We start from the raw sequence: 453,822 nt of genomic DNA on the forward strand, positions 1-453,822 counted from the left end.
GCAGTCTCGCCCTGCAGTTTCGCCGCCACTACGAGGTGCTGACCGAGAGTGACCCGTTGCGCGCCCTGCAGCGCCTGCGTGAGGAGCACATCCACGTGCTGGTCAGCGATCAACGCATGCCGCAGATGAGCGGAGCGCAACTGCTGGCCGAAGCGCGCGAGATCGCGCCGAATACCCTGCGTATCCTGCTGACCGGCTATTCCGATCTGGATGCCGCGGTTGAGGCGTTGAACAACGGCGGCATCTTCCGCTACCTGACCAAGCCTTGGGACCAGCAGGAAATGGCCTTCACCCTGCGTCAGGCGGCAGAGTTGGCGGTGCGCCAGGCACAGCCGCTGCAATCTGTCGCCAGCGAAGGGCTGAGTGCTCCGCTGTCGGTGCTGCTGTTGGACGACGATCCGGACACGCTCAGCGTCGTTGGCGAGTTCTGCGTCGCAGGCGGGCACCGCCTGCTGCGTGCTCGCAATCTGGCCGAGGCCATGCTGCAACTCAACAACGAAGGCGTGGACATTCTGGTCAGTGACCTCAAGCTGGCAGGCGAGGACACCGCGCCGTTGCTCAAGACCCTGGCGCAAGCGCACCCACGTCTGCTCAGCCTGGTGGTCACGCCGTTTCAGGACACCCAGGCGTTGCTGCGCCTGGTCAACGAGGCGCAGATCTTCCGCTATCTGCCCAAGCCGATTCGCCGTGGTCTGTTCGAGAAGGGCCTCAAGGCCGCTGCCGAGCAAGCCTTGATCTGGCGCGCGCAGCCGCAGCAGGTGGTCACTCGCCTGGCCGAGGTGCCGCGTGACGAGCGCGAGCAGGAGAAGGTCGGCAGTCTGCTGGGCATGCTCGGGCGCCTGCGTGAGCGGCTGATTGCCTGATAGCCGCTAGCCCGGATGCAGTCTGGGCTAGCGGACTGCATGTGGTAAGGGCTTTAGCCGCGACCAGTGAGAGGAAGCTTTGCGCTACAATGCGCGGCGTTTTTATCCTGTTCGAGACCCGCCCATGCCTGTCTGCCAAACCCCGATCATCGTCGCCCTCGACTTTCCCAGCCGTGATGCCGCTCTGGCGCTGGCCGATCAGCTCGATCCGGCGCTGTGTCGGGTCAAGGTCGGCAAGGAGCTGTTCACCCGTAGCGGCCCACAAGTGGTCGAGGCGTTGCAGGCCAAGGGTTTCGAGCTGTTCCTCGATCTGAAATTCCACGACATCCCCAACACCACGGCGATGGCGGTCAAGGCCGCGGCGGAGCTGGGCGTGTGGATGGTCAACGTGCACTGCTCCGGCGGCCTGCGCATGATGGCGGCCTGTCGTAATGAGCTGGACAAGCTGGCTGGCGCCAAGCCGCTGCTGATCGGCGTGACGGTGCTGACCAGCATGGAGCAGCAGGACCTGGCCGGCATCGGTCTGGACGTGCCGCCGCAGGAGCAGGTCCTGCGCCTGGCCGGCCTGGCCGCCGAGGCTGGGCTCGACGGCCTGGTCTGCTCGGCGCAGGAGGCCCGCGCACTGAAGGTCGCGCAGCCGCGTCTGCAACTGGTCACGCCGGGCATTCGTCCTGCCGGCAGCAGCGCCGATGATCAGAAGCGCATTCTTACCCCGCGCCAGGCGCTGGAGGCCGGCTCCGATTATCTGGTGATCGGCCGTCCGATCAGCCAGGCTGCCGATCCGGCGCAGGCCCTGGCTGCCATGGTTGCCGAACTGCAAGGCTGAGCATCGATTGGCGGGGCGCGCCATCAGCGCCCTGCATGACCCACCACTCCAGAGCCTGATAGTGCTGCTCACCGTCTGGCTTGCTGGCTAGACTCCTCGCCAATTCAACAAGAATCGCTGCGAGGAAGCAGACATGAGCATGACGTTCTCCGGCCAGGTCGCCCTGGTCACCGGTGCTGCAGCCGGTATTGGCCGTGCCACCGCCCAGGCCTTCGCTGCCGAAGGGCTCAAGGTGGTGGTTTCCGATGTCGACGTCGCCGCTGGCGAGGGCACTGTCGAGCTGATTCGTGCGGCCGGCGGCGAGGCCTGCTTCGTGCGTTGCGACGTGACCCGTGATGCCGAGGTCAAGGCGCTGATGGACGCCACGGTGGTGCAGTACGGCCGTCTGGACTACGCCTTCAACAACGCCGGTATCGAGATCGAACAGGGCAAGCTGGCCGACGGCAACGAAGCCGAGTTCGACGCCATCATGGGCGTCAACGTCAAGGGCGTGTGGCTGTGCATGAAGCACCAGATCCCCTTGTTGCTGGCCCAGGGCGGTGGTGCCATCGTCAACACCGCTTCGGTCGCCGGCCTGGGTGCCGCGCCGAAGATGAGCATCTACGCCGCCTCCAAGCATGCGGTGATCGGCCTGACCAAATCGGCGGCGATCGAGTATGCCAAGAAGAAGATCCGCGTCAACGCGGTCTGCCCGGCGGTGATCGACACCGACATGTTCCGCCGCGCCTATGAGGCCGACCCGAAGAAGGCCGAGTTCGCCGCCGCCATGCACCCGGTCGGGCGCATTGGCAAGGTCGAGGAGATCGCGGCTGCCGTGCTCTATCTGTGCAGCGACCACGCGGCATTCACCACTGGTCAGGCATTGGCCGTGGATGGCGGGGCCACAGCAATATAAAGGCTCTAGCCCGGTAGTCTGCAAGCAGGCTAAGGTTGGCTCGCAGGGCCACTGTCAGCAGTGGTCCTGACTCAGCACAATCCTGCCAGGTTCAACTGGAGCGATAACAATAATGACCGCCGATCCCTTGCTGACGTTTTTCCTTCCCGCTGCGCTGGGCATCATCATGCTCGGGCTTGGCCTGTCACTGAGCCTGGCCGATTTCGCCCGCGTGGCCAAATTCCCCAAACCGGTATTGATCGGCCTGGCCTGTCAGCTGCTGCTGTTGCCGCTGGCGTGCTTCTTCCTGGCCAAATTGTTCGGTCTGGCGCCGGCGCTGGCCGTCGGTCTGATGCTGTTGGCTGCCTCGCCGGGTGGCACCACCGCCAATCTCTACAGTCATCTGGCTCACGGCGACGTGGCGTTGAATATCACCCTCACCGCGGTCAATTCGGTGATCGCGATTCTGACCATGCCGTTGATCGTCAATCTGTCACTGGCCTACTTCATGTCGGCCGATCAGGCTATCCCGCTGCAGTTCGCCAAGGTGGTGCAGGTGTTCGTCATCGTCCTTGGTCCGGTGGCCATCGGCATGTGGCTGCGCAGCCGTTTTCCGGGCTTCGCCGAGCGCATGCAGAAGCCGGTGAAGATCATCTCGGCGCTGTTCCTGCTGCTGATCATCCTGCTGGCAGTGGCCAAGGACTGGCGCACCTTCGTCGATTACGCGCCTGCGGTGGGCGGCGCGGCGCTGGCCTTCAACCTGCTGAGCATGGCGGTGGGCTACTGCGTGCCCAGGCTGCTCAAGCTCAATCTGCGTCAGGCCATCGCCATTGCTATGGAAATCGGCATTCACAACGGCACCCTGGCCATTGCCCTGGCGCTGAGCCCGGCGCTGCTGAACAACCCGACCATGGCCATTCCTGCGGCCATCTACAGCCTGATCATGTTCATCACGGCGGCGCTGTTCGGCTTGTGGGTCAACCGTGTGCATGGCGCAGAGCTGGCCCACGACGCGGTGCCCGAGCAGTAGGGTGCGCTGCGCGCACCGCATGCATACGCTGTCAGTCGTTGGTGCGCATGGCGCACCCTACCGCTCGTAGCCCGGATGCAATCCGGGGCGGCCTTGTAGAGCCCCCCGGATTGCTTCAGAGCTATGGGGTGGCTACCGCTTGCCCCAGTTCAGCACGGCCAGGGTCAGCAGGCCAGCGACTATGCCCCAGAATGCCGATCCGACGCCCGCCAGGGTCATGCCGGAGGCGGTGACCAGGAAGGTTATCAGCGCCGCTTCGCGCTCGTTGGGCTCGCTCATGGCCTGGGTCAGGCCGCCGATGATCGAGGCAAACAGAGCCAGCGCGGCGATTGACAGGATCAATGCCGCCGGCAGCGCCGCGAATAGCGAGGCCAGGGTGGCGCCGAAGATGCCGGCGATGGCGTAGAACACCCCGCACCAGACTGCTGCGGTGTAGCGCTTGCGCGGGTCTTCATGAGCTTCCGGGCCGGCGCAGATGGCGGCGCTGATGGCGGCCATATGAATGCCATGGCTGCCGAACGGCGCCATCAGGATCGACACCAGGCCAGTGCTGGTCAGCAGCGGTGAGGCCGGCACGTCATAGCCATTGGCGCGCAGCACGGCCATGCCCGGCAGGTTCTGCGAGGCCATGGCGACGATGAACAGCGGAATGCCGATGCTGATGGCGGCGGCCAGCGAGAAGCTCGGCGTGGTCCATTCAGGCGTCGCCAGTTGCAACTGGAAATCGCTGAAATCCAGCAGGCCGAAGACCGCGGCCAGCACGCTGCCGACGATCAGCGCAGAGAGCACCGAGTAACGCGGCCACAGGCGCTTGCCGAGCAGGTAGGCAAGCAGCATGGCGATTACCAGAAAGGGTTGCTGCTCGGCGGCCACGCAGATTTCCAGGCCGATCTTGAACAGCACACCGGCCAGTAGCGCGGCGGCGATGGAGCCAGGTATACGGCGCATCAGGCGGTCGAAGGTGCCGGTCAGACCGATCAGAACGATCAGGCCCGAGGCGAGGATGTAGGCGCCAATGGCCTCGCCATAGGAGGCCTGCGGCAGGCTGGTGATAAGCAGCGCGGCGCCAGGGGTTGACCAGGCGATCATCACCGGCGCGCGATAGCGCAGCGAGAGCACGATGCAGCACAGTGCCATGCCGATCGACAGTGCCCAGATCCACGAGGAAATCTGTCCTGCGGTGAGGCCGGCAGCCTGGCCGGCCTGGAACATCAGCACCAGGGAGCTGGTGTAGCCGGTGAGCATGGCAATGAAGCCAGCGACCACGGCCGAGGTGGAGGTGTCCGCCAGTGGGCGCAGACGAGTGGGGGCGGCGTCTTGCATCAGAACATTCCAGTGTCGACGATGATGGGGTAGAGCGAGGCGACCAGCAGCAGCGCCATGCCGATGTTGAAGGCGCGCAGCGCGCGCGGGTTGTCCAACCACTTGCGCAGCAGGCTGCCGGCGACGGTCCACAATCCCACGCTGGGGCAGTTGACCAGGGCAAACAGAGCGGCGATCAACAGTACGTTGCTGAAGAAGCCATCCTGCGGCGTGTAGGTGGTGATGGCGCCGATGGCCATGATCCACGCCTTGGGGTTGACCCACTGAAAGGCCGCCGCCTGGATGAAGGTGAACGGCTTGGCCTCGGGGTTCTCGCGGCTCTGCGGTGCGCCGGACTGGGCGATTTTCCAGGCCAGATACAGCAGGTACGCGGCGCCGACATAGCGCAGTACGTCGTGCAGCACCGGCAGACGTTGGAACACCTGGCCAAGACCAAGGCCCACGGCGGCCACCAGCAGCATGAAACCGAGGCTGATGCCAAGCATGTGTGGAATGCTGCGGCGCACGCCGAAGTTCACCCCGGAGGCGAGCAGCATCATATTGTTGGGGCCGGGCGTCACCGAGGTGACGAAGGCGAAGGCGATGAAGGCGAGCAGCAGTTCGGTGGACATGGTCGTTCTCCGGTGACTGGCAAAGCCTATTGCGCGGTCGCCACGCCGTCGCGGTACAGCCACCGCTGGGTTGAACCGTACAGTCTGGTCAAGCGCTGTCTGGATGGTTAGCCTCGGTTTTTTGCCGAACAAGGATAAAGGCGATGCAACCAGACAATCCCTACAGTGCGCCACAGGTGGAGTTGCTCGACAGCGTGGGCGTACAGTCGTTGCCAGGTTGGAGCACCAGGCAGCTGCAGGTGCTGGGCTGCCTGGCACTGGTCTCGGTGGTGGCCAATGCCCTGGTGATCGCGCTTACATTTGCCGGAGCTCTGCTGGAGACGGATGAAGCTGAACTGCTGTTTACCTACACCGACTGGCTTAGCCTGGCGCTGGCGTTACTCGGCTGCTACCTGCTGCTGCGTTTCAAAGCCTTTGCCGAAGCCCGCTTTTTCGCGCGCAACCTAAGCGTACCGATCTGGTTGCTGCTCGCGGTGACGCTGCTGCTGGAGGCAGTGGACATGCTTTTCGCTGACCAACTGTTCGCCGGATTGGACTGGCAGACTATCGGCTATATGGCGCTGTTGTGTCTTATGGGCATATGCACCACCTGGCTGGGGATACGGTTGCTCAAGCTGCAAAATCCCTATCCGGCGCTGAAAGTGATGGCCTGGCTCGATATCGTCGGTGGGCTGATGCTGGCCAGCGTGCTGTTGATGCTGGTGGCGCTGCTGCCGTTGCTTGGGGCCGGCGTGGCGCTGATGCTGGTGTTCTTCAAGGGCGCTGCCGAGTTGCAGGGGATTGCGAGCTGACTGCAGCGTAATGACAGGAGCCGCCCATCGGGCGGCTCCTGTTTTTCAGCCTGTTACCACTTGTAGTCGAGGCTGGCTGTGACCCGGCGTGGGTCGCCGGCATAGCAGTAGAAACCATCGCAGGTGGCCAGGTATTCCTTGTCGAACAGGTTGTTGGCGTTGAGCGATACGCTGGCGCCACGCAGGCTTGCATCGAGCTGGCCGAGGTCGTAACGCACCGCGGCGTCGTAGACGGTATAGGCACTGCTGTGGCCGTCGGAAGGATCGCGTACAAAGCCCATGCTGCCGACGGCGATATTGTCGGTGGAGCCGACGAAGCGGGCGCCAAAACCGATGCCGAAACCCGCCAGCACACCCTGGTTCCAGTCATAGTCGGCCCAGATCGACGCCTGATGCTCGGGGATCAGCGGCAGGGCGCGGTTCTTGTCGCGCGGGTCACCGACCTCGGTCATCTTGCTGTTGGTGTAACTGTAGGAGGCGGTCAGGCTGAGGTTCTCGGTGACGTTACCGGTAGCCTCCAGCTCCAGGCCGCGTACCTCTACCTCGCTCACCGGCTCAGTGGCCCCGGCGATGTTGGTGGTCACGATGTTTTGCCGCGTCAGGTCATAGACGGCGGCGGTGAACAGCATATCGCTGCCCGGCGGTTGATACTTGATGCCCAGCTCGTACTGCTTGCCGGTGCTGGGTTTGAACGCCGCGCCGCCGTTGCCGCCTGCTTCGGCCTGGAAGGATTCGGCATAGGACACATAAGGCGTGAGGCCGGAATCGAACACGTAGCTCAGTGCCGCATTGCCGCTGAATTGGCTGTCGCGGCGGCTGTCCCTGGCATCGTTGGCGTTGTGGAACACCGAGTCGGTGTCCAAGCGATCCCAGCGGCCGCCTAGGGTCAGGCGCCAGGCGTCGAGTGCCATCTGGTCCTGCAGATAGAGGCCGGTGTTTCTGCGTTTCTGGTTGTAGTCCTGAAAGGCGCTGTAGGTGACGCCGCTGAAATCCTGGCCATAGATCGGGCGGATGATGTTGCTACTCGGCGCAGTACCGTACAGCCAGCGGTAATCGGTCTCGACGCGCAGGTAGTCGAGGCCCAGCAGCAGGGTGTGCGAGACCATGCCAGTGCTGAAGTCGGCTTGGGAGTTATTGTCCACGGCGAAATGGCTGATGTTCTCATCGTATATGTTGGCGCCGCGTTGAACGGTACCGTCAGGGCTGACTGCTTCATGGGGGCCGTTAGGCCAGTGCATACCACCAGCAGTAATGATCTGGTTATCCAGCTCAAGTTTGCTGTAGCGCAGGTTTTGGTTGAACTGCCAGGTATCGTTGATGCGGTGCTCGAAGGCGTAGCCCAGTGCATAGAAGGTCTTGTCGTAGAACTCCCAGTCAGGGTCGCCGAGGTTCTTGTTGTAGTCGACCTTGCCGGCCGGGGTGCTCAGCTTGGTGCCTTGCAGCGGCAGGAACTGGCTGGTGCCGCCGGTATCGTCACGGTTGAACTGGCCGAGGAAGGTCAGTTTGCTGTCGTCGGCAATGTTCCAGGTCAGGCTGGGCGCCAGGTTGAAACGCTGGTCGTCCATATGCTCGATAACGGTGCCACTGTCACGGCCGGTACCGCTGAAACGGTAGAGAAAGCGACCTTCATCGTCGATCTTGCCGGTGCTGTCGAAGCTGATCTGCTTGTGGTTGTAGTTACCAACTTGCACCTGCACTTCATGGCTGCTTTCGGCCTGCGGGCGGCGGCTGACGGCATCCACCAGGCCGCCTGGCGGGGTCTGGCCATACACTGCCGAGGCCGGGCCGCGCAGTACGGCGACGCGCTCCAGGTTCCAGGTTTCCAGTTTGGCCATGGTATAGCTGCCCTTGGGCAGTGGCAGGCCGTCGAGCATCTGGATCGGTTCGAAACCGCGAATTTTCATCCAGTCGGCGCGGCTGTCGCTGCCGTAGCTGCTGGCGATGACACCCGGCATATAGCGCACGGCGTCATCGAGGTTCTGCACCTTGCGGTCCTGCATCTGCTCGCGGGTGGCGACGGAGATTGAGCGTGGCGTTTCCAGCAACGGCGTGTCGGTCTTGGTGCCGGTCGCGGTGCGGTTGGCCAGATAACCACGGGTTGGGCCCCAGGCGGTCTCGGCGGCCTGTTCGCTGGCTGTCACGGTCACGTCCGGCAGTGCCATCGCTGCTTCTGCCGCAGGGGTTAGGCTGTAGGCGCCGCCACTGCCGCCTTGCAGTTGAAGGCCGGTGCCTCGCAGCGCCTGATTGAGGGCTTCGATGGCTTCGTAGTCGCCGCTGACCGGTGCCGAGTTCTTGCCCTCGGTCAGGGCCGGATCGATGCTCAGGGTCACGCCAGCCTGGCTGGCGATCTGATTGAGCGTGGCTGCCAGAGGACCGGAGGGCAGTTGGTAGACTTCAGCACGGGCCAGCCCGGCATGGCCGGCAAAGGCGATGGTCAGGGCCAACAGCGTGTGGCGGAAGGGGGCAGGGCGGAAGGACATTGCGAACGTCTCCTAAGAGTTAATGTATCTCAATGTCCTTTTGCCGAATCAGGAAAGAAAAATGACAGGGCCGGAGAAAATTATTTTTCTGCCGGCACCACACGAGTCCACCAAGGGCCCAATTGCTCGGTACGCACGGGCAGGCTCAGCGCCAAAGCGGCCAGCGCCTTGTCGCTGTCGTGCAGTGGGAAGCTGCCGCTGATACGCAGCCCGGCCAGGCTCGGATCGAGGCTCAGATAGCCACTGCGGTATTCGCCGAGCTGATCGATCAGACGCTGCAAGGGCAGGTCGTCCGCCACCAGCATGCCGCGACTCCAGGCGTCGGCACCGATGGGTGCTGGGTGGCTGTCGCTGAGGTGCTGGCGGTCCATGAGCACCTGTTCGCCGCTGTGGATGATGCGTTCCTGCGAGCCGGCCAGCGGCCTGGCAGCGACCGCTGACTGCAGCACGATCAGTTCGGTCGCAGTACCTTCGCGCCGGACCAGGAAGCGCGTCCCCAAGGCCCGCAGTCGTCCCTGCTCCGTTTCGACGATGAAGGGGCGGGTATCGCCCTTGGCGGTCTGAACCAGAATTTCGCCGCTGCGCAGGTGCAGGCGTCGTTCGTTGTCGTCGAATTCGATATCCAGCGCACTGCGGCTGTTGAGACGCACCTGGCTGCGGTCGGCGAGCAGCAGGTCGCGTTGTTCTCCGCTGGCGGTATGGTAGTCGGCGAGGTAGTCGCCAAGCGGGCGCTGCTGAGCCAGCAGCACCAGCGTTATGCCCGTGGCCAGAAGCAGACCCAGGGCGCTACCGCCAAGGCGGCGCAGGCTGCGGCGACGGCTGACGCTGCTCTGCAACAGGGCGCGTCGCGCCATCGGCGTGCTGGCGGCAGAAAGCTGCTGGTCGATACCGCCGAGGCGCCGCCAGGCCAGGTCATGCTCCGGGTGCGCGGCCAGCCAGTCGGCGAAGTCGTGGCGTTGCTGCTCGCTGGCTTCGCCTGAGTCCAGGCACAGCTGCCAGGCGATGGCCTCATCGAGCACGCGAGCCGAGACCTGGCTCATTGCGGCGCTCCGTACAGCGCGATGTAGCACTGGCGCAGGCCCTGGGCGAGGTATTGACGCACGCGTGACGGGGACACACCAAGGCGCTCGGCGATCTCGGCATGACCGAGGCCATCCAGACGGTTATAGAGGAACGCTGCGCGTGCCTTGCTCGACAGCTGGCCGAGCAGGCGATCGATCTCGGCCAGTTGCTCCAGGGCCAGGGCCTGTTCTTCCGGGCTGGGTTGCACGGCTTCAGGAGCCAGCGCGAGTTCTTCCAGATAGGCACGCTCCAGCGCATGGCGGCGAAACTGGTCGACCAACAGCCCCTTGGCGATGGTGGTGAGCAGGGCTCTGGGCTCGCGCGGACTGTGCAGGTCGGCGCGACCGAGCAGGCGGACGAAGGTGTCCTGGCTCAGGTCTTCGGCGCGCTGCGCGCAGTTCAGGCTTTTGCGCAGCCAGCCGAACAGCCAGTCACGGTGATCGCGATAAAGCACACCGACCAGCTGCTGATTGCTGAAATCCTGAACCGACACGCGCACCTCGCGAGATCTAAGTTAAGGTGATAATGATTCGCATATGATTGCAGAGGTCGTGTCAGGGTGCAATCACGCTTTGGCGTGGCATGACCGGTGGCGCGGGGAATGGAAAGGCAGGCTGAATCGGTAGGAGCGAGCTCTGCTCGCGAACAAGAGGGTTCGCGAGCAGAGCTCGCTCCTACGAGGGCTAGTGACGAGGACGCCTAGGTGCGTTCCTGGCGGCTACGTGCCAGGGCGTGATTGACTTCCAGCCAACCCTGCACGGCCTCTTCGCCCATCTCGCCGAACACGCGCTGTAGCAGGCGTGCTTGTTCGCGCCGCAGGGCCTGTTCCAGCTTGGCGCCTTCGGTGGTGAAGCCGAGCACACGCTTGCGCTTGTCGTCCGCGGCAGCCTCGCTCTGCACTAGATTCATCTCGATCAGCTGGCGCAACGGCATGTTCAGCGCCTGCTTGCTCACGCCCAGGTAACCCAGCAGCTCGGTCATGTTCAGGCCCGGGTACTTGGCGATGAAGAACAGAATGCGGTGATGCACGCGTGACAGGCCGCGCTTGGCGAGCATCTCGTCGGGCTTGGCAGTGAAGGCCTGGTAGCCGAAGAAGAAGGCTTCCATGGCGGCCTGCTGAGCGGCGGAATTCTTGATGACGTGCGCCCCATGACGGCCAGCCTGCGTGCCCTCGGCGGGCAACGTCAAAAACTTCTCGGAGAAATTTTTTAGGTCAGTCATATTGACGTATCTCTGGTCGGCGGCGTAGTTTCGGTCAAGCAGTTTGACTTAATTCCAATGACTTTTGCACCCCAGGACACCCCATGGCCTTCTCCGAACGCATCGCCCGCCTGAAAAGCTCCCTGATCCGTGAAATTCTTGCCGCGGCGCAGCGTCCGGAAGTGATGTCCTTTGCCGGTGGCCTGCCGGCCGAGCCGATGCTGCCGAAGGTGGACTGGGCCAAGATGCCGGCGAGCATGGGCCAGTACGGCATGAGCGAGGGCGAGCCGGCGTTGCGCGAGGCTATCGCTGCCGAAGCGCGCGCCCTGGGTGTGCCCTGCGATGCCAGCCAGGTGCTGATCGTCAGCGGCTCGCAGCAGACCCTGGACTTGGCGTCCAAGCTGTTCATCGATCCGGGCACCGAAGTGCTGCTCGAAGCGCCGACTTACCTGGCTGCCCTGCAGGCCTTTCAACTGTTCGGCGCCGACTGCATCAGCGTACCGCAAGAGGCCGACGGCCCTGAGCTGGCGGCTCTGCGTCAGCGTCTGGAGAATCACAAGCCGGCGTTCGCCTACCTGATCCCGACCTTCCAGAATCCGTCCGGCACCCGTTACAGCGAAGCCAAGCGTGAAGCCGTGGCGGCCCTGCTCGACGAGTTCGGCGTTACCCTGATCGAGGACGAGCCGTACCGCGAGCTGGTGTTCGATGCCGGTAGCGCCACCCCCATCGTCAGCCGCCTGCAGAAGGCCAGCTGGATCTACACCGGTACCGTTTCCAAGACGCTGCTGCCAGGCCTGCGTGTCGGCTACCTGATCGCCACCAAGGACCTGTACCCGCATCTGCTGCGCCTGAAACAGTCGGCCGACCTGCACACCAACCGCATCGGTCAGTGGCAGGCGCTGCAGTGGTTGGGCAGCGAGCAGTACCGCGGTCACCTGGCCGAGCTGCGTGACTTCTACCGCATTCGCCGCGACGCCATGCAGACGGCGCTGCTGGAGCACTTCGGCGATCTGGCCGAGTGGGAAATCCCTCAGGGTGGCCTGTTCTTCTGGCTGACCCTGAAGCAGCCGCTCGACACCCGCACGCTGCTCGACGCGGCGCTGGCGCAGAACGTCGCCTTCATGCCGGGCGAGCCGTTCTTCATCGATCCGGACGCTAACCCAGGCCACCTGCGACTGAATTTCAGCCATGTGGCGCCGGAGCGTCTGGGTGAGGGGCTGCGCCGGCTGGCGGCGGTTATCCGTGACGCGCAGGGTGCGTGATTGATTGGTTTCTGTGGGAGCGGCTTCAGCCGCGAATTTCCCGGGCGTAGTAGTTCCTACAGAAGCGGGGGCAATTGGCGGCGAGCATGCCGCGAGGATTGATAGGGAGGGCAACGCGATGTTCAAGGTCTACGGTGATTACCGCTCGGGCAACTGCTACAAGGTCAAGCTGATGCTGCATCTGCTCGGTAAACCCTACGAGTGGGTGCCGATCGACATTCTCAAGGGCGAGACGCAGAGCGAAGCCTTTCTGGTCAAGAACCCCAACGGCAAGATCCCGGTGCTGGAACTGGACGACGGCACGTGCCTGTGGGAGTCCAACGCCATCCTCAACTACCTCGCCGATGGCAGCGAGTTCCTGCCCAGCGAGCCGCGCTTGCGCACCCAGGTGCTGCAGTGGCAGTTCTTCGAGCAGTACAGCCATGAGCCCTACGTTGCGGTTGCGCGTTTCATCCAGCTCTATCAGGGCATGCCCGAGGAACGCCGCGAGGAGCACGCGCGCTGCCTGAAGCTCGGCTACAAGGCCCTGAAGGTGATGGAGAAGCAGCTCGAACGCACGCCCTATCTGGTCGGCGAGCATTACTCCATCGCCGATATCGCTCTGTATGCCTACACACACGTGGCTCACGAGGGCGGCTTCAGCCTCGAAGCCTTTCCGGCGGTTCGCGCCTGGCTCGATCGGGTCGCCAGTCATCCACGCCACGTGACCATGCTCGGCTGATCACGGCTCGGCGATGGCCTGCGTCCGAGAGGCGCAGCGCTGCCGCCATATCAAGGGGCTCAATCCGGTCTCGCGGCGAAAGGTGCGGGTGAAATGCGACTGGTCGCAGAAGCCGTGGGCGTGGGCGATCTGCGTCAATGGCTGGTCGGTGGCCAGCATCATCTCCCTGGCTGCTTCGATGCGTTTGCGTGCCACGTAGGCCAGTGGTGTGATGCCGAAGGTCTGTTTGAATACATGGGAAAAATGGCTGCTGCTCAGTTTGAGTTGGGCGGCCAGATCGCAGGTACGAATGGCAGCGGCCAGGTTGTCGCTGATGTACTGATCCAGGCGTCGCGTCTGCCAGCGTGTCAGACCGTTTGTGCAATGACGAATGCCACACTGCTTGCTGGCGTTGACTTGGCGTAGCAGCGTCATGGCCTGCTCGACATGCACGTAGGCGCTTTGCGTGTCCTCCAGCAGCTGCGTTTCAGCCTCCGCGAGCAAGGCAGCGATACGGTCCAGCAGCTGCGGGTCTGGCCTGGCCTGGTGCAAGCAGGGCGTAATTGCCTGAAGTTCGCCGAACGAGCCCATTGCCAGCCTCCTTATCTCATTGGTTGTAAAGCATGCGCGGCGCAGTCGGCGGCGCACAGCTCACAAGGAGGGGAAGGGTGACAACACTAAAGTGGGGTGCCGATCTCCAGCACGCCGCGCTGCACGGCGATGGCCACTGCATGGGTGCGATTGTTGGCGCGGAGTTTGTCCATGATCAGGCGCATATGGCCTTTGACCGTGTCTTCGGTGATACGCAGTTGCAGCGCAATATCGCGATTCGAGTAACCCAGAGCTGCTGCCTGCAGAACCTCCACTTCACGTGGGGTGAGGCACTGCTGGCCAATGTGCTGAGCCAGATCGGCGGCGATCTCGGGCGGAATATGGCGTTTACCAGCGGCCAGACTGCGAATGGTCTCCACCAGCTCCTTGCGCAGTGTGCTTTTCAGCAGATAGGCCTGCGCGCCAGCCTGGATAGCATGCAGCGCACGTACGTCACCGCGGTAGGTAGTGAGGATGGCGATGCGCGCATCCGGGCATTCGCCGCGAATCGCCAGGATGCTGTCGATGCCGTTCATATGGGGCATCTGCAGGTCCATCAGGGTGACGTCGGGCCGTAGCTGCCGAAAACATTCCAGTGCTTCGCGACCATCGCTGGCCTCGCCGACCAGATCGATATCCGCCTGCCCGGCGAGTACGGCAGCGATGCCCTCGCGCAGCAGAGGGTGGTCATCGGCGACCAGCACACGGATGGGGTTGGCAGCGGTCATGACTGCGAGCTCCTGATCAATCGTTTCCAGTTTAGCCAGCGCCGAGCGCGAGGGGGCGACTGGCGATAGGCCAACGGTCCGGCCAGGGTCAGCCTTACATGGCAGCCGTGGCCGGGGGCGCTGTCGATATTAAGTGTGCCGCCAATCTTGGTGGCGCGTTCATACATGCCTTTCAGACCCCAGTGATCGACCGGCTCTGCGCCCAGCAGGTACTCGGCCAGAAGGCCGCGGCCATCGTCGCTAACGTGCAGTGAAAACTGCCGGGGATGGTAATCCAGCTGTACGCGCACATGACGAGCCCTGGCATGACGAAAGGCATTGCTGACCGCCTCGCGGGCGAGTTGGCTGAGCTCGTCATGTACCACCGGGTGGAGGGAGCAGGGTGTGCCTGCGATCTCGACCCGATACTCGATATCGGCATGTTCGTGCAATTGATCGAGCTCGCGCAGCGTTTGCGGCAAGTCGTTCGACGCCTCCTGTGCGTGGCGCAGGTTGCGCACCCGCTCACGACCTTCGGCGATCACCTGATCGGCACGATCCAGGGCATTCTCCAGTTTGCCTCGCGCCGGTTGATCGCCTGGCAGACTGTCTGCAGCGGCCTGCACGTGGAGCATCAGCCCCTGCACCCCTTGCAGCAAGGTGTCGTGTAGCTCGCGGGCGATGCGCTCACGCTCGTCGTGGCGTTCTTCCAGGCGTGTGCGCAGGCGTTCGGCTGCGCGCTGCATGTTATTGCGATAGAGCAGATGCAGGATCAGCAGCATGACCAGCGCCACGCTCAGGATGAACAGCGGATGACGGTAGAACACCTGGTCGATGCTGAAGCTGAGTTCGGCATCCTGCTCGCTGGCCACGCCATTCTGATTGAGCGCGCGTACGCGAAAGCGATAGTCGCCGGCGGGCAGGCCGGTATAGGTCGCCTCACGCTGGCGTCCGGCGGAGTGCCATTCGCTGTCGAAACCATCGAGACGATAGAGAAAATGCAGTCCCTCCGGTGCGGACAGGCTCAGGGCACCGTAGTGGATGACCAGGCGTTTGCTGTCTGCGGGCAGGGTTGCTGGCGTTTGCAAGGAGATGGTCGCACCGTCAGCCAGTAACGAGTCGATACGCACCTTGGGCGGCTTGTAACTATGAATCTCCCGATCCGGACTCAAGCCGGCCACGCCGTTGCGGGTGACGAACCACAGGCGACCATCACTGCTGCGCACCGCTGTTGGCAGAGCGAGCACCTGGTGCGGGTCGTTGGCGAGCCCGCCTTGCAGATCGTAGGTACGGTAATGGATATGGTGCTTGGGATTGTTCAGCGCCTTTTCGATTTCTGCGGCCGGTAACTGAAAGACGCCACCTTTGCCGTGCAGCCAGAGATCTTCGCCCCGAGGACCGGTAACCGGGATGATCGCGTAGAGATTGTCGAACAGCCCACTCTCACTCAGCGGCAGGTGCTGGAAACGCTTGCCATCGAAGCGCGCCAGGCCGCGTTGGCCACCGAACCAGCTGTGCTCCTGCGAATGGGCCATCGCGGTCACGTGGCCAATATCCAGCCCATCAGCGCTCCCCCAATGGCGTTCGCCCTGGTCGTCATGACTGACGATCAGGTTGTTGCGATAGCCGAACCAGCGCCTGCCATCAGGGGCGAGGGCAGAGCTCACCGGCATCAGTTGCGCTGGATCGTCGCTAGGGGCGGGAAGCTGTTGCCAGTCGCCATCGCGCAGCACATAGAGGCCCTGTCGGTTGAGCGACAGCCAGAGCGCGCCCTGATCGTCGATCAGCAATGTGCGCACCGAGGAGTCCAGATCACGCTCGACCGGCAGGACGGAGACTTTTTCTACCTGTTCACCAGTGCTGCGCCAGATTCCCTCGGAGCCGGCCAGCCATACCGAGCCGCCAGGGTCTTTGCTGATCGCGCTGATCGGTGTACGCAGCGGCAGCTTGTGCAAACCCTGTGCATCCAGGCGCATGAGCGGCAGGTTGCTGCTGGCCGCCCAGAGATTGCCGGCGTCATCGGCTGCAATTGCCAGGTTATTCGCCTGGGGCGGAAAACCTGCAGGGCGCAGAGGGCGTTCGCGCAGTCGATCAAGCCCGTTCTGCGTGCCGATCCACAGACTACCTTCGCTGTCTTCCAGCAGCGGCCAGGCGAAGTTGGAGCTAAGACCATCACGTGACGAAAGCCGCTCGATATCATCGAAGCTGCCGCTGCCATGCTCGTTGGGTTTGGCCACGTGTAGCAGACCGCCGCCAGCGGTGCTCAGCCAGAGGCAACCATGCCGGTCAAACAGCATGGCGTTGGCTCCTTCTCCAAGGGCTATATGGGTCGCCTGCAGTTGCGGCTGATCGATCTTTACCCGCAGCAGACTCTCGCGGTCGCGCTCGATCAACCACAGTGCACCGTCGGCAGCTTGCGCGATCTGCCGAGTACGTTGGCTGCGTACGCCGGTGTCGTGCAGCTTCTGGGCGCCAGGGAGCAGCACGTAAAGCCTTTGTTCATCGGCCACCCAGAGACGGTCACTGCTGTCGACGAAGACGCTGTAGGCATTCTCGCCGACAAAACCGTCTGCGATACCCAGTTGCTGCCAGCGTTTGCCATCGAAACGCATCAGGCCGTCGTTGGCTGCAGCCCAGATGCTGCCGTCTGCCGTCTGCGCCAAGGCGTAGATCACGCCGCGGGCCAGATCGAAGCTGCTGGGGTGTTCCTCCACCGATGCGATCAGGTGAACGCCACCGTTGCGCAGGCCGACCCAAAGCCCGGCGTCGCTGGCCAGCAGGCTGGACACGATGCCCAGTTCATGACCAGCGGGCGTGCGATATCGGGTGAAATCGAAGCCGTCGAAGCGATACAGAGAGTCGTGAGTGCCCAGCCACAGGTAGCCGTCCCGGGCTTCGGCCAAAGCGCCGATCTGGCTGGGGCTGTCGTCGTTGAGCGTCCAGCGCCGATGTTCCAGTTGCTGCTCCAGAGCACTTCTGTCGGCCAGCGCGGCAGCGCTGAAAAGCACCAGGCATAACAGGCTTGCCAGGACGCCGAGGCGAGCTTGTGGGGTGTTTGATTTAAAAACGTCCAACTTGGTTCTGAACCCATTCGATGCTGTAGTCGGCAATTCTTTCCCAACCGGGTTCGGCGATCAGCCAGTGGCTGTAGCCGGGGAACTGCTTGAAGCTGGTGATGGCTGACGAGCCTCGGTGGCGACGATAAAGGACGGCCACTACGTTGGCGCGAACGATGTGGGAACTGCCTGCAGCCAGCAGCAGCAGAGGTGCACGTTCGCCGTTGGTGAAATCGACGGTGCTACCGATGCCCAGCGCAGCCTCGACGAACACCCGGCCAGGCGCCGGAACGATGTGGCGCGCATAGGCGGCGCTTTGCTCTGCAGGTGTCAGCGTTTGCGCCATATTGCGCGCGAAATACTGCGGTGTCATGTACAGAAGGTCACGCCAACCCACCCAGGGCAACAACCATGGCCAGGTGCTATACAAACCCAGCAAACCGGCGCGCGGTGGTAGTGGGTCGATGGCGATGCCGGCCTGACCCAGGCCGCGGTCGAGCAGCAACTGCACCAGCAGGCCTCCGAGGTCATGGCCAATCAGTAGCGGCGGCTGCTCCAGGCTGCGTACCAGTGTTTCGTAGTGGGCGAGGAGGGCGCTGATGCCGGGTTGGCGACCACCTTTGGCAACCGGCCAAGGCGGCGCCGTGCAGCAATAACCGCAGGCGCTGAAGCGTCTCTGAAATGGCTCCCAGATCGCTGGTGTGAGCCAGGTGCCGTGAATGAACAGGGCGTGACGAGGCATGTTGCACTCAACCTGTCACGCCCTGGTTCGGGCAGCTGCCGTCCTCAGGGGGTGGCATGGAGCACATCCTTGGCTGGCATCAGAAAATGCTCGATATGCACGGGCACGTCCGGGCTCTGGAAATGCCTGGCAGCAGCCTCGATGCGTTGCTCGGCGCGCGTTACCCGACCGTGATGACGCAGGTGTTCGAGCCAGGACTCATCGAAGAAGAACTCCTGCCAGTGCCGTGGATTCTCGCTGTTCTGTACCAGCCCCCAGGAGAACGCACCGTTGCGTCTGCGCATGCGGGCGACCTCGGCCATCGCCTGACGGAAGTCGGCCGCATGCTCCGGAGCGATGTCGTACTGCAGGGTGACCATCACCGGGCCGCGTTCCAGATCGGCTTCGTCAGCCAGGATCGGCGCTGGCCAATGCAGCGATGGGGCGAGATCTTCGCTTTCGGTTACCGGCAGTGGGAAGTGCAGCGTCAGCAGCAAGCCCAGCGCCAGGCAACCAGCCGCGGCCAACAGCGCGACGGAAATCGACGCCTGGCTGGCGACATAACCCCAGATTGCACCACCAGCGGCCATGCTGCCGAAGAACACCAGGATATACACCGACAGCGCGCGGGCTCTCACCCAATCCGGCACCGAGGTCTGCGCGCTGACTTGCAGGCTCGACAGTACGGCGATCCACGCCGCGCCGCTGAGCAGCATCACCGGTAGCAGCACGGCGAAGTCACGCACCCATGCCAGGGCCAGCAGCACCAGTGCGTAAAGCACGCTGGCAATGGCCACCAGTTTGTTGACGCTGATGCGCTCACGCAGTTTGGGCAGCAGCATGGCGCCAAGTACTGCGCCGATACCAACGCTACCCAGAAGCAGGCCAAAGTCGCTGGCGCTGCCCTGCAGCTCGCCGCGCACGATCAACGGCAGCAACGACATGCCGGCGCTGGCGCCGACGAAGAACGCCGCCGCGCGCACCAGCACCGCCTGCAGCGGTTTTGATGCGCGGCTATAGCGCCAGCCGGCGCGCATGGCACCCAGCAGGCGCTCGGCCGGGAAGGCCGCAACCTGGCGCTCGCGCTTCCAGGTCAGCAGCACCGCCATCACCGCGAAGAACGACAGGGCATTGAGGGCGAAGGTCGCCCAGGGACCGCTCAAGCTGACCAGTACCCCGGCGATTGCCGGGCCGAGTGCGCGGGCGACATTGATGCCGAGGCTCGACAGGGCGATGGCCGAGGGCAGGTCGCGCTTGCTTACCAGCTCCGGCGTCAGCGCCGACCAGGCCGGCATCATCAAGGCGGTACCGACGCCCATGGCCAGGGTCATACCCAGCAGCAGCCAGACCGTGGTCAGCCCGAGCAGGGTAAGCACGGCCAGCAGCGTCGCCACCGCCGCCATCCACAGCTGCACGCCGAGCAGATAGCGGCGCTTGTCGACGATATCGGCCATGGCCCCGGCCGGCAGCGCCAAAAGGAACATCGGCGCGGAGCCGGCGACCTGTACTAGTGCCACGTGCATGGGGTTGGCCGACAGGCTGGTCATCAGCCAGCCGGCACCAACTTCATGCATCCAGGTGCCGATGTTCGAGGCGATGCTGGCCAGCCACAGCCAGCGGAAGGTGACGTGGTTGAGTGCGCCCCAAGGAGATGGTTTTGCGGTGGGCATGATCAGAACAGGCCTTGTAATGGGTATTCGAGGGTGATGTAGAGCCGGTCGATGTCGGGCAAATTCTGGGAGTTGTTGCCGCGGTGGCTGACATGGGCCAGGCTCATTCGCAGGCCTTTAGCCGAGCCGTGCTGTACCGTGTAACGCAGATCGATGTCACGTTCCCAGTGGCGGCCACCTGAAGCTGTTCTGTTCGATGCGTAGGCACCATCGGCAGGAGCGCGTGAACTGTCGATGCCGTGCCCGCGGATGTAGCGTGCCATTAGGTTCAGCCCGGTAATGCCGAATGCAGCGAAGTCCAGATCGTAACGGGCCTGCCAGGAGCGTTCCTGGGCGCCATTGAAGTCGGCGTACTTGACCGAGTTCGCCAGGTAGATCGAGTCACCACCGACAAAGTCAAAGGGCGTGTCGCCATTGACTCGCTGATAGGCGACGGTGAACTTCTGCGCGCCAAGTTGATAGCGCGTCAGCAGGCTGTAGGCCAGGGTATCAATGGCGCCTGCACGGGCCGCACCCTGGTCGTGGGTACGGTACAGATTGGTGTCCAAGGTCCAGTGACCGCGCTGGACTTTCAGATTCAGATATCCCTGGCGCCAGGTGTCCTCCAACTGCGCTGCATAGAGTGCGGCGCTGATGTCCTGGCTATCGAGCAGGCGAACACCGGCAAGCGTCATGGCGGCCCCCTGAGTCGAGGCACCTACGCCGCTGAAGTCGTCATGGGAAGAGCTGCCGTTCTGGTTCTTGAATCGTGTGAAACGCCCTGCCTGGAGCAACAGGCTGGGTGACAGCGTGCTGTCGAGCATCACTCCAGTGGCGTATTCCGGTTGCAGGCGCTTGTCGCCGGTATCGAATACCGGTGTCTCGACCGTCATTTCGCCATAGCGCAGCAGGTGGTTGCCAGCGCGTAGTTTGAGGGCACCGCCGGCGGAGGCGTAGCCATGGCTGCGCCCCCGGGAGTCGACCGGCAACAAGCCGGTGCCGGCACGGCCGCGGCCACCGTCGAGCTTGATGCCGACGAAGCCATGCACATCGATGCCCAGCCCGACCGAACCTTCCGTGAAGCCAGAACGGAGGTTGCCGATGAAGCCTTGTGCCCATTCCTGCTGATAGCTTGGCCCTCCAGTGCCAGAGTTATCGCGCAGGTCGTTGTTCAGGAAGTAGTTGCGCAGCAGCAAGTCCCATCTACCGTTCTCGTCGGTGACGTTTGCAATGGCCTGACCGCCGCTGCCCACCAGGATTGCTCCCAGCAGCCAGCTCGTGGGAGCTGACCGCAGGCTGGCCAGGTTCAGAAGGCGAAGCACGAACATCCGAAGGCACCCCAAAAGCCCTGGTGGTCGCTCACCGGTATGCTGCTGCGACGTGCGCGGTCATGCTGGTGGGCATGCACCGCGCAGGCGCCGATGCACTGGTGGATGCTGGCAGCCATGGGCGCCGCTGCCGGCTTCCAGTGCCCTGGCACCATGGCCACCGGCGACCAGTCCGGCAGTACCGGCAGCGTCGGCGGGGCGAGCTTGTCGAACTCGCCGGTACCATGTACGACCTTGCCGCCGACGACCGTGAGTACCGATTCCAGCCACTTGATCTGCTCTTCCTCGATGCTGAAGAAGTCCGCGCTCAAGGCCACCAGGTCGGCCAGTTGCCCCACCTTGATCTGGCCCTTCTTGCCCTGTTCGCTGGAGAACCAGGCGCTGCCGTGGGTGAACAGTTGCAGTGCGGTGGCGCGTGACAGTCCCTGCGGAGTGAGCGTAGTACCGCCAACGGTTTTGCCGCTGACCAGCCAGTACAGCGCCGTCCAGGGGTTGTAGCTGGCCACGCGAGTGGCGTCGGTGCCGCCGCCGACTGGCACGCCTTCGGCCAGCATGCGCTGAATCGGCGGGGTAGCTTCTGCGGCTTTGGCGCCGTAGCGGTCGATGAAGTACTCACCCTGGAAGGCCATGCGGTGCTGGATGGCGATACCGCCGCCGAGCGCGCGTACGCGCTCGATATTGCGTGGGCTGATGGTCTCGGCGTGGTCGAACAGCCAGGGCAGGCCGTTGAACGGCATGTCGCGGTCGACCTTCTCGAACACGTCGAGCATGCGCGAGATGGACTCGTCATAGGTGGCGTGCAGGCGGAATGGCCAGCGCTGCTCGACCAGATGACGCACCACCGGCTCCAGATCGGCCTCCATGCTCGGTGCGAGGTCCGGGCGCGGCTGGACAAAGTCCTCGAAGTCGGCGGCAGAGAACACCAGCATTTCACCGGCGCCGTTATGGCGGAGGAAATCATCGCCCTGGTGCAGCTTGACGCTGCTGGTCCAGTTCTTGAAATCGGTCAGCTCTTCCTTGGGCTTCTGGGTGAACAGGTTGTAGGCGATGCGCACGGTGAGCTGATCCTTGTCGGCCAGCTCCTGGATCACCTGGTAGTCGTCCGGGTAGTTCTGGTAGCCGCCACCGGCGTCGATGGCGCTGGTCACGCCCAGGCGGTTGAGCTCGCGCATGAACTGGCGGGTGGAGTTGACCTGATACTCCAACGGCAGCTTCGGCCCCTTGGCCAGGGTGGCGTAGAGAATCAGTGCATTGGGTCGGGCGATCAGCATACCGGTGGGCTCGCCGCTGGCATCGCGCTGGATCTCGCCGCCGGGCGGGTTCGGTGTGTTCTTGTCGTAGCCCACGGCGCGCAATGCCGCGCGGTTGAGCAGGGCGCGGTCGTAGAGGTGGAGGACGAACACCGGGGTGTCGGGCGCTGCCTTGTTCAGCTCATCCAGGGTCGGTAGCCGTTTCTCGGCGAACTGGAACTCGGTCCAGCCACCGACCACGCGCACCCACTGCGGCGTCGGCGTGCGGTCGGCCTGGTCCTTGAGCATGCGCAGGGCGTCGGCCAGCGACGGCACGCCTTCCCAGCGCAGCTCCAGGTTGTAGTTGAGGCCGCCACGGATCAGGTGCAGGTGCGAGTCGTTGAGGCCGGGAATGACGGTGCGTTTCTGCAGGTCGATGACGCGGGTAGCATCGCCGCGCAGGGCCATGGCCTCGGCATCGCTGCCGACGGCGACGAAGCGCCCGTCCTTGATGGCTACGGCGCTGGCCTGGGGTTTTTCGCGGTCGACCGTGTGCAGGCGACCGTTGTAGAGAATGAGATCGGCGCTCATGTTGCCTCCTGATGAACTGACGGAAGAGTCGCTGGCCATGGCCGTGAAGGGCAGGGCTGACCACAATGCCCCGGCCGCGCCAAGGACGCTGCTGGTGGCGAGAAAGTGGCGGCGTTTCGGGTCGGAGGGGTCCTGGCTCATGATCGATCCTCGTCTACGGTTGGGTTCAGCCAGGCGGCGAACAGTCGCGTGGCCATGGGCATGAACAGGTACACCACGAGCAGGACGATGCTCAGGGTGATCACGACGTTGCTCGGCAGGTAACCGCCGAGCCAGGGAATACGGTGGAACAGCGGTTGCCAGAGCAACGGCACCAGCAGGCTCAGCGGCAGGATCACCAGGAAGGTGACGCAGGCCTGTTTCCAGCGGGGCGGTGGCGCCTGCGCGCTTTCCGGCATGAACCAGAATTCCTTGTTCTCGGCGATTTCCAGCTGATCGCCTGCGCGCAGCAGTGGCTCGACTTCGGCTATCAACTGACGTCGTTGTTCCGATTCGATCCAGTTCTGCAACTGTTGCAGACTGGCGAAGCGCAGCACGCAGGTGAATTGCGCCACGCAGGGCTGACGGCTGCGTACCACGTCCACGCCGAGGTGGCCGGGGCATTGGCTGGCGGTGGCGATGATGCGCCGCAACCAGGCCTCGTAATGTGGCACGTGGCTGGGGCGAACCTGATGGCGCACCACCAGGGTGACGGTTTCCGCTTGCGTCTCGCTCATGCTGGAGACTCTGCTCGAGGCCTTGGTCTTGTCGATCCAGCGGCGCGCACCGATGCGCGCCACTGGTCGAGTCGGGGGCGTTTCCGCCGTCATTGGCTCAGATGGGCGCCGCGACCGGGGCCAGGGTCGGGCCGTGCTCGACACGCTCAGGCGCCTTGTGGACCATGGTGTAGGCGTAGTCGACGCCCATGCCGTAGGCACCGGAGTGCTCCTTGACCAGCGCCATGACGGCGTCGTAGGTGTCGCGGTTCTTCCAGTCGCGTTGCCATTCCAGCAGCACCTGTTGCCAGGTCACCGGCACCACGCCGGCCTGGATCATGCGCTGCATGGAGTAGTCGTGGGCGGCCTGCGAGGTGCCGCCGGAGGCGTCGGCGACCATGTAGATCTCGTAGCCGGCGTCGTGCATGGCGGAGAGGGCGAAGGTGGTGTTGCACACCTCGGTCCACAGACCGGAGACGATGACCTTGTTGCGGCCGTTCTTCTTCAGCGCGTCGCGAACCTTCTGGTCATCCCAGGAGTTCATCGAGGTGCGCTCCAGCAGCGGCGCGTCGGGGAATACGGCGAGTAGTTCGGGATAGGTGTGGCCGGAGAAGCTCTCGGTCTCGACCGTGGTGATGATGGTCGGCACGTTGAAGATCTTGGCCGCCTTGGCCAGGCCCACGGTGTTGTTCTTCAGGGTTTGCCGATCGATGCTCTGCACGCCGAAGGCCATTTGCGGCTGTTGGTCGATGAAGATCAACTGGCTGTTGTGCGGGGTCAGGACTTCGGTTTTTGGATTGCTCATAGCGGTTACCTGTTGGTGGGGCGGTGGACGATGCACGCATCCCGTCGGCCGTTGCCGTCGAGAAGGCGAAAGGACTATTGCAGAGCGGCCGCCACCTGGATTGGATGTAACTGCGATTCTGGTATTGGGCTGTGGCGCTCAGGCCAGGTGTTCGCGTAACGCCGCACCAGCCTGCTGCATGGCAGTGCGCACCGCAGGCACCTCGGCGATCACGTTGAGCAGGCCATAGTCATGGATCATGCCGTTGTAGCGCACCGCGCTGACCGCGATTCCGGCCGCGCCCAGGCGGCGGGCGTAGGCTTCGCCTTCGTCGCGCAGCACGTCCATCTCGGCGGTCTGCACCAGTGCTGGCGGCAGGCCTTTGAGTTGTTCCAGGCTGGCGCGCAGTGGCGAGGCGTGGATCTCGTTACGCTGCTTCGGGTCGGTCGTGTAGTTGTCCCAGAACCACTCCATCATGCCGCGGGTGAGGAAGTGGCCTTCGGCGAACTGGTTGTAGGAGGCGTTGTTGAAGCTGGCGTCGGTCACCGGCCACAGCAGCAGCTGAAAACGCAGCTTCGGCGTGCCAGCCTCTTTCGCCTTGATGGCGACCACCGCCGCCATATTGCCGCCGACACTGTTGCCGGCCACTGCCAGGCGCGAGGCATCGACACCGATCTGGCTGCCATTGGCGGCCACCCATTGGGTTGCAGCAAAGGCCTGGTTGATCGCAGTCGGGTATTTCGCTTCGGGCGAGGGGGTGTAGTCGACGTAGACTGCCGCGGCGCCGGAATGCACCACCAGGTCGCGGATCAGCCGTGCGTGGGTGGGATAGTCGCCCAGCACCCAGCCACCACCGTGGAAGAATATGAAACCCGGCAGGTTGCCCTGGCTGCCCGCCGGACGCACCACCACCAGCTTGAGCGTCTGGCCGGCAGCCTCGATGCTGTGTTCACGGGTTTCCACGGCCGAAAGATCGACCTCGACCGAGGCTTGCGCGCCCACCAGCACGGCGCGGGCTTCCGCAGGCGATAGCCGTTCCAGGGGCGTGCCACCACCGGCGGCCAGGGCTTCGAGAAAGGATTGCGTGTTGCGTTCGACGCCGGGACTGCCGGCGCCCAGGTTGGGGGAAGGCTGCATGGCGATGTACCTCATGATGGCTGAAGGAGCTGTAGCGCTACTGCGTCGGGCATCTTCTGCCCTTGCGGTCGATCCGGCTTGTACCGGCCTGCCGTTTTGGCATCAGGCTGCTGCCGGGCTGCTAGAGTGAGAGCGGAGTCGCTGGCGTCCGCACGAGGTGGGCATGACAGGGAAAAGCCGAAAGTTGGGCCTGGGGGCGCTGACCGCACTGGTGGTGGGCTCGATGGTCGGCGGCGGGATCTTCTCGCTGCCGCAGAACATCGCCGCGCGGGCCGATGTCGGCGCGGTGCTGATCGGCTGGGGCATCACCGCTATGGGCATGCTGGCGCTGGCTTTCGTGTTCCAGAACCTGGCCAACCGCAAGCCGCAGCTCGATGGCGGGGTGTACGTCTACGCCAAGGCGGGCCTCGGCGATTACATGGGTTTTTCCTCGGCCTGGGGCTACTGGATCAGCGCCTGGCTGGGCAATGTCGGCTACTTCGTCCTGCTGTTCTCCACCCTCGGTTATTTCTTCCCGGCCTTCGGCCAGGGCAACACGCCGCTGGCCATCGCCTGCGCCTCGGGGTTGCTGTGGTGCGTGCACGCCCTGGTGCTGCGCGGCATCAAGGAAGCGGCGCTGATCAACCTGATCACCACCGTGGCCAAACTGGTGCCGATCCTGCTGTTCATCGTCATCGTCGGCCTGGCCTTCGACCGCGACATCTTCACCCGTGACATCTGGGGCCGCAGCAACCCGCAGTTCGGCGGCGTGCTGGAGCAGGTGCGCAACATGATGCTGGTCACCGTGTTCGTGTTTATCGGTATCGAAGGGGCGAGCGTGTACTCGTCGCGTGCCGAGCGCCGCCGCGATGTGGGCAAGGCCACGGTGATCGGTTTTCTCGGTGTGCTGGCGCTGCTGATGCTGGTCAACCTGCTGTCGCTGGGGGTGATGACCCAGCCCGAGCTGGCGGCGCTGCAGAACCCGTCCATGGCCGGAGTGCTGGAGCATGTGGTAGGGCGTTGGGGGGCGGTGCTGATCAGCATCGGCCTGGCGGTGTCGCTGCTTGGTGCGCTGCTGTCCTGGGCGCTGCTGTGCGCAGAAATCCTCTTCGTCTCCGCCAAGGACGGCACCATGCCGGTCTTCCTGCGCAAGGAGAACGCCAACCAGGTGCCGGTCAACGCGCTGTGGCTGACCAACGGCATGATCCAGCTGTTTCTGCTGATCACCCTGTTTTCCCAGGGCACCTATCTGTCGCTGATCTACCTGGCCTCGTCGATGATTCTGGTGCCCTACCTGTGGTCGGCGGTCTATGCGCTGTTGCTGGCGCTGCGCGGTGAAACCTACGAAGGCCAGGCCGGGCTGCGCCGCAAGGATCTAGCCGTCGGCCTGCTGGCGGTGGGCTACGCGATCTGGCTGCTGTATGCCGGCGGGGTCAAGTACCTGCTGCTATCGGCGCTGCTCTACGCGCCGGGCGCGCTGCTGTTTCGCCAGGCCAAGCGCGAGCAGGGGCACGTGCTGTTCACCCGCTACGAATGGCCGATCTTCGCCGCCGTGTTGCTGACCGCCGTGCTGGCCGGCTATGGCCTGTATGCCGGGCATCTGAGCTTGTAGCGCTGGACAAAGCGGCCAGCGCGCGGATAATCCGCCCCATCGCCCTCTGACTCTGGCTTCGCCACCCCATGCGCAAAACCCTGCGTACCGCCCTGATCTGGATGCTGATGCTGGCCCTGCCGGCACAGGCCATGGCGGCGCTCGGCATGCAGTTGTGCGAGCAGGTGCATCGCAGTGGCGCTCTGCAGATCAGCGCCAGTCAGCACGGCGAGCAAGGTATGCACCACGACATGGCGGCCGACAGCGCACATGGTGTACATCAGGACGCCGCCCCGGTGGCCAGCAGCGAGGCTCCCGCCGATGGCAGCCTCTGCACCCTGTGCGCCTTCTGCGTCGGTGTCGCCGCGCCCAGCCAGCCATTTCTGAATGACTCTGCCCTGCAAACCGTCGAGCCGGCTACAGCCTGGCCCGACCGCCTTATCGTCGGCGTGGCCGACACGCCCGAACGCCCCCCGCGTCTTTCTCTCGCCTGAGCCCCTTAGGTAGCGCCGTCCTGCGGCGCCTGTAGCTCACGCGGCCGCCTGGCCGCCGTACGCGAGAACACATCATGACTTTGCAATTCCCTGCCGGATGGCTGCTGGGCATCGCTACCCTGGCGCTGCCCGGCATCCTGATGGCGGCCCAGCCCGATCCGCTGGACCCCAACGCCGCCGTGCCGGCGCAGGATTACCGTTCCCCTCTGCAAGACTACCGCGCCCAGGCCGACGAGCCGTTGCAGGATTGGCGCGCGGCCAACGATCTGGTCGGCCGTATCGGCGGCTGGCGCACCTACAGCATGGAAGGCTGGGAGCAGCCGGCCGAGCAGGGCGCCGAGCCCGTCGAGGGAGGTGGCCATGACCACCATTAAACCCGCCGTACTGCTCTGCGCCGCGTTGCTGCTGGCCGGCTGCGCCGGCTTCAGCCAGGACGGCGGCTTCGACCCGGTGCAGCAAAGCGCCGAGCGCCAGCTGGACAAGCAACTGCTGTGGGCTCGCGACGAAGCAGGGCGCAGCCAAATCGAGGTGCGGGTCGCCGAGCTGCTGGCCGAACCCCTGAGCCTGGACGCCGCGGTGCAGCTGGCGCTGCTCAACAATCGCGGCCTGCAGGCGTCTTTCGACGAGTTGGGCATCGGCGAGGCCGAGCGCGTGCAGGCCGGGCGCCTGCCCAATCCCGGCTTCTCCTACGGGCGTCTGGAAAAGGGCAGCGAGGTCGAATACGAGCGCGGCCTGCACCTGAATCTGGCGCGGCTGATCGCCCTACCGCTGACCTCGCGCCTGGAAGGTCGGCGCTTCGAGCAGCTGCAGCGGCAGACCAGCCTGGCGGTGTTCGACCTGGCCAGCGAGACGCGCAAGGCCTGGTACCAGGCGGTCGCCGCCGAGGAGAGCCTGGTCTACGCGCGGCAGGTGCTGGACGCCGCCGAAGCCGGCGCCGAGCTGGCCCGGCGCATGGCCGCGGTGGGCAACTTCAGCAAGCTGCAGCAGGCCGAGCAGCAGAACTTCTACGCCGAGGCCGGCATCGGTCTGTTGCAGGCCGAACAGGCGCGGGTGCGCAGCCGCGAGCAGCTGACCCGTCTGCTCGGCCTGTGGGGCGAGCAGCTCGACTACCGCCTGCCCGAACGCCTGCCGGCGTTGCCGAAAACCGCGGACGAGTTGCCGGACGTAGAGCGCCTGGCCATGAACCAGCGCCAGGACATCCAGGCCGTGCGCCTGGATGCCGAGCGCCTGGCGCAGAACCTCGGCCTGACCCGCACCACGCGTTTCATCAACGTGCTGGAGCTGGGCGTGGTCAACAACCGCTCCAACGAGGAGCCGACCCAGCGCGGCTACGAGATCAGCGTCGAGCTGCCGCTGTTCGACTGGAGCGGTGCCAAGGTGGCGCGGGCCGAGGCGCAGTATCGTCAGGCGCTCAACCGCGCCGCCGAGACGGCGATCAACGCCCGCTCGCAGGTGCGCGAGGCCTACCACGCCTACCGCAACGCCTTCGAGCTGGCGCAGCACTACCGCACCGAGGTGCTGCCGCTACGTCAGCGCATCGCCGAGGAAAACCTGCTGCGCTACAACGGCATGTTCATCAGCACCTTCGACCTGCTCGCCGATGCGCGCCGCCAGGTGCAGGCGGTGGACGGCTACCTGCAGGCGCAACGTGCCTTCTGGCTGGCGCGCGCCGACCTCGACATGGCCCTGTTGGGCGCGCCCAATCCCTCGCTCGGCGCGGCGCCTGCCGCTGCTGCCGAGCCGGCCGCTGCCGGCCACTGAACAAGGAATTTCCCAGATGGTTTCACGACGCGATTTCTTTCTCGGGGCCAGCGCCATCGGCGCTGCGGTGGCCACTTCGGCGGTCAGCCGGGTGGCCATGGCGGCCCTGCCCGAGCCGGTGCTGCAGGCCAGCGCCGACACCCAACCGCCGCTGCAGCCGGGCAGCGGGCGGCCCTACAACCCGGTGGTCACCCTCAACGGCTGGACCTTGCCGTGGCGCATGAACAACGGCGTCAAGGAGTTCCACCTGGTCGCCGAGCCGGTGGTACGCGAGCTGGCGCCCGGCTACAAGGTCCACCTGTGGGGCTACAACGGCCAGTCGCCGGGGCCGACCATCGAGGTGGTGGAGGGCGACCGGGTGCGCATCTTCGTCACCAACAAGCTGCCCGAGCACACCAGCATCCATTGGCACGGCCAGCGCCTGCCCAACGGCATGGACGGCGTCGCGGGCCTGACCCAGCAGGCGATCCCAGTGGGTAAGACCTTCGTCTACGAGTTCGTCGCCCGCCGCCCCGGCACCTTCATGTACCACCCGCACGCCGACGAGATGGTGCAGATGGCCATGGGCATGATGGGGTTCTGGGTCACTCACCCCAGAGAGCATCACCCATTGATCGCCGAGGTGGACCGCGACTACTGCTTCCTGCTCAGCGCCTACGACATCGAGCCGGGCGCCTACACGCCGAAGATCATGCAGATGCTCGACTTCAACCTGTGGACCTTCAACAGCCGCGTGTTCCCCGGCATCGACCCGCTGGTGGCGCGCCAGGGCGAGCGGGTGCGCCTGCGCGTTGGCAACCTGACCATGACCAACCACCCGATCCACCTGCACGGTCACGAGTTCGAGGTCACCGGCACCGACGGTGGGCCGACCCCGCTCGGCTCGCGCTGGCCGGAGGTGACCACCGACGTGGCGGTGGGACAGATGCGCCAGCTCGAGTTCATTGCCGACGAGGAGGGCGACTGGGCACTGCACTGCCACAAGAGCCATCACACCATGAATGCCATGGGCCACGACGTCCCGACCCTGGTCGGCGTCGATCACCGCGACATGACGCGCAAGATCGCCAAGCTGGTACCCGACTACATGGTGATGGGCGAGCGCGGCATGGCTGACATGGCGGAGATGCAGATGCCGTTGCCGGACAACACCGTGCCGATGATGACCGGCGACGGCCCGTTCGGCTCGGTGGAGATGGGAGGCATGTTCACCATGCTCAAGGTGCGCAAGGAGCAGGCCGCCGGCGACTACCGCGACCCGGGCTGGTTCAAGCATCCGGCCGGCACGGTGGCCTATGAGTGGAAGGGCGCATTGGCCAACCCGAGCCGCTCGCACGACGGCGGTGGCCAGTCGATGCCGCTCAAGCAGCCGCTCGAGGCGCCGGTGGAAGTGCAGGTACGCAAGCCTGGTGGTCATGCCGGGCATTGACGGGGCGGGCTGCCACGCGGCTCGGTCCCCACAGCAAGCGAGGATTCACAGATGAAAACAGCACAGTTACTGGTTCTGACCCTGATCGGGCTGCTCGGCAGCTCGGCAGCGCTGGCCCACAGCGAGACGTACGGGGGCCATCAGGCCGCCGCAACGATCAGGGAGCAGAAACCCTGGGGCATCGCCGGTGATGCGGCGCAGGTCGGCCGCACCATCGAGATCCGCATGACCGACCGGATGCGCTTCACCCCGGATCGGCTGCAGGTCAGGCAGGGCGAGACCATTCGTTTCGTCCACCACAACGACGGCAAGATCCTCCACGAGTTCGTCATCGGTACCCGCGAAACCTTGGATGAACACGCCGAGGCGATGCTGCGTTTTCCCGGAATGCAGCACGACGAGCCCTATATGGCCCACGTTGCGCCGGGGCAGAGCGGCGAGATGATCTGGACCTTCAACCGCGCCGGCGAATTCGACTTCGCCTGCCTGATCGCCGGCCACTACCAGGCCGGTATGGTCGGCACCATCCAGGTGCAGGCCGATTGACCTACGAGAGGAAACACGCATGAAGAAGCCATTGCTGATCGCGGCGCTGGCCGCACTGTTCAGCCTGCCGTTGCAGGCCGCCGACCCCGCGCCGCTGAGCCAGGGCGAGATACGCAAGGTGGACGTCGCTGCGCAGAAGATCACCCTGCGTCACGGCCCCATCGCCAGTATCGGCATGCCGCCGATGACCATGGTGTTCGAGGTCGAGAAGCCGGAACTGCTGGAAGGGCTTTCAGCGGGGGAGAAGGTGCAGTTTCAAGCGCAGCAGCAGGGTAACCGTTACATCGTTACCGAACTGCAGGTAGTGGAGTAGTCAGGAGAACCGGCCCGGGCATTGCGCTCCGGGCCGGCGAACACTCAGTTCAGGCCGTCGGTCAGGGCCTTGGCAGGTACCAGCTTGACCACTTTCTTGGCAGCGATTTCGATGCTCTTGCCGGTCTGCGGGTTACGGCCAGTGCGCGCTGGGCGCTCACTCACTTTCAGCTTGCCGATGCCTGGCAGGGTGATCTCACCGTCGTTTTCCAGTGCGTCGCCGACAATTTCGCCCAGCTGATCGATCAGGGTGCGGACAGTGGCTTTGGGCAGGGATACGGCCTCGGCCAGGTCGCTGATCAGTTGGTCTTTGGTGATTGCCATGATGTAACTCCGTTTGCAGGTGAGAGGTTCGACGCTGCCGATATGGATCTGTGCAGTCGAAAACGTGGGAACGCTAACATAAAAGAGGTGATTCGGCAGTGCCGCAACGGGCACTGCCGATAGGGCTTAGTGTCGCATCAGTCCTGGTGGTTCCAGCGTGCAAGCAAAAAACGCAGCCTCCCACTGATGCCGGGTTCGCTGGCGCTGTCAAACGGCACCTCGATCTCCAGGCTTCCATCCCTCTGGAGGTTGCCATCGAGTTTATGGTCGGCGCTGTGCACCCCCTGGTTCTGCCAGGCATGGCTCACCTGCCAGCCGCTGTCGGCACTGGGCGGGGTTATTTCCAGCACCAGGCTGTTGCGGAACAGGTAGCTGCCCTCGAAATGCTGGTTGACCCATAGCTTGCGTTCCACCTCGTAGTCCGGTACCCGCACGTTGAAGGTCAAGGTATAGGCCAGCCCCTTGCGCCTGCTGTTCACACGCGCCCGATCGGCGAGAAACAGGCTGCCAAGGAATAGCTTGCCGTTCTCCTGCGGTGCCTTGAGCCAGTGCTGATGGGCGAGACAGGCCACCGAATCCTCTTCGGCGGTACGCCGGCTCAGGTACCAGAGCTTGCCACGGGGGGCGGCGAGCACTTCGAATTGGTATAGGGCGTTGACTGTTTGCCCCTGGCGCTCAGACTTGCGCAGCTCCTTGGGCAAAATGATGGTGTCGACTTCAGCCCAGATGTCCACACGTACGTCGCCGAACAGAAAGCGCGTGAGATTCTGGTAAGCCTCCTCGCTGTTGACGATGCCGAAGTAGCCGGAATGTGCTCGATAGGTAAAGGCCTTGGCGCAGGGCGCTGTCGGTTTGCCGCGAGCGTCCAGGCCGCAGAGGGTCGCGTTGTCGATGCGCACCAGGCCGTCGCTGCCATGGCCGGCGAAGGTGCGCGACAGGCCAAGGCCAGCTTCGTAGTCCATGCGGTTGGTGCCAACCATGCAGAAGAAGCGTTTGGATGCAAAGCGTGCCTCGGGCAGCCAGTCGACCCGTTCGGTGAGCTTGTAGGCAGCTTCCAGATCCAGAAAGGTCGCCAGACGCTGGCGGTTGAAATTGCTGATGTCGCTCAGGTTCAGCCAGCTCGGCGGGTTGATGCCGAGCAGGTCGATGCCGTTGTGCGGGGTAGCGTAGGTGAACACCTTGTCCACCAGCTGAGCCGCGCCGCCCGGATCCAGCTTGGGATTTTGCAGCAGGCCGCGGCAGACCAGGCCACCCATCGAATGGGCCACCAGGTAGCAGCGAAAGTCGGTCTTGGTAATGCCGTTCTTGGGGTTGGCGCAGATCAGCTCGCGCACCTTGAGTATCAGCTCGCCAAGCTTGCTGGCGAACACCTCCAGGCTCGGTGTGCTGCCGATACCCAGCAGCCGTGAGGCCTCGTCGTAGTAGCGATAGATGATGATCGAACGGCTGCCCAGGCGATTGTCGGTGTTGGCGGCCCATTCCGGGTCGAGAATGTCGTAGCCGTCCTCGTATACGTCTTGATAGTCGAATTCCGTGGCCAGGCGGATCACCGGCGACTCGAAGACGAATTTGCGTGGCTGGCGGGTCTTTTCCGCCACCGCGCGGTAGACGGTAGAACCGAGGTTGAAGCCGCAGAACGGGTCGGCACTGGTCTGGTCGATCTCCCCCGGGGTCATGGCGTAGCCACGCACGTAGATGATCGGATGGAACGGGCTATGCGAATTGGCCATGATTGCTCCTGAGGTGGCGTGCGCGTGCCTCGGGAATGCTCATCATGGCCGAACTGCGGGATGCGACGAGTGGCGCGGGTAATAGTGGAGAAGGTTAGCTGAGCGCCAGAGGTTTTCCGGATTTTTGCACCGTCAGACAGCGACTTGGCGAGGCTCGACTAAGCTACTGATACTTGCCTAATGCTGGAGTGCCATCATGTTGCGCGCATTTGCCGATCTGGGGTTCCGCTGGAAAATTGCCCTGCCCATTCTGTTACTGGCCGCCTTGCTGGTAGCGATGGGCACCTTGGGGGTGCGCGGTATCACTCAGGTCGCCGAATCCAGTACCACCCTGACCAATCGCCATCTGCCGGCCATCAGCCTGCTGCTCAACGCCGACCGCGATCTTTACCAGGCCTTCGTCGCTGAGCGCAGCCTGCTCGATGAGGACTCCGGTGCGCACGCGGCACAATTACGTGCCTCGCATGCGGAGAACCTGCAGCAGGCCTATGACCGTGTGCACAAGTTCGCTGCGATGCAGCCAGGCAGCGAAGCGCTGGCCTTGGTTGCTGAGTTCGACCGTGGCTTTGAACGCTGGAAGGCAACCTCGTCGCGTGTGCTGGAAATGGCCAGCAGCGATCCCAACGAGGCCAGCCGGCTGAGTTTCTCAGACAGCGAGGCGCAGTTCGAAGAGGCACGCACTGCCATCGACAAGCTCGGTGAATTGGAAGACAACGCCGCCAATGCCGTTGGCACTGATGCCATTGCCCGCGGCGAAGCGCTGGTCTGGCAGCAGGGACTGATCATCGCCATCGGCTTGCTGGTGTGCCTGGTCCTGGTGGTGGGCTTCCCGTTGTTGGTGACCCGTCCGCTGCATAACCTTCTTTATCGCATCGAACAGATCGCCGACGGTGATGGCGACCTGCGGGTGCGTCTGGACGTGCTCTCCAGGGACGAATTGGGCAAGCTCAGCCACGCCTTCAACCGCTTTCTCGACAAACTGCAGCCGTTGATCAAGGAAGTCGGACGGGTCACTGGTGAGGTGGCCGACTCGGCACAGAGTCTCGCAGGCATGGCGGCTGCCAATGATCGTTTGATCAGCAGCGAGCACGCGGCGGTCGATCAGGTCAGCACTGCGGCCACCGAAATGAGCGTGGCCGTGCATGAAGTGGCGCGCAATGCGCAGAATGCTGCCGATGCCGCGCGCCATGCCGAGGTCCAGTCGCGAGAAGGCGCCCAAGTGGTTGGTGCGACCATTCATTCGATTCGCCAACTGGCCCAGGAAGTGGAGAGCGCATCCGACACCATCCAGACCCTGGAGCAGGAAACCGCCAACATCGGTGCGGTACTGGCGGTGATCAAGGGCATCGCCGAACAGACCAACCTGCTGGCGCTCAACGCAGCCATCGAGGCGGCGCGGGCAGGGGAGCAGGGCCGCGGTTTTGCCGTGGTCGCCGATGAGGTGCGAGCGCTGGCAGCGCGTACCCAAGAGTCGACCAAGGACATCCAGCAGATGATCGAGCGTCTGCAGGCTGGAGTGCAGAATGCGGTCAAGGCCACGCATTCCGGTAGCGCGCGGGCGCGGCAGAGCGTGGAACAGGCGGCTGGTGTTGATCAGGCTTTGAGCGTGACCGGCGATTCGGTGCAGCGCATCAACGACATGGCTGCGCAGATCGCCACCGCCTGCGAGGAACAGAGCAGCGTCACCGAGGAAATCGCGCGCAATATCAGTGACATTCGCGACCTCTCCAACGAAGCGGCGCAGACCTCCGAACAGAGCACACGGGCCAGCCAGCACCTGTCCGAGCTGTCCCACGGGCTGGCCCAGTTGGTGGGACGTTTCCGGGTGTGACATCAGTGTCTCGCGTATCTAAGTGTTTGAAGCAGTTGTAAGTTTGCGTTTAGCCGTTACAATGGCGCGGCTCGTCGCAATGGCGAGCAGCGTTATGGTGGCCCTGCCGGTCCCCTCGCAACGATTACCCGTTAACCTGGTCAGGCCCGGAAGGGAGCAGCCACAGCGGGAACATCGTGTGCCGGGGTGTGGCTGGTGGGGTCCACCTCCAGTTTTCCAAGCCTTCGCATCCCTCTATCTCAATTTCTTCAGCGTCTATCTGGCGGTTTTTGCTGTGCGCAATAAAAAGCCCGCGCTATGGGCGCGGGCTTTTGGGTGTTTGCAGGTTCAGGCGATGCGGTAATTCAACACGCTGTCCTGTTCTTTGAGCGTCTTGCGCAGATCGGCCGGGATATTGCCGGCGCGTACGGCCAGTTCCAGGCGGATTTCTTCCAGGCTCTGGGCGAAGGCATTCTGGTCGTTGATCTGTGGCTTGGCCAGGACGCGGCTGTAGACAGTGCTGTCGCTCTCGTCGAGCAGGGCGAGGATGATGCTGCCGTCCGGGCGCGGCGAGCTGAAGCTGGCGCGCAACGGATTGAACAGGTGATCGACGAGCTGTTGGTTGGTGAGTTCCATGTCCTACTCCATCCTGAGGTTGGTCACCTTCGACCTCAGGATGACGACTTAGTTCACGCGGTCAGCGACTGGCGGGTACGCTCGATCACCTGTTGCAGCGATTCGTCGCTGTACTGGCCTGGGTAGAGACGCTGGCTGTACTGGGCGATACCGGTCTTATCAACCAGGGTAAAGCTGAAGCTGCCCTTGCGCGTTGCCTGGATGCGGCAGTCGAACGGCGCAAAGGCGTGAGTCAGGGTGCTGATGGCTTTCTGAATTTGATGTTGAGCATTCATTTTTCTGGGTATTCCTTAAAGCATGTGCGCTTCGTTGCGCGTGGTGTAGCTCCATGTGGTTGGCCGAAAAGCGGCCATAGCATGTCAACCGATCGGAGCTTGATTAGCACGATAAAGTTCCATTGTTACGGTTCTTCGGCGTGGTAGGTACGTCGGAGGCAGGCAGAGGAACTGCACCGATAAACGGCGAGTCGGCCTGATCAGTCAGCAGATGGGATCGGGGAGGGCGGCAGCGCAGAGATGCGCTAGACGTTGAACCGGGAAACCAGCGAGGGGGCGCAAAGGCCTTAATGACTTACAGCGTGGTACGAACGGCGCGGATGATAATGCTTTGTGCAAGAAATAACCAGCGCTATTTCTCAAGTCAGGGCGATGCTGCCCCACACATGCGGGTGGCGGATGCAATTTGCCGGTTGCTCCGCTAGGATTAGCCCACTTTTGCTTTCCTCATATGACGGTTTTCCATGAGTTATCAGGTTCTTGCACGTAAATGGCGTCCGCGCTCGTTCCGCGAAATGGTCGGCCAGACGCATGTGCTCAAGGCCCTGATCAACGCCCTGGACAGCCAGCGCCTGCACCATGCCTACCTGTTCACCGGCACCCGCGGTGTGGGCAAGACCACTATTGCGCGGATCATCGCCAAGTGCCTGAACTGCGAAACCGGCATCAGTTCCACCCCTTGCGGCACCTGTTCGGTATGTCGGGAAATCGATGAGGGGCGTTTCGTCGACCTGATCGAAGTGGACGCCGCCAGCCGCACCAAGGTCGAAGACACCCGTGAGCTGCTCGACAATGTGCAGTACTCGCCGAGTCGCGGTCGCTTCAAGGTCTACCTGATCGACGAAGTGCACATGCTCTCCACCAGTTCCTTCAACGCCCTGTTGAAGACCCTGGAGGAGCCGCCGCCCCACGTCAAATTCCTGCTCGCCACCACCGACCCGCAGAAGCTGCCGGTTACCGTGCTGTCGCGTTGCCTGCAGTTCTCGTTGAAGAACATGCCGCCGGAGCGGGTGGTCGAGCATCTGACCCATGTACTGACCGCCGAGAACGTCCCCTTCGAGGACGATGCCCTGTGGTTGCTCGGCCGTGCTGCCGATGGCTCGATGCGCGACGCCATGAGCCTGACCGACCAGGCGATTGCCTTCGGCGAGGGCAAGGTGCTGGCGGCCGACGTGCGCGCCATGCTCGGTACGCTCGACCATGGTCAGGTTTACGGCGTGCTGCATGCGCTGATCGAGGGCGATGCACGAGCTCTGATCGAGGCGGTACGTCATCTCGCCGAGCAGGGTCCGGACTGGAATGGTGTGCTGTCTGAGATGCTCAACGTTCTGCACCGTGTCGCGATTGCCCAGGCGCTGCCGGAGGCCGTCGACAACGGCCAGGGCGACCGCGAGCGTGTGCTGCAACTGGCTCAGGCGCTGCCAGCCGAGGATGTGCAGTTCTACTATCAGATGGGTTTGATCGGGCGTCGTGACTTGCCCCTGGCACCTGAACCGCGCGGCGGCTTCGAGATGGTGCTGCTGCGCATGTTGGCCTTCCGCCCGGCGGGAGCCGACGACGCGCCCAAGGTCACGCTAAAGCCCTTGGGGATCAGCCAGGCCACTGCTGATTCCCAACAAAACCCAGTGGCCGGCACCGCTATGCCGGCTCCTGTGGTTTCTGCTCCTGTTATTGCTCCCGTCGCACAGACTCCCGTTGTTACGGCGGCGGTCGAGCCTGGCCCTGTTGTGCCGGCCCCGAGTGTCACGCCTGTCGTGAGTGAGCCGGTTCAGCCTGTTGAGGTGCCTGTAGCACCGGCCGCTAATCTGCCCGTCGAGCCCGAGCCCGAGCCAGCTGCTCCTGTGGTTGATGTGCCGTGGGCAACTGCCAAGGCTGTCGAGCTTGTGGCTGAGCCCGTTCCGCCTGTTGCGCCGGTAGAGCCAGAGGTGAACACCGCAGAGCCGGTAGTTGCGCAAGTTGCATCGGTCGAAGTGCCCGCACTGAGTGAGGTCGCGCCACCGCTAGCCGATGTAGATGGTGGTGAAGACGAGCCACCGCTCGGCGACTACGACTATGTGGAAATGGACGCCGAAACCCTCGACTACGATTTCGGCCAAGCCGAAGCCGCGACGCCTGCGGTCGAAGAACCACTACCGGCCGCCAAGCCGGCTACCGGTCTGGCGGCAGAGTGGCTGTCACTGTTTCCGCAGCTTGGCCTGGGCGGCATGACTGGCAGCATCGCCGCCAACTGCACGCTGATCGAAGCCAATGGTGATGACTGGCTGCTGCACCTGGACCCGGCGCACAGTGCGCTGTTCAATCCGACTCAGCAGCGTCGTCTCAATGATGCGCTGAACCAGCAGCAGGGACGCAGCATCAAATTGCGCATCGAGTTGTGCAAGCCCGAGCAGGAAACTCCGGCGCAGGCCGCAGCCCGGCGCCGTGCCGACCGTCAGCGCAGCGCCGAGGCGTCGATCCATGCCGACCCGCTGGTGCAGCAGATGATTCAGCAGTTCGCGGCCAAGGTGCGCGACGACAGCATCGAACCTATCGATATTCCCAGCTAACCGGTCGTTTCAACGACTTGTTTAACCCCGAACACCGAGGATACCGACATGATGAAAGGTGGCATGGCAGGCCTGATGAAGCAGGCTCAGCAAATGCAGGAAAAAATGCAGAAGATGCAGGAAGAACTGGCCAACGCTGAAGTCACCGGCCAGTCTGGCGCCGGCCTGGTCAGCGTGGTGATGACCGGTCGTCACGACGTCAAGCGCATCACCCTGGATGACAGCCTGATGCAGGAAGACAAGGAAGTGCTCGAAGACCTGATCGCCGCTGCCGTCAACGACGCGGTGCGCAAGGTCGAGCAGAACAGCCAGGAGAAAATGTCCGGCATGACCGCAGGGATGCAGCTCCCCCCCGGCTTCAAAATGCCCTTCTGACGGGCCACGTGCCGTCCAGGCGACGCACATGGCGGCGTTGCCGGCGAACTCGGAATCCTCATGTGCTCCAGCACACTGCGGTTCCTCGCCCGCCGGCGCCTTGCCCTGTACGCCGCCTGATCGCCACTCTTACTTGTGTTGATCGCATGTGCAGGACGGCGACAGGCTTCAAATTTGTAGCCCGGATGCAATCCGGGAATGATCAGTGACTTGTGCTCCCGGATTGTATCCGGGCTACGAACCCTAGGAACGCCATGAGCTTCAGCCCCCTGATTCGCCAGTTGATCGACTCTCTGCGCATCCTGCCCGGTGTGGGGCAGAAGACCGCGCAACGCATGGCGTTGCAGCTGCTCGAGCGCGATCGCAGTGGTGGTCTGCGCCTGGCGCAGGCACTGAATGCAGCGATGGAGGGCGTGGGGCACTGCAAGCGCTGCCGTAGCCTGAGCGAGGACGAAATTTGCCAGCTGTGCCTGGACGAGCGTCGCGACGACAGCCTGCTGTGTGTGGTCGAAGGTCCGATGGACGTGCATGCAGTAGAGCAGACAGGCTTTCGCGGCCGTTACTTCGTGCTCAAGGGGCATCTGTCACCGCTCGATGGTCTGGGGCCAGAGGCCATCGGTATTCCTGCGCTGCTGGAGCGCATCGATGCCGGTGCTTTCAGTGAAGTGATCCTGGCCACCAACCCGACGGTGGAAGGCGAGGCCACGGCGCACTACATCGCTCAGATTCTCGCCGGCAAAGGCTTGGTCGCCTCGCGCATCGCCCATGGCATGCCGCTCGGTGGCGAGCTGGAACTGGTCGACGGCGGCACCCTGGCCCACGCCTTGGCAGGTCGGCGCCCGATCAGCCTGTAAGCAGTCAAATCCTCTCGATTCGGAGTGCCAGTGACCACCGACACTCTGCGCCGTATTGCGCTGGTGTTCCTGCTCGGGGCGCCTCTGGCCGCACAGGCTCAATGTCCGACCGGGCAGGTACAGGTGTGCCTGGGCGCTTGCCTATGCGTGCCCGATCCGGTACGGGTACGTGAAGATGGCCTGAATATGGCGGCGGCGCGTCTCGAAGCCTGGTTGCTGCAATCTCGCCAGGCAGCACTGCGGGCCGGCACCGAACCTATCCCTCTGATGATTCGTGCCCAGCTTGCGCCGTTCTACGACGATGCGTTGCTTGATGAAGTGCGCTTTCGCGTGGGCATCACCGACGAGATGGACGCCGCCACCGTCATGCTGCAGAACCCCGATGTGCAAGCCGTGACGCTGGTCGACGTGGTGGTGTTTCGCAACGCTGATGCTGCGGCAGAGGATGCAGCGCTGTGGGCGCATGAATTGTGGCATGTGCAGCAATACCGCGAGTGGGGCACCGATGGTTTCGCCCAGCGTTACACGCGCGATTTCCAGTCTGTGGAAGAGCCTGCGTACGAGATACAGGCGAGGGTCAGGCGGGCGCTGCGTTAGCGGAGCAGTCTGTTTCGCAGTGATACTCTGCCAGGGCAGTCATGGCGCTGTGATCCATCGTATAGGCGATCCACTTGGCATCCGGATGCCCGCCCAGGCGCTGGTAGAAACGCTCGGCTTTTTGGTTTCCCGCTAGTACATCCCATTTCAATCGACCTGCGCCGCGAGCCTTTGCCCAACGGGCCACAGCGGCCAACAACTGTTCGCCAAGTCTCTGGCAGCGTGCATCAGGGGCTACGTACAACTCCTTGAGCCGAACCGTCGGGCGCAGGTCGTAGGTGAAGGTGAGCTCCTGTGTTACGGCATATCCGAGCAGGCGGTCCGAGGCCTCTGCCACGAATATCCGGCACTGGGGTTCCGCGGCGAATGCGCGGGCCATCAGTTGCACCTCGTCCACCGCGAAATCCTCCAGGTAATCCTCGAAGCGGGCCAGCTCGCGCATCAGCGGGAGAAGGGCGGGCACATCCTCGGCCCGCGCCTCGCGTACATATGGGCTCAGCATGCGCAGGAAAAGGCCGGGCGGGCTTCCTGCGGGCTTTGCGCGCCGGTCAGACTCAGCCCCTCGTCCAGCCAACCCGTGACGCCACCGAGCATCTCCTTCACCGCGAAACCCAACCCGGCCAGGCGGACAGCTGCTCGGTGCACGCCATTGCAGTGTGGGCCGGCGCAGTAAACGACGAACAATGTGTCGCGTGGATATCCGGCCATGAACTCCGCGCTCATCAGGCGATGGGGGATGTTGATCGCGCCGGGTACATGGCCAGCGGCGTAGGCGGCTTCTCCACGCACGTCGACCAGCACGTAGTCGACCTCGCCTGCCTGCTGGCTGACATGCACGTCCGAGCAGTCGGTCTCGAAGGCCAGGCGCTGGGTAAAATGGGCAAATGCGATTTCCGGGCTGGCAGCAGGATGCTGACGAACGAGGCTGGGCATGGTGATTCTCCATCGGTTGAGTAATGGCGCCACTGTATCCAGCGCGCGTCCTGCTCTAAAGTGGCGGGCAAGACAGTAACTGGTAAGTTTCCGCCAAATGCACGACGCCCCCGGCCTGGTGGCCATCCTTGCCTACGATGGTCTCTGCACCTTCGAGTTCGGCATTGCCGTGGAGATCTTCGGTCTCCCCCGGCCCGAGTTCGATTTCCCCTGGTACCGCCATTGCATCGTCGGCCTGGACAGCGGCCCCATGCGCGCCATGGGCGGTATCCAGATACTCGCCGAGGCAGGACTGGAGCGCCTGGCCGAGGCGCGCACCATTGTCATTCCCGGCTGGCGTGACCGCACCGAGGTTCCCCCCGAGCGTTTGTTGACCGCCCTGCGCGACGCTCATGGACGTGGCGCTCGGCTGGTTTCCATCTGTTCCGGCGTTTTCATCCTTGCCGCCAGCGGCTTGCTGGACGGTCGACGCGCTACTACCCACTGGCGCTACGCCGAGGAGCTGGCGCGTCGTTTCCCCGCCGTCGAGGTGGATCCGGACGTGCTTTATGTCGATGCCGGCTCGCTCATCAGCTCGGCTGGCAGCGCCGCCGGCATCGATGCCTGCCTGCACCTGGTGGCGCGAGACTTCGGTACCCAGGTGGCCAACACCGTAGCGCGGCGATTGGTGATGTCGCCCCAGCGGGCCGGTGGCCAGGCCCAGTTCATTCCGGCCCCGGTGGCCCGGGCGCCGCGCAGCGACCTCTCCACCCTTATGCAGTGGGCGCGGCAGCATTTGCATGAGCCCTTGGAAGTGAGCCAGCTGGCACGTCGCGTTGCCATGAGCGAGCGCACCTTCCTGCGCCGTTTCAGTGAGGCCACAGGCATGACTCCCAAGGCCTGGTTGCAGCACGAGCGCCTGGCACGAGCCCGTGAGTTGCTGGAGAGCGGCACTGATGGCAGTGAGCGCATCGCTGAGCTGTGCGGTTTTCGCTCGGTGGAGAGTTTCCGTGTGGCCTTTCGCAACGCTGTCGGACTACCGCCTTCGGCTTACCGGGAGCGTTTCGGTATGACGCATACATCCTGATCGGCGGGCAGTGCTCAACTTGAAAACCAAGCAAGCGCTAGGTTAGGGTGGCCAAAACAATAACGGGAGTACCCGCATGGCCGCCCCACAATCGTATTTCGATGAGTCTCACCAACTGGTTCGCGATTCCGTTCGGCGCTTCGTCGAGCGTGAAATCCAGCCGCATATCGATGACTGGGAGGAGGCCGAGGAATTCCCTCGTGAGCTGTACCTCAAGGCCGGCGCCGCGGGCATTCTCGGTATTGGCTATCCGGAGCAGTTCGGCGGCAGTCACGAGGGGGATGTGTTCGCCAAGGTGGTGGCCAGCGAGGAACTGATGCGCAGCGGTTCCGGCGGCCTGGTGGCCGGGCTCGGTTCGCTGGATATCGGCTTGCCGCCCATCGTCAAGTGGGCCAAGCCCGCCGTGCGCGAACGTGTGGTACCGCAGGTGCTGGCTGGCGAGAAGATCATGGCGCTGGCGGTGACCGAGCCGTCCGGTGGCTCCGATGTGGCCAATCTCAGGACTCGCGCGGTGCGCGATGGCGATCATTACCGCATCAACGGCAGCAAGACCTTCATTACCAGTGGCGTGCGCGCCGATTACTACACGGTGGCGGTGCGCACCGGTGGCGAGGGCTTCGGTGGCGTCAGCCTGTTGCTGGTGGAGAAGGGCGTGCCAGGTTTCAGTGTCGGCCGCAAGCTGAAGAAGATGGGCTGGTGGGCGTCCGATACCGCCGAGCTGTTCTTCGACGACTGCAAGGTGCCGGTGGAGAACCTGATCGGCGTGGAGAACGCCGGTTTCGCCTGCATCATGGCCAACTTCCAGAGCGAGCGCCTGAGCCTGGCGATCATGGCCAACATGACCGCACAACTGGCGCTGGAGGAGTCCCTGAAATGGGCGCGCGAGCGCCAGGCGTTCGGCAAGCCGGTGGGCAAGTTCCAGGTGCTCAAACATCGCCTGGCCGAAATGGCGACGCAGCTCGAGGTTTCTCGCGAATTCACCTACCGCCAGGCGGCACAGATGGCCGCCGGCCGCAGCGTGATCAAGGAGATTTCCATGGCCAAGAACTTCGCCACCGATATCGCTGATCGCCTGACCTACGATGCGGTGCAGATCATGGGTGGCATGGGTTACATGCGCGAAAGCCTGGTCGAGCGCCTGTACCGCGACAACCGCATCCTCTCCATCGGTGGTGGCACGCGCGAGATCATGAACGAGATCATCGCGAAGCAGATGGGGCTGTAGAAAACGGCATCTGGGCCGTTATGGCGCGAAAGCCTGGTCGAGCGCCTGTACCGCGACAACCGCATCCTTTCCATTGGCGGCGGCACGCGCGAGATCATGAACGAGATCATCGCCAAGCAGATGGGGCTGTAGCAGATGTCGTGGGAGGGGCTTTAGCCGCGATCAGAGGCGCTGCTGAGCACCGTCGCCGCTAAAGCGCCTCCCACGGAAGGCGGCGTTCAGGATGCTTGCTGATTCTGCGCCGCCTGGCGCAGGCGGGCGATGTCGCGCTGCGGTGGATCGCCGAACAGACGGCTGTACTCGCGGCTGAACTGCGATGGGCTTTCGTAGCCGACGCGATAGCTGGCCGCTGCCGCTTCGAGGTTGTCGCACAGCATCAGCCGGCGAGCCTCCTGCAGGCGTAGCTGCTTCTGATACTGCAGCGGGCTGAACGCCGTGACTGCCTTGAATCTGTGGTGCAGGGTCGAGGGGCTCAGGTTCACCTCACGGGCCAGTTCCTCGATCCGCAGCGGCTGATCGAAATTCTTGCGCAGCCACTCGATGGCGCGGGAGATGCGCTGGCTCTGGCTGTCGGCGATCACCACTTCATGCAGGCGATGGCCCTGCGGGCTGAGCAGCATGCGGTAGAAAATCTCGCGCAATGCCAATGGCGCCAGCATGGCGATGTCGGATGGGGTTTCCAGCAGGCGCAGCAGGCGGATCACCGCATCCAGCAGGCGCGGGTCGAGACGATCAAGAAACAGCGCCCGTTGGGAGGCCGCGTCCGGGGCTGGAATCGCTGGCATTTCGGTGAGCAGGCTGCTGATCAGCGCGGGATCGATCTCCAGAGCGATGCTCAGATAGGGGTGATCCGGGCTGGCCTCGATCACCCGGCCGGTTACCGGCAGCACCACCGACGCCACCAGGTAATTCAGCGGATCATAGACGTAGAGTTCGTCACCCAGACGTATCTCTTTACGGCCCTGGGCGATGATGCACAGGCAGGGGTCGTAGACTGTCTGCATCGGCAGGCTGGGTGTCGTGGCGCGAGCCAGTTTCAGGCCAGGAATCGCCGTGAGATGCAAACCGTCCTCGGGGACGAAGCGATCGACCAGGCGTGCCATTTCGTGGCTCAGTTCGGCAAGGGGGGTGTCGAGAGTTGTGGCGGTGTGAATGGGTGACTGCATGGCGCGCCTCCGGAAAGTCAGCGAAGCCTATCCAGGTTTTTCAGGCAAGTCATGAGGGGCGGCAGGATTAGGCAAATATTTGCCAGTAATGGGCAAATTGCCAGTGATACAGAGTATTTCAAGGGTGGTCAGGGTGCGATGAACTCGGTGCGGCAATTTCATTGCTATGGAGTTTTAGGCAAGGATTTACCAGTAATCGACTAACGCTCTGATGACCTTCTGCCTGATCTTTGTAGCCATCGAGCGGTGCCTCTGCACCGGCTCGAACACGTGCAGTAGCCATATCACCCGCTAAGTGGTGCTCACATACGTCACGAAAGGAGCGAACCATGTCCAGCAAATGGCTGATCGCACCGCTGACTCTGTTATTGCTCGCCACGGCCTGGCTTGACTCAAGAGCCGTTGGTGAAGCGGCTTTTGCCGAGCCGGACGCAGCACCCCATGTTCTGCAGCGAAACGCTGCTGGTATGTATTGATTCAGTTCCAGGAGGTTGCCATGAGCATCATTCACCGTATGACCGTTCGCGCCCGCCACGACCGTTCAAATCGGTTGGGGCAGTGCTTGGCGCGATTGCATGAGGTTGGTCGAGATATCCCAGGTTGCGAACGCCTGCGTGTGTTCCCTCTACGTAGTGATCCTTTGATATGGCAGGTAGAAGGGCAGTGGCGTTCGGCAGCGGCACGCGATGCTTTCCTCGGCAGCGAAGGCCTGCGTCGGGTTTTGGCCCAGGCGATAAATGAAGGGCTGTTCACTCATCTCGAATGTGCCATGGAGTTGCAGCGGCAGGTTGCCTGAGGATGCCTCTAAGTCGCTCAGGCTTGCCTTTGTGAAATTATCTATATAGATTTTCATGAAATTAATTATTTTAAATTTCATGAGTCATCTATGTTTCGCCATGCCAGTGAGCACGTCGACAGCTATTACGCCCATAGCTGCAAGGATCGACTGACGCATCATCCCGTGCTGCGAGGTGATCTGCAGTGTGAGGTGCTGGTGATCGGTGCTGGTTTCAGTGGCCTGCATACGGCCCTGCGCCTGGCCGAGGCAGGCAAGCGGGTGATCCTGCTGGAAGCCAGTCGGGTGGCCTGGGCGGCTTCCGGTCGCAATGGCGGGCAGGCGATTCTGGGCTGGTCTTGCGACATGCCGCCGTTGGAGAAGACCGTTGGCCTCGAAGGCGCCCGCCGCCTGTGGGACGGTATGGCCTGGGCCGCGCAGGAATTGCGCGAGTTGCCGCAGCGCCATGGCTTCGATTGCGACTACCGCCGCGGTCATCTGTGGACGGCGGTGCTGCCAAGGCGGGTGGCATTGCTGCACGAATGGCAGGAACAGGCAGCCTACAAATGGGGGCACCGCGCACTGCAGTTCGTCTCCCGCGAGCAGATGCCGCAATGGGTCGCCAGCGAGCGTTACCAGGCCGGGCTTTACGACCCTGAGGCGGGGCATCTCAACCCGCTCAAACTGGCGCTCGGCCTGGCCGAGGCCTTCGTTCGCGCCGGTGGGCTGATCTTCGAGCAGAGCCGTGCGCTGAGCCAGAACAAGCAGGGTGCTGGCCACCGCGTGCGTACCGAGCAGGGCAGCGTGCAGGCCGAACGACTGGTGCTGGCCTGCAATACCTATATCGACGATCTGGAGCCGCGCCTGGCCCGCCGCATCCTGCCGGTGGGCACCTACCAGATCGCCACCGAACCGTTGGGCGTCGAGCGTGCCGAGGCGTTGCTGCCGCGCAACGCCTGCGTCACCGATAACCAGTTCGTGCTCGATTACTTCCGCCGCACCCCGGATCACCGCCTGCTGTTCGGTGGTGGCTGCACCTACCTGGGCGGTTTGCCCAAGGATATGGCAGCGGCCACGCGGCCTTTCCTCGAACGCGTATTCCCGCAGTTGTCAGGCGTGGCCATCGACTTTGCCTGGGGCGGGCATATCGACGTGACTCGCGCCCGGACGCCGGATATCGGCGGCGAGGATGGCCGCTACTGGCTGCAGGGCTTCTCCGGGCATGGTGTGCTGCCGACCCTGGCGGCTGCGAGGGCGGTCAGTGATGCCATTCTCGGTCATGACGAGGAGCTGGCGTTGTACCGGCAACTGCGCAATCCCGACTTCCCCTTCAGCGAACGCCTGGCTGCGCCTCTGGAGGCAATCGGCAAGGCCTGGTATCGACTGCGAGACGGTTTCTGACATGGACAGCGCCGAGATGAACCAGAACCTGGAGATGGCGGCCCTGGCCGTGCTCATCCACGACCTGCGCAAGCACAAGAAGGTCACCCTCAACGAGCTGGCCGAGCGCATCGGCCGTTCGGTGGGCTTTCTCTCGCAGGTCGAGCGTGGCTTGTCACGCCCGACGGTGGAGGATCTGACCGCCATCGCCGAGGCTCTCGACGTACCCACCACCTATTTCTACAGCCTGCCCAAGCCCAAGGCGCTGGACTGGGTGACCCGCCCGGACGAGCGCCGCACCCTGTACCTGGCCGGTGGCATCACCGACATCATGGCGTCGCCGACCTTGCAGGGCGCCTTCATGGTTGTCGACAGCCTGCTCGAACCGGGGGCCAGCAGTGGCGAGCGGCAGATGAGCGATCGTTCCGAGCAGGCCGGCTATGTGCTCGAAGGCCAATTGACGCTGTGGCTGGGTGAGGACGAAGAGAGTGCCACTCTCTATCCCGGCGATGTTTTCCAGGTGCCGAGCTATGCGCGCCTGCGTTATGCCAACCAGGGCGACACCCCCGCGCGGGTGTTATGGATCTACACCTGAACCTTCTCGTGAACCCGGAAATAACCACAATGAACGCCACCCGAGTCGAGCTACTCGACGAAGTCCGCCAATTCCGCCAGGCCCACCCCGAGGTGCGCTTCGTCGACCTGATCTGCCTGGATATCCCTGGGCATTTCTATGGCAAGCGCTACCCCATCGGGATGCTGGAAAAGGTCGCCGCCGGCAGCGCCCTCAAACTGCCGCAGAACTGCGTTCTGCTGGGGGCCCAGGGCGGGCTGTACGAGATCGGCGACTACTGCTTCCACGATGGCGACCCGGACGCACCTCGCCGCTTGATTCCCGGCACGCTCAAGCTGGTGAACTGGGAGCGCCAGCCACTGGGGCAGATGCTGATCAGCTCCGACGGCACCGAGGCGCCCATCGAGTTCGAGCCGCGCGAAGTGCTGGCGCGCGTGGTGCAGCGTCTGGCCGCACGCGGTATTCGTCCGGTGGTGGCCTTCGAGCTGGAGTTCTACCTGTTCGACAAGGCCCTCAAGGACGGTCTGCCGCAATACCCGCGCGACGACCTTAGCGGCGATGCCGACGATCAGCCGAACATGCATATCGAGCGCCTGTCGCGCTTTGCCGAGGTGCTCGACGACATCAGCGAAACCGCGCGGCTGCAGGGCATCGATACCACGGTGATCACCGCCGAGATCGGCCCGGGGCAGTTCGAGATCAACTTCAGCCATAACGCCGACCCGATGCAGGCCGCCGACTGGTCGGCGCTGTTCTGTCGGGTGACCCGAGGCGTGGCGCTCAAGCATGGCCATCGCGCCAGCTTCATGGCCAAGCCGTATCTGCAGTATCCAGGCAGCGGCATGCATATCCACGTCAGTCTGTACGACGAGGCCGGTGACAACCTGCTGGCCCGCGACGAGCAGCGCCCGCTGCGGCATGCCGTGGCCGGTTGCCTGGAACTGCTGCCGGAGCTGATGCCGATCTACGCGCCGAACCACAACAGCTACCGCCGCTTCGGCGCCCAAGTGAACTCGGCGAGCAAGGCCAGCTGGGGTTTTGAGGATCGCGACGCCTGTGTGCGCATTCCCGAGTCCGACGCGCGCAACCTGCGCCTGGAGTTCCGCCTGCCGGGCGCCGATGCCAACCCCTATCTGGTGCTGGTGGCATTGCTGACCAGTATCGAGCAGGGCCTCGACGCTCAGGTCGAGCCCATCGCACCACTGAATGATGACCGCGAAAGCGGCGTCGACTTTCCCAAGGACATGCTCGACGCCGTGCGACGCATGCAGGCCAGCGAGCGCGTCGCGGCTGGCCTCGGCAGCGAGTTCGTCATGGTCTATTGCGAGAACAAACGCCAGGATCACCTGGCCTTCATGCACGACATCAGCCCGCGCGAATATCGCTGGTACCTGTGATGTCTCGGATCGAAGGAGGCGACATGAACAACGCCCAGAACAACCCGAAAACCGCACACTGGCAGGCCCTGAGCCAGGCCCACCACCTGGCGCCGTTCAGTGATTACAAGCAGCTGGCCGAGAAGGGCCCGCGCATCATCACCGAGGCAAAAGGCGTGCACCTGTGGGACAGCGAGGGCAATAAGATCCTCGATGGCATGGCCGGTCTGTGGTGCGTGGCCGTCGGCTATGGCCGCGAGGAACTGGTCGAAGCGGCAGCTCAGCAGATGCGCCAGTTGCCGTTCTACAACACCTTCTTCCAGACCGCCCATCCGCCGGTGCTGGAGCTGGCCCATGCCATTTCCCAGCTGGCGCCGGCCGGAATGAACCACGTGTTCTTCACCGGTTCGGGCTCGGAAGGTAACGACACCATGTTGCGCCTGGTACGCCACTACTGGGCGTGCAAGGGCCAGCCGAGCAAGAAGATCATCATCGGCCGCGACAACGGTTACCACGGCTCCACCGTGGCCGGTGCCAGCCTCGGCGGCATGAAGTTCATGCACGAGCAGGGCGACCTGCCGATCCCGGGCATCGCGCACATTCCGCAGCCGTACTGGTTCGGTGAGGGCGGCGACCAGTCGCCTGAAGCATTCGGTATCTGGGCTGCCGACCAGTTGGAGAAGAAGATTCTCGAACTGGGCGAAGAAAACGTTGCAGCTTTTATTGCCGAGCCGATCCAGGGTGCTGGCGGCGTGATCATTCCGCCGGAGACCTACTGGCCGCGCATCAAGGAAATCCTGGCCAAGTACGACATTCTCTTCGTCGCCGATGAAGTGATCTGCGGTTTCGGCCGTACCGGCGAGTGGTTCGGCAGCCAGTACTACGACCTCAAGCCTGACCTGATGACCATCGCCAAGGGCCTTACCAGCGGTTACGTACCGATGGGCGGGTTGATCGTCAGCGACAAGGTGTTCGAGGTGATCGAAGCGCACGGCGATTTCAACCATGGCTTTACCTATTCCGGCCATCCAGTGGCGGCAGCGGTGGGCCTGGAGAACCTGCGCATTCTCAAGGAAGAAGGCATCGTCGAGCGGGTGAAGGCAGAAACGGCACCGTATTTGCAACGTCGTCTACGTGAGCTGGTGGATCACCCGCTGGTGGGCGAAGTGCGCGGCGTCGGCATGCTTGGCGCCATCGAGTTGGTGCAGGATAAAACTACGCGCAAGCGCTTCGCCGGTGATGTAGGCGTGGGCATGATCTGCCGCGGCCACTGCTTTAATAACGGTCTGATCATGCGCGCCGTGGGCGACACCATGATCATTGCGCCACCACTGGTGATCAGCCAGGCGGAAGTAGATGAGCTGGTGGAGAAAGCGCGCAAGTGCCTGGATCTGACCTGGGAGCAGGTGCGTAGCGCTGTATGACCAGCAATTCGCGGCTGAAGCCGCTTCTACGCAAAGGCAGTGTCTGTAGGAGCGGCTGGGCGGCATTCCGCTTCAGCCGCGAAGGACGATGATCAAAAGAAAACCCCGCGACCGGTACCGGTGGCGGGGTTTCGTTTTTCAGCCGCTTACTTGAGGCTGTTCTTCAGCGTCTGTGCTGCCTGATCCATGGCGGAGCGTACCGCCGGGACTTCGGACACCACATTGAGCAGGCCGTAGTCGTGGATCATGCCGTTGTAGCGCACGGCAGTCACTGGAACACCGGCGGCGTTCAGGCGGCGAGCGTAGGCTTCGCCTTCGTCGCGCAGCACGTCCATCTCGGCGGTCTGCACCAGTGCTGGCGGCAGGCCCTTGAGCTGTTCCAGGCTGGCGCGCAGGGGCGACGCATGGATCTCGTTACGCTGCTTCGGGTCGGTGGTGTAGTTGTCCCAGAACCATTCCATCATGCCGCGGGTCAGGAAGTGGCCTTCGGCGAACTGGTTGTAGGAGCCATTGTTGAAGTTGGCGTCGGTCACCGGCCACAGCAGCACCTGGGCGCGCAGTTTCGGCGTACCGGCTTCCTTGGCCTTGATGGCGACCACGGCTGCCATATTGCCGCCGACGCTGTTGCCGGCCACTGCCAGGCGCGATCCGTCGACACCGATCTGGCTGCCGTTGTCGGCCACCCACTTCGTGGCGGCATAGGCCTGGTTGATCGCGGTCGGGTACTTGGCTTCCGGCGACGGCGTGTAGTCGACGTAGATTGCAGCGGCGCCAGAGCCTACTACCAGGTCGCGGATCAGGCGTTCGTGGGTCGGATAATCACCCAGTACCCAGCCACCGCCATGGAAGAACATGAAGCCCGGCAGAATGCCGCGAGCGCCTTCAGGACGTACCACCTTGAGGGTGAGCGACTGGCCATTAACCTGGATCACCTTGGTGTCCACGATAATGCCGGACAGGTCCACCTTGACGTTGGCCTGAGCACCTACCAGTACGGCGCGGGCGTCTTTCGGCGAGAGGGTTTCCAGCGGCTGACCACCACCGGCTGCCAGGGCATCGAGGAAACCTTGGGTGTTGCGCTCCACGCCGGGGCTGCCGGCGGCGAAGCTGCTGTTGATGGCCAGGGCGAGCAGCCCGGCAGTCAGAGTGCGAGAAAATTTCATGGTCAAACTCCTGTCGATCAGTTGGGCGGCTGGTTGTCAGTTCTGGTTGGTGCAAACGCTGGAGAGTTGTTCGTAGTCGAGAACTTCCACGTCACCCGCGCTGTTGCGGTAGGTCATCGTTGCCGTGACCACTTCGCACTGCGAGCTGTTGGGCACGTCGATGGAAATCACCTTGGCGATATCCAGGTTCTGGCCGTAGCGGTAGGGCGTGGCCTCGGCGCTGTGGGCGAGGGTGGTGAGCGACGCGCTGAGTGCGAGGGCGGTCAGTGCGGTGGCGAACAGGGTGCGGGTTTTCATGGTGGTTCTCCTCTTGGGGCCACGCTCGGGCTCTGGCCGCGAGCGCTGGCTGCTATCTGTCAGACGATGGTCAAGGTGACGTCGATGTTGCCGCGGGTGGCGTTGGAGTACGGGCAAACGATGTGCGCGCGATCCACCAGGGTTTGTGCGGCTTCCGGGGTCAGGCCGGGCAGGCTGATGCGCAGTTCCACTTCGATGCCGAAGCCGGTGGGGATGGCGCCGATGCCGACGGTGCCTTCGATGAAGGTGTCAGCCGGGATGCTCAGCTTGTCGCGGGCGGCGACGAATTTCAGGGCGCCGAGGAAGCAGGCGGAATAACCGGCGGCGAACAGCTGCTCCGGGTTGGTGCCGTTACCGCCGGCGCCACCCAGTTCTTTCGGGGTGGACAGGGCGATGTCGAGGATGCCGTCGGAGGAGACAGCGCGGCCTTCACGGCCACCAAAGGCTTCAGCGGTTGCACGGTAGAGAACGTTTTCGATAGTCATGGCATTGATCCTTGTCGGTGGGGTAGTGATGGATTGGCTTGCTAATCTTTTGTGCGCTAACCGTTTCCATGGGGCGAAATATATTGCGCAAAACATTGGCGCGCAAGATAAATATATGGAAGATTTGGTTATAGCTTTTTGACTTTCAGGAATAAGCAGGCGCGATAGGGTATGTAGCCATGCTTTGCTGTAGATCCTGTAGGTGAATTGACAGAATCAGACTGAATAGAGGCGCAGGATGAGCCCGTGATGCGGGGAGATGGACGATGAGGCCGCTGAATACAGCGCGCACGAGACTTTGCCCGGCTAGGGGTGGCTACGGGTTAGCGGCAGCAGGCGATGGCTGGCATCGCCTGGGATCAGAGGGCGTCTTGCAGATGGCCGCGCAGTTCGATCAGGTCATCACGCAGCTTGCCTAGTTGCGCCATGTTCAACGCAGAAGCCTTGAGGATACAGGCAGGCAATGCTTTGGCCTGTTCGTGCAGGGCACGACCCTTGTCGGTCAGGTACAGCTGCACCACACGTTCGTCCTGGCTGCTGCGCTGGCGCTGCAGCAGGCCTTCGCTCTCCAGGCGCTTGAGCAGAGGCGTCAACGAGCCCGGGTCGGTCAGCATGCGTGCGCTGATCTCACTGACGGTGATGCCCTCGTTTTCCCACAGCACCAGCATGGCCAGATATTGCGGATAGGTGAGACCGAGCGCCTGCAGCAGGGGCTTGTAGGTCTTGGTCATCATCAGCGAGGTGGAATAGAGGGCGAAGCACAGCTGGTTGTCCAGCATCAGCTCGGCGCAGGGTTCCACTTGGGAGGTCATGGCATTGGCCTGTGCAAAGGTGGTTGGCGTTGTCGGCAATTGAGTGCAGGGCAACCCACACTCAATTGTGATTTCAGCCGCAGGATACGCGGGTGATCACGCGCTGATCATCGACATTGAGGTTAAGGCGTTGACCATTGTATTCCAAGGTCACCACGCTGTCGGGTGTGAGTATACGGGCTGTGCTGGCTCCGGCTTGCTGACGTGCCTGCTCGAGCAGCTCGGGCGTCACGGTCTTGCCTTTGAAGTGTTCGATGGCGGACGAGGTGCAGCTGTCCGGAGTCGGGCCACTCGGTGCGGCAACGGAGGTCGGTTTCTCGGCGGTGCTGCTGCAGCCGGCTGCGAGCAGGGTGGCGCCCAGGATGAGGCAGAGACGAGTTTTGAAATTCAATACATGAGCTCCTTGGGTTACTGCGCGCCTTCCAGGCGCGCCAAACGTTCTTCGAGGGCGGCGATGCGCGCTTCCAGTTCGACCAGTCGATCTTCGTTAGGTGCCGCAGCCTCCCCACGAGCAGCAGGGCGGCTGGTCAGCAAGCTTTCCATATCTGCAGATTCGCCCAGCAGATGCATATAGCGATCCTCGCGCTGACCACTCTGGCGCGGTAGCAGTAGCGCCAGACCGCGACCGATCAGACGCTCCAACTGATGCTGGACCTCGGCGACATCGTCGAAATCGTGCATGCGATTGCTGCGCGTGAGCAGCTCATTGAGCGTCTGCGGGCCACGCAACAGCAACAGACCGAGCAATACCGTCTGCGGCTTGACCAACTCCAACTGCTTGTCGCAACGCTGTTCCCAGCGGTCGGCGCGGCTGCCCATCACCAGATGTACCAGCTTGCGGCCTTCGAGGCTACGCAGATAGCGCCCGACTTCACCGGTTTCCAGGTTCATCAGCGGTTCGCGGCTGGTCTTCTGGTTACAGGCCAGTTGCACGGCATTGAGCGTCAGCGGGTAGGTTTCCGGCGTGGTCAGCTGCTTTTCGATCAGGCAACCGAGGATGCGCACCTCGACAGCGTGTAGAGGGGTTTCACCAACCAGCGGGGATGGGGTGTGCGACATGGATCGATCCTGGCAGGAATAACCCGCCTAGGTTAACGGCATCCGCGCTCAGCTGACAGGCTTCAATGTGTGTTCGAGCATGTCCAGGCTGGCGCCGAGCACCTGCTGGCGCGATTCCTGGCTGGCCATCATGCGCGCCAGCAGTAGGCTGCCGAGGCATTGCGCGAGAATCGTCCAGGCCAGTTGCGGGTCGCCGATGACCTCGGCCCAGGTGTTCTGCAACTGCAGGATCTGCTGCTCGGTACGCAGCCGAACGCGTTCATCGGCACGGGCGATCTCCGCGCCCAAGGCAGGCAGCACACAGCCTTTATCCGCTTGCTCGACATGCGCCAGGCTGAGATAGGCCGCCAGGCAGCGTTGCAGCTTGTCGCGACCGGCGTCGCCCGCTTCGCCGCCAAGGCGGCTCAGGCTGTTGTGCAGCTCGCGTTCGATCAGTTCAGCGAACAAATCGTCCTTGCTCGGGAAATGGCTGTAGAAGGCTGCGCCAGTCAGGCCTATGGTTTTCATCAGCGCGTCCACGCCGGTCACGGCAAACCCTTGCTGCTTGGCAATCGCGCCGCTGCTGGCGAGCAGGCGCTCGCGGGTTTCGGCCTTGTGTTCGGCGGAATAACGCATGGATGACTCCGTTCTATGCTGGGTTGACCTGCCCGAGATCGTAGCATAACGTTCGTTCAGCTAACGATCGTTAGTTAATGGAGAAAGCCATGAATGAGAACAAGAAGGTCGCTTTGATCATCGGCGCGGGTGATGCCACCGGCGGCGCCATTGCCCGGCGTTTTGCCCGCGAGGGGTATGTCGCCTGCGTCACCCGGCGCAGTCTCGATAAACTACAACCGTTGCTGGAAGAAATCCGTAGCGAGGGCGGCGAAGCGCATGGCTTTGCTTCCGATGCGCGACGTGAGGAGCAGGTGGCTGAACTGGTCGAGAGCATCGAGCGTGACATCGGGCCGATCGAGGTGATGGTGTTCAATATCGGCGCCAACGTGCCCTGCAGCATCCTCGATGAAACCGCACGCAAGTACTTCAAGATCTGGGAAATGGCCTGCTTCGCCGGCTTTCTCACCAGCCAGGCGGTGGCCAAGCGCATGGTCACCCGCGCACGCGGCACCATCCTGTTCACCGGCGCTACGGCCGGCCTGCGTGGCGCTGCCGGATTTGCCGCTTTCGCCGGGGCCAAGCACGGCATCCGCGCGCTGGCGCAGAGCATGGCGCGTGAACTGGGACCGTTGAATATCCATGTCGCCCATGTGGTGGTGGACGGCGCCATCGATACCGCCTTCATCCGCGACAGCTTTCCCGAGCTATACGCCAAGAAGGATCAGGATGGCATTCTCGATCCCGAGCATATCGCCGACAGCTACTGGTTCCTGCACGCTCAGCCCCGCGATGCCTGGACCTTCGAGCTGGATCTGCGCCCGTGGATCGAGCGCTGGTAACCTGCGCTGAACCCATAACCACAATAACGAGCGAGTGAAAGCCATGAGCAAGACGGTGGAGTTCTTCTTCGACCTGGGCAGCCCGGCCTCTTACCTGGCCCATACCCAGCTACCTGATCTGTGTCGCGACGCCGGCGCTGAATTGGTCTATCGGCCGATGCTGCTCGGCGGCGTGTTCCAGGCCACCGGCAATGCCTCGCCGGCGATGATTCCGGCCAAGGGGCGCTACATGATTCGCGACCTGGCGCGCTTTGCCGAGCGCTATGGCGTACCGATGCGCTTCAACCCGCACTTTCCGATCAATACCCTGACGCTGATGCGCTTGCTGGTGGCCGTTCAACTGCATCAGCCGGAGCGCTTCGACGATGCCTTGCCGGCGCTATTCCGGGCGATCTGGGTCGACGGGGTGAACATGGGGGATCCGGTCAAGGTGGCAGGCGTGCTGGTTGCCGCTGGTTTCGATGCAGCCGCCCTGCAGGCGCAGATCGCTGAACCGGCAGTGAAGGACGCGCTCAAGGTGACTACCGAGGAGGCGGTCAAACGCGGCGTATTTGGCGCGCCGACCTGCTTTGTTGGCGGCGAGATGTTCTTCGGCCAGGATCGCCTAGATTTCGTTCGCGAAGCACTTCGCGGCTAGGTGCTTTTCGTCCAGGGCCTGATGCCTGGCACAATGACCGGATCATTTTCCGGCCATTCGAGTAACCGATGAACCCCGAAGCGCTGAAACTCCTGGTAACCCGCCGCATGCCTTACGGCAAGTACAAGGACCGGCTGATCGCCGATCTGCCGGGCCACTACCTCAACTGGTTCGCCCGTACGGGTTTTCCCAAGGGCGAGCTGGGTCAGCTGCTCGCGCTGATGCAGGAGATCGATCACAACGGTCTCAAACCGTTGCTCGATCCGTTGCGCGACCGTTCCTAGCCCGCATGCAATCCGGGGATAATTTCCGATCTCTCCCGGATTTCATGCGGGCTAAGACCCTACGTCTGGGTTGCCCTCAGTGCCAATTGCGGCCGTGATCCAGCTTCTGATCTACCAGCCATTTGCCATGGGCGATGGACGCGTGCTGGGCCTTGCTCAGGTCATCCATGAAGGCGTAATCCACCGGCAAGGTCTGGCGTTTGCTGGTGTTGCCGTTGGGATCGGTAATCTGGCAACCGCCGGCCCAGGGTGTCGGCAGGCCGGGATGTTCCATGACGCTGGCGCGGATGGTGTGGTCGCGGTGGGTGCAGGTAAGCGCGCTCATGAGGCCACCTCGTGGATCAAGGCGCCGCCCTCGATGTCGACGCCACACCGAGGTTCCAGCCGGGAGCCGGTAGCGGCGCCGCGTGGATGAGTGATGCGTCTGTTTCCTCACCTTAGCGCAAATGCCGGCGAACCGAATGTTGGCCGACAAACGTGCCACGTTCTCTCGTATGGTCGCAAGCGCCCAGGGCCGCGTACCTCCCAGGGGCATGCAACCAATGTCGGCTTACCCTAGGAGATCTCGCGCACCCCGTCTGCGCTCCGTGCTTTGGATGCGAAGCGGGCAGCCGTACGCATCGACAGAGTGACCAGGCGTTGGTACAGCGCCGGCATGCTGCGTTGCATCCAGTCCAGGGCACGGGCATCGGTACCGATGAGGATGCGCCGCTTGTTGGCCAGCACTCCATTTACGATGACCTTCGCCGCCTGTTCCGGCGTGGTGCGCAGTAGCTGGTCGTTGAACTGCTGGCGCGCCTGTTCGGCTTCCTGGCCGGTGACCTTGGCCAGGCTGTCGTTCATCCGCGCGGTCTTGGCGATGTTGGTCTTGATGCCGCCCGGATGCACGCAGCTGGCGGAAACCCCGCAATCGGCCATGTCCAGCTCCTGGCGCAGCGATTCGGTAAAGCCGCGCACGGCGAACTTGCTGGCGTTATAGGCGCTCATGCCCGGCTGGGAGAACAGGCCGAACACGCTGGAGACGTTGATCACGTGACCCTGGCCGGCCGCCTTGAGGTAGGGCAGGAAGGCCTTGGTGCCGTTGACTACGCCCCAGAAGTTGATGTTCATGATCCATTCGTAGTCGTTGTAATCGTTGCCCTCCACCGTGCCGCCCTGAGCCACGCCGGCATTGTTGAAGATGGCGTTGACCCGGCCGAACTCGATGACGATCTGCTCGGCCCAGGCCTCGACGGCGGCGCGATCAGCAACGTCGACCCGCTGCTGGCTGACGGTGACGCCGAGCTTGCGTGCCTGCTCGACGGTTTCCTTGAGGCCCTCGACATTGACGTCGGACAGCGCCAGGTGGCAGCCCTGGCGCGCCAGGTGATAGGCGAGGGCGCGGCCGATACCGGAGCCGGCGCCGGTGATGGCGGCTACCTTGTTCTCGAAGGATTTCATGCGCTGACCTCCTGCACGTCGAGGCTGATGGCATTGCTCTGCGCCGGATGGGCGGCGTGTTGGCGACTGAAGTGATAGGCATGCGGATCGAAGTTGCGCGTCAGCATGCGAAAGCGCCAGGTGAAGCCGGGCCACACCGTGCAGTTGCGCCCGCTGACCGGGTGCAGATACCAGCTCATGCAGCCGCCGGCATTCCATACGGTGCTGCCGAGAGTGCCCTGGATCTTGCGATTGAAGGCGTCCTGCGCCTCGCGCTTGGGCTCCAGGCTCTGCAGCCGGCCCTCTTCGAGCTGCTTGAGAGCGCCGAGCACATAGGTGATCTGCGACTCGATCATGTAGACCATGGAGTTGTGGCCCAGACCGGTGTTCGGCCCCATGAGGAAGAACAGGTTGGGGAAGCCCGTGGTCATGGTGCCCTTGTAGGCTTCCGGGCCTTCGGGCCAGGTGTCGAGCAGATCGACGCCGCCACGGCCGAACACCGTGCCGCGCGGCAACGGATCGCTGGGAGTGAAGCCGGTGCCGAAGATGATGGCATCCACCTCGCGCTCCTGGCCGTCGACGCTGCGCACGCCGCCGGGCAGGATTTCGGCGATACCGTCGGTGATCACCTCGACGTTGGCCTGGGTCAGCGCCGGGTAGTAATCGTTGGAGATCAGCACGCGCTTGCAGCCCATGGTGTAGTCCGGGGTGACCTTGGCGCGCAGCACCGGGTCCTTGATCTGCTTCTTGATATACAGCTTGGCGATGCCCTGGGCCATGCGCAGCAAGCGCGGGGCGAAGGCGAAGGCGATCACCCGGCTTTCGAGGATGCCGTACAGCACGCCGCGCCAGAGTTTCTGCGCCAGCGGAAAGCGCTTGAAGCGCTGGCGTTCGCCATCGCGAATGGCGCGATCAGGCTTGGGCATGATCCACGGCGCGGTGCGCTGGTAGAGATCGAGGCGAGCCACCTGCTTCTGAATCTGCGGCACGAACTGGATGGCCGAAGCGCCGGTGCCAATCACCGCCACGCGTTTGCCGGTCAGGTCGTAGTCGTGATTCCACTGCTGTGAGTGGAACACCTCGCCGGTGAAGTGCTCCAGGCCCTTGAGCTTGGGAATCGACGGGGTAGAGAGCGCGCCCATGCCGGAGACCACGAACTGCGCACTGTAGCGGTTGCCGGCGCGGTCCTGCAGATGCCATAGCTCGGCGTGCTCGTCCCAGCGTATCTGCACCACTTCTGTGTCCAGCAGGGTCTTGTCCTGCAGCCGATACTTCTCCCAGCAACCTTCCAGGTAGGCCTTGATTTCCGGCTGCCTGGCGAACATCCGCGTCCAGTTCGGGTTCGGCTCGAAGGAGAACGAATACAGATGCGATTGCACGTCGCAGCCGCATCCTGGGTAGTTGTTCACCCGCCAGGTGCCGCCGACGCCGGCTTCCTTTTCGAACAGCAGGAAGTCCTGCTCGCCCTGTTGCTTGAGGCGAATGGCCATGCCGAGGCCGGAGAAACCGCTGCCAAGGATGGCGATCTTGCAATGGCGGCCAGCGATAGGGGGTGACACGGGCGCATTCATGACCGAACTCCTGCTTGTCGTTGTTGTTGGTGTCTAAATCCGTACGCCAAGAGGCCTCAGCTGCTGAAACCGAGGCGCTCGCGCCAGCGGTTTTCCAGTTTGTCGGTGTCGTGATCCTTGGGGTGGAAGCCGGGGCGGTAGTAGTCCAGATAGGGGCCGAGCAGCCTGGTGAAGAAGCCATTACGCGGGCCGAACAGCTTCTTCAGGCCGAAGCCCCAGCTGCGCCAGTTGAACAGTTGGCCGTCCTTGCGCAGCAGGTGAATCTGGAACCAGCCGATCACGCCGAGGAACATCAGGGTGGTCAGCATCATCACCAGCGTGCGGGTGAAGTAGCCGCCGTAGACCTTCTGGTAGACGTCGTAGCACACGGCCTTGTGCTCGTTTTCCTCGATGGCGTGCCACATCCACAGTTGATAGAGCTTCGGATCGTTCATCTGTGTGGTGAGATCTTCACGCTTGAGCAACTGCTCGGCCATGGTCGCGGTGAAGTGTTCCAGGGCGCAGGTGGCTGCCAGGCGTTGCTTCTTGGTACTGAAGCGGGTCGTCCATTCGAGCAGTACCTTGATGCGCCGCTCGAGGCGCTCCAGGTCGATACCGTGCTCATTGGCGTAGTCGTTGTAGGCCGCATGCTCCTTGGAGTGCATGGCCTCCTGACCGATGAAGGCGCTGATGTCCTTTTTCAGCTGCGGCTCGCTGACCTGATCGCGTACGGCGCGCACGCTGTCGACGAAGAACTTCTCGCCGTAGGGGAACAGCGACGACAGGTTGTTCATGAAGTGGCTCATGAACGGGTCGTCGTAGAACCAGTACTTCGGTGTCTCGCTGAAACTGAAGTCCATGCGACGCACCGGAAAGCTGGGTTTCGGCTGGGGTAGGGTGGTACTGGCGCTCATCGTTCGAGTCCTCTTCTGGGCGTTGGTACTCCCGATTGTCGTGCGGCTCTGGCTGGCAGCACTCGGGGTCGCAGATGGCTAATCTCGACAGACCAACTGTGTCATTGAACGATGTAACTATCGGGCGTGCGGGCGCTGAGCGCCGCCAACTTAAGGCGGGTCTGATGGGTAGATTTCAGGAAAGAAGGTAAGCAACCCGCCGCGGTAAATGCGGCGGATTGCGCTGACGGCGGGGTTTAGGGCGCGTTACGGCGCAGCTCGGCCACTTCACTGCGCAGTGCGCGCAGCTCGTCGAGAATTGCCTGTTCGCGAGTTGCTGCGGCCTGCTCCTCGGCATTGGGCTCGTGGGTGCTCTGCATCGCGTTGACGATAACGGCGATGAACAGGTTGAGCATCATGAATGTCGCGACGAGGATATAAGGCACGAAGAACAGCCAGGCCAGTGGATGCTCTTCCATCACCGGGCGCACAATGCCCATCGACCAGCTTTCCAGGGTCATCACCTGGAACAGGGTGTACAGACTGGCGCCGATGTTACCGAACCACTCTGGAAAGCTTTCACCAAACAGCTGGGTGGCCATCACTGCAGCGACGTAGAACACCAACCCCATCAGCATGACGATGCTGCCCATGCCAGGCAGCGAAGCGAGCAGCGCCTGCACCACCTTGCGCATGCTCGGATTGATCGACACCAGTCGCAGGACGCGCAGCACGCGCAAGGCACGCAGCACGGCGAAGGGGCCGCTTGCCGGTACCAGAGCGATGCCGACTACCAGGCAATCGAATACCGCCCAGGGATCGCGCAGCAGGCCGATGCCGCGGGCGGTGAAGCGCAGCGCCAGCTCGATGACGAAGCAGGTGAGGATGAAGGTATCGAGGATTAGTAGCGGCGTGCCCCAGTCGGTCATGATCGACGGTGACGTCTGCAGGCCGAGAATGACGGCATTGATGATGATCAGCAGGGTGATCAGGCGCTGCATGATGGCGCCGTCCATCAGCGCGCCCAGGCGCTGACGCCAGTCACTGGATGGATTCAGTTCGAGTTCGTGCATGGGAGTCTGGTCAAGGTAATCGGTGATGCCGGGCATTACCCGGCTGAATCATCAACCCACTTGCGGGTTGGCAGGCGCTTTGGCTCAGTGATCGTCGAGGGCGAAGGCCGTCAGTGTGAAGGTGGGGATGCCGGCGTCCTGCAGTTTCTGCGAGCCGCCCAGCTCAGGCAGGTCGATGATCGCTGCGGCCTCGAAGACCGTTGCACGCATGCGTCGAACCAGGTTGGCAGCAGCGATCAGGGTGCCGCCGGTGGCGATCAGGTCATCGAAGATTAGCACCGAATCGCCTTCGCAGAGACTGTCGCTGTGCACTTCGAGGAAAGCTTCGCCATATTCGGTCTGGTAGCCCTCGCTGAGCACGTCAGCCGGCAGTTTGCCCTGCTTGCGAAACAGCACCAGCGGTTTGTTCAGTTCGTAGGCGATGATCGAGCCGATCAGGAAGCCGCGCGCGTCCATGGCGCCGATGTGACTGAATTCGGCCTCCACGTAACGCTGGATGAAGCTGTCGGCGACCATGCGCAGGGCGCGCGGCGACTGGAACAGAGGGGTGATGTCGCGAAAGATGACGCCCGGCTTGGGGAAGTCCGGTACCGGGCGGATCAGGGTCTTGATGCTGAATTCGTCAAAGATCATCGTGGGGTCCTAATGCGTTGAGCCCGCGAAATCGTGCGAACTCAAACGTCGAGATTGCCGCCGGCCAGAGCACACAGCTCGATCGGGTCGAGAATGTGCACTTCCTTGCCTTCGGCTTCGAGCAGCTTGTTCTGTTGGAAGCGGGTAAATACGCGAGACACGGTCTCCACCGCAAGGCCCAAATAGTTACCAATTTCGTTGCGCGACATGGCCAGGCGGAACTGGTTGGCCGAGAAGCCGCGGGCGCGGAAGCGGGCGGAGAGATTGACCAGGAAGGTAGCGATGCGTTCGTCGGCGGTCTTCTTCGACAGCAACAGCATCATCTGCTGATCGTCGCGGATCTCGCGGCTCATGATACGCATCAGCTGGCGACGCAGTTGCGGCAGCTGCAGAGCCAGGTCGTCAAGGCGCTCGAAGGGAATCTCGCAGACCGAGGTGGTTTCCAGCGCCTGTGCCGAGACCGGGTAGCGCTCGCCGTCGACCCCGGACAGGCCGACCAGCTCGCTGGGCAGGTGGAAGCCGGTTATCTGCTCCTCACCGCCATCACTCAGGCTGAAGGTCTTCAGTGCACCGGAGCGCACGGCGAACACGGAGCCGAAGGTGTCGCCCTGGCGGAACAGGAATTCGCCCTTTTTCAGCGGACGGCCGCGTTTGACGATGTCGTCGAGCGCGTCCATGTCTTCCATGTTCAGCGAAATGGGCAGGCACAGAGCAGCCAGGCTGCAGTCCTTGCAATGGGCTTGGTGCTGCTTGTGCAGCTTGATGCTCTCGGACATCGTTGGGCTTCCCAGATATACACGCAATATTCGTAAGGGTACCGCAGGGCTCGGGTGGCGGCCAGCCATATAAGGACTGACCGAGCGCTCAAGTTTAGCCTCTGGGTGCCGATCCAGACTGTAGAACCATAGTCCAAAGCAGGGAGCAGCGCGATGCGCATACCATCCAGTGGGCCGCTGAATAATCTGGTGCAGGGCGTTCAGCGACAATTTACCGCAGTTGAGCGGAGCCCCGAGGAGGTGCGCGAGGGGCTGCGTGTGAGTCTGTCCGAGTTGGGCAAGAGCATGTCGGCCAAGTCCGACAAGAACGAGGACATCGACAACAGCGATCTGCCCAAGGCGATCAAGGACCTGCTCAAGATGATCCGCGAGTTGCGTGCGCAGATCGTCGAGAAGCAGGCGCAGATAGAGGCGATCATGAGCGATCAGAGCCTTGATGCGGAAACCAAGCGCCAGCAGCTTGAAGGACTGCAGACCGAGCTGGCGTCGCTCAACAGCGCATTGACTGCGGCCAATGCCAACCTGATCAAGCTCATGCGTGAGAACGGCCTGTCGAACGAACAGATGCAGACCGCCGCCACGCTGGCGATGGGGTGATACGCCGGCCAGTGACGGAGTCCGTCGCTGGCGCAGGCTGCTGGTGTTCAGATCACCCGAGAAAAACGCTGGCGTACCTGATCGTTGAGATAGCGGTCGAACAGCATGCAAAGCGAGCGCACCAGCAGACGCCCGGCCGGGCGCACCTGAATCCCTTCTCCACCCAGCTCGATCAAGCCGTCGCGGTCGAGCTGCTGAAGCTGTGGCCAAAGCGCCGCGAAGTAGTCGCGGAACACCACGCCGTGGGCCTGTTCGATGTCGGCGAAACGCAGCTCGAAGTGGCAGATCAGCTGCTGGATCACGGCGCGGCGCAGGCGGTCGTCGGCATTGCAATGCAAGCCGCGGCGCGTTGCCAGCTGGCCGTTGCCCAGGGTCTGCTGATAGCTGGCGATATCGCTGTCATTCTGGCTGTACAGATCGCCGATCTGGCTGATGGCAGAGACGCCCAGGCCGATCAGGTCACAGTGGCCGTGGGTGGTGTAGCCCTGGAAGTTGCGTTGCAGCGTGCCTTCCTCCTGGGCGATGGCCAGTTCGTCGTCGGGCAGGGCGAAGTGGTCCATGCCGATGTAACGATAGCCGGCGCGCGTCAGCTGCTCGATGCTGTTCTGCAACATGGCCAGCTTGTCTGCCGGGCTCGGCAGGTCTTCGGCGCTGATGCGCCGTTGCGGCATGAAGCGTTCCGGCAGGTGTGCGTAGTTGAACAGCGACAGGCGATCCGGCTGCAGCGCGATGACCTCGGCCACGGTGCGGGCGAAGCGCTCTGGCGTTTGTTTGGGCAGGCCGTAGATCAGGTCGATGTTCACCGAGCGGAACTGCAGGGTACGCGCCGCCTCGACGATGGCGCGGGTTTCCTCCAGGGTCTGCAGGCGATTGACCGCGCGTTGCACCTCGGGGTCGAGATCCTGCACGCCGAGGCTGACGCGATTGAAGCCCAGCTCACGCAGCAGGCCCATGGTCGACCAGTCAGCCTCGCGTGGGTCGATCTCGATGCTGTAGTCGCCGGAGTCATCATCGAGCAGGTTGAAGTGCTGACGCAGGTGCTGCATCAGCCGGCGCAGTTCGTCGTGGCTGAGGAAAGTCGGTGTACCGCCACCGAAATGCAGCTGTTCGATTGGCTGGTTGCGGTCGATGTAGCGGCTGATGATCTCGATTTCCCGCTCGAGCTTTTCCAGATAGGGCAGGGCGCGGCCGCGGTCCTTGGTGATGACCTTGTTGCAGGCGCAGTAGTAGCAGATGTGCGCGCAGAAGGGCACGTGCACGTATAGCGACAGCGGACGTTTGGCCTTGCGGCTGTCGCGCAGGGCATGCAGCAGGTCGAACGGGCCGATATCGTCGTGAAACTGTACGGCAGTCGGGTAGGAGGTGTAGCGCGGGCCGGCGAGATCGTAGCGGCGGATCAGGTCGGCATCCCACTGGATGGCGTCGAGCATGGGAAATAATCCTGGACAGGCTGTGCGGCCAGTCTAGGGATGCGCGTAGGGGGTGGCCTTGACCTGAATCAACGGGGCTACAAGAGGGGCGGCCACAGACCACAGGCCTCAGGCTGCAGGCGAGAGCGAAAAAAGCTTCACCGGAGCGATAGTGACGTAGCCCGGATGCAATCCGGGGCTTGTGGCAGGTTTCCCCGGATTGCATCCGGGCTACGCTAGCCTGAAGCCGCTCTAATGCCCCATCAGCCAGTGCTGGTGAGGGCCTGGCAGGGTCCAGATGCCGAACAGGATGACCAGCAGGCCGCCAGCCATGCGCACGCCGCGCTTGCGTAGCAGGGTGGTGATGCGTTCTGCTGCCAGCCCGGTGGCCAGCAGCACCGGCCAGGTGCCCAGGCCGAACGCCAGCATCAGCAGGGCACTGTTGACTGCATTACCCTGGCTGGAGGCCCACAGCAGGGTGCTGTAGACCAGCCCGCACGGCAGCCAGCCCCATAAACCACCCAGGACCAGGGCGCGCGGCAGATTGCTGACCGGCATGAAGCGCCGGGTCAGCGGCTGGATATGCCGCCACAGGCCGCGGCCCAGTGCTTCGATGCGTGTCAGCCCGCTCCACCAGCCGGCCAGATAAAGACCCATGGCAATCAGCAGCAAGGCAGCCATTGTGCGCATCGCCACTTCGGCTTTGCTGCCGGCAATGGCCCAGCCGGCCAAGCCCAGTAGCAAGCCTGCAAGGCTGTAGCTGAGAATGCGCCCGAGGTTGTAAGCCAGCAGCAGTTGTAGACGCCTGCCGCGTTGCTCGGGGGGAATCGCCAGAGTCAGCGCGCCCATCAGGCCGCCGCACATGCCGAGGCAATGGCCGCCACCGAGCAGGCCGAGAATCAGCGCCGACACCAGCAGCGGTGTCAGCTCAAGCATCAGGTTTACCCGGCTTGTTGTGGTCCTCGGCCTGCTCGACGCCAGCCTTGTGCAGTGGATCTTCGTCGTCGAACAGAATGCTGTGCGCGGGGCCGTCGAGATCGTCGTACTGACCGCTGTCCACCGCCCAGAAGAACAGCCAGATGGCGAAGCCGACCAGGCCGATGGCGACGGGGATCAGGATGTAGAGGGCGGACATGCGGTCTCCAGTGGGCATCTGAGTAGGAGCGAGCGTCGCGAGCGAACCGCTTCTTCGCGCGCAGAGCTCGCTCCTATGTGTTCGGGGTGCGGCTCAGGCGCAGGGCATTGAGCACCACCAGCAGCGAGCTCAGCGACATGCCTACAGCCGCCCAGATCGGCGTGATCCAGCCCAGGGCGGCGAAGGGCAGTACCAGGCCATTGTACAGCGTCGCCCAGGCCAGGTTCTCGATGATGATACGGCGCGTGCGCTTGGCCAGTTTCAGGCCGTCGACCAGGCTGCTCAGTCGGTTCGACAGCAACACGGCGTCGGCGCTGGTTTTCGCCAGGTCGGAGGCCGAGCCCATGGCCACGCTGATATCGGCGGCAGCCAATACCGGTACGTCGTTGACGCCATCGCCAAGCATCAGCACGCGCCGCCCTGCGCCGTGCAACTGCTTGAGCACGGCCAGCTTGGCATCCGGGGTCAGGCCGCCCCGAGCGTCATCGATGCCCAACTGACGGGCGACTTCACCCACCATCGGCGAGCTGTCGCCGGAGAGCAGGTGAATGTTCCAGCCCCGTGCGCGCGCAGCGGCGATCAGATCGGGAGCATCTTCGCGCAGGCGGTCGTCGAGGACGAACCAGGCCAGTGGGCCCTGTTCGTCGCCCAGCAGCAGCCATTGGCCGTGCTCGCTGGCAATCGCCGGTACGGCCTGGCCGCTCATGGCGCAGACGAAGCTGGCCTCGCCTATGCGTAACAGGCGGCCATCGACCAGGCCCTGCAGGCCTTGTCCGGGATGACTGTCGACGGATTGCGCCGCGCGGGGCGCTTGGCTGAACGCGCGGGCGATGGGGTGTTCCGAACGGTTTTCCAGTGCGGCCGCCAGCGCCAGGCAATCACCCTGGTCAAGATCGCGCAGCGGGTGGATAGCCTTGAGCGTCAGGCGGCCTTCGGTCAGCGTGCCGGTCTTGTCGAGCACCAGGGTGTCGATCTGGTTCAGGCCTTCGAGCACATGGCCGCGCGTCAGTAGCATGCCCAGCTTGTGCAGGGTGCCGGTGGCGGTGGTCAGTGCAGTCGGCGTGGCCAGGGCCAGGGCGCAGGGGCAGGTGGCCACGAGTAGGGCGAGCACGACCCAGAAGGCGCGGCTGGAGTCGATCTCCCACCAGGCGAAGCCGACCACGGCGGCAGCGATCAGGATGAACAGCAGGAACCATTGCGACACGCGGTCGGCGATTTCCGCCAGGCGTGGTTTTTCGCTCTGCGCTCGATCCAGCAAGCGCACGATGGCCGACAGGCGCGTGGCATCGCCCAGCGCCTGCACTTCGACGGTCAGTGGGCCTTCGACGTTCAGCGTGCCAGCGGTAACGCTGTCGCCGATGCCGCGTGGCAGCGGCAGGTACTCGCCGGTCAGCAGCGATTCGTCGACGCTGGACTGGCCGGCGAGGATGCGCCCGTCGGCGGGAATCAGCGAGCCGGGTTGCACCAGCACCTGCTCACCTTCGCGCAGCTCGCTGAGCAGGATGCGCTGGCTCTGGCCGTCGGCGTCCAGGCGCAGGCAGGAGGCCGGCAGCAGCTTGACCAACTGCGCCGTAGCGGCGGCTGTGCGTTCTCGTGCACGGCGCTCCAGGTAGCGCCCGGCGAGCAAGAACAGCGCGAACATACCCACGGCGTCGAAATACAGTTCGCCCTGGCCGGTGATGGTCGACCAGATGCCGGCCACGTAGGCACCGCCGATGGCCAGCGAGACCGAGACGTCCATGGTCAGATGGCGGGTACGCAGGTCGCGCAGGGCACCACGGAAGAACTGGCCGCAGCAGTAGAAGACGATGGGCGTGGTGAGAAACAGGCTGGTCCAGCGCAGGATCTTGTCCAGCTCCGGCGACAGGTCGATGTTGAATTCCGGCCAGGTGGCCATGGTCGCCATCATCACCTGCATCCACAGTAACCCGGCCACGCCCAGCTCGCGCATGCGTCGACGGTTTTCCGCGGCCATGCGCTCGGCGGCCTCGTCGGCGCGCCAGGGGTGGGCGGCGTAACCGATGCGGCGCAGTTCGGCAAGCAGCTTGCTCAGGGCGATCTGGCTGTCCTGCCAGCGCACCTGCAGGCGATGGTTGGACAGGTTCAGGTGCGCTTCGGCCACGCCCGGCACGCCGCGCAGGTGCTTCTCGATCAGCCAACCGCAGGCCGCGCAGCTGATACCTTCGATCAGCAACTGGGTTTCGCTCACTTCGCCCTCGTGCTGGACGAAGGGCTGCTGCACATCGCTGCGGTCATACAGCGCCAGTTCATCCGGCAGGGCGGCGGGCAGTGCCTGCGGGTTGGCCGCGTTCTCGCTGCGATGGCTGTAGTAATGCTCCAGGCCACCGGCGACGATGGCTTCGGCCACGGCCTGACAGCCGGGGCAGCACATTTCGCGGGTCTGGCCGAGCACGTCGGCACGGAACTGGCTGCCGGCGGGCACCGGCAGGCCACAGTGATAGCAGGGAGTGGGGGTGGGCATCGGCTGGGTCAGTAGGAGGGGTTGTCACCGATCATGATGGTCTGGCCGCCGGTGATGTTCTCTTCCTCGAACAGACGCCAGTTCTGGCTGCCTTCCTGGCCGAGCAACTCGACGAAGCGGCGACCGCTGATTTCATCGACCATCTGCCCACGGTACTGGCCGTCAGCCGTCGGTTGCAGGATCACGCGGCGGTCGCGCTCTGGCTGGGTCGGCGAGATCAGGTTGAGCACAATCTGCTGCGGTCTGCTGTTGCCCTCCAGCGACAGGGTGGCGACGCCGGTGGTGTTATCCAGCACCAGCTCGCCATGCAATTGCAGGCGCTCGGCCAGTTTCTCGCGCTCCAGCGACTGGTTGATGCCCTTGCCGACATCGTAATAGTCGTCGGAGATCAGCCCTGGCGGATTCTTTGTGGCGATGGTGAGCAGGGTCAGGCCCTGCACTACCGAGTAGCCCAGCAGGAACAGGATGAACCAGGGCCAGAACTGCTTGTACCAGGGTTTGACTGGCGATGGGGTTTGCTCGGTCATGCGTTTTCCGTTGTCAGCGGACGCTTGGGCCGATGAAGCGGCTGTCGGCGTCGTTCTTGATACTGGGGTCGTCCGCCGATTGTACGTGGAAGACGATGTTGTTGGCGCTCGACGGCAGCTTCTCCGGTGCGATGGACAGCTCGACCGGGAAGGAATACACCTCGCCAGCCAGGGCCCGCACTTCGCGCTTGCCCTCGTAGACCAGGCCGTCGAGGCCGTCGGCCGTGATCACGTAGGTCATGTCGCGCTGCGCCTTGTTCATGATCTTCAGGGTGTAGACGTTCTCGATATGGCCGCGCTCGTTCTCACGGAACAGCACGCGGTCCTTGAGTACATCCAGCTCCACCAATGGGCGATTGGCCACGGCCCAGGCGAACAGGCCGATCATGGCGACCAGCGCGACAGCGTACCCGATCAGGCGCGGGCGCAGCAGGTGGGTCTTGCGCCCGGACAGGTTGTGTTCAGTGGTGTAGCTGATCAGCCCCTTGGGATAGTTCATCTTGTCCATGATGTCGTCGCAGGCGTCGATACAGGCGGCGCAGCCGATACACTCGATCTGCAGGCCATCACGGATATCGATACCGGTCGGGCAGACCTGCACGCACATCTTGCAATCGATGCAGTCGCCGAGGCCCTGGGCCTTGTAGTCGGCGTCCTTCTTGCGCGGGCCGCGTGATTCGCCACGGCGCGGGTCGTAGGAGACGATCAGGGTGTCCTGGTCGAACATCACGCTCTGGAAGCGCGCGTAAGGGCACATGTAGATGCATACCTGTTCACGCAGGTAGCCGGCGTTGCCGTAGGTGGCGAGGGTGAAGAAGCCGATCCAGAAATAGGCCCAGCCGCTGGCCTGGCCGGTAAAGATCTCGATGACCAGTTCGCGAATCGGCGTGAAGTAACCGACGAAGGTGATGGCTGTGAGCAGCGAGACGCCCACCCAGATACCGTGCTTGGCCGCTTTACGCCCGAGTTTCGCGCTGCTCATGGGCTGCTTGTCCAGCTTCATACGCTGGTTGCGGTCACCTTCGGTGACCTTCTCGGCCCACATGAACACCCAGGTGAACACGCTCTGCGGGCAGGTGTAGCCACACCAGACGCGACCGGCGAAAACGGTGATGAAGAATAGGCCGAAGGCGCAGATGATCAGCAGCCAGGACAGCAGCATGAAGTCCTGCGGCCAGTAAGTGGCGCCGAAGATATGGAACTTGCGCTCCGGCAGGTTCCACCACACGGCCTGGCGACCTTCCCAGTTCAACCAGACGGTGCCGAAGAACAGCAGGAAGAGCAGGGCGCCGCCAGCGAGTCGCAGATTACGAAACAGGCCAGTGAACGCGCGGGTGTAGATCTTCTCGCGGCTGGCGTAGAGATCGACGCTGGCATTCTTGGCAGAAGGAGGGGTGACGTCCTGGACGGGAATCTGTTCGCTCATCAATGCATACCAAAGCGGTTGGTTGGCAGCCCGGGCCGATACGTGCCGGTCAGGGTCAGTTCACGGTAGCTATATGGTACGCCTGAAAGACAACGCCCGGGTGCGACCAGCGGTCGCGACCCGGGCGTTCATTGACCCTTGTCAAAAGAGTCGCCTGTGCTTACTGCTCTTGTGCCTTGTGCGACAGGCTGTACACGTAGGCAGCCAGCAGGTGCACCTTGTCATTGCCGAGGAATTCTTCCTGGGCCGGCATGTTGCCGTGACGGCCGTAGCGAATGCTCTGCTGCAGTTGCGCGTAGCTGCTGCCGTAGATGAACGCTGCCGGGTTGGTCAGGTTGGGCGCGCCCATGGCCGGGGTGCCCTTGCCGTCGGCACCGTGGCAGGCGAAGCAGGTACCGGCGAAGACCTTCTGGCCCGCTTCGATATCGGCTTCCACGCCTTCCGGCAGCTCACGACCGGCCAGCTCGGTGAGGACGTAGGCGGCGACGTTGCGTACACCGTCTTCGCCAATGGCCGGGCCTTGAGCCGGCATGGCACCCTGGCGACCCTTGAGGATGGTGGTCTTGATGGTTTCCGGCTCGCCGCCCCAGCGCCATTCGGTGTCGGTCAGGTTGGGGAAGCCGTAGCTGCCCTTGGCATCGGAACCGTGGCACACCGAGCAGTTGGAGGCGAACAGGCGGCCGCCCATTTTCAGGGCTTGCGGGTCCTGCGCGACTTCTTCGATCGGCATGGCGGCGTACTTGGCGAACAGCGGGCCGTATTGCTCATCGGCGCGCGCCATTTCCTTTTCCCACTGGTGCACACCGGTCCAGCCGGAGTGACGCATGGAGCCGTCAGCGATCTGCACGCCAGAAGCGAAAGGCGTTTCTTTTTCGCTGTCGACGTAGTCGTAGCCAGGCAGCAGGCCTTTGAAGTTACCCAGGCCTGGGTACAGGGCGAGGTAACCGAGGGCGAAGATGATGGTGGCGACGAACAGCATGAACCACCACTTCGGCAGCGGGTTGTCATACTCCTCGATGCCATCGAAGCTGTGGCCGACGGTTTCTTCGGTGGTTTCCTGGCGCTGGCCCTTGCGGGTGCCGAAGATCAGCCAGGTCAGGGCGAAGATGGTGCCCAGAGACAGAATGGTTACGTACCAACTCCAGAACGTGGTCATTGGTTATTGCTCCTGGAAGAGTCTTGATCGCGCTTGGACTCGGGCTTGGGATCGTCGGCGAAGGGCAGGTTGGCTGCTTCGTCGAAGCTCGATTTGCGTTTGTTGCTGTAGGCCCAGAGCACCACGCCGATGAAGGCGATGAAGACCACCGCCGTGCCGATGCCGCGAATCATCCCGATGTCCATAGCGTCTTACCGTTTGTTCTTGATGGAAGTGCCGAGAACCTGCAGGTACGCGATCAGCGCGTCCATTTCGGTATTGCCTTTCACGGCATCACGAGCACCGGCGATATCTTCGTCGGTGTAGGGAATGCCGAAGCCACGCATGACTTCCATCTTCTTGGCGGTGTCGCGACCGTCGAGCTTGTTCTCCACCAGCCATGGGTAAGCGGGCATCTTCGACTCAGGCACGACGTTGCGCGGGTTGTACAGGTGGGCGCGATGCCACTCGTCCGAGTAACGACCGCCGACGCGAGCCAGGTCCGGGCCGGTGCGCTTGGAGCCCCACAGGAAGGGGTGATCCCAGACGCTTTCACCAGCGACGGAGTAGTGGCCGTAACGCTCGGTCTCGGCGCGGAACGGACGGATCATCTGCGAGTGGCAGCCGACGCAGCCTTCACGGATGTAGATATCGCGACCTTCCAGTTGCATCGCGGTGTAGGGCTTGAGGCCTTCCACCGGCTCGTTGGTGACGTCCTGGAAGAACAGCGGGACGATCTGGGTCAGGCCACCGATGCTGACGGCAATCACCATCAGCAGCGCCATCAGGCCGATATTCTTCTCGATGATTTCGTGTTTCATCAGTGAGCTACTCCGGCGGGAATCTGCGCAGCCGCTTCGTATTCAGCCGGCTTGGCGGCACGCACGGTGCGGAAGGTGTTGTAGGCCATCAGCAGCATGCCTGCGACGAAGAAGGCGCCGCCGATCATGCGTACGACATAGCCCGCATGGCTGGCTTCCAGCGCTTCGACGAAGGAGTAGGTGAGGGTGCCATCTTCGTTCACCGCGCGCCACATCAGGCCCTGGGTGATGCCGTTGACCCACATCGAGGCGATGTACAGCACGGTACCGATGGTGGCCAGCCAGAAGTGGGTGTTGATCAGGGCGATGCTGTGCATCTGCTCGCGACCGAAGACTTTCGGGATCAGGTGATACAGCGAGCCGATGGAGATCATCGCTACCCAGCCGAGAGCGCCAGCGTGCACGTGGCCGATGGTCCAGTCGGTGTAGTGGGACAGGGCGTTGACGGTCTTGATGGCCATCATCGGACCTTCGAAGGTCGACATGCCGTAGAAAGCCAGGGACACCACCAGGAAACGCAGGATCGGGTCGGTGCGCAGCTTATGCCAGGCGCCGGACAGGCTCATCATGCCGTTGATCATGCCGCCCCAGCTTGGTGCCAGCAGGATGACCGACATGGCCATGCCCAGGGACTGTGCCCAGTCCGGCAGGGCGGTGTAGTGCAGGTGGTGCGGGCCGGCCCAGATGTACAGGGTGATCAGCGCCCAGAAGTGCACGATGGACAGACGATACGAATAGATCGGGCGCTCGGCCTGCTTGGGTACGAAGTAGTACATCATGCCCAGGAAGCCGGTGGTCAGGAAGAAACCTACTGCGTTGTGGCCGTACCACCACTGGATCATCGCGTCGGTCGCGCCGGCATAGGCCGAATACGACTTGAACAGGCTTACCGGCATGGCGGCGCTGTTGACGATGTGCAGCATCGCGGTCACGAGGATGAACGCACCGAAGAACCAGTTGCCCACATAGATGTGCTTGGTCTTGCGCTTGACGATGGTGCCGAAGAACACCAGCAGGTAGGTGATCCAGACGATCCCCAACAGGACGTCGACCGGCCACTCGAGCTCGGCGTATTCCTTGGAGCTGGTGTAGCCCATCGGCAGGGTGATCACCGCCAGGACGATGACCGCTTGCCAGCCCCAGAAGGTGAAGGCAGCCAGACCGTCGGAGATCAGGCGCGTCTGACAGGTGCGCTGGACCACGTAATACGAGGTCGCAAACAAGGCGCATCCGCCAAAGGCGAAGATCACCGCGTTGGTGTGCAGCGGGCGCAGACGGCCGAAGCTGGTCCACGGCAGGTTTAGGTTGAGTTCCGGCCACACGAGTTGTGCGGCGATGAACACGCCTAGACCCATGCCAATGACCCCCCAGATCACCGTCATAATGGCGAACTGGCGGACCACCTTATAGTTATAAGCAGTCTGACTGATTGCTGTGCTCATGCTAGGGGTTCCACGGTTAATGGAGTTTTATGGGGCAAAAATCGGCGGCAAGTATGGAGAAAGCAGGTAGCCATTGCAACGCAACGTGCCGACGCGAATAGGGTTTCAGGGCCTTCCGCGAGCCGTTCGCAACGGCCTCGGAAACAGCTCTGGCAGCTTTTTGCGCAACCAGTTTGCGCAGCGCTAAGAAAGGATCGCCTTAGAGTTGTGACGGATGGCGACTGAAAGGCAGCTTAGCCCAGTTCAAGGAAATTGCAGGGCTATTGGTCGGCAGGTGCGACACTGGGTCGCACACATATAAGGAGGGGCCGGCGACCGTGATTCAGTCGCCGGTAAAGCAGGGGGTTACTTGTTTTCGCCCTGGCTCAGCTTGAGCACGTAGGCGGCCAGCAGGTGAGCTTTGTCGTTACCGAGGAAGTCACCCTGCGCCGGCATGTTGCCGCTGCGACCATAGCGAATGGTCTGCTGCAGTTGGGCGAAGCTGCTGCCGTAGATGAAGGCGCTGGGCTGGGTCAGGTCCGGCGCGCCCATCACTGCCATGCCGGTGCCGGCAGGGGTGTGGCAGGCGGAGCAGAGGGTGGCGAAGATCTGCTTGCCGGCGGCGACGTCGGCCTGCGCATCTTCCGGAAGGTCGCGACCACCCAGTTCGGTGAGGACGTAGGCAGCGACGTTACGCACACCATCTTCGCCGATCATCGGGCCTTGTGCAGGCATCACGCCGACGCGGCCATGCATGATGGAGGTCTTGATGGTCTCCGGCTCGCCACCCCAGCGCCAGCTGTTGTCCGTCAGGTTGGGGAAGCCGTAGCTGCCCTTGGCGTCGGAGCCATGGCAGACCGAGCAGTTGGAGGCGAACAGGCGTCCGCCCATCTTCAGCGCGCGTTCGTCCTTGGCCACTTCCTCGATCGGCATGGCGGCGTATTTGGCGAAGATCGGGCCGTACAGCTCATCGGCACGGTCCATCTCGCGCTGCCACTGGTTGACCTGGGTCCAGCCATTCTCGTAGCCCGGCAGCAGGCCCTTGAAGTTGCCCAGGCCCGGGTAGAGCAGCAGGTAGCCAACGGAAAACACCAGGGTCCCGAGGAACAGCATGAACCACCACTTGGGCAGTGGGTTGTCATATTCCTCGATGCCATCGAAGGCGTGGCCCATGGTCTGCTCAGTCGGGTTCTTGTGCACTTCGCTCTTGCGGGTGGCGAAGATCAGCCAGAACAGCGCGACCAGCGAACCGACGGTCAGCAGGGTGATGTACCAGCTCCAGAAGGTGGTCATGCTTGGGTCCTCGAAACGGCGGGCTTGGGCTCATCGGCGAAGGGCAGGTTGGCCGCTTCGGCGAAGGCATCGCGGCGTTTGCCGCTGTAGGCCCAGAGGGTGACGGCGGTGAAGGCGATCAAAACCAGCGCAGTGCCTAGGCCGCGCAGGGTGCCGATATCGATAAGCTCGAACATGGCACTCACCTCTTGTTCTTCACGGCGGTGCCAAGCACCTGCAGGTAGGCGACCAGAGCATCCATCTCGCTCTTGCCCTTGACCGCATCGCTGGCCCCAGCGACGTCTTCTTCGCTGTAGGGCACGCCCAATGTGCGCAGGGCGCTCATCTTCTTGGCGGTGTCCTTGCCATCGAGGCTCTGCTCCACCAGCCAGGGGTAGGCGGGCATGATCGACTCCGGCACGACGTTGCGCGGGTTGTACAGGTGGGCGCGATGCCACTCGTCCGAGTAGCGGCCGCCGACGCGAGCCAGGTCCGGGCCGGTGCGCTTGGAGCCCCACAGGAAGGGGTGATCCCAGACGCTTTCACCAGCGACGGAGTAGTGGCCGTAGCGTTCGGTCTCGGCGCGGAACGGTCTGATCATCTGCGAGTGGCAGCCGACGCAGCCTTCACGGATATAGATGTCGCGGCCTTCCAGTTGCAACGCGGTGTAGGGCTTGAGGCCATCGACCGGTTCGTTGGTGACGTCCTGGAAGAACAGCGGGACGATCTGCGTCAGGCCACCGATGCTGACCGCCAGGATCATCACCAGGGCCATCAGGCCGATGTTCTTCTCGAGAATCTCGTGTTTCATCAGTGGGCTCCTTCTACCGAGAACTGCGCAGCGGCTTCCATCTCGATGGATTTCGCGCTGCGTACGGTCAGCCAGACGTTCCATGCCATCAGCAGCATGCCGGCGAAGAAGATGGCGCCACCGATCACCCGCACCACGAAGCCGACATGGCTGGCCTCCAGCGCTTCGACGAAGGAGTAGGTGAGGGTGCCGTCCTCGTTCACTGCGCGCCACATCAGGCCCTGAGTGATGCCGTTGACCCACATCGAGGCGATGTACAGCACGGTGCCGATGGTGGCCAGCCAGAAGTGGCTGTTGATCAGACCCAGGCTATGCATCTGCTCGCGGCCGAACACCTTGGGAATCAGGTGATACAGCGAGCCGATCGACACCATGGCGACCCAGCCGAGGGCGCCGGCGTGCACATGGCCGATGGTCCAGTCGGTGTAGTGGGACAGGGCGTTGACGGTCTTGATGGCCATCATCGGGCCTTCGAAGGTGCTCATGCCGTAGAAGGCCAGAGACACCACCAGAAAACGCAGGATCGGGTCGGTACGCAGTTTGTGCCAGGCACCGGAGAGGGTCATCATGCCGTTGATCATGCCGCCCCAGCTGGGTGCCAGGAGGATCAGCGACATCACCATGCCCAGGCTCTGCGCCCAGTCAGGCAGGGCGGTGTAGTGCAGGTGGTGCGGGCCGGCCCAGATGTACACCGCGATCAGCGCCCAGAAGTGGACGATGGACAGGCGGTAGGAATAGACCGGGCGACCGGCCTGCTTGGGCACGAAGTAATACATCATCCCCAGGAAACCAGCGGTGAGGAAGAAGCCCACGGCGTTATGGCCGTACCACCACTGAATCATCGCATCGGTGGCACCGGCATACAGCGAGTAGGACTTGGTCAGGGTGACCGGAATTTCCAGGTTGTTGACCACGTGCAGGATGGCCACGGTGAGGATGAACCCGCCGAAGAACCAGTTACCCACGTAGATGTGGCTGACCTTGCGCTGCATCACCGTACCGAAGAAGACGATGGCGTAGGACACCCAGACGATGGTGATCAGGATATCGATCGGCCATTCCAGTTCGGCGTATTCCTTGGAGCTGGTCCAGCCCAGGGGCAGGGTGATGGCCGCAAGCAGGATCACCAGTTGCCAGCCCCAGAAGGTGAAGGCCGCCAGCTTTGGCGCGAACAGCGTGGTCTGACTGGTGCGTTGCACCGCGTAGTAGCTGGTGGCGAACAGGGCGCAGCCACCGAAGGCGAAGATCACCGCATTGGTATGCAGCGGACGCAGACGGCCGAAGCTGGTCCACGGTAGGTTCAGGTTCAGTTCGGGCCAGGCCAGCTGGGCAGCGATGAATACGCCGAGTCCCATGCCGACGATGCCCCAAACCACCGTCATAATGGCGAACTGGCGAACCACCCTGTAGTTATAGGCGGAACGGGTTGTTGTGTTCATGTCTGGGCTTCCATCCACGGTTATGGCAGAGCGGCCGATAACCGTGGTGGACGCAGGCATGAGCAAGCCACGGACACCACGGATATCGACGCGAGGCAAGCATGAGCAAAGGGCCATCTGGGTTTATTGACGCCGGTCAATGTGAGCAGGGACTACCCTGGTTGTGGGACGAACCGCCGCAGGCTGCGTGGGGTACCTTGATCCTTGCCCATGGCGCCGGTGCGCCAATGGACAGCCCGTTAATGCAGACCATGGCTGAGGGCCTGGCGGTGTGCGGCGTGCGCGTGGTGCGCTTCGAGTTCGCCTATATGGCGCAGCGGCGGGCGGACGGGCGCAAGCGCCCGCCCAATCCTCAGGCGCAACTGCTGCAGCAATGGCGCGAGGTACATGCCCAGGTGCGCCAACGGGTCGCAGGGCCCGTGGCCGTCGGCGGTAAGTCCATGGGCGGGCGCATGGCCAGTCTGCTGGCTGACGAGTTCGGCGCCTCTGCGCTCGTTTGTCTCGGCTATCCCTTCTATGCCACCGGTAAGCCGGAAAAACCGCGCGTGGCCCATCTCGCCGAGCTGCGTACGCCGACGCTGATCATTCAGGGGGAGCGCGATGCATTGGGCAATAGGGAAACCGTTGAAGGTTACGAGCTTTCAGCGGCCATTGAGCTGCACTGGTTGCAGGCTGCCGATCATGACTTAAAGCCATTGAAGGCATCCGGCTTCAGCCATCAACAGCACCTCCAGGCGGCAGTCGGAGCGATCGCTGCTTATCTTGGTGCGGGCTGAGAAAGAGCTTCGTCCACTTGACCGCTGCGTCTCTTGATGCACATTCATTCCGATACTTGTTCGTCGTGTCGTCGCTGCAAAAGCGGTTGCGCTTGACCGGTCGGTCACGCAATGTGACAGCTAAGTGTCCGGGGCCACTGCAGGGCGGCGCTGCAGGCTTTTTGCCTTCACCGCGCGCTGCGATGGCCAGTGAGTTTTTGCTGTGCCACGCAATGGGGCGGCGTCTCATGACAGAAACATTGCGTCGCACCATTTCGGTGCTTTTTGTTTGGGTGTTGTTGGTATCTATTTGAAATTAAAGGATTAATTTCGCTGGCTCGGGCCTTGCAGAGGATGCTGCAAGTCCGGGTGACAAGGAGTACGGCATGGCCCGCACCTTTTATGACGAGATGTACGACGCGAGCGGCGCTGTCCGCCCGCACTACCGCGAATTTGCCCGCTGGTTGGCAGAAACGCCGGACGATCTGCTGGCCCAGCGCCGACGAGAAGCCGACCTTCTGTTCCACCGCGCCGGTATCACCTTCACTCTCTACGGGGATGATCAGGGCACCGAACGCCTGATTCCCTTCGACATCATCCCCCGCTCCATCCCTGCCAGCGAATGGCGCGTTGTCGAACGCGGCTGTATCCAGCGCGTACAGGCGCTCAACCTGTTTCTCGCCGACCTCTACCACGACCAGCGCATCATCAAGGCTGGCATCATTCCGGCTGAGCAGGTGCTGGCCAACGAGGGCTACCAGATGGCCATGCAGGGCCTCGACCTGCACCGCGACATCTACGCGCATATCGCCGGGGTCGATCTGGTACGTGACGGCGACGGCAGCTACTACGTACTGGAAGACAACCTGCGCACCCCCAGCGGCGTGAGCTACATGCTCGAAGACCGCAAGATGATGATGCGCCTGTTCCCCGAGCTGTTCGCCGCTCAGCGCGTGGCGCCGGTGGACCACTACCCGAACCTGTTGCTCGATGCGCTGAAGAGTTCCAGCCCGCTGGACAACCCCACGGTGGTGGTGCTGACGCCGGGCCGCTTCAACAGCGCCTACTTCGAACACGCCTTCCTCGCCCGCGAGATGGGCGTGGAGCTGGTGGAAGGCGCTGACCTGTTCGTGCGTGACGACAAGGTTTACATGCGCACCACCGCCGGGGCGCGGCAGGTGGACGTGATCTATCGCCGCCTCGATGACGCCTTCCTCGATCCACTGGCTTTCAATCCCGATTCGATGCTCGGCGTGGCGGGGCTGCTGTCGGCCTACCGCTCGCGCAACGTGGTGTTGGCCAACGCCATCGGCACCGGCGTGGCCGACGACAAGTCGATCTACCCCTATGTCGGCGACATGATCCGCTTCTATCTGGACGAGGAGCCGATCCTCAAGAACGTACCTACCTGGCAGTGTCGCAAGCCGGAGGAGCTGTCCCACGTGCTGGCCAACCTGTCCGAACTGGTGGTCAAGGAGACTCAAGGCTCGGGCGGCTACGGTATGCTGGTCGGCCCGGCGGCGAGCAAGGCCGAGATCGAGAACTTCCGCGCGCGGCTGATGGCCAAGCCGGAGGCCTATATCGCCCAGCCGACGCTGTGCCTGTCGACCTGTCCTACCTTCGTCGAACGCGGCATCGCCCCGCGCCATATCGATCTGCGCCCGTTCGTCCTGACCGGTCGCGAAACCCGCCTGGTGCCTGGCGGCCTCACGCGCGTGGCACTGCGCGAAGGCTCGCTGGTGGTCAACTCGTCGCAAGGCGGTGGCACCAAGGACACCTGGGTGGTAGAGGACTGAGTATGCTTTCAAGAACTGCCTCCGATCTGTACTGGATGTCGCGCTACCTGGAGCGTGCCGAGAACCTGGCGCGCATGCTCGACGTCAGCTATTCACTGTCACTGATGCCGCAGGACGGTCGTGGCGATGGCCTCGATGAGTTGGCCATGCCGCTGTTGATCACCGGCACCCTGGACGATTACCTGGAGCGCCACGGCCCGCTGCACGGCGAGCGTATGCTGCACTTCTTTGCTCTCGATGCGAGCAACCCCGGCAGCATCTACTGCTGCCTGCAAGCTGCGCGCAGCAACGCGCATGCGGTGCGCGGGCGTATCACCGCGGACATGTGGGAAAACATCAACGCCACCTGGCTGGAGATGCGCGGTATCGCCGAACAGGGCTTGGGCCGCTACGGCATCAGCCGCTTCTGCGAGTGGGTCAAGGAGCGCTCGCACCTGTTCCGTGGCGCCACCTTCGGTACCATCATGCGTGGCGAGGCCTATCGCTTTATCCGCCTGGGCACCTTCATCGAGCGTGCCGACAACACCCTGCGCCTGCTCGATGCGCGCTACGAAATGCTTGGCGAGGAGATCGACGAGCTGGAGGAGCGCACGGCGCGCAGTTACTACCAATGGAGTGCGTTGCTGCGCGCGCTGTCCTCGTTCGAGGCCTTCGCCGAGAGCTACCGCGGCTCGCCACGCACGCGCAAGGTCGCCGAACTGCTGTTGCTGCGTCCGGACGTACCACGCTCGCTGCGTGCCTGCATGGAAGAACTGAACCTGATGCTCGCGGGTCTACCCGGAGAGAACGGTCGTCCGGCACAGCGTCTGGCCGCCGAACTGGATGCGCGACTGCGCTACACCAGCATCGACGAAGTGCTCGACGAAGGCCTGCACGCCTGGCTCACCGACTTTATCCTGCTGGTACGCCAGCTGGGCAACACCATCCATACGTCCTATCTGGAGGTCGCATGAGACTCTCGATCAGTCACGCCACCACCTACCGTTACGATGATCAGGTACGCGCCAGCATCCAGTACCTGCGTCTGACCCCGCACGACAGCGAGCGCCAGCAGGTGCTCAGCTGGCAGCTTGACCTGCCGCGCCCGGTGCACGCCCAGCTCGACCCCTACGGCAACATCCTGCACGTGCTGACCCTGGACGAGCCGCACGAATCCATCGTCATCGGCGCCCGCGGCCAGGTTGAAATCGATGAGACCTGCGAAGCCGAGCACGAGCGTCATTCGGCGCTACCGTTTTTGCGTTTCACCCGACTGACTCAGGCCGACGACGCCATCCGCGAATTCGCCGCGCAGCAGAGCAAGGCACGCACGGATCGCAACGGCTTGATCGACCTGATGCATGCGCTCAACGCGCATATCGCCTACCAGCCAGGCATCACCGAGGTGGACACCAGTGCCGCCGAGGCCTTCGCCGGTCGTCGTGGCGTCTGCCAGGATCACACTCATGCCTTCCTCGCTTGCGCGCGCAGTCTCGGTGTGCCGGCGCGCTATGTGTCGGGCTATCTCTATACCGACGATGCCGAGCACCTGGCCAGCCACGCCTGGGCCGAGGCCTGGGTGGGGGACGCCTGGTACAGCTTCGACGTGACCAATTGCCTGGCGCGCCCGGAGCGCCACCTCAAGTTGGCAGTCGGCCTGGATTACCTCGATGCCTGCCCGGTGCGTGGTATGCGCCGAGGTGGTGGTTGCGAGCAGATGCACGCGCAGGTGCAGGTGGCGCCGCTGCTGCAGGTGCGTCAGCAGTGATGTACCGATAGGCGCCTGGTGCGCCATTTGCGCACCAGGCGCCTGGTGAAAGCGCCGGTGCGCACAGCGCGCCTTACCTGAGTCGTTCCTACAGGCTAGGTGCCGTCAGGCTCCGGGGGACTCTTGCGCTGCGCCATATGCTGCAGATAGTCGATCAGTTGCTCCAGTTCCATGACGTTGAGCACCTGCTCGCTAAACCCCGGCATGCGCCCCTGCGGCCAGCGTCGCAGGCTTTGTGGGTCACGGATGTACTGGCGCAGGAAGTCGCCGGTGAAATATTCGGTCGGGCTATGCGGAATGTTCAGGTCCGGGCCGAACTCGGAGTCGCCAGCGCCATTGAGTCGGTGGCAGGCCATGCAGTTCTTCTGATACAGGGCGAAGCCGGCATGGATTTCGGCGCTGGCGTCCACTGCCGGCAGCAAGGCAGGGAAGCGTTGTTCAACAGTGGCGAGCTGGCGAATCCGGGCGACCTGGAAGGGCCACTGCTCCGGGCCGATCTGGCTGGCGGCCGGATCGGTCCAGACCAGATAGAAGGGACCGGCGCTGGGCTTATGCTTGGCCAACGGTGGCCAGGGGCGTTGCGGATCCTCGATGGCCAGCCACGCTTTGGCACCCTCGCGAGCCAGCAGGGTGGCGGCCGGCAGTTCGGCAGCAAAGCCGTCGAGGGCCACGGCCTGCAGGTGGTCGCCAGCGGTTACGCCGTCCAGCAGGGCGCTTATGGGCACCGCTCGGTAACGCATGGGCTGCTTGTAACTCACGTCTTCGTCTATCTGGATGTCACGTGCCTGCGGATGACTGAGCAACTCGCTGCTGCTCCAATTGCGTTGTCCGCCGCTCAGATGTATTTCGAGCTGCGCAGCCTGCGCTGTGCCGCTCAGAACCAACAGTGCAAGCAGCAGAGCCCTCACTCCTTGGCCTCCAGCAGAGGTAGCAGATCGTCATAAGCGCCGGCATTGATCACCTGGCGGTAACCCAGGTTCTCCAGGCTTTGCTTGGCCAGTCCCGAGCGGCGGCCGCTGCGGCAATAGAGCACTAGGGGACTGTCCTTGTCCGGTGCGATGCTGGCGATCTGCGCAGCGATCTCGTCATGGCCGATACGAATAGCGCCAGGCAGGGCTCCAGCGGAAAATTCTTCGCTACTGCGTACGTCGATCAGCAGGCTGTCGGCCCGTTGCAGGGTGGCCAGAGCGGCAGCTTGATCGATTTCTTCAGCCTGGGCGCTAAGAAAGGTGAGCAGGCCGCTCAGCAAGATGAGAAAACGCATGTCCGGCTCCAGGGCAGGGGGCTTTTGCCTATCTTTGCCCGAAGTCAGCACGTCGTCCACAAGCAAGCGCCCGCTCTGCACTGAGCGCACCACGGCGTCGGCACAGCAGCGGGGAAGTATAAAGTCAGCTGACCAGACGGGTCAGATTGGGAAGGATCAGGATGATTGCCGTGGCGAAAAGTATTACGCCAGCCTGGCGATATTTCGGCTGTTTGAACATGGCCGCATGCCTTTTGTTGTTATGGGGGTGGCACCGGGAGCCTGCATCACCATGCGGCAGGCTGCTGCGTCACACCTGGGCGTTGCTTTGATTGCCCGCCCCGGCATGACCCGGCGACGGTTCCCTGCACCCGTTTTTTGATACAGGCACAGGAGTAACTCTAGGGCTGGCGTCACAGTTTCCTTAGATGGTTTGGTTGCTAACGAAGTGCTGTTAGGAAGCTGGGGCTATGTGCGACATCCTCCAGAACAACGCAGGCCTTGAAGCAGACAGCTTGCTCGCCCTTGCAGCTGTCAGTTCGAGCAAACGACCGTTCGTCTGAGCTCAGCGGTCAATGGTGCTGAGCGCTTAGGTCATTGAGCGCTGATGTACCAGCGCTATGGTAGTCAGGCTCAATAAGAACAGGCGCGGCCGGTCTGTGATGTTCCGCCAGCGCCGTATCAGTCACCGAGGACGCCATGACCGAAGCATATATTTTCGATGCGGTGCGCACACCGCGTGGCAAGGGCAAGAAGGACGGCGCGCTGTACAGCGTCAAGCCGGTTCAGCTGATTGCCGGCCTGCTCAATGCCCTGCAAACGCGCAACGATCTGGATACCAGCCAGGTGGACGACATCGTGCTGGGCTGCGTGACGCCCGTGGGCGATCAGGGCGCCGATATCGCCAAGACCGCCGCCATGGTCGCGGACTGGGACGTCAGTGTCGCCGGCGTGCAGCTCAACCGCTTTTGCGCCTCGGGCCTGGAGGCGGTGAACATGGGAGCGATGAAGGTGCGCTCCGGCTTCGAGGATCTGGTGGTGGTCGGTGGCGTGGAGTCCATGTCGCGCGTGCCCATGGGCTCGGACGGCGGCGCCTGGGTGATGGACCCGGAAACCAACATCCATACCAATTTCGTGCCGCAGGGTATCGGTGCCGACCTGATCGCTACTCTCGAGGGCTTCAGCCGCGCCGATGTCGATGCTTTCGCCCTGCGCTCGCAGCAGAAAGCGGCGCGCGCCAGCGCTGATGGCTCGTTCGGAAAATCCCTGATTCCGGTGGCTGACCAGAACGGCATCGTGCTGCTCGACCATGACGAATTCATCCGTGGCGACTCCACCCTCGAAGGCCTGGGCAAGCTCAAGCCCAGCTTCGAGATGATGGGGCAGATGGGCTTTGACTCCACCGCGCTGCGCGTCTACAGCCATGTCGAACGTATCGAGCATGTGCACACGCCCGGCAACAGCTCGGGCATCGTCGACGGCGCGGCGCTGATGTTGATCGGCTCCGCGGCCAAGGGCAAGGAGCTGGGCCTGAAGCCGCGCGCGCGCATCGTCGCCACGGCGGTGACCAGCACCGACCCGACCATCATGCTCACCGGCCCTGCGCCGGCCACGCGTAAGGCGCTGGCCAAGGCGGGGCTGTCCATCGATGACATCGATCTGTTCGAGGTCAACGAGGCCTTTGCCTCGGTGGTGATGAAGTTCATGAAGGACATGGGCGTCAGCGAGAGCAAGGTCAACGTCAACGGCGGCTCCATCGCCATGGGTCACCCGTTGGGCGCCACTGGCTGCGCCATCCTCGGCACGCTGCTCGACGAGCTGGAGAAGCGTCAGTTGCGCTACGGCCTGGCCACCTTGTGCGTCGGCGGTGGCATGGGTATCGCAACGATTATCGAAAGAGTTTGAGGCGGAGATAAGAAGAATGACTGACGCCATCCATTACGAAAAAGGCCAGGACGCTATCGTCGTCCTGACCATGGACATGCCCGGCCAGAGTGCCAACACCATGAACGCGGTGTACCGCGAGGCCATGGGCCAGATCGTCGATCGCCTGGAGGCGGAAAAGGATTCGATCGCCGGGGTGATCGTCACTTCGGCGAAGAAAACCTTCTTTGCCGGCGGCGATCTCAATGAGCTGATCAAGGTCACCCAGGCCGAGGCCAAGGGCTTCTACGAGATGATCCTGACGATCAAGGGCCAACTGCGCCGCCTGGAAACCCTCGGCAAGCCGGTGGTCGCCGCCATCAATGGCGCAGCGCTGGGCGGCGGCTGGGAAATCGCCCTGGCCTGTCACCACCGCATCGCGCTGAACGAGAGCCACGTGCAGCTCGGCTTGCCGGAAGTCACCCTCGGCCTGCTGCCGGGCGGTGGCGGAGTGGTGCGCATGGTGCGTCTGCTTGGCCTGGAAAAAGCGCTGCCGTACCTGGCCGAAGGCAAGAAGGTGCGCCCGGACGCGGCGCACAAGGCCGGCCTGATCCACGATCTGGCCAGCGACCGTGACGAGATGCTGGCCAAAGCGCGTGCCTGGATCGTCGCCAACCCGGCCGCTAAGCAGCCCTGGGACGTGCAGGGCTACAAGATCCCCGGCGGCACGCCCAGCTCGCCGAACGTGGCGCAGATGCTGGCCATCGCCCCGAGCGTGCTGCGCGACAAGACCAAGGGCTGCTTCCCGGCACCGGAGAAGATCATGTGCGCCGCCGTAGAAGGCGCGCAGGTCGACTTCGATACTGCTCAGATCATCGAGGCGCGCTACTTCACCGAACTGACCTGCGGTCAGGTGGCGAAGAACATGATCGGCACCTTCTGGTTCCAGCTGAACGAGATCAACGCCGGCGGCTCGCGCCCGCAGGGCCATCCGAAACCCCAGACGAAGAAGGTCGGCGTGCTCGGTGCCGGCATGATGGGTGCCGGCATCGCCTACGTATCGGCTGCTGCCGGTATCGAGGTGGTGCTCAAGGACGTGTCCCTCGACGCTGCTGAGAAGGGCAAGGGTTACTCGGCCAAGCTGCTGGAAAAGAAGGTTAGCAAGGGTCATATGAGCGCCGAGCAGCGCGAAGCCTTCCTGGCGCTGATCAAGGCCACCGAGAGCGAGGCGGACTTCGAGGGCTGCGACCTGATCATCGAAGCCGTGTTCGAGGATCGCGCACTCAAGGGCAGGGTCACGGCCGCTGCCGAGGCCGCTGCGTTGAGCGATGCGGTGATCGCTTCCAATACCTCGACCCTGCCGATCACCGGTCTGGCAGGCGCGGTTCAACGCCCCGAGAAATTCATCGGCCTGCATTTCTTCAGTCCAGTGGACAAGATGCCGCTGGTGGAGATCATCCTTGGCGAGAAGACCAGCGACGAGACCCTGGCACGTGGCTTCGACTACGTCATGCAGATCAAGAAAACGCCCATCGTGGTCAACGACAGCCGCGGCTTCTTCACCTCGCGAGTGTTCGGCACCTTCACCAACGAAGGCCTGGCCATGCTTGGTGAAGGCGTCAGCGCGGCGATGATCGAGAACGAAGCGCGCAAGGCCGGCATGCCGGTTGGCCCGCTGGCGATCAGCGATGAAGTGTCGATGAGCCTGATGAATCACATCCGCCAGCAGACCATCAAGGATCTGGCGGCCGAGGGCAAATCCATCCCCGAGCACCCGGCCTTCGCCGTGATCGATCTGATGCTCAATGAGTACAAGCGTCCGGGCAAGGCGGCCGGGAGTGGTTTCTACGATTACCCGGCGGGTGGCAAGAAGCACCTGTGGCCCGAGCTCAAGGCGCGTTTCGAAAAGGCCGATGCGCAGATCTCGCAGGAGGACGTGCGCGATCGCATTCTGTTCATCCAGGCCATCGAGACGGTGCGCTGCGTGGAGGAGGGCGTGCTGAAGTCGGTGGCCGACGCCAACATCGGCTCGATCTTCGGCATCGGCTTCGCCGCCTGGACTGGCGGTGCACTGCAATTCATCAACCAGTACGGGGTGAAGGACTTCGTCGCCCGTGCGCAGTACCTGGCCGAGCAGTACGGCGAGCGTTTCCTGCCGCCAGCGTTGTTGCTGGAGAAGGCGGCCAAGGGCGAAACCTTCTGAGGTGAAAAGTCAGGCGAGCTGCGTAGGGTGCGCCGTGCGCATCGAGAGCGCGCCTGCCGCACAAGCAGAAACGGCCCGCAAGGGCCGTTTCCATTTTGCTCAGTCTTCCAACTGGTCGCGGATCACCTGACCACTTTTGCCGTCGATGCGGAACTCGTAGAGGCGGCCATCCTGTTTCAGACCTTCGCCTTCCCAGTAGCCATCATTGTCGGCTTCGATCTTGTGCAGTTCGGTATAACCGGCTGCACGGGCTTTGCTCAGGGCGTCCTCGATGCTGATCCAGTCACTGCCGGGACGATCTGCCAAGGCGTTACCAGCCAACAGGAAACTGCCTGCGAGCAGGGCGATCAGGTTGCGTGTACGCATGGTCTGCTTCCTCTTTCCGTTGAAGATACCCGGAGGAGTCTAGACCATCGCGACTTCACGCCGCCTGGCACCAGCCCTGGCGAATGCACACGGCCTCGTGGATCGCCAGCATCTCGCTGTGCCGGGTCGGCATGCGCAGGGTCAGCATGCTGCCGTCATCGAGCTGCAGGGCGGCTTCGGTTTCGAACTGCAGGCTGCCGTCTTGCAGGTGGACATAGGTGACGCCGTAGGCGTCATGGCTGAGTTGGCTGTGCATGGCTGCTCTCCTGCGCTTGTATCAGCTCGGACGAACGTCGCGGGCTGCGGGGGCAACCTGCTCGGTACGGGCCGGGGCGGCGGTCTGGAAGGCGGATGCAGCGGCGAAACTGGCGAGTGCGGCGTAGATGCTCATGATCGATTTCCTTCTGTGCAAGTGGGCAGGGCCCGATGACGAAATCATCCGGCAGGCGCAGCCGCTTCAGAAGTGAAAGGTATTTATGATGACTATCGAGCGTGCTGATAAGACGCTACGCGGCAGCCTTTGGCGGGAAATCCAATGTTTGCGTGGTGAACGGTCATATGAGGGTTAAGTTATTGCCGGGGGTTATGAACATCCCTGTCCACGTTTTTATCTCAGCGAGTGGCTAGCGCGTAGTTGCTCTGCATCCAACTATGATGATGCCTTTCGCTGCGGTTCATCGACCAGTTGGTGAGTGCCAGCATAGCCACGGTGCCGCCGATAATCATGAGGGGATAGGCTGCTGTTAGTTCGGCCAGTGAATACTTCCAGGCCAGCGGGCGGCCAACACCGAGTAGGGCAGCATAGAACCAGGACACACCGGATAGTGCGCCGGTAAAAATAGCCAGGTGGCGCATGTTCGCTGATAGCGTGAGCAGAGACCCGGCTTTTTGCAGCGCTGGCAGTACGGCGTTGTGCAAGACCATGCCGTTGAGGGTCAAGAGTATGACAATACTGATCTTGGCTTGCAGTTTGGGGTTCATGAAATACTGCGTGCCAGCGCTGGAGGCGTCTAGCGCAATGATGGCGATGCCGCTGATCCACAGGGCGATAAGCGAGATGCCAACCACGCTTTTCAGGTGTGCCAAATGTTCGCGACACTGTTTGGCGCCTTCACCTTTGAGCAACTGTTTAATCATGGCGAAATCGCTGGTCAGTATCAGGCCAATGGCGACGCAGCAAGCGATAAGATGTATATAAATGATCCCTAGACGTAATAATTCCATTGCTTCTTTATTCTGGAGAACGGAAATGAGAAGGGTGTAAAGGTCCATGTAGATACCTCGGACTCTGCAAGAAATAAATAAAAATAGCCATGCGTCAGAGCATATTTAATTGGCACTGACTTTGTTTTTTGTGTGGTTACTGATCGCTAATCACTTTCTGGTAATTATGAACTGCAGAAAACCTCGTTTATCTGGGCAATAGCAAACCACCGACGCAATCTCTTGCAGTCAAGGAATCTTCCAGATTCGGGGGGCGATGGACAGGGGTCGTGCTCGAGCCGGGGGAGGGCCCACGACTATGAGAGCAATGGTAAGCGCTGTAGTTCATTTTTTGATCAGCCGTTCGTCGTTCATGGGGCCTTGGGCTGTGACCTGTTGAGCATTTTTTAATCAATTCGGTCGCTCGGTGGGGCCTGACGTCTTGGCTCGCTCATGCGCTAACGGCGCCTGCCGGGGCGCGTTCGGCAGGTTGTCAAATTTTATTGACGAGAACCTGGCTCCTCTCAGAGCCAGGCATGCGGCACTTCTGTCGGTGTCCAGGGTGATGGCGCTATTTCATTGGGCTGCATGATGTGTTAAGAAAAACGCACAAATCACCCGCCCGCGTGTTCACCACAGGAAACCTCATGTCACTGCGTATCTGCATCCTGGAAACTGACATCCTCCGCCCCGAACTGGTCGACCAGTACCAGGGTTATGGCCACATGTTCGAGCAGCTGTTCGCTCAGCAGCCGGTCACGGCAGAGTTCAGTGTCTATAACGTGGTGGAAGGGCATTATCCGCCCGATAGCGAGAAATTCGATGCCTATCTGGTGACTGGCAGCAAGGCGGATTCTTTTGGCAGCGATCCCTGGATTCAGACCCTCAAGGAGTATCTGCTCGAGCGCTACAAGCGCGGCGACAAGCTGCTGGGCATCTGTTTTGGCCATCAACTGCTGGCGCTGCTGCTTGGCGGCAAGGCCGAGCGTGCCGAACAGGGTTGGGGCGTTGGCGTGCACAGTTATCGTCTGGCAGGCAAGCCCGAGTGGATGAGCCCGGCTCTGGACGAACTGCAACTGTTGATCAGCCACCAGGATCAGGTCACCCGCCTGCCGGAGAAGGCCACGCTGCTGGCTTCCAGTGACTTCTGCCCGATTGGCGCCTACCACATCGAGGATCAGGTGCTGTGCTTCCAGGGGCATCCAGAGTTCGTTCACGACTACTCGCGGGCATTGCTCGATCTGCGCCAGCAGCATCTCGGTGAGCAGGTCTATCAGCAGGGCGTGGACAGCCTCAAGCATTCGCAACAGGGCAGTGCAGTGGCTGAGTGGATGATGCGCTTTGTCGCTCAAGGCAAGGAAAGCAAGGCCTGAGCCTGATTCGGTCCATGAAAAAGCCCGGTTTTCCGGGCTTTTTCATGCCTGCTGGGTGAGCACGAAGTAAGGCGAGAGCTTTTCGCTTCTGCTTGGCGGTGGGCTGCTACGTTGCCGCTTGAGACTCTCGGCCAGGTCCAGGTGGTGAGCCAGTTTGTGGCTGCATTCGATATTGCGCGCCACGGCACCGGCCGAGCTTTTGCCAATACCGCCGAGTGCGAGCAGCGTGGTCAGCAGGGACAGGCTGGCGAGCATCAGCAGGCGAGTGCGTTGGGTTCTGATCATGGCCGTTCCCTCATCCCTGCGAGAGCGCGCCGAGCAGGGCGGGCAAATAAGTGATCAGGCTTTGCAGTGGGCCTGGTTGTTCAAAGGTTGGAGTGCTTGGCTGCAAGGTGGCGTAACTGACGACCAGCACCGTCGAGGTGCTGACCAGGTACAGGCCGATGGCAGCGAGGGCGCCGTTGCGGGCAGCTTGAGAGAGGCGGGACATGTTCTGTGCTCCAGGTCAGGAGTGGGGGTGAGCACAGAATCGTCTAAGTCATTTCGATTGAATAATGGATGCTCTGCAGAGTAACTATCGATGGATTTGATAGCAGGCGCGGGTTGCCTGCTCGCTCCGGCACCCCGCGTCACGCTTCACGCAGATGCCAGCTCCTTGTCCATGCTGCTGATGCATTCGCTCATGGCCTGCTGACAACGCTCCATCAGCGCGGGCATGTCGTCCAGGCTCAGGCCGGCAGTAGGTATTGCCGGCAGCGAGCGAATCAGGATGCGGCCGCTGTTCCAGCGATTCAGGCGCATGGCTCTGCTGTAGTTGCTCACGCATACCGGGATGATCGGAACACCGGCCGTGATCGCCATCTGAAACGCGCCTTTCTTGAACGGCAGCAGGCCTCGGCCAAGATTGCGCGTACCTTCCGGGAAGACCCAGATCGAAGTGTCGCGATTTCGCAGGGTTTCGGTGGTGGTCAGCATTGCGCGTTTGGCGGCCACGGCATTGCTGCGATCGATCAGCACATTGCCGGCTAGCCAGTAGAGCTGACCGAAGAATGGCACCCACCTGAGGCTCTTCTTGCCGATGCTCACGGTGCGCTCCGGTACCACACGGCCAAGCACGTAGAGATCGAAGTTGGACTGGTGGTTGGCGATGATCACGCAGGAGCGCTGGTGTTCCAGCAGTGGGCGTACGTCGGTCTTCAACTTCAGGCGCAGCAGGCATAGGGCGGGCAGCGAATAAAGACGTGCGCAGAGGCGGCTGTTGTCGGGGTTGAACGGGCGGCACAGGCCGAGCAGCAGACCCAGCAGGCCGGCCAGGATGAAATGCACGCCCATCAGCAGCATGCGCAAGACGAAGAGCATTGGGGAGAACCGTCTGGGAAGGGGCGCGCAGTGTACGGGCGTTCACTCTGCCGGGCAATTGCCCGAAACTACCGCTTGGCGTGCGTAACGTCATGAATTGTCGCAGAACTTGTCGGTTTCCACGCCCATGCAGAAAGGGCGCCTCACGGCGCCCTTCAATGTTTACTCGGTCTCGGTTTTGGCCGGCTTACCCGGCAGTAGGCCGTCTGCTCGGAACATCGCCTTGATGCCGCGTAGTGCCTGGCGGCTACGGTCCTGGTTCTCGATCAGGGCGAAGCGCACATGGTCGTCGCCATAGTCGCCAAAACCCAATCCGGGCGAGACGCAGACCTTGGCTTCTGCCAGCAGCTTCTTGGCGAACTCCAGCGAGCCCAGGTGCGCGTAAGCGTCGGGAATCTTGGCCCAGATGTACATGGAGGCCTTGGGCTTTTCCACCATCCAGCCGATCTCGTGCAGGCCCTTGACCAGCAGGTTGCGCCGTTGGCGGTACTGTTCGGCGATGTCGCGCACGCACTGTTGGTCACCTTCCAGCGCAGCGATGGCCGCTACCTGCAGCGGCGTGAAGGTGCCGTAGTCGTGGTAGCTCTTGATCCGTGCCAGGGCGCTGACCAGCTCGGGGTTGCCGACCATGAAGCCGATGCGCCAGCCGGCCATGTTGTAGCTCTTGGACAGGGTGAAGAACTCCACCGCGATGTCCTTGGCACCGGGGACCTGCATGATCGATGGGGCTTTCCAGCCGTCGTAGACGATGTCGGCATAGGCGAGATCGTGAATCACCAGCACATCGTACTGCTTGGCCAGGGTTACCACGCGCTCGAAGAAGTCCAGCTCCACGCACTGTGCGGTGGGGTTGGAGGGGAAGCCGAGGATCATCATCTTCGGCTTGGGGATCGACTCGCGAATCGCTCGTTCCAGCTCGGCGAAGAAATCCACGCCCGGCACCAGCGGCACGGAACGCACCTGGGCGCCGGCGATCACCGCGCCGTAGATATGGATCGGGTAACTGGGGTTGGGTACCAGCACGGTATCGCCATGGTCCAGGGTGGCGAGCATCAGGTGCGCCAGGCCTTCCTTGGAGCCGATGGTGACGATGGCTTCGCTTTCCGGATCGATCTCCACCTCGTAACGGTCCTTGTACCAGCGCGAGATAGCGCGGCGCAGGCGCGGAATACCGCGGGAGGTGGAGTAGCCGTGGGTGTCTTCACGCTGGGCGACCTGCACGAGCTTCTCGACGATGTGCGGCGGGGTCGCACCGTCGGGGTTGCCCATGGAGAAGTCGATGATGTCCTCGCCGCGACGGCGCGCGGCCATCTTCAGTTCGGCGGTGATGTTGAAGACGTAGGGGGGGAGACGATCGATGCGCGCAAAGCGACGCTTGGCGTTATCAGCCATGGTTTCCTCGAAGTACGTAAGCGCCCGGAACCGTCCGAGCGACGTTGGCCACAGGTGTGGCCGACTAAAGATAAGGGCTGCCGAACTGCGCTGTCCAGCGCAGTTGCAGGCGAAAACAGCGAATCAGTCGCTTCAGCTCAACTCATCTTTCAAGCGCCGCAGCAAGGCGCCCAGTGCCTCCACATCGGCGTCTTCGGTGCGCCAGGAGCAAAGGCTCAGGCGAAAGGCGGGGCGACCCTGCCAGACAGTTGGTCCGAACCAGACTTCGCCGGACGCCTGGGCCGCTTGGCGAATGGCGATGGTCTGTTCGTCCGTATCGCCACGCACCAATACCTGGTTCAGTACAACCCGGTTCAGTACCTGATAGCCGGCGTTGCGCAGCGTGCTGGCTAGCTCTTCAGCCTGGCGGATGTGGCGATCGATCATCGCTTTCAGGCCAGTGCGGCCCAGGTGGGCCAGGGCCGCCCAGATGGCGATGCCTCGGGCGCGACGAGAGAACTCCAGTGTCAGGTTCTTCTGCGCATCCTTGCTCGCCGAGGCGTAGGCAGCATCGCTGTTCATCGCGGCGGCCAGTGCATCGGCGTCACGGCAGATCGCCATGGCACTGTCGTAAGGGGTGTTCAGCCACTTGTGTCCATCGGTCGTCCAGCTATCTGCCAGCTCGACGCCCTCAAGTAAATGTGCTGAGGATGAGGCTCGCGCCCATAGGCCAAATGCGCCATCGACATGCACCCAGGCGTTGGCCTCGCGGGCGATGGCAATCAGTTCGGCAAAACGGTCGAACTCGCCGGTGTTGACCTCGCCGGCCTGCAATATCAATAGCGTGCGTTCATCCAGTTCAGGGAGTCGGGCCGGGTCGATACGCCCGTACTGGTCCACGGGCGCATAGTGCAGGTGGTTCATGCCAAAGCCGAGCACGCGCAGGGCTTTCTTAACCGTGATGTGTGCCGTTTCTGCGAGTACGACGCGGATCTGCGGTGCGCCGAGGAATCCGTCACCGTCGAAATCCCAGCCCTGGCGTGCCAGCAACACGCGCCGTGCGGCGCAAATACAGGCTAGTGTGCAGGCGGTTGCACTGGTGCCAAAGCCCACGGCGCTCTGATCTGGTAGCCCTAGTGCTTGGCAGACCCAGCGTCCGGCAACCTTTTCCAGTCGATCAGCGACTGGAGAGTTGTCGAAAGACGAGGCGCATTGGTCCCATGCCAGCACCAGGCGTTCGGCAGCTGCTGCCACTGGCAGCGTCGCGCCAATGACGAAACCGAAGTAACGCGCGGCATTACTTGCCACGGTGGCCGGTGAGCCAATCTCGTCGAGCTGGCACAGCACCTGATCGGCATCGCTGCCGTCTTCCGGCAGTGCCTGCTCAAAAGCGGCCAGGGCAGCGATGGCCTTGTCGTCGGGAAAGACCCGTTGCATGGCAAGACCATCCAGATAGGCGAGGGCTCGTCGATCAGCTTCTGCCAGCAGATTGCGTTCATTCATGGGTTGTGCTCGGTAAAGGGCTGAGACCGTTTACCCTAGCCGAGACCATTGGAGCGCGGCATACACAGGCGCCAACGAAGGCGGCTGCTACAGTTGCCAGAGTGATACAGCCTGAACCGATACAGTGCACTGTATTGGCGGTACAGTTGCTCAGCCACCCAGCATGTCATGCATCGCAATGATCTGTTCGGCCACCTGAATCAGCTTCTGCTGGCGACTCATGGCCTGCCGGCGCATCAGCGTATAGGCCTCTTCCTCGTTGCAGCTCTTCATCTTCATCAGTAGGCCCTTGGCCAGTTCGACGCGCTTGCGCTCGGCCAGTTGGGCATCGCGCGCCTGGAGCTGGGCACGCAATGCCTGATCGCTCTCGAAGCGGGCCATGGCGACGTCGAGGATGGGTTGCAGGCGCTGGGCATGGATGCCTTCGACGATGTAGGCGCTGACGCCGCTCTGGATCGCCTGGCGCATCACGCCGGGGTCGTGTTCGTCGGTGAACATGACAATTGGACGCGGTTGGTCACGGCTGACCAGTACCACCTGTTCCATCACGTCGCGGCCAGGGGACTCGGTGTCGATCAGGATAACGTCGGGGCGCACGGCCTCGACCCGCTCCGGCAGGTCGATGGTCAGCCCGGATTCGTCGATGACCTCGAAGCCGGCCTCGATCAGCGCGCACTTGAGGCGGCCGACCTTCTTCGGGGTGTCGTTGATCAGAAGGATACGCAGCATCGATGGCTCTCCCGGCGATTACAGGGCGACAGCCGGGCTGTCGGCCAGGGCGTGGAGGCGGAAGCTGCGCGCATACGCGGCAGGGGCGCTGCCGTCCCAGCAGGTGCCGTCCTGCAGGATGGAGCTGCGCATCTCACCCGGCACGGCAATTCCCAGCGCCGTAGCGGCTTCGCGGTACAGGGCCAGTTGCTGCACCTGGCGGGCCACGGCCAGATAGTCGGGGTCGTTGCGTAGCAGGCCCCAACGGCGGAATTGGGTCATGAACCACATGGCATCGGACAGGTAGGGCTGGTTGACCAGGCCGCCGGCATGAAAGCGCAACGGATGCTCGTCCTGCCAGGCGTGGCCGAGGCCGTCCTGATACTGGCCGAGAAAACGTGGGGTGATCGCCGAGACCGGCGCGTTGACGTATTCGCTGCCGCTGAGCAGCAGAGCGGTGCTGCGCTTGTTTTCCTCGTTGTCATCGATGAAGCGTGCGGCGTCGAGCACCGCCATGATCAGCGCACGGGCGGTATTGGGGTTCTGTTCGGCGAAGGCGCGGGTGCAGCCAAGCACCTTCTCGGGGTGGTCCGGCCAGATTGCCTGGATGGTGGTGACGGTACAGCCGAGCTGTTCATCGACGGCCTTGGCGGTCCAGGGTTCGCCGACGCAGAAGCCGTCGATGCGCTTGGCCTCGAGGTGTTCGATCATCTGCGGCGGTGGCACCACCACGCTGTCGACATCGCGCAGCGGATGGATGTCCTGGCTGGCCAGCCAGTAGTAAAGCCACATGGCATGGGTGCCGGTGGGGAAGGTCTGAGCGAAGGTCAATTTTGCGCTGTTCTGGTGCACATGTTGATGCAGTGCTTCGCCACTGGTCACGCCAGCGCTTTGCAGCGTGTGCGACAGGTTGATGCTCTGGCCGTTCTGGTTCAGCCCCATGAGCACTGCCATGTCGGTTGCCGCTGCACCACCGAGGCCGAGCTGGACCCCATAGATCAAACCATACAGGCTATGGGCGGCGTCCAGTTCGCCGCTGAGCAGCCTGTCGCGCAGGCCGGCCCAAGAGGCCTGGCGCTGCAGTTTGAGGCTCAGCCCGTATTTTTCGGCAAAGCCCTGGGTGGCCGCGACTATCACCGAGGCGGAATCGCTCAGGGCCATGAAACCGATGTTCAGCACGCTCTTTTCCGGTGCATCGCTGCCGCCGACCCAGGCCAGGGCGTCGCCGCGAGGGATATGCTGTTCGCTCATGTCACTTCCTTCATCCACGCATTAGGTTCCGAGCTGCCGGCTGATGTTTGCAGGGCTGTGCGGGTGGCCCACAAAAAAGGCGTCGTACCGATCACCGCCGTAAAGGGCCGCGTTCGGATACGACGCCGTTGTCGTTCGGGCCTTGTCCGTCGCCGGAGAGGCTCACTGCATGTAGAGAAAGCAAGGCATATGCCAGTGCGCGGAGCATGCGCAGTTGGATTAGGCGTTCAGCGCTCCAGCATCTGCTTCACGCTGCTTTGCGGTATCTGCTGCTTGCGGCCCTCACTATCGGTGAATTCGAGCATGCCGGTGTCCTTGTCCAGTTCCGGCTTGCCGTCGCTGGTGAGCATCTGGCCATCGGTGGTGGTGATGATGTACTCGCTGCTGCAACCGGCTAGGCCGAACAGGCACAGGGCTGCGATGATCCATGGCTTCATGACGTGCTCCTGAATGATTATCTGGGGGCTCCCATTTCAGAAGGTAGACGGTGGCGCACTGGCTGCAAGCCGGGTGCGGCAAAAGGCCCATGTGTGCGTGCATAAAAAAGCCCCGCACTAGGCGGGGCTTTTTTTCTACGACGCGTTGATCAGGCCTGAACGACCGGGATCTTGGCGTTCGCCGCCGCTTCGCGGAAGTCGGCGATCTGGTCGAAGCTCAGGTAGCGGTAGATGTCGCCAGCCATGCTGTCGATATCCTTGGCATAGACCATGTACTCCTCGACGGTCGGCAGCTTGCCGAGAATCGAAGCGACCGCTGCCAGTTCGGCAGAGGCCAGGTACACGTTGGCGCCATCGCCCAGACGGTTCGGGAAGTTACGGGTGGAGGTCGACACCACGGTGGAGTTGGCAGCCACACGTGCCTGGTTACCCATGCACAGCGAGCAGCCTGGCATCTCCATACGTGCACCGGCCTTGCCGTAGATACCGTAGTAGCCTTCTTCGGTCAGCTGGTGAGCGTCCATCTTGGTCGGCGGCGACAGCCACAGACGGGTCGGGATACCGCCCTTGACCTTGTCCAGCAGCTTACCGGCAGCGCGGAAGTGGCCGATGTTGGTCATGCACGAGCCGATGAACACTTCGTCGATCTTGTCGCCAGCCACGGTGGACAGCAGGCGGGCGTCGTCCGGGTCGTTCGGGGCGCACAGTACCGGCTCGTTGAGCTGGGACAGGTCGATTTCGATGACTTCGGCGTACTCGGCGTCCTTGTCGGCCTCCATCAGCACCGGGTTGGCCAGCCAGGCTTCCATCGCCTGAGCACGACGCTCCAGGGTACGGGCATCGCCGTAGCCTTCGCTGATCATCCAGCGCAGCAGGGTGATGTTGGACTGCAGGTATTCGGCGATGGCCGATTCCGGCAGTTTGATGGTGCAGCCGGCAGCCGAGCGCTCGGCGGAGGCGTCAGACAGCTCGAACGCCTGCTCGACGGTCAGGTTGTCCAGGCCTTCGATCTCGAGGATGCGGCCGGAGAAGATGTTCTTCTTGCCTTTCTTCTCGACGGTCAGCAGGCCTTTCTGGATGGCGTAGTAGGGGATGGCATGGACCAGGTCACGCAGGGTGATACCCGGTTGCATCTTGCCCTTGAAGCGCACCAGAACCGATTCCGGCATGTCCAGCGGCATGACGCCGGTGGCGGCGGCGAAGGCCACCAGGCCGGAGCCGGCCGGGAAGCTGATACCGATCGGGAAGCGGGTGTGCGAGTCGCCACCGGTGCCGACGGTGTCAGGCAGCAGCATGCGGTTCAGCCAGCTGTGGATGATGCCGTCGCCCGGACGCAGGGACACGCCGCCACGGGTGCGGATGAAATCCGGCAGGGTGTGGTGAGTGGTGACGTCGATCGGCTTCGGATAGGCCGCGGTGTGGCAGAAGGACTGCATCACCAGGTCAGCCGAGAAGCCCAGGCACGCCAGGTCTTTCAGCTCGTCGCGGGTCATCGGGCCGGTGGTGTCCTGGGAACCGACGGTGGTCATCTTCGGTTCGCAGTAGGTGCCCGGACGCACGCCCTCGACGCCGCAGGCCTTGCCGACCATCTTCTGCGCCAGGGTGAAGCCCTTGGTGCTGGCAGCAGGCTGGTCCGGCTTCTTGAACAGGTCGGAGGAGCCAAGGCCCAGCTCGGCACGCGCCTTCTCGGTCAGGCCGCGGCCGACGATCAGCGGGATACGGCCGCCAGCGCGGACTTCGTCGAGCAGTACCGGGGTCTTCAGTTCGAAGGTGGTGATGACGTCATCGGTGCCGTGCTTGCAGACTTTGCCAGCGTACGGGTAGACATCGATCACGTCGCCCATGTTGATGTTCGACACGTCGAACTCGATCGGCAGGGCGCCGGCATCTTCCATGGTGTTGTAGAAGATCGGGGCGATCTTGGTGCCGAAGCAGAAGCCGCCAGCGCGCTTGTTCGGAACGTAGGGGATGTCGTCACCGAAGAACCACAGCACCGAGTTGGTGGCGGACTTACGCGAGGAACCGGTACCGACCACGTCACCGACGTAGGCAACCGGGAAACCCTTGGCCTTGATCTCTTCGATCTGCTTCAGCGGGCCGATGGCGCCTTGCTGCTCCGGCACAATGCCGTCGCGGGCCATTTTCAGCATGGCCAGGGCGTGCAGCGGGATGTCAGGGCGCGACCAGGCGTCCGGGGCAGGGGACAGGTCGTCGGTGTTGGTTTCGCCAGGGACCTTGAACACGGCCAGGCTGTATTTCTCGGCGATGGCCGGCTTGTTGGTGAACCACTCGCCATCGGCCCAGGACTGCAGCACTGCCTTGGCGTTGGCATTGCCAGCCTTGGCTTTTTCGGCGACGTCGTGGAAGGCGTCGAACATCAGCAGGGTGTGCTTGAGTTGTTCGGCGGCAACGGTGCCCAGGGTGGCATCGTCCAGCAGCTCGACCATGGTGGCGATGTTGTAGCCGCCCTGCATGGTGCCCAGCAGCTCGACAGCGCGTTGCTTGCTGATCAGCGGATAGCTGGCTTCGCCCTTGGCGACGGCAGAGAGGAAACCGGCCTTGACGTAGGCCGCTTCGTCCACGCCTGGCGGTACGCGGTTGGTGATCAGGTCTACGAGGAATTCTTCTTCGCCAGCCGGCGGGTTTTTCAGCAGCTCGACCAGGCCTGCGGTTTGTTCGGCGTTCAGCGGCTGGGGCACGATACCCTGAGCGGCACGCTCTGCTACGTGTTTGCGATAGGCTTCAAGCACAGTTATTACCCTCATCAGTGGTCCCAAAGGGTTGTCCGGGACGCGATCCAGATACTCATGACCAGGCGCTTTTCGACTTTTTGAGCCGATCAGCCGAGGTTTCATGAGTCTCTTGTAGAAGCTGCTTTCAAAGTTTTACGCCGGCAGGACGGTTTCTGATGAGGGCTGACGCAGACGCTTGGGGGGACTCCAAGTGGCTGCGTCGCCATCGTACCTGCAGGATCAACTGTGCTCGTGACGCTTTGAAAACAGCTTCCAACGGACATTGGCGCCGTAAAAGGCGGGCCGATTCTAATGGAAAGCGCAGATAAAGTTAAGCCGATGTCCCTGTATCGACAGGCTGCTGAAAAAGGATTGGCAGACAAGCCAAGACCGATGGTGGTCCCGCAAAAATGGTCGAAAAAGCGCAGTTTAGCTGTTCTAAACGAGCATTTTGAGGCCGTTTTTAACGCAGTAGTGCCAACGCAGGTAGTTTTCGGTGGCCTGTCGGCAGGGGTGATCTGGATTAGACAAAGGGCTAAGATGCCAGGCCATTCTGCTGTCTATTCTGTTTTGCCATGTCCAATCAGCGCATCAAGACGCCTTGTGTGGGGCTGTGTTCGACCGTTTACGGCGATGTCGTGTGCCGCGGTTGCAAGCGCTTCCACCATGAGGTGATCAACTGGAACAGCTACAACGATGACGAGAAGCGTGCGGTGTGGACGCGGCTGGAAGTGTTGCTGGTGCAGGTGATGACTGCCAAGGTGGAAGTGTTCGACGAGCAGCGTCTGCGCGGGCAACTGGAGCAGCGGCAGATCCGCTTCGTGCCGCAGCAGTCGCCTTATTGTTGGGCCTATCAGCTGATCGCGCGGGGCGCGCGGGTGATCAATCAGCTGGAAGCCTACGGCATGGTGTTGCTGCCCGAGTTTCGCAATTGGGCGCTGCCTGAGCTGCGCGATGCCATCGACAGGGAATTCTTCCTGCTCTCCGAGGCGCATTACGAGCGCTACATTGCGCCGAAGTTTTTGCGCGAAGGGCTGGAGCTCCGGGTATGAGAGGCTATGCCCCGTAGGGTGCGCTGCGCGCACCGCTTCGGGGGCGGCTTCAGCTTCAGTGCCTCGTCAAACCGCTGGTGCGCACGGCGCACCCTACGTCCTAGCGTTGGGCGACGAGTTCTTCGAGATGGGCGATGATTTCGTCCGGCTTGAGCACCAGTACGTCACTTTCCAGTGCGTCGAGTATGACTTCCGCCGTGTTGCCGATCAGCGCGCCGGAAAGCCCGGTGCGCGCGACGGTGCCGATCACCGTGACCGCCGCATCGAGTCGGTGGGCAACCTGTGGAATAACCACGTCGGCCGGGCCTTCGAGTACGTGCAGGCGCTCGTCACTGATGTCGTATTCGGCCTGGAAGCTGCGGCACTGCTCGCGGTAGCGTGCCTCGATGGTTTCCTTGAGCTGGAAGGTCGGGTCGGCTGCCGACAGCATGGGTGTCGGATGCGCGGTAGTCACGTGCAGGATACCTTTGGCCAGGCCGGCAATGTCATAGCCATGGCTGATGATCCCTGCATGCAGGGTGCGGTGCTCGCCATCGGCGTTGCCCACGTCCACGGCGGCGAGGATGTTGCCGCCCGTCCAGGGGCGCTCGGTCTTGACCATCAGCACCGGACCCGGGCAGTAGCGCAGCAGCTTCCAGTCCTCCGGGGTGAGCAGGGCCTTTTTCAGTGGGTTGTCCGGTAGATGTTGCTTGATCACCAATCCGCAGCCTTCGGCCTGCTGCACGGCAATGATGGTCTGGTGCGGGTTGTCATGCCAGGACTGCTGGGTGGAAACGCTGAAGCCTTCTTCGCCGAGGGTGCTGCTGAGATCGTTGAGCCAGGCGCTGTGGTCGCCTTTCTTGTCGCAGACCAGCAGGTGCAGATGCGACTGGGTGACTCCCGCTATCAGTTTTGCCCGCTTCAGTGCGAGGCCTTCGGGGTGCTGGGGCTCCATCACCACCAGAATGCTACGGATCGCTTGCATGGTCGTCTCCCTGAGAATGAATAGCGCTTATTCAACTATAGGTGCGTCGTTGCCAGCGGCTTGTTGACCTGCATCAACGGCGTGCTGGTCGTCCGACCTGCCACTCGTATAATGGCCCGCCATTTTCAACCTCGCCAGCACCTAGAGCGCTTCAAATATGATGTCAAATGCCGAGCAAATTCCGACTAACGGTGAGGAACCTGTATCGATTCTGCAGGAAATTCTAGAGTTTCTTGGTGGCGTCGCCACGCCTGATGCTTGGCTGGACGAGGCCCTGCGCCAGCAGGAAATCCTCCTGCTTGACCACCGCAATCTGGAATACAAGGCGGCACAGACGGCCCTGAGCCTGATGGGCCGCTACCTGACCAAGACCGAATTGACCGCGAGAATGTCGCGTTTGGCTCGTGAGGAGCTGGTGCACTTCGAGCAGGTCAGCAAGATCATCCGCGGGCGTGGCATCGAGGTTCGTCATGTTTCTGCCTCGCGCTACGCAGCCGGCCTGCGTGCGCTGCTGCGCGGTGGTGAAGTGGAGCGGCTGGTGGATGTGCTGGTGGTGGGCGCCTTCATCGAGGCGCGCTCCTGCGAACGCTTCGCTGCCCTGGTACCGCGTCTGGATGCCGAACTGGCCAAGTTCTACGCCGGGTTGCTGGAGAGCGAAGGGCGCCACTACCGCGGTTATCTCAAGCTTGCCTATCTGTATGGTGATGCTGCCGACGTGGATGCGCGTATCGAGGTGGTGCGCGCGGTGGAGCAGGAACTGATCACTACGCCAGATGAGCAGTTTCGTTTCCATAGTGGTGTGCCATTAGAAAGCAGCCACGAAGCGGCCATCTGATGACCCGAAGGGCGGGAGAGGGGGCTTCAGCCTACGCCGTTGCCCTCTCCCCCAGCCCCTCTCCCGCAACCGGGAGAGGGGAGCAAAGCCCTGCAGCGTCGTAGCCCGGATGAAATTGAGGGTTGCTTCCCCGGATTTCATTCGGGCTACGGTCAGGTTGGCGTCAGCTCGAAAGGCGCCTGGTTGAAGCCCGTCTCGTCGACCTGCAACGCCCAGCCCTGACGATCCCAGTCACCCAGGACGATGCGCCGTGCCGCTTGGCCGTTGACTTCCAGCTCATGCACCGCCGGCCTGTGGGTGTGACCATGGATTAGCGTGCGCACGTCATGCGCGGCCATCACCTTGACCACTTCCTCTGGCGTGACGTCGACAATTTCGCTGGCTTTCATTCGCGTCTGTGCACGGCTTTCGTTGCGCAGCTTGCGCGCCAGCTTCTGTCGCGTGCTCAGTGGCAGGCTGCGCAGGATCAGCAGCGATAGCGGATTGCGCAGCCAGCGGCGCAGCTTCATATAGCCGACATCGAGGGTGCACAGGCTGTCGCCGTGCATTAGCAGCACCGGCTCGCCATTTATCTGCACCTTGTGCGGGTCACTCAGCAGGGCGCAGCCGGCCTCACGACAGAAGCGCTTGCCGATGAGAAAGTCGCGATTACCGTGCATCAGATAGATGCGTGTGCCGGCATCACTCAGCTCGCGCAGGGCGCGGGCTATTTCGTGCTGGAAGGGCGTCATGCCATCGTCGCCGATCCAGACTTCGAAGAAGTCGCCGAGGATGTACAGCGCCTCGGCCTGGCGCGCGCGGGTGGCGAGAAAAAGCAGAAACGCCCGGGTGATATCCGGGCGTTTCTCTTCGAGGTGCAGATCGGAGATCAGCAGAATCATCGATTTACTCGGCTACGACTTCGGCCTTCTCGATGATCACGTCGTCCACCGGTACGTCCTGGTGGCCGGATTTCATGGTGGTGGCGACGCCCTTGATCTTCTCGACCACGTCCATGCCTTCGACCACTTCACCGAATACGGCGTAGCCCCAGCCCTGAACGGTCGGTGCGCTGTGGTTGAGGAAGGCGTTGTCGGCGACGTTGATGAAGAACTGCGCGCTTGCCGAATGCGGCTCCATGGTGCGGGCCATGGCGATGGTGCCGACCTTGTTGGCCACGCCGTTGTTGGCTTCGTTCTTGATCGGTGCGCGGGTCGGCTTCTGCTTCATGCCCGGTTCGAAACCGCCGCCCTGGATCATGAAATTGCCGATCACGCGGTGGAAAATGGTGCCGTCGTAATGGCCTTCCTTCACGTATTGCTCGAAGTTGGCCACGGTTTCCGGGGCCTTGTCGGCGAACAGGTTCAGGGTGATGACGCCGTGGTTGGTGTGCAGTTTGATCATGGTCGTATCCGTGATGAGGCAGGTTCGAGCCAGTGGCCCTGAGGTGAACAGCGCTTGTCAGGGTGTTGTGCACCCTGTCAGGGGCTTGACAGGTTGGTTATGATACGGACTTTGCCCGAAGCGGCCTACCCTGTGTCGCGCCAGTATTGTTAAGGACACCATGAGCAAGCCTACCGTCGAAAAAGCTGCCAACTTCCTGCGCCCCATCGTCCAGGCTGATCTGGACAGCGGCAAGCACGCCAAGATCGTGACCCGCTTTCCGCCGGAGCCCAACGGCTACCTGCACATCGGCCATGCCAAGAGCATCTGCCTGAACTTCGGCCTGGCCGAAGAGTTCGGCGGCCAGTGCAACCTGCGTTTCGACGACACCAACCCGGCCAAGGAAGACCAGGAATACATCGACGCGATCAAGGCCGACGTCGAGTGGCTGGGCTTCAAGTGGGCGGGCGAGGAGCGCTACGCCTCCAACTATTTCGATCAACTGCATGCCTGGGCCATCGAGCTGATCAAGGCTGGCAAGGCCTTCGTCTGTGACCTCAATGCCGAAGAGATGCGCGAATACCGTGGCAGCCTGAACGAGCCCGGTAAGAACAGCCCGTTCCGTGACCGCTCTGTCGACGAAAACCTCGACCTGTTCGCCCGCATGAAGGCCGGTGAGTTCCCCGATGGTGCCCGTTCGCTGCGCGCCAAGATCGACATGGCCTCGCCGAACATCAACCTGCGCGACCCGATCCTCTATCGCATTCGCCATGCCCATCACCACCAGACCGGTGACAAGTGGTGCATCTACCCGAGCTACGACTTTACCCACGGTCAGTCGGACGCCATCGAGGGCATCACCCACTCCATCTGCACTTTGGAGTTCGAGGATCACCGCCCGCTGTACGAGTGGTTCCTGGCCAACCTGTCGGTGCCGGCGCAGCCGCGTCAGTACGAATTCGCCCGCCTGAACCTGAACTACACCATTACCAGCAAGCGCAAGCTCAAGCAGTTGGTCGACGAAGGTCACGTCAATGGTTGGGACGATCCGCGCATGTCGACGCTGTCCGGCTACCGTCGTCGTGGCTATACGCCGGCCTCGATCCGCGCCTTCTGCGACATGATCGGCGTCAACCGCGCCGGAGGCCTGGTGGATATCGGCATGCTCGAGTTCGCCATCCGCGATGATCTGGATGCCAATGCCGCTCGCGCGATGTGCGTGCTCAAGCCGCTGAAAGTGGTGATCACCAATTATCCCGAGGGCCAGGTCGAGAATCTCGAACTGCCGCGTCATCCCAAGCAGGATATGGGCGTGCGCGTGCTGCCCTTCTCCCGCGAGATCTACATCGACGCCAGCGATTTCGAGGAAACCCCGCCGGACGGCTTCAAGCGCCTGATCCCTGGTGGCGAAGTGCGCCTGCGTGGCAGCTACGTGATTCGCGCCGACGAAGCCATCAAGGACGCCGCCGGTAACATCGTTGAGCTGCGCTGCTCCTATGACGAGAACACCCTGGGCAAGAACCCGGAAGGCCGCAAGGTCAAGGGCGTGATCCACTGGGTGCCGGTCGCCGAAAGCGTCGAATGCGAAGTGCGTCTGTACGACCGCCTGTTCCGCTCGGCCAACCCGGAGAAGAGCGAAGAGGGCGGCAGCTTCCTTGACAACATCAACCCCGAGTCGCTGGTGGTGCTCACCGGCTGCCGCGCCGAGCCATCGCTGGCCCAGGCGAGTGCTGATGACCGCTTCCAGTTCGAGCGCGAAGGCTATTTCTGCCTGGACAAGGATTCGACCGCCGGTGCCCTGGTGTTCAACCGCACCGTGACCCTGCGCGATTCCTGGGGGCAGTAATGGCACTGTCGATCTACAACACCCTGACCAAGACCAAGGACGCGTTCAAACCGCTGGAAGGCAATAACGTACGTATGTACGTGTGCGGCATGACTGTCTATGACTTCTGCCATATCGGTCATGCCCGTGTCATGGTCGCCTTCGACGTGGTCACCCGCTGGCTGCGCCAGCGCGGCTATGACGTGACCTACGTTCGTAACATTACCGACATCGACGACAAGATCATCAAGCGTGCCAACGAGAACGGCGAGCCGTTCGAGGCGCTGGTCGAGCGCATGATTGCGGCGATGCACGAGGACGAGGCGCGCCTGAACGTGCTGCGCCCGGACATCGAGCCGCGTGCCACCGGCCATATCGCCGGCATGCACCAGATGATCCAGACCCTGATCGACAAGGGCTTCGCCTACGCCCCGGGCAATGGCGACGTGTACTACCGCGTCACCAAGTTCGAGACCTACGGCAAGCTGTCGCGCCGCAAGATCGACGAGCTGAAGATCGGCGCACGCATCGAGGTCGACGAGATCAAGGAAGACCCGCTGGACTTCGTGCTGTGGAAAGCTGCCAAGCCGGGTGAACCGAGCTGGGATTCGCCCTGGGGCAAGGGCCGCCCGGGCTGGCATATCGAGTGCTCGGTGATGTCCACCTGCTGCCTCGGTGAGACCTTCGACATACACGGCGGCGGCCCGGATCTGGTGTTCCCGCACCACGAGAACGAGATCGCGCAGAGCGAGGCAGCCACCGGCAAGCAGTACGCCAATGCCTGGATGCATGCCGGCGCGGTGCGCGTGGATGGCGAGAAGATGTCCAAGAGCCTGGGCAACTTCTTCACCATCCGTGAGGTGTTGGAGAAGTACCACCCGGAGGTGGTGCGCTACCTGCTGGTGTCCAGCCACTACCGCAGCCCGATCAACTACTCGGAAGAGAGCCTCAAGGAAGCCAAGGGCGCTCTGGAGCGCTTCTACAATGGCCTGAAAGGCCTGCCGGAAGCCGCGCGAGCCGGTGGCGAGGACTTCGTCGAGCGTTTCGGCGCAGCGATGGACGACGATTTCAACTCGCCGGAAGCCTGCGCGGTGCTGTTCGAGATGATTCGTGAGGTCAATCGTCTGCGCGAATCTGATGTGCAGGCTGCTGCCGGCCTGGCTGCCCAGCTCAAGCAACTGGCCAGCGTGCTCGGTGTGCTGCAACTGGAGCCGGAAGCCTTCCTCCAGGCCGGTGCTGCCGGCAAGGTGGATGCCGCCGAGGTCGAAGCGTTGATCGCCGCGCGCCTGCAGGCCCGTGCCGACAAGAACTGGGCGGAAAGCGACCGTATCCGCGACCAGCTCACTGCCATGGGCGTGGTGCTGGAAGACGGCAAGGGCGGCACTACCTGGCGCCTGGCCGAATAAGGCTGATGCTCATCGACAAAGGCCGCTTTCGCGGCCTTTTTCATTTCTCGGTTTCTCTTGCGCTGCGAGCGAGCTGCCGAGTCCTGTAAGGGCGGGGGCGGTCCAGGTAGGGGACGGAAGTGTGGCGGTCAGATTTTCCATAACTTTTGCCGATGCGACAGTCAGTTACGCCAGTTCGACAGCTCGTCCGCCAACTGTGCTGCTGACGGGCGCTTTTCGTTAGTATGCGCGCCTTATCGTGTCCGTGGCGCCACAAGCGCCTGGCGATGCCTGCAGTGGTTCGAGCCAAACGCTCGGGCGACGTTTCCCGATCCCTCAAGGAAACCCCCGCAACTCTTCGATTTCCTGCTTGTGGTATTTCCCTTTATGACTCGTTTGAAAGGCTCGGACCTCCTGGCCCTCGGCTTCATGACATTTGCGTTATTTCTCGGCGCAGGCAATATCATCTTCCCGCCCAGTGCTGGTCTTGCCGCCGGGGAGAACCTGCTTCCCGCAGCGCTCGGCTTCCTGCTGACCGGTGTCGGCTTGCCGCTTTTGACGGTGGTGGCCCTGGCCCGAGTAGGCGGCGGTATGGATCTGCTCACCGCTCCCCTGGGTAAGGTGGCAGGTGCAATCCTCGCGGTAGCGGTTTACCTGGCTATCGGTCCGCTGTTCGCCACGCCGCGTACCGCCGTGGTGTCCTTTGAGATGGGCATTGCGCCGTTCACCGGTAACGAAGGTGCGCCACTGCTGATCTATACCCTGGTGTATTTCGCGGCCGTGCTGTTCCTCTCGCTCAATCCCGGCCAACTGGTCGACCGTATCGGTAAATTCATCACGCCGGTATTACTGGCAGCGCTGCTGGTGCTGGGCGGCGCTGCGTTGTTCGCGCCGGCTGGCGAGATTGGCGTGGTAGCCGAGAGCTACCGCGAGGCGCCGCTGGTGCAGGGCTTCCTGCAGGGCTACCTGACCATGGATACCCTTGGCGCGCTGGTGTTTGGCATCGTGATCGCCAGCGCCATTCGCGACCGCGGTGTCGGTGATGCAGGCCTGGTAACCCGTTATTCGGTAATCGCCGGCGTTATCGCGGCCATCGGTCTGTCGCTGGTGTATCTGGCGCTGTTCTATCTCGGCGCTACTAGCCAGGGGATTGCGGGTGATGCGCAAAATGGCGTGCAGGTGCTGACTACCTACGTGCAGCACACCTTCGGCACTACCGGCAGCCTGCTGCTGGCTGTTGTCATCACGCTGGCCTGTCTAACCACCGCGGTTGGCCTGTTGACGGCCTGTGGCGAGTTCTTCAGTAAATTGCTGCCGGTTTCCTACCGCAGCGTGGTGATTCTGTTCGGCATGTTCAGCCTGGTGGTGGCCAATCAGGGCCTGACTCAACTGATCAGCTTTTCGATTCCGGTTCTGGTGGGCCTGTATCCGCTGGCTATCGTGCTGGTCGCCCTGAGTCTGGCCAACCGGCTGTGGGTTTCCCAGGCGCTGGTGTTCGTGCCGGTGATGGCTGTTACGCTGATTTTCGGCGTTGCCGACGGTGTTGCCGCGACCCCCTGGGCCGACAAGGTTCCAGCCTGGTTCGGGCAACTGCCTCTGGCCGGTCAAAGCCTGGGCTGGCTGCTGCCGGTTGCGGTGACGCTGGTTCTGGTGGTGGCGCTCGACCGCCTTCTGGGTCTGCGTCAGAGCGCTACCACTGCGTAACAGACCCTCGAAACAAAACAAGGCTGCCCACGAGGCGGCCTTTTTTGTCGAACAAGAAAACAGGCAGCCTGGCTATAATCCGCAGCAGTCTTACAAGGAGTTGGCATGCTCAACAGCTATCCGTACCTGCCTCATTTTCTGGCCGCACTGTGGTTCGTTCTGTGCTGGGGCGGCTACACCCGCTATGCCTCCTCGAAGGCGCGAACCACCCCCTGTCTGGCCAGCGTCCTGCATCTGTACCGTGAAGACTGGATGCGCCGCATGCTGCTGCGTGACAACCGCATTGCCGACGCCAACGTGATCGGTAACCTCGAGCGCAATGCCTCGTTCTTCGCCTCCAGCACGCTGATTATCCTGGCCGGTATCCTCACCGTGCTAGGCGCCTCCGACCGCGCGCTGTCGCTGCTGGCCGACATACCTTTCGTGCAGCAGGCCAGTCGTGGGCTATCCGAGATCAAGTTGCTGTGCCTGGGCATCATCTTCGTCTATGCCTTCTTCACCTTCAGCTGGTGCATGCGCCAGTACAATTTTGCAGCGGTGCTGGTGGGGTCGGCGCCGATGGTGGGTGAGCGGCATGTCACCGAGCAGGAGCGCAAGGCTTTCGCAGAGCGCACAGCACGGGTTATCTCGATGGCGGCCAACCAGTTCAACTTCGGTTTGCGCGCCTACTATTTCGGTATGGCAACCCTGGCGTGGTTCATCAACCCCTGGTTCTTCATGCTGGTGACTGCCGGCGTGGTCGTGGTGCTGTATCGCCGCGAGTTCCATTCGGATGTGCTGGAAGTGATGGTGTATACCCCAACGCCGGCCGCCGAGGTGGCCAAGGAGAAGAGTGAATGAGCCTGCCGTTCTGGTGTGTCTTCATCAGCGCCTTGTTGATCTTCATCGCCAAGGCCCCGGTGGCCAAGGCCATGGCCGAGGAGGGCGGTGGTCGTTATGACAACCATCACCCGCGTGCCCAGCAGGCGCGTCTGACGGGGTTCGGCGCGCGTGCTCTGGCGGCGCATTTGAATAGTATCGAGGCCTTCCCGCTGTTCGCGGCAGGTGTGCTGATGGCGCACACTACGCAGACCTACGGCTTTCTGATCGATATGCTGGCCGTCACCTTCGTCGTCAGCCGGGTGCTGTATCTGCTGTTCTATTGGTGGGATCTGCACTGGCAGCGCAGTCTGGTATGGGTGGTGGGCCTGGCTTGTAGCCTGCTACTGATGATCAGCCCGGCGCTGTAAACGGCGCTGGCAGAAACGACAAGGCCCGCTTCGAGCGGGCCTTGTCATTCCAGCGAAGGGGCTTATCGGCCTTCGACCGCGTCACCGATCTCGTCACCGGCATTGTCGATCGCATCGGCAGCGTCGTCGGCCGCATCCTCGATCTTCTCACCTGTGGTGGGTTCGGTGCCCATCACTTCATCGGTTTTCTGTTCGATGGCTTCACCGGCTTGTTCGGCCGCTTCACCCATGGACTCGGCCGCTTCGGAAACGGACTCTTTGGCGGACTCCATCTTGTCTTCAGGGGATTGTTCACAGGCCGCCAGGCCTAGCATGGCCGCGAGCAGCAGGGCATAGGTAAATGGTTTTTGCACGGTTACATCTCCATGTGTGATGCGGATGATGGCGTGTGGCGTCATCCGTGCAACTTGGAGCGAACAAGCGAAGCGAAGTTCCGAAGCGCTGAAAAAACCAAGCCCGTGCAAGGGGCACGGGCTTGGCGGTGAAACAGGGCGGATTACTGATTGGCTGGTTCGGCCGGTGCGGTAGAGGGAGTAGCCGGCTGTTCCGATTCGTTTTCGGGGGCTGGCATCGGCTCCGGAGTTTGTTGGCGCTGCTCCTCGGCACGTTCCTGAGCCGCTTCGTTGCGCTCCTCGGCCGCTTCGTTCATCGACTCTTGCGCCTCGGACTGCGCTTCGCGGGCATCTTCGGCGGCATTCTCGGAGGGCTTGTCGCACGCGGCGAGACCCAGCGTGGCGGCCAGCATGACGGCATAAGCGAGTGTTTTCTGCATGTTGTTCTCCTTGGAAAAATGCCAGTACATTTTTTCGAAAGAGCAGCGCGTCATAAGTTCACTGTCATTGTGTTCGGCAAGCCGTGCCGCGTCTGCTGCCTGGCGCTACCATGCGCGACCTTGCATCGCCATCACGAGTTACGAGGATGATCAGTTCCCCAGTTCTGGAGCGCGCCCAGCGCTTTCTATCGGCCTTGCGCCACTGCCAGGTGCTTGGCATGCAGGTGCATGAGGCCAGCGCCGAGGGCCTGACCCTGCGCCTTCCCTACAGCCTGCACATCGTCGGTAACCCGGACACCGGTGTGATCCACGGTGGCGCCATTACCACGCTGATGGACACCACCTGCGGTATCTCCACGGTGTGCGTGCTGCCGGAGTTCGAAATATGCCCGACCCTGGATTTGCGCATCGATTACATGCACCCGGCCGAGCCCGGCAAGGACGTCTTTGGCTTCGCCGAGTGTTATCGGGTCACGCCCAACATTATCTTCACGCGCGGCTATGCCTATCAGGACGACCCCGAGCAGCCGATCGCCCACGTGGTCGGCGCCTTCATGCGCATGGGCAAGTCGATACAGGGCGGCGGTGAGCTGAAGCGCAACATCCAGCAAGGCGGTGGTGCATGAGCGAGCTGAGTCTGGAGCAACTGGTAGCGCGTGCGCACCAGCAGAACGATTATGACCCGCTGATCAATCTGATCCCCTACGCCAAGCTGCTGGGCATCGAATGCCTGCGTCTGGGCGACGACATGGTCTTTCGTCTGCCAGCCAACCGCGACTGTATCGGTAACCCGGTACTACCGGCGCTGCATGGCGGCGTAATCGCCGGTTTCATGGAGCATGCAGCCATGCTTCATCTATTGATGTTCATGGGCATTCCACATTTGCCCAAAATCATCGACTTCTCGATAGATTACCTGCGCGCCGGCCATTATCGTGACACCTATGCGCAGTGCCAGGTCTGGCGGCAGGGGCGTCGGGTGGCCAACGTGGCGATCACCGCCTGGCAGACCAAACAAACCGAACCGATTGCCACCGCCCGTGCCCACTTCAAGGTCGATGAGCCCTGAGTCGTTGAGACTTGCCCGGCAATTGGAGCGGATCGGCAGCGCAGCGAAATCATGACAAGGACCCTGTAGATGGATGCGTTGCTGATAATTGGTGGCCTGGTGCTGATGCTCGCCGGTCTGGTATGGCTGGTCATGCGGGCGTTCGCCACTAGCCTGTTGTGGGGCTGGGGCAGTCTGATCCCACCGATCACCTTGATCTACATCATGCGCCACTGGCGGCGAGCGCGTAGCGCGGTCACTCTCATCGGGCTTGGCGTCATCCCGCTGGTGGTGGGCTTGACCTTACTGGCCAGCAAGGATGCCGAGCGTCTGGCGGCGATCGTCCGTCTGGACTGGTTGAAGCCCGAGGTGCAGGTGCCGGCAGAGCTGGCCATCAATCTGGACGGTGAGCTAAACGGCCAGCCATTTCGCCCGCAGCAGGGTGAACTGATCGATGGTGTGTTGGTGCTGCGCGAGGGCCTGGATTTCTTCGCCCTGCGCGAACTGAGTATCCGCCTGCCGCAGCCAGTCGAGGGTCCTGTACGTATCGACGTGCTACCCCAGGACAGCGGTAACCTGCCAGAGGTCGAGCTCAGCTGGCTGTTACCGGAGCAGGACCTGCCCGAGGCGCGTCGCCTGAGCCGTGGCTACACCCTGCATCTGGACCTGCAACCGCAGGAACCGAATCGACTGGTCGGTGATTTCCATCTGGTCATGCCGCCACGCTTCAAGACCAGTCTGAGTGGTCGGGTCGAGCTATACCGTGATCGCCTGCGCTATGTGGATGGTAAAGTCGATACCCGGTACGACTCGAATGACACCATCGCCCATCTCCTGCAGGACTATCTGCAACGACGTTTCGCTACGCGCGACGTGCGCGAGTTGAAACTGCCGGTGTTCACCTTCGAGGGCGATACCCTGGAATTGCAGGTTGACGCGCAGATCGACGGGCGTAACGAGCGCTTGCCAATTCGTTTGCACAAGCGCTCTGAGCAAGGCTGGATGGTGGAGGGCGATCGCTTCCCGGCATTGCCCTCCGTTGCGGCCAAGCAACCGACACAACAAATTGAAGCGACTGCCGTCGAGGAGCGCCTGAGTCGTCCGGTCGACCGACGTCAGCGTTTCAGCCTGGCGCGCTTGCAGCGCAACCCGGAGCAGTACCGCAACCTCAGCATGCGCCTGAGCCGCGCCAGTGGCGGCACGGTGGAGGGGCGTTTCGTCGGTGTCGATGACGATGGCAGCATTCGCCTCAGTCAACAGATGGGCAGTGGCGGCGGCCAGGCCAGCTTCAGTTTCAAACCGGAAGAAATCGGTCGCCTGGAACTGCTGGAGCCGTAGCAACGGTTTTCTGCTAAGCCCTTGAAATCTATCTTGCTGGCCCCATCTGTAGGTCATCGCCGCATGGGGGCTTCTAAAAACGTAGGCGAGGCAGCCAGCGCAAGGCAAAAACAGGCGAAAAAGCGGAGCTTACGAGTTGTAAATGAGCATTTTGATCGGACTCGCGCACGAGCCTGTTTTTAACGCAGCGATGGCAACGCAGGTAGTTTTTAGAGGTACCCCATAGCGGTTCCTGTCCTACAGATGGAGTTAGCAGACCATGAGTGTGGAAACTCAAAAAGAAACCCTGGGCTTCCAGACCGAGGTGAAGCAACTGCTTCACCTGATGATCCATTCCCTGTACTCGAACAAGGAAATCTTCCTGCGCGAGTTGATCTCCAACGCTTCCGACGCCGCTGACAAGCTGCGTTTCGAAGCGCTGGCCAAGCCGGAGCTGCTCGAAGGTGGCGCCGAACTGAAGATCCGCCTGTCGTTCGACAAGGATGCCAAGACCGTCACCCTCGAAGACAACGGCATCGGTATGAGCCGCGAGGAGGTCATTGCGCACCTGGGCACCATCGCCAAGTCCGGCACTGCCGACTTCCTGAAAAATCTCTCCGGCGATCAGAAGAAGGATTCGCACCTGATCGGCCAGTTCGGTGTGGGCTTCTATTCGGCCTTCATCGTCGCCGACGAGGTCGAAGTGTTCAGCCGCCGTGCCGGTAGCCCGGCCAGCGAAGGCGTGCATTGGTCATCCAAAGGTGAAGGCGAGTTCGAAGTCGCCACCGTCGAGAAAGCCGAGCGTGGTACCCGCATCGTTCTGCATCTGAAGAGCGGTGAAGAGGAGTTCGCCGATGGCTGGCGCCTGCGCAACATCGTCAAGAAGTACTCCGACCATATCGCGCTGCCCATCGAGTTGCCGAAGGAGCATCACGGTGAAGACAAGCCGGCCGAAGTCGAGTGGGAAACCGTCAACCGCGCCAGCGCCCTGTGGACCCGTCCGCGTACCGAGATCAAGGACGAGGAGTACCAGGAGTTCTACAAGCACGTCGGCCATGACTTCGAGAACCCGCTGAGCTGGAGCCACAACAAGGTCGAAGGCAAGCTGGAGTACACCTCGCTGCTCTACGTACCGGGGCGTGCGCCGTTCGACCTGTACCACCGCGAAGCGCCCAAGGGCCTCAAGCTCTACGTGCAGCGCGTATTCATCATGGATCAGGCCGATCAGTTCCTGCCGTTGTACCTGCGCTTCATCAAAGGTGTGGTCGACTCCAACGACCTGTCGCTGAACGTTTCCCGCGAGATCCTGCAGTCCGGCCCGGTCATCGACTCGATGAAGTCGGCACTGACCAAGCGCGTGCTGGACATGCTGGAGAAGCTAGCCAAGGACAAGCCGGACGACTACAAGACCTTCTGGAAGGCCTTTGGCCAGGTGCTCAAGGAAGGCCCGGCAGAAGACTTCGCCAACAAGGAAAAGATCGCCGGCCTGTTGCGTTTCGCCTCCACCGCTGGCGAAGGCGACGAGCAATCGGTTTCGCTGGCTGACTACCTGGGCCGCATCAAGGAAGGTCAGGACAAGATCTACTTCCTCACTGGTGAAAGCTACGCGCAGATCAAGAACAGCCCGCACCTGGAAGTCTTCCGCAAGAAGGGCATCGAAGTGCTGCTGCTCACCGATCGTATCGATGAGTGGCTGATGAGCTACCTGACCGAGTTCGACGGCAAGCAGTTCGTCGACGTGGCCCGTGGTGACCTGGATCTGGGTGAGCTGGACTCGGAAGAGGACAAGAAGGCCCAGGAAGAAGTCGCCAAGGCCAAGGAGGGGTTGATCGAACGCCTCAAGGGTGCCCTGGGCGAGCAGGTCGCCGAGGTTCGCGTGTCTCATCGACTGACCGACTCGCCGGCGATTCTCGCCATCGGTGAGCAGGATCTCGGTCTGCAGATGCGCCAGATTCTCGAGGCCAGCGGGCAGAAGGTTCCGGATGCCAAGCCGATCTTCGAGTTCAACCCTGCGCATCCGCTGATCGAACGTCTGGATGCCGAGCCGGACGAGGACCGTTTCACCGATCTGTCGCACATTCTCTTCGATCAGGCCGCGTTGGCCGCTGGTGACAGCCTGAAAGATCCTGCCGCTTACGTGCAGCGTCTGAACAAGTTGTTGGTGGAACTTTCTGCCTGATAGGTCAGGTAGTGGAACAAGCCCGCTTCGGCGGGCTTTTCTATGCGTGCGATTGATCGGGTTTGATTGACAAGCGCGACCCCGTCGTTTCAGATGCTGGCAATTGGCTGGCTTTCTGCAGTGCCCTGGGGTGGTATGTCGATTTTCGAGCTGTTCTTCTTGATGGGCGCGGACCCGAGTGTCCTTGTGCTCAGTAGTTACGACACGTCCCTGGTGCTGCTGTCGCTGGCTATTGCTGTATTCGCCGCCGGCATGGCGCTGCAGCTGGCTGGCGAAGCACGCGACAGTTCGCATCCGGTCGCCAGGCAAATCACCATTCTCACCGGTTCGCTCGCTCTTGGCGGCGGCATCTGGTCCATGCATTTTCTCGGCATGCTCGCCTTCGAGCTGTGTGCGGCGGTGCGATTCGATCTGGGCATCACGCTACTGTCGATGCTGCCGAGCCTGGCTGCTTCGTGGGTCGCGCTGAGCCTGCTGGCGCGGCGTGACTTGAGCCTGTTGCAGCTGTGTGTGGGGGGCGTACTGGTCGGAGCCGGTATCGGAGCCATGCACTACAGCGGTATGGCGGCGATGCAGATGGCGCCGCTGCTGCGCTATGACCCCTGGATGTTCGCCCTGTCCATCGTCGTTGCCGTCGCCCTGGCCATTCTGGCGTTGTGGGTACGCTTCGGTCTGGAGGGGCGTTTGCCGACCCTCTGGGCGCTTCTGCTCAGCGCCCTGGTGATGGGCCTGGCGATCAGTGGCATGCACTACACCGGCATGGCTGCGGCGCGTTTCGTCGGTACGCCGGAGTCCGAAGCTCCGATGGCGGTGGTCGACAGTGGTTATATCGCCATTGCCATCACGCTGCTGACCGTCGCTCTGACAGTCTTCGTGGTGGCGGTCAATACGCTGCTGCGCTACCGCCGCATGAGTCTTCAACTCAAGGCCAGCGAGCAGCATTTGCGCTCGATCTTCGACACGGCTCTGGATGCCATCATCACCGTCGATCACACCGGCACGTTGCGCTCGGCCAATCGCGCGGTCTCGCGTCTGTTCGGCTGGACGCCGGAGGAGTTGGTGGGCATGCACATGCGCTCACTGATGCCTGCTCGCCATGTCGAGCAGGTGGAGGTGCTGCTGGCGAACTACCTCAGAACGGGTCGCCTGACGATGCCGGCCGGTGAGCAGGAACTGGTGTGTCTGACCCGTGACGGCGAAGAGAAATTGGTGCGCATCAGCGTTGGCATCACCCATTCAGGCAGCCGTCCGCTGTTCGTGGTATTCGTCGCCGATATCAGCGAAAGACAAGCCATGGAGAAGGCCCTGCGTGACAGCGAGCAGCAGTACCGTTCGTTGATCAGCAACATTCCTGGTGTGTCGTTCCGCTGCACGCTGGATCAGGACTGGACCATGATATTTATCAGCGATGCGGTGCAGCCCCTCACCGGTTGGAGTGCGGAGGATTTCATCAGTCGCCGCTGTTCGATTGCCGATATGTATCACCCGGACGACTATCAGCGAGTCGCCGCCGAGGTGATGCAGGCTATCGAGCAAGGCCGCAACTACGTTGTCGAATACCGCTTGTTCGACCGCGATGGCGCGGAACACTGGATCTGGGAAAGTGGTAGCGCAGTTTGCGACGAAAACGGTGTGCCGCGCTGGATCGATGGCGTATTGCTCGACCAGACCGAAACCAAGCGGCGCAATGCCGAATACGAAGGCAAGGTCACCGCGATCAGCAAGGCGATGGCACTGATCGAGTTCGACCTCGACGGCAATATCCTCGACATCAACGACAATGCACTGGCGTTGTTTGGTTATGACAAGGTGGAGGTGATAGGGCGCCACCACGGCATGTTCTGCGATCCTGAGCTGGTGGCAAGCGATGCTTATCGCCAGGGTTGGGTGGATCTGCGTGCAGGTCATTTTCGAGCAGGTGAATATCACCGCTTTGGTAAGGGCGGGCGGGAAGTCTGGATTCAGGCCAGCTACAACCCGATCCTCGATACCGACGGCAAGCCGTTCAAGGTCGTCAAGTTGGCGACCGACCTGACCCCGCGCCGCGTCATGGAACAGGATCTGCGGGCTGCCCGTGATCGCGCCGAAGCCGCCGCTGCCGCGCGCAGCAGCTTCCTGGCCAACATGAGCCATGAAATTCGTACGCCGATGAATGCCATCATCGGCTTTACCGACCTGCTGCTGGAAACGCCGCTTTCCAGCGAGCAACGTCGCCATCTGAGCACCGTGCAGCATTCGTCGCGTTCGTTGCTGGGCTTGCTCAATGACATCCTCGACACGGCGAAGCTCGACCGTGGTGCCATCGAGCTGGAACAACTGGATTTCTCCCTGCGTGAGCTGTGCGAGCAGGTACTCGCGACGCAGCGCCTGACGGCCGAAAGCAAAGGCCTGCAGCTGCATCTGGATTACCCGGCAACGACCAACGAGTTCTTCTGTGGTGACCCACTGCGTTTGCAACAGGTCCTGACCAACCTGCTCGGTAATGCGGTCAAGTTCACCCTGCACGGCGAGGTTCGCCTGAAAGTGACCGGTGAGCCGGGCGCGATGCGCCTGGCGGTGAAGGACACCGGCATCGGTATCGCAGCCGATCGCCTGGAGAAGATCTTCGAGCCTTTCGCTCAGGCTGATGCCTCGATGAGCCGACGCTTTGGCGGTACCGGCCTCGGCACCACCATCTCCCGGCAGTTGGTCGAGTTGATGGGGGGGCGTCTGCGGGTCGAAAGTACCGAAGGGCAGGGCAGCTGCTTCAGCGTCGAGTTGCCGCTGCGTGCCGGCAAGCGTCTGGCCTCGCAGCAACGTGCCGTGCTGCCTGAGCTGGGGCAGTTGAACATTCTTGCGGCCGATGACGTGCCGCAGAACCTCGAGCTGCTGCAACTGACCCTGGAGCATTTTGGCCATCGCGTACACTGCGTCGCTGATGGTGAAGGTGCACTGCAGGCATTCACCGAGCAACGTTTCGATCTGATCCTGATGGATGTGCAGATGCCGGGTGTCGACGGTCTGGAAGCGTCGCGGCGGATCCGCCAGCTGGAAGCCGCCGAGGCACGAGAGCCGATTCCGATCATTGCCCTGACCGCCAGCGTGCTTGATCAGGATCGTCAGGCAGCGCTGGACTCGGGTATGAATGGCTTTGCTTCGAAGCCACTGGATGTCAACGCGCTGCTCTGGGAAATCGCCCGCCTGCTCGGGCTGACCGATGTACCCAGCGCAGTGGTCAGTGCCACCCGGGTTGCCGAAGATGGCCTGTTCGACTGGGTCCGTGGCAGCAGCCTGTGGGGCGGGCCGCTGCGTATGGCGCAGGCGATCAATACCTTCATTGCCGAACAGCATGCTCTGGCGGCGCGTCTCAGCCATCTGCTGGCGGCGCGCGACTGGCGCGAGGGCGAGGCGCTCGCGCATCGTCTGCACGGCGCCGCCGGCAACCTGGCCATGAGCAGCCTTGCCAGCCTTGGACAGTCGATCGAGCGGGCCTTTCAGCGGCGAGACGAGCAGGCGTTGCCCGCACTTATCGTGGAGCTCGAGCAGGCCCTGCTGACGGTCAAGGAGGTGGTGCCGCAGGTGCCGGAGGCCGTATCTTCGGCTGAAGACGCGGCTGTCGACATGCGCTCGCTGCGTGAACAGGCAAGTCAGCTGCGCCAGGCGCTGCAGCGGGGCGGCCTGGATGATGAAACCCTTGCTGTCATGGAGCAGGCTGCCAGGGGCACAGCCTATGGCGCCGCGCTGAACGACATGCGTCAGGCGCTGGAAGATTTCGATTTCGATCAGGCTCTGCTGGTGCTCGATCGACTGTTGATGCAACTGCAAGACGAGGAAGCGACCCCATCATGACCCTGGCTGCCGATGCTCGTCCGCTGTTGCTGTTGGTCGATGACGAACCCACCAACCTGCAGGTGCTGCGCCATATCCTGCAAGAGGACTATCGCCTGCTATTCGCCAAGGAGGGCGCGCGCGCGCTGGAAATGGCCGAACGCGAACAGCCCGACCTGATTCTGCTCGATGTGATGATGCCGGGCATGACCGGCTACGAGGTCTGCGAGCGACTCAAGGCCAACCCTCTGCTAAAGACGATTCCGGTGATCTTCGTGACCGCTCTGGGCGATGTCGAGGATGAGGCACACGGCTTCGAGGTTGGTGCGGTGGACTACATCACCAAACCGATCAGCCCGCCCATCGTGCGTGCCCGGGTACGTACTCACCTGTCGCTGGTGCGTGTCGATGAGCTCAAGCAGACCCGCCTGCAGATCGTCCAGCGCCTGGGCATGGCCGCCGAGTACAAGGACAACGAGACCGGCCTGCACGTCATTCGCATGAGCCATTTCTCCAAGGTGCTGGCGCTGGCCGCCGGCTTCAGCGAAAGCGCGGCCGAGGAACTGCTCAACGCGGCGCCGATGCACGATGTCGGCAAGATCGGCATTCCCGACGCGGTGCTGCGCAAGCCGGGCAAGCTCGACGAGCAGGAGTGGCAGGTGATGCGCCAGCACGTGGAGATCGGTGCGCGGATCATCGGTGAGCACAGCTCGGGGCTGCTGCGCACGGCGCAACGCATTGCCCTGTCGCACCATGAGAAGTGGGATGGTAGCGGCTACCCCAACGGTCTGAGTGGCGAGGACATTCCCCTGGAGGGCCGCATCGTCGCCATTGCCGACGTGTTCGACGCGCTGACCAGTGTGCGCCCTTACAAACAGGCCTGGTCCGTGGACGATGCAGTCGGTTTCCTGCGTGAACAGAGTGGGCGCCACTTCGATCCGCGTCTGGTCGAGCTGTTCATCGCTTGTTTGCCCGAGATTCTGCAGATCAAGGAACGCTGGGCCGAACAACCTGCCGCTTGAAACCTCCTGTCTAAAACCCGCACCCTCTCGACTTGGTCATTGTCGACGGTGAGGCTATTGTTAGGGGCCTACCATTGCCAAGGGCAGGCCTCACCATGCAGAAGAAGACACTGGTTTCCCTGTTGTGCGCCGCATTCGCTGGTCTTGCCGATGCGGCGGTCGTGACCAAGACGGTTGCGTACGAAATCGATGGCGAAGACTTCGAAGGCGTCCTGGTTTACGACGATTCGGTCACCACGCCGCGCCCTGGGCTGCTCGCCGTTCCCAACTGGATGGGGGTGAATGAAGACACTGTGGCCAAGGCCGCCCGAGCGGCAGGCGACAAATACGTGGTGTTCGTCGCCGACATGTACGGCAAGGCCATTCGTCCCAGCAACGCTGAGGAGGCAGGCGCCGCGGCCAGCAAGGTACGCGCCGACCGCCCACTGATGCGCAAGCGCGCCCAGGCAGCGGTCGACGTGCTCAAGGCGCAGAGCAGCGAGGTGGCACTGGATCTGAGCAAGCTGGGTGCCATCGGCTTCTGCTTTGGTGGAGGCACGGTACTGGAACTCGCGCGTTCAGGGGCGCCGCTGAAAGGCTTCGTATCCTTCCACGGCAATCTGGATACGCCCAATCCGGCTGATGCCAAGAACATCAAGGCGCCGGTGCTGGTGCTGCATGGGGCTGATGATCCTGCTGTACCGCAGGCGCAGGTCGACGGTTTCATCGCCGAGATGAAGGCGGCCAAGACTGACTGGCAGTTAGTGAGCTACGGCGGTGCCGTGCACTCGTTCACCAATCCCAAGGCCAACGTGCCGGGTCGCAACGAATACCATCCGGTGGTCGCCGCGCGAGCATTCAAGGCGATGAACGATCTGTTCGATGAGGTATTCGCCGAGCAGTGATGTCAGGTTTGTGCATGCGTTGAACGAAAGGCTGCGCCCGATGGGCGCAGCCTTTTTGCATCTTACTTCGCGGGCAGCACGGCGATGTCGATGATGCCGTCCGGCAGATCGGCGACGTCGCCCAGGGTGGTGGGCTTGCCGCTAGCCAGATCCAGCTGGTGCAGGGTCTTGCCGGTCAATACGTAGGCGGTATTACCACCCTTGCCATCGCTGGCGATATCCAACGCAGCTGCCTTGAGGCCATCGGCGACCTTGCCGACCAGTTGCTGCACGCCATCGTTTGGCGGGTTCTGCAGCATCAGGCTGCTGCTGGCCAGGTCGATGTTGTACAGCGCCGTGCTCTGCGTACCGGCGTAGGCGTTGCTGTACGCACCGGCGACCACCTTGGGCTGCTTGCCGGCGTAGGGGCCGTCGGTGGCATAGGCGACCTTGCCGTCTACGGCCACTTCACCGGTATCGACGTTTACCCGCAGGCTGGTGCCGTCCGGGCCGAGCAGGCGCAGGCGGTCGGCCACCGGGTTGAAATCGACCACGGCCTGGCCGCTGCCGGACAGCGCAGTTTGCAGCTTGCTACCTGCAGTTGCTTTACCGCTTGCTGCGTCCAGGGTGTAGAGCTGATCGGTACCGCTGAGGGCGTAGAGCTGGCCGCTGGCCGGACGCACATCCAGGCCACGCAGATCGCTGGCGCCGCTGACCGCCATACTGGCGGTGACCTTGAGGCTGGCGACATCGACCTTGAACAGCTTGCCATCGGCGCCCAGTGCGAGCAGTTCGGTGGCGCTGGCGGCACCTGCGCTCAGGGACAGCAGGCTGGCGGTGCAAAGGATAGTGATGCGTTTCATGGTTATTCCTCATAAAGGTTTCAGCATCGAGACGAAGCCGGCTGGCCGGCTTCGCAGGTGCCTCGACGAAACACCTGTGAGCTATACCCGCGAGGAACGGAGTTGGATGTCGGCGGAGGAAAATATTTTTTCCGCAGGGTAATCGGAGGGGGGAAGGTTGCCGGCCATACGGCCGGCAACCCACTCAGTTGGCGTTGGCCAGCACGGCGCGACCGATATACAGCACCGGGCCACTGGGGCGGTTGTAGGGCGAGCCGCCGGCCGGTTCCAGGGTCAGCTCGAAGAGTTGCCCCGGCTGCACCGCGCCGATCTGTTCGGCAGGCAGGCGCAGCGGCTGACCAGCTTCAACCAGGCCGAGCGAGCGTGGGCCGTCGGCCGGATCGATCAGCGTCCAGAATTGCAAGGCGCGACCTTCGGGGACCTGATCGGCGACCAGCGGATCGAGCGAGAGCGTGCCATCGCTGCTGACCTGGATCACCCAACCGGGTTTGGCCGCTTCGCCTGGCTGCTGCAGCACCACGGTATAGCGTTCGCCGGCGATATCCGGGGTGCGCAACAGCGGCATCAGTACGGCGACCAGTAGCGCCATGGCCAGGGCCGCGGTAGTCAGACGCCAGGTCAGAAGGCTGTTCCACCAGTTGGCCAGCGGGCTCGAATGTGGCTCATCGTGCAGGCCCAGACTCTGCCGAATACGTGCCCAGAGTGCCGGGGAGGGTGCATGTGCCGGTAGCTGGTCGCTCAGTTCGAGAAAGTGTCGTTCCCACTCCAGGGCCATACGGGCGGCACTCTCATCCTCTTCGAGCAACTGGCGCACCTCGGCCGCTTCATGCTCATCGAGCAAGCCGAGCAGGTATTCGCCAATCAGGGCACGGCGTTCTTCGGGTTCGTGCGGAATCATGCTTGCAGACACTCCTGCAGCGCGCGCAGACCGGCGCGGATACGGCCTTTGATGGTGCCCAGCGGTGTGCTCAGGCGGCTGGCGATCTGCTCGTGGGTCAGGCCCCGGTAGAACGCCAGCAGGATCGGATGGCGGCGCGGCCTTTCCAGGCGCTGCAGGCAGCGACGCAGCAGGCGCTGCTCGGATTGCTCCAGCGCCTGTGCTTCGGCCTGCGGGCTGTCGTCGAGCACACGTTCGATGAAGTCATCGTCCACTTCGGCATGTCGGTTGCCACTGCGCAACGCATTCAGCACGCGGTAGCGCAGGATGCTGTGCACCCAGGCGCGACCGCTGCCCAGTTCGCGCCGATAGCGCGCGGCGTGCTGCCAGATACGTATGAAAGCGTCGTGCAGGCAGTCCTCGGCAATGTCACGGCGGCCCAGCATGCTGATGGCCAGACCGAGCAATTGCCCGGCCTCTTGCCGGTAGAGCGCCTGGAAGGCACGTTCGTCGCCGCGTGCGCAGGCTTCCAGGGTGCTTTCATAATCGAACTCGCGATCTGCCATGGGTCATCCGTTGGCCTGAGAAATCCGCATGCAGCTTATACCCGGCTACTGCGCTTCTGGATCACGCACAGGTAACAAAAAACTGCGAAGGCGTTGCAGTGCATTCAATGGGTGAGGTTTCAGGGCTGAGCCTGGGCGTAGGCCTCGTCGAGTGAAACCCAGCGCTGCAGCGGGCCTTTGCGCGAGACGTAGCGGATCAGCAGCCAGTTTCCCTGCTGATCCAGGACTTCGCAGACGTCCCCTTCGATCAGGTAGGCCTTGCTGCGGCTGGCTTCGGCCGGGCGGGTGTGGAGGTAAAGGCGTGAGGTGGGTACCGTCCAGGTCTGCGCTTGGTCATTGTCGTCGAGCGCGCGGCTGGCGATGACCTTGCCCTGAGGGTCGAGCGTCTTCTCGAATACCGGGAAAAATACAGGTGCTTGCGGATCGTAGTCGTGACGTACTTGCAGCGTCTTGTACAGCCAGGGGGCACCGGATTCAGCGAAGCGATAGGCGTCGTAGTACCAGCGTGGTCCGCTGCGGCAGTGGCTGTAGAGTGCTCGTTCCTCACTGTTGGGCCGCAGCTCCGACAGCCATGAGCAATTGACGCGTTCCATCAGCGCAGGCGGTATTTGCAGATGCTCGAAACGGCGCAGGGTCGGGCGGTAGAGGTAAACGTGGTAGGCGGAGTTGACCATCCCGGCCGGCACGCGGATCGCCAGATCCGGGTGGCCGTCGAAATCGTAGTCCTTGACGGCGAAGCTCGGCGGTTCTGCGTCGTTGCCTTCGGGGATGCTCAGTTCCAGACGGGTGCCGTCGGGTTGCTGCAGGAAATAGCCTTCGCCTTGCTGTTGTACCTGGGCATGCTGCCCGGGCTCAGGTTCGAAACGGGGCAGATCAGCCAGGGCCAACGTGGGCAATAACAGCAGGCCAGCGAGGGGGCGATACGAGTACAAGAGGGCAATCCTTTGCGAGCGGCAGGCGCCTTTGCACGCCTGTCGTTGATGGCGCTTTTCAGCGCGGCAGTTCGATGCGTGTGGTTTCGCCTGGTACTTGCGGCCAGTCGCCCGCGGCCCAGCGCTGGCGCGCCTGGTCGATCAGTTCCGGGGTTGTGGCGACGAAGTTCCAGTTGATCCGTCGTGGGCCGATGGGCTCACCGCCGATCAGGGCCAGGTGGCATTCACCGCAGGCGCTGAGCACGGGCGTTTCGCCTGCCGGGATCACCGCCATGGTATGCCGGGGCAGGGGCTCGCCATCCAGCTCCGCTTCACCATCGATCAGGTACAGGGCTCGTTCGCTGTGCTCGGTGGGTATCAGCAGGTTGGCACCGGCGGCCAGGCGCAGCTCGGCATACAGGGTCGGTGAGCGAACCGGTACTGGTGATTCGAGGCAGAAACCACTGCCGGCGATCAGGGTGATCTGCAGGCCCATGGCTTCGCTGCGGGGTAGCGAAGCGGCGGGGTGATGGCTGTAAGCCGGTTCGCACTGTTCCTCGGCTTCTGGTAAGGCCAGCCAGACCTGCAGGCCGTGGGCTCGCTTGTTCTGCCCAAGCTGCTCGGGCGGCGTACGTTCGACATGGGCGACGGAGCGCCCTGCGGTCATCCAGCTGACATCGCCAGGGCCCACCAGTTGGTCCGAACCCAGGCTGTCCTTGTGCTGCAGCTGTCCTTCGAACAGGTAGGTGAGGGTGGACAGGCCGATATGCGGATGCTGGGCAATATTAATGCCTTTGCCGGCTGGGTAATCATGCTCCAGCATGTGATCGAAGAAGACGAAGGGGCCGATGCTGCGAAAGCGTGCCGAGGGCAGGGGACGCAGAATCGGTTGGCCTGAAATGTCCTCGGCGCGCGGGCGGATCAGCTGCAACTCGCTCATGCCGGAGCCCCCGCCAGGCGGGTTTCGACCTGGATGTCGGTGGTGGTCATCAGCTTGTGGATCGGGCATTTGTCCGCCACGCGCAGCAGTTGCTGGCGTTGTGTCTCGTCCAGTGATCCCTTGAGCGCCAGGTCGACGATCAGGCGGTAGTTGCCCTGACGCTCCTCGCTGTCGTCACGCTCGACGTGCACGTCGATGCCTTCCAGCGGTAGGCCGCGTTGGCGCGCATAGAGCAGCAGGGTCATGGCCTTGCAGGTGCCGAGGGCCGCGTCGAACAGATCGTGCGGTTCCGGTCCGGCACCATCCCCGCCCTGCTCGGGCGAGACGTCGCCGATAAGCTGGTGCGAGCCGATTTCGATCTGCTGCTGCAGGCCCTTGTTGTTGTGAATGCGGATCATGGCGCTTCCCTTGAGGTGTGACGAATCGACAGTGGCCAGCCTAGCCCAGCCGGCACCGATCACACCAGCGCCGAGAGTCTCACGTCCGCTCCCAGCACGCGCAGCAGTTGGCCACGCTCATCGACAATGGGGACCGAAACGGTAAAGCAGAAGTCGTCTGTGGCCGAGGAGCGGTAGACCTGGGTGATATGACTCTCCATGCGCTCGGCCACGGCGCGGAACCAGGGGCGTTGGCTCCAGTCGCGGCCGCGACAGCTGGCATCCTCGCTGTGCGCCACATCGGCGGCGAAGATGTTCTCGGAAATCTGCACGCCGCGGCTGTCTACCAGGTAGAACAGCTCGAAACGGCTGTCACGCGTCAGCGTATCGGCAAGCAGTCGTTCGGCCGCTGTCACGTCGCTGGCCAGCTCGGGGCGTTTGGCCAGTTGTTCGACGCTGGCGCGCACGGCTGCGTGAATTTCCAGGCGGAAGTCGCCTAGCCCGGCGAGCAGGCGATCACCGTCTTCGCGCACGGCCTTGCTGTGATGCAGCACCTGACCAGCCTTGCCAAGCAGCTCGCCAGCGACCTGGGCGATGTTTTGCACATCGCCGTTGATCGAGCGCACCGCCTGGCCGATCTGTTCGGTGCCGGCGGCGATCTGGCCGACCTGAGCGTCCAGGCGATCCATGGCCTGGCGCGTGCTGTCCAGTCCGCCGCTGACGGCGAGAATGCCTGCGCGGCCGTCGGCCACCGCCTGGTTCATGTGCTGGCCGGCACTGCCGAGCTGCTGCATGCCTTCGCGGAAACGCTCGATGATGCCACTGACCTGGCCGGTGGCATCGGTGGTATGGCCAGCCAAACGCCTCACTTCCTCGGCGACCACGGCGAAGCCCCGACCATGTTCACCCGCGCGTGCGGCCTCGATGGCGGCGTTCAGGGCGAGCAGATTGGTCTGCTGGGAGATGCTGGCGATCACGCCGATGACCTTGCTCACTTCATCGAGCTGTCCGGCCAGTTGCTGGATCACCTGAGCCAGTTGCGCCTCGCTGGCGTCGATCACTTCGACCTGCCGTAGTACCGCCTGGCCGCTTTGCTGGCACTGGTTGAGGGTGGCGGAAACCTCGGCGGACAAGCGCGCGACTTCGCCGGCACCGGGCACCAGTTCGGCGTCCAGTGTGGTGGTGACCTGCTCGCTGGCGCTGGCGATCAACTCCGATGACTGTGCCAGCGTCTGCCCGCTTTGTTGGTTGGCAGCGGCGATGCGCGCCAGTTGTGGCGCATGCGCGGCGATACCGACGGCGGCGCCGAGGCTGGCGCGAATGCGTTGCTGGAGACCTGCGCTGAAGTCGTTAAGGCGTGTCATCCATTGATAGTGTTCCGGGAGGCGAATGGTGAGGTCGTGCTGTTGGAACAGAGCGTCCAATGCGGCCTCGTCCTGGGCCTTGCGGTCTGGCTTGCGCAGCAACTGCAACATGATGATTCCCCTGTCTGGTCTGCCTGAGCCACTGCAAGCCAGGTGCCATCATCGGGTGACGTACCCATGGCCATTTCAGGCCGTTAGCCAGCTATTAATGTTCCGGCTTGGTGCGGCCCCTGGTTGCCTGCTTCTTTTGAGGGCGCTGATGGGAATGGCGCGGGGTGATCTCCGAACTTGCCGGGCCGCTCGGCGGTCTATGCTGCTCGTACCGTCAGGAGGACTCGCCTTGCTCACATCTCGAACGATGCCATGGATACTCGCGCTCAGTGCCGCTATCGTCTGCAGCGCCCAGGCCCGCGAATACCGCTACAGCGACGCCCACCTGCACTACGTCGACTTCTTTCAGGAAAGTGCCGGCATGGACGAACTGCTGGAGAAGATGGCGGAAAACAACGTCGATCATGTGATGTTCTCGGGTATTCCGGTGGCCAAGAAGTGGGATGAGGACGAGCCCAAGCGTCCGCGTTATTACGCCGGTGATGACGCCAATGCCTATTGGTACAGCGCTACCGACGTGTTCATCGCGGCCGCCTACAAGCGTCTGCCCGCCGAGCAGCGCAAGCGCTTCCATCCGTTTCTTTCCGGCTTCAATCCCAACGACAAGAACGCCGACGCGCATATCCGCCGTATGCTCGAGCTAGACCCTGGCCTGTGGCAGGGCATCGGCGAGGTCTTCACCCGACATGACGATCTCACCGCGCTGATTCATGGCAGTGCGCCGCGTGCCAACAACGAAGCGCTGGCGCGGGTTTTTCATCTGGCCGCCGAGTACGACCTGCCGGTGATGCTGCATTCGAACATCACCTCCAAGCGTGAGCGTGAGCCGATCTATCTGCAGGAAATCGAGGCGCCGCTGCGCAACCATCCGCATGTGCGTTTCATCTGGGCGCATGCTGGCACCAGTGCCGAGATTCATCGTCATCAGGAGAAGCTCGACTTCCTCCTGGAGACGGTCGAACGCATGCTCGGTGAGTACCCGAACCTCTATATCGACCTGTCCTGGACCATGCTGCGTCCCTATCTGCTCGACGAGAACGGTACGCCTGATGCAAAGTGGGTGCACTTGGTCAGCAGTTATCCGGAGCGCTTCATGCTGGGCTCGGATGTGGTCGGCCGTTTCGGCAGCCTGGGCGAGTACATGAAGGGCTTCGACCCGTTTCTCGATGCCCTGCCAGAAGACGTCGCGCACAAGGTGGCGCGCGACAACTTCCTTTCCGTGTTACCGCGCAAGGTGCAGGCCGAGCTGGACCGCTAGCGCATTTGTCATCAGGCTGTCACTCGGGTGTCATAGGCTCGCGTTCATCTCAACGAGGAGCGCACCATGCATTACACCCGAGTGGCCATGATGGCCGGCCTATTCGCCTGGGCAGGTCTGAGCCAGGCTGACGTCCGTGTCGAAGGGCCTGTGGAATACGGCATTTTCAGCAGCCAGTATCAGGACTACCAGCCCGGCGAGCGGGTCCTGACTCGCAGCAACCAGGAAATCGAACGCACCGAGCAGATTCCCGCCAAGCTCGGTACCAAGTTCGGCATGCGCTACAGCCTGGCCGGTAAGCGCGAGGGGGATACGCCGCTGACGCTGCTGTATCTCACCCCTGGTGTGGTCACCCCGGATGGTCAGCGTCATGACAAGTTCGAAGTTCAGCAGAAGCTGGTAGTCGGCGCCCCGCAGGACGTGATGGCCTTCGAATTCACCGAACACCACGAAGTGGTGCCCGGTGAGTGGCATTTCATCGTCTATCAGGGGGATCGCAAGCTGGCTGAACAGCGCTTCATGGTGCGCTGATCAATCAGCAGGATGACCATTTTCGCCGCGCATGCTCCAGCCTATCAGGACCGCATATTCGGATTTGCGGTTGGTTGGTTGGTCCACCCCCTGGATCGGTCAGCGCATGCAGCTACGCCTGGCGCAGGAAACGCCAGTAAGCGTCGGGCGTAGCGCCAGGAAGCTGATTCAACTCTCATGGTGCGCTCGGTGAGCCGGGCGTCACAGCCATGTCGCTGGTTATTCGCCCTCTTGAGCAGGGCGGTGGCCTGGCTATTGTCTCGCCGGGCGTTAACGAGCTGACCCCAGCCGTACCCTCATTCACCTGAGTGCAGATGTGCCAAGGTCATCACCAGGTACTGCAGCATGCCCTGCTTGAGCAGCGGCACACGCATCTCGGCACATATCCGTTGTACGGCTGCACTTCGTTGTTGGTCGCGCCTGTCCATACCCTGTCTGTTTCCAAGCTGAGTCGTAGAGCACGCTCGGATCTATGGGCGTTCATCCTGGCGAGAGTCCTTAGCGTGGCTATGATTTTCGGAAATGACGGGATAAGAGCGGCGCGCTCAGCAGCGGCGCTAGCACGTCGACCAGGTGCCGGTCACGACAACTGAGGAGTTAGAAATTTCTCTTTCTTTTTCAAGAGCGCCTGAATGGCGTCGATAAGAAAGAAGGGATTAGCGCAATCTCTTAAGGTCCTTTGCCAGGTACGGCAAAGGATGTCTCGATTTAAGCGCGCAATGGGAGTTGCAAAAATGTCGCTGCGTAATTTTTCTATCGCCCCCCGGGCAGCTCTAGGGTTTGGGCTGGTCGCTCTGCTGGTGGTGTTGCTTGGAATATTTTCATTGACGCAGATGGGCGAAATGCGTGCACAGTCCGACGAGATCAACGAGAACTGGTTACCAAGCGTTTTGGCCATTGGCGATGTGTCCAAGGATGTCTTGCGTTTGCGTGCCATTACCCTGCGTTCGATGCTTAATCGAGATTCGGCCGAGGTGCAGGCCAATCTGCGTCTGGCTGAGGAGTTGCGTGCATCCCTTGCTAAGAATCAGGAGACTTATGAGCAGCTGATTTCCAGCTCTGAGGAGCGCAGCATATACGATGAGTTCAAGCGCTCCGAGGCGGCTTACTTGCAGGAGCAGAGTCGAATAATGGAGTCGGTTCGGCAGGGCAATTTCGATGCGGCCATCGAAATAGCTGGCGGTGTGCTCAATCAACACGCCGATGCCATGATGCAGGGCCTCGTCAAACTCACTGAGCTGAATCGTGTGAGCGCACTGGCAGCGGGCGAGTCGGCCAAGGAGGTGGCCGAGTCTTCACGTATCTGGGTCATCGCGATGATGGTTCTGGCGACTCTGGTTACCGTCGTACTAGCGATGCTGTTGACTCGCAGTATCGTCGCGCCGCTTAGCGAAGCCGTGCGGGTGGCGGAGGTGGTGGCATCTGGTGACCTGACCCAGGCCATTCATGCTGAAGGTAGCGATGAACCGGCGCGCTTGTTGGCAGCGTTGAAAAGCATGCAACAGAGCCTGCGTAACACCATTCAGAGCATCGCCGACTCGTCCAATCAACTGGCGTCTGCCTCCGAAGAATTGCACGCGGTGACCGAGGATTCGACTCGCGGTCTGCATCAGCAGAACACCGAGATCGAACAGGCCGCTACGGCAGTCAACGAGATGACTGCCGCGGTCGAAGAGGTCGCGCGTAATGCCGTGAGTACTTCCGAAGCGTCGCGCGAATCCAATGCTACGGCGCAGCAGGGGCGCGAGCAGGTGCGCCAGACCGTGAACTCGATCAGTCAGCTGGCCGATGATGTAAATGGTACCGCGGGTGAGGTCGAGAAGTTGGCCGAGCGGGTCCGTGAGATCAGCAAGGTGCTTGACGTGATCCGCTCCATCGCCGAGCAGACCAACCTGTTGGCGCTCAACGCTGCCATCGAGGCGGCGCGGGCCGGTGATGCGGGACGAGGCTTCGCGGTAGTGGCTGACGAGGTGCGTGCGCTGGCGCATCGCACTCAGCAATCCACCCAGGAGATCGAGCAGATGATCGGTGCCATTCAAAGCGGCACCGATCAGGCGGTCGGTTCGATGCAGAGCAGCAACAGTCGGGCCCGCTCCACCCTCGAGGTGGCCCAGGCTGCGGGCACGGCGCTGGAGTTGATCACTCAGGCGATTTCCTCGATCAACGAGCGCAATCTGGTGATTGCCAGCGCGTCGGAAGAGCAGGCTCAGGTGGCGAGGGAAGTGGATCGCAACCTAGTCAATATTCGCGATCTATCGCTGCAGAGTTCGGCGGGTGCCAACCAGACCAGTGCAGCGAGTCAGGAGCTGTCCCGTCTGGCGATCGACCTGAACAACCTGGTAGCGCGTTTCAAGGTCTGAGGCACGGCTCATTCTCCTTCCCGCCAGCGGGAGGGGGAGTAAAGCAGCACGAACGAAAACGGCGCCCGAAGGCGCCGTTTTCTTTACCGCGGCAGCTGTTACTTGCCGGCCCAGCGCTTGAGCACCAGGGTAGCGTTGGTGCCACCGAAGCCGAAGCTGTTGCTCATCACGGTGTCGAGCTTGGCGTTCTCGACAGTGGTGAGCTGGATCGGCATGTCGGCCACTTCCGGGTCGAGCTCGTCGATGTTGGCCGACGCGGCGATGAAGTTGCCTTCCATCATCAGCATGCAGTAGATCGCTTCCTGCACGCCCGCAGCGCCCAGGCTGTGGCCGGACAGGCTCTTGGTCGAGCTGATGGCCGGTGCCTTGTCGCCGAATACGGCACGCACGCCTTTGATTTCCGCAACGTCGCCAACCGGAGTCGAGGTGCCGTGGGTGTTGAGGTAATCGATGGGGGTGTCGACAGTAGCCAGCGCCTGCTGCATGCAGCGGATCGCGCCTTCGCCGCTCGGAGCGACCATGTCGTAGCCATCGCTGGTGGCGCCGTAACCGACGATTTCTGCGTAGATCTTGGCGCCGCGAGCCAGAGCGTGTTCCAGCTCCTCGACCACCACCATGCCGCCGCCACCGGCGATGACGAAACCGTCACGCTTGGCGTCGTAGGCGCGCGAGGCCTTTTCCGGGGTTTCGTTGTACTGGGTGGAGAGGGCACCCATGGCGTCGAACAGGCAGCTCTGGCTCCAGTGCTCTTCTTCGCCGCCACCGGCGAAGACCACGTCCTGTTTGCCCAGCTGGATCTGCTCCATGGCCTGGCCGATGCAATGCGCACTGGTGGCGCAGGCCGAGGAGATTGAGAAGTTGACGCCCTTGATCTTGAACGGAGTCGCCAGGCACGCCGATACGGTGCTGCCCATGGTGCGGGTCACGCGGTATGGGCCGATGCGCTTGACGCCTTTTTCGCGCAGGGTATCGATGGCTTCCATCTGGTTGACGGTGGAAGCGCCACCGGAACCGGCGATCAGGCCGGTGCGCGGATTGGAAATCTGCTCTTCGCTGAGGCCGGAATCCTTGATCGCCTGTTCCATCGACAGATAGGCATAGGCCGCAGCGTCGCCCATGAAGCGCAGCAGTTTGCGGTCGATCAGCTCTTCCAGGTTCAGGTTGACCGAACCGGAGACATGACTACGCAGGCCCATTTCGGCGTAGGAGGGGTTGAAACGGATGCCTGATTTGCCCGCGCGAAGGCTGCCGGCAACGGCTTCTTTGTCATTGCCCAGGCAGGAAACGATGCCCAGACCGGTGATCACTACACGACGCATGTGCAAGTCCTTCAGAAACTGTCGGTGGAGGTGAACAGGCCGACGCGCAGGCCTTCGGCGCTATAAATTTCGCGACCGTCGACGGCTACGGTGCCATCGGCGATGCCGAGGATCAGCGAGCGGCTGATGGTGCGCTTGATGTGAATGTTGTAGGTGACCTTCTTGGCGGTCGGCAGTACCTGACCGAAGAATTTCACTTCGCCGCTACCCAGTGCACGGCCGCGGCCCGGGTTGCCTTGCCAGCCGAGGTAGAAGCCGACCAGCTGCCACATGGCGTCGAGACCGAGGCAGCCCGGCATGACCGGGTCGCCCTCGAAGTGGCAGCCGAAGAACCACAGGTCCGGATTGATATCGAGCTCAGCGACGATTTCGCCCTTGCCGTACTTGCCGCCGGTTTCGCTGATGTGAGCGATGCGATCGATCATCAGCATGTTTGGGGCGGGCAGTTGCGCGTTCCCCGGGCCGAACAGTTCGCCGCGGCTGCAGGCGAGCAGATCTTCCCGGGTGTAGGCGTTTTGTCTTGTCATGCGAGCTCCTCAATTGTCCCCACGCTTCTAAGGCTGGGCGAATCGTCCTGGCCGGCGACGTCTGGATAGGCGTCTGCCGGCAGCCTAGTCATAGACTGTTGCGTTGTGGTGAAAGTCACAGCGCAGTGAGTACAGTTGTACTCTGCTGTACTGACGTTGTCACAGGCACAGCAGTTTCTCCTTGTAACCCTGCACTGTCACGGGCGCTACTCGCCTATGGTCGGGCTGGCAGCCAGCGCAGCAGAATGCGTTGCAAATCTGCACGTTTGAACGGTTTTGCCAGGTAATCGTTCATTCCTGCTTCCAGGCAGGCTTCGCGGTCGCCCTGCAGGGCATTGGCGGTCAGGGCTATTATCGGCACCTGCTGGCATTGCTGGAGCTGGCGGATCTGCCGCGTCGCCTCGTAACCGTCCATCAGGGGCAGCCTGCAGTCCATCAGGATAGCGGCGTAATCGTGTCGGCTGCAGTTCTGTACGGCCTGCTGACCATCGCCGACCAGGCTGACCTGATAGCCCAGGCTGCGCAACATGGCCTCGATGACCGTCTGGTTGACCGGATTGTCCTCCACCAGCAACACCGACTGACCCTCGCCGCTACCCAGGTTCTGAGTGTCGCCGCTTTGTACGGGTTCGTTGCGGGCCAGAAAGGGCAGCGGTATTTCCAGGGTAAACACCGAGCCAGTGCCCAGTTGGCTTTCCGCGCGCAGGGTGCCGCCCATGCGCTCGGCCAGGGTGCGGGCGATCGGCAGGCCCAGGCCGGTGCCGCCGTAACGGCGGGAAATCGACGTGTCCGCCTGCTGGAAAGCATCGAACATATGCTCCAGGCGCTCGTCGTCGATGCCGATGCCGCTGTCGCGCACGGCGCAGGTGAACCACAGCACCTGGTCGTCCAGCTTCTGCCAGCGGGTTTCCACGCGAATCTGGCCTTCTTCGGTGAACTTCAGAGCGTTGCCGATCAGGTTGACCAGAATCTGCCGGATGCGCGTGGGGTCGCCGCGAACTTCCAATTGGTCCAGACCTGGCTGGGTTTCCAGCAGCAGTTGCAGGCCACGTTGCTGAGCGCTGTGCTGGAATACCTGCACCGAGCCTTGCAGCAGCTCCAGCAGGCTGAAGTGAATGGCTTCGAGCTCCAGGGCGCCGCGCTCGATCCGTGAGAAGTCGAGAATGTCGTTGATCACCTTGAGCAGGTGCTCGGTGGACTCGGTGGCCAGGGCGGCGTACTCGTTCTGCTCGTCGTTCAGGCTGGTGGTTTCCAGCAGTTGCAGCATGCCCAACACGCCATTCATGGGCGTGCGCAGTTCGTGGCTCATCATCGCCAGGAAGTCGGACTTGGCCCGGTTGGCCTGCTCGGATTCCTCGCGCGCCTGGATCAATTCGGCAATCGCCTGCTGCTGCTCGCGACCGCTCTGCTCGAGGGCGCAGGCGAGGTTGTTGATATGCCGGGCGAGGTCGGTCAGTTCGTCATTGCCGCGCTCGACCAGGGACGGGCGGTAGTCACCACTCTGGATGCGTTCCAGGGCCTGGCCCATGGCACTGAGCGGTTGCGCCAGGCGCCTGGCCAGGCGACGGGCGAGCAGGAAGGTCAGCAGCAGCGCCAGCAGCGACAGAATACCGGCCTTGAACAGTATTTCCTGCTGGCGCGTATTGAAGGTGTCGTTGGACATGCCCACCACTACCCGGCCCAGGTAGCCGTCGCCGAGTGCCTTGCCCAAGGGGGGCAGCGCTTGCGCACGGGCAGGTTGGCCCTGCAGGCGGATGGGTGCCTGGAACACCTCGACCTGCGGCGTGCTATGGCCTTGTTCCTTGGGCCGCTCGACATACACCAGAATGTTGTCGTCGCGGTCACGCACTTCAGCGAAACGCACGTCAGGGGTGCCTAGGGTGGCACGCAGCAGGCTTTCCAGCGTGTCGAGGTTGTCGTTGAGCACGCCGTACTCGGTGGCTGGCGCCAACTGGTTGGCGATCAGCTGGCCAATATGACCCTGCTCCAGGCGCAGATCCTGCAGGCGGGTGAAGGTGAGAAAACCGGTCAGCAGCAGGGTCAGCAGCAGGGCAGGGCCAACACTGATCAGCTGAGTGCGGGTGTGAATGTTCCAGCCGCGACGCTGGTTCATGGCTCTACCGTCCCTGGAAAGCGGCGCTGCTGCCTGACGAGAGGCGCAGGGCGGGGGCAAGGGGCTGCCTGTGGGCACGAATCGTCCTTGGCAATTGGGGTCAATCCCGCATGTTAACCGACCCGACGCGCTTTGCCAGCGTCAGGCGCCTGCACTCTGCGGTAATTCTCGTTTGCCCGGCGCTGCAGATGGTCTGCACTGAACTTTTGCCCTGGCCGGGTACTCTCGGCTCCGTATAATGCCCGCAGACCGCCATTACGCATGGCCTCATTCGGAAGACCTATGACACAGCTCCAACCCATTGCTGTACTCGGCGGCGGCAGCTTCGGCACCGCCCTGGCCAACTTGCTGGCGGAGAACGGCCAGCGCGTCCTGCAGTGGATGCGTGACCCCGAGCAGGCCGAGCAGATGCGTCAGAGCGGCGAGAATCCGCGCTATCTGAAGGGCGTCAAGCTGCATGGCGGTATCGAGCCGACCAGTGACCTGAGCGGTGTGCTGCAGCAGGCCGAGCTGGTGCTGGTCGCATTGCCTTCCAGCGCCCTGCGCGACGCCCTGCAACCGGTGGCGGCGCAGTTGGCAGGCAAGATGCTGATCAGCACCACCAAGGGCATCGAGGCCAAGACCTTCAAGCTGATGAGCCAGATTCTCGAAGAGATTGCCCCCGGCGCGCGTATCGGGGTGCTGTCCGGGCCGAATCTGGCCAAGGAAGTGGCCGATCACGCCCTGACCGCCACGGTGATCGCCAGTGAAGATGAAGAACTGTGCCTGCGCGTGCAGCAGGCTCTGCATGGCAGAACCTTCCGCGTCTACGCCAGCGCCGATCGTTTCGGTGTCGAGCTCGGCGGCGCGTTGAAGAACGTCTATGCCATCATGTCCGGCATGGCGGCGGCGCTGGGCATGGGTGAGAACACCAAAAGCATGCTGATCACCCGCGCCCTGGCGGAAATGACCCGGTTCGCGGTCAAGCTCGGCGCCAATCCGATGACCTTCCTCGGCCTCGCTGGTGTCGGCGACCTGATCGTCACCTGTTCGTCACCGAAAAGTCGCAACTATCAGGTCGGCTTCGCCCTGGGCGAAGGCCTCAGCCTGGAAGACGCGGTGCAGCGCCTTGGCGAAGTTGCCGAAGGGGTCAATACGCTCAAGGTACTCAAGGCTCGTGCCGAAGAGCTGGACGTGTACATGCCGCTGGTCGCCGGTCTGCATGCCATCCTCTTCGAGGGGCGTACGCTGGCTCAGGTCATCGAATTGCTGATGCTCGGTGAACCCAAGACCGACGTCGATTTCATCCCCACTGCAGGTTTCTGAACCCGGCAGCCAATCAAGGAGCGTGAGACATGAGTGATGAAAAGCAGGAGTTGGAGCGCGAGTCGATTCTGCTGCGCATTCTGTGGATGGTGATCTTTCTCATCGTCTGGCAACTGGCCGAACTGCTGCTCGGCGCCGTGGTGCTGCTGCAACTGGGTTACCGCCTGTTCTATGGCGCGCCGAACGCCAGCCTGCTGAGCTTTGGCGACAGTCTCAGTCAGTATCTGGCGCAGATCGGTCGTTTCGGCACCTTCAACACCGATGAAAAACCCTGGCCGTTCGCCGACTGGCCGACGCCGCGGGCGTCTGAAGGCGAGACCGCGCACAGTATCCCGCCGGCGCCGCACCCTGTGCGCGACGAGGAGCCCAAGCTGTGAGGTTATGGCTGCTGCGCCATGGTGAGGCCGTGCCGCAGGCGGCCACTGATGCTGCCCGCGAGCTGACCGCCCACGGTCGCCAGGAAGTGCAGCAGGCCGCCGCTCAGCTCGCCGGTCGGCCCCTGACCGCCATCGTCGCCAGCCCCTACGTGCGTGCCCAGCAGACGGCCGAGCTGGTACGCAGCGAGCTGGGGTTCGGCGGCAAGATAAACACCGTGACCTGGCTGACGCCGGACAGTGATCCGCGTGATGCCCTGAAGTATCTCGATGAGCGTGAGCGTGCCGAGGTGCTGCTGGTCAGCCATCAACCGCTTATCGGCGCGCTGGGCGGGCTGCTGGTGCACGGTCATCGCCAGGAGCCGCTGCCCATGCGCACCGCCAGCCTGGCTGAGCTGGAAGGCGATATCCCGGCCGCCGGGCTGATGGAGCTGTTGGCGCTTATCCACCCTCGCTGACTCATCACGCTGTGGCGCCCTGGCGGCGTCACAGGCGTTCCGTCCGATGTAGCGCCGGCATGTGCAAAATGTTCCAGGCGAGAAACATTTCTTAACTTGCGCCTCTTTTGTCTGCGTGGAATATTCAACCAAGCAAGTGCTTGGTCGATTCCTACAAAAACAACAAAGGAGGAAGCCCTGTGGCTGATGCAATCCGTTTGCCGCTCGAGCTGTTTTACGAACGTGAAGCAAGGCACCCGAACAAACGCTACATGGTGCAACCTCTAGGGGGCGGCCAGCTGCTGGAGCTGAGCTGGGCCGACGTGGGCGAGCAGGCGCGCCGCGCAGCCAGCTGGTTGCGTAGCCGTGAACTGCCGCAGGGCAGCCGCATCGCCATCATCTCCAAGAACTGCGCGCACTGGATCGTTGCCGATCTGGCGATCTGGATGGCGGGCCACGTTTCGGTACCGCTGTATCCCAACCTCACCGCCGACTCCATGGGGCAGGTGCTGGAGCATTCCGAAGCAGCCCTGGCCTTTGTCGGCAAGCTCGATGACTGGGCCTCGATGGCACCGGGCCTGCCGCCGGGCTTGCCGACCGTCAGCCTGCCGCTGCATCCGCAGGGCAGCTTCGACTACAGTTGGGATGACCTGCAGCGCAGCGCGCCGATTCAGGATGATCCCAAGCCAGTAGCCAACCAGTTGGCCACCATCATCTACACCTCCGGCACTACCGGCACGCCCAAGGGCGTGATGCACAACTTCTCCAATTTCGGTTTCGCCGCCAGCAACGCCATCAAGCTGTTTGGCGTGGGCGAGGATGATCGACTGATCTCCTACCTGCCGCTGTGCCACGTGGCCGAGCGCATGTTCGTCGAGCTGGCTTCCATCTATGCCGGGCAGACGATCTTCTTCGCCGAGAGCCTGGATACCTTCCTGGAAGACCTCAAGCGTGCGCGGCCGACCGTGATGTTCGGCGTGCCGCGCATCTGGACCAAGTTCCAGATGGGGGTGTACAGCAAGATGCCGGCGCAGAAGCTCGACCGTCTGCTGCGGCTGCCGATCATCGGCCGCTTCATCGGTCGCAAGGTACTCGCCGGCCTCGGCCTGGACGCCATTCGCTATGCGCTGTCCGGCGCCGCGCCAGTGCCCGAGGCGCTGCTCAACTGGTATCGCCGCCTGGGCATGGAGATCCAGGAGGTCTATGGCATGACCGAGAACTGTGGTTATTCGCACGTGTGTCTGCCGGGCAAGTTCAAGCAGGGCTGGATCGGCCAGAACAACCCGGGCGTCGAGGTGCGCATCGGCGAGGATGGCGAAGTCCTGGTGCGCAGCGGCGCGACCATGCAGGGTTACTACAAGGACCCGATCAAGACCGCCGAGACGCTGACTGACGATGGCTTCCTGCGCACTGGCGACAAGGGCGAGCAGGACGCCGAAGGCAACCTGCGTCTTACCGGCCGCATCAAGGAAATCTTCAAGACCAGCAAGGGCAAGTATGTCGCGCCTGCGCCAATCGAGAACCGCATCGGCGAGCACTCGCGTATCGAGCAGGTGTGCGTGGTCGGCGACGGCCTGCCGCAGCCCATAGCCCTGTGTGTGCTATCCGATGTGGGGCGTCAGGAAGCGGCCAATGACAGTCGCGATGAGCTGGAGAACAGCCTCAAGGCCCTGCTCGCCGAGGTCAATGGTCGTCTCGATCACCATGAGCGGCTGCAAGGCCTGGTACTGGTCAAGGAGGTCTGGGCGGTGGAGAACGGTTTCCTGACGCCGACTCTGAAAATCAAACGCGCGGTGATCGAGGGCACTTATGGCGAGCGTTTCGCCGAGTGGCAACAGCGCAGCGAAGCCGTGCTCTGGCACGATTGAGCCTGAATGGGCCGGGTTGACCGGCCCTGTGTTCAACGCACAAGGAACGCCTCCATGGGACTGTGGCAACGAACGCCCGATATCGATGCACTCAACGCGACCTTGAAAAACAGCATCGGTGAGGTGCTGGACATCCGTTTCGAAGCCTTCGACGACGAATCGCTCAGCGCCAGCATGGTGATCGACTCGCGTACCCACCAGCCCTATGGCTTGCTGCACGGTGGCGCCTCGGTGGTGTTGGCGGAAACCCTAGGCTCCACTGCCAGCTACCTGTGCATCGACAGCAGCCGCTTCTACTGCGTCGGTCTGGAGGTCAATGCCAACCATCTGCGCGGTTTGCGCAGCGGGCGTGTGCATGCGGTGGCGCGGCCGGTGCATCTGGGCCGTACCACCCACGTCTGGGACATTCGCCTCAGTGACGACGACGGCAAGGCCAGCTGTATCTCGCGGCTGACCATGGCCATCGTTCCCCTGGGGGATCAGCCCCCGAAACTTTAAGCTTCTGCCTGCAATTTCATCCAAGATTTGCCCGATCCGTGGCGCTACAGTACGCGCCATGGACCAGATCACTCATATCCAAAGCAGCTTGCCCGGCGTGCGCCTGATCGATGCCGAGTACCGTCGCTTCGCCTTTCCCCGGCACTTTCACCTGGAATATCACGTCGGCCTGCTGATACAGGGACAGCATCGCTACGCCTATGGTGGTGAGCGCCGGCATGTCGGGGCGGGGGACGTACTGCTGATGGCGCCGGAAGGTATTCATGACGGCGCCTGTCTGGAGGGCCAGAGTTACCGCATCCGGGTGTTGGCGTTCGATCCCTGCTGGCTGGATGAAGCCAGTCGTACCCTGAGTGACGGGCGTCAGGGCGCGCCACGCTTGACCACCAGCAGTTTGCGTCACCCTCTGCTGGCGCAGCACCTGCAGCGCTTTCATGCGGCGATGCTGGAAGGCTCCAGGCTGGCCCAGGAGGAGGCGCTCTGGCTGGCGCTGGCCCACCTGCTGGAGATGGGCTCGACATTGCGTGTCAGTGAGCCGCAACGCGTCTTCGATCAGCGAACCTGGCAGCAGTTGCGCGACTGGCTGGAGAGCCGCCTGGACGATCCACCCTCGCTGGAGGAAATCGCTGCGTTTTGCGCCATGAGCCCCTGGCAGGCGCTGCGTCGTTTTCGCCAGCACAGCGGTTTGCCGCCGCATCAGTGGCTGACCCAGTTGCGTCTGCAACGAGCGTTGCCCCTGGTGCTGGCGGGTGAGCCCTTGAGCGAGATCGCCTTGCGTCTGGGCTTCTATGATCAGGCGCATTTCTCGCGACTGTTCCGCCGCACTTACGGTCTGCCGCCGGCGCGTCTGCGTCAGGGCTGATTCACCCGCATATCTCACCTTTTTCATTTCCTGGAGATCGCCATGCAGGAGACGTCCGTCTTGCTGTCGCTGGCTGCCGTGTTCGCGGTGGCCCTCATCAGCCCTGGTCCCGATGTGGCACTGGTGGTGCGTACCGCTGTGCATCAGGGGCAGCGTGCAGGTTTGCTCAGTGCGCTAGGCCTGGCCTGCGGCATTCTCCTGCATGGCACCCTGGTGCTCAGCGGTGTGGCCTTGCTGCTCAGTCGTACCGAGTGGCTGTTCGAGCTGGTGCAGGTCGGCGGCGCACTCTATCTGGGTTGGCTGGGTAGCGGCGCGGTGCGTGCCTGGTGGCGTGGCAGTGCCGGCCCGAGGCGGCTGGATGGCGAGCTGACGCCTTCGCTGTTCGGCCCCTGGTTGCGCGGCGTGTTCACCAATCTGGGCAATCCCAAGGCGCTGGTATTCTTCCTGGCGTTGCTCAGTAGCCTGGTACCCGCCGACATGTCGCTGGCCGGCAAGGTGGCCTGTGCCGCGCTGCTGTTCGGCCTGAGCCTGTTCTGGTTCAGCCTGTTGGGGCTGACCCTGAGCCGCCCGCTGATGCGTCAGCGACTGCTACAGGTGGCGCCAACCATCGACTTCGTCTGCGGCCTGGTATTTCTGCTGGTGGCGGGGAGTATCGTCGGACGTCTGCTGCTATAGCCCTGACCATTGCGCCGCCATCAATGGCGGTTACGGTCATTGCCGCGCGTCGGCGACTGCCGGAGAATCCGGGCATATTTGCTTTCTTGAGTTTGATGCATGCCGCAGTCGATCTTCTTCGCTCATGCCAACGGCTTTCCGTCGGCCACCTACGGCAAGCTGTTCGCCGCACTGGTCCCGGATTTTCAGGTGCAACACCTGGAACAGCACGGTCACGATCCGCGCTTTCCGGTCAATGACAACTGGTCGAATCTGGTCGATGAGCTGATCCATCACCTCGAAGGCGGCGACGAGCCGGTCTGGGGCGTCGGCCATTCGCTTGGCGGCGTGCTGCATTATCACGCCGCCTTGCTTCGCCCCGAGCTTTACCGCGGCGTGGTGATGCTCGATTCGCCGGTGCTGACCCTGGCCGACCGCATGGTGATTCGCGCCGCCAAGCGCTTCGGTTTCATCGACCGCATCACCCCGGCCGGCCGCACGCTTGGGCGTCGTGAAGCCTTTGCCAATCTCGTCGAGGCGCGAGACTACTTCGCGGGTAAGAGCCTGTTCAGGCGTTTCGATCCCGAGTGTCTGGACGCCTATATCAGCCATGGCCTGCAACGGGGCGAGCAGGGGCTGCGCCTGAAATTCGATCCGGCCACCGAGATCAGCATCTACCGCAGCGTGCCGCACACCTCACCAGGACTCCCACAACAGTTGGCGGTGCCGCTGGCCATGGTGCGCGGCCGCCATAGCCGGGTGGTGCTACCGCATCATGCGTATCTGCTGCGGCGTATGCCGCGCGCGGAATATCACAATCTGCCTGGCGGCCATATGTTCCCGCTGGAGCGACCACAGGCTACGGCCGAATTGCTGCGTCAGCTGTTCACTCGCTGGGCGGGCAGCCAGGAGCAAACTGCATGAGCGTGGGTTTCGAGGAGGTTCGTCTGAGTCTGCCGCATATCGAGTTGGCAGCTCATCTCTATGGCCCCGAGGATGGTGTGCCGGTTCTGGCCCTGCACGGCTGGCTGGACAACGCTGCCAGCTTCGCGCGCCTGGCACCCAAACTCGAGGGGTTGCGCATCGTCGCTCTGGATTTTGCCGGTCATGGGCATTCCGAGCATCGTTGCGCTGGAGCCGGTTACGCGCTGTGGGATTATGCCTTTGACGTGCTGCAGGTCGCCGAGCAGTTTGGCTGGGAGCGTTTTTCCATTCTCGGCCACTCCATGGGCGCGATCACTGCGGTGTTGCTGGCGGGGGCAATGCCGGAGCGGATTGCGCGCCTGGCCCTGATCGACGGTCTGGTGCCCTATACCGGTGAAGCCGAGCAGGCGCCTGAAAAACTCGGTGAAGCCTTACGCGCCAGGCAGAAGCTCAATGACAAGCGCAAACCGGTGTACGCCGAGATGGCGCGCGCGGTCGAGGCGCGTATGAAGGGTGTCGGCGCGGTCAGCCGCGAAGCTGCGGAGCTACTGGCTCAGCGCGGGCTGATGCCGGTGCCGGGCGGCTACACCTGGCGTACCGACAGCCGCCTGACCCTGCCGTCGCCGCTGCGTCTGAGCTGGGCGCATGCCCAGGCGTTCGTTCGCGCGCTGCAATGTCCGGTCAGTCTGGTGCTGGCGGAGCAGGGCATGATGGGGGCGCAGGCGGCCGTGCGGACCTTGCTGCAGGAGCTGCCGTTCGAGGTACACCGTCTGCCCGGTGGGCATCACCTGCATCTGGATGATGAGGCCGGTGCACAGCTCGTAGCGGATTGTTTCAATCCATTCCTGCGCTTGCCTTGACTTGCCTGCGGCCGTGGGGAAAGGTGTGGCGGTCTGCCATGGAGGATCGCATGATCGACCCGTTAAAAGTCGCCACTCGCTGTACAGCAAGCTCACCCGTCGCGTTTTTTCAGTGGACCGCCACCTTATGAAAGGGGCTGTGCAGTTTTTTTCTGCGGTGCTTGCCACGGTCTGCAGCGGGGCCGTACTGGCGGCCGATGTGCCTGGCAGTCGCGATCTCGAGGTACTGCCGCGGTTTCCTGCCAGTCACATCGTCGCGTTCAAGGAAGCGCCCGATGTCGAGCGTATCTATCCGCAAGGCTCCATTCGCCGCATCAGCGGGCGGTTGCGCTATGAGCGGGAGATTCTCGTGCAGGGCAAGCACAGTGCGGTGACCTACGAGCTGCCACGCACCCACAGCGCCGATCAGGTGTTCACCGCGGCGCGCGAAGCGCTGCTGGAAAAGGACGCCGAGCTGCTCTACTGGTGCCAGGGCCGTGAGTGTGGTGCGAGTAGCCTGTGGGCCAACTCGGTATTCGGCAATGCCACGCTATATGGCTCTGACGACCAGCAGGCCTATGCCTTGTTACGCCTGGCCGAGCCGAATCACGAGAGTCTGCTGGTGCTATACAGCATCACTCGTGGTAATCGCCGTGCTTACCTGCATGTCGAGCAACTGGATGCCGAAGCCCCTCTAGGCGTGTTGCTGCCGACGCCGGCGACCTTGCTGCGTCAGTTGCGCGCCGATGGGCAACTGAAACTGCCCGATGAAGCCAAGGCCGACAGCGCCTGGGTCGAGGTGCTGGCGCGCAGCCTGAACCTCGACAGCACCCTGCGCGTCAGCCTCGCCGGCAGCCAGGCCGAGGCCTGGCGCGAGGCGTTGATCGAGCAGCGCGTGCGCGAAGCGCGCCTGGAGTTGGGTGAGAGCTCGGATGAAACACTGAGCGTGCGTTTGTTGCGTTAAGCTATCGTTGGCAATCGTCTGTGACAAAGCGCCCGTAAGGGCGCTTTGTCGTTTCGTCGAAGGGAGTCTCGCTTGATGGCCACTAATGATCGTCTGCTGGTGCAGATTCTTCTGCTCGGCCTGCTGGCTGCCAGCCTATGGGTGCTTGCGCCATTCTGGTCGGCGCTGTTCTGGGCCGCCGTGTTGGCCTTTGCCAGTTGGCCGCTGATGCGTCTGCTGACGCAATTGCTCAGAGGGCGGCTGTCACTGGCGGCGGGTATTCTCACCTGTGGCTGGGTGATCCTGGTGGCGGGGCCGCTGATCTGGCTGGGCTTCAACCTGGCCGATCACATCAAGGATGCCAATGCGCTGATCAAGGGGCTGCAGGTCGAGGGGTTGCCGCCACCGCCGGCATGGCTGGCAGGCCTGCCGCTCGTGGGGGAGCGTCTGGCTGCCTTGTGGCTGACCATCGATCAGCAGGGCGCGGCCTTCTTCGCTTCCCTGCGGCCTTATCTCGGTCAGGTCGGCAACTGGTTGCTGGCACGCAGTGCGCAGCTCGGCGGCGGCATGCTGGAGCTGGGTCTGAGCCTGGTGCTGGTGTTCTTCTTCTACCGCGACGGGCCTCGCCTGGCAGTGTTCGTTCATGGCCTGTTGGAGCGTCTGATCGGCGAGCGAGCCGATCATTACCTGGAGCTGGTCGCTGGCACCGTGCAGCGGGTGGTCAATGGCGTGATCGGCACTGCTGCGGCCCAGGGCCTGCTGGCGCTGATCGGCTTCTGGATCGCTGGCGTGCCGGGGGCGATCGTGCTGGGTATTCTTACCTTCGTTCTCAGCCTGGTGCCGATGGGACCGCCGCTGGTGTGGATTCCCGCCACTGCCTGGTTGGTATGGCAGGGCGACTACGGTTTTGCCCTGTTCCTCGGCGTCTGGGGCATGTTCGTCATCAGCGGCGTGGACAACATTCTCAAACCCTACCTGATCAGCCGTGGCGGCAACCTGCCGCTGGTGGTGGTACTGCTTGGCGTGTTCGGCGGCTTGCTGGCGTTCGGCTTCATGGGCCTGTTCCTCGGCCCGACTCTGCTGGCGGTGGCCTACAGCCTGCTCAGCGATTGGGTGGCGGACAAGACACCACCGGCCGAAGCCGTGGTCGACAAACCACTGCCGGGCGAGGAACCACGCGGCTGATCAGCCGCGTTCGCTTTCGTACTTGTCGAGGGTGTCGCGAGCGATCTGCCGACCCAGCATGATCAGCTCCGGCGCCTTGTAGAACTCGAAGAAGCGGCAGGCGCGCTTGGGTACGTTGATCAGGATGTCCGGTGGGTAGCCGGCGATCTTGTATTGCGCCAGCGAAGTCTGCATCACCTCGAAGCTCTGGTTGACCAGCTCCAGCAATGATGCCGGCCCGCTGAATTCGGCTACCCGCGAGCCGCTGGCGGATTTCGGCGCAGGTTCATCATCTTCTTTGCGGCTAGGCGCCGCGGCCGGGCCGATGTCATCGGCGAGCCGCTGCTGCTCGGCGAGCAACAGGGTTTCGTCCTCGCTCTTGCGGCGAAAACTGGGCAGACGCGAGCCGAGTGACGTCATCAACTGGTCGATGCGCCCCTTGAGGGCCGCGGGGCGTTCGATCACCGGCAACTGGTAGTGATTCTGGTTGGTGGCGTTGAGGTTGACCGCGATGATCAGGTCGCAGTGGCTGGAGACCACCGGGACGATTGGCAGCGGGTTGAGCAGGCCACCGTCGACCAGCATGCGCTTGCCTTGGATGACCGGCGTGAACAGGCTGGGAATCGCTGCCGAAGCGCGCATCGCCTGGTGCAGGCAGCCTTCCTGGAACCAGATTTCCTGCTGGTTGGTCAGGTCGGTGGCGACGGCGGTGAAAGGGATGGCGAGGTTTTCGATGTCCACCTCGCCAACGATCTCCTGAATGCGCCCGAATACCCGTTCACCGCGAATGGCGCCGAGGCGGAAGCTGACGTCGAGCAGGCGCAATACATCGAGATAATCCAGGCTTTCCGTCCATTCACGGTATTCGCGCAGCTTGCCGGCAGCGAAAATACCGCCTACCACCGCGCCCATCGAGCAGCCGGCGATGCAGCCGATTTCGTAACCGCGCTCCTGCAACTCCTCGATCACACCGATGTGCGCATAGCCGCGCGCACCTCCCGAGCCCAGTACCAGCGCCACTTTCTTGCTCATTGACCGATTCCCCCTGTGAAGCTCCGACCTTACTCGCGCTAGAGGGCTGAGCCAAGGCAGTCTTTGCTAGAATCCGCCGCCAGTTATCGCGGTGAGAGAAAAACCATGAGCGAACCCATTCGTTTGACCCAGTACAGCCACGGCGCCGGCTGCGGCTGCAAGATTTCGCCGAAGGTGCTTGAGGTGATTCTCGCTGGCAGCGGCGCGCAGAATCTCGATCCCAGACTCTGGGTGGGCAATGCCTCGCGCGATGATGCGGCGGTATACGCCATCGACGAAGAGCGTGGCGTGGTCTCTACGACCGACTTCTTCATGCCGATCGTCGACGATCCCTACGACTTCGGCCGTATCGCCGCGACCAATGCGATCAGCGACATCTACGCCATGGGCGGTGAACCGCTGATGGCCATCGCCATCCTCGGCTGGCCGGTCAACGTGCTGGCCCCGGAAGTGGCGCGCGAAGTGATCCGCGGTGGCCGCGCCGTGTGTGATGAAGCCGGCATCCCGCTGGCGGGCGGTCACTCGATCGATGCGCCGGAACCGATTTTCGGCCTGGCCGTGACCGGCCTGGTGAGCAAGGCCAACATGAAGCGCAACGATACCGCCACGGCTGGTTGCAAGCTGTACCTGACCAAGCCCCTGGGCATCGGTATCCTCACCACGGCGGAGAAGAAGACCAAGCTGCGCGATGCGGACGTTGGCCTGGCGCGTGACTGGATGTGCACCCTGAACAAGCCCGGCAGCCGCTTTGGCAAGCTCGCCGGCGTGCGCGCGATGACCGACGTCACCGGCTTCGGCCTGCTTGGCCACCTGGTGGAAATGGCCGATGGCAGTGGCCTGAGTGCCCGTGTCGAGTTCGCCCGAGTGCCGCGTCTGGAGAGTGTCGAACACTATCTGGAGCAGGGCTGCATACCCGGTGGCACCTTGCGCAATTTCGACAGTTACGGCGACAAGATCGCGCCGCTGCCTGAGCTGGCCAAGCTGCTGCTGTGTGACCCGCAGACCAGCGGTGGCTTGCTGATTGCCGTGGCGCCGGAGGGCGAGGCCGAGTTCCTTGCCGTGGCCGCCGAGCTGGGGCTGGATCTGACGGCCATCGGTGAGATGGTCGAGCGACAGCGTTACGCGGTCGAGGTGTTCTGATGCGCGACAACTGCACCGACTACCGCGATCTGTTCCTGCATGACCGGGCGATGATGGATACCCGTGCGCCGGTCGAATTCCACAAAGGCGCCTTTCCCGGCGTGATCAATTTGCCGCTGATGACCGACATCGAGCGGCAAAAGGTTGGCACCTGCTACAAGCAGCAAGGCCAGCAGCCTGCAATCGAGCTGGGCCATCAACTGGTCAGCGGCCAGACCAAGGCCGAGCGCATCGAGGCTTGGGCCGCCTTTGCCAAGGCCAACCCTGACGGTTACCTGTACTGCTTTCGCGGTGGCCTGCGCTCGCAGATCGTCCAGCAATGGCTGAAAAGCGAGGCGGGCATCGACTATCCGCGCGTGGTTGGTGGCTACAAGGCCATGCGCACCTTCCTGTTGCAGACCACCGAAGAGGCCGTGCAAGCGTGCGATTTCGTGCTGGTGGGCGGGATGACCGGCACCGGCAAGACCGAGGTGATCAGCCAGCTGAACAACAGCCTGGACCTGGAAGCGCACGCCAATCACCGAGGCTCCAGCTTCGGCAAGCGCGCCACTGGCCAACCCGAGCAGATCGATTTCGAGAATGCTCTGGCCATCGATATGCTCAAGCGCCGTGCCGCGGGACAGCAGCAGTTCGTGCTGGAAGATGAGGCGCGTCTGATCGGCCGCTGCTCCTTGCCATTACCGCTGTATCAGGCGATGCAGCACCACCCGCTGGTGTGGCTGGAGGACAGTGTGGCCAACCGTGTGGAGCGGATTCTGCAGGCCTACGTGGTCGAGTTGTGTGCCGAGTTCGTTGCAGCCCAGGGTGCCGAGGCAGGCTTCACCGCCTTCGCCGCGCGCTTGCGTGAGAGCCTGGCCAATATCACTCGTCGCCTGGGTGGCGAGCGGTACCAGCGCCTGGCTGCGATCATGGAGCAAGCGCTGCAGGAGCAGCAGGTCGATGGCCGGGTAGATACGCACCGCGGCTGGATCGAGGCTTTGCTGGTCGAGTACTACGATCCTATGTACGTGTTCCAGCGCGAGAGCAAATCCGGGCGGATTGAATTCGCCGGGGAGCAGCAGGCTGTGGTGGAATACCTGCGTAAGCGAAACGGCGGGTGAGGTGGCACTTTCCTTCTGCCGTAGCGTCATAGACTGGGCCAACCCGTAGTCATATCCGTTCGAGGAGTGTGGTCGATGAAACACTGGATCTGTTTACCGCTGCTTGCGGTGGTGCTCACCGGCTGCGCCGGCAAGACCGTCTACCGTGAGACCTGTGCCAATCAACTGGATGCCGCCTGGAAAGAGCTGAGCATTGCCGAGGCCGAGGGTTTCGCTGGTACGGTGAGCTATTCCAAGGCGCTTTCGCTGCTTACCGCTGCCAAGACCCAGCAGCAGTTCGAAGCCTACGAAGGCTGCACCAGCAAGGCCGAGCGTGCGCGCTTTTACATCCGCGAATCGCGAGCGGGGCGTTGATGCAGCTCGATTTCTCCGATCTGAGCCCGCTCGAGGCTTATCGCTGGCTGGCTTCCACTGTCACGCCGCGGCCTATCGCCTGGGTCTCGACCCGTTCCGCCGAGGGCGTGGCCAATCTGGCGCCGTTCAGCTTCTTTCAGGTGATCAGTGACAACCCGCCGACCTTGCTGGTCAATGTCAACACCCGCGACGATGGCAGCCTCAAGGACAGCCTGCGCAATGCCCAGGCCAGCGGCGAGTTGGCGATTCAACTGGTCAGCTTCGCTCAGGCCGAGGCGATGAATGCCAGTGCCGCGATCCTGCCTCATGAGGTCAGCGAATTTGCCCATTGCGCCATTGCCAGCCAGCCGTGCGAGCGCATCGACGTGCCGCGAGTCGTCGGCGCCCCGGTGACCTTCGAATGCCGTGTGACGCAAATCCAGCCCTATCCGGCGCAGCAACCCAATTGTCATCTGATCTTCGCCGAAGTGTTGCTGGCGCATATCGATGACGCAGTGCTCACCGAGCAGGGGCGCATCGACCCGCTCAAACTCGATCTGGTGGGTCGCCTCGGTGGCAGTGCCTATTGCCGCACACGGGACCTTTTCCAGATGCAGCGACCCTGAACCCGTTCTGAAAACGACGTCCAGTTAGCTCTCCCGGCCATCTTGCTGTCTGCTGGCTTGTCGCCAGTAGCGCTGCGCTCCTATGTTCCAGAATTCGGGGCTGGCTGCAGTAGGCAGGGGGATGTCATGGGTGGCTCATTGAGCAAGCGGCTGGCCAGTCTGAGCACGGCCAGCAAGTTGATGCTGGGTTTTGCTCTGGTCTTGATTCTGACCGCTCTGGTGGCTGTTACCGGTTTGCTGGCGTTGCGTGAAGTCAGTGCTGGCGCTGAGCTGCAGCAGCGCATGAGCGTGCTCGGCGAGCAGGTGCTGCGCATGCGTCAGAGCGAGCAGGCGTTCGCGCTGAGTGGCGATAGTCAGCACGCCGAGCATCTGGCCGAACAGGCCGAGGCGATTCTGCAGGCCGGGCAGACACTGCAAGGTGAGCTCGACAGCGATACGGCCGCGATTCTGGCGCAGGTCGAGCCTGCACTGGCCGACTACCGCAGCGCTTTTGCCCGCTACGTTGAACTCACCGACAACATGCAGCTGTCCCTGCAAGCCGCCGACTGGCTGGTGGTCAGCGCGGCCAACAGCCTGGATCTGCTGCAGGAGGGGCTGGCCGAGGATGGTGTGGACCTGCTCAAGAGCTCCCAAGGCGAGCAGGGCGGTGATTCGGTCCTGCAGGCCGGTAAGGTCGGCAAGATTCATCAACTGCTGTTGCAGGCGTTGGATCAGGCACGCCAGCGCCTGGAGGCCAGCCGGCGCAGCGATAGCAATGAACAGGCGGAAATTGCCCAGGCAGGCGAGGCGCAAGCCCTGGCGGCCGAGTTGCGCGATGCGCTGGACGATCCCGGCTATGCCGCGGTGCTCGGCGAGGTGGTGGTCAACGTCGATTCCTTCAATGAGCGCCTGAAGGAATACGCCGCCCAGTTGCAGCAACAAAAACAGGTATACGGGCAGCTGGTCGCTCAGGTCGAGCAGTTGCTGCAGCGGGTCGAGCTGGCCCTGGACACGCAACGCCAGGCCATGCATGCCGAGCGTCAGGCCAGCAGCGGTCTGATCATCCTGGCGGCGGCGCTGGCGCTGCTTTTCGGTCTTGGCGCGGCGATCATGATCAGCCTGGCCATCGTGCGTCCGCTCAAGCGCGTGATCGGCCTCGCCGAATCCATTGCCAGTGGCGACCTCAGCGTACGTATCGAACAGGATCGGCGCGATGAAATCGGTCAACTGCTCGCTGCCATGCAAGGGATGTCCGCCAACCTGCGCGATATGGTCGGCCGCCTGCAGGGTGGTGTGGCGCAGATTTCCAGCTCCGCCCAGACCCTCTCGGCAACTGCCGAGCAGACGCGCCAGGGCGTCAATGGTCAGAAGCTGGAGACCGATCAGGTCGCCACCGCCATGAGTCAGATGACGGCCACGGTGCACGAGGTGGCACGCAATGCCGAGGCCGCAGCAGCTTCCACCGAACAGGCTGACCAGCGTGTCGGTGCCGGAAGCCAGGTGGTGCGCCAGACCCTGCAGCGCATCGAGCAATTGGCTCGCGCCATGGATGCCACTACCGAGAGCATTCAGCGCCTGAGCCAGGACACTCAGCGTATCGATGCCGTACTCGACGTGATCAAGAGCGTAGCCGAGCAGACCAATTTGCTGGCGCTCAACGCGGCCATCGAAGCGGCGCGCGCCGGAGAGCAGGGGCGTGGTTTTGCGGTGGTCGCCGATGAGGTGCGGGCGTTGGCAAAACGCACTCAGCAATCCACGGCGGAAATCGAGTCGCTGATCGCGGCCTTGCGCGAGGGTAGTCGCCGCGCGGTGACGGACATGGAGCAGAGCGCCAGCCTGGTGAACCTCACGGTTGGCGACGCCAACCAGACCGAAGGCGCCCTGGCGGCCATTGCCGAGGCGGTGAGCCTGATCTCGGAGATGAATCAGCAGATCGCTGCTGCGGCTGAGCAGCAGACCGCCGTGGCCGAGGAAATCAACCGCAGCGTCACCTCGATCCGCGATATTGCCGATCAGTCAGCCACGGCCATGGACGAAACTGCCGCGTCGAGCATTCAGCTGGCTGAGCTGGGGCGTGAGCTGCAGGGTATGGCGGGGCACTTTCGCCTGACATAGCGTCTGCCCTCACAGTTTCGTGAGCAAACTTTGCATAGCGCTATGCCACGCCCCGGCGCCCCAGTAGCATCGACGTTCTGCATAAGGAGCGAATGATGCGAAGTAAACTGGATACCTGTCTCGACTCGGTCAATCAGGTGTTGCTGGGCAAAGAGGCGCAGGTACGCCTGGCGCTGACCTGCCTGCTGGCGCGCGGTCACCTGTTGATCGAAGACCTTCCGGGCATGGGCAAGACGACCCTCAGTCATGCCCTGGCACGGGTGCTGGGGTTGAGCTTTCAACGCATCCAGTTCACCTCCGACCTGTTGCCCGGAGATATTCTCGGCACCTCGGTGTTCGACAAGGACAGCGGGCAGTTCGTCTTTCATCCGGGGCCGATCTTCGCCGAGCTGGTGCTGGCCGATGAAATCAACCGCGCCACGCCGAAGAGTCAGAGCGCGCTGCTGGAAGCCATGGAAGAAGGCCAGGTGACCATCGAGGGCGCGACGCGGCCGCTGCCCGAGCCATTTTTCGTCATCGCCACGCAGAACCCGGTCAGCAGTGGCGGCACCTTCGCCTTGCCCGAATCCCAACTCGATCGTTTTCTCATGCGTCTGTCGCTGGGCTATCCGGCGCAGGCTGCGGAACGGGCGTTGCTGCTGGGCGATGCCCGGCGTGATCTGTTGCCGCGCATGGAATCCGTTCTCGACCATGCCGAACTGGCCCGCTTGCAGGCGCAAGTGCCCAAGGTGCGTGCCAGTGATGCGCTGATCGACTACGTGCTGCGCCTGGTCGAGGCGACGCGCAGTCAGCCGCAATTCGCCTGGGGCTTGTCGCCACGTGCCAGTCTGGCGTTGCTGGCCGCTGCACGGGCCTGGGCTTTGCTGGCCGAACGTGACTACGTCATTCCCGAAGATGTGCAAGCGGTGCTGCCATCAGTGGTGGGGCATCGTCTGCGCGAGCGCGCTGACCCCACCGGTCACGGTGGCGGCAGTCTGGTGCAATGGCTGCTGCGCGAAGTGCCGGCACTCTGATGCGTGCAGCGCTGAAGCCGCTCTGGCGGCGTTGGTTGGCCAGGCGTATTCCTCCAGCGGCCAGCGTGCGCCTGAATCAGCGGCGCATTTTCATTCTGCCCAGCCGGGTGGGGGCGGTTTTTGCCGTGGCTCTGCTGCTGATGCTGCTGGTGGGCATCAATTACCAGAACAGCCTGGCCTATGGCCTGACCTTCCTGCTGGTATCGGTGTTTGTCGTCACCATCCTGCATACCTACCGCAACCTGGCCGGGTTGGTGCTCAAGGCGGGTGGCGGTGGTGCGGTGTTCGTCGGCGAGCATGCGCGTTTTCGCGTGCGCCTGGAGAGCCCTGAGCGTGAGCGCCAGGCCGTGGCGCTGGGCTGGCCACCGTCTGATCTGGTGGTGCGCGACGTACCGCGCCAGGGACAGACCGAAGTGGATCTGAGCCAGCCAGCCGTGCGACGTGGCTGGCTGCGACCCGAGCGTCTACGGGTGGAAAGCCGTTTTCCGCTGGGCTTGCTGGTGGCCTGGAGCTGGGTCGATCTGGATCAGGCGGTGCTGGTCTACCCGCGGCCGCTGGAGGGGGAGCTGCCGATGTCGGCGGGCCTGGGCGACGAGGAGGAGGAAGAGGGCATGCGTGCCCGCGGCCAGGGCGCCGATGATTTCCAGGGCCTGCGCGAGTATCAACCAGGCGACTCGAAACGGCGCCTGGACTGGAAGGCCTATTCACGTGGCCAGGGCTTGCTGGTCAAGGATTTCGCCATGCTCAGCGGCCGCGATCTATGGCTGGACTTCGACAGCCTGGGTGGCGACAGCGAAATGCGTTTGTCGCTGCTCTGCCACTGGGTGCTGCAATTTACCGAGCGGCAACAGGCGTTCGGCCTGCAACTGCCCGGGCAGGTAATCGCTCCGGATTATGGTGAGGGTCATCGCGATGCCTGCCTGCGCGCCCTGGCGTTGTTCGGAGCGCGCGCATGAGCAGCCTGCCGGGTATCCCGAGGATCGCCCTGACCTGGTTGTTGGTCGCCCAGGTGCTGGTGATCGTGCCGCACCTGGTGCATCTGCCGCTGTGGATGATCGCCCTATGGCTGGGCGCTGCCGGTTGGCGTGTACAGATCTTTCGCATGCGGGCGCGCTATCCCAATGGCTGGGCCAAGGGCGGTCTGGTGCTGCTGGTGCTGGCGGGCATCCTGCTTTCGCGCGGCACGCTGGTGGGGCTGGATGCCGCGTCGGTGCTGCTGATCGCCACCTTCACTCTCAAGCTGCTGGAGATGCGCACGCGGCGTGATGCGCTGGTGCTGATCTTCCTCGGTTTCTTCTGCGTGGTGACCGCGTATCTGTTCGAGGACGGCATTCTTGCCGCGCTCTACAGCCTGCTGCCGGTCACGGCGCTGCTGACCGCGTTGGTCGGCCTGCAGCACAGTGGATTTGCCGAACGGCCCTGGCCGCCCCTGCGCCTGGCAGGTGGCCTGGTGCTGCAAGCGGTGCCGCTGATGCTTCTGCTGTTCGTGTTCTTTCCGCGCATGGGGCCGTTGTGGTCGCTGCCACTGCCCAGCGACAAGGGCGTCACCGGCCTGTCGGACAGCATGGAGCCGGCTGATATCGCCGAACTCAGTCGCTCCTCGGCACTGGCCTTTCGCGCCAGTTTCGAGAGTGAAGTGCCGCCCAGAGGGCAGCTGTACTGGCGTGCTCTGACGCTGGAGCGCTTCGATGGCAGGCGCTGGTCGCAGTCCGGTTATGCTGATGTTCCGCTGGCTCCGCAGTGGAGCAAGGCCGGCGAGCCGCTCGATTACAGCATCATCATGCAGCCCAGCGGCAAGCGCTGGTTGTACGCCCTGGATGTCGGCGAGATGGCGCAGGGCAGTGGGCGGATGATGAACGACTTCCGTTGGCAGAGGCTGCGTCCGGTGGATCGACCCCTGCTGTACCAGGTGCGCTCCTGGCCCGAGGCCATGCGGGAGGCGCAGGCCGAACCGCCAGGTATCCGACAAGCGCTGCAATTGCCCCAGCAGGGTGATCCGCGCAGTCGCGCCTGGGCGGCTGAACTGAAGGAGCAGCATCCGCAGAGCGACGCATTGGTGGCGGCAGTGCTGCAGCATTTCAACCGTGAACCCTACGTGTACACACTGCGTCCGCAGCCTCTGGGCAGCGACAGCATCGACGATTTCCTGTTCAACACCCGGCGTGGTTTCTGCGCACACTATGCCGGCGCCATGACCTTCGTGCTGCGTGCTGCGGGTATTCCCGCGCGGGTGGTCGCCGGTTATCAGGGCGGCGAGCTCAATCCCAATGGCAACTACATCCAGGTACGTCAGTTCGACGCCCACGCCTGGGTCGAGTACTGGCAGGCGGGCCACGGCTGGCGCAGCGTCGATCCGACTTTTCAGGTAGCGCCGGAGCGTATCGAGCAAGGGCTGGAAGAGGCCTTGGCCGAAGAGGATGGTTTTCTCGACGATCAACCCTTCTCGCCACTGCGCTACCGCGAACTGGCCTGGCTCAATCAGCTGCGCATGAGTTGGGAAAATCTCAATTACGGTTGGCAGCGCTGGGTGCTGGGGTACCAGGGTGAGCAGCAGCTGAAACTGCTGCAGAACTGGTTCGGCAGTCTCGATTGGCAGCGTCTGGCGCTCGTTCTGGTGGGCACTGGAGTGCTTGTGATTGGCTTGCTGGCGCTGTGGTTGCTCAAGCCCTGGCAGCAACGGCCTGATTCGCAACGCCAGGCGTTTCGCAAGTTCGAGCGGCTGCTGGCGCGCCATGACGTGCGCCGAGAAGCGGGTGAGGGCGCACGCTCCTTCGCGTTGCGTGCTGCGCAGCAGTTGCCTGAGCAGGCGGCGCAGATCGAGACATTTGCCCGTTGTTTCGAGCAGCAGCGTTATGCCGGTGGGCCAGCTTCGCGTGATGCCCTGCGGCAGGCATTGAGTGATTTGCGCAGAGCATTACCCTGGCGCCTGTCGCGTTAGCGACCATTGGTCACTTGTTTGAGTGGAGATCGAACATGAGCGATTTCATCGAACATTGTTTGGCGCGTGTCCTGGCTTTGCAGGTGCGACTGTATGCCTGCCAGGCGCGGCTGGCCGACTGCACTGACACCGAGGCCTTGCACGACCTGCGCATCGCCCTGCGGCAATTGCGCAGCCTGTTGCGTCCGCTGCGCGGTCTGCCGGCTGTGGATGCTCTGGAGCAGGGAGCCGCAGTGCTGGGCCGCCTCAGTGGGCCGCTGCGTGATCGTGAGGTGTTGGTGGCCGAGCTGACGCGTCTGGGCCTGGTGCATCTGGCGCCTGCCGATGAAGCGCAGCGCGCCGCAGGTTACGTTGCCATTGCCAGCAGTCGCGAGTTGGCCGACCTGATGCTGTTGCTCGACGGCTGGCCGGCGAATTGGCGTGAAGCGGCCAGGCAAGGCCAATTGAACGATGTGGACAAGCGCATCCGGCGCCGCCTGCGGCGTCAGCAACGACAACTGGCCCGCGCGTTACGCGATCCGGCGCATGACCGCCATCGCCTGCGCCTGCTGATCAAACGTGTGCGCTACGCTGCTGAAACCTACCCGGCACAAAGTCGTTTGAGCAAGGCGGCGCAGCTCAGGCTCAAACGTGCGCAAAGTGCCCTTGGCGACTGGCACGATCACCTGCAATGGCTGGCGCAGGCCGATGCGCTGGCGTCGCTGGGCCCTTGCCGGGCAATCTGGCTGCAGGCTCAGCAGGCGGCCGAGCAACGTGCTGATGGAGCTTTGCTGGCGCTGTATGGCGATTTTCCCAGCGTGGGATAAGGTGACATTTTCGCCGCAAATATGACCGAATAGCCGTTGTTGCGGGCTATCGTTCAGTTACTGCCATCCCCTAAGATCATCGCCATCGATGAATGCCGAGGTGCGTATGATCTTTTCCGAAATGCTCGAAGCGGTGCGCCGCGATGCCGATGCCGTGGTGATCCCGGCCGAATGGGGGCAGGGGCGCGCCAGTTTCGGCGGTCTGGTGGCGGCTCTGGCGTTCGAGGCGATGCGTGCCAAGGTGCCGCAGGACCGACCGGTGCGCTCGTTGGCCATCACCTTCGTCGGGCCGGTGGCGCCGGATGTTCCTGTCAGTTTTCAGGCCGAGGTGCTGCGCGAGGGCAAGGCGGTCAGCCAGATGTCCCTGCGTGCAGTTCAGGATGGCCAGGTGGTGACCGTGGTGCAGGGCAGCTTTGGCGCATCGCGTCCTTCGACGATTGCCGTAGAGGCACTTGCCGCGCCGCAGATCACGCCGGTCGAGCAATGCCAGGAGTTGCCCTACGTACGCAATGTCACGCCGGAGTTCACCCGCTTCCTGGCCATGCGTTGGGGGATTGGCGGCATGCCTTTCAGCAACACGCCGTCGCGGCAGATGGGCGGCTGGGTGCGCTTGCGCGGTGAGCACGAGCCGCAGGCGCTCAGCGAGGCGCATGTGCTGGCACTGGTCGACGCCTGGCCACCTGCGGTGCTGCCGTATCTGAAAAGCCCGGCGCCGGGCAGCTCGCTGACCTGGACCATCGAGTTCGTCCAGCCGCTACACACCCTCAACAGCGAAGACTGGTGCCTGTATCGCGCGGATATCGAACATGCCCGCGATGGTTACGGGCACGTGGCGGCGGCGATGTGGACACCTGCAGGTGAGCTGATTGCCTTGAGTCGGCAGACCGTGACCGTATTTGCCTGATTCAATGGCGCCGGCGTTGGCGCCAGGCGCGCCACCACGCGCCGCTGAATAGAAAGCGCGGAAACGTCACGCACTGCTCCAACAGCAGACGCTTCAGCGCATCGCTCTTGCTGGCGAAGGGTTCCGCAGGCTGTTGTTCCAGTCTGTGGCCGTGAGCTTGCAGCGCCACGGAGGCGATCAGGCCGATGCTGCCCAGTGCCAACGGCACGAACCGCAGATGCCAGAGGCCGGTCAGCAGCAGTATCAGCGACAGCAGGAACAGCGGCACGGCGATCAGGTGCAGCAGCAGATTCGTAGGATGCCGATGCTGGCTGGCGTAATGGCGCCATTGCCAGGCCAGCAGGTTGGGGTGGCGTTTGCTCATGGAACGATCCTCGGCTCAATGAGACGAGTCTAGGATCGCCGCCCATGCAGAGCGAATTGCTCCTGGCTATGGCGCAGATAGGCTTATGCCTAAAGGGCCACCTTCACAGGCGCAACTGGCCGATGGCCTTGTTCAGCTCGCCTGCCAGCTGGGCGAGTTGCTGACTGGTGGCGGCCGATTCGAGGGTCTGGCCAACGGTCTGTTCGGTGACGTCGCGAATGCCCACCACCGAGCGGCTCATTTCTTCGGCCACCTGGCTCTGCTGTGTGGCGGCCACGGCGATCTGTGTATTGCTGTCGCGCATCAGCGCCACGGCGGCGGTGATCGCCGCCAGCGACTCGCCGGCTTCTTGCGCCAGTTGTACGCAATGGTTGGCGTTCTCCGAGCTTTCGCGCATGAACTCTACGGCGTCGCGGGTGCCGCCTTGCAGGTTGCCGATCATCTGGGTGATTTCGTCGGTGGACTCCTGCACGCGCTTGGCCAGGTTGCGTACCTCGTCGGCGACCACGGCGAAACCGCGGCCCATTTCACCGGCGCGGGCGGCCTCGATGGCCGCATTGAGGGCGAGCAGGTTGGTCTGTTCGGCGATGCCGTGAATCACACCGACCACGCGGCTGATGTGCTGGCTGTCTTCGGCCAGGCGCTCGATGCTGGCGGCGCTCTGGCCCACACCTTGCGACAGGGCCGCGATGGATTGCTCGACCCGTTCGACCACCTGCTGGCCTGCGCGCGCTAGCTGATCGGCATTGAGCGACTGATCGCGGGTGGTGCCAGCGTGATCGGCGATATGCTGCACGGTCGCCGACATCTCGTTGATCGCGGTGGCGGCCTGGTCGGTTTCACTTTGCTGGCTGAGCATGCCCTGGCGCACGGCCCCCATGCGCTCGGCCATATCGCGGGTGCCACTGTTCAGCTCGCCAGCCACCTGGCCGACGGTGCCGACCACGCGCTGATAGCCGGCTTGCATGGCGTTGAAGGCGGCAGCCATCTGACCGACCTCATCACGGCTGCTCAGCGGTACGCGCAGGGACAGGTCGCCGCTGCGCTCGGCTTGCAGTATCACGTCCTTGAGGGTGTTGAGGTGGCTCAAGAGAAAGCGGATCAACAGCTGCGAGGCAGCCAGCAGCAACAGCATCAACACGGCGACTGCGATGGCGTAGGTCAGTGCGTGCTGGGCGAACAGGTCGAGCAGGCTGGGCGCGCGCGCCATGATTGCCAGAGTGCGCCCATCGCTGAGGGTGACACGCTGCGCGCCGATCACCGGCGAGTCGCCGAACCGGGCGTCATGCTTCACTGCCTGCCAACCACTGGCGTCGGGGCCACCTTGAGCGCCTGGCAGGCTGCCGTTGCCCATCTGGATGTTGCTCGAATTGGGCAGTGCTGCCTGCTGCGGCCACTGCTGGAGTAGGCGCGCCTGCGCGATTGCAGCCTTCCTGGCATCGGCGCTGCGTGCCTGTTGCTCGGTATGCAGGGCGAACAGCACCAGCATCAGGCTGATGACGAAGGCGACGGCGTTGACCGCCCAGAATTTGTATTTGAGAGAAAGATCGCTGATCCAGGCGCCCATGCTGTTGTTATCCGTCTCGCTGCGTTCGCTATTGGCTAGCAGGCCGTTGAAAAACGTAGGCGAGGCAGCCAGTGCAATACCGATGGCGGCCCCGCAAAAACAGGCGAAAAACGACCGGGGTCGCGCCCGACTTTACGAGTTGTAAATGAGCACTTGATTCGCTTCGCTCACCCCTTCGGGGCCGCGCTAAAGCGCGTTCAGTCTGCGACTGTGAGGCTGTTTTTAACGCAGCAATGGCAACGTAGGTAGTTTTTCAACTGCCGGCTAAGTGCCAGCAGTATGCCTCGATGAATGGCCAGAGTCTTGACGTCAATCAATACTCTGGTGTCGAGCCCTGCAGTATGGCTGGTAGATCGAAGAACGCTCGCGCACAGGCTGTGGTCTGTGCTGCCAGGGTTTCCTCGCTTTGCCCGCGGTGCAACGCCACCTCCCGCAGCACCTCGCCGAGAAAGGCGGGCTCGTTACGCCCGCTCTTGGGCTTTGGCCGCAGGCTGCGCGGTAGCAGAAAGGGCGCATCGGTCTCCAGCATCAGGCGCTCGCCGGGGATGTCCTTGAGCAGCGGATGCAGGTGCGTGCCGCGACGCTCATCGCAGACCCAACCGGTGATGCCGATATGCAGGTCGAGATCGAGATAGGCATAGAGCGCGCGCCGCTCGCCAGTGAAACAGTGCACCACCGCTGCGGGCAACTGATCGCGGTAGTTGCGCAGGATTTCCAGCAGGCGCTGGCTGGCTTCACGCTCATGTAGAAATACCGGCATCTGCAGTTCGACGGCTAGGGCTAGCTGTTCTTCCAGGGCTTTTTCCTGTGCCGGGCGTGGCGAGAAGTCGCGATCAAAATCCAGTCCGCATTCGCCTACGGCGCGCACTTGTGGCTCTGCTAGTAACGCCTTGAGCGCGCGGCTGCTGGCACCGTTCCACGAGCTGGCGTCGTGCGGATGAACCCCGGCGGTGCTGAACAAGCGTTCACCGCTGCTATCCAGCTGTCGGCAAAGTGCGAGGCTGGCTTCGCTTTCATTCAGACTGGTGCCGGTCAGCACCAACTGACACACGCCGGCTGCATAAGCGCGTTCGAGTAGCGCCTCGGCCTGCACCGCGAGGCTGGGGTGGGTGAGATTGACGGCAATATCGATGAGTTGCATGGTGCCACCTGTTGAACGCGAAGGGGCAGAATAGCAGATGGTGTCCGTTCGTCAGGAAGTCGATTTAAAACAATAAGTTGGTCGCTGTTTTTAAGGTTGATGCAAGGTTGTGGGGTGGCGCTGCAGCGTCTGGCTGTGCCAATCTCCGCGCCCCGCCAGCCTTGGGAACCTGTTTGGCGGGTTTACGGCTGGTGCGGTCTGTCGTGCAAGGGCATGCAGCAGGTTGCCAACCGGATCAAGGTTTCGGCGGCCAACCGCCTTCTCTGGAGAGTCGATGTCGCGATTGCTGCTGATCCTGTGCCTGTTGGCCGCGCTGCCGTTGTCGGTCAGTGCGCGCGTGGCCGGCCCGCCGGAGGTAGGCAGCCAGGCTCGCAGTGCGCGTGATCTGCCGACCATTCGCAGCAGCGGTGAGCTGCGCGTGCTGGTCAACCAGAGCCGTAACAGCTCGGGCTCGGTCAAGGGCCAGAGCATTGGCGTCGAATACCATCGCCTGCGGGCATTCGAGCAGTACCTCAACCGCAATTCTCGAGATGGTCGCAGCCTCAGATTGAAGATCATCCCCAAAGCCAAGGATCAGTTGCTAGGCGCATTGCAGCGCGGCGAGGGCGACCTGGTCGCCCCCGGCGAACTGCTCAATGTGCGCACCGGGCACGATGTCAGTGCCAGTACGGCGATTCGCCGCGAAGTACCGCTGGTGCTGGTATCGAAGCAAGGCGACCGGCATTACCGCAGCCTCGAACAGCTGGCCGGGCGTAGTCTTTCATTGCCAGCGGGTAGCGCCGTGGGTGACGCGCTACGGTTGATCAACCAGCAGCTGGCTGATCGCAAGCTGCCACCCATCGTGGTCGAGTGGGTCGACCCCAGCCTGGCCGTCGAAGATGTACTGGAAATGGTTCAGGCCGGCATCTTCGAACGTACTGCGGTGGAGTTGCCGATCGCCGAGCGTTGGGCCAAGGTGATGCCCAAGTTGCGCGTCGACAAGCATCTGATCCTGGCGCGCGATGGCGACATGAAGTGGTTCGTGCGCCCCGATGCGCCAATGCTGCGTGCCAGCATCGACCGATTCTTCAGCAGCTATCAGAGCCCGGCCGACCAGGATGCGGCGTTCCAGCGTGTCTATCGTCGCTTATACAAGGTGCATTCGCCGCTGGGGCGCACTGAACGACAGCGTCTGGAGAAGGTGCGACCGGTGCTGCAGCAGCATGCCGAGCAGCAGGGTTTCGATTGGCTGATGCTGGCTGCGCTGGCATTCAAGGAGTCGACGTTGAACCCATCGGCGCGTGGCGCCAGCGGCGCGACCGGGCTGATGCAGATCACCCCGGCGGCAGCGCGTAGCGTCGGGGTGAGCAACATCCAGAACCTCGACGGTAACGTCCAGGCCAGCAGCAAGTACCTGGCGATGATCCGCCGCAACTTCTTCAACAGCCCGCAGCTCAACGAGCGCGAGCGCATGGCCTTCGTCCTGGCTGGCTACAACCTGGGGCCGCAGCGGGTGCAGAGCCTGCGCGCCGAGGCTCGCAGGCGTGGCCTCAATCCCAATCAGTGGTTCTTCCAGGTCGAGCGTGTGGCCATGGAGCAGATGGGCATGGGCGTGGTGAGTTATGTGAATGCGGTGAATAAGTACTACCTTGCTTATGACCGTGAGCGCTATCTGCTCGAACCGCAAAGGCAGCGTCTGACGGCCAACTAAATATTTATTTATTCGATATTAATTACCGGTATTTTGCTGTTTTTTAATCGAATAAATTGGCTATTCTGTGCGCCATCAACTCCCACACACGAAGGAAGCGCTGTAATGAACAACCTGATCAAGAACATCACCGCCACCCAGGCCAGCTTCGGCATCACCATCCTGCGTATCGTCGCCGGCATTACCTTCGCCGCCCATGGCGCGCAGAAACTGTTCGGCTGGTTCGGTGGTTATGGTCTGGCTGGCGTGGCACAGTGGATGGAGAGCATCGGTCTGGCCCCGGGCTACCTGATGGCGCTGGCGGCTGGTAGCGCCGAGTTCTTCGGCGGCGTGGCGCTGATCATCGGTCTGCTGGTGCGTCCGGCTGCGGCGGTACTGGCCGTGACCATGCTGGTGGCGATCTTCACTGTGCACTTCGCCAACGGTTTCTTCATGAGCAACAATGGCTACGAGTTCGCCCTGGCTCTGCTGGCCATCAGCGTAGCGCTGGTGTTCGAAGGCGCCGGCAAGCTGTCGGTGGATGGCAAGATCGCTCGCTGATCGAACCCTGCAATAACGAGAAGGCCCGCAAATGCGGGCCTTTTTGCGTTCAACGCCGAGCGGTCAGTTATTAGCGGCTTGCTCGGCCTTTTTCTCCTGCGCGGCGACCTGCTGCGCCAGCTCGATCATCTGCTCGCGCATCCAGCGGTTGGCCGGGTCCTGATCGGTGCTTTCGTGCCAGTAAAGGTGAGTTTCCAGGGCCGGCACATCACCGACCGGCAGGGCCACATGATGCAGGTTGTGGCGGCGGGCGAAGCGCTCCGGCACGGTCATCACCATGTCGGTCTGCTGCAGCACGCTGCCGGCCATCAGGTAGTGCTGCGAGCGCAGGGCAATCTTGCGCTGGATGCCCATCTTGCCCAGGGCCAGATCCACATAGCCGAGGCCACTACGGCGGCTGGAGATGTGGATGTGGCTCAGTGACAGGTATTCGTCGAGGCTGATCTTTTCCTTGGCCAGCGGGTGCCCCTGGCGCATGGCGCAGACATAACGATCATCCAGCAACTTGACGTGACGAACCTGCGGGTCGGTATTGAGTGGCGCGTCGACGGCAAAATCGAGACGGCCGGCGGCCAGTTCCTTGGTGGTTTCGCGGCGCTTGGCCAGGAAACTCTCGATGCACACGCTCGGCGCCAGGCGACGCAGGCGTTGGAACAGCGGTGGCAGGAGGATCTGCTCCGACAGGTCGGTCATGCTGATGCGGTAGGTCTTGCCGGCCTGCTGCGGGTTGAAGGTGCGGCTTTCCTGCACGGAAACGCGCAACAACTGCAGGGCATTGCGCACCGGGCCGATGATGTTCTGCGCCATCGGCGTCGGCACCATGCCCTGGGCGGTACGCACGAACAGCGGGTCGTTGAAGGTTTCGCGCAGACGGGCGAGGGCGTTGGAAACCGCGGGTTGGGTGATGCCGACGATCTGCCCGGCACGGGTCAGGTTGGCCTCGGTGTAGATGGCGTCGAAGACGATGAAGAGGTTCAGATCCACCTTGGTCAGGTTCATGCCGGCAGTGCTCCAGGGGGCGTCGATATCAATCGATCATATATCGGTTATGAATGTTCATACACGCTGAAAATAGGTTAGATAAATCTTAAGCGCTGTTCTAGCATCATTTCCACAACCTCTCACCCTTTATCAAAACAGGTAATTCCATGGATTTCGCCTATTCCCCGAAGGTTCAAGAGCTGCGTGAGCGCGTCAGCGCATTCATGGAGGCGCACGTCTACCCGGCTGAAGCGGTGTTCGAGCAGCAGGTGGCCGAAGGTGATCGTTGGCAGCCGACCGCGATCATGGAGGAGCTGAAGAACAATGCCAAAGCCGAAGGTCTGTGGAACCTGTTTCTGCCCGAGTCGGACTACGGTGCCGGCCTGACGAACACCGAATACGCACCGCTGGCGGAGATCATGGGGCGTTCGCTGATCGGCCCCGAGCCGTTCAACTGCGCCGCGCCGGATACCGGCAACATGGAAGTGCTGGTGCGCTACGGCAACGAGGCGCAAAAGCAGCAATGGCTGGAGCCGCTGCTGTCCGGCGAGATTCGTTCCGCGTTCGCCATGACCGAGCCAGGCGTGGCTTCGAGCGACGCCACCAACATGCAGGCCAATGCTCGTCGCGAGGGCGATGAGTGGGTCATCAATGGCCGCAAGTGGTGGACCTCCGGTGCCTGCGACCCGCGTTGCAAGGTGATGATCTTCATGGGCCTGACCAACCCGGACGCGCCGCGCCACCAGCAGCACTCGATGATCCTGGTGCCGATGGATGCGCCAGGCGTCACCGTACTGCGCCCGCTGCCGGTGTTCGGTTATGACGACGCGCCACATGGCCATGCCGAAGTGCTGTTCGAGAACGTGCGCGTGCCCTACGAGAGTGTATTGCTTGGTGAAGGGCGTGGCTTCGAGATCGCCCAGGGGCGCCTCGGCCCGGGCCGTATCCACCACTGCATGCGTTCGATCGGCATGGCCGAGCGCGCCCTGGAACTCATGTGCAAGCGCGCCGTTTCGCGGACCGCCTTTGGCAAGCCGCTGGCGCGCCTGGGTGGCAATATCGATCACATCGCCGATTCGCGCATGGAGATCAACCAGGCGCGTCTGCTGACCCTGAACGCGGCCTACATGATGGATACCGTGGGCAACAAGATCGCCGCCAGCGAAATCGCCCAGATCAAGGTGGTGGCGCCCAACGTGGCGCTCAAGGTGATCGACCGGGCGATCCAGATGCACGGCGGCGCGGGCGTCTCCAACGACTTCCCGCTGGCCTACTGGTACGCCATGCAGCGCACCCTGCGCCTGGCCGATGGCCCGGACGAGGTGCACCGCGCAGCCATTGGCAAGTTCGAGATTGGCAAGTACGTGCCGCGCGACGTGATGAAAGCCAGCCGCTGATCCCGCAAGCCAAAGCAAAGAGGCTCGCATCTGCGGGCCTCTTTGTTCGTGAACCGTCGACGCTGCTGCTCGGTCGTCCGGCTACGCCGTTTCTCAGTGTTGCGGGGCTTTCTGGTCCCGGGTATTGAGCAGCGACAGGATCACCCCGCCTGCCAGCAGCCCCAGGGTGACGCCAAGCGAGAGCAGGGCGGGAACCTTGATCAGGTCGTGCAGGAAGATCTTGCCGCCGATATACATCAGCACCAGCGCCAGGGCGTACTTCAGGTAGATGAAGCGGTGCATCAGTGCAGCCAGGGCGAAATACAGCGCGCGCAGGCCGAGAATGGCGAAGATGTTCGAGGTGTAGACGATGAACGGGTCCTGCGAAATGGCCAGTACCGCCGGCACGCTGTCCACTGCGAACACCAGGTCGGCCAGTTCGATCAGCACCAGCGCCAGCAGCAGCGGGGTGGCATAGAGCAGCGGCTTGCCACTGACCTGATCCTTCAGGCGCACCAGGAACTTGCCTTCGTGCAGCTCATCGGTGACGCGAATGTGCTTGCGCACGAAGCGGATCACCGGATTCTGCGCAAGGTCCGGGTGCGATTCTTCGTCACCACCGCTGCGCAGCATCTTGACGCCGCTGAACAGCAGGAAGGCGCCGAAGAGATAGAGAATCCAGTCGAACTGCTGCACCAGGGCCGTGCCCAGACCGATCATGATCGCGCGCAGCACGATCACCCCGAGAATGCCCCAGAACAGCACGCGGTGCTGGTACTTACGCGGGATGTTGAAGTAGCCGAGGATCATCGCCATGACGAAGACGTTGTCCATCGACAGCGATTGCTCCACCAGGAAGCCGGTGTAGTACTCCATCGCCTTGGTACCGCCGAGCTGCCACCAGATCCAGCCGCCGAAGGCAACGCCGACACTGAAATAGCCGGAATACAGCAGCAGGCTCTCGCGCATCTCGATTTCATGCTGATCGCGATGCAGTACGCCGAGGTCGAGTACCAGTAGGGTGATGATCAGTACCAGAAAGGCCAGCCAGAACCAGCCGGGGGTACCGAAGATGGGGGATGTCAAAAAGGCAAGTAGAGCGTCCATGAGCCCTCCCTTATGTCTGCCTGAGTTGAAAGAAATCGACTCAGTGACTCCGACATCACGGTGAGAAAACTCACCGCCAGAGGGGCCCGGCGTCACGCGCTGCAAAGACTAGCGCCGAGCCTTTACTCTGCCAAGCCCTTTGTAAGGAAATATTTTCAGGCGTCAGTAGACCCAGACTTCGACACGGCGATTACGGATGCGGCCATTGTTCTGATCATTGGCCGCCACCGGTAGCTCGCTGCCCATACCGGTGATTTCACGAAACAGTACGCCTTGTTTGGCCAGCTCGCGGCGCACGGCCATGGCGCGCAGTTTCGACAGCAGTTCGGCGCGCTCGGGGTCGCTCTTCGGATCGCCGAAACCCACCAGCACCACCTTGTCCTGCAGCTTGTCGTGCTGCTTGAGATAGTCCAGCACCCGCTGCAAATCACGATGTGCCTTGTTATCCAGCGTTGCGCTGCCTTCCTGGAAGCGGAAGTTCACCGACAGGCGCTGCGCCTGCTTTGCCAGTTGCTGGTACTCCGCTGGCATCTGCGCATCCGCGGCGACCTTGACCGCCTGGACGGTCTGGGCGATGAAACCGCTGTTGTCGACAATGGCCTGGCCGCGTGGGCTGTGGGCGAAGTCGATCAGCGCGCGCGCCCAGGGATTGGCCAGTTGCGGGTCGTTGTAGAGAAACAGGCGGCGTGCCAGGGGATAGTCCTCGGTGGCGATCAGCGTGGTGCTCGGTGGCATCGGCTGAGAATTGCCCGCAGCGACGGCGACAGCCTTGGCCTGGCGGATGTAGGGCAGGCCAATGAAACCGATGCCATTGGCATCGCTGCTCACCGCATCGGACAGTTGGGCGCTGGATTCGAAGCGTTGCGCGCCGGCGGCGAGTGTGCGCCCGCCTGGAGCCAGCACCAGCTCCTTGAAGGTATCGTAGGTGCCGGAATTGTCATCGCGTGCGTAGGGGCGAACCTTGCCGGGTTTGCCGCCCAGCGCAGCCCAGTCTCCGATCTCGCCGGAAAACAGCTGCGCGATCTGCTCCACACTCAGCGTTCCAATCGGGTTCGATGGATGGACGATGATCGCCAGACCATCGATGGCGATGACCTGTTCACTCTGCGGACTGCGCAGATCGCCAAGGGTCGCCAGGGTAGCGGCTTCGCCATCCTTGATCGGCCGCGACGAGGCGGCCAGATCGGCGCTGCCGTCCTTGAGCGAGGTAAAACCGGTGCCAGAGCCGTGAGCGGCGACTTCGACTATCACCTGGCGGCCGTCGGCCCGTCGCGCGAGCAGGCGCTGCTCGTTTTCCCGGGCACCTTCTTCGCTGTGGATATCGTGCAGGCCCTGAGCTTCGAACAGCCCTTTGACCAGCTCCGGGCCGAGCTTGGCACCAATGGTGTTGGAGCCCTGGATGCGCAGTACCGGTTGGTTGCCCTCGGAGGCTGGTAGTGCGGCGAAGACGGAAAGAGGCAGGGCGTAGCAGATGAAACCGATCAGCAGCAGGGACAGAGTACGACCCCAGAGGTCGCGGTCGGCGGACAGGGCGCGCGGCATGCGGCAGGCACCTTCTAGTGGGTGAGAGAAAGTGCCGCGCAGATTAAGTCAGTCAGATTGCAGTCATGTGACGGGGCGCGTCATCTCACGCGCCCAGCCTCACTCCAGTTCCAGCCAGATCGGCGCATGGTCCGATGGCTTGTCCATTCCACGCAGGTCGTAATCGATGCCGGCATCCTTGAAGCGCGCCTGCAGCGGCTGGCTGGCGAGGATCACGTCGATGCGCAGGCCGCGCTTTGGCTCGTCTTCGAAGCCGCGACTGCGGTAGTCGAACCAACTGAAACGGTCATTCACCTCGGGGTTGAGGTGGCGGAAGCTGTCCACCAGGCCCCAGCTCTTCAGCGTCGCCAGCCACTCGCGTTCCTCCGGCAGGAAGCTGCACTTGCCGGTTTTCAGCCAGCGCAGGCGATTGGGCTCGCCGATGCCGATGTCGCAATCTTCCGGGCTGATGTTGATGTCGCCCATCACTACCAGCGCCTGCTGCGGATCGAAGTGCTCCACCAGCATTTGCTGCAGGTCGGCGTAGAAGCGCTGCTTGGCCGGGAATTTCACCGGGTGGTCACGGCTTTCGCCCTGCGGGAAATAGCCGTTCATGACAGTGACCGGGTTGCCATTGGCATCGGCGAAGGTGCCGTAGATGAAGCGGCGTTGAGAGTCTTCTCCATCGCCGGGAAACCCCTTGTGCAGGCTCAGTGGCTCCTGACGCGAGAGCAGGGCGACGCCATAGTGGCCTTTCTGGCCGTGGTAATGCACGTGGTAGCCGAGCTGACGGATCTCGGCTTCGGGGAACTGCTCATCGGCCACCTTGGTTTCCTGCAGGCCTATCACGTCCGGCTGGTGTTTTTCGATCAAGGCTTGCAACTGATGAGGGCGCGCACGCAGGCCATTGATATTGAAAGAGACGATTTTCATGGGCAGCGGGTCCTGGGCTAACGGGCATGCCACGAGAGGCATCCCGGATGATGAAAGCCTTCGCGGCATGCCCTCCCTCATCCGGCGCTTTGCGCCATCTTCTCCCGGAGGGAGAAGGGTATGAGGAAGGTGTCGCTGCGCGACTTTCAGATTAAACGGCGATGCTAGCCGATCCTCGGCGCTCGCGGCCAGCGCCTGGCGGGCGTGATGAGGTGGTGCTAAGTTGGCTGGGACGCGCCTGACCCACAACGCATAACAACAGAGGTCTGCCATGCCCAACAACGCTCCAGCAGAAGTGCGCATGCTCGATGGTGGTTACGCCCGCGAGGTCCGTTCGCTGCTCTACCACGCCTATCGCCACGAGCCGACCTTCGCCTACCTGTTCGAAGCGCAGCGACCGGGTTTTGATCAGCGTGTGCGCGCGACGATTCGCGAACTTGTGCAGCAGCACTTCGCCGAGGATCTGCCGGCCATTGGCCTGCTGATCGATGACCGCCTGATCGGCGCAGCGCTGATCGCGCCACCGCAGCGCCGTCTGGATATCACCGAAAGCTGGGGGTGGCGTCTGCGCATGCTGCTGAGCACCGGTTTCAGCTGCACCAAGCGCTATCTCGAGTACCACGATGCGGTGCTTACCAGTCTGCCGCCCGGGCCTTACCACGTGCTGCCGCTACTGGGCATTCACCCCGAGTTTCAGGGGCAGCATCGCGGCGAGCAGTTGCTCGAGGCGCTGCACGACTGGTGTGCCCAGGACAGCGGCTCGCAAGGCGTGGTGCTGGATACCGGCAATGCGCGCTATCTGGATTTCTACCGGCGCCAGGGCTACGAGGAAATCGGCGAGCTGGCCATAGGCCCGGTGGTCGAACACGTGTTCTTTCATCCCAACCCACAACCGGTGGTCAGAGCCAGCGCCTGAACTGCGGCTGTCTGGCGCGCGTTCAACGGCTCTGGCGTGGGCTCCGCTCCGTGGTAGCATCCTCCGCCATGAGCGTATATGGACATTTTCAGCGTAGCCTGGCGCTGCTGCTGATCAGTACGGGTGCTTTCGCAGCGAGCGAACTCGACGTACGAATCACCCCGAGCAATTCGGCTCTCAAGGCCAATATCGAAGGTTATGTCGGCAGCCTCGATGGGCGTGATGCGCAGTCGTTGCGGCGCTTGCGGCGTATCGCCGAGAACGAGGCCGACAAGGCGGCTCAGGCCCTGGGTTATTACCAGGCGCGCATTCGTAGCCGTATCGAAGAGGGCGCAACGCCGCGCCTTGTGATCGAGGTCGAGCCCGGCGAGCGCATTCGCCTGCGCAACGTGGACATTCGTATCGAAGGGCCTGCCAGCGAGCTGTCTGCCTTTCGTGTACCCAGTGCCGGTCGTTTGCAGCCAGGCTCGGTGCTCAACCATGGGCGCTATGAGGATGCCAAGCGACTGATCCAGAATCAGGCCTCGCGCTACGGCTTCTTCGACGGCCGATTCTCCCGGCAGCGCCTGGAAATCGATCCGGCTGCCGGGGTGGCCGATATCGAGCTGGTGTTCGTCAGCGGGCCGCGTTACAGCCTGGGCGATATCGCCTTCAGCGGTGACTTCCCGTTCGATGAAGAGCTGCTGCTGCGCATGGTGCCGTTCGATCCGGACACACCCTACGACTCCGAATTGATCGCCGAGCTGTATCAGGCGCTGCAGTCGAGTGGCTATTTCGAATCGGTGCGGGTCGACGCCATCCCGACCCAGGCCGACCAGTTGCGTATTCCAGTGGCGGTGGCGCTGCAGGTGCGTGAGCCGCGCACCATGGGCCTGGGACTGGGCTTTTCCACCGACGTCGGGCCGCGCCTGCGCGCCAACTGGACGCGCCACTGGCGCAATCCGCAGGGGCACAGCTACGGGGTGGAAACCGAATTGTCCGTTCCCAGACAGAACGTTGGCCTGTGGTACGACATTCCCGGTGACCCGCCACTGACCGACAAACTGCGCCTGGCCGGCGGTTATCAGTATGAGGAGCTGGCCAGCAAGGACAGCTTGAGCCGGCTACTTACCCTCGGTCCGGAATGGCACAGCCAGCGTTCCGGTGGCTGGCAGCGCGTGCTGTCGGTGAAATGGCAGCGTGAGGAATATCGCCTGGGCGACGATTCCGGGCTGAGCACCCTGTTGATGCCGGGCGTCAGCTACTCGCTGCTGCGCAGCGACAACCGCCTCGACCCGAACCAGGGCTACCGCGTGCAGTTCGACTTGCGCGGCGCTGTCGATGGCGTGCTGTCCGACGCCAACGTGCTGCACGGTAACGTCATGCTCAAGGGTCTGACTACCGTATTCGACAATCACCGTCTGCTCGGGCGGGTACAGTTTGGCGGTACCGAAACCAATGGTTTTTCTGCCGTGCCGCCGTCGCTGCGCTTCTTCGCCGGTGGCGATCAGAGCGTGCGTGGCTACGACTACCAGAGTCTGTCGCCGGAGAACAATCGCGGCGACAAGATTGGCGGCCGTTACCTGTTCGCTGCCAGTGCCGAGTACCAGTACAGCCTCACCGACAAGTGGCGCCTGGCGACCTTCATCGATCAGGGTAACGCTTTCAATTCGCTGGACATTCCCACCTTGAAGACCGGCGTCGGCTTCGGCGTGCGCTGGGTATCGCCGGTTGGCCCGCTGCGCCTGGACCTCGCTCATGCGCTGGACGACGACGGTGGCGTGCGCCTGCATTTCTCCATGGGGCCTGAGCTATGAGTCGGCGCCTGCTGAAATGGCTGGCAGGCGGTCTGCTCGGTCTGGTGTTGCTGCTCGTAGCAGCTTTGTGGACGCTGCTCGGTACCCAGGGTGGTAGCCGTTGGCTGCTGGCCCAGGTGCCAGGCTTGCAGGTCGACAACTTCGCAGGACGCCTGGGCGGTGCCTGGCAGGCCGATGCGCTGATCTGGCAGCAAGATGATATGCGGGTTGAGCTGCAGCAGCTGGACATGGTCTGGTCGCCGTCCTGCCTGCCGCGCCTGACGCTGTGCCTGGATCGTCTGCATCTGCAGCAGATTGCCGTGACCCTGCCCGACAGTGGGGAGGGCAGCGATGAGCCGTTGAGCCTGCCTAACCTCAAACTGCCACTGCGCTTGCAATTGGGCGATATCCAGCTGGGCGAACTGCGCCTGGACGGCCAGACGCAACTGAGCGATCTCGAACTGATCGCCAGTTGGAACGAGCAGGGTGTGGAGCTGCAGCGCCTGGCCTTGCAACGTGATGACCTGAGCCTGGACCTCAGTGGCCAGCTGACGCCGCAGGGCGATTGGCCCTTGGCCCTGAGCGGCCGCCTGCAGTTACCGGAAGTCGATGGCAAGGCCTGGCAGGTGGCGCTGCAGGTAGCTGGCGAATTGCAGCGCAGCCTGAAGATCGAGGCTGACAGCAGCGGCTATCTCGACGCCCGTCTCGAAGGACAGGTGCAGGCGCTGGCCGAGCACCTGCCCGCCGAACTGCGCCTGACCAGCCAGGATTTTCAGGCCAGCAGCGCCTTGCCGCAGACGCTGCACCTGCAGGCGCTGACGTTGTCGGCAAAGGGTGACCTGAGCAGCGGTTATCGCATCGACGGCAGCGCCACTCTGCCCGCCGAGCAGACACCGATGCCGCTGACCTTGCGCGGCAGGGTCGATGCCAGGGGGGCGGATATCGAATTGCTGCGCATCGAGGCCGAGGATCAGCAGCATCTGCAGCTCAGCGGTACGCTCGCCTGGAGCGAAGCGTTTCAGGCCGATACCAAGCTCGATTGGCTGAGTTTCCCCTGGCAGCGTCTGTACCCGCTGGACGAGCCGCCACCCGTGGCACTGCAACAACTGCAGGCCGAAGTCAGCTATAGCGAAGGCAATTACCTGGGTAACTTCGCTGCGCAGTTGCAGGGGCCTGCGGGTGCCTTCAGCCTGAGCAGTCCGGTCAGTGGCGATCTCGGCCAGGTCAGCCTGCCGCAATTGCAGCTGGTTGCTGGCCAGGGCCGCGCCGAAGGGGTGGTCAAGGTCGGTTTTGCCGACGGCGTCGACTGGCAGGCCATGCTGCAGCTCAGCGCCCTCGACCCGGGCTACTGGCTGGCGGAAATGCCGGGTAATCTGGCAGGGCCGCTGAATACCTCGGGCAGCTTCAATGCCGGTGCGCTGCAGGCCAAGGCCGATATCGACCTCAATGGCCGTATGCGTGGACAGCCAGCGCAATTGCAGGTACAGGGTGCCGGTCGCGGCGAGCAGTGGCAGCTCGAGCGGTTGCTGGTACGTCTGGGTGATAACCGGATCAGCGGCCAGGGCGCTCTGGATCAGCGTTTGCGTGGTCAGCTGGAGTTGGTGTTACCGCGTCTGGGGCAACTCTGGCCCGGTCTGCAAGGGCAGGTACAGGGCCAGTTGTCCGTGGCGGGCACCTTGCAGGCGCCGCAAGGCCAGCTTGCGCTGAGTGGGGAGCGTCTTGCGTTTGGTGACCCCAGTCTGCGTCGCCTGCAGCTGGACGCGACGCTGGATGCCCGCCAGCAGGCGCGCATCGGTTTGAATCTGCGTGGTATCCGCATCGGCGATACCTACCTTGGGCGCTTGCAGGCCGATGGTCGTGGCGATCAGCGTCGCCAGGCGCTGGACATCGATCTGCAAGGTCCGCTGCTGCAGCTGGCTTTGGCCCTGGACGGTAGCTTGAACGAGCAGGGCGACTGGCGCGGTCGTATTGCCAGTGGCCGTGTACAGAGCGGCGGGCAGGATTGGCAATTGCAGCAGGCGGCGACCTTGGAGCGCTTAGCCAGCGGCCGCATGAACCTAGGCGCGCATTGCTGGCAGTCCGGCGATGCCAGCCTGTGCGGCGGGCAGCAGCGGCTGATGCCGCAGCCCAGCCTGGACTGGCGCCTGGAGAATTTCCCCCTGGCCAGCCTGCAGCCCTGGCTGCCCGAGGATTTCGCCTGGCAGGGTCGTCTCGATGGACAGCTGAAAGTCGAGCTACCCGACAGCGGTCCCAACGGCCAGATCAGGCTCGATGCTGGCGCTGGCAATCTGCGTATTCGTCAGCCGGATGAAGAGCAGTGGCTGGACTTTCCCTACGACAGCCTGCGTCTGGACAGCACGCTGCGACCACAGCGTGTAGTCAGCGAGCTGCGTTTCGTCAGTGGCCGCCTGGGTGAGTTGCTGCTGCAGGCGCAGATCGATCCACGCCCGGCGAGCAAGCCGGTCAGCGGTGAGTTTCGATTGAGCGGTTTCGATCTCGCCGTGCTGCGTCCCTTCGTACCCATGGCGGAAAGGCTCGAAGGTAAGCTGCAGGGCAGCGGCAATATAAGTGGCCAACTGCTGGCGCCGCAGATCAACGGCCAGCTACGTCTGGATGACGGCGAGCTGTCCGGCAGCGAACTGCCGATCAGCCTGGAGAACCTGCAATTGCTGGCGTTGATCGCGGGCGAGCAGGTGCAGCTCTCCGGCGACTGGCGCAGCGGTGAGCGAGGGCGTGGCAATCTGCGTGGCGAACTGACCTGGGCCGAGGGGCTGAGCGGCGATCTGGCATTGCAGGGACAGCGTTTGCCGGTGAAGGTCGAGCCCTATGCTGAGCTGGAAGTCGAGCCTGATTTGCAATTGCAGCTGCGTGCCCAGCGTCTGGCCGTCAGCGGCAGAGTTGGCGTGCCGCGTGGCTTGATCAGCGTACGTGAACTACCGCCATCGACGGTCAAGGTTTCCGGTGATGCACGGGTGGTCGGTCGTGAAACCCCGGAAGCTGAGCAGGGCATGGGCGTCGCCATGGATGTCGATGTCGAGGTGGGGCAGGACAAACTGGCCTTCAGCGGTTTCGGCCTGACTGCCGACCTGCGTGGACGCGTGCACATCGGCGATAACCTCGATACCCGCGGTGAACTGGATCTGGTCAATGGCCGCTATCGCGCCTACGGCCAGCGCCTGACCATTCGCCGCGCGCGCCTGCTGTTCACCGGGCCCATCGATCAGCCGTTCCTCGATGTGGAAGCGATTCGCCGGGTCGACACGGTCGTCGCCGGTATCCGTCTGTCTGGCAGCGCCGAGCAGCCGAGCACCACGGTCTTCGCCGAGCCGGCCATGAGCCAGGAACAGGCGCTGTCCTATCTGGTACTGGGTCGGCCTTTGGGGCAAAGCACGGGGGACAACAACATGCTTGGCCAGGCAGCGCTGGCGCTTGGCCTGGCCGGCAGCAGTTCGCTCACCACCAGCCTGGCCACCAGTCTGGGCATTCAGGATTTTCAGCTCGACACCGAGGGCAGTGGCGTGACCACCAGTGTGGTGGCCAGCGGCAATATCACCGAGCGCCTGAGTCTGCGTTACGGCGTGGGCGTGTTCGAGCCGGCCAACACCATCGCGCTGCGTTACGAGCTGAGCCGGCGCCTGTATCTTGAGGCCGCCAGCGGTCTGGCCAGCTCGCTCGACCTGTTCTATCGCCGGGACTTCTGATGGTCGCGCCACCTTTTGCTAAATCCCTACATGGCTGCGGGTGTATCGGCGGCGCTTCTGCGCTAGTCTGGACGCATGGTCGGGCCGTGACCTGCCATTCGATGGAGCATTCGCCACGGCGAACCCCATGTCACACATTTGCCCTTCAACTCCCTGAACGATAAGGAAACTCCCATGGCGCAAGTCACTCTCAAAGGCAACCCGGTGCAGGTCGAGGGTCAACTGCCGCAGGTTGGCCAACAGGCACCAGCGTTCAGCCTGGTCGCTGGCGACCTGAGCGACGTCACCCTGGCCAGCCTGGCTGGCAAGCGCAAGGTGTTGAACATCTTCCCCAGCGTCGACACCCCGACCTGCGCTACTTCTGTGCGCAAGTTCAACGCCGAAGCCGGTCAACTGAACAACACCGTGGTGCTGTGTATCTCCGCTGATCTGCCGTTCGCCCAGGCACGTTTCTGTGGTGCCGAAGGTCTGGAAAGCGTGGTCAACCTGTCCAGCCTGCGTGGCGCCGACTTCCTCAAGAACTACGGTGTGGCCATTGCCAGCGGCCCGCTGACCGGCCTGGCCGCGCGCGCCGTGGTAGTGCTGGATGAAAACGACAAGGTGCTGCACAGCGAGCTGGTTGGCGAAATCGCTGATGAGCCGAATTACGCAGCTGCCCTGGCCGCGCTCAAGTAATTGGCAAGTAAAACCAGACGGCCTGCTCTGCAGGCCGTTTTTATTTGTGCACCAAGCCGAACGTTCTGAGCACGTCGACAGTCCTTGCCCGATCCAGATTTTTTCGCGGACTCAAACAGTTAGTAACGTAAGGGCAGCGTAAAAAGCGGGTAAATGGGCTTTGCTTGACGCGGGCCAGTGCTTATCGTGCCGACTCCCCTTAAAAGTGATATTGCGCCTGCCATGTCGAATGCTTCCCCGTCTCCATCGAATTCCTCCCGTCAGTGGCTGATTGGCCTGACGTTGCTCGCCGTGCTGCTTCTGCTGCTGTGGTGGTTCTGGCCGAGCGAGCCAGAAAGCCAGCAGATGGGCCGTGGCCGTTTCGGAGACATGGGGCCGGTGCCGGTGCGCGTGGCCGAGGTCAAGCAGGGTGAGTTCGCCATCGAGCTCAAGGCGCTTGGCACGGTAACTTCCTACAACACGGTCAACGTACGCTCGCGGGTCGACGGTGAGCTGGTCAAGGTGCTGTTCGAGGAGGGCCAGCAGGTCAAGGCTGGCGACCTGTTGGCGGTAATCGATCCACGTCCTTATCAGGTGGCCTTGCAGCAGGCGCAGGGGGCGCTGCAGGAAAACCAGGCGCAACTGAAGAACGCCGAACTGGACCTGCAGCGCTACAAGGGGCTGTACGATGAAGACAGCATCGCCAAACAGACCCTGGACACCCAGCAGGCGCTGGTCAATCAGTACCGTGGCAGTCTGCAGAGCAACCAGGCCGATGTCGCCACGGCCAAGCTCAACCTCGACTTCACCCAGATTCGCGCGCCCATCGACGGTCGCCTCGGCCTACGTCAGCTGGATATCGGCAACCTGGTCAGCAGCGGCGATACCACGCCTTTGGTGGTAATCACCCAGGCCGATCCGATTGCGGTGATCTTTACCATCCCCGAGGGCGATCTGCCTGCCGTGCTGCAGCGCCGCCGCGACGGCACGACCCTGGCCGTCGAGGCCTGGGACCGTGGTGAGCGTCTCAAACTGGCCGAGGGTGTGCTGGAAAGCCTGGATAACCAGATCGACACCACCACCGGTACGGTCAAGCTCAAGGCGCGCTTCGACAACGCCGAGCAGATGCTCTTCCCCAATCAGTTCGTCAACGTGCGTCTGCGCGTTGAAACCCGTGAGGCCGCCATCATCATTCCGTCCGCTGCGGTGCAGTTCGGCACCCAGGGTACCTTCGTCTACGTCGTGGGTGACGATAACAAGGTGAGCATCCGTCAGGTCACCATCGCCGCCAGCGACGCCGAGCGCAGCCTGGTGGCCGGTGGAGTGCAGCCTGGCGAACGGCTGGTGCTGGAGGGCACCGACCGCCTGCGCGACGGCAGCGAGGTGGAAGTGGTCGACCCGAACCTGGTGCAGAGCCCCGACGGCGCAGCCAACGAGCCTGGAGATCGCCAGGGCAAGCGCAATGGCTCCGCACGTCCGGGCGCAGCACGGAACGACGCATGAATATTTCCCGCCCCTTCATCCTGCGGCCGGTCGCCACCACGCTGTTGATGGTGGCGATCTTCCTCAGCGGTCTGATCGCCTATCGCCTGCTACCGGTGTCGGCGCTGCCGGAAGTGGATTACCCGACCATCCGTGTGCTGACCTTATATCCAGGCGCCAGTCCGGATGTGATGACCAGTGCCGTGACGGCGCCGCTGGAGCGCCAGTTCGGGCAGATGGCCGGGCTCAAACAGATGTCCTCGACCAGTTCGGGCGGCGCCTCGGTGATCACCCTGCGCTTCAATCTGGATGTCTCCCTGGCGGTGGCCGAGCAGGAAGTGCAGGCGGCGATCAACGCGGCGAGCAATCTGCTGCCTGGCGATCTACCGGCGCCGCCGGTGTACAACAAGGTCAACCCGGCCGATACGCCAGTGCTGACTCTGGCGGTGAGTTCAAAGACGATGCCGCTGCCGCAGGTCAACGACCTGGTCGATACCCGCCTGGCGCAGAAGCTCGCGCAAACCAGCGGTGTCGGCCTGGTGACCCTGGCCGGCGGGCAACGTCCGGCGGTGCGTATTCGCGTCAATCCGGAGGCGCTGGCGTCCTACGGCCTGAGCCTGGCCGACGTGCGCAGCCTGATCACGGCCAGCAACGTCAACCAGCCCAAGGGTAACTTCGACGGCCCGACCCGTGTCTCGCAGCTCGACGCCAATGACCAGCTGAAGTCGGTCGAGGAATACCGCGAGCTGATCCTCAGCTATCAGAATGGTGCCGCGCTGCGCCTGAAGGATGTCGCCGAGATCATCGATGGCGCCGAGAACGAGCGCCTGGCCGCCTGGGCCAACCGCAATCAGGCGGTACTGGTCAACGTGCAGCGTCAGCCTGGTGCCAACGTCATCGATGTGGTCGACCGCATCCAGACCCTGCTGCCACACCTGACCGAGGGCCTGCCGGCCAGTGTCGAGGTCAAGGTGCTCACCGACCGTACGCAGACCATCCGCGCTGCCGTGCGCGATGTGCAGCACGAACTGCTGCTGGCCATCGCCCTGGTGGTGATGGTGACCTTCCTGTTCCTGCGCAAGCTGTCGGCGACCATCATCCCGTCCATCGTCGTGCCGCTGTCGCTGATCGGCACCTTCGGTGTGATGTACCTGGCCGGTTTCACCATCAACAACCTGACGCTGATGGCGCTGACCATCGCCACCGGTTTCGTGGTCGACGACGCCATCGTCATGCTGGAGAACATCGCCCGCCATCTGGAGGAGGGCGAGACGCCGCTCAACGCCGCACTCAAGGGGGCCCGGCAGATCGGCTTCACCCTCGTTTCGCTGACCCTGTCGCTGATTGCCGTACTGATCCCGCTGCTGTTCATGGCCGATGTGGTGGGCCGGCTGTTCCGCGAGTTCGCCATCACCCTGGCCGTGGCCATCCTGATTTCCCTGGTGGTGTCGCTGACCCTCACGCCGATGATGTGCGCGCGCTTGCTCAAGGCCGAGAAACCCGAGCAGGAAGGGCGCTTCTATCGGGCCGCCGGTGGCGCCATCGACGCCATGATCGAACGCTATGGCGTCTGGCTGCAGTGGGTGCTCAGGCATCAGCCGCTGACCCTGCTGGTGGCCGTGGCGACCCTGGGCCTGACCGTGCTGCTGTACTTGGCCGTGCCCAAGGGCTTCTTCCCGGTGCAGGACACCGGCGTGATCCAGGGTATTTCCGAGGCGCCGCAGTCGATTTCCTTTGCTGCCATGAGCGAACGTCAGCAGCGTCTGGCGGATGTCATCCTGCGTGATCCGGCGGTGGCCAGTCTGTCCTCGTCGATTGGCGTGGATGGCGACAATCCGACGCTCAACAGCGGCCGTCTGCTGATCAACCTGAAAACCCACGCTGAACGCGACGTCACCGCCAGTGAGGTAATCGAGCGTCTGCGTCCTGAGCTGGCGAAGGTTCCCGGTATCGAACTGTTCATGCAGCCGGTGCAGGACCTGACCATCGAAGATCGCATCAGCCGCACGCAGTTCCAGTTCACCCTGGAGTCGCCCGACAGCGCGCTGCTGGAGACCTGGACGCCGCGTCTGGTCGAGGCGCTGCGCGAGCAGCCGGAGCTGACCGACGTGGCCAGCGACCTGCAGAACCGCGGCTTGCAGGTGTTCTTGGATATCGACCGTGACGCCGCGGCGCGCCTGGGTATCAACGTCGGCACCATCGACGATGCCTTGTACGACGCCTTCGGCCAACGGCAGATCAGCACCATCTACACCCAGGCCAGCCAGTACCGCGTGGTGCTGGAGAGCCGCGATGGCGGGCGTATCGGCCTGGCCGCGCTGCGTCAGATTCATGTAGCCACCGGTGACGGCCAGCAGGTGCCATTGTCGTCCCTGGCGCATGTCGAGGAGCGGCCAGCCAGCCTGCTGGTCAACCATATCGGCCAGTTCCCGGCGGTGACCCTGTCGTTCAACCTGGCGCCTGGCGTGTCGCTGGGCGAGGCAGTGGCGGTAATCGAGCGCGTCGAGCAGGAAATCGGCCTGCCGGGCGGCATCAACACTCAGTTTCAGGGGGCCGCCGAGGCGTTCCGTGCGTCGTTGTCGTCGACCTTGCTGCTGATTCTGGCCGCCATCGTCACCATGTATATCGTGCTGGGCGTGCTCTACGAGAGTTACATCCACCCGATCACCATTCTTTCCACGCTGCCGTCGGCGGGCGTCGGTGCGCTGCTGGCATTGCTGCTGACCGGTAACGACCTGGGGCTGATCGCCATCATCGGCATCATCCTGCTGATCGGTATCGTCAAGAAGAACGCGATCATGATGATCGACTTCGCCCTCGAGGCTGAACGGCATCAGGGCATGGTGCCCGAGGCGGCGATCTACCAGGCGGCGCTGCTGCGTTTCCGCCCGATCCTGATGACCACCCTGGCCGCGCTGTTTGGCGCCATCCCGCTGATGCTCGCCTCGGGCTCCGGCGCCGAGCTGCGCCAGCCGCTGGGGCTGGTGATGGTCGGCGGCCTGCTGGTCAGCCAGGTGCTGACGCTGTTCACCACGCCTGTGATCTACCTCTACTTCGATCGCCTGTCGCGGCGCGTCAGCGGGCGTAGCGCTGCCGGAGTCGCGGTATGAACCCCCGTCGTGGGAGCGGCTTCAGCCGCGAACAGTTCACTGCAGGGGATTCGCGGCTGAAGCCGCACCTACAGGACTGGCGAAGCCTTGGGGCCAATCGCGCATGAACCTCTCCGCCCCCTTTATCCGCCGTCCGGTGGCGACCTTGCTGCTGAGCCTGGCGATCATGCTGCTCGGCGGCGTCAGCTTTGGCCTGCTGCCGGTGGCGCCGCTGCCACAGATGGATTTCCCCACCATCACCGTGCAGGCCAACCTGCCTGGTGCCAGCCCGCAGATCATGGCCTCGACCGTGGCCACGCCGCTGGAGCGCTCGCTCGGCTCGATCGCCGGGGTCAGCCAGATGAACAGCCGCAGCAGCCAGGGCAGCACGCGGATCATGATCCAGTTCGACCTGGACAAGGACATCAACACCGCCGCGCGTGAGGTGCAGGCAGCGATCAATGCGGCGCGCGAACTGCTGCCCAGCGGCATGCGCACCATGCCCAGCTACCGCAAGATCAATCCCTCGCAGGCACCGATCATGGTGCTGTCGCTGACCAGTGCCACGCTGAACAAGGGCCAGCTGTACGACGTGGCCTCGACTATTCTGGCGCAGAAACTGGCCCAGGTTGGTGGCGTGGGTGAGGTGCAGGTCGGGGGTAGTTCGCTGCCGGCGGTACGGGTTTCCCTCGAGCCGCGCCTGCTCGATCACTATGGTATTGCGCTGGACGAAGTGCGCCAGACCATCGCTGCGAGCAATGCCCTGCGGCCCAAGGGCGCGGTCGAGGACGAGCAGCGCCGCTGGCAGGTGCAGGCCAGCGACCAGTTGGCCAAGGCCGCCGATTACCTGCCGATGATCATCCGCTACCAGGACGGCGCCGCCGTGCGCCTGGGCGACGTAGCCACGGTCACCGATGGCGTCGAAGACCGCTACAACAGCGGCTTCTACAACGACAAGGAAGCGGTGCTGCTGGTGATCAATCGGCAGAGCGGGGCGAATATCCTGCAGACCATCAGCGACATCCGCGCCGAGCTGCCGGCGCTACGCGAGGTGATTCCAGCCAGCGTCGAGCTGGAAGTGGCGATGGATCGCTCGCCGGTAATCCGCGCCACCCTGCACGAGGCCGAGCAGACCCTGCTGATCGCCGTGGGCCTGGTGATCCTGGTGGTGCTGGCGTTTCTCGGGCGTTGGCGCGCAGCGCTGATTCCGGCACTGGCGGTGCCGGTGTCGCTGATCGGCAGTTTCGCCGCCATGTACTTGCTGGGGTTCTCGCTGAACAACCTGTCGCTGATGGCGCTGATCATCGCCACCGGGCTGGTGGTGGACGATGCCATCGTGGTGCTGGAGAACATCGCCCGACACATCCATAACGGCGAGAAGCCGATGGCGGCGGCGTTCAAAGGCACGCGCGAGGTGGGCTTTACCTTGCTGTCGATGAACCTGTCGCTGGTGGCGGTGTTCATCTCCATCCTGTTCATGGGCGGTATCGTCGAGCGGCTGTTTCGCGAGTTCTCTATCACCCTGGCCGTGGCGGTAGTGATTTCCCTGCTGGTATCGTTGACCTTGACGCCGATGCTTTGCGCGCGCTGGCTGAAGGCTGAGGACGAGCAGTCGCGCAGTCACCTGCAGCAGTGGGGCGACCGCCTGCAGGCACGGGTTCTGGTCGTCTACGGGCGTTCGTTGGACTGGGCGCTGCGCCATTCGTTGCTGATGGTGATCAGCCTGCTGGCCACCATCGCGCTGAACGTCTACCTGTTCGTCAGCATCCCCAAGACCTTCATGCCGCAGCAGGATACTGGCCAACTGATCGGTTTTATCCGCGGTGATGATGGACTGTCATTTCAGGTCATGCAGCCAAAGATGGAGATCTTCCGCAATGCCGTATTGGCCGATCCTGCAGTGGACAGTGTGGCCGGCTTTATCGGTGGTTCGGGGGGGATCAACAACGCCTTCATGATCGTGCGGCTAAAGCCGGTGAATGAGCGTGGCGTGTCGTCGCAGCAGGTCATCAATCGCCTGCGTGCCACTGTGCCGAAGGTGCCCGGTGGGCGCATGTTCCTCATGCCGGATCAGGATCTGCAGATCGGTGGGCGCGAAGGGCGTAGCTCGGAGAACGAGTACATGCTGCTTTCGGGTGATCTCGATGCCCTGCGTGAGTGGCTGCCGAAGGTGCGTGAGGCGCTGCGCGCGCTGCCCGAACTGACCGATATCGACGCGAACGAGAACGAGGGCGCCCAGCAGATTCGCCTGGTCGTCGACCGCGAGGCTGCGCAGCGCCTTGGCGTTGAGATGAGTATGATCACCGCAGTGCTCAACAACGCCTTCAGTCAGCGTCAGGTTTCCACCATCTACGAGGCGCTGAACCAGTACAGCGTGGTGATGGAGATCAACCCGCGCTACGCTCAGCATCCCGAGGCACTGGACCAGATTCAGCTGATCACCGCCGATGGCGCACGGGTGCCGCTGTCCACCTTCGCCCGTTGGGAGCGCAGCCTGGAAGAGGACCGGGTCAACCACCAGGGCCAGTTCGCCGCCGAGAACATCGGCTTCTCCCTGGCCGAAGGGGTCAGCCTGGATCAGGCCAGCCGCGCCATCGACAATGCCGTGGCGCGGGTCGGCCTGCCCACCGAAGTGCAGGGCATGCTGGGCGGTACTGGCGCGGCCTTCCAGCAGACCCAGGGCAATCAGCCGCTGATGATCCTGCTGGCACTGGTGGTGGTGTATATCGTGTTGGGCGTGCTCTACGAGAGCTACGTGCATCCGCTGACCATCCTCTCGACCTTGCCGTCGGCCGGCGTTGGCGCCTTGCTCGCGCTGCAACTGGTAGGCATGGAGTTCAGCCTGATCTCCTTGCTGGGTCTGTTCCTGCTGATCGGTATCGTCAAGAAGAACGCCATTCTGATGGTCGATCTGGCCCTGCAACTGGAGCGCGGTGAGCGCCTGAGCCCGCAGGAGTCCATCCGCCAGGCGTGCCTGCTGCGTTTCCGACCGATCATGATGACCACCCTGGCTGCCATCCTTGGCGCCTTGCCGCTGGTGCTGGGCAGTGCCGAAGGTTCGGAGATGCGTCAGCCGCTGGGTATCACCATCGTCGGTGGTCTGGTGCTGAGCCAGATGCTTACCCTCTACACCACTCCGGTGGTCTACCTCTACTTCGACCGCCTGCGCCATCGCGTCAACCGCTGGCGTGGCGTGCGCACCGATGCTTCGTTGGAAAATCCGTTATGAATCGAGCTCCTTTCGCCCGAACTCTTGTCTCCTTGCTGCTGGCCGGCGTGCTGGGCGGCTGCGCCCTGGGGCCTGACTATCAGCGCCCCGAACTGGCGGCACCTGCACAGTTCAAACAGGTCGAGGGCTGGAAAGCCGCCGCGCCGGCAGATGTTCTGGAGCGTGGCAACTGGTGGGCGCTGTACGGCGACGCCGAGCTCGATGCACTGGCCGAGCGCCTGCAGCTGTCCAACCAGAACCTGGCCGCTGCCGAGGCCCAGTACCGCCAGGCAAGGGCACTGGTGCGCGGTGCACGGGCCAGCTTCTATCCAACGCTGTCCGGCAGCGCCGGGGTGACGCGGGCCGGGCAGGGTGGCGGTGACAGCACCATCCGTACCGCCGATGGCGTCACCGTCAGCGGTTCTGGAGCGTCAAGCATTTCCAAGAGTTATGACCTCAGCCTCAATGCAGCCTGGGAGCTGGATCTCTGGGGCAAGCTGCGCCGGGGCCTGGAGGCCAGCCGCGCCGAATTCGAGGCCAGCGCCGCCGATCTTGCCGCTGCGCGCCTGAGCCTGCAGAGCGAACTGGTGCAGAACTACCTGCAACTGCGCATCCTCGACGAACAGAAGCGCCTGCTCGACGCGACAGTGGCCGCTTACGCGCGCTCGCTGCGCCTGACCGAGAACCAGTATCGAGCCGGCATCGTGCCCAAGTCCGACGTGACCCAGGCCACCACTCAGCTCAAGAGCACGCAGGCGCAGGCAATCGATCTCGAGTGGCAGCGCGCGCAGCTCGAACATGCCATTGCCGTGCTGGTCGGCGTCAGCCCAGCCGAGCTGTCCATCGCACCGCGCGAGAGCCTGCCAGCGCTGCCCGAGGTACCCGTGGCGCTGCCGTCGCAGTTACTCGAACGTCGCCCTGACGTCGCCGCGGCCGAGCGCCGGGTGATGGCAGCCAATGCGCAAATCGGTGTGGCGGAAGCGGCCTGGTTCCCGGACCTGAGCATTTCGGCGACCGGTGGCTATCGCGGCAGCAGCTTCGCCGACTGGATCGAGGTACCCAATCGCTTCTGGTCGCTCGGCCCGCAACTGGCACTGACCCTGTTCGACGGCGGCGCGCGGCGTGCGGAGCTGGAACGTAGCGAAGCCGTCTATGACCAGACCGTGGCGCAATACCGCCAGGCCGTGCTGGACAGCTTTCGTGAAGTGGAGGATTACCTGGTGCAGCTGCGCGTGCTGGAGCAGGAGAGCGGAGTGCAGCAGGAGGCGCTGGATGCGGCGCGCGAGTCGCTGCGTCTGATCGAGAACCAGTACCGCGCCGGTACCGTCGACTACAACAGCGTGGTTACTGTACAGGCCACCGCGCTGAACAACGAACGCACCAATCTCACGCTACTGGGTAGCCGACTGACTGCCAGTGTGCAGCTGATCGCTGCTCTCGGCGGTGGCTGGCAGGTGGAGCGACTGCAGCAGGCGCCCCAGTAGGTGAGGTAAGTAAACAGCCGGCATGGCGGAAAACCGCCACGCCGGCTGTGGGTCATTCGCGATGCTTGCGGTTCACCGTCTGTGCCGCCTTGATCACGTCACTGCCAATCTGCCCTTGGAACTGTTCCCATACCGGACGCATCGCATCGCGCCAGGCCTGGCGCTGCTCGGCGGTCAGGTTGATGACCTGACTGCGGCCAGAATCCACGATGCGCTGGCGGTCGGCCTGGTTGGCGGCCTCGGCCTGTTTGTTCACCACGTAGGTGACCTCATCGATGATGGCTTCCAGCTCCATCCGGATCTGATGCGGGATGCCGTACCAGAAGCGCGAATTGCTCACCAGCATGTAGTCCAGTACGCCATGGTTGGTTTCGCTGATGAAGGGCTGCACTTCATGCAGCTTTTGGCTATAGATGTTCGACCAGGGGTTTTCCGCTCCCTGTACCTGGCCACTCTGTAGTGCTTTGAAGACTTCCGAGAACGGCAGTTTCTGACTATTTGCGCCCACCTGGCCGAATTGTGCCTCCAGTACCGCCGATGGCTGAATGCGGAAGCTCAGACCGTTGGCATCTCCAGGCATGTTCAGCGCGCGGGTAGCGGAAAGTTGCTTCATGCCGTTATGCCAGTAAGCCAGACCAACGATGTTGTGGTCTTCCATCGAGCGCAACAACTGGCGGCCCTTGGCGCGTTTCTGGAAGCGGTTGACCGCATCCAGGTCATCGAACAGGAACGGCAGGTCGAACACCTGCAGTTGCTTGGTGTACTGCTCGAACTTTGCAAGAGACGGTGCCAGCAACTGAACATCGTTGTTACGCAGGGCTTCCAGCTCATTGGCGTCGCCAAAGAGGCTGGAGTTCGGGTAGACCTCGACCTTCACCTTGCCGGCCAGACGTTCCTCGACCAGTTGCTTGAACAGCAGTGCGCCCTGGCCCTTGGGAGTGGCATCGGCCACGACATGGGAGAACTTGATCAGGATAGGTTCATCGGCCAGCGCGCTGGTTGCGCTGAGAGAGGCGAACGCCATGGCGCAGATGGCCATGACGCGAACTGTATTGAACATACTGCTTCCTTTTCTTCTTATCAGGTTGCGGAGCCTTTTCGGCTACGTCGTGTTGGTCACTTTGGCGGTCGCTCAGCCGCTGGTAGCTGTTGCGGATGAACGAAGCTGGCGACTTACCATCGCAAGGCTTATGCCATTGTGGCGAAATTCCGCCAACCTGCCTGGCGTGTGAAAAGGGCTGTGACGTGTCGCACATTGGGTGGCGGATATCCGCCATGCATGTGTCAGACGAGAGCGGAAACTTGCCGGTTTCAGCGAAAGCCTTGGGGGGCGGTCAGCCTGTTATCCTGTGGCCCGCGATTGAAATCGAGGAGTGATGCGATGAGTTGGTCCGCCCAGCAGTATTCCCTGTTTGAACGTCAGCGTACCCGCTCCGTGCATGATCTGCTGGCGGCGGTGCCGCGCGATGATGTCGAGCTGGCGGTCGATCTGGGCTGCGGCCCCGGTAATTCCACTGCCGTATTGCAGGCTCATGCGCCACAGGCGCGGGTGGTGGGTATCGACAGCAGTGACGACATGCTGCGCGCGGCGCGCGAACGCCTGCCGCAGGTGACCTTCCAGTTGGCGGATATCCAGCATTGGCAGGCCGAGCGCGCACCGCAGTTGATCCTGGCCAACGCCTCGCTGCAGTGGTTGCCGGATCACGCGCAGCTCTACCCGAGATTGCTGGCGCAGTTGGCGCCCGGTGGCTGGTTGGCGATCCAGACGCCGGACAACCTGCAGGAGCCGGCACACCGTCTGGCCCGCGAGGTGGCTGCCGACGGGCCCTGGGCTGCACAAATCGGCGAGGTGCGCCATGCCGAGCGACACAGCGCGCAGGCCTATTACGACATCCTCGGCGCCCATGCCAGCGAGCTGGATATCTGGCGCACCACCTACTTCCATGTGCTGGACAATGCCGCGGCGGTGGTGGAGTGGTTCAAGTCAACGGCGTTGCTGCCGTTCCTGCAGCCACTGGAGGCCGAGCAGCAGGCAGCTTTCCTCGAGCGTTATCAGGCGGCGATTGCTGAAGCCTATCCGGCGCAGGCCGATGGTCGGGTGTTGCTGCCGTTTCCGCGTCTGTTTCTGGTGGCTCGCCGATAGCGCAACAAGCTCGCGGCTAAAGCCCCTCCCACAGATCGCAGTGAAGACTGTGGGAGAGGCTTTAGCCGCGACGCTTAAAAGAAAGCCCCCGCATCTGCGGGGGCTGTTCGTTTACTGCGCCAGGGCAAGCAGTCCGGCGTGCTGGACCAGCTCCAGCAGTGGCTGCGGGTACACGCCGATGATGAAGGCGAGCAGGGCGACCACCAGCAGCATGATGCCGCCGGCACGCTGGCCCCAGTCGAAGGGTGCATCGTGGCGATGCATGTTGGGTTCGCGCATGAATAGCGTGACCATCACCCGCAGGTAATAGAACACGCCGATGGCACTGCCCAGCACCATGGCGCCGAGCAGCCACCACAGTTGCGCTTCGACACCGGCGGCGATCACGTAGAACTTGCCGATGAAACCTGCGGTCAGCGGAATGCCGGCCAGCGACAGCATCATCACGGTGAGCACGGCGGTCAGGTACGGGCGGCGCCAGAACAGGCCGCGGTATTCGTACAACGCATCGGCATCACGACCGCTGTAGGGCGTGGACATCAGGGTAATCACGCCGAAGGCGCCCAGGCTGGTCAGCACGTAGGTGGCCAGGTACACGCCCACGGCTTCCACCGCCAGGCCCTTGCTGGCGATCAGCGCCACCAGCAGGTAACCGAAGTGGGCGATCGACGAGTAACCGAGCAGGCGTTTGAGGTTGTTCTGCAGCAGTGCCAGCAGGTTGCCGAACAGGATCGAGGCAATGGCGATCAGGGTCAGCAGGTCGCTCAACCAGCCGCCGCTCATGGCCGGAGATATCTGGTACAGGCGCAGCAGCACGGCGAATACCGCCACCTTGCTGGCAGTGGCCAGGAAGGCTGCGACTGGCGCAGGGGCACCTTCGTAGACGTCCGGCGTCCACAGATGGAAGGGTACCAGCGACAGCTTGAAGGCCAGACCGATCAGCATCATGCCGATGCCGATCTGCACCAGTTGACTGCTCTCGCGCGCCAGGCTGACGCCGATATCGGCGAAGGCCAGGTTGCCGGATTCGGCATACAACAGTGCCATGCCGAACAACAGGAAGGCGCTGCCTGCCGCCGACAGCACCATGTACTTGATGCCGGCCTCCAGCGAGCGCTTGTTGAAGAAGGCGTAGGCGATCATGCCGTAGGTCGGTACCGACAGCAGTTCCAGACCGATGAACAGGCCTGCCAGATGCTGGGCGCTGACCAGCACCAGGCCGCCCGCGGCGGAGAGCAGCACCAGCAGGTACAGCTCCTCGCGGTTGCCCGGGTAGCCCTTGCCCGATGCACCGCCCAGGTAGGCATGTATCAGCGTGACGCAGGCCAGGCTGGCGGCCAGCACCAGCGCCATGTAGTAGCACGCGAAGGTGTCGATCAGCAGCAGCGGGGTGACTTCCAGCGGCGTCACTTCCAGTGCCGGAATCAACGACAGCAGCGCCAGGTTCAGGCCCACCACCGAGAGGATGAAGGTCAGGGCGTGATTGCGCTTGGCGGCGATGGCCAGCATCACCACCACGGCGGTGAGGCTGGTCACCAGCAGCGGCAGCAGGGCGATCAGGTGTTGCAGGGTAAATTCGACAGCGTGATGTTCCATGAGTCTCTAATCCTTACCCTTACCGGCCCGAGGCGAGTTGATCGAGGGCGCCAGCCATCCACTGCTGCACGCCATGCATGCTGGCAGCGGAGGTGTCGAGCACCGGTTGCGGGTAAACGCCAAGCAGAATCAGCAGTACGCCGAGGCCGAGTACCATGGCCAGCTCGCGGGCTTTAAGGCCCGGCAGCGGCGCCTCCTGTTGCACCGGGCCGAAGTAGGCGCGGTGGATCATCGCCAGGGCGTACACCGAGCCGAGCACCAGGCCGGTGGCGGCCAGCACCACGACCCAGGGCGCGCTGGGGAAGCTGCCGATCAGGATGAGGAATTCACCGACGAAGTTGCCGGTGCCCGGCAGGCCCAGCGCGGCAGCGGCGAAGAACAGGCTGATGGCCGGCAGCCACGGCATGCGCGCCCAGATGCCGCCCATCTGGCGCAGGTCACGGGTATGCACGCGCTCGTAGAGCTGGCCGCAGAGGATGAACAACGCCGCGGCGGACAGACCGTGGGCGACCATCTGCACCACCGCGCCCTGCAGGGCGATCTGGCTGCCGGAGTAGATGGCGATCAGCACGAAGCCCATGTGCGAGACGCTGGAGTAGGCCACCAGGCGCTTGATGTCGGTCTGCGCGAACGACAGCAGAGCGCCATAGATGATGGCGAACACGCCGAGCCACTGGGCGATCGGTGCGAACTCGGCCGAGGCGTTGGGGAACAGCGGCAGGGCGAAACGCAGCAGGCCGTAGGCGGCGGTCTTCAGCAGGATGCCGGCCAGATCCACGGAACCTGCGGTCGGCGCCTGGGCGTGGGCGTCCGGCAGCCAGGAGTGTACCGGCACCACCGGGAATTTCACCGCGAAGGCGACGAAGAAACCGAGCATCAGCAGGTACTCGGTGCTCGGCGCCAGCTCGGTCTTCAGCAGGTCGGCGTAGTTGAAGGTCAGCACGCCGGTCTGGTTGAAGTGCACGAACACCAGGGCCAGGATCGACACCAGCATGATCAGACCGCTGGCCTGGGTGAAGATGAAGAACTTGGTGGCGGCGGTGATGCGGGTACGGCCGTCGCTGCCGCTGTGACCCCAGAGCGCGATGAGAAAATACATCGGCACCAGCATCATTTCCCAGAAGAAGAAGAACAGGAACAGATCGACGGCGAGGAACACACCGACCACGCCACCGAGAATCCACATCAGGTTGAGGTGGAAGAAACCGACACGGTTCTGGATCTCGTTCCACGAGCACAGCACCGACAGCACGCCGAGCAGGCCGGTGAGCACCACCATCAGCACCGACAGGCCATCCATCGCCAAGTGGATGGTGATGCCCAGGCGCGGAATCCAGTCGATGACGAACTCGTGGGCCCAGCGCGGGCCGCCGCCAGGAGCGGGTGCCAGGGTGAAATCACCGCTGGCCCACAGCCACAGGCCGAGGCCGAACAGCAGGCCCATGGTGAGCAGGGCGATCCAGCGCGGCAGGACGTGGCCGAAGCGCTCGCCTTGCCAGCACAGCAGGCCGCCGATGAAGGGAATCAGGATTAGCCAGGGCAGAATCATGACAGGCTGTTTTCCTTAACTCAGAAAGAGGATGGCGGCGAGCACCAGTACGGCGCCCCCGGCGATCGAAGCGGCGTACCAGCGCACCTGGCCGTTCTCGCTGCGCACCAAGGTAGCGTTGCCACCGCGTGCGAGCAGTGGAATCAGGCCGATACCGCGGTCGATGGGGTCGCGGCGCAGCAGATGGCAGAGCGCAAGGTAAGGGCGCACGAACAGCTTGTCGTAGAGCCAGTCGAAGCCCCAGGCGGCGAACCACAGGGCGCTCAGCAGGCGGCCCGGCGCGCTCTGCGCCACCGCGGAGGCGACGCGGCGCCGGCCGAGGAAGAGCAGGGCGGCGATGACGATACCGCTCACGGCGATCAGCCCCGACAGCAGTTCCAGGCTGTGCTTGGCCTCGCCACCGGCATGGCCGGCGCTTTCCGGCAGCACGCCGGCCAGCGGCGGGGTGATCCAGGCACCGATGAAAGTGGACAGCACGATTAACACGATCAGCGGCAGGTTGTGGGCGATGCCATGACCGGCGTGCGCCTCGGTCTTCGGCTCGCCGTGGAAGGCGATGAAGATCAGGCGGAAGGTGTAGATCGAGGTCAGGAAGGCGCCGAGCAGGCCCGCGTAGAGCAACTCGCTGTGGCCGCTGGCGAAGGCTTCCCAGAGGATTTCGTCCTTGGAGTAGAAACCAGCGGTCAGCAGCGGCAGGGCAGCCAGTGCCGCGCCACCGACGACGAAGCTGGCGTAGGCCAGCGGCAGCTTCCTCCACAGGCCGCCCATCCTGAAGATGTTCTGCTCGTGGTGGCAGGCGTGAATCACTGCACCGGAGGCGAGGAACAGCAGGGCCTTGAAGAAGGCGTGGGTCATCAGGTGGAAGATCGCCGCATCCCAGGCACCAACGCCCAGGGCGAGGAACATGTAGCCGATCTGGCTCATGGTCGAGTAGGCGAGGATGCGCTTGATGTCGGTCTGCACCAGTGCGGCGAAACCGGCCAGTACCAGGGTCACGCCACCGACGATGCCGACCAGTTCGAGAATCTCCGGGGTCAGCAGGAACAGGCCATGGGTACGGGCGATCAGGTAGACGCCAGCGGTGACCATGGTCGCCGCGTGGATCAGCGCCGACACCGGGGTCGGGCCGGCCATGGCGTCGGCCAGCCAGGTCTGCAGCGGCAACTGGGCGGACTTGCCCACCGCGCCGCCCAGCAGCATCAGCGTGGCAAGCCACAGCCAGGCGTCACCGGCCACGTATTGCTGCGGTGCCAGCACCATCAGCTCCTGAATGTTCAGGGTGCCGAGGTTGATGAACAGCAGGAACATACCGATCATCAGGAACACGTCGCCGACGCGGGTGACGATGAACGCCTTGAGCGCCGCGTTACCGTTGGGCACGTGCTTGTAGTAGAAGCCGATCAAGAGGTACGAGCACAGGCCCACGCCTTCCCAGCCGAAGAACAGCACCAGCAGGTTGTCGCCGAGCACCAGCAGCAACATGCTGAAGATGAACAGGTTGGTGTAGGCGAAGAAGCGCGAATAGCCTTCCTCGCCGCGCATGTACCAGCTGGCGAACAGGTGGATGAGGAAACCCACGCCGGTGACCACGCCGAGCATGGTCACCGACAGGCCGTCCAGATGCAGGGTGAAGCTCGGCGCCAGGCCTTCGACGCTCATCCACTGCCATAGGGTCAGGCTGTAGGCGCTGCCGGCCGGCGGGTTGCTGAGGAAAGCCGCGATGACCCAGGCGGCGCTGGCCGCCGCCAGGCCGATGGAGCCGACGCCGATCAGCGCGCTGGTGTTTTCCGAGAGGCGTCCGCGCGAGAAGGCCAGCAGCAGCCAGCCGAGTAGCGGGAAGAATAGAGTCAGGGCTAGAAGGTTCATCCGCGCATCTCGCTGGCAGCGTCGATATCCAGAGTGTTGAAGCGGCGATACAGCTGCAGCAGGATCGCCAGGCCGATGCTGGCCTCAGCGGCTGCCAGGGTAATCACCAGAATGAACATCACCTGGCCGTCAGCCGCGCCCCAGCGGGCGCCGGCGACGACGAAGGCCAGCGCAGCGGCGTTCATCATCACTTCCAGGCTCATCAGAATGAACAGGATGTTGCGCCGCACCATCAGGCCGACCAGGCCGATGCAGAACAGCACGCCGGCCAGGGCCAGGCCGTGCTCCAGAGGTATGCCGGTCATACGGTGGGCTCCTTGGCGTCATGGCGGCCCAGGTGGTAGGCAGCGACCAGTGCGGCGAGCAGCAGCATGGAGGCCAGCTCTACGGCCAGCAGGTAGGGGCCGAACAGGCTGATACCGACGGCCTTGGCTTCCACTGTGGTGTGGCCGATATGAGCGTCGCTGACGTGGTTCAGCAGCACATAGAGCAGCTGGCCGAGCAGCAGGGCGCTGAGAATCGCCGGGCCGACCCAGATGCCAGGCGTCAGCCACCGGCGCTCCTGGTCGGCGGCAGCCGGGCCAAGGTTGAGCATCATCACCACGAAGACGAACAGCACCATGATGGCGCCGGCATAGACGATGATTTCCAGCGCGCCGGCAAAGGGCGCACCGAGGGCAAAGAACACCATCGACACCGCTAGCAGCGAGACGATGAGGTAGAGCAGGGCATGCACCGGGTTGGTGTTGGTGACCACCCCGACCGTTGCTGCCACCGCCACACCGGCGGCGAAGTAAAACGCGAATTCCATCAGAAACTCCTAAGGCAGCAGGCTCTTCACGTTGATCGGCTCGGCCTCGTTCTGCGCGGCGCCCTTGGGCTTGCCGGCGATGGCCATACCGGCAACGCGGTAGAAGTTGTAGTCCGGGTTCTTGCCGGGGCCGCTGATCAGCAGGTCTTCCTTCTCGTACACCAGATCCTGGCGCTTGAACTCGCCCATCTCGAAATCCGGGGTGAGCTGGATCGCGGTGGTCGGGCAGGCTTCCTCGCACAGACCGCAGAAGATGCAGCGCGAGAAGTTGATGCGGAAGAACTCTGGGTACCAACGACCGTCGTCGGTTTCCGCCTTCTGCAGCGAGATGCAGCCCACCGGGCAGGCCACGGCGCACAGGTTGCAGGCTACGCAGCGTTCCTCGCCGTCGGGGTCGCGGGTCAGGACGATGCGGCCACGGTAGCGCGGCGGCAGGTAGACCGGCTCTTCCGGGTATTGCAGGGTGTCGCGCTTGCGAAAGCCATGGCTGAACACCATGACCAGGCTGCGCAGTTGGGTGCCGGTACCGACCAGCACGTCCCAGATGTACTTGAACATTGCTTTTCTCCTTACTGGGCCGTGGCCAGCACGACGGCGCCGGTCACCAGCAGGTTGATCAGGGTCAGCGGCAGGCAGAACTTCCAGCTGAAGGCCATGACCTGGTCATAGCGCGGGCGTGGGATGGACGCGCGCAGCAGGATGAAGATCATGATGAAGAAGGCCGTTTTCAGCGCGAACCAGAAGAACGGAATCTGCGGCAGGATGCCGAACGGGCCGTGCCAGCCACCGAAGAACAGCGTTACCAGCAAGGCCGACACGGTGACGATGGCGACGTACTCGCCGACGAAGAACATGCCCCATTTCATCCCGGCGTATTCGATGTGGTAACCATCGGCCAGCTCCTGCTCGGCTTCCGGCTGGTCGAACGGGTGACGGTGGGTCACCGCGACGGCAGCGATGAAGAAGGTACAAAAGCCGAAGAACTGCGGAATGATGAACCACAGGTTCTGCGCCTGGTAATCGACGATGTCGCGCATGTTGAACGAGCCGACCTGCGCCACCACGCCCATCAGCGCCAGGGCCAGGAACACCTCGTAGGAGATGGTCTGGGCCGAGGCACGCAGGCTGCCGAGCAGGGCGAACTTGTTGTTGCTCGACCAGCCGGCGAACAGCACGGCATAAACCGAAAGACCGGCCATGGCGAAGAAGAACAGGATGCCGATGTTCAGATCCGCCACGCCCCAGGTCGGGGTGATGGGGATGATGGCGAAGGCCATGAGCATCGCGGCGAAGGCGATCATCGGCGCCAGGATGAAGATGAACTTGTCGGCGAACGGCGGCGTCCAGTCCTCCTTGAAGAACATCTTGATCATGTCGGCGGCGATCTGGAACATGCCGAACGGCCCCACACGGTTGGGGCCGTAGCGATCCTGCCACCAACCGAGCAGACGCCGCTCGACGAAGCTCAGCAGCGCGCCGCAGACCACCACCACCAGCAAGATGACGATGGCCTTGAGTACCGCGATGACGATCTCGATTAGTTCGGGCGTCAACCAGCTCATTGCGCGGCCTCCTGCAGCATGGTCACGCTGGCGCCTGTGACCGCTGCCGGAATGCCCGGCAAGCCAACCGGCAGGCCGACCAGACCGACGGCCAGGTCATCACGCACCTGCAGCGGCAGGCGCAGCGCCTGGCCGTTGATGCGCACGGCCAGCAGCGCACCGTCGTTCACGCCCAGGCGAGCCGCTTCCTCGCGGGCCAGGGCCACGTAGGGCTCGGGCATGCGCTCCTGGATCGGTTTGGCGCGCGCGGAGTTTTCCTCGCTGCCGAACAGGTGGTGCAGCGGCGCCACCTGCCAGGTGCCGGCTGCCGGGTTGAACGCAGCGTTGACGGCGAACCAGGGCAGGGCGTTACCGGCGGCTGCGAGCAGGCGCACGCCGGGGTCGCCGGCGCGTAGATGGCCGCCGACCTCGTCCTGGAACTTGTTCCAGGCCTGCGGCGAGTTCCAGCCCGGCGACCAGGCGAAGGGAATCTGCTGCCGGTCTTCCTTGCTGCCGGCATAGCCTTCCATGGAGAAGGCGAAGGCAGTGTCCTGATCCTGCGGCTGACGCGGCTCGTGCACGCTGATGTTGGCGCGCATGGCGGTGCGGCCACTGTAGCGGTGTGGCTCGCGGGCGAGCTTGAGTCCCTTGATACGGAACGAGGCGCTCGGCGCGGCGTCCTTGATCCCGGCCAGCAGCGGGTTGCTGGCGGCGCAGGCCTCGGTGACCTGATCCAGTTGCGTCCAGTCCACGGTCTTGCCTTGCAGGGTGCTGTGCAGCGCGTGCAGCCAGCGCCAGCCTTCACGGATCAGGATGCCGGCGTCGTAGTAGCTCGGCTCATAAACCTGGAAGAAGCGCTGGGCGCGGCCTTCGAGGCTGACCAGGGTGCCGTCGCCTTCAGCGAAGCTGGCCACCGGCAGCAGCAGGTGGGCGTGTTCGCTGGTGGCGGTGCGCTGGTGATCGGCGACGATCACCGCCTGCGCGGCGCTGAGCGCGGCATCGACCTTGGCCGCGTCGGTGCGGCGGTACAGGTCGTTTTCCAGCACGATCACGGCATCGGCCTGGCCGTTGCTCAGCGCATCGAGCGCGGCATCGACGGACTCGCCACCCAGCAGTGCCATGCCCAGGCTGTTTGCTTCCGGTACCACCAGGCTCAGCGAGCCATTCTTCTCACGGTTCTTCAGCGCGCTGGCGATATTGGCGGCGGCTTCGATCAGGGCTTTGTCGCCCAGCGAGGCGCCGGAAACGATCAGCGGGCGTTGGGCTGCCAGCAGGGCGTCGGCGATGCGCTTTACCAGCGCTTGCGCCTCGGCTTCCAGGCCGTCGACCGCCGGTGCGCTCGGGTCGATGGCGTGAGCCACGGCGAAACCGATGCGAGCCAGATCAGCAGGGGCAGCGTGCACACTTTCGGCGGCCACGTCGTCCAGGCGGGTTTCCGTGACACTGGCGATAAACAGCGGGTGACGAGCATGCTGCGCAACGTTCTGCACGGCGGCCATGTGCCAGTCCTGAATGCGCGCACCGGCAGCGATCTCGGTGGCCTTGCCCTTGACCGCCTGGCGCAGGGCCAGGGCCATGCGTGCGGCGGTCTGGGTCAGGTCTTCGCCGAGGACGAAGATGGCGTCGTGCAGCTCGACATCGCGCAGGGTCGGCGTTGGCAGCGGGCCGTTTTGCAGGATGTCGCGGATCAGGCGGATGTTCTCCAGCTCGCCCGCAGCGATACCACTGTAGTAGTTGTCGGCACCCACCAGTTCGCGCAGGGCGAAGTTGGATTCCAGGCTGGCACGCGGCGAGCCAATGCCGATCACGCGCTTGCCCTTGAGCAGCTCGGCGGCCTTGTCCAGCGCGGCATCGATGCCGATGGCCTGGCCAGCCAGCAGCGGCTGACGTGGGCGATCCGCGTTGTTGACATAGCCATAGCCGAAGCGGCCACGGTCGCATAGGAAGTACTGGTTCACCGAGCCGTTGAAGCGGTTCTCGATACGGCGCAGCTCGCCGTAGCGTTCACCGGGGCTGATGTTGCAGCCGCTGGAGCAGCCGTGGCAGATGCTCGGGGCGAACTGCATGTCCCACTTGCGGTTGTAGCGTTCGGAGTGGGTCTTGTCGGTGAATACGCCTGTCGGGCAGACCTCGACTAGGTTGCCGGAAAACTCGCTTTCCAGCGTGCCGTCCTCGACGCGGCCGAAGTACACGTTGTCATGCGCGCCATAGACGCCCAGGTCGGTGCCGCCGGCGTAGTCCTTGTAGTAGCGCACACAGCGGTAGCAGGCGATGCAGCGGTTCATCTCGTGGGCGATGAAGGGGCCGAGTTCCTGGTTTTGGTGGGTACGCTTGGTGAAGCGATAACGACGGGCGTTGTGCCCGGTCATCACCGTCATGTCCTGCAGGTGGCAGTGACCGCCTTCCTCGCACACTGGGCAGTCGTGCGGGTGGTTGGTCATCAACCATTCGACGACGCTGGCGCGGAACGCCTTGGACTCCTCGTCGTCGATGCTGATCCAGGTGTTGTCGGTGGCAGGCGTCATGCAGGACATGACGATACGACCACGGGTGTCGTTCTCGTCGTTGTACTGCTTGACCGCGCACTGGCGGCACGCCCCGACGCTGCCAAGCGCCGGGTGCCAGCAGAAGTAGGGGATATCGAGTCCGAGGGACAGGCAGGCCTGCAGGAGGTTGTCTGCACCATCGACTTCGAAATCTTTGCCGTCTACGTGGATAGTGGCCATTTCTTTGAGTCTTCGTTTACCCGCTGATTAAAGCGGCTGGCTAAGGGAATTCGTCTGTTCAGCTCGTACTTGCCGGCATGCGGGGCGTGGTCGCCACCTTGGCCACACCGGCCTCGAACTCTTCACGGAAATACTTGATGGCACTGCCCAACGGCTCCACGGCGCCTGGCGCGTGAGCACAGAAGGTCTTGCCCGGGCCGAGGAAGTTGACCAGGCCGAGCAGGGTGGCGATGTCCTCGCGTGTGCCTTCGCCACGCTCCAGTGCACGAAGGATCTTCACGCTCCACGGCAGGCCGTCGCGGCACGGCGTGCACCAGCCGCAGGACTCGCGGGCGAAGAACTCTTCCATGTTGCGCAGCAGCGAGACCATGCTGATCGAGTCGTCGACTGCCAGCGCCAGGCCGGTGCCCATGCGTGTGCCGACCTTGGCGATGCCGCCGGCGTACATCTGCGCCTCGAGGTGTTCGGGCAGCAGGAAGCCGGTGCCGGCACCGCCCGGCTGCCAGCATTTGAGCTGGTAACCATCGCGCATGCCGCCGGCGTAGTCCTCGAATAACTCGCGGGCGGTGATGCCGAACGGCAGCTCCCACAGACCGGGGTTCTTCACCTTCCCGGAGAACCCCATCAGCTTGGTGCCGTGGTCTTCGCTGCCCGGGCGGGCGAGGCCCTTGTACCAGTCCACGCCCTGGCCGACGATGGCCGGCACATTGCACAGGGTTTCGACGTTATTGACGCAAGTGGGTTTGCCCCATACGCCGACAGCAGCCGGGAAGGGCGGCTTGGCGCGTGGGTTGGCGCGGCGGCCTTCCAGCGAGTTGATCAGCGCGGTTTCCTCGCCGCAGATGTAGCGGCCGGCACCGGTATGCACGAACAGCTCGAAATCGAAGCCGCTGCCAAAAATGTTCTTGCCGAGCAGGCCGGCGGCCTTGGCTTCATCGATAGCGCGGTTGAGGTTGGCTGCGGCGTCGACGTACTCGCCACGCAGGAAGATGTAGCCGCGATAGGCCTTCAGTGCGCGCGCGGAGATCAGCATGCCTTCCACCAGCAGGTGGGGCAGCTGTTCCATCAGCATGCGGTCTTTCCAGGTGTTGGGCTCCATTTCGTCCGCGTTGCACAGCAGATAGCGGATGCTCATGGATTCGTCGGCCGGCATCAGACCCCACTTCACGCCGGTGGGGAAACCCGCGCCGCCACGACCCTTGAGGCCGGATTCCTTGACGGTCTGCACGATGTCGGCCTGAGCCATTTCGGTCAGTGCCTTGCGTGCGGCCGCGTAGCCGTTCTTCTGCTGGTATTCCTGCAGCCATACCGGCTGGGCGTCGTCACGCAGACGCCAGGTCAGCGGATGGGTTTCTTCGCTGCGGGTGATGCGGTTGGCTGGGCCGATGGAGGTGAGGGTCTTCATTTATAGGCCTCCAGCAGCTTGGTGACACCGTCAGGTTGAACATCGCCGAAGGTATCGTCGTCGATCATTACCGCCGGAGCCTTGTCGCAGTTGCCCAGGCAGCAAACCGGCAGCAGGGTGAAACGCTCATCGCTGGTGGTCTGGCCAAGGCCGATGCCAAGTTGCTTCTGCATCTCACTGACCACCGACTCATGGCCGCCGATGTAGCAGGTCATGCTGTCGCACACGCGAATCACGTGACGGCCGACTGGCTGGCGGAAGATCTGGCTATAGAAGGTGGCCACGCCCTCGACGTCGCTGGCCGGAATGCCAAGGATCGCGCCGATGGCGTCGGCGGCGCCGTCCGGCACCCAGCCGCGGGCTTTCTGCACGATCTTCAGCGCTTCGATGCTGGCGGCGCGCGGGTCTTCGTAGTGGTGCATCTCGTGCTCGATGGCCGAGCGCTCGGTTTCGCTGAGAACGAAACGGTCTGTCTGGATAAGCGTGTTCATGATCAGCGGTCCACGTCGGCCATGACGAAGTCGATACTGCCCAGGTAGGCGATCAGATCCGCCACCATGCTGCCGCGAATCACCGAGGGGATCTGCTGCAGGTGGGGGAAGCTGGGCGTGCGAATCCGGGTGCGGTAGCTCATGGTGCTGCCGTCGCTCGTCAGGTAGTAGCTGTTGATGCCCTTGGTCGCCTCGATCATCTGGAAGGCTTCGTTGGCCGGCATCACCGGGCCCCAGGAAACCTGCAGGAAGTGGGTGATCAGGGTTTCGATGTGCTGCAGCGTGCGCTCTTTCGGCGGCGGCGTGGTCAGCGGGTGATCCGCTTTGTACGGGCCTTCCGGCATGTTCTTCAGGCACTGGTCGATGATGCGGATGCTCTGGCGCATCTCTTCCACACGCACCATGCAGCGGTCGTAGGCGTCGCCATTGACGGCCAGCGGCACCTCGAAATCGAAGTGCTCGTAGCCGGAGTAGGGGCGCGCCTTGCGCAGGTCGAAATCGCAACCGGTGGCGCGCAGGCCGGCGCCGGTGGTGCCCCATTCCAGTGCTTCCTTGGTGTTGTACTGCGCCACACCAATGGTTCGGGCCTTGAGGATGCTGTTCTTCAGCGCCGCCTTCTCGTATTCGTCGAGGCGCTTGGGCAGCCAGTCGACGAATTCCTTGACCAGCTTGTCCCAGCCGCGCGGCAGGTCGTGGGCGACGCCGCCGATGCGGTACCAGGCCGGGTGCAGGCGGAAGCCGGTGATGGCCTCGATCACCTTGTAGGCACGCTGGCGATCGGTGAAGGTGAAGAACACCGGGGTCATGGCGCCGACGTCCTGGATGTAGGTGCCGAGGAACAGCAGGTGGCTGGTGATGCGGAAGAACTCGGCGAGCATCACGCGGATGACGTCGACGCGGGCCGGCACTTTGATACCGGCGAGTTTCTCCACCGAGAGCACGTAGGGCAGGTTGTTCATCACCCCGCCGAGGTAGTCGATGCGGTCGGTGTAGGGGATGAAGCTGTGCCAGCTCTGCCGCTCGGCCATCTTCTCGGCACCACGGTGGTGGTAGCCGATCTCGGGCACGCAGTCGACGATCTCTTCACCGTCGAGCTGCAGGATGATGCGGAAGGCACCGTGCGCGGACGGGTGGTTGGGGCCAAGGTTGAGGAACATGTAGTCCTCGTGCTCACCGCCGCGTTTCATGCCCCAGTCTTCGGGGCGGAAGCGCGCGGCTTCTTCTTCCAGTTGCTGCTTGGCCAGGGTCAGGCTGAACGGATCGAATTCAGTGGCGCGCGCCGGGTAGTCCTTGCGCAGCGGGTGACCTTCCCAGGTCGGCGGCATCATGATGCGGCTCAGGTGCGGGTGGCCGGTGAAGGTGATGCCGTACAGGTCCCAGACTTCGCGCTCGTACCAGTTGGCGTTGGGCCAGATGCTGGTGGCGGTGGGCAGGTTGAGGTCGCGCTCGGACAAGGCGACCTTGATCATCACGTCACTATTACGCTCCAGCGACATCAGGTGGTAGAACACCGTGAAGTCGGCGTCCGGCAGGCCGCGACGCTGGGTACGCAGGCGCTCGTCGACGCCATGCAGGTCATAGAGCATCACGTAGGGGCGCGGCAGGTTGCGCAGGCAGGTGAGCACTTCAATAAGGCGCTCACGGGCAACCCAGAGTACCGGCATGCCGGTGCGGGTCGCTTGCAGGGTGAAACTGTCATCGCCAAAGCGGGCGCGCAGTTCGGCGACGACGTCCTGGTCGTCAGCCTTGTAAGGCGGTATGGACACAACGGTGTCTTGAGTCATGGTCTCGGTCGCTGTCGATCAACGTAGAAAGTGGGCGTGATGCTTGCGCAGGCAAGCATCGGCTCAGACTTCGTCGGGGCTACGCAGGTTGGTAACGGCGATTCGCTGCTCGCGTCGCTGTTCCTTCTGCGAAGGCATTTCGGCACGGTAGATGCCTTGATCGCCGACGACCCAGGATAGCGGGCGGCGCTCCTGGCCGATGGATTCCTGCAGCAGCATCAAGCCTTGCAGGAACGCCTCCGGACGGGGCGGGCAGCCGGGAATGTAGACGTCCACGGGGAGGAACTTGTCCACGCCCTGAACGACCGAGTAGATGTCGTACATGCCGCCGGAATTGGCGCATGAACCCATGGAGATGACCCACTTGGGCTCCAGCATCTGCTCGTAGAGACGCTGGATGACCGGCGCCATCTTGATGAAGCAGGTGCCGGCGATGACCATGAAGTCAGCCTGGCGCGGTGATGCACGAATGACTTCCGCACCGAAACGCGCCACGTCATGCGGGGCGGTGAAGGCGGTGGTCATTTCCACATAGCAGCAGGACAGGCCGAAGTTGTACGGCCACAAGGAATTCTTACGCCCCCAGTTGACCGCGCCGTTGAGCACGTCCGAGAGCTTGCCCATGTAGATGTTCTTGTGAACCTGATCCTCTAGCAGCGGGTCGGAGACGACCTCCCGCTGGCCGATCGGATACGCCTCGTTGGGCGCATCCGGGTCGACCCGAGTAAGTTTGTATTGCATCGCCAAAGCCTCATTGTTTCAGCTTCGCCTGCCGTTCACGACGTCCCTGCGGTGCCCAATCGAGCGCGCCGATACGCCAAAGATAGACAAGACCTGCCAACAGAATTGCTATGAAAACTGTAGCTTCGATCAGGCCCGCCCAGCCGCTTTCGCGTACCGAGACTGCCCAAGCGAAGAGATAGAGGGCTTCAACGTCGAAGATCACGAAGAGCATCGCGACCAGATAGAACTTGGCTGACAGGCGCAGACGCGCGCTGCCGGTGGGAAGCATGCCCGACTCGAAGGGTTCGTTCTTGCTGCGTCCCCAAGCCTTGCTGCCGAGCAGGCTGGAAAGGCCAAGCATGAAGGCGATGAGCCCGCAGACACCCAGCAAGAACACAGCGAAAGCCCAGTTATGGGACATGGTCGTTACCGCATCAGGCATGCCGGTACTCCTTGAATTAAGGAACGGCTTTTAATTTAGTAGCTGCCAAACACCGTCAAGGGCGCTGGCGCGAAGTGTGTATACAATACTATGTGCAGGCCAACTGTAAGTAAATTTTTCAGAGAAAAATTATTCGCGCAGTTTGACCGTTTCTGTCGAGCTTATGATTGACTTGTCGCATCGATGCAATTCTGCAGTGAACCGCATGGGCCGACGTTTCAGGACTATAGCTGACAGCTCTGTTCTGGCAATTTCCAGGAGCCATTCACCTGACTAATCTGCCTCATTTCGAGATCTGATGAGCCTCGGCGAGATAAGCAATTCACTGCCACTTTGGTGTTAAGGCCAAAGCAGCAGAGCATCGCGTTAAATTCCAATAGCGCATATTTAACGGCCTGCTCTATTACCAAATTTTATTCATTCAGTGAGGCTGCCTGGCTGATTTTGTACTAGCGTGCATGAATCGCCAGAGAGCGATATGCCATCGATCAAGCAGTGCCCACCATTCGCCGGGTCTGCGAAGTTGCCCCCTGCCTGGGTATGCCGACCCTTCGTATGAATAACAACATGAGGGGTTTTGCCATGCCTGTTGTCCAGTCTTTGCCGCGTATCGTCCCCACCGTTCTGTTGCTAGCCCTGAGCGCGCCTGCCAGCGCGGAATTGGGGGATTACAGTTTCTGGCAGAGCCTGAGCAACCTAGTGTCGCCGCCCAGGGCCGATAATCCGGTGACGCCTGCGCAGCGTGTGGGGCCGTATCCGCTGTTGGCCAATCCGAGTGGCTTCAATAGCGGCTTCAATCCCGGCAATTACTACGGCTGGCAAACGATTCAGATGGCGCCACAGACCGGTGCGGTGTGCGGCAATGGCTCGCCCTACAAGTTCTTCATCAATCGAGTGCCGAACACGCGCAATACCATCGTTTATCTGGAAGGTGGTGGCGCCTGTTGGGATTACGCCAGTTGCAGCGGGCAAAGCGGCATACGTGGCGCGCGCAATCCCGATGGTATCGCCGACGACTACATGTCGCTGCTCAACCCCGGCGCCAGTCTGGTGAGTCCCTTCGTCGTGCGTCTGCACCCCTGGACGCGCGTCAAGACGCAGAACTGGAACATGGTCTATGTGCCGTATTGCACGGGTGATATCTACTCCGGCGACAAGGTGGCGGTATACGAAGACCCGCAGGGGGTAAATCCTCCGCTGGTGTGGCACCACAACGGCTTGCGCAACATGCGCGCGGTGGTGGGGTGGCTGAAGGACAATCTGCCGCGGCCGACCCAGATGCTCACCACCGGATGCAGTGCAGGCGGCGCGGGCAGCCTGACCAACTACGCCAACCTGCGCCAGGACATCGCGCCAAACCGGGGTTACCTGATCAATGATTCCGGGCCCGTCTATACCGCGCTGGCTGGCGACAACCAGGCTTATCCGTCCTATCCGTTGCAGACCCTGATCCGTCAGGCCTGGGGGCTGGATGCGGCGCAGGGACCGTTGCAATACCTGCAGGCGCGCCTGCCAGGCTTCAACAGCAACGATCTGGGCAGCCTGTATCCGGCGCTTTCGAGCAATCTGCCGGGTGATCGCATGGGGCATACGCATTTCTGGCAGGACCTGAACTATTCGTCCTATTCCTACGAGCGCTTCTACCCTGAGATCGTCAACGCGCCGAATCAGGCTACCAAGGAAGCACTGATCAAGCAGCGCTGGGCAACGGATACCACGCGTCTACGCAGCCAACTGGCGAGCCTGGGCAATGTCGGTGGTTATTTCCCGCAATTCCGTAACGTCAACGAAAGCCACTGCACCAGCATCATCGAGTTCGCCAACTCCGATATCCAGGAGCAGAATCTGCAACTGGATAACTTCGTCAGCAGTGTTCTCGATGGCAGTGGGCAGGTTCTGGATGCTTCGGAAAGCAGCGATGTGGCCGACCGCAACAAACCATTCAATCTGCTGTATTACCTGCTCGATCAACTGCTCTGAGCAGAGCCGGCGCTGCAGCGAGCGGTTTCGCTGCAGCGTTCAGCTGTCCGGATCTTGCCGATAATTGCGCTCGCGTGCCTCCTGCAGGCGTTGCCTTAGGTACTGGTCGCGAGTGAGCCCGTCGGGGATGTTCTGCAGGGCGAGTACTTCCTCGACGATGCGTTTCTCTTCGGCCTTGTAGCGTTCGAAGTTTGGGTCGGGCCGTTGCGCCAGTCTGGCTTCGCGTTCGGCGCTGATGGTCTGATAGCGACTGATCAACGCTTGAGCGCGTCTCTTCTGTTCATTTTCGTCAGTGCTCACGGCCTTGATCAGGGCGATCTGCAGCAGCAGTGCTTCGCTCAGCGCCAATTCGCCTCGGCTTTCCATGGCGTCGATGCCCTGACTCAACTCCTGCGCCTGGGCTTCGCGGTCGCTGCGGGCGAGCGTCTTGGCGTGCTCGATAAAGCCTCGGTAGCGCTGATGAAAATCCAGGCGCCGCGCTTGTTGCTCGACCTCAGGACTTGCCAGCAGCTGTCGCTGTTCGCGGCTGAGGTCGGTCGAGGCGGGCGGGGCGCTGCCTTGCTCTACGGAAGGCGTCGGCTGTTGTTCTGGCTGAGAACTGACGGGCTCATCTGCACCGGGGCGTTGCCAGTACCAGGTGAGTGCTGCACAGCCAACCAAAACGCAGCAGCCGAACAGCAGGGCGGAGCGGGGCATGGGCGATCCTCGCGCGGGATGATGCCTTGCAGCTTAGAAGTTGCAGTCGCGTTTTGCCTGTCCATGCAGCGAATGGAGGGCCTGCCCTTTCGTCGTGGGCGAGAGGGCAGGTGTTTGGATCAGAACAGCGGCTTGCCGTCTTCGCGCGTGACGATCACGGTGGCCGAGCGTGGGCGGCGGCCGGGGCCGTCCGGCCAGGTGCTGCGAAAATCCGTCGGAGTCGAGCCTTCACCCGGGTGCTGGATGTTGACGAACAGCGTGCGGAAGTCCGGTGTGGCGGTGATGCCGGTGACCTCGCAACCCACCGGGCCGACCAGAAAGCGCTTGACCTCACCGGTGGTGGGTTCGGCCACCAGCATCTGGTTGTTGCCGAACGGGCCGCTGGCGAGCTGGCTGCCGCTCATGTCGGTCTGGATCCACAGACGGCCTTCGTCGTCGAACCACAGGCCGTCCGGGCTGGCCAGGCGGTTGTCGGCGGTCAGCGGTCTGCCGTTGGGGTCGAGGCTGTCGTTCTCCGGCCCGGCCAGCAGGAACAGGCTCCAGACGAACTCGCGGCCAGCATAATCGCGGCTCTGCTCACGCCAGCGGATGATGTGGCCGTAGGCGTTGGCAGGGCGCGGGTTGGCCGCGTCTACGACGGTGCGCGAGCTGTTGTTGGTGAGGGTGAAGTAGACATCACCGTTGTTCGGGTTCACCGCGCCCCATTCCGGCCGATCCATCTTGGTGGCGCCGACGATGTCGGCAGCCAGGCGGGTGTTGATCAGTACCTCGCCCTGGTCGGCGAAGCTTACCCCGGCAGCCCTGCAGGCGGCCTGGAAGGCCTTGTCCTTGATGTCCAGGGCCAGCCAATCCCCCTTGCCGTTGGCCTTGAAGCGCGCCACGTAGAGGGTGCCCTCGTCGAGCAGACTGCCGTTGCTGCGACCCGGTACGTACCTGCTGCGGCTGACGAACTTGTAGATGTACTCGTTCTGCGAATCGTCGCCGGAATAGCAGACCACTGGACTGCCCGGTTTGACCGGGGCGAATACCAGGCCTTCGTGGGCGAAGCGGCCCAGTGCGGTGCGCTTGACCGGGGCCGATTCCGGTGCGAAGGGATCGATCTCGACGATCCAGCCGAAGTGGTTCGGCTCGTTGCGATAGTCGCCTGCAGCCTCAGCGGCCAGGCGGGTGGCGTTGAAGCGCTGGAACTCGTCGCCGGACAGGTGATCCCAACCGTAGCGGCTGGCGCTGCCGACACCGTAGCGGGTCATTTCACGCGGGCGCTCAGTATCGCCGCTGGCGAAATAACCAGCCCAGTTTTCCTCGCAGGTTAGGTAAGTGCCCCAGGGCGTGAAGCCGTTGGCGCAGTTGTTCAGCGTGCCGCGGGTGGCGGTGCCATCGGGGCTGTAGCGAGTCTGGAGCAGGGCGTGACCGCGTGCTGGGCCGCTGATCTGCATCGGTGTGGCGCCCGTGATGCGGCGGTTGCGGGCGCTGGGCAGCACCTCCCATTGGCCACGCACGCGGCGCACTTCTACTACCGAAACGCCGTGGGCGTTGATTTCCTTGCGCACTTCATCGGCGCTGCTGCGCTTGCCGCCGACCAGGGTGGGGCCATTGGGGTGCAGCAGCGGCGCGTCGATGTACTCGTGGTTGAGTACCAGCAGGCCGTGGTCGCTCTTGTGACCGCCGCCGCGCTGACCGTCGATGGGGAAGAAGTGCATGCCGTCATGGTGCATGCCGATCTGGTCAGCCTGATCGGCGGCACTGTTGCCGGCGTTGTCGAGGAATGCCGGGAAGCTGCCACGAATCGGCGTGCCCCAGGGGATGAAGGTGGTGGCTTTGTAGCCGGCTGGCACGGTGATGGTATCGGCACGGGTAACCGCCACCGGATTGAACGGCAGGCGCTTGCTGCGTTTCTTCAGGCGTTCCAGCAGCTCCTTGAGCTGGTCTTTGAGCGGGTTGTCCGCGGCCTCGGCACTGCCGGGCATGGCGACGCCGAGAAAGCCCATGACGCCGAGCGCAGCGCCGCTGGCGACCACCTGGCGGCGGCTCAGGCCGGCTTCGATCAGGTCATTGATATGAGGATTGCTGGAGGCGTTGCTGAGCGGTTCATCGCCATTGCCGAATAGCACGTTTTGCTCTTGTTCATTGCGCATGGAGGGCTCCTTGTCAGGCTGATCGACGGAGTCATGACGCTAACCAAGGAAAACGACGGAATAGTGACAGCGTCTGTGCGCCATTGCACAAAACTGCTCGGAGGTCTAACGACCATCCTCTGTTTGGCGCCGCTTCGTCGGGTGTCGCAAGGCTCTTGCAGAGCAGGCAGTACAGGTGTTTGTGCTGGCATTGGTACGCGGGACACACCCTGCGCCCAAGCATAAAAAAGCCCCGGCAAAGCCGGGGCGGATTAGGCAAACAGGCTGCTGCGGATGCGTGGTCCGCAGCAGAGGAACCGTTCTTAGTGGAACTGGTTCATGGTGTTGTCTTTGCCGCTCGCCTTCAGAGCGGCTTCGCCAGCGAAGTACTCCTTGTGGTTGTCGCCGATGTCGGAGCCAGCCATGTTCTGGTGCTTGACGCAGGCGATACCCTGACGCAGTTCCTGACGCTGCACGCCCTTCACGTAGGCCAGCATGCCCTGGTCGGCGAAGTAGCCCTTGGCCAGGTTGTCGGTGGACAGTGCGGCAGTGTGGTAGGTCGGCAGGGTGATCAGGTGGTGGAAGATGCCGGCGTGGGCCGAACCGTCGCGCTGGAAGGTACGGATCTTCTCGTCGGCAACCTGGGCCAGTTCGGTCTCGTCGTACTCGACGCTCATCAGCTTGGCGCGGTCGTAGGCGGAAACGTCCTTGCCTTCGGCAACCATGGCGTCGAACACCTGCTGACGGAAGTTCAGGGTCCAGTTGAAGGACGGGCTGTTGTTGTACACCAGTTTGGCGTTGGGGATGACTTCACGAATGCGGTCAACCATGGCCTTGATCTGGCCAACGTGCGGCTTCTCGGTCTCGATCCACAGCAGATCGGCGCCGTTCTGCAGGCTGGTGATGCAGTCCAGTACGCAGCGGTCTTCACCAGTGCCAGCACGGAACTGGAACAGGTTGGACGGCAGGCGCTTCGGACGCAGCAGCTTGCCGCCGCGGTTGATCACGACATCGCCGTTGCCCAGGTCGGCAGCAGACACTTCTTCGCAGTCCAGGAAGCTGTTGTACAGGTCGCCCAGGTCACCCGGCTCGTTGGTCACGGCGATCTGTTTGGTCAGACCGGCACCCAGAGAGTCGGTGCGTGCAACGATCACGCCGTTGTCGATGCCCAGCTCGAGGAAGGCGTAGCGAACGGCAGCGATCTTGGCAAGGAAGTCGGCGTGAGGAACGGTCACCTTACCGTCCTGGTGGCCGCACTGCTTCTCGTCGGAAACCTGGTTCTCGATCTGGATGCAGCAGGCGCCTGCTTCGATCATGCGCTTGGCCAGCAGGTAGGTGGCTTCCGGATTACCGAAACCAGCGTCGATGTCGGCGATGATCGGCACGATATGGGTTTCGTAGTTGTCGATCTGGTTCTGGATCTCGGCAGCCTTGGCCTGGTCGCCAGCTGCGCGAGCAGCGTCCAGGGCGGTGAACAGCAGATCCAGTTCGCGGCTGTCGGCCTGACGCAGGAAGGTGTACAGCTCTTCGATCAGGTCGGAGACGGCAGTCTTCTCGTGCATCGACTGGTCTGGCAGCGGGCCGAAGTCGGAGCGCAGAGCGGCAACCATCCAGCCGGACAGGTAGAGGTAGCGCTTGTTGGTGGTCTTCAGGTGCTTCTTGATCGAAATCAGCTTCTGCTGACCGATGAAGCCGTGCCAGCAACCCAGGGACTGGGTATAGACGGAGGAGTCGGCGTCGTACTCTTCCATGTCCTTGCGCATGATGTCAGCGGTGTACTGAGCGATTTCCAGACCGGTCTTGAAGCGGTTCTGAGCGCGCATACGGGCGACGGACTCGGGGTTGATAGCGCTCCAGCTGCTGCCGAACTTCTCTTTCAGAGCGGCTACAGCCTTGATGTCGTTTTGATATGCGGACATGGTCAATCCTTCAAAAAATGTGTTGGTTGAGCACCGACTACCCACGCAATGCGTGCACGGATGCAGCGGCTGCGGGAGGCTTCCACTTTGACGGCGAGAATACGGCTGGGGCGAGGATTGACCGCGAGGAGGGGAGATGTGGCGAACAGTTCGAGAGCATCGCGTGGGCCGGTTGGCTCGTGGAAACCTTGGGCACCTGCTGGGCTTTCGATCTGTCTGACGCTAAACGATTCCCCGTCCCTCAGGACAACTTCGTTCCAGTCGCAACCTCGTCGTACGGCCTTGTGGGCTGTTGGGACACGGACCGTTGCGAAGTACTTCGCGGGCGGTCTGGAGATCCTTTTCAGGACCCCTGGCTAGCGGGAGCGAGGCCATCATGCCTCTGGGAAAATGCTTCGTCAAACGTTTTGTAGTGGTTTTTTAAAACTACTACATATTCAGTAGACGACTGGCTGGTCACGCTTGGCAGCCCATGGGGTGGGCGTTTCAGGCATTTCGCGGGTTGCGTGAGTTGTCCATCGTTCTTGCGAGGGAAAGGGATTCGACTTTGGTCGGGGTGTCAGTCGATCGCTTCGACTTTCAGGCGCAGCGACATGTCCTCGCGGCCCTGGGTGGTGTGTCGACGCAACACGTCACGGCCGCTGGAGCTGGTTTCCTCGCTGACGCCACCCAAGGTAATCCACTCGCCGAGTCGGCCGCTGACGCGGGTATCGGTACTTTGCACATCGATCACGCCGGGGCGGCTGTTGCTGACGCGATCGCGTTGGCTGCTGATGGCAACGTGGACCAGTTCGCCAGAGAGGCTGGCCGTTACGTAGAAGCCGCGGGTCACGTCGCGGTACTGAGTATCCTGGTAAATCTGGCCGTAAGGACCGGTACTGGTGGTGGTCAGCGGCACGCTCTGGCCGACCTGAATCAGTGCTGGATAACCTTCGGTGGCCTGTACCTGCTGGGTGCCGCCGCCACGGCTGTCGGTGCTGCGGCGGATGATGCGCACCTGGTCGCGACCGTTCACTTCGCCGCGGCCGACCTGTACTCCGGCATTGCCGGCACTGAGCGTGCCATCGACGCGATAGCCGCGGTCGTTCTGGTAATTGCTGTCGGCGCTCTCCACGGTGATCAGCAGGCGACGCGGGCGGGTGTCGAGTTGCTGCAACAACACGCGCACTTCACCGATCTTGGCCGGTGACGCATTGACGATCAGTTGGTTGCCATAGGCGCTGACCTTGCCCTCGTTGTCGAGCATTGACTGCACCACGTCGAGTACGTCATCGGCAGTGCGGTAATTCAGTGGGATTACCTCGGTGGCCGCTTGCAGCGGCAGGCACAGGCCGAGAAGCAGGGCGGCGAACAGCGTGCGCAGGGTCATAGCAGAAAGCTCCGCAGATCAGGGTCGGTGATGCTGGTATCCCAGGCCTGGTCGAACTGGGTTTGGCGTTGGCGCACGCGCGCCGGATCGTTGTACAGGGCGTAGCCGGATTGTTGATCGAGTTCAGGCCGCACGAACAGGCCTCTGTCATCGGCGATCAGGAAGGCCAGTTCCTCACTGGCGTAATCCGGATTGAGTTTGCGGATATGCAGGTTGGAGGACAGTCGGCGTGACAGGGCGAGCAGGCGATGACCTTCCTTCACGGCGCGGGTCGGGTCGCGCAGCAGGATGCGCAGGCGCGCCCGAGGACTACTCAGCAGGAATCGGGTGCAGGCCTGCTGCATGCTGCTGTGGTGATAGAGCCAGGGCTCCAGGTCGTCGCTGTACAGGCACAGGTTGCGCTGGGCCTGCTGCATCAGCGCCAGGATGTGGGCTCGAGCCTGTTGGGGCTGGCTGAAACGCTCCAGACGCTCGTGCTGGCCGAGTATGAACGGGGCCGGCTCCCATCGCGCCGCATCTGGCGTGATGGGCTCGGGGTTGTGCACGGTAAAACGCCCCGGCGACTCGAATTCGATGGCTGCCAGCTCGATGGCTTCTGGCGTATCGATCGGTTCGACCGGGTCGTCTTTGTCGTTCATTTCGGTCTCTACTGGCTGGTGCGCACCATATCCACGTGCGGTATGCCGGCGTCGAGGTACTCGTCGCTGACAATCCTGAAGCCTAGCCTTTCATAGAACGGCGTGGCGTGCACCTGAGCGGTGAGCATTTGCTGATGCAGGCCGCGTTTTTCCGCTTCGGCGATCACTGCCTGCATCAGTTTTTCGCCGACCTTGAGGCCGCGCCAGTCCTTGAGTACCGAAACGCGACCGATATGGCCATCGGGTAGCAGGCGTGCGGTACCCACCGGGTAATCACCTTCCTCGGCGAGAAAGTGCACGGCGTCGGTATCCTCGGCGTCCCATTCCAGCTCCGGCGGTACCGATTGCTCGGCGACGAATACGCTATCGCGGATGCGACGAAGCTCGGCATTGTCCCTATGCCAGTCCGCGACACGGACAGTGATCTCACTCATCGGCAAATCCCAGGCTGCCTTGTTTGACCAGTTCCCACAGCAGAGTACGTCCCTCGTCGTCGGCCAGCCAGGCGCCGAGGTTTTCCACATGTAACGCATCGGCGCTGCAGATCAGCTTCAACAGCTCGCGCTGGCGGGCGGAAACCAGGCGGCTCTGGCCGCTGGCGAACAGCACCAGGTCTTCGCCGACTTCCGACCAGGCCATGCGCGCGCTGGGGTTGCGGATGAGGATCGCGCCATCTTCCAGCGCGCCGAGGAAGTCCTCTTCCTCGATCTCGATGCCGGCAACCAGCTCGGGGTACTTGGGCTCGGTCATGAACTGGCCGAACCAGGTCATCAGCAGGCGTTCGTCACTCATGTGCTCATTGAGCAGGGCCTTGAGGCGCTCCAGGGCGTCGCGCTGAATCTGGTTGGGATCCTCGCTCGGCTGGATGTCGGCATCGCTGTAACGCTCTTCGTCGGGCAGGAACTGGCCGAGGAAGTCGGTGAAATGGGTCAGTACTTCGGCGGCGCTCGGCGCGCGGAAGCCCACGGAATAGGTCATACAATCATCCTCAGCGGTGCCACAGTGGGCGAGGCATGGCGGCAGGTAGAGCATGTCGCCGGGTGCCAGCACCCATTCATCGGTTGGTTCGAATTGCGCCAGGATCTTCAGATCGGCGTGGGGGAGCAGCGGGCTGTCGGCATCGCATATCTGGCCAATTTGCCAGCGGCGATGGCCATGAGCCTGCAGCAGGAATACGTCGTAGTTGTCGAAATGCGGGCCGACGCCGCCACCGGGGGCAGCGAAGCTGATCATCAAGTCGTCGATGCGCCACTTGGGCAGGAACTTGAAGTCCTCCAGCAGCTCGGCCACTTCCGGGACGAACTGGTCGACGGCCTGGACCAGCAGGGTCCAGTCGCGCTCGGGCAGATCCTGGAAGGTGTCTTCGTTGAACGGGCCGCGCTGCAGTTCCCAGGGGCGCTCGCCGTGCTCGATCACGAGGCGCGATTCGACTTCTTCCTCCAGCGCCAAGCCGGCCAGTTCGTCCGGGCTGATCGGGCTTTCGAAGTCCGGGATCGCCTGGCGCACTAGCAGCGGTTTCTTCTGCCAGTAGTCGCGCAGGAATTCACGGGCTGTGAGGCCACCCAGCAATTGCAGCGGAGTATCAGGATTCATCAGTAAGCCCTTGAAATAGATAAAAACCTTAAAACAAAAACGCCCGGCTCAGCCGGGCGTCCTCGAGGCTGATCGCGCTTAGATCCGCTTGGCCTGGGCCACGGCGTTACCGATGTAGCGTGCCGGGGTCAGTTGCTTGAGCTCTTCCTTGGCGGCGGCCGGCATGTCCAGGCCGTCGATGAAGGCAAGCAGGGCCTCAGGGCTGATGCCCTTGCCGCGGGTCAGCTCCTTGAGCTTCTCGTACGGGTTCTCGATGGCATAACGGCGCATGACGGTCTGGATCGGCTCGGCGAGCACTTCCCAGCAGGCGTCCAGGTCTTCAGCGATTTTCTGAGCATTGAGCTCCAACTTGCTGATTCCCTTGAGGCTTGCCTCGTAAGCGATGACGCTGTGAGCGAAGCCGACACCCAGGTTACGCAGCACGGTGGAGTCGGTCAGGTCGCGCTGCCAGCGGGAGATCGGTAGCTTGCTGGCCAGGTGCTGGAAGATCGCGTTGGCGATGCCCAGGTTGCCTTCGGAGTTCTCGAAGTCGATCGGGTTGACCTTGTGCGGCATGGTCGAGGAGCCAATCTCGCCGGCGACGGTCTTCTGCTTAAAGTAACCGAGGGAGATGTAGCCCCAGACGTCGCGGTCGAAGTCGATCAGAATGGTGTTGAAGCGGGCGATGGCGTCGAACAGCTCGGCGATGTAGTCGTGCGGCTCGATCTGGGTGGTGTAGGGGTTGAAGGTCAGGCCCAGGTCACCTTCGATGAACTGGCGGGCATTGGCTTCCCAGTCGATGCTCGGGTAGGCCGACAGGTGCGCGTTGTAGTTGCCCACGGCGCCGTTGATCTTGCCCAGCAGCGGCACGGCAGCGACCTGCGCGATCTGCCGCTCCAGGCGGTAGACTACGTTGGCCAGTTCCTTGCCCAGGGTGGTCGGCGAAGCGGGTTGGCCGTGGGTGCGCGAGAGCATCGGCACGTCGGCGAACTTCACCGCCAGCTCGCGAATGGCGCCCGCCAGTTGCTTCATCAGCGGCAGCAGCACGTTGTCACGGCCTTCGCGCAGCATCAGGGCGTGGGACAGGTTATTGATGTCCTCGCTGGTGCAGGCGAAGTGGATGAACTCGCTGACCTTGTCCAGCTCCGGCAGCTTGGCGGCCTGCTCCTTGAGCAGGTACTCCACGGCCTTGACGTCGTGGTTGGTGGTGCGCTCGATTTCCTTGACGCGCTCGGCATGCTCGACGGCAAAGTTCTCGGCCAGCTCGTTGAGCAGGGCGTTGGCTTCGGCGGAGAAGGGCGCAACTTCCGGGATGCCTTCGTGGGCAGCCAGGCGCTGCAGCCAGCGCACTTCGACCAGTACACGGCTACGGATCAGACCGTATTCGCTGAAGATGGGGCGCAGGGCGCTGGTTTTGCCGGCGTAGCGGCCGTCGACGGGGGAAACCGCGGTGAGCGAGGAAAGCTGCATGTAGGCGTTCTCGGGCTGTCGGGCTGAAAAGCCATCCTGGATCACTGCGCATCGTGCTGGCTTCGATGAAGCGGGCGCTAGCTCAGGTACCGGGACGACCTCTGACGAAAAGGGCGCATATCATACATGAAAACCAGCGCTTGGCCGCCTATGCCCTGCGTCTTGCGACCGATAACAGACTGGCGGCGAAGATCAATGCTGCACCGAGCAGCGAAAGCGTGTCTGGCGTCTCGCCCCAGAGCAGCCAGGCAATGATGCCGGCGAAGACGATGGCCAGATAAGCCACCGGACCGATCAGGCCGGGTGGTGCCAAGCCGTAGGCGCGTGACATGATCACCTGGCTGGCGGTGGCCAGCAGACCGATGCCCAGCAGCCAGCTCAGTTGCGTGGCATCGAGCGGTTGCCAGCTCCAGGTCAGCGGGATGGCGGAGAACAGCGCACTGAACAGCGAGAAATAGAAGACGATGCGCGTCGCCGGCTCGCTGTCGCTCATTTCGCGGATGGAAACGAAGGCGAAGGCGGCCAGCACGCTGGCGGCCAGGCCAAACAGAGCGGGCCCCTCGAACAGAGCGCTACTGGGCTTGGCCACCAGTAGCACGCCGCACAAGCCGATCAGGCTGCTGATCAGCATGCGCCGGGTCAGTGGCTCCTTGAGCCAGAAGTGCGCGATCAGCGGGGTGAACACCGGTGCCGAGTAGGTGAACAACATGGCGTCGGCCAGAGGGAGGTGGGCGATGGCGTAGAAGAAGCAGTACATCGCCGCCAGGCCGTAGGTGGTGCGCCACAGGTGGGACTTCAGGCGGGTCGTGCGCAGCGGTCGCACTCCGCGTACCAGCAGCAGCGGCAGAAAGAACAGCACCCCGACCAGGTTGCGGAAGAACACCACCGACTCGTTGTTGACGCTGACGGATATCTCGCGGATGCCGACGCCAGTAAAGGCGAACAGCAGCGCCGAGAGCGCCAGCAGCAGGGCACCCTGAAGGGGTTTGACGCTGCGGCTGGCGGGCTCCATGGTCAGCTTCGCGTCAGTTCGTAGAGTTCTTTGAGCAGCTTGCTGCGGCTGAACACCAGCTGCCAGCGGTGACCGCCGAGCTGACGCCACAGGCGCGCCGAGCGGATGCCGGCGAGCAGCAGGGCACGGATTTTCGCGGCGTTGTTCGGCTGCTGCAGAAAGCGCATGTCGCCGTGCACCTGAATGCGCTGGCGGAAGGTGCTGATGGTGTCCTGATACAGGCCGCCGCACGCGGCGATGACGTTGTCATGGACCAGGCCGAAATGCTCGACCTGTTGTTGGATCTGATCCAGCCGGCTGCCCATCACCTGCAGCATGTCGCCGCGTTTGTCCAGTTGCCGCTCAAGGCCGATCATCGCCAGCGCATAGCGCAGCGGCTCGCGCTGCAGGGCGGATGGATTGCGCTCCAGCGAGCTGATCAGGGCGCGATAACCGTCACGCAGGTTGAGGTCGTCGCCGCCGTATACGTCCAGCGTGCTTTTCGGGTCGCGCACCAGCAGGCTGCCAAGCATGCAGCCTATCGAGGCTTCGCTGACCTGGCCGGTGCGGGCGATCTTGTCGGCCAGTACGGCGGCTTCGAATACGGCGCCGAGGGCAACCAGTTGCTCCTGCAGCGGGCTCATCGGACGTCCTCGTACCAGGCTTGTGCGGTTTCGATCACACCGCCGCCGAGACACACCTCGCCGTCATAGAACACCACGGACTGACCGGGGGTGACGGCGCGCTGCGGCTCATCGAACACGGCGCGATAGCCGTTTTCGGTCTTCTCCAGGGTGCAGCTCTGGTCACTCTGGCGGTAGCGCACCTTGGCCGTGAGGCGGAGCGGAGTGCTCAGATCCACCGGGTTGACCCAGTAGATGTCCGAGGCGAGCAGGGCGCGGGAGAACAGCCAGGGGTGTTCGTTGCCCTGACCGACGATCAGTACGTTGCGTGTCAGGTCCTTGCGCAGCACGTACCAGGGATCGTCGCTGGCGTCCTTGAGACCACCGATGCCGAGGCCCTGGCGCTGGCCGATGGTGTGGTACATCAGGCCGTGGTGGCGGCCGATTATCTGGCCGTCAGTGGTTTCGATATCGCCAGGCTGCGCCGGCAGGTACTGCTTGAGGAAGTCGCTGAAGCGGCGCTCGCCGATGAAGCAGATACCGGTGGAGTCCTTCTTCTTCGCCGTGGCCAGCTCGTACTTCTCGGCAATGGCGCGCACCTGCGGCTTTTCCAGTTCACCGACCGGGAACAGGGTCCTGGCGATCTGCTCGCCGCCCACGGCATGCAGGAAGTAGCTCTGGTCCTTGTTCGGGTCCAGGCCCTTGAGCAGCTCGGTACGGCCGTCGATATCGCGGCGACGCACGTAGTGGCCGGTGGCGATCAGGTCGGCGCCGAGGCTCAGGGCGTAGTCGAGGAAGGCTTTGAACTTGATCTCGCGGTTACACAGGATATCCGGGTTCGGCGTACGTCCGGCCTTGTATTCGGCCAGGAAGTGCTCGAACACATTGTCCCAGTATTCTGCGGCGAAGTTGGCGGTGTGCAGCTTGATGCCGATGCGATCGCATACGGCCTGGGCGTCGGCCAGGTCGTCCATGGCGGTGCAGTACTCGGTGCCGTCGTCTTCGTCCCAGTTCTTCATGAACAGGCCTTCGACCTGGTAACCCTGCTCCATCAACAGCAGGGCGGAAACGGACGAATCGACGCCGCCGGACATGCCGACGATCACGCGTTGGGTGCTAGGTGCTTGCATGGGAATCTGCGAGTGAAGCCTCAAAAGTTGCCGAGTCTAACAGGTAGGGTGCGCTATGCGCACCGAGCACATGCCACGGTGTCCGTGGTGCGCACGGCGCACCCTACGCAACGGCATATGCTCGCGATCAATCGCGCACCAGTTCCAGCGGCCCGTTTATGCCGGCCAGGTAGTCATCCACGCACTGCAGTACCAGCTCGCTGCGCCAGCGCTCGGGCTGGGTGGCCAGTTCGTCGCGGGTCAGCCAGGTGATGCCGCTGATGTCGCTGTCCAGTTCGCGCTCTGGGTTGTGATGCACCGGGCGTGCGCTGAAGCAGACGCGCTGATAGGTCACGCCATTACTTGGTGCGGTATAGAGGTAGATGCCGAGCAGGGCAGTGAGCTCGACGTCCCAGCCGGTTTCCTCGAGCGTCTCGCGCAGTGCGGCTTCGCATAGTGATTCATTGGCTTCCAGGTGCCCGGCCGGCTGGTTGAGTACCAGGCGGCCGGCCTTGAACTCTTCGACGAAGAGGAAACGGCCATCATCTTCGATCACCGTGGCCACGGTGATATGGGGTTGCCACTCCATTTTCGGTGCTCCAAAAAACGATCAGCGTGCAGGATTCTGTAGGAGCGAGCTTTGCTCGCGAAAAACAGCTTCGCGAGCAAAGCTCGCTCCTACGGCGATTGTTCGCGCTTATAAATAAAGAACCCCGGCACAAGACCGGGGTTCTTTTGACACTCAAGCCCTATCAGGCATTCAGTGCAGCCAGAGCGGCATTGAAGGTAGCGCTGGGGCGCATCACCTTGCTGGTCAGCTCAGGGTTGGAGCGGTAGTAGCCACCGATTTCGACCGTTTTGCCTTGTACGGCAGCCAGTTCGCCGACGATGGTCGCTTCCTGCTCGGTCAGTTGCTTGGCCAGCGGGGCGAAGTGAGCCTTCAGCTCGGCATCATCGTTCTGCTCGGCCAGGGCTTGCGCCCAGTACAGTGCCAGGTAGAAGTGGCTGCCGCGGTTGTCGATCTCGCCGACCTTGCGCGCCGGGGACTTGTTGTTGTCCAGCAGCTTGCCGGTGGCCTGGTCCAGGGTCTTGCCCAGTACCTTGGCCTTGGCGTTGTTGGTCTTGATGCCGGTTTCCTCAAGCGAGACGGCCAGGGCCAGGAACTCGCCCAGGGAATCCCAGCGCAGGTAGTTCTCTTCGACCAGCTGCTGTACGTGCTTGGGTGCCGAGCCGCCGGCGCCGGTTTCGTACATGCCGCCGCCAGCCATCAGTGGCACGATGGACAGCATCTTGGCCGAGGTACCCAGCTCCATGATCGGGAACAGATCGGTCAGGTAGTCGCGCAGTACGTTGCCGGTCACCGAGATGGTGTCCTGGCCGCGGATCATGCGCTCCATGGATACGCGGATGGCTTCGTTGTAGCCCATCATGCGGATGTCCAGGCCGGTCAGGTCGTAATCCTTGAGGTACAGCTCGACTTTCTTCTGCAGTTCGCGGTCGTGGGCGCGCTCCGGGTCCAGCCAGAAGATGGCAGGGGTGTTGGACTGACGAGCGCGGGTAACGGCCAGCTTGACCCAGTCGCGAATCGGCGCGTCCTTGGTCTGGCAGGCGCGCCAGATGTCGCCGGCTTCGACCTGGTGCTGCATCAGCACGGTGCCGTCGGCGGCGACGACGCGCATGGTGCCGTCGGCGGTCATTTCGAAGGTCTTGTCGTGAGAGCCGTACTCTTCGGCTTTCTGCGCCATCAGGCCGACGTTCGGCACGGTGCCCATGGTGGTCGGGTCGAACGCACCATTGGTTTTGCAGAAGTTGATCATTTCCTGATAGATGCGAGCGTAGGTGCTCTCAGGCATGACGGCCTTGGTGTCTTTCTGCTTGCCGTCCTTGCCCCACATCTGACCGGAATTGCGGATCATTGCCGGCATCGAGGCGTCGACGATGACATCGCTTGGAATGTGCAGGTTGGTAATGCCCTTGACCGAGTCGACCATGGCCATTTCAGGGCGATGGGCATAAACCTCGTGGATGTCGTGGAGGATTTCTTCCTGTTGCGAGGCTGGCAGCGACTTGATCTTGTCGTAGACGCTGCTGATACCGTTGTTCGGGTTGACGCCCAGTTCCTTGAACAGCTCACCGTACTTGTCGAACACATCCTTGTAGTAAACGCTGACGGCGTGGCCGAAGACGATCGGGTGGGAGACCTTCATCATGGTCGCCTTGACGTGCAGGGACCACATCACGCCGGTTTCCTTGCAGTCCTGCAGGGTCTTCTCGAAGAAATCACGCAGCTTGCGGCAGCTCATGAACATGCTATCGAACACTTCGCCTTCCTGCAGGGCGAGTTGTTTCTTGACCTCGACCTTGCCGTCCTTGCCGACGAACTCGATGCGCACGTCACCGGCCTTGGCCATGGTGATCGATTGCTCGCTGGAGAAGAAGTCGCCGCCGCGCATGTAGTCGGCGTGGGACTGCGAAGCCATGCTCCACTTGCCCATGCTGTGCGGGTGCTTGCGTGCATAGGCCTTGACCGCGGCCGGGGCGCGGCGGTCGGAGTTGCCTTCGCGCAGAACCGGGTTCACGGCGCTGCCCAGGATTTTGGCGTAGCGGCCGCGAACTTCTTTGTCTTCGTCGCTCTGCGGATCTTCCGGGAAGTCCGGAATGTTATAGCCCTGAGCCTGCAGCTCGGCGATGGCTGCCTTGAGCTGAGGTACGGAGGCGCTGATGTTCGGCAGTTTGATGATGTTGGCGTCCGGCTGCAGAGTCAGCTCGGCCAGTTTGGCCAGGTCGTCATCGATGCGCTTGTCGGCGTCCAGGCGGTCGGCAAAGCTTGCCAGGATCCGTCCAGCAAGAGAGATGTCGCGGGTTTCAACGGAGATGTCAGCCGAGGCGGCAAAGGCTTCTACAATTGGCAGAAGCGAATAGGTAGCGAGGGCCGGAGCTTCGTCGGTGAAGGTGTAGATGATCTTCGAAGGGGTGGACATTTAGGGTTAACTCTCTTCTTTGCTGAGCGCGCATAGAAACTCGACCTGCGCGGGTAGGCGCTTGAGCCCCATGATGGCGGGGCCGGGTCGAGGACTCGCCGCGGTGATGTTGGATGCACCCGTAGAGTGTCGAGCATTTCGAGCCGGCAGACAGTGGTGGCCGTTTACCGGGTTCAAGAGGTTGCTGTCTGGTTCCAGGCAGGTCGCCCCTTATGACTCGTTAGTCACCTAAGCAGTATACCACTGCGACACCTCGCCACAGAATGCCCAGTTGCATAAGACCTTTGCACATGTGTCTCCGCGAGCGGTTTGCGCTACTCTCGGGGATGCACACTGTCTAACCACAAGATGGAGTCCAGCATGGGATACCAAAAGATCCAGGTGCCAGCCAGCGGTGACAAAATCACCGTCAACGCCGATATGTCGCTGAACGTTCCAAACAACCCGATCATTCCGTTCATCGAGGGTGACGGTATCGGTGTCGATATTTCTCCGGTGATGATCAAGGTCGTCGACGCTGCTGTCGAAAAAGCCTATGGCGGCGCCCGCAAGATTTCCTGGATGGAAGTTTATGCCGGCGAGAAGGCCACCCAAGTTTACGATCAGGACACCTGGCTGCCGAAAGAAACCCTCGAAGCCGTGCGTGATTACGTGGTTTCGATCAAAGGCCCGCTGACCACGCCTGTTGGTGGTGGCATCCGCTCATTGAACGTGGCTTTGCGTCAGGAGCTTGATCTCTATGTCTGCCTGCGTCCGGTACGCTGGTTCGAGGGTGTGCCCAGTCCGGTGAAGAAACCGGGCGACGTGGACATGGTGATCTTCCGCGAGAACTCCGAAGACATCTATGCCGGCGTGGAGTGGAAAGCTGGCAGTCCCGAGGCCGAAAAGGTCATCAAGTTCCTCACCGAGGAAATGGGCGTCAAGAAGATTCGCTTCACCGATATGTGCGGTATCGGCATCAAGCCGGTTTCCGAGGCCGGCACCAAGCGCCTGGTGCGCAAGGCGCTGCAGTACGCCGTGGACAACGACCGTAGCTCGGTAACCCTGGTGCACAAGGGCAACATCATGAAGTTCACCGAGGGAGCCTTCAAGGAGTGGGGTTACGAGATCGCCCGAGAGGAATTCGGCGCCGAGCTGCTTGACGGCGGTCCGTGGATGCAGTTCAAGAACCCGCGTACCGGCAAGAACATCGTGGTCAAGGACGTGATTGCTGACGCCATGCTGCAGCAGATCCTGCTGCGTCCGGCCGAATATGACGTGATCGCTACCCTAAACCTCAATGGCGACTATCTGTCCGATGCCCTGGCGGCCGAAGTCGGCGGCATTGGCATCGCGCCCGGTGCCAACCTGTCCGATTCGGTTGCCATGTTCGAGGCGACTCATGGCACGGCGCCCAAATATGCCGGTCAGGACAAGGTCAACCCGGGCTCGGTCATTCTCTCCGCCGAGATGATGCTGCGTCACATGGGCTGGGCCGAGGCTGCCGATCTGATCATCAAGGGCACCAATGGCGCGATTGCTGCCAAGACGGTGACCTACGATTTCGAGCGTCTGATGGAGGGAGCGAAACTGATGTCCTGCTCCGAATTTGGCGATGCGATGATCAGCCACATGTAATCGGTAGACCGATTCAGAGCGTGAAAAAAAGGCCGGTCACATGACCGGCCTTTTCGTGGCGATTTGCCAGAGTACTCAGACTTCGACAGTGCTCGCGATATTTTGCGCCTGGGGTACTGCCACGGGGGCGTCCTGGTTGGCGGTAACCGCGCTGATATTGATGGCATGCAGTCCTTTGGGGCCTTGCACGATCTCGAAGCGGACCGGCTGGCCGGCCTTGAGTGTCTTGTAACCGTCCATCTGGATGGCCGAGTAGTGGGCGAACAGGTCCTCATCTCGGCCGTCGGCCAGGATGAATCCATAGCCTTTGGCGTTGTTGAACCACTTGACCTTACCGCTGAGCATGCTGATATCCCTCTGCAAAGGACTCCATCTCTGGAGTATCATCCACTTCGACTCCACGCGATAACCGACCAGGCTGGGCGAAGGCGTGGAATCCCTGATACCCACCAGTGGGTATTCATTTGTTGTAACACCCTTTTGCCGTTAGTCAAGGCTATACGGCGGATGGCTGAGAACTCAGTCAAACTCCCTCTAGCATCCCCGTTCGCCCGGCCCTGAACCTCTGATTTCAGCATGCATGCAAGTAGCCAGATTCGACTAACATTCAATCAGGATCACCCGGCAGAGCATGAGGATGACTCCTCTGGTATTGCTGTTCAGGAATCCAAGCCAGCATTGCAGGCACCACCGATGTACAAGGTGGTCTTATTCAATGACGACTACACCCCTATGGATTTCGTCGTCGAAGTGCTCGAAACGTTTTTCGGCATGAACCGGGAGCTGGCGACCAAGATCATGCTGGCCGTCCATACAGAAGGGCGTGCGGTATGTGGTGTGTACACCCGCGATATTGCGGAGACCAAGGCAATGCAGGTCAACCAATACGCGCGAGAGAGCCAGCATCCGCTACTCTGTGAAATAGAGAAGGACGGTTAACGCCGGCCACTTGGGTATGAGGTGAAGCTATGTTGAATCGAGAGCTCGAAGTCACCCTCAATCTGGCTTTCAAGGAGGCCCGTGCCAAGCGTCATGAATTCATGACGGTCGAGCACCTGCTGCTCGCCTTGCTGGATAACGAGGCAGCCGCCAGTGTGCTGCGGGCCTGTGGGGCCAACCTCGACAAGCTGCGCCACGATCTGCAGGAGTTCATCGACTCCACCACGCCACTGATTCCTCAGCACGATGAAGACCGCGAAACCCAGCCGACTCTGGGCTTTCAGCGCGTTCTGCAGCGTGCTGTCTTCCATGTGCAGAGCTCCGGCAAGCGTGAAGTGACCGGCGCCAATGTCCTGGTCGCGATCTTCAGCGAGCAGGAAAGCCAAGCCGTGTTCCTGCTCAAGCAGCAGAGCGTGGCCCGCATCGATGTGGTCAACTACATCGCCCATGGCATCTCCAAGGTGCCGGGGCATGGCGATCAGCACGAAAATGATCAGGACATGCAGGATGATGAGGGCGGCGAGTCCTCAGCTTCCGGTAATCCACTGGATGCCTACGCCAGCAACCTCAACGAACTGGCGCGCCAGGGACGTATCGATCCACTGGTCGGTCGCGAGCATGAAGTCGAGCGCGTTGCGCAGATTCTCGCGCGTCGGCGCAAGAACAACCCGCTGCTGGTGGGCGAGGCCGGTGTCGGCAAGACAGCCATCGCCGAAGGCCTGGCCAAGCGTATCGTTGACGAGCAGGTGCCTGATCTGCTGGCCGACAGTGTGGTCTATTCCCTGGATCTCGGCGCACTGCTGGCCGGCACCAAGTACCGCGGCGACTTCGAGAAGCGCTTCAAAGCGCTGCTCAATGAGCTGCGCAAGCGCCCGCACGCCATCCTCTTCATCGACGAGATTCACACCATCATCGGTGCTGGCGCGGCATCGGGCGGGGTCATGGATGCCTCCAACCTGCTCAAGCCAATGCTGTCCTCGGGTGAAATCCGCTGCATCGGTTCCACCACCTTCCAGGAATTCCGCGGTATCTTCGAGAAAGACCGCGCGCTGGCGCGACGCTTCCAGAAGGTCGACGTGGTCGAGCCTTCGGTAGAGGACACCGTCGGGATTCTCAAGGGGCTCAAGGCGCGCTTCGAGCAGCATCATCACATCGAGTACAGCGACGAGGCCTTGCGTGCTGCAGCCGAGCTGGCCGCGCGCTACATCAATGATCGACACATGCCGGACAAGGCTATCGACGTGATCGACGAGGCCGGCGCCTACCAGCGTCTGCAGCCGGAAGACAAGCGCGTGGCGCGTATCGAGGTGGCTCAGGTCGAGGATATCGTCGCCAAGATCGCGCGGATTCCGCCGAAGCACGTGTCCAGCTCCGACAAGGAGCTGCTGCGTAATCTGGAGCGCGATCTGAAACTTACGGTATTCGGTCAGGATGCCGCTATCGATTCGCTGGCTACCGCGATCAAACTGTCTCGTGCGGGCCTCAAGGCGCCGGACAAGCCGGTCGGTTCCTTCCTGTTCGCTGGCCCTACCGGCGTGGGCAAGACCGAGGCCGCACGGCAGTTGGCCAAGGCCATGGGTATCGAGCTGGTGCGTTTCGACATGTCCGAGTACATGGAGCGTCACACCGTGTCGCGCCTGATTGGTGCGCCGCCCGGTTACGTTGGTTTCGACCAGGGTGGCTTGCTGACCGAGGCGATCACCAAGCAGCCGCACTGCGTGCTGTTGCTCGATGAAATCGAGAAGGCGCATCCGGAAGTCTTCAACCTGCTGCTGCAGGTGATGGATCACGGTACGCTGACTGACAACAACGGGCGCAAGGCGGATTTCCGCAACGTGATCCTGATCATGACCACCAACGCCGGTGCGGAAACCGCTTCGCGTGCGTCGATCGGTTTCACCCAGCAGGATCATTCCACCGATGCCATGGAAGTGATCAAGAAGAGCTTCACGCCGGAGTTCCGCAACCGTCTGGACACCATCATCCAGTTCGGTCGCCTGAGTCACGAGACGATCAAGAGTATCGTCGACAAGTTCCTCACCGAACTGCAGGCGCAGCTGGAGGACAAGCGCGTCACGCTGGAGGTCAGCGATGCAGCGCGCAGCTGGCTGGCCGAGCGCGGTTACGATGTGATGATGGGGGCGCGGCCGATGGCGCGTTTGATCCAGGACAAGATCAAGCGTCCGCTGGCGGAGGAAATCCTCTTCGGCGAGCTGGCCGAGCATGGCGGCGTAGTACACATCGACATCAAGGATGGCGAGCCCAGCTTCGAGTTCGAGACGGCGGCAGAGGTCGCCTGATCGAATGGTCTCAGGTGCACTGAAAGCCCTGGTGGCTTTCCGTGAGCAAACGAAAACGCCCGGCATATGCCGGGCGTTTTCGTTTGGTGCTTGGCTTAACGGGCGCGGTAGGTGATGCGGCCCTTGCTCAAGTCATAAGGCGTCAGCTCAACGCGCACCTTGTCACCAGTGAGAATGCGGATGTAGTTCTTGCGCATCTTGCCGGAGATGTGCGCGGTAACGACGTGCCCGTTTTCCAACTCCACGCGAAACATGGTGTTGGGCAGGGTGTCGACGACAGTGCCTTCCATTTCGAAGCTGTCTTCTTTCGACATGCAGTAAAGCCCTCGGTATCCAGGAAATGGCCCGGTGCAACTGGCGCCAGGCAAAAGCGGCGTGCATTGTGCCCGAAAACAGTGGGCTGCGCCAAGTGGCTTGGAGTGTCGAACTGACTGGGGTGGTGGCTGAGAGGCTAGGTAAGCAGTGTCCAGCGCTGATTAACGAACAGTTCGATGGGGCGGTACTGAGTCTTGTAGTTCATCTTCCGACAATTCTTGATCCAGTAGCCGAGGTAGACGGCCTCCAGCCCCAGGCGCTCGGCCTCGCCGATTTGCCAGAGGATGGCGAATCGCCCCAGGCTGCGGCGTTCTTCGGTGGGGTCGTAGAAGGTATAAACCGCCGACAGACCGTTTGGCAGAACGTCAGTGACTGCGATGGCAACCAATCTGCCCTGCAGGCGAAACTCATAGAAGCGTGAGAACGGCAGGTCGCGAATCAGAAAGGTCGAGAACTGGTCGCGGCTCGGTGGATACATGTCACCATCAGCGTGGCGCTGCTCGATATAGCCCACGTAGAGATCGTAATATTCTTCAGTGAATGCCGGGCGCACGCAGCGAACGACGATGTCTTCATTGCGTTTGAGGATGCGCCGCTGCTGGCGGTTAGGCGTGAAACGCGCAGCAGGAATGCGTGCAGGAATGCAGGCGGTGCACTGTTGGCAATGCGGTCGGTAGAGGTGGTCGCCGCTGCGGCGAAAGCCCATTTCCGAAAGTTCTGCATAAACCAGCACATCCATGGGCTGGCTGGGGTCGAGAAACAGGGTGGTGGCCTGTTCTTCCGGCAGATAGCTGCATGGATGGGGTTGAGTGGCATAGAACTTCAGGCGGGCCAGCTCGGTCATGGCGGTGTCTCTGGGAAGCCTGATAAAGAGTGTATGCCAGGCTGCGAAGATCGACTAGGCGAGCCAATCTGCTCCGGTGGGCAGATCGAGGTGACGCTTAAGGTATTCGGCGAAGCTGGCGCGCGGTATGGCCCTGGCGCCGAAGCTGTGCAGGTGCTGTGTGGGCATCTGGCAGTCGATGAGGACGAAGCCCCAGTCTCGCAGCTTGCCGACCAAGGTGGCGAAACCGACCTTGGATGCATTGTCGGCACGACTGAACATGGACTCACCGAAGAACAGCTGGCCGATAGCCAGGCCGTAAAGCCCTCCGACCAGTTCGTCCCCGCTCCAGACCTCCACTGAGTGGGCGATACCGCGTTGATGCAGCTGTAGGTAAGCCTCCTGCATGCCGCGGGTAATCCAGGTCCCATCGGCGTAGGCGCGTGGCTCGGCGCAGGCCTGTATGACGGCGGCGAAGTCTTGGTTGAAGGTGACGCGATAACGCTGCTGGCGCAGCAGTTTGGCCAGGCTGCGGGAAACATGCAGCTCATCAGGGAACAGAACGGTGCGCGGATCGGGCGACCACCAGAGAATTGGCTGGCCATCCTGAAACCAGGGAAAGCAGCCATGTCGATAGGCACTGATCAGGCGGTCGGCGCTAAGATCGCCACCGGCGGCCAGCAGGCCATTGGGCTCGCGCATGGCTTTGGCCAATGGCGGGAACTGCAGTGAGTCACGTTGCAGCCAGGTGAGCATGTGCGCTTGTCCAGCGGAGGAGGGGAGGGCGAGCGGGGCGGCGCTCGCCCTTGTCCATCAGTTGCCGTCGAGAAACTTCTCGACATCCAGCGCGGCCATGCAGCCGGCGCCAGCGGAGGTAATGGCCTGACGGTAGATGTGATCGGCCACGTCGCCGGCGGCGAACACACCTTCGATGCTGGTGGCGGTGGCATTGCCTTCGCTGCCGCCCTTGATCTTCAGGTAGCCGTCATGCATGTCCAGCTGGCCGACGAACAGCTCGGTGTTGGGCTTGTGACCGATGGCGATGAATACGCCAGCCAGGGCCAGCTCCTTGGTGCTACCGTCGAGGGTGCTTTTCAGGCGCATGCCGGTCACGCCGCTCTGGTCGCCCAGTACTTCGTCCAGGGTGTGGTTCCAGTGCAGGCGCATGTTGCCGTTCTCGACCTTGTCGAACAGCTTGTCCTGCAGGATCTTCTCCGAGCGCAGTTTGTCGCGGCGGTGCACCAGGTGCACTTCCTTGGCGATGTTCGACAGGTACAGTGCCTCTTCCACAGCGGTGTTGCCGCCGCCGATCACAGCCACCACCTGGTTGCGATAGAAGAAGCCGTCGCAGGTGGCGCAGGCGGAGACGCCCTTGCCAGAGAAGGCCTCTTCTGATGGCAGGCCAAGGTACTGGGCACTGGCGCCGGTGGCGATGATCAGTGCATCGCAGCTGTAGGTGCCGCTGTCGCCCTTGAGCACGAAGGGGCGACTCTGCAACTCGGCGGTATGAATGTGGTCGTAGATGATCTCGGTGTCGAAGCGCTCGGCGTGCTTCTGCATGCGCTCCATCAGCGCCGGGCCGGTGAGACCTTCGACGTCACCCGGCCAGTTGTCCACTTCGGTGGTGGTGGTGAGCTGACCGCCAGGCTGGATGCCGGTGATGACCACGGGCTTGAGGTTGGCGCGCGCGGCATAAACGGCGGCGCTGTAACCGGCAGGGCCGGAACCCAGGATGATCAGGCGGGAATGCTTGACTTCGCTCATAAAAAAACCCCATAAGCCTTTGTCACAAAAGAGAATGCGTGCTCCAATTGAGCCGCATGGAAGCTGCTGGCGGCTATGCTACACCGAAGCGGGGTGGGTGCGGGAGCTTGGCAATTGGCCTGGGCGTCAGGCTGGCCCTACAATAGGCCGCTTCGCGGTTAACCATCAGATGGACGCGCCAAGGGCGCAGGAAATGGCTGTTTTGAAGAATTCCACCACCCAGATTACCGACTGGCGTCAGAAGCTTCAGTATCGACTGAAGGAAGGCGCGTTGATCGCCCTGGGCGCTATGTGCCTGTACCTGCTGATGGCACTGTTGACCTATAACGTTGCCGACCCGGCCTGGGACAACAGCGTCCAGGTCGAACGCATCATCAATGCCGGTGGCAGCATCGGCGCCTGGCTCTCCAGCACGCTGTTCGGTGCTCTGGGTTACTTCGCCTACATCTTCCCGCTCCTGCTGGCCGCCAAGACCTGGCAGGTGTTCCGCACCCGCAATCAACCCTGGCACTGGAACGGCTGGCTGTTTTCCTGGCACAGCATCGGTCTGGTATTCCTGATTCTTTCCGGTGCTGCGCTGGGCGATATTCATTTCGCAGCGGCCGCCGGCATGCAGGGCTCCGGTGGCGGCATGCTCGGTGCCAGCCTGGGCGATCTGGCCGTGCATGCGCTGAACGTGCAGGGCAGTACGCTGGTATTCCTGGCACTGTTTCTGTTCGGATTGACCGTGTTCACCGATCTGTCCTGGTTCCGCGTGATGGACCTGACCGGCAAGATCACCCTCGACCTGATCGAGCTGATTCACGGCGCCATTACCGGCTGGTGGAATGCCCGTAGCGAGCGTAAGCAGATGAAGATTCAGCTGCGCGAGCTCGACGAGCGGGTCACCGAGGTGGTTGCGCCAGTGGTTTCGGATCGTCGTGAACAAGCCAAGGTCAAGGAGCGTTTGCTCGAACGCGAGGAGTCGCTGAGCAAGCACATGAGCGAGCGCGAGAAGCGTCCCGCACCAGTAATCGCACCGCCGCCCGTGGCCAAGGCGCCGGAACCGAGCAAGCGCGTGCAGAAGGAAAAGCAGGCGCCGCTGTTCGTCGACAGCGCGGTGGAAGGCACCCTGCCACCGATTTCCCTGCTCGATCCGGCGGAAGCCAAGAAGGTCGAGTATTCGCCGGAATCGCTCAAAGGTGTTGGTCACCTGCTGGAAATCAAACTCAAGGAATTCGGTGTCGAGGTCGCGGTGGATTCGATCCATCCTGGCCCGGTGATCACCCGCTACGAAATCCAGCCGGCCGCAGGGGTCAAGGTCAGTCGCATCGCCAACCTGGCCAAGGACCTGGCTCGTTCGCTGGCCGTGACCAGCGTGCGGGTCGTGGAAGTCATTCCCGGCAAGACCACCGTCGGTATCGAGATTCCCAACGAGAACCGTCAGATCGTGCGTTTCTCCGAAGTGCTGTCGACGCCCGAATATGATGATGCCAAGTCGCCGGTGACCTTGGCGCTGGGGCACGACATTGGTGGCAAGCCGGTGATTACCGATCTGGCCAAGATGCCGCACCTGCTGGTGGCTGGTACCACCGGTTCCGGTAAGTCGGTGGGCGTGAATGCGATGATCCTATCGATTCTGTTCAAGTCGAGCCCGGAAGACGCCAAGCTGATCATGATCGACCCGAAAATGCTCGAGTTGTCGATCTACGAAGGCATTCCGCACCTGCTTTGCCCGGTGGTCACTGACATGAAGGAAGCGGCCAACGCCCTGCGCTGGAGCGTTGCCGAGATGGAGCGCCGCTACAAGCTGATGTCGAAGATGGGCGTGCGCAACCTGGCGGGCTTCAACCGCAAGGTCAAGGATGCCATCGAGGCTGGCGAGCCGTTGTCCGATCCGCTGTTCCGTCGCGAAAGCATGGAAGACGAAGCACCGCTGCTCAAACCACTGCCGACCATCGTCGTGGTTGTCGATGAATTCGCTGACATGATGATGATCGTCGGCAAGAAGGTCGAAGAGCTGATCGCGCGTATCGCGCAGAAGGCGCGTGCGGCGGGCATTCACCTGATCCTCGCCACCCAGCGCCCGTCCGTGGACGTGATCACTGGCCTGATCAAGGCCAACATCCCGACCCGCATGGCGTTCCAGGTATCGAGCAAGATCGACTCGCGCACCATCATCGACCAGGGCGGTGCCGAGCAGCTGCTCGGCCACGGTGACATGCTCTACATGCCGCCTGGCACCAGCTTGCCGATTCGTGTTCACGGCGCCTTCGTCTCGGACGATGAAGTGCATCGTGTGGTCGAAGCCTGGAAGCTGCGCGGTGCGCCGGATTACAACGAAGACATTCTCGCCGGTGCCGAAGAGGGTGGCGGCAGCTTCGAAGGTGGCGGTGGTGAAGGCGGTGAGGGCAGCGAGGAAGACCCGCTGTACGACGAGGCCGTCAACTTCGTGCTGGAAAGCCGCCGTGCCTCCATTTCCGCTGTGCAGCGCAAGCTGAAGATCGGCTATAACCGCGCCGCACGGATGATCGAGGCGATGGAAATGGCTGGCGTGGTCAGCTCGATGAATACCAACGGTTCACGCGAGGTGCTCGCGCCCGGCTCATCTCGTGACTGAGTGTTGCGCGCCGCGGATGAACCGCTGAATTCGCGGTCTACAGGATTCACGGCAGCCTAGGTGCTGCCGAGCAATGCGGGGTACGGAGTCGCCTCGCCATTCTCATACGGACTCAAGGGGTTTATATGCGTGTTATTCGCCTGCTGATGCTGGCTGCTTTGAGCTTTACCCTGCTGACCGCCCAGGCTGATGAAGAGGCGGCCACCAAGCGCTTGAGCGAATTGCTCAGCCAGGCGCAAACCATCAGCGCGCGCTTCTCCCAACTAACCCTCGACGCCAGCGGCACTCAGCTGCAGGAAACGGCAGGGCAACTGGCGCTCAAGCGTCCGGGCATGTTCCGTTGGCACACTGATCAACCCATGGAGCAACTGCTGGTCTCCAATGGCGAGAAGGTCTGGTTGTACGATCCGGATCTGGAGCAGGTCACCATTCAGACACTCGATCAGCGCCTGACCCATACTCCCGCTTTGTTGCTCTCCGGCGATGTCTCGCAGATCCGCGAGAACTTCGAGATCGACTACAAGGAAGGCGGTAGCGTGGTCGACTTCATTCTCAAGCCCAAGGCCAAGGACAGCCTGTTCGACAGCCTGCGCCTGTCGTTCCGCAATCGCGTGCTCAACGACATGCAACTGATCGACAGCATCGGTCAGCGCACCAATATCCTGTTCCTCAATGTGAAGATGAACGAGCCGGTCGAAGACCATCTGTTCACCTTCGACATTCCGGAAGGCGCGGACGTCATCCAGGAGTAAGGCGTGGATCTGTTCGGTCGCCAACCCGTCGCGCAGCCTCTGGCTGCGCGTTTGCGTGCTACCAGCCTGGACGAATACGTCGGCCAGGAGCATGTACTGGGGCCGGGCAAGCCGCTGCGCGAGGCGCTGGAGCAGGGCGCCTTGCACTCGATGATCTTCTGGGGGCCGCCTGGCGTAGGCAAGACCACCCTGGCGCGCCTGCTGGCCAAGGTCACAGACGCGCATTTCGAAACCATCTCCGCCGTGCTCTCCGGGGTCAAGGAGATTCGCCAGGCCGTCGAAGTGGCTCAGCAGCACGCGGCTCAGTACGGTCGTCGCACCATTCTCTTCGTCGACGAAGTGCACCGCTTCAACAAGAGTCAGCAGGACGCCTTTCTGCCCTATGTGGAAGACGGCACGCTGATCTTCATCGGTGCCACCACCGAGAACCCCTCGTTCGAGCTGAACAACGCACTGCTGTCGCGTGCCCGCGTCTATGTGCTCAAGAGCCTCGACGAGGCCGCGATGCGCAAGCTGGTCAATCGTGCGTTGAGCGACCCGAAAGGTCTGGGTGATCGCCATCTCAGCCTGCCGGACGAGGCCTTTCAGATTCTTCTGGCTGCCGCCGATGGCGACGGCCGTCGTTTGCTCAATTTTCTCGAGAACGCCGCAGACCTGGCCGAGGACGGCGGTGAGATCGGCGTCGAGCTGCTACAGAACCTGCTGGGCGACAGCCGGCGCCGTTTCGACAAGGGCGGCGAAGCCTTCTACGACCAGATTTCCGCGCTGCACAAGTCGGTGCGCGGTTCCAGCCCGGACGGCGCGCTGTACTGGTACGCGCGCATGCTTGATGGCGGCTGCGACCCGCTGTACATCGCCCGCCGTGTGGTGCGTATGGCCAGCGAGGACATCGGCAACGCTGATCCGCGCGCACTGACCCTGTGCCTCAATGCCTGGGACGTGCAGGAGCGCCTGGGCAGTCCCGAAGGCGAGCTTGCCGTGGCCCAGGCCATTGTCTATCTGGCCTGTGCGCCGAAGAGCAATGCGGTGTACACCGCATTCAAGGCGGCCATGCGTGACGCTGCCGAGCAGGGCTCGCAGGAGGTGCCGCTGCACCTGCGCAACGCGCCGACCAAGCTGATGAAGCAGCTCGGCTATGGTGATGAATACCGCTACGCCCATGATGAGCCGGATGCCTACGCTGCGGGTGAGGATTACTTCCCCGAAAATCTGCAGCCGCGCCAGTATTACGACCCGGTACCACGTGGCCTGGAACAGAAGATTCGCGACAAGCTGCAGCACCTGCGCACCCTGGATGCCAACAGCCCAAGGCAGAGGAGAAAGTGATGATTCGTGTGGCGCTTGCCGTCGCTGTAGGGGGCGCGGCTGGTTCGGTTATGCGCTTTCTGGTTGCCAGCTGGGTGGCTAGCAACTGGCCCCGGCATTTCTACCTGGGCACGTTCGCGGTAAACATCATCGGTTGTCTGCTGATTGGTCTGCTGTCAGGTCTGTTTCTTGCCCGTACCGACCTGCCGCTGGAGCTGCGTACCGGATTGATTACCGGGGTTTTGGGTGGCTTCACTACCTTTTCGTCTTTCAGCCTGGAAATCATGAAGCTGCTGGAGGGCGGTCGCGCCCCCGAAGCGCTCGGTTACCTGGCATTCAGTATCCTTGGTGGTCTGCTGGCTGCCTGGGCTGGTCTGAGCCTGGCCCGATTGGCATCCTGACCCGCTAAAGCTTTACACTCGGCAACCCGCGTCACGCTGGTGGCCGCAATCTTTTTTCGTCGTTGTATTGAGACCCGAACATGCTCGATTCCAAACTCGTCCGCACGCAACTCACCGAAATCGCCGAGCGCCTCGCTACTCGCGGCTTCGCTCTCGACGTCGCCCGTTTCGAGGCCCTGGAGAGTCAGCGCAAGTCGGTGCAGGTACGCACCGAGCAACTGCAGGCCGAGCGCAATAGCCGTTCCAAGTCCATCGGCCAGGCCAAGGCGCGCGGCGAAGATATCGCTCCGCTGCTGGCGGAAGTCGATCAGATGGGCAGCGACCTGGAAGCCGGCAAGCGTGAGCTGGATGCGATCCAGAACGAGCTGGACAATCTGCTGCTGAATATTCCCAACCTGCCGCACGAGTCTGTGCCGGTTGGCGCTGATGAAGACGGCAACGTCGAGGTGGCGCGCTGGGGCACTCCGCGCAGCTTCGATTTCGAGATCAAGGATCACGTCGCCCTCGGCGAGCAGCACGGCTGGCTGGACTTCGAGACCGCCGCCAAGCTCTCCGGTGCGCGTTTTGCCCTGTTGCGTGGCCCAATCGCCCGTCTGCATCGGGCCCTGGCGCAGTTCATGATCAACCTGCACACCGGCGAGCACGGTTACGAAGAGGCCTACACGCCTTATCTGGTACAGGCCCCGGCGCTGCAGGGCACCGGTCAGCTGCCGAAATTCGAAGAGGATCTGTTCAAGATTGGCCGTGAAGATCAGGCCGACCTGTACCTGATCCCGACTGCCGAAGTGTCGCTGACCAATATCGTGGCTGGCGAAATCCTCGATGCCAAACAGCTGCCACTGAAGTTCGTCGCCCATACCCCATGTTTCCGCAGTGAGGCGGGCGCTTCCGGTCGTGATACCCGTGGCATGATCCGTCAGCACCAGTTCGACAAGGTCGAGATGGTGCAGATCGTCGAGCCGTCCAAGTCCTTCGAGGCGCTGGAAGGCATGACCGCAAACGCCGAACGCGTGCTGCAACTGCTGGAGCTGCCGTATCGCAAGCTGGCCCTGTGCACCGGCGACATGGGCTTCTCCGCGGTGAAGACCTACGACCTGGAAGTCTGGGTGCCGAGCCAGGACAAGTACCGCGAGATTTCTTCCTGCTCCAACTGTGGCGACTTCCAGGCGCGCCGCATGCAGGCGCGCTACCGCAACCCGGAAACCGGTAAGCCGGAGCTGCTGCACACCCTGAACGGCTCCGGCCTGGCGGTCGGCCGTACCCTGGTGGCGGTACTGGAGAATTACCAGCAGGTCGACGGCAGCATTCGTGTGCCCGAGGTGCTGAAGCCCTATATGGGCGGCATCGAAGTGATCGGCTGACAGGCCATCACGACGCAAAAAACGGGGCGTTAGCAGCTGCCCCGTTTCAATGGAGGTAGGGTGCGCCATGCGCACCAGGGCCTTACACCGTAGTTTGGTGCGCGCAGCGCACCCTACGACCGACCTCTGATGAGGCTGATCTGATGCAATTCCTTCCTCTGTTCCACAAGCTGCAGGGTCGCCTGGTTCTGGTGATTGGCGGTGGTGAGGTCGCGCTGCGCAAGGCGCGCCTGCTAAGCGACGCTGGTGCTGTTTTGCGTGTGGTCGCCCCGGAGATTCGTAGCGAGTTGCAGGAGCTGGCCGGTCCTGGCGGGAACTTCCTGCGTGGCTACGCGAGCAGTGACTTGCAGGGCGTTGCCCTGGTTATCGCCGCCACCGATGACGTGCCGCTCAATGCGCAGATTTCCGCCGAGGCCCAGGCGTTGGGCATTCCCGTCAACGTGGTGGATGCGCCGGCTCTGTGCAGTGTGATTTTCCCAGCCATCGTCGACCGCTCGCCGCTGATCGTCGCGGTCAGCAGTGGCGGCGATGCGCCGGTGCTGGCGCGGCTGATCCGCGCCAAGATCGAAACCTGGATTCCGGCCACCTACGGCCAGCTGGCCAACCTGGGCAAGCGCTTCCGGGATCGGGTCAAGCAGCTGTTTCCCGATGTGCAGCAACGCCGGGTGTTCTGGGAGGATGTCTTCCAGGGGCAGATCGCCGAGAGCGTGTTTGCCGGTAAGCCGGAGGAGGGGGAGCGCCTGCTGGAGGAGCGTCTGGCCGGCGCAGCGCCACGTGCGCTGGGCGAGGTCTATCTGGTCGGTGCCGGGCCGGGCGATCCCGATCTGCTGACCTTTCGCGCCCTGCGCCTGATGCAGCAAGCTGATGTGGTGCTCTACGACCGCCTGGTGGCACCGGCCATCATCGAGCTGTGCCGGCGCGATGCCGAGCGCATCTACGTCGGCAAGCGCCGCGCCGATCATGCGGTACCGCAGGAGCAGATCAACCAGTTGCTGATTGATCTGGCTCGTCAGGGCAAGCGTGTGCTGCGCCTGAAAGGCGGTGATCCGTTCATCTTCGGTCGTGGTGGTGAGGAAATCGAGCAACTGGCGGCGGAAGATATTCCCTTCCAGGTCGTGCCGGGTATCACCGCTGCGTCCGGTTGCGCGGCCTATGCCGGCATTCCGCTGACCCACCGCGATCATGCTCAGTCGGTGCGTTTCGTCACCGGGCATCTCAAGGACGGCAGCAGCAACCTGCCGTGGAAAGACCTGGTGGCGCCGGGTCAAACCCTGGTGTTCTACATGGGCTTGGTCGGCCTACCGGGTATCTGCGAGCAACTGATTGCTCACGGCCGTTCGGGCGCCACGCCTGCAGCGCTGGTGCAGCAGGGCACCACGCAGAATCAGCGGGTATTCACCGGTACCCTGGAGACTTTGCCGCAACTGGTGGCCGAGCACGAAGTGCACGCGCCCACGCTGGTGATAGTCGGAGAAGTGGTCACCCTGCGTGACAAGCTGGCCTGGTTCGAAGGCGCCCAGAACCGCATCTGACGCGTTGTGGCTGAAGCCTTGTTATCGGGGCTTCAGCCATTCCGCTGTCACTCTAGCGCTGAAACACACCTTTACCCGGCAGGCGCTGGCGATCATGCGCGCGAGTGAAATCCTGCTGCGGCCCTTTGGGGACCACACCAGTCGGGTTGATGGTGGCGTGGCTGGCGTAGTAGTGCGATTTGATGTGGGTGAAGTCCACCGTCTCGGCGATGCCTGGCCACTGGTACAGCTCGCGTAGCCAGTTGGACAGGTTCGGGTAGTCCTCGATGCGTCGCAGGTTACATTTGAAGTGCCCGTGATAGACGGCATCGAAGCGGATCAACGTGGTGAACAGGCGAATGTCTGCTTCGGTCAGGTATTCGCCGGCCAGATAGCGATTCTTGTCCAGGAGTGCTTCCAGCTCATCGAGCATGGCGAACAGCTCGTCGAAGGCCTCTTCATAGGCTTCCTGAGTGGTGGCGAAGCCTGCGCGATAGACGCCGTTGTTCACCGCCGGGTAGATGCTCTCGTTGAGCTGGTCGATGCGCTCGCGTAGCGGTTCGGGATAGAAGTCCAGGTCGTTGCCGGTCAGGCCATCGAATGCGCTGTTGAACATGCGGATGATTTCCGCCGACTCGTTGCTGACGATGCCGCCGGTCTGCTTGTCCCACAGCGCGGGCACGGTGACACGGCCGCTGTAGTGGCGGTTATCGGCGGTGTAGCGCTGATGCATGTAGCTCAGGTTGTCGAGGCGATCACCGCTGGAGCCGAACTCGCGGTCGAAGGTCCAGCCCTGTTCGCGCATCAGCCAGCTCACTACGGATACATCGATCAGCGATTCGAGGCCTTTGAGTTTGCGCAGGATCAGGGTGCGGTGAGCCCAGGGGCAGGCCAGCGAGACGTACAGGTGATAACGTCCGGCTTCAGCCTTGAAGCCGCCGTCACCACTTGGCCCGGCGCTACCGTCGGCGGTTACCCAGTTGCGGCGTTGTGCGCTTTCGCGCTGGAAGCGGCCGCTGTTGCCGGTGTTGTACCACTGGTCGTGCCAGCGTCCATCGATCAACAAGCCCATGACGCTTGCCTCCGTTTTGAGTGAGTCTGGAGTCTAACGTTATGAACTCGATTGAACGGTGGAAAAAGCTGGCTTAAATGATCGACTGGTTAGATTGAAGGCGTGCATCCCAGCGCTGCTGGGCCTCCTGGAACGCTGCTTCACGTGCCAAGCCCAGGCCACGCAATGCGACGGCCATGGTGGCGATCACCGCCAGGCGACCGTAAGGGTCATCGTGCTCGCCGTGCCAGAATGCGCCCAGCACGGCTGGGTCGAGTCGTTCGGGTTTGACATGGCGCTGCGCCGACAGCGCAGGCCATTCTTCGTCCCAGTTCTCGCCATCGAGGGTGCCGTAGAGATGGCATGCACCGTCCGGGTTGACCTCGATCTCGCCGCCTTCGCCCTTGATCACGATGGCATGGTCACCGAGCAGCCCACTGGCTTCGCGATGCACGGCCTGATAACCGGGGTGGAAGATGCTTTGCAGTCCGCAGCGGGCGCCGAGCGGGTTGATCACGCGGGCCAGGGAATGGATCGGCGAGCGCAGGCCCAGGGTGTTACGCAGGTCGATCATGCGTTGCAGCGCCGGCATCCAGTTGCCCAGGTAGCTGTAGGCCAGGTTGTGCTTGTCGAGCGCTGTTTCAACTGCCTGCCAGCCGTCGCAGCAAGAGATATCCAGCTGCTCCAGCAATTGTTCGGTATACATACGGCCTGCGGTATGGGCGCCGCCGCCGTGCATGAAGATGCGCACGCCGCTGGCGGCCAGCGCCTTGGCCGCCAGCAGGTACCAGGGCAGGTGGCGTTTTTTGCCGGCATAGCTGGGCCAGTCCAGGTCGACCTGAATATCGGGGGCGGCGAGTCGTGGGCGGATGGCCTCGGTGAAGCCGGCTAGCTCCTCGGCGCTCTCTTCCTTGTGCCGCAGCAGCATCAGGAAGGCGCCGAGCTGGGTGTCCTCGACCATGCCGTCGAGCAGCAGGCCCATGGCTTCGCTGGCCTCCTCGCGGGTCAGGCCGCGGGCGCCGCGCTTGCCCTTACCGAGAATGCGCACGAACTGGGCGAAGGGGTGTTCGGCGGGTGTGATCAGGTTCATAGGCAATTGGTCGGTTTCGGCAGGCCGGCGAGCTTGGCGGCGAGTTTGGCGGGCGTGCCCTTGAACAGGCGATTGAGGTGTAGGCTGTTGCCTTTGTCCGTGCCGAGTTTCAGAGCGGCATATTTGATCAGCGGGCGGTTGGCCGGCGATAGCTGAAACTCGGCATAGAAGGCGCGCAGCAGTTCGAGAATTTCCCAGTGTTCTTCACTCAGCTGCAACTCTTCCGCTGCGGCCAGCGCCTCGGCTACGGGGTGTGACCAATCCTGCAGGTCGACCAGGTAGCCGTCCTTGTCCAGGGCTATTTCGCGTCCGGCGACGTTGAGCGTGCTCATAGCCAGCTGTTGACCTTGGCGTAGCGGGTGCATAGCTCGACGAACCCTGGATAGTCCACGACCTGTGTGCGCTCGGGCGCCTGCAGGGCGCGGGCGGTCAGGTCTTCGCCCAGCGCATAGAGCGAGACGCTGGCGGGCATCAGTTGCAGCGCCTGCAGGTTGGCTGTGCCTGGCTGCAGCGCGTAGACCGCATCGCCGCTGAGCAGCAGACCATCAGCGGCACCCAACAGACGCAGGCAGCTGGCCAGGCGGCTATCGGCGAACGGCGAATGGGAAAGTATGTGCAGGGTGGCCATTAGAGGGTGATCACCTGGTCATAACGATCAAGGAGGGCGGTCAGTGCGCTGTCGTCCAGTCGCTCTACCGCCAGATTCAGTTCGGCATCGCTCAGGCCGCGCTCGGCCAGGCTGCGTTGGCTGGCGTACAGATCTTCTACGCCGAACATCGGCAGGGCCTGTAGGTTCGCGCCAAGGTCCTTTTGCTGTAGCGCACCAGGTTGCTGCGCTTTGCTTAGCTGGAACACGCCGTCGTCGAGAAACAGCATGCCGATGGGCAGGTCGAAGGCGCCGCCGGCCAGGGCGATATCCAGCGCCTCGCGGGCTCCAGGGCCGCTCCACGGCGCCTGGCGGCTGATAATCAACAAAGACTTGCTCATTAGTGGCCTCCGAAGCAGATCAGTCGGTCGGCCTGTTGCGCCGCTTCATGCAATTGGCCGAGGCCGGAAAGCTCCCACGGGGCCTGCAGATTGGCCGCTGGACGTGCATAGCGCTGCGCCTCTTCGGCGTTGAGTACACCGCGACGCAGCGCAGCAGCGATACACACCACCGCGTCCAGCCCATTGACGGTGACGAACTCGCGCCACTCGCTGGGCAGATCCGCCTCGTCCTGTGGGCTGACCACGTTGCTGGCGGCGCTGTGCACGCCTTCCTGGTAGAAGAACAGGCGAACGATCTCGTGGCCGTCCGCCAGCGCCGCCTGGGCAAAACGCAGTGCGCGTCGCGAGGCAGGCAGATGAGGGGCGGCGAACAGGGCAATGGCAAACTTCATGGCGTTTCCGGCGAGGCAAAACTGCGCCAATGATAAGGCCAGGGTGCCCGGCAAACAAAGGCGGCTGACGGCCGCGCAAGAAAAAGCCCGCCGAAGCGGGCTTGAAGGGGGACGAAAGCTATCAGTCGTCGCCGCCCATGATGCCGAAGATCTGCAGCAGGCTGACGAACAGGTTGTAGATCGATACGTACAGGCTGATGGTGGCCATGATGTAGTTGCGTTCACCACCATGGATGATGGCGCTGGTCTGGAACAGGATGCAGGCCGAGGAGAACAGCACGAAGCCGGCGCTGATCGCCAGTTGCAGGCCGCTGATCTGGAAGAAGAAGCTGGCAACCACGGCGCCCAGCAGAACGAAGAAGCCTGCAGTGATGAAGCCGCTGAGGAAGCTCATGTCCTTGCGGGTGGTCAGCACGTAGGCAGACAGGCCGAAGAACACCAGCGCAGTCATGGTAAAGGCGGAGCTGATGACTTCAGCGCCGTTGGCCATGCCCAGGTAGCGGTTGAGGATCGGGCCCAGGGTGTAACCCATGAAGCCGGTCAGCGCGAGGGTAGAAAGCAGGCCCCACGAAGAGTTGCGCAGCTTGGCGGTGAGGAAGAACAGGCCGTAGAAACCGATCAGTACGACAAAGATGTTCGGATAAGGAACGTTGGCGCGCTGCGAGATGAACGCCACCAGGCCGCTGAAGGCCAGGGTGATGGCCAGTAGGCCGTAGGTATTGCGCAGAACGCTGCTGACTTCCTGTTGCTCAACCTGAGAATGGTTGAGTGCATAATCTCGCTCTTGCATGGCGACGCTCCTGTTGTAAGAGGCTTTCAAATTTGAATGTATCGGATCATAACAGAGCGGGATTGCCTGCCAAGACTTAGAGTTTGACAGTGTGTTGCGTTCCGGTAAGATTGCCGCCCGCACTGCTGCGGAGGGTTGAGCGTTAGCCTCCGCACTCAAGAATCTGGAAGCGTGGCCGAGTGGTTTAAGGCAACGGTCTTGAAAACCGTCGATGGGCAACTATCCGTGAGTTCGAATCTCACCGCTTCCGCCAAATCTCCAAAATTGCCACGACGCAATTGCTGATCCTAATCTGGCGCTTGCTTTTTGACTCCCGTGCGCCAAGCTAGGTCAGGCCCTGGCTTTTTGTTAAGGTGACCGGCAAGTTCAATCTCACCGTCGTTGCACGGTGGCTGACAAGGTGCAACGAGGTGGCGATTGATTAGGGTCCTGGTTGTCGACGATCACGATCTGGTCCGCACGGGCATCACCCGTATGCTGGCCGATATCGACGGTCTGCAAGTCGTGGGCGAAGCCTGCACTGGCGAAGAAGCCCTGCTCAAGGTTCGCGAACTCAAGCCCGACGTCGTCCTGATGGACGTCAAGATGCCCGGCATCGGCGGCCTGGAAGCCACCCGTAAGCTGATGCGTAGCCATCCCGACATCAAGGTTGTCGCCGTTACCGTGTGCGAGGAAGATCCTTTCCCGACGCGCCTGCTGCAGGCGGGCGCCGCTGGTTATCTGACCAAGGGTGCGGCGTTGGATGAGATGGTGCAGGCCATTCGCCTGGTATTCGCCGGCCAGCGCTACATCGACCCGCAAATCGCCCAGCAACTGGCGCTGAAATCCTTCCAGCCGCAGAACAGTGGTTCGCCATTCGACCTGTTGTCCGAACGTGAAATCCAGATCGCGCTGATGATCGCCAACTGCCACAAGGTGCAGAACATCTCGGACAAGTTGTGCCTGTCGCCGAAGACGGTCAATACCTACCGCTATCGCATCTTCGAGAAGCTCTCCATCACCAGCGATGTCGAGCTGGCTCTGCTCGCGGTGCGCCACGGCATGGTCGACGCCGTCAGCTGAAAATGTCTGCCCCATTCGATCCGAGTGCCTTCCTGGCGACCTGCAGTGGTCGCCCCGGCGTCTATCGCATGTTCGATAGCGAGGCTCGCCTGCTGTATGTCGGCAAGGCGAAGAACCTCAAGAAGCGTCTCTCCAGTTACTTTCGCAAGACCGGTCAGGCACCCAAGACGGCCGCGCTGGTCGCACGTATCGCGCAGATCGAAACCACCATCACCGCCAACGAGACCGAGGCACTGCTGCTCGAGCAGACCTTGATCAAGGAATGGCGGCCGCCTTACAACATCCTGCTGCGCGACGACAAATCCTACCCTTACGTGTTTCTCTCCGACGGCGACTTTCCACGGCTCGGCATTCACCGGGGGGCGAAGAAAGCCAAGGGGCGCTATTTCGGCCCTTATCCCAGTGCATTGGCGATTCGCGAGAGCCTGAGCCTGCTGCAGAAGACCTTTCTGGTTCGCCAGTGCGAGGACAGTTACTACAAGAACCGCACGCGACCTTGCCTGCAATACCAGATCAAACGCTGCAAAGGTCCCTGCGTCGGCTTGGTCAGTCCGGAGGAGTACGCCGAGGACGTGCGCCACTCGGTGATGTTTCTCGATGGCCGCAGCAATGCACTGAGCGAGGAGCTCTCGGCCAGCATGGAAAAGGCCTCGATGGCCCTGGAGTTCGAGCGCGCCGCTGAGCTGCGTGATCAGATCTCCATGCTGCGCCGCGTGCAGGACCAGCAAAGCATGGAAGGTGGTACCGGCGACGTCGACGTGGTCGCGGTAATGCTCACCCCCGGTGGCGCCTGCGTGCACCTGATTAGCGTGCGTGGCGGGCGCGTGCTGGGTAGCAAGAATTTCTTCCCGCAGGTGGCGATCGAAGAGGAGGGTGGCGACGTGCTGATGGCCTTCCTTGCTCAGTACTACCTGGGTAATGCCGAGCGCGACCTGCCCAGCGAGCTGATCGTCAACGTGCAGCATGAAGACTTCGCCACGCTGATCGAGGCCATCGAGTCGCTACGCGGCCGTAGTCTCAGCATCAGTTTGCGCGTGCGTGGCACGCGAGCCCGTTGGCAGCAGCTCGCAGTGACCAACGCCGAACAGGCGCTGGCAGCGCGTCTGGCCAACCGGCAGCATCTGGCCGAGCGTTTCGAGGCGCTGGCTACCGTGCTGGAAATGGACGAGCCGCCGCAGCGCATGGAATGCTTCGATATCAGCCATTCCAGCGGTGAGGCGACGGTCGCCTCCTGCGTGGTATTCGGTCCCGAAGGCCCGCTGAAATCCGATTACCGTCGCTTCAATATCGAGGGCGTGACCGCCGGCGACGACTACGCCGCGATGCACCAGGCGTTGACTCGTCGCTTCAGCAAGATCAAGGATGGTGAAGGCAAGTTGCCCGATGTGCTGCTGGTGGACGGCGGCAAGGGGCAGTTGGCCATGGCGCGCGAGGTGCTACAGGAACTGGCCGTGCCGGATCTGATTCTGCTTGGTGTGGCCAAGGGGACAACGCGCAAACCTGGCCTCGAAGTGCTTTACCTGAACGACGCCGAGCATGAGTTCACCTTGCCCGGCAATTCCCCAGCGCTGCATCTGATCCAGCAGATCCGTGATGAATCGCACCGTTTTGCGATTACTGGGCATCGTGCTCGCCGCGGTAAGACGCGGCGCACCTCGACCCTGGAAGAAGTAGCAGGGATCGGCCCGAAGCGGCGGCGCGAGCTACTCAATCACTTTGGTGGCCTGCAGGAATTGTCCCGTGCCAGTGCCGAAGAAATTGCCAAAGCGCCCGGAATCAGTAAAAAGCTCGCCGAGTTGATTTATGACACTCTGCACAGCGAGTAGAATGCCCGCTCACCTCGCAGCCTAGTTGTGCCGATGAATATCCCCAACTTGCTTACCGTGCTCCGGGTCGCGCTGATCCCGGTCTTTATCCTGTTGTTCTATTTACCGTTCTCCTGGAGCTATTGGGCTGCCAGCGGCGTCTTCGCGATTGCCGCCGTGACCGATTGGCTCGATGGCTACCTGGCCCGCCGCTGGGAGCAGGGCACGCCTTTCGGCGCCTTCCTCGACCCGGTGGCGGACAAACTGATGGTGGCGGTGGCGTTGGTGCTGCTGGCGGCCGAACACTCCAATCTCTGGCTGACCCTGGCTGCCGCGACCATCATCGGGCGCGAGATAGTCGTCTCAGCGTTGCGTGAATGGATGGCCGAGCTCGGTGCTCGGGCGCATGTCGCGGTGTCCAACCTTGGCAAGTGGAAAACCGCAGCGCAGATGCTGGCGCTGGTCATCCTGCTGGGTAATCCACCGGTGTTCACCTTCTGGGTCGTGCTCGGATATATCTTGCTGGTGGTCGCAGCCGTGCTCACATTGTGGTCGATGCTGCAGTACCTGTTGGCCGCCTGGCCGCACCTCAGCACCACCTCGGAAAAGAAATAAGTATTTTTGAATCAAAGGGTTGACGGCGCGATTCGATTCTATAGAATGGCGCCCGTCGACAAGACAAGCGGGAATAGCTCAGTTGGTAGAGCACGACCTTGCCAAGGTCGGGGTCGCGAGTTCGAGTCTCGTTTCCCGCTCCAGTTTTACACGAGTCGCCAAGGCGGCTCGTTTGCTTCATGGCTGAGTTGCAGAGTGGTTATGCACCGGATTGCAAATCCGTGAACGCCGGTTCGATTCCGACCTCAGCCTCCAATTCGAAAAGCCTCGTAGATCACTGATCTACGAGGCTTTTTTCATTATCCCGGGCAGGCGTTGCGTGCCTTGCGGGTAAGCGAAGGGCTGTATATAGTCCAGCCCTTCGCACAGCGCTACCGCCCGAATGGCGAAATCGGTAGACGCAGGAGACTTAAAATCTCTCGCTCGCAAGGGCGTGCCGGTTCGAGTCCGGCTTCGGGCACCACTTAAATCAAGCGCTTACGTTTTTTCGGCGGCATGGCTTGGTCCGTAATCCTCGCACTCATCCGCAGTCGATCTGATCAGCAAGCAGTCGATCGGCGTTACTGCCAGCGTCATGTGATGAAACGTTCCTGCCACGGATGACCACCCGTCAAGCCGGCCTCGGCCGCCGCTTGCACCGTGGTGCTCAAGCCAGCCTCGCAAACCCCATTCTCCGCCTCAGGCTTTTAAGCTAGATACTTTCCTTGACTTCTAGCCTGCGAGGCGCAGACTTTGTCAAGTAAGAGCAGCAAACCCCTTGGGCTTGGCTGGATTTGGTTTTCCGACGCTTGTCATGCCGCGCTTGCCGTTCGATTGGCTAGGCATGCTGAAGCTGGCGTTGGATATTCAGGAAACCGATAAGCAGCACAGGATTTCCCTCGACGGTCCCGGTGTCGAGGAAAAGGACTTCCAGATCACGCCCGACAACGACGTGCCGATGGTGCGAGGTGAAAGCGCCAGGAGCAAGAGAAGAGCGAAGCGGCTTTTCTCGTGTCGAACTCTCCTACGGCAGTTTCCAGTGTGCACTGAACCTGCCCGACGATGCCAACCAGGATTCGAAGCGCGAAGCAAGTGCACCGAAGCACGGCCGCTCGATTCCGATTGAAGCTGAGTCGGATATTCCATTGCGGTCGCCACGAAGTCCCACCAGGGGACGAGGTGCCGCGGCATGCCGCACCTCGTCATCTCAATGACTAAGGAGCGTCCGCATGGCCAGGAAGCAATGTCAAATCTGCGGCCAACCCGCCACCGCGCGGGTGGAAGCCAATCTCAATGGTCGCCTCACCACCATGCTGTTGTGTGACGATCACTACCGCCAACTGGTGCGCCAGCAAAAACGCGCCATTTCCCCGCTGGAAGCCCTTTTCGGCTCGCGCAGCGGCCTGTTCGAAGATTTTCTCGGCAGCGATTTCTTCCGCATCGGAGAAGCGTCGGCACCGGCTGCAGCCGATGCCGATGAAGTGGTCGATGCGTCGTTTGGCGAACCAGCCTCCACAGCGTCGGGCACGCCGCGCCGTCGCGGCAGCGGGTTGGCCAGCCGCATCAGCGAGCACTCCGAGGCTCTGTTGCAGGAAGCCGCCAAGCATGCCGCGGACTTCGGTCGCTCCGAAGTCGATACGGAACACCTGCTGCTGGCGCTGGCCGACAGCGACGTGATCAAGACCATCCTGAGCCAGTTCAAGATCAAGGTCGATGACCTCAAGCGCCAGATCGAAGCCGAAGCCAAGCGTGGCGACACGCCGTTTGAAGGCGAGATCGGCGTGTCGCCACGGGTGAAGGATGCGCTCAGTCGCGCCTTCGTCGCCTCCAATGAATTAGGACACTCCTACGTCGGGCCCGAGCACTTCCTGATCGGCCTGGCCGAAGAGGGCGAAGGGCTGGCCGCCAACTTGCTGCGCCGCTATGGCCTCACGCCGCAGGCCCTGCGCCAGCAGGTCAACAAGGTGGTCGGCAAAGGTGCGGAGGATGGCCGCGCCGAGACGCCGACCAATACGCCGGAGCTCGACAAGTATTCGCGCGATCTCACCAAGATGGCCCATGCGGGCAAGCTGGATCCGGTCATCGGCCGTGCGCAGGAAATCGAAACCACCATCGAGGTGCTGGCGCGGCGCAAGAAGAACAACCCCGTATTGATCGGCGAGCCTGGCGTGGGCAAGACCGCCATCGTCGAGGGGTTGGCACAGCGCATGGTGGCCGGCGAGGTGCCCGAGACCCTGCGCGACAAGCGCCTGGTAGAGCTGAACATCAACTCCATGGTGGCCGGCGCGAAGTACCGTGGCGAGTTCGAGGAACGCGTGCAGAAGGTGCTGAAGGAGATCTCCGAGCACCAGGGCGAGATGATCCTCTTCATCGACGAGGTGCACACCATTGTGGGCGCCGGCCAGGGTGGTGGCGAAGGCGGGTTGGACGTGGCCAACGTCTTCAAACCGATGATGGCGCGCGGTGAGTTGAACCTGATCGGCGCGACGACGCTCAACGAGTACCAGAAGTACATCGAGAAGGACGCCGCGCTGGAGCGGCGCTTCCAGCCGGTCATGGTGCCCGAGCCAACGGTGGCGCAGACCATCATGATCCTGCGCGGCCTGCGCGATACCTTCGAAGCGCACCACAAGGTCAGCATCACCGAGGACGCGATCATCGCGGCCGCCGAGCTGTCCGATCGCTACGTCACCGCGCGCTTCCTGCCGGACAAGGCCATCGATCTGCTCGATCAGGCTGCCGCCCGCGTGAAGCTGTCGGCGACGGCCCGCCCCGTTGCGGTGCAGGAGTTGGAGGCCGAACTGTACCAGTTGCGCCGGGAGCAGGACTACCTGGCTTCCCGCAAGCAATACGACAATGCGTCGGAGGTCGGCAAGCGCATCGAAACCAAGGAAACCGAACTCAAGACGCAGGTCGAGGACTGGGAACGCGAGCGCGGCTCGGGCAGCGCCGAAGTCAAGGCGGAACACGTGGCGCAGATCGTCTCGCGCCTGACCGGCATCCCGGTCAATGAGCTGACGGTGGAGGAGCGCGAGAAGCTGCTGCACCTGGAGCAGCGGCTGCACGAGCGCCTGGTGGGTCAGGACGAGGCAGTACGCGCGGTGGCGGATGCGGTGCGGCTGTCGCGCGCGGGGCTGCGCGGAGGCAGCAAACCCGTGGCCACGTTCCTGTTCCTGGGCCCCACCGGCGTCGGCAAGACCGAGCTCGCCAAGGCGCTGGCCGAATCCGTCTACGGCGACGAGGGCGCCCTGTTGCGCATCGACATGTCGGAGTACGGCGAGCGCCATACCGTGGCAAGGCTGGTGGGCGCTCCGCCGGGCTACGTCGGCTATGACGAAGGCGGCCAGCTCACGGAGAAGGTCCGTCGCAAGCCCTACAGCGTGCTGCTGCTCGACGAGATCGAGAAGGCCCACCCCGACGTCTACAACATCCTGCTGCAGGTGTTCGACGACGGGCGGCTCACCGACGGCAAGGGTCGCGTGGTGGACTTCACCAACACCATCATCATCGCCACGTCGAACCTGGGATCCGACATCATTCAGCGCCGGCTGAAGGCGCGCGGAGCGGCCGGCGAGGAGTACGAGAAGGCCAAGACAGAGGTGATGGACGTGTTGCGCGGGCACTTCCGCCCCGAGTTCCTCAATCGCATCGATGAGATCATCGTCTTCCATGCGCTGGGCAAGGAGGAAATCCGCCACATCGTCGGCCTGCAACTCGATCGCGTGGCCCGCAATGCCGCGAACCAAGGCGTGACGCTGGCGTTCGATGGGACGCTGGTCGATCACTTCGCGGAAGAAGGCTACAAGCCCGAATTCGGTGCTCGCGAGCTCAAACGACTGATTCGCAGCGAGCTGGAAACGGCACTGGCGCGCGAGATGCTCGGCGGTGGCATCGGCAAGGGCGATCACGCCCGTGCACGTTGGGACGACAAGGCGGAGCGGGTTGCCTTCGACCGCAAGCCAGCCGCTCCGGCCAGCGCAGAAGCTCCCGCCGAATCTGCGCAGTCGCCGGGCTCGTCCAAGGCGTCGAGCAAGGGGACGCGCAAGAAGAAGTCCGAAAGTGGCAAAGCATGAAGCGACAGGCTGCCCCAATCCTGAACATTCGAGACGGGCAGCCCGTACTTTCTCGTTGATACGCCGGGCATCTTTCGGCTCGAGCCCGGCCCATTCAAGTAGGACGTTACGGTGCGCGCGTGGTGGAGTACCCCAGGCTGCACGACATCCTGCCGTGACGACCTGGTGGGCTGCCGATATCACCCGCGACATGTTCACGCGCTTCGGCATGGACGAAGACCTAGAGGCGCAGCGACCGCGATTTCTCGTAGGAATGGCCTGTTTCTGAAGGAGTGGCGCATGAACAACAGCAATCAGACCAGGACGACACTCGAACGACTCCGCCGTGACTGGGCGGTGATGACGTTTTACGAACGCTTCGAGCAGGCCGTCGCGATCATCCTTTCAGCGGTGATGGCAGTGATTATCGTGGTGTCTCTGGTGCAGCTGATTCAAATTGTCTTCAGTCTGCTGGTCATCGATGCATTCAATCCGCTCGACCACAAGATCTTCCAGAGTGTGTTCGGCATGATCATGACGCTCCTGATAGCGATGGAATTCAAGCACTCCATCGTGCGCGTGGCCTTGCGCCGTGACAGCATCATTCAGGTCAAGACGGTCATCCTGATCGGGTTGATTGCGCTGTCCCGCAAGTTCGTGATTCTCGATCCCGATGTCGGCCCGGCCAAAGTCGCCGCATTGGCCGGCGCCACTTTGGCCCTGGGGCTGACCTATTGGCTGTTGCGTGAGCGCGATGACCGAATCGTCTAGGACGGCATGCCTGCCAGCGGGTGGCCCTCGAGTCTGGCTACGGCGTCGCTTGAGCAAGCGCCTACAGGCCGTGCTGCCGGTTTGCACTTTGATCGGTATCACTCGCCGGCGGCCTTTTACTCGGCGAAAGGGGCTGTGGATCGCCCCGCGAGCAAGCCTACTTGCCTTGTTATTCGAACCAGCGGCAGCTGCAGCGCTGACGCTGAAGTTGTATGGCGCACGTGCCATCCGGTCGGGTGAAGCACCCGAAATCGGGGCTGTACGAACTTTTACCTGTAACCGCTCCTGATATGGGCTGAGGGTCAAGGCTATGGCCGCTGAAGGTAACGCAGGGCAATTATTGGGTGTCATCACGTTGCTCGCTGCGGCCGTGGTGGCAGTGCCGCTGCTCAAGCGCATCGGATTCGGCTCGGTGCTGGGTTACCTGGTGGCGGGGATGATGATTGGCCCCTTCGGACTGCAATTGATTCATGACCCCCACACCATCATTCAGGTGGGCGAGCTGGGTGTGGTGATGTTTCTTTTTGTGATTGGACTGGAGCTGAAACCCTCGCATCTATGGGAGCTGCGTGGGCAGATCTTTGGGCTGGGCAGCCTGCAGGTGGTGGTCTGTGCCTTCCTGCTCACCTTCGTCGGTATGGCCTTTGGTTTCCCCTGGCAGGTGTCGTTTGTGTGCGCAGCCGGTTTTGTACTCACATCCACGGCCTTGGTTATGCAAGTCCTCTCTGAACGCGGTGACATAACCGAGCCGAGGGGGCAGCGCATCGTGTCCATTTTGCTGTTTGAAGACCTGTTGATCGTGCCGTTACTGGCGGTGGTGGCTTTTCTGGCGCCCACTGAAGTGATGCATGAACCCACCTCACCCCTTTGGCAGCGCATAGGTATCGCCGCCCTGTCCTTGGGCGCACTGGCGGCCATCGGATTGTGGCTGCTCAATCCTCTGTTTCGGGTATTGGCCCAAGCCCGGGCGCGCGAGGTGATGACCGCCGCCGCGCTACTGGTGGTGCTGGGGGCAGCGTTGCTAATGGAAATCGGTGGGCTTTCAATGGCGATGGGGGCGTTCGTTGCCGGCGTGCTGCTATCGGAATCCACATTTCGCCACCAGTTGGAGGCCGACATAGAGCCGTTTCGCGGCCTGCTGCTGGGGCTGTTTTTTCTTGGCGTCGGCATGGCTTTGGATCTGCAAGTGGTGGCCACGAACTGGATGCTCATCACCTCTGGTCTGCTGGCGCTGATGTTGGTCAAGGCGCTGTGTATTTATGCGGTCGCGCGCCTCGCGAAGAGCCCCCATGGCGATGCGCTGGATCGTGCCGTGCTTATGGCGCAGGGGGGCGAATTTGCTTTTGTGCTGTTTGCCGAGGCGCTCAAGCTCAGGGTCATCAGTCCCGAAGTCAACGCCAATATGACGGCTATCGTGGTGCTCTCCATGGCCATTACGCCGGTGGCCATACTGCTGTACAGACGTTTGGCCCGCGCGCAGAGCGTTTCCATGGACGGTGTGGAAACCGCACATAATCTGCAAGGCAATGTACTCATCATCGGTTTTGGCCGCGTGGGCCAGATTGCCTGCCAGGCACCGCTCGCTCAGGGAGCGAAACTTTCCATCATCGAGATAGATCCGGAGGTGATCCGCGCCGTGGAGCCCTATGGTTTCAAGGCCTATTACGGTGATGGTGCCCGCCATGAAATATTGCAGGCTGCCGGTGCCCATCACGCCCGCGCCATCATCGTTTGTGTGAACGACAAGAAAGCCGCGACACGCATAGTCGAAAGTACGCGGCATTACTGCCCGCAAGTGAAATTGCTGGTGCGTGCCTTTGACCGCGAACACGCGCTGGAGCTGGTCAAGCACGACGCGGACTACATAGTGCGGGAAACCTTTGAGTCGGCCCTGCTGCTCGGACGTCAGGCCGTGCTGACGCTGGGTGCGTCTGAGCACGAAGCCGACGCGGTAACCGAGGAAGTGCGCATGCGCGATGCCGAGCGTTTTGCTCTGGAAACAGCGGGTGGTCTGTTTGCCGGGCGAGCATTGGTACTGGGAAACATCGAGCATATCGAACCGCCGAACCAAGAAGCGCGGGACGCCCAATGAGCACTCATCCGGGATCGTATAGGGCTGTCGCCGTCGACCGTCTCGCGCTGTATCGCTGCCTTGCAGCAGGGGCATCTGGCGACCTCGCAACGCATCGCCTGCGGACCATTGCAAACGCCCTGCGCGGAGCTTCAGATGGCCTTGATAACGCTGATTTGATATCCGCTCGCAGGGATGTCATTCAGATACTCAACATCTTTTGAAATAGGTAGGAGGGCGTATGTTCACTCCGAATTCCATTCCCTATCAGCGACAACCTGGCTTTCAGCGCACATACCGCCAAGGCCGTCTGACCTTGGGTCTTTTCTTCCCCCTCGAAGCCTTTGCCGGTGATACGCCGAGCATGCTCGACCAGGCGAGCCTGGCCCAACGTGCCGACAAGCTGGGGTTCTCTGCACTCTGGTTTCGCGACGTGCCGTTACGCGATCCCAGCTTCGGTGATTCGGGTCAGGTCTTCGACCCTTGGGTCTACCTGGGTTTTATGGCGGCACACACACACTCGATTGCGCTGGGTACCGCCTCGATCATCCTGCCAATCCGCAATCCTCTGCACACCGCCAAGGCCGCCACCAGTGTCGATCAGCTCAGCGGTGGCCGCCTGTTACTCGGTGTAGCTTCCGGTGACCGGCCGGTGGAGTTTCCCGCATTCGGTGTCGACCCGGAGCGACGCGACAGCCTGTTTCGCGAATACCTCGAGGTATTTCGCGAGGCTCAGCGCAGCAGTTTCATGCCTTTGACCTGGTCCGGCGGGACGCTTGAGGGCGCGGATCTGATTCCCAAGCCGACCACGGCGGAAATTCCTTTCTTTGTTACCGGCCATAGCCGCCAGACGCTGGAATGGATCGCCCGCTACAGTCATGGCTGGATCAGTTATCCGCGCGCCCCGAAGACGCAGCAGCTGATTGTCGAGAACTGGCGCACTGCGGTTCGTGCCGAATGCGGTGAGCTGTTCAAACCCTTCACCCAGTCGCTATACATCGACCTGACCGATAACCCGCAGACACCACCACGACCGATCCACCTGGGCTATCAACTAGGGCGATATCACCTGATCTCGTTGCTGGAAAGCTTGCAGGAGATCGGGGTCAATCATGTGATCGTCAATTTGAAATACGGCCAGCGCCCCGCGGGCGAGGTTATCGAAGAGCTCGGTCAGTTCGTGCTACCCAACTTCGTCCTGTCGACATGAAGCGGCATGGTGCTGGACAGCTACGACACGATTGGCAGGGATGATGGGTTAATGACCATGTAACTCTGCTGTTCAATAAGAGGAAGGTGACCGCAGCTGGCGTGTCTTTCCCCTGGAGTGGATGGTTCGCCAATACAGCGCCACCTTGCGGATCCAGACGCCGCTCTTTGGCATCGATGCGCAAGAGTTCGCGCACGTGACCCTGCACGACTGGCTGCAGTTGCAGCAGCGTCAGGTGCAAATGAGTGACAGCAAGCAAGACAAGATCGCGGCAGAAACGGCCCGACGGGAATATCGCAAGCTACGTGAAAGGCCAGGCTACCTCTATTGAATTCGACTCTTCGGCACAATGCCAACTTGCATCCCAAATGGATTGAACACGCTATTGAGGGTCTGCACGGTTGGATTCGACTCGTCATGTTCCAATTGACGAAGGGCACGCAGGGACAGTTTGCACATCTGTGCGAAACGGGCCTGCTGCAATCCGGTGATTTCCTTGCGTAATTTGCGCACGGCCTGGCCGATGGTCAACTCGCCCGATGCCAGTTGGGTCTGTATTTCAGTCAGAATACGGTTGCGCTCGATGATATCCATTCAGACAAGCTCCCATCGGTTGAGTCTTTGATGAAGGGTGCGCAGCGCAATACGCGGATGATTCATCGTGGAGTTTGGCAACCCTTGATCGCTCAGCAGGTCGGGAAGGGCCAGGAAGTCTAGTGCTGCGCCTCTGAGTCTTTCATAAAGAACATCTGCGTCGGTCCATTGAGCTAGTGCGGCGCAGGCTTGGCGCCAGTTGACCTCGCCGGCAATCTCTATGGATTGAGGCCATTTTGTGGTGCGAGTGACGCCTTCATCATCCATCACCATGGGCGCAAGGTCGTAGATAGGGGCGAGTTTCAGCCCCGTGCCGTTGCGCAAAATTGAGGTATTGCGGCCATGGTTGTCCGAGTTGCCCAGGATCTGGTTGAGTAAGTCTCGCTGTAGATACTCAAAGATCATGTCGCCAATTTGCGCGCCTTGCCCCGTCTTCTGCCACAGCCGGACCAAGTGATTCAGGGCGTCGGTATGCAGCAGGTAGCTGCCCGGCACGGTTACTCCTGCGAGTGAGTACAGGGATTCCATTGCGCTGCGTTCTACCCCTGCGGCGCTGAGATGGCGATCAAAGCGATGCATCCACAGACTAGGCTTGTGGCCTTCCTCTAGCGCCAGGCCTTCTGCGGGTACCGTATCCAGGCCAAGCCGTTGAATGGCTCTGTAGTAGCAGAACTCGCTACGCAGGATATCTTGGTCGGTCTGCCTGGCCTGGTTTCGCGCGAACTTTACAAACCAGTGGCGGGTTGCAGACTCATCCGGCAAAGCCGCATCTGGGTGCAGGGCACCCTCCCGATCTTCAGTCAGCAATAATTTGGGCGCTTCGCCACCTGCGCCTGTGGCACCACCGATGGCCGCACCCTGTTCGTAGGCGTATTCGAGAAAACGGGCGTCGCGGTTGATTACATCCTCGCGAGAGAAGCCTAACGGCGGGCTTTCCTGAAGCGCTGCTGCTGCCTCCTTGATACGCAGGTTTCCCACCGGCGCTGGTGCGCACCGACTTAGCAAAAATAGATCCAGTCCAAGATTCTCGGGCTTTTGGTCACCCAGGCGCTGGAGAAGGAAGCGCCTTGCTGCTCCAGCGGGCAGTATGTCGTGCAGGAAGGCAGGCGCTTCGCTTGCTCGATGGGATTCCCAGTCCAACGGCACTGTGACGCTAACTGCATGCTCAAGGCGGCTGCCAATGTGCTCCAGTGTTTCAAGCAGATATGCCTGCTCATAGCCAAAAGAACACGCCCCCGCCAGACCCGCCTCGGGCTGCTCGAAGTTGAGATGCATGGCGTCATGCCAAGCGTGGCCACTGTACAGTTGCAGGGTGAGAGAGTGCATATAGACTCCGGCACTTTAATGCCGTTTAGGCTAGTAGCCTTCGCGAATAAAGGCAATAAAATACCTTAAATTGCCCTGAGATTGGGTTTTAAAGGCACTTTAATGCCTATATTGCGCGTGGCGCAGTTTGTGCCGCCTGCGCTTCCGCCATTGGCAATATCCATGGTCACTATCGAGAGCACTGATTTCTGTCTGGCGCGGCATCGGCCTAATGTTGAGCCCAACAAAGATTGAGTTGGCTTGGAGGTCATGATGTCCCGTATCGATGTGGTTTCCCTGGTTGGTAGTGCCGTACCGGCTGAGCTCAGGTCCGATGGTCATATGGCGTGCTGGCTGGTGATGGTGGATGGCCAGCCCAAAGCCGGCCCTTTCGCTTCCCGTGAGGCTGCGCTGGCTTGCCAGGCGGTCTGGCTGCTCAGCAGCGCTATTCGTCGTGAGGGCGATTCGCTGCTGGCCTGATTCACTGTTTTACCCGCGCTCGCTCCAGCGCTCCCCTTGGCCCGCCTCTGGCGGGCTTTTTCTTGCTTGCCGGTTAGAATGGCGATCATTTTCTGAAGGGGCGCAGCGTGGCCAGGTGGGACATCTTCTGCAGCGTGGTGGACAACTACGGTGATATCGGCGTGACCTGGCGGTTGGCCCGACAGCTGTCGGCCGAGCAGGGGCATGTTGTGCGCCTGTGGATCGACGAGTTGGGCGCCTTCGTACGCCTGTGCCCCGAGGCCAGTGTTGATGCTGAATGCCAACGCTGGAGCGGTGTCGAGGTGCGCCAGTGGCGTGAGCCGTTCCCTGCGGTTGAGCCTGCGCAGGTGGTGATCGAGGCCTTCGCCTGTCAGTTGCCGTCTGCTTATATCGAGGCGATGGCGGCCAGCGGCACGCGCCGCTTGTGGTTGAATCTGGAATACCTCAGTGCCGAAGACTGGGTGGCAGGCTGTCATGGCCTGCCATCGCCGCAGCCAAGCGGTTTGCAGAAGTTCTTCTTCTTTCCTGGATTCGTGGAGGGCACGGGCGGTTTGCTGCGCGAGGCCGATTTGCTGGCGCGGCGGCGCGCCTTTCAGGCAGACGCGCAGGCGCAGCAGGCGTTCCTGCAGTCGCTTGGCGTGATAAGGGAAGCCGGGGCGCGACTGATTTCGTTGTTCGCTTATGAAAATGCGGGCCTGGCGGGCTGGCTTGATGCGCTGGCAGCCGATTCGCAGTCGACTCAATTGCTGGTGCCGCAGGGCAAGATTCTCGCTGACCTGCAAGCCTGGCTTGGCGAGGCGCAACTGGCTCCGGGTGATCACGGCCGGCGCGGCAATCTGCTGATCCATGTGCTGCCTTTCGTGGCGCAGGATGACTACGACCGCCTGTTGTGGTGCTGCGACCTCAATGCGGTGCGTGGCGAGGACTCCTTCGTTCGAGCGCAATGGGCGGGGCGGCCGTTGCTCTGGCACATCTACCCGCAGGAGGAAGGGGCGCACTGGGACAAACTTGAGGCGTTTCTGGCGATTTATAACGCCGATCTGATGCCTGAAGCCGCTGCCATTCAGGCTGAATTCTGGCGGGCCTGGAATGCGGGGGGACGGATGGAGACGGCCTGGCCTGCGCTTCTCGAGGCATGGCCGGTACTGCAGCGACACGCCGAGCAATGGTGTGACGATCAGGCCGCTCGGTCGGATCTTGCCACGACGCTGGAACAGTTTTACCTAAATTGGCTATCATACGCGGCCTAGATTTCTGTACCTCCCGCATATTTCGGATATTCGCATGAAAACTGCACAAGAAATGAGAGTCAACAGCGTGGCCCTGATCGATGGCCAGCCGTGGCTGATCCAGAAGGCCGAGTTCACCAAGTCCGGTCGTAACAGCGCCATCGTCAAGATGAAGCTGAAGAACCTGCTCAACGGTTCCAAGACCGAGACCGTCTACAAAGCCGACGACAAGATGGAGCCGGTGATTCTCGAGCGCAAGGAAGTGAACCTGTCCTACATCAGCGGTGAGGACTACGTGTTCATGGATCCGGAATACAACTCCTACGAGCTGCGTTCCGAAGATCTGGAAAGCGTTCTGCCGTTCATCGAAGAAGGCATGAGCGACGTCTGTGAAGCCGTGTTCTTCGAAGGCAAGGTGATCTCCGTCGACCTGCCGACCACCATCGTGCGTCAGGTTGTCTACACCGAGAACGCTGCTCGTGGCGACACTTCCGGCAAGGTCATGAAGCCTGCCAAGCTGCGCAACGGTACCGAGATCAAGGTTGCCGAGTTCGTCGACATCGACGACTGGATCGAGATCGATACCCGTGACGGCTCCTACAAGGGCCGCACCCAGGCTCCGGCCTGAGCGTAAGCTGCACGAGAAACCCGGCCTAGGTGCCGGGTTTTTTGTGGCCGTCGTGCGGTGGTTTTCGTGGCGCGCGCGGCGCACCCTGTGGCAGTGACCTTACTGCTGCGGGATGGCCAGGCTGGTTTGCAGTGCCTGGTCCCAGGGCGGCGGAAAGCCGAAGCGCTGCTTCAGGAAACTCAGCAGCAGCCGTGTCCGCGGGCTGGCTTCGCGCTCCAGGCGTAGTGCGTAGATGCTCACCGGCTCGACGGGCGGTAGGCCCTGTTCGCAGAACAGTGGGACCAGCTCGCCACGTTGCAGATGCTCGCTGCTCATCCAGGTGGGCAGGTGGGCAACGCCAAGCCCGGCGAGGGCGCTGAACAGCAGGGTTTCGGCGTTGTTGCTGGTCTGGCGCAGGCGCTTGGGCTTGCACAGCTGCAGCTTGCCGTCGACTTCGAAGCGCCAGGCGTAGGGTGGCGCCAGGCTGTCCCAGTCCAGGCCGTCGTGCTGTTCCAGCTCCAGCGGGCTGCGTGGAATGCCGCGTCGACGCAGATACTCCGGGCTGGCGCAGACGATGCGCGTCATCGACGCCAGCGGCGTGGCCACCAGGCGGCTGTCGGGCAGGGGGCCGATACGCACGACGATATCCACCTCACCCAGGTGTTCGCCCTGCAGGTCGATGAAGCTGTCGATCAGGCGTAGTTGCACGTCCAGGCCGGGGTTTGCGCGCAGGAACTCGGCAATCGCCGGAGCCAGATGGCGGCGCCCAAAGGGGGAGGGGGCGTCGATGCGGATCAGGCCTTCCGGTGCACTGCTTAGCGATACGGCCTCGGCGCGGGCCAGGTGCAGTTCGGCGAGGATGCGCCGGGCGCGCTCGGCGAACGCCAGGCCCGCCGGGGTGACGCGTACCGCATGAGTCGTGCGACTGAACAGACTGCTGCCCATGGCGCGCTCCAGGGCGTCGATGCGCCGTGCCACTGCCGAGGGCGTGAGCGGATGGCGTCTTGCCGCTGCAGAGAAGCTGCCGGTCTCCAGCACGTCGAGAAAGAGTTCCAGCTGGTCGGTCAGTGCATCGGGGTTCATGGCAGCCTTTTATGCGAGATAAGCAAAGCCATTGTGCGTTGCTATGCGTTTCCGCGCTAGCCGCGACTGATTAACATGCGCCCACTGTCTGGAGGTGTCATGAATCTGTTCGACCTGTTGCTGAATCTGTTGCTGGGCCTGGGTCTTGGAACCTTGGGCGGCTTGTTCGGGATCGGCGGTGGTCTGATCGCCATTCCGGTGCTCGGCATCGTTTTCGGCCTGGATCAGCAGCTTGCTCAGGGGACTGCGCTGGTGATGGTGGCGCCGAACGTGATGCTGGCGATCTGGCGATACCACCAGCGCAATCGTATCGACCTGCGACATGCCCTGCTGCTCGGTGTCACCAGTTTCTTCTGCGCCTGGTTGGCCTCGCTGTATGCGGTGGAGGTGGATTCGCGCACCATGCGCTGGGCCTTCGTCGGTTTTCTGCTGGCCCTGGCGGCCTACAACCTGCTGCGCATGCTGATGGCTCAGGCGCCTGCCAGTGGCGAGTTGCGTCATCACTGGGGCTGGTTCGGTGTGCTGGGCGGGGTTTCCGGTGCGATGGGCGGGCTGTTTGGTGTGGGCGGCGCGGTGGTGGCGACGCCGGTGCTGACCAGTGTGTTCGGCACCACGCAGGTGGTGGCGCAGGGGCTCTCGCTGTCGCTGGCGTTGCCCAGCACCGGGGTTACGCTGTTTACCTACGCGTTGCACGATCACGTCAACTGGTGGATGGGTGTGCCGCTGGCCATCGGTGGCCTGCTCAGCATCAGTTGGGGTGTACGCCTGGCGCACTCGTTGCCGGAGCGTCTGCTGCGCAGTCTGTTCTGTGGCTTCCTGCTGCTCTGTGCACTGCTGCTCGCGCTGGAGTCGGGTGGCCGCCTATAGGCGAAAACCCTCGACGATATGCTCGGCGAGGCATTCGGTGACGGGTGACTGGCTGCTCTCGTTGCGCAGCAGCACGATGCTGGTCAGCGGCAGCAGGGGCAGGCCTTCGGCTTCGCCGAGGATGCGCAGATCCGGCGTGATCAGGCTTTGCAGCTGCGCAGTGACCGCGAGGCCCGCGCGCACCACGGCGAAGATCGCCGAGAGGCTGGGGCTGGTGTAGGCGATACGGTAGGGACGGCTCATCGCATCCAGCGCGTTGCAGGCCCATTCGCGGCAGAAACAGTCGACGTTGAACATGGCCAGTGGCATGGGGTTCTGTTCATGCGGGCAGAAGCCCTGGGCCACGGCCCAGGCGAAGCGCTCCTGGCGCAGCAGTTGGCCGATCTCCTTGCCGGGCTGGCGGGTGACGATGGTCAGGTCGAGATCCTGGCGCAGCAACAGCTGGCCGGAGGGTTCGCAATGCACCTCCACCTGCACCAGCGGATAGGCCTGGGCGAAGCGCGAGAGAATCTCCGGCAGAAAGCGCATCACGTAGTCGTCCGGCGTACCGATACGCACGGCACCGACCATATGCGGCTCGCGCAGGGTGTTGAGCACCTCGCCGTGCAGCTTGAGAATGCGCCGCGCATAACCCAGCAGTACCTGGCCCTCGGGTGTCAGGCGCACCTGGCGGCCGTCGCGCTCGAACAATGGACGCTGCACCACGTCTTCCTCCAGCCGCTTCATCTGCATGCTCACGGCTGACTGGGTACGATTGACCGTTTCTGCGGCGCGGGTGAAACCACCAGTGTCGGCGATGGCAACGAAGCTGCGTAGCAATTCGGTATCAATACTGGGGTGGAAGGCCACTCATCAATCCTCGAGATGGATTCCATAAGAAACATTCGTTGGATTGATCATAAGCCTGGCCCGACACTGACGCCAACCCCAAAGGGAGGGCGAAAAGATGAAAGGTCAGAAAGGTTACGCGCTGGCTCAGGCCATCCACTTCGAACGGTTGCCGTCACTGGTCGGTGTATGGCGTATGCTGCGGCGCTGGCGCCAGCTGGCTCGCGAGCGGGCACAGCTGGCGCAACTGAATGATGCTGCATTGAAGGATCTGGGACTGTCCCGGGCCGATGCGTTGCAGGAGGCCGAGCGGCCGTTCTGGGATGACCCGTTGAGAAAGTGACTGACACATGACAGGAGTTGCTGAATGACCGCGGTACGCAAGGGCGCCGATTTTTTCCTGTTCCAAATGATGCTGCTGCTGTGCGCCATCTGGGGTAGCCAGCAGGTGGCAATCAAGCTGGCGGCGGACGATATCGCGCCCATGCTGCAGGTAGCGTTGCGCTCGGGTGTTGCCGCGGTGCTGGTCGGCCTGTTGTTGCTGTGGCAGCGCGGCTGGCGCGAGTGGGTCAGTACGACCTGGCTGGCCGGAATCCTGGCCGGTGTCTTGTTCGCGCTGGAGTTCTTCTTCATCGCGCTGGGCCTGCGCTACACCACGGCCTCGCACATGGCGGTATTTCTCTATACGGCGCCGATCTTCTCGGCGCTGGGTCTGCACCTGCTGCTGCCCAGCGAGCGTCTGCGTCGCCTGCAGTGGCTGGGTATCGCACTGTGTTTCGGCGGCGTGGTGATGGCCTTCGGTGTGGGCGGTAGCTGGGCCGAGATCGATCGCGGCATGTTGCTCGGCGATGCGCTGGGACTTTGCGCCGGTATGGCCTGGGGCGCGACCACGGTCGTGGTGCGGGGCTCGCGCCTGTCCGAGGCGCCGGCCGGGCTGACCCTGTTCTATCAGTTGGCAGTGGCATTCGTGCTGCTGCTGGCCTACGCGCTGGTGGTGGTGGACCTGTCCCAGCTGCGTTGGACGCCCGTGGCCATTGCCAGCATCCTGCTGCAGGGCGTGGTGGTGTCGTTCTTCACCTACCTGGCCTGGTTCTGGTTGCTGCGCCGCTACCTGGCCTCGAACATGGCGGTGTTCTCGTTCATGACGCCGCTGTTTGGCGTCACCTTCGGCGTGCTAGTGCTGGACGAGCCACTGACCCTGAACTTCATCATCGGCGCGGCGTTGGTGCTGTCGGGTATCACTCTGGTCAGCAGCGAGGCCTGGTTGCGTCGACGTCTGTCCGGCTGGCGTGGCCTGCCTCAGCAACCCTGATCATTCATTTGCATGGAGGCTGGAAATTGTTCGCTTATCACTTGGCCCAACTGAACATTGCTTGGATGAAGATGCCGTTGGAGTCACCGGAAATGGCCGACTTCGTTGCCAATCTGGAGCGTATCAATGCGCTGGCGGAAGGTTCGCCCGGCTATGTCTGGCGTTTGCAGGACGAGGCGGGCGATGCCACGGCGATCCGACCGTTCGGTGACGAGGTGTTGGTGAACATGTCGGTCTGGCACGACGTGCAGTCGCTCAGCGATTACGTCTACAAATCGGCACATACCGAGATGCTCAAGCGCCGTCGCGAATGGTTCGAGCGTGTCGAGCAGGCGCACCAGGTGCTGTGGTGGGTGCCAGCCGGGCATCGGCCGAGCGTGGTCGAGGCCGCCGAGCGCCTGGCTCATCTGCGCGAGTATGGCGCGACGGCGCAGGCCTTCACCTTTCGCCACGCGTTCGCCGCGCCGGCCTGAACTCGTCGGCAGCCAAACTGCCTGATAGGCTGGTCGCCATGATGCTTTCACTTTCTCTCGCCGAAGCCCGCCGCCTGGCCCTGGCTGCTCAGGGGTTCGGCCGTACTCCACGCGGCACCATCGCCTACAAGCAGCTGCAGGTGCAGATCGAGCGCCTTGGTGTGTTGCAGATCGACTCGGTCAATGCCTTGGTGCGCTCGCACTACCTGCCGGCTTTTTCCCGTCTTGGTCATTACCAGGCCGAGCACCTCGATGAACTGGCCTGGGGCCGGGCGCGGCGCAGGCGGCTGTTCGAATACTGGGGGCACGAAGCCTCGCTGTTGCCACTCGAGCTTTATCCGCTGCTGCGCTGGCGAATGCGCCGAGCTGCAGATGGGCAGGGCATCTACAGTCAGCTGGCGAAGTTCGGCGTGGAGCGGCGCGATGCGATAGCCAGCGTGCTGCAGGCCGTGCGCGAGCGCGGTGCCCTGGGCGCCGGCAGCCTTTCCTCGCGTACCGAGAAGGCCGGCCCCTGGTGGGACTGGAGCGTGGAAAAGATGGCGCTGGAATGGCTGTTCGCCGCAGGTCTGGTCACTGTGGCTGGGCGCCGCGGCTTTGAAAGGCTGTACGACCTGCCGGAGCGGGTCATTCCCGCGGATGTGCTGAATCACCCGGACTTGGATGAGGCCGAAGCGCAGCGCCGCCTGTTGCTGCGTTCTGCCGATGCCCTTGGCGTGGCGACCGAGCGCGATTTGCGCGACTACTACCGGCTGGACGTCACTGACAGCAAGCGCCGTGTCGCCGAATTGGCGGAGGCGGGCGAACTGTTGCCCGTCTCGGTGCAGGGCTGGCGGCAGGTGGCCTATTGCCGTGGTGAGCCGCGCATTCCCCGGCGTGTTCGCCATAGCGCCTTGCTGTCGCCGTTCGATTCACTTATCTGGGAGCGCGAGCGCACCGAGCGGCTGTTCGGCTTTCGCTATCGCCTGGAGATCTACACCCCGCAGGCCAAGCGCGTGTATGGCTACTACGTGCTGCCGTTCCTGCACCACGAACGCCTGTTGGCGCGGGTGGACCTGCGCAGCGAGCGCGCTACCGGGCGCCTGGCGGTGCATGCCGTGCATCTGGAGGACGCTGTGTTGAGCGAGGAGGCGCGCCTGGCGCTGGGCGATTCACTGCGCGCGCTGGCGCACTGGTTGGGCCTGGATGGGGTGTGGTTGGCGCCGAGTGTAAGCCTGCGCGGGCTGCTCGGTTAGCCGCCGTTCTCCAGCAGCAACTTCAGTTGCTCTACGCGCTGGATATTCAGCTCCATCGGGCAGGTGTAGTACATCGGCGAGCCGACGTGCTTGCCCTGCAGGTCGCACTGGCCGTTGCGGTAGACCAGCCAGGCCTTCTGCGCGTTTTCCAGCTGTTCGGCGTCCTGTGGCGCGTCTTCCTGCAGCTTGAGGAACAGCTGCTGGTAGACGCGGTTCATCTCCTTCTTCACTGTTTCCGATACACCTTCGGCGCAGCCGGCGACGCTGGCGTTATTGATCATTCCACTGGCATCCAGGCAGGCCTGGTACTGCTTGTCGTAATCGCCCCAGGCGCCGAGCGGCAGCAGCAGAGTGAGCGGCAGCAAGCCGTTACGCAATATAGACATGGCAATCTCCCAACGAAACAGGGGCTGCACTGCAGCCCCTGAACCTGATCTCTACTTGGCCGCCAGGCGGGTGCGCATATTGGCGGCGCGGTCGCTGGAGCCCGGGTGCGAGGAGAACATGCTGCTTTCGCCGCCGCCCAGCTTGGCCAGCTTCTCGAACGCGGTGACCAGGCCGTCACGGGGGATGTTGCGCTGGGTCAGCAGGTCGAAGGAGAAGTTGTCGGCGGCGTTTTCCTGGCTTTGCGAGAACTGCGCATTGACCAGTTGCTCACCCAGGGCGCCGAGCTGCGACGCGGACAATGCGGCGATGGTGCCGTTGCCTGAAGCGGCTGCAGCATTGCGCGCGGCGGTGGTGGCGTAGGCGGTTTGCATGGCCTTCTTGCTGTGGCCGAGGGCGACGTGGCCGATCTCGTGGCCGAGCACGCCTTCCACTTCGTTGTCGGTCATCAGGTCCATCAGGCCGCTGTAGACGCGCACGCAACCGTTGGCCATGGCCCAGGCGTTGACCTCATCGGCCTGATACACCTTGTAGGTGATCGGCGTGCCGTTGATCTGATGGCCGAGGTTGTTGGCGATCTTGTCCAGGCGCTTGCTGTACGGGCTGTTCGGGCCGGCGATATTGGCTTCGGCATCCATTTCGGCGCAGGCCTGGTCGGACATGCTGCGCACTTCGGCGTCGCTGAGGATCGCGGCCTGCACGGCCATCAGGCCGGATTGCAGCATGGCGTCGGGAGACATGTTCTGGCAGCCAGTCAGCAAGACGGCACTGGAGAGGGCGAAAGCGGAGAGGGTGGTGCGCAGTTGCATGGATAATCGTCCTTGTTGGTGGTGTTGGCCGCGAGTCCTTTACGGCTGGGTGTTGCTTCGGCACCTGCCCGGTGCTCGCGATGGGGCGGAATTATGCCGGATAACGCACAGGAGATGTGCGAGCCGGTTCGCGCCCTGGCCACTGGCCAGGGCGCGAGTACTCAGCGGCGTACCTGCTTCAGCGTATCGGCGATCATGAAGGCCAGTTCCAGCGACTGGTCGGCGTTCATGCGTGGGTCGCAATGGGTGTGGTAGCGGTCGGACAGGCCGTCTTCGGTGATCGGGCGTGAGCCGCCGATGCATTCGGTGACGTTCTGCCCGGTCATCTCGATATGAATGCCGCCGGCGTAGGTGCCTTCGGCCTGGTGCACGGCGAAGAACTGCCGGACTTCGCTGAGAATCTGCGCGAAGTCGCGGGTCTTGTAGCCGCTGCTGGCCTTGATGGTGTTGCCGTGCATGGGATCGGAGCTCCACAGCACCTGGCGGCCTTCTTCCTTGACCTTGCGCAGCAGGCGCGGGAAGTGCGCTTCCACCTTGTCTGCGCCCATGCGTACGATCAGGTTGAGGCGGCCCGGATCGTTGTCCGGGTTGAGCGTGTCGATCAGACGGATCAGCTCGTCCGGGTCCATGCTCGGGCCGACCTTCACGCCGATGGGGTTCTCGATGCCACGCATGAACTCGATGTGCGCGCCGTCCAGCTGGCGGGTGCGATCGCCGATCCACAGCATGTGTGCGGAGCAGTCGTACCAGCGGCCGGTGAGGCTGTCGCGACGGACGAAGGCTTCTTCGTAGTTCAGCAGCAGCGCTTCGTGGGCGGTGAAGAAACTGGTCTCGCGCAGTTGTGGCGCGCTGTCCATACCCACGGCGCGCATGAAGGCCAGGGTTTCGTCGATGCGGCCGGCGAGCTGGTGGTACTTCTCGGCCAGCGCCGAGTTGGCGATGAAGTCGAGGTTCCACTGGTGCACCTGGTGCAGGTCGGCGAAGCCGCCCTGAGCGAAGGCGCGCAGCAGGTTGAGGCTGGCGGTGGCCTGGTGGTAGGCCTGCAGCAGGCGCTCCGGGTCCGGTACGCGACTGGCGACGTCGAAACCGATGCCGTTGACGATATCGCCGCGGTAAGCGGGCAGGGTGACGCCATCGATGGTTTCGCTGCCGGACGAGCGCGGCTTGGCGAACTGGCCGGCCATGCGCCCGACCTTGACCACCGGGCAGCCGGCAGCGAAGGTCATGACGATGGCCATCTGCAGCAGCACCTTGAAGGTGTCACGGATCTTCGCGGCAGAGAACTCGGCGAAGCTCTCGGCACAGTCGCCACCCTGCAGCAGGAATGCGCGGCCCTGGGTGACCTCGGCGAACTGGCGACGCAGCTCGCGCGCCTCGCCGGCGAATACCAGCGGTGGGTAGCCGGCCAGGGTTTGCTCGACGCGAGTCAGGTGCGCGGCATCAGGGTATTCAGGCTGCTGCTGGATGGGCTTGGCCCTCCAGCTTTCGGGGCTCCAGGCGTTCGACATGCTGCGTCTCTAGCGGTTGATCAGGCGGAGACGCATGGTAACCGATAAGCCCCGCAGCTCGTATGTGTATTGGCTCATGACGCCGGGGCGGGCTCGAATGCGCACGCAGGCCGCATGCGCGGCGATACAGTACGCGCCGGCAGGAAGCGTCCGTAGCACTGCGCCTTGCCCAAGTCATCCGAGTATTCCAGGCCGCGTCGATAGGCGATGCGACCGTTGATCATCGTCAGCGCAACCGCTGCATCGTTGCGTTTGACCACCCGCACCAGGCCCAGCACCTCCATCGGCGCTTCGTGCAGTTCGTCCAGGGTGTCATCGAGGCCGGCGGGGTCGATCAGCACCAGGTCGGCACGATCACCGACGCGCAAATAGCCGGCGTCGACGCCGATGAAGTCGGCCAGCTCGCCACTGCAGCGGCGCACCGCCTTGCCCAGCTCCATGAAGGGTTCGCCGGCCAATTCGGCGTCCCGCACGTATTTGAGAAAACGCAGCGGGAAGTTGTACTGGGCGATGGAGCGCAGGTGCGCGCCGGAGTCGGCGAAGCCGGGGTGCGTCCAGGGGCTGGCCAGCAACTTGCGCATGATCGTCTCGCGCTGGTTGCCGTAGCAGGTCGTCCACTTCAGCTCATCGCGGTACTGGCAGGCCAGTTCGAAGTAAGCGTCTACCGCATCCAGGCCGCGCGCCAGGCCCAGTTGCTTGAAGTTCTTGCCGACCAGGCTGGCGTCCGGGCATTCGGTCACCCAGCAGTCGGAGAAGTCGCGGTGCCACAGGCCCTTGGTCAGTACGGCCTTGACTTGCTTCTTGAACAGGGCGCGGAACGCAGGCTCTCTGACCTTGGCGTAGAGCTCATCCGGGTCCTTGATGTTGCGCAGGATCTCGCCGGCACCGAATTCCTCGAAGGCATTCACGTTGAGTCCTTCCAGGCGCAGGGTGAAGGGCGCCGGCAGGGTCTGCCAGCGGAAGTGGCCGCGCAGCACCCGGTTCGCCAGCCAGCCGGAAAGGCGGGTGAAACGGTGCAGCAGCGGCTGCGACTTGAGATCCAGCGCCGTCAGCATGGTGCATTTCAGCGGTTTCCTGAACCAGCCGTGGGCCTGCCAGAGGAAGGCGAACACGTTGACCTTGGTCACCGCGTTCGGCGCGCCCTGCAGCACGGCGCCGCGCCGCCGCAGTACGGCGAACAGCCGGGAGAACTCCTTCCAACTGGCGAAGGTCGACGGCAATGGGCTGGACCAGGCGCGGTCGCCGTCCATCTTGTCCAGCCGAGTGGTCATCACCGACAAGCCGATACAGCCAGCGTCCAGCGCCTCTTCGAGCAATTGCTCCATGCGCGCCAGTTCGGCTTCGCTCGGCGTCACCCGGCTGGTGGCGCGTTCCAGGCCCATCACCGCCACGCGCAGCTCCGAATGGCCGAGGAAGGAATTGACGTTCGGGCCCAGTGGCAACTGATCGTAGAAGGCCCGATAGCCGGCGGCGTCGCGCCAGGTTTTCTTTTCCTTGAGAATCGGCAGCACGTATTCGCGCGGCACCGCTTCGACGCGGGTGAACAGGTCGGAGCAGTCTTCGGCATCAGCCAGCACCATGCTGATGGAGCAGGAACCGATGGTTACGCTGGTGACGCCATGGCGTACCGATTCCTTCAGCGCGGGTGCGGCGATCACCTCGGCATCGTAGTGCGAGTGGATCTCCAGGAAGCCGGGGGTGAGCCACTGGCCTTTGGCGTCGATCACTTCGGGGCAACCGGCCTCGTCCAGCGGGCTGAGGCTGAGCACCTCGACCCTGCCGTCACGGATACCGATATGACGGATTGCCCCCGGCGCGCCGGTACCGTCGAAGTACAGGCCGTTGTTGATGATGATGTCGTAGCTCATGGCAGTCTCCAGGGCGCCAGCAGCAGGATGCCGGTGACCAACAGCAGGATGTAGATGGCGAGGCGGAAATGACGCTCGTCGAAGCGCCGGTGCAGGCGTTCGCCCAGCCACACACCGAGCAGCAGGAGCGGGGCGTAGGTGAGCACCTGAGGCAGCGCTGGCAGCAGGCGGCCGTCGAGCAGAAAGGCAAGGGTGAGCAGGCTGTTGAGGGTGAACCAGACGGTAACCAGGGTGGCGCGCAGTCGCGCCTTGTCCAGCTGGGTGCCGGCCAGGCCGTAGACCAGCAGCGGACCGCCCGAGGCGAACAGGCCGTGGCTGAGGCCGGCGGCCAGGGTAATGGCGCGAGTCAGCCAGGCCGGGCGTTGCGGCAGTGCGCTCGCCCGGCGCATGCGCCACAGTTCGCGGCCGGCGAACCAGACGATCAGCGCACCGAAGCCGAGCTTCAGCGCCTGGGTGTCCAGATAAGGCAGCAGCCAATAGCCGAGCAACGTGCCGATAAGCATGCCGGGCAGCAGGGTGCCAAGCAGCAGGCGGCGGTCGATCTGCTGCCAGTGGCGATGCACCAGATAGCCGGTCATGCAGATGTTCAGCGGCACCAGGATCGGCAACAGCTGATCGATGGGCAGCAACAATGCGCCGAGCGACAGCGCGATGACCACGCTGCCAAAACCAGTAACGGCTTCCAGGGTGTAGGCCAGCAGAATGAAGCCGCCGAGGGCGTAGGACGTCAGGCCCATCAGCTGATCTCCCCGGCGAAACGCTGGCTCATCTTGCGGTGATACAGCGCCGGCGCCAGGCGCCAGAGCAGGCTCGCCAGCCAGCTGCCACGATCAGGGAACAGGCGTTCGCGGCGCTGCTGCAGTGCATCGAGAATCAGGCTCGCCATCCAGTCGGCGCTGCGAATCCTGCCGATGGTCGAGCGGGCATGGCCGGCCGGTTTGCCGTCGCCGCCCAGGGCATTGCGGTCGATGGGCGTATCGAGAAAGCTCGGATAGACCATTAGCAGGCCGATGTCGTCACGGGCGATCTCGGCACGCAGCACCTCGAAGGCCTGGCTCAGGGCGCTTTTCGCGGCGCAGTAACCGGCGCGGCCGAGCACCGGCATCCAGCCGGCCATGGAGCCGATGGCGACCACCTGGCCGCGGCTTTCACGCAGCAGCGGCAGGGTGGCCAGGGTCAGTTCCAGCGGCGCGTGATAGTCCACCGCCATGACCTTGCGAAACACCGCTGGATCGGTGCGCAGCGTAGGCGAGCGATGGGTGATGCCAGCGTTGTTGATCAGCACGTCCAACCGGCCGAAGCGCTGTCGGCAGCTATCGAGCAGACGTGCATGCAGCTCGGGTTCGGCGATGTCGCCGGCAAGGGCCATTACGCGCTCGCTGCCCAGTTCATTGGCGCGAGCAGCGAGACCGCTGGCGTCGATATCGGTGAGCAGCAGGGCATCGCCACGGGAGTGACAGGCGCGCGCCAGTTGCCAACCGAGGCCGCTGGCGGCGCCGGTGATCAGTACGACACGCATCACTGCTCTCCTGCGCTGGGCAAGGGCGACAACAATGCGTCGGCCGCAGGCGGCCTGCGTGACCACAGCCAGGCCAGGCTGAGGCCGGATATCAGGTGCCAGCAACCCCAGAACGCAGCGATCAGCAACATGCCGCTGGCCTGTGGGAAGAAGGTGAAGATGATCACCAGGCCCAGCGCCGAATTCTGGATGCCCACCTCCAGCGTCAGGGCGCGGCGGTCGGCTACCGGCAGCCCGCTCAGGCGTGCACTGAGATAACCAATGCTCAGTGCCAGGGCGTTGTGCGCCACCACCAGCCAGAAGAACAGATGGAAATGCCGAGTGAACTGCTCGAGGTTGCGGCTGAACGCCAGCGCGACGAAACCGAGCATTACCAGCAAGGCGAACAGACGCAGGGGCTTTTCCACTTTCAGCGTCAGTTGCGGGAAACGCCGGCCGATCCACATGCCAGCCAGCAGAGGCAGCCCGAGTACCAGCAGCACGAGCAGCAGCAAACCCAGCGGGTCCAGTTCGATTTGCGTCAGCAAGGGCCGCGTATGTGGATTGAGCCAGGCGTACAGGGCGAAGTTGAGCGGTGTCAGCACGCTGGCGACGACGCTGGAAACGGCGGTCATGCTAACCGACAACGCGACGTTGCCGCGCGCCATCCAGGTCATGATGTTGGAGAAACTGCCGCCTGGGCAGGCAGCGATCAGGGTCATGCCCAGCGCCAGTTGCGGCTCGATGGCCAGGGCCCAGCAAGCCAGGCAGGTCAACGCCGGCAGCAACACGAATTGCGCCAGCATGCCAATCACCGGGGCCTTTGGCGCGCGGGCGATGCGGCGGAAGTCTTCGGCGCGCAGGTCCAGGGAGACACCGAACATCATCAACGCGACGATCAGGTTGATCAGCACCAGGCTGCTGGGGTCGAAGGCGATATTCACCTGTTCCATGCTCATGCCCCCTGCGCAGCGAGTGCGCCATCGTTGGCCAGCTCACGGCGCAGGGCGGCGCTGTGTTCGGCTATGCGTCTACGATAGCTGTCCTTGTGCACGTAATAGGCCATGCGCTCCAGTGGCAGGTAGCGATAGCCGCCATCCAGGCGTTGGCTGGCTTGAGCGCGAATGGTATGGCGCAGGGCCTGAGCAGCGGGGCTGCCAGCCCGCGACTGGCGGATATACAGCGCGACCAGCTCCGCCTGCTCGTCACGACCCTGCCAGCCGAGGCCGGAAGCCTCGACCATGCCGAGCATGAACAGGTCGTCGTGCTCGGGGTGGAATACGTTGAGATACAGCTGTGGTGCACCGGCATCTTGCGGCCAGTTCAACTCGTCGCGGGCAATGAAGGGGTAGTCGAGCTTGTAGCCCGTGGCCATGAGGATCAGGTCGTACTCGGCCTGTTCGTCATTGGCAAAGGTCACGCTTTGACCACTCACTGCTGTGATATCGCCGCGAGGGCGGATGTCGCCGTGGCCGATATGGTGCAGCACCAGCGAGTTCATCACCGGATGCGACTCGTACAGGCGGTAGTCCGGGTCGGGCAGACCGTACTGCGAGGGTTTGCCGACCAGGGCGCGCACCAGCAGACCGTCGACCAGCTGTTTGAGACGGCGCGGTAGCTTGATCGCACCGCCGAAGGTATCGGTGGGTTTGCCGAGGATGAACTTGGGCAGGAAGTAATAGCCACGGCGTACCGAGAGGTCGACCGAGGCGGCGCGATGCACGGCATCGACGGCGATATCGCAGGCCGAGTTGCCGCAACCGACTACCAGCACCCGTTTACCGGCAAAGATATCGGCGCTCTTGTAAGCATTGGCGTGCAGCAGCTCGCCGCTGAAGTCGCCAGGCAGGCGCGGCAGGTTGGGTGTATGCAGGGTGCCGTTGGCGATCAGTACACCGTCGAAACGCCATTCGCGTTGCTCGCCGTTGCGCTCGCTGATCAGCTTCCAGCCATCTTGCTCGCGTTGCACCTGCAGCACGCGGGAGTCGAACTGATAATGCTCGTAGAGACGAAACTGCCTGGCGTAGTCGCGAAAGTAGCGGCGCATCTCGCTGTGATGCGGGTAGGGCGCCACCTCGGCGCGCATGGGGAACTCGCGGAACTCGGTGGTGCCCTTGGAGGAAATCAGATGTGCCGATTGGTACATGCTGCTGTGCGGGTTATCGATATCCCACAGGCCGCCAACGTCACTGTGCAGCTCGAAACCGACGAAATCGATACCGTGCTTCTTCAATTGCCGAGCCGTGCACAGGCCCATGGGGCCGGCACCTATGATGGCGTACATGGCGAACCTCGTTATTGTTATGAGTAGCAGCGCAAGTGTTGGAATTATTGCGTGACCGGGGGCGGCTGCTTCAATGACAATCGGCGCCTTTAGCCCGGTTGTTGTGGTACGGGATGTCACTGTGGGAGAGGTATCGATGCCAGGGTTGCCGCCAGACGACGAGTTGCAGCAGCAGGACGAGGTTCTGCTGGCCGAGGTGCGCGACGCCTTCGGGGTGATCCGTGTGGTGCAGATCGGCGCCTACCGCTTTCTCGAGTTTGGTGATGCCATCGAACAGAGTTGCGTGTTCCAGGGCGATCCCAGTTGGCTGGAATACGACTACACCCGCGCCATGTTGCTGGGCGCGCTGTGTCACGATGCACCGGAAACCGCACTGTTCCTTGGTCTGGGCGCCGGCAACCTGACCCAGGCCTGCCTGAAGTTCCTGCCGTTGGAGGACGTCGAGGCCATCGAGCTGCGCCCGGACGTACCGCGCCTGGCCATGGAGTTTCTCGGCCTGGACGATGACCCACGGCTGACCATTCGTATCGGCGACGCCACCGAACTGCTCGACAGCGCGGAAACCGCCGACCTGATCTTTCTCGATCTGTACACCGACCAGGGGCCTGGTGTCGGGCATCTGGCCTGGCGCTTTCTCGAGCGCTGCCGCGAAAAACTCAACCCGGGCGGCTGGCTGATCATCAACCAATGGGCAGGCAACGACGGCAAGCCGCTTGGCGCGGCACTGCTGCGTGGCCTCTATCACCGGCACTATTGGGAGTGCCCGGTGAAGGAGGGCAATGTGGTACTGCTGATCCCGGCCGACCTCGAGCAGCGCTTGAACATGGGACGCCTGCAGATGCGTGCAGGCGAGCTGGCGCCGCGCCTGGGTTATTCACTACAGCCGCTGATCGAAGCGCTGCGTCCGGCCACTTGATGCGCCGTTGAGCGGTTGGATGCATGCCAATCGATAAAAACCAGCACCCGAGTCAGGATTTTCCGGTATAGTGCGCGCCGGCCAATTTTCTGGCCACGTTCAGGTAGCGCAACTCGCCCGGGAAATTAACACCCGGCAGCCAGTCCCCAGCGGACTATCCTTGACGATTCACTTTCATCACGTTTTCGCAAATCCCCGCCGACCAGGCTGCCAGGGTGACCCAAAAGGTCTTACACGGCATGTGCAGCTTTGGAACATGGGTCTTTGCGGATGCACTTGAGGCAGACCCATGACCCAGGAAATCGGCGGCTTCGCCGCGCTCGGACTTCACCCCAATATTCTCGCCGCTCTGACCGCTGTCGGTTACGAAGAGCCGTCTCCGATCCAGTCGCAGGCCATTCCGGTGATTCTCGCCGGCCACGACATGATCGGCCAGGCGCAGACCGGTACCGGTAAGACCGCAGCCTTCGCGCTGCCGCTGCTGTCGAAAATCGACACGGCCAAGCGCGAGCCGCAGGTGCTGATCCTGGCGCCGACCCGCGAGCTGGCCCTGCAGGTTGCCACCGCCTTCGAAACCTACTCCAAGCAGATGCCTGGCCTGAATGTCGTTGCCGTATACGGCGGCGCGCCCATGGGCCCGCAGCTCAAGGCCATTCGCCAGGGCGCTCAGGTCATCGTCGCTACCCCTGGTCGCCTGGTCGACCACCTGCGTCGTGACGAGAAAGTGCTGTCCACCATTCAGCACCTGGTGCTCGACGAAGCCGACGAAATGCTCAAGCTGGGCTTCATGGATGACCTCGAAGTGATCTTCGAAGCCATGCCGGAAAGCCGCCAGAGCGTGCTGTTCTCCGCCACGTTGCCGCACTCGATTCGTGCCATTGCCGAAAAGCACCTGCGTGAGCCGCAACACATCAAGATCGCTGCCAAGACCCAGACCGTCTCGCGCATCGAGCAGGCGCATCTGATGATCCACGCCGACCAGAAGACCAACGCCGTGCTGCGTCTGCTGGAAGTCGAGGATTTCGACGCGCTGATCGCCTTCGTGCGTACCAAACAAGCCACCCTGGATCTGGCCAGCGCCCTGGAAGCCAAAGGCTACAAGGCGGCTGCGCTGAACGGTGATATTGCCCAGAACCAACGCGAGCGCGTCATCGAATCGCTCAAGGATGGCCGTCTGGACATCGTCGTGGCAACCGACGTGGCTGCTCGTGGTATCGACGTGCCGCGCATCACCCACGTATTCAACGTCGACATGCCGTACGACCCGGAGTCCTACGTGCACCGTATCGGTCGCACCGGCCGTGCCGGTCGTGATGGTCGTGCGCTGCTGCTGGTGACGCCACGTGAGCGTCGCATGCTGCAGGTGATCGAGCGTGTCACCGGGCAGAAGGTCGGTGAGGTCAAGCTGCCGAACGCCCAGCAGGTGCTCGATGCTCGCATCAAGAAACTGACCAACAGCCTGGCGCCGCTGGTGGCCGATGCCGAAGCCAGCCATGGCGATCTGCTCGACCGTCTGACCGCCGATATCGGCTGCAGCCCACGTGCTTTGGCCGCTGCGCTGCTGAAAAAGGCTACCAACGGTCAGGCTCTGGATCTGGCCACTGTCGAGCGCGAGCAGCCACTGGTGCCGGGCGCTGGCGGTGCTCCACGTGAGCGTCGTGAACGTGACGGCGAGCGTAGTGATCGTGGCGGTGAACGCGGCGAATTCCGCGAACGCCGCGCGCCAGTACCACTGACCGAAGGTCGCGTGCGTTGCCGCACTGCGCTGGGTACTCGTGACGGTATCGCCGCGAAGAATCTGCTCGGTGCCATCCTCAATGAGGGTGGCCTGGCTCGCGAAGCGATCGGTCGTATCCAGATCCGCGAAACCTTCAGCCTGGTCGAGCTGCCGGAAGACGGTCTGGACCGCCTGCTGGGCAAGCTGAAAGATACCCGCGTGGCCGGCAAGGCTCTGAAGCTGCGTCGTTACCGCGAGGATTGATCCCGCGGGCCTGATGGCTCATGGCAGGATCAACGAAACGCCGCAACCCTTACCGGGTTGCGGTGTTTTTGTTTGTGCGAGGGTTAATCAGCCGGTTTCGCTGAGGTTGGCCTTGGGTGCCAGGCGATCGAACACCTCCGGCGTCAACGCCGCTTCACCCGCTTCGTCGAGCACTTCGCGTGGTCGCTCACTGCCGGGGATGCTGCTGTCGAGCATGCTCAACAGCTGCGCGCCGCGCACGGTGAGAATGAAGTTTTCGCCGTTGCCCCCTTCGTCTTCCGGGCGTGGTTCGATAAAGCCGTTTTGCAGCAGGCGCGCTTCGTAGCGTGCAGCCTCGGCGCGCAGATGATCGAGATTGTCCACGGGGTCGCCGGCATTCTCATGCTCTTCGGCCAGGTCTTCGGCGTAGCGACGCGGGGCGAAGGGTTTGCCAGCGGAGTTCTGTGCCTCGTGCAGCAGGCGTTCGATCAGATCCCAGTCGTGCTTCATGGCGGTCTCTCCCTATGCGATAGGCTTATAGAGTCCGACTTCAGCAACGCACTAGGGTTCGACCTGAATTCTGTGAGCCGGAGTACACAAAGCAAAACGCCCCGAAGCAGTCGGGGCGTTCTGGGCGTTTCAGTTACCGTGATCAGGCGCGACGACGGAACAGCGGTTGCGGCTGATCGGCCGAGGCCTGGTAGACCTCGCTGTAGTCCTCGAAGGCTTTCAGCGCATCGTACGGATCCTTGTCCGCGCGTACGGCGAAGGCATCGAAACCGACACGCTTGAGGGCGAACAGCTGGTCGCGCAGCACGTCGCCGATGGCGCGTACTTCGCCCTTGTAGCCGTAGCGGGTGCGCAGCAGGTAGGCGGTGGAGGAGTGACGGCCGTCGGTGAAGGCCGGGAACTCCAGGGCGATGACCTGAAAATGCGCCAGGTCATCGGCGATTTCCTCAATCTCGTCGCCGGCTTCCAGCCATACGCCAAGACCGCCGTCGCGGGCCTTGAGGGCATGCGCATGCTCGCGCCACAGGGCCAGCGGGACGATGATGTCGTCGCAGTTGGGGATGACGTCCAGGGTCACGTCCTTGGCCAGCAGGTGCCAGGTCTCGTCGACCACCTGACCGTTCTTAATGATTCGCTGCATAGACGCGCTCCTTGAACGGGTCGATACCGACGCGGCGGTAGGTATCGAGGAAGCTTTCTTCTTCGCTGCGTTGTTCGACGTAGACCTTGATGATCTTGTCGATCACATCGGCCATGTCCGCTTCGGCGAAGGAGGGGCCGAGGATCTGCGCCAGGCTGGCGTCACGACCGGAGCTGCCGCCGAGCGATACCTGATAGAACTCCTGGCCTTTCTTGTCGACGCCCAGGATGCCGATATGGCCGACGTGGTGGTGACCGCAGGCGTTCATGCAGCCGGAGATGTTCAGGTCGATATTGCCGATGTCGAACAGGTAGTCGAGATCGTCGAAACGACGCTGAATGGCTTCGGCGATCGGGATCGACTTGGCGTTGGCCAGCGAGCAGAAGTCGCCGCCCGGGCAGCAGATGATGTCGGTCAGCAGGCCCACGTTCGGCGTGGCGAAGCCTTGCTCACGCAGCTCGCCCCACAGGGCCAGCAGCTGACGCTGCTCGACGTCGGCGAGGATGATGTTCTGGTTGTGACTGTTGCGCACTTCGCCGAAGCTGTAGCGATCGGCCAGGTCGGCGATGGCGTCCAGCTGCTTGTCGGTAACGTCGCCCGGCGCCACGCCGGTGGGCTTGAGCGACAGGGTCACGGCAACGTAGCCAGGCTTCTTGTGGGCGAAGGTGTTGCGCTCGCGCCAACGGGCGAAGCCCGGGTGTTCGGCGTTCTGCTGGGCGAGAAGGGCGTCTTCGTCCTGCAGGGTCAGATAGGCCGGATCAACGAAGTGTGCGGCAACGCGGGCGACTTCGGCTTCGGTCAGGGTGGTCGGACCATCCTTGAGGTGGGCCCATTCGGCGTTCACGCGCTCTGCGAACACCTCGGGGGTCAGCGCCTTGACCAGAATCTTGATGCGCGCCTTGTACTTGTTATCGCGACGGCCATAGCGGTTATACACGCGCAGGATGGCGTCGAGATAACTGATCAGGTGCTGCCAGGGCAGGAATTCGTTGATGAAGCTGCCGACGATCGGGGTACGACCCAGGCCGCCGCCGACGGAAACGCGGAAGCCCAGCTCGCCGGCCTCGTTCTTCACTGCTTCCAGGCCGATGTCATGCACTTCGATGGCAGCGCGGTCGCTCACGGCGCCGTTGACGGCGATCTTGAACTTGCGCGGCAAGTGGCTGAATTCGGGATGGAAGGTCGACCACTGACGGATGATTTCGCACCAGGGGCGCGGATCGACGATCTCGTCCTTGGCCACACCAGCGAACTGGTCGGTGGTGGTGTTGCGGATGCAGTTGCCGCTGGTCTGGATGGCGTGCATCTGCACAGTGGCCAGCTCGGCGAGAATCTCCGGCACATCTTCCAGTTCCGGCCAGTTGAACTGCACGTTCTGCCGGGTGCTGATGTGCGCGTAACCCTTGTCGTAGTCGCGGGCGATCTTGGCCATCATGCGCACCTGCGCCGAGGACATCAGGCCGTAGGGCACGGCGATGCGCAGCATGGGCGCGAAACGCTGGATATACAGACCGTTCTGCAGGCGCAGCGGACGGAATTCCTCGCCGCTCAGCTCTCCGGCGAGGTAGCGGCGGGTTTGATCGCGGAACTGCTTGACGCGATCCTCGACGATCTGTTGATCGTACTGGTCATAAACGTACATGAAGGGTCCTGTTTTCAGGCTACTTACTGCCAATCAGCGCGCACGGCCGCGCACTCCCGAGGAGCCGGGGCACGATACCAGCTCAGGTTTATGCGTAAAAGTGATGTTTGAATATATAAACATAGCTTAAAAGAATAAGAAGACTTTAGAGCATAACCATATGGTTTGAGCGATGGCCGAGGCTGGTCTTAAATACAACGTGCGTTACCCATAAACACAAGAACAGGGGGAGTCATGAGCGAACACACCGACGTGGAAAATTCCGACAGCGTTATCGATGCTTGGGCGATCTTCTGCCTGATCCTTATTGCCGTGGGTACGGCGGTCTTCTGGGTCAGCGGACAGTGAGGGCGAAGGCCGGCGCGTATTAGCGGTCGGCCTTTTGCTATTTGCGCCCTATACTGCGCCCCGTTAATTGGGGAGGGGTGCCGTGATCCGGTGGGTGTTGGGCCTGTGGCTATTACTATGCTGCGCATTGGTGTCTGCGCAACCCCGTGCGCCGTCTGTGATCTTTCTCAATCCCGGCTATTCCGACGAGCCGTTCTGGACCGATTACACCCGCTATATGCAGGACGCCGCAGGCGACCTCGGCATCGACCTGAGAGTGCTTTACGGCGAGCGTGATCCAGCGCGCATGCTGAGCAATGCCCGCCAGGTTTTCGACGGTGAGCACCCTGATTATCTGATTTTCACCAACGAGCAGTTCCAGGGGCCTGTGCTTCTGCGCCTGTTCGAGGCCAGCCAGGTTCGCCTTTTCGCCTTGCACAGCACGCTCACCGACGAGCAGCAGGCGCTGATCGGTGGCAGCCGCGAGCGTCACCGCAACTGGCTGGGTAGCCTGGTGCCCAATGATGAAGAGGCGGGTTACCTGATGGGGCGCGAACTGATCGCGCTGGCCAAGGGGCAACCGGCCGAGCTGCTGGCATTTTCCGGCGTCAAACAAACACCATCATCGATCTTGCGTCTGGCCGGTTTGCAACGTGCGCTGAACGAGGCGCCGCATGTGCGTCTGGTGCAGGCGGTGCATGGCGAGTGGCAGGAGCAGCGCGCCTATGAGCAGGCGATGAGCCTGCTGCCGCGCTATCCGGGGGTGAGCCTGGTGTGGTCCGCGAACGATGCAATGGCATTCGGCGTGATGCGTGCGGCTGATGAACAGGGCAGGGACCTGCGCTATGCAGCCCTGAACAACTCGGCTCGGGTGCTGCAGGCGCATATCGATGGACGAATCGATGTTCTGGCGAGCGGCCACTTCATTCTGGGGGCTTGTGCCCTGGTGATGCTCAGTGACCATGCCCGTGATCTGGATTTCATCGAGCGCGGCGGCCAGGACCAGGTGGCATCCCTGCTGCGCCTGCTCGACAGGGCGCAATCGCAGAAACTGCTGGCACGTCTTGGCCAGGCAGACATCGACATGGACTTTCGCCAGTTCAGCGCGCTGACGCGTCCCCAACAGCAGCGCTACGACTGCTCGATAGCATCCCTGCTGGACTGATCAACCAGTCGCCAGGTGCAGGATCAGCTTCACCGTCACCAGCAATACGATCACGAACAGTGTGGTGAACAGCACGCCGAGCAGAATGAAATGGCTGGGCTTGCCGCGACTGAAGTCGCGGCTGCGATTCTTCCCGCTCTGCACACCAAGGGCGGCGGCCAGCACGCTCTGCAGCATTTCGCGCAGGGTCAGCGGGGCCTGCTGGGGGTCTTTGTCCTGATCGCTCATGGTCAACCTCTCCGTCGATCCTGCAAGCATAGTCCGCAACCGACGCGTCGGCACGAGAGGCTAGGCTGGCCGCGGCGAATCAGGCAATCTGCCCGAGCGCTGACCACCGACCTAGACCATGCCTGACAATCTTTTCCCCGACGACGCCGCACAGACCGAGCGCACCCGCGAGATCATCCTGCGCTACCACCTGAGTTGGAAGCACCGCGACCTCGATGCGGTAATGGCGCTGTATCACCCGGAGATCGAGTACAACGACTTCTACCAGCAGCGCTGCATGCGCCTGGGTGAGCTGCGTGAGTACGTCGAGAACAACCTGCCACGCCGCCCGGGCGAGCTGCTGGAGCACGTCGACCGCATCCGTATCGACGGGCATACCGCCTTCATCCAGTACTGCACCAGCTTGCAAGGCGGGGAAGGGCTGGTGTCGTTCCGCACCGGTGAAGCCATCACCGTGCGCGACGGGCTGATCTGGCGGATCAACGAATACGCCACCCTGGTGCATGAGGCGCGTGGCACTGGTGAAGCGGCCAGTTCGCGCCCGGCCATCAGCCGCCTGGGGCTGTCGACCCGCCAGCTCGGTCAGCTGGCGCAGGACCTGCAGGACTACTTTCAGCGCAGCCAGCCCTTTCTCGACCCCGAGCTGGATCTGCAGCAGGTGGCGGCAGCGACGGGTTACAGCCGCAACCAGATATCCCATCTGCTCAATCAGGTTCTGGGCGAGAGCTTCTACCGCTACGTCAACCGCGCCCGCCTGCAGTACCTGCTCGATGGTTTGCAGGCAGGAAGCGACCTCAAGCGTATCGACGAGCTGGCCTTTGCCGCCGGTTTCAACTCGTTGTCGGCCTTCTACAGCTGCTTCAAGCGCCACACCGGGCTGTCGCCCAAGGCCTACCTCAAGCAGATTTCCTCGCGGGCACGCACGCAAGACAGCGACTGATCGCCCCAACTAGCCTTGCGTCATCGATTGATGACGGAGGCGTGGATGAATCCCTGGCGCAACATCAGTCTGTGGATGGATCAGCTCGATGATCCTCTGCAGGCGCGGCCGAGCCTGCAGGCCCATCTGTACGCCGACGTGGCGATCATCGGCGCGGGTTACACCGGCCTGTGGACGGCCTATTACCTCAAGCGCCAGGCGCCGCAGCTGCGTGTGGTGATGGTCGAGGCCGAGACAGCCGGCTTTGGTGCCTCCGGACGCAATGGCGGCTGGTTGATGGGCAACCTGCTCGGCGAGGATCGTCTGTTGACCGGTGTGCCCGCGTTGGAGCGCAAGGCGGGCTTCGACCTGCTGCACGGCATTCCCGATGAAGTGGCCTCGGTGGTCGCCCGTGAAAGCATCGACTGCGATCTGCGCAAGGGCGGCGTGCTGTATTGCGCGGCGCGCTACCCGGAGCAGGAGGTGCGCCTGCGTGAGTACCTCAAGGAACTGCGTGCGCTGGGCCTGAGTGAAGACGATTACCGCTGGTTGGCGCCAGGCGAACTGGCTGCACAGTTGCGCCTGGCCAATGCCTACGGTGCGCTGTACAGCCCGCATTGCGCGACGATCCAGCCAGCCAAGCTGGTGCGGGGCCTGGCGCACTGCGTCGAGGGCCTGGGCGTCGAGCTCTATGAGCGCAGCCCGGTGATCGACTGGCAGCCAGGCCTTGTGCGCACCGCTCACGGCCTTGTCACGGCAGATTGGGTGGTGCCGGCCATCGAGGGGTACGCCGCCACCTTGCCGCCGCTGGGCAATCACCAGTTGCCGGTGCAGAGCCTGATCGTTGCCACCGAGCCGCTGCCGGCCGATGTCTGGGCCGGTATCGGCCTGGAGCGCGGGCAGGCGTTCAGCGAATTCAGCAGGCAGGTCACCTACGGGCAACGCAGCCTGGATGATCGCCTCATCTTCGGTGCGCGTGGTGGCTACCGCTTTGGCGGACGCCTGCGCAGCGATTTCAACCTCACCGAAGACGAGTTGGGCCTGCGCCGCTACTTGATGGGAGAAATCTTCCCGCAGTTGCGCAACGTGCGGTTCACCCATTCCTGGGGCGGCAACCTGGGTATGGCGCGGCGCTTCCAGCCGCACATGCTGCGCGACACCCGTAACCGCATCGCGCTGTCTGGCGGTTATGGCGGTGAGGGCGTCGGTGCCACCAACCTGGGCGGGCGTACTCTGGCCGACCTGATTCTTGGCCGCGATAGCGAGCTGCTGCGCCAGCCCTGGGTATTGAGCGACAGCCCGATTTCCGGCCTGAGGCGCTGGGAGCCCGAACCGTGCCGCTGGCTCGGTTACAACGCAATCATCCGCAGCTTCGTCCATGAGGACGAGGTGCTCGCCAACCCGCGCAGCCCAGCCTGGCGTCGCCGCCTGGCGCAAGCCGTGGCGGCGCGCATGGAAAGCCTGATGGGCTGAGCGAATGCCGCCGTCCTTTGATCTGGAGTACCAATGAATATCACCCATTTTCGTAACACACCCAGCGTCGGCCTGGACGAGTCCAATCCGGTTGCCGTGCCCCTGAGCGAGCCAGTGGCGGTTACTTCGACCACCAGCGTCGAGCGCAGTGACGGCGTCGAGACCGGCATCTGGGAGTGCACGCCCGGGCGCTGGCGCCGACAGATCGTGCAGCAGGAGTTCTGTCACTTCGTGGCTGGGCGCTGCACCTTTACCCCTGACGGCGGCGAGCCCATCGAGATTCGCGCCGGCGACGCCCTGATGATGCCGGCCAATACCCTTGGCATCTGGGACATACAAGAAACGGTGCGCAAGACCTACGTGCTGATCTTCTGAGTCAGCCGTTTTTCAGTACTGCCTAGAACAACAACTCATGAGGTATCCCATGCTGAAGAAACTCCTGCCGTGCCTGATCCTGGCCGGCACCGCTCATGCCGCTGATAGCGTGCGCATCTACAACTGGACCGATTACATCGCCCCGGACACCCTCAAGCAGTTCGAAAAGAGCAGCGGTCTGGGTACCCATTACGATGTTTACGACAGCAACGAGACGCTGGACGCCAAGCTGATGGCTGGGCGCTCAGGCTATGACGTGGTGTTTCCTTCCAACCACTTCATGGCCCGGCAGATTCAGGGCGGCGCGCTGAAGAAGCTCGACCGCGCCAAGCTGCCGAATTGGAACAATCTCAGCCCGGTACTGATGAAGACGCTGGAGGTGAACGACCCGGGCAACGAGCACGGCTTCCCTTATCTCTGGGGCAGCACCGGTATCGGCTACAACGTCGACAAGGTGCGCGCCGTGCTGGGCGATGAGGTGAAGATGGACAGCTGGGACGTGCTGTTCGACCCGGCCACGCTAGCCAAGCTCAACCAGTGCGGCGTGGCGATCCTCGACAACGGCCCGGAAATGCTGCCGATCGCCCTGCATCACCTGGGCCTGCCACACCACAGCAAGAACCCTGAGGACTACAAGCGCGCCGAAGCGTTATTGATGGAGATGCGCAAGAACGTGCGTTATTTCCACTCCTCCAAATACGTCGGCGATCTGGCCAATGGCGAGATCTGCATGGCGGTGGGCTTTTCCGGCGACATCATGCAGGCCGGTGCGCGCGCTGCGGAAGCAGGCAACGGGGTGAAGATCCAGTACGAGATTCCCAAGGAGGGCGCGCCGATCTGGTTCGACATGGTGGCCATGCCGGTCGATGCCGGCAACCAAGAGGGCGCTTACGCCTTCATGAACTACCTGCTGCAGCCCGAGGTAATGGCGGCCATCAGCAACCACGTGAAGTACGCCAATGGCAACACCAAGGCCGACGCGCTGGTCGACCCGGCGCTGAAGGCCGATCCGACCGTGTATCCGCCAGAGGCTGTGATGGACAAGCTGTACACCCTGGAGGCCATGCCACTGCAGATCGACCGGGTGCGCACGCGTATCTGGAGCAAGGTCAAGAGCGGCGTCTGATCCCCTGCTCGATGAAAAAAGCCCCGGCATGCCGGGGCTTTTCTTGTGCGTCATTCAATCGCTCATGGTTCAGACCTTGAAACGCCCCAGCAGGCGATCCTGCTGGCCAACCTGCTCCACCATCGAGCCGCACTGGCGCACCTGCTGTTCGGCGCCGCCAGCCAGTTCATGGCTGATGTCGCGAATGTTGGTGGTGTTGCGGTTGATCTCCTCGGTGGTGGCGCTTTGCTCCTCGGCCGCGGTGGCGATCTGCAGGTTCATGTCGTTGATGCGGGTGATCGCCTCGCGGATACGGCCGAGCATGTCGTTGGCCGCGCCAGCGTCTTCGGCGGTCTTGCTGGCCGTGTCGCGGCTCTGTTGCATGCGGCTTTCGGCCTGACGTACACCGCCTTGCAGCTGATCGATCATCTGGCGGATTTCCTGGGTGGCCTGCTGCGTGCGCGAGGCCAGCGAGCGCACCTCATCGGCGACCACGGCAAAGCCACGGCCGGATTCACCGGCGCGCGCGGCTTCGATGGCGGCGTTCAGTGCCAGCAGGTTGGTCTGCTCGGCGATGCTGGTGATCACCTGCAGAATCGACTCGATGTTGTGGCTGAGCTTGGCCAGCTCGTTGATCGCGTGGCTGGTGCCATCCATCTCGTCGGCCAGATGGCGGATCGCTGCGCTGGATTGCGACACCACGCGCACGCCGTTTTCGGTTTCTTCGTTGGCGGCGACGGCAGCCTGGGCAGCAGCCTGGGCGTTGCGCGCCACCTCCTCGGCGGTGGAGGCCATTTCCTGCATGGCGGTGGCGAGCTGATCCAGCTCCTGCAGCTGTTCCTGCAGGCGGCGCGCGGCTTGTTCCGACTCGTTGGAGGTCAGGGCCGTGCTTTCGCGGACCTGGCGCGAGCTGCCCATGACGTCGCCGATCAACGTCTGCAGGGTCTGCAGGAAGCGGTTGAATTCCTGCGACAGCTCGCCGATCTCGTCGTTGCTGGTGATCGCCAGGCGGCGCGTCAGGTCACCTTCGCCGCTGTTGATCTCACGCAACGAGGTGCTGAGCAGGCTCAGGGGTTTGAGCAGGCTGTTCATCAGCAGGCCCAGCACCACCAGGCTGATGGCCACGCCGACCACGGTGCCAACCACGGCCAGCCAGGTCAGGCGGTTGGCCTCGGCCATCACCACGCTCTCGTCCAGCACCACGCCGATGTACCAGTCCATGCCGCGCAGGTTGGGTAGCGGGGTGAAGGAGACCAGCAGGTTCTTGCCGCCGGCCTCGACTTCGCGCAGTTCCTTGCCCAGCGCCGGGCTCTGGCCGTCGAACAGTTCGCTGTAGGACTTGCCGTTGTACTCGGCATTGGGGTGGGAAATGATATTGCCCGAACGGCTGAGCAGGAAGGCATAGCCGGCGCCATTGAAATCCAGGGTGTTGACCGCATCGGCTACCGATTGCAGGCGGATATCGCCACCGAATACGCCAAGGAACTGGCCCGCGTCGCTGATCCGGGCCACGGCGGAAATGAGGATTTCATTGGTGGTGGAGTCGACGTAGGGTTCGGTCAGCACTGCCTGGTTGCCAGCCTTACCGGTCGCGTACCAGGGGCGTTTGCGCCCGTCCCAGTCGGCACTGGGCTTCCAGTCGTCGCTGTTCTTGATTGGCTTGCCGTCTGTTTCCAGCGCACCGAATACCAGGATGAATTCACTTTTGAGCAGCGGCGCATCGAATACGCGCTGGTTTTCCTCAGGGCTGTAGTTGCTGTCGATGGTTTGCGACATCAGGTCAATCAGACGCAGCTTGGCGTTGAGCCAGTTCTCGATCTGCCTGGCCAGGGCGTTACTCGATTCGGCAATGCTCGATTCGACCTGATTGCGCAGGGTGTCGCGAACCTGGCTGACCTGAGATAGCGACAGCAGGCTGGTGGTAAGGAACAGCACGGTAGCGGCCGCGATACCGACCTTGTGGGCGATTTTCATGAATGGGCTCCTGGGCACCAAGACGACGGGGCTGCATCCATGCAAGGCAGTTGTCTGCGAGGCAATACAGTGCTGGCTTTTCGCCGGCGGGACGTGTGGTCTCTCTGTACGCTCTTGTATCGGCTCTCAGGCGCCGTTCTTGAGCCTCAGCCGCGCTTTCTGTGCAAGCGACTGGTATTGACCACATCCACCGCGCGGGCGCGCAATTGACCGCAACCGCCGTCGACATCCTGGCCGGCAGAATTGCGCACCTTGGTCAGCACACCGCGGCTGTGCAGATAACGCACCATCTCGACGATGCGCTCGCCGTCGGGACGCTGGTAGTCGTCGGCTTCCAGGCTGTTGTAGGGGATCAGGTTGAGCACGGCGAACTTGCCCTTGAACAGGCGCAGGATGTTGTCCATCTCTTCCTGGCTGTCGTTGATGCCCTTGAGCAGCGTCCACTGGTACTGGATCGGGTAGTCGATGGTGCGCGCGTAGGCTTCGCCCAGTTCCACCAGCTCTTCGGGATCGATGCGCGGCGCCTTGGGCAGCAGGCGCTGGCGCAGTTCGGCGTCAGTGGTATGTAACGACAGCGCCAGGGCAGGGCGCACGCGTTGCTTGGGCAGGCGCTCGAACACCCGCGGGTCGCCAACGGTGGAGAACACCAGGTTGCGCTGTCCGATGCCGCCCTCGGTGCCAAGCAGATCGATGGCCTCAAGAACGTTGTCGAGGTTGTGCGCCGGCTCGCCCATGCCCATGAACACCACTTTCTTCACCGGTCGAAAGCGCCGCCCCAAGGCGACCTGGGCGACCATCTCGGCGCTGCTGAGCTGGCGCAGCAGGCCGCTCTTGCCGGTCATGCAGAACACGCAGGCTACGGCGCAGCCCACCTGGCTGGAGATGCACAGGCCATCGCGCGGCAGCAGTACGCTTTCCACCATCTGTTTGTCGGCCAGCTCCACCAGCAGGCGTGCCGAGCCATCTGCGCCAGGGTGTTCGGAGCGCAACCGGGCCAGTGCATCCAGCTCGCTGGCTATGGCCGGCAGTGCTTCACGTACCGTCAGGGGCAGGAAGTTCTCGGTTTTCTGATGCTTGGTGCCGGTGTCCAACGGATTGCCCTGCAGCCAGGCACGGGTAATGCGCCCGATATGCTGGGGTTTGGCGCCAAGGTCGGCGAGGCGTTGGTTGAGTTCGGTGAGCTGCATGGGGCGCGCATGCTATCACTTGGCCGTGGCAGCGACCACGTCGAAGCGCAGCACGCCGATCATCTGCCCGGCTTCGGTGACGACTCGCACTTGCCAGCGGCCTTCGGGGGAGGCCGGGAAGTTGAGTTTGTGCGTCCAGGCGCGATAGCCCTCCTTGCGCCCGCCGTTGATGTCCAGCGCAATGCGGTCGACTTCCCGGCCATTGTGCTGCCAGACGTGGTAGATGCGTTCGTTGAGGCCGCGTGGGGCGTTGATCGAGGTGTAGGCGTAGAGTCCATCGTCGCGCAGCTGTTCCGGGCTGATCTGTTGCAGGCTCTGGCCCGGCGTGCGCTGCTCGCCATCGAAGCGATCACTGATCGCCACCTCGGTCAGCCACAGCGTTGCCGGTGGCACCCAGGCCCGCGCCACCCAGCCGGCGCTGGCCATCGCCAGAGGCAGGGCGGCCAGCAGCACTATGCGTCGCCAGCCGGTGAAGCCGATCAGACCGGGCAGGCTCGGCAGCGCCAGCAGCGTGGCGATCAGCAGGGCAATGCGGTAGCTCTGCGGGGTACTGAGGTGAAAGATGATCGGCAGCGCGGTCAGCATCACCGCGAACAGCGCCAGGCTATGAAAGATCAACAGCAACCAGCGCCTGGGCGCCAGCCAACGGTAATAGATCGGGTCGGTGATCGAGGCCAGTGCGGCGATCGCCAGCAGGCCGCTGAACAGTAACTGGCCACTGTTCCAGGTGGTGGTGATGAAGAAGAACGGCAAGACGAAGAACAGACTTTCCTGGTGGATCATCTGTGTGCCGTAGCGCAGCAGCGGCAATGGCAATTCGAAGCCGAAGCGCCGGGCAATGCGTTCGCGCAGCAGGTTCTCCAGCATCAGCCAGACCCAGCTGACCAGCAATACCACGCCCAAGACCTTGGCCAGGTGCGCCTGACGGTCGACCAGGAGAAAACTGGCCACGCCCGAGCAGAAGCCGAACAGGGCAACCAGGCCTGGGTAACGGCGCAGCAGGGCGATCAGAGTGGGGATGCGATCGAGTACGACTTTCATGGCAGCGGCAAATGGCAGTGTTGGGCGCGCATCCTAGGTAGCGCGAGCCTTGGCTGCAAGCGAGTCGTCAGCTGCGCTGGCGATGCCGGGCCGCTTGCGGCACTATTGCGCCCCCGTTTCACCACCGAGTCCGAAAACGATGAAATTCATCCATCAACGCGAGCATCTGGAAGAGGGCGATCTGGTGGTCATCCAGTGTTCGCAGCCCTGCAACATCCGCCTGATGAACGATGCCAACTTTCGTGCCTTCAGGAACCGTGGCCGTCACAGTTACCACGGCGGCGCCTTCATCAAGTTCCCAGCGAAGATCCGCGTGCCCTCCAGTGGTTTCTGGAACATCACGCTGGATACCGTCAGCCGTCGTGCAGTGAGCGTGACGCGCAAGCCGCAGATGGAGTACAGCATCAAGATCGTCCGTCGCCCGGGCGCTTGATGCTTGCCGCTGCAGGTGAAGAAAAAAGCTAAACGCTGACAGCCAGGCCGAGGTCACAACTCGTGAACCTCGAAAAAGGAGAGTCAGTATGCTGAAGTTTCTGGGCGGTACCGTCGGTATCATTTTCATCATCGGCCTGATCGTGGTGGTGGGATTGCTCTCACTGATCTTCTAGCCAATGAATGGCCCCGCTGCATGCAGCGGGGCTGATCGTATTCAGAGCCGCTTGCGCTGGTTGCCCTGGTGCTGCTCGCAAGTCATGAAGCCCTTGCTGTCGACCCGGCCGTTGACGTCGAAGTCCACGTAATAGGGCTGTTCCAGGCCGTCGACATTCAACACGTAGTTGTTGCAGGTGCCGCCTGTGACACTGTTGCGCACGTCCGAAGAGGGAGGCCCACCAAGGGTGCGTACCTGCTCCTGAGTCATGCCGTGGTCGACCTGCTTGACCAATGGCTCATTGCGGAAGGTCACGTAATCGGCCGGGTTCTCGAAGGTCGAGCAACCGCTCACCGCGGCCGCTACGGCCAGTACTGCAAGGCTGTGCTTGTACATGTCATCGCTCCGTCGATTGAGCCGAAATGGCTCGACAGGTTTTGGAGCCGCGCCCATGCATGAGAGTTCGAGCTTTTCGATGATCGGCGCGAGTCGCGCCTGGTTCGTGCTGCATGAATGAAAAGAGCCCGCGATTGCGGGCTCTTTGGCATCAGTCGTCGTAGCCCAGGTTGGGCATCAGCCAGCGTTCGCTGACGGCGACGTCCTGCCCCTTGCGCTTGCTGTACTGCTCGATCTGATCCTTGTCGACCTTGCCCACGGCGAAGTACTGCGCCTCTGGGTGGGCGAAGTACCAGCCGGACACCGCTGCCGCCGGGAACATGGCGTAGTGCTCGGTGAGAAACACGCCGCTGCGGCCCGCCTTGTTGTAGTCAGCCTCGGGGTCGAGCAGCTTGAACAGCGTGGCCTTCTCGGTGTGATCCGGGCAGGCCGGATATCCGGGGGCAGGGCGGATGCCCTTGTACTGCTCGCGGATCAGCGCTTCGTTGTCCAGCTGTTCATCCCTGGCATAACCCCAGTAGTCCTTGCGCACACGCTCGTGCAGCCATTCGGCGCAGGCTTCAGCCAGGCGGTCGGCCAGCGCTTTGACCATGATCGAGTTGTAATCGTCGCCCTTGGCCTCGTAGGCCTTGGCCACTTCCTCGGCACCGATGCCAGCGGTGGTGATGAAGCCGCCGACATAGTCGGTTACGCCGCTTTCCTTCGGCGCGACGAAGTCGGCCAGCGACAGGTTCGGCTTGCCTTCGGGCTTGATGCTCTGCTGGCGCAGGTGATGCAGGGTGGCCAGGGGCTTGCCGTCGTCACCGTAGACTTCGATGTCGTCATGGGCGACCTGGTTGGCTGGCCAGAAGCCGAACACCGCGCGGGCCTTGATCAGTTTCTCGTCGATGAGCTTCTTCAGCATCGCCTGGGCGTCGTCGAACAACGCGGTGGCGGCTTCGCCAACCACTTCGTCGGTGAGGATGCGCGGATACTTGCCAGCCAGGTCCCAGGAGATGAAGAAGGGCGTCCAGTCGATGTACTCGGCCAGCGTCGCCAGGTCGATATCGTCCAGCACCTTGGCACCGATAAAGCTCGGTTTGGGTGCGACGTAGCCGTTCCAGTCGAAGGCCGGCTTGTTGGCGATGGCGTCTGCATAGCCCAGGCGCTCGGTACGCGAGGCGCGGGCCGAGGTACGCTCGCGCACTACCACGTATTCCTCGCGGGTCTTGCGCACGAAGTCGGCCTTCAACTCCTTGGATAACAACTGGGTGGCCACGCCCACGGCGCGCGAAGCGTCTGTCACGTAGACCACCGCGTCGTTGCTGTACTGCGGGTCGATCTTCACCGCGGTATGAGCCTTGGAGGTGGTGGCGCCGCCGATCATCAATGGCAGGTTGAAGCCCTGACGCTGCATTTCCTTGGCGACATGCACCATCTCGTCCAGCGACGGGGTGATCAGGCCGGACAGGCCAATGATGTCGCACTTCTCGGCGATGGCGGTCTGCAGGATCTTCTCCGCTGGCACCATCACGCCGAGGTCGACGATGTCGTAGCCGTTACAGCCCAGCACCACACCGACGATGTTCTTGCCGATATCGTGTACGTCGCCCTTGACCGTGGCCATAAGGATCTTGCCCTTGGCCTCCGGCTTGTCGCCTTTCTCCGCTTCGATGAAGGGAATCAGGTGGGCAACGGCCTGCTTCATAACGCGAGCAGACTTGACCACCTGGGGCAGGAACATCTTGCCCGAGCCGAACAGGTCACCAACCACGTTCATGCCGCTCATCAGCGGGCCTTCGATGACCTCGATGGGGCGCGCGCACTGCTGGCGGCACTCCTCGGTGTCCTCGACGATAAAGGCAGTGATGCCCTTGACCAGGGCGTGCTCCAGGCGCTTGTCTACCGGCAGCGAGCGCCACTCTTCGTTTTCGACTTCCTTGGCGGCGCCGTCGCCCTTGTATTGGTCGGCGATGGCGAGCAGGGCGTCGGTGCCGCCGGGTGTGCGGTTGAGCACCACATCCTCGACCTTGTCGCGCAGCTCCTTGGGAATCTCGTCGTAGATTTCCAGTTGGCCAGCGTTGACGATGCCCATGGTCAGGCCGTTCTGGATCGCGTAGTAGAGAAATACCGAGTGGATCGCCTCGCGTACCGGGTTGTTGCCGCGGAAGGAGAACGACACGTTGGACACGCCGCCTGAGCTCAGCGCATAGGGCAGGTTGTCGCGAATGAAGGCGCAGGCTTCGATGAAGTCCACGGCGTAGTTGTTGTGTTCCTCGATGCCGGTGGCGACGGCGAAGATGTTCGGGTCGAAGATGATGTCTTCCGGCGGGAAGCCCACTTCGTTGACCAGGATATCGTAGCTGCGCTGGCAGATTTCCTTCTTGCGCGCGGCGGTATCGGCTTGGCCGACCTCGTCGAAGGCCATTACCACCACGGCGGCGCCATAGCGCTTGCACAGCTTGGCGTGGTGCTTGAACTGCTCGACGCCTTCCTTCATCGAGATGGAGTTGACGATGCCCTTGCCCTGGATGCACTTCAGGCCGGCCTCGATCACTTCCCATTTCGAGGAGTCGATCATGATCGGCACGCGCGAGATGTCCGGCTCACCGGCGATCAGGTTGAGGAACCTGACCATGGCCGCCTTGGAGTCGAGCATCCCTTCGTCCATGTTGATGTCGATCACCTGGGCGCCGGCTTCCACCTGCTGCAGGGCGACTTCCAGTGCCTCGGTGTAGTTCTCCTCGCGGATCAGCCGGGCGAACTTGGCCGAGCCAGTGATATTGGTACGCTCGCCGACGTTAACGAACAGCGAGTTGCGGTCGATGGTGAAGGGCTCGAGGCCCGACAGGCGGCAGGCCTTGGGAATCTCTGGAATGGCGCGGGGTTGGTACTTGGCGACCGCCTCGGCAATGGCCTGGATATGCCCCGGCGTGGTGCCGCAGCAACCGCCAATGATGTTGAGAAAGCCGCTGGCAGCGAACTCTTCGACCACCGCGGCCATCTCGGCAGGCGATTCGTCGTACTCGCCGAAGGCGTTGGGCAGGCCGGCGTTGGGGTGCGCAGAGACGTGGGTGTCGGCCTTGTTGGACAGTTCTTCCAGATACGGGCGCAGGTCTTTGGCGCCAAGGGCGCAGTTCAGACCGACGGAAATCGGCTTGGCGTGGCGCACCGAGTTCCAGAACGCCTCGGTGGTCTGGCCGGACAGGGTACGGCCGGAGGCGTCGGTGATTGTGCCGGAAATCATGATCGGCAACTCGACGCCGTCTTCGTCGAACACTTGCTGCACGGCGAAGATCGCCGCCTTGGCGTTGAGGGTGTCGAAGATAGTCTCGATCAGGATCAGGTCGGCGCCACCTGCGATCAGGCCGCGAGTGGCCTCGGTGTAGTTATCTACCAGTTCATCGAAGGTAACGTTGCGGTAGCCGGGATCGTTGACGTCAGGGGAAATCGAGCAGGTGCGGCTGGTCGGGCCAAGCACGCCGGCGACGAAGCGCGGGCGATCCGGGGTTTCCAGGGTCTTGGCGTCGGCCACTTCACGGGCTACACGGGCACCCGCGACGTTCAGCTCATAGGCCAGGCCTTCCATGCCGTAGTCGGCCTGGGATACCTGGGTGGCATTGAAGGTATTGGTTTCCAGAATGTCGGCGCCGGCATCCAGATAGGCCTTCTCGATGGCAGCGATGATCTGCGGCTGGCTGAGCAACAACAGGTCGTTGTTGCCTTTTACATCGCTCGGCCAGTCGGCGAAGCGCTCGCCGCGGTAGTCGGCCTCTTCCAGCTTGTAGCTCTGGATCATGGTGCCCATGCCGCCATCGAGGATCAGGATGCGCTCCTTCAGGGCTTGCTGGAGGGCTTGGAGGCGGGCGCTGCGATCGGACATGAGAACTACCTGAGCAAAGCGTAAACAAAGGTGGGCGATGATAGCAAAGCTGCAGGGTTCTGGAGCACCAGTGGGCTTTTCATGAATTTCATTCATGTTGCTGGGGGCGCCGTCTCGTTAGAATTGCCAGCATCGCACTCAAGGACGTGGTCATGCTCAAGCCTGCTGCTCTGTTTCTTCTTTCTTTCGCAGCTGGCCTGGCCCGTGCGGAAGCGATTTCCTATATCGATGACGTCCAACCGATCCTCACCCACAAATGCGTGGCCTGCCATACCTGCTATGACGCGCCGTGTCAGCTCAATCTCGGTAGCGGTGAGGGCATTGCGCGCGGCGCCAGCAAGCAACTGGTGTACGACGGTACGCGCAGCAAGGCGCAAGCGACCACACGGCTTTATCTGGACGCACATGGCGAGGCAGCCTGGCGCCAGCGCGACTTTCATTCCGTGCTCGATGGCGGGAACGACCAGGCTGCGCTGATCAAGCGCATGCTGGAGCTGGGTCGTAGCCAACCGATCGAGCCCAATGCCAAGCTCCCTGACAATCTCGACATTGCCATCACCCGCAGCAACAGCTGCCCATTGCCGGGCGAGTTCGCTGCCTATGCGCAGAAGAATCCCCATGGCGGCATGCCGTTCGCCGTGACGGGGCTGAACGATGACGAGTACGCCACCCTGGAACAGTGGCTGGCCCAGGGTGCACCGGTCGCCGAACAGGCGCTCAAACCCAGTGCAATCGAGTTGCGCCAGGTGGAGGATTGGGAAAGCTTCATGAATGCGCCCGGTGCGCGGCAGGATCTGGTGTCGCGCTGGCTCTACGAGCACCTGTTCCTCGCGCATTTGCATTTCGAGGGCGGTGAGCCTGGGCACTTCTTCCAGATGGTCCGTTCGCGTACCCCCAGCGGCAAACCTATCGATCCTATCGCCACGCGCCGCCCCAACGACGATCCGGGCACCGAGTTCTACTACCGGCTATGGCCGATCCAGGGCGTGATCGTGCACAAGACGCATATCACCTATCCGTTGGATGACGCCAAGCTGGCGCGGGTCAAGGAGCTGTTCTTCGGCGAAGACTGGGCGCTGGACGCTGTGCCGGGTTACGGCGCACAACGTCGCGCCAACCCCTTCGAAACCTTCGCCGCGATTCCGGCGCGTGCGCGCTATCAGTTCATGCTGGATAACGCCGAGTATTTCGTGCGTACCTTCATCCGTGGTCCGGTGTGCCGCGGGCAGATCGCCACTGACGTGATTCGCGACAACTTCTGGGCCGTGTTCCAGGCGCCGGAGCACGATCTCTACATCACCGATGCCAATTACCAGCGCGAGGCCACGCCGCTGTTGGCCATGCCCGGCCAGTTCGACGATATCGGCGATCTGTTGGGCCTGTGGCGCAACTATCGCGACAAGCGCAACGATTACGAGAACCTGCGCAAGGACGCTTACGCCGACGCACCTCCTGCGGACTGGGCGCATATTTGGAGCGGCAATGACAACGCGCTGCTGTCGATCTTCCGCCAGCACGACAGTGCCTCGGTGCGCAAAGGCCTGCTCGGGGAAATTCCGCAGACCCTCTGGTGGATGGATTACCCGCTGCTGGAGCGTACCTACTACCAGTTGGTGGTCAACTTCGACGTGTTCGGCAACGTTTCGCACCAGGCGCAGACGCGGTTGTATTTCGATCTGATCCGCAATGGCGCCGAGGTGAACTTCCTGCGCCTGCTGCCGGCGCGCTCACGTGAGGCTTACCTGGATGACTGGTATCAGAACAGCGGCAAGTTGAAGATGCTGCTGGACTACACCTCGGTCGATCATCGTTCACCGAGCGCCATTGGCCTGAGCGGTGACGATCCGAAGAAACAGTTCGCCGAACAGCTGCTGCGGCGCTACGCCAAGCTCAATGCACGTCCTGACCCGATCAACCGCTGCACGGGCGCGCAATGTTATCGCGACGGTTTGCCCAGGGAGCTGCAAGATGTCGAGCAGACGTTGGCGCGCCTGGCCAGTCGTCCGGCGGGCGGATTGCGGGTGATCGATCAACTGCCAGAAGCGACGATGTTGCGGGTAGAGCTTAGCGATGGCTCGCGCGAGATCTACAGCCTGCTGCGCAACCGTGCGCACAGCAACGTGGCGTTCATGCTGGGAGAGGAGCTGCGCTATCAACCGCGCCTGGACACCCTGACCATCTACCCGGAAGTGCTGAGCAGCTACCCGAATTTCCTGTTCACGGTCGAAGCGGGGGAGGTGGATACCTTCGTCAAGCAGATGGAAGGTGTTAGCGACGCAAAATCCTTCGAGCAAATCGTCGAGCGCTGGGGTGTACGGCGCAGTCATCCCGAGTTCTGGCGCTATTTTCACGATCTCGCCGAGCATATTCGCGAAACCCAGCCGTTGGAGACAGGCGTGCTGGATATGAACCGCTATCAGAACCTCTAAACGCACCGGAGCGCACGTGAAGTGCGCTCCAGATCGCTTGTTACATGGCAGCTATGGCTGCGATCAATTCCTACTAATTTAGTTGGGCTTTAACCGGGCGGCGCTCTGGCGTACACTGCGCCCATGTTCGCGAGGAGTTGCCATGAGCGCCATCATCATTACCCAAGCTGCCGAAGATTACCTGGCCGAGCTGCTGAGCAAGCAGGACACCCCGGGTATCGGCATCCGAGTTTTCATCACCCAGCCAGGTACGCCTTACGCGGAAACCTGCATTGCCTACTGCAAGCCGGGTGAGCAGAAGCCTGAAGACACCGCCGTTGGCCTGGCCAGTTTCACCGCCTGGATCGATGGCATCAGTGAGCCTTTCCTGGAAGACGCAGTCGTCGACTACGCCACCGATCGCATGGGCGGCCAGCTGACCATCAAGGCGCCGAACGCCAAGGTGCCGATGGTCAACGAAGACAGTCCACTCAACGAACGCATCAACTACTACCTGCAGACCGAGATCAATCCCGGCCTGGCCAGCCATGGCGGCCAGGTGACGCTGATCGACGTGGTCGAAGAGGGCATTGCCGTGCTGCAGTTCGGCGGTGGTTGCCAGGGTTGTGGCCAAGCCGATTACACCCTCAAGGAAGGCATCGAGAAGACCTTGCTCGAGCGCATTCCTGAACTCAAGGGGGTGCGTGACGTGACCGACCACAGCAATCGCGAGAACGCCTACTACTGATAAGCGTCTTGCACATGAAAAAGGGGCGACTGGAGTCGCCCCTTTTTCATGTCAGGCCTTGAGTACGCGTTTGCTGGAGGCGGGGAAGCGTTCGAGCTTTTCGGCCGGGCGAATCGGGCGCTTCACCAGTTCACCACCGCAGTTCGGGCAGCGTAGCGCCAGGACGGATTCGGCGCAGGAGCGGCAGAAGGTGCACTCGAAGGAGCAGATCAGGGCATCAACACTGGACGCAGGCAGATCGCAGTCGCAGTTCTCGCAGTTGGGGCGCAGTTCAAGCATGGCGCTAGGCTCGGCACAGTGGGTGATCGCAGCAGTCTGCAGTCGCTGGCGGCCAGGCGCAACGGGCAAATCTGGGGGCGCGCAAGGCGCCCCGGCGGGGTTTATTCCGGCATGCTCCAAGGCGCCAGGTCAAAACCTTGGCTGCGCAGCTCATCACGGGAGCGCTGCAGTGCGTCTTCCAGCTGTTGCGGGTCACTGTAAGTGGCGCTGGACAGCTGGGTGCGGCCGAGCAGGCGGGTGTTGGTGCGGTCGATGACGCTGATGCTGACGACGCCGGTGCCGTCCTGCGGAGCCCAGGCCACGCACTGGAACGGGCGGAAGGCGCGATCGGCAATCAGCAGGGCTTCGTTGAAACGCAGCGGTGTGTTCATGGGGTCGGCTTCTCCGAGTTGTTCCCAACAATCAATGGCGGCCAACAGGTTATTGATGTTGGCCTTTCAATGTTGTTGATGAACTCAGCAGACCCATAAGTCACACATGGCTGAAAAAAGTTTTATTACCGGTGTAGTGTGCCTTGATAAAAACTTCTGGCGTCTCGCCGGCTACAACTCTCTACTGCGAAAGTTCCACCTCTGTTTCTTGCGCAACTGGCTGCGGCGCAGCGTTAGCGGGGGCTGGGGCGTTGCGCTGATGGCGATAGGCGCTTACCGCCTCATATACCGACTTGCGCAAACGGTTTATGCCACCGATAGGCCGGTGTTCGGGAAGTGCATGCCAGGGGTTGAAGGACAAATTGTCGCAGAACAGGTTTTGTTCACGGCTATCGAAGTCCTGCGGGTGTACGGTAATACGTGCAACGCTCTCGAAGGGCGATATCTTTTCACTCCATTCGACTGTCGGATCTTCGATGGGCATGTAGTACTGCGCGTTCTGCTTTTGCACCTGAAGTTCAAAACAGGCCGGCGCACGGTCCAGTGACAACTGCTGGTAGAGCGCATTACGCAGGAAGTTGGGCAGGTCGGTGTTTTGTTCCGGCAGCTCGTAGGGTGGGCAATTCTGTGGGGCCGGCACCACGCGGTACTTGATGTTCAACTCGCCGAGCTTGAACGGCGCGATGGAGTTGTAGGTAGTGGCCACGGGGCTTTCTGGCGCCGGAGCCAGGGTCTTCAGGGCGATGATCAGGTGGCGTGCCTCCCAGGTGCGCGGATCCCAGCTGGGGAAGAACGCCAGGGCCTTCTTGCCATCGGCCTGGGCGGCGAAGTTGGTACGGTACTCAGCCACGTCGCGAACGAAGAAGGCTGGATGGTTGAACATCACGAAATCCTGTTCGCCAGCATGCGCCGAGCTCTTCATGAGTTTCTCGCCAGGTACGTCGAGCAGTTTGATGGCCATGCCGCGCGCATCGCGAGCACGGTCGAACTGCGGGTAGGCATTGCCGTTGGACAGGCGCATCCAAGCCTGCCAGGTGTGGCCCGGCTCGGCGAACACACCCTGGCGCAGGCTCTCATCGAGATCGTCCAGCACCTGGACTTCGGCCTTGACGCAACCATGGGCCTTGGCATGCGCATCGCGCAGCACGCGGGTATTGTCGCGGTGCTGCTCGACGATACGTACCGCGTCTTCGATGATCAATCTGGTGAGCGCGGCCTCATCCGGCGCGATCTGTTCTTGCGTGGAAACCGGGCCGGAGAATTTCCAGGCGTAATAGGCTTCACCCAGGCCCCAGCCAACCAGGCCTACAAGGGCGACGGTGAGCAGCAGTTTGCCGAGCAGGCGACCGAGCCAGAGCCAAAAGCGTTTCAACATCGTTGCAATCCTTGTTCTAGATATCGGTTGAAATCAGCCTTCGCAGTTCGGGCCGGGCGTCCAGGCTTGTACCGGCACGTCACTGAGCTGAGTTTCCAGATCGGCATTACCCAGCACTTTCAGGTATTCGATCAGCGCCAGGCGTTCGTCGGGTGACAAGGCGCGCCCGATGACGCCCTCCTGACGGCAGCCATCGCGGAACTCATGGCCACCATTGCCATTGCCGGTAACGCGGGTATCGAGCAGGAAGCCCCCCGGGAACTTGTCGCTGCGATAGCCCACGCGTACCGGGTCGAATTCGAAATTACCGACCCAGAACTGGGCCTGCCGCTCGTATACGGGAGAGAGCAACTCGAACAGATTGGGTACCGAACCGTTGTGCAGGAAGGGTGGGGTGGCCCAGATGCCGTCGAGTGGGCGGGCCTTGTAGCCGCGCTTTTCCTGGACGCCGATAGGCAGGCCATAGCCGTCCATTTCCTTGCGCTGGCGTGGCCCGATGCCGGCGTCCTGATAGGCGCGGTTTTCCACGTAAGCGGTGATATAGGCCAGGCCCTTGGCGCTGGAAATGCTCTTGAAATCGACCTCATCGAGGCTGGAGCCGAACAACTTCACATCCAGGCGCGACAGCTCAGCCTTGGTCCAGCCCAGGCGACTGATATCGAAACGATGATCAGCGATGTTGTCGGCGGTAGTCGGGTCGGTGCCGACGATGCTGATCGGTACGACGCGCATCTTCCACTCAGGGTCGCGCGAAGGAGCCAGGCGCTGGTCGCGCGGCTTGGGATCGGGGGCATGGCAATAGGCGCAATTCTCGGTGTAGAGCGCCTTGCCACGGCTGGCCAGCGGCAGATCCACCTTGCCGAATACAGCCTCTGGCCACTTGGGTGGCTGCAGCCGTTTCAAGGTTTCCTCCAGGGTGTAGAGGTCATGCAGGCGCACGCTGGAGGCATAGCGATCAGCCTCGGCGACGCCTTTGCCGTGTTCGTCGAGCAGATGCAGGCTGGCACCGACGCCAAGGGCTTCGCCAACGTTGCGCGCCATCGGCTGCATGGCCGAGCCATTCCATTGCACCCAGTCGAATTTCCAGATGTCCCAGAGTTGCGGGTAGCTGACCGGGGCATTGGCGACGCGGTAGTTGGCGTCATCCAGCACATCGCCGAACACGGTATTGGCGATACGACCGAATGCATCGGTACGGCCAAAGCCTTCTTCGGTCGGATACAGGCCGCGGTGCCAGTCGTTGAAAGCCGTAGCCAGCAGCCGGTCGAGCACTTGCTTGAAGTCCTCGCGCAGTTGGTCACGGCCTTGCGGGTATTGATCACCCAGGACTTCCTGGGCGAAACGACGGAATTTCAGCGGGTTGTAATAGGTGAAGGCCATGCTCATGCCTAGCGCCTGGCCAAAACCGCCGCCGCGCAGGGTGGGTACGGTGGAGGCCAGCGAGTGCAGGGCAGCACCGCCGTCGATACGCACGGCCTGGCCTTTGTAGCGCAGCTCGCCGGTATGGCAGGCGGCGCAACTGATATCGAGAAAGTGCTCGCCGCTTTCGTTGTCCTGGTGACGGGTAAAACCGACAGGCAGATTGCCGGGATTCAGAGCGCTTGGCTGCTGCTTGGGATCGGTGAGAAAGCCGAAGCGGGCCAGATAATCGAGGCGGGCGAATTTCTCGGTACCGAATGGCATTTCCAGCGCGCTGAACCAGTCATAGCGCAGGCCTTTAACCGTGGTGCCCTGCGGCGTGTAGTAATAGGTCTGGCGCTGCTCTTCGCTCCACTGGTCCAGATAGTGCAAATCTCTGGGCTGCTGATAGGTCGGCAGGTTGGGGTTGGCGACGTAATACAGCGCCACCGCCAGGCCGATAAGCGCCAGCAAGATGAAAATTTTAAGGGTACGGCGGAGCAGACGCATCAGAGACTTCCTTGTAGCGTTCTTATTAATCGGTCTGTTATGCCAATACTGCAGACTATTGGCAAGGTGCCATCCCCTTGATCATGAAAACTCTGCAATAACCAGTAGGAACAATGCATATAGAGAAATGATCCATGAAGCGTCAAAGTTCTTGCTAGCTTTACGTTTGCGAGCGCCAAATTGTTGTTTTTATTGGAATTACAAAATAATGGCGCCAAGGATGGAGTATGTTGGAGGCTGTTTCCGTCGCATCCCGGCAATTACTGATGCTCGATCCTTTCGATGCATGCGAAGCGCTGCTTCAACCATTGCAGGCCGCTGGCTGGTCGGTGCAGCACTGCACGCCAGAAACGCTCAATGGCCATGCAGGTGACGCACTCTTGTTGTACCTCGATCAGCGACCGAGTCATGCATTGCTCAAACAGCTGCAACTGACGGGACTGGGTTGCATCGTGCTGGCGGATGCCGAGCGATTGAGGCAGGTCGGCAGCGAAGAGCTGGCCGGCGAATGGTGTTTCGCCGCGCTGACATTGCCGGGGGAAATGCCCCGCTTACTGGAGACCTTGCAACAGGCGCAGGCAGTCACTCGCTTGCGCAGATTGAAAAGCGGACGACAACTGCCGCAGTTCTTGGGTAATTGCGGTGCAGCGCGCAGTCTGCGTCGGCAGCTGGATCGCCTGAGTCGTATCGATGGGCCGCTGCTGGTCAGCGGGGAACGTGGTAGTGGCAAACATCTTCTGGCCCGCTTGCTCCATCAGCGCTCATCCTTTGCAGCCCAGGCCATGCGCGCTATCGACTGCGCCGAGCCTCTCGACGAGGGCGCTCTCGCCGCATCGAGCGTTACCAGCGTACTGCTCGAAAACGCCTCCCTGCTTTCTGCGGCTGACCAGCAAAGGTTGCTGGACTACCTGCAGCGCCATCCTCAAACACATCTATTGACCCTGGACCGAGGCGAGTTGGCGCAGGCAGTCCAGCAGGGACGTTTCAGACGGGATCTATTTCATCAATTGGCGGCGCAACGGCTGCAAACGCCGAATCTGCGCGAACATCCAGGCGACCTGTCGCTGCTGGCCGAGCATTTCGCCAAACAGCACGGGGCGATGATCGGGCGGCATCATCGGCGTTTCAGTGAAGAAGCGATCGACGCCATGATCAGCCATACCTGGCCAGGCAATGTGCGCGAGCTGCGCAATCGCGTGATACGCGCACTGGTGCTGGCTCAAGGGCGACAGATTCTTGCAGCCGACCTTGGCTTGCGCCCGGCACAGGCCAGCATCGACGCCCCGGTAACGCTGGAAGACTACATACTGCGGGCCGAACGGCAGGCGCTGAACGACGTCCTGGGCCGCTACGCCAACAACATGAGCCAGGCGGCGCGGACGCTCGGGGTGTCTCGGCCAACCTTCTATCGCTTGCTGCACAAGCATCGTCTGCGCTGAGACTCATGGCTGTAACGCTTGAGAAACACTGCTAAGGTGCTCGGGACACCTATCGCCAAGGAGATCGCCATGCACCCATTCGACGCCGAGAAGCCGCCGCAACTGGCCGTGTTGCTGGGTTATGCCGGGTTGGTTCCATTCGTTGGCGGTGCGCTGGGTATCTGGGTGATTCCCATGGGCTGGCGGCCTTTCGTGCTGGGGGCGTTGCTGGATTTCGCAGCCGTGATCCTGGCTTTCATGGGCGCCATCCACTGGGGGTTGGCGATGCGGGCGGAGGAAACCGACGAGAATGCCAAGTTGCAATTGGGGCTCTCGGTGATCCCGCCGTTGCTGGGCTGGGCTGCACTGGCTGGCGGACTGCCGATGGGCTTGTCGCTACCGATTTTCCTTTTTGCCTTTATCGGCCTGTATCTGGCAGACATGCACGCGGTACGCGTAGGACTGGCGCCGCAATGGTATCCGGCACTGCGTACGCCGTTGACGCTGGTGGTGTGCCTGAGCCTGTTAGTGGCCTGGGCCAGCGTACTGATTCGCTGAGCCGAGCAGCGTTGCGACCTGCTTCAGCGCTTCCTGTCGCCTCTCGTCCCAGTCACCTGAAAGTTCGCAGAAACGCTGCCCGTTACCCTGCAGCCAATCCCGGCAAGCCTGATGAAACGCCTCGCGCTCTGCCAACTGTGGCTGGCAACGCTGGCCATCTTCGACCCAGGGCACGCCAGCGGGGTCGAGCAACAGATGCTGGTCGTAGTGACGCGCCAGCAATTCGGCCTCCAACCACTGCGGACAGTCGCCAAACAGGCAACGGCTCCAGAGCATGTTGCTCAGCAGGTGGGTGTCGAGAATCAGCAGTGGCGGCCTGACTGCCCGCGCAGCATCCTCCCAGGCCAGTTGCCCGCGCGCGATCTCGGCGATGTCGGCGTAACAGGTATCGCGCCGCTGCTCATCGATGAAATGGCGCACGTACTCGCCCACCACCACGCCACCGAAGCGTGCCTGTATTTGCGCCGCAAGCCAGCTTTTGCCGCTGGACTCCGGCCCGGTCAGCACCAGTACTTTCATGGCGCGTACTGCAACGCCGGGTCGCGACGCCAGCTCAACCAGCCGCTGACGGCCAATGCGGTGAAAGCAGCGTAGAGACCAGCAGTAAGATACAGCTCGCTATAGAGGAAGAAGGCCACGTAGCAGAGGTCTACCACCACCCAAAGCGCCCAGCATTGCAGGCGTTTCTGCGCCATCCACAGTTGCGCGACCAGGCTGAAGGCAGTCAGCGCTGAATCCAGCCAGGGCGAGCTGGCGTCGGTGTAGGTCGCCATGAGATAGCCGAGCAGCCCGGCACCGAGCGTGCCGATCAACAGGCCAGTCAGGGCTGCGACCATGCCCAGGCGGCTGACCTTGCGCCCATCATGGCATTCGCCGCCACGGGTCCACTGCCACCAGCCGTAGAGCTGCAGCGCGGCGAACAACAGTTGCAGAAGCAGATTGGAGTACAGGCGCCAGTCATAGAACAGCCAGGCGTAGAGCAACACCATCACCAGGCCGATGGGCCAGCACCAGGGGTTCTGTCTGACCGTCAGCCATACCGCGACGATGCCGAGCCCGGCAGCAACGAGTTCGAGCCAGGACATCCGGCGTCCTCAAATATGAAAAGGGTGGCGATTGTACTGATGCCGGCGGTTCAGCACACCAGGCTGTCGGCTTGTCGATAGAGCATCAGCAGCTTACGGGTGATGGTTTGCTGGATGTCGTCGCGCTCGAAGCTCGACAGTCGCTCCAGGCGTGCCAGTTGCAGGCGATGCAGGTGGATGTAGGGCATCTGCTGGTCGAACTCACGCAGGTCGCCCTTCATCAATACCGGCAGGAACAGATCACCGATTTTCTTCTGGTTGCTGATGATCTGCGCCAGTGCCGGTTTGAAGGGCATGGTCTTGGGCGCAGGCCCATCGTCCTTGATCTGGGTGCTGAGCAGCAGGCCCGGCTTGCCCAGAACCTTGCCCGGCAATACGCACAGGCCCGTCTTGCGGATGGCCTGGCTGTCGATGCCGTGCAGGGTGTCGTGGAAGGCGTAGGGGTTGGGCAGCACCACCATCTTGCGACCGAGATCGGTGGGGAAGTGCAGGCTGTAGTTGGTGTACAGCTGCCCCACCGATTCGGAATAGACGCACAGGCGATTCTCGAACAGCTTGATGAAACGCTCGGCCAGCTCGCGGCGGGCCATGCTGTCCAGGTCCCAGATCAGGTCCTGGTTCTGCGGCCGACTGAAATCGACCTCCTGATGTTGCATGCTGCTCATGCTCGACTCATACGCGGAACTGCCCAAGCAGACGATTGAGCTGGTCGGCCAGCTGTTTCAGGTGCTGGCTGGCTGCGCTCGACTGTTCGGCAGCCTCGGCGGTGTTGTGGGCCAGTGCTGCCGTCTGCGTGACGTTCTGATTGATGTCTTCCACCACGTGGGATTGTTGCAGGGTGGCGCTGGCGATCGAGGCGTTGAGCCCGGTCAGGTTGCGTAGCGATTGGGCGATCTGGGCGAGGCTCTCGCCAGCCTGGCTGGCCTGTTCCACGGTCAGCTGGGAAGCACGGCTGCTGTCGTTGATCACCTTGACGGCGGCCTCGGAGTTGCCTTGCAGGCGCTCGATCATACCCTGAATTTCAGCGGTGGACTGCTGGGTACGTTGCGCCAGAAGCCTCACTTCGTCCGCGACCACGGCGAAACCACGGCCCTGCTCACCGGCGCGGGCAGCCTCGATGGCGGCGTTGAGAGCGAGCAGGTTGGTTTGCTCGGCGATGGAACGGATCACCTCCAGCACGCTGCCGATCTGCGTGCTCTCACTGGCCAGCGATTGGATCACCTCGACGGCCTTGTCGATGGTGCCCGACAGCTGATCGATCTGGCGCAGGCTCGCCTCGATGTTCTGCTGGCCCTGGCTGGCCTGCTCCTCGGCGGTGTGCATCTCGCTGGAGGCGTGCTCGGCGTTTTTCGCCACGTCCTGCACGCCGTAGGTCACCTCGTTGACGGCGGTCGCCACCAGTTCCATCTGCTGCGCCTGTTGCTGGCTGTGGCGCTGCGCTTCGCTGGAGATGTCGCCAAGCGAGCGGGCAGCCTGATCGAGCGACCCCGCTGAATCGAGCATCTGCCGGATCACATGACGCAGCTTCGCGGTGAAGGCATTGAAATAGGTCGCCAGGGCGGTCAACTCGTCACGCCCATGGGTGTCGAGGTTGCGAGTCAGGTCGCCTTCGCCGCTGGAAATGCTGGCCATGGCGTCCACTGCGGCCTGCAGCGGCTGCACGATGCTGCGAGTGATCAGCACCACCAGTCCAGTCAGCAGCAGGGCGATCAGCAGACCGATGCTCATGGCTTTCACTGCCTGGGCCCTGAACTCCGCCTGCACGTCATCGACATAGACGCCGGAGCCGATGATCCAACCCCAGGGCTGGAACAGCTCGACATAGGAGATTTTCGGTACCGGGTCAGTGGCGCCGGGTTTTGGCCAGCGGTAGTCGACCTGGCCGGCCCCCTGGCTGCGGGTAATGGCAACCATGTCGTTGAACAGCGCCTTGCCGTCCGGGTCCTTGAAGCCGGAAAGGTTCTGCCCCTCGAGCTTGGCATTCATCGGATGCATGAGCATCACCGGGGTCTGGTCATTGATCCAGAAGTACTCCTGGCCGTCGTAGCGCAAACCGCGTACCACTTCCATGGCCTGCTTCTGCGCCTCTTCGCGGCTCAGGCTGCCGGCGCTTTCCAGGTCATGGAAGTGCTTGAGAATACCGGCCGCGCTCTGCACCACATGCTCGGTCTTTTCCGATTTGCCGGCGTAAAGATCGGTGTGGATCTGGCGCAGCATGTAGGCGCCCTGCAAGATCAGCGTCAGAATGGCCAGCGCCAGGATCAGCCATAGACGGCGGCTGATGGGAAGACTACGTAAGCTGTTCATGGACGAATTCCTGATTGTTGTAATTGTCGGCTTCAGGGCTGCCTCGAAGGGTGCAGAGCAATACTGTCACATCGAGGCATTATTCACTCTAGTTGTCTGATAGCATTTCGGCAGCCCGAGGCAGAACCTGAATGAGCACCGGGCTAGACCGTCGCAAGGAACCTCCATGACGGTTTTGTGTCCCAGGGCCGGGGCCATGCTCCACGTTCTGAGTTTTACGCGTAGGTAGTTGCCGCGCTTTGGGGGATTTGATGGATTTCTGGGTGGCCTTTCAGGCCCTGATTCTGGGCATAGTGGAAGGCTTGACCGAGTTCTTGCCGATTTCCAGCACCGGACACCTGATCGTGGTCGGTGACTTGCTGGGCTTCAATGGCGAAAAGGCGACTGCGTTCAAGATCATCATCCAGCTTGGCGCCATCCTGGCGGTTATCTGGGAATTTCGAGCCAAGGTGCTCGGCGTCGTCGTCGGTTTGCCCAGCGACCCGAACGCGCAGCGTTTCACCTTCAACCTGCTGCTGGCGTTCATTCCTGCGGTGATCTTTGGCCTGGCCTTCGCCGATCTGATCGAGCATTGGCTGTTCAATCCGATCACAGTGGCCATGGCATTGATCATTGGCGGCATCATCATGCTCTGGGCGGAGAAGCGCGAACACGCGATCAAGGCCGAAACGGTCGACGACATGACCTGGAAGCTGGCATTGAAGGTTGGCCTTGCGCAATGTCTGGCACTGATTCCGGGTACGTCGCGTTCGGGCGCCACCATCATTGGCGGCCTGGTATTTGGGTTGTCGCGCAAGGCCGCGACCGAGTTCTCCTTCTTCCTGGCCATGCCGACCATGGTCGCGGCTACGGTCTATTCGCTGGTCAAGTACCGCGACATCCTGCAGATAAGCGACTTGCCGATCTTCGCCATCGGTTTCGTCAGCACCTTCATCGTGGCGATGATCACCGTGCGCGCACTGCTCAAGTTCATCACCAGCCACAGTTATGCGGTGTTCGCCTGGTACCGCATTGCCTTCGGCCTGGTGATTCTCGCCACCTGGCAACTGCACCTGATCGACTGGAGCACGGCGCAACCGTGATCGGCAACGAACGCAAGGGGCGTCTTAAAAGCTGGGATGACGCCAAGGGTTTTGGTTTCATCCAGCCGCTCAACGGCGGCGCTGAAGTCTTCGCGCACATCTCGGTGATGCGCGGTGATCGTCGCCCGCAGCCGGGCGACGAAGTGCTGTTCATCGAGGGGCGTGAGGAAAGAGGGCGGCCACGGGCCGAGCACTTGCGCCTGACTGGTGAGCTCAGCCTCGATCGCCAGTCTATCCGGCGCAAACCGAAAACGCCCGGCACGGCGGCACCGGTAGTGCGAAAGGCTGCTGCCAAATCCACGCACCGGTCATCGACTCAAGGCTCCATCCAGAACTTCTCCAGCAAGGCCTTGGTGCTCGCTTTGCTGTGCATCCTGCCATTGCTCGGCTGCGTGACGCTGTTCGGCAGGGGGCTCTGGTGGGTATTGCCGCTTTATCTGCTGGCCAGCCTGCTGAGTTTCCTGCAGTACTGGCTGGATAAACGCAGCGCTCAGAGCGGCGGCCGACGCACGGCGGAAAACACCCTGCATCTGGTCGAGCTGGCTGGTGGTTGGCCAGGTGCGCTGATCGCTCAGCAGACATTCCGGCACAAGACGCGCAAGGTTTCCTATCAGGCTGTTTTCTGGCTGATCATCGCAGTTCATCAACTGTTCTGGATCGATCTGCTGCTGCTCGACGGCGCCTACATCCCCCACCACATACCCTTATTCGTCCAGTAGCAGGCCGGGTTGCAGGCGCTTGGGCAGGCGGCGCACCACCAGTTGATGCGAGCGCGTCAGCAACTGGCGCAGCTCATCGTCGCCCAGCGGCGGCCGGTGGGCGCTCATACTGATCCAGTAAGCACGAGCCAGATACGGGGCAGGGCGGATGCCTGGACGGTCTACATGACCGAGAAACAGGTCGTTATCGACCTTGAAGGCCAAATCCTCGCCAAGAAAATCAAGAATGGCGAACATCTTGTTGCCAGCCACCGAGAACACCCGGTTGCTGCCCCACTTGAGGTCTTCGCGGGCGCCGGGCAGGGCGAGGCAGAAGGCGGCGATCTGATCCGGTGTCATGGGTCTTTCCCTGGCGGTACGCAGGTCAGTCTATCGAAGGCGGAAGAGCCTGCGTAGGCGTGCGTTCCGTTTTCGCCGGCAGGCGATCCATTGTGTCGCTGCCTGCGCACGTTCAGGCAGATAGCCCGCAGCAGCGCCGGCAAGTCTCAGGGCCCGCTTTGGCGCCGCCCGGTTGTTGTAGACTCTGCCTCCCCGTGGTCACCGCTCGTCCGAGCCCCGTCGATACCCGCCATGAATGCCCGTCGCCGCCTGCGTTTCTCTCCCTGGCTGTTGCTGAGCCTGTTGCTGTCCTGGTCGACATGGGCCGGTGCCGTCCCTCTCGATGTCGCCCAGCCGAGCGAGCAGCCGCTGTCGCTGACCACCCATGCCGGAATATTGGAGGATGCCTCGCGGGCGCTGCAGCTTTCGGACGTGCGATCAGCAGAGATGGCCGCACGTTTTCGTTATCAGGAGTCCCCCAGCGCTTCCTTCGCCCTGGGCTTCACCCGTTCGGCCTACTGGTTCCGTCTTGAGCTGGGCAACGCCGGCGATCAGCCGTTGACGCGCCTGCTGGTGGTCGACAACCCGCGTATATCCCTGGTCGATGCGTACGTGCCGGACGGGCAGGGTGGCTACCGCACCTGGTTCACCGGCGCGGATCGCCCGCAGACGGGCAAGGCCTACGCCAACCGCAACTTCGTCTTCCCGCTGCACCTGCCGGCGCACGCGCAACAGGTGGTGTACCTGCGCGTCGAGTCGAGCATCGGCCTGCACGTACCGCTGCAACTCTGGACGGCCGACGGGCTGCGCGGCTACGAGCGCGAAGACGATATGGCCCGCGCCGGCTACATGGGCATCGCCGTCGCGATGCTACTGTTCAATCTGATGCTGTTCATCGCCCTGCGAGATCGCCTCTATCTGCTCTATGTGACTTTCGTGCTGATCACCGCCAGCGCCCTGACGATCAAGAACGGCATGGCCCCGGACTGGACGCTGCTCGGCCTGCCGCTCAACGGCAACGTGGTCTACTACTCGGCGGTCTCGTTGACCTTGAGCGCCATGCTGCTGTTCATGCGCGGCATGCTGCAGACCGCGCGCCTGCTGCCACGGGTCGATCCTGGCTTGCGCGCGTTGATTGCGCTGTATCTGCTTTCGCCGCTGATCTATGCCTTCGCGCTACCCCATGTGTCGCGCGTGGCCATCGTGGTCAATCTGCTCACTGCCTTCGTCATGCTCGGCGTGGGCCTGGCCTGCGCCCTCAAGCGTCAGCGCAGCGCCTACTTCTTCCTCGCTGCCTTCGGCCTGCTGATTCTCGGCGGCGCCAGCACCAGCCTGCGCGCCATGGGCCTGTTGCCGACCAACGCCTTCACGGTCGACGGCCTGCAGCTCGGCTCATCGCTGGAGATGCTGTTGCTGGCCTTCGCCCTGGCCGACCGCATCAACGTCATGCGTCAGGAAAAACTGCAGGCCCAGGCCAGGTTGTTGCAAACCCGGGAGCAACTGGTAGATACCCTGCAACGGTCCGAGCGCGAACTGGAGCAACGCGTCGCCGCGCGCACCGAAGAGCTGCAGGTGCTCAACAGCCGTCTGGAGACCCTGAGCCTGACCGATGCCTTGACCGGCATCGCGAATCGTCGCCACTTCGACGAAGTGCTAGACAAGGAATGGAAGCGCGCCCAGCGCGTCGGCGAGCCGTTGGCCCTGGCCGTGCTGGATGTCGACTGGTTCAAGACTTACAACGACCACTACGGCCACCCGGCCGGCGACAGCTGTCTGCAGCAGATCGCGCACACCTTGGCCGCCACCATCAGTCGTTCCACCGATCTGGTGGCGCGCTATGGCGGCGAGGAGTTCGTCTTTCTCGCGCCGTCGACCGGGCCCGATGGGGCGTACAGCATGGCCGAGAAACTGGTCCGGGCCGTCGAGGCCCTGGCGTTGCCACATGAGCGCTCGCCTTTGGGCCACGTCAGTATCAGTGTCGGCATTGCCTCGACGCGAAACGATGGCAACAGCCCGGCACAAACGCTCGTGCAGAGGGCCGATGCGGCGCTGTATCGGGCCAAGGCACAAGGCCGTAATCGGGTGGAGTGCGACTGACAGAAATAAAAAAGCCCCAGAGCATCGGACCCTGGGGCTGAGGAGGGTCGGCATGGCGCCGACCGGGGAGAGTGGGTTCAGGCCTGAGGCTGCCAGCCGCCGCCGAGCGCCTTGTAGATCGCGACGATACCGCTGTAGAGCTCGACCTCGGCCGTGGCCTGGGCATCTTCGGCGGCCAGGCGCTCACGTTCGGCGTCCAGCAGCACGAGGAAATCCACGGTGCCTTCGCGATAGCGAATCGCGGCCTGATCGGCTGCAGCACGGCTGGCTTCGGCCTGGCGCACCAGGGAAACTAAGCGCTGCTGGCGCTTGGCGTAGTCGCTGAAGGCGTTTTCAGACTCCTCCAGTGCCAGCAACACCTGCTGTTCGTACTGCGACAGCGCGCCATCAGCCTCGGCTTCGGCGCCGCGCAGGCGCGCTCGTACGCTGCCGAGATCGAAGGCCGCCCAGCTGATGTTCGGCGCAACGCCCCAGGCACGCGCGGCCGACGAGCCCAGCTGCGAGCCACGTCCGGCGGTAAAGCCGAGAAAGCCGGAGAGACTGACGCGCGGGAACAGATCCGCCGTCGCCACGCCGACCTGTGCCGTGGCCGCCGCCAGCTGTCGCTCGGCCGCCTGGATATCCGGGCGGCGACGCAGCAGCTCGGCCGGATTGCCGATGGGCAGCGCCTTGGCAATCACCGGCAGGGGTTTGGGCGACAGGTCGATCTGCAACTGCTCCGGGCGCTGGCCGAGCAGGGTGGCGATGCGATTCTGTGCCCGCACCTGTTGCGCCTGCAGTTGCGGCAGGCTGGCTTCGGTGGCGGCCAGGCGCGCATCGGCGCGCAGGACGTCTAACTCGTTGCCGACGCCGGCATCGCGCAACTGCTCGGTGATGGCACGCGAATCCTGCTGGTTCTTCAGGTTCTCGCGGGCGATGCTTTCGCGCAGCTGTGCGCCACGCAGGGTGCCGTAGGCATCGACCAGTTCGGCGATCAGGCTGACCTGCAACTGGTAATAATCCGCTTCGGCCACTTCGATGCGCGCCTCACTGGCTTCCAGTTGGCGCTGGATACGGCCGAACAGGTCCACTTCCCAGGCCATGTCCAGGCCCAGGTCGTAGCGTTCCTGACGGATGCGCTCGTCCGTGGTCGGAGGCTGCTGGGCCTTGCCGAACTCGCCACTGGCGCGGCTGGTGACGGTTGGGAAGCGGTCGTTGGCCACGTCATCACGGATCGCCCGTGCCGCACGCAGGCGGTTGAACGCCACGCGCAACTCGCGGTTGTCCTGCAGCGAACGCTGCACCAGCTGGTTCAGCGTCGGGTCGTCGAACTGCTGCCACCAGGCGGCTTCGAAACGGCTGCGGTCGTAATCGGCCGCCTCCAGCGCGGCAATGCGCGCAGGGTCGGTCACGGGCGCTCGATAGTCCGGGCCGACGGCGCACGCCGACAGCGCCAGGGTCAGGAGAGCGGGGGCAAAGGCTTTCATGCATGCGACTCCTGCAGACGGGCGGCTTTGCGGGCTTCGCGTTTCTCGACGAAGCCGCGGATCAGGACATAGAACACCGGAGTCAGCAGGAGACCGAAGAAGGTCACGCCGATCATCCCGGAGAACACCGCCACGCCCATGGCATGGCGCATCTCGGCGCCCGCACCGCTGGACAGCACCAGCGGCACCACGGCCATGATGAAGGCGATCGAGGTCATCAGGATCGGGCGCAGACGCAGACGGCAGGCTTCCAGCACGGCGGCGACGCGATCGAGACCCTCTTCCTGTTTCTCCTTGGCGAACTCGACGATCAGGATGGCGTTCTTGCAGGCCAGGCCCACCAGCACGATCAGGCCGATCTGGGTAAAGATGTTGTTGTCGAGCCCGGCGATGATCACCCCGGTGATGGCGGTGAAGAGCACGATGGGCACGATCAGGATCACCGCCAGCGGCAGGCTCCAGCTTTCGTACTGGGCGGCCAGCACCAGGAAGGCCAGCAGCACGCAGAGCGGGAAGATGAAGATCGCGGTATTTCCGGCGAGGATCTGCTGGTAGGTCAGATCGGTCCACTCGAAGGTCATGCCGATCGGCAGTTCCTCGTTCAGCAGTTTGGCGATGGCTGCTTCGGCCTGGCCCGAGCTGTAGCCTGGCGCGGCGGCACCGTTGATCTCGGCGGTGAGGAAGCCGTTGTAGTGCATCACCCGATCCGGGCCGGAGCTGTCATCGACCTTGACGAAGGTCGACAGCGGCACCATCTCGCCACGGTTGTTACGCACCTTGAGCTGACCAATCTGCTCCGGTTCCAGACGGAATTGCTGGTCGGCCTGGACGTTGACCTGGTAGGTGCGGCCGAAACGGTTGAAGTCGTTGGCATACAGCGAGCCCAGGTACACCTGCAGGGTGTCGAAGATATCGCTGATGGCCACACCATGGGTCTTGGCCTTTTCGCGGTCGATGGCGGCATCCACCTGCGGCACGTTGACCTGGTAGCTGGTGAACACCGACATCGGGTTCAGCTCCGGCAACTGGCGGGCCTTGTTGAGGATGTTCTGGGTCTGCGTATACAGCTCTTCGTAGCCCAGGTTGCCACGGTCCTGAATCTGCAGACGGAAGCCACCAATGGTGCCCAGGCCCTGTACCGGCGGCGGCGGGAAGATGGCGAGGTAGGCTTCCTGAATTTCACCGAACTGGCCGTTGAGCTCGGCGGCAATGGCGCCGGCAGACATGTTTTCGTCCTTGCGCAGGCTGAAGTCCTTGAGCGTGACGAAAACGATGCCGCTGTTGGGGCTGTTGGTGAAGCCGTTGATCGACAGGCCCGGGAAGGCCACGGTGTTTTCCACGCCCGGATGCTTGCCGGCGATTTCGCTCATGCGTTTGATCACCACTTCGGTGCGATCGAGCGTCGCCGCGTCCGGCAACTGCGCGAAGGCAACCAGATACTGCTTGTCCTGCTGCGGCACGAAGCCGGTCGGAGTGCTGGAGAAGCCCAGGTAACCGAGCACCAGCAGACCACCGTAGATCAGCATGGCGATGCTGCTACCACGCAGCACACGACGCACGGTGCCAACGTAGCGGTTGCTGGCGCGCTCGAACATGCGGTTGAACGGGGCGAACAGCCAGCCACCGAACAGCTTGTCGAGCCCGCGCGAGAAGGCATCTTTCGGTGCGTGGTGATCCTTGAGCAGGATGGCGGCGAGGGCTGGTGACAGGGTCAGTGAGTTGATCGCCGAAATCACCGTGGAAATGGCGATGGTCAGGGCGAACTGCTGGTAGAACTGCCCCGAAAGACCGGAGATGAAGGCCGTCGGCACGAACACCGCGCACAGCACCAGAGCGGTGGCGACGATGGGACCGGTCACTTCCTTCATGGCCTGGCGGGTGGCCTCGACCGGGGGTTTGCCCAGAGCAATGTTGCGCTCGACGTTCTCCACCACGACGATGGCGTCGTCCACCACGATACCGATGGCCAACACCAGGCCGAACAGCGACAGGGCATTGAGCGAGAAGCCGAACATGTGCATGACCGCGAAGGTGCCGATCAAGGACACCGGTACGGCAGCCAGGGGGATGATCGAGGCGCGCCAGGTCTGCAGGAACAGCACGACCACCAGCACCACCAGCACGACGGCTTCGAGCAGGGTGTGCACCACCGCCTCGATGGAACCACGCACAAAGATGGTCGGGTCATACACCACTTCGTAGTCCATGCCTTGCGGGAAGGACTTCTTCAGCTCGGCCATGCGCTCACGCACCGAGTCGGAAATATCGATGGCATTGGAACCGGGACGTTGGAACACCGGGATGGCGACCGCCGGCTGGTTGTTCAGCAGCGAGCGCAGGGCGTACTGGTTCGAACCCAGCTCGACGCGGGCGATGTCGCGCAGGCGGGTAATCTCACCGTTGTCGCCGACGCGGATGATGATGTTCTCGAACTCTTCCTCGGAGACCAGGCGGCCCTGGGCGTTGATCGACAGCTGGAAGCTGTTGCCGGCATCGGAAGGCGGTGCACCGAGGGCGCCGGCGGCGACCTGACGGTTCTGCTCGCGGATGGCGGTGACCACGTCGGTGGCGGTGAGCCCGCGCGAGGCTACCTTGTTCGGGTCGAGCCAGACGCGTAGCGAATAGTTGCCCATGCCGAACAGCTGCACGTCGCCCACGCCATCCAGACGCGCCAGCTCGTCCTTGACATTGAGCGCGGCGTAGTTGGACAGGTAGAGCATGTCGTAGCGCTGATCCGGCGAGGTCAGGTGCACCACCATGGTCAGGTCCGGGGAGGCCTTGTCCACGGTCACGCCGAGACGCTGCACCTCGGTAGGCAGGGTAGGCATGGTGCGGGTGACGCGGTTCTGCACCTGCACCTGGGCGTTGTCCAGGTCGGTGCCGAGGGCGAAGGTCACGGTCAGCGTCAGGCGGCCGTCGATGGTCGACTGCGACGACATATAGAGCATGCCCTCGACGCCGACGATGGCCTGTTCCAGCGGCGAGGCGACGGTTTCACCGATCACCTTGGGGTTGGCGCCGGGGAAATCGGCACGCACCACCACGGTGGGCGGCACCACTTCAGGGTATTCGCTGATCGGTAGCTGGAACAGCGAGATGGCGCCGCCGATCAGGATCAGCAGCGACAGCACCGCGGCGAAGATCGGCCGCTGGATGAAGAATTGCGAGAAATTCATGGGTCTTTCCTCTGGGCGCGGTCTGGATCAGCCGCGCGGCGAGCGAGCTTCGATTTTTTCGGCGGCGATACGCGGGGCCTGGCTGCCATCGACGGCCTGGCGCATGCGGGCCAGTTGCTCCAGGGTGCTGTCATCGGCCATGGATACCGGCTGCGGATCGACGGTGGAGCCGGGCATGGCGCGCTGCAGGCCGTTGACGACGATCTTCTCGCCCTTGCTCAGGCCGCTACGCACGATGCGCAGACCTTCGAGCTTCGGTCCCAGCTCGATGGAGCGATAGGCCACGGCGTTGTCGTCACCCAGCACCAGCACGTACTTCTTGCCCAGGTCGGTGCCGACTGCTTCGTCCTTGATCAGGGTGGCGGTATAGGGCTTGCTGCCCACCAGTTTCAGACGCGCATACAGACCCGGGGTAAAGCGACCATCCTGGTTGTCGAACACGGCGCGACCACGAATGGTGCCAGTGCGCGGGTTGACCTGGTTGTCGAGAAAGTCCAGCTGGCCCAGGTGCGGGTGGTCGGCTTCATCGGACAGGCCGAGGTACACCGGACTGGCGCCACGGGCGTCGGCACCGGATTCACGGGCCAGTTCGACATACTTGAGGAAAGCGCGCTCATCGGCATCGAAGTAGGCGTAGACCTTGTCGGTGGATACCACCGAGGTCAGCAGGCTCTCGCCGGCACCGACCAGGTTGCCTTCGGTGATCTCGGCGCGGCTGACGCGACCGTCGATGGGCGCAGTGATGCGGGTGAAACTGAGGTTGAGGCGGGCGTTTTCCAGCTCGGCGGCGATTGCCGCGACCTGAGCCTGAGCTTCGGTGGCGGCGCTGGCACGAGCATCGGCCAGTTCGGCGGAGATGGCGTTGCTCTGACGCAGACGCTCACCACGACGCGCTTCGTTGGCGGCACGGGCCTGGCTGGCGCGGGCCTGTTGCAGTTGGGCTTCGAGGCGTTTGACTTCCGCCTGGAACGGACGTGGGTCGATCTGGAACAGCAGATCGCCTTTCTTCACCAGGGTGCCTTCGTCGAAGGCGACCTTGTCGATGTAGCCGGAGACGCGTGGGCGGATTTCGACGGATTGCGGCGCTTCGAGACGCCCCGTGAACTCGTCCCACTCGTTGATCGGCTGTTCGATGACCTCGGCGACACTGACCTTGGGTGCGGGCATTTGCGCCTGAGTCTGCGCAGCCTGTTCGCATCCGCTGAGTGCGAGGACGCCGGCGAGGGCCAGGGGGAATATCCAGATGTTCTTGTGCTGCTGTTCCATGGGTGACTCCGCCAGTCGGATTTGTGGATTGGCGGAGTCTGCGACGAGTCTCGGAGGGCTACGAATCGAATGCCATGAACTTGAATATCATCGGGAATGATAAAAGACAGATTTATATCAATTTCGATCTATGAAGGTGCACCAAGGTTCCTGCCGGCACTTAGGTGGTGCGTTTCCGGATATTTATCAGAGGCTGTCCGGGTCGCCGCAGAACATCTGGATGCGCGAGCGCAGCCAGCGCTCGGCAGGGTCGTTGTCCTGGGCGCCGCGCCAGGCCATGTGCAGCTCGAAGGTCTGCGTCTGTAGCGGCAGCTCCTCGGCGCGCAGGCCGCCTGCCGCGGTCAAGGCGGCGGCGGTGTAATCCGGCACGCTGGCGACGATATCGGTTTCTGCCAAGAGGGTCGCCAGGCCGTTGAACTGCGGAACAGCCAGCACGATGTGGCGCTCACGCCCGATCTTGGCCAGCTCATCGTCGATGAAGCCGGTAAGGTCGCCGGCGAAGGACACCAGCGCATGCGGGCGCGCGCAATAATCATCAAGGCTGAGCGCACCGGGTACGGTGTCGGCACGCAGCAGTTTGGCCTTGCTGCGGCGGAGAATCTTGCGCTTGGCGTTGGCCGGAAGTTCTTCGGTGTAGGCCACACCCACCGAGATTTCGCCTGAAGCCAACAGCCCCGGCATCATCAAATAGTTGGTGCGGCGAATCACCAGCACCACGCCGGGGGCTTCGGCGCGCAGGCGGCGGAGCAGGGCGGGTAGCAGGGCAAATTCAACGTCATCGGACAGGCCGATGCGAAACACCGCCTTGCTGGTGGCAGGATCGAAATCGGCGGCGCGGCTGACAGCGGTGGAAATCGAATCCAGCGCCGGCGAGAGCAGGGCGAAGATCTCCTGCGCGCGCGGTGTCGGTTCCATGCTGCGACCGGTACGCACGAACAGGGGGTCATCGAACAGGGTACGCAGGCGAGCAAGCGCCGCACTGATGGCGGGCTGGCCGAGAAACAGCTTCTCCGCGGCTCGCGTCACGCTGCGCTCGTGCATCAAAGTCTCGAAGACAATCAACAGGTTCAGATCGAGGCGGCGCAGGTCGTTGCGGTTCATCCGGGTACCATTCGAGGGATACGGGCCTTGTCAGCACGGCGCTGCAAATGAGAGCCTTTGCCCGGGCAATAGTACGGGCAGTGTGCAGCGGATTGAAAGTCGCTGAATCACTGACAGGCATGAAGACTATCGATAGAGTCTGATAGTGTCGCCGCCGCACAGCGGATAGAGTCCACAGTCAATGAAGTGTTAATCCGCGATCAAGCTCGAGGTAAGCGATGTCCCGCATGATCCGTTTTCATAAGTTCGGCGATGCCGATGTGCTCCAGTACGAAGAGGTTCCGACCCCTGTGCCCGGCCCTGGCGAAGTCTTGGTGCGCGTTCAGGCCGTCGGCCTGGGCTGGAAAGACGTGCTGTGGCGTCAGAACCTGGCGGCCGAGCAGGCCAAGCTTCCAGCCGGTACCGGTTTCGAACTGGCCGGCACCGTTGCGGCGTTGGGCGAGGGCGTGAGCGACTTCGAAGTCGGCACCGCCGTTGCCGGTTTCCCGGCGGGCACGCCGAACCGTTACCCGACCTGGGGCGATCTGGTGCTGATGCCCAGCCATGCCCTGACCCGTTATCCCGAGGTGCTCAGCCCGGTCGAGGCCAGCGTTCATTACACCAGCCTGCTGTTCGGCTACCTGGCGCTGAACGATCTCGCTCACCTCAAGCCCGGCCAGCACGTGCTGATCACCGAGGCTAGCCACTGCATGGCACCACAGACCGTGCAACTGGCCAAGGCGCTGGGTGCCAAGGTCATCGTTTCCACCAGTTCTTCGGAGGATCGCGAGTTCCTGCGTGGCCTGGGGGCCGACAAGGTGATCGCCACCGAGGAACAGGACCTGGTCCTGGAAGTCGAGCGCTACACCGAAGGCAAGGGTGTCGAGGTGATTCTCGACCAGTGTGCCGGCCCGCAGATGAAGCTATTGGGTGATATCGCCGCGCCGCGCGGCAAGCTGATCCTTTACGGCATCAATGGTGGCAACGATACGGCTTTCCCTGCTTGTGCCGCATTCAAGAAGCACCTGCAGTTTTTCCGTCACTGCGTGCTGGATTTCACCGGGTGCCCGGAGCTGGGAATCGAGCCGAACAATGATGCTGTGCAACGCGCGCTCACGCACATCAATCAGATGACTGCGGACCGCCTGCTGACGCCGGTGATCGACAAGGTGTTCGACTTCGAGGATTTCGTCGAAGCGCACCGCTACATGGAAACCTGCCCGAACCGCGGGCGAGTGGCCCTGAAATTGGCCGCGGATTAAAGTCCGTGGCCATGCGGTCGCTATAACCTAGGTCTACGTTCGTTCTAAGGATAGGTACATGAGTCTGGTTACCGGCGACGCGCTATCGCTGTTGTTGTTTCGTTTGCATAGCGGCCGCCTGCTGGGGATCAACCTGCTCAAGGTCAACGAGATCATTCCCTGTCCAGCCTTGACCAAGCTGCCCAATCGTCACCCCAACGTGCGCGGCATCGCCACTTTGCGTGGCGCCGCGATGACGGTGATCGACCTGGCGCGGGCTATCGGCGAACGCGGTGCGGCTGACGAAGACGACGGTTGCCTGATCGTCACCGAGTTGAGCCGCTCGCGTCAGGGGCTGCACGTGAAGAGTGTCGAGCGTATCGTGCAGTGCTCCACCCGTGACGTGCGTCCGCCACCCGCCGGGGCCGGTAATCGTGCCTTCATTACGGGAGTGACGCAGATCGATGGCGCCATCGTGCAGGTTCTCGATATCGAGAAGGTACTGCACGACATTGCGCCTGCGCTGGAGGAAGCACCCGTCGGGCAACTGCTCGATGGCCAGGATGCCCGCTTGCTACAAGGTCGCCGCGTGTTGCTGGTCGACGACTCACAAGTCGCGCTGCAGCAGACCCTCAACGTACTGCGCCAGCTGGGGCTCGATTGCACGGCTGTGCGCAGTGCCCAGGCTGCCCTGCAGCAACTGCACGAATACCATCAGGCTGGCATGCCATTCGAGCTTCTGGTCTCGGACATCGAGATGCCGGAGCTGGACGGCTACAGCCTGGTTCAGGAAATTCGTCGCAGTCCCGATATTGCTGACACCTACGTTCTGCTGCACACCTCGCTGGACAGCACCATGAATACCGAGAAGGCGCGTTCGGTCGGTGCCAATGCGGTACTGACCAAGTTCTCCTCGGTCGATCTCAGCCAGGCACTGCTCGATGCCTTCCGGCAAATGAGCGGGCAGCACTGAGCCCGCCCCTGCAACCCTTTGCCGCTTGACGGCAAGGGGTTGCCTCGCTTCCTTTTTATTCGATTAGAAAAACCAATAATTTCAATTGGTTAAGTGCGCCTTATGAGCTGGCATGCGCCTTGAATCAGTGCGCCTGGCAATTGCAACTCAGTCAAGGAGCACGGCATGAGCACGATTGGAGGTATTGGCAGTTACGGTGGCATATCCCTGACGGGATTTCGCAGCAAGCAGAGTGAAGAGCAGGGCGAGCTTGCCCAGTTGGCGCGCAATGTCGAGAAGACCACGCGCACGGCGAACGCCGAGTCCGAACGCGAGTTCCGCGCCAGGCAGGCTACGGAGGAGGGCTTCGCTCGTTTGCGCGTCGCTCTGCAGAACGCGTCAGACGGCAAGGTCGAGACATCCGTCAGTTCAGGTCAGGTGGAAAAGCCACTGGGCGACGAGGGCGGTAACGCCGCGCTGGAGGCTTTCAAGGCCTATATGGCGATGACTCCGGCCGAAAAGATGCGCGACAGTATCCTCAAGGAAATAGGCATGACCGAAGAGGAGATCGAGGCGCTGCCACCTGAGCAGCAGAAGGCAGTCGAAGAAGAAATTGCCCAGCGCATGGAGGAGCGAGCCAAGATGCAGGCCCAGTCAGAAGACAATGGTCATTCTTATGGGCTGATCTGATCGTTGGATGGGTATTTCAGGGTTTGGGCCTGTAAAAAACTGTGATGTAAATCACGGATGATTCTCCGTCCGGGTGAATAACCGTTGGAATTTTCATGGGTTGAACTGTCTATCAATCGACGACGGTTCAACCCATGGGCTCTAACCGGTTGAGCTTTCACCACCCTAGAGAATCTTTATCAGGTCATTGCCAATATGGATGTTCTTTCCGAGTTCTTCGAGCGCACGAGCCTGCAAGGGCGACTGTTATTCGCCGGCCCGGTAGACGGTACCCTGGTGTTGGATAAGCCCCCTGGCATGGCATTCATCCACGTGATCGAGCGAGGTGCACTGGATATGGTGCACGCCGACAAGCCTCGTATCGCGATCAGTGAACCCAGCGTTTTGTTCTGTCCCAGCACCTGCTGCTACAAGCTGCGTGCGCACCAGCCCGGGGGTGTGGATCTGATCTGCGCCTCGTTCCAGTTCGGGCGTTCAGGGCAGCAGCCATTTCCATTGGGTCTCTTGGAGACCCTGGTGTTTCCGCTGAGCGCCCTTGAGCAGCTCGGGCCGGTGATCGGTTCACTGGTCAACGAATTCCGTACGCCGGCACCTGGTCGGAGCAAGGCGCTGAACCTGCTGTTCGAATATGTATTCGTCCTGCTGGTACGCCGCGCTGTGAACGAAGGGCGCATAACCAGCGGCCTGCTTTATGCGCTGCAGGACAGTCAACTGGGGCCTGCGCTGATCTGCATTCACCAGGAACCCCAGTTGGCCTGGAGTGTCGAGCGTCTGGCCGCGTTGGCGAAAATGTCGCGTACCAAGTTCGCAGCGCTGTTCTCCGAGGTCATGAGCATGACGCCCATGGCCTATGTAACGGCCTGGCGCATGAAGGTGGCGCAGGATCTGCTGCGTGAGGGAATGCCGATCAAGGTGATCGCCGATGCTGTGGGCTACGCCTCGCAGGCGTCGTTCTCACGCACCTTTGCCCAGCAGGTCGGGCAACCACCAGGCGAATGGTTACGGGCTGAAGGGGAGGACCCGCCGGCGAAGCTGCAGGTGCAGATTTACCGCGATTGAGCATGACATGCCCAGGGCAGCAGCAGCCCTGGGCACGTCTCATCGATCAGGCGACGACCGGAATCAGCGGGTCGGCGGCTGCCAGGGCGATCTCGCGCTTGGCCTCTGGCGGGTAGATCCACTGGGTGTTGATCTGCATTTTCAGCTCTTTGCCTTCCTTGCCGGTCAGCACCACCTTGCGCTCCCAGCCTTCGGTGAATACAGCGCCCCAGGCGCCCAGGTCCAGGCAGGTGACGTACTTGGGTTGGCTGTAGGGAATCGGCTCGATACCCAGCAGATCGGCTGCAGCGTTATTGCCGGAGGAGCGGCCGAGAGCGATGGCGTGCTGGCAGGTCATCAGTGCGTGGTTGCCAAGTTCATCCACCGCGGCATAGGCGGTATCGCCGGTGGCGTAGATGGCGTCCTGGCCCAACACTTTCAGGTTGCGGTCGACGTGCAGGCGGCCGAAGGCATCGCGCTCGCCATCGATCTGCTGCGTCAGCGGTGAGGCCTTAACCCCGACGGTCCAGACTACGGTGCTGGCTTCTATACGTTCGCCGTTGTCGAGCTGGACGCCATGCTCATCGACCATCGACACCGGGCTACCGAGCTTCCAGGTCACGCCCAGTGTGTCGCTGGCTTCGGCGATCACCGAGGCGATCTGCTCGCCCATGACGCTGCCAACCTGTTTGCCCATGTCGACGACGATCACCCGCACATCGGCCTCATCACCCAGAATGGCACGCAGCCGTGCCGGCATTTCCGTGGCCGTTTCGATACCGGTGAAGCCTCCACCGACCACCACCACGGTGTTACGGGCCTGGCTGGCCGGTTTGTCGCACAAGCTCTGCAGATGGGCCTCAAGTTTCTGCGCCGACTCCAGGCTGTCGACATCGAAGGCGAAGCGGTCGATACCGGCCAGTGGAGGCCGGGCGACCTGGCTACCGGAGGCCAGAATCAACCGGTCGAAATTCAGTTCGGCCTGGGCGCCGCTTGCGCTGCGATAGATGACTCGCCTGCCTGCGGCGTCGATACGGGTGGCGCTGCCTTGCACGAATTGCACACCGACCGCATCGAACAACGGGCCGAGCGGGGCAACGGTGGTGCTCAGGTCGCTTTCATAGAAGCGCGGGCGTACGCGCAGTTCCGCTTGCGGAGCGAGGAGGGTAACGGCGACGTCCAGGCGCTGGTGCTGGTCCAGCAGGCGAACGGCGCTCAGCGCACTCCACATACCGCCGAAGCCGGCACCGATGATCAGGATCTGCTGTTTCATATCGTGAATTCCCATAGTCGTTGAAGAGAAGAAGTGTTGGCTGGCTACGGGATCGATTGTGTGGTTGTTTTGGATCAGGGTATTGATCCAGTATCTGCAAAAATAATTAGTCCACTTCGAGGACCCTATGCCACTCGATAAAACCCCACCGCAAGTGGTCTTTCTGCCGCTGGGAACGCCGGAGGAGGGAGTCAGCCTGCAGGGATGGCTATACGAGTCGCTGCGTCGCGCGATTCTGAGTGGGCGCCTGCCCGCTGGCAGCAAGCTACCCAGTACTCGCTCCATGGCCGAGTACTACGGCCTGGCGCGTGGGACGGTGCAGGCTGCCTATCAGCAGTTGCTTTCCGAAGGCTATCTGCAAGCTCGAACCGGCAGCGGTACGCGCGTCAGCGAGGTGTTGCCGGACCCGACGCTGAACGCCGGATACGTTCGGCGCAAGGTGGTGGCCGAAGTGCAAGAGAAGCGCACAGCACCTGACACGCCCTGGCTAAAGCGTCTGGCCGAGATCGAACCAATCTTCTCGCGGCGAACGCTGCCAACCGGCGTGCGTCCGTTCTTTCCTCACCGTGGCGATATCAACGCCTTTCCCATCGACCTGTGGCGCAAGTTGCACACCCAGCAGTTGCGTAGCTCGCGCCTGACGATGTTGCTCGACGCCGACCCGGCAGGCCTGCCCGAGCTGCGTGAAGCCATCGCCGGCTATCTGGCCATCGCCCGTGGGGTACAGGTTTCACCGGAACGCATCCTGGTGCTCGGCAGCGTGCAACAAGGCTTGGATATATGCCTGCGCTTGCTGGCTCCAGGCGACTCTCAGGTCTGGATGGAAGATCCCGGTTATCCCGGCGCACGGCAGTTGATGGACATCTCTGGAGTGACGCGAGTGGACGTGCCGGTAGATCGTTCCGGCCTCAAGGTGGACGAGGGGAGGCGCATGGCTCCTGGCGCTCGGTTGGCTTACGTCACCCCCTCACGCCAGGCACCAATGGGCGGCGAGTTGTCGCCTGCACGGCGCCTGGCCTTGCTGAAATGGGCGGCGGAGCAGGGCAGTTACATCTTCGAAGACGACTACGACAGCGAGTACCGTTTCATCGCCAAGCCCATTCCGGCACTGCGCTCCATGCCGAGCGCCGAGCACTCGGTGATCATGGCTGGCACCTTCAGCAAACTGCTGTTTCCCTCGATTCGTCTGGCCTATCTGGTGCTGCCCGAGCATCTTGTGGAGAGTTTCACCCGCGCTTCGGCACTGATTTCGCGCCATGCCAACAGCCTGGCGCAGGCCGTGCTGGCCGACTTCATCCATGAGGGGCATTTCGACCGTCACGTGCGGCGCATGCGCAAGATCTACGCAACGCGTGCCGATGCCTTCGCCGAGGCCGCGCACAAGCACTGGCAAGGGCTGATCGATGTGCCGGAAATTCGTGCAGGTATGGATATCGCCTGCCACTTGCAGGTGGAGAACGAGCAGGAAGCTTTCGCGCGTTTGCAGGCTGCCGGTATCGACGCGTTGCCACTGGCGAGCTACTGCGTCGAGGCAAGGCCACCAGGGTTGGTAATGGGCTTTGCGCCTTATGAAGAACGCGCCATCGAGGATGCCGCCAGGGCAGTTGCGCACACCCTGCGCGGCTGAGAACTGCCCCGGCCGAGGCCGGGGCAGCGACCATCAGAGGATACTCAGCGGGTATTCGACAAAAGCACGAATCTCGTTGAGATCCGGCCCTACGTCGGTGCTGGAGCGGTAGATGGAGTTACGCAGACGCAGGTGCAGATCCTTGGCAGCGCCACTCTGGAAGGTGTAGCCGATCTGGTTGAAGATCTCGCGTTCGGTACCATTGTTGTCGCTGCCGGTATCGATGTTGTCACCGCGTACGTAGGCGAACTTGTAACGAAGACCCGGCACGCCGTACTCGGCGAAGTTCAGCTCGTAGCTGGCCTGCCAGGAGCGCTCGTCCTTCAGGTTGAAGTCCGAGTAGTAGGAGTTGGCCACATAGATGGTTCCGCCGCCGTCGCCATAATCTTTGGCAAATCCGGCATCGCCGCTGTTGCGCTGGTGCGCGACGATGAAGGCATGGGCGCCGATGCTGTACTTGGCCGCCAAGCTCCAGATAGTGTTGCGGTCACCTTCGCCATCGCCGCCGTAATCCAGGGCCGCTACTGAACCGGTGTCGTACTTGGTGCGATAGATGTTGAAGTCGAAATTCAACGCCTGTTCGGCGGCCAACACCAAGTTGTAATTGACGTTGGCGTAATAGCGTTTGTACATGTCCTCGAGGTCAGCGTGATAGAGCGCCACACTCAGATCGTCGCTGACGGCGTAGCTGCCACCGAACACGTCGATGCTCTTGAGTCGGTTGGGGTCGCGAGCCGAGTCACCCATCGGGCTGTCAGCGGTGAAACGGCCTGCATTCAGTTCCAGGCCGTCGATTTCATTGCTGGTGACCAGCGTGCCGGTGAACGACTGTGGCAGCAGACGAGTGTCGTCATGGGCCAGAACCGGCAGGGAAGGGAACTGGTTGCCGTACTTGATCACGGTATTGGAGATGCGCAGCTTCACTGCACCGCCAGCCTGGGACAGGTCGTCCACCGGGCGACCTTCGCTATCGGTATCGAAGAAGGGGCGATAGTTGCGACCGCGACCACTGTCGAGCTTGACCCCGAGCAGGCCGAAAGCATCGACGCCAAAGCCGACGGTGCCCTGGGTAAAACCCGACTCGAAGGTGGCGATGAAGCCCTGTCCCCAGGTCTTGGCATCGTTGGTGTTGTCTTTGAAATCACGGTTGAAGTAGGCATTGCGCAGCAACAGATCGAGGCTGGCGTCCTCGACGAAACCATTGGCTTCGGACTGGCTGCTGGCATGAGCCAACTGCCCGCCCAGCGCGAGGCTGCAAGCCAGCGCGAGACAGTGCTTCTTGTGCATGAGTGCTCCGGTGTTGGTATGTTTTCTTGTCAGGCCTCGCATCGAGACAAGGCCCAGTCCAAACGGACCGCTCATAAATATCACCGAGACGGTACAGGCACTACTGAAGGTGGTCGATGATCACTATCGACTTCTTCGATGAGGGGTTGGCAGCGAGCGGGGGTAGGCTTCTCCCCGATGAAGATTCCATAGGCGGCGGTTTTTGCAACACTCCCGGAAGCCGTCGCTCTGGCTCCACTTCATCTCCTTTGGTTAAGACGACTTGTGGCCGCCTGGTGATCCAGTGCGGCCTTTTTTTGTTCTCGTCTTTCTCAGCCAGCCGTGCGTGGCGGTTCAAACCATGGCTCAGTGAAAATCGCGGCTGCGGATATCCAGGCCCGTCAGCATCGTCGTCATGTCCGTCAGGCGCCCGGCAATCACGTGGCGCACACCGTCGACGGTCTCCAGGTGACCATCGATGCGCAGCATCTGCGACTGCACCAGAACCCGTCGCTGCCGCTCGGCCAGGTCGTGCCAGACGATCACATTGACCAGACCGAACTCATCTTCGAGGGTGACGAAAATGACGCCGCTGGCGGTTTGCGGCCTTTGCCGGCCGATCACCAGACCGGCAATGCTGACAGGCCGGCCGTGCTCAACTGCCTGTAGCTCCCGCGAGCTCTTGCAGCGTATCGCGCGCAGCGCCTGGCGCAGCAGAGCCAGAGGATGCGGACCGAGCGTGGTGCCAAGCGTGGCATAGTCGGTCAGCAGGTCTTCTCCTTGCGATGGTGCAGGCAGATTCAGGATTTCTTCACTCGGCGCAGACACGCCAGCGAACAACGGCAACTGCTCCTCGACGCCAGCAACCGCCCAGCGCGCCTGGTAGCGGTGGCCAACCAGGCCGGAGAGCGCGCCTGCATCGGCCAATCGCTCGCGCGCCGATGCATCCAGGCGTGCACGTATGCTGAGGTCTTCGACATCACGGAATGCGCCGCACTGGCGCGCCTGTTCGATACGGCGCGCATCGTCTTCGCGCATGCCACGAATCATCCTCAGCCCCAGGCGAATGGTCGGCTCGCCATGTTCATCGGGCTCCAGGCTGCAATCCCAGTCGCTGTAATGCACGTCCACGGGACGCACCTCGACATCATGCCGCCGTGCATCCTGCAGCACCTGATCCGGGCTGTAGAAGCCCATTGGCCAACTATTGACCAGCGCGCAGGCATAGGCAGCAGGCTCGTGGCACTTCAACCAGCAACTGGCATAGGCGAGCAGGGCGAAGCTGGCCGCGTGCGACTCGGGAAAACCGTAACTGCCGAAGCCCTCGATCTGGCGGAAGATCCGCTCGGTGAATGCCTGCGTGTAACCCTTTTCCAGCATGCGCGAGGTGAGTCGCTGACGATGCGGTTCGAGCCCGCCATGACGCTTCCAGGCGGCCATGCTGCGGCGTAGTTCATCCGCCTCGCCGGGGGTGTACTCGGCAGCGACGATGGCCAGCTCCATGACCTGCTCCTGAAACAGCGGCACGCCGAGTGTACGCTCGAAGACCGGCTTGAGTTCATCCGAGGGATAGTCGATCGGTTCTTCGCCGTTTCGCCGACGCAGGTAGGGGTGCACCATGTCGCCCTGAATCGGCCCCGGACGGACGATGGCCACCTGGATCACCAGGTCGTAGAACTCCTTCGGGCGCAGTCGTGGCAGCATCGCCATCTGCGCACGGGACTCGATCTGGAACGCGCCGATGGTGTCTGCACGGCTGATCATGGCGTAGGTGGCCGGGTCTTCCTTGGGCAGGGTCGCCAGCGTCCACTGCGTGCCTCGGTAGCGCTCGATCAGGCCGAAACAACGGCGCAGTACGCTGAGCATACCCAAAGCCAGCACGTCGACCTTGAGCAGGCCGACCCTGTCCAGATCGTCCTTGTCCCACTGGATGACAGTACGCTCGGCCATCGTCGCGTTCTCCACCGGCACCAGCGTATCGAGGGCGTGCTCGGAAATGACGAAACCGCCCGGATGCTGCGACAGATGGCGAGGAAAGCCGATCAACTCGCCGGTCAGTATCAGCACGCGCCTGAGCAGTGGATTCTGCGGATCGAACCCCGCCTCCAGCAGTCGCTCGGGCGCTGGCGGGCCGCTGCTCCAGCGGCCACAGCAGTCAGCCAGGGCATTGATCTGGTCTGGCGGCAAGCCAAGGGCCTTGGCGACGTCGCGTATCGCCCCGGCGCCGTGATAGGTGTTGACCACGGCCGTGAGCGCCGCACGCGTTCGACCGTAGCGACGAAACACGTACTGGATGACTTCTTCACGGCGTTCATGCTCGAAATCGACGTCGATATCCGGCGGCTCGTTGCGCTCGCGGGAGAGAAAACGCTCGAACAACAGCCGGCTGTGGGTGGGGTCCAGCTCGGTGATACCCAGGGCGAAACAGACGCTCGAGTTGGCCGCCGACCCCCGGCCCTGGCAGAGGATGTGCTGCTCGCGGGCAAAGCGGACGATGTCGTGCACGGTCAGAAAGTAGCTTTCGTATTCCAGTTCGGCGATCAGTGCCAGCTCGTGTTCGATCTGCGCGCGAGCGGCGGTCGGCACGCCTTCGCGCCAGCGCTCGGCGGCGCCACGTTCCACCAGAACGCGCAGCCAGGAAGTGGGGTCATGACCTGCCGGCACCAGCTCGTGTGGGTAGTGATAATCCAGCTCGTCGAGATCGAAGTGGCAGCGTTCGGCGATGCACAGCGTCTGCATGAGCAGCTCGGACGGATAGAGCTCGGCCAGCTCATCAAACCGGCGCAGATGCCGTTCGCCATTGGCAAACAGATAGGCGCTGGCCTCAGCCACGGGCAGATGATGACGGATGGCGCTCATGCAATCCTGCAGGGCGCGGCGGCCACGGGCATGCATGTGTACGTCGCCACAGGCCACGGCTGGCAGGTCGTGATCGCCTGCCAGCTCGAGCAGGCGCTGCAGGCGCGCGGTATCGTCCGCGCCACGATGCAACTCAACGCCTAGCCACAGACGCTCGGGAAACAGCGAGCAAAGCCAGGGCAGGGCGCTGGCGTCACCGTCGCTGAGCCAGATGGCCAGCAGGCCATCGAGCGGCGCCACGAAATCCTCGTGCAGCAATCGATAAGTGCCTTTTGCCGCTCGGCGCCGCGCCCGAGTGATCAGGCCGCATAGCGCCTGATAGCCCGTCAGGTTCTCGGCCAGCAGCACCAGCTTCGGGCCTTTCTCAATGAGCACCTCGCTGCCTACGATCAGCTTTACCCCGGTTTTCTTCGAGGCTTCCCAGGCGCGCACGATGCCGGCCAGGGTGCATTCATCGGTGATTGCCAAGGCGCGATAGTTCAGCCTTGCCGCACGCTCGAACAACTCCTGCGCACTGGACGCGCCACGCTGGAAACTGAAGTTGGACAGGCAATGCAGCTCGGCGTAATCGCTCATGCAAACCAACCGTGCAGCAGCAATGGCCCATCACTACCGACCGGGCGATACGCCCAGCCGCGCTGACCGGCACGGGTTTGCACCACGTAATAGTCGCGGCGCACATCTTCGCCATCCCACCAGCCGGACTCGATGCGCTCCGGGCCGGAGAGGATGCGCAGCGAGGCTTCACGCAGCGGCTGGGGTTCGCTCAGCAGCCAGCCGGGGCGCGGGCCGCCGGGAGGCAGCAAGGGATTGGCAGGTTCATTTAGCCAGGCATGCTCGGGGCGGTGATCGGCTCTGGCACCGAGGCCATGCAGAGCGTCATCACCGAGGCGCGCCCTTAGCCGCTCGCGTAATTGCTCCCAGGGCTGGTTCTGCTGTGGACGCTCGTCGAACAGTTGCTGATGCTGCGGCGCGAAGGTCGGCAGTTCACGCGCCTCCAGCCGCACGGCCAGCACCGGGGCTGGTAGCTGCTGATGTTCCAGACGGCCACGTGTCAGCTCGAACAGCATGCCGGGATCACGCTCGGCGCTGAGCAGGCCCACTTGTATCTGCGTATCGGCACCCGCGCGGTGTTCCAGGTGCAGGGTGAAACGCTGCACGCCACTATCACGACAGGCCAGGTAAGCCGCCAGATCGGCTGTCAGCCGGCGCAACGGGAACAGCAGTGCCTGATGCGATTCCACTTCGAAATTCAGCTCGATACGGGTATCGAAAACATCCGCAGGCACGAAGAAATCCAGCGCTAAGGGGCGCTGGCCAGACAGGGTATCGAGATGACGTAGCACTTCGGCAGGAAAACGCTTGGCCAGGCTGTCACGCGGCAGAGCCAACAACTGCCGCAACTGCCTGAGCCCCATGCGATTGAAGGCCGTGGTTAGCGTGGCGGATAGCCCGAGCCGATCCACTGGCAAGGGATCGAGCATCTGCTTGAGCATCCGCTCATCACTTGCCATCAACCCATCACCGATATTGACCAGCACTCGGGCTGCTGCCGGATTCGGCGCGACGGCAATACGGTGCTGGAAGGTCAGCGCCGAAAGCTCGGCGCGCAGGCGTGCTTCGAAACGCGGCCAGGGGCCGAACAGTCCGAGACTGGACTGTACCTCCAGCAACAGGCAGCGCGGATAGTGCAGGCTGACCTGGGCACTGAACCCATAGGCCCAGGCAGCCAGAAACTGCTGCCAGCGCTCGATGGCCGCAAGATCGTATTCTGCCGTGGCAAACCCACGTGTCAGCGCCTGCGCTGCAGTCAGTGACTGACCGGGCTTCAGTCCCAGGGCTCGGGCTGCCGGGTTGACGGCTTGAAGAACGCGCCGTTGTGGCGAGCCGGTAAGCAGCACCAACGGCTCGTCGGGACTGGCACGGTGGCGCTGCACGCCGTCCATGGCCAGTTGCGGCAACAAGATGCAAGCCCAGAGCATGGCAGGCTCAATGCCAGGCAAACGCGAGCGGCTGTGCAGGCGGCAAACCACCACGGCACTTGATCACCCGCAACTGTGCTGGCTGACTGTCGAGCACCAGTCGTAGTGCTGCCGGTGAAGGATTGGCCGCTTCTGCCTGCGGCCGATAGGCGAAAGCCAGGGTTTGTCCGGTCGCAGCGGCCACCTGCAGACGTCTTAGCGAGCGATCATCGGCCTGACGCAACCAGCTCAACACCGCGCCACAACTCCCCGAACGCAAGCATTGTTCGGCAGCCCACAGGGCATCGCGGCCATCTGCCTGGATGATGCTCAGTTGGCGCAAATCGACGCCGGCATGAATCCAGGCCTGAGGGTAGGGCAGATGAGGAGGGGAGATTAGCACCACCCGTTCGCCGGAAACCGTCAGCCTGGCAAGGGTCGGCCACAGCAAGCTCAGCTCGCCGATGCCAGGCGCAGTCGTGAGAATTTCACTGAGTGCAGCCTTAGGCCAGCCGCCACCTGGCAATGCGGCGTCGAGAAACTGATGTCCAGTTGAGAAATTGGCGCCCGACGGCGATGAAACGACCTGGCCTCGCCATACGCGGCGAGCGTCGATCAACCGGTCAAGCGCGACCACGGATGACATGGAGTAGCAACCAAATACTGTATATGAATACAGTATTATTTGAGCCGACGCATGGGTCAAGAGAATCGCGATAAGGTGCTCAGCCTGGTTACCGAGACGCAGCCGAGTCAGCCGAATAAATCAGTCCGGAGAATCGTGTCGATCCAGGGAATCGTGATCTACGTACAACCGACTCATACGATCCGTCGTGTTGTGCAGACGCTGACTCGAAGCGAACCCATATGGCTTCTCGGAAATTTATCGCTGCGCGCACCTAGGATTGTCGACCGCAAAGCGGAGCTGCAGATGCGGTTGTGAAAGATCTCAAGGCCCATGGGAGCCCATGGATCAATGGACCATGGGAACGATGAAGCCCGGCGTTTCAAGTGTCTGGGAGCCAACATAGGTAATTCAGTCTGGCCAAATCGAGAGTAAGAGTTCCCACATTGGATAAACCATAGGTTCGCATAATGTATATTATGTTAAATTACATATTGGCTTGAGTATGCGGTGAACCACTGTGACAGCTGGTTCGCATCAGGCACGTAACGCGATCCCCGCTCTTTGAGAAATCCTCATGCCTGATGACCGAATTCTTAGTTAAAGGCGCAGTTACAGGTGGTAATCGCCTGCGGCCTCCGGCTGATATAGCACTTTCCTGATCTCGATCCGGCGAGTCCGATCAGACACTCGCCAGTCGATGGCGTCGCCCTCCTGATAGCCCAGGATGGCGGCGCCGATGTCGGAACACACGGAATGCTTGCCAGCGCTGCTGTCCGCGTCCTCAGGATAGACCAAGGCCACTTCGATCTCTTCGTCATCCAGCTGCAACAAGGCCCTGGAGTTCATCGTGACGACATTGCACGCCACCTGTTGCGGCTTGACGACGATGGCCCGCTCAAGCTCATGTTCGAGCTCAACAACGGCCGGGCCTTGCTCGAGCGCGATCAGACATTCGAGCCTGGCCTTGTCGATTTCAGTGATATAGATCCCCGTGGAGTCGCCAACGGCGCCTTCACGTAATAACTGGAGGTAGCGCCCCGCCGTCATGGAAAATGACTTCAATGTCGGCGTTTCACTCTCAAGCAGAAAACCGCTGCGTTGAAAGGTTTTCAGCGAGCGCGTGTTGTCCGGATGGATCTTGGCGATGAGCTTCTCGGCCCGTATGTCGAGGAAGGCCAGTTTCATGCCTTCGCGAATCGTACGTGCACCAAGGTTTTGGCCCCATTTGTTGCTGTCTCCGATGGCCAGGACTATCTCGCAATCGCGGCCGGTCTTGATCAGTCGGACAAAGCCTACCGGTTCATCATGTCGGTCGTAAGCCATGAAAAATCGGCCGCCCCGGTTGAACAGATGGGTCAGGATCGGCAATTGAGTTCGTTCGATGGCTTGCTCGATAGAGCGGGAAACATGACGTGAATCGCTCAGATAGCAGGTGACGCGCTCATCCTGCAACCACTCCATCAGCGTCAGTGCGTGTGCCCGAGTAATTTCAGGGCACAGCGAAATGAAAGGCTTGTTCATCTTCACCACACACTTATATGCAAAGAATGAAAGCCCTTCATGGCTATGGCCATGACGGTTCTTTCGGCAACCAGCCACTTTAAGCCATAACGCGAGTAATGCCGAACCGCCTGCGCGGCACTCAAGCTAATCAAAGCATTCAGCTATCGCCATTGCCGCTTCGCTCAACGGCGACATCCCCTCCACTACTCCACTTGAACCGCATCTCACATGGTTTATCAGAGCGCCCTGGCCCAGTCGCGCAGCAAGTATTTCTGTATTTTGCCCGTCGAGGTCTTCGGCAGCTCACGGAACACCACGGTTTTGGGCAATTTGTAACTGGCCAGTTGCTCGCGGCAAAACCCAATGATGTCCTCCTCCCGAGTGTCCGCACTCCCCTCCTTGAGGGCGATGGACCACGCCCTTGGGGTTACCGGTGGTGCCGGAGGTGTAGTTGAGCGAGATGGCCTGCCATTCGTCCTCGGGCCACTGCCAGGCGAATTGCGGGTCGCCTTCGGCCAGCAATGCTTCGTAGTCCAGGTCGCTGACCGCCTGCCCTTCGCCATACTCGGGGTCGTCGACATCGACCACCAATGGTGGATGCGCCAGCAAACTCAGGGCCTCACGGATCACGCTATGGAACTCGCGATCAGTGATCAACACCTTCGCCTCGCCGTGTTCGAGCATGAAGGCAATCGCCGGCGCATCGAGGCGTACGTTCAGCGTGTTGAGCACCGCGCCAATCATCGGCACGCCAAAGTGCACTTCGAGCATCGCCGGGATGTTGGGCAGCATCACCGCCACCGTATCGCCCTTGCCGATGCCCCTGCGGCTGAGCGCACTGGCAAGACGTCGGCAACGCTCATAGGTGTCTTGCCAGTTGCGTCTCAAGGAACCGTGGATCACCGCGGGATATTGTCCGTAAACCGCTGCGGTGCGCTCGATGAAGCTCAGCGGTGAGAGCGCTACGTGGTTAACCGACAAGGGCGTCAGGCCAGTTTCGAAAATCGACATGAGGTTTTCCTGCAGGAAGGCCACCCGCCAAGCAGGTAGCCTTCAGTGGCTGATTGTTAGCTCTGATTCAGGTGTTGAAAGGCCTCGCCTGGCGGCTAATGAGGCGTTTCTTCGGTTTCCTGGATAGCCGCGAACTCTTCCTCTGGCGTGCCGGACACCAGGTGGTGGCGGCTGTATAGCGCAAAGTAGGCAATGAAGAGCCCGTAGATTGCCGCCGTACCCATCATCACTTTCGGGTCTACCAGGAAGCCGGCGACCAAGGCGATCGCCGCCAGGATCAAGGCGAATGACGACGTGACGATGCCACCTGGCGTGCGATACGGGCGCTGCATGTCCGGGCGACGGATGCGCAGGGAGATGTGCGCCGCCATCATCAGTACGTAGGACAGCGTAGCGCCGAACACCACGACCAGGATCAGCAAGTCACCCTGCCCCGTCAGCGACAGACCGAAGCCGATGAACCCTGGTATTACCAACGCGTGGACCGGCGCCTTGTTGCGATTGGTGACCGACATCTTGCGTGGCAGGTAGCCCGCTCGCGACAGGGCAAAGATCTGCCGCGAGTAGGCATAGATCACCGAGAAGAAACTGGCGATCAGTCCGGCCAAGCCAACCAGGTTGACGAACTGGCTCATCCAGGTCGAACCCCCATACACCGCCTCTAGGGCCGCCACCAGTGGATTGCCCGAGTCCATCAGCGCCTCGGCACCCGCAGCCCCAGGGCCTACCAGTAGGATCAACGCGGCGAAGATGAGCAGTAGCAGCATCGAGCCGATCAAGCCACGTGGCAGGTCGCGCGTGGGGTTCTTGGTTTCCTCTGCGGCCAGAGCGACACCCTCCACGGCGAGGAAGAACCACATCGCGTAAGGGATTGCGGCCCAGATGCCGACATAGCCGAATGGCAGGAAGCTGCTGGCACCCTTGGCTTCGCTCGCCGGGATATCGAACAGGTTAGCAATCTCGACGTGCGGAACCATAGCCACGATGAACAGGCCAAGTGCGATGGCCGCCACTGCAGTAATGACGAACATCACCTTCAGGGCCTCTCCCGCACCGAGCACATGGATACCGATGAACAGCGTGTAGAACGCCAGGTAGATCGGCCAGCCACCAACGCCGAACAGTGACTCACAGTAGGCACCGATGAAAACCGCGATAGCGGCCGGCGCGATGGCGTACTCGAGCAGGATCGCCGCCCCGGCGAAGAAGCCGCCCCAGGGCCCGAAGGCCGTGCGGACGAAGCCGTAACCGCCACCTGCGGTGGGAATCATCGAAGACAACTCGGCCATGGAGAAGCACATGCACAGGTACATGGCGGCCATCAGCAAGGTGGCGAGGAACATGCCGCCCCACCCGCCTTGGGCCAGGCCGAAGTTCCAGCCGGCAAAGTCACCCGATATGACATAGGCAACCCCCAGACCGATAAGCAGCACCCATCCCGCAGCACCTTGTTTCAACTGTCGATTCTGGAAATATTGCGCATCGACATTCTCGGTTTCGACACCGCGCGCGAGGCTGATTGTTTGTTCTTGTTGAATGGACATAAGTTGGGTCCTCTTCATGTCAGCCGCCATGCACCTGCACGGCGGCGTGAGGCGAATTAGGGAGTGGCTATGGCAGTACTCAGAAGAACCCCAACGGGTTGATGTCGTAGCTGATCAGCAAGTTCTTGGTCTGCTGGTAGTGGTCGAGCATCATCTTGTGAGTCTCGCGCCCTACCCCAGACTTCTTGTAGCCACCGAACGCGGCATGCGCCGGGTACAGGTGGTAGCAGTTGGTCCATACGCGGCCAGCCTTGATACCGCGCCCCATCCGGTAGGCACGGTTGATGTCGCGAGTCCACACCCCGGCGCCCAGGCCGAACTCGGTGTCGTTGGCAATCGCCAGGGCCTCGGCTTCGTCCTTGAAAGTGGTGACGCTGACCACCGGGCCGAAGATCTCTTCCTGGAACACGCGCATCTTGTTGTGGCCCTTGAGCAGGGTCGGCTGGATGTAGTAACCGGTGGCCAAGGAGCCTTCGAGCTTCTCCACCTTGCCACCGGTCAGCAGCTCAGCACCCTCCTCCTGGGCAATCTCCATGTACGACAGGATCTTCTCGAACTGCTGCTGAGAGGCCTGGGCGCCGACCATGGTGTCGGTGTCCAGCGGGTTGCCGCGCTTGATCTGCTGCACCTTTTTCAGCACCACTTCCATGAACTGTGGGTAGATCGACTCCTGCACCAGCGCGCGCGACGGGCAGGTGCACACCTCGCCTTGGTTGAAGAAAGCCAGCGCCAGGCCTTCGGCGGCCTTTTCGATAAAGGCAGGCTCGGCGTTCATGATGTCTTCGAAGAAGATGTTCGGGCTCTTGCCGCCCAACTCCACGGTCGAGGGGATGATGTTCTCGGCGGCGCACTTGAGAATGTGCGAGCCCACCGGGGTGGAGCCGGTAAAGGCGATCTTGGCGATACGTTTGCTGGTGGCCAGGGCCTCGCCGGCTTCGCGGCCATAGCCTTGCACCACATTGAGCACGCCCGGCGGCAGCAGGTCGCCGATCAGCTCCATCAGCACGGTAATCGACAACGGGGTCTGCTCGGCAGGCTTCAAGATCACGCAGTTACCTGCGGCCAGTGCGGGGGCTAGTTTCCAGGCGGCCATCAACAACGGAAAGTTCCACGGAATGATCTGCCCGACCACGCCAAGGGGCTCGTGGAAGTGATAGGCCGCGGTGTGTTCATCGATTTCGGCGGCGCTGCCTTCCTGGGCGCGGATGCACCCTGCGTAGTAGCGGAAGTGGTCGGCGGCCAGGGGCACGTCGGCATTCAGGGTTTCGCGAACGGCCTTACCGTTGTCCCAGGTTTCGGCCACGGCCAGCAGTTCGAGATTGGCTTCGATACGGTCGGCGATTTTCAGCAGGATGTGCGAACGTTCCTGCACGCTGGTGCGGCCCCAGGCGCCGGCAGCAGCATGGGCGGCATCCAGGGCTAACTCGATATCGTCGCTGCCTGAGCGTGGGAACTCACCAATCAACGAGCCATCGACCGGGCTGGTATTGCTGAAGTACAGGCCTTTGACCGGGGCCACGAACGCGCCACCGATATAGTTGCCATATTGCGGCTTGAGTTGGATGACCGCATCGGGTGTTCCGGGTTTCGCGTAGATCATGGTGCTCTCCGTGACATTGTTGTTGTGATTGTCGGACGCAGTACCGCTGCGCCGGTCAGAGTCGCTCGAGCACGCGCTCCAAGCTGTTCAGGAAAATCTCTGCATGCTCGCGCTGGAAGACCAGCGGTGGGCGAATCTTGAGGGTATTGACATGTGGACCGGCGGCGCCGATCAGCACGTGCTCCTCTCGCAAGCCGTTGACCACTTGCGCAGCAGTCGCGGCATCGGGCGCACCCTCCGGGGTAGTGAAGTCGACGCCGAGGTACAGCCCCATGCCACGCACATCACCGATGACCGGGTGGCGTACGGCCAGGCGCCGGAGTCCTTCGAGCATGAACTTGCCGGACTCGTGGGCATTGGCGATGAGGTTTTCCCGCTCGATCACTTCCAGCACCGCCAAGCCGACAGCGGATGAAACCGGGTTGCCGGCAAAGGTGTTGAAATAGCCTGACTCGTTGGCGAAACGCTGAAGGATTTGCGGCTTGATGGTGATGCCCGCCATTGGGTGGCCATTACCCATCGGTTTGCCCAGGGTGACGATGTCCGGGACCAGGCCATGGCACTGGAAGCCCCACATATGACGCCCCGAACGCCCATAGCCTGGCTGGACCTCATCGGCGATATACAGGCCGCCGGCCTCTCGCACGGCCTCGACGGCGTCTCGCAAGAACCCGGACGGTTCGAAGAAAGCGCCATCGCTGGTGAAGAACGAGTCCAGCAGCAGTGCCGCAGGCTTGATACCGTGGCTGCGCATATCAGCCAGCGCAGCACGCACATCGGCAGCGAAACGTCGGCCGACTTCCTCGGGGTTTTCCGGGCTATGTATCGGCGCCGCGACCGTACGTACATCAGGGCTCGCCGCGATCTGCGAAAACTGCGAGGAGGACAGTTCGGCAATGCTGGCGGTGAGTCCGTGGTAGGCGTAGTTCGTAACGATCACGCCGGTGCCGCCGGTATGCTCACGAGCGATACGCACCGCAAGATCGTTGGCCTCGCTGCCCGTGCAGGTGAACATTACCTGGCTCAGCTCGGCGGGCATGGTGCCCAACAGTTTCTCCGCAAAATCCAGGATGTTGTCGTCCAGGTAACGAGTGTGCGTATTGAGCAGACGCGCCTGGCGACACAGGGCATCGACGACATGTGGGTGGCAATGCCCGACTGACGGCACGTTGTTATAAACGTCCAGGTAGCGCTGCCCATCGACATCGTGGACCCAGACACCTTCGCCACGCACCAGGTGCAGCGGGTTCTGATAGAACAATTGATACCCAGGGCCGAGCAAACGCCGCCGACGCTCGATCATCTCGCGGGTACGCGGCGAGAGAGAGTTACTGCTTTCCTGTGAAAAAGCGTTGGTTTTCAGCATGGTGAACGGCCTCGCTAGGCGTGCAAAGAAGTACCGGAAGCGGCATCCAGGCATCAGATGCGTGATGGAAATAGTGCCGCTGGTTTCTTCTCGCGACTTGACCTTGGCAGATTCGTTATCTGCGCTGCGGTCAACTTTTCGACTTGAATCTTGTAATTGTCCTCTGCAGTCAGATTCCCCCCTCCCAGGGTCAAGCACACCCGCAACAGTCACTCCATCCTGATGCTGACTTTTCCTCAGAACACGCTGGAGCTGGCACATGAGCACTGCAAAAGAAGAAGAAATCGGCCTTCAGACCCTGCAAGATGTGGCGATTCGCACGCTCGCCCTCTGCTACCCGCCCCATGTGCAAGGGCAAGTAACACTGCTGTGTCACTCAGAGAACGCTACATATCGCATCGACACACCGAGCGGGCATCGTTATGCCTTGCGCGTGCACAAGCATGGCTATCACCAGCGGTCCGATATCGAGAGCGAACTGGACTGGCTGAGCGCTCTGCAGGCATCAGGCATTCGAGTCCCGCGGCCCGTCATTGGCCTGGATGGGCACTATGTGCAGAGTGCTGAAGTAGGTTTCGGCAGAGAACTCAATCTGGTGCTGTTCAACTGGGTCAACGGGACCGAGCCCACTGCAGATGTCGACGTCAGTGCCTTCATGCGGTTGGGCGCCATTACCGCAAAGCTGCACCAGCACAGCCAGCAATGGCAGCGTCCTGCCGACTTTCACCGGATTGTCTGGAATCACCAAAGCATGGTCGGCCCCGAGGGACATTGGGGCAATTGGCGAGATGCGGTCAATCTGGACAGCAGCGCGTTTGCTTTGATCGAGGAGGTGTTACAGCGCGTGGAGAGCGAGCTGGCGAGCTACGGTCAGGACGCCAAGCGTTACGGTTTGATTCATGCCGATCTGCGCTTGGCCAATTTGCTGGTCGATCATGAGCACACACACGTTATCGATTTCGACGACTGTGGTTTTGGCTGGTACATGCATGACCTGGCTTCAGCCCTGAGTTTCTATGAGCATCATGATCGACTGAATGACTGGATCGAACATTGGCTGGCCGGTTATGCGGCGGTTAGTCGTTTGACGGCCTATGACATAGCCATGATCCCGACCTTCATCATTCAGCGGCGCATCCAGCTTCTGGCCTGGACCGGAACCCATGCTGACACCCAGCAAGTCCGCAACCTGGGGGCGAACTGGGCGAAACAAAGCGTTGATTTATGCCGGCGATATTTGAACGATGGACTCGCCCAGGTCGCACTTCGATGATGCCCCATGAACGAAATTCGGACACTTTCAAGAAATAGCGCTTTGGCGGCGGCATCGAGTCCTGAGATGCCGACCGAATTACGCGTCAGACTTGCGCCACTGTTTCGGACTCGCCCCGTGCCAACGCCGGAAAGCGCGCGAAAAGGCACTGGTCTCTGAATAACCAAGCAGAAGTGCGAGCTCGGAGATGGGTAAGCTCGTTCGGGTCAGGTAATACTGGGCCAGTTCCTGACGCACCTTTTCGACCAGAGCAGAAAAGGTCAATCCTCTCTCGCCAAGGCGTCGTTGCAAACTCCAGGGTGTAATATTCAGCAGGTCCGCCACTTGCTCGAGGCTAGGCTCCCCCTCAGCCAGCTGAATTCGGATCTGCGCCTGCACATCGTTGATGATGCCATGCCCCCCCTGCTGCTCGCCCCATTGGCGCGCCAACAGTTCCATGCTTTCCATGACGATGGCCAGCAGGCGACCATCCCGATCGGGCATGGCTTTCTCCAGCGCACTCTTCCTGAACACCAGCGAATTACAGGGCTGGCCAAAGAAGACAGGAGCATCGAAGGCCTTACAGTGTTCGTGCCAGGCCTCTGGCTGAGGGTGCTCGAAATGAACCCGCTCAGGGGCCCATTTATGGCCGAGCGCGTGACGCATCAAGTTGGTGAACATGCCCATGGACAGTTCAGCGTCCTGACGCTTGCGAAAGATCGCACCGTACTGGACCTGGTAATCGAGCCGGCACCATTCGCCCTCCACCTCAAGCCGCAGCAAGCTGCCTTGCTGATGAACAGGAAACACCTTCACCACGTTACGCAGTGCGTCTCCCAGGGTTTCCGAACAGATGCCGACATAACCGAGCATACCCAGGCTATCGGGTTTGAATTGATTGCCGTAGCGCAAACCAAAGTTGTCATCCTGGGTCTGGCGCGCAGCCTCTTCGAAGACAGCGCAATACTGCTTGAGATCAAGGCTCAACGTTGGATGCTGCAGATGCTCCGGGTCGAACCCCGCATGACCGAAGATTCGGTCTACATCGCCACCTTTCAGCTGGATGAATTCAGCCAGGCCCGTAGCAGCCGAACTGAGGACGCCAATGGATTGAAGCTGATCGGCGAGTCGTCGCGTAGTGGCAAGTTGCATGGCAACCTCTCACATGAATGCTGATGGGACCGTTAGGTCGGTTTTGGCAAGCACAATATCAATGCAAGGTTCATGCCGTTCTTTGACACACATCCTGTGAGAGATCTGATTGAGCTTAGCAACATTCGATACAGCCTGAATTATCAGCGACCACCGGTCTCTTTCCATCGGTTTTCCTCGAATCAGTGACAAGTCCAAGGAGGCCAAGTGGAGCGGCCAACCCTGAAACTTGAAGGCCGGTCGATGACTGAGTTGCAAAGCATAGACCCTGTTTTTTTCTGGGTTTTGATCGCTGAGCACAAAAATGTGCCAAGCGGTCAAGCGGATATCCATGGTTTGACTGACGATGCCAGTGAACCTAATTGGATAGGAGCTGTGCAGATGTTCTCGTCATTAAGTGGCAAGAGTGTCCTGATCACTGGTGCCAGCAGTGGCATAGGCCTTGGAATTGCCAGGCTGTTTGCTATTCAGGGCGCGCGCGTGTTGATCACCGCCCGTAACGCTGAAAAGGTCGAAGCCGTTGCGGCCGGTATGCGCGCTGATGGGCTGCAGGTACAAGGGGTGGCCGCCGATGTGGCTGACTCAGCGTCCGTCAAGGCATTGATGCGGACCCTGGATGAAATGTACGGCGGCCTCGACGTGCTCTGCTGCAATGCAGGCATTTTCCCCAGCTCGACCCTGGAAAACCTGACCGAGGCCGATTGGGATCGGGTGTTGGCAACCAATGCCAAAGGCACATTCCTGTGCGTGCAAGCCGCCCTGCCCCTCCTGCGACGAGCCGAATACGGTCGGGTGATCCTCACCTCATCGATTACGGGGCCCGTCACCGGCTCCCCCGGTTGGGTTCATTACGGCGCGAGCAAGGCAGCGCAGCTGGGTTTCATGCGTACTGCGGCGATCGAATTGGCCAAGGACGGCATCACCGTCAATGCAGTACTCCCCGGCAACATCATCACCGAAGGTTTTCTCGATGTGGATGCCGAGTACCAGGCCGGCGTGGCCGCTTCGATTCCGGCCAAGCGCCTCGGCACCCCCGAAGACGTTGCCAGCGCTGTCATGTTCTTTGCCAGCCGTGAAGCCGGCTACATCACGGGGCAAAGCCTGATTATCGATGGTGGCCAGGTCCTGCCGGAATCACTTCAAGCTATTGAGTAAGCAGCCAGCCTGAATAAGGAATCTGCCCGTGAACAGCGCGACATCTGCCGACGTGCAGGGCCTGAAAAACTCCCCGAAGTCTCGCCAGTACGCTGCGCACGCGTGCGCATCTGGATTTATCACCACAACCTGATTCCAGAACCATCGTTTGGTCCAAGGCAAGTGACTGCCGCTGGTAATACGCTTTTCTATCCGGCGGCCGGATGAACAAGCAAGAGCGCGGCCTGCGACCTCTTTGTGAATCGCATGCTGAAAGAATCATGCCCGGCTTGAGCACTCTCAAGCCTCACAGATACGAGGATTTACAATGAAAGCGCAAGTACTCAAATCCTTTGGCGGCCCGAATGCGTTCGAACTGACCGAAGTGGCCAAACCCGTACCGCAGGCAGGCCAAGTGCTGGTGCGGGTTCACGCAACCTCCATCAACCCGTTGGATTACCAGGTGCGTCGCGGTGACTACGTCGACTACGTGCCTCTCCCCGCCATTACCGGGCATGACGTATCCGGCGTCGTCGAAGCCGTCGGCCCGGGTGTGACGAGCTTCGTGCCAGGTGACGAAGTCTGGTACACCACGCAAATCTTCGAAGGCGATGGCAGCTATGCCGAGTACCACGTGGCGTCCGAAAGCATCATCGGCAAGAAGCCGGCATCACTGAGTCATCTCGAGGCAGCAAGCCTGACGCTGGTAGGCGGAACGGTCTGGGAAGCCCTGATCGGGCGTGTATCGCTCAGGGTCGGGGAAAGCATTCTGATCCACGGCGGCGCCGGTGGCGTTGGCCATGTCGCGATCCAGGTGGCCAAAGCCATTGGCGCTCGGGTGTTCACCACCGTGCGCGAAGCCAACTTCGAGTTCGCCCGGGGTCTGGGTGCCGATGTGGTCATCGACTACGAGCAAGAGGATTACGTTGACGCCATCCTGCGGGAAACCGATGGCCAGGGCGTCGATGTGATTTTCGACACCATCGGCGGCGACACCTTGACCCGCAGCCCCGATGCACTCGCCCAGCTAGGTCGTGTGGTTTCGATCGTGGACATTGCCAAGCCGCAGAACCTCATTCAGGCCTGGGGCAAGAACGCCAGCTACCACTTCGTCTTCACCCGGCAGAACCGCGGCAAGCTCGATGAGCTGAAGGCATTGGTCGAGCGCGGCCAGCTGCGCCCACATATTGGCGCGGTCTATTCGCTCGCTGATATTTCAAGCGCGCATGCGCTGCTGGAGACGCCCAACAATGGTCTTCGCGGAAAAGTCGCAATTGCCGTCGAACCCTCACTCGCCCCGTAAGTGCATGCAACTGCTGAACTTGCTCTAGAGGAATACCGCAATGATTTATGAAATCGCACTGCTGCCCGTTCACAAAGAACAGATCGAACCCTTCAAACAGGCATTTGCCGAAGTGGTTCACTTGCTCCAGCGGGCCAAGGGTTATGGCGGCCACATGCTCGCGCAGGGAATCGAAAGCCCCGAGCGATTCAACCTGATCGTGCGCTGGGCGTCACTTGAGGACCACACGCCGGGCTTCGAAGCGAGTGACGACCATCAGACGTTCATGCTGGGCCTGGAGGAATTTTTCTCGGAAGAGCCGACGGTCTATCACATCGAGGGAGCGGCTTTCAGTACGGGAAAGGATGAAGACCAGAACGGCATCTTTGGCGTGGCAGTACCTTAAATTGCGCGCAAGCGCTCACAGTCACAGACAGTGGGGTGGAGCAATGGCCAAGGCCGCTGATGTAGTTGTGCAATGCCTGGAGAACGAAGGTGTCGAGTACGTCTTCGGCATTCCGGGTGAGGAAAACCTCGATCTGCTGGAGTCTCTACGCAAATCGAAGATCAAACTGGTACTGACCCGCCACGAGCAATCCGCAGGTTTCATGGCCGCCACCTACGGCCGCCTGACCGGCAAGACCGGCGTCAGCCTATCGACCCTCGGCCCTGGTGCCACCAACCTGGTGACCGCCGGTGCCTACGCCTATCTGGGTGGCATGCCGATGATGATGATCACCGGCCAGAAGCCAATCAAGAAGTCCAAGCAGGGCCGGTTCCAGATCATCGACGTCTGCGGGATGATGGCTCCAATCACCAAATACACCCACCAGTTCGCCTCGGCCGACAACATTCCGGCTCGCATGCGCGAAGCTTTCCGTCTGGCTGAAGAAGAAAAGCCCGGTGCCGTGCACCTGGAACTGCCGGAAGACATCGCCGCCGAGCAGACCGAGAGCACGCCGATTCCGCCGAGCCTGCACCGTCGCCCGTTGGCCGAGCACAAGGCGATTGAAGGCGCGGTAGAGAAACTGCAGAACGCCCGCACTCCAATTCTGGTGATCGGCGCTGGCGCCAACCGCAAGATGACCGCCAAGGTGCTCAAGCAACTGATCGACAAGACCGGCATCCCCTTCGTCACCACCCAGATGGGCAAGGGCGTGGTAGATGAGCGCAACCCACGTTTCCTGGGCAATGCCGCGCTGTCCGCGGGCGATTTCGTGCACCGCGCCATCGAGGCCGCCGACCTGATCGTCAACATCGGCCATGACGTGATCGAAAAGCCACCGTTTTTCATGGTGCGTGGCGGTACCGAAGTCATCCACATCAGCTTCCGTTCTGCCGAAGTCGATGCCGTGTACTTCCCGCAGGTGGAAGTGATCGGCGATATCGCCAACGCCGTGTGGCAGATTGGCGAAGCGTTGCAGATTCAGGACCACTGGGACTTCAGCCGGCTGATGGCGATTCGCGAAGCCAACGAAGAACAGATCGTCGAGGGCGCTGGTGACAACCGCTTCCCGATCTACCCACAGCGCTTCGTCGCTGACGTACGTCAGGCCTTGCCGTCCGAAGGCGTGGTCGCGCTGGATAACGGCATCTACAAGATCTGGTTCGCGCGCAACTACAAGGCGCACAAGCCGAACACCGTGCTACTCGACAACGCTCTGGCGACCATGGGGGCAGGACTGCCTTCGGCCATGGCCGCGCACCTGGTCTGCCCGGACCGGCCGGTGGTCGCGGTGTGTGGCGACGGTGGTTTCATGATGAACAGCCAGGAGTTGGAGACCGCAGTACGCCTGAAGATGAACCTGACGGTCATCATCCTGCGCGACGGCGGCTACGGCATGATTCGCTGGAAGCAGTCGAACATGGGCTTCACCGATTTCGGCCTGGACTACGGCAACCCGGACTTCGTCATGTATGCGCAAAGCTACGGCGCACAAGGCCATCGAGTGGAAAACGCCGCAGGCTTCCTGCCACTGTTGCAGCGCTGCATCAGCGAGCCAGGCGTGCACGTGATCGATTGTCCGGTGGACTACTCGGAGAATGACTTCATTCTCAATGGTGAAATCAAGAGAAGAAGTGCCCTGGTCTGATCTGACCAGACGCGTTTGTCTTGGAGGCGGCACTGCGGTGCCGCCAGTCTTTCCGTATTGAAATCGGAGTGCATCATGCAACTCAAAGACACTCAGCTGTTCCGCCAGCAGGCCTTCATCGATGGTGCGTGGGTTGACGCGGACAGTGGTCAGACGATCAAGGTCGATAACCCGGCAACCGGCGAAATTCTGGGCAGCGTGCCGAAAATGGGCGCCGCGGAAACCCGCCGAGCCATTGAAGCCGCGGACAAGGCACTGCCCGCTTGGCGCGCACTGACCGCGAAGGAGCGTGGGAACAAGCTACGTCGCTGGTTCGAACTGATGATCGAGAACCAGGACGACCTTGCGCGCCTGATGACTTTGGAGCAAGGCAAACCCTTGGCAGAAGCCAAGGGTGAAATCGTCTACGCCGCCTCCTTTATCGAGTGGTTCGCCGAAGAAGCCAAGCGTATTTACGGTGACGTCATTCCGGGCCATCAGCCGGACAAGCGCCTGATCGTGCTGAAACAGCCGATCGGCGTTACCGCCGCCATCACACCGTGGAACTTCCCGGCCGCGATGATCACCCGTAAAGCCGGCCCAGCCCTGGCCGCCGGTTGCACCATGGTGCTCAAGCCGGCTTCGCAAACCCCATTCTCCGCGTTCGCCCTGGCTGAACTGGCGCAGCGTGCCGGAATCCCTAACGGCGTGTTCAACGTGGTGTCTGGCAGCGCCGGCGACATCGGCAGCGAGCTGACCAGCAACCCGACCGTACGCAAACTGACCTTCACCGGCTCGACCGAAATCGGTCGCCAACTGATGGCCGAATGCGCCAAGGACATCAAGAAAGTCTCGCTGGAACTGGGCGGTAACGCGCCATTCATCGTGTTTGACGACGCAGACCTGGACAAGGCCGTCGAAGGCGCGATCATCTCCAAGTACCGCAACAACGGCCAGACCTGCGTCTGCGCCAACCGTCTGTACATTCAGGATTCGGTCTACGACGCATTTGCCGAGAAGCTCAAGGTGGCTGTGGCCAGACTGAAGGTCGGTAACGGCCTGGAAGACGGCACCAGCGCCGGTCCCCTGATCGACGGCAAAGCCGTGGCCAAGGTCAAAGAACATATCGCCGACGCGGTTGCCAAAGGCGCCACCTTGCTGGCCGGCGGCAAGTCCATCGAAGGCAACTTCTTCGAGCCGACCATCCTGACCAACGTGCCCAACAACGCCGCCGTGGCCAAGGAAGAGACATTCGGCCCGCTGGCGCCACTGTTTCGCTTCAAAGACGAAGCTGAGGTCATCGCGATGTCGAACGACACCGAATTCGGTCTGGCCTCGTACTTCTTTGCGCGTGACCTGAGCCGTGTGTTCCGCGTGGCGGAAGCCCTGGAATACGGCATGGTTGGCGTCAACACCGGCCTTGTGTCTAATGAGGTCGCACCGTTCGGTGGCATGAAGGCCTCGGGCTTGGGCCGTGAAGGCTCCAAGTACGGCATTGAAGACTACCTGGAGATCAAATACCTGTGTCTGAGTGTATGAGGCGCCTGATCACGCCTTGTGCTCAACGCTGCCATTAAGCCCCCTGCCCCCATTTGTGCGGGGGTGGATCAGGTCTGAGTCTCGATCATGCTCGCGCCTGAGTGTGTCGAGACAGGGCCAGTGATCGAGCGCGTTCTGGAGCTGCTGCGCAGCTGCGATCGTGTGCTGATGATGCTCAGCCAGTTGCTGCTGAAATGCCGGCGACAGCGTTTGCGCCAGCAACGACTCGAAGGCCCGTCTTGATCGGGTTTCGAGCCGTGATGCGACTTCGAGCCTGGTTCGATCATCAGTCGGCGCGATCAGGCTTCTCAGCCTGTACCAACCGCGCTGCCACAGCATTGCCAGGCTGACGTGCCAGTTGGCTCGGCCGCCATAGGTAGTGATCTGAGTACGCAGGCAGACAATCAGAGCGGAGTAGTTGCGCTCGCGTTCACCAAGAAACTCGCGCAACAGCGCGTCCTGAGCGCCCGATGCGAGTAGTCGACAGGTCCGTCGCCCTTCAACGCAGATGGCCTGCAACCGGATGAGATGAGCAATGGTCTTGTCCAACGTCGGCATGCGCTACGCCTCCCCTGCGCTCGGATGCAAAGAACTGACACCGGGTGCGCGCAGTGTCGCGGCACCCGGTAGACGGATCAGCTCTTGGCACGAGCCACGTCACGCATCGCTCTGACTTCATCGTGATTGCGCAGCACGCCCTGATACTGACGCTCCACCATGCTGCGGATTTCTGGGGGAAGATTCTTGGTCAGCGCTTCGCTGTAGCGCTCCTTGGCCACGTCTTCGCCGCGCTCGGCCTCGTTGAGAATGGCCTCTTCGTCCTTGCCGGTGACCAGTGATTTCAGGTCGACCCAACGGCGGTGCAGGTCTGCTCCCACGCTGGTGCTGTCCTCTGGTTCACCGCCCAATTCCAGGACGGTCCGTTGCAGTTCTTCCGCCGCTTCGGCGCATTGCCGCGAGCGTTGCGAGAAGAGCTGCTTCATGTCAGGTCGTTTGACGTCTTCGGCGCAGATCTTGAAGCCTGCCTCGCCGTCCTTGCAGGTTTCGATCAGCTTGTTGAGGGTACGTACCAGGTCTTTACGATCGTCGGTGAGTTCCATGAGTCGTCTCCAGGCCGGCTAAACGGCCATTGCTGGGTGGTATGTCCCCTGGCGGGGCGTACATGGATTCCGACGCTCAGGCTGCGCGGATCGTTCAGGGAAAATTCCAAGCGGCAGGCTGAGCCGGCTTCAGGTATGCACGCACCAGTTGACTGCCTCGGCCGGCATGCCGAGGCAGTCTTCACGGTGAATCACACCGGCTGCCAGTGCCTCGGAGGCGTTGAGAATGCGCGGCGCAGACATCAGACATTCGAGCACGTTGAGGGGCGCTTCGGCGCCAGCGGTGCACTCGGCGACGATGCTGGCGTAAAGCTGCAGATCGTAGTCCAGGCTCATGGCGTACTCGGACATGCGCGCGTGGTCCACGGCGCCGTTGACCGTCCAGTGAAAGGGATGAAACAGGAACTTGCTATGCGGGCAGGCCGTGCGTGTTTCGCCGGCAAGAAAAATGATGTTGCCCATGGATTCGACGGTGCCGAGGTTGTGCGTCTTCACGGGCACCGGGAGTGAAATGAGGAAGTTGTAGAGGGAGAAGCCGTAGCTGCACTCCCCGCCCATGGTGGCAATCTTCAGCACCAGCTCATCGGCGCCCTGATGGATGGCCTGGCTGCATTTGGCGATCAACTGACCGCAGGTGTAGGAGTTGATCGGGGCGGTGAAATGCACGACGTGGGTTCTCATGATGGTCTCCTCTGCAATGAAATGCCTTTGCGCGGCCTTCTTTTGCAGTGAGTGAAAACGCACGGGAGGGTTTCAATTTTATGCCTCGATGGCTGTGCTGATCATCGCAAGCCCGGCAAAAAGCTTGAACGCAAGCCAGCCAGTGGAACTCTGTCTATTTCAGGGGAGCTTTGTCAGGGGCCGTTTCGTGACCTGGCAGGCGCAATTGCGCCAAATCGAACGAGCATCTTGCTTCCCCAGGGCCGCCGCACCGTCTCCTCCTTCTCCTTGCGGCGGTTCCTTCTTTTCTGACCGGAGACGATCCTGGCCCGCTCTGGAGAGCGGCCGAACTCACACACCATCAGGCAGTCACAACGTCGTGGCCTGCCCACCAGGGCCACGTGCTCGCAACGAACGGACGCATGGGAGAGCATCGATGCCACTGCTCAAACTGCTGCATTTCATGGCGCTGATTTGCTGGTGCGGCGCGCTGCTGTATCTGCCAGCGATGATCGCTGCCGGCACGCGCAGCAGCGACGAGATGTTCTATCGCGACCATGCTCACCTCACCCGCACCGTCTTCAACCTGATCGCAACGCCAGCCGCTCTGCTGGCCATTGGGTCGGGCACCGCGCTGTTTCTACGTGAGTCGATTTTCGACCCTTGGTTGATCGTCAAGCTCACCACGGTCGCCGGGATGGTGCTCTGTCACGCCCTGTGCGGTGTACTGATCCTGCGTATCGAACGTGCCGCCGAACCTGCGCTGCGCCGCGACTGCCTGCTGATCGCTCTGCTGCTGAGCGCCCTGATCGGCGCCACACTGTGGCTGGTGCTGGCCAAACCCTTCTGATCATGGAGTATCCGAGAATATGCCTGGCCTGCCCCGCGCTCTCTACCGTCCAGTAGCTGGCAAGCCGGAGCCGATTGCTTCAGCGTGTATCGACACCCACGCCGTGCTCGTACACCAGGCGCCCGCCCAGATAAGCAGCCAGGCCAATCAGCGCTGCGGTCAGCAGCGACAGATACAGGCCCCAACGCTCCATGCCCTGCTCCGGCCCCGCGTAGCGCAGCAGCCAGTTCAGCGACGCCAACGACAGCATCATCACCGCGATGATGGCATGGCACCAGGCGGTGATCTTGCGCCGGATGCTGCCAACGGTAAGCAGATCGACCAGCCCCGCCATGCTCGCCACCCAGCCACCGAATGCGCCAACGCCCGCCAGCCAGAGACTGGCTCGCGCCCAGAACGGATCGGCCAGCAGCAGATAGGCGATATCGGTCGCCACCAGACCCAGCAGCGCGGCTACCGGAAAGTGGATCATCATCGGGTGCAGCGGATGCCCGGCGATGGCGGCGCGACTGACGATAACTTCCTTTATTTCGGCCATCCCGGCCTCCCTGTACAGGTGAATGATGAGGTGAAACGGGCGCGTCATTGGCTGACACCCTGTTTCAAGTTGACCACGCTGACGCTGGCAGTTCCGTTTCTCGTTGCCTGCGAGGGGCCGCAATCGGCGCTCGATCCGGCCGGGCCGATGGCACGCGAGGTGGCAATGCTGTGGTGGGCAATGTGCGCCTTCGCCACCCTGGTGCTGATCGTGGTGACGGCCCTGTGGGTGCATGCCATGCGCCGCAACAGCCCAAAGATGGACGCCGCACGGGCACATCAGCTGACGCTGCGCTGGCTGGTCGGTGGCGGGCTGCTGCTGCCGACCTTGAGCGTGCTGCTCCTGTTGCTGTTCGGCATACCCATCGGCCATCGCATGCTGCCCTTGCCACTGGCGGGCGAGCAGCCCATGCGTATCGAGGTGGTTGGCCATCAATGGTGGTGGGAGGTGCGCTACCCGGACAGCGGCGTGGTTACCGCCAATCAGCTGCATCTGCCGGTAGGCCGGCCGGTGGACCTCGACGTCAGTAGCGCCGACGTCATCCACTCGTTCTGGGTCCCTCGCCTGGGCGGCAAGATCGACATGATCCCCGGCCGGGACAACCGCATCCGCCTGCAGGCCGATCAGGCCGGCACCTTTCGTGGCCAGTGCTCGGAGTTCTGCGGCACCCAGCACACGCACATGATTCTCGATGTGCAGGCTCACGAGGAGGAAGACTTCGCCAGTTGGCTGCAGGCACGCCGCGAGCAACAGGTCAGCGCCCTGCCCGGCCCGGCTGGCGACGTGTTCGCCGCGCGTTGCGGTCAGTGTCATCGCGTGGCGGGCGTCAGCGAAGGGAATCGCGCGCCGGACCTGAGCGATGTCGGCGCGCGATCGATGCTTGGCGCCGGCGTATTGAGCAATGAACCGGGCGCGCTGTTGCGCTGGCTGCAGGAGCACCAGCGGCTCAAACCCGGCAACGCCATGCCGCTGCATGACGATCTCGACCCCGACCACCTCAGCACCATCGCCGACTGGCTGGAGACCCTGCGCCCGTGACTACGCCAAGCAACGAACAGGTTGCCGCCCAGGAACAACTGCACGATCAGTTCAACGACGTATGGGGTAACCCGCGCGGCTGGAAGTCGCTGACCATCGTCAATCACACCACCGTCGGCATTCGCTTCATGCTCACCGGGCTGGGCTTCTTCCTGTTCGGTGGCCTGCTGGCGATGCTGGTGCGCACGCAGCTGGCGATACCCGGCTACGACTTTCTCGAGCCGGACGTTTACAACCAGGTCTTCACCATGCATGGCACGGTGATGATGTTTCTCTTCGCCGTGCCGATGATGGAAGGCCTGGCGGTCTACCTGATTCCGAAGATGCTCGGCGCGCGCGACCTGGTGTTTCCGCGCCTGTCGGCGCTGGGCTACTGGTGCTACCTGTTCGGTGGGTTGATCCTGTGCGCCAGTCTGCTGCTGGGTATCGCGCCCAAGGCTGGATGGTTCATGTACACGCCGCTGTCCAGCGCCGTGCATACGCCGGGGCCGAACTCGGATTTCTGGCTGATCGGCATCACCTTCGTGGAGATCTCGGCGGTGTCGGCCGGTGTCGAGCTGGTGGTGTCGATCCTGCGCACCCGCGCCGAAGGCATGTCGCTGAACAAGATGCCTATCTATGCCTGGTACATCCTGGTGATGGCCATGATGATCGTGGTCGGCTTCCCTCCGCTGATCCTCGGCAGCATCCTGCTGGAGCTGGAGCGCGCCGTTGGCCTGCCGTTCTTCGAGGTGGCGCGCGGCGGCGACCCGATTCTCTGGCAGCACCTGTTCTGGCTGTTCGGCCATCCCGAGGTGTACATCATCTTCCTGCCGGCGGCCGGTATCGTCTCGACCCTGTTGCCGGTGTTCTGCCAGCGGCCGCTGGTGGGCTACCGCTGGGTGGTGCTGGCGATCCTCACCACCGGTTTCATCAGCTTCGGTCTGTGGGTGCACCACATGTTCACCGTGGGTATTCCGCAGTTGGCGCAGGCGTTCTTCTCCGCGGCGAGCATGCTGGTGGCGATACCGACCGGTATCCAGGTGTTCGCCTGGATCGCCACGTTGTGGGTCGGCCGGCCGCTGTACCACGTGCCGATGCTGTGGCTTGTGGGGTTTCTGGTGATCTTCGTCTGCGGCGGGCTGACCGGCGTGATGCTGGCGCTGGTGCCCTTCGACTGGCAGGTGCATGACACCCACTTCGTGGTCGCGCACATGCACTACGTGCTGGTGGGCGGCATGTTCTTCCCGCTGCTGGCCGGAATCTATTACTGGCTGCCGCATTTTTCCGGACGCATGCCGTCGGTGCGCCTCGGCAAATGGGGCTTCTGGCTGGTATTCATCGGCTTCAACCTGACGTTCCTGATCATGCACTGGACCGGCCTGATGGGCATGCCGCGGCGTATCTACACCTACCAACCCGGCCTCGGCTGGGACCTGCCCAACCTGATCTCGTCGATCGGCAGCTTCATCATGGCCATCGGCATCGCCACGGTGCTGCTGGATATAGTCCTGCACTTTCGCTTCGGCCAGAAGGCCACCAAGAACCCCTGGAACGCTGACACCCTGGAGTGGAGCACGCACCTACCACCGAGCCCCTTCAACTTCGTCAGCCTGCCGCCGGTGCGCACCCGCCACCCCATGTGGGAGCTGCCAGACCTGGAGGAACGCATCGACCGTGGCGAATTCGCCTTGACCGTGATCGATCATGGGCGGCGGGAAACCTGGGGTATCGAACCGCTGACCGGCAAGATGCGCGAGATCATCCACCTGCCGGGCAACAGCTGGCTGCCGTTCGCGGCGGCGGCGTTCATCGCCATCACCTGCCTGGGCCTGCTCAGCAAGTTCTATTGGGTCGCCCTGGCGGCCAGCATCGTCGCCGTGCTGGTGCTGCTGCGCTGGAGCTGGGAGAACGGCGCGCACCCGCTGGCGGCACCGGATGCGCGAGTGCAACCGGGTGAGCCGCCACTGCATTCGCGCACCTGTGACGGGCCTGGACTGTGGGGCATGGGCGTGACCCTGCTGGCCAACGGTGCCTTGTATCTGTCGCTGCTGTTCGGCTGGTTCTATCTGTGGACGGTATCGCCGAACTGGCTGGTGCCGGACGATCCGGTAATCGATCAACGCCTGCTGCTGGCCAGCGCCGTGTTGCTGAGCATCGCCGTACTCTGGCAGCTCCCGGTATTGCGCCGTCTGCGTCAGGGCCAGGGCGAGCCCGCCGCGCTGATCACCTGTTTCAGTGGTGTAGCGCTGCTGGGTGCGCTGCATGCAGGACTGTTGCTCTGGGCGCTGTTGACGGGAGACCTGGCGCCACGCGCCACTGCGCATGATGCAGTGATCGTGGTGATGCTCGTCTACAGCCTGGTGCATGGGGTGCTGGCCAGCATTCTCAGCGCGTTGCAGGGGTTGCGCGTGCACTACGGCTATGTGTGCAAACGCACGCCCTACGAGCCGTTGGTGGTCGAACAACTCTGGCAATACAGCCTGGCCGTGATGTGGATCACCTACTGCAGCGTGGTGCTGTTCCCGCCCACCTTCGGAGGCGTGTGATGCAGCCTTTACGCTCCCCCTATAACCCGATCCATATCCCACTCGGGCTGGTGCTCTGGAGTATCTGGTTCGTCGTGCTGTACGGCGGATTGTCGGTTGGTTGCGCACTGGCGCCGCCTGATCCCGCACAGGGGCAATGGACCTGGCTGAATGCTCTGCTCGCTCTGCTGAGTCTGTTCACCATGGCGGCCCTGCTGGGTTTGGCCTGGCTGTTTCAGCGCGCCGCCAGAAACGAGCGCGAAGGTCAGTCTGCGCGCTTCGTGGCTCGCCTCGCGGCAGGTGTGAACCTGATCGGCGCCATCGCCACCGTCTTCGTCGCCCTGCCTACCTTGAGCCTGCCGCCATGCCTCTGATCCTACTCGCCCTTATCCTTCTGCCTGGCACCGCCGCCGCCCATGGTCTGCTCGACGGCCATCTGCATCTGAACGAGCGTGTACCGCTGCTACTCAGCGCTCTGCTGCTCGGCGCGGCCTGGTTGCTGTACATACTGGGTTGCCACAAGGTGCGCCCGCACGGACGCGAAGCGTTGTGGATGCACCTGGCCATGGTCCTCACGGTACTCGCCGTATTCGGCCCCATCGATGACTGGGCAGAGACCAGCACCAGCCTGCACATGGTCCAGCACATGCTGTTCATGATCGTCATCGCACCACTCTGGGCGCTGGCTCGACCATTGCCGCAATGGCGAGCAGTGCTTGGTGGCTGGATGGCGCCGGTGTCCAACGCGATTCTGCGCAGCGGTCGTTATCCGGTAGCCCTGGCGATGTTGCACGGCGCGATGATCTGGGTCTGGCACACCCCCAGCCTGTACATGCTGGCGCTGGACAACACCTGGTGGCACGCCATCGAGCATGCCTGTTTTCTGTTCAGCGCCTGGCTGTTCTGTTGGTCCTGTCTGCGCGCCAATCCACGGCAGGTGCCGCACGCGCTGATGGCCATTCTCCTGACACTGATGCACACCGGCCTGCTCGGCGCCCTGCTCACTTTCGGTAACACGACGTTCTATGGCGAGTCCCGCGACCTGGCCGACCAGCAACTGGCTGGCTTGTTGATGTGGGTGCCAGGCAGCCTGGTCTACCTCGCTGCTGCCGGCTGGATCAGCTGGCGTTGGCTGACACGGATCTGGCGTCGGCAGGCACGAGAAGGTACGGAGAACTCCCTGTAGCGCATCTTTCAGGCGCGCCAACCTCTTGTACAACTTGTATTCAGGTTTTCCGCTGATGGTCAGCGCTTCTGCCGAAACCATGTTGCAGATTTGGTTCAGAGTATTTTTTCTGTCAGTGCGAAGCAGTTGGCTTATTCCCAGCCGCAAGGTGCTGTGTTCAAACAATAAAGTCTTGAGTGCAGCAATCGAGTCGCGAACATCCTCCTGCAATCAACATTGCCAAGTTCACTTTGTATAACTCTGGTAGATGATGTCACTTTGAACTTTCTTTTTGCCAATCGTCCCAACCATTGGTATGCATTGAATACATGGTTATGGTTGATGAGTGTTCACAAGGAGAGACTCATGAAACATGACCTGGAAAATATCAGATCGGCGCTAGCCAACTACGAAGTTGATATGACGCCAAGACCGGACGGCAGCATTGTGCTTACCGTTGCTCATAACGAGCGACAGTTGGTGCGCGTCCTCGATGGAAGTTGTTCGACGCAAGAGTTCATTCGTCTTATTCATTTCGATATGGCTCTGGATGAGGATGCCTCATCAGTCAACGAGGCGGTAAAACACTGCAGTACTACCCAATTACCCACCTACTCGCGCGAGCCGCTTTTCCGCACGCGCTCCTCTCGCTTATGGGCCATGAGAAAGCTCGAAAAGAAATGAGGAGATACGCAAGTGCCCAGATGCAACGACTCAAGGACGGCTCGAAACCAGCCGGAAGATCTGTTGGGACGAATCAGGCGGCATATGCCCTATCGGCACCAGTTGATGTACGAGTGGCCCTATATGGCCGGCTCTACATGCCTGGTGGTGCTGCTGGTCTGGCAGCCCTTTCAACCGTCTGCGTTGGCGGTGATGCTGTCCCAGCCTCAACCGAAAGCTCAGACGATGCAGCGTTCTTTGCAGGAGATCGACTCGAACTGCTATCAGGTTCGCAGCGAAGACCTGAACGACCTGCACTGCGAAGACTGCAGCAAAGACACTGCCGCTGCTGGGCGGCCTGACCCAGGGTTCGAATTCAGCCGCTCTATTCTGACCTGCACAGACATACACCGTGACGCGCAATACGACAGCGACTCGGACAGACCTGACAACATGATGATCGAAGTGATCAAGTCCAATCACTCCTTCTAGCCGCCCTTGAGGCCCTCGGCTGGTATTTCCAGCCTTTATCCTGCCTTCACTTTTTCCGCATCCCGATTATCTGAGCGAATGATCGGGGTGGCTGTCGACATGCATGGACCTTATTGAAAGGAGGCATGTCATGCCGGATTCAGTCATTTACTTTTTCATTACAATTGCGGCCGCTATCGTTCTGCTACACCTGTGGGCGGTTATCAGTGTATTTCGTAGCGACAAGCATGTCGGGACGAAAACACTTTGGGCTCTGCTTATCTGGATATTCCCGATTATCGGGCTGGTTATCTGGGGTATTGCCGGGCCGCGTGGCCATGGTGATGGGCCAACTTCTCCTGAGCACAGCAAGTGATCAAAATGATCTTTTTCAATGCCTATAGGAAGTTGTTCGGCGTGCGAGTGCCGGCAAAGTAAAACCACCATTTATTGGCGTTCATGATTATTTTCTACAGTACTTATACAGCGAGGCATCGACATGTCAGAAGCGTATAACTATCTCGATCACATTACCGCTTACAGCAGTTGTGCCAACGCCTGCGAGCACTGTGCCTCGGCCTGCCTGAGCGAAGGCAATGCCGGGCATTATCGCTGCGTCGCGCTATGCCGTGATTGCGCCGACCTGTGCCGCCTGACGGCAACGCTGATGCTGCGCAACAGCCCTTACATCGCGGTGGCCAGCCAGCTGTGCAGAATCGCCTGCCTGGCCTGCGCCGAGGAATGCGTGCAGCACGTCAGCACGCATTGTCAGGAGTGCGCGCGAACCTGCCAGGTGTGTGCAGAAGAGCCATTACTGGAGCCAGCATGAAATCGGACAAAAGCACACGAACGCCAGTGGCGCGTTCCAGCGAGGCGCTACTGGACGACCCCGGTAACGAAGACCCCGGCTCGCAGCTCGATGCGCCAGTGCCGCTGCGTCCATCGACCAGGACGCAGCGCAAGAAAAGCCCCCGGCCAAGCGACGAAAAACCGCGCTAGGCCGGGCGTCGGTTCAGGCAGGAATGCTCTTGGCGCGCATCTCTCGCGCCCAGATACGGTGTTGCTTCAGCGCAGTCTCGAAACGCATGTACAGCGGATCGAAGCTATCGCCGCAGAGCATGCCGTCGTCCTCCTCCAGACCCAGCATCGCCGCAAGCTGAACCGCATCACCGCTGAGCGCCACGGGTTTGAGGTGCTTGTAGGCCTCCAGCAGGTAATGCTTGGCAACGCCATCGTCCTGCAGGGTCTTGAGCACGTACTCACCACCCGGCACGAACACCGCGTCGACGGTAATCGACGGCTCCGAAGCGAAGCTGCCATCGGGTTGCATGGGCTGGCCGTCAGAGTCCTTCAACGCCGCCGCTGAAGGCGCCAGGAGCTTGGCCACGGCACCGGCTGCTTCGAGCATCTTCTTCAGACTGCCGACCTCGTCAGCCTTGCAGCCGGGGGTAAGCAGGATAGCCACGCGCCGTCCGCGAATATCGCCAGGCAGCAGATTCATCTGGCTCAGCGCCGGGGAATCCTGGAGCTTACCCTCCATAGGCGAGGTCGAGGTGCTGTCCAGATCGATACCCAGATTCTCCGCCACGCGCAACGCCAGCAGCGGATCAATGTGGGCGAGGATTTCCTTGACCTGGCGCTCGCGAATGTACAGACGCTCGACTTTCGACAGCTCGAAGCTGTAGGCATCGACGATATGCTGCTGCTCGGCCTCGCTCATGCTGCGCCAGAACAGCGTGGCCTGGGAGAAGTGATCGGCGAAGCTGGCGGAGCGGACCCGTACCTTGTGCCCCTGCAGCGGCTCGGGATAGGAGCTGTAACCACCCCCGCTGGGTGCTGGCGGTGTCTCGCGCGGCCAGTTGCCGTCGATCGAGTTGGGCTCGTAAGAGGCGCGACCACGATTGATCTGCTGACGATGCGGCGCGTCACGCTGATTGTTGTGAAACGGACATAGCGGCCGATTGATCGGGATTTCGTTGAAATTGGGGCCGCCCAGACGCAGCAACTGGGTATCGGTGTAGGAAAACAGGCGCCCCTGCAGCAATGGGTCATTGCTGAAGTCGATGCCAGGCACCACATGCCCTACGTGAAAGGCTGCCTGCTCGGTCTCGGCGAAAAAGTTGTCCGGGTTGCGATTGAGTACCATGCGCCCGACCACGCGTACCGGCACCAGCTCTTCGGGTACCAGCTTGGTCGGATCGAGCAGGTCGAAACCAAAGCTCAGAGCGTCCTCCTCGTCCATCACCTGCAGGCCCAACTCCCATTCCGGGTAAAGGCCGCGCTCAATGTCTTCCCATAGGCCGCGTCGGTGAAAGTCCGGGTCCTTGCCGGCGAGTTTCTGCGCCTCATCCCATACCAGCGAGCAGACCCCGGCCTTGGGTCGCCAGTGAAACTTCACCAGCTTGCTCTGACCCTCGCCGTTGACCAGGCGAAAGCTGTGTACGCCAAAACCCTGCATCGAGCGATAGGCGATGGGAATGGCGCGGTCGGACATGGTCCACAGCACCATATGCGCCGATTCCGGCGTCAGCGAGACGAAGTCCCAGAAGGTGTCGTGGGCTGATGCGCCGGTGGGAATCTCGTTGTGCGGCTCGGGTTTGACCGCATGGACGAAGTCGGGGAACTTGATTGCGTCCTGGATGAAGAACACCGGCATGTTGTTGCCGACCAGATCGAAGTTACCCTCTTCGGTGTAGAACTTCACCGCGAAACCGCGCACGTCACGCACGGTATCGGCCGAGCCGCGCGGCCCCTGCACGGTGGAAAAGCGCACGAACACTGGCGTGCGCTTGCCGGCTTCGCCGAGAAAGGCAGCGCAGGTCAGGTCGTTGGCCGGCTCGGTCACCTCGAAATAGCCATGCGCTGCCGCGCCGCGGGCATGCACCACGCGCTCGGGAATGCGCTCGTGATCGAAGTGGGTGATCTTCTCGCGCATGATGAAATCTTCCATCAGCGTCGGGCCACGTTCGCCGCCGCGCAGGCTGTTCTGGTTGTCGGCGACGCGCGTGCCGGTGTTGGTGGTCAGCGCCTCCCCGGTGGCGTCCTCGCGGAAGCGCTCGAGTTGCTCGAGCTTGGCGTTGCTGTTGCTGCGGTCGAGCGTATCGCTGCCCGCCATCTGACTGTTTTCGGCGGTTTTCGGTTGCTTGCTCATGGGCTACTCCTGGCTATTGGAGGCGTGCGTATCGCGCGCTCGGTTATTCAGTGGCCATGTCGAACATGGCGGCCACGCAAGCGACGGGAAAGTCGCTCCGGGTAGTTTTTGAGACGGGCTGCGGCTGTTCCGTTCGACCTGAATTTTTCCCGAGAGACCGATGATGGCGGGCCGTTGCGCTTGGCGTAGCGCGGCAAATTTGTCCTGAACTTCGTCCTGGCTTGGCCCTTCTACCCCTGTGAACGCACATCCCAGGAGGAACCACCATGCATCCTTTGAAAACGCTGACCCTATTGGCCGCAGCAGCCTTCACCATCTGTGCCGTCACCAGCCTGCAGGCTGCCAGCCAGACGGAATCGATAAGCAGCGAAGACTTCGTCGAAGAGGCATCGGCAAAAGGCGTCGCCGAGATCGAAACGGCCAAACTGGCCCTGGAGAAATCGCAGAACGAAGCGGTCAAGGGCTTCGCGCAGATGATGATCGACGACCATCGTCGCGCGAATCAGCAGCTGGCCGAACTGGCCAAGAGCAAGGACCTGGAAGTCTCAGACGATGCCGAACTGATCAACCAGGCCAAGGCCCTGGTGCTCAAACTGCGCAGCGAAGACAGCTTCGACAAGGCCTATATGAACAATCAGGTGGTCGCTCACCGCGAGACCATCGAGTTGTTCCGTCGCGCCGTGAATGTGGATGACGAGGAGCTCGCCAGCTTCGCCCGCGAGACGCTGCCCAAGCTGGAGCAGCATCTGCAACGCGCTGAGCAGTTGAACGGTCAGTTGCCGGAAGAGTGATCGCTCGGCTTGCCGGGCTGCTGATGCAGCTCGGCAGCGCCTCGCCAATCAGCCCTGACGCAGTCGTTCGTAGTAGTAAGGCAACTGCATCAGGGCGTAGCGTGCCGTTTCCTCACGTACCTGGTTTCGGCCTCCGCTGAACTTCACCGTTTCACTGACGATGCCCTGGTGCTGCTTCAGGCGAATGGCGCAGGCGATGCACTGCACGCCGTCCATCTCTCCCTCTGCCTGCGCCAGACCAGTGTTGGCCAGAGCGATATCGGCGTCGCTGCGCAGCAATGCGCCCAGTGCCATCTCCCGCGCTACCTCCTCGCTGGTCAGGCCGAAACGCTCGATGGTATCGGCGCTGACGCCAAGGCAGCGCTGCTTGGCCTGCGGCGAATAGGTGACGAACGCGCAGTCGAGCACCTTGCCACTACCGGGCACATCCGCCACCAGCGAGCTGATCAGCCCCGCTGTGCATGACTCGGCGGTGGCCAGGCGCAGTTTGTACTTGCTGAGAAAATTCACCACCTGTTCGACGTTTTGCATCTGTCATTTCCTCGCAACGGTCTGATTGCTCTGTGAAAGCGGCCGAAAGGGCTGCGTTCAACTTTTTACGTTGCCTTTGCCCGGTGAAAAAAAGGTCGAACCTTTGTTCGCTTCGCCCCGTCAGCTCAAGGGTAAGGGGGAGATCGCGCAATCGTTCACCGCACTCCTCCACAGGCCCTCGCCCACAAGGCGAGTCGTCCTCAGGTCCAACCCCTATGGAGAGAGACATGGCAAGCGCTGCAGCCTCCGCACACATCCAAGCCACACCCACCCTTTGCGCCGCAGCCAAGCCTCCCTTGCAGATGCACAGCGAGCATCCGCAGCGCAAGCGCGTGCTGTTCGTCACCTCGGAGTTCGCTGATCTGATCAAGTGCGGCGGGCTCGGCGATGTCTCTGCCGCATTACCCCGCGCGCTGTCGCCGCAACACGACATTCGCCTGCTGATCCCCGGCTACCGGCAAGTGGTGGAAAGCGGCCGACCGATCCGCATCGTCGGGCAGTTGCCTGGCCTGGCCGCGTTGCCACCTTGTCAGATCGGGCGTATGGATCTGGCCGATGGATTGATCGTCTACGTACTGCTCAACCCGGCGCTGTACGAACGTGATGGCTCACCTTATGTCGATGATCAGGGCCGCGACTGGGCCGACAACCATATTCGCTTCGCCCGCCTTGGCCTGGCCGCCGCAGAAATCGCCACGGGTGATGCCGGCATCCAGTGGCGTCCGGAGCTGGTGCACGCCAATGACTGGCCAGCCGCCATGGCGCCGGCCTACATGGCCTGGCGTCAAGCCAGTACGCCGTCCCTGCTGACCATCCATAACCTGGCCTATCAGGGCCTATGCGACATGCGCTGCGCCAGCGAGCTGGCGATACCGGAGTCGGCTTGCGGCGTCGATGGCCTGGAGTTCTACGGCCAGTTGTCGTTTCTCAAGGCGGGTATCGCCTACGCGCAGCATGTAACCACCGTGAGCCGCCGCTATGCCCGTGAAATTACCACGCCGGAACAAGGCTGCGGCCTCGATGGCCTGCTGCGGGCCAAGGTACAGATCGATCAGCTCAGCGGTATCGCCAATGGCATCGACGAAAGCTGGCACCCCGAGAGCGATCCGCACCTGCTGCAGGGATTCAGCGCTGGCGACTGGGCCGGCAAGCGAGCCAACGCCGCGTATGTCCAGCAATGGCTGGGCCTCGATGACGACGGGCCGCTGTTCGCCGTGGTATCGCGTCTGGTGCAGCAGAAAGGTATAGATCTGACCCTGCAGGTTGCCGAGCACATCGTCGCGCGGGGCGGCCGCATCGGTGTGATCGGCCAGGGCGAGCCGGCGCTGGAGGCCGCCATGGCGGAGCTGGGACGACGCCATCCGGGGCGCATTGGCGTACATATTGGTTTCGATGAAAGCGATGCCAGGCGCCTGTATGCCGGTAGCGACTTCCTGCTCATGCCTTCGCGCTTCGAGCCCTGTGGCCTGAGCCAGATGTACGCCCAGCGCTACGCCTCGCTACCCATCGCCCGTTGTACGGGCGGCCTGGCCGACACCATCGAAGATGGCGTCAACGGTTTTCTCTTCGACGCGCCCAGGGCCGACGCCTATCGCCAGGCCATCGACCGCGCGCTGCAGGTCTTCGACCATCCCGAACTGCTGGAAGCCATGCGCTGTCAGGCAATGAGCGCCCCGCTCTACTGGCACCAGTCGGTGCAACCGTATGATCGCCTTTTTCAACGCCTGCTGAGCCAGGCCACTGCCTATCGAGCGCTGCGTTGATGTACAGCCATGGAGCCCGGCCAATGGCCGATGGACGTGTGCGCTTCGCCCTCTGGGCACCCAGTAGCCGCCAGGTGGAACTGGAGCTACAGGGCGGTGGCGTGCATCCGATGCAGGCGCAGGAGGAAGGCTGGTTCGTTGCGCTGATCGAGTGTCCGGCCGATACCGCCTATCGCTACCGTATCGACGGACAGTGGCCAGTGCCGGACCCGGCATCGCGCCGCCAGGTCGAGGACGTACATGGCTTCAGCCAGGTCATCGATCACTCGTCCTTTATCTGGCATCACCGCGACTGGAATGGCCGGCCCTGGCACGAGACGGTGCTGTACGAACTGCACGTCGGCCTGTTCGGTGGTTTCCAGCAGGTCATCGAGCACCTGCCGCACCTGGCAGATCTGGGCATTACCGCCTTGCAGCTGATGCCGCTCAATGCCTTCTCCGGGACGCGCAACTGGGGCTATGACGGTGTGCTGCCGTTTGCGCCGGCCAACGCCTACGGCACGCCCGATGAACTCAAGCAACTGATCGACAGCGCCCATGCCTATGGCCTGATGGTATTTGTCGATGTGGTCTACAACCACTTCGGCCCGGACGGCAATTATCTGGGCGTGTACGCGCGGCAGTTCTTCCACGAAGAGCGCATCACGCCCTGGGGCGCAGCCATCGATTTCAGCCGCCCACAGGTGCGCGACTTCTTCTGCGAAAACGCGCTGATGTGGTTGCTGGACTATCGCGTCGACGGTTTGCGTCTGGACGCCGTGCACGCCATCGACGATGACGACTTTCTCAAGGAGCTGGCGGCGCGGGTGCGCTCGGCGCTGCCGCAACAACGCCAGGTGCACCTGGTGCTGGAGAACGAGCACAACGCCGCGCACCTGCTACGTGATGGCTTCGATGCGCAGTGGAACGACGACGGCCACAACACTCTGCATGCGCTGCTCACCTTCGAGAACGAGAGCTACTACGCCGACTACGCCCAGGCGCCAACGCGCAAGCTGGCCACCTGCCTGGAGCAGGGTTTCGTTTACCAGGGCCAGGCCAATCGCCATGGCCAGCCGCGCGGCGAGCCCAGCGCCGATCTGCCGCCGCATGCCTTCGTGCTGTTTCTGCAGAACCATGACCAGGTGGGTAACCGCGCCTTTGGCGAGCGCCTGACGCTGCTGGCCGACGTCGACGCGCTGAAAGCCGCTACCGTGCTCCTGCTGCTGTGCCCGATGGTGCCGCTGCTGTTCATGGGTGAGGAATGGGGCAGCAAGCGGCCGTTTCTGTTCTTCACCGATTACCACCACGAGCTGGCCAATGCCGTGCGCGAAGGCCGGCGCAACGAGTTCGCCGATTTTTCCCAATTCAACTCGGCGCAAAGCCGCGAGGCCATTGCCGACCCCAATGCCGAGGCCAGCTTCCAGCGCTCGCAACCGGATCTCGCGCCGGCCCTGGAGCCCGAACAACGCGAGTGGCTGGCCTTCTATCGCGGCTTGTTGCAGGTGCGCCACAGCCGACTGCTGCAGGGCTTGCAGGAGGCACGCAGCCTCGGTGCGCAAGTGCTCGGCGACGGCGCCGTGCTGGCGCGCTGGCGACTGGGTAACGGCCCGGCGCTTAGTATCGCCATCAACCTGGGTACCAGCGCCGTGTCCCTGCCAGCAGAGGCCATCCACGGCGAACGGCTGTACACCTTGCGTATCGACGACGCCGACCTGCGTCAGGCGCAATTGCCGCCGCGCAGTGCCCTGGTCACCCTGGAGCCCGCCCGATGAGTGATCAACTACTGGCCGAACTGACGCAGGCCGCGGATCTGAGCATCGACTGGGTCGATGCCTACGGCCAGCCGCAGCGCGTAACGCCGGAAGCGCAACGCAACCTGTTGGAGGCGCTCGGTTATCCGGCGCAAAGCCCTGAACAAATACGCGAAAGCCTGACCTCGCTGGTGCACCGTCAGCATGTGCCGGAAGATTCCGCCCTGCTGCTTCAGGACCAAGGTCAGCCACTGGCCCTGACCCTCTACCCTGCGGAGAGCCTTTATCGGCTCACCGACGAGCAGGGCAATATCAGCGAGGGTCGGCTTGACCGCGATGGCCATTTGCCGGCGCAGCAGCAGCCTGGCTATTACCAGCTGGAGATTCGCGATACCCAGCATGCGTTCGCCGTGGCCCCCGCCACCTGCATGTCGGTGCAGGAGCTATGTGGCAAGCCGCGCATCTGGGGGCTGACTGCCCAGCTCTACGGCTTGCGCCGCACCGGCGACGGCGGCCTGGGCGATACCCTGGCGGTGGCGGATCTGGCCCGGCATGCCGCCAATCACGGTGCCGATGCCATCGGCCTGAGCCCGGTACATGCACAATTCAGCGCCGACTTGCGCAGCTACGGCCCCTACTCGCCATCCAGCCGGCTGTTCTTCAACACCCTGTACGCCGCCCCGGTCACCCTGCTCGGCGAGGAACGGGTCGAACGCGCGATTCAGGTTGCAGGTCTGCACAGCGAGATGACCCGGCTGGAGTCGCTGGAGCTGATCGACTGGCCGGCCGTGGCCGCTACTCGGCAGCGCCTGATGCGCCAGTTGTACGCGGAGTTCTGCAATGACTCCGGCCAGTTGCAGGAGCGTTTCGACGCTTTTCGCACCGCCGGGGGTGATGCGCTGCAGCAGCATTGCTGTTTCGAGGCCATCCATGCACAGCGCCTGCGCGAAGGAGCCAGCGGCGACTGGCGCACCTGGCCGGAGGCCCTGCGCAGCCCAAATCAGGGCGCAGTGACCCGCTTCGCCATCGAACATGCTGACGAGCTGGGCTTTCATGCCTTCTGCCAATGGCTGATCGCCCATGGTCTGGAAACGGCGCAGGCCACCGCCAGCGGCGCAGGCATGGGCATCGGCCTGATCGCCGACCTGGCGGTGGGCGCCGATTGCGCCGGCAGTCAGGCCTGGTCGCGTCAGGACGAACTGCTGCCACGGGTCACCGTCGGTGCGCCGCCGGATGTGCTCAATCGTCAGGGGCAGAACTGGGGCGTGGCCGCATTCTCGCCGCAAGGCCTGCGTCAGCACGGCTTTCGCGCCTATATCGAGATGCTCCAGGCCAACCTGGCGCATGCCGGCGGCATTCGCATCGACCATGTGATGGGCCTGCAGCGCCTGTGGGTGATCCCGCAAGGCGCGGAGTCGCAACACGGCGCCTACCTGCGCTACCCGCTTGATGACCTGCTGCGCTTGCTGTCTTTGGAGTCGCATCGCCATCGTGCCCTGGTGATTGGCGAAGACCTCGGCACTGTGCCCGAGGGGCTGCGCGACAAGCTCGCCGCACGCAATATCCTCGGCACCCGCGTGCTGCTGTTCGAGCAGGACGACCTCGGCTTCGTCCCGGCCGAGCGCTGGCCAGGCAATGCCCTGGCGACCACCACCACCCATGACCTGCCGACGATCAAGGGCTGGCTCGCCGGCCGCGATCTGGAATGGCGAGTGCGCGCAGGCCAGCGCGACGCCGAGCTGCTGGAGGGCGATCACGCCGAGCGTGCCGGTGAGCGCGTGGCGCTACGCCAACTGCTGGAACGCCAAGGCATGGTGAGCGGCGGTGATGACGATGCCTGTCTGCAAGCCTGCATCGAACACGTCGGCCGTACCCCGGCGCCGCTGGCGCTGCTGCCACTGGAGGACGCCTGCGGCCTGGAGCAGCAGCCCAACCTGCCCGGTCCGGGCGATATTCACCCGAACTGGCGACGGCGCTACCCGCTGGCGGTCAGCGAACTGCTGGAACAGCCCGCCACCAGCGAGCGTCTGACTACCCTGGACGGCGCACGCCGGGAGGCTGGCCATGACTGAGCTGCGCGCCACGCTGCGTCTGCAGCTGCACAAGGACTTCACCCTGCGCGACGCGGCAGCGCAGGTACCCTACCTGGCGCAGCTGGGTATCAGCCACCTGTACGCCTCGCCAATTCTTACCGCCCGCCCCGGCTCGCAACATGGCTACGACGTGATCGATCCGAGCAGGGTCAACCCCGAGCTGGGCGGCGAAGAAGCCCTGGTGCGACTGGTAAACATCCTGCGCGCCCATGACATGGGGCTGATCCTGGATATCGTGCCCAACCACATGGCCGTGGGCGGCGACGGCAATCCCTGGTGGCTGGACGTAATGGAATGGGGGCAAGGAAGCCCTTACGCGGCCTTCTTCGACATCCAGTGGCAATCCCATGACCCCTTGCTCAGCGGCCAGTTACTGGTGCCCTTTCTGCGCAGCGACTACGGCGAGGCGCTGCGTGACCGCACGCTGGAGCTGGTGTTCGATGCCGAGCGCGGGCGCTTCCATGCGCAGCACTTCGAACACCGCCTGCCACTGACACCGCCCAGTTACGCCAACATCCTGCGCGCCAGTGAGGATGCCGTGCTGCGTGAGCTGGGCCAGCGTTTCGCCCGCCTGGGCAGCGCTGGCGACAGCCGCACACAGGCCGAACAGCTGTGCGCAGAACTGGCCACTCAGGCGAACAAGGTGCCCCCACTGCTCGGCCGTTTTCAGGGCCGCGACGAAGCGGCGCAGCAGCGCCTGCACGCGCTGCTCGAGCGCCAGCACTACCGCGTGGCCAGTTGGCGTACCGCAGCGGACGACATCAACTGGCGGCGCTTCTTCGATATCAACGAGCTGGGCGCGCTGCGCGTCGAGCATCGGCAGGTGTTCGAACAGACCCACGCCAAGGTCTTCCAGCTAATCGAACGCGGCCTGATCGACGGCCTGCGCATCGACCATATCGACGGTCTGGCCAACCCGCGCGCCTATTGCAGCCGTCTGCGTCGTCGTGTCCGGCAGTTGCGCGGTGACGCGCCCTTCCCCATTTTCGTGGAGAAGATCCTCGGCGCGGGTGAACACCTGCCGCAGGAGTGGCCGGTGGACGGCGGTACCGGCTACGAATTCATGAATCAGGTGTCGCTGCTGCAACACGATCCACACGGTGAGCTGCCGCTCAGCGAACTGTGGCAAGCGCTCAGCCGCCGGCCGACGGCCTTCGAGGACGAGATTCAGCAGGCGCGCCGTCTGGTGCTGGAAGGCTCTCTGGCCGGTGATCTGGAGGAAGTCGCCCAGCGCCTGCTGCACGTTGCCCGCCACGACATCGCCACGCGCGACCTGACCCTCGGCGCCATCCGCCGCGCGCTGCGCGAGCTGATCGTGCACTTTCCGGTGTACCGCACCTATGCCCAGGCCTGTGGTCGCTCACAGCAGGATCGGCGCTTCTTCCAGCAGGCGCTGGATGGCGCGCGGCAAACCCTGGCCGAGGCCGACTGGCCCCTGCTGCCGCATCTCGACGACTGGCTTGGCGGCGCCTTCCTGCGTGCACTGCCGCCCGGCCGTGCGCGGCGTCTGCGTGCCCAGGCGCTGACGCGCTTCCAGCAGCTGACTTCGCCAGTGGCTGCCAAGGCCGTGGAAGATACCGCGCTGTATCGCACCGGCGTGCTGCTGTCGCGCTATGACGTGGGCTTCGATGCCGAGCATTTCAGTGCCAGCATCGAGCGTTTTCACCAGGCCTGCGCCGAGCGTGCGGACCACCACCCGCTCAACCTGCTGGCCACCGCCACCCATGATCACAAGCGCGGCGAAGACTGCCGCGCGCGTCTGGCGGTGCTGAGCGAGCGCGCCGCCTGGTACGCCGAGCGTGTCCGGCATTGGCAGCACCTCGCTCAACCGCTGCGCAGTAGTCAGCTGCAACAGGCGCCGGACGGTGGTGAAGAGGCGATTCTCTATCAGGCGCTGATCGGCAGCTGGCCGCTGGGACTGCAGGCGGACGATGCCGCAGGCCTGGATGCCTACCTGCAACGCCTGCTCGGCTGGCAACGCAAGGCGCTGCGCGAGGCCAAGCTCAACAGCGCCTGGAGTGCGCCGAACGAAGCACACGAGGCCGCTTGCGCCGACTTTCTGCGGCGCCTGCTGTGTGAGCCAGCGGGGATGGCGTTGCGCACCGAGCTGGCTGCGAGCGTCGCGGCAATAGCCCCTGCCGGCGCCTTGAACAGCCTGGTGCAATGTCTGCTGCGTATGACCACACCAGGCGTGCCTGATCTTTACCAGGGCTGCGAGTTCTGGGATTTCAGCCTGGTCGACCCGGATAACCGCCGCCCGGTGGACTTCGCCGCGCGACAGGCCGCATTACAGGCCGGGGACGCGCCAGCGGCGATGCTGGCCAGCTGGCAGGACGGGCGCATCAAGCAATGGCTGATCCAGCAAGTGCTGGCGATTCGTGCGGCGCATCCCTCGTTGTTCAGCCAGGGCAGTTACCAGCCCCTGGCTGTCACGGGCAGACACGCCGCCCAGGTGCTCGCCTTCCTGCGTAGTCACGGTGGCGAGCACCTGCTGGTGATCGTGCCGCGCCTGACCGCCGGCCTGCTCGCAGAACACGACCGGCCCCATGTACCCGCACAGCGCTGGGGCGACACCACCGTGGTGCTGCCGGGCGAACTGAGCGACGGACATGTCACCGGCCTGCTCACCCCCTGCCAGGTCCCAACGGACAAGGGCGTGCCACTTACCGACGCGCTGGCCGAGTTGCCGATCAATCTGCTTCGCCTTACCTCTTGATCATAGGAGTCACGCCATGAATATCGATGAGCAGCGCATACGTGAGTTTGCCTTTCAGATCTGGGAATCCGAGGGCCGCCCCCATGGCCAGCACGAGCGGCACTGGAAGATGGCCAGCAAGCTGGCCGAAGCCGAGGCGCAAGCCCAGGCCACACCCAAACCACGGCGCATCAGCAAACCCAAAACGGTGCCGCTGAGCGAAGCCGAACAGCCGGCGCTGCTGAAGAAACCCCGTGCCCCGCGCACGCCCAAGCCGCCGAAAGCCTGAGGTCACCACCATGCGCAAACATCAGCGCTCACGCGTTACCGAGGGCACACCATTTCCGCTCGGCGCCAGTTGGGATGGGCTTGGCGTCAACTTTGCCCTGTTCTCGGCGCATGCCACGCGGGTCGAACTGTGCCTGTTCGACGAGCGCGGCGAGACCGAAATCGAACGCATCGAACTGCCGGAATACACCGACGAGATCTGGCACGGCTACCTGCCGGACGCACGTCCCGGGCAGGTCTATGGTTACCGCGTGTACGGTCCCTACGAGCCCGAAGCCGGGCACCGTTTCAACCCCAACAAGCTGTTGATTGATCCCTACGCCAAGCAGCTGGTGGGCAAGCTGCAATGGTCGGAGGCGCTATTCGGCTACACCATTGGCGACCCAGCCGGCGACCTGAGCTTCGATGAGCGTGACAGCGCGCCGTTCGTGCCCAAGTGCAAGGTCATCGACCCCGCCTTCACCTGGGGTGAACAACCCAGCCTGCGCACGCCCTGGGATCGCACGGTGATCTACGAAACGCACCTGCGCGGCATCAGCATGCGTCATCCGGCTGTGCCCGAGCGCCAGCGTGGCACCTGCGCCGGGCTGACCAACCCCGAACTGTTGCGGCATATCCGCGAGCTGGGCGTCTCCAGCGTCGAATTGCTGCCGGTGCATGCCTTCGTCAACGACCAGCATCTGCTGGAAAAGGGCATGAACAACTACTGGGGCTACAACAGCATCGGCTTCTTCGCCCCGCACCCGGCCTACCTCGCCAGCGGTCGTATCAGCGAATTCAAGGAGATGGTCGCGCACCTGCACAAAGCCGGCCTGGAGCTGATTCTCGATGTGGTCTACAACCACACCGCCGAGGGCAACGAGCGCGGCCCGACGCTGTCCATGCGCGGCATCGACAACGCCAGCTACTACCGCCTGCTGCCGGACGAACGCCGTTACTACATCAACGACTCCGGTACCGGCAATACGCTGGATCTGAGCCATCCCTGCGTGCTGCAGATGGTTACCGACTCGTTGCGCTACTGGGCTACCGAGATGCGCGTGGATGGCTTTCGCTTCGACCTGGCGACCATTCTCGGGCGCTATGCCGATGGCTTCAACGAGCGCCACAGCTTTCTCGTCGCCTGCCGTCAGGACCCGGTACTGAGCAAGGTCAAGCTGATCGCCGAGCCCTGGGACTGTGGGCCCGGCGGCTATCAGGTCGGTGGCTTTCCGCCGGGCTGGGCCGAGTGGAACGACAAGTTTCGCGACAACGTGCGCGCCTACTGGAAGGGCGATCGCGGCGAGCTCGGCGAACTGGCAAGACGCTTGACCGCCTCGGGCGATCTGTACAACCAGCGCGGACGAAGGCCATTCGCCTCGGTCAATTTCATCACCGCACATGACGGTTTCACCTTGCGCGACGTGGTGTCCTACGACCACAAGCACAACGAGGCCAACGACGAGAACAACCAGGACGGTACCGACCGCAACATTTCCTGGAACCACGGCTGCGAAGGCGCCACCGACGACCCGTCGATCCGCCGCCTGCGCGTGCAGCAGATGCGCAATATGCTGGCCACCCTGCTGTTCGCCCAGGGCACACCGATGCTGGTGGCCGGCGACGAGTTCGGCCGCACCCAGCACGGCAACAACAACGCCTACTGCCAGGATAACGAGCTGAGCTGGGTGGACTGGACACTCGACGACGAAGGCCGCGAGCTGCTCGCCTTCTGCCAGCATCTGATCGCCCTGCGCCGAAGTTACCCGATCCTGCGCCGCCAGCGTTTTCTGGTGGGGCATTACAACGAGGAGCTGGACGTCAAGGACGTCACCTGGCTGGCACCGGAAGGCGGCGAGATGAACGAGGACCACTGGCACGACGAGGAAGCGCGCTGCATGGGCATGCTCATGGACGGCCGCGCGCAGCCATCGGGCGTCAAGCGCAGCGGCGCCGACGCCACCCTGCTCTTGCTCCTCAACGCGGGCCACCAGCCCTGCGAGTTCCAACTGCCCGAAGTGCACGGCGGGCGCCACTGGCTGTGCCTGGTCGATACGCATACCGCGCAAACAGTGCCAAGCCCGTTGCAGCACGCTGCGATAGAGCTGGCCGGGCGCTCGCTGCAGCTGCTGGAGTTGCTGCGCTAGCAGGCGCAAAAAAAAAGCCTGAACCCAGCCTTTGTCTGCCAACTCGAAAACTAGGATGAGAAAAAGTTCTAGAAGCGGCGCCGTGCACGGCGCATCAGCCTGACAGAGAAATAGCGAACCTACGCAAACCGGCCGCCTGGCTGGTAAAGGGAGCCCGTGATGACAACCGAAGTACTCAATGCCGACCGTGATAGCTGCCGGGATCAGGTCGACATGCTCGCTCATGCGGTGGGCGACCTGTGAGCGAGCGCAGCCGACAATGAACAGCACCATTGCCAAGCCGGAGGTAATCATCGACCGCGTGACACCGATGAAATGTCTGCGCGTGTTGACGATCAACACGCACAAGGGTTTTACCGCACTCAACCGTCGCTTCATCCTCCCCGAATTGCGCAGCGCGGTGCAGGCCACCGGGGCCGACCTGGTGTTCCTGCAGGAGGTGCTCGGCAACCATGCCCTGCATGCCAAGCGCTTCCACGACTGGCCCAGCGTGCCGCAGTACGAATTTCTCGCCGACAGCATGTGGCCGCAGTTCGCCTACGGGCGCAACGCCGTGTACCCGGCGGGCGATCACGGCAACGCCCTGCTCTCGCGCTTTCCCATCCTCGAGTATCACAACCTCGACGTGACGGTCAGCGGCACCGAGCAGCGCGGCCTGCTGCATTGCCGCCTCGACGTACCAGGGCAGGACGCCGTACATGCGGTGTGCGTACACCTCGGTTTGCGTGAGGCGCATCGTCGTCAGCAGATGGGCTTGTTGCTGGATTTGCTGGCGACCTTCGAACCCGGTGCGCCGGTAATCGTCGCCGGCGATTTCAACGACTGGCGTCTGCGCGCGGACGATCTGTTGGCACCGCATGGCCTGCGCGAGGCGTTCGAGCATCGCCACGGCAAGCCTGCGCGCAGTTTTCCGGCCCGCATGCCGCTGCTGCGCCTGGATCGCATCTACACCCGCAATGCCACGGCATACCAGCCGCAGGTGTTGTCCACCCGGCCCTGGTCGCACCTCTCCGACCACGCGCCACTCGCTGCGGAGATTCACCTGTGAGCGGCATATGGCGAGACGGTAACCAGCTGCGCCTGCTGATCAATGGCGAAGACTATTATCCGCGGGTGTTCGAATGCATTCGCGCGGCGCGCATCGAAGTGCTGCTGGAAACCTTCATCATTCGTGAGGACAAGGTCGGCCTCGAACTGCAACAGGTGCTGATCGAGGCCGCGCGGCGTGGCGTGCGCGTGGTCATCGCCGTGGACGGCTACGGCACCGCCGACCTGCAGCATGAGTACGTCGCAGCGCTGACCCGCGAGGGGGTGAAGATCCATGTCTTCGATCCCAGCCCCCGGCGCTTTGGCATGCGTACCAACCTGTTCCGCCGCCTTCATCGCAAGCTGGTTGTGATCGACGGCCAGTGCGCCTTCGTCGGCGGCATCAACTATTCGGCCGACCATCTCGGCGACTTCGGCGAGATGGCCAAGCAGGACTATGCCGTGGAGGTGAGCGGCCCGATCGTCAGCGACTTGCACGTGGCCATGTTGCGCTTGCTACGCCCGGCGTTCAGCGAGCCGAGTCCGGCGCAACCCTCCAGAGAGCCGGTGGGCGATGCGCGGGTGATGCTGCTGGAGCGCGACAACGAGCGCCACACCACCGATATCGAAGACGAACACCTGCGCGCCTTCGAAGCGGCGCGCAAGCGCCTGGTGATCGCCAACGCCTATTTCTTCCCCGGCTATCGTGTGCTGCGCGCCTTGCGCAACGCGGCGCAGCGCGGCGTACAGGTGACCTTGATCCTGCAGGGCCAGCCGGACATGCGCTGGGTCCAGGCCTTTTCCCGCCTGCTCTACAACTACCTGCTGCGCCACGGTGTAGTGGTCTACGAATACTGCCAGCGCCCGCTGCACGGCAAGGTGGCACTGGTGGATGACGAATGGTCCACGGTCGGTTCGAGCAATCTCGACCCGCTGAGCCTGGCATTGAATCTGGAGGCCAATCTGGTGATCCGTGACCGGGCCTTCAACCATTACCTGCATGAGCACCTGCTAGCGCTGTCTAGCGAACACTGCAAGCGCATCGAACTGGAGCGGGTGATACGCGGCTACTGGTGGCGCGCACCGCTGGTGTTCCTGTGCTTTCACTTTCTGCGCCGCTTCCCGGCCATCGCCGGCTGGCTGCCGGCGCACCGCAAGAACCTGAAGCCGCTGGAGCCAATCGACAAGGCCAGCGGTTACGAAGAGGAAAAGACTGGATGAATGCCGCTCCCACCAACCCCTGGATGCGCTGGGGCAAACGCGCACTCACCCTGTTCTTTGTCCTGGCCGTACCAGCCCTGCTGTACATGCTGGCGCGCAACCTGGACTGGGGCGAAGTGCGCCAGGCGCTCAGTGATTACAGCTTGCAAACCCTGCTGGTGGGCGCGCTGATCGCCTGCGCCAGCTATCTGGTATTTGGCTGCTACGACCTGCTGGGCCGCCATTACAGTCGCCATCACCTGCCGGCACGCCAGGTCCTGCCGGTGGCGATGGTCTGCTACGCCTTCAACCTCAACTTCACCACCTGGATCGGCGGTGTGGCCATGCGTTACCGCCTGTACATGCGCCTGGGCCTTAGCGCCTCGACGGTGACGCGCATCCTCAGCCTCAGCCTGCTGACCAACTGGACCGGCTACATGGCACTGGCTGGGGTGATCTTCTCCCTGCGCCTGGTGCAGTTGCCCGACAACTGGGGCTTGGGCGTCACCGGCCTGCAATTGGTGGGGTTCGCGCTGCTGGGAGTGGTCAGTGCCTATATCGGCATCTGCGCTTTCGCGCGGCAACGCGTGTGGCACCTGCGCGAGCGTTCGATCACCCTGCCTTCGTTGCGCATGGCGGTGATGCAGATAGTCCTGGGCGCGAGCAACTGGGCGTTGATGGCGGCCCTGATCTTCTGGCTGCTACCCGAGGGCGCCGCCTATACCTCGGTGCTCGGGGTGCTGCTGATCAGCTGCATGGCGGCGGTGGTGGCGCACATCCCCGCCGGGCTGGGCGTGCTCGAGGCGGTGTTTCTCGCCCTGCTGCAGCATCAATACAGCCAGGCCAGCCTGATCGCCGCCCTGCTCGCCTATCGCGTGCTCTATTACCTGCTGCCGCTGCTCCTGGCCAGCGCTACCTACCTGCTGCTGGAAAAGCGCGCGAAAACGCTGCGCAAGCGTGGTGAACAAGGTGTAGAGACCCAGCCCGGCTAACGAGGCCAAACAACCTATTGACGCGGGGTGCGCCATGCGCACCGGCTGCACAAGGCACCGGGGCCGGTGCACGCAGCGCACCGCTACGGGCAACCACCCGGCGGATGGTGGGAACTCACAAGCGCGTTACGCAGGTCTATCTCACATCATTCAGCAAAACCGGAGGCATACCATGGCCAAGCCACTGCATCTGATCAGCTACATCCTGCACAACCAGCCGCACAGCGTCGAAGTCGAGTCGGACCGCGAACAGCTCACGCCGGACCAGGCACGCTTCTACCTCAGTGCCCTGCACACCTTCGAATGGCCCAACGAGTTCACCGACGTGCAGGTCACGCGCATCCTGCATCCGAAGAAAGGCGGCGGCACGCCGGCGCACCGCGTACAGCGCTGAAAGCCTGTTCAACCTCTTGCAGTGTCTCGCTGCAAGAGGTTGAACAGGCCGCGCCTAGTCTCCCTCACGCCGCGGCAGCGGCACCTGCCAGATATCCCGGGCGTATTCGGTGATGGTGCGATCGGATGAAAACCAGCCCATGCGCGCGGTATTCAGAACCGCCGAACGCCACCACTGCTCAGGCCGCTGCCAGCGTTGATCGACCTGGCGCTGCGCCTTCCAATAGGCATCGAAATCGGCGCAGACCATGAAATGGTCCTCGTACAGCAGCGAATCCACCAGGCCCACATAGCGCGCTGGATCGTCTGGGGAGAACACTCCGCCGCGAATGGCGCCGAGCGCGGCCTCCAGACGTTCCGAATCCGCCACCACATCGCTCATCTCCAGGCCCAGGCGCCGCCGGGCGGCAACCTGCTGGGCGGTCATGCCGAAGATGAACATGTGATCTTCGCCAACCTGCTCGCACATTTCCACGTTGGCGCCGTCCAGCGTGCCGATGGTCAACGCGCCATTGAGGGCGAACTTCATATTGCTGGTACCGGAAGCTTCCAGCCCAGCGGTGGAGATCTGCTCGGAAAGGTCGGCTGCGGGAATGATGGTTTCGGCCAGGCTGACGTTGTAATTGGGGATGAACACCACCTTGAGCAGCCCGCGTACGGTCGGGTCACCATTGATGGTGCGGCTGATGTCGTTGGCCAGTTTGATGATCAGCTTGGCCTGGCGATAACTGGCCGCCGCCTTGCCGGCGAAGATCTTCACCCGCGGTACCCAGTCGGTGGTCGGATCGTTGCGGATGGCCTGGTACAGCGCGACGGTATGCAGCAGGTTGAGCAACTGACGCTTGTATTCATGGATGCGTTTGACGTGCACATCGAAGATGGCCGTCGTGTCGATGCTGATCCCCAGCACGTGCCTGACTCGCTCGGCCAGCAGCTCCTTGTTGCGCTGGCGGCAGAGTGCATATTCGTCGCGGAAATCCTGGCGCTCGGCGAAGGGTTCCAGCGCCTGCAGATGATCCTCGGGGCGATGCAGAACCTGCTCGCCCAGAGCGTCGACCAGCAGATGCGTCAGCCCCGGATTGACCTGAAACAGCCAGCGACGGAAGGTCACGCCATTGGTCTTGTTGTTCACCCGGTCTGGATAGAGCCGGTGCAGATCACGAAACACCGTATCGCGCATCAGCCGCGTATGCAGCGCGGAAACGCCGTTGATGCTGTGCGCGCCGAGAAACGCCAGGTTGCCCATGCGTACGCGGCGGCCGTGGTCTTCCTCGATCAGCGACACCGCGCGCAGCAGGCGAAAGTCGTGGATGTCCTTGGCACGCAGCGCATCGATATGCTCGGCGTTGATCAGGTAGATGATCTGCAAATGCCGCGGCAGCAGACGCTCCATCAACGCTACCGGCCAGGACTCCAACGCTTCGGGCAGCAGCGTGTGGTTGGTGTAGGAGGTGGTGGAGACCGTCAGTTGCCAGGCTTGCGCCCAGGACATGCGATGCTCGTCCACCAGCAGGCGCATCAACTCGACCACGGCGATGGCCGGGTGGGTGTCGTTGAGCTGGATCGCCACCTGCTGCGGCAGACACTGCAGACCGTCATGCAGACGCAGATGACGCTCTAGCAGATCCTGTAGCGACGCGGAGACCAGAAAATACTCCTGGCGCAGACGCAGCTCCTGGCCGGCCTCGGTATCGTCGGCGGGATAGAGCACGCGTGAGATGCTTTCGGCACGCACCTCGCCGGCCACTGCGCCGAAGTGATCGCCGGCATTGAAGCGGTCCAGCTGCAGGTTTTCCTCGGCGCGTGCACGCCACAGCCGCAGCGTATTGACCGAGGCGCCGCGCCAGCCCACCACCGGGGTGTCATAGGCGATGGCACGCACCCTCTCCTGCGGATGCCAATGCTGGCGTGTGCCGCCGGTACCGTCGTCCAGGGTTTCCACACCACCGCCGAAGCCGATGCGATACGCCACCTCAGGCCGCTCGAACTCCCAGGGGTTGCCGAAATCCAGCCAGGTCTCGGTCTGTTCGGCCTGCCAGCCGTCGACGATCGCCTGGCGGAACAGGCCATGCTCGTAGCGGATACCGTAACCATGGGCGGCCAGGCGCAGGGTCGCCATGCTCTCCATGAAACAGGCGGCCAGACGCCCTAGCCCACCATTGCCGAGCGCTGCATCGGGTTCGACCTCTCGGATGCGTTCGAGCTCGACACCGAGTTCGGCCATGGCCTGGCGCGCCACATCGAGCAAGCCAAGGTTGCTCAGGTTATCCACCAGCAAACGGCCGATCAGAAATTCCAGGGACAGGTAATAGACGCGTTTGGCGCCCTGCCGCTCGATCTGGGCGGATGACTCTTCCCAACGGTCGATCATATGGTCGCGCGTGGCCAGGGCCAGCGCCTCGAACCAGTCGTGATCGAAGGCGGTACTCGGGTCCTTGCCCACGGCGTAGCGCAGCTTGGCCAGGATGGCCGCCTTGAACTGGACTACGGCACTCTCGGCCTCGCTGTGCGATTCGCTCATATCGATCCCCTCACGCGCGCGTCGATTACAGCCGAAGCGATGGGTCCGGCTTTTTCTTTGTGGCCGTCACAACGGCGATGAGTTCAGGGTTTTTCTGCCCTTTGCCCCCTCTGATCAAAAAGCCTGAACTTCGACTTGGTGGCTCCCCTCACAACTTAAGAACGCCATTGTCGAGGAGAAAATCATGCGAGCCATCATTCCCGGCCTTCTGGTCGGCGCGCTGGCAGCCGGCGACGCACTGGCGGAAGCCTGCTACGTCAGCGCCCGGACTTCCAGCGATGCCATCGCCGAGGTCGCACAGGAGTTCTGCTACGAATTCACCGGCATGGACGAGGGTGCCATTGACTGGTCGTGCAATAACGAGGCGGATGACATGCTCAACACTGACCAGCGCACGGTGGCCAGCTGCGCCGAGGCCAAGCTGGGCAGCTGCGAAGCGGCGCTGACCCAGGAAACTCTGACCAACTATCGCTCCGGCGATGATGACCGGGGCGAAGCGCGACCAGCCGTGCCCAACGATGCCAAGGTGGTCACCCACTATTACCAGGCGGGCGACCTCAAGCAGGTACGCATCGATTGCGAAAGTGCCGGCGGCACCTGGCGGGATCGATGATGGGCGCTTACCAAGGCCTGCTTCTGCTACCTGGCACCGCTCAGCACATGGCCCATGAGCGCATGGTGCAACGCCAGCTCGGCGAGAAACTCGCCGACCTGCTCGGTTGTCCCTTCCTCGGCCCTTGCCAGCCGGGCACACAGATTTGCGGACGTCACTATTACCTGCCTGAGGACACCCTGGTCGGCGATGTCGGCTCGCTGGGCATCGACGGGCCGGACGATTTCTTTGGCGGCCAGGTCGAGCATGCCTTTCTGGCCACCAAGGCCATCAGTCACCCTGCCCTCGATGCACCGCGCCACTTGCCTGAGGGTTGGTCCGAGCGCTTCGCCCGGCAGGTCGAAAGCGTCACCTTGCGGGGCTTCAGCGTCTTTGATCTGGAGGACGCTACCGAAGCAGGTAAACGCCTGCTGCGCGACGGGCCGATTCGCCTGAAGCCGGTTGCTGGCACCGGCGGCCGAGGCCAGCAGGTGGTGCGCTCCCATCATGAGCTGGAAAGCGTGCTGGCGGCGCTCGATGAGCAACATGTGCGGCAACAGGGCCTGGTGCTCGAGGAAGACCTGCAGCAGCCCGATACCTATAGCGTCGGCCAGATTCGCGTGGCAGGTGTCACTCTCAGTTACCACGGTACCCAGCAACTGACTGACGACGGTCACGGCAATCAGGTCTACGGCGGCTCACGCCTGACGCTGGTGCGCGGCGACTACCTGGCACTGATGACCCTCGATCTGCCACGCGCCGTGCGCCTGGCCGTGCAGCAGGCGCGCATCTTCGAACTGGCGGCGCTGGAGGTCTATCCCTCCATCCAGGCATCACGGCGCAATTACGACGTGGCACAAGGGCTGAACGCGCGAGGCCAGTCGCGCAGTGGCGTACTCGAGCAATCCTGGCGCGTCGGCGGAGCCAGCGCGGCGGAAATCTTCGCCCTGGAAGCGTTCATCAAGGACCCGCAGCTGCAAACGCTGCAGGCTTCGACCCATGAGTTCTATCAGGATGTACCGCCGCCGCCAGGCTCCATTTGCCTGTATCAAGGTCAGGACAGTGAGGACGGCCCGCTGGCCAAATACGTCAAGGTCGGGCCGCTATGAGTGCGAGCAGCCAGAGCCTGGACATTCTGGTGGGTGACCAGCATATCGCCGGCACCCTGCTGACCCCACCGAACAAGGTTCCCGGCATGCTGTTCGTGCACGGCTGGGGCGGCAGCCAGCAACGCGATCTGGCGCGTGCCCGTGGTATCGCCGGGCTGGGCTGCGTGTGCCTGACCTTCGACCTGCGCGGGCACGAACGCAACGTCGAGGCGCAGGAGCGCGTATCGCGCGAAGACAACCTGGCCGACATCCTCGCCGCCTACGACCTGCTGGCCGCGCACGAGGCGGTCGACCCCGGATGCATCGCGGTAATCGGCACCAGCTACGGCGGCTACCTCGCCACCCTGCTCAGCGTGCGGCGCCCAGTGCGCTGGCTGGCCCTGCGCGTGCCGGCGCTGTACTGGGACGAGCAATGGCAGCTGCCCAAGCGCCAGCTGGACGTTGCACGGCTGGCCGAGTACCGCCGCACGCCGCTGCGCGCGCAGGACAATCTGGCGCTCGGCGCCTGCTCCGAGTTTCGCGGCGATGTGCTGCTGGTGGAGTCCGAGCATGACGACTTCGTCCCGCACACCACGCTGATGAGCTACCGCAATGCCTTCGACAAGGCACACTCGCTGAGCCATCGCACCATGGCCGGTGCCGACCACGGGCTCAGCGAGGACCGTCACCAGCAAGCCTATACGCGCATCCTGATCGATTGGGTCAGCGAGATGGTGATGGGCGCACGGGTAGGTGACTACCCGCATCACCTGGTGCGCTATTCCTGAATCGCCGTGCCCTGCTCGCTGCGGTTCCCCCTGGGCATTCGCCCTTTCACAACAGCAACAGGAGACACCGATGAAAATCAGCAAAATAATGACTCGCAACGTTCGTACCCTAGAGCCCGAGCGCAGCATTCGTGAGGCCGCCACGCTGATGGCCGATATCGACAGCGGTGCGCTGCTGATCAATGAAGGTGACCGCCTGATCGGCATGATCACCGACCGCGACATTGCCGTACGTGCCGTTGCTGCGGGCCTGGACGGCAACACGCCGGTACGTCAGGTGATGAGCAGCAACGTGCGTTATTGCTTCGACGACGAGGACGTCGAGCATGTGGCTGCCAACATGGCCGATATCCAGGTACGCCGGCTGCCCGTGCTCAACCGCGAGAAGCGCCTGGTGGGTGTGGTTTCGCTGGGCAATATCGCCTCCGGCCACAGCCGGATGGCCAACGACACCGTGCTGCGCGGCGTGACCTCCGCGCACTGATCCCACTACGAGTCCGGCGCCTAGTTGGCCGGAGCAGAATCGTTACTCCAAGACACACTTCGCCCTTTGTGGGAGGCGCTTCAGCGGCGACACTTATTGCACCGGTCGCAGAATCAGCGTGCCCAGTGGGGGCAACTGCAAATTCAGCGAATCGGACTGGCCGTGAGCGGTCGTCTGCTCGCTGTGCAGCTCACCCTCGCTGCCTGCGCCCGAGCCGCTCCAGCAACGGTCATCGGTATTGAGCAGCACCCGCCAGCGGCCCGCGTGCGGCACGCCGATGCGGTAGCCATCAAGCACCTGCGGGGTGAAATTGTGCACCACCAGCAGCGGTGCGCTGCCCTCGCCGCCCTTGCGCAGCCAGGCGAATACGCTGTTGCGCGCGTCATCGCCTACCAGCCACTGAAAACCGCTGTCCTGGTCATCGAGACGGTGCAACGCCGGCTCTTCGCGGTACAGGCGATTCAGCTCGCGTACAAGCGCCTGGGCTGCGGCATGCTCGGGGTACTGCAGCAGGTACCAGTCCAGTTGCTGGTCGTGGTCCCATTCGCGCCACTGGCCGAACTCGCAGCCCATGAACAGCAGCTTCTTGCCCGGGTGACTCCACATCAGGGCGAGGAACAGGCGCAGGTTGGCGAATTGCTGCCAGCGATCACCAGGCATGCGCCCGAGCAGCGATCGTTTGCCGTGCACCACTTCGTCATGGGAGATCGGCAGGATGAAACGCTCGGAGAAGGCGTAATGCAGGCCGAAGGTGATCTGGTGGTGATGGTGCAGGCGGTACATCGGGTCCTGCTGGATGTAGCTCAGGCTGTCGTTCATCCAGCCCATGTTCCATTTGTGGCTGAAGCCCAGGCCGCCTAGCTGCACCGGGCGGCTGACGCCAGGCCAGGCGGTGGATTCCTCGGCGATCATCAACGCGTCGGGCACTTCGTTGCGCACCACCTCGTTGAGATGCTGGAGGAATTCGATGGCCTCCAGATTCTCGCGCCCGCCGTGGCGGTTGGGAATCCACTGCCCCACTTCACGCGAATAATCGCGATAGAGCATCGACGCCACCGCATCCACGCGCAGGCCGTCGACGTGGTACTCGCGCAACCAGTACAGCGCGCTGGCCAGCATGAAACCGTGCACCTCAGTGCGGCCGAGGTTGTAGATGCAGGTATTCCAGTCCGGGTGAAAACCCTCGAACGGGTGCGCGTACTCGTACAGTGCGGTGCCGTCGAACTCGGCCAGGCCGTGGGCATCGTTGGGGAAATGCCCCGGCACCCAGTCGAGAATCACGCCGATGCCGGCGCGGTGGCAGCGATCGACGAAGGCAGCGAAGCGTTGCGGGCTGCCGAAGCGTGAGGTGGGCGCGAACATCGACAGCGGCTGGTAACCCCAGGAACCGCCGAACGGGTGCTCCATGATCGGCATCAGTTCGATATGGGTGAAGCCCAGGTCCTGCACGTAGGGAATCAGCCGTTCTGCCAGCTCGTCCCAGTCGGGTGCATGATCGTTATGCCATTGCCAGGAGCCGGCATGCAGCTCGTAGATCGCCAGCGGTGCCTGCGGAGCATGGCGTTGCTGGCGTTCGCTCATCCACTGCTGGTCCTGCCAGGCGAAAGCTTCACCCTGCGGCACCTTCGAGGCGGTGGCCGGCGGTACCTCGGTGGCTTGCGCCATAGGGTCTGCGCGCAGCGGCAGCACACCGTGCTCACCGAGAATTTCGTACTTGTAGCGTTCGCCGGGCTGCAGCCTCGGGATGAACAGCTCCCACACGCCCGCCGGGTAGCGCAAACGCATGGGGTGGCGGCGCCCGTCCCAGCTGTTGAAGTCGCCGACCACCGACACCCGCCGTGCATTGGGCGCCCAGACGGCGAAACGCACGCCAGGCACGCCTTCATGTTCTACCGGTGCCGAGCCCAAACAGCGCCATAACTGGCGGTGGTTGCCTTCGGCGAACAGGTAGAGGTCGGTGTCACCCAGCAGCGGGCCGAAGGCATAGGGATCTTCCGTCTCCTGCACGCTGCCCGGCCAGTGAATGCGCAGGCGGTAGCGCTGCGCCTGGGGCAGCAGCAATTCGAACAGACCCTGCGGGTCGCTGCAGTGCATGCGTCCCAGCAGCGAGCCGTCGCTGGCCAGCAGCTCCACCGCGTCGGCACCGGGCAGCCAGACCCGCACCAGGCTCTCGTCGCCCTGCGGGTGTGGGCCAAGGAAGCTGAACGGATCGCCGTCTTCGGCGCGCTGCAGGCGCTGCACTCTGTTCTGATTCAAGGTCGCACTCCTGGCAATTGGTTAGCGAGATCCACCAGCCCCTGCAACGGGACATCGATCCAGTCGGGGCGGTGGCCGCTTTCGTAGACGATTTCATAGACAGCCTTCTCCAGGCAGAACAGGTCGAGGGCTGCGCCCTCGCCGTCGCGTTCATGCCATTCGTGGGGCAAGCCGTTGGCGGCCAGACGATAGGCATCGAGAAAGGCACTGCACGATTGCTCGCGGTAGCGCGACACCACGCCGCGTACCACCTGCTGGGCATCCACGGCGCCCTCTACGCCACCGGCGTTGCGTTGTGCCACGGCGGCCGCGTAGTCGAAGGAGCGCAGCATGCCGGCGACGTCCTTGAACGGGCTGTGGCGCTGGCGGCGCTCTTCCAGCGAGCGGTTGGGCTCGCCCTCGAAGTCGATGATGTAGGCATCGCCCTGCACCACCAGCACCTGCCCCAGGTGCAGGTCACCATGCACGCGTATGCGCAGGCCACCTGCTGCCTGCGTTGCCAGGCGGGTGACCGCTTCCAGCAAGGATTTTTCCCTGACCAGAAGCCAGTCGGCCTGTTTGGCAGTCGCCGGGCTCAGGGCGTCACGCTGACGGACCAGGGCCTGCAAGGCTTCCTGCAGCTGCGCTGTGATGGATTTGCCCCAGCCGGTACTGTCGCGCTCGCCGCTGAGCTGATAACCGAAATCCGGATTCTCTAGCGGCCGCGCCAGTACCGCATGCATCTCGCCGACGCGTTTGCCGAGCACGCCGGCGAACTGTTGCAGTTCGCCCAGGGCATCGACATCCGGATCGGCGGTGCCGCCGACCAGTTCATCGCGGATGGCACGGTCGAGTGTATTGAGCGTCCATTGCCAGGCGTCGCCCTGATTGTCCAGATAACGCTGCATCACCATCAGGGTGTGAGGCTGACCGTGCTCGTCGACCCGCACCACCTCGCCAAGAAACGGCGCGACATTGGCGTAGCCATGATCGGTCAGGAAACGTCCCATTTCCACCTCCGGGTGGATACCGGGGAAGCCGCGGCGCAACAGCTTGAGCAACAGCTGCTCGCCAATCAGCACCGAACTGTTGGACTGCTCGGCCGAAAGCAGCTTGAAGTCGTTCTCGTCGATACCGTCGAGTGCCAGCAGCGCCGCCTCGGCGCGGAACTGCAGTTCGCCGCCAGCGCTACGCAGCACCGCCTGTTCACGCAGCAGGCGCAGGACCTGCTGGCTGAACTGCGGCAGGCTGAAGGCGTCGGTGAGCAGCTCGACGTGGCGACCCCGGCGCAGCCGGGCCAGCGCCAGTTGTTGCGGCAGATCGTTGCCCTCGGCGCGTTCCGGCACGGCGGCCAGCGGCAGGCGGTAATGCTCGACGCCGGCTGCCCCCGTCACCTGAACCTCGGCCAGCAGCGGCGCATTGGCATCGCCACCAAGCGGCATCACGTACAGCACGCTAACGGCCGGGCGCTGTTCACCCGCGAACCAGCGGCGCTTGTGCAGATACAACGGCAGCGACTCGCGCTCCAGCGTCTGCCGCGCGCGCCCGTCCATCACTTCGCTCAGGGCGCGCGCCAGCACCAGGGTCTGCAGCTCCGGCATGCGCTCCACCGGTTTCAGGTGCCAGCTGGGCATCTGCGAGGCGTCGGCCAGGTAGAACCAGTAGAAACCGTACGGCGGCAACGTCAACAGATAGGTGAGCTGGCCAATCGGCGGGAACGAGGCGCCGCCGATCATTTCCACCGGTACCCGGTCGCGGTAGTCAGCCAGTTCCAGCTCGACGGCCTGGGCCGCACTGGACAGGTTGGCCACGCAGAGTATCTGCTGCTCGCTGCCGTCCTCGCCTCGATGCATGCGCAGGTACGCCAGGATGCGCCGGTTGCTCGGCGTCAGCATCGTCAGCGAGCCACGGCCGAAGGCCTTGTGCTGGTTGCGGATGGCGAGCATGCGCCGCGTCCAGTTGAGCAGCGAATGCGGGTCGCGCGCCTGCGCCTCGACGTTGATGGTCTGGTAGCCGTATAGCGGGTCCATGATGGGCGGCAGTACCAGGCTCGCCGGATCGGCGCGGGAGAAGCCGCCGTTGCGGTCCACTGACCATTGCATCGGCGTGCGTACACCGTCGCGGTCGCCGAGGTAGATGTTGTCACCCATGCCGAGCTCGTCACCGTAGTACAGCGTCGGCGTGCCGGGCATCGACAGCAGCAGGCTGTTGAGCAACTCGATGCGCCGCCGGTCGCGCCCCACCAGCGGCGCCAGTCGGCGGCGAATGCCGAGGTTGATGCGCGCACGGCTGTCGGCGGCGTAGTAGTTCCACAGGTAGTCGCGCTCGTCGTCGGTGACCATCTCCAGGGTCAGCTCATCGTGGTTGCGCAGGAAGATCGCCCATTGGCAATTGGGCGGAATCTCCGGCGTCTGACGCAGGATGTCGGTGATCGGGAAGCGGTCTTCCTGGGCGATGGCCATGTACATGCGCGGCATCAGCGGGAAGTGGAAGGCCATGTGGCATTCGTCGCCTTCGCCATGCTCTTCACCACCAAAATAGGGCCGGGTATCCTCCGGCCACTGGTTGGCCTCGGCCAGTAGCAGGCGATCCGGATAGCGCGCATCCAGTTCGGCGCGGATGCGCTTGAGCACGGCGTGGGTCTCCGGCAGGTTTTCGCTGCTGGTGCCGTCGCGCTCGATCAGGTACGGAATGGCGTCCAGGCGCAGGCCATCGACGCCCATGTCGAGCCAGAAGCGCATCACCCCGAGCACGGCTTCGAGCACCTTGGGGTTGTCGAAATTGAGGTCCGGCTGATGCGAGTAGAAGCGGTGCCAGAAGTACTGGCCGGCCACCGCGTCCCAGGTCCAGTTGGACTTCTCGCTGTCGATGAAGATGATCCGCGTGCCGGCGTATTTCTCGTCGCTGTCGGACCAGACGTAATAGTTGCGCGCCTTGGAGCCCTTCTTCGCCCGGCGCGCGCGCTGGAACCAGGGATGCTGATCGGAGGTGTGGTTGATCACCAGCTCGGTGATGACGCGCAGGCCGCGCCGGTGTGCCTCAGCAATGAAGCGGCGGGCGTCGCTCAGCGAGCCGTAGTCAGGGTGCACGTCGTTGTACTTGGCGATGTCATAGCCGTCGTCGCGCCGTGGCGAGGGGTAGAACGGCAACAGCCAGAGGGTGTTCACGCCCAGTTCGGCGATGTAGTCGAGCTTGTCGATCAGGCCCTGGAAATCGCCGATGCCATCGTTGTTGGCATCGAAGAACGACTTCACGTGGACCTGGTAGATCACCGCATCCTTGTACCACTGCGGATCGTTGAGGAAGGTCTTGCCGGCGCTGCGCTTGGCCATGGTGCTACTCCGTTGTTCAGCGGGCAGTCTGGATTCGCCAGATGCCGAAAGGCAGGTGCCAGGGTTCGATGCGCATCCACTGCACCTTGCCGTGCCAGGTCCAGCGGTGGCCGTTCATCAGGTCTTCACCCTGCAGATCGGCATTGTCAGGCAGGCCCAGTTCCCACAGCGGCAGCTCGAAGTGCGCTTCCTGGGCGTGATGTGGGTCGAGGCTGACGGCAACCAGGATGAAGTTGCTCAGATCAGCTGTGCGCTTGCCGAAGTAGAGGATGTTGTCGTTCCACGCGGTGTAGGCCTGGAAGCCCAGGTGGGTCTGCAGCGCCGGGTTTTCGCGGCGGATCAGGTTGAGCCGGGTGATCTCGGCGTTGATGTTGCCCGGCGCCTGGTAGTCGCGCGGACGCAGCTGGTACTTCTCCGAATCGAAGTACTCCTCCTTGCCCGGCACCGGCTCGGCCTCGCACAGCTCGAAGCCCGAATACATGCCCCACAGCCCGGAGCCCATGGTCGCCAGCGCGGCGCGAATTAGAAAGCCGGGGCGACCGCTGCGTTGCAGGAAATAGGGATTGATATCCGGGGTGTTGACGAAGAAGTTCGGCCGGTAGCAGTCGCGCCATGGCGGCTGGTTCAGCTCGGTGAAATAGGCCTGCAGCTCAGCCTTGGTGTTGCGCCAGGTGAAGTAGGTGTAGCTCTGGCTGAAACCCAGCTTGCCCAGACGCGCCATCATCGCCGGGCGGGTAAACGCCTCGGAAAGGAAGATCACCTCGGGGTGGCGCTCACGCACGTCGGCGATCAGCCATTCCCAGAACGGCATCGGCTTGGTGTGCGGGTTGTCGACGCGAAACAGCGTCACGCCCTGCTCCACCCAGCCCAGCACCACATCGCGCAACGCCAGCCACAGATCGGGCAGCGCCGCTTCGGCGTAGAACTCGACGTTGACGATGTCCTCGTACTTCTTCGGCGGATTCTCGGCATGGCGAATGCTGCCGTCCGGGCGCCAACTGAACCAGCCGGGGTGCTGCTTGAGCCAGGGGTGATCCGGCGAGCACTGCACGGCAAAATCCAGCGCCACTTCCAGACCGTGCTCACGCGCTACGCGCACCAGTTGGCGAAAGTCCTCGAGGCTGCCTAGCTGCGGGTGCACGGCGTCGTGACCGCCCTCCTCGCTGCCGATGGCGTAGGGGCTGCCAGGGTCGCCCGGGCCGGCCTTGAGGCTATTGTTCGGCCCCTTGCGGTGCGCCCGGCCGATGGGATGAATAGGAGGGAAATACAGCACATCGAAGCCCATCCGGGCGATCTCGGGGATGCGTGCATGCACGTCGGCGAAGCTACCGTGGTGCTGCTCGTCGCCCAGTGAGCGGGGAAACAGCTCGTACCAGCTGGCGAACTCGGCCAGGCTGCGCTCGACATCCAGCGGGTAGTTCGGCGTGCGTAGCAAGTGCGGACGATATTCGGCGCGACGCATCAATTCATTGACGGAGGGATCGATCAGCACCGCTTCGCGTTCGGCCTGCGATTGCGAGGCCTCCATGCGTTCGATCAGCGCCGCCAGCTCGCCGCGTAATTCTTCCGGGGCCTGCGCGGCGATGCGCCGAACCAGCTGAGCGCCCTCCTGCAGTTCGAGTTCCACCGGCACACCGGCCCCGAGTTTCTTCACCAGTTCCTGGCGGAAGCTGGCGTAAACGTCCAGCCAGGCTTCGATGGCAAATTCGCCTCGGCCCTGCTGGTCGATGCGCAGCACGGCGCTCCAGCGATCATTGCCCAGGGCCTGCATGGGCACGCGCTGCCAGGTGGCCTCGCCATTGGCGCGCCACAGCAGGTCGGCGGCCAGTTGCTCATGGCCGTCGCTGAAGATCACCGCCGTGACCGGAAACTCCCGACCACACAGGCATTTGCTGGCGAAGCGGCCACCTTCAATGATCGGTTGTACTGCTTCGATGGCAAGCCGAGGCTGGGCGATGGCATGGGTGACGGTCTGGTCAGCATGTTGCGGGGACGGCATCGTTCCTGGCTCCTCTACGCCTGGCAGACGTGTTCGAAGGGATTGGCGGATAGGTTTGAGGCAGCGCGCGAAGCGCTGCACCTGTCAGAAATTCCGAGGCGGAGGCGGCGGGAAAAGTTCAGGCAGTTTTTGCCGGTTCACCGGGTTGACGGCTATTGCCTGTCGCCCCGGTTTTCATCGGTCTGGTCGTCTGGCTTGGTCCTGGTGCCCGGATCGACCAGCAGCGGCATGAGGTGCAGCACCACCAGCACGATCACCGTGGACAGCACAGCGGTGGCCTCGCGCCCGAGCCCGACCGCCACGCCGATGGCGGCCGAGGCCCACAGACCGGCTGCAGTGGTCAGGCCTTTGACATCGGAGATGTTCTGGCCTTTGAGGATGGTGCCGGCGCCGAGAAAACCGACACCGGCGGCGATACCCTGGATCACCCGGCTCATGGCATCGGCTTCGGCGCCGTCCTGCTCCAGCGCCATGACGAAGATCGCCGCGCCAAGGCACACCAGCATATGCGTGCGCATGCCGGCGGCCTTGCCCATCACCTCGCGCTCGTAGCCGAGCAGGCCGCCGAGGACCATGGCCAGAATCAGGCGCAACGTGGCGCGGGTGATGTGCTCCACCTGGCCCAGGTCGGAAAACTCCTGCACCAGGGTCGTGAGAATTCGTTCGAATACGTCCATCGTCGTTCAATCTCCACGGATGCTTTTCATCTGAGCGAATTCGGCACGCAGAGGTTCGGATCATCGTCACTGCCGGTTATCCGAAACAGGGAACCTATGCCTCAACGGGCATTCACTTCCCTTAGAGACCCAAACCAACCGGGAGAACGCTCATGCCCCGAGGCAGCAAAGACAAATACACCGCCAAGCAGAAGCGCAAGGCCGAGCACATCGAAGACAGCTACAAGGCCCGCGGTGTACCTGAGGATGAGGCCGAAGCGCGTGCCTGGGCCACGGTCAACAAGCAGTCCGGCGGTGGCGACAAGGCTGGCGGTTCCGGGCAGAAGACCAGCGCGGCCAGCAAGGAGGCCGCACGCAAGTCCTCGGCACGGCGTGCGGCAGCGACCCGTGAAGGCACACCCCGCCCTGGTCAGCGTCTGGAAGCGATGAATAAGACCGAGCTGATGGAGCTGGCGCGCAAGCGGGATATCGCCGGGCGCTCCCGTATGCGCAAGGAGGAGCTGCTGCAGGCGCTGCGCAAGGCCAGTGCCTGAGGCACGTTGCCTTCTCGGGCAATGACTCGGTCGGCCTGAAGATCTCTTCATTATTATTCCCACGCAGGCGGGAACCCAGAAATACCCTGCGAGCTGGGCTCCCGCCTACGCGGGAGTGACGTTTATCAAGACGCCAGTTCGCGCTCACGCTCCATGCGCTCGCCGCAATCGCAGCCTGGGCTATGGCACGGGACCATGCCCTTGGGATGACGCTGCATGCAGGCTTCGCAGCAATAGACCAGATCATCTCCCGCGACTTCGTGTACCCACTCCCGAGACTCGAACGCGCAATCGCAATGCGGGCATGCACAGGTATATGCGCTCATGGCTCACGCTCCTCGTCGGTGGATACGACCTTGTCGCTCCAGGGTTTGCCATCGAGCGGCGCGGAACGGGCCAGTTCCGCTTCGTCGAGGCCGGAGCCACCACCGACCTCATTCTCGTCGACCACACTGAACTCTTCATCGAGGGCGCCATCGCCAACGCGTTCCAGCGGCGAGCGCGCACCGCTGTCATCGATCAGCGTATCCGGGCTGAGATCGTCGAGGCTGACGTTGTCCTCATGCTCGCTCTCGCCTAGCGTCGCGGCTCCGGTCAGGCCGATTTCTTCCTCTGGGGTGGATGATGGTCGCGCGGTCGTCTGCAAGGTGGGATCGCCGGTGCCGAGGCTGTCCTCCTCATCGCTGAAGTCCAGCGCCTGTTCATCGATTCGCTCCGGGGTGGGACCTGGAATTGTGTCTTTCATGAGATGCCTCCTTCGAACGATATGGGCCGCGCATGGCGACGGCGCAGATGCGCCATCGTCCGTACGCTCGGTTCAAGGCGAAATCGGGTCGCTGGCAGGAAAGGTTTCCTCCACCGCATGATCCAGCCGGTTTTCCTGGCGCCCTTTCACCCGCTCCATCTCCTTTTGCAGTTTCGGTAATGCCGCGCGCAGCTCGGCCACCCGCTCACGCAAGCTTTCGAGTTCGCTCTTGGGGTCGCTGATCATTCCCTTGACCACGCAGTGTCCGCTGATCCCGCGCTGCAGCAGCGCGGCGCCACCAAGGGCCTTGAGCACACCTGAGGTACCGCCCTGGCAAACCCCGGCGACGATGGCGGTGGCGCCGGTGGCGAGTGATACGGCACGTTCCAGACGATGAACGTTATGGGTCAGTGACATGGCGTTTCTCCTTAGCTTGGATGACGCAGCCAATTGCGGCTCACGTGAGGTTTAGAAAGCCAGGTGTACGGCAAAGGTTCAGGCTATTTGCCGAACGTCCTGCAGGGCGGTCTGCTGCATCAGCCTGTCGACCACATCGAACAGGGCTGCGCGATGATCGGCGCCACCACTGCGGGCGCGGCGGTAGGTAATGAGCTGGTTTTCGGCGCTGCCGCCGACCCGCGCCAGCTTGCGTGCGTGAGCCATGACCCAGCGTTCGTCAGGCGCAATCTGCTCGCCGATGCAGGCCAGCACTTCGTCCAGCCAGGCGGCGAATGGCAAAGTGTTCTGGCTGTGCGGCTCGATGAACAGCCCACGCAGGCCGCGGCGCTTGGCGCGCCAGCGGTTTTCCAGGGTAAGGATGCGGGTCAGCGGATCATCGAACCAGCCATGGTGAGGCGCGTCCAGGGCATGGCCGAGCATGGCGCGAAACAGCCCGGCGATGCACAGGGCATCGTCCAGACGCGGGCAGGCATCGGCGATGCGCAGCTCCAGGGTGGGGAAGCGCAGTGACGGGCGGATGTTCCACCACAGATTGACGGCCGAGCCGATGCAGTCGGTATCGGTCATTACCTTCAGGTAGCGCTGGTACTCGGCGTCATCGCGAAAATGATCGGGAATGCCCATGCGCGGCCATTCATCGCAGACCGCCTGACGATAGCTCATCAAACCGCAGGGCCGACCATCCCAGAACGGCGACGACGCGCTCAGACCTAGCAATAACGGCAGCCAGGGCGTCAACCGGTTCATCAGGCGAATGCGGTCGACACCCTCGGGCACGCCGACATGCACATGCAGGCCGGCCAGCACGCTGCGGCTGGCAACGATCCGGTAGTCATCGAAGATCGCCCGGTAGCGCGCCATGTTGGTCGCCTGAACGCTACGCCATTGCCCCAACGGATGGGTGCCGGCAGCGAGGATGCCGCAGCCGAACTCGCTGGCCAGGTCGGCCATGGTCGTGCGCGCCTGGCCAAGACAGTCGCGCGCCTCGTCGAGACTGTTCAGCACCGGCGTGACCACTTCGAACTGTGCGGCGAACATCTCTCGCGTCACCCGCTGGCCCAGCGCGCGACGACTGGATATGGCAAAGGCCTCGACCCCATGCTGCGCCACGCAGCGGCTTGCCAGGTCAGTCAGAAAGTACTCTTCCTCGATGCCGAACGTGCTCGCTGCCATGACTCGCCTGCTCCCGTGGTTCCTGTAGTTGAGGGCCGCCGGCAAGCGTGAGTTCAACCTCTTTGATCGCCCGTTGGGCGGCGAAAATTCAGTGGGAATCTTTGTCCGAATCGACCGCTCCTATGCAACACATCGCCCTCTTATAGATGGACTTATTCAGGAGATCTGCCCCATGTCGATTGCCAGTTTCATCGACAGCCCCGGCGCCCAGCGCATTTCGCTCGCGCCCATTTCAGGACCTTTTCAGAATCTTTATCAGCAACTGCTGGCTGAGCCCGAACCGGGCCACCCGCAGGCCCGTGAGTTTCTGCTGGAGTGCTTGCAGGAGGTGGCGGAGCTACCCTGCGAACTGCCGCAAAGCCCCTATGAACTGGCGGCCTGGTCGCAACGTCAGCACCAGCGTGTGACAGCGGACTACGCCGACTATCTCGCGGGGCGACGCGCCGGTGAAGGCCGGCGTTATTTCCCACGCAAGGCCGATGCCCTGCACTTTCTGCGCGCCGTGGCACCGACGAAGCTGGTCGACGGTGCCTGGCTGTACGGAGTTCTGCCCCACTGGCGCGACTATCGCGTGTATCCGCTGGTACGCACTTACCTGGAAGAGCTTGGCGACGGGGTCGCGGCGCAGAATCACGTGTTGCTCTACCAGCGCCTGCTGGCCAGCCAAGGCTGTGACGATGCCCTCGAACTGGATGATGAGTTGTATCGCCAGGGCGCCATCCAGCTGGCGCTGGGCCTGCTGGCCGACGAGTTCCTGCCCGAAGTGATCGGCTACAACCTGGGCTATGAACAATTGCCGCTGCACCTGCTGCTCAGTGCATTCGAGCTGAACGAGCTGGACATCGACCCCTACTACTTCCAACTGCACGTGACCATCGATAACGGTTCCAGCGGTCATGCCGCCAAGGCCGTTCAAAGTGTGCTGACCAATCTGCCGCGTGTCGGCGACGCCCAGGCGTTCTACCAGCGCGTGCTGCGCGGCTACATGCTCAATGAGCTGGGTGTGGGCTCGACGGCCGTGATCGACAGCTTCGATCTGCAGCAGCAATTACTGCAGATGTTCGAGCAAAAGCGCGCGGTCGCCAGCCAGGTGCATTCCGACTACTGCCGTATCGAAGGACGCACGGTCAATCAATGGCTGGGCAGCTCCGGTAGCGTGGCGAATTTTCTCGAAGCACTGCAGAACAGCGGTTGGATACGGCGCGACACGGACCCGGCCTGCAGCCGCTTCTGGCGCCTGATTCAGGGGCCAGGAGCGGCCATGTTCGGTGTGTTCAGCCCCTACGAGCGCCAGCTGCTGCATGACTGGATTGCCGGTAGCTGGCAGCCGGAGGCGCCGGCGAAACCCTTCCGTCCGCGGCGCAAGCCTCAAGCCGCACTCTCGCTAGCGGGCAGCGCGCAGCATGGCGAGCTGGACCGCGAGCGCCGCGAGTTGATCCAGGAGCTGCAAGGCATGGACGCCTATCGCCGCGAATCTCGCCTGATCGGCCTGCAGGCGCCAGCGCAGCATTGGTCCAGCGCCGGTCTGGCAGCCACCCGTACCTTCGCGGCGCTGATCCAATAGCCGCCCTGCCCCTGGAATCCGCTCATGCTCGAACCCACCTTCAACGCCCCCCAGAGTCTCGCCTTGCTGCGCCTGGGCACGCTTTTACGTGCACGCGGCTATCGCTTCGTCACTCCCACACCACTCAGCCATCAGCGCGTCAACCAGCGTCCGGGCAATGCCCTGGCCAAGGACTTGCGCGACGTCTTCGGTTGGAGCCGACCGTTCACTGACGGCACGTTGGACGAGGAAATCCTCGACAGCATGCGTGAGGCCGAGGTGCTGCGGCCTCACGCGCAAGGCTGGATCAGCCAGGTGCGCTGGTCGACCTTGGGCGACGGGCTCTATGTGCACTCGCGTTTTCCCACGGAGGAAAGCGACGCAGTGTTCTTCGGCCCCGATACCTACCGCTTCACCCGTCTGCTGCGCGATTACCTGGCGCACACCAACCAGCCGCTGCGGCGCATCGCCGATATTGGCTGCGGCGCCGGCCCTGGCGCCATCACGGCAGCGCAACTACGCCCAGGGGCAGAAGTGATGGCGCTGGATATCAACCCTAGAGCGCTGGCCCTGACCGCAGTGAATGCGCGCCTGGCGGGCATCTATAACCTGCGCGTGCAGAGCAGCGACCTGCTACGGGATGTGGACGGGCAGTTCGACATGATCATCGCCAACCCGCCCTATATGCTCGATCCGCAACAGCGTACCTATCGCCACGGCGGCGGCAAGCATGGCGCCGGACTGTCCCTGGCGATCTTCGATACGGCAATGCAAAGACTCGCGCCTGGCGGCACGCTGTTGCTCTATACCGGGGTGGCGATCGTTGACGGTGAAGATCCTTTGCTCAATGCCATTCGCCTGTCGTTGGGCGATACGGGTTGGGACTGGGATTACCAGGAAATCGATCCGGATGTGTTCGGTGAGGAGCTGGAAAAACCGCAGTACGATCAGGCCGAGCGGATCGCTTGCGTGGCGTTGCGCCTGAGCTATCAGCCCAATCTGCGCCAGCGCTAGCAGGCTGTTGAAAAACGTAGGCGAGGCAGGCAAGACAATACCGATGGCGGCCCCGCAAAAATGGCCGAAAAAACGCAGTTTACGCGTTGTAAATGAGCATTTTGACTGGGCTCGCACGCGAGGCCGTTTTTAACGCAGTATTGCCAACGCAGGCAGTTCTTCAACGGCCTGCTAGACCGATGCCTGCCTTGCGCAAGCATCGGCCCGGTGATGCTCAGGCCGCCTTGGCTTGGGCATTGCTCTTGAGCGACTTGCGCAGCACTTCCATCGACTGCCCCAGTTCCTGCAGCTGACGTTTGCTCAGCAGCTTGCTGGCCTGGGGAAACATGTCGCGTTCCTCTTCCTCGATGTGGTGTTCCAGCAGTTCCTTGAGCACCTTGACCCGGCCGGCGAACTCGAGGGTCGATGGCGAGGTTTCCTTGATGTCGGGCAATACCAGCGCTTCTACGGCGCGGTGCTCTTCCTTGGCCTCGATGGCAAGCACGGCGTCGTCCTTGCTGCCGGCGCGCCTGAAAGCCGGATAGAAAATCTGCTCTTCAAGCTCGGTATGAATCTTCAATTCCTGCTCAATCTTGAGCAGCAGTTTCTTGCGCGTCTGCACCGCGCGCTCGGTGGTGTCCTCGAGCTTGCTCAGCAGCTCCTTTACGGTTTCGTGATCCTTTTTCAGCAGTTCGATGGCATTCATCGTTTTGCTCTCCTCAGGCCTACCAATCACATCGGTAAAAATGCCAGGGCCCGCTTCTGGCGGGCCCTGGCATGACGGTCACGACTCGCGACCGCTTTGGCTTTTCTGACCACCCTTGCGCCCGGCCTCGGACGCTCTCTGGCGGTCATTGGCGAAGTTGCCGCCGCTGTTGTGACCGCCTTTACGGCCGGCTTCCGAGGCCTTTTCACGATCATTTGCGAAGTTACCCGGATTTTTGTTGGTCGCCATTGCTGGTACCTCCTGATAGTTACTCGCGAGGCGTTATTGCCTCTACATAAAATGAGGCAGGCTCTACTGCGAGTCGTTCAGGCTTTTTTTCATCAGCCGTTGACCACACTTCCGCCGTTGACATGCAGCATCTGCCCGGTGATGTAGGAGGCATCGTTGCTGGCCAGATAAACGAATGCCGGAGCGACCTCCGCAGGTTGTCCAGGCCGGCCCAGCGGCGTGTCCGCGCCGAACTCGGAGACTTTCTCGGCACTGAAGGTGGATGGGATCAGCGGCGTCCAGATCGGCCCAGGCGCGACGCCATTGACGCGAATGCCACGCGGCGCCAGGTTGATCGACAGCGAGCGGGTGAACGAGGTGATCGCGCCCTTGGTCGAGGAATAGTCGAGCAGCGTCGGGTTGCCCTTGTAGGCTGTCACCGAACTGGTGTTGATGATGCTCGCTCCCGGCTGCAGATGCTCCAGCGCGACCTTGGTCAGGTGGAACATGGCGAAGATGTTGGTGCGGAAGGTCTGCTCCCACTGCGCCTCGTCGAGTGCTTCGAGATTGTGCTCGGGATGCTGTTCGCCGGCATTGTTGATGAGGATATCGAGGCGCCCCCACTTGGCGATCACGGCGTCGACCACGCACTGGCAGAAGCCGCCGTCGCCCACGTCACCGGCCAGGGCGATGGCTTCACCGCCGTGGTGCTTTACCTCGTCGAGGGTTTTCTGCGCGTCTTCATCCTCGTTCAGGTAAACCAAGGCGACCTTGGCCCCTTCCAGGGCGTAGTGCACGGCAACGGCGCGGCCGATACCGCTGTCGCCGCCGGTGATGATCGCCACCTTGCCGGTCAGCTTGCCGGCCGCGCGGTAATCATCGGCAAGGTAGACCGGCTCAGGGTGCATGGCGTGTTCGACACCGGGTTGCCGCTGCTGATGCTGAGGCGGCAGGGTCTTGTCGTTCATCCTTCACTCCTCCTTTCGCTGGCGTTCAGACGGCCTGCAGGCGCGGGCTCGCAGTCACCGGATGGGTCTTGTGGCGATTCTCGAAGCAGAAGTTGGTGGCCTGCACGTAGCCTTCGGCCGAACCGCAATCGAAGCGGCGACCCTTGAACTTGTAGGCCAGCACACAGCCCTGCTGGGCCTGCTTCATCAGCGCGTCGGTAATCTGGATCTCGCCGCTCTTGCCCGGTTCGGTCTGCTCGATCAGCTCGAAGATATCCGGCGTGAGGATGTAGCGGCCGATGATCGCCAGGTTCGACGGCGCATCTTCGGGGTTGGGTTTTTCCACCATCCGCTCGATGCGGAAGATGTCGTCACGCAGCGCTTCGCCGGCGATCACGCCGTAGCGCGAAACCTCCTCCATCGGCACTTCCTGAATGGCGACGATGGAGCAGCGAAACTGTTCGTAGAGCTTGACCATCTGGGCCAGCACGCCGTCGCCTTCCAGGTTCAGGCACAGGTCATCGGCCAGCACCACGGCGAAGGCCTCGTCGCCGATCAACGAGCGGCCTGTGAGGATGGCGTGACCGAGGCCTTTCATCTCGATCTGGCGGGTATAGGAGAAGGTGCACTGATCGATCAGGTGGCGTACACCACTCAAGGATTTTTCCTTGCCGGTGTTGGAAATCTCGTGTTCCAGCTCGTAGCTGATGTCGAAGTGATCTTCCAGCGAACGCTTACCACGGCCGGTGACGATGGCGATTTCATGCAGCCCGGCTTGCAGTGCTTCTTCGACGCCATACTGGATCAACGGGGTGTCGACCACCGGGAGCATTTCCTTGGGCATGGACTTGGTAGCGGGAAGAAAACGGGTGCCGTAACCGGCTGCGGGAAACAAACATTTCTTGATCATGAGTTCTATACCAATTGAGTGACTCGGTAATAGAACCTGACCCGTTTAGAACCTTTACGGTTCAAGTTATTTCAGCAGGCGCCGTTTCGCTGCTGCACTTTTGCGACGTTCGGCACCTCGAGCCGTACCTATGCGGGATAACGGCTCACTTCGATCAGATTGCCGTCCGGGTCGCGAAAATACACCGATTCGATAGGACCCACGGCGCCGGTGCGCGCCACCGGCCCCTCTTCCACCGTCACGCCCTGCTCGGCCAGATGAGCCATGACTCGTTCCAACGGCCACAGGGTGATCAGGCACAGATCAATGGCGCCTGGTGTCGGCTTGATCGCCTTGGGCTCGAACTCACGCCCGGCCTGATGCAGATTGAATTTCTGCTGGCCGAATACCAGAGCACTGCGCCCGGCGCCGAAACGCTCGTGGCGCATGCCCAGTACGCGCTGGTAAAAGTCGACGGTGGCGTCGATATCCGCCACGGTCAGTACCAGATGGTCCAGTCTCTCGATCATGCTCAATGCCTGTCCAGCAGATGAAAACGCGGCAACCCCAGGTGCCAGTGGATTGCCGCCAGACGAGCGGCCAGCACCACGAACATCGCCGCGGCAGTATCCAGCCAGTGCGGCGTGCCCAGGGTTCGCAGGCCGATAAAGGTCAGCGCGCCGGCGATGCAGGCCGTGGCGTAGATTTCCTTCTGGAAGATCAGCGGAATCTCGTTGCACAGCACATCGCGAATCACCCCGCCGACCACACCGGTCATCACGCCCATGATCACCGCGGTGCTGATCGGCGTGCCGTGTTGCAGCGCAAGCTCGGTGCCATACACGGTGAACACGGCCAGGCCGAAGGCATCGGCGATCAGCAGGCCTTTCTCGTGAATAGGCCGGGTCATGCGCACCCAGGCCACCGTGCCCAGCGCCGCCAGGGAGGCGACCAGGATGTAGGTGTCATCGCGAATCCAGCTGACCGGGTGGTTGTCCAAAATCAGGTCGCGCAGCGTGCCGCCGCCCAGCGCGGTGACGATGGCCATCACCAGCACGCCGAACAAGTCCATGGACTTGCGCCCCGCCATCAGCGCACCGGTGATGGCAAATACCGCTACTCCGAACAGGTCGGCGACATAGAAAAGCTTTTCCATGCAGTCCTCAGCGGCTGACCGGCGTACGCAGGGTGACGAACTCCTCGGCGGCGCTCGGGTGCACGCCGATGGTTTCATCGAAGATCAGCTTGGTCGCACCGGCCTTTAGCGCGATGGCCAGGCCCTGGACGATCTCACCGGCCTCCGGCCCGACCATATGGCAGCCGAGCACACGGTCGCTGTCGGCATCGACCACCAGCTTCATCAGCGTGCGTTCCGGGTTCTCGGTCAGCGTCAGCTTCATCGGGCGGAAGCGGCTCTCGAAGATCTTCACTTTGTGCCCGGCTTCGATGGCCTGCTCTTCACTCAGGCCAACGGTGCCAATATTCGGCAGGCTGAACACGGCTGTAGGGATCATGCTGTAATCCAGTGGCCGGTATTCCTCGGGCTTGAACAACCGACGCGCCACGGCCATGCCTTCGGCCAGCGCAACCGGGGTCAGCTGCACGCGGCCGATCACGTCGCCAAGGGCGAGAATCGACGGCGTGGAGGTCTGGAACAGGTCATCGACTTCGATATAGCCGCGCTTGTCCAGCTTGACCTCGACGTTTTCCAGACCGAGGTTGTCCAGCATCGGCCGGCGGCCGGTGGCGTAGAACACGCAATCGGCCTCCAGTACGCGACCATCCTTGAGCGTCGCAGCCAGGCTGCCATCGGCCTTGCGCTCGATGCTGGCGATGTCGGCGTTGAATTGCAGATCCAGGCTCTTCTTGCTCAACTCGTCGCGCAGGTGCTCGCGCACGGCGCCGTCGAAGCCGCGCAGGAACAGATCGCCTCGATAAAGCAGCGAGGTAGTTGCACCCAGGCCATGGAAGATCGAAGCAAACTCCACGGCGATATAACCGCCGCCCACCACCAGTACGCGCTTGGGCAGTTGCTTGAGGAAGAAGGCTTCGTTGGAGCTGATGGCGTGTTCGCGACCGGGGATATCGGGAATCTGCGGCCAGCCGCCAGTGGCGATCAGGATGCGTTCAGTGCTGTGCCGATGGCCGTTCACTTCGACGGTATGCGCATCAACGATGCGCGCATGCCCCTCGAACAGACTGACGCCACTGTTGGTCAACAGATTGCGGTAGATGCCATTGAGGCGTTCGATCTCGCGGTTCTTGTTGGCGATCAGCGTCGTCCAATCAAAATTCGCTTCGCCCAGCGACCAGCCGAAACCCGAGGCCTGCTCGAAGTCCTCGGCGAAATGCGCGCCGTACACCAGCAGTTTTTTTGGTACGCAGCCGACGTTGACGCAGGTGCCGCCCAGATAGCGGCTCTCGGCGACCGCAACGCGCGCACCGAAACCTGCGGCGAAGCGCGCCGCACGCACGCCGCCGGAACCGGCGCCGATAACGAACAGGTCGAAGTCGTAACTCATGAGGGTATCTCCTTGGCAGACGAGGAGCATACCGTAAAGGCCCGCGCTAAGCTGATAGGCAGAGGAGAACACCATGCGCCCTACCCTGACCCATCTGGCCCTGCACGTCCCCGATCTTGACGCCTGCATTGCCTTCTATCAGCGTTTCTGTGGCATGCAGGTGATCCACGAGCGCCCCGGCAAGGGCACACGCATCGTCTGGATGGCCGAGCCGGGCAAGGAGCACCAGTTCATCTTCGTGATCATGCCCGGCGGCCAGGAAAGGCACCTGGCCGCCAATGACTACAGCCACTTCGGCTTCGCCTTGGGCAGCCGCACCGAGGTCGATCGTATCGCCGCCCTGGCCGAACGCGACGGCTGCCTGATCTGGCAACCGCGGGACGAGCCCTACCCGGTCGGCTATTACTGTGGCCTGCGCGACCCGGCCGGCAACTACGTGGAGTTCAGCTACGGCCAGCCGCTCGGGCCTGGCTCCGAGGCAATGCCCATCCCCTGAAACGCAAAACGCCACCCGAAGGTGGCGTTTCGTTGACCTGAAGTCGTATCAGAATGCTTTGCCGGTCTTGTACAGGTTCTCGAAGCAGAAATTGGTCGCGTCGATGTAACCCTCGGCGCTACCGCAGTCGAAACGCTGGCCCTTGAACTTGTATGCCATCACGCAGCCCTGCTGGGCCTGGCGCATCAGCGCATCAGTGATCTGGATTTCGCCACCCTTGCCCGGCGGTGTGCTGCGAATCAGATCGAAGATGTCCGGGGTGAGGATGTAGCGGCCGATGATCGCCAGGTTCGACGGCGCGTCCTCGGGCTTGGGCTTCTCCACCATGTTGCTGACGCGGTAGATGTCATCGCGGATCATCTCGCCGGCGATCACGCCATACTTGGACGTCTCGTCCTTCGGCACTTCCTGAATCGCGACGATGGAGCAGCGGAACTGGTTGTACAGCTTGACCATCTGCGCCAACACGCTATCGCCTTCCAGGTTAAGGCACAGGTCGTCAGCCAGTACCACAGCGAACGGCTCGTCACCGATCAGCGGCTGACCGCAGAGGATGGCGTGGCCCAGGCCTTTCATTTCGACCTGACGGGTGTAGGAGAAGCTGCACTCGTCGATCAGACGACGGATGCCAACCAGGTACTTCTCCTTGTCGGTGCCCTTGATCTGGTGTTCGAGCTCGTAGCTCACGTCAAAATGGTCTTCCAGCGCACGCTTGCCGCGACCGGTGACGATGGAGATCTGGTTGAGGCCAGCCTCGAGTGCCTCTTCAACCCCGTATTGAATCAGTGGCTTGTTCACCACCGGCAACATTTCCTTGGGCATTGCCTTGGTAGCAGGCAGGAAGCGCGTGCCGTAACCGGCAGCGGGGAACAGGCATTTCTTGATCATGGGACTCCCTAGTGGGGATGGTTGGAATGCGCGCTCAGTCTATCAAGCCGCGCTAGCCTTACAACTGCCGCTTGCAGGTCGACCGATGCCGCGATAAAGAAAACCCAGCTCCGCCAGCTGATCGGCGTCATAGATGTTGCGCCCGTCGAACAGCACCGGCATGCGCATCGCACCGCGAATACGCGGGAAGTCAGGCTGACGGAACTGCTTCCACTCCGTCACCAGCACCAGCGCATCCGCACCCTGGGCGACGGCATAGGGGGATTCGCTCAGCACCAGTTGCCCCGCCTCGACGGCCGCCGCATAACGTGCAGCAACAGCTGCCGTGGCAGCCGGGTCGCAAGCCTGCACCTTGGCGCCAGCGGTCAGCAATGCGTCGAGCAGCACTAGACTGGGCGCTTCACGCAGATCGTCAGTACCGGGCTTGAATGCCAACCCCCAGAGCGCGACGACGCGCCCCTGCAAGTGGCCATTGAAATGCTCGCGCAAGGCCTGGAACAGCAGCGTTTTCTGCAGCGCATTGCGCGCTTCGACCGCACGCAGGATGCCCGGCTCGATACCCTCGTGCTCAGCCGTACGGATCAGCGCTTTCACATCCTTGGGAAAGCACGAGCCGCCATAACCGCAACCAGCGTAGATGAAGTGCGTGCCGATACGCCGGTCGCTACCGATACCGCGGCGTACCTCCTCGATATCCACGCCCAACCGCGCACAGATACCTGCCATCTCGTTGATAAAGGAAATCTTGGTCGCCAGAAAGGCATTGGCCGCGTACTTGCTGAACTCGGCGGCGCGCACGCCCATGCACAACAGGCGGTCGTGATTGCGCAGAAATGGCGCATACAGCCGGCGTAGCAACTCGCGCCCACGCTCGTCGTCGCAGCCGACGATCACCCGATCGGGGCGCATGAAGTCCTCGACCGCAGAACCTTCCTTGAGAAACTCCGGATTGCTCGCCACGATCACCCGCGCCCGTTGTTCCCGACGCGCCAGGCCGGCGTTGATGCGCTGCGCCACACGCTCGGCGGTGCCCACCGGCACCGTGGATTTGTCCACCACCAGACACGCATGATCGAGCCGTTCACCCAGCTCGTCGGCAACCGCCAGCACATGGCTCAGATCGGCCGAACCGTCCTCACTACTGGGCGTGCCCACCGCAATGAAAATCACCTCGGCGCGGCGGATGCCGGACTTCAGCTGCGAAGTGAAACTGAGCTGCCCTGCGGCCAGCTGCACCTTGAGCATCGTTTCCAGGCCAGGTTCATAAATCGGCACCTCACCTCGAGAAAGCATCGCGACGCGCTGCGGATCTCGCTCGACGCAGACCACCTGATTGCCCATTTCGGCAAAACAGGTGGCCGTCACCAAACCTACGTACCCTGCTCCAATCACGCATATCTGCATCGCAGCATCCTCCTGGCCTATGCTGCGATTGCAACCAATCGCGGTGGCAGCGATATGACGGAACGACGAAGGAATGATGACAAGCGCCTTCGCCGTAGTCGGCGGATATTGGCCAATGTGGCTGTATCTTCGGCGCTGTAGGTAAGGAGCACGGCCTGACCGTGCCAGACGAATAACCGTTCGAGCTAATTGCCCCAAGGGAACGACCATGCCAGACGACAAACGCCAGCAACTACGCAATAAGTTGCTGGCCGGCGCCGAATCCAAGCCAGCAAAGCCCGCCAATCAGCGATATTTCGCTAGCCTGCGTGAACGTGTACGGCACTCCAGGCAGTCACCTGCCCACTGGAATTGAAACGAGCGGTTGGCTGATTAGCACCTGGCGCCGAGAGATGAGCGACAAGCCAGAAAACAAAAAGCCCTGAAAGCTTGTAGCTTTCAGGGCTTTAGGTATTGCGAAAGTGGCGGTGAAGAAGAGATTCGAACCCGTTTCGACAGCGTGTCATTCCGTGCCAAACCCGCTCAATACGGGCTTTGCGCTAACCTCACCGTCTCGATTCGTCGCTATCAGGCTCTATGATTTCGACACTTTTTCGACACATGAGCCGTGTGGTCAGCTTACGCAGCTGAGCTTTTCTACCTGCGCAAATGCCTCTGACTCGATCACAGGCAGCGAATGAGGCGACTCCACTCGTTCTTTCAGCTTGCTAGAAAACTCCATGGCGGACCGCTGATCCCTGAAACACAGGGTCAACGAACCTGCACTGACGACCCACTGCTCAGACTCTCTGCCATCAGATTTTTCAATCGAAATATCCATGCTGCCTCCATCACACAATGGTCTAGGTTGCAAAAATCTGGCAAAAAAAAGACCAACCATACGGTTGGCCTTGCCTAAGAAGTATGAGCTGCACCAACTTGCATGGAGTGCACTCACACTCTCGCTCTACCGCATTGCAGATTCATGACAATAGCCAGTTTTTTTCCAGTGTCCATCCGTCCGCTCGCTGATTCGTTGCAATATTTTAGAAACATTCGCTCAGTACCTTGCAGGCCGTCTAAACCGAGGGTTTCACCTTGATTCGCAATGTACGCAAGACGTTGGATTCCATCGCAACCAACAACGAAGACGCCGCTTTCACCCTGATGCGAGCTGCTGAGAACACCCGAGACGAGGTGCTACGCCAGCACATGCTTCGACTGATTCACCGCTTGAACCAAGACGCCGTAGACCTCCGCATTCTTCGCGATGAGGTATTCGACCCATCCGCCAAGCGCGCCCTATCAGTCAACATTTAGTGACCCTTTGCCCATCCCTCCCCCTCTCGCTGAAACACCTGCATTCTGTGATGATATCGACGCCTCTACTGGCGATGACTCTTACAGGATGTGGTCCATGCCGCTTGTCGATCAGATGCTTTCTCAAGTGCTCGTTCTGCAGGTCAACCTTTACGCCTGCAAGGCTCGTCTAGAGGCTGATAGCGACCCCGAAGCACTACATGACCTGCGCATAGCGGTGCGCCGTATTCGCAGCCTTCTCCATCCTCTAAGACGGCATCCGGCTGTTGTACCGCTTCGCCATGCAGCATCAGAGGTTGGCCAGATCACCACACCCGTCCGTGACCTTGAGGTTCTTGCTGCCGAGCTCGGCCGACGTGGTCTTACTGCATGCTGTAGCGCTCGCCTGGCAGGGCTTCGTTCGCGTTACAGAGACATACTCGCCTCCCCCGAGCTTGAACGTCTTTTCACGCGTCTTGATCTATGGCCTGACGAATTTCGTGCGGCTCAGCGAGAAGGCGACTTCGACAACCTTGCAATCAGGATCGTCAACCAGATCACCAAGCAGTCTCGACAGCTTATGTCTGCGCTTGGCAACACCAACCACGACCCGCACGAACTAAGGTTGCTCGCCAAACGTCTTCGCTACTGCGCTGAGGCCTTCCCAAGACTGTCACCGCTGCCTTCCGCCACCTTTCAGGCACTCAAACAGATGCAGTCCGTACTGGGCGATTGGCATGACCGCTATCAGTGGTGCTTGCGCGCCAACCAAGAAGAAGACCTTCAAGGCCTGGTCCCTGTCTGGGAAGAAGAGTCCGTCCAACTGCTGGCTGAATCCGAATTGATTGCAGCTCAACTGTCGTCACTGCTCCGTCCGGAGAAGAAAGACTCCGCCCCCCTGGGATAGTCTCGGCTTCAATTTCGGGCCTCTGCTCCCATCATTCCATCGTGTAAGCCAACGGGTGTAGACTTTGGCAAAATTTGGCAAGAGGCATGCCCAATGAGCACCATGAACATCTCCCTGCCGGACGCTCTCAAGAGCTTTGTCGATGAACAGGTGAGCCAGCGCGGTTACGGCACCAGCAGCGAATACGTCCGCGAACTGATTCGCAAGGATCAAGACCGCCAACATCTGCGTGGCCTGCTGCTTGCTGGTGCTGCATCCGCTCCCGCTGCCCCTGCCGATGCTGATTACTTCGAATCGCTCCGTGCCCGCGTGCGGAACGCTCAAGGATGAAGCAAAAGCCCATCATCCCGCGTGAGCTTGCAAACAGAGACGTAGACAACGCCATTGCCTACTACCTCGAAGAACAAGCCGAGAAAGCAGCATTAGGCTTTGTTGACGCCCTGGAGCGAGCCTATAAGCAGATCAGCAGCCACCCTGCTTCCGGCTCCGCTCGCTACGCCCATGAACTGGATCTGCCCGGCCTACGTTCTTGGCCGCTTCAACGCTACCCGTATCTTGTTTTCTATGTCGAGCAAGAGAGCCATATTGATGTTTGGCGGGTGCTGCACGAAATGAAAGACCTGCCCAAGTGGCTTAGCACCTCAGAAGAGAGCTAGTCGGCATAGTAAATCCAGCTTTGCCACTATTATCGGGTCACCACCATGTTAAGAAGAACGAAGCAGCCCACCAGACCTATCTCGTTGAGCCTATTTCATGCCCAGTCCGTTCGAACCTTCAGCCGCTATCAGTCATAAGCCCGCTACTACCTCTCTCGCGGCCAGCGCATTATTGCTATTGCTTGCAGCTATCACAGTTTACCTACTTTGGGGTGACGTCAATTATTTGCTCGCAACCCAAAAAGGAACACTCACTAAAGCCGGCAGCGTTTCGTTCCTACATCATTTATATCTGTCAGTGATACCGTTTGAAATAGCTTGCTTCAGGCTAGCCACCAGCGCACTAATTTTAGCCTTCATTATTTTTTCGTTAAGAAACCACCAAGTATTTTCAACCCACACACTGCCTGTATACCTATACGGCATCGCGCAACTTACGTTCTATATCTTGGCAATGACGGCAATACTTGGGATTCTAAATCAGGTCTCAGGCAACAAACTATTTGACGCGATCTATTGGTCTGGCCCAACAGCAACTTCTCTAGCCAAATCCATACTGGTTATTCTCGCAATGCATTTGATTCCGCCAGCAGCCTTCCTGATCACTTGCTATGCAGCAAGAGCCAGAATCATTAAACAAGCCAAAACCTGAAGCAGCCCCTACCCCATAGGGTTAAAGCTGCTCGCCGCAGAGCAATAGCGCGTTTTCATGCGATCACTGCTTGTCTTGCGGTCACTGTCATATCGTGCACGCCAGGTTCTGCACTGTTCGTGAAAGTGCTGCTTGGCGGCTTTGCGGCATTCGCGGTAGTCGATTGATCCGCGCCGGTGATTGGCGCAAACGCTGGTGCCGTCGATGTAGTTGTTCACCGATAGCCATTCCGCCAGGTAGTTCGTGCCACCGTTCCAGCTCTTGATCCATCTGGCTGTACGCTCGCGGCTTACCTGTTGGGCTTGGCGTTGCTGCGTCTGCTGAGGTGCCTGGGCTATGCGGTGGGTTGCTGGCGGTGTATAGGTGCTGGCCGGCTGTTTGGGTGTGTAGTTGTTGTCATTGAAGACATTCTGCGCACTGGCAACCGCCCTCGCCTTTTCTTCCTCTGTCCACTCCATCGAAGCGTATGGCTGAGGCTGATTGGCCGACTGGTGTGCAACCCGTTGCGCGGGTGGATCAAGGGGAATGGATGGCAGCCTTACAGGCTCTTCCGGCTCGCTATAGGGCTGTGGCGCCGCTTGCTGGCTGAACAGGGGCTTGCCGTCTACATGGATCGCCTGCTTGAGCTGATCCACATTGATCACGATTGGCTTGGCAAACAACGCGATCACGCCCCAGGTAATCGCGGAACCCACGCCCAGGATGGCCACCATTCGCCATGGCCCGGGCTTTTTCTTGCTTCGTAGATAGTCTGGTGCGTCGTCCCAGTCGGATTTCACAACAACCTCCTTGTTTAATGGCTCCTATGTAAAAAAAATAGAACTAGATACTTATTTCAAAGTATGCCGCAATAGGATCAATCACAACCTCTCCTTCATCCTTCCCTGATATCGACATTTCGACATTTGCCAAGTGCTCAACCACATTAACCAATGCACCCTTCATATTTCCAAACTCAGTTGCTTCCAAAGTCACTTCAGTTGGTGAAAATGCTTGCGAGACAATTCCGATCACTACAATCTCTTGCTCGGTCTTTCGCGAATATTTCTTCACCAGCAAATCTTCACTCTCTCGAAGAAACTCTCTCTTGAGGCAAGAGGTGAATGTTAACTCACCGCCGTACTGATGTATTTCAAACTGGTCCGAAAAGCCATATTTAGTTAGCCTTAGCATACTTTCGATAAACTTTGGATCTTGATACAGGCCGCGATCTTTTGCTATCTTTGCAACGTTAGTTATTTTTTTCTGCTCAGCCTCTAGGCGAGCTTTCTTTTCTCTATCATTACCCGCAGCCTCTTTGAGTGCGGCCAATTCACTTTTAATCTCTTCCATTTCAGCATGAAGAGTCACAGTCACCAAGTCCTGGCCAAACTCATTAAATGAAGCGAGCATTTCGTTTATCTTATTAATATCATTGAAGATCGCTTTAGCTCTAACCCTTACAAAAGAATTGACCCGAATCTTATCCTTTAACTCTTCCAGTCCAATATAAGGTTTTTCAATTTCCAGAATAAGACCTCTATCACTAAGAGCCTTCTCGAAAACCGTAAAAGAATAATCATTCAATACTTTTCTTTCGACCGACTTGCTACTGGTCTTTATTGCATCTGCAATTACTCGACCACTGCCCACAGGGCCTTTCTGCTCCTCGGTCTCTTCTTTTTCACCGCCACTTTCATTGACAATATAATCAGTAACTCCTTCCAGCATCTGAGAGGACAGGGAGTACATTTTAGGGGCGTCGAGATATATAAAATTCTTAATCATTTGCTTCTCTTCCTTGCAATATAATCTTTGTAGTACCTTGATCTTGTATCAGCATATGACCATCCCGCCACCAGCAGACCAGCCACTCCCACAAGCAAACTTAGAGCAACAATCAAATTCTCCATTCTACACCTCTGCTGGCGAGAGCTTTGAAATGCGATCAAACACGGAAAAACTTATCAGAAGGGAAATGACAGCAAGACTTACCGCACAAGAAACTATTACGCCTTCCTCAATAAGCCCTGGAACTCCCTGCTGCAGCATGGACATAGCAAACAGCACACTATACATAGCAATAAAAGCAATAGAAATTCCGTTCTGAGCGGTCTTCCACGACCGTTCACCTTGGAAGTGCTCAATCTCATTAATATTAGATATATGCAACACTAAACCAAATGCAATGAAATCTGTTGCTGAAAACGCACTTATTGTTCCGTCCTTCGTGACACCCCATATTAAAAGTCTTGACATTATGGGTATCAGTCCCACAAGCACGGTATAGATCAGCCATTTTATTTTTTTTCCTTCAACTGTCATCAATCATACCTCCAAGCTCGGGCGTACCACTTCTTAGCCACTTCCGTTGTAATCGCTATCCCGCGTTTTGATTGTGCAAGTTTGAATTGGCCTGATCGTATTCGGGGCTTGTTTGTCCTGCCTCTGGCGCTACCTCACCGCTGACTACCCACAATGCATATTGAGGAAAGAGCTTAACGATAGCTTCGATCTCCTCAGCCTTGATTTCGCGCTTTCTGGCGGTGTTCTTCAGGTTGTTCCAGGTGTAGCGACTGATGCCAGTGCGCTCCTCCAGCTCAGGAAGCCGAATCCCCGAGCTTTTCAAAATAGTTATAACGCGCTCTTTAATCATAGCCACTTGATCTATAGTTGATATATCCAATATGGATCAACAATGGCATTATCCGTTTCGACATGATCCATTTTGGATAACGCAATGCTGAATAACTGGCATTGACACGAATAGTGACGGAACGAGCATGGAACTGGAAGAGCTGGAACCTTCGAAGCTGATAGGCCCGCAACAGGACGTGGAAACCGTCGAGTCCTGGGCCGACCGTAACGGCCTTACCTACGGCGTAGCACGCGCCTGGGCAATGAGAGGCGTTCTCCCCACCGTAAAGCTAGGCAAGCGCCGCATGGTCAATAGCGCCCTGCTCCGCTCCTGGCTGCTCGAACAGGAGTGGACGGCATGAATCCTCCTTTCTATACGCAAGCCGCCTTCGCCTCCCTGGCCGGTGTTCCCGTCGAACAGGTCGCGCACTGGATCAGAACTGGCGCCGTCGACAGCGCGAAGCTCGGCAAAACCCGCGTGGTGCTGTTTACGGGGGTGAACCAATGAGCCGTTCCTACATTGTCGAGACCTGCACCCTCCACGGATCCACCAAGCAACGCCGTTGGCACCGCGTCCACACCGGCCCGAATAAGGCTGAGTGTGCTGCCTATATAGAGCGCGTAATCGCTGACCTGCCGTCCGGCCCTGGTCGTCACTGGGGACTCACCCAGGAACGCGCCCGCGACTTCTACCGCGTCCGTGGTGTGAGGGCTACCGCATGAGCCGCACTGACCCGCAATTCAAGCTACGCATGCCACCCGCCCTTCGCGCTCAGGTAGAGCAAGCCGCCGAACAGGCGAACCGCTCCCTGAACGCCGAAATCGTCACCCGCCTGCAAGCCAGCTTCGCGCAGGTAAAGCCCGAGGTGTCGGCCAATGAAAAGCCTGAGCCAGTACCTGCGCCAACCCCACGCCGACAACTGCGACTGCTCTGTGTGCTGGGTAAACCGAAACTGGGTACCGCCCAAAGCGCCTACCTGCCGATCCACACCATGCACCGAGTGCCGCCCCGCGCAATGGTCAAAGGTAAATGGTCGAACCCACGTTACGCCGGCCTATACCTGCGAGAAACACAAGCCGTCGAACCGACCGCCGAAGTACTGGAGCGTTGTGAGCGACACCGGCAAACCAACGCCCTTCGTGCCCCTGCGCGAACCGTTCGAACTGGTGGGGTGATCGCATGATCGTTCTCGATACGCCTTCTATCGTCATGCTCGGCCTAGTGCTCATTAACTGCATCGGGGTCGCTTACTGGTTTGGCCGCATGGACGGTGCCCGCCCTGCAGACCCGCGCCTAGCCAACACCCAGGCGGAAACACGCGGCTTCTTAAAAGGCCTGACCGCCGCGCTCGTTGCTATGTCGGTCAAGGGCCGCGCTCCCGGCTTGTCCGAACACGCTCCACCGTTCGGACAAACGGAGGCACGGGCGGAGCGAACCCTTGAACGCCCACCACCCTAAATAGCCTCCGCTCGTGAGTGTGGGGCAGCTCCACCGCCCCGCGCTCCCGAGCCCTCGGCGGCAAGAGTGGGATGACAAGGGCAAAGCCCTTGGTGTTATCCAGATTAATGATCAAAAGTTAATTATCGACAAAGTTGAAAGTTTCATTGCGTCACTATTCGGCTCAATAAGTTTTAACCAATGATATTTATGCAAGAGTGATTTTTTAGCTTTTCAGTAGCGTATAAATAGGTACACAAACCCGTTGCAAGCCGCGTAATTCACTGGCAGTGAAGAACTACAGCAAGTTCCTCTGCCTGGGCTAACTCGGCCCGCAAAAAGGTAAATCGCGCAATAACGCGCAACTTAAACGAGGAAACACAACATGGCACGCACCACTATGGAATTGGCATTCATCAGCGCTGAGCGCGTTCAGTTCGACAACGTAAAACTCGTCAAACTGTTCTTCGGTGACGAACCCGATGGCGAAAAAGACCTCGGCGTTTCGCTCATGTCGATGCAAGTCACTGAAGACGCCCTCGACGAAGTGTGGGCGGCCTGCCAGGGCTTCGATGTACTGGAGACCATCCGCGTTACTGCCGAAATCGAACGCGGCTCCAAGAACGCCGGCAAGTTCATCGTCCTGCACGTCGAGTCGGCCAAGCCCACTCAGGCCGCCAAACCTGCTGCCCCGCAAGGCACCCAACAACAGCCCAAGCCGACCGGCGCCCAGCCGGACGCGGCCAAGGCCTGACCGGAGGGCGCCGCCGTGCTGATCGTTGATCGCGTGACGTGTGATTGCTGCGGGCAGCCCATGGGCCAGCTCTACAACCAGTCCGCCCCCCAGCCCGACCTGCTGCCCGATCTGAACAAGGCGCCCGCCCTCGTGATTTGCCCCGACTGCATCGCCATGGCTGAGGTCGTTCTTGACCCCAGCCAGGCCGAGTAAGGGGGCGCCATGGATTTCATCGTGTGCGATGGCGTATGGGAAAGCTCAGGGCAAACCCCGGTTTGCAACGGCACCCTCTCGACCGTCTCGCTCGGTGAGATAAGCCCATCCGGGCTAACCGCTGAAGACCATGCACAGATCCGCGAACAAGCCCTGGTGCTGTTCGCCATTGTCTTCGGCGCTCTCGTGCTGAAAAAGGCACTCAACCTGTAGGAGACACACCCATGCAAAACCTGAAAGTCCTGCGCCGCTCGCTCGGTGCCACCGCCGCTGTTGGCGTTCTCGCCATGCAGCAAGCCCACGCCGCCCTGCCGACTGGCGTAACCGATGCCCTGGACGCCGCCAAGCTCGATGGCGTCGAGGTCGCGGGCATCGTCCTCGGCGTGATCATCGCGATCGCTGCCTTCAAGTTCATCCGCCGCGCGCTGTAAGGCGCTGCACCCCAAACAGCCCGGTAACGCGTTATCGGGCTTTTTCACATCAGGATTCAACCATGTCCTTGGATGCCAACATGCTGACCACCATCATCATCGTTATGGCGTTCTGGGCTCTGTTCTTTGGGCGGGTGTGAACATGGCTCAAGCGCTCTTTCGTCCGTCTATCCATGCGCTGCTGGTGCTCATTGCTCTAACCCTCTCCACCACTGCGAATGCAGCCACCACCATTACCTACTACTACGGCCAGCAAGGCGACTGGATCACCTCCCGCCAAAAGAACAGCGATTCCGCCTGTATGGCAATCCTGTCTGAAGGCCCTGGCGGTGGTACCACCTATAAACACGTTGCCGCATTGTCTGGCTCTGGCGGTGGAGCCTGTATCGGAGATACGGCCACCGGCACCCGTGCTCAGTACGGCTCCTGGGTTAAAGCGACTGCCACCTGTGAACACGGCTCTGCCGATGGCCTGACCTGTAATCCGCCGCCAGAGCCCAGCGCCTGCGAGAGCAAAGCAGGCAGCAGCTTTGCCTTCATGACCAGCCCACCAGAGGGCCAGCTAAGCCTGCCCGGTGAGTACATTTGCGACAGCGGCTGCCGTGCCACCTGGAACAGTGGTTCGAATGGCGGTTGCGCCAACAACGATCAAGGTGTCCGGGCGTGCTTTGGGATTGGCACCTATACCGGCGGTGACTGCCAGACAGGCGACATCCCGACCGGCACCGGCACCCCGCCGCCTGATCCGACAGATCCCACCACGCCGACAGATCCGACCGACCCGACTGATCCAACTGATCCGGTCGACCCCACTGATCCCTCCAACAACTGCGGCCCTGGCTATAGCTGGTCGGGCACGACCTGTGTACCCACCAACCCCACCGACCCAAGCAACCCCGGCGGTGATGGTGGTGATGGCGACAACACCGGCGGCGGTAATAACGGTGGCGGCGGCAACGTGGGCGGCATTGGGGGTGGCGATGGTGACGGTAACGGCGATGGCTCAGGTAGTGGCGACGGAAACGGCAACGGCTCTGGTAACGGCAATGGCGAGGGAGATGGCGAGGAGGACAACGAAGAAGGCAACGCCTCCGTCTCGGGCGAAAGCTGCACCGCCGAACTCGTCTGCGAAGGCGACGTGATCCAGTGCGCCATCCTGCGCAAGAACAAAGAGCAAGTCTGCCAGTGGAAGTACGACAGCGAAGCTCAGGCACAAGTCGAGTCCACCCTGAGCGGTCCCGAGTACCAGCTAGAAGAGCATGACATTGCCGTCAGCGGCCTTTTCAACGAAGCCCTCAACCGAGGGCGCTGGCTGCCGCAGTCCTGCCCAGCGCCGCAAACCTTCAGCGTTATGGGGCGCAGCTACTCGCTTAGCTGGGAACCCGCTTGCCGCTTTGCCCTGGCCATCGGGCCGCTGATTGTCGCCCTGGCCTCCATCTTCTTCGCCGTCACCATCGCTCGCGGAATCAAGGGGTCTTGATATGCCACTACTGCTACCACTGCTCGCCACCTTCCTCGGCTCCATCGTCTCCGGCCTGGTCTTCCGGGCGTTGGCTTCTCTGGGCTTTGCCTATATCGCCTATGTCGGTATCGGCCAACTGATCGACACCGTCGACGGCTATATCAAAGGCCTCTTCAGCGCGATCCCGGCACCGGTTGCCGCCATCCTTGGCATGGCCAAGATCGATGTGGCCATCAATATCATCATCGCCGCCGTCATCGCTCGCCTGATGCTGGCCGGTATGGACCGTATCACCGGCACCATCACCGGCCTTGCCCTGCTCAACAAGGCGGGTGGCTGATGTTCGTCCTGCGCACGGGTCTGCAGGGCAACGGCAAGACCCTCAACACCATCAAGGAAGTAGACGCCAAAGCCGCGAAAGAAGGCCGTCCGGTCTACTACCACAACATCCGCGGCTTCGATCCCAATGCCGAAGTGCTGGAAGCGGTTTGGCAGGAATTCGACGAGCCGCAGAAATGGCACGAGCTGCCACAGAACGCCATCATCGTCATCGACGAAGCGCAAACCTTCTTCCGCGTTCGGCCTGCCGGCTCTGCCGTCCCCGCCTACGCCAGCGCCCTGGAAACCATGCGCCACCGCGGCCATGAACTGCACTGCATCACCCAGAACCCTGGCCTGCTCGACACCCACTTCCGCAAGTTGTGTAACTCCCACATCCACTACGTGCGCGGCCACAAGGGCAAGATCATCAAGCGCTGGGAATTCGAGCGCGTAAACATGGACGTCGAGAAGAAGAACGACTTCAGCGACGGCCAGGCCACCCGCGTCCTGCTCGATAAGAAGTACTTCGGCGTGTACCAATCCGTCGCTGAAGGCTCTGAACATCACATGAAGTTCAAGCCGCCTCGTGCACTGTTCGTCCTGATCATCTGCGTCCTGGGCATCGGCTACTTCGGCTATGGGATCTATGAGCGGCGCATTGCACCGCCGAAGCCGGCCCCCGAGCAGGCAGCAGACGCGCGCGCAGCCACACCAGCAGGAACCCCCGTCACCCAGCAACCGCCCCTGGAAGGCCCCGAGCCGCTATCGACAGAAGATTACGTATCCCTGCGGGTGCCGCGTATTCCAGACGTCCCCAGCTCGGCGCCCATCTACGACGAAATCACCCGGCCCGTGACCTATCCGCAGCTCTCCTGCCTGTACACCGCCGATCCCGACCTGCTGGCCAGGAACCACAAGCGCTTCACCCTCGGCCATCTGGATAACAAGGTCTACGGCTGCCGCTGCAACACCCAACAAGGCACCCGAGCGGTGGTGTCCTTCGAAGCCTGCATGGCCTACGTCAACGAAGGCGCCTTTGATCCGGCCAAGCCTGATCGGCTGGCACTGGAAGGCCAATTTCAGCAGCCAGCCACGGCACAACCCCAGTTGCAACCCGCCTCCAGCCTGAACGGCTACGGCTCCGTTGGCGGCGTTCACAACCTCAAGGGGCGATTCCAATGATTGCCTGCCGCAAGGCCTATCAGCCGGCTCAGCAGATGCGTAAAGCCATGCGCGGCGGCGTGGTTGCGCGTGAGGCACGAGCGCGCGTGTGCGCCGTCGCGCGGGCGCTGACGTCCCTGTAGCACGTCAGATAAACCAAGGTTAAACGTGTCGATTCGGCACTATTTGGAGCATTAGAAAATGGCAGTTAAAGACCAACTCCGCGTAGATCGTGAGTTCAAGAAAACCCCGACCGGTAGGCTGTTTTTCGACAGCATGACTGCTCGGATAACTGACCTTTCCAACGTCCGAATCCTGGCCTGCAGCGTCGATACCGTCCGCCAGTTGTATCGCGGCCTGATCCGTCCTGAAATCATGTGCCTGTTCGACAAGCCCGGGACCATCGTCGATTTCGCTGGCCAGCGTTGGCACTCGGGCCGTGTCAGCAAGGATTCCGGCTACCAGTACAAGCTCCAGAACGCTGACCTGGGCATCATCCTGCTGGTGAAGAACTTCAACGCCAAGCTGGAGAACATCGGCCCTCACCTGAAAATCGAAGTGTCACCCCATGCCATCGACACCTTCTCGCCCGAACGCCTGCAAGAGCGCCTGGACTACTACGCCAGCCACATCCTGACCAACGTCGAGCGCAACCAATGCGCCGTCCACCTCGCGCTAGACTTGCAGGGATGGCAACCGCCTGCCGATCTGGTCGCTCGCATGCACTGCCGCGCACGTGCTGCCCGTGACATTTCCGGCATCAAGGAAATCCAGTGGACGCTGGAGTCTGCCACCTACGGCAAAGGCCAGTCCTACCTGTTCGGCTCCGCTGGAGGCGTCCAGCTCGGTATTTACAACAAGACCGAACAGGCCCGCTCCATCGACAAGCTCGACTATTGGGAAAACGTCTGGAAGCGTCGCGACAGCTTCGACGAAGCCGACCCTGATAACTACAACCCGGAACAGGACGTGTGGCGCGTAGAGCTACGCTATCACCACTCGGTTATCCAGCAATTCGCCTCTGGCTCGTTCGATCTGCAGACCAGCCAGATCATCGAAACCAACAGCTACGCAGCATTCGCACCGCACCTAGACGGCCTGTGGCGCTATGGCCTGCGTCAATTCAAGCTGCTGGCTCGTCCTGGCTACTTCGAACCCATCTGGACGCTGATCCGTGAGGACGTGCGCGTCGATCTGCCGGTGGATTCCCTGGTGGACGAAACCGAGTACAAGCGCCAATACAAGACCTCGCGGGGCTTCTCAGGCAAGAACGTCGAGTTATTCCTGGGAAACTTCGTCAGCCTGCTGGCACGGGAGCGAGTGGGCGCTAGAAAGGCTTTCTATCGGCTCAAGGATTGGGAGTGCTGGCCGGTGATCCGCGACCACTATGCCGCCAAAGGCATGGATGAAGACGGGCTGTATAAGCACATCAAAGGCATCCTGGAAGAACGGCATGTGCGTTGGGGGCGTGCTGTCTGATGGCTATTGAGCAACAGCCTGACGGTCGCTGGAAAGTAGACGTGGAACCCATCAAGGGCCGGCGTTTCCGCAAGACCTTCAAGACCAAGGGTGAAGCCCAGCGCTTTGAAGCGACCTGCAGGGCCAATTGCATCGACTCGCCAGCCTGGACGCCCAAGCCGAAAGATCGTCGCCGCCTCTCCGAGCTCTGCACCAGGTATCACGAGTTGCACGGCCACGCCCTAGCTGATGGTGCCGCGATACTCCGCACCCTGCAGAATCTAGCCAAGGATCTAGGCGACCCGATAGCGGTCAACCTTACCGGCAACGCCTTCTGCGAAACACGAAGCGAACTGCTCAAGGCTGGCATTCAAGGCAAGACGCTAAACAACCGACTCGGCTACCTGAAAGCCCTGTTCAACGAGCTGCACCGCCTGGGCGATATCGACTACCCGAACCCGTTGGCCAAGGTCCGCCCGCTACGCCTGCAGGAGCGCCCTATTTCGTTCCTCTCGACCTGCCAGATAGCTGAGCTGCTCGATGCCCTGGATGACCGCACGACCAGCCCAGGTATTGGCCTGATCGCTCGCGTCTGTCTGAGTACGGGTGCCAGGTGGGGAGAAGCCCAGGCCCTGACACCTGAGCGAGTGCGAAACGGCATGGTGACCTTTGCCAACACCAAGTCGAAGCGGACCCGGTCGATTCCTATCGATAGCGCATTAGAGAAGGCATTACACGTCTACTTCAAGCGGCACGGTCTGTTCACCAACTGCATGCTGACCTTTAGCCGTGTACTGGAGAAGACCTCGATCAAGCTCCCGGCCGGCCAGGCTACGCATGTACTCCGGCACACCTTCGCCAGTCACTTCGTCATGCGGGGCGGGAACATCCTGACGCTACAGAAAATCCTGGGACATACTTCGCTGGCAATGACCATGCGCTATGCACACTTGTCGCCAGACCATCTGCAGGATGCTCTAACGCTCAATCCCTTAGTTTAATGCAGGCAAGGCGTATGAGACCTTTTCGCCGGCCTCTTTCACATAGCCTCTCTGACGCAGCGTCCTGTAAATCACCTCGATCTCTCCCAAGGCATGATCTTTACCGACCTTCGCGTGAATGGTGCTTTTCAAAGTCTTAATTGTTCGCGGCCTTGAGGATTTTCGAGCCACTAGGTCCGCCACCACCAGACTGATTACGTCATCCTTACGCACGGTCACAGTCTTTTTCTCTGGCGACTTAGCTGGTGCCGATACCGTTTGAGTAGGTGTAGGTGCAATCTGCTTAAAACAAGGCATTTGCTCTATAGATTCTGACCGGACCACCGTCACGCCTCTTGACTTCAGGTGCTTGATCAGTGGATCGAAGCCTTTGTCTTTGGAGATGATGTGGTAGTAGCCGGCAGGGTCTTCAGCCGACAAAACGCCTAGGTAGTAGGTAATGTGGAAGTCTAGGGCGTTCGCTCCGGGTGTATCCATCTGGATGTACTCGGCTCGGTCATGCAGCTGATGAATTGCGGTCACCAGTTCTGTCGGTAACTTTGTGTTATTCGGTCCTAGAAACACACGCAGCTTGAAGTGGTCTGGTTGCAGCAGGCGTAATGACGTTACCTGGACGTTCTCGTAGTCGATGAAGACGTAATTGACACGCACCTGATGCCTCCTGCTTCCTTGGAGATTGCATTCTGGAGCAAGTCAGGACCGATCTGGAAGACGGAACGCTGGCATTTCGACACTTTTTCGACACCTGCCGAAAGCCAGAAAGCAAAAAGCCCCGAAAACTTGTTAGCTTTCAGGGCTTTAGGTATTGCGAAAGTGGCGGTGAAGAAGAGATTCGAACTCTTGATACGGTTTCCCGTATACACACTTTCCAGGCGTGCTCCTTCAACCACTCGGACACTTCACCGGATCTCGACGTTTTGGCGTTTACCCCGTCGAGGCGCGCTAATGTAGTCGAATGTTTTCTCGATGGCAATTTTTTTTTAAAGGATTCATGCGCTTAAGAGCGAAGCGGGTTTTCGTCGCGCTCCTCACAGGGCTGCTCGTCGAAGCGAATGTGGCCGAACAGCAGAAAACCCAGGGACATGGACAGGCCCAAGCCAAATAGCATCAGCACGCCGGATGGGCTGCGCAGGTAGAGGGTTTCGCTGAGCACGACCGATGCCAGCAGCAGGCCGATCATGGCAAGCATATAAAGGATGGAGTAGAGGATGTTCATGGGGCAGCTCCTTCGGTTCGCTGCGCACCTTAAAGGCCTGGCTTTGCGTTCGACCAATTGCCATCCGGCATCGCCGCGATAGGCAAAAACACTGACCAGCCAGTCAGCCGCGGCGCTTTACCAGAACGCTTCGGCTGAGTACCTTCTGCCCACATTCGCCCCCAAGGCTCTAACAAGGAATACCGCCATGAGCGACCTGATCAGCTATCAACTCGAAGACGGCATCGCCACCCTCACCCTGAGCAATGGCAAGGTCAATGCCATCTCGCCTGACGTGATCGCTGCGTTCAATGCCGCCCTCGACCGCGCCGAGCAGGATCGCGCCATCGTCGTCATCACTGGCCAGCCGGGGATTCTTTCTGGCGGCTATGACCTGAAGGTGATGACCTCGGGCCCGCAGAATGCAATCAACCTAGTGGCTGCTGGCTCCACGCTGGCGCGACGCATGCTCGCTCACCCCTACCCGATCATCGTCGCCTGCCCGGGTCATGCCGTGGCCAAGGGTGCGTTCATCCTGCTGTCAGCCGATTACCGTATCGGCGTGGAAGGTCCGTTCAACATCGGCCTGAACGAAGTGCAGATCGGCATGACCATGCACCATGTCGGCATCGAGCTGGCCCGTGATCGTCTGCGCAAGTCGGCCTTCCATCGTTCGGTGATCAATGGCGAGATGTTTGACCCGGCTGGCGCGGTAGAGGCCGGCTTCCTGGACAAGGTGGTGCCGGCCGAGCAATTGCTGGCTACCACTCAGGCGGTGGCGCAGCAGATGAAGAAGATCAACATGACCGCGCACAAGAACACCAAGCTGAAGGTGCGCAAGGCGCTGCTGGAAACACTCGATGCCGCCATCGAGCTGGACAAGCAGCACCTAGTGTAAGCGCGATTTCGGGCCACGCGGTGGCCCATATGAAAAGCGCCGCTTCCGTTGAGGTCGCGGCGCTTTTTCTTTACGCGTCTCGCCAATTAACCCGCCGGCGAATGCCGGTGCGCACGGCGCACCCTACGGATCAGCCGGAATAATCCAGGGCCGTCCAGGCTCGGCTCAGGCCTTGCGCGAGCACGCAGCCGGGCTTGCTCAGTTGCTCGTTGAAGGCGGCCGGCAACAGCGTGGTTTCACCCTCTGCAGCGCCATGACGCTCGGTCAGCCACTGCAGCTTGCCGCAGTTGGGCGTTTCGATCACGTAACTGGCGGCAATGTTGGAGTGGTGGCTGGGCAGTCGAATCACGTCGAGCACTATGCCCGCCTCCTCGACGCGCTGGCCATCGGAAACCAGCACGGCCCAGGCCTGCTCGCCCTCGATCACCAGGTAGGCACCGTTGGCCTGTGGTCGATCAATCTGCGGTTGCGCGCAGCCGCCCAGCAGGGCCAATAGCACAATCGTCATCAGCATCTGTTGCATTGCCAATACCCCCTTGCAAGGCGCCCACCTTCAGGCAGTGGACGGGTTGTTGTCGCCTAAGTGAGGCCAATATCACTCAATACTGTTTATTTGTACAGTATTTTTCGATTAGGCTATATCGCAGGTAAATGATCGATTGCACAGGAGCGCCATCATGCTGGACGTACTGCAGCTAAAACACCGAGTGAACCGCATGCCGCTGGAGCGAGTACGCGAGATGGTCGAGGAACTGCAGCTCGAGGGCATCGTCACCGAGAGCCGCACCCCTTTCAATCGTCAGCACTTCAATACCTGCTTCGCCGAGATCGAGGCGTTGCTGCAGCGCGCCGGCTACCATCGGCAACTGGATGTGGTCGGCTATCAGGGGCTGGCCTATGCGCTGTTCGATCCGGCTCGCTGGGAAGCCGTCGAAGTGCTGCGCTGGCTGCGCGACTTCGTCGAGGAGGCACGCGTTCAGCCTGCTTCCTGAGCCTGCGCTGCGAACCAAAAAGGCTCAGCGGCGCCTGTCCATGCACGGCATTGGCTCAGAAGCATGTGGGGTGAGCCGAGTTTGCGCTCGCTCCACACACTTCAAAATAGTCTCAGAACACTGCTGCAACTAATTGATTCCAAACAGTTAACCGCTGGTCAGTCGGCACCCGGCCCGTACCTGTCATGGCGCTGCTCGGCCGCAGTGAACGAAAGCTGGCAAGCCCTTTGCTAAGTCCCTGTCAACCATCCTGCGTAGCACGCCAACGGCGGCGGGCCGAGGATCACGGACAACGGCGTCCGTCAGGTCACCTCCCTCTCATTTGAGGCGGCCTGGCGTACGCCGTTTTTGTTTATGCGCCTGACAAGGATTAGACCCATGACCGATCGTGATTCGAACAAGCCCCTGGCCACCAGCCGCCGTAACTTCCTCAAGCAATCCATCGCCCTGGCCGGCGCCGTGAGCGGCATCGCCGCACTCGGCCTGTCCGCCCCCGCTTCGCTGCGCAGTGCAGCCTGGGCCGCCGGCTCCGACGCACCGGAGAAGGCCGCGCTGACGGTCGGCTTCATTCCCCTAACCGATTGCGCCTCGGTGGTGGTAGCCGCTACTCAGGGTTTCGGCGAGAAATATGGCCTGACCATCAACCCAAGCAAGGAAGCCTCCTGGGCCGGCGTGCGCGACAAGCTCAACACTGGCGAACTGGATGCGGCCCACGTGCTCTACGGCATGATGTACGGTGCCCAACTCGGTCTCGCCGGCCCGCAGAAGGACATGGCAGTGCTGATGGGCCTGAACCAGAACGGCCAGGGCATCACCCTTTCCAAACAGTTGCGCGACGCTGGTGTGACTAACGGCGCGCAACTGGCCGAACACGTGAAGAAAGGCGGTAACCCGCTGACCTTCGCCCAGACCTTCCCCACCGGCACACATGCCATGTGGCTGTATTACTGGCTCGGCAGCCTGGGCATCAACCCCATGAGCGACGTGAAGACCATCGTCGTGCCGCCGCCGCAGATGGTTGCCAACATGCGTGTCGGCAACATGGATGGGTTCTGCGTCGGCGAGCCCTGGGGCGCGCGGGCGATCTTCGACAAGATCGGCTTCACCGCCACCACCACGCAGCAGATCTGGCCGGACCACCCGGAGAAGGTACTGGGCACCACTCGCGCCTTCATCGAGCAGTATCCCAACGCGGCGCGCGCGCTGATCATGGCGATTCTCGAGGCCAGCCGTTTCATCGAAGCCAGCGAGGAGAACCGCAAGAGTACCGCCAAGCTGATTTCCGGCAAGGCCTACGTCAACGCGCCGGTGCAGGTGATCGAGCCGCGCTTTCTCGCCCAGTACGAGGACGGCCTCGGCAACAGCTGGAAGGACGAACACGCCATGGCCTTCTGCAAGGACGGCAGCGTCAACTTCCCCTATCACTCCGACGGCATGTGGTTCCTCACCCAGTTCAAGCGCTGGGGCCTGCTCAAGGATGCGCCGGATTACGCCGCCGTGGCCGCGCAGATCAACCAGACCGTGCTCTACGCCGAGGCTGCCAGCGCCCTCAAGCTGACGGTGCCGAGCAGCCCGCTGCGCAGCAGCACATTGATCGACGGCGTGGTTTGGGACGGCAGCAATCCGGCCGCCTACGCCGACTCCTTCGCCATCAAAGCCTGATCGGAGGTGACCATGAATGCGCCCCTGAAAACACCACTGCCGCCAATCGCCAAGCCGCGTCTCTCTGTGCAGGCCTTGCTGCCAAGCGCCACTGCACTGGGCGGCCTGCTCAAGGCCGGCATCGCCCCGCTGCTGGGCATCATCGCCTTCATCGGCTTCTGGTCGCTGCTGGCGCAGTACAGCGAGGGCCTGCCCGGCCCCTTGAGCACCTGGCAAGCCGCCCTGGTACTGTTCGCTGATCCCTTCTACGACAACGGCCCCAACGACATGGGCATCGGCTGGAACATCCTCAACTCGCTCGGCCGCGTCGGGGTCGGCTTCGGCCTGGCGGCGCTGGTGGGCATTCCCCTGGGGTTCGCCATCGGCCGCTTCGCCTTTCTCGCCGGCATGCTCGCGCCGATCATCAGCCTGCTGCGTCCGGTTTCGCCGCTGGCCTGGCTGCCGATCGGTCTCCTGGTGTTCGAGGCGGCTGGCCCGGCGTCGATCTGGGTGATCTTCATCAGCTCGATCTGGCCGATCATCCTCAACACTGCAGCCGGTGTGGCCAGCGTGCCGCAGGATTACCTCAACGTGGCCCGCGTGCTCAAGCTGTCTGAATTCAAGGTACTGACGCGCATCCTCTTCCCCGCCGTGCTGCCGCACCTGATGACCGGCATCCGCCTAGCCATCGGCGTGGCCTGGCTGGTGATCGTCGCCGCGGAGATGCTTACCGGCGGCATCGGCCTGGGCTTCTGGGTGTGGGACGAATGGAACAACCTCAACGTCGAGCACATTCTCATCGCCATCATCATCGTCGGCCTGGTCGGCCTGGCGCTGGAACAGATGCTGCTGTTGATCGCCAAGCGCTTTGACTACGCGAGTTAACAAAGACTTTCAGGAGTAGACCACAAGTCTTTGTTTTACAAGACAAGTTATCCGAATTAAATCCGGATCAACATGACAACGATTCCCCGGTCGCATCCGGGGACCGGGAGAACTCCGATGGACAAATTCGTGGAGCTGACCGCTGTCAGCAAGCACTTCGACACCAAGAAAGGCCGCTTCCAGGCACTGGCAGACGTCAACCTGAGCATCGCCCGCGGCGAGTTCGTGGCGCTGATCGGCCACTCCGGCTGCGGCAAATCGACGGTACTCAACCTGATCGCCGGCCTGCTCGACGCCAACGAGGGCGGGCTGATCTGCAACGGTCGCGAGATCGACGGCCCCGGCCCCGAACGCGCCGTGGTGTTCCAGAACCACAGCCTGCTGCCCTGGATGACCTGCTTCGGCAACGTCCACCTGGCCGTGGAAAAGGTCTTCGGCGCGCGCGAAAGCAAGGCCCAGCTCAAGGCCCGCACCGAGCAGGCGCTGAACATGGTCGGCCTCAGCCATGCCATGCACAAGCACCCCAACGAGATCTCCGGTGGCATGAAGCAGCGCGTCGGCATCGCCCGCGCCCTGGCCATGGAGCCCAAGGTGCTACTGATGGACGAACCGTTCGGCGCCCTCGATGCCCTGACCCGTGCGCACCTGCAGGACGAGCTGCTGCGCATCGTCGGGCAAACCCAGAGCACCGTGGTGATGGTCACCCATGACGTCGACGAGGCCGTGCTGCTATCCGATCGTATCGTGATGATGACCAACGGCCCGGCCGCCACCGTCGGCGAAATCCTCGCTGTCGACCTGCCGCGCCCGCGCGACCGCCTGGCGCTGGCAAATGACCCGCAGTACCACAGCTACCGTACCGCCGTGCTGGAGTTTCTCTACCAGCGCCAGCAGCGCCCGGCCGCCTAAGCGTCAAAACCGCTCTGGCTCAAGGGCTGGGGCGGCGGAACCTCTGGCCCTTTGCAGGGACGAACAAGGGCCCTCAACCGACAAGCAGAGAACCCCGTGCTCGACCTCACCACCTGGAATCTATCGATTCCCACCGAACCAGCGCCGACCACCATCACCACCGAACGGCTGAATAACGGCTATACAAGCCGTTACTTTCGGCGCAATGCCGACGGCAGCGTGACCTTCTGGGTACCAGTCACCGGCTCGACCACTGCCGACGCCCGCTATCCACGCAGCGAGCTACGCGAAACCCAGCACGACGGCAGACTCGACAACTGGCTCCACGCCAGTTCGGACAGCTATCTCAGCGCTGTGCTGCAGGTCGACCAGGTGCCCAGCCGCAACAAGGTGGTGATCGGCCAGATCCATAGTACCGATGTGCCGGGCAGCCAGAACGACCCGCTGCTCAAGCTGCAATATCACTATCGACGCGGCGTTGGCCGGGTGGAGCTGCTGCTGCGCGCTCGCCCAGGTGACAGCGACGTGCAAAACATCCTGCTGGCCGAGAACATCCAGCTTGGCGAGCGCTTCGGCTACGACCTGCGCGTCACGCCCAGCGGACGCATCGGCATCAGTGTGGCCAGCACGGATGGCGACAATGGCTCGCTCTACCGCCAGTTGAGCAGCAGCTGGAGCAAGCAGTACCTGTACTTCAAGGCGGGCGCGTATATCCAGGACAATTACGGACCGGATAGCGAAGGTGGCCGCGTCACGTTCTATCACCTCAACAGCCTGCACCGCTGAGGAACGCGGCGGTTTACAATCGCCGCTCCCCTCGACGACGGCTCGATCATGGCACGCCTGACCCTCGATTTTCCCGAAGACCAGTATTGCTACAGCACCCACCTGACCGTGCGCGTTACCGACATCAACGGTGCCAACCATCTGGGCAATGACTCGATGATCTCGATGATTTCCGAGGCACGCGCCCGCTTTCTCTTCGAGTTCGGCATCCGCGAAACCGATGGCAGCGGCATCGGTATCATCGTCACCGACCTGGCCACCACCTACCGCGCCGAGGCCCATGCCCGCGACCAGTTGCTGTTCGAGGTCGGTGTGATGGATTTCAACCGATATGGCGGCGACATCACCTTTCGTATCACCCGTCCGGCCGACGGCACCCTGGTGGCCATGGCCAAGTCTGGCTTCGTGTTCTTCGATTATCGTCAGTCGAAGGTGGTGCCAATGCCGGAAGCCTTCAGCGCCAAGTTCCCCAAGGTCAATCGGCTCGACTGACTAAGCGAGTCCAATGCTTCAAGGCTCCGGGCCAACAGGCGTGTGCAAACTTGCACAGTTATTGCTGCTAATAACGTGACACATTGTCATTCGTCTGCTACGCCTAGGTCAGAACAGAAAAAAGGGGGATCGAGGATGACCGACACCTACCGCCGTGCCCGTCAGGCGGGGCTGCTGAGCAATCTGCTGGCAATCGCCCTGCTCACCGCACCGCTACCCACTCACGCAACCAGCGTTGCCCAACTTTCCAGCGTTCAGTCTCAAGCCACTCTCAATACGCAGCGATCGCCCCATTCAGGGGCATAGACGGCGCAAACGCCTCGTTTTACGGCAGTACTGCGCTTATTGAAGGTGCGTAGCGCCTGATCCCAGGGCCTCTGCTCGGTTGGCTCGGCTCTTGCTTATTCCCTCGCACCAGGTAGTCAACGGCGGCCACCTCCCTCACGACAAAGACGTCGCCTCACCTCGCCTTCATGGCCTGTGGTGAAGCGGCGTTTTTTTTCGTGTTCGCCCCAGTGACCGGGGCCGGCGCAGGCATCGCGATCCGAGCCTGCACCGCAATCGCTTAAACCTGCTGTGGCTTTGGCCGCAGGGCTCTGCACCACAAGTGCACGGCCTTCCCGGCAGACGCGGCCGCCGTGTCCACGACCACGGTTCGCCGCGCCTGACCGGGCTCCTTCTCGCTGATGAGGTGATCGATGAATACAAGTTTCTGGAAAGCCGGCCACGCCCCCACCCTGTTTGCCGCCTTCCTCTATTTCGACCTGAGCTTCATGGTCTGGTACCTGCTCGGCCCGTTGGCGGTGCAGATCGCTACCGACCTCGACCTCAACGCTCAGCAACGCGGCCTGATGGTGGCCACGCCGATTCTCGCCGGCGCCGTGCTGCGCCTGTTGATGGGGTTCCTCTGTGATTGTTTGTCACCGAAGACCGCCGGCCTGCTCGGCCAGGTGGTGGTGATCGTCGCGCTGTTCTGCGCCTGGCAGATCGGCATCGGCAGCTACGAGCAGGCGCTGCTGCTCGGCCTGTTCCTCGGTTTCGCCGGCGCCGCCTTCGCCGTCGCCCTGCCGCTGGCCTCGCAGTGGTACCCACCGCAGCATCAAGGCAAGGCCATGGGCATCGCCGGTGCTGGTAACTCCGGCACCGTGCTGGCGGCGCTGTTCGCCCCCGGCCTGGCGGCCCTGTCCGGCTGGCAGAATGTGTTCGGCTGGGCGCTGATCCCACTGCTGGCAACCCTGGTGGTCTTCGCCCTGGCTGCCAAGAATGCGCCGGAGCGGCCCAAGCCCAAGGCCTTGGGCGACTACCTCAAGGCCCTCGGCGACCGCGACAGTTGGTGGTTCATGTTCTTCTACAGCGTCACCTTCGGCGGCTTCATCGGCCTGGCCAGCGCCCTGCCCGGCTACTTCAGCGATCAGTACGGGCTGAACCCGGTGACCGCCGGTTACTACACAGCCGCCTGCGTCTTCGCCGGCAGCCTGCTGCGCCCGCTGGGCGGCGCCCTTGCCGACCGCATCGGCGGCATTCGCACGCTGCTGATGATGTACAGCATCGCCTCGTTGTGCATCGCTGTGGTGGGCTTCAACCTGCCCAGCGCGACCGCTGCCCTGGCCTTTTTCGTCGCCGCCATGCTCGGCCTTGGTGCTGGCAATGGCGCGGTGTTCCAGCTGGTACCGCAGCGCTTTCGCAGGGAAATCGGCGTGATGACCGGGCTGATCGGCATGGCCGGCGGCATCGGTGGTTTCTTCCTCGCTGCAGGCCTCGGCACCATCAAGCAGCACACCGGTGACTACCAGCTGGGCCTCTGGCTGTTCGCCAGCCTCGGCGTGCTGGCGTGGGTCGGCCTGCACGGCGTCAAGCAGCGCTGGCGCACCACCTGGGGCAGCGCCGCGGTGACCGCCGCACGGGTGTGAGCGAGTTCTCGACGACAGGCCACACTCCGTAGGGTGCGCCGCGCGCACCAGCGATTTGCGTCGAGCCTGGTGCGCACGGCGCACCCTACGGTCCAAAGATCTACGGAAACCGCATCATGGCCCTGCAACTGAGCATCTGCGAAACCAGCGCCACCGGCCCGCGCAGCGAGAACCAGGACGCCCTGCGCGTGGTCACCCCGGCGCCGGCGCTGGCCGCCAGCAAGGGCTACCTGCTGGGCCTGGCCGATGGCGTCAGCCAATGCGCCGACGGCGGCCTGGCCGCACGCGCGACCCTGCAGGCGCTGGCACTGGACTACTACTCCACCCCGGAAACCTGGCCGGTGCAGCACAGCCTGGACCGCCTGCTCACCGCGCATAATCGCTGGCTGCAGGCCAACGGCGGCGGCCAGCCGCTGCTCACTACTCTCACCGCCCTGGTGCTGCGCGGCCGCCGCTATACCCTGGCGCATATCGGCGACAGCCGCGCCTACCTGTGGCGCGACGGCCAGCTGCTGCGCCTGACCGAGGACCACGTGTGGGAACAGCCGGGCATGCAGCACGTGCTCAAGCGCGCCATGGGTCTGGATCAACACCTGGTGGTGGACTACCGCGACGGCGAGTTGCAGGCCGGCGACAGTTTCCTGCTGGTCAGCGATGGCGTCTGGGCCTGCCTCAGCGACAAGCGCATCGGCGAGCTACTGCAACGAGACTATGACGCCGCGGCGATCTGCCAGACCCTGGTCGACGAGGCGCACCGTGCCGGCAGCCAGGACAATGCCAGCGCGCTGCTGGTGCACGTCGAGCAATTACCCGAGGCGGCACTAGCCGACACCCTGGCCCAGCTCGAGCACTGGCCGCTGCCGCCGCGCCTGCGTGAAGGCCAGGAGTTCGAGGGCTGGCAGGTCGAAGGGCTGCTCGGCGAATCGCGCCAGTCGCTGATCTACAGGGTACGGGATACCGACAATCAGCCCTGGCTGCTCAAGACCCTGCCGGCCAGCCGCTCCAGTGAGGAGCAGGCCGGCCCGGCACTGCTGCAGGAAGAATGGTTCCTGCGTCGCGTCGCCGGCCGCCATTTCCCCGAACTGCACGCCCTGCCGCAGCGTCAGCACCTGTATTACGTGCAGCGCGAATATACCGGCCAGACCCTGGCCGCACGCCTGCAGCAGCACGGCCCGCTGAGCCTGGCCGACTGGCAGGACCTGGCGCCGCGCCTGATCAAGGCACTCGGCCTGCTGCACCGGCGCAATATCATCCACCGCGATATCAAGCCGGAAAACCTGCTGCTCGGCGACGACGGCGAGCTGCGCGTGCTCGACTTCGGTCTGGCCTATTGCCCGGGGTTAACCCGCGACGAGGCCCACAGCCTGCCCGGCACCCCCAGCTATATCGCCCCGGAGGCCTTCGCCGGCAGCCCGCCCAGCGCGCAGCAGGACCTCTACGCCGCCGGCGTGACCCTCTACCACCTGCTCACCGGTCACTATCCCCATGGCGAGGTCGAGGCCTTTCAGCACCCGCGCTTCGGCCAGCCGGTACCGGCCAGCCGCTACCGCCCGGACTTGCCTACCTGGCTCGATGAGGTCTTGAACCGCGCGGTAGCCGCCGCCCCGGCGCAGCGCTTCGAGACCGCCGAGGAGTGGCTGCTGGCACTGGAAAGTGGCGAGCGCCAATCCCTGAACAACCACCCACGACCGCTGCTGGAGCGCGAGCCGCTACTGGTGTGGCGCAGCGTGGCGTTGGTGTCGCTGCTGCTCAACCTGCTGCTGGCGTTCCTGCTGCTCAAATAGCCCGCCTCGCACCAAAGCAGCGCGAAACGCCTCTCAACGGTGCACAAACCCACTCACCAGTTTCATCCAAGTGGCTGAAAAGCCTGAAAAACCACGACCTGATCGAGTTGGCACAAGGGCTGCATTCACAACTACCACAAACCACATAAAGCGCGGCCTTCAACGAAGAAGGCTGCACTTCCCGATAGAACGGGACCTGGACAAAGGCGTCCTCGCTAGGTGACTAGCGGGACGCCTTTTTTGTTTTATGGCCTGCCATCCCTGGCAGCCACTCTTCGAGCCGTCGCGGAGCGACGTTAAAAATTGCTCCCGACAATTTTTTACCGTGATCAATGATTCAGGAGATGGCCGGCATGCAAAAACTCAAGCTGGTGATGATCGGCAACGGCATGGCGGGTGTACGCACCCTCGAAGAGCTGCTCAAGCTCGCCCCCGATCTCTACGACATCACCGTGTTCGGCGCCGAGCCGCACCCCAATTACAACCGCATCCTGCTCTCGCCGGTGCTGGCTGGCGAACAGACCTTCGAGGAGATCGTGCTCAACGATCTCAACTGGTACGCGGAAAACGGCATCAAGCTGCTGCTCGGGCGCAAGGTGGTCAAGATCGACCGCAAGAAGCGCCTGGTGATCGCCGACGATGGCAGCGAGGCCGAGTACGACCGCCTGCTCATCGCCACCGGCTCCAACCCCTTCATCCTGCCGATTCCGGGTAAGGACCTGCAGGGCGTGATCGGCTATCGCGACATTGCCGACACCCAGATGATGATGGACACCGCCAAGACTCATAAGCACGCGGTGGTCATCGGCGGCGGCCTGCTCGGCCTGGAAGCGGCCAACGGTCTCAAGCTGCGCGGCATGGACGTCACTGTGGTGCATATCGGCGACTGGTTGCTGGAACGCCAGCTCGATCGCACCGCTGGCGAGCTATTGCAGAAGTCCCTGGAAGACCGTGGCCTGAAGTTCCTCCTGCCCAAGCACACCGCTGAACTGCTGGACAACGGCGAGGGTCGCGTCTGCGCAGTGAAATTCAAGGACGGCGAGGTGATCCCCGCCGACCTGGTGGTGATGGCCGCCGGCATTCGCCCCAACAGCGAGCTGGCCGAGAGCGCCGGCATCGCCTGTAACCGCGGCATCCTGGTCAACGACACCATGCAGACCTATGACCCGCGCGTCTACGCCATCGGCGAATGCGCCAGTCACCGTGGCATCGCCTATGGTCTGGTGGCGCCGCTGTTCGAGCAGGCCAAGGTCTGCGCCAATCACCTGGCCCAGCTCGGTTTCTCCCGCTATCAGGGCTCGGTGACCTCGACCAAACTCAAGGTCACCGGTATCGACCTGTTCTCCGCCGGCGAATTCATGGGCGGCGAAGGTACCGAGACCATCACCCTCTCCGACCCCATCGGCGGCGTGTACAAGAAGCTGGTGATCAAGGACGACGTGCTGGTCGGCGCCTGCCTGTATGGCGACACCGCCGACGGCGGCTGGTACTTCCGCCAGATCCGCGAGAACCATAACGTCAGCGAGATCCGCGACCACCTGATGTTCGGCGAAGGCGCCATCGGCGACGTCGGCCACCAGGGCGCCGACAAGACCGCCAACATGCCCGACAGCATGGAAATCTGCGGCTGCAACGGCGTGTGCAAGGGCACCATCGTCAAGGCGATCCAGGAAAACGGCCTGTTCTCGGTCGACGAGGTCAAGAAGCACACCAAGGCCGCCAGCTCCTGCGGCTCCTGCGCCGGCCTGGTCGAGCAGATCCTGATCAGCACCGTTGGCGGCGCCGCGGACGTCAAGCCCAAGAGCGAGAAAGCCATCTGTGGCTGCTCCGACCTCAACCACGGGCAGATCCGCAAGGCCATCCGCGAGCGGCACCTGACGTCCATGGCGCAGACCATGGAGTTCATCAACTGGAGCACGCCCAACGGCTGCGCCACCTGCCGCCCGGCGCTCAACTACTACCTGATCTCTACCTGGCCGGGCGAGGCCAAGGACGACCCGCAGTCGCGCCTGATCAACGAACGCGCCCACGCCAATATCCAGAAGGACGGCACCTACTCGGTGGTGCCGCGCATGTGGGGCGGCGTGACCAACCCATCCGAGCTGCGCCGCATCGCTGATGTGGCCGACAAGTACAACGTACCCATGGTCAAGGTCACTGGCGGCCAACGCATCGACCTGCTGGGCATCAAGAAAGACGACCTGCCAGCGGTGTGGAAGGATCTGGACATGCCCTCCGGCCACGCCTACGGCAAGTCCATCCGCACGGTGAAGACCTGCGTCGGCAGCGAGTTCTGCCGTTTCGGCACGCAGAACTCCACCCAGCTCGGTATCGATCTGGAGCACGACCTGTTCAACATGTGGTCGCCGCACAAGGTCAAGCTGGCGGTCTCCGGGTGCCCGCGCAACTGCGCCGAGGCCGGCATCAAGGACGTCGGCATCATCGGCGTGGACTCCGGCTTCGAGATGTACATCGGCGGTAACGGCGGGATCAAGACCGAGGTGGCCGAGTTCTTCGTCAAGGTGAAGACCGCCGAAGAAGTGCGCGAGTACAACGCCGCCTTCCTCCAGCTGTACCGCGAGGAGGCCTTCTATCTGGAGCGCACCGTGCACTACATGCAGCGCGTCGGCATGGAGCACATCAAGAAGGCGGTGCTGGAAGACGAAGCCAACCGCAAGGCCTTGGCCGCGCGCCTGCACTACGCCCTGTCGTTCGAGCAGGACCCGTGGAAGGAACGCATCGAGACGCCGCAACTGAAGAAAGAGTTCGACACCATCAAGGTGGTGCAAATCGAGGAGGCCACCGTATGAACTGGCTGGATATCTGCGCCCTGGACGACATCAACGTGCTTGGCTCGCGCATCGTCAGCGGTCCCAAGGGCGACATCGCCATCTTCCGTACCAGCGGCGACGAGGTCTTCGCACTCGACGACCGCTGCCCGCACAAGGGCGGCCCGCTGTCCCAGGGTTTGATCTACGGCAAGCGCGTGGCCTGCCCGCTGCACAACTGGCAGATCGAGCTGGAGTCCGGCGAGGCCGTGGCGCCGGATGTGGGCTGCGCTCACCGGCACCACGCCCGGGTCGAGAACGGCCGCGTGCTGCTGGCCCTCAACACCGCCGCGAAGTGCGCCTGAGCCGTCCGGCGGCAGGCTCACGGCCTGCCGTCAGACGTATCGCCCCCTAGGAGCTCCGAACATGGCCAGCCCCACTCAAGTCACCGCCTCCACCTGCTGCTACTGCGGCGTGGGCTGCGGCGTGCTGATCGAGCACGACGGCGAGAAGATCCTCGGCGTCGCCGGCGACCCCAGCCACCCGGCCAACTTCGGCAAACTGTGCAGCAAGGGCTCGACCCTGCACCTGACCGGCGACCTCGACGCCCGCGCCCTCTATCCCGAGCTGCGCCTGGGCAAGGGCCTGGCCCGTACCCGCACGGACTGGGACAGCGCCCTGGATCACGCCGCAGCGCTGTTCGCCGAAACCATCCGCGAGCACGGCCCGGACAGCGTGGCCTTCTATATCTCCGGCCAGTTGCTGACCGAGGACTACTACGCCTTCAACAAACTGGCCCGCGCCCTGGTCGGCACTCATAACATCGACTCCAACTCGCGGCTGTGCATGTCCAGCGCCGTGGTCGGTTACAAGCGCAGCCTCGGCGCCGACGCCCCGCCCTGCAGTTACGAGGACATCGAGCAGAGCGACTGCCTGCTGATCGCCGGCTCCAACATGGCCTACGCCCACCCGGTACTGTTCCGTCGCCTGGAAGAAGCCAAGGCCCGCCGTCCGGAGATGCAGATCATCGTCGTCGACCCGCGGCGCACCGACACCTGCGAGCTGGCCGACCTGCACCTGGCGATCCTGCCCGGCACCGACGTCGCGCTGTTTCACGGCATCCTGCATCTCCTGCTGTGGGAGGGCTGGATCGACCGCGCCTATATCGACGCCCACACCGAAGGCTTCGAGGCGCTGAAGAACCTGGTGCGCGACTATAGTCCGGCGGCCACCGCCGATATCTGCGGCATCAGCCTGGACGCCCTGCAGCGCTGCGCCGAGTTGATCGGCCATGCGCCCTCCTTCCTTTCGCTGTGGTGCATGGGGCTGAACCAGTCCAGCGCAGGCAGTGCGAAGAACAGCGCGCTGATCAACCTGCACCTGGCCACCGGGCAGATCGGCAAGCCCGGCGCCGGCCCCTTCTCGCTGACCGGCCAGCCCAACGCCATGGGCGGTCGCGAGACCGGCAGCCTGAGCAACCTGCTGCCGGGTCACCGCGAGGCCGGCAACGCCGAACATCGCGCCGAAGTCGCCGCCTACTGGGGCGTCGACACCCTGCCGGAGACGCCCGGCCTGTCCGCCATCGAGCTGTTCGATGCGGTGCACGACGGGCGCATCAAGGCGCTGTGGATCGCCTGCACCAACCCGGCGCAGTCGCTGCCCAACCAGAGCAAGGTGCACGAGGCCCTGGCCGCCTGCCCCTTCGTCGTGGTGCAGGAAGCCTTCTTCACCACCGAGACCTGCCGCTACGCCGACCTGCTGCTGCCGGCCGCCAGCTGGGGCGAGAAGGAAGGCACGGTGACCAACTCCGAGCGCCGCGTCAGCCATGTACGCCGTGCCGTGCCAGCGCCCGAAGAGGCGCGGCCCGATTGGTCGATCACCTGCGACTTCGCCCGTCGCCTGGAAACTCTGCTCCGCCCCGGCCTGCCCAGCCTGTTCGATTTCTCCAACAGCGAAGCGCTGTTCGAGGAATACAAGCACCTGACCGCCCAGCGCGACCTCGACCTCTCGGGGCTGAGCTACGCGCTGCTGGATAACCAAGGTCCCCAACAATGGCCGTTTGCGCCTGGCGCGCGCCAGGGCACCGCGCGGCTCTACGCCGACGGCCGCTTCCCCACCGCCAGCGGGCGAGCGCAATTCCATGCCGACCCGTATCGCGCGCCGAAGGAGAAGCGCGAGGCGCGCTATTCGCTCACCCTCAACACCGGCCGTCTGCGCGACCAGTGGCATGGCATGAGCCGCACCGGCACCGCCGCGCGCCTGTTCGGCCATGTCGAGGCAGCGGTGCTCGGCCTGCACCCGGACGAGCTGCGTCGCCGCCGCCTGCGGGACGGCGATCTGGTCAGGCTGCGCAGCCGTCGCGGCAGCCTGATCCTGCCGGTACAGGCCGATGAGTCGGTGCGCCCAGGCCAGGCCTGGCTGCCGATGCACTGGGGCGACCGCTTCCTCAAGGGCCTGGGCACCAACGTGCTGACCCAGCCGGCCTTCGATCCGTTGTCCAAGCAGCCGGAGCTCAAGCATGCCGGCGTCGAGGTGGACAAGGTCGAGCTGCCCTGGCAGCTGTTCGCCCTGGTCGAGGGCGAGGTGCAGAGCCGCTTCGAAGCCCTGCGCCCGCTGTTCGAGGAGCTCGCCTACGCCAGCCTCACCCCCACCGGCCGCGAGCGCCCCGCCCTGTTGATCCGCGCCGCCAGCGCCGTGGCGCCGCAGCCCGAGCTGCTGGCGCAGATCGATCGCCTGCTGCGCCTGAACCAGGGTCCAGTGCTGGCCTACGATGACCCGCGTCGCGCGGTGGGCAAGCGCGTGCGCATCGAGGACGGCCGCATTGTCAGCATCCGCCTGGCCGGCGAAACCGCCGCCAGCGAATGGCTCAGGAGCCTGTGGCTGGACGGCCAGGCCGACGCCGACCTGCGCCGCTGGCTGCTCGCCCCGGTATCCGCACCGCCGGGCAATGTCGGCGCGTCTCTGCGCGGCAAGACCCTGTGCAACTGCCTGAACGTCAGCGAAAGCGCGGTGTGCGCCGGCATCGCCCGCGGCCTGGATTTGGATGGCCTCAAGCACGAGCTCAAGTGCGGCACCAGCTGCGGCTCCTGTGTCCCCGAAATCAAACGCCTGCTGGCTAGCCAGCAGGTGGCGACACATGCGTAGGGTGCGCTATGCGCACCAGCCCCAAAACGACTTGGTGCGCACGGCGCACCCTACGAGGTACCCGATATGAATGCAAAAGTCTGGCTGGTGGGTGCGGGCCCTGGTGATCCCGAACTGCTGACCCTCAAGGCGGTCAAGGCGCTGAACCAGGCCGAGATCGTGATGATCGACGATCTGGTCAACCCGGCCGTGCTCGAGCACTGCCCCGGCGCCCGTATCGTCTCGGTGGGCAAGCGCGGCGGCTGTCGCTCCACCCCGCAGGCCTTTATCCACCGTCTGATGCTGCGCTATGCACGCCAGGGCAAGTGCGTGGTTCGCCTCAAAGGCGGTGATCCTTGCATCTTCGGCCGCGGCAGCGAGGAAGCCGACTGGCTCGGCGAGCACGGCATCGAAGTGGAAATGGTCAGTGGCATCACTGCCGGCCTGGCCGGTGCCACCAACTGCGGCATTCCTCTGACCCTGCGCGGTGTGGCGCGTGGCGTGACCCTGGTTACCGCCCACACCCAGGATGACAGCAGCCTGAACTGGGCGGCACTGGCGCAGAGCGGCACCACCTTGGTGGTTTATATGGGTGTCGCCAAGCTGGCGGATATTCGCGACGGCCTGCTAGCCGGTGGTATGAGCGCCGAGATGCCGGTGGCCATGATCGAGAACGCTTCGTTGCCCGCACAGCGTGAGTGCCGCAGCCAACTGGGCATGATGCAGGACGATGCGACAGCCTTCGCCCTGAAGAGCCCGGCCATTCTGGTGATCGGCGAAGTCGCCCGCGCCAGCACCCAGATCAGCATGCCCCAGCTCCTGCATGCCTGACCGCTTCGCGCTCCTGCGAAGTCGTTGTTTGCCCGTCGCCCCCTCGGCGGGCTTTTTTATTCCAGAAAAGAAAAACCCGGCCGAGGCCGGGTTTTTCTTGGAGCACCAGAAGCATTACTGCTGGATCTGGGCTTCCACTTCGGCTTCAACGCGACGGTTGATAGCGCGACCGGAGTCGGTGGCGTTGTCGGCTACCGGGCGGGTCTCGCCGTAACCAACAGCGTTGACGCGGTTACCGTCTACACCGTACTGGTTGACCAGTACGTTACGCACGGCATTGGCGCGACGCTCGGACAGACCCTGGTTGTAAGCGTCAGAACCGACGGAGTCAGTGTGACCTTCAACAGTGGTGGTGGTCTGCGGGTACTGGTTCATGAAGTCAGCCAGGTTCTTGATGTCGCCGTAGCTTTCTTCTTTGACGCGGTCTTTGTCGAAGTCGAACTTGACGTCCAGCTCGACACGAACGGTTTCCATGGCCGGCTCAGGAGCAGGCTCAGGCATCGGCTCGGGCGCAGCAGCCACGACCGGAGCCGGAGCAGGCTTGCTGCCGCCACCGAAGTTCAGACCAACACCCACGCCAGCTTGCCACTCGGTGTCGCCCTGGTCGATGTTGTACAGAGCGTCAACGCCAGCACGGGCGTAGAACATTTCGGTGAAGTAGTACTTGGCACCAGCGCCAGCGATAGCCAGGGTGGAGTGGTTACGACCACCGCTGTTGGCGTCGCCGATGCTCTGATGGCCGAAACCGGCAGAGACGTACGGACGCAGACCAACACCCGGCTGACCGAAGTGGTAGATGGCCTTCAGGTCGGTCAGGTTGCCCTTGATGTTCTTGCTGCCTTGCGAACCTTCACCGCGCAGGTCGTGGTATTCGCCGTAGGACAGCGCCAGTTCGACGTCGTCAGTCAGGTAGTAGCCGATGCTGCCACCGAACAGGTTGCCTTCGTTGTGCGCGTAATCACGCTGAACGTCGGTGAAGTAGCGATTGACGAAGCCCTCCACCTCGACAGCGCCTTGGCCTTGCGCCAGCGCGCCGAAGGAGGTTGCGGCAACGAGAGAGCCAATGACTACGCCCAAGGTGTTTTTTACTTTCATCCGTTAAATCCCCATCTTGGTGGTTAATAAGTCGCCGTTAACTTCAGTCGGCAACTTGGCGGCGATTCTATCAGGGTTCGCCACTCCCTTAGTGGTCGGGAAGCTGAACTAAGTTTCGGAAGTTTCCGAAAATTTATCCCGCAACCGATCCAATGCTCGCTTGTAGCGCATCTTCGTTGCGCTCAAGCCCATGTGCATGATGTCGGCAATCTCTTGAAACTCGAGCTCTGCGACAAAACGTAGCACCAGAATCTCGCGATCGATCGGGTTGACGTGAACCAACCAGCGATCCAGACCGCCTCGCTCCTCGACTTTAGGTGTCTTGTCGTCGGAAGCCTCTTCGAGCGGGTCCAAACTTAAGGCGTCAACCAATCGACGCTTTCGCCGCTCTTTTCGATACTGAGTAATGCATTCGTTATAGGTAATGCTGTAGAGCCAAGTTTTGAACTTGGATTTACCCTCAAAGTTCTTAAGGCCATAGAGAACTTTGAGCATCACCTCCTGACAGACATCATCAGCATCCCTTTCGTTCCCCAAGTAACGCGCGCAAACGTTAAATAACGTTCGTTGGTAGCGCCTCATCAGCTCTTCATAAGCACGAGTTATATGAAACAGCTCGTCGTGGGCGCGCGCCACCAGCTCTTCATCAGTGAGCTCGCGGGGATCGTAGCGCGTGGGCAAGGGCTGGGCTTTGTTCAAAACGAGTCGGGCCGACAGTCAGGACGAAAAGTGCCCGGCAGGTCACGCCTGCCGGGCAGCGGCATAAAATAACAGATTGGCGTCAGCGACTGTTCACGCGTTGCTCGAGCATCACTCGATTTGCCACCGATACCAGCTCACCGGTATCGGTCAACAGGGTGGTTTTCACTGTGCCGATCTCTTCGATCTGCCCTTCGACCTCACCAACCTGCACTTGTTGCCCGACCTGATACAGCTCGCGCACATAAATGCCAGCGAGAATCTGGCTGGCGATATCGCGGCTACCCAGGCCCAATGCCAGTGCGACCGCCAGGCCAACGGAGATCAACACGATGGCGATCACGTTGTTGAGCAGGTCGGTCTTGATCTCCAGCTGGCCGATGGCCACCGAGATACTGATGATGATGACCAGACCTTGCGCGACCCGCCCCAGCCCGTTCGCATACTCCAGACCGACGCCTTCGGCAGCGCCGCGCACCAGGCTGCTGACCAGTTGCGCCAGCAGCACACCGGCAAGCAGCACCAAGGCGGCGCCGAAGACTTTGGGCAGGTACAGCGCCAGCACGTCGAGGGTCGCGGAAACCCGCTGCAGACCAAGCGATTCAGCGGCCGAAACCAGGAAGATCAGCAGCACGAACCAATAGACGATCTTGCCGATCAGGGTCGATACCGGCGCGTGAATGCCGACGCGTGCCAGCAGCTTGGTCAGACCGGTACCCGTCATCAGGCGATCCAGCCCGACCTTGCCAAGCAGCTTGGACAGCAGCGTGTCGAGTAACTTGGCCACGACGAAGCCAAGCAGCACCAACACCAGTGCGACGAACAGGTTGGGGATGAAGCCGGCAACCTTGGTCCACAATGCGGTCATCGCGGAGATCAGGCTTTGGGTCCAGGGATCGAGTTCCATTTCAGTCAGCCTTATCAGCAGAAGCAGAGGATTGGGTACGGCGCGAAACCGGCGCGACATGCGCCGAACCGTTGTTCAGGGCGATCATCAGGGCCTGCGCCCAGTGGCCTACCAGGCTGAACAGGTCACCAGCGCCGACCTGGCGGTTGGCGGTCTTGAGAACCCGGTGCAGGCAAGCATCGTCGTCATGACTGGACGGCGAGGACTTGAGCAAATCGCGTAGAGACTCTTCAAATGGATCGTGCATGCGCACCTCACGGGATGTCACGGCTAGACGCAGTAGCCGGCGGATGAGTCACACATCACAGCCAACGCCAACGTCGAAAAAGCAGCAGTTGGCCCAGCGCCAGAAGGACCATGAGGCCGCAGGCGATGAAGAAACCAATCGGACTTTCAGAACCCGGAATCCCGCCGACATTGATGCCCAGCAGCCCCGTGAGAAAAGTCAGCGGCAGGAACATGCCGGTGATCACGGTGAAGCGGTACATGATGCGATTCATGCGCTCACCAAGACGCCGGCTTTCCGCCTCCAGTACCAGGCCGACGCGCTCGCGGATCAGCTCCAGCTCTTCCAGATAGCGGGTCAGGCGATTGTTGAGCTCGTTCCAGTAGTCACCGTCGTCCTCGACGAACCAGGGCTGTCGATTACGCACCAGCTGCGCGTAGAGATCGCGCTGCGGCGCGAGAAACCGACGCAAGCTGGCCGCACGCCGACGCACCTGCAATACCAGGCCGTGATCGGGACGATACCGCTCATCACCATCGAGGCCATCCTCCTCAACGTCGAGCTGCTCACTCAACTCGGCGATCAGATCATCAACGCGGCTGGTGAGGTGACGGGCGAGCTCCAGGAGCAGCTCTGACGACGTCTTCGGCCCCTTGCCCGCCAGCAGATCGGCAATCAGCGCATCGGTCGCGAGCAATGGACGCTGACGCAGGGAGATAACCCGCCGGGCATCGGCGAAGATACGTACCGAAACCATGTCTTCCGGTTCTGCGCCGGGATTACGGTTGACCCCGCGCAAGAACAGCAGCAGCTCATCGTCGGGCAGGGGCAACAGACGCGGCCGGGTATTTTCCTCGAGCAGCAGGTTGCAGCTGAATTCATCCAGCCCACTGTGCTCACGTAACCAGCGCTGTGACTGCTCCTGGCCGCGATCCCAGTGCAGCCACAGGCTTTCCTGCTCGCCTAGCTGCAGGCCATCCAGTTCATGGCGAGTGATGCTGCGTGCACCACCCCGACCATCGAGCACGAAGGCATGCAGCAACGCCGAATCCTGATCCTGCATCGGCTTATTCCGGCATGCTCAGGGCTTGCGGGGAAACGATGATGCCGTTGTTGTCGGCGTACAGATAATCGCCCGGCTTGAAGGTCACGCCACCAAAGCTGACAGGCACATTCAGGTCGCCAATGCCGCGCTTGTCAGTCTTCATCGGATGACTGGCCAGCGCCTGCACGCCCAGATCGGTCTGCGCGATGACATCCACATCACGGATGCAGCCATACACGACGATGCCCGCCCAGCCATTCTTGGCGGCCTTCTCGGCCAGCATGTCACCGAGCAGAGCACGTCGCAGGGAACCGCCGCCATCCACCACCAGGACCTTGCCCTGACCAGGCAGATCGACCTGCTCCTTCACCAGCGAGTTGTCCTCATGGCACTTGATGGTGACGATCTGACCGCCGAAAGAATCGCGGCCGCCGTAGTTGGCGAACATGGGCTCGACGACCTGAACCAGTTCCGGATAGGCATCGCACAGATCAGGGGTGATGTAGTGCATGACAGAACTCCTTTCGACAATGAATGAGAAGGCAGCCACCTTCATGGACCTGCGTGAAGCGGGACAATTCAGCACCGAGCTATCGCGACGAAACCGCCCAACACGAACGACGACAATGCAGATGAGCCTGAAATGACCACCTGCACGTGATGCGTCACATCTTACCGCTAAGCACGCGCCGTAGAAACGGCCAGAACAACCTCAAGAACCTAAAGCAGACGCCTGCTCGGCAAAACCGGCGGGCAGTTGCAGATGCTGCAACCAATATTCGGTCAAGGGCCACACCTCGCGCTGCGCCTCCTTGCTGACCAGCATTTCGATATGCCCGAAGTCGCTGGAGAAGCCATTCTCCTTGCCCAGCAGCAAGAACTGCGACGGCGCCGCACTGCACTGTTCCAGCAGCTTGCGACAGGCCCATGCTGGATCCTGCTGATCGGCTGCGGCCCCTACCGCCAGAAGCGGCACGCGCACCTGAGTCAGGCCTGCCCACCAATCCTGGTCAGCATCGCCGAAACGCCCGAAGAGCCTGAGCCAGCGCAGGGTTTCCAGTGCCAGGCCGGCCGGCTCGTCTTCGGGACCGCGCTTCAGCCGGCGCCCGGACAGGTAGGGAACGGCACGCAACAGCAGACGACCGCCCCACTCCACCGGCGGCAGCTTGAGCGGCCAGTAGATACGGCTGACCTGGCTGCCGAAAAATGCCGCCGAACGCACACGCGACGCCTCGAGATAACCGCCCCCCAGCGCTGCCGCCAGCGTTACTCCGCCGAGGGAATGGCCGATCCAGTGCGCGGCTTGCCCGGTCTGCTCGATGATGAAATCAGCAATGGCTGGCAGGTCATGGCGCACGTACTGCGCCACGTGGTTGTCTCGATAGTTTTCGTTGCGCGGCGACAGACCGTGGCCGCGCATTTCGGCGATCCACACATCGAACCCCGCGCGCGCCAGGTAAGGCCCCAGGCCAATGCCCTTCGGCGAATACCAGAAGCGCCGATTGGAAAAGCTGCCATGCAGCAGTACCACGGGCACGCCACGCTCGCCTTCTGAGCCTGCGCGGCCGAGCCGGGTCAATGCCAGCTCGACACTGGAGTCAGGGCTGTTGTTGGGTTTGAGAAGATAGACGTCTTCGCTGAGGTCGCCGCGCAGTTCGGCGCTCATCAGGGAAACGGGGAAAAGCTCACTACTGCTTTGCATGGATCAGATGACCGCACTGGCGAGACGCCATAAATGAATAACGACACGCATAAAAAACCGCCGGGAGCGATATTGCATATCGCTGGCGACGGCTTGGAATGACCGGCAAAACGCGATGGACACCAAAAAGGGCGGGGTCAACCCGCCCTTTCTGGATCGATCACAGGCCTCAGGCAGGCTGAGTCTCAGCCAGGAAGAACCAGGTATCGAGTACCGAGTCAGGGTTCAGCGACACGCTCTCGATGCCCTGCTCCATCAGCCACTTGGCCAGATCCGGGTGGTCCGACGGACCCTGGCCGCAGATACCGATGTACTTGCCAGCCTTGTTGCAGGCGGAGATGGCATTGGCCAGCAGCTTCTTCACCGCGGGGTTACGCTCGTCGAACAGGTGGGCAACGATGCCGGAGTCACGGTCCAGGCCCAGAGTCAGCTGGGTCAGGTCGTTGGAGCCGATGGAGAAGCCGTCGAAGAACTCGAGGAACTCCTCGGCCAGAATGGCGTTGGACGGCAGCTCGCACATCATGATGACTTTCAGGCCGTCCTGCCCACGAGCCAGGCCATTGCTGGCCAGCAGCTCGACCACTTGCGAGGCCTCGCCCAGGGTACGCACGAACGGCACCATGATCTCGACGTTGGTCAGCCCCATCTCATTGCGCACTTTCTTCAACGCGCGGCATTCCAGCTCGAAGCAGTCGCGGAAGGATTCGCTGATGTAGCGCGAAGCACCACGGAAGCCCAGCATCGGGTTCTCTTCTTCCGGCTCGTACAGCTTGCCGCCGATCAGGTTGGCGTATTCGTTGGACTTGAAGTCCGACAGGCGCACGATGACTTTCTTCGGCCAGAAGGCGGCGGCCAGGGTGCTGATGCCCTCGACCAGCTTCTCGACGTAGAAGTCGACCGGATCACCGTAACCGGCGATACGTTTCTCGACGCTGTCCTTGATCTCCGGCGGCAGGCTGGAGAAGTTCAGCAGCGCCTTCGGGTGCACGCCGATCATGCGGTTGATGATGAATTCCAGGCGAGCAAGGCCAACACCTTCGTTCGGCAGTTGAGCGAAATCGAAAGCGCGATCCGGGTTGCCGACGTTCATCATGATCTTGAACGGCAGATCCGGCATGGCGTCGACCGAGTTCTTGCGAATATCGAAGCCCAGTTCGCCCTCGAAGATGAAACCGGTATCGCCCTCGGCGCAGGATACGGTGACGCCCTGACCGTCTTTCAGCACGCTGGTGGCGTTGCCGCAACCGACCACGGCCGGAATGCCCAGCTCACGGGCGATGATCGCCGCGTGGCAGGTACGGCCGCCGCGGTTGGTGACGATGGCGCTGGCGCGCTTCATCACCGGCTCCCAGTCCGGGTCGGTCATGTCGGAGACCAGCACGTCGCCTGGCTGCACCTTGTCCATCTCGGATACGTCGTGGATCACGCGCACCTTGCCGGCGCCGATGCGCTGGCCGATGGCACGGCCTTCGACCAGCACGGTGCCCTTCTCTTTCAGCAGGTAGCGCTCCATCACGGTGGCGCTGGCGCGGCTCTTCACGGTTTCCGGCCGGGCCTGCACGATGTACAGCTTGCCGTCATCACCGTCCTTGGCCCACTCGATGTCCATCGGGCGGCCATAATGTTTCTCGATGATCAGCGCCTGCTTGGCCAGCTCGCTGACCTCGGCGTCGGTGATGCAGAAGCGCGCACGATCGGCACGGTCGACCTCTACGGTCTTCACCGAGCGACCAGCTTTGGCTTCGTCGCCGTAGATCATCTTGATCGCCTTGCTGCCCAGGTTGCGACGCAGGATCGCCGGACGGCCCGCTTCCAGGGTTGGCTTGTGCACGTAGAATTCGTCGGGGTTCACTGCGCCCTGCACAACGGTCTCACCGAGGCCATAGGCGCCGGTGATGAACACCACGTCACGGAAGCCGGACTCGGTATCCAGGGTGAACATCACGCCGGCGGTACCGGTTTCCGAACGCACCATGCGCTGCACACCAGCAGACAGAGCCACCAGCTTGTGGTCGAAGCCCTGGTGCACGCGGTAAGCGATGGCACGGTCATTGAACAGGGAAGCGAAGACTTCCTTGGCGGCGCGAATCACGTTGTCCACACCACGGATATTGAGGAAGGTTTCCTGCTGGCCTGCGAAGGAGGCGTCTGGCAGGTCTTCGGCGGTGGCGGAGGAACGCACGGCCACGGCCATGTTGTCGTTGCCGGCGCTCATGGTGGCGAAGGCTTCGCGGATCTGCTTGTCCAGCTCGGCCGGGAACTCGGCGTCCATCACCCACTGGCGAATCTGCGCACCGGTCTTGGCCAGGGCGTTGACGTCATCGACATCGAGTGAGTCAAGCGCTGCGTGGATCTGCGCATTCAGGCCGCTTTGCTCGAGAAAATCGCGGTAGGCCTGAGCCGTAGTGGCGAAACCGCCGGGAACCGAGACACCGGCGCCGGCCAGGTTACTGATCATCTCGCCGAGGGATGCGTTCTTGCCCCCCACATGCTCAACATCGTGATTGCCGAGCTTATCGAGGGAAACTACGTACTCTACCAAGGTGATCTCTCCACTAACTGTATTGGAAAAGCTCAGTGGGCTGCGCAATGTCGAACGACCGAGGTCGCGCGATTGTGGCCTTGCCCTTGTATAAGTAACAATGCCGAACCCGGTGGGCCCGGCGTAAAACGCGGCCTATCATAGCCAAGAATCGAACTCAGCTTAAGGCCTTTGGCGCAAATGAAACGAACCGCTTTCTTCATCTCCGACGGCACCGGCATCACGGCCGAAACCTTGGGCCAGAGCCTGCTCGCGCAGTTCGAGAACATCCAGTTCACCAAACTGACTCGCCCTTATATCGACAGCATCGAAAAAGCGCGCGCCATGGTACAACAAATCGATGCAGCCGCTGAAAGGGACGGCGCCCGCCCGATCATCTTCGACACCATCGTCAATCGCGATATTCGTGCGATCCTCGATACCGCAAATGGTTTCATGATCGATATTTTCTCGACCTTCCTTTCCCCTCTGGAGCAGGAGCTGAGCTCGCACTCCTCCTACTCGGTCGGCAAGTCACACTCCATCGGCCAGCACTCCAACTACATGGAGCGCATTGAGGCGGTGAACTTCGCTCTGGACAACGATGATGGCGCCCGCACCCACTATTACGACAAGGCCGATCTGATCCTGGTCGGCGTATCGCGCTGCGGCAAGACGCCTACCTGTCTGTACATGGCCATGCAATACGGCATCCGCGCCGCCAACTACCCGCTGACGGAAGACGACATGGAGCGCCTGCAGCTACCAGACTCACTGAAAAAGTACCGCGACAAGCTGTTCGGCCTGACCATCGACCCGGATCGCCTCACCGCCATCCGCCACGAGCGCAAGCCCAATAGCCGCTACGCCAGCTTCGCCCAATGCGAGTTCGAAGTGCGCGAGGTGGAAGGCCTGTTCCGCCGCGAAAACATCGCCTTCATCAACTCCACGCATTTCTCGGTCGAGGAAATTTCGGCCAAGATTCTGGTGGAAAAAGGTGTTGAAAGACGCCTTAAATAACCGTCGCAAGCACATGTTTACAAAGGGAAAAGGCTCGAAACTTCGAGCCTTTTCTCATTCAGGGCCTAGAAGCTTTCAGCGGGTACGCGTACCCAGCCTTCCATCAGGATGCGCGCACTGCGGCTCATCACCGCCTTGGTCACCGTCCATTGACCATCGACCCGCTTGGCCTGCGCGCCGACACGCAGGGTGCCGGACGGGTGACCGAAACGCACCGCCTCGCGCTCGCCGCCACCGGCCGCCAGGTTGACCAGGGTACCCGGAATCGCAGCCGCCGTGCCGATGGCCACCGCGCAGGTGCCCATCATGGCGTGGTGCAGCTTGCCCATGGACAGCGCCCGCACCAGCAGATCGACCTCGCCGGCCTTCACATCCTTGCCGCTGGAGGTGCGGTAGTCCTTGGGCGGACTGACGAAAGCGATCTTCGGGGTGTGCTGACGTGTCGCAGCCTCCTCGGCCGTTTTGATCAGCCCCATGCGCAGCGCACCGGCAATGCGGATCTGCTCGAAGCGCGCCAGTTGCCCCGGATCGCCGTTGATGGCCTCACGCAGCTCGGTGCCCTGGTAGCCGATGTCCTCGGCATTGACGAAGATCGTCGGGATACCAGCCGTGATCATGGTCGCCTTGAAAGTACCGATGCCCGGCACGTCCAGATCATCCACCAGATTACCGGTGGGAAACATCGAACCGCCCTCCTCGCCATCGTCTGATGGGTCGAGAAACTCCAGTGCGATCTCCGCCGCCGGGAAGGTCACGCCGTCCAGCTCGAAATCGCCGATTTCCTGCACCTGGCCATTGCTGATCGGCACATGGGCGATGATGGTTTTCTGGATATTGGCCTGCCAGATGCGCACCACGCAGGTGCCGCTCTCGGGAATCCGTGCGGGGTCGACCAGGCCGGCATGGATGGCGAAGGCAGCGGCCGCGGTGGACAGGTTGCCGCAGTTACCGCTCCAGTCGACGAAGGCCTTGTCGATGGAGACCTGGCCGTAGAGGTAGTCGACATCGTGGTCCGGCTGAGTACTTTTCGACAGGATCACGCACTTGGACGTGCTCGAGGTGGCGCCGCCCATGCCGTCGATCTGCGCCGAATAGGGATCGGGGCTGCCGATCACGCGCATGAACAGCCTGTCGCGCGCCGCGCCCGGCACCTGGCAACGCTCAGGCAGATCCTCCAGGCGGAAGAACACGCCTTTGCTGGTGCCGCCTCGCATGTAGGTGGCGGGGATTTTCACTTGCGGCAGATAAGCCATAAATGCAGTCCTGAAAAAGTAGCCCGGATGCAATCCGGGATCGAATCATTCAACCTTGCCCCGGATTTCATCCGGGCTACGCGCTTGTCTCCCCCTCTCCCGCTTGCGGGAGAGGGGCCGGGGGAGAGGGTTTATCAGACAATACCGAGCAGCCTGCACCACCCTCTCCCCAGTCCTCTCCCATGAATGGGAGAGGGAGTAGACCGCGCCATCACGCTTCCGCGCCTTCGAGGAAGTCCTTGGCGAAGCGCTGCAGCACGCCACCGGCCTGGTACACGCTGACATCCGCCGCGGTATCCAGACGGCAGGTGACTGGCACACGCAGCACCTCGCCATTGCGGCGATTGACCACCAGGGTCAGGTCGCAGCGCGGCGAAATCTCGCCTTCCACGCCATAGGTCTCGGTACCGTCCAGGGCCAGGGTCAGGCGTGTGGTGCCCGGCTTGAACTCCACCGGCAGCACGCCCATGCCCACCAGGTTGGTGCGATGAATGCGCTCGAAGCCCTCGGCGACGATCACCTCGACACCCGCCAGACGCACGCCCTTGGCCGCCCAGTCGCGGGACGAGCCCTGGCCGTAGTCGGCACCGGCGACGATGATCAGGTTCTGCTTGCGGTTCATGTAGGTTTCGATGGCTTCCCACATGCGCATCACCTTGCCTTCCGGCTCGACGCGCGCCAGCGAACCCTTCTTCACCTGCCCGTCGACCACGGCCATCTCGTTGACCAGCTGCGGGTTGGCGAAGGTGGCGCGCTGCGCGGTCAGGTGGTCGCCGCGGTGGGTGGCGTAGGAGTTGAAGTCCTCCTCCGGCAGGCCCATTTTCGCCAAGTACTCGCCGGCGGCCGAATCCGCCAGGATGGCGTTGGACGGCGACAGGTGGTCGGTGGTGATGTTGTCCGGCAGGATCGCCAGCGGGCGCATGCCCTTGAGCGTACGCTCACCGGCCAATGCACCCTCCCAGTAAGGCGGGCGGCGGATATAGGTGGACATCGGGCGCCAGTCGTACAACGGGCTCTCTGCCTCCTGCACGCTACCCAGGTCAAACATCGGGATGTAGATCTGCTTGAACTGTTCGGGCTTCACCGAGGCAGCGACGATGGCGTCGATCTCCTCGTCGCTCGGCCAAAGATCCTTGAGGGTGATGGGATTGCCCTGGGCATCGCTGCCCAGCGGATCCTGCTCGATATCGAAGCGCACAGTGCCGGCGATGGCGTAGGCCACCACCAGCGGCGGCGAAGCGAGGAAGGCCTGCTTGGCATAGGGATGGATGCGCCCGTCGAAGTTGCGGTTGCCCGACAGTACGGCGGTGGCGTACAGGTCGCGGTCGATGATCTCTTTCTGGATCGCAGGGTCCAGCGCGCCGGACATGCCGTTGCAGGTGGTGCAGGCGTAGGCGACGATGCCGAAGCCGAGCTTCTCCAGCTCCGGCAGCAGGCCGGCCTCCTCCAGGTACAACTTGGCGACCTTCGAACCGGGCGCGAACGACGTCTTGACCCAGGGTTTGCGCACCAGGCCCAGGGCATTGGCCTTCTTCGCCACCAGACCGGCAGCGATGACGTTGCGCGGGTTGGAGGTATTGGTGCAACTGGTGATAGCGGCGATGATCACCGCGCCATCGGGCATCAGCCCCTGGGCCTCCTCGCCCTTGCCAGCTTGCAGCTTGGCCTCGTCGGCGATGCCGCGCTCGGCCAGCGCCGAAGTGGGCAGGCGACGATGCGGGTTGCTTGGACCGGCCATATTGCGCACCACGCTGCCCAGATCGAAGCGCAACACGCGCTCGTACTCGGCGGTTTTCAGCGCGTCGCTCCACAGGCCAAGGGTCTTGGCGTAGTTCTCAACCAATGCCACCTGCTCCGGCTCGCGACCGGTGAGCTTGAGGTAATCGATGGTCTGGCTGTCGATATAGAACATCGAAGCCGTCGCACCATACTCGGGGCACATATTGGAAATGGTCGCGCGATCGCCGATGGACAGGCTGTCCGCTCCTTCACCGAAAAACTCGACCCAGGCGCCCACTACCCTTTCCTTGCGCAGGAACTCGGTGATCGCCAGAACGATGTCGGTGGCGGTGATGCCCGGCTGGCGCTTGCCGGTCAGCTCGACGCCGACGATATCCGGCAGACGCATCATCGATGGGTGGCCAAGCATCACGGTCTCGGCCTCCAGGCCGCCGACACCGATGGCGATTACGCCCAGGGCATCAACGTGCGGGGTGTGCGAGTCGGTACCGACGCAGGTGTCAGGGAAGGCGATGCCGCCGCGCGCCTGGATCACCGGGCTCATCTTCTCCAGGTTGATCTGGTGCATGATGCCATTGCCGGCCGGGATCACGTCGACGTTCTTGAATGCGGTCTTGGTCCAGTCGATGAAGTGGAAGCGATCCTCGTTGCGACGATCCTCGATGGCGCGGTTCTTCTCGAAGGCGTCCGGGTCGAAGCCCGGCGCCTCGACGGCCAGGGAGTGGTCGACGATCAGCTGGGTCGGCACCACCGGGTTGACCTTGGACGGGTCACCTCCCTTTTCGGCGATGGCGTCGCGCAGGCCGGCCAGGTCGACCAGTGCGGTCTGGCCAAGAATGTCGTGGCAGACCACGCGCGCCGGGTACCAGGGAAAATCCAGGTCGCGCTTGCGATGGACCAGTTGTTCCAGCGAGGCAGTCAGATCCAGCGGATCGCAGCGGCGCACCAGTTGCTCGGCGAGCACACGCGAGGTGTAGGGCAGCTTGTCCCAGGCGCCATTCTGGATCGCCTCGACCGCCTCACGGGCATCGAAGTAATCCAGCGCGGTGCCGGGCAGGCGCTTGCGGTATTGGCTATTCACGGTGTCATTCATGGTTATTTACGATCCTTGAGCGGCACGAACTTCAGGTCTTCGGGGCCTGTGTAGTTGGCGCTCGGGCGGATGATCTTGCCGTCGATGCGTTGCTCGATGACGTGGGCGGACCAGCCGGCGGTACGGGCGATAACGAACAGCGGAGTGAACATGGCGGTGGGCACGCCCATCATGTGGTAGCTCACCGCGCTGAACCAGTCGAGGTTGGGGAACATCTTCTTGATCTCCCACATCACGCTTTCCAGACGTTCGGCGATGTCATACATCTTGGTGTTGCCCTGCTCCTCGGACAGCTCGCGGGCCACTTCCTTGATCACCTTGTTGCGTGGGTCGCTGACGGTATAGACCGGGTGACCGAAACCGATCACCACTTCCTTGCGCCCTACCCGCTCACGGATGTCGGCCTCGGCTTCATCAGGGTTGTCGTAGCGTTTCTGCACCTCGAAGGCCACTTCGTTGGCGCCGCCGTGTTTCGGCCCGCGCAGCGCGCCAATGGCGCCGGCGATGCAGGAGAACAGGTCGGAACCGGTACCGGCGATCACCCGCGAGGTGAAGGTCGAGGCGTTGAACTCGTGCTCGGCATACAGGTTGAGCGAGGTGTGCATGGCGCGCACCCAGGATTCGCGCGGCTTCTCACCATGCAGCAGGTGCAGAAAGTGGCCACCAATGGAGTCGTCGTCGGTGTCCACCTCAATGCGCTTGCCGTTGTGGCTGTAGTGGTACCAGTACAGCAGCGCCGAGCCTAGAGAGGCCATCAGCTTGTCGGCGATATCGCGGGCGCCAGGGTGGTTGTGATCGTCCTTCTCCGGTGCCAGACAGCCGAGCACGGACACGGCGGTGCGCATCACGTCCATCGGATGCGCCGATGGCGGCAGGGTTTCCAGGGCGGCCTTGACCCCGGCCGGCAGGCCGCGCAGGGCCTTGAGTTTGGCCTTGTAGCCGGCCAGCTCGGCGACGTTGGGCAGCTTGCCGTGCACCAGCAGGTGGGCGATCTCCTCGAACTCGCAGCGGTTGGCGAAATCGAGCACGTCATAGCCACGGTAATGCAGGTCGTTACCTGTGCGGCCAACGGTGCACAGCGCGGTGTTGCCGGCGGCGGTGCCGCTCAGGGCAACGGATTTCTTCGGTTTGAAGCCAGGGGTGGTTTCGGTGGCACTCATGGTTATCTCCTCGAATCCTTGTTCTTGTCTTTATTTCTTGCCAGCAGCGAACAGCGCATCGAGCTTCTGCTCGAAGGCGTGGTAGCCGATGCGGTCGTAGAGTTCGGCGCGGGTCTGCATCAATTCGATCACGTCCTTCTGGTGGCCGTTCTGGCGGATCGAGGTGTAGACACTTTCGGCCGCCTTGTTCGCTGCGCGGAAGGCCGACAGCGGATAGAGCTGGATGGCCACGCCTACCGAAGCCAGCTCGTCGCGGGTGAACAGCGGCGTGGCGCCGAATTCGGTGATATTGGCCAGCACCGGCACCTTCAGCGCCTCGACGAAACGCTTGTAAGTGGGCAGGTCGTAGGCCGCCTCGGCGAAGATGCCATCGGCACCGGCCTCGACGTAGGCCTGGCAACGCTCGATGGCGGCATCCACACCCTCGGCCTGGATGGCGTCAGTGCGGGCGATCAGGAAGAAGTCCGGGTCGGTCTTGGCATCGGCGGCGGCCTTCACGCGGTCTACCATCTCCTCGCAGGAGACGATCTCCTTGCCCGGCCGATGACCGCAGCGCTTGGCGCCGACCTGATCCTCGATATGCGCGGCGGCGGCGCCGGCCTTGATCAGGTTCTTGATGGTGCGCTCGATATTGAAAGCCGAAGGGCCGAAGCCAGTGTCGATGTCTACCAGCAGCGGCAGGTCGCAGACATCGGTGATGCGGCGCACGTCGGTCAGCACGTCATCCAGGGTATTGATGCCCAGATCCGGCAGTCCGAGCGAGCCGGCGGCGACACCGCCACCGGACAGGTAGATGGCACGAAAGCCTGCACGCTTGGCCAGCAATGCATGGTTGGCGTTGATCGCGCCGATCACCTGCAGCGGTTGCTCTTCGGCAAGGGCCTGACGGAAACGCTGGCCGGCGGAAAACTGAGTCATGAATCACCTCGAGTCTTGGATGAAGGGATGAGCGCTTCCTGTCCACGCTGGGAAACGTAGTGGCGCTCGATATTACGCTTGGAGGCGCCGATGTGACGGCGCATCAGCAGTTCGGCCAGTTCACCGTCGCGAGCTTCGATGGCGTCGAGAATGCGGTGGTGCTCGGCGAAGGCCTGATGCGGCCGATTGGGTGTAGTGGAGAACTGCAGGCGGTACATGCGCACCAGTTGGTACAACTCGTCGCACAAAAGCTTGGCCAGAGTACGGTTGCCGCTGCCCTGGATGATGCGGTAGTGGAAGTCGAAGTCGCCTTCCTGCTGGTAGTAGCCGACACCAGCCTTGAACGCGGCATCCTGCTCATGCAGCTCTAGTACCCGGCGCAGCTCGCCGATCTCCTGCTGAGTCATGCGCTCGGCCGCCAGGCGACAAGCCATGCCTTCGAGCGACTCGCGAATCTCGTACAGCTCGACCAACTCGGCATGACTGAGCGACACCACCCGCGCCCCTACATGCGGCACGCGTACCAGCAGCTTCTGCCCTTCCAGGCGATGGATCGCCTCGCGCAATGGCCCTCGGCTGATGCCATAGGTGCGCGCCAGCTCAGGCTCGGAGATCTTGCTCCCCGGGGCGATCTCGCCCTTGACGATGGCAGCCTGGATCAGGCGGAACACGTGCTCGGAAAGTGTTTCCGAATCCACCTGCGGCGCTGTAGACACATCTGATTCGAGCAGCATGATTGTCAACACAAATAGCTTTTCATGGCGATAAAACTACGCCATGAAGGCAAATTCGTCAAAGCAGACCAAAGTATTGTCGACAATATCTCCAGCTCACCCGATCAGGCGAACCGCGACCCTACTTGCAGAAAGCTACATAAGCGTCTGTCAGCACGGAAAATCCCCATGTTAGAATCCGCCCGTTCATGCCCGGCCATCGCCTTTTGCCATGCCTGCTAAACTTCACGGCAGAAAGTTGTATGGCAGGATGCCTGCCAGTCGCTGCCCTCCATCCCGCCCCTGGCAATACCTTCTCAAGGACACATGAGACTGAAACCCTTCTCTTTGCTGATCTGCCTGCTGACCTTGTCCTGCCCGGCTCTGGCCATGGGCAAGTCGATCTATGGTCTGAATGAATATATTCACGTAGAAGAACTGGACCTGCAGGTAGCCGCCAAACTCGACACTGGCGCCAAAACTGCGTCCTTGAGCGCCCGCGATATCAAACGCTTCAAGCGTGACGGAGAAACCTGGGTGCGTTTCGTGCTGGCCATCGACGATGCCCATGAGCGCACCATCGAGCGTCCGCTGGCGCGAATCAGCAAGATCAAACGCCGTGCTGGCGATTTCGACCCCGATGAAGGCAAGACCTATACGGCACGCCCGGTAATCGACCTTGAATTGTGCATGGGCAAGACCCTGCGCACGATCGAAGTGAACTTGACCGACCGAAGCGCATTCCAATACCCGCTTCTGATCGGCTCCGAAGCGCTCAAGCACTTCGAGGCCATGGTCGATCCAAGCCTTAAATATGCAGCCGGCAAACCCGACTGCACCAATGACGCAACCCCTGGCGAGTAATTCCCATGCGCTCTCTGAACCTGCATCTGAAAGTCCTGATCACCCTCTTGGTGGCCCTGGGCGTTCTGATTACGGCATACCAAATCTTCATTCTCGGCATTCCGGTGACCGAGGACGAGACCGACGATCTGTGGAACATCGATGCCAAGGTCGAATTCCAGGCGACTCCGCGTGAGCCGGTGAAGCTGCAGATGTTCGTGCCGCCGCTGAACCAGGATTACGTGAGCCTCAACGAGAGCTTCATCTCCAACAATTACGGCGTCAGCGTCAACCGTGTCGACGGCAACCGCCGCGTCACCTGGTCGGCACGTCGTGCTAATGGCAAGCAGACCCTCTATTACCGACTGGTTCTGACCAAGCGTTACAGCGGCGAGCAGGCGCCTGCAAAAGGCCCGATCTTCCGCGACAGCATCCCGGTCGAAGGCCCCGAGAAGATCGCCGCCGAAGCCCTGCTGGCACCAATTCGCCAGCACTCGGCGGATGTCGAGACCTTCATCAGTGAAACCATCAAGCGCGCCAATAACGTCAACGATGACAACGTGAAACTGCTGCTCGGCGGCGATGCCTCCACCGCCAACAAGGCCAAAGTCGTCGACCTGCTGCTGTCCATCGCCCACGTGCCGATGGAGCGCGTACACACCATTCGCTTGCAGGCCGAGGTCGCTCAGTCGCCGGAGCTTTGGCTACGTAGCTTCAATGGCCAGAAATGGCTGTACTTCAACCCGGAAACCGGTGAACAGGGCCTGCCGGACGACCGCCTGGTCTGGTGGATCGGCGACGGTGATCTGGTCAGCCTCGAAGGCGGCCGTCAGGCGCAAGTCAGCTTCAGTCTGAACAACAGCGAGATGAACGCCATCCGCCTGGCCAAACTGACCGATGAGAACACCGACGCCAGCTTCCTTGAATACTCGCTGTACGGCCTGCCGCTGCAGACCCAGCAGACCTTCATGATCATGGTGATGATCCCGATCGGCGTGCTGGTCATTCTGATCCTGCGCAACCTCGGCGGTCTGCAGACCCTGGGTACCTTTACCCCAGTGCTGATCGCCCTCGCCTTCCGCGAAACCCAACTGGGCTTCGGTATCTTCCTGTTCACCGTGATCACCGCGCTCGGCCTGTCATTACGCTCCTACCTGGAACATCTGAAACTGCAGATGCTGCCGCGCCTGTCGGTAGTGCTGACTTTCGTCGTGGTACTGATCGCCGCCATCAGCCTGTTCAGCCACAAGCTGGGCCTGGAGCGCGGCCTGTCGGTTGCGCTGTTCCCGATGGTGATTCTGACCATGACCATCGAGCGCCTGTCGATCACCTGGGAAGAGCGTGGCGGCAGCCATGCCTTCAAGGTCGCCATCGGCACCCTGTTCGCCGCCACCATCGCGCACCTGCTGATGAGCGTGCCGGAGCTTGTGTACTTCGTGTTCACCTTCCCGGCGATCCTGCTGATCCTGGTGGGCTTCATGCTGGCGATGGGGCGTTACCGCGGTTACCGCCTGACCGAACTGTTCCGTTTCAAAGCCTTCCTCAAGGACTAAGACCATGTTCGGCCTGATCAAGACGTGGAAGGCCCTTGAAGCCAAGGGCATCATGGGCATCAACCGACGCAACGCGGACTACGTGCTGAAGTACAACAAACGGCACCTGTACCCGATCGTCGACGACAAGATCATCACCAAGGAGCGGGCCATCGAGGCCGGCATCGATGTGCCCGAGATGTACGGCATCATCGAAACCGAGAAGGAAATCGACAAGCTCGACGAGATCATCGCCGGGCGCACCGACTTCGTCATCAAGCCGGCGCAAGGCGCCGGCGGCGATGGCATCATGGTCATCGCCGACCGCTTCGAGGACCGTTTCAAGACGGTGTCCGGCAAGATCGTCAGCCACGAGGAGCTGGAGCAACAGATTTCCAGCATCCTCTCCGGTCTGTACTCGCTCGGCGGTCACCGCGACCGTGCGCTGATCGAGTACCGCGTCACCCCGGACACCATCTTCAAGAGCATCAGCTACGAAGGCGTGCCGGACATCCGCATCATCGTGCTGATGGGTTACCCGGTGATGGCCATGCTGCGCCTGCCGACCCGCCAGTCCAACGGCAAGGCCAACCTGCACCAGGGTGCCATCGGCGTGGGTGTGGATCTGGCCACCGGCGTCACCCTGCGTGGCACCTGGCTGAACAACAAGATCAGCAAGCACCCGGACACCACCAACGCGGTGGACGGCGTGCAACTGCCGAACTGGGACGGCTTCATGAAGCTCGCTGCCGGCTGCTACGAGTTGTGCGGCCTGGGTTACATCGGCGTGGACATGGTGCTGGATCAGGACAAGGGCCCGCTGATTCTCGAGCTCAACGCCCGCCCCGGCCTGAACATCCAGATCGCCAACGACTGTGGCCTGACCCACCGCGCCCATGCCGTGGAAGCCCGCCTGGAAGAACTGAAAGCCAAGGGTATTCAGGAAGACGCCGAAGAGCGCGTGCGTTTCTCCCAGGAGCTGTTTGGTCACATCGTCAGCAAGGAAGTCTGACCAGCGAACGTCGTAAGGTGCTGCCGCACCTTACGACTCGCTCAATGCACCGTCGCCAGCCCCCTCTCACTCGCACACCGTCTCATGCCTCGCTCAGCAGCCCCAGGCTCTTGCCCTTGAGTACCGCTTGCGTGCGGCTGCGTACGCCCAACCTGGAAAACAGGTTATGCAGGTGCCATTTGATGGTGGCCTCGGACAAGTGCACCGCCTCGGCGATATCGCGATTCGATAGACCGGCTGCCACAAGCCGCAATATCTCCCGCTCGCGATGGCTGACACCCTGATTTTCCTCGAGACTTTCTGGATCGATAGCCAACCTGCGGCACTGCTCGCGCAGCATTTCGGCAACGCCCTGCCAGACAGCGGCGCGCTTGGGCTCGGCGCGGCTCCAGGCATTCCAGAGTGGCAGCAGCCACAGTGCGTCGTCCTGAAACAAGCGGCGATAGCCACATTGCCAGGCCTCTTCGAGTGTCGCCTGCAACAGCGCGAAGGCTTTTTCGCCGTGACCTTTGCTCCAGTAAGCCACTGACAGGAGCAGGCTCAGGTGCAGACGCCGATCACGCTGGTGGTCCGCTCCCTGCTTGGCCAGGCACGCCTCCAGGCTGGCCTGGGCTCTTTCCACCCATTGTTCGCTCAGCGCCAGGCGCGCCTGGCTCAGCGCCAGCGCCGTATGTGCATCGCCATAGCGTTCGATGGGCAATACAGCGAGATGACGCTCCAACTGCAGATAAATACGCTGCGCCTCGTTGGGCCTGCGTAACCACAGCAGGAACTGCACCTTGCACCCCATGGCGATGGCGAACACCCGCTCGTAGCCCGGCCCCTGCAAACCGCTCAACCACTCGTCGAGTTCTTCCAGCCCCTGCTCACCGGCACCGGCAAAGAAGCGCGCACGCGCCATGACCAGCTTGCCGCGGCTGATCAACTCCACCGGCGTGGCAACATCACGCCAGGTGGTGGCCAGCGGCAGCTCGGCGAGAATCGCAGCGTGGCGATCCTGTTCGTAAAGCAGATCGGCATAAGCCAACCCGAGCGGACCACCAACCCGGCTGCGCCGCCCGAACACCTGCTCGACCCTTGCCCGCGCGGCCTCGGCCAGGGAGCGACCGCGCTCCAGTTCGCCGTACTCCTTGCAGATCAGCGCCTCGATCAGGCTGGCCATCACGTGCAGGTACTCACTCTCGCACTGACGCAGGTTCTCCCGCGCCACGGCAATCGCCTTGGCCGCCTCACCGAACTCACCGAGCAGAGCGAATGCCGCTGCCTGCACGCAGGCAAGGCTGGCGCGAAATACCGGCTGATTCTTTGGTACCAGTGCCAGCCAGTGACTGGCGACCTTGAGACAGGCGTCGAGCTTGTCCTGGTAGAGCAAAACCAGTGCCTTGAGCACCTGAGCGGCAGCCAGCAGCTCGATCAGGCCAAAGTGGATGCCTGTGCCGCGCCCTTGCGTCAGGCGTGCGCTGACCTCCTCGATCAACGCCTCGGACTCGGCAAACTTCTGTTCAAAGGCCAGCTGCCAGGCATAGAAAATCTGGAACACCGGCTGCTCGGTGATCACCAGCGGTGGAATATCCTTGAGAATGGCGAGGATGCCGTAGACCCGATTACCGGCGATCAGACGCGCGCCCTGACGCTCCAACAGCTCGGCGGCGAAAGCATAATCGCGAGCGCGCAGGGCATACTTGATCGACTTGTCGGCCAGATCATGGTTTTCGCACCAGCGCGCAGCGGCGTGCAACAGATGAACCGGATCGCCGCGCCTGGCCAGACGCCCCTGCAGGAAGTCAGCAAACAGGTGGTGATAACGGAACCATTGGCCCTGCTCGTCCAGCGCGATCACGAACAGTTGCTCGGCCTGCAGCCGGCGCAGCATGTCACGACCGTCTTGGCGCCCAGTCAGCGCGTTGCACAACTCAGCGTTGAATTCGTCGAGGACCGAGGTCTGGTCCAGAAACAGCTGCACGGCTTCCGGCAGGCTGGCCACCACATCTTCGGCCAGATAATCGGCGATGTTGCGTTCGGTCCCTGACAGCCCGGCGAGAAAGGCCGTGCGATCGCGCTGGCGCGGCAAGGCCAGCGACGCCAGGTGCAACGCAGTGATCCAGCCTTCCGTGCGCGTATGCAGCTGGTTGAGTTCACTTTCCTCAAGGGCGAGACCTTTGATCCTGCGCAGATACGCAGCCGTTTCCGCGCGAGTCAGACGCAGGTCCTCAGCCTTGAGCCAGAACGCCCAGGCGCCGAGCGACGGCGGCTCTTCGAGAAAACGCGGTTGATAACGCGTGCTGACCACCAAGCGCACTTGCTTGGGCAGACGCTCGATCAGATAGCGCGCGCCCTGCCCGAGAGAAGGATGGCGAATGTGGTGAAAGTCGTCGAGCATCAGATAGAGCGTTTCCGGCAGCTCTTTCAGATCGTCGAGCAGCGCATCTATCACCGCCTCCAGCGGCCAACTGATCTCGCCCTGCAGCAGCGCCGCGGCACTACTGCCGAAGCCGGGACAGGCGGCGGCAACCGCCGCAACCAGATACTGCAGAAACCTCGCCGGTTCGCTATCGCTTTCATCGCACGACAGCCAGGCGACCCGCGCCCCCTGCACCTGCAAACGGCGACGCAGCTGGCTGAGGACAGTGCTCTTGCCAAAGCCGGCGGGTGCGCTGAGCACGATCAGGCGCTGCTCGCTGGCGTCCAGCAAACGCTCGAGCAAGGCCGCGCGTTCCAGCAGCGGCGCACCCTCGGCATGAGCGGGATACAGCTTGGTAAGCAGCAGCGGCGCAGCGGATGGGCAGGACGGATTCTGGCTGTTCATGATTCGAGTAGGCTCAGTTCGCGGGCACGGCGGATGGCTTGAGTACGATTACGCACCTTGAGCTTTTCGTAGATGTTGTGCAGGTGCCATTTGACGGTACCCAGGGCCAGCGCCAACTGCTGGCCGATCTCTTCATTGGACATGCCCTTGGCGGCCAGACAGACCACCTCACGCTCGCGCTCGGTCAGCCCCTCCTCCAGCGCGTCCAGGGTGTGATGCGACTCCTGACCGGGCCAGGCGCTCAACAAGCTGCGGATGAACACCTGCAGCGCGGGCTGGCGCTCGACGGATTCCAACTGCTGCAGCAACTGGCGTATGGCCTCGCCTTCCTCGATGAACAGGCTGCGCGCCTCTTCCCGCTCGGCGCCAATCAGGCATTGCACCAGCAGGCTCTGCGCACGCTCCCGGTAGCCCAGGCGCTGGTAGCTCAGCGCAGCGAGCAGATCCAGGCGCAGCTGATGCAGCCCGTGCCGGCCATCTTGCAACTGGCTGCGCAACTGGGTGATCTCATGCAGCGCCTCGCTGAAATGGCCCCGCGCCTGCTGTAGACGAACACGAGTCAGACCGAGCACCCACGGCACCGGATTGAAACTGCACTGCGTGTAGTACCCCGCCAGCTTGCTCCAATCCACAGATTTCAGACGTTGTTCTGCGCGCTTGCTGCGGTCGGCCACCGGCTCCTGCAGAATCAGCGCAATCTCCTCGCCTACGGCCTGCACGTAGAAACGCCAGGATTGATTGCGCGCCGCCAGGTTCTGCATCAGCACCAGGGTAGCGATCGCTTCTTTCGGCGCGTCCTGCTGGCGCTGAACCCGCGCTAGGCAAAGCATCGCCTGGGCATACAGGTCGATCGGGTTGATCACGTCGACCGTGGCCAACGCCCAGCGCAGCCGATCCTGCAGACCGTCCAGGCGGCCCTGGTGATAGGCGATCAGCGACTCGCTGATGGTTGGCAGAACCAGGGCTCGGGACTTTTCGCCGAACCAGGGCATCATCCGCGCACGCAACTGCTCGAACAGCAGCTGCGCCTGCTTTACCCGCCCTTGCTCCAGACACAGGAGCACTTCCACGTTGGCCAACTGCATGTCCAGGTAACGGCCTTCGAGGAAATGGTTGCGCTGCTGCGCCAGCGCCAGCAGTTTGCGCGCCTGCTCGCCCTGGCCAAGCATGACGTTGGCCAGGGCGCCAACGGTGAGGATCGCCACTTCGAGAAACGCGGTGTGCTGCCCCAGCTGCGCCTCGATGCGCCGCGCCAGATCGACGCAGGTATCCAGATCATCCTTTTGCAAGGCGATCACCGCCTTGATCGCCAGAGTCGCCAGCACCTTGTCGCTCAACGGCCCACTGGTGCGTGAATCGGCCCAGCGCTCCAGCAGCTCATCGAGCATGCCGTTGGCCTCGTTCAGGCCCAGCTCGGCCGCACGGGTCCAGACATCGGCAAGCACCAGCACCGGAAAGCGCGCGGCGATTTCGTCCGGCACATGCTGTCGCCATTTGTAGATGAGGTTGAGCTGGCCGCGGTTGATCAGCTCCAGACCGCAGCCGTCGAGCAGCGCGGCGAGCATCTCGGCATCTTCGGCCAGACAGGCGTGCTCGATGGCCAGGTTCTGCATATGGTGGTTGGTGAACCACAGGCTGGCATTGAAATGCAGCTGCTTGAAGCGCTCCGGGTCGCGATCCTTGAGACGGCTGCGGAGAAACTCGGCGAACAGATTATGGAAGCGATACCACTGGCGTTCTCGATCCATGGGCAGGAGAAACAGCTGCATGGCCTCCAGCTCTTCCAGCAGTTGCTGGCCATCCTGACGCGCGGTCAGGGCGTTGACCAGCTCGCCACTGAGCTGCTGCGCCACCCCTAGCGCCAACAGCTGTTCCTGGCGCTCGCCAGGCAACTGTTCGAACACCGAGCGCAGCAAGTAATCGCCTACCACGTTCTTGTCTGCGCCCAATTCGGCCAGGCGCTCAGTCGGTTGCGGGTGGTTGCGCAGCCACAAGCTGGCCAGATGCACCCCCACCACCCAGCCCTCGGTATGACGGTAAAGTGCGCCAAACGTCTCTGGATCGAGCTGCAGGCCGCTGCGTTCCAGATAACCGCGCGTCT

At 62.3% G+C, this 453,822-nt stretch carries 425 protein-coding genes, 5 tRNA genes, 1 other RNA gene and 4 pseudogenes (2 of these 435 cut by a window edge); 212 read left to right on the forward strand and 223 right to left on the reverse strand.

From position 1 onward, the window contains the following. From JWV26_RS20600 to JWV26_RS20615, 4 genes are all read left to right on the forward strand, one after another. On the forward strand, positions 1–863 hold the 3' portion of the coding sequence (locus JWV26_RS20600) for a response regulator (protein ID WP_093053565.1). 55 nt of this gene lie to the left of the window's left edge; only the last 863 of its 918 coding nucleotides appear in the window; its start codon lies off the left edge, out of view; its stop codon occupies positions 861–863. Between the two features lie 124 nt (positions 864–987). Then, positions 988–1,689 carry an orotidine-5'-phosphate decarboxylase gene (gene pyrF, locus JWV26_RS20605; protein WP_072424764.1) on the forward strand — a complete coding sequence of 234 codons (702 nt, stop codon included), beginning with the start codon at positions 988–990 and terminating at the stop codon, positions 1,687–1,689. Between the two features lie 133 nt (positions 1,690–1,822). Beyond that, positions 1,823–2,584 carry an SDR family oxidoreductase gene (locus tag JWV26_RS20610; protein ID WP_072424765.1) on the forward strand — a complete coding sequence of 254 codons (762 nt, stop codon included), beginning with the start codon at positions 1,823–1,825 and terminating at the stop codon, positions 2,582–2,584. 112 nt (positions 2,585–2,696) lie between these two features. Continuing rightward, positions 2,697–3,593 (forward strand): bile acid:sodium symporter family protein, encoded by an 897-nt coding sequence (locus JWV26_RS20615; RefSeq protein WP_074914644.1) that lies wholly within the window; start codon positions 2,697–2,699, stop codon positions 3,591–3,593. 132 nt (positions 3,594–3,725) lie between these two features. On the opposite strand, the gene JWV26_RS20620 is transcribed toward JWV26_RS20615, so the two are convergent. Together JWV26_RS20620 and JWV26_RS20625 are read right to left on the reverse strand one after the other, a co-directional pair. Next, positions 3,726–4,916: a benzoate/H(+) symporter BenE family transporter gene (locus JWV26_RS20620; RefSeq protein WP_196461043.1), complete on the reverse strand. Its 1,191-nt coding sequence runs from the start codon at positions 4,914–4,916 to the stop codon at positions 3,726–3,728. Continuing rightward, positions 4,916–5,527 (reverse strand): LysE family translocator, encoded by a 612-nt coding sequence (locus JWV26_RS20625; protein ID WP_072424767.1) that lies wholly within the window; start codon positions 5,525–5,527, stop codon positions 4,916–4,918. The genes JWV26_RS20620 and JWV26_RS20625 overlap by 1 nt, the downstream gene beginning before the upstream one ends. Before the next feature lie 143 nt (positions 5,528–5,670). Here JWV26_RS20625 and JWV26_RS20630 point away from each other — a divergent pair, with 143 nt between their 5' ends. Then, positions 5,671–6,318 carry a hypothetical protein gene (locus JWV26_RS20630; protein ID WP_206417702.1) on the forward strand — a complete coding sequence of 216 codons (648 nt, stop codon included), beginning with the start codon at positions 5,671–5,673 and terminating at the stop codon, positions 6,316–6,318. 53 nt (positions 6,319–6,371) lie between these two features. Here the strand turns inward: JWV26_RS20630 and JWV26_RS20635 are convergent, their stop codons facing one another. From JWV26_RS20635 to JWV26_RS20650, 4 genes are all read right to left on the reverse strand, one after another. Continuing rightward, positions 6,372–8,798: a TonB-dependent siderophore receptor gene (locus JWV26_RS20635; protein ID WP_206417703.1), complete on the reverse strand. Its 2,427-nt coding sequence runs from the start codon at positions 8,796–8,798 to the stop codon at positions 6,372–6,374. Positions 8,799–8,878: 80 nt separating this feature from the next. Then, positions 8,879–9,838, reverse strand: a complete 960-nt coding sequence (locus tag JWV26_RS20640; RefSeq protein ID WP_206417704.1) for a FecR domain-containing protein — start codon at positions 9,836–9,838, stop codon at positions 8,879–8,881. Next, a complete protein-coding gene (locus JWV26_RS20645; RefSeq protein ID WP_206417705.1) occupies positions 9,835–10,359 on the reverse strand; it encodes an RNA polymerase sigma factor in 525 nt (174 codons plus the stop codon). Before JWV26_RS20645 ends, JWV26_RS20640 begins: the two co-directional genes overlap by 4 nt. Positions 10,360–10,559: 200 nt before the next feature. Then, complete coding sequence (locus tag JWV26_RS20650) at positions 10,560–11,081, reverse strand: MarR family winged helix-turn-helix transcriptional regulator (RefSeq protein ID WP_206417706.1); 522 nt, start codon at positions 11,079–11,081, stop codon at positions 10,560–10,562. 83 nt (positions 11,082–11,164) lie between these two features. On the opposite strand from JWV26_RS20650, the gene JWV26_RS20655 reads away from it, so the two are divergent. Both JWV26_RS20655 and JWV26_RS20660 read left to right on the forward strand, forming a co-directional pair. Next, positions 11,165–12,322: an aminotransferase-like domain-containing protein gene (locus JWV26_RS20655; RefSeq protein WP_206417707.1), complete on the forward strand. Its 1,158-nt coding sequence runs from the start codon at positions 11,165–11,167 to the stop codon at positions 12,320–12,322. Positions 12,323–12,440: 118 nt separating this feature from the next. Next, positions 12,441–13,043, forward strand: a complete 603-nt coding sequence (locus tag JWV26_RS20660) for a glutathione S-transferase family protein (RefSeq protein WP_206417708.1) — start codon at positions 12,441–12,443, stop codon at positions 13,041–13,043. Here JWV26_RS20660 and JWV26_RS20665 read toward each other — a convergent pair whose 3' ends face one another. The 10 genes from JWV26_RS20665 to JWV26_RS20710 all read right to left on the reverse strand — a co-directional run bounded on the left by JWV26_RS20665 (position 13,044) and on the right by JWV26_RS20710 (position 25,510). Next, positions 13,044–13,613, reverse strand: coding sequence for an AraC family transcriptional regulator (locus JWV26_RS20665; protein ID WP_072424772.1), 570 nt, complete (start codon positions 13,611–13,613; stop codon positions 13,044–13,046). It lies immediately after the preceding gene. Positions 13,614–13,699: 86 nt separating this feature from the next. After that, the gene (locus JWV26_RS20670; RefSeq protein ID WP_072424773.1) at positions 13,700–14,341 is read right to left on the reverse strand and encodes a response regulator; all 642 of its coding nucleotides are present in this window, start codon (positions 14,339–14,341) and stop codon (positions 13,700–13,702) included. Beyond that, positions 14,338–17,328 (reverse strand): sensor histidine kinase, encoded by a 2,991-nt coding sequence (locus tag JWV26_RS20675; RefSeq protein WP_241201235.1) that lies wholly within the window; start codon positions 17,326–17,328, stop codon positions 14,338–14,340. Before JWV26_RS20675 ends, JWV26_RS20670 begins: the two co-directional genes overlap by 4 nt. A gap of 52 nt (positions 17,329–17,380) precedes the next feature. After that, a complete protein-coding gene (locus JWV26_RS20680) occupies positions 17,381–18,118 on the reverse strand; it encodes an alpha/beta fold hydrolase (RefSeq protein WP_206417709.1) in 738 nt (245 codons plus the stop codon). Positions 18,119–18,162: 44 nt separating this feature from the next. After that, positions 18,163–19,767 carry an MFS transporter gene (locus JWV26_RS20685; protein ID WP_206417710.1) on the reverse strand — a complete coding sequence of 535 codons (1,605 nt, stop codon included), beginning with the start codon at positions 19,765–19,767 and terminating at the stop codon, positions 18,163–18,165. A 2-nt stretch (positions 19,768–19,769) separates the two neighbouring features. Further along, positions 19,770–21,074 carry an OprD family porin gene (locus tag JWV26_RS20690; RefSeq protein WP_206417711.1) on the reverse strand — a complete coding sequence of 435 codons (1,305 nt, stop codon included), beginning with the start codon at positions 21,072–21,074 and terminating at the stop codon, positions 19,770–19,772. Then, the gene (locus tag JWV26_RS20695; protein ID WP_420890279.1) at positions 21,053–23,035 is read right to left on the reverse strand and encodes an amidohydrolase; all 1,983 of its coding nucleotides are present in this window, start codon (positions 23,033–23,035) and stop codon (positions 21,053–21,055) included. Before JWV26_RS20695 ends, JWV26_RS20690 begins: the two co-directional genes overlap by 22 nt. Beyond that, positions 23,032–23,610, reverse strand: a complete 579-nt coding sequence (locus JWV26_RS20700) for an antibiotic biosynthesis monooxygenase (RefSeq protein ID WP_206417712.1) — start codon at positions 23,608–23,610, stop codon at positions 23,032–23,034. Before JWV26_RS20700 ends, JWV26_RS20695 begins: the two co-directional genes overlap by 4 nt. 97 nt (positions 23,611–23,707) lie before the next feature. Next, positions 23,708–24,394 (reverse strand): hydrolase, encoded by a 687-nt coding sequence (locus JWV26_RS20705; RefSeq protein ID WP_021489897.1) that lies wholly within the window; start codon positions 24,392–24,394, stop codon positions 23,708–23,710. Between the two features lie 138 nt (positions 24,395–24,532). After that, a complete protein-coding gene (locus JWV26_RS20710) occupies positions 24,533–25,510 on the reverse strand; it encodes an alpha/beta hydrolase (RefSeq protein WP_206417713.1) in 978 nt (325 codons plus the stop codon). Positions 25,511–25,673: 163 nt separating this feature from the next. On the opposite strand from JWV26_RS20710, the gene arcD reads away from it, so the two are divergent. The 7 genes from arcD to JWV26_RS20745 all read left to right on the forward strand — a co-directional run bounded on the left by arcD (position 25,674) and on the right by JWV26_RS20745 (position 31,623). Continuing rightward, positions 25,674–27,101, forward strand: a complete 1,428-nt coding sequence (gene arcD / locus JWV26_RS20715; RefSeq protein WP_206417714.1) for an arginine-ornithine antiporter — start codon at positions 25,674–25,676, stop codon at positions 27,099–27,101. A 68-nt stretch (positions 27,102–27,169) separates the two neighbouring features. Next, positions 27,170–27,574 carry a hypothetical protein gene (locus JWV26_RS20720; protein ID WP_206417715.1) on the forward strand — a complete coding sequence of 135 codons (405 nt, stop codon included), beginning with the start codon at positions 27,170–27,172 and terminating at the stop codon, positions 27,572–27,574. A gap of 74 nt (positions 27,575–27,648) precedes the next feature. Continuing rightward, entirely contained in the window at positions 27,649–27,948 is a 300-nt protein-coding gene (locus tag JWV26_RS20725; protein WP_072424781.1) for a hypothetical protein, read from the forward strand. Then, entirely contained in the window at positions 27,935–29,335 is a 1,401-nt protein-coding gene (locus tag JWV26_RS20730) for a TolC family protein (protein ID WP_206417716.1), read from the forward strand. The genes JWV26_RS20725 and JWV26_RS20730 overlap by 14 nt, the downstream gene beginning before the upstream one ends. Before the next feature lie 16 nt (positions 29,336–29,351). Continuing rightward, positions 29,352–30,764, forward strand: coding sequence for a multicopper oxidase family protein (locus JWV26_RS20735; protein WP_206417717.1), 1,413 nt, complete (start codon positions 29,352–29,354; stop codon positions 30,762–30,764). 51 nt (positions 30,765–30,815) lie between these two features. Further along, positions 30,816–31,310 carry a cupredoxin domain-containing protein gene (locus JWV26_RS20740; protein ID WP_206417718.1) on the forward strand — a complete coding sequence of 165 codons (495 nt, stop codon included), beginning with the start codon at positions 30,816–30,818 and terminating at the stop codon, positions 31,308–31,310. A gap of 19 nt (positions 31,311–31,329) precedes the next feature. After that, positions 31,330–31,623 (forward strand): copper-binding protein, encoded by a 294-nt coding sequence (locus JWV26_RS20745; RefSeq protein WP_072424785.1) that lies wholly within the window; start codon positions 31,330–31,332, stop codon positions 31,621–31,623. Positions 31,624–31,667: 44 nt separating this feature from the next. Here JWV26_RS20745 and JWV26_RS20750 read toward each other — a convergent pair whose 3' ends face one another. Both JWV26_RS20750 and JWV26_RS20755 read right to left on the reverse strand, forming a co-directional pair. Beyond that, positions 31,668–31,946, reverse strand: coding sequence for an HU family DNA-binding protein (locus JWV26_RS20750; RefSeq protein WP_072424786.1), 279 nt, complete (start codon positions 31,944–31,946; stop codon positions 31,668–31,670). A gap of 137 nt (positions 31,947–32,083) precedes the next feature. Further along, positions 32,084–33,676, reverse strand: a complete 1,593-nt coding sequence (locus tag JWV26_RS20755) for an esterase/lipase family protein (RefSeq protein WP_206417719.1) — start codon at positions 33,674–33,676, stop codon at positions 32,084–32,086. A gap of 196 nt (positions 33,677–33,872) precedes the next feature. On the opposite strand from JWV26_RS20755, the gene JWV26_RS20760 reads away from it, so the two are divergent. Beyond that, entirely contained in the window at positions 33,873–35,507 is a 1,635-nt protein-coding gene (locus tag JWV26_RS20760) for a methyl-accepting chemotaxis protein (protein ID WP_072424788.1), read from the forward strand. A 104-nt stretch (positions 35,508–35,611) separates the two neighbouring features. Continuing rightward, positions 35,612–35,708: signal recognition particle sRNA small type (gene ffs / locus JWV26_RS20765), an RNA gene on the forward strand. Between the two features lie 126 nt (positions 35,709–35,834). On the opposite strand, the gene JWV26_RS20770 is transcribed toward ffs, so the two are convergent. Next, positions 35,835–36,122: a DUF3509 domain-containing protein gene (locus tag JWV26_RS20770; protein ID WP_017677242.1), complete on the reverse strand. Its 288-nt coding sequence runs from the start codon at positions 36,120–36,122 to the stop codon at positions 35,835–35,837. 53 nt (positions 36,123–36,175) lie between these two features. After that, on the reverse strand, positions 36,176–36,397 hold the full coding sequence (locus JWV26_RS20775; protein ID WP_003460929.1) for a hypothetical protein: 222 nt from the start codon (positions 36,395–36,397) through the stop codon (positions 36,176–36,178). A gap of 464 nt (positions 36,398–36,861) precedes the next feature. On the opposite strand from JWV26_RS20775, the gene dnaX reads away from it, so the two are divergent. From dnaX to JWV26_RS20795, 4 genes are all read left to right on the forward strand, one after another. Then, positions 36,862–38,943: a DNA polymerase III subunit gamma/tau gene (dnaX, locus tag JWV26_RS20780; protein WP_206417720.1), complete on the forward strand. Its 2,082-nt coding sequence runs from the start codon at positions 36,862–36,864 to the stop codon at positions 38,941–38,943. A gap of 48 nt (positions 38,944–38,991) precedes the next feature. Then, on the forward strand, positions 38,992–39,318 hold the full coding sequence (locus tag JWV26_RS20785) for a YbaB/EbfC family nucleoid-associated protein (protein ID WP_003460931.1): 327 nt from the start codon (positions 38,992–38,994) through the stop codon (positions 39,316–39,318). Between the two features lie 254 nt (positions 39,319–39,572). Continuing rightward, complete coding sequence (gene recR / locus JWV26_RS20790) at positions 39,573–40,172, forward strand: recombination mediator RecR (RefSeq protein ID WP_072424790.1); 600 nt, start codon at positions 39,573–39,575, stop codon at positions 40,170–40,172. Positions 40,173–40,202: 30 nt separating this feature from the next. Further along, positions 40,203–40,769: an eCIS core domain-containing protein gene (locus JWV26_RS20795; protein WP_206417721.1), complete on the forward strand. Its 567-nt coding sequence runs from the start codon at positions 40,203–40,205 to the stop codon at positions 40,767–40,769. Here JWV26_RS20795 and JWV26_RS20800 read toward each other — a convergent pair. Both JWV26_RS20800 and JWV26_RS20805 read right to left on the reverse strand, forming a co-directional pair. After that, positions 40,750–41,271, reverse strand: coding sequence for a GNAT family N-acetyltransferase (locus tag JWV26_RS20800; protein ID WP_072424792.1), 522 nt, complete (start codon positions 41,269–41,271; stop codon positions 40,750–40,752). The genes JWV26_RS20795 and JWV26_RS20800 overlap by 20 nt on opposite strands. After that, on the reverse strand, positions 41,265–41,702 hold the full coding sequence (locus JWV26_RS20805) for a rhodanese-like domain-containing protein (protein ID WP_072424793.1): 438 nt from the start codon (positions 41,700–41,702) through the stop codon (positions 41,265–41,267). The genes JWV26_RS20800 and JWV26_RS20805 overlap by 7 nt, the downstream gene beginning before the upstream one ends. Before the next feature lie 97 nt (positions 41,703–41,799). On the opposite strand from JWV26_RS20805, the gene ftrA reads away from it, so the two are divergent. After that, a complete protein-coding gene (gene ftrA / locus JWV26_RS20810) occupies positions 41,800–42,768 on the forward strand; it encodes a transcriptional regulator FtrA (RefSeq protein ID WP_206417722.1) in 969 nt (322 codons plus the stop codon). Positions 42,769–42,844: 76 nt separating this feature from the next. After that, a pseudogene (locus JWV26_RS20815) lies at positions 42,845–44,125 on the forward strand (acyl-CoA dehydrogenase family protein). Positions 44,126–44,211: 86 nt separating this feature from the next. Here the strand turns inward: JWV26_RS20815 and JWV26_RS20825 are convergent. Next, positions 44,212–45,159 (reverse strand): AraC family transcriptional regulator, encoded by a 948-nt coding sequence (locus JWV26_RS20825; protein WP_074914707.1) that lies wholly within the window; start codon positions 45,157–45,159, stop codon positions 44,212–44,214. 329 nt (positions 45,160–45,488) lie between these two features. Between JWV26_RS20825 and JWV26_RS20830 the strand changes: the two genes are divergently transcribed. The 6 genes from JWV26_RS20830 to JWV26_RS20855 all read left to right on the forward strand — a co-directional run bounded on the left by JWV26_RS20830 (position 45,489) and on the right by JWV26_RS20855 (position 50,688). After that, positions 45,489–45,635 (forward strand): hypothetical protein, encoded by a 147-nt coding sequence (locus JWV26_RS20830; protein WP_017677236.1) that lies wholly within the window; start codon positions 45,489–45,491, stop codon positions 45,633–45,635. 20 nt (positions 45,636–45,655) lie between these two features. After that, a complete protein-coding gene (locus tag JWV26_RS20835) occupies positions 45,656–45,955 on the forward strand; it encodes an antibiotic biosynthesis monooxygenase (protein ID WP_072424796.1) in 300 nt (99 codons plus the stop codon). Between the two features lie 90 nt (positions 45,956–46,045). Next, positions 46,046–47,335 (forward strand): NAD(P)/FAD-dependent oxidoreductase, encoded by a 1,290-nt coding sequence (locus tag JWV26_RS20840; protein ID WP_206417724.1) that lies wholly within the window; start codon positions 46,046–46,048, stop codon positions 47,333–47,335. A 16-nt stretch (positions 47,336–47,351) separates the two neighbouring features. After that, on the forward strand, positions 47,352–47,909 hold the full coding sequence (locus JWV26_RS20845; protein WP_206419246.1) for a helix-turn-helix domain-containing protein: 558 nt from the start codon (positions 47,352–47,354) through the stop codon (positions 47,907–47,909). A gap of 29 nt (positions 47,910–47,938) precedes the next feature. Then, positions 47,939–49,285: a glutamine synthetase family protein gene (locus JWV26_RS20850; RefSeq protein WP_206417725.1), complete on the forward strand. Its 1,347-nt coding sequence runs from the start codon at positions 47,939–47,941 to the stop codon at positions 49,283–49,285. 23 nt (positions 49,286–49,308) lie between these two features. Next, positions 49,309–50,688, forward strand: coding sequence for an aspartate aminotransferase family protein (locus tag JWV26_RS20855; protein ID WP_206417726.1), 1,380 nt, complete (start codon positions 49,309–49,311; stop codon positions 50,686–50,688). 146 nt (positions 50,689–50,834) lie between these two features. Here the strand turns inward: JWV26_RS20855 and JWV26_RS20860 are convergent, their stop codons facing one another. The 7 genes from JWV26_RS20860 to JWV26_RS20890 all read right to left on the reverse strand — a co-directional run bounded on the left by JWV26_RS20860 (position 50,835) and on the right by JWV26_RS20890 (position 55,119). Continuing rightward, a complete protein-coding gene (locus JWV26_RS20860; protein WP_206417727.1) occupies positions 50,835–51,851 on the reverse strand; it encodes an alpha/beta hydrolase in 1,017 nt (338 codons plus the stop codon). Positions 51,852–51,887: 36 nt separating this feature from the next. After that, entirely contained in the window at positions 51,888–52,148 is a 261-nt protein-coding gene (locus tag JWV26_RS20865) for a DUF2790 domain-containing protein (protein ID WP_045733158.1), read from the reverse strand. Between the two features lie 59 nt (positions 52,149–52,207). Beyond that, positions 52,208–52,633, reverse strand: coding sequence for an organic hydroperoxide resistance protein (locus JWV26_RS20870; protein WP_017675130.1), 426 nt, complete (start codon positions 52,631–52,633; stop codon positions 52,208–52,210). Positions 52,634–52,992: 359 nt separating this feature from the next. After that, the gene (locus JWV26_RS20875) at positions 52,993–53,445 is read right to left on the reverse strand and encodes a MarR family winged helix-turn-helix transcriptional regulator (RefSeq protein WP_055985482.1); all 453 of its coding nucleotides are present in this window, start codon (positions 53,443–53,445) and stop codon (positions 52,993–52,995) included. A 73-nt stretch (positions 53,446–53,518) separates the two neighbouring features. Beyond that, positions 53,519–53,836 (reverse strand): I78 family peptidase inhibitor, encoded by a 318-nt coding sequence (locus tag JWV26_RS20880; protein ID WP_074919024.1) that lies wholly within the window; start codon positions 53,834–53,836, stop codon positions 53,519–53,521. A gap of 17 nt (positions 53,837–53,853) precedes the next feature. Beyond that, positions 53,854–54,504, reverse strand: a complete 651-nt coding sequence (locus tag JWV26_RS20885) for a YceH family protein (RefSeq protein WP_074919026.1) — start codon at positions 54,502–54,504, stop codon at positions 53,854–53,856. 48 nt (positions 54,505–54,552) lie between these two features. Beyond that, on the reverse strand, positions 54,553–55,119 hold the full coding sequence (locus JWV26_RS20890) for a TetR/AcrR family transcriptional regulator (protein ID WP_074919028.1): 567 nt from the start codon (positions 55,117–55,119) through the stop codon (positions 54,553–54,555). A gap of 89 nt (positions 55,120–55,208) precedes the next feature. On the opposite strand from JWV26_RS20890, the gene JWV26_RS20895 reads away from it, so the two are divergent. The 3 genes from JWV26_RS20895 (at position 55,209) to JWV26_RS20905 (ending at position 56,861) form a co-directional block, all read left to right on the forward strand. Beyond that, positions 55,209–55,940 carry an SDR family oxidoreductase gene (locus tag JWV26_RS20895; protein ID WP_072424198.1) on the forward strand — a complete coding sequence of 244 codons (732 nt, stop codon included), beginning with the start codon at positions 55,209–55,211 and terminating at the stop codon, positions 55,938–55,940. A 43-nt stretch (positions 55,941–55,983) separates the two neighbouring features. Next, positions 55,984–56,577, forward strand: a complete 594-nt coding sequence (locus JWV26_RS20900) for a 2-hydroxychromene-2-carboxylate isomerase (protein ID WP_074919030.1) — start codon at positions 55,984–55,986, stop codon at positions 56,575–56,577. Positions 56,578–56,645: 68 nt separating this feature from the next. Next, positions 56,646–56,861, forward strand: coding sequence for a DUF3820 family protein (locus JWV26_RS20905; RefSeq protein ID WP_003243834.1), 216 nt, complete (start codon positions 56,646–56,648; stop codon positions 56,859–56,861). 76 nt (positions 56,862–56,937) lie between these two features. Here the strand turns inward: JWV26_RS20905 and JWV26_RS20910 are convergent, their stop codons facing one another. The 7 genes from JWV26_RS20910 to fnr form a co-directional block, all read right to left on the reverse strand. Continuing rightward, entirely contained in the window at positions 56,938–57,186 is a 249-nt protein-coding gene (locus tag JWV26_RS20910) for a hypothetical protein (protein WP_072424196.1), read from the reverse strand. Between the two features lie 230 nt (positions 57,187–57,416). Then, complete coding sequence (locus JWV26_RS20915) at positions 57,417–58,301, reverse strand: SDR family NAD(P)-dependent oxidoreductase (protein ID WP_074919031.1); 885 nt, start codon at positions 58,299–58,301, stop codon at positions 57,417–57,419. Then, positions 58,298–59,851, reverse strand: coding sequence for a flavin-containing monooxygenase (locus JWV26_RS20920; RefSeq protein WP_206417728.1), 1,554 nt, complete (start codon positions 59,849–59,851; stop codon positions 58,298–58,300). The genes JWV26_RS20915 and JWV26_RS20920 overlap by 4 nt, the downstream gene beginning before the upstream one ends. 56 nt (positions 59,852–59,907) lie before the next feature. After that, positions 59,908–60,744, reverse strand: a complete 837-nt coding sequence (locus tag JWV26_RS20925; RefSeq protein ID WP_206417729.1) for a metal-dependent hydrolase — start codon at positions 60,742–60,744, stop codon at positions 59,908–59,910. Between the two features lie 236 nt (positions 60,745–60,980). Continuing rightward, on the reverse strand, positions 60,981–61,796 hold the full coding sequence (locus tag JWV26_RS20930; RefSeq protein ID WP_074919073.1) for an ion transporter: 816 nt from the start codon (positions 61,794–61,796) through the stop codon (positions 60,981–60,983). An 84-nt stretch (positions 61,797–61,880) separates the two neighbouring features. Next, positions 61,881–62,429: an adenine phosphoribosyltransferase gene (locus tag JWV26_RS20935; protein WP_017677215.1), complete on the reverse strand. Its 549-nt coding sequence runs from the start codon at positions 62,427–62,429 to the stop codon at positions 61,881–61,883. A 41-nt stretch (positions 62,430–62,470) separates the two neighbouring features. Further along, the gene (gene fnr, locus JWV26_RS20940) at positions 62,471–63,205 is read right to left on the reverse strand and encodes a fumarate/nitrate reduction transcriptional regulator Fnr (protein WP_061239107.1); all 735 of its coding nucleotides are present in this window, start codon (positions 63,203–63,205) and stop codon (positions 62,471–62,473) included. Positions 63,206–63,358: 153 nt separating this feature from the next. Between fnr and JWV26_RS20945 the strand changes: the two genes are divergently transcribed. Next, positions 63,359–63,802, forward strand: a complete 444-nt coding sequence (locus JWV26_RS20945) for a hypothetical protein (protein WP_017677213.1) — start codon at positions 63,359–63,361, stop codon at positions 63,800–63,802. 47 nt (positions 63,803–63,849) lie between these two features. Here the strand turns inward: JWV26_RS20945 and hemN are convergent, their stop codons facing one another. From hemN to ccoN (JWV26_RS21015), 14 genes are all read right to left on the reverse strand, one after another. Beyond that, positions 63,850–65,232, reverse strand: coding sequence for an oxygen-independent coproporphyrinogen III oxidase (hemN, locus tag JWV26_RS20950; protein WP_206417730.1), 1,383 nt, complete (start codon positions 65,230–65,232; stop codon positions 63,850–63,852). Positions 65,233–65,463: 231 nt separating this feature from the next. Then, the gene (locus JWV26_RS20955; protein WP_206417731.1) at positions 65,464–66,147 is read right to left on the reverse strand and encodes a sulfite exporter TauE/SafE family protein; all 684 of its coding nucleotides are present in this window, start codon (positions 66,145–66,147) and stop codon (positions 65,464–65,466) included. Further along, positions 66,140–66,346 (reverse strand): cbb3-type cytochrome oxidase assembly protein CcoS, encoded by a 207-nt coding sequence (ccoS, locus tag JWV26_RS20960; protein ID WP_017677210.1) that lies wholly within the window; start codon positions 66,344–66,346, stop codon positions 66,140–66,142. The genes JWV26_RS20955 and ccoS overlap by 8 nt, the downstream gene beginning before the upstream one ends. A 73-nt stretch (positions 66,347–66,419) precedes the next feature. After that, a complete protein-coding gene (locus JWV26_RS20965; RefSeq protein ID WP_206417732.1) occupies positions 66,420–68,828 on the reverse strand; it encodes a heavy metal translocating P-type ATPase in 2,409 nt (802 codons plus the stop codon). Positions 68,829–68,836: 8 nt separating this feature from the next. After that, positions 68,837–69,355, reverse strand: a complete 519-nt coding sequence (locus JWV26_RS20970) for a FixH family protein (protein ID WP_072424188.1) — start codon at positions 69,353–69,355, stop codon at positions 68,837–68,839. Between the two features lie 13 nt (positions 69,356–69,368). Beyond that, positions 69,369–70,781 carry a cytochrome c oxidase accessory protein CcoG gene (gene ccoG / locus JWV26_RS20975; RefSeq protein WP_072424187.1) on the reverse strand — a complete coding sequence of 471 codons (1,413 nt, stop codon included), beginning with the start codon at positions 70,779–70,781 and terminating at the stop codon, positions 69,369–69,371. A 160-nt stretch (positions 70,782–70,941) separates the two neighbouring features. Then, positions 70,942–71,937, reverse strand: a complete 996-nt coding sequence (gene ccoP / locus JWV26_RS20980) for a cytochrome-c oxidase, cbb3-type subunit III (protein WP_206417733.1) — start codon at positions 71,935–71,937, stop codon at positions 70,942–70,944. Then, positions 71,934–72,122 (reverse strand): cbb3-type cytochrome oxidase subunit 3, encoded by a 189-nt coding sequence (locus JWV26_RS20985; RefSeq protein ID WP_206417734.1) that lies wholly within the window; start codon positions 72,120–72,122, stop codon positions 71,934–71,936. The genes ccoP (JWV26_RS20980) and JWV26_RS20985 overlap by 4 nt, the downstream gene beginning before the upstream one ends. A 6-nt stretch (positions 72,123–72,128) precedes the next feature. Next, positions 72,129–72,737, reverse strand: a complete 609-nt coding sequence (ccoO, locus tag JWV26_RS20990) for a cytochrome-c oxidase, cbb3-type subunit II (RefSeq protein WP_017677204.1) — start codon at positions 72,735–72,737, stop codon at positions 72,129–72,131. Continuing rightward, the gene (gene ccoN, locus JWV26_RS20995; RefSeq protein WP_017677203.1) at positions 72,737–74,179 is read right to left on the reverse strand and encodes a cytochrome-c oxidase, cbb3-type subunit I; all 1,443 of its coding nucleotides are present in this window, start codon (positions 74,177–74,179) and stop codon (positions 72,737–72,739) included. Before ccoN (JWV26_RS20995) ends, ccoO (JWV26_RS20990) begins: the two co-directional genes overlap by 1 nt. Before the next feature lie 345 nt (positions 74,180–74,524). Next, complete coding sequence (gene ccoP / locus JWV26_RS21000; RefSeq protein WP_017677202.1) at positions 74,525–75,451, reverse strand: cytochrome-c oxidase, cbb3-type subunit III; 927 nt, start codon at positions 75,449–75,451, stop codon at positions 74,525–74,527. Next, positions 75,448–75,627 (reverse strand): CcoQ/FixQ family Cbb3-type cytochrome c oxidase assembly chaperone, encoded by a 180-nt coding sequence (locus JWV26_RS21005; protein ID WP_017677201.1) that lies wholly within the window; start codon positions 75,625–75,627, stop codon positions 75,448–75,450. The genes ccoP (JWV26_RS21000) and JWV26_RS21005 overlap by 4 nt, the downstream gene beginning before the upstream one ends. A 5-nt stretch (positions 75,628–75,632) precedes the next feature. Next, a complete protein-coding gene (ccoO, locus tag JWV26_RS21010; protein WP_017677200.1) occupies positions 75,633–76,241 on the reverse strand; it encodes a cytochrome-c oxidase, cbb3-type subunit II in 609 nt (202 codons plus the stop codon). Then, a complete protein-coding gene (gene ccoN / locus JWV26_RS21015) occupies positions 76,241–77,680 on the reverse strand; it encodes a cytochrome-c oxidase, cbb3-type subunit I (RefSeq protein WP_072424183.1) in 1,440 nt (479 codons plus the stop codon). Before ccoN (JWV26_RS21015) ends, ccoO (JWV26_RS21010) begins: the two co-directional genes overlap by 1 nt. Before the next feature lie 101 nt (positions 77,681–77,781). On the opposite strand from ccoN (JWV26_RS21015), the gene JWV26_RS21020 reads away from it, so the two are divergent. The 4 genes from JWV26_RS21020 (at position 77,782) to JWV26_RS21035 (ending at position 81,978) form a co-directional block, all read left to right on the forward strand. Then, positions 77,782–78,456, forward strand: a complete 675-nt coding sequence (locus JWV26_RS21020) for an alpha/beta family hydrolase (protein ID WP_241201236.1) — start codon at positions 77,782–77,784, stop codon at positions 78,454–78,456. A gap of 365 nt (positions 78,457–78,821) precedes the next feature. Then, positions 78,822–80,231, forward strand: coding sequence for a circularly permuted type 2 ATP-grasp protein (locus tag JWV26_RS21025; protein ID WP_072424181.1), 1,410 nt, complete (start codon positions 78,822–78,824; stop codon positions 80,229–80,231). 2 nt (positions 80,232–80,233) lie between these two features. After that, positions 80,234–81,184, forward strand: coding sequence for an alpha-E domain-containing protein (locus tag JWV26_RS21030; RefSeq protein WP_072424180.1), 951 nt, complete (start codon positions 80,234–80,236; stop codon positions 81,182–81,184). Continuing rightward, entirely contained in the window at positions 81,181–81,978 is a 798-nt protein-coding gene (locus tag JWV26_RS21035) for a transglutaminase family protein (protein WP_072424179.1), read from the forward strand. The genes JWV26_RS21030 and JWV26_RS21035 overlap by 4 nt, the downstream gene beginning before the upstream one ends. Before the next feature lie 95 nt (positions 81,979–82,073). Here JWV26_RS21035 and JWV26_RS21040 read toward each other — a convergent pair whose 3' ends face one another. Further along, a complete protein-coding gene (locus JWV26_RS21040) occupies positions 82,074–82,886 on the reverse strand; it encodes a cytochrome c (RefSeq protein WP_206417735.1) in 813 nt (270 codons plus the stop codon). Further along, positions 82,883–83,242, reverse strand: coding sequence for a rhodanese-like domain-containing protein (locus tag JWV26_RS21045; RefSeq protein ID WP_196458734.1), 360 nt, complete (start codon positions 83,240–83,242; stop codon positions 82,883–82,885). The genes JWV26_RS21040 and JWV26_RS21045 overlap by 4 nt, the downstream gene beginning before the upstream one ends. A 678-nt stretch (positions 83,243–83,920) precedes the next feature. Between JWV26_RS21045 and JWV26_RS21050 the strand changes: the two genes are divergently transcribed. Together JWV26_RS21050 and JWV26_RS21055 are read left to right on the forward strand one after the other, a co-directional pair. Further along, entirely contained in the window at positions 83,921–85,126 is a 1,206-nt protein-coding gene (locus JWV26_RS21050) for an acetyl-CoA C-acetyltransferase (protein WP_072424176.1), read from the forward strand. A gap of 16 nt (positions 85,127–85,142) precedes the next feature. Further along, positions 85,143–87,287, forward strand: coding sequence for a 3-hydroxyacyl-CoA dehydrogenase NAD-binding domain-containing protein (locus tag JWV26_RS21055; protein ID WP_206417736.1), 2,145 nt, complete (start codon positions 85,143–85,145; stop codon positions 87,285–87,287). 99 nt (positions 87,288–87,386) lie between these two features. Here JWV26_RS21055 and JWV26_RS21060 read toward each other — a convergent pair whose 3' ends face one another. From JWV26_RS21060 to JWV26_RS21070, 4 genes are all read right to left on the reverse strand, one after another. Further along, entirely contained in the window at positions 87,387–87,653 is a 267-nt protein-coding gene (locus JWV26_RS21060) for a PepSY domain-containing protein (RefSeq protein WP_074919055.1), read from the reverse strand. Positions 87,654–87,708: 55 nt separating this feature from the next. Further along, positions 87,709–87,909, reverse strand: coding sequence for a type III secretion system co-regulatory protein PtrC (ptrC, locus tag JWV26_RS21065; RefSeq protein WP_206417737.1), 201 nt, complete (start codon positions 87,907–87,909; stop codon positions 87,709–87,711). Positions 87,910–87,930: 21 nt separating this feature from the next. Continuing rightward, positions 87,931–88,044, reverse strand: a complete 114-nt coding sequence (locus tag JWV26_RS24570) for a PA2485 family small membrane protein (RefSeq protein ID WP_277425981.1) — start codon at positions 88,042–88,044, stop codon at positions 87,931–87,933. A 221-nt stretch (positions 88,045–88,265) separates the two neighbouring features. Continuing rightward, positions 88,266–88,925, reverse strand: a complete 660-nt coding sequence (locus tag JWV26_RS21070; RefSeq protein WP_206417738.1) for a hypothetical protein — start codon at positions 88,923–88,925, stop codon at positions 88,266–88,268. A gap of 578 nt (positions 88,926–89,503) precedes the next feature. Here JWV26_RS21070 and JWV26_RS21075 point away from each other — a divergent pair. Continuing rightward, positions 89,504–90,229 (forward strand): amidotransferase, encoded by a 726-nt coding sequence (locus tag JWV26_RS21075; RefSeq protein WP_021489269.1) that lies wholly within the window; start codon positions 89,504–89,506, stop codon positions 90,227–90,229. 42 nt (positions 90,230–90,271) lie between these two features. On the opposite strand, the gene JWV26_RS21080 is transcribed toward JWV26_RS21075, so the two are convergent. The 9 genes from JWV26_RS21080 to acnB form a co-directional block, all read right to left on the reverse strand. Then, positions 90,272–90,514 carry a hypothetical protein gene (locus JWV26_RS21080; protein ID WP_075747248.1) on the reverse strand — a complete coding sequence of 81 codons (243 nt, stop codon included), beginning with the start codon at positions 90,512–90,514 and terminating at the stop codon, positions 90,272–90,274. 10 nt (positions 90,515–90,524) lie between these two features. Continuing rightward, on the reverse strand, positions 90,525–90,719 hold the full coding sequence (locus JWV26_RS21085; protein WP_074919065.1) for a hypothetical protein: 195 nt from the start codon (positions 90,717–90,719) through the stop codon (positions 90,525–90,527). A 146-nt stretch (positions 90,720–90,865) separates the two neighbouring features. Continuing rightward, a complete protein-coding gene (locus tag JWV26_RS21090) occupies positions 90,866–91,588 on the reverse strand; it encodes a 1-acylglycerol-3-phosphate O-acyltransferase (protein ID WP_079783882.1) in 723 nt (240 codons plus the stop codon). A 162-nt stretch (positions 91,589–91,750) separates the two neighbouring features. Then, positions 91,751–92,980: an alanine transaminase gene (alaC, locus tag JWV26_RS21095; protein ID WP_072424171.1), complete on the reverse strand. Its 1,230-nt coding sequence runs from the start codon at positions 92,978–92,980 to the stop codon at positions 91,751–91,753. Between the two features lie 132 nt (positions 92,981–93,112). After that, positions 93,113–94,462 carry a pyridoxal phosphate-dependent decarboxylase family protein gene (locus JWV26_RS21100; protein ID WP_206417739.1) on the reverse strand — a complete coding sequence of 450 codons (1,350 nt, stop codon included), beginning with the start codon at positions 94,460–94,462 and terminating at the stop codon, positions 93,113–93,115. Positions 94,463–94,612: 150 nt separating this feature from the next. After that, positions 94,613–95,191 carry an ANTAR domain-containing response regulator gene (locus tag JWV26_RS21105; RefSeq protein WP_036999951.1) on the reverse strand — a complete coding sequence of 193 codons (579 nt, stop codon included), beginning with the start codon at positions 95,189–95,191 and terminating at the stop codon, positions 94,613–94,615. An 18-nt stretch (positions 95,192–95,209) separates the two neighbouring features. Next, positions 95,210–96,421: a CmpA/NrtA family ABC transporter substrate-binding protein gene (locus JWV26_RS21110; protein ID WP_074919071.1), complete on the reverse strand. Its 1,212-nt coding sequence runs from the start codon at positions 96,419–96,421 to the stop codon at positions 95,210–95,212. A 227-nt stretch (positions 96,422–96,648) separates the two neighbouring features. Next, positions 96,649–96,858 carry a YgdI/YgdR family lipoprotein gene (locus JWV26_RS21115; RefSeq protein ID WP_072424168.1) on the reverse strand — a complete coding sequence of 70 codons (210 nt, stop codon included), beginning with the start codon at positions 96,856–96,858 and terminating at the stop codon, positions 96,649–96,651. Between the two features lie 149 nt (positions 96,859–97,007). Next, entirely contained in the window at positions 97,008–99,623 is a 2,616-nt protein-coding gene (acnB, locus tag JWV26_RS21120) for a bifunctional aconitate hydratase 2/2-methylisocitrate dehydratase (RefSeq protein WP_420890280.1), read from the reverse strand. A 542-nt stretch (positions 99,624–100,165) separates the two neighbouring features. Here acnB and JWV26_RS21125 point away from each other — a divergent pair. Further along, positions 100,166–100,642, forward strand: coding sequence for a DUF1289 domain-containing protein (locus JWV26_RS21125; RefSeq protein ID WP_021489264.1), 477 nt, complete (start codon positions 100,166–100,168; stop codon positions 100,640–100,642). A gap of 100 nt (positions 100,643–100,742) precedes the next feature. Here JWV26_RS21125 and JWV26_RS21130 read toward each other — a convergent pair whose 3' ends face one another. Beyond that, a complete protein-coding gene (locus JWV26_RS21130; RefSeq protein ID WP_072424166.1) occupies positions 100,743–101,606 on the reverse strand; it encodes a universal stress protein in 864 nt (287 codons plus the stop codon). Between the two features lie 157 nt (positions 101,607–101,763). Here JWV26_RS21130 and JWV26_RS21135 point away from each other — a divergent pair, with 157 nt between their 5' ends. Beyond that, positions 101,764–102,441 carry a MiaE family protein gene (locus JWV26_RS21135; protein ID WP_206417740.1) on the forward strand — a complete coding sequence of 226 codons (678 nt, stop codon included), beginning with the start codon at positions 101,764–101,766 and terminating at the stop codon, positions 102,439–102,441. A 152-nt stretch (positions 102,442–102,593) separates the two neighbouring features. On the opposite strand, the gene lpxH is transcribed toward JWV26_RS21135, so the two are convergent. Both lpxH and JWV26_RS21145 read right to left on the reverse strand, forming a co-directional pair. Then, on the reverse strand, positions 102,594–103,322 hold the full coding sequence (gene lpxH, locus JWV26_RS21140) for a UDP-2,3-diacylglucosamine diphosphatase (protein WP_206417741.1): 729 nt from the start codon (positions 103,320–103,322) through the stop codon (positions 102,594–102,596). 4 nt (positions 103,323–103,326) lie between these two features. Continuing rightward, positions 103,327–103,824, reverse strand: a complete 498-nt coding sequence (locus tag JWV26_RS21145) for a peptidylprolyl isomerase (RefSeq protein ID WP_072424163.1) — start codon at positions 103,822–103,824, stop codon at positions 103,327–103,329. Between the two features lie 160 nt (positions 103,825–103,984). Here JWV26_RS21145 and JWV26_RS21150 point away from each other — a divergent pair, with 160 nt between their 5' ends. The 5 genes from JWV26_RS21150 to JWV26_RS21170 all read left to right on the forward strand — a co-directional run bounded on the left by JWV26_RS21150 (position 103,985) and on the right by JWV26_RS21170 (position 109,946). Continuing rightward, a complete protein-coding gene (locus JWV26_RS21150) occupies positions 103,985–105,649 on the forward strand; it encodes a glutamine--tRNA ligase/YqeY domain fusion protein (RefSeq protein ID WP_206417742.1) in 1,665 nt (554 codons plus the stop codon). Beyond that, complete coding sequence (gene cysS / locus JWV26_RS21155; RefSeq protein WP_206417743.1) at positions 105,649–107,034, forward strand: cysteine--tRNA ligase; 1,386 nt, start codon at positions 105,649–105,651, stop codon at positions 107,032–107,034. The genes JWV26_RS21150 and cysS overlap by 1 nt, the downstream gene beginning before the upstream one ends. 366 nt (positions 107,035–107,400) lie before the next feature. Beyond that, positions 107,401–108,717: a branched-chain amino acid transport system II carrier protein gene (gene brnQ, locus JWV26_RS21160; protein WP_206417744.1), complete on the forward strand. Its 1,317-nt coding sequence runs from the start codon at positions 107,401–107,403 to the stop codon at positions 108,715–108,717. A 105-nt stretch (positions 108,718–108,822) separates the two neighbouring features. Then, on the forward strand, positions 108,823–109,557 hold the full coding sequence (locus JWV26_RS21165; protein ID WP_017677169.1) for a DUF599 domain-containing protein: 735 nt from the start codon (positions 108,823–108,825) through the stop codon (positions 109,555–109,557). Further along, on the forward strand, positions 109,554–109,946 hold the full coding sequence (locus JWV26_RS21170) for an MAPEG family protein (protein WP_072424159.1): 393 nt from the start codon (positions 109,554–109,556) through the stop codon (positions 109,944–109,946). Before JWV26_RS21165 ends, JWV26_RS21170 begins: the two co-directional genes overlap by 4 nt. Before the next feature lie 62 nt (positions 109,947–110,008). Here the strand turns inward: JWV26_RS21170 and JWV26_RS21175 are convergent, their stop codons facing one another. Further along, entirely contained in the window at positions 110,009–110,299 is a 291-nt protein-coding gene (locus JWV26_RS21175; protein WP_013715391.1) for a hypothetical protein, read from the reverse strand. A 143-nt stretch (positions 110,300–110,442) separates the two neighbouring features. Further along, positions 110,443–110,718 (reverse strand): hypothetical protein, encoded by a 276-nt coding sequence (locus tag JWV26_RS21180; protein WP_074914766.1) that lies wholly within the window; start codon positions 110,716–110,718, stop codon positions 110,443–110,445. A 146-nt stretch (positions 110,719–110,864) separates the two neighbouring features. Between JWV26_RS21180 and JWV26_RS21185 the strand changes: the two genes are divergently transcribed. The 7 genes from JWV26_RS21185 (at position 110,865) to JWV26_RS21215 (ending at position 120,975) form a co-directional block, all read left to right on the forward strand. Then, the gene (locus JWV26_RS21185; protein ID WP_206417745.1) at positions 110,865–111,344 is read left to right on the forward strand and encodes a PaaI family thioesterase; all 480 of its coding nucleotides are present in this window, start codon (positions 110,865–110,867) and stop codon (positions 111,342–111,344) included. Further along, positions 111,341–111,787 carry a PaaI family thioesterase gene (locus JWV26_RS21190; protein ID WP_021489256.1) on the forward strand — a complete coding sequence of 149 codons (447 nt, stop codon included), beginning with the start codon at positions 111,341–111,343 and terminating at the stop codon, positions 111,785–111,787. The genes JWV26_RS21185 and JWV26_RS21190 overlap by 4 nt, the downstream gene beginning before the upstream one ends. A 69-nt stretch (positions 111,788–111,856) precedes the next feature. Beyond that, positions 111,857–113,104 (forward strand): MFS transporter, encoded by a 1,248-nt coding sequence (locus tag JWV26_RS21195; RefSeq protein ID WP_072424156.1) that lies wholly within the window; start codon positions 111,857–111,859, stop codon positions 113,102–113,104. 259 nt (positions 113,105–113,363) lie between these two features. Beyond that, positions 113,364–115,262 carry a molecular chaperone HtpG gene (gene htpG, locus JWV26_RS21200; protein ID WP_017677164.1) on the forward strand — a complete coding sequence of 633 codons (1,899 nt, stop codon included), beginning with the start codon at positions 113,364–113,366 and terminating at the stop codon, positions 115,260–115,262. 186 nt (positions 115,263–115,448) lie between these two features. Beyond that, complete coding sequence (locus JWV26_RS21205; RefSeq protein ID WP_241201237.1) at positions 115,449–119,090, forward strand: PAS domain S-box protein; 3,642 nt, start codon at positions 115,449–115,451, stop codon at positions 119,088–119,090. Next, positions 119,087–120,091, forward strand: a complete 1,005-nt coding sequence (locus JWV26_RS21210) for an HD-GYP domain-containing protein (protein WP_206417747.1) — start codon at positions 119,087–119,089, stop codon at positions 120,089–120,091. The genes JWV26_RS21205 and JWV26_RS21210 overlap by 4 nt, the downstream gene beginning before the upstream one ends. Positions 120,092–120,186: 95 nt before the next feature. Next, entirely contained in the window at positions 120,187–120,975 is a 789-nt protein-coding gene (locus JWV26_RS21215; RefSeq protein ID WP_206417748.1) for a dienelactone hydrolase family protein, read from the forward strand. Positions 120,976–121,037: 62 nt separating this feature from the next. Here JWV26_RS21215 and JWV26_RS21220 read toward each other — a convergent pair whose 3' ends face one another. The 7 genes from JWV26_RS21220 to JWV26_RS21250 all read right to left on the reverse strand — a co-directional run bounded on the left by JWV26_RS21220 (position 121,038) and on the right by JWV26_RS21250 (position 126,963). Continuing rightward, positions 121,038–121,817 (reverse strand): DUF4394 domain-containing protein, encoded by a 780-nt coding sequence (locus JWV26_RS21220; RefSeq protein WP_206417749.1) that lies wholly within the window; start codon positions 121,815–121,817, stop codon positions 121,038–121,040. Positions 121,818–122,001: 184 nt separating this feature from the next. Continuing rightward, positions 122,002–122,715 carry an anti-sigma factor gene (locus JWV26_RS21225; protein ID WP_206417750.1) on the reverse strand — a complete coding sequence of 238 codons (714 nt, stop codon included), beginning with the start codon at positions 122,713–122,715 and terminating at the stop codon, positions 122,002–122,004. Further along, a complete protein-coding gene (locus tag JWV26_RS21230; RefSeq protein ID WP_206417751.1) occupies positions 122,712–123,260 on the reverse strand; it encodes a sigma-70 family RNA polymerase sigma factor in 549 nt (182 codons plus the stop codon). The genes JWV26_RS21225 and JWV26_RS21230 overlap by 4 nt, the downstream gene beginning before the upstream one ends. 119 nt (positions 123,261–123,379) lie before the next feature. Then, on the reverse strand, positions 123,380–124,192 hold the full coding sequence (locus JWV26_RS21235; protein ID WP_206417752.1) for an FG-GAP repeat protein: 813 nt from the start codon (positions 124,190–124,192) through the stop codon (positions 123,380–123,382). Between the two features lie 58 nt (positions 124,193–124,250). Further along, entirely contained in the window at positions 124,251–125,111 is an 861-nt protein-coding gene (locus JWV26_RS21240) for a pirin family protein (protein WP_206417753.1), read from the reverse strand. Continuing rightward, positions 125,108–125,509, reverse strand: a complete 402-nt coding sequence (locus tag JWV26_RS21245) for an OsmC family protein (RefSeq protein ID WP_206417754.1) — start codon at positions 125,507–125,509, stop codon at positions 125,108–125,110. Before JWV26_RS21245 ends, JWV26_RS21240 begins: the two co-directional genes overlap by 4 nt. A 59-nt stretch (positions 125,510–125,568) precedes the next feature. Continuing rightward, positions 125,569–126,963, reverse strand: coding sequence for a methyl-accepting chemotaxis protein (locus JWV26_RS21250; protein WP_074914785.1), 1,395 nt, complete (start codon positions 126,961–126,963; stop codon positions 125,569–125,571). A 247-nt stretch (positions 126,964–127,210) separates the two neighbouring features. On the opposite strand from JWV26_RS21250, the gene JWV26_RS21255 reads away from it, so the two are divergent. Together JWV26_RS21255 and JWV26_RS21260 are read left to right on the forward strand one after the other, a co-directional pair. Continuing rightward, entirely contained in the window at positions 127,211–128,221 is a 1,011-nt protein-coding gene (locus JWV26_RS21255) for an amidohydrolase family protein (protein ID WP_206419249.1), read from the forward strand. 66 nt (positions 128,222–128,287) lie between these two features. After that, complete coding sequence (locus tag JWV26_RS21260) at positions 128,288–128,752, forward strand: DUF3859 domain-containing protein (protein ID WP_074914790.1); 465 nt, start codon at positions 128,288–128,290, stop codon at positions 128,750–128,752. 296 nt (positions 128,753–129,048) lie between these two features. On the opposite strand, the gene JWV26_RS24575 is transcribed toward JWV26_RS21260, so the two are convergent. Further along, positions 129,049–129,180 carry a hypothetical protein gene (locus tag JWV26_RS24575; RefSeq protein ID WP_275652905.1) on the reverse strand — a complete coding sequence of 44 codons (132 nt, stop codon included), beginning with the start codon at positions 129,178–129,180 and terminating at the stop codon, positions 129,049–129,051. A 306-nt stretch (positions 129,181–129,486) separates the two neighbouring features. On the opposite strand from JWV26_RS24575, the gene JWV26_RS21265 reads away from it, so the two are divergent. Continuing rightward, a complete protein-coding gene (locus JWV26_RS21265; RefSeq protein WP_206419250.1) occupies positions 129,487–131,112 on the forward strand; it encodes a methyl-accepting chemotaxis protein in 1,626 nt (541 codons plus the stop codon). A 98-nt stretch (positions 131,113–131,210) separates the two neighbouring features. Here JWV26_RS21265 and fabB read toward each other — a convergent pair whose 3' ends face one another. The 3 genes from fabB to JWV26_RS21280 form a co-directional block, all read right to left on the reverse strand. After that, positions 131,211–132,431, reverse strand: coding sequence for a beta-ketoacyl-ACP synthase I (fabB, locus tag JWV26_RS21270; RefSeq protein WP_072424141.1), 1,221 nt, complete (start codon positions 132,429–132,431; stop codon positions 131,211–131,213). 11 nt (positions 132,432–132,442) lie between these two features. Continuing rightward, positions 132,443–132,958, reverse strand: a complete 516-nt coding sequence (gene fabA, locus JWV26_RS21275) for a 3-hydroxyacyl-[acyl-carrier-protein] dehydratase FabA (protein ID WP_003240795.1) — start codon at positions 132,956–132,958, stop codon at positions 132,443–132,445. A gap of 214 nt (positions 132,959–133,172) precedes the next feature. Continuing rightward, positions 133,173–135,071 carry an ATP-binding protein gene (locus JWV26_RS21280; protein WP_206417755.1) on the reverse strand — a complete coding sequence of 633 codons (1,899 nt, stop codon included), beginning with the start codon at positions 135,069–135,071 and terminating at the stop codon, positions 133,173–133,175. Between the two features lie 282 nt (positions 135,072–135,353). On the opposite strand from JWV26_RS21280, the gene JWV26_RS21285 reads away from it, so the two are divergent. The 11 genes from JWV26_RS21285 to JWV26_RS21335 all read left to right on the forward strand — a co-directional run bounded on the left by JWV26_RS21285 (position 135,354) and on the right by JWV26_RS21335 (position 144,960). Then, positions 135,354–136,376 (forward strand): NAD(P)H-dependent glycerol-3-phosphate dehydrogenase, encoded by a 1,023-nt coding sequence (locus tag JWV26_RS21285; protein WP_093052422.1) that lies wholly within the window; start codon positions 135,354–135,356, stop codon positions 136,374–136,376. Between the two features lie 29 nt (positions 136,377–136,405). Then, a complete protein-coding gene (locus tag JWV26_RS21290; RefSeq protein ID WP_093052425.1) occupies positions 136,406–136,753 on the forward strand; it encodes a DUF4389 domain-containing protein in 348 nt (115 codons plus the stop codon). Further along, positions 136,750–137,208: a phosphohistidine phosphatase SixA gene (gene sixA / locus JWV26_RS21295; RefSeq protein ID WP_093052428.1), complete on the forward strand. Its 459-nt coding sequence runs from the start codon at positions 136,750–136,752 to the stop codon at positions 137,206–137,208. Before JWV26_RS21290 ends, sixA begins: the two co-directional genes overlap by 4 nt. Before the next feature lie 179 nt (positions 137,209–137,387). Further along, a complete protein-coding gene (locus JWV26_RS21300; RefSeq protein WP_206417756.1) occupies positions 137,388–139,055 on the forward strand; it encodes an AMP-binding protein in 1,668 nt (555 codons plus the stop codon). Positions 139,056–139,109: 54 nt separating this feature from the next. Further along, positions 139,110–139,553, forward strand: a complete 444-nt coding sequence (locus JWV26_RS21305) for a hotdog fold thioesterase (protein ID WP_093052431.1) — start codon at positions 139,110–139,112, stop codon at positions 139,551–139,553. 58 nt (positions 139,554–139,611) lie between these two features. Then, on the forward strand, positions 139,612–140,415 hold the full coding sequence (locus JWV26_RS21310; RefSeq protein WP_206417757.1) for an AraC family transcriptional regulator: 804 nt from the start codon (positions 139,612–139,614) through the stop codon (positions 140,413–140,415). A 42-nt stretch (positions 140,416–140,457) separates the two neighbouring features. Beyond that, positions 140,458–141,090, forward strand: a complete 633-nt coding sequence (locus JWV26_RS21315; RefSeq protein ID WP_206417758.1) for a LysE family translocator — start codon at positions 140,458–140,460, stop codon at positions 141,088–141,090. Between the two features lie 99 nt (positions 141,091–141,189). Further along, complete coding sequence (locus tag JWV26_RS21320; RefSeq protein ID WP_206417759.1) at positions 141,190–141,993, forward strand: alpha/beta fold hydrolase; 804 nt, start codon at positions 141,190–141,192, stop codon at positions 141,991–141,993. Then, positions 141,990–142,853, forward strand: coding sequence for an alpha/beta hydrolase (locus tag JWV26_RS21325; protein ID WP_206417760.1), 864 nt, complete (start codon positions 141,990–141,992; stop codon positions 142,851–142,853). The genes JWV26_RS21320 and JWV26_RS21325 overlap by 4 nt, the downstream gene beginning before the upstream one ends. Positions 142,854–142,980: 127 nt before the next feature. Next, entirely contained in the window at positions 142,981–143,796 is an 816-nt protein-coding gene (locus JWV26_RS21330; protein ID WP_206417761.1) for a DUF4892 domain-containing protein, read from the forward strand. 75 nt (positions 143,797–143,871) lie between these two features. Beyond that, complete coding sequence (locus JWV26_RS21335; RefSeq protein ID WP_072424130.1) at positions 143,872–144,960, forward strand: AI-2E family transporter; 1,089 nt, start codon at positions 143,872–143,874, stop codon at positions 144,958–144,960. On the opposite strand, the gene JWV26_RS21340 is transcribed toward JWV26_RS21335, so the two are convergent. Next, complete coding sequence (locus tag JWV26_RS21340) at positions 144,961–145,971, reverse strand: patatin-like phospholipase family protein (protein WP_072424129.1); 1,011 nt, start codon at positions 145,969–145,971, stop codon at positions 144,961–144,963. Between the two features lie 105 nt (positions 145,972–146,076). Between JWV26_RS21340 and selD the strand changes: the two genes are divergently transcribed. The 10 genes from selD to JWV26_RS21390 all read left to right on the forward strand — a co-directional run bounded on the left by selD (position 146,077) and on the right by JWV26_RS21390 (position 156,925). Then, on the forward strand, positions 146,077–147,111 hold the full coding sequence (gene selD, locus JWV26_RS21345) for a selenide, water dikinase SelD (protein WP_074914804.1): 1,035 nt from the start codon (positions 146,077–146,079) through the stop codon (positions 147,109–147,111). Further along, positions 147,111–148,211 carry a tRNA 2-selenouridine(34) synthase MnmH gene (mnmH, locus tag JWV26_RS21350; protein WP_206417762.1) on the forward strand — a complete coding sequence of 367 codons (1,101 nt, stop codon included), beginning with the start codon at positions 147,111–147,113 and terminating at the stop codon, positions 148,209–148,211. The genes selD and mnmH overlap by 1 nt, the downstream gene beginning before the upstream one ends. Before the next feature lie 75 nt (positions 148,212–148,286). After that, positions 148,287–148,565, forward strand: a complete 279-nt coding sequence (locus tag JWV26_RS21355; protein WP_017677124.1) for a hypothetical protein — start codon at positions 148,287–148,289, stop codon at positions 148,563–148,565. Next, the gene (locus JWV26_RS21360; protein ID WP_206417763.1) at positions 148,565–149,170 is read left to right on the forward strand and encodes a flavin reductase family protein; all 606 of its coding nucleotides are present in this window, start codon (positions 148,565–148,567) and stop codon (positions 149,168–149,170) included. Before JWV26_RS21355 ends, JWV26_RS21360 begins: the two co-directional genes overlap by 1 nt. 126 nt (positions 149,171–149,296) lie before the next feature. Next, on the forward strand, positions 149,297–151,264 hold the full coding sequence (locus JWV26_RS21365; protein WP_206417764.1) for a methyl-accepting chemotaxis protein: 1,968 nt from the start codon (positions 149,297–149,299) through the stop codon (positions 151,262–151,264). A gap of 95 nt (positions 151,265–151,359) precedes the next feature. Further along, positions 151,360–152,277 (forward strand): AAA family ATPase, encoded by a 918-nt coding sequence (locus JWV26_RS21370; protein WP_206417765.1) that lies wholly within the window; start codon positions 151,360–151,362, stop codon positions 152,275–152,277. After that, entirely contained in the window at positions 152,277–153,233 is a 957-nt protein-coding gene (locus tag JWV26_RS21375) for a DUF58 domain-containing protein (RefSeq protein ID WP_072424124.1), read from the forward strand. Before JWV26_RS21370 ends, JWV26_RS21375 begins: the two co-directional genes overlap by 1 nt. Continuing rightward, positions 153,230–155,215 (forward strand): transglutaminase TgpA family protein, encoded by a 1,986-nt coding sequence (locus JWV26_RS21380; RefSeq protein ID WP_206417766.1) that lies wholly within the window; start codon positions 153,230–153,232, stop codon positions 155,213–155,215. Before JWV26_RS21375 ends, JWV26_RS21380 begins: the two co-directional genes overlap by 4 nt. A gap of 35 nt (positions 155,216–155,250) precedes the next feature. Then, positions 155,251–156,021 (forward strand): CHAD domain-containing protein, encoded by a 771-nt coding sequence (locus JWV26_RS21385; RefSeq protein WP_206417767.1) that lies wholly within the window; start codon positions 155,251–155,253, stop codon positions 156,019–156,021. Positions 156,022–156,127: 106 nt separating this feature from the next. Further along, on the forward strand, positions 156,128–156,925 hold the full coding sequence (locus JWV26_RS21390) for an acyl-CoA thioesterase (RefSeq protein WP_206417768.1): 798 nt from the start codon (positions 156,128–156,130) through the stop codon (positions 156,923–156,925). A gap of 1 nt (position 156,926) precedes the next feature. On the opposite strand, the gene JWV26_RS21395 is transcribed toward JWV26_RS21390, so the two are convergent. The 3 genes from JWV26_RS21395 to JWV26_RS21405 all read right to left on the reverse strand — a co-directional run bounded on the left by JWV26_RS21395 (position 156,927) and on the right by JWV26_RS21405 (position 159,997). Then, complete coding sequence (locus JWV26_RS21395; protein WP_206417769.1) at positions 156,927–157,289, reverse strand: Mpo1-like protein; 363 nt, start codon at positions 157,287–157,289, stop codon at positions 156,927–156,929. Between the two features lie 103 nt (positions 157,290–157,392). After that, positions 157,393–158,856 carry a methyl-accepting chemotaxis protein gene (locus tag JWV26_RS21400; RefSeq protein WP_206417770.1) on the reverse strand — a complete coding sequence of 488 codons (1,464 nt, stop codon included), beginning with the start codon at positions 158,854–158,856 and terminating at the stop codon, positions 157,393–157,395. Positions 158,857–159,169: 313 nt separating this feature from the next. Beyond that, positions 159,170–159,997, reverse strand: a complete 828-nt coding sequence (locus tag JWV26_RS21405) for a TatD family hydrolase (RefSeq protein ID WP_093052471.1) — start codon at positions 159,995–159,997, stop codon at positions 159,170–159,172. Positions 159,998–160,271: 274 nt separating this feature from the next. Between JWV26_RS21405 and JWV26_RS21410 the strand changes: the two genes are divergently transcribed. Next, positions 160,272–161,687 carry an MltF family protein gene (locus tag JWV26_RS21410; RefSeq protein WP_206417771.1) on the forward strand — a complete coding sequence of 472 codons (1,416 nt, stop codon included), beginning with the start codon at positions 160,272–160,274 and terminating at the stop codon, positions 161,685–161,687. Between the two features lie 105 nt (positions 161,688–161,792). After that, complete coding sequence (locus tag JWV26_RS21415; protein WP_017677113.1) at positions 161,793–162,227, forward strand: DoxX family protein; 435 nt, start codon at positions 161,793–161,795, stop codon at positions 162,225–162,227. A 63-nt stretch (positions 162,228–162,290) separates the two neighbouring features. On the opposite strand, the gene JWV26_RS21420 is transcribed toward JWV26_RS21415, so the two are convergent. Next, positions 162,291–163,226, reverse strand: a complete 936-nt coding sequence (locus JWV26_RS21420) for a LysR family transcriptional regulator (protein WP_206417772.1) — start codon at positions 163,224–163,226, stop codon at positions 162,291–162,293. 149 nt (positions 163,227–163,375) lie between these two features. On the opposite strand from JWV26_RS21420, the gene JWV26_RS21425 reads away from it, so the two are divergent. Next, positions 163,376–164,605: an acyl-CoA dehydrogenase gene (locus tag JWV26_RS21425; RefSeq protein WP_206417773.1), complete on the forward strand. Its 1,230-nt coding sequence runs from the start codon at positions 163,376–163,378 to the stop codon at positions 164,603–164,605. A gap of 93 nt (positions 164,606–164,698) precedes the next feature. Here JWV26_RS21425 and JWV26_RS21430 read toward each other — a convergent pair whose 3' ends face one another. The 3 genes from JWV26_RS21430 to xthA form a co-directional block, all read right to left on the reverse strand. Continuing rightward, complete coding sequence (locus tag JWV26_RS21430; RefSeq protein ID WP_017677110.1) at positions 164,699–165,691, reverse strand: TerC family protein; 993 nt, start codon at positions 165,689–165,691, stop codon at positions 164,699–164,701. A 162-nt stretch (positions 165,692–165,853) separates the two neighbouring features. Then, positions 165,854–167,233, reverse strand: a complete 1,380-nt coding sequence (locus tag JWV26_RS21435; RefSeq protein WP_206417774.1) for a substrate-binding domain-containing protein — start codon at positions 167,231–167,233, stop codon at positions 165,854–165,856. Positions 167,234–167,332: 99 nt separating this feature from the next. Then, positions 167,333–168,145 (reverse strand): exodeoxyribonuclease III, encoded by an 813-nt coding sequence (xthA, locus tag JWV26_RS21440; RefSeq protein WP_206417775.1) that lies wholly within the window; start codon positions 168,143–168,145, stop codon positions 167,333–167,335. A gap of 271 nt (positions 168,146–168,416) precedes the next feature. On the opposite strand from xthA, the gene JWV26_RS21445 reads away from it, so the two are divergent. The 8 genes from JWV26_RS21445 to JWV26_RS21480 all read left to right on the forward strand — a co-directional run bounded on the left by JWV26_RS21445 (position 168,417) and on the right by JWV26_RS21480 (position 184,454). Beyond that, complete coding sequence (locus JWV26_RS21445) at positions 168,417–169,061, forward strand: GNAT family N-acetyltransferase (RefSeq protein WP_021489218.1); 645 nt, start codon at positions 168,417–168,419, stop codon at positions 169,059–169,061. A 68-nt stretch (positions 169,062–169,129) separates the two neighbouring features. Next, positions 169,130–170,857 (forward strand): autotransporter assembly complex protein TamA, encoded by a 1,728-nt coding sequence (locus JWV26_RS21450; RefSeq protein WP_206417776.1) that lies wholly within the window; start codon positions 169,130–169,132, stop codon positions 170,855–170,857. Then, on the forward strand, positions 170,854–174,537 hold the full coding sequence (locus JWV26_RS21455; RefSeq protein WP_206417777.1) for a translocation/assembly module TamB domain-containing protein: 3,684 nt from the start codon (positions 170,854–170,856) through the stop codon (positions 174,535–174,537). The genes JWV26_RS21450 and JWV26_RS21455 overlap by 4 nt, the downstream gene beginning before the upstream one ends. Before the next feature lie 174 nt (positions 174,538–174,711). Beyond that, positions 174,712–175,212, forward strand: coding sequence for a thiol peroxidase (gene tpx / locus JWV26_RS21460; RefSeq protein ID WP_072424113.1), 501 nt, complete (start codon positions 174,712–174,714; stop codon positions 175,210–175,212). A gap of 222 nt (positions 175,213–175,434) precedes the next feature. Then, the gene (locus JWV26_RS21465) at positions 175,435–176,694 is read left to right on the forward strand and encodes an MdtA/MuxA family multidrug efflux RND transporter periplasmic adaptor subunit (protein ID WP_206417778.1); all 1,260 of its coding nucleotides are present in this window, start codon (positions 175,435–175,437) and stop codon (positions 176,692–176,694) included. Next, positions 176,691–179,783 carry an MdtB/MuxB family multidrug efflux RND transporter permease subunit gene (locus tag JWV26_RS21470; protein WP_093052486.1) on the forward strand — a complete coding sequence of 1,031 codons (3,093 nt, stop codon included), beginning with the start codon at positions 176,691–176,693 and terminating at the stop codon, positions 179,781–179,783. The genes JWV26_RS21465 and JWV26_RS21470 overlap by 4 nt, the downstream gene beginning before the upstream one ends. 103 nt (positions 179,784–179,886) lie before the next feature. Then, positions 179,887–182,991: a multidrug efflux RND transporter permease subunit gene (locus JWV26_RS21475; protein ID WP_074914843.1), complete on the forward strand. Its 3,105-nt coding sequence runs from the start codon at positions 179,887–179,889 to the stop codon at positions 182,989–182,991. Beyond that, on the forward strand, positions 182,988–184,454 hold the full coding sequence (locus JWV26_RS21480; RefSeq protein ID WP_072424109.1) for an efflux transporter outer membrane subunit: 1,467 nt from the start codon (positions 182,988–182,990) through the stop codon (positions 184,452–184,454). The genes JWV26_RS21475 and JWV26_RS21480 overlap by 4 nt, the downstream gene beginning before the upstream one ends. Positions 184,455–184,506: 52 nt before the next feature. Here JWV26_RS21480 and JWV26_RS21485 read toward each other — a convergent pair whose 3' ends face one another. Further along, on the reverse strand, positions 184,507–185,514 hold the full coding sequence (locus tag JWV26_RS21485; RefSeq protein WP_072424108.1) for a TRAP transporter substrate-binding protein: 1,008 nt from the start codon (positions 185,512–185,514) through the stop codon (positions 184,507–184,509). A gap of 321 nt (positions 185,515–185,835) precedes the next feature. On the opposite strand from JWV26_RS21485, the gene tam reads away from it, so the two are divergent. Further along, positions 185,836–186,597: a trans-aconitate 2-methyltransferase gene (gene tam / locus JWV26_RS21490; RefSeq protein ID WP_206417779.1), complete on the forward strand. Its 762-nt coding sequence runs from the start codon at positions 185,836–185,838 to the stop codon at positions 186,595–186,597. A gap of 111 nt (positions 186,598–186,708) precedes the next feature. On the opposite strand, the gene nuoN is transcribed toward tam, so the two are convergent. The 13 genes from nuoN to JWV26_RS21555 form a co-directional block, all read right to left on the reverse strand. After that, complete coding sequence (nuoN, locus tag JWV26_RS21495) at positions 186,709–188,193, reverse strand: NADH-quinone oxidoreductase subunit NuoN (RefSeq protein WP_072424106.1); 1,485 nt, start codon at positions 188,191–188,193, stop codon at positions 186,709–186,711. Between the two features lie 19 nt (positions 188,194–188,212). Next, a complete protein-coding gene (gene nuoM, locus JWV26_RS21500) occupies positions 188,213–189,742 on the reverse strand; it encodes an NADH-quinone oxidoreductase subunit M (RefSeq protein WP_074914848.1) in 1,530 nt (509 codons plus the stop codon). Between the two features lie 15 nt (positions 189,743–189,757). Then, positions 189,758–191,608, reverse strand: coding sequence for an NADH-quinone oxidoreductase subunit L (nuoL, locus tag JWV26_RS21505; protein ID WP_206417780.1), 1,851 nt, complete (start codon positions 191,606–191,608; stop codon positions 189,758–189,760). Further along, complete coding sequence (nuoK, locus tag JWV26_RS21510) at positions 191,605–191,913, reverse strand: NADH-quinone oxidoreductase subunit NuoK (RefSeq protein ID WP_003460477.1); 309 nt, start codon at positions 191,911–191,913, stop codon at positions 191,605–191,607. The genes nuoL and nuoK overlap by 4 nt, the downstream gene beginning before the upstream one ends. After that, complete coding sequence (gene nuoJ, locus JWV26_RS21515; protein ID WP_072424103.1) at positions 191,910–192,419, reverse strand: NADH-quinone oxidoreductase subunit J; 510 nt, start codon at positions 192,417–192,419, stop codon at positions 191,910–191,912. Before nuoJ ends, nuoK begins: the two co-directional genes overlap by 4 nt. A gap of 9 nt (positions 192,420–192,428) precedes the next feature. Beyond that, on the reverse strand, positions 192,429–192,977 hold the full coding sequence (gene nuoI / locus JWV26_RS21520) for an NADH-quinone oxidoreductase subunit NuoI (protein WP_041979355.1): 549 nt from the start codon (positions 192,975–192,977) through the stop codon (positions 192,429–192,431). 11 nt (positions 192,978–192,988) lie between these two features. Next, positions 192,989–193,981, reverse strand: a complete 993-nt coding sequence (nuoH, locus tag JWV26_RS21525; protein ID WP_093052500.1) for an NADH-quinone oxidoreductase subunit NuoH — start codon at positions 193,979–193,981, stop codon at positions 192,989–192,991. Further along, positions 193,978–196,686, reverse strand: a complete 2,709-nt coding sequence (gene nuoG, locus JWV26_RS21530; protein ID WP_206417781.1) for an NADH-quinone oxidoreductase subunit NuoG — start codon at positions 196,684–196,686, stop codon at positions 193,978–193,980. The genes nuoH and nuoG overlap by 4 nt, the downstream gene beginning before the upstream one ends. 58 nt (positions 196,687–196,744) lie before the next feature. Continuing rightward, entirely contained in the window at positions 196,745–198,091 is a 1,347-nt protein-coding gene (gene nuoF / locus JWV26_RS21535; protein WP_206417782.1) for an NADH-quinone oxidoreductase subunit NuoF, read from the reverse strand. Continuing rightward, positions 198,088–198,582 carry an NADH-quinone oxidoreductase subunit NuoE gene (gene nuoE, locus JWV26_RS21540; protein WP_420890281.1) on the reverse strand — a complete coding sequence of 165 codons (495 nt, stop codon included), beginning with the start codon at positions 198,580–198,582 and terminating at the stop codon, positions 198,088–198,090. Before nuoE ends, nuoF begins: the two co-directional genes overlap by 4 nt. Before the next feature lie 2 nt (positions 198,583–198,584). Beyond that, on the reverse strand, positions 198,585–200,366 hold the full coding sequence (nuoC, locus tag JWV26_RS21545; RefSeq protein ID WP_074914858.1) for an NADH-quinone oxidoreductase subunit C/D: 1,782 nt from the start codon (positions 200,364–200,366) through the stop codon (positions 198,585–198,587). A 63-nt stretch (positions 200,367–200,429) separates the two neighbouring features. Beyond that, positions 200,430–201,107, reverse strand: coding sequence for a NuoB/complex I 20 kDa subunit family protein (locus JWV26_RS21550; protein ID WP_037055875.1), 678 nt, complete (start codon positions 201,105–201,107; stop codon positions 200,430–200,432). A gap of 10 nt (positions 201,108–201,117) precedes the next feature. Next, positions 201,118–201,531, reverse strand: a complete 414-nt coding sequence (locus JWV26_RS21555) for an NADH-quinone oxidoreductase subunit A (protein ID WP_061239289.1) — start codon at positions 201,529–201,531, stop codon at positions 201,118–201,120. 582 nt (positions 201,532–202,113) lie between these two features. On the opposite strand from JWV26_RS21555, the gene JWV26_RS21560 reads away from it, so the two are divergent. After that, a complete protein-coding gene (locus JWV26_RS21560; RefSeq protein WP_100547133.1) occupies positions 202,114–203,511 on the forward strand; it encodes a pectin acetylesterase-family hydrolase in 1,398 nt (465 codons plus the stop codon). Positions 203,512–203,550: 39 nt separating this feature from the next. On the opposite strand, the gene JWV26_RS21565 is transcribed toward JWV26_RS21560, so the two are convergent. The 13 genes from JWV26_RS21565 to JWV26_RS21625 all read right to left on the reverse strand — a co-directional run bounded on the left by JWV26_RS21565 (position 203,551) and on the right by JWV26_RS21625 (position 218,993). Then, positions 203,551–204,207 (reverse strand): hypothetical protein, encoded by a 657-nt coding sequence (locus tag JWV26_RS21565; RefSeq protein ID WP_206417783.1) that lies wholly within the window; start codon positions 204,205–204,207, stop codon positions 203,551–203,553. A 119-nt stretch (positions 204,208–204,326) separates the two neighbouring features. Then, positions 204,327–206,342 (reverse strand): PhoX family protein, encoded by a 2,016-nt coding sequence (locus JWV26_RS21570; protein WP_074914866.1) that lies wholly within the window; start codon positions 206,340–206,342, stop codon positions 204,327–204,329. Between the two features lie 302 nt (positions 206,343–206,644). Beyond that, on the reverse strand, positions 206,645–208,240 hold the full coding sequence (locus JWV26_RS21575; protein WP_072424095.1) for an isocitrate lyase: 1,596 nt from the start codon (positions 208,238–208,240) through the stop codon (positions 206,645–206,647). A 559-nt stretch (positions 208,241–208,799) separates the two neighbouring features. Next, the gene (locus JWV26_RS21580; RefSeq protein WP_206417784.1) at positions 208,800–209,609 is read right to left on the reverse strand and encodes a secretin N-terminal domain-containing protein; all 810 of its coding nucleotides are present in this window, start codon (positions 209,607–209,609) and stop codon (positions 208,800–208,802) included. Beyond that, complete coding sequence (locus tag JWV26_RS21585) at positions 209,606–210,247, reverse strand: DUF7931 domain-containing protein (RefSeq protein WP_206417785.1); 642 nt, start codon at positions 210,245–210,247, stop codon at positions 209,606–209,608. Before JWV26_RS21585 ends, JWV26_RS21580 begins: the two co-directional genes overlap by 4 nt. Positions 210,248–210,255: 8 nt before the next feature. After that, positions 210,256–210,681 (reverse strand): GNAT family N-acetyltransferase, encoded by a 426-nt coding sequence (locus tag JWV26_RS21590; protein WP_036999437.1) that lies wholly within the window; start codon positions 210,679–210,681, stop codon positions 210,256–210,258. Next, entirely contained in the window at positions 210,674–211,840 is a 1,167-nt protein-coding gene (locus JWV26_RS21595) for a ribosomal protein uL16 3-hydroxylase (RefSeq protein ID WP_206417786.1), read from the reverse strand. The genes JWV26_RS21590 and JWV26_RS21595 overlap by 8 nt, the downstream gene beginning before the upstream one ends. A gap of 78 nt (positions 211,841–211,918) precedes the next feature. Next, positions 211,919–213,289, reverse strand: a complete 1,371-nt coding sequence (purB, locus tag JWV26_RS21600; protein ID WP_074678640.1) for an adenylosuccinate lyase — start codon at positions 213,287–213,289, stop codon at positions 211,919–211,921. 148 nt (positions 213,290–213,437) lie between these two features. Further along, on the reverse strand, positions 213,438–214,301 hold the full coding sequence (locus JWV26_RS21605) for a DMT family transporter (protein ID WP_206417787.1): 864 nt from the start codon (positions 214,299–214,301) through the stop codon (positions 213,438–213,440). 2 nt (positions 214,302–214,303) lie between these two features. Beyond that, the gene (hflD, locus tag JWV26_RS21610; protein WP_206417788.1) at positions 214,304–214,924 is read right to left on the reverse strand and encodes a high frequency lysogenization protein HflD; all 621 of its coding nucleotides are present in this window, start codon (positions 214,922–214,924) and stop codon (positions 214,304–214,306) included. Continuing rightward, positions 214,921–216,033 (reverse strand): tRNA 2-thiouridine(34) synthase MnmA, encoded by a 1,113-nt coding sequence (gene mnmA, locus JWV26_RS21615; RefSeq protein WP_206417789.1) that lies wholly within the window; start codon positions 216,031–216,033, stop codon positions 214,921–214,923. Before mnmA ends, hflD begins: the two co-directional genes overlap by 4 nt. 127 nt (positions 216,034–216,160) lie before the next feature. Then, on the reverse strand, positions 216,161–216,601 hold the full coding sequence (locus JWV26_RS21620) for an NUDIX hydrolase (protein ID WP_206417790.1): 441 nt from the start codon (positions 216,599–216,601) through the stop codon (positions 216,161–216,163). Between the two features lie 163 nt (positions 216,602–216,764). Continuing rightward, positions 216,765–218,993 carry an NADP-dependent isocitrate dehydrogenase gene (locus JWV26_RS21625; protein ID WP_206417791.1) on the reverse strand — a complete coding sequence of 743 codons (2,229 nt, stop codon included), beginning with the start codon at positions 218,991–218,993 and terminating at the stop codon, positions 216,765–216,767. Between the two features lie 360 nt (positions 218,994–219,353). Here JWV26_RS21625 and icd point away from each other — a divergent pair, with 360 nt between their 5' ends. Beyond that, the gene (icd, locus tag JWV26_RS21630) at positions 219,354–220,610 is read left to right on the forward strand and encodes an NADP-dependent isocitrate dehydrogenase (protein ID WP_017677068.1); all 1,257 of its coding nucleotides are present in this window, start codon (positions 219,354–219,356) and stop codon (positions 220,608–220,610) included. A 75-nt stretch (positions 220,611–220,685) separates the two neighbouring features. Here icd and cspD read toward each other — a convergent pair whose 3' ends face one another. Further along, positions 220,686–220,955, reverse strand: coding sequence for a cold shock domain-containing protein CspD (gene cspD / locus JWV26_RS21635; RefSeq protein WP_072424088.1), 270 nt, complete (start codon positions 220,953–220,955; stop codon positions 220,686–220,688). A 231-nt stretch (positions 220,956–221,186) separates the two neighbouring features. Between cspD and clpS the strand changes: the two genes are divergently transcribed. Next, positions 221,187–221,549, forward strand: coding sequence for an ATP-dependent Clp protease adapter ClpS (gene clpS, locus JWV26_RS21640; RefSeq protein WP_003460431.1), 363 nt, complete (start codon positions 221,187–221,189; stop codon positions 221,547–221,549). A 29-nt stretch (positions 221,550–221,578) separates the two neighbouring features. Next, complete coding sequence (clpA, locus tag JWV26_RS21645; protein WP_074914886.1) at positions 221,579–223,849, forward strand: ATP-dependent Clp protease ATP-binding subunit ClpA; 2,271 nt, start codon at positions 221,579–221,581, stop codon at positions 223,847–223,849. Positions 223,850–223,944: 95 nt separating this feature from the next. On the opposite strand, the gene infA is transcribed toward clpA, so the two are convergent. The 4 genes from infA to trxB form a co-directional block, all read right to left on the reverse strand. Next, positions 223,945–224,163 carry a translation initiation factor IF-1 gene (gene infA / locus JWV26_RS21650; RefSeq protein ID WP_002553999.1) on the reverse strand — a complete coding sequence of 73 codons (219 nt, stop codon included), beginning with the start codon at positions 224,161–224,163 and terminating at the stop codon, positions 223,945–223,947. Positions 224,164–224,300: 137 nt separating this feature from the next. Beyond that, complete coding sequence (locus JWV26_RS21655; protein WP_017677064.1) at positions 224,301–225,008, reverse strand: arginyltransferase; 708 nt, start codon at positions 225,006–225,008, stop codon at positions 224,301–224,303. A gap of 54 nt (positions 225,009–225,062) precedes the next feature. Then, complete coding sequence (gene aat, locus JWV26_RS21660; RefSeq protein ID WP_206417792.1) at positions 225,063–225,743, reverse strand: leucyl/phenylalanyl-tRNA--protein transferase; 681 nt, start codon at positions 225,741–225,743, stop codon at positions 225,063–225,065. 57 nt (positions 225,744–225,800) lie between these two features. After that, complete coding sequence (gene trxB / locus JWV26_RS21665) at positions 225,801–226,751, reverse strand: thioredoxin-disulfide reductase (protein ID WP_045733255.1); 951 nt, start codon at positions 226,749–226,751, stop codon at positions 225,801–225,803. Positions 226,752–226,944: 193 nt separating this feature from the next. Between trxB and ftsK the strand changes: the two genes are divergently transcribed. The 6 genes from ftsK to cysG all read left to right on the forward strand — a co-directional run bounded on the left by ftsK (position 226,945) and on the right by cysG (position 234,701). Continuing rightward, positions 226,945–229,350 carry a DNA translocase FtsK gene (gene ftsK / locus JWV26_RS21670; protein ID WP_420890282.1) on the forward strand — a complete coding sequence of 802 codons (2,406 nt, stop codon included), beginning with the start codon at positions 226,945–226,947 and terminating at the stop codon, positions 229,348–229,350. Positions 229,351–229,475: 125 nt separating this feature from the next. Further along, on the forward strand, positions 229,476–230,102 hold the full coding sequence (gene lolA, locus JWV26_RS21675) for an outer membrane lipoprotein periplasmic chaperone LolA (RefSeq protein WP_017677060.1): 627 nt from the start codon (positions 229,476–229,478) through the stop codon (positions 230,100–230,102). A gap of 3 nt (positions 230,103–230,105) precedes the next feature. Then, complete coding sequence (locus JWV26_RS21680; protein ID WP_206417794.1) at positions 230,106–231,428, forward strand: replication-associated recombination protein A; 1,323 nt, start codon at positions 230,106–230,108, stop codon at positions 231,426–231,428. Beyond that, positions 231,428–231,808 (forward strand): fluoride efflux transporter CrcB, encoded by a 381-nt coding sequence (crcB, locus tag JWV26_RS21685; RefSeq protein ID WP_206417795.1) that lies wholly within the window; start codon positions 231,428–231,430, stop codon positions 231,806–231,808. Before JWV26_RS21680 ends, crcB begins: the two co-directional genes overlap by 1 nt. A gap of 80 nt (positions 231,809–231,888) precedes the next feature. After that, positions 231,889–233,169 (forward strand): serine--tRNA ligase, encoded by a 1,281-nt coding sequence (gene serS / locus JWV26_RS21690; RefSeq protein WP_206417796.1) that lies wholly within the window; start codon positions 231,889–231,891, stop codon positions 233,167–233,169. A 143-nt stretch (positions 233,170–233,312) separates the two neighbouring features. Next, on the forward strand, positions 233,313–234,701 hold the full coding sequence (gene cysG, locus JWV26_RS21695) for a siroheme synthase CysG (RefSeq protein ID WP_206417797.1): 1,389 nt from the start codon (positions 233,313–233,315) through the stop codon (positions 234,699–234,701). 52 nt (positions 234,702–234,753) lie between these two features. Here cysG and JWV26_RS21700 read toward each other — a convergent pair whose 3' ends face one another. The 7 genes from JWV26_RS21700 to JWV26_RS21730 form a co-directional block, all read right to left on the reverse strand. After that, on the reverse strand, positions 234,754–235,752 hold the full coding sequence (locus JWV26_RS21700; protein ID WP_206417798.1) for a glutathione S-transferase family protein: 999 nt from the start codon (positions 235,750–235,752) through the stop codon (positions 234,754–234,756). Between the two features lie 73 nt (positions 235,753–235,825). Continuing rightward, a complete protein-coding gene (locus tag JWV26_RS21705) occupies positions 235,826–236,821 on the reverse strand; it encodes a glycosyl transferase family protein (protein WP_206417799.1) in 996 nt (331 codons plus the stop codon). Next, positions 236,818–237,153, reverse strand: coding sequence for a TusE/DsrC/DsvC family sulfur relay protein (locus JWV26_RS21710; protein WP_075747453.1), 336 nt, complete (start codon positions 237,151–237,153; stop codon positions 236,818–236,820). Before JWV26_RS21710 ends, JWV26_RS21705 begins: the two co-directional genes overlap by 4 nt. Next, on the reverse strand, positions 237,150–237,449 hold the full coding sequence (tusB, locus tag JWV26_RS21715; RefSeq protein ID WP_206417800.1) for a sulfurtransferase complex subunit TusB: 300 nt from the start codon (positions 237,447–237,449) through the stop codon (positions 237,150–237,152). The genes JWV26_RS21710 and tusB overlap by 4 nt, the downstream gene beginning before the upstream one ends. After that, on the reverse strand, positions 237,449–237,808 hold the full coding sequence (gene tusC / locus JWV26_RS21720) for a sulfurtransferase complex subunit TusC (protein ID WP_045733264.1): 360 nt from the start codon (positions 237,806–237,808) through the stop codon (positions 237,449–237,451). The genes tusB and tusC overlap by 1 nt, the downstream gene beginning before the upstream one ends. Next, on the reverse strand, positions 237,808–238,200 hold the full coding sequence (tusD, locus tag JWV26_RS21725; RefSeq protein ID WP_206417801.1) for a sulfurtransferase complex subunit TusD: 393 nt from the start codon (positions 238,198–238,200) through the stop codon (positions 237,808–237,810). The genes tusC and tusD overlap by 1 nt, the downstream gene beginning before the upstream one ends. A 121-nt stretch (positions 238,201–238,321) precedes the next feature. After that, positions 238,322–238,990, reverse strand: a complete 669-nt coding sequence (locus JWV26_RS21730; RefSeq protein WP_021489164.1) for a Bax inhibitor-1/YccA family protein — start codon at positions 238,988–238,990, stop codon at positions 238,322–238,324. A gap of 165 nt (positions 238,991–239,155) precedes the next feature. Here JWV26_RS21730 and JWV26_RS21735 point away from each other — a divergent pair. From JWV26_RS21735 to JWV26_RS21795, 13 genes and pseudogenes are all read left to right on the forward strand, one after another. Next, positions 239,156–239,243 (forward strand) — tRNA-Ser (locus tag JWV26_RS21735). Positions 239,244–239,407: 164 nt separating this feature from the next. Then, complete coding sequence (gacA, locus tag JWV26_RS21740; RefSeq protein WP_017677048.1) at positions 239,408–240,052, forward strand: response regulator transcription factor GacA; 645 nt, start codon at positions 239,408–239,410, stop codon at positions 240,050–240,052. 2 nt (positions 240,053–240,054) lie between these two features. Then, positions 240,055–241,878 carry an excinuclease ABC subunit UvrC gene (gene uvrC, locus JWV26_RS21745; protein WP_026088577.1) on the forward strand — a complete coding sequence of 608 codons (1,824 nt, stop codon included), beginning with the start codon at positions 240,055–240,057 and terminating at the stop codon, positions 241,876–241,878. Between the two features lie 33 nt (positions 241,879–241,911). After that, positions 241,912–242,472, forward strand: a complete 561-nt coding sequence (gene pgsA, locus JWV26_RS21750; protein ID WP_017677046.1) for a CDP-diacylglycerol--glycerol-3-phosphate 3-phosphatidyltransferase — start codon at positions 241,912–241,914, stop codon at positions 242,470–242,472. A gap of 67 nt (positions 242,473–242,539) precedes the next feature. Further along, positions 242,540–242,615 (forward strand) — tRNA-Gly (locus JWV26_RS21755). A 38-nt stretch (positions 242,616–242,653) separates the two neighbouring features. Continuing rightward, positions 242,654–242,727: transfer RNA gene (locus tag JWV26_RS21760), tRNA-Cys, on the forward strand. Positions 242,728–242,848: 121 nt separating this feature from the next. Continuing rightward, a tRNA-Leu gene (locus tag JWV26_RS21765) sits at positions 242,849–242,935 on the forward strand. A gap of 306 nt (positions 242,936–243,241) precedes the next feature. Beyond that, positions 243,242–243,575 (forward strand): annotated as a pseudogene (locus JWV26_RS21770) (Hsp20/alpha crystallin family protein); the annotation flags it as partial. Between the two features lie 105 nt (positions 243,576–243,680). After that, on the forward strand, positions 243,681–246,524 hold the full coding sequence (clpK, locus tag JWV26_RS21775) for a heat shock survival AAA family ATPase ClpK (protein ID WP_206417802.1): 2,844 nt from the start codon (positions 243,681–243,683) through the stop codon (positions 246,522–246,524). Positions 246,525–246,803: 279 nt separating this feature from the next. Continuing rightward, the gene (locus JWV26_RS21780) at positions 246,804–247,274 is read left to right on the forward strand and encodes a phosphate-starvation-inducible PsiE family protein (RefSeq protein WP_206417803.1); all 471 of its coding nucleotides are present in this window, start codon (positions 246,804–246,806) and stop codon (positions 247,272–247,274) included. Between the two features lie 310 nt (positions 247,275–247,584). Next, complete coding sequence (locus tag JWV26_RS21785) at positions 247,585–249,366, forward strand: monovalent cation:proton antiporter-2 (CPA2) family protein (RefSeq protein ID WP_206417804.1); 1,782 nt, start codon at positions 247,585–247,587, stop codon at positions 249,364–249,366. A gap of 220 nt (positions 249,367–249,586) precedes the next feature. Further along, a complete protein-coding gene (locus tag JWV26_RS21790) occupies positions 249,587–250,555 on the forward strand; it encodes an LLM class oxidoreductase (RefSeq protein WP_206417805.1) in 969 nt (322 codons plus the stop codon). Between the two features lie 121 nt (positions 250,556–250,676). Continuing rightward, a complete protein-coding gene (locus tag JWV26_RS21795; protein ID WP_079783796.1) occupies positions 250,677–250,886 on the forward strand; it encodes a hypothetical protein in 210 nt (69 codons plus the stop codon). Here the strand turns inward: JWV26_RS21795 and JWV26_RS21800 are convergent. Both JWV26_RS21800 and JWV26_RS21805 read right to left on the reverse strand, forming a co-directional pair. Then, entirely contained in the window at positions 250,880–251,149 is a 270-nt protein-coding gene (locus tag JWV26_RS21800; protein WP_017676963.1) for a helix-turn-helix domain-containing protein, read from the reverse strand. The two genes, JWV26_RS21795 and JWV26_RS21800, sit on opposite strands and share 7 nt — an antisense overlap. Further along, on the reverse strand, positions 251,150–252,475 hold the full coding sequence (locus tag JWV26_RS21805) for a type II toxin-antitoxin system HipA family toxin (RefSeq protein WP_206417806.1): 1,326 nt from the start codon (positions 252,473–252,475) through the stop codon (positions 251,150–251,152). It lies immediately after the preceding gene. A 252-nt stretch (positions 252,476–252,727) separates the two neighbouring features. Between JWV26_RS21805 and JWV26_RS21810 the strand changes: the two genes are divergently transcribed. The 3 genes from JWV26_RS21810 (at position 252,728) to efp (ending at position 254,791) form a co-directional block, all read left to right on the forward strand. Continuing rightward, positions 252,728–252,934 (forward strand): hypothetical protein, encoded by a 207-nt coding sequence (locus JWV26_RS21810; RefSeq protein ID WP_017676961.1) that lies wholly within the window; start codon positions 252,728–252,730, stop codon positions 252,932–252,934. Positions 252,935–253,041: 107 nt separating this feature from the next. After that, a complete protein-coding gene (earP, locus tag JWV26_RS21815; protein WP_206417807.1) occupies positions 253,042–254,184 on the forward strand; it encodes an elongation factor P maturation arginine rhamnosyltransferase EarP in 1,143 nt (380 codons plus the stop codon). Positions 254,185–254,218: 34 nt separating this feature from the next. Beyond that, positions 254,219–254,791 carry an elongation factor P gene (gene efp / locus JWV26_RS21820; protein WP_003460252.1) on the forward strand — a complete coding sequence of 191 codons (573 nt, stop codon included), beginning with the start codon at positions 254,219–254,221 and terminating at the stop codon, positions 254,789–254,791. 99 nt (positions 254,792–254,890) lie between these two features. On the opposite strand, the gene JWV26_RS21825 is transcribed toward efp, so the two are convergent. Further along, entirely contained in the window at positions 254,891–255,853 is a 963-nt protein-coding gene (locus JWV26_RS21825; RefSeq protein WP_206417808.1) for a LysR family transcriptional regulator, read from the reverse strand. Positions 255,854–255,952: 99 nt separating this feature from the next. Here JWV26_RS21825 and JWV26_RS21830 point away from each other — a divergent pair, with 99 nt between their 5' ends. Beyond that, the gene (locus JWV26_RS21830) at positions 255,953–256,720 is read left to right on the forward strand and encodes a sulfite exporter TauE/SafE family protein (protein WP_206417809.1); all 768 of its coding nucleotides are present in this window, start codon (positions 255,953–255,955) and stop codon (positions 256,718–256,720) included. Here the strand turns inward: JWV26_RS21830 and JWV26_RS21835 are convergent. After that, positions 256,715–257,569 carry a LysR family transcriptional regulator gene (locus tag JWV26_RS21835; RefSeq protein ID WP_206417810.1) on the reverse strand — a complete coding sequence of 285 codons (855 nt, stop codon included), beginning with the start codon at positions 257,567–257,569 and terminating at the stop codon, positions 256,715–256,717. The two genes, JWV26_RS21830 and JWV26_RS21835, sit on opposite strands and share 6 nt — an antisense overlap. A gap of 97 nt (positions 257,570–257,666) precedes the next feature. Here JWV26_RS21835 and JWV26_RS21840 point away from each other — a divergent pair, with 97 nt between their 5' ends. Genes JWV26_RS21840 through JWV26_RS21855 form a run of 4 tightly spaced genes read left to right on the forward strand, consistent with a single transcriptional unit; the run spans position 257,667 to position 260,565 of the window. Beyond that, positions 257,667–257,891: a DUF1127 domain-containing protein gene (locus tag JWV26_RS21840; protein ID WP_075747592.1), complete on the forward strand. Its 225-nt coding sequence runs from the start codon at positions 257,667–257,669 to the stop codon at positions 257,889–257,891. Between the two features lie 24 nt (positions 257,892–257,915). Beyond that, the gene (locus JWV26_RS21845; RefSeq protein ID WP_093052590.1) at positions 257,916–258,860 is read left to right on the forward strand and encodes a DMT family transporter; all 945 of its coding nucleotides are present in this window, start codon (positions 257,916–257,918) and stop codon (positions 258,858–258,860) included. 26 nt (positions 258,861–258,886) lie between these two features. Continuing rightward, complete coding sequence (locus tag JWV26_RS21850; protein WP_074914961.1) at positions 258,887–259,333, forward strand: DUF3291 domain-containing protein; 447 nt, start codon at positions 258,887–258,889, stop codon at positions 259,331–259,333. A gap of 38 nt (positions 259,334–259,371) precedes the next feature. Then, a complete protein-coding gene (locus tag JWV26_RS21855) occupies positions 259,372–260,565 on the forward strand; it encodes a winged helix-turn-helix domain-containing protein (RefSeq protein WP_206417811.1) in 1,194 nt (397 codons plus the stop codon). Here JWV26_RS21855 and JWV26_RS21860 read toward each other — a convergent pair. The 8 genes from JWV26_RS21860 to JWV26_RS21895 all read right to left on the reverse strand — a co-directional run bounded on the left by JWV26_RS21860 (position 260,562) and on the right by JWV26_RS21895 (position 268,916). After that, positions 260,562–260,951 (reverse strand): lysozyme inhibitor LprI family protein, encoded by a 390-nt coding sequence (locus tag JWV26_RS21860; RefSeq protein ID WP_074914965.1) that lies wholly within the window; start codon positions 260,949–260,951, stop codon positions 260,562–260,564. The genes JWV26_RS21855 and JWV26_RS21860 overlap by 4 nt on opposite strands. Positions 260,952–261,002: 51 nt before the next feature. Continuing rightward, positions 261,003–261,758, reverse strand: a complete 756-nt coding sequence (gene loiP, locus JWV26_RS21865) for a metalloprotease LoiP (RefSeq protein ID WP_206417812.1) — start codon at positions 261,756–261,758, stop codon at positions 261,003–261,005. A gap of 161 nt (positions 261,759–261,919) precedes the next feature. Then, complete coding sequence (locus JWV26_RS21870) at positions 261,920–263,266, reverse strand: class II 3-deoxy-7-phosphoheptulonate synthase (RefSeq protein WP_206417813.1); 1,347 nt, start codon at positions 263,264–263,266, stop codon at positions 261,920–261,922. Positions 263,267–263,340: 74 nt separating this feature from the next. Then, on the reverse strand, positions 263,341–265,134 hold the full coding sequence (locus tag JWV26_RS21875; RefSeq protein WP_206417814.1) for an N-acyl-D-amino-acid deacylase family protein: 1,794 nt from the start codon (positions 265,132–265,134) through the stop codon (positions 263,341–263,343). Continuing rightward, entirely contained in the window at positions 265,131–265,871 is a 741-nt protein-coding gene (locus tag JWV26_RS21880; protein ID WP_206417815.1) for a sulfite exporter TauE/SafE family protein, read from the reverse strand. The genes JWV26_RS21875 and JWV26_RS21880 overlap by 4 nt, the downstream gene beginning before the upstream one ends. After that, positions 265,871–266,653 (reverse strand): SDR family NAD(P)-dependent oxidoreductase, encoded by a 783-nt coding sequence (locus JWV26_RS21885; protein WP_206417816.1) that lies wholly within the window; start codon positions 266,651–266,653, stop codon positions 265,871–265,873. The genes JWV26_RS21880 and JWV26_RS21885 overlap by 1 nt, the downstream gene beginning before the upstream one ends. Then, positions 266,653–267,591 carry a bile acid:sodium symporter family protein gene (locus JWV26_RS21890; RefSeq protein WP_206417817.1) on the reverse strand — a complete coding sequence of 313 codons (939 nt, stop codon included), beginning with the start codon at positions 267,589–267,591 and terminating at the stop codon, positions 266,653–266,655. The genes JWV26_RS21885 and JWV26_RS21890 overlap by 1 nt, the downstream gene beginning before the upstream one ends. Then, the gene (locus JWV26_RS21895; RefSeq protein ID WP_206417818.1) at positions 267,588–268,916 is read right to left on the reverse strand and encodes a flavin-containing monooxygenase; all 1,329 of its coding nucleotides are present in this window, start codon (positions 268,914–268,916) and stop codon (positions 267,588–267,590) included. The genes JWV26_RS21890 and JWV26_RS21895 overlap by 4 nt, the downstream gene beginning before the upstream one ends. A gap of 136 nt (positions 268,917–269,052) precedes the next feature. Here JWV26_RS21895 and JWV26_RS21900 point away from each other — a divergent pair, with 136 nt between their 5' ends. After that, entirely contained in the window at positions 269,053–269,832 is a 780-nt protein-coding gene (locus tag JWV26_RS21900) for a spermidine synthase (RefSeq protein ID WP_072424047.1), read from the forward strand. Positions 269,833–270,121: 289 nt separating this feature from the next. Continuing rightward, positions 270,122–271,813, forward strand: a complete 1,692-nt coding sequence (locus JWV26_RS21905) for a DEAD/DEAH box helicase (RefSeq protein WP_072424046.1) — start codon at positions 270,122–270,124, stop codon at positions 271,811–271,813. An 87-nt stretch (positions 271,814–271,900) separates the two neighbouring features. Here the strand turns inward: JWV26_RS21905 and JWV26_RS21910 are convergent, their stop codons facing one another. From JWV26_RS21910 to JWV26_RS21920, 3 genes are all read right to left on the reverse strand, one after another. After that, complete coding sequence (locus tag JWV26_RS21910) at positions 271,901–272,302, reverse strand: transcriptional regulator (RefSeq protein WP_206417819.1); 402 nt, start codon at positions 272,300–272,302, stop codon at positions 271,901–271,903. A gap of 142 nt (positions 272,303–272,444) precedes the next feature. Further along, complete coding sequence (locus JWV26_RS21915) at positions 272,445–272,942, reverse strand: DUF934 domain-containing protein (protein ID WP_064494784.1); 498 nt, start codon at positions 272,940–272,942, stop codon at positions 272,445–272,447. Then, positions 272,926–274,584, reverse strand: a complete 1,659-nt coding sequence (locus JWV26_RS21920) for a nitrite/sulfite reductase (protein ID WP_206417820.1) — start codon at positions 274,582–274,584, stop codon at positions 272,926–272,928. The genes JWV26_RS21915 and JWV26_RS21920 overlap by 17 nt, the downstream gene beginning before the upstream one ends. A 505-nt stretch (positions 274,585–275,089) precedes the next feature. On the opposite strand from JWV26_RS21920, the gene JWV26_RS21925 reads away from it, so the two are divergent. Further along, entirely contained in the window at positions 275,090–276,076 is a 987-nt protein-coding gene (locus JWV26_RS21925; protein WP_239690091.1) for an ABC transporter substrate-binding protein, read from the forward strand. On the opposite strand, the gene JWV26_RS21930 is transcribed toward JWV26_RS21925, so the two are convergent. Continuing rightward, positions 276,077–276,304, reverse strand: coding sequence for a DUF2970 domain-containing protein (locus JWV26_RS21930; RefSeq protein WP_017676936.1), 228 nt, complete (start codon positions 276,302–276,304; stop codon positions 276,077–276,079). A gap of 118 nt (positions 276,305–276,422) precedes the next feature. Between JWV26_RS21930 and JWV26_RS21935 the strand changes: the two genes are divergently transcribed. The 4 genes from JWV26_RS21935 to JWV26_RS21950 are packed head-to-tail and all read left to right on the forward strand — an operon-like array spanning position 276,423 to position 280,197. Next, complete coding sequence (locus JWV26_RS21935; protein ID WP_072424043.1) at positions 276,423–277,244, forward strand: helix-turn-helix domain-containing protein; 822 nt, start codon at positions 276,423–276,425, stop codon at positions 277,242–277,244. Between the two features lie 45 nt (positions 277,245–277,289). Further along, a complete protein-coding gene (locus JWV26_RS21940) occupies positions 277,290–278,696 on the forward strand; it encodes an NAD(P)/FAD-dependent oxidoreductase (protein ID WP_206417821.1) in 1,407 nt (468 codons plus the stop codon). A 33-nt stretch (positions 278,697–278,729) separates the two neighbouring features. Continuing rightward, positions 278,730–279,071, forward strand: a complete 342-nt coding sequence (locus JWV26_RS21945) for a cupin domain-containing protein (RefSeq protein ID WP_064494789.1) — start codon at positions 278,730–278,732, stop codon at positions 279,069–279,071. 49 nt (positions 279,072–279,120) lie between these two features. Beyond that, positions 279,121–280,197, forward strand: a complete 1,077-nt coding sequence (locus JWV26_RS21950) for a polyamine ABC transporter substrate-binding protein (protein WP_206417822.1) — start codon at positions 279,121–279,123, stop codon at positions 280,195–280,197. 69 nt (positions 280,198–280,266) lie between these two features. On the opposite strand, the gene JWV26_RS21955 is transcribed toward JWV26_RS21950, so the two are convergent. From JWV26_RS21955 to JWV26_RS21965, 3 genes are all read right to left on the reverse strand, one after another. Next, complete coding sequence (locus JWV26_RS21955) at positions 280,267–282,150, reverse strand: methyl-accepting chemotaxis protein (protein WP_079783775.1); 1,884 nt, start codon at positions 282,148–282,150, stop codon at positions 280,267–280,269. Positions 282,151–282,296: 146 nt separating this feature from the next. Continuing rightward, positions 282,297–283,337, reverse strand: a complete 1,041-nt coding sequence (locus JWV26_RS21960; protein WP_206417823.1) for an RNA methyltransferase — start codon at positions 283,335–283,337, stop codon at positions 282,297–282,299. 15 nt (positions 283,338–283,352) lie between these two features. Then, positions 283,353–284,378 carry a DUF5924 family protein gene (locus JWV26_RS21965; protein ID WP_206417824.1) on the reverse strand — a complete coding sequence of 342 codons (1,026 nt, stop codon included), beginning with the start codon at positions 284,376–284,378 and terminating at the stop codon, positions 283,353–283,355. Between the two features lie 139 nt (positions 284,379–284,517). Here JWV26_RS21965 and JWV26_RS21970 point away from each other — a divergent pair, with 139 nt between their 5' ends. Beyond that, positions 284,518–284,811 (forward strand): DUF1883 domain-containing protein, encoded by a 294-nt coding sequence (locus tag JWV26_RS21970; RefSeq protein ID WP_003460213.1) that lies wholly within the window; start codon positions 284,518–284,520, stop codon positions 284,809–284,811. Between the two features lie 88 nt (positions 284,812–284,899). Continuing rightward, positions 284,900–284,986, forward strand: coding sequence for a small membrane protein YohP (locus JWV26_RS24665; RefSeq protein WP_442873392.1), 87 nt, complete (start codon positions 284,900–284,902; stop codon positions 284,984–284,986). A 41-nt stretch (positions 284,987–285,027) separates the two neighbouring features. Here the strand turns inward: JWV26_RS24665 and osmE are convergent, their stop codons facing one another. Next, on the reverse strand, positions 285,028–285,363 hold the full coding sequence (gene osmE / locus JWV26_RS21975; protein ID WP_072424036.1) for an osmotically-inducible lipoprotein OsmE: 336 nt from the start codon (positions 285,361–285,363) through the stop codon (positions 285,028–285,030). Between the two features lie 151 nt (positions 285,364–285,514). After that, positions 285,515–289,225: a methionine synthase gene (gene metH, locus JWV26_RS21980; RefSeq protein ID WP_206417825.1), complete on the reverse strand. Its 3,711-nt coding sequence runs from the start codon at positions 289,223–289,225 to the stop codon at positions 285,515–285,517. A gap of 152 nt (positions 289,226–289,377) precedes the next feature. Between metH and JWV26_RS21985 the strand changes: the two genes are divergently transcribed. Together JWV26_RS21985 and nfuA are read left to right on the forward strand one after the other, a co-directional pair. Further along, positions 289,378–291,654 carry a fatty acid cis/trans isomerase gene (locus JWV26_RS21985; RefSeq protein WP_093052638.1) on the forward strand — a complete coding sequence of 759 codons (2,277 nt, stop codon included), beginning with the start codon at positions 289,378–289,380 and terminating at the stop codon, positions 291,652–291,654. Positions 291,655–291,796: 142 nt separating this feature from the next. Next, positions 291,797–292,381, forward strand: coding sequence for a Fe-S biogenesis protein NfuA (gene nfuA / locus JWV26_RS21990; protein WP_072424033.1), 585 nt, complete (start codon positions 291,797–291,799; stop codon positions 292,379–292,381). A gap of 51 nt (positions 292,382–292,432) precedes the next feature. Here nfuA and JWV26_RS21995 read toward each other — a convergent pair whose 3' ends face one another. The 4 genes from JWV26_RS21995 to JWV26_RS22010 form a co-directional block, all read right to left on the reverse strand. Next, complete coding sequence (locus JWV26_RS21995; protein WP_072424032.1) at positions 292,433–292,660, reverse strand: DUF1272 domain-containing protein; 228 nt, start codon at positions 292,658–292,660, stop codon at positions 292,433–292,435. 101 nt (positions 292,661–292,761) lie between these two features. Then, the gene (locus JWV26_RS22000; RefSeq protein ID WP_003460201.1) at positions 292,762–293,031 is read right to left on the reverse strand and encodes a hypothetical protein; all 270 of its coding nucleotides are present in this window, start codon (positions 293,029–293,031) and stop codon (positions 292,762–292,764) included. 181 nt (positions 293,032–293,212) lie between these two features. Then, positions 293,213–294,406 (reverse strand): catalase family protein, encoded by a 1,194-nt coding sequence (locus tag JWV26_RS22005; RefSeq protein WP_074914998.1) that lies wholly within the window; start codon positions 294,404–294,406, stop codon positions 293,213–293,215. 33 nt (positions 294,407–294,439) lie between these two features. Next, the gene (locus tag JWV26_RS22010) at positions 294,440–296,314 is read right to left on the reverse strand and encodes a di-heme-cytochrome C peroxidase (protein WP_093052641.1); all 1,875 of its coding nucleotides are present in this window, start codon (positions 296,312–296,314) and stop codon (positions 294,440–294,442) included. A gap of 266 nt (positions 296,315–296,580) precedes the next feature. Here JWV26_RS22010 and JWV26_RS22015 point away from each other — a divergent pair, with 266 nt between their 5' ends. Both JWV26_RS22015 and JWV26_RS22020 read left to right on the forward strand, forming a co-directional pair. Continuing rightward, the gene (locus tag JWV26_RS22015) at positions 296,581–297,753 is read left to right on the forward strand and encodes a sigma-54-dependent transcriptional regulator (protein WP_241201240.1); all 1,173 of its coding nucleotides are present in this window, start codon (positions 296,581–296,583) and stop codon (positions 297,751–297,753) included. Between the two features lie 69 nt (positions 297,754–297,822). Next, positions 297,823–298,290, forward strand: a complete 468-nt coding sequence (locus JWV26_RS22020) for a DUF3429 domain-containing protein (RefSeq protein ID WP_072424029.1) — start codon at positions 297,823–297,825, stop codon at positions 298,288–298,290. Here the strand turns inward: JWV26_RS22020 and JWV26_RS22025 are convergent. The 4 genes from JWV26_RS22025 to JWV26_RS22040 are packed head-to-tail and all read right to left on the reverse strand — an operon-like array spanning position 298,258 to position 301,682. After that, positions 298,258–298,809, reverse strand: coding sequence for an AAA family ATPase (locus JWV26_RS22025; RefSeq protein ID WP_093052644.1), 552 nt, complete (start codon positions 298,807–298,809; stop codon positions 298,258–298,260). The genes JWV26_RS22020 and JWV26_RS22025 overlap by 33 nt on opposite strands. Next, positions 298,806–299,375: a nicotinamide riboside transporter PnuC gene (gene pnuC, locus JWV26_RS22030; RefSeq protein WP_074915003.1), complete on the reverse strand. Its 570-nt coding sequence runs from the start codon at positions 299,373–299,375 to the stop codon at positions 298,806–298,808. The genes JWV26_RS22025 and pnuC overlap by 4 nt, the downstream gene beginning before the upstream one ends. A gap of 50 nt (positions 299,376–299,425) precedes the next feature. Then, the gene (locus tag JWV26_RS22035) at positions 299,426–300,040 is read right to left on the reverse strand and encodes a hypothetical protein (protein ID WP_017676920.1); all 615 of its coding nucleotides are present in this window, start codon (positions 300,038–300,040) and stop codon (positions 299,426–299,428) included. A 7-nt stretch (positions 300,041–300,047) separates the two neighbouring features. Further along, entirely contained in the window at positions 300,048–301,682 is a 1,635-nt protein-coding gene (locus tag JWV26_RS22040) for a methyl-accepting chemotaxis protein (protein ID WP_074915005.1), read from the reverse strand. Positions 301,683–301,933: 251 nt separating this feature from the next. Here JWV26_RS22040 and JWV26_RS22045 point away from each other — a divergent pair, with 251 nt between their 5' ends. Continuing rightward, positions 301,934–302,764, forward strand: a complete 831-nt coding sequence (locus tag JWV26_RS22045; protein ID WP_072424025.1) for an undecaprenyl-diphosphate phosphatase — start codon at positions 301,934–301,936, stop codon at positions 302,762–302,764. Next, the gene (locus tag JWV26_RS22050) at positions 302,761–303,483 is read left to right on the forward strand and encodes a DUF1294 domain-containing protein (RefSeq protein ID WP_074915007.1); all 723 of its coding nucleotides are present in this window, start codon (positions 302,761–302,763) and stop codon (positions 303,481–303,483) included. Before JWV26_RS22045 ends, JWV26_RS22050 begins: the two co-directional genes overlap by 4 nt. On the opposite strand, the gene JWV26_RS22055 is transcribed toward JWV26_RS22050, so the two are convergent. Further along, positions 303,469–303,822: an MmcQ/YjbR family DNA-binding protein gene (locus JWV26_RS22055; protein ID WP_017676915.1), complete on the reverse strand. Its 354-nt coding sequence runs from the start codon at positions 303,820–303,822 to the stop codon at positions 303,469–303,471. The two genes, JWV26_RS22050 and JWV26_RS22055, sit on opposite strands and share 15 nt — an antisense overlap. Positions 303,823–304,053: 231 nt before the next feature. Between JWV26_RS22055 and JWV26_RS22060 the strand changes: the two genes are divergently transcribed. Beyond that, entirely contained in the window at positions 304,054–305,898 is a 1,845-nt protein-coding gene (locus JWV26_RS22060; protein WP_206417827.1) for a sensor domain-containing diguanylate cyclase, read from the forward strand. A gap of 77 nt (positions 305,899–305,975) precedes the next feature. Here JWV26_RS22060 and JWV26_RS22065 read toward each other — a convergent pair whose 3' ends face one another. The 4 genes from JWV26_RS22065 to JWV26_RS22080 all read right to left on the reverse strand — a co-directional run bounded on the left by JWV26_RS22065 (position 305,976) and on the right by JWV26_RS22080 (position 312,907). After that, complete coding sequence (locus tag JWV26_RS22065; RefSeq protein WP_206417828.1) at positions 305,976–307,364, reverse strand: efflux transporter outer membrane subunit; 1,389 nt, start codon at positions 307,362–307,364, stop codon at positions 305,976–305,978. Then, positions 307,361–310,540 carry an efflux RND transporter permease subunit gene (locus tag JWV26_RS22070; RefSeq protein ID WP_206417829.1) on the reverse strand — a complete coding sequence of 1,060 codons (3,180 nt, stop codon included), beginning with the start codon at positions 310,538–310,540 and terminating at the stop codon, positions 307,361–307,363. Before JWV26_RS22070 ends, JWV26_RS22065 begins: the two co-directional genes overlap by 4 nt. A gap of 27 nt (positions 310,541–310,567) precedes the next feature. Continuing rightward, entirely contained in the window at positions 310,568–311,806 is a 1,239-nt protein-coding gene (gene mexE, locus JWV26_RS22075) for a multidrug efflux RND transporter periplasmic adaptor subunit MexE (RefSeq protein ID WP_074915013.1), read from the reverse strand. A gap of 186 nt (positions 311,807–311,992) precedes the next feature. Next, positions 311,993–312,907 (reverse strand): LysR substrate-binding domain-containing protein, encoded by a 915-nt coding sequence (locus JWV26_RS22080; RefSeq protein ID WP_072424020.1) that lies wholly within the window; start codon positions 312,905–312,907, stop codon positions 311,993–311,995. Between the two features lie 218 nt (positions 312,908–313,125). Between JWV26_RS22080 and JWV26_RS22085 the strand changes: the two genes are divergently transcribed. The 4 genes from JWV26_RS22085 (at position 313,126) to JWV26_RS22100 (ending at position 316,828) form a co-directional block, all read left to right on the forward strand. Continuing rightward, positions 313,126–314,148: a zinc-dependent alcohol dehydrogenase family protein gene (locus JWV26_RS22085; RefSeq protein ID WP_074915016.1), complete on the forward strand. Its 1,023-nt coding sequence runs from the start codon at positions 313,126–313,128 to the stop codon at positions 314,146–314,148. Between the two features lie 58 nt (positions 314,149–314,206). Further along, positions 314,207–315,100, forward strand: a complete 894-nt coding sequence (locus tag JWV26_RS22090; protein WP_072424018.1) for a chemotaxis protein CheV — start codon at positions 314,207–314,209, stop codon at positions 315,098–315,100. Positions 315,101–315,265: 165 nt separating this feature from the next. Continuing rightward, positions 315,266–315,769: a hypothetical protein gene (locus JWV26_RS22095; protein ID WP_072424017.1), complete on the forward strand. Its 504-nt coding sequence runs from the start codon at positions 315,266–315,268 to the stop codon at positions 315,767–315,769. A 195-nt stretch (positions 315,770–315,964) separates the two neighbouring features. Next, on the forward strand, positions 315,965–316,828 hold the full coding sequence (locus tag JWV26_RS22100; RefSeq protein ID WP_074915018.1) for a helix-turn-helix transcriptional regulator: 864 nt from the start codon (positions 315,965–315,967) through the stop codon (positions 316,826–316,828). A gap of 46 nt (positions 316,829–316,874) precedes the next feature. Here the strand turns inward: JWV26_RS22100 and JWV26_RS22105 are convergent, their stop codons facing one another. Continuing rightward, positions 316,875–318,080 (reverse strand): NAD(P)/FAD-dependent oxidoreductase, encoded by a 1,206-nt coding sequence (locus JWV26_RS22105; protein ID WP_093052661.1) that lies wholly within the window; start codon positions 318,078–318,080, stop codon positions 316,875–316,877. 127 nt (positions 318,081–318,207) lie between these two features. On the opposite strand from JWV26_RS22105, the gene pdxR reads away from it, so the two are divergent. Then, positions 318,208–319,707 (forward strand): MocR-like pyridoxine biosynthesis transcription factor PdxR, encoded by a 1,500-nt coding sequence (gene pdxR / locus JWV26_RS22110; protein ID WP_206417830.1) that lies wholly within the window; start codon positions 318,208–318,210, stop codon positions 319,705–319,707. A 33-nt stretch (positions 319,708–319,740) separates the two neighbouring features. Here pdxR and JWV26_RS22115 read toward each other — a convergent pair whose 3' ends face one another. From JWV26_RS22115 to JWV26_RS22160, 10 genes and pseudogenes are all read right to left on the reverse strand, one after another. Next, a complete protein-coding gene (locus JWV26_RS22115; RefSeq protein ID WP_074915023.1) occupies positions 319,741–320,994 on the reverse strand; it encodes an OprD family porin in 1,254 nt (417 codons plus the stop codon). A gap of 345 nt (positions 320,995–321,339) precedes the next feature. Then, positions 321,340–324,408, reverse strand: coding sequence for an error-prone DNA polymerase (locus JWV26_RS22120; RefSeq protein ID WP_206417831.1), 3,069 nt, complete (start codon positions 324,406–324,408; stop codon positions 321,340–321,342). Beyond that, a complete protein-coding gene (locus JWV26_RS22125; RefSeq protein WP_206417832.1) occupies positions 324,405–325,814 on the reverse strand; it encodes a Y-family DNA polymerase in 1,410 nt (469 codons plus the stop codon). Before JWV26_RS22125 ends, JWV26_RS22120 begins: the two co-directional genes overlap by 4 nt. 7 nt (positions 325,815–325,821) lie before the next feature. Then, entirely contained in the window at positions 325,822–326,439 is a 618-nt protein-coding gene (gene imuA / locus JWV26_RS22130) for a translesion DNA synthesis-associated protein ImuA (protein ID WP_074915028.1), read from the reverse strand. A 591-nt stretch (positions 326,440–327,030) separates the two neighbouring features. After that, positions 327,031–327,995 (reverse strand): annotated as a pseudogene (locus tag JWV26_RS22135) (bifunctional GNAT family N-acetyltransferase/nucleoside diphosphate kinase regulator). A 165-nt stretch (positions 327,996–328,160) separates the two neighbouring features. Next, positions 328,161–328,334 carry an AMP-binding enzyme gene (locus tag JWV26_RS24655; RefSeq protein ID WP_083431589.1) on the reverse strand — a complete coding sequence of 58 codons (174 nt, stop codon included), beginning with the start codon at positions 328,332–328,334 and terminating at the stop codon, positions 328,161–328,163. Continuing rightward, positions 328,285–328,935, reverse strand: a pseudogene (locus JWV26_RS22145) (AMP-binding protein); the annotation flags it as partial. The gene JWV26_RS24655 and the pseudogene JWV26_RS22145, both read right to left, overlap by 50 nt. Positions 328,936–329,030: 95 nt before the next feature. Beyond that, positions 329,031–330,479 (reverse strand): ethanolamine permease, encoded by a 1,449-nt coding sequence (eat, locus tag JWV26_RS22150; RefSeq protein WP_093052240.1) that lies wholly within the window; start codon positions 330,477–330,479, stop codon positions 329,031–329,033. Positions 330,480–330,558: 79 nt separating this feature from the next. Next, on the reverse strand, positions 330,559–332,079 hold the full coding sequence (gene exaC / locus JWV26_RS22155; protein ID WP_093052237.1) for an acetaldehyde dehydrogenase ExaC: 1,521 nt from the start codon (positions 332,077–332,079) through the stop codon (positions 330,559–330,561). A gap of 55 nt (positions 332,080–332,134) precedes the next feature. Further along, a complete protein-coding gene (locus JWV26_RS22160; protein ID WP_093052234.1) occupies positions 332,135–333,445 on the reverse strand; it encodes an aspartate aminotransferase family protein in 1,311 nt (436 codons plus the stop codon). A 259-nt stretch (positions 333,446–333,704) separates the two neighbouring features. On the opposite strand from JWV26_RS22160, the gene JWV26_RS22165 reads away from it, so the two are divergent. After that, complete coding sequence (locus JWV26_RS22165) at positions 333,705–334,718, forward strand: phosphotransferase enzyme family protein (protein ID WP_093052231.1); 1,014 nt, start codon at positions 333,705–333,707, stop codon at positions 334,716–334,718. 78 nt (positions 334,719–334,796) lie between these two features. On the opposite strand, the gene qhpR is transcribed toward JWV26_RS22165, so the two are convergent. After that, positions 334,797–335,849, reverse strand: coding sequence for an AraC-like transcriptional regulator QhpR (gene qhpR, locus JWV26_RS22170; RefSeq protein WP_093052228.1), 1,053 nt, complete (start codon positions 335,847–335,849; stop codon positions 334,797–334,799). A 243-nt stretch (positions 335,850–336,092) separates the two neighbouring features. On the opposite strand from qhpR, the gene fabG reads away from it, so the two are divergent. The 5 genes from fabG (at position 336,093) to gabD (ending at position 341,876) form a co-directional block, all read left to right on the forward strand. Continuing rightward, entirely contained in the window at positions 336,093–337,004 is a 912-nt protein-coding gene (fabG, locus tag JWV26_RS22175) for a 3-oxoacyl-ACP reductase FabG (RefSeq protein ID WP_239692313.1), read from the forward strand. Positions 337,005–337,311: 307 nt separating this feature from the next. After that, a complete protein-coding gene (locus tag JWV26_RS22180) occupies positions 337,312–338,286 on the forward strand; it encodes a zinc-dependent alcohol dehydrogenase family protein (RefSeq protein ID WP_093052225.1) in 975 nt (324 codons plus the stop codon). Between the two features lie 40 nt (positions 338,287–338,326). Further along, the gene (locus JWV26_RS22185) at positions 338,327–338,671 is read left to right on the forward strand and encodes an antibiotic biosynthesis monooxygenase family protein (protein ID WP_074915044.1); all 345 of its coding nucleotides are present in this window, start codon (positions 338,327–338,329) and stop codon (positions 338,669–338,671) included. 43 nt (positions 338,672–338,714) lie between these two features. Next, positions 338,715–340,358, forward strand: coding sequence for an acetolactate synthase large subunit (locus tag JWV26_RS22190; RefSeq protein ID WP_074915046.1), 1,644 nt, complete (start codon positions 338,715–338,717; stop codon positions 340,356–340,358). Positions 340,359–340,433: 75 nt separating this feature from the next. Continuing rightward, positions 340,434–341,876, forward strand: coding sequence for an NADP-dependent succinate-semialdehyde dehydrogenase (gene gabD / locus JWV26_RS22195; RefSeq protein WP_072423968.1), 1,443 nt, complete (start codon positions 340,434–340,436; stop codon positions 341,874–341,876). A gap of 9 nt (positions 341,877–341,885) precedes the next feature. On the opposite strand, the gene JWV26_RS22200 is transcribed toward gabD, so the two are convergent. The 3 genes from JWV26_RS22200 to JWV26_RS22210 form a co-directional block, all read right to left on the reverse strand. Continuing rightward, the gene (locus JWV26_RS22200; protein ID WP_074915048.1) at positions 341,886–342,434 is read right to left on the reverse strand and encodes a PA2169 family four-helix-bundle protein; all 549 of its coding nucleotides are present in this window, start codon (positions 342,432–342,434) and stop codon (positions 341,886–341,888) included. A gap of 77 nt (positions 342,435–342,511) precedes the next feature. Then, the gene (locus JWV26_RS22205) at positions 342,512–342,976 is read right to left on the reverse strand and encodes a ferritin-like domain-containing protein (RefSeq protein ID WP_072423966.1); all 465 of its coding nucleotides are present in this window, start codon (positions 342,974–342,976) and stop codon (positions 342,512–342,514) included. Between the two features lie 129 nt (positions 342,977–343,105). Then, the gene (locus JWV26_RS22210) at positions 343,106–343,657 is read right to left on the reverse strand and encodes an ATP-dependent Clp protease proteolytic subunit (RefSeq protein ID WP_074915050.1); all 552 of its coding nucleotides are present in this window, start codon (positions 343,655–343,657) and stop codon (positions 343,106–343,108) included. A 415-nt stretch (positions 343,658–344,072) separates the two neighbouring features. Between JWV26_RS22210 and JWV26_RS22215 the strand changes: the two genes are divergently transcribed. Beyond that, the gene (locus JWV26_RS22215; RefSeq protein ID WP_072423964.1) at positions 344,073–344,486 is read left to right on the forward strand and encodes a CopD family protein; all 414 of its coding nucleotides are present in this window, start codon (positions 344,073–344,075) and stop codon (positions 344,484–344,486) included. 79 nt (positions 344,487–344,565) lie between these two features. On the opposite strand, the gene JWV26_RS22220 is transcribed toward JWV26_RS22215, so the two are convergent. Continuing rightward, the gene (locus JWV26_RS22220) at positions 344,566–345,024 is read right to left on the reverse strand and encodes a DUF2231 domain-containing protein (protein ID WP_013715587.1); all 459 of its coding nucleotides are present in this window, start codon (positions 345,022–345,024) and stop codon (positions 344,566–344,568) included. Between the two features lie 147 nt (positions 345,025–345,171). Between JWV26_RS22220 and coxB the strand changes: the two genes are divergently transcribed. The 9 genes from coxB (at position 345,172) to JWV26_RS22265 (ending at position 351,867) form a co-directional block, all read left to right on the forward strand. Further along, the gene (coxB, locus tag JWV26_RS22225; protein WP_074915260.1) at positions 345,172–346,062 is read left to right on the forward strand and encodes a cytochrome c oxidase subunit II; all 891 of its coding nucleotides are present in this window, start codon (positions 345,172–345,174) and stop codon (positions 346,060–346,062) included. Further along, positions 346,059–348,590 carry a cytochrome c oxidase subunit I gene (ctaD, locus tag JWV26_RS22230; RefSeq protein ID WP_074915052.1) on the forward strand — a complete coding sequence of 844 codons (2,532 nt, stop codon included), beginning with the start codon at positions 346,059–346,061 and terminating at the stop codon, positions 348,588–348,590. Before coxB ends, ctaD begins: the two co-directional genes overlap by 4 nt. After that, on the forward strand, positions 348,590–348,943 hold the full coding sequence (locus JWV26_RS22235; protein ID WP_206417833.1) for a hypothetical protein: 354 nt from the start codon (positions 348,590–348,592) through the stop codon (positions 348,941–348,943). The genes ctaD and JWV26_RS22235 overlap by 1 nt, the downstream gene beginning before the upstream one ends. Next, positions 348,934–349,755, forward strand: coding sequence for a cytochrome c oxidase assembly protein (locus JWV26_RS22240; RefSeq protein WP_206417834.1), 822 nt, complete (start codon positions 348,934–348,936; stop codon positions 349,753–349,755). Before JWV26_RS22235 ends, JWV26_RS22240 begins: the two co-directional genes overlap by 10 nt. A gap of 345 nt (positions 349,756–350,100) precedes the next feature. Next, entirely contained in the window at positions 350,101–350,418 is a 318-nt protein-coding gene (locus JWV26_RS22245) for a hypothetical protein (protein ID WP_074915058.1), read from the forward strand. 84 nt (positions 350,419–350,502) lie between these two features. Beyond that, a complete protein-coding gene (locus JWV26_RS22250; RefSeq protein WP_074915060.1) occupies positions 350,503–350,889 on the forward strand; it encodes a hypothetical protein in 387 nt (128 codons plus the stop codon). Positions 350,890–351,019: 130 nt separating this feature from the next. Further along, positions 351,020–351,244: a PLD nuclease N-terminal domain-containing protein gene (locus tag JWV26_RS22255; protein WP_074915062.1), complete on the forward strand. Its 225-nt coding sequence runs from the start codon at positions 351,020–351,022 to the stop codon at positions 351,242–351,244. 123 nt (positions 351,245–351,367) lie between these two features. Then, the gene (locus tag JWV26_RS22260; protein ID WP_072423956.1) at positions 351,368–351,697 is read left to right on the forward strand and encodes a four-helix bundle copper-binding protein; all 330 of its coding nucleotides are present in this window, start codon (positions 351,368–351,370) and stop codon (positions 351,695–351,697) included. Next, complete coding sequence (locus JWV26_RS22265; protein WP_158234280.1) at positions 351,694–351,867, forward strand: hypothetical protein; 174 nt, start codon at positions 351,694–351,696, stop codon at positions 351,865–351,867. The genes JWV26_RS22260 and JWV26_RS22265 overlap by 4 nt, the downstream gene beginning before the upstream one ends. A gap of 13 nt (positions 351,868–351,880) precedes the next feature. Here the strand turns inward: JWV26_RS22265 and katE are convergent, their stop codons facing one another. Next, positions 351,881–354,019: a catalase HPII gene (katE, locus tag JWV26_RS22270; protein WP_093052207.1), complete on the reverse strand. Its 2,139-nt coding sequence runs from the start codon at positions 354,017–354,019 to the stop codon at positions 351,881–351,883. A gap of 266 nt (positions 354,020–354,285) precedes the next feature. Here katE and JWV26_RS22275 point away from each other — a divergent pair, with 266 nt between their 5' ends. After that, positions 354,286–354,810, forward strand: coding sequence for a DUF4142 domain-containing protein (locus tag JWV26_RS22275; RefSeq protein WP_072423954.1), 525 nt, complete (start codon positions 354,286–354,288; stop codon positions 354,808–354,810). A gap of 48 nt (positions 354,811–354,858) precedes the next feature. On the opposite strand, the gene JWV26_RS22280 is transcribed toward JWV26_RS22275, so the two are convergent. Continuing rightward, positions 354,859–355,341, reverse strand: a complete 483-nt coding sequence (locus tag JWV26_RS22280) for a CinA family protein (RefSeq protein ID WP_093052204.1) — start codon at positions 355,339–355,341, stop codon at positions 354,859–354,861. Between the two features lie 227 nt (positions 355,342–355,568). Here JWV26_RS22280 and glgA point away from each other — a divergent pair, with 227 nt between their 5' ends. The 10 genes from glgA (at position 355,569) to JWV26_RS22330 (ending at position 369,651) form a co-directional block, all read left to right on the forward strand. Beyond that, on the forward strand, positions 355,569–357,104 hold the full coding sequence (gene glgA, locus JWV26_RS22285) for a glycogen synthase GlgA (RefSeq protein ID WP_206417835.1): 1,536 nt from the start codon (positions 355,569–355,571) through the stop codon (positions 357,102–357,104). 23 nt (positions 357,105–357,127) lie between these two features. Then, the gene (treZ, locus tag JWV26_RS22290; protein WP_206417836.1) at positions 357,128–358,858 is read left to right on the forward strand and encodes a malto-oligosyltrehalose trehalohydrolase; all 1,731 of its coding nucleotides are present in this window, start codon (positions 357,128–357,130) and stop codon (positions 358,856–358,858) included. Continuing rightward, on the forward strand, positions 358,855–360,909 hold the full coding sequence (gene malQ, locus JWV26_RS22295) for a 4-alpha-glucanotransferase (protein ID WP_206417837.1): 2,055 nt from the start codon (positions 358,855–358,857) through the stop codon (positions 360,907–360,909). Before treZ ends, malQ begins: the two co-directional genes overlap by 4 nt. Continuing rightward, positions 360,902–363,646, forward strand: coding sequence for a malto-oligosyltrehalose synthase (locus JWV26_RS22300; RefSeq protein WP_206417838.1), 2,745 nt, complete (start codon positions 360,902–360,904; stop codon positions 363,644–363,646). The genes malQ and JWV26_RS22300 overlap by 8 nt, the downstream gene beginning before the upstream one ends. A 16-nt stretch (positions 363,647–363,662) precedes the next feature. Then, positions 363,663–363,914 (forward strand): DUF2934 domain-containing protein, encoded by a 252-nt coding sequence (locus tag JWV26_RS22305; RefSeq protein WP_074915077.1) that lies wholly within the window; start codon positions 363,663–363,665, stop codon positions 363,912–363,914. A 10-nt stretch (positions 363,915–363,924) separates the two neighbouring features. Beyond that, the gene (gene glgX / locus JWV26_RS22310) at positions 363,925–366,039 is read left to right on the forward strand and encodes a glycogen debranching protein GlgX (protein ID WP_074915078.1); all 2,115 of its coding nucleotides are present in this window, start codon (positions 363,925–363,927) and stop codon (positions 366,037–366,039) included. Positions 366,040–366,298: 259 nt separating this feature from the next. Further along, positions 366,299–367,087 (forward strand): endonuclease/exonuclease/phosphatase family protein, encoded by a 789-nt coding sequence (locus JWV26_RS22315; protein WP_074915080.1) that lies wholly within the window; start codon positions 366,299–366,301, stop codon positions 367,085–367,087. After that, positions 367,084–368,286: a cardiolipin synthase ClsB gene (clsB, locus tag JWV26_RS22320; RefSeq protein ID WP_074915082.1), complete on the forward strand. Its 1,203-nt coding sequence runs from the start codon at positions 367,084–367,086 to the stop codon at positions 368,284–368,286. Before JWV26_RS22315 ends, clsB begins: the two co-directional genes overlap by 4 nt. Continuing rightward, the gene (locus JWV26_RS22325; protein WP_074915084.1) at positions 368,283–369,257 is read left to right on the forward strand and encodes a lysylphosphatidylglycerol synthase domain-containing protein; all 975 of its coding nucleotides are present in this window, start codon (positions 368,283–368,285) and stop codon (positions 369,255–369,257) included. The genes clsB and JWV26_RS22325 overlap by 4 nt, the downstream gene beginning before the upstream one ends. A gap of 172 nt (positions 369,258–369,429) precedes the next feature. Next, positions 369,430–369,651 (forward strand): hypothetical protein, encoded by a 222-nt coding sequence (locus tag JWV26_RS22330; protein WP_072423943.1) that lies wholly within the window; start codon positions 369,430–369,432, stop codon positions 369,649–369,651. 54 nt (positions 369,652–369,705) lie between these two features. On the opposite strand, the gene JWV26_RS22335 is transcribed toward JWV26_RS22330, so the two are convergent. After that, on the reverse strand, positions 369,706–372,171 hold the full coding sequence (locus JWV26_RS22335) for a glycogen/starch/alpha-glucan phosphorylase (protein ID WP_074915086.1): 2,466 nt from the start codon (positions 372,169–372,171) through the stop codon (positions 369,706–369,708). A 184-nt stretch (positions 372,172–372,355) separates the two neighbouring features. Between JWV26_RS22335 and JWV26_RS22340 the strand changes: the two genes are divergently transcribed. The 4 genes from JWV26_RS22340 (at position 372,356) to JWV26_RS22355 (ending at position 375,123) form a co-directional block, all read left to right on the forward strand. Beyond that, complete coding sequence (locus JWV26_RS22340; protein WP_072423941.1) at positions 372,356–372,784, forward strand: hypothetical protein; 429 nt, start codon at positions 372,356–372,358, stop codon at positions 372,782–372,784. After that, a complete protein-coding gene (locus JWV26_RS22345; protein WP_206419252.1) occupies positions 372,784–373,872 on the forward strand; it encodes a DUF3182 family protein in 1,089 nt (362 codons plus the stop codon). The genes JWV26_RS22340 and JWV26_RS22345 overlap by 1 nt, the downstream gene beginning before the upstream one ends. After that, complete coding sequence (locus JWV26_RS22350; RefSeq protein ID WP_206417839.1) at positions 373,869–374,639, forward strand: alpha/beta hydrolase family protein; 771 nt, start codon at positions 373,869–373,871, stop codon at positions 374,637–374,639. The genes JWV26_RS22345 and JWV26_RS22350 overlap by 4 nt, the downstream gene beginning before the upstream one ends. A 70-nt stretch (positions 374,640–374,709) precedes the next feature. After that, positions 374,710–375,123, forward strand: a complete 414-nt coding sequence (locus tag JWV26_RS22355; RefSeq protein ID WP_024308219.1) for a CBS domain-containing protein — start codon at positions 374,710–374,712, stop codon at positions 375,121–375,123. A gap of 93 nt (positions 375,124–375,216) precedes the next feature. On the opposite strand, the gene glgB is transcribed toward JWV26_RS22355, so the two are convergent. From glgB to JWV26_RS22375, 4 genes are all read right to left on the reverse strand, one after another. Next, the gene (gene glgB / locus JWV26_RS22360; protein WP_206417840.1) at positions 375,217–377,379 is read right to left on the reverse strand and encodes a 1,4-alpha-glucan branching protein GlgB; all 2,163 of its coding nucleotides are present in this window, start codon (positions 377,377–377,379) and stop codon (positions 375,217–375,219) included. Continuing rightward, the gene (gene treS / locus JWV26_RS22365) at positions 377,376–380,690 is read right to left on the reverse strand and encodes a maltose alpha-D-glucosyltransferase (protein WP_206417841.1); all 3,315 of its coding nucleotides are present in this window, start codon (positions 380,688–380,690) and stop codon (positions 377,376–377,378) included. Before treS ends, glgB begins: the two co-directional genes overlap by 4 nt. 16 nt (positions 380,691–380,706) lie before the next feature. After that, positions 380,707–382,689: an alpha-1,4-glucan--maltose-1-phosphate maltosyltransferase gene (locus JWV26_RS22370; RefSeq protein ID WP_206417842.1), complete on the reverse strand. Its 1,983-nt coding sequence runs from the start codon at positions 382,687–382,689 to the stop codon at positions 380,707–380,709. Positions 382,690–382,841: 152 nt separating this feature from the next. After that, the gene (locus JWV26_RS22375; protein WP_206417843.1) at positions 382,842–383,366 is read right to left on the reverse strand and encodes an MgtC/SapB family protein; all 525 of its coding nucleotides are present in this window, start codon (positions 383,364–383,366) and stop codon (positions 382,842–382,844) included. 152 nt (positions 383,367–383,518) lie between these two features. Between JWV26_RS22375 and JWV26_RS22380 the strand changes: the two genes are divergently transcribed. Continuing rightward, a complete protein-coding gene (locus tag JWV26_RS22380) occupies positions 383,519–383,899 on the forward strand; it encodes a Rho termination factor N-terminal domain-containing protein (protein WP_112210063.1) in 381 nt (126 codons plus the stop codon). A gap of 125 nt (positions 383,900–384,024) precedes the next feature. Here JWV26_RS22380 and JWV26_RS22385 read toward each other — a convergent pair whose 3' ends face one another. The 4 genes from JWV26_RS22385 to JWV26_RS22400 all read right to left on the reverse strand — a co-directional run bounded on the left by JWV26_RS22385 (position 384,025) and on the right by JWV26_RS22400 (position 386,276). After that, on the reverse strand, positions 384,025–384,225 hold the full coding sequence (locus JWV26_RS22385) for a metallothionein (RefSeq protein WP_206417844.1): 201 nt from the start codon (positions 384,223–384,225) through the stop codon (positions 384,025–384,027). After that, positions 384,222–384,644 (reverse strand): hypothetical protein, encoded by a 423-nt coding sequence (locus JWV26_RS22390; RefSeq protein ID WP_206417845.1) that lies wholly within the window; start codon positions 384,642–384,644, stop codon positions 384,222–384,224. Before JWV26_RS22390 ends, JWV26_RS22385 begins: the two co-directional genes overlap by 4 nt. A gap of 72 nt (positions 384,645–384,716) precedes the next feature. Beyond that, on the reverse strand, positions 384,717–385,061 hold the full coding sequence (locus tag JWV26_RS22395; protein ID WP_017676860.1) for a YgaP family membrane protein: 345 nt from the start codon (positions 385,059–385,061) through the stop codon (positions 384,717–384,719). Between the two features lie 78 nt (positions 385,062–385,139). Continuing rightward, on the reverse strand, positions 385,140–386,276 hold the full coding sequence (locus JWV26_RS22400; RefSeq protein WP_206417846.1) for a carboxylate-amine ligase: 1,137 nt from the start codon (positions 386,274–386,276) through the stop codon (positions 385,140–385,142). Between the two features lie 172 nt (positions 386,277–386,448). Here JWV26_RS22400 and JWV26_RS22405 point away from each other — a divergent pair, with 172 nt between their 5' ends. Further along, positions 386,449–387,840 (forward strand): iron-containing redox enzyme family protein, encoded by a 1,392-nt coding sequence (locus JWV26_RS22405; protein WP_206417847.1) that lies wholly within the window; start codon positions 386,449–386,451, stop codon positions 387,838–387,840. A 24-nt stretch (positions 387,841–387,864) separates the two neighbouring features. Beyond that, positions 387,865–388,833, forward strand: a complete 969-nt coding sequence (locus JWV26_RS22410) for a class I SAM-dependent methyltransferase (RefSeq protein WP_206417848.1) — start codon at positions 387,865–387,867, stop codon at positions 388,831–388,833. Positions 388,834–389,047: 214 nt separating this feature from the next. Here the strand turns inward: JWV26_RS22410 and JWV26_RS22415 are convergent, their stop codons facing one another. The 7 genes from JWV26_RS22415 to gorA all read right to left on the reverse strand — a co-directional run bounded on the left by JWV26_RS22415 (position 389,048) and on the right by gorA (position 394,104). Next, on the reverse strand, positions 389,048–389,518 hold the full coding sequence (locus JWV26_RS22415; RefSeq protein ID WP_072423928.1) for a hemerythrin domain-containing protein: 471 nt from the start codon (positions 389,516–389,518) through the stop codon (positions 389,048–389,050). Positions 389,519–389,596: 78 nt separating this feature from the next. After that, positions 389,597–389,767: a con-10 family general stress protein gene (locus tag JWV26_RS22420; RefSeq protein ID WP_017676855.1), complete on the reverse strand. Its 171-nt coding sequence runs from the start codon at positions 389,765–389,767 to the stop codon at positions 389,597–389,599. A gap of 92 nt (positions 389,768–389,859) precedes the next feature. Then, complete coding sequence (locus tag JWV26_RS22425; protein ID WP_206417849.1) at positions 389,860–390,714, reverse strand: SDR family oxidoreductase; 855 nt, start codon at positions 390,712–390,714, stop codon at positions 389,860–389,862. Positions 390,715–390,739: 25 nt separating this feature from the next. After that, positions 390,740–391,603: a UTP--glucose-1-phosphate uridylyltransferase GalU gene (galU, locus tag JWV26_RS22430; protein ID WP_072423926.1), complete on the reverse strand. Its 864-nt coding sequence runs from the start codon at positions 391,601–391,603 to the stop codon at positions 390,740–390,742. A 128-nt stretch (positions 391,604–391,731) separates the two neighbouring features. Then, complete coding sequence (locus tag JWV26_RS22435) at positions 391,732–392,112, reverse strand: VOC family protein (protein ID WP_093052160.1); 381 nt, start codon at positions 392,110–392,112, stop codon at positions 391,732–391,734. 2 nt (positions 392,113–392,114) lie between these two features. Further along, positions 392,115–392,738, reverse strand: coding sequence for a trimeric intracellular cation channel family protein (locus tag JWV26_RS22440; RefSeq protein ID WP_072423924.1), 624 nt, complete (start codon positions 392,736–392,738; stop codon positions 392,115–392,117). A 7-nt stretch (positions 392,739–392,745) separates the two neighbouring features. Continuing rightward, on the reverse strand, positions 392,746–394,104 hold the full coding sequence (gorA, locus tag JWV26_RS22445) for a glutathione-disulfide reductase (RefSeq protein ID WP_206417850.1): 1,359 nt from the start codon (positions 394,102–394,104) through the stop codon (positions 392,746–392,748). Positions 394,105–394,177: 73 nt separating this feature from the next. Between gorA and JWV26_RS22450 the strand changes: the two genes are divergently transcribed. Next, positions 394,178–394,600 carry a VOC family protein gene (locus tag JWV26_RS22450; protein ID WP_206417851.1) on the forward strand — a complete coding sequence of 141 codons (423 nt, stop codon included), beginning with the start codon at positions 394,178–394,180 and terminating at the stop codon, positions 394,598–394,600. A gap of 48 nt (positions 394,601–394,648) precedes the next feature. On the opposite strand, the gene galU (JWV26_RS22455) is transcribed toward JWV26_RS22450, so the two are convergent. From galU (JWV26_RS22455) to JWV26_RS22465, 3 genes are all read right to left on the reverse strand, one after another. Then, positions 394,649–395,488, reverse strand: a complete 840-nt coding sequence (galU, locus tag JWV26_RS22455) for a UTP--glucose-1-phosphate uridylyltransferase GalU (RefSeq protein ID WP_003460169.1) — start codon at positions 395,486–395,488, stop codon at positions 394,649–394,651. 42 nt (positions 395,489–395,530) lie between these two features. After that, entirely contained in the window at positions 395,531–396,892 is a 1,362-nt protein-coding gene (locus JWV26_RS22460) for a UDP-glucose dehydrogenase family protein (RefSeq protein WP_206417852.1), read from the reverse strand. A 613-nt stretch (positions 396,893–397,505) separates the two neighbouring features. After that, positions 397,506–397,712 (reverse strand): hypothetical protein, encoded by a 207-nt coding sequence (locus tag JWV26_RS22465; RefSeq protein ID WP_064496019.1) that lies wholly within the window; start codon positions 397,710–397,712, stop codon positions 397,506–397,508. A 576-nt stretch (positions 397,713–398,288) separates the two neighbouring features. On the opposite strand from JWV26_RS22465, the gene JWV26_RS22470 reads away from it, so the two are divergent. From JWV26_RS22470 to JWV26_RS22485, 4 genes are all read left to right on the forward strand, one after another. Continuing rightward, the gene (locus JWV26_RS22470; protein ID WP_241201242.1) at positions 398,289–399,077 is read left to right on the forward strand and encodes a CHAD domain-containing protein; all 789 of its coding nucleotides are present in this window, start codon (positions 398,289–398,291) and stop codon (positions 399,075–399,077) included. Positions 399,078–399,170: 93 nt separating this feature from the next. Further along, on the forward strand, positions 399,171–399,407 hold the full coding sequence (locus tag JWV26_RS22475; protein WP_119691472.1) for a type II toxin-antitoxin system ParD family antitoxin: 237 nt from the start codon (positions 399,171–399,173) through the stop codon (positions 399,405–399,407). Then, complete coding sequence (locus JWV26_RS22480; protein ID WP_206417854.1) at positions 399,404–399,733, forward strand: type II toxin-antitoxin system RelE/ParE family toxin; 330 nt, start codon at positions 399,404–399,406, stop codon at positions 399,731–399,733. The genes JWV26_RS22475 and JWV26_RS22480 overlap by 4 nt, the downstream gene beginning before the upstream one ends. 97 nt (positions 399,734–399,830) lie before the next feature. Next, complete coding sequence (locus JWV26_RS22485; protein ID WP_206417855.1) at positions 399,831–400,385, forward strand: hypothetical protein; 555 nt, start codon at positions 399,831–399,833, stop codon at positions 400,383–400,385. 8 nt (positions 400,386–400,393) lie between these two features. Here JWV26_RS22485 and JWV26_RS22490 read toward each other — a convergent pair whose 3' ends face one another. From JWV26_RS22490 to JWV26_RS22505, 4 genes are all read right to left on the reverse strand, one after another. Then, positions 400,394–401,164, reverse strand: coding sequence for a hypothetical protein (locus tag JWV26_RS22490; protein ID WP_206417856.1), 771 nt, complete (start codon positions 401,162–401,164; stop codon positions 400,394–400,396). 43 nt (positions 401,165–401,207) lie between these two features. Beyond that, positions 401,208–402,152, reverse strand: a complete 945-nt coding sequence (locus JWV26_RS22495; protein WP_206417857.1) for a DUF6414 family protein — start codon at positions 402,150–402,152, stop codon at positions 401,208–401,210. A 126-nt stretch (positions 402,153–402,278) separates the two neighbouring features. Continuing rightward, on the reverse strand, positions 402,279–402,689 hold the full coding sequence (locus JWV26_RS22500) for a hypothetical protein (RefSeq protein WP_206417858.1): 411 nt from the start codon (positions 402,687–402,689) through the stop codon (positions 402,279–402,281). Positions 402,690–402,744: 55 nt separating this feature from the next. Then, complete coding sequence (locus JWV26_RS22505) at positions 402,745–403,020, reverse strand: helix-turn-helix domain-containing protein (protein WP_206417859.1); 276 nt, start codon at positions 403,018–403,020, stop codon at positions 402,745–402,747. A 127-nt stretch (positions 403,021–403,147) separates the two neighbouring features. On the opposite strand from JWV26_RS22505, the gene JWV26_RS22510 reads away from it, so the two are divergent. The 14 genes from JWV26_RS22510 to JWV26_RS22570 all read left to right on the forward strand — a co-directional run bounded on the left by JWV26_RS22510 (position 403,148) and on the right by JWV26_RS22570 (position 411,222). After that, complete coding sequence (locus tag JWV26_RS22510) at positions 403,148–403,363, forward strand: DNA-binding protein (RefSeq protein WP_206417860.1); 216 nt, start codon at positions 403,148–403,150, stop codon at positions 403,361–403,363. Continuing rightward, entirely contained in the window at positions 403,360–403,509 is a 150-nt protein-coding gene (locus tag JWV26_RS22515; protein ID WP_206417861.1) for a hypothetical protein, read from the forward strand. Before JWV26_RS22510 ends, JWV26_RS22515 begins: the two co-directional genes overlap by 4 nt. Before the next feature lie 368 nt (positions 403,510–403,877). Further along, positions 403,878–404,177: a lysogeny maintenance protein PflM gene (gene pflM, locus JWV26_RS24455; RefSeq protein WP_241201322.1), complete on the forward strand. Its 300-nt coding sequence runs from the start codon at positions 403,878–403,880 to the stop codon at positions 404,175–404,177. Between the two features lie 4 nt (positions 404,178–404,181). After that, positions 404,182–404,460, forward strand: a complete 279-nt coding sequence (locus JWV26_RS22525; protein WP_206419274.1) for a hypothetical protein — start codon at positions 404,182–404,184, stop codon at positions 404,458–404,460. Between the two features lie 364 nt (positions 404,461–404,824). After that, positions 404,825–405,193, forward strand: a complete 369-nt coding sequence (locus tag JWV26_RS22530; protein ID WP_206417863.1) for a hypothetical protein — start codon at positions 404,825–404,827, stop codon at positions 405,191–405,193. Between the two features lie 15 nt (positions 405,194–405,208). Continuing rightward, positions 405,209–405,388: a hypothetical protein gene (locus tag JWV26_RS22535; RefSeq protein ID WP_206417864.1), complete on the forward strand. Its 180-nt coding sequence runs from the start codon at positions 405,209–405,211 to the stop codon at positions 405,386–405,388. A 9-nt stretch (positions 405,389–405,397) separates the two neighbouring features. Beyond that, entirely contained in the window at positions 405,398–405,601 is a 204-nt protein-coding gene (locus tag JWV26_RS22540) for a hypothetical protein (RefSeq protein WP_150609761.1), read from the forward strand. Between the two features lie 11 nt (positions 405,602–405,612). Then, the gene (locus JWV26_RS22545) at positions 405,613–405,819 is read left to right on the forward strand and encodes a major capsid protein (RefSeq protein WP_206417865.1); all 207 of its coding nucleotides are present in this window, start codon (positions 405,613–405,615) and stop codon (positions 405,817–405,819) included. 142 nt (positions 405,820–405,961) lie between these two features. After that, entirely contained in the window at positions 405,962–407,299 is a 1,338-nt protein-coding gene (locus JWV26_RS22550) for a virulence factor TspB C-terminal domain-related protein (RefSeq protein WP_206417866.1), read from the forward strand. A gap of 1 nt (position 407,300) precedes the next feature. Beyond that, positions 407,301–407,621, forward strand: coding sequence for a DUF2523 family protein (locus JWV26_RS22555; protein WP_206417867.1), 321 nt, complete (start codon positions 407,301–407,303; stop codon positions 407,619–407,621). Beyond that, entirely contained in the window at positions 407,621–408,784 is a 1,164-nt protein-coding gene (locus JWV26_RS22560; RefSeq protein ID WP_206417868.1) for a zonular occludens toxin domain-containing protein, read from the forward strand. The genes JWV26_RS22555 and JWV26_RS22560 overlap by 1 nt, the downstream gene beginning before the upstream one ends. Continuing rightward, the gene (locus JWV26_RS24580) at positions 408,781–408,906 is read left to right on the forward strand and encodes a hypothetical protein (protein ID WP_277425984.1); all 126 of its coding nucleotides are present in this window, start codon (positions 408,781–408,783) and stop codon (positions 408,904–408,906) included. The genes JWV26_RS22560 and JWV26_RS24580 overlap by 4 nt, the downstream gene beginning before the upstream one ends. 58 nt (positions 408,907–408,964) lie before the next feature. Next, the gene (locus JWV26_RS22565; protein WP_206417869.1) at positions 408,965–410,242 is read left to right on the forward strand and encodes a hypothetical protein; all 1,278 of its coding nucleotides are present in this window, start codon (positions 408,965–408,967) and stop codon (positions 410,240–410,242) included. Further along, positions 410,242–411,222 carry a phage integrase gene (locus JWV26_RS22570; RefSeq protein ID WP_206417870.1) on the forward strand — a complete coding sequence of 327 codons (981 nt, stop codon included), beginning with the start codon at positions 410,242–410,244 and terminating at the stop codon, positions 411,220–411,222. Before JWV26_RS22565 ends, JWV26_RS22570 begins: the two co-directional genes overlap by 1 nt. Here JWV26_RS22570 and JWV26_RS22575 read toward each other — a convergent pair. The 3 genes from JWV26_RS22575 to JWV26_RS22585 form a co-directional block, all read right to left on the reverse strand. Continuing rightward, on the reverse strand, positions 411,214–411,873 hold the full coding sequence (locus JWV26_RS22575) for a PIN domain-containing protein (protein WP_206417871.1): 660 nt from the start codon (positions 411,871–411,873) through the stop codon (positions 411,214–411,216). The two genes, JWV26_RS22570 and JWV26_RS22575, sit on opposite strands and share 9 nt — an antisense overlap. A 163-nt stretch (positions 411,874–412,036) precedes the next feature. Beyond that, positions 412,037–412,126, reverse strand: a tRNA-Ser gene (locus JWV26_RS22580). A gap of 93 nt (positions 412,127–412,219) precedes the next feature. Continuing rightward, a complete protein-coding gene (locus JWV26_RS22585) occupies positions 412,220–412,438 on the reverse strand; it encodes a hypothetical protein (protein ID WP_206417872.1) in 219 nt (72 codons plus the stop codon). Positions 412,439–412,625: 187 nt separating this feature from the next. Here JWV26_RS22585 and JWV26_RS22590 point away from each other — a divergent pair, with 187 nt between their 5' ends. Further along, positions 412,626–413,315, forward strand: coding sequence for a crotonase/enoyl-CoA hydratase family protein (locus JWV26_RS22590; RefSeq protein ID WP_079783713.1), 690 nt, complete (start codon positions 412,626–412,628; stop codon positions 413,313–413,315). 130 nt (positions 413,316–413,445) lie between these two features. Here the strand turns inward: JWV26_RS22590 and JWV26_RS22595 are convergent, their stop codons facing one another. Continuing rightward, a complete protein-coding gene (locus tag JWV26_RS22595) occupies positions 413,446–413,838 on the reverse strand; it encodes a hypothetical protein (RefSeq protein WP_074915156.1) in 393 nt (130 codons plus the stop codon). 154 nt (positions 413,839–413,992) lie between these two features. Between JWV26_RS22595 and JWV26_RS22600 the strand changes: the two genes are divergently transcribed. The 12 genes from JWV26_RS22600 (at position 413,993) to cobA (ending at position 429,436) form a co-directional block, all read left to right on the forward strand. Then, entirely contained in the window at positions 413,993–414,307 is a 315-nt protein-coding gene (locus tag JWV26_RS22600) for a hypothetical protein (protein ID WP_012018520.1), read from the forward strand. Positions 414,308–414,685: 378 nt separating this feature from the next. Continuing rightward, complete coding sequence (locus JWV26_RS22605) at positions 414,686–415,969, forward strand: CmpA/NrtA family ABC transporter substrate-binding protein (protein WP_206417873.1); 1,284 nt, start codon at positions 414,686–414,688, stop codon at positions 415,967–415,969. A gap of 12 nt (positions 415,970–415,981) precedes the next feature. After that, positions 415,982–416,833 (forward strand): nitrate ABC transporter permease, encoded by an 852-nt coding sequence (gene ntrB / locus JWV26_RS22610; protein WP_074915160.1) that lies wholly within the window; start codon positions 415,982–415,984, stop codon positions 416,831–416,833. A gap of 117 nt (positions 416,834–416,950) precedes the next feature. After that, positions 416,951–417,742 (forward strand): ABC transporter ATP-binding protein, encoded by a 792-nt coding sequence (locus tag JWV26_RS22615; protein WP_021489010.1) that lies wholly within the window; start codon positions 416,951–416,953, stop codon positions 417,740–417,742. 96 nt (positions 417,743–417,838) lie between these two features. Then, complete coding sequence (locus tag JWV26_RS22620) at positions 417,839–418,528, forward strand: polysaccharide lyase family 7 protein (protein ID WP_074915164.1); 690 nt, start codon at positions 417,839–417,841, stop codon at positions 418,526–418,528. A gap of 48 nt (positions 418,529–418,576) precedes the next feature. Then, positions 418,577–419,020, forward strand: a complete 444-nt coding sequence (locus tag JWV26_RS22625; RefSeq protein WP_206417874.1) for a thioesterase family protein — start codon at positions 418,577–418,579, stop codon at positions 419,018–419,020. A 698-nt stretch (positions 419,021–419,718) separates the two neighbouring features. Beyond that, positions 419,719–420,930: a nitrate/nitrite transporter gene (locus JWV26_RS22630; RefSeq protein ID WP_206417875.1), complete on the forward strand. Its 1,212-nt coding sequence runs from the start codon at positions 419,719–419,721 to the stop codon at positions 420,928–420,930. A gap of 116 nt (positions 420,931–421,046) precedes the next feature. After that, entirely contained in the window at positions 421,047–422,714 is a 1,668-nt protein-coding gene (locus tag JWV26_RS22635) for a bifunctional protein-serine/threonine kinase/phosphatase (protein WP_206417876.1), read from the forward strand. Between the two features lie 353 nt (positions 422,715–423,067). After that, on the forward strand, positions 423,068–425,524 hold the full coding sequence (gene nirB, locus JWV26_RS22640; RefSeq protein WP_206417877.1) for a nitrite reductase large subunit NirB: 2,457 nt from the start codon (positions 423,068–423,070) through the stop codon (positions 425,522–425,524). Continuing rightward, complete coding sequence (gene nirD, locus JWV26_RS22645; protein WP_072423909.1) at positions 425,521–425,847, forward strand: nitrite reductase small subunit NirD; 327 nt, start codon at positions 425,521–425,523, stop codon at positions 425,845–425,847. The genes nirB and nirD overlap by 4 nt, the downstream gene beginning before the upstream one ends. 61 nt (positions 425,848–425,908) lie before the next feature. Further along, positions 425,909–428,626, forward strand: a complete 2,718-nt coding sequence (locus JWV26_RS22650) for a nitrate reductase (protein ID WP_206417878.1) — start codon at positions 425,909–425,911, stop codon at positions 428,624–428,626. 66 nt (positions 428,627–428,692) lie between these two features. After that, complete coding sequence (gene cobA / locus JWV26_RS22655; RefSeq protein WP_206417879.1) at positions 428,693–429,436, forward strand: uroporphyrinogen-III C-methyltransferase; 744 nt, start codon at positions 428,693–428,695, stop codon at positions 429,434–429,436. Positions 429,437–429,550: 114 nt separating this feature from the next. Here cobA and JWV26_RS22660 read toward each other — a convergent pair whose 3' ends face one another. The 8 genes from JWV26_RS22660 to ppsA form a co-directional block, all read right to left on the reverse strand. Further along, the gene (locus JWV26_RS22660) at positions 429,551–430,531 is read right to left on the reverse strand and encodes an OmpA family protein (protein ID WP_072423906.1); all 981 of its coding nucleotides are present in this window, start codon (positions 430,529–430,531) and stop codon (positions 429,551–429,553) included. A gap of 108 nt (positions 430,532–430,639) precedes the next feature. Then, entirely contained in the window at positions 430,640–431,230 is a 591-nt protein-coding gene (gene sigX, locus JWV26_RS22665) for an RNA polymerase sigma factor SigX (protein WP_072423905.1), read from the reverse strand. An 82-nt stretch (positions 431,231–431,312) separates the two neighbouring features. Beyond that, complete coding sequence (locus JWV26_RS22670) at positions 431,313–432,137, reverse strand: mechanosensitive ion channel family protein (protein WP_017676817.1); 825 nt, start codon at positions 432,135–432,137, stop codon at positions 431,313–431,315. A gap of 1 nt (position 432,138) precedes the next feature. Then, positions 432,139–432,384, reverse strand: coding sequence for a CrfX protein (locus JWV26_RS22675; RefSeq protein WP_072423904.1), 246 nt, complete (start codon positions 432,382–432,384; stop codon positions 432,139–432,141). Between the two features lie 55 nt (positions 432,385–432,439). Further along, entirely contained in the window at positions 432,440–433,426 is a 987-nt protein-coding gene (locus tag JWV26_RS22680) for a zinc transporter ZntB (protein ID WP_017676815.1), read from the reverse strand. A 4-nt stretch (positions 433,427–433,430) separates the two neighbouring features. Then, a complete protein-coding gene (gene rraA / locus JWV26_RS22685; RefSeq protein WP_093052125.1) occupies positions 433,431–433,919 on the reverse strand; it encodes a ribonuclease E activity regulator RraA in 489 nt (162 codons plus the stop codon). Between the two features lie 201 nt (positions 433,920–434,120). Then, positions 434,121–435,110 carry an alpha/beta fold hydrolase gene (locus JWV26_RS22690; RefSeq protein ID WP_206417880.1) on the reverse strand — a complete coding sequence of 330 codons (990 nt, stop codon included), beginning with the start codon at positions 435,108–435,110 and terminating at the stop codon, positions 434,121–434,123. A gap of 169 nt (positions 435,111–435,279) precedes the next feature. Continuing rightward, positions 435,280–437,652, reverse strand: a complete 2,373-nt coding sequence (gene ppsA, locus JWV26_RS22695; RefSeq protein ID WP_206417881.1) for a phosphoenolpyruvate synthase — start codon at positions 437,650–437,652, stop codon at positions 435,280–435,282. Between ppsA and JWV26_RS24460 the strand changes: the two genes are divergently transcribed. Beyond that, on the forward strand, positions 437,599–437,796 hold the full coding sequence (locus JWV26_RS24460) for a hypothetical protein (RefSeq protein ID WP_230874291.1): 198 nt from the start codon (positions 437,599–437,601) through the stop codon (positions 437,794–437,796). The genes ppsA and JWV26_RS24460 overlap by 54 nt on opposite strands. Before the next feature lie 36 nt (positions 437,797–437,832). Beyond that, positions 437,833–438,651: a posphoenolpyruvate synthetase regulatory kinase/phosphorylase PpsR gene (gene ppsR, locus JWV26_RS22700; RefSeq protein WP_017676811.1), complete on the forward strand. Its 819-nt coding sequence runs from the start codon at positions 437,833–437,835 to the stop codon at positions 438,649–438,651. Positions 438,652–438,716: 65 nt separating this feature from the next. On the opposite strand, the gene prpF is transcribed toward ppsR, so the two are convergent. The 5 genes from prpF to JWV26_RS22725 form a co-directional block, all read right to left on the reverse strand. After that, positions 438,717–439,904, reverse strand: coding sequence for a 2-methylaconitate cis-trans isomerase PrpF (prpF, locus tag JWV26_RS22705; protein ID WP_206417882.1), 1,188 nt, complete (start codon positions 439,902–439,904; stop codon positions 438,717–438,719). A gap of 211 nt (positions 439,905–440,115) precedes the next feature. Continuing rightward, positions 440,116–442,737: a Fe/S-dependent 2-methylisocitrate dehydratase AcnD gene (gene acnD, locus JWV26_RS22710; RefSeq protein WP_420890283.1), complete on the reverse strand. Its 2,622-nt coding sequence runs from the start codon at positions 442,735–442,737 to the stop codon at positions 440,116–440,118. Positions 442,738–442,739: 2 nt separating this feature from the next. Continuing rightward, entirely contained in the window at positions 442,740–443,897 is a 1,158-nt protein-coding gene (gene prpC / locus JWV26_RS22715) for a bifunctional 2-methylcitrate synthase/citrate synthase (RefSeq protein WP_072423898.1), read from the reverse strand. A 30-nt stretch (positions 443,898–443,927) separates the two neighbouring features. Then, positions 443,928–444,815 carry a methylisocitrate lyase gene (gene prpB, locus JWV26_RS22720; RefSeq protein ID WP_021488995.1) on the reverse strand — a complete coding sequence of 296 codons (888 nt, stop codon included), beginning with the start codon at positions 444,813–444,815 and terminating at the stop codon, positions 443,928–443,930. Further along, positions 444,812–445,549 carry a GntR family transcriptional regulator gene (locus tag JWV26_RS22725; protein ID WP_072423897.1) on the reverse strand — a complete coding sequence of 246 codons (738 nt, stop codon included), beginning with the start codon at positions 445,547–445,549 and terminating at the stop codon, positions 444,812–444,814. Before JWV26_RS22725 ends, prpB begins: the two co-directional genes overlap by 4 nt. Before the next feature lie 306 nt (positions 445,550–445,855). On the opposite strand from JWV26_RS22725, the gene rloA reads away from it, so the two are divergent. From rloA to JWV26_RS22740, 3 genes are read left to right on the forward strand one after another with little or no spacing between them, the layout of a single operon-like run. Continuing rightward, positions 445,856–446,392, forward strand: a complete 537-nt coding sequence (rloA, locus tag JWV26_RS22730; protein ID WP_026088555.1) for a retropepsin-like aspartic peptidase RloA — start codon at positions 445,856–445,858, stop codon at positions 446,390–446,392. A gap of 5 nt (positions 446,393–446,397) precedes the next feature. Further along, on the forward strand, positions 446,398–447,924 hold the full coding sequence (rloB, locus tag JWV26_RS22735; RefSeq protein WP_072423896.1) for an osmotic stress tolerance membrane protein RloB: 1,527 nt from the start codon (positions 446,398–446,400) through the stop codon (positions 447,922–447,924). 4 nt (positions 447,925–447,928) lie between these two features. Further along, positions 447,929–448,915: an alpha-L-glutamate ligase-like protein gene (locus JWV26_RS22740; RefSeq protein ID WP_072423895.1), complete on the forward strand. Its 987-nt coding sequence runs from the start codon at positions 447,929–447,931 to the stop codon at positions 448,913–448,915. Positions 448,916–448,997: 82 nt separating this feature from the next. Here the strand turns inward: JWV26_RS22740 and JWV26_RS22745 are convergent, their stop codons facing one another. Together JWV26_RS22745 and JWV26_RS22750 are read right to left on the reverse strand one after the other, a co-directional pair. Next, positions 448,998–451,721 (reverse strand): helix-turn-helix transcriptional regulator, encoded by a 2,724-nt coding sequence (locus JWV26_RS22745; protein WP_206417883.1) that lies wholly within the window; start codon positions 451,719–451,721, stop codon positions 448,998–449,000. Next, positions 451,718–453,822: the 3' portion of a winged helix-turn-helix domain-containing protein gene (locus tag JWV26_RS22750; protein ID WP_241201243.1), read on the reverse strand. Its footprint extends 610 nt past the window's final position; only the last 2,105 of its 2,715 coding nucleotides appear in the window; the start codon falls outside the window, past its right edge — the gene reads right to left on this strand; it ends in the stop codon at positions 451,718–451,720. Before JWV26_RS22750 ends, JWV26_RS22745 begins: the two co-directional genes overlap by 4 nt.

This window comes from Ectopseudomonas toyotomiensis (assembly GCF_017167985.1).
GTDB lineage: Bacteria > Pseudomonadota > Gammaproteobacteria > Pseudomonadales > Pseudomonadaceae > Aquipseudomonas > Aquipseudomonas toyotomiensis.

Bases quoted from the DNA above. Each gene is read 5' to 3' on its own strand.
- JWV26_RS21280 (WP_206417755.1), bottom strand. From the start codon at position 135,071: ATGAACCAGCGTCGCGGCTGGAACATTCACACCCGCACTCAGCTGATC.
- JWV26_RS22025 (WP_093052644.1), bottom strand. From the start codon at position 298,809: ATGAAAGTACTGGTGCTGACCGGGCCGGAGTCCAGCGGCAAAAGCTGG.
- JWV26_RS21215 (WP_206417748.1), top strand. From the start codon at position 120,187: ATGCAGAAGAAGACACTGGTTTCCCTGTTGTGCGCCGCATTCGCTGGT.
- JWV26_RS21730 (WP_021489164.1), bottom strand. From the start codon at position 238,990: ATGCAAGAGCGAGATTATGCACTCAACCATTCTCAGGTTGAGCAACAG.
- JWV26_RS20685 (WP_206417710.1), bottom strand. From the start codon at position 19,767: ATGCCCACCGCAAAACCATCTCCTTGGGGCGCACTCAACCACGTCACC.
- rloB (WP_072423896.1), top strand. From the start codon at position 446,398: ATGCGCTCTCTGAACCTGCATCTGAAAGTCCTGATCACCCTCTTGGTG.
- katE (WP_093052207.1), bottom strand. From the start codon at position 354,019: ATGAGCAAGCAACCGAAAACCGCCGAAAACAGTCAGATGGCGGGCAGC.
- JWV26_RS22220 (WP_013715587.1), bottom strand. From the start codon at position 345,024: ATGGCCGAAATAAAGGAAGTTATCGTCAGTCGCGCCGCCATCGCCGGG.
- JWV26_RS22000 (WP_003460201.1), bottom strand. From the start codon at position 293,031: ATGAACACACCGCTGCGTTTCAACGAAGCCCTGCTGATTGCCGATCGC.
- JWV26_RS22395 (WP_017676860.1), bottom strand. From the start codon at position 385,061: ATGTCACTGACCCATAACGTTCATCGTCTGGAACGTGCCGTATCACTC.
- nuoE (WP_420890281.1), bottom strand. From the start codon at position 198,582: ATGAACACGCTTATCCAGACAGACCGTTTCGTTCTCAGCGAAACCGAG.
- JWV26_RS20855 (WP_206417726.1), top strand. From the start codon at position 49,309: ATGAACAACGCCCAGAACAACCCGAAAACCGCACACTGGCAGGCCCTG.
- JWV26_RS22065 (WP_206417828.1), bottom strand. From the start codon at position 307,364: ATGAAAGCCTTTGCCCCCGCTCTCCTGACCCTGGCGCTGTCGGCGTGC.
- JWV26_RS22180 (WP_093052225.1), top strand. From the start codon at position 337,312: ATGAAAGCGCAAGTACTCAAATCCTTTGGCGGCCCGAATGCGTTCGAA.
- JWV26_RS21625 (WP_206417791.1), bottom strand. From the start codon at position 218,993: ATGTCCACCCCTTCGAAGATCATCTACACCTTCACCGACGAAGCTCCG.
- JWV26_RS21960 (WP_206417823.1), bottom strand. From the start codon at position 283,337: ATGCAGCTCACCGAACTCAACCAACGCCTCGCCGACCTTGGCGCCAAA.
- JWV26_RS22670 (WP_017676817.1), bottom strand. From the start codon at position 432,137: ATGGAACTCGATCCCTGGACCCAAAGCCTGATCTCCGCGATGACCGCA.
- JWV26_RS21855 (WP_206417811.1), top strand. From the start codon at position 259,372: ATGATGCTTTCACTTTCTCTCGCCGAAGCCCGCCGCCTGGCCCTGGCT.
- ccoO (WP_017677200.1), bottom strand. From the start codon at position 76,241: ATGAAACACGAGATTCTCGAGAAGAACATCGGCCTGATGGCCCTGGTG.
- JWV26_RS21780 (WP_206417803.1), top strand. From the start codon at position 246,804: ATGAACAACAGCAATCAGACCAGGACGACACTCGAACGACTCCGCCGT.
- JWV26_RS22420 (WP_017676855.1), bottom strand. From the start codon at position 389,767: ATGGCGACCAACAAAAATCCGGGTAACTTCGCAAATGATCGTGAAAAG.
- JWV26_RS20985 (WP_206417734.1), bottom strand. From the start codon at position 72,122: ATGGACATCGGGATGATTCGCGGCATCGGCACGGCGGTGGTCTTCATC.
- tusD (WP_206417801.1), bottom strand. From the start codon at position 238,200: ATGAAGTTTGCCATTGCCCTGTTCGCCGCCCCTCATCTGCCTGCCTCG.
- mnmA (WP_206417789.1), bottom strand. From the start codon at position 216,033: ATGCAAGCACCTAGCACCCAACGCGTGATCGTCGGCATGTCCGGCGGC.
- mexE (WP_074915013.1), bottom strand. From the start codon at position 311,806: ATGGAACAGCAGCACAAGAACATCTGGATATTCCCCCTGGCCCTCGCC.
- JWV26_RS21135 (WP_206417740.1), top strand. From the start codon at position 101,764: ATGATGTCAAATGCCGAGCAAATTCCGACTAACGGTGAGGAACCTGTA.
- JWV26_RS21860 (WP_074914965.1), bottom strand. From the start codon at position 260,951: ATGTCTATATTGCGTAACGGCTTGCTGCCGCTCACTCTGCTGCTGCCG.
- JWV26_RS21080 (WP_075747248.1), bottom strand. From the start codon at position 90,514: ATGATCAGAACCCAACGCACTCGCCTGCTGATGCTCGCCAGCCTGTCC.
- JWV26_RS22425 (WP_206417849.1), bottom strand. From the start codon at position 390,714: ATGAACGACAAGACCCTGCCGCCTCAGCATCAGCAGCGGCAACCCGGT.
- JWV26_RS20945 (WP_017677213.1), top strand. From the start codon at position 63,359: ATGCGCATACCATCCAGTGGGCCGCTGAATAATCTGGTGCAGGGCGTT.
- JWV26_RS21895 (WP_206417818.1), bottom strand. From the start codon at position 268,916: ATGTACGCCATCATAGGTGCCGGCCCCATGGGCCTGTGCACGGCTCGG.
- JWV26_RS22035 (WP_017676920.1), bottom strand. From the start codon at position 300,040: ATGAGCAGCATGCAACATCAGGAGGTCGATTTCAGTCGGCCGCAGAAC.
- JWV26_RS20755 (WP_206417719.1), bottom strand. From the start codon at position 33,676: ATGGCCAATTCGCATAGCCCGTTCCATCCGATCATCTACGTGCGTGGC.
- JWV26_RS20705 (WP_021489897.1), bottom strand. From the start codon at position 24,394: ATGAGCAATCCAAAAACCGAAGTCCTGACCCCGCACAACAGCCAGTTG.
- JWV26_RS20735 (WP_206417717.1), top strand. From the start codon at position 29,352: ATGGTTTCACGACGCGATTTCTTTCTCGGGGCCAGCGCCATCGGCGCT.
- JWV26_RS22600 (WP_012018520.1), top strand. From the start codon at position 413,993: ATGCTGGACGTACTGCAGCTAAAACACCGAGTGAACCGCATGCCGCTG.
- JWV26_RS22415 (WP_072423928.1), bottom strand. From the start codon at position 389,518: ATGAATGCCATCGAACTGCTGAAAAAGGATCACGAAACCGTAAAGGAG.
- imuA (WP_074915028.1), bottom strand. From the start codon at position 326,439: ATGTCATCCGTGGTCGCGCTTGACCGGTTGATCGACGCTCGCCGCGTA.
- nuoJ (WP_072424103.1), bottom strand. From the start codon at position 192,419: ATGGAATTCGCGTTTTACTTCGCCGCCGGTGTGGCGGTGGCAGCAACG.
- JWV26_RS20900 (WP_074919030.1), top strand. From the start codon at position 55,984: ATGAGCAAGACGGTGGAGTTCTTCTTCGACCTGGGCAGCCCGGCCTCT.
- htpG (WP_017677164.1), top strand. From the start codon at position 113,364: ATGAGTGTGGAAACTCAAAAAGAAACCCTGGGCTTCCAGACCGAGGTG.
- JWV26_RS20760 (WP_072424788.1), top strand. From the start codon at position 33,873: ATGTTGCGCGCATTTGCCGATCTGGGGTTCCGCTGGAAAATTGCCCTG.
- cspD (WP_072424088.1), bottom strand. From the start codon at position 220,955: ATGCTCAGCGGTAAGGTCAAGTGGTTCAACAACGCCAAAGGCTATGGA.
- prpF (WP_206417882.1), bottom strand. From the start codon at position 439,904: ATGGCTTATCTGCCGCAAGTGAAAATCCCCGCCACCTACATGCGAGGC.
- dnaX (WP_206417720.1), top strand. From the start codon at position 36,862: ATGAGTTATCAGGTTCTTGCACGTAAATGGCGTCCGCGCTCGTTCCGC.
- alaC (WP_072424171.1), bottom strand. From the start codon at position 92,980: ATGGCTGATAACGCCAAGCGTCGCTTTGCGCGCATCGATCGTCTCCCC.
- coxB (WP_074915260.1), top strand. From the start codon at position 345,172: ATGGCACGCGAGGTGGCAATGCTGTGGTGGGCAATGTGCGCCTTCGCC.
- JWV26_RS20745 (WP_072424785.1), top strand. From the start codon at position 31,330: ATGAAGAAGCCATTGCTGATCGCGGCGCTGGCCGCACTGTTCAGCCTG.
- JWV26_RS22390 (WP_206417845.1), bottom strand. From the start codon at position 384,644: ATGAAAGACACAATTCCAGGTCCCACCCCGGAGCGAATCGATGAACAG.
- JWV26_RS21180 (WP_074914766.1), bottom strand. From the start codon at position 110,718: ATGCAGAAAACACTCGCTTATGCCGTCATGCTGGCCGCCACGCTGGGT.
- JWV26_RS22100 (WP_074915018.1), top strand. From the start codon at position 315,965: ATGGATGTTCTTTCCGAGTTCTTCGAGCGCACGAGCCTGCAAGGGCGA.
- JWV26_RS21430 (WP_017677110.1), bottom strand. From the start codon at position 165,691: ATGGACGCTCTACTTGCCTTTTTGACATCCCCCATCTTCGGTACCCCC.
- JWV26_RS22055 (WP_017676915.1), bottom strand. From the start codon at position 303,822: ATGACACCGGATCAGATCGCCGCCTTCTGCCTCGCCCTGCCCGGCGCC.
- JWV26_RS21390 (WP_206417768.1), top strand. From the start codon at position 156,128: ATGATCTTTTCCGAAATGCTCGAAGCGGTGCGCCGCGATGCCGATGCC.
- JWV26_RS21130 (WP_072424166.1), bottom strand. From the start codon at position 101,606: ATGCAAGCGATCCGTAGCATTCTGGTGGTGATGGAGCCCCAGCACCCC.
- ccoS (WP_017677210.1), bottom strand. From the start codon at position 66,346: ATGTCCGCCCTCTACATCCTGATCCCCGTCGCCATCGGCCTGGTCGGC.
- nirD (WP_072423909.1), top strand. From the start codon at position 425,521: ATGAACTGGCTGGATATCTGCGCCCTGGACGACATCAACGTGCTTGGC.
- JWV26_RS21880 (WP_206417815.1), bottom strand. From the start codon at position 265,871: ATGGGCCTGACGTCCTACGCCCTCGGCGGCTTCATTCTGCTGGCCTAC.
- JWV26_RS22095 (WP_072424017.1), top strand. From the start codon at position 315,266: ATGAGCACGATTGGAGGTATTGGCAGTTACGGTGGCATATCCCTGACG.
- JWV26_RS21585 (WP_206417785.1), bottom strand. From the start codon at position 210,247: ATGAACGACAAAGACGACCCGGTCGAACCGATCGATACGCCAGAAGCC.
- JWV26_RS22470 (WP_241201242.1), top strand. From the start codon at position 398,289: ATGCCGCTTGTCGATCAGATGCTTTCTCAAGTGCTCGTTCTGCAGGTC.
- JWV26_RS21910 (WP_206417819.1), bottom strand. From the start codon at position 272,302: ATGAAGCACGACTGGGATCTGATCGAACGCCTGCTGCACGAGGCACAG.
- JWV26_RS21565 (WP_206417783.1), bottom strand. From the start codon at position 204,207: ATGCCCCGCTCCGCCCTGCTGTTCGGCTGCTGCGTTTTGGTTGGCTGT.
- JWV26_RS22355 (WP_024308219.1), top strand. From the start codon at position 374,710: ATGAAAATCAGCAAAATAATGACTCGCAACGTTCGTACCCTAGAGCCC.
- JWV26_RS22540 (WP_150609761.1), top strand. From the start codon at position 405,398: ATGGATTTCATCGTGTGCGATGGCGTATGGGAAAGCTCAGGGCAAACC.
- JWV26_RS22200 (WP_074915048.1), bottom strand. From the start codon at position 342,434: ATGCCGACGTTGGACAAGACCATTGCTCATCTCATCCGGTTGCAGGCC.
- nuoM (WP_074914848.1), bottom strand. From the start codon at position 189,742: ATGATTCTGCCCTGGCTAATCCTGATTCCCTTCATCGGCGGCCTGCTG.
- JWV26_RS22635 (WP_206417876.1), top strand. From the start codon at position 421,047: ATGGCCCTGCAACTGAGCATCTGCGAAACCAGCGCCACCGGCCCGCGC.
- JWV26_RS20805 (WP_072424793.1), bottom strand. From the start codon at position 41,702: ATGCCCAGCCTCGTTCGTCAGCATCCTGCTGCCAGCCCGGAAATCGCA.
- JWV26_RS20695 (WP_420890279.1), bottom strand. From the start codon at position 23,035: ATGAGCCAGGACCCCTCCGACCCGAAACGCCGCCACTTTCTCGCCACC.
- nuoN (WP_072424106.1), bottom strand. From the start codon at position 188,193: ATGGAACATCACGCTGTCGAATTTACCCTGCAACACCTGATCGCCCTG.
- JWV26_RS22215 (WP_072423964.1), top strand. From the start codon at position 344,073: ATGCCACTGCTCAAACTGCTGCATTTCATGGCGCTGATTTGCTGGTGC.
- JWV26_RS20610 (WP_072424765.1), top strand. From the start codon at position 1,823: ATGAGCATGACGTTCTCCGGCCAGGTCGCCCTGGTCACCGGTGCTGCA.
- nfuA (WP_072424033.1), top strand. From the start codon at position 291,797: ATGAGCGCCATCATCATTACCCAAGCTGCCGAAGATTACCTGGCCGAG.
- cysG (WP_206417797.1), top strand. From the start codon at position 233,313: ATGCAATTCCTTCCTCTGTTCCACAAGCTGCAGGGTCGCCTGGTTCTG.
- JWV26_RS22500 (WP_206417858.1), bottom strand. From the start codon at position 402,689: ATGACAGTTGAAGGAAAAAAAATAAAATGGCTGATCTATACCGTGCTT.
- JWV26_RS21480 (WP_072424109.1), top strand. From the start codon at position 182,988: ATGAATCGAGCTCCTTTCGCCCGAACTCTTGTCTCCTTGCTGCTGGCC.
- JWV26_RS22210 (WP_074915050.1), bottom strand. From the start codon at position 343,657: ATGAGAACCCACGTCGTGCATTTCACCGCCCCGATCAACTCCTACACC.
- JWV26_RS21905 (WP_072424046.1), top strand. From the start codon at position 270,122: ATGACCCAGGAAATCGGCGGCTTCGCCGCGCTCGGACTTCACCCCAAT.
- JWV26_RS22630 (WP_206417875.1), top strand. From the start codon at position 419,719: ATGAATACAAGTTTCTGGAAAGCCGGCCACGCCCCCACCCTGTTTGCC.
- JWV26_RS20670 (WP_072424773.1), bottom strand. From the start codon at position 14,341: ATGACCGCTGCCAACCCCATCCGTGTGCTGGTCGCCGATGACCACCCT.
- JWV26_RS22045 (WP_072424025.1), top strand. From the start codon at position 301,934: ATGGATTTCTGGGTGGCCTTTCAGGCCCTGATTCTGGGCATAGTGGAA.
- ftrA (WP_206417722.1), top strand. From the start codon at position 41,800: ATGCACGACGCCCCCGGCCTGGTGGCCATCCTTGCCTACGATGGTCTC.
- JWV26_RS21790 (WP_206417805.1), top strand. From the start codon at position 249,587: ATGTTCACTCCGAATTCCATTCCCTATCAGCGACAACCTGGCTTTCAG.
- pdxR (WP_206417830.1), top strand. From the start codon at position 318,208: ATGCCACTCGATAAAACCCCACCGCAAGTGGTCTTTCTGCCGCTGGGA.
- JWV26_RS24580 (WP_277425984.1), top strand. From the start codon at position 408,781: ATGATTGCCTGCCGCAAGGCCTATCAGCCGGCTCAGCAGATGCGTAAA.
- treS (WP_206417841.1), bottom strand. From the start codon at position 380,690: ATGGCCAAGCGCAGCGCCGGCAAGACCTTCCTCAACGATCCGCAGTGG.
- fabA (WP_003240795.1), bottom strand. From the start codon at position 132,958: ATGACAAGACAAAACGCCTACACCCGGGAAGATCTGCTCGCCTGCAGC.
- rraA (WP_093052125.1), bottom strand. From the start codon at position 433,919: ATGCACTACATCACCCCTGATCTGTGCGATGCCTATCCGGAACTGGTT.
- JWV26_RS20930 (WP_074919073.1), bottom strand. From the start codon at position 61,796: ATGCACGAACTCGAACTGAATCCATCCAGTGACTGGCGTCAGCGCCTG.
- nuoH (WP_093052500.1), bottom strand. From the start codon at position 193,981: ATGAGCTGGTTGACGCCCGAACTAATCGAGATCGTCATCGCGGTACTC.
- JWV26_RS21920 (WP_206417820.1), bottom strand. From the start codon at position 274,584: ATGTACGTTTATGACCAGTACGATCAACAGATCGTCGAGGATCGCGTC.
- JWV26_RS20955 (WP_206417731.1), bottom strand. From the start codon at position 66,147: ATGCTTGAGCTGACACCGCTGCTGGTGTCGGCGCTGATTCTCGGCCTG.
- JWV26_RS21230 (WP_206417751.1), bottom strand. From the start codon at position 123,260: ATGGCAGATCGCGAGTTCGATTATGAAAGCACCCTGGAAGCCTGCGCA.
- rloA (WP_026088555.1), top strand. From the start codon at position 445,856: ATGAGACTGAAACCCTTCTCTTTGCTGATCTGCCTGCTGACCTTGTCC.
- gorA (WP_206417850.1), bottom strand. From the start codon at position 394,104: ATGAGTTACGACTTCGACCTGTTCGTTATCGGCGCCGGTTCCGGCGGC.
- pgsA (WP_017677046.1), top strand. From the start codon at position 241,912: ATGAATATCCCCAACTTGCTTACCGTGCTCCGGGTCGCGCTGATCCCG.
- JWV26_RS20640 (WP_206417704.1), bottom strand. From the start codon at position 9,838: ATGAGCCAGGTCTCGGCTCGCGTGCTCGATGAGGCCATCGCCTGGCAG.
- JWV26_RS21830 (WP_206417809.1), top strand. From the start codon at position 255,953: ATGAATCTGTTCGACCTGTTGCTGAATCTGTTGCTGGGCCTGGGTCTT.
- tusB (WP_206417800.1), bottom strand. From the start codon at position 237,449: ATGGCCACCCTGCACATACTTTCCCATTCGCCGTTCGCCGATAGCCGC.
- JWV26_RS20665 (WP_072424772.1), bottom strand. From the start codon at position 13,613: ATGGGCTCGTTCGGCGAACTTCAGGCAATTACGCCCTGCTTGCACCAG.
- pflM (WP_241201322.1), top strand. From the start codon at position 403,878: ATGAAAAGCCTGAGCCAGTACCTGCGCCAACCCCACGCCGACAACTGC.
- JWV26_RS20935 (WP_017677215.1), bottom strand. From the start codon at position 62,429: ATGATCTTTGACGAATTCAGCATCAAGACCCTGATCCGCCCGGTACCG.
- JWV26_RS21900 (WP_072424047.1), top strand. From the start codon at position 269,053: ATGCCAGGGTTGCCGCCAGACGACGAGTTGCAGCAGCAGGACGAGGTT.
- JWV26_RS22545 (WP_206417865.1), top strand. From the start codon at position 405,613: ATGCAAAACCTGAAAGTCCTGCGCCGCTCGCTCGGTGCCACCGCCGCT.
- JWV26_RS21915 (WP_064494784.1), bottom strand. From the start codon at position 272,942: ATGCAGCGAATCATTAAGAACGGTCAGGTGGTCGACGAGACCTGGCAC.
- JWV26_RS22260 (WP_072423956.1), top strand. From the start codon at position 351,368: ATGTCAGAAGCGTATAACTATCTCGATCACATTACCGCTTACAGCAGT.
- tam (WP_206417779.1), top strand. From the start codon at position 185,836: ATGAGTTGGTCCGCCCAGCAGTATTCCCTGTTTGAACGTCAGCGTACC.
- JWV26_RS21195 (WP_072424156.1), top strand. From the start codon at position 111,857: ATGGATGCGTTGCTGATAATTGGTGGCCTGGTGCTGATGCTCGCCGGT.
- JWV26_RS21455 (WP_206417777.1), top strand. From the start codon at position 170,854: ATGAGTCGGCGCCTGCTGAAATGGCTGGCAGGCGGTCTGCTCGGTCTG.
- JWV26_RS20650 (WP_206417706.1), bottom strand. From the start codon at position 11,081: ATGACTGACCTAAAAAATTTCTCCGAGAAGTTTTTGACGTTGCCCGCC.
- gabD (WP_072423968.1), top strand. From the start codon at position 340,434: ATGCAACTCAAAGACACTCAGCTGTTCCGCCAGCAGGCCTTCATCGAT.
- JWV26_RS22080 (WP_072424020.1), bottom strand. From the start codon at position 312,907: ATGAACCGCAACGACCTGCGCCGCCTCGATCTGAACCTGTTGATTGTC.
- JWV26_RS20725 (WP_072424781.1), top strand. From the start codon at position 27,649: ATGACTTTGCAATTCCCTGCCGGATGGCTGCTGGGCATCGCTACCCTG.
- JWV26_RS21185 (WP_206417745.1), top strand. From the start codon at position 110,865: ATGATCAGTTCCCCAGTTCTGGAGCGCGCCCAGCGCTTTCTATCGGCC.
- JWV26_RS22070 (WP_206417829.1), bottom strand. From the start codon at position 310,540: ATGAATTTCTCGCAATTCTTCATCCAGCGGCCGATCTTCGCCGCGGTG.
- fabG (WP_239692313.1), top strand. From the start codon at position 336,093: ATGACTGAGTTGCAAAGCATAGACCCTGTTTTTTTCTGGGTTTTGATC.
- JWV26_RS22550 (WP_206417866.1), top strand. From the start codon at position 405,962: ATGGCTCAAGCGCTCTTTCGTCCGTCTATCCATGCGCTGCTGGTGCTC.
- JWV26_RS21940 (WP_206417821.1), top strand. From the start codon at position 277,290: ATGAATCCCTGGCGCAACATCAGTCTGTGGATGGATCAGCTCGATGAT.
- JWV26_RS21060 (WP_074919055.1), bottom strand. From the start codon at position 87,653: ATGCGTACACGCAACCTGATCGCCCTGCTCGCAGGCAGTTTCCTGTTG.
- JWV26_RS20750 (WP_072424786.1), bottom strand. From the start codon at position 31,946: ATGGCAATCACCAAAGACCAACTGATCAGCGACCTGGCCGAGGCCGTA.
- JWV26_RS21955 (WP_079783775.1), bottom strand. From the start codon at position 282,150: ATGAAAATCGCCCACAAGGTCGGTATCGCGGCCGCTACCGTGCTGTTC.
- JWV26_RS22745 (WP_206417883.1), bottom strand. From the start codon at position 451,721: ATGAACAGCCAGAATCCGTCCTGCCCATCCGCTGCGCCGCTGCTGCTT.
- JWV26_RS21985 (WP_093052638.1), top strand. From the start codon at position 289,378: ATGCTCAAGCCTGCTGCTCTGTTTCTTCTTTCTTTCGCAGCTGGCCTG.
- JWV26_RS21560 (WP_100547133.1), top strand. From the start codon at position 202,114: ATGCCTGTTGTCCAGTCTTTGCCGCGTATCGTCCCCACCGTTCTGTTG.
- JWV26_RS22565 (WP_206417869.1), top strand. From the start codon at position 408,965: ATGGCAGTTAAAGACCAACTCCGCGTAGATCGTGAGTTCAAGAAAACC.
- uvrC (WP_026088577.1), top strand. From the start codon at position 240,055: ATGTCTGCCCCATTCGATCCGAGTGCCTTCCTGGCGACCTGCAGTGGT.
- JWV26_RS22680 (WP_017676815.1), bottom strand. From the start codon at position 433,426: ATGCAGGATCAGGATTCGGCGTTGCTGCATGCCTTCGTGCTCGATGGT.
- arcD (WP_206417714.1), top strand. From the start codon at position 25,674: ATGACAGGGAAAAGCCGAAAGTTGGGCCTGGGGGCGCTGACCGCACTG.
- JWV26_RS21125 (WP_021489264.1), top strand. From the start codon at position 100,166: ATGTCCAATCAGCGCATCAAGACGCCTTGTGTGGGGCTGTGTTCGACC.
- JWV26_RS21290 (WP_093052425.1), top strand. From the start codon at position 136,406: ATGAGTGATGAAAAGCAGGAGTTGGAGCGCGAGTCGATTCTGCTGCGC.
- JWV26_RS21845 (WP_093052590.1), top strand. From the start codon at position 257,916: ATGACCGCGGTACGCAAGGGCGCCGATTTTTTCCTGTTCCAAATGATG.
- JWV26_RS22340 (WP_072423941.1), top strand. From the start codon at position 372,356: ATGCGAGCCATCATTCCCGGCCTTCTGGTCGGCGCGCTGGCAGCCGGC.
- pnuC (WP_074915003.1), bottom strand. From the start codon at position 299,375: ATGTCCTGGCTCGAACTCGTTGCTGCCGGGCTCGGCATCGTCGCGGTA.
- JWV26_RS21415 (WP_017677113.1), top strand. From the start codon at position 161,793: ATGAACAACCTGATCAAGAACATCACCGCCACCCAGGCCAGCTTCGGC.
- trxB (WP_045733255.1), bottom strand. From the start codon at position 226,751: ATGAGCGAAGTCAAGCATTCCCGCCTGATCATCCTGGGTTCCGGCCCT.
- JWV26_RS22440 (WP_072423924.1), bottom strand. From the start codon at position 392,738: ATGGAAAAGCTTTTCTATGTCGCCGACCTGTTCGGAGTAGCGGTATTT.
- JWV26_RS21355 (WP_017677124.1), top strand. From the start codon at position 148,287: ATGAAACACTGGATCTGTTTACCGCTGCTTGCGGTGGTGCTCACCGGC.
- JWV26_RS22530 (WP_206417863.1), top strand. From the start codon at position 404,825: ATGGCACGCACCACTATGGAATTGGCATTCATCAGCGCTGAGCGCGTT.
- JWV26_RS21005 (WP_017677201.1), bottom strand. From the start codon at position 75,627: ATGTTCGAGCTTATCGATATCGGCACCCTGCGCGGCCTAGGCACTGCG.
- JWV26_RS21470 (WP_093052486.1), top strand. From the start codon at position 176,691: ATGAATATTTCCCGCCCCTTCATCCTGCGGCCGGTCGCCACCACGCTG.
- JWV26_RS20690 (WP_206417711.1), bottom strand. From the start codon at position 21,074: ATGTTCGTGCTTCGCCTTCTGAACCTGGCCAGCCTGCGGTCAGCTCCC.
- JWV26_RS21240 (WP_206417753.1), bottom strand. From the start codon at position 125,111: ATGAGCGAGTTGCAGCTGATCCGCCCGCGCGCCGAGGACATTTCAGGC.
- JWV26_RS21425 (WP_206417773.1), top strand. From the start codon at position 163,376: ATGGATTTCGCCTATTCCCCGAAGGTTCAAGAGCTGCGTGAGCGCGTC.
- JWV26_RS22475 (WP_119691472.1), top strand. From the start codon at position 399,171: ATGAGCACCATGAACATCTCCCTGCCGGACGCTCTCAAGAGCTTTGTC.
- hemN (WP_206417730.1), bottom strand. From the start codon at position 65,232: ATGCTCGACGCCATCCAGTGGGATGCCGACCTGATCCGCCGCTACGAT.
- JWV26_RS22650 (WP_206417878.1), top strand. From the start codon at position 425,909: ATGGCCAGCCCCACTCAAGTCACCGCCTCCACCTGCTGCTACTGCGGC.
- serS (WP_206417796.1), top strand. From the start codon at position 231,889: ATGCTCGATTCCAAACTCGTCCGCACGCAACTCACCGAAATCGCCGAG.
- JWV26_RS22020 (WP_072424029.1), top strand. From the start codon at position 297,823: ATGCACCCATTCGACGCCGAGAAGCCGCCGCAACTGGCCGTGTTGCTG.
- osmE (WP_072424036.1), bottom strand. From the start codon at position 285,363: ATGTACAAGCACAGCCTTGCAGTACTGGCCGTAGCGGCCGCGGTGAGC.
- JWV26_RS21340 (WP_072424129.1), bottom strand. From the start codon at position 145,971: ATGAGCAAGAAAGTGGCGCTGGTACTGGGCTCGGGAGGTGCGCGCGGC.
- JWV26_RS21325 (WP_206417760.1), top strand. From the start codon at position 141,990: ATGAGCGTGGGTTTCGAGGAGGTTCGTCTGAGTCTGCCGCATATCGAG.
- nuoI (WP_041979355.1), bottom strand. From the start codon at position 192,977: ATGTTCAAGTACATCTGGGACGTGCTGGTCGGTACCGGCACCCAACTG.
- brnQ (WP_206417744.1), top strand. From the start codon at position 107,401: ATGACTCGTTTGAAAGGCTCGGACCTCCTGGCCCTCGGCTTCATGACA.
- prpC (WP_072423898.1), bottom strand. From the start codon at position 443,897: ATGAGTGCCACCGAAACCACCCCTGGCTTCAAACCGAAGAAATCCGTT.
- JWV26_RS21700 (WP_206417798.1), bottom strand. From the start codon at position 235,752: ATGGGCTTGTTGATCGATGGACGCTGGCACGACCAGTGGTACAACACC.
- galU (WP_003460169.1), bottom strand. From the start codon at position 395,488: ATGATCAAGAAATGCCTGTTCCCCGCTGCCGGTTACGGCACGCGCTTC.
- clpS (WP_003460431.1), top strand. From the start codon at position 221,187: ATGCATGCAAGTAGCCAGATTCGACTAACATTCAATCAGGATCACCCG.
- JWV26_RS21870 (WP_206417813.1), bottom strand. From the start codon at position 263,266: ATGTCGAACGCCTGGAGCCCCGAAAGCTGGAGGGCCAAGCCCATCCAG.
- prpB (WP_021488995.1), bottom strand. From the start codon at position 444,815: ATGACTCAGTTTTCCGCCGGCCAGCGTTTCCGTCAGGCCCTTGCCGAA.
- JWV26_RS20965 (WP_206417732.1), bottom strand. From the start codon at position 68,828: ATGCCCACCCCCACTCCCTGCTATCACTGTGGCCTGCCGGTGCCCGCC.
- JWV26_RS22060 (WP_206417827.1), top strand. From the start codon at position 304,054: ATGAATGCCCGTCGCCGCCTGCGTTTCTCTCCCTGGCTGTTGCTGAGC.
- JWV26_RS22235 (WP_206417833.1), top strand. From the start codon at position 348,590: ATGCAGCCTTTACGCTCCCCCTATAACCCGATCCATATCCCACTCGGG.
- JWV26_RS21250 (WP_074914785.1), bottom strand. From the start codon at position 126,963: ATGTTGCAGTTGCTGCGCAAGCCAGACCGCAAGGCCCAGGACGAGGCC.
- JWV26_RS20625 (WP_072424767.1), bottom strand. From the start codon at position 5,527: ATGTCCACCGAACTGCTGCTCGCCTTCATCGCCTTCGCCTTCGTCACC.
- JWV26_RS21310 (WP_206417757.1), top strand. From the start codon at position 139,612: ATGGACCAGATCACTCATATCCAAAGCAGCTTGCCCGGCGTGCGCCTG.
- JWV26_RS22005 (WP_074914998.1), bottom strand. From the start codon at position 294,406: ATGTTGAAACGCTTTTGGCTCTGGCTCGGTCGCCTGCTCGGCAAACTG.
- JWV26_RS21225 (WP_206417750.1), bottom strand. From the start codon at position 122,715: ATGATTCCGCACGAACCCGAAGAACGCCGTGCCCTGATTGGCGAATAC.
- JWV26_RS20635 (WP_206417703.1), bottom strand. From the start codon at position 8,798: ATGTCCTTCCGCCCTGCCCCCTTCCGCCACACGCTGTTGGCCCTGACC.
- JWV26_RS22245 (WP_074915058.1), top strand. From the start codon at position 350,101: ATGAAACATGACCTGGAAAATATCAGATCGGCGCTAGCCAACTACGAA.
- cysS (WP_206417743.1), top strand. From the start codon at position 105,649: ATGGCACTGTCGATCTACAACACCCTGACCAAGACCAAGGACGCGTTC.
- JWV26_RS21170 (WP_072424159.1), top strand. From the start codon at position 109,554: ATGAGCCTGCCGTTCTGGTGTGTCTTCATCAGCGCCTTGTTGATCTTC.
- JWV26_RS22615 (WP_021489010.1), top strand. From the start codon at position 416,951: ATGGACAAATTCGTGGAGCTGACCGCTGTCAGCAAGCACTTCGACACC.
- JWV26_RS22315 (WP_074915080.1), top strand. From the start codon at position 366,299: ATGAACAGCACCATTGCCAAGCCGGAGGTAATCATCGACCGCGTGACA.
- ccoG (WP_072424187.1), bottom strand. From the start codon at position 70,781: ATGAGCGAACAGATTCCCGTCCAGGACGTCACCCCTCCTTCTGCCAAG.
- JWV26_RS21930 (WP_017676936.1), bottom strand. From the start codon at position 276,304: ATGAGCGATCAGGACAAAGACCCCCAGCAGGCCCCGCTGACCCTGCGC.
- ppsR (WP_017676811.1), top strand. From the start codon at position 437,833: ATGAAACGAACCGCTTTCTTCATCTCCGACGGCACCGGCATCACGGCC.
- JWV26_RS22185 (WP_074915044.1), top strand. From the start codon at position 338,327: ATGATTTATGAAATCGCACTGCTGCCCGTTCACAAAGAACAGATCGAA.
- JWV26_RS22410 (WP_206417848.1), top strand. From the start codon at position 387,865: ATGCTCGAACCCACCTTCAACGCCCCCCAGAGTCTCGCCTTGCTGCGC.
- JWV26_RS21035 (WP_072424179.1), top strand. From the start codon at position 81,181: ATGAGACTCTCGATCAGTCACGCCACCACCTACCGTTACGATGATCAG.
- ccoN (WP_072424183.1), bottom strand. From the start codon at position 77,680: ATGAACACAACAACCCGTTCCGCCTATAACTACAGGGTGGTTCGCCAG.
- JWV26_RS20970 (WP_072424188.1), bottom strand. From the start codon at position 69,355: ATGACCGAGCAAACCCCATCGCCAGTCAAACCCTGGTACAAGCAGTTC.
- JWV26_RS21450 (WP_206417776.1), top strand. From the start codon at position 169,130: ATGAGCGTATATGGACATTTTCAGCGTAGCCTGGCGCTGCTGCTGATC.
- JWV26_RS21575 (WP_072424095.1), bottom strand. From the start codon at position 208,240: ATGTCCGCATATCAAAACGACATCAAGGCTGTAGCCGCTCTGAAAGAG.
- loiP (WP_206417812.1), bottom strand. From the start codon at position 261,758: ATGCAACTGCGCACCACCCTCTCCGCTTTCGCCCTCTCCAGTGCCGTC.
- acnD (WP_420890283.1), bottom strand. From the start codon at position 442,737: ATGAATGACACCGTGAATAGCCAATACCGCAAGCGCCTGCCCGGCACC.
- JWV26_RS22605 (WP_206417873.1), top strand. From the start codon at position 414,686: ATGACCGATCGTGATTCGAACAAGCCCCTGGCCACCAGCCGCCGTAAC.
- JWV26_RS21935 (WP_072424043.1), top strand. From the start codon at position 276,423: ATGCCTGACAATCTTTTCCCCGACGACGCCGCACAGACCGAGCGCACC.
- JWV26_RS20730 (WP_206417716.1), top strand. From the start codon at position 27,935: ATGACCACCATTAAACCCGCCGTACTGCTCTGCGCCGCGTTGCTGCTG.
- nuoC (WP_074914858.1), bottom strand. From the start codon at position 200,366: ATGACTCAAGACACCGTTGTGTCCATACCGCCTTACAAGGCTGACGAC.
- JWV26_RS22325 (WP_074915084.1), top strand. From the start codon at position 368,283: ATGAATGCCGCTCCCACCAACCCCTGGATGCGCTGGGGCAAACGCGCA.
- JWV26_RS20620 (WP_196461043.1), bottom strand. From the start codon at position 4,916: ATGCAAGACGCCGCCCCCACTCGTCTGCGCCCACTGGCGGACACCTCC.
- JWV26_RS22495 (WP_206417857.1), bottom strand. From the start codon at position 402,152: ATGATTAAGAATTTTATATATCTCGACGCCCCTAAAATGTACTCCCTG.
- JWV26_RS20925 (WP_206417729.1), bottom strand. From the start codon at position 60,744: ATGAGCGCCAGTACCACCCTACCCCAGCCGAAACCCAGCTTTCCGGTG.
- galU (WP_072423926.1), bottom strand. From the start codon at position 391,603: ATGATCAAGAAATGTTTGTTTCCCGCAGCCGGTTACGGCACCCGTTTT.
- JWV26_RS22515 (WP_206417861.1), top strand. From the start codon at position 403,360: ATGAATCCTCCTTTCTATACGCAAGCCGCCTTCGCCTCCCTGGCCGGT.
- ccoP (WP_017677202.1), bottom strand. From the start codon at position 75,451: ATGACCACCTTCTGGAGCTGGTACATCACCCTGCTGACCGTCGGTTCG.
- JWV26_RS22480 (WP_206417854.1), top strand. From the start codon at position 399,404: ATGAAGCAAAAGCCCATCATCCCGCGTGAGCTTGCAAACAGAGACGTA.
- eat (WP_093052240.1), bottom strand. From the start codon at position 330,479: ATGTCCATTCAACAAGAACAAACAATCAGCCTCGCGCGCGGTGTCGAA.
- JWV26_RS22625 (WP_206417874.1), top strand. From the start codon at position 418,577: ATGGCACGCCTGACCCTCGATTTTCCCGAAGACCAGTATTGCTACAGC.
- JWV26_RS20830 (WP_017677236.1), top strand. From the start codon at position 45,489: ATGTCCAGCAAATGGCTGATCGCACCGCTGACTCTGTTATTGCTCGCC.
- JWV26_RS21550 (WP_037055875.1), bottom strand. From the start codon at position 201,107: ATGCAATACAAACTTACTCGGGTCGACCCGGATGCGCCCAACGAGGCG.
- JWV26_RS21100 (WP_206417739.1), bottom strand. From the start codon at position 94,462: ATGAATGAACGCAATCTGCTGGCAGAAGCTGATCGACGAGCCCTCGCC.
- JWV26_RS21475 (WP_074914843.1), top strand. From the start codon at position 179,887: ATGAACCTCTCCGCCCCCTTTATCCGCCGTCCGGTGGCGACCTTGCTG.
- nuoK (WP_003460477.1), bottom strand. From the start codon at position 191,913: ATGACCGGCATACCTCTGGAGCACGGCCTGGCCCTGGCCGGCGTGCTG.
- JWV26_RS21445 (WP_021489218.1), top strand. From the start codon at position 168,417: ATGCCCAACAACGCTCCAGCAGAAGTGCGCATGCTCGATGGTGGTTAC.
- JWV26_RS20845 (WP_206419246.1), top strand. From the start codon at position 47,352: ATGAACCAGAACCTGGAGATGGCGGCCCTGGCCGTGCTCATCCACGAC.
- JWV26_RS21795 (WP_079783796.1), top strand. From the start codon at position 250,677: ATGGTTCGCCAATACAGCGCCACCTTGCGGATCCAGACGCCGCTCTTT.
- fnr (WP_061239107.1), bottom strand. From the start codon at position 63,205: ATGTCCGAGAGCATCAAGCTGCACAAGCAGCACCAAGCCCATTGCAAG.
- clpA (WP_074914886.1), top strand. From the start codon at position 221,579: ATGTTGAATCGAGAGCTCGAAGTCACCCTCAATCTGGCTTTCAAGGAG.
- JWV26_RS21315 (WP_206417758.1), top strand. From the start codon at position 140,458: ATGCAGGAGACGTCCGTCTTGCTGTCGCTGGCTGCCGTGTTCGCGGTG.
- JWV26_RS21655 (WP_017677064.1), bottom strand. From the start codon at position 225,008: ATGACCGAGCTGGCCCGCCTGAAGTTCTATGCCACTCAACCCCATCCA.
- JWV26_RS22280 (WP_093052204.1), bottom strand. From the start codon at position 355,341: ATGCAAAACGTCGAACAGGTGGTGAATTTTCTCAGCAAGTACAAACTG.
- JWV26_RS21330 (WP_206417761.1), top strand. From the start codon at position 142,981: ATGAAAGGGGCTGTGCAGTTTTTTTCTGCGGTGCTTGCCACGGTCTGC.
- efp (WP_003460252.1), top strand. From the start codon at position 254,219: ATGAAAACTGCACAAGAAATGAGAGTCAACAGCGTGGCCCTGATCGAT.
- JWV26_RS21590 (WP_036999437.1), bottom strand. From the start codon at position 210,681: ATGAGTGAGATCACTGTCCGTGTCGCGGACTGGCATAGGGACAATGCC.
- JWV26_RS22090 (WP_072424018.1), top strand. From the start codon at position 314,207: ATGAGTCTGGTTACCGGCGACGCGCTATCGCTGTTGTTGTTTCGTTTG.
- JWV26_RS21260 (WP_074914790.1), top strand. From the start codon at position 128,288: ATGCATTACACCCGAGTGGCCATGATGGCCGGCCTATTCGCCTGGGCA.
- JWV26_RS22330 (WP_072423943.1), top strand. From the start codon at position 369,430: ATGGCCAAGCCACTGCATCTGATCAGCTACATCCTGCACAACCAGCCG.
- JWV26_RS21110 (WP_074919071.1), bottom strand. From the start codon at position 96,421: ATGAGCGAACAGCATATCCCTCGCGGCGACGCCCTGGCCTGGGTCGGC.
- qhpR (WP_093052228.1), bottom strand. From the start codon at position 335,849: ATGCAACTTGCCACTACGCGACGACTCGCCGATCAGCTTCAATCCATT.
- JWV26_RS22240 (WP_206417834.1), top strand. From the start codon at position 348,934: ATGCCTCTGATCCTACTCGCCCTTATCCTTCTGCCTGGCACCGCCGCC.
- JWV26_RS21030 (WP_072424180.1), top strand. From the start codon at position 80,234: ATGCTTTCAAGAACTGCCTCCGATCTGTACTGGATGTCGCGCTACCTG.
- JWV26_RS21580 (WP_206417784.1), bottom strand. From the start codon at position 209,609: ATGACCCTGCGCACGCTGTTCGCCGCCCTGCTTCTCGGCCTGTGCCTG.
- JWV26_RS21335 (WP_072424130.1), top strand. From the start codon at position 143,872: ATGGCCACTAATGATCGTCTGCTGGTGCAGATTCTTCTGCTCGGCCTG.
- JWV26_RS22510 (WP_206417860.1), top strand. From the start codon at position 403,148: ATGGAACTGGAAGAGCTGGAACCTTCGAAGCTGATAGGCCCGCAACAG.
- JWV26_RS21055 (WP_206417736.1), top strand. From the start codon at position 85,143: ATGACTGACGCCATCCATTACGAAAAAGGCCAGGACGCTATCGTCGTC.
- JWV26_RS20710 (WP_206417713.1), bottom strand. From the start codon at position 25,510: ATGCAGCCTTCCCCCAACCTGGGCGCCGGCAGTCCCGGCGTCGAACGC.
- JWV26_RS20920 (WP_206417728.1), bottom strand. From the start codon at position 59,851: ATGAATGCGCCCGTGTCACCCCCTATCGCTGGCCGCCATTGCAAGATC.
- tpx (WP_072424113.1), top strand. From the start codon at position 174,712: ATGGCGCAAGTCACTCTCAAAGGCAACCCGGTGCAGGTCGAGGGTCAA.
- JWV26_RS22275 (WP_072423954.1), top strand. From the start codon at position 354,286: ATGCATCCTTTGAAAACGCTGACCCTATTGGCCGCAGCAGCCTTCACC.
- JWV26_RS20800 (WP_072424792.1), bottom strand. From the start codon at position 41,271: ATGCTGAGCCCATATGTACGCGAGGCGCGGGCCGAGGATGTGCCCGCC.
- JWV26_RS24575 (WP_275652905.1), bottom strand. From the start codon at position 129,180: ATGGACAGGCGCGACCAACAACGAAGTGCAGCCGTACAACGGATATGT.
- JWV26_RS22465 (WP_064496019.1), bottom strand. From the start codon at position 397,712: ATGGATATTTCGATTGAAAAATCTGATGGCAGAGAGTCTGAGCAGTGG.
- JWV26_RS21420 (WP_206417772.1), bottom strand. From the start codon at position 163,226: ATGAACCTGACCAAGGTGGATCTGAACCTCTTCATCGTCTTCGACGCC.
- JWV26_RS21785 (WP_206417804.1), top strand. From the start codon at position 247,585: ATGGCCGCTGAAGGTAACGCAGGGCAATTATTGGGTGTCATCACGTTG.
- JWV26_RS21405 (WP_093052471.1), bottom strand. From the start codon at position 159,997: ATGCAACTCATCGATATTGCCGTCAATCTCACCCACCCCAGCCTCGCG.
- JWV26_RS21395 (WP_206417769.1), bottom strand. From the start codon at position 157,289: ATGAGCAAACGCCACCCCAACCTGCTGGCCTGGCAATGGCGCCATTAC.
- JWV26_RS20775 (WP_003460929.1), bottom strand. From the start codon at position 36,397: ATGAATGCTCAACATCAAATTCAGAAAGCCATCAGCACCCTGACTCAC.
- selD (WP_074914804.1), top strand. From the start codon at position 146,077: ATGAGCGAACCCATTCGTTTGACCCAGTACAGCCACGGCGCCGGCTGC.
- JWV26_RS21245 (WP_206417754.1), bottom strand. From the start codon at position 125,509: ATGATCCGCATTCACAACAACAAGGGCCTGCAGCAGCAGATCGAAATC.
- JWV26_RS21220 (WP_206417749.1), bottom strand. From the start codon at position 121,817: ATGAAACGCATCACTATCCTTTGCACCGCCAGCCTGCTGTCCCTGAGC.
- JWV26_RS20850 (WP_206417725.1), top strand. From the start codon at position 47,939: ATGAACGCCACCCGAGTCGAGCTACTCGACGAAGTCCGCCAATTCCGC.
- JWV26_RS22255 (WP_074915062.1), top strand. From the start codon at position 351,020: ATGCCGGATTCAGTCATTTACTTTTTCATTACAATTGCGGCCGCTATC.
- mnmH (WP_206417762.1), top strand. From the start codon at position 147,111: ATGCGCGACAACTGCACCGACTACCGCGATCTGTTCCTGCATGACCGG.
- JWV26_RS21385 (WP_206417767.1), top strand. From the start codon at position 155,251: ATGAGCGATTTCATCGAACATTGTTTGGCGCGTGTCCTGGCTTTGCAG.
- JWV26_RS20785 (WP_003460931.1), top strand. From the start codon at position 38,992: ATGATGAAAGGTGGCATGGCAGGCCTGATGAAGCAGGCTCAGCAAATG.
- JWV26_RS22160 (WP_093052234.1), bottom strand. From the start codon at position 333,445: ATGCTGAAAACCAACGCTTTTTCACAGGAAAGCAGTAACTCTCTCTCG.
- fabB (WP_072424141.1), bottom strand. From the start codon at position 132,431: ATGCGTCGTGTAGTGATCACCGGTCTGGGCATCGTTTCCTGCCTGGGC.
- JWV26_RS21595 (WP_206417786.1), bottom strand. From the start codon at position 211,840: ATGAATCCTGATACTCCGCTGCAATTGCTGGGTGGCCTCACAGCCCGT.
- exaC (WP_093052237.1), bottom strand. From the start codon at position 332,079: ATGATCTACGCGAAACCCGGAACACCCGATGCGGTCATCCAACTCAAG.
- crcB (WP_206417795.1), top strand. From the start codon at position 231,428: ATGATTCGTGTGGCGCTTGCCGTCGCTGTAGGGGGCGCGGCTGGTTCG.
- JWV26_RS21620 (WP_206417790.1), bottom strand. From the start codon at position 216,601: ATGGAGTGGCAACCCCATATCACCGTGGCCACGGTGATCGAAGATGAT.
- JWV26_RS21025 (WP_072424181.1), top strand. From the start codon at position 78,822: ATGGCCCGCACCTTTTATGACGAGATGTACGACGCGAGCGGCGCTGTC.
- JWV26_RS21150 (WP_206417742.1), top strand. From the start codon at position 103,985: ATGAGCAAGCCTACCGTCGAAAAAGCTGCCAACTTCCTGCGCCCCATC.
- xthA (WP_206417775.1), bottom strand. From the start codon at position 168,145: ATGAAAATCGTCTCTTTCAATATCAATGGCCTGCGTGCGCGCCCTCAT.
- cobA (WP_206417879.1), top strand. From the start codon at position 428,693: ATGAATGCAAAAGTCTGGCTGGTGGGTGCGGGCCCTGGTGATCCCGAA.
- JWV26_RS21570 (WP_074914866.1), bottom strand. From the start codon at position 206,342: ATGCGCAATGAACAAGAGCAAAACGTGCTATTCGGCAATGGCGATGAA.
- nuoL (WP_206417780.1), bottom strand. From the start codon at position 191,608: ATGAACCTTCTAGCCCTGACTCTATTCTTCCCGCTACTCGGCTGGCTG.
- ntrB (WP_074915160.1), top strand. From the start codon at position 415,982: ATGAATGCGCCCCTGAAAACACCACTGCCGCCAATCGCCAAGCCGCGT.
- metH (WP_206417825.1), bottom strand. From the start codon at position 289,225: ATGTCCGATCGCAGCGCCCGCCTCCAAGCCCTCCAGCAAGCCCTGAAG.
- lpxH (WP_206417741.1), bottom strand. From the start codon at position 103,322: ATGATTCTGCTGATCTCCGATCTGCACCTCGAAGAGAAACGCCCGGAT.
- JWV26_RS20825 (WP_074914707.1), bottom strand. From the start codon at position 45,159: ATGCAGTCACCCATTCACACCGCCACAACTCTCGACACCCCCCTTGCC.
- JWV26_RS20740 (WP_206417718.1), top strand. From the start codon at position 30,816: ATGAAAACAGCACAGTTACTGGTTCTGACCCTGATCGGGCTGCTCGGC.
- purB (WP_074678640.1), bottom strand. From the start codon at position 213,289: ATGCAGCTTTCCTCGCTCACCGCGGTTTCCCCCGTCGACGGCCGCTAC.
- JWV26_RS21145 (WP_072424163.1), bottom strand. From the start codon at position 103,824: ATGATCAAACTGCACACCAACCACGGCGTCATCACCCTGAACCTGTTC.
- JWV26_RS21400 (WP_206417770.1), bottom strand. From the start codon at position 158,856: ATGGGCGCCTGGATCAGCGATCTTTCTCTCAAATACAAATTCTGGGCG.
- JWV26_RS22505 (WP_206417859.1), bottom strand. From the start codon at position 403,020: ATGATTAAAGAGCGCGTTATAACTATTTTGAAAAGCTCGGGGATTCGG.
- JWV26_RS20875 (WP_055985482.1), bottom strand. From the start codon at position 53,445: ATGACCTCCCAAGTGGAACCCTGCGCCGAGCTGATGCTGGACAACCAG.
- clpK (WP_206417802.1), top strand. From the start codon at position 243,681: ATGGCCAGGAAGCAATGTCAAATCTGCGGCCAACCCGCCACCGCGCGG.
- JWV26_RS21965 (WP_206417824.1), bottom strand. From the start codon at position 284,378: ATGAAAGTCGTACTCGATCGCATCCCCACTCTGATCGCCCTGCTGCGC.
- JWV26_RS20915 (WP_074919031.1), bottom strand. From the start codon at position 58,301: ATGAAATCCTTCGAGAACAAGGTAGCCGCCATCACCGGCGCCGGCTCC.
- JWV26_RS20860 (WP_206417727.1), bottom strand. From the start codon at position 51,851: ATGAAATTTTCTCGCACTCTGACTGCCGGGCTGCTCGCCCTGGCCATC.
- treZ (WP_206417836.1), top strand. From the start codon at position 357,128: ATGGCCGATGGACGTGTGCGCTTCGCCCTCTGGGCACCCAGTAGCCGC.
- JWV26_RS24460 (WP_230874291.1), top strand. From the start codon at position 437,599: ATGCTCAACATCGTGATTGCCGAGCTTATCGAGGGAAACTACGTACTC.
- JWV26_RS20770 (WP_017677242.1), bottom strand. From the start codon at position 36,122: ATGGAACTCACCAACCAACAGCTCGTCGATCACCTGTTCAATCCGTTG.
- JWV26_RS22115 (WP_074915023.1), bottom strand. From the start codon at position 320,994: ATGCACAAGAAGCACTGTCTCGCGCTGGCTTGCAGCCTCGCGCTGGGC.
- JWV26_RS22400 (WP_206417846.1), bottom strand. From the start codon at position 386,276: ATGGCAGCGAGCACGTTCGGCATCGAGGAAGAGTACTTTCTGACTGAC.
- JWV26_RS20890 (WP_074919028.1), bottom strand. From the start codon at position 55,119: ATGCGTTATTCCGCCGAACACAAGGCCGAAACCCGCGAGCGCCTGCTC.
- JWV26_RS20885 (WP_074919026.1), bottom strand. From the start codon at position 54,504: ATGTCGCACACCCCATCCCCGCTGGTTGGTGAAACCCCTCTACACGCT.
- JWV26_RS22460 (WP_206417852.1), bottom strand. From the start codon at position 396,892: ATGCAGATATGCGTGATTGGAGCAGGGTACGTAGGTTTGGTGACGGCC.
- ccoN (WP_017677203.1), bottom strand. From the start codon at position 74,179: ATGAGCACAGCAATCAGTCAGACTGCTTATAACTATAAGGTGGTCCGC.
- recR (WP_072424790.1), top strand. From the start codon at position 39,573: ATGAGCTTCAGCCCCCTGATTCGCCAGTTGATCGACTCTCTGCGCATC.
- JWV26_RS22105 (WP_093052661.1), bottom strand. From the start codon at position 318,080: ATGAAACAGCAGATCCTGATCATCGGTGCCGGCTTCGGCGGTATGTGG.
- JWV26_RS21020 (WP_241201236.1), top strand. From the start codon at position 77,782: ATGAGCAAAGGGCCATCTGGGTTTATTGACGCCGGTCAATGTGAGCAG.
- JWV26_RS21365 (WP_206417764.1), top strand. From the start codon at position 149,297: ATGGGTGGCTCATTGAGCAAGCGGCTGGCCAGTCTGAGCACGGCCAGC.
- JWV26_RS21825 (WP_206417808.1), bottom strand. From the start codon at position 255,853: ATGAACCCCGATGCACTGACCGACCAGCTGGAACTCTTTCTCGACGTG.
- JWV26_RS22555 (WP_206417867.1), top strand. From the start codon at position 407,301: ATGCCACTACTGCTACCACTGCTCGCCACCTTCCTCGGCTCCATCGTC.
- JWV26_RS22205 (WP_072423966.1), bottom strand. From the start codon at position 342,976: ATGGAACTCACCGACGATCGTAAAGACCTGGTACGTACCCTCAACAAG.
- JWV26_RS20680 (WP_206417709.1), bottom strand. From the start codon at position 18,118: ATGCCTCGTCACGCCCTGTTCATTCACGGCACCTGGCTCACACCAGCG.
- JWV26_RS22485 (WP_206417855.1), top strand. From the start codon at position 399,831: ATGCCCAGTCCGTTCGAACCTTCAGCCGCTATCAGTCATAAGCCCGCT.
- JWV26_RS22085 (WP_074915016.1), top strand. From the start codon at position 313,126: ATGTCCCGCATGATCCGTTTTCATAAGTTCGGCGATGCCGATGTGCTC.
- nirB (WP_206417877.1), top strand. From the start codon at position 423,068: ATGCAAAAACTCAAGCTGGTGATGATCGGCAACGGCATGGCGGGTGTA.
- JWV26_RS22375 (WP_206417843.1), bottom strand. From the start codon at position 383,366: ATGGACGTATTCGAACGAATTCTCACGACCCTGGTGCAGGAGTTTTCC.
- JWV26_RS22405 (WP_206417847.1), top strand. From the start codon at position 386,449: ATGTCGATTGCCAGTTTCATCGACAGCCCCGGCGCCCAGCGCATTTCG.
- JWV26_RS22525 (WP_206419274.1), top strand. From the start codon at position 404,182: ATGATCGTTCTCGATACGCCTTCTATCGTCATGCTCGGCCTAGTGCTC.
- JWV26_RS22010 (WP_093052641.1), bottom strand. From the start codon at position 296,314: ATGCGTCTGCTCCGCCGTACCCTTAAAATTTTCATCTTGCTGGCGCTT.
- JWV26_RS22265 (WP_158234280.1), top strand. From the start codon at position 351,694: ATGAAATCGGACAAAAGCACACGAACGCCAGTGGCGCGTTCCAGCGAG.
- JWV26_RS22435 (WP_093052160.1), bottom strand. From the start codon at position 392,112: ATGATCGAGAGACTGGACCATCTGGTACTGACCGTGGCGGATATCGAC.
- JWV26_RS21885 (WP_206417816.1), bottom strand. From the start codon at position 266,653: ATGCGTGTCGTACTGATCACCGGCGCCGCCAGCGGCCTCGGTTGGCAA.
- JWV26_RS22040 (WP_074915005.1), bottom strand. From the start codon at position 301,682: ATGAACAGCTTACGTAGTCTTCCCATCAGCCGCCGTCTATGGCTGATC.
- glgA (WP_206417835.1), top strand. From the start codon at position 355,569: ATGGCAAGCGCTGCAGCCTCCGCACACATCCAAGCCACACCCACCCTT.
- JWV26_RS21165 (WP_017677169.1), top strand. From the start codon at position 108,823: ATGCTCAACAGCTATCCGTACCTGCCTCATTTTCTGGCCGCACTGTGG.
- JWV26_RS21555 (WP_061239289.1), bottom strand. From the start codon at position 201,531: ATGCCTGATGCGGTAACGACCATGTCCCATAACTGGGCTTTCGCTGTG.
- JWV26_RS22305 (WP_074915077.1), top strand. From the start codon at position 363,663: ATGAATATCGATGAGCAGCGCATACGTGAGTTTGCCTTTCAGATCTGG.
- infA (WP_002553999.1), bottom strand. From the start codon at position 224,163: ATGTCGAAAGAAGACAGCTTCGAAATGGAAGGCACTGTCGTCGACACC.
- JWV26_RS22190 (WP_074915046.1), top strand. From the start codon at position 338,715: ATGGCCAAGGCCGCTGATGTAGTTGTGCAATGCCTGGAGAACGAAGGT.
- JWV26_RS22015 (WP_241201240.1), top strand. From the start codon at position 296,581: ATGCTCGATCCTTTCGATGCATGCGAAGCGCTGCTTCAACCATTGCAG.
- JWV26_RS20840 (WP_206417724.1), top strand. From the start codon at position 46,046: ATGTTTCGCCATGCCAGTGAGCACGTCGACAGCTATTACGCCCATAGC.
- JWV26_RS22570 (WP_206417870.1), top strand. From the start codon at position 410,242: ATGGCTATTGAGCAACAGCCTGACGGTCGCTGGAAAGTAGACGTGGAA.
- lolA (WP_017677060.1), top strand. From the start codon at position 229,476: ATGCGTGTTATTCGCCTGCTGATGCTGGCTGCTTTGAGCTTTACCCTG.
- JWV26_RS20615 (WP_074914644.1), top strand. From the start codon at position 2,697: ATGACCGCCGATCCCTTGCTGACGTTTTTCCTTCCCGCTGCGCTGGGC.
- JWV26_RS20870 (WP_017675130.1), bottom strand. From the start codon at position 52,633: ATGACTATCGAAAACGTTCTCTACCGTGCAACCGCTGAAGCCTTTGGT.
- JWV26_RS22385 (WP_206417844.1), bottom strand. From the start codon at position 384,225: ATGAGCGCATATACCTGTGCATGCCCGCATTGCGATTGCGCGTTCGAG.
- JWV26_RS21465 (WP_206417778.1), top strand. From the start codon at position 175,435: ATGTCGAATGCTTCCCCGTCTCCATCGAATTCCTCCCGTCAGTGGCTG.
- JWV26_RS22165 (WP_093052231.1), top strand. From the start codon at position 333,705: ATGAGCACTGCAAAAGAAGAAGAAATCGGCCTTCAGACCCTGCAAGAT.
- JWV26_RS21115 (WP_072424168.1), bottom strand. From the start codon at position 96,858: ATGAAGCCATGGATCATCGCAGCCCTGTGCCTGTTCGGCCTAGCCGGT.
- JWV26_RS21710 (WP_075747453.1), bottom strand. From the start codon at position 237,153: ATGAGCACGCTCAACGTCGCCGGACGCGAAATAGCCCTGGACAAGGAC.
- JWV26_RS20700 (WP_206417712.1), bottom strand. From the start codon at position 23,610: ATGAGCGAGACGCAAGCGGAAACCGTCACCCTGGTGGTGCGCCATCAG.
- JWV26_RS21435 (WP_206417774.1), bottom strand. From the start codon at position 167,233: ATGCCGCGCGCCCTGTCCGCCGACCGCGACCTCTGGGGTCGTACTCTG.
- hflD (WP_206417788.1), bottom strand. From the start codon at position 214,924: ATGAGCCCGCTGCAGGAGCAACTGGTTGCCCTCGGCGCCGTATTCGAA.
- malQ (WP_206417837.1), top strand. From the start codon at position 358,855: ATGAGTGATCAACTACTGGCCGAACTGACGCAGGCCGCGGATCTGAGC.
- JWV26_RS24665 (WP_442873392.1), top strand. From the start codon at position 284,900: ATGCTGAAGTTTCTGGGCGGTACCGTCGGTATCATTTTCATCATCGGC.
- JWV26_RS22345 (WP_206419252.1), top strand. From the start codon at position 372,784: ATGGGCGCTTACCAAGGCCTGCTTCTGCTACCTGGCACCGCTCAGCAC.
- JWV26_RS20895 (WP_072424198.1), top strand. From the start codon at position 55,209: ATGAATGAGAACAAGAAGGTCGCTTTGATCATCGGCGCGGGTGATGCC.
- JWV26_RS21255 (WP_206419249.1), top strand. From the start codon at position 127,211: ATGCCATGGATACTCGCGCTCAGTGCCGCTATCGTCTGCAGCGCCCAG.
- JWV26_RS21370 (WP_206417765.1), top strand. From the start codon at position 151,360: ATGCGAAGTAAACTGGATACCTGTCTCGACTCGGTCAATCAGGTGTTG.
- JWV26_RS21285 (WP_093052422.1), top strand. From the start codon at position 135,354: ATGACACAGCTCCAACCCATTGCTGTACTCGGCGGCGGCAGCTTCGGC.
- JWV26_RS21485 (WP_072424108.1), bottom strand. From the start codon at position 185,514: ATGTTCAATACAGTTCGCGTCATGGCCATCTGCGCCATGGCGTTCGCC.
- JWV26_RS22675 (WP_072423904.1), bottom strand. From the start codon at position 432,384: ATGCACGATCCATTTGAAGAGTCTCTACGCGATTTGCTCAAGTCCTCG.
- JWV26_RS22450 (WP_206417851.1), top strand. From the start codon at position 394,178: ATGCGCCCTACCCTGACCCATCTGGCCCTGCACGTCCCCGATCTTGAC.
- JWV26_RS20865 (WP_045733158.1), bottom strand. From the start codon at position 52,148: ATGAAAACCCGCACCCTGTTCGCCACCGCACTGACCGCCCTCGCACTC.
- JWV26_RS22725 (WP_072423897.1), bottom strand. From the start codon at position 445,549: ATGCTGCTCGAATCAGATGTGTCTACAGCGCCGCAGGTGGATTCGGAA.
- JWV26_RS24570 (WP_277425981.1), bottom strand. From the start codon at position 88,044: ATGAGCATCTACGCCGCACTCGCCAGTTTCGCCGCTGCATCCGCCTTC.
- JWV26_RS22350 (WP_206417839.1), top strand. From the start codon at position 373,869: ATGAGTGCGAGCAGCCAGAGCCTGGACATTCTGGTGGGTGACCAGCAT.
- JWV26_RS21840 (WP_075747592.1), top strand. From the start codon at position 257,667: ATGAAAGGTCAGAAAGGTTACGCGCTGGCTCAGGCCATCCACTTCGAA.
- JWV26_RS22690 (WP_206417880.1), bottom strand. From the start codon at position 435,110: ATGCAAAGCAGTAGTGAGCTTTTCCCCGTTTCCCTGATGAGCGCCGAA.
- JWV26_RS21805 (WP_206417806.1), bottom strand. From the start codon at position 252,475: ATGCACTCTCTCACCCTGCAACTGTACAGTGGCCACGCTTGGCATGAC.
- JWV26_RS20720 (WP_206417715.1), top strand. From the start codon at position 27,170: ATGCGCAAAACCCTGCGTACCGCCCTGATCTGGATGCTGATGCTGGCC.
- JWV26_RS21210 (WP_206417747.1), top strand. From the start codon at position 119,087: ATGACCCTGGCTGCCGATGCTCGTCCGCTGTTGCTGTTGGTCGATGAC.
- acnB (WP_420890280.1), bottom strand. From the start codon at position 99,623: ATGAGGGTAATAACTGTGCTTGAAGCCTATCGCAAACACGTAGCAGAG.
- ccoP (WP_206417733.1), bottom strand. From the start codon at position 71,937: ATGACCACGTTCTGGAGTTGGTACGTAACCATTCTGTCTCTGGGCACC.
- JWV26_RS21380 (WP_206417766.1), top strand. From the start codon at position 153,230: ATGAGCAGCCTGCCGGGTATCCCGAGGATCGCCCTGACCTGGTTGTTG.
- JWV26_RS22370 (WP_206417842.1), bottom strand. From the start codon at position 382,689: ATGCCGTCCCCGCAACATGCTGACCAGACCGTCACCCATGCCATCGCC.
- icd (WP_017677068.1), top strand. From the start codon at position 219,354: ATGGGATACCAAAAGATCCAGGTGCCAGCCAGCGGTGACAAAATCACC.
- JWV26_RS22595 (WP_074915156.1), bottom strand. From the start codon at position 413,838: ATGCAACAGATGCTGATGACGATTGTGCTATTGGCCCTGCTGGGCGGC.
- JWV26_RS21705 (WP_206417799.1), bottom strand. From the start codon at position 236,821: ATGAACCTGATCACACCCGCCGAACACCCCTTCGCCCAGTTCGTGCGC.
- JWV26_RS22740 (WP_072423895.1), top strand. From the start codon at position 447,929: ATGTTCGGCCTGATCAAGACGTGGAAGGCCCTTGAAGCCAAGGGCATC.
- JWV26_RS21810 (WP_017676961.1), top strand. From the start codon at position 252,728: ATGTCCCGTATCGATGTGGTTTCCCTGGTTGGTAGTGCCGTACCGGCT.
- JWV26_RS20905 (WP_003243834.1), top strand. From the start codon at position 56,646: ATGAACCCCGAAGCGCTGAAACTCCTGGTAACCCGCCGCATGCCTTAC.
- JWV26_RS21305 (WP_093052431.1), top strand. From the start codon at position 139,110: ATGGGACTGTGGCAACGAACGCCCGATATCGATGCACTCAACGCGACC.
- JWV26_RS22380 (WP_112210063.1), top strand. From the start codon at position 383,519: ATGCCCCGAGGCAGCAAAGACAAATACACCGCCAAGCAGAAGCGCAAG.
- JWV26_RS21070 (WP_206417738.1), bottom strand. From the start codon at position 88,925: ATGGACCTTTACACCCTTCTCATTTCCGTTCTCCAGAATAAAGAAGCA.
- nuoG (WP_206417781.1), bottom strand. From the start codon at position 196,686: ATGGCCACTATCCACGTAGACGGCAAAGATTTCGAAGTCGATGGTGCA.
- JWV26_RS22250 (WP_074915060.1), top strand. From the start codon at position 350,503: ATGCCCTATCGGCACCAGTTGATGTACGAGTGGCCCTATATGGCCGGC.
- JWV26_RS21875 (WP_206417814.1), bottom strand. From the start codon at position 265,134: ATGAGCTACGACATCATCATCAACAACGGCCTGTACTTCGACGGTACC.
- JWV26_RS22125 (WP_206417832.1), bottom strand. From the start codon at position 325,814: ATGCTCTGGGCTTGCATCTTGTTGCCGCAACTGGCCATGGACGGCGTG.
- JWV26_RS21970 (WP_003460213.1), top strand. From the start codon at position 284,518: ATGAAATTCATCCATCAACGCGAGCATCTGGAAGAGGGCGATCTGGTG.
- JWV26_RS20630 (WP_206417702.1), top strand. From the start codon at position 5,671: ATGCAACCAGACAATCCCTACAGTGCGCCACAGGTGGAGTTGCTCGAC.
- JWV26_RS22560 (WP_206417868.1), top strand. From the start codon at position 407,621: ATGTTCGTCCTGCGCACGGGTCTGCAGGGCAACGGCAAGACCCTCAAC.
- ftsK (WP_420890282.1), top strand. From the start codon at position 226,945: ATGGCTGTTTTGAAGAATTCCACCACCCAGATTACCGACTGGCGTCAG.
- JWV26_RS21075 (WP_021489269.1), top strand. From the start codon at position 89,504: ATGTCACTGCGTATCTGCATCCTGGAAACTGACATCCTCCGCCCCGAA.
- JWV26_RS21950 (WP_206417822.1), top strand. From the start codon at position 279,121: ATGCTGAAGAAACTCCTGCCGTGCCTGATCCTGGCCGGCACCGCTCAT.
- JWV26_RS22300 (WP_206417838.1), top strand. From the start codon at position 360,902: ATGACTGAGCTGCGCGCCACGCTGCGTCTGCAGCTGCACAAGGACTTC.
- JWV26_RS21995 (WP_072424032.1), bottom strand. From the start codon at position 292,660: ATGCTTGAACTGCGCCCCAACTGCGAGAACTGCGACTGCGATCTGCCT.
- nuoF (WP_206417782.1), bottom strand. From the start codon at position 198,091: ATGAAGACCCTCACCTCCATCGGCCCAGCCAACCGCATCACCCGCAGC.
- JWV26_RS21890 (WP_206417817.1), bottom strand. From the start codon at position 267,591: ATGAGCATGGAACAGGTGAATATCGCCTTCGACCCCAGCAGCCTGGTG.
- glgX (WP_074915078.1), top strand. From the start codon at position 363,925: ATGCGCAAACATCAGCGCTCACGCGTTACCGAGGGCACACCATTTCCG.
- JWV26_RS22660 (WP_072423906.1), bottom strand. From the start codon at position 430,531: ATGAAAGTAAAAAACACCTTGGGCGTAGTCATTGGCTCTCTCGTTGCC.
- JWV26_RS20655 (WP_206417707.1), top strand. From the start codon at position 11,165: ATGGCCTTCTCCGAACGCATCGCCCGCCTGAAAAGCTCCCTGATCCGT.
- JWV26_RS20660 (WP_206417708.1), top strand. From the start codon at position 12,441: ATGTTCAAGGTCTACGGTGATTACCGCTCGGGCAACTGCTACAAGGTC.
- JWV26_RS21265 (WP_206419250.1), top strand. From the start codon at position 129,487: ATGTCGCTGCGTAATTTTTCTATCGCCCCCCGGGCAGCTCTAGGGTTT.
- JWV26_RS21045 (WP_196458734.1), bottom strand. From the start codon at position 83,242: ATGCGTTTTCTCATCTTGCTGAGCGGCCTGCTCACCTTTCTTAGCGCC.
- JWV26_RS20910 (WP_072424196.1), bottom strand. From the start codon at position 57,186: ATGAGCGCGCTTACCTGCACCCACCGCGACCACACCATCCGCGCCAGC.
- JWV26_RS21320 (WP_206417759.1), top strand. From the start codon at position 141,190: ATGCCGCAGTCGATCTTCTTCGCTCATGCCAACGGCTTTCCGTCGGCC.
- ccoO (WP_017677204.1), bottom strand. From the start codon at position 72,737: ATGAAACACGAAATCATCGAGAAGAATATCGGCCTGATGGCGCTGCTG.
- JWV26_RS22585 (WP_206417872.1), bottom strand. From the start codon at position 412,438: ATGAACATCCTCTACTCCATCCTTTATATGCTTGCCATGATCGGCCTG.
- JWV26_RS21090 (WP_079783882.1), bottom strand. From the start codon at position 91,588: ATGCTCTTCGTCTTGCGCATGCTGCTGATGGGCGTGCATTTCATCCTG.
- JWV26_RS21800 (WP_017676963.1), bottom strand. From the start codon at position 251,149: ATGGATATCATCGAGCGCAACCGTATTCTGACTGAAATACAGACCCAA.
- JWV26_RS21410 (WP_206417771.1), top strand. From the start codon at position 160,272: ATGTCGCGATTGCTGCTGATCCTGTGCCTGTTGGCCGCGCTGCCGTTG.
- pyrF (WP_072424764.1), top strand. From the start codon at position 988: ATGCCTGTCTGCCAAACCCCGATCATCGTCGCCCTCGACTTTCCCAGC.
- JWV26_RS21945 (WP_064494789.1), top strand. From the start codon at position 278,730: ATGAATATCACCCATTTTCGTAACACACCCAGCGTCGGCCTGGACGAG.
- tusC (WP_045733264.1), bottom strand. From the start codon at position 237,808: ATGAGCAAGTCTTTGTTGATTATCAGCCGCCAGGCGCCGTGGAGCGGC.
- JWV26_RS22335 (WP_074915086.1), bottom strand. From the start codon at position 372,171: ATGAGCGAATCGCACAGCGAGGCCGAGAGTGCCGTAGTCCAGTTCAAG.
- aat (WP_206417792.1), bottom strand. From the start codon at position 225,743: ATGCTCACCTGGCTGCAACGTGACTCACTGCAGTTCCCGCCATTGGCC.
- JWV26_RS20835 (WP_072424796.1), top strand. From the start codon at position 45,656: ATGAGCATCATTCACCGTATGACCGTTCGCGCCCGCCACGACCGTTCA.
- JWV26_RS21605 (WP_206417787.1), bottom strand. From the start codon at position 214,301: ATGGAGCCCGCCAGCCGCAGCGTCAAACCCCTTCAGGGTGCCCTGCTG.
- JWV26_RS21050 (WP_072424176.1), top strand. From the start codon at position 83,921: ATGACCGAAGCATATATTTTCGATGCGGTGCGCACACCGCGTGGCAAG.
- JWV26_RS22590 (WP_079783713.1), top strand. From the start codon at position 412,626: ATGAGCGACCTGATCAGCTATCAACTCGAAGACGGCATCGCCACCCTC.
- JWV26_RS21190 (WP_021489256.1), top strand. From the start codon at position 111,341: ATGAGCGAGCTGAGTCTGGAGCAACTGGTAGCGCGTGCGCACCAGCAG.
- JWV26_RS21105 (WP_036999951.1), bottom strand. From the start codon at position 95,191: ATGCTGCGTATCCTTCTGATCAACGACACCCCGAAGAAGGTCGGCCGC.
- JWV26_RS21085 (WP_074919065.1), bottom strand. From the start codon at position 90,719: ATGTCCCGCCTCTCTCAAGCTGCCCGCAACGGCGCCCTCGCTGCCATC.
- JWV26_RS21360 (WP_206417763.1), top strand. From the start codon at position 148,565: ATGCAGCTCGATTTCTCCGATCTGAGCCCGCTCGAGGCTTATCGCTGG.
- ptrC (WP_206417737.1), bottom strand. From the start codon at position 87,909: ATGCACAGCCAACTCAGCCATGACGCCTACGGCGTCACCTATGTCCAC.
- JWV26_RS21375 (WP_072424124.1), top strand. From the start codon at position 152,277: ATGCGTGCAGCGCTGAAGCCGCTCTGGCGGCGTTGGTTGGCCAGGCGT.
- JWV26_RS22120 (WP_206417831.1), bottom strand. From the start codon at position 324,408: ATGAGCGATTACGCCGAGCTGCATTGCCTGTCCAACTTCAGTTTCCAG.